The 461,373-nt window shown below is 53.4% G+C and carries 420 protein-coding genes, 4 tRNA genes, 3 rRNA genes, 1 other RNA gene and 2 pseudogenes (2 of these 430 only partly in view); 286 read left to right on the forward strand and 144 right to left on the reverse strand.

What is annotated here, in order from left to right:
• The 14 genes from CMUST_RS03245 to CMUST_RS03310 form a co-directional block, all read left to right on the forward strand.
• Positions 1-1,358, forward strand: the 3' portion of a protein-coding gene (locus CMUST_RS03245) for an NAD(P)H-quinone dehydrogenase (RefSeq protein ID WP_047261313.1). The gene continues 70 nt to the left of window position 1, outside the view; 1,358 of the gene's 1,428 nt are visible here — the last part of the coding sequence; its start codon lies beyond the left edge, outside the window; its stop codon occupies positions 1,356-1,358.
• A gap of 6 nt (positions 1,359-1,364) precedes the next feature.
• Positions 1,365-2,252: a YbjN domain-containing protein gene (locus tag CMUST_RS03250; protein ID WP_047261314.1), complete on the forward strand. Its 888-nt coding sequence runs from the start codon at positions 1,365-1,367 to the stop codon at positions 2,250-2,252.
• A gap of 10 nt (positions 2,253-2,262) precedes the next feature.
• Positions 2,263-2,565, forward strand: a complete 303-nt coding sequence (locus CMUST_RS03255) for a hypothetical protein (protein ID WP_201779215.1) — start codon at positions 2,263-2,265, stop codon at positions 2,563-2,565.
• Positions 2,566-3,312: 747 nt separating this feature from the next.
• Positions 3,313-3,759: a YbjN domain-containing protein gene (locus CMUST_RS03260; RefSeq protein WP_047261316.1), complete on the forward strand. Its 447-nt coding sequence runs from the start codon at positions 3,313-3,315 to the stop codon at positions 3,757-3,759.
• A 3-nt stretch (positions 3,760-3,762) separates the two neighbouring features.
• Positions 3,763-4,221 (forward strand): hypothetical protein, encoded by a 459-nt coding sequence (locus CMUST_RS03265; protein WP_047261317.1) that lies wholly within the window; start codon positions 3,763-3,765, stop codon positions 4,219-4,221.
• Positions 4,222-4,317: 96 nt separating this feature from the next.
• Complete coding sequence (locus tag CMUST_RS03270) at positions 4,318-5,580, forward strand: YbjN domain-containing protein (protein WP_047261318.1); 1,263 nt, start codon at positions 4,318-4,320, stop codon at positions 5,578-5,580.
• Between the two features lie 142 nt (positions 5,581-5,722).
• Positions 5,723-6,163 (forward strand): type III secretion system chaperone family protein, encoded by a 441-nt coding sequence (locus CMUST_RS03275; RefSeq protein ID WP_047261319.1) that lies wholly within the window; start codon positions 5,723-5,725, stop codon positions 6,161-6,163.
• A gap of 2 nt (positions 6,164-6,165) precedes the next feature.
• A complete protein-coding gene (locus CMUST_RS03280; RefSeq protein ID WP_047261320.1) occupies positions 6,166-6,609 on the forward strand; it encodes a type III secretion system chaperone family protein in 444 nt (147 codons plus the stop codon).
• Between the two features lie 201 nt (positions 6,610-6,810).
• Complete coding sequence (locus CMUST_RS03285) at positions 6,811-7,251, forward strand: type III secretion system chaperone family protein (RefSeq protein ID WP_047261321.1); 441 nt, start codon at positions 6,811-6,813, stop codon at positions 7,249-7,251.
• Positions 7,252-7,254: 3 nt separating this feature from the next.
• The gene (locus tag CMUST_RS03290) at positions 7,255-7,710 is read left to right on the forward strand and encodes a YbjN domain-containing protein (protein ID WP_047261322.1); all 456 of its coding nucleotides are present in this window, start codon (positions 7,255-7,257) and stop codon (positions 7,708-7,710) included.
• 57 nt (positions 7,711-7,767) lie between these two features.
• On the forward strand, positions 7,768-10,275 hold the full coding sequence (locus CMUST_RS03295; RefSeq protein ID WP_047261323.1) for a hypothetical protein: 2,508 nt from the start codon (positions 7,768-7,770) through the stop codon (positions 10,273-10,275).
• 57 nt (positions 10,276-10,332) lie between these two features.
• The gene (locus CMUST_RS03300) at positions 10,333-12,174 is read left to right on the forward strand and encodes an HSP90 family protein (RefSeq protein ID WP_047261324.1); all 1,842 of its coding nucleotides are present in this window, start codon (positions 10,333-10,335) and stop codon (positions 12,172-12,174) included.
• A gap of 11 nt (positions 12,175-12,185) precedes the next feature.
• Positions 12,186-13,331, forward strand: a complete 1,146-nt coding sequence (locus CMUST_RS03305; protein WP_047261325.1) for a hypothetical protein — start codon at positions 12,186-12,188, stop codon at positions 13,329-13,331.
• Between the two features lie 167 nt (positions 13,332-13,498).
• Positions 13,499-16,900, forward strand: a complete 3,402-nt coding sequence (locus CMUST_RS03310; RefSeq protein ID WP_047261326.1) for a pyruvate carboxylase — start codon at positions 13,499-13,501, stop codon at positions 16,898-16,900.
• Between the two features lie 661 nt (positions 16,901-17,561).
• On the opposite strand, the gene CMUST_RS03315 is transcribed toward CMUST_RS03310, so the two are convergent.
• The 4 genes from CMUST_RS03315 to CMUST_RS03330 form a co-directional block, all read right to left on the reverse strand.
• Positions 17,562-17,987, reverse strand: coding sequence for a hypothetical protein (locus CMUST_RS03315; protein ID WP_047261327.1), 426 nt, complete (start codon positions 17,985-17,987; stop codon positions 17,562-17,564).
• A 248-nt stretch (positions 17,988-18,235) separates the two neighbouring features.
• Positions 18,236-18,871 carry a TetR/AcrR family transcriptional regulator gene (locus tag CMUST_RS03320; RefSeq protein ID WP_158408192.1) on the reverse strand — a complete coding sequence of 212 codons (636 nt, stop codon included), beginning with the start codon at positions 18,869-18,871 and terminating at the stop codon, positions 18,236-18,238.
• Between the two features lie 5 nt (positions 18,872-18,876).
• On the reverse strand, positions 18,877-20,628 hold the full coding sequence (locus CMUST_RS03325) for an ABC transporter ATP-binding protein (RefSeq protein ID WP_047261329.1): 1,752 nt from the start codon (positions 20,626-20,628) through the stop codon (positions 18,877-18,879).
• Positions 20,629-20,633: 5 nt separating this feature from the next.
• Positions 20,634-22,472: an ABC transporter ATP-binding protein gene (locus tag CMUST_RS03330; protein ID WP_052844506.1), complete on the reverse strand. Its 1,839-nt coding sequence runs from the start codon at positions 22,470-22,472 to the stop codon at positions 20,634-20,636.
• A gap of 679 nt (positions 22,473-23,151) precedes the next feature.
• On the opposite strand from CMUST_RS03330, the gene CMUST_RS03335 reads away from it, so the two are divergent.
• The 7 genes from CMUST_RS03335 to CMUST_RS15765 all read left to right on the forward strand — a co-directional run bounded on the left by CMUST_RS03335 (position 23,152) and on the right by CMUST_RS15765 (position 30,001).
• Complete coding sequence (locus CMUST_RS03335) at positions 23,152-24,201, forward strand: SPFH domain-containing protein (protein WP_047261330.1); 1,050 nt, start codon at positions 23,152-23,154, stop codon at positions 24,199-24,201.
• Between the two features lie 3 nt (positions 24,202-24,204).
• A complete protein-coding gene (locus tag CMUST_RS03340; protein WP_047261331.1) occupies positions 24,205-24,396 on the forward strand; it encodes a hypothetical protein in 192 nt (63 codons plus the stop codon).
• Positions 24,397-24,429: 33 nt separating this feature from the next.
• The gene (locus tag CMUST_RS03345) at positions 24,430-25,470 is read left to right on the forward strand and encodes a hypothetical protein (RefSeq protein WP_047261332.1); all 1,041 of its coding nucleotides are present in this window, start codon (positions 24,430-24,432) and stop codon (positions 25,468-25,470) included.
• A 70-nt stretch (positions 25,471-25,540) separates the two neighbouring features.
• Positions 25,541-26,083: a hypothetical protein gene (locus CMUST_RS03350; RefSeq protein ID WP_047261333.1), complete on the forward strand. Its 543-nt coding sequence runs from the start codon at positions 25,541-25,543 to the stop codon at positions 26,081-26,083.
• A 31-nt stretch (positions 26,084-26,114) separates the two neighbouring features.
• Positions 26,115-27,317: a DUF6620 family protein gene (locus tag CMUST_RS03355; protein WP_047261334.1), complete on the forward strand. Its 1,203-nt coding sequence runs from the start codon at positions 26,115-26,117 to the stop codon at positions 27,315-27,317.
• A gap of 141 nt (positions 27,318-27,458) precedes the next feature.
• Positions 27,459-28,331, forward strand: coding sequence for a hypothetical protein (locus CMUST_RS03360; RefSeq protein WP_047261335.1), 873 nt, complete (start codon positions 27,459-27,461; stop codon positions 28,329-28,331).
• Between the two features lie 152 nt (positions 28,332-28,483).
• A complete protein-coding gene (locus CMUST_RS15765) occupies positions 28,484-30,001 on the forward strand; it encodes a hypothetical protein (protein ID WP_052844507.1) in 1,518 nt (505 codons plus the stop codon).
• Between the two features lie 8 nt (positions 30,002-30,009).
• On the opposite strand, the gene CMUST_RS15770 is transcribed toward CMUST_RS15765, so the two are convergent.
• Complete coding sequence (locus CMUST_RS15770; protein WP_052844508.1) at positions 30,010-30,678, reverse strand: hypothetical protein; 669 nt, start codon at positions 30,676-30,678, stop codon at positions 30,010-30,012.
• A gap of 436 nt (positions 30,679-31,114) precedes the next feature.
• On the opposite strand from CMUST_RS15770, the gene CMUST_RS15775 reads away from it, so the two are divergent.
• Entirely contained in the window at positions 31,115-32,935 is a 1,821-nt protein-coding gene (locus CMUST_RS15775; protein ID WP_052844509.1) for a hypothetical protein, read from the forward strand.
• A gap of 66 nt (positions 32,936-33,001) precedes the next feature.
• Here CMUST_RS15775 and CMUST_RS03380 read toward each other — a convergent pair whose 3' ends face one another.
• The 9 genes from CMUST_RS03380 to CMUST_RS03420 form a co-directional block, all read right to left on the reverse strand.
• On the reverse strand, positions 33,002-33,352 hold the full coding sequence (locus tag CMUST_RS03380; protein ID WP_047261336.1) for a hypothetical protein: 351 nt from the start codon (positions 33,350-33,352) through the stop codon (positions 33,002-33,004).
• A gap of 71 nt (positions 33,353-33,423) precedes the next feature.
• A complete protein-coding gene (locus CMUST_RS03385; protein WP_047261337.1) occupies positions 33,424-33,699 on the reverse strand; it encodes a winged helix-turn-helix domain-containing protein in 276 nt (91 codons plus the stop codon).
• 1 nt (position 33,700) lies between these two features.
• Complete coding sequence (gene feoB, locus CMUST_RS03390; protein ID WP_047261338.1) at positions 33,701-35,662, reverse strand: ferrous iron transport protein B; 1,962 nt, start codon at positions 35,660-35,662, stop codon at positions 33,701-33,703.
• 77 nt (positions 35,663-35,739) lie between these two features.
• A complete protein-coding gene (locus tag CMUST_RS03395) occupies positions 35,740-36,021 on the reverse strand; it encodes a FeoA family protein (protein WP_047261339.1) in 282 nt (93 codons plus the stop codon).
• 245 nt (positions 36,022-36,266) lie between these two features.
• Positions 36,267-37,829, reverse strand: a complete 1,563-nt coding sequence (locus tag CMUST_RS03400; RefSeq protein WP_047261340.1) for a polyamine aminopropyltransferase — start codon at positions 37,827-37,829, stop codon at positions 36,267-36,269.
• On the reverse strand, positions 37,817-38,317 hold the full coding sequence (locus tag CMUST_RS03405) for a DUF350 domain-containing protein (protein ID WP_236690144.1): 501 nt from the start codon (positions 38,315-38,317) through the stop codon (positions 37,817-37,819). The genes CMUST_RS03400 and CMUST_RS03405 overlap by 13 nt, the downstream gene beginning before the upstream one ends.
• Before the next feature lie 54 nt (positions 38,318-38,371).
• Positions 38,372-38,806, reverse strand: a complete 435-nt coding sequence (locus tag CMUST_RS15780) for a DUF4247 domain-containing protein (protein WP_052844510.1) — start codon at positions 38,804-38,806, stop codon at positions 38,372-38,374.
• Between the two features lie 34 nt (positions 38,807-38,840).
• On the reverse strand, positions 38,841-39,452 hold the full coding sequence (locus tag CMUST_RS03415; RefSeq protein WP_047261341.1) for a DUF2617 family protein: 612 nt from the start codon (positions 39,450-39,452) through the stop codon (positions 38,841-38,843).
• Positions 39,452-40,114, reverse strand: coding sequence for a DUF4178 domain-containing protein (locus tag CMUST_RS03420; protein WP_236690145.1), 663 nt, complete (start codon positions 40,112-40,114; stop codon positions 39,452-39,454). Before CMUST_RS03420 ends, CMUST_RS03415 begins: the two co-directional genes overlap by 1 nt.
• 785 nt (positions 40,115-40,899) lie before the next feature.
• Here CMUST_RS03420 and CMUST_RS03425 point away from each other — a divergent pair.
• Entirely contained in the window at positions 40,900-41,397 is a 498-nt protein-coding gene (locus tag CMUST_RS03425) for a CdiA C-terminal domain-containing protein (protein ID WP_144414116.1), read from the forward strand.
• Positions 41,387-41,722, forward strand: coding sequence for a hypothetical protein (locus tag CMUST_RS03430; RefSeq protein WP_047261343.1), 336 nt, complete (start codon positions 41,387-41,389; stop codon positions 41,720-41,722). The genes CMUST_RS03425 and CMUST_RS03430 overlap by 11 nt, the downstream gene beginning before the upstream one ends.
• Before the next feature lie 173 nt (positions 41,723-41,895).
• On the opposite strand, the gene CMUST_RS03435 is transcribed toward CMUST_RS03430, so the two are convergent.
• The 3 genes from CMUST_RS03435 to CMUST_RS03450 form a co-directional block, all read right to left on the reverse strand.
• Complete coding sequence (locus CMUST_RS03435; RefSeq protein WP_047261344.1) at positions 41,896-43,677, reverse strand: acetyl-CoA carboxylase biotin carboxylase subunit; 1,782 nt, start codon at positions 43,675-43,677, stop codon at positions 41,896-41,898.
• A gap of 210 nt (positions 43,678-43,887) precedes the next feature.
• Positions 43,888-44,838: a sulfurtransferase gene (locus CMUST_RS03440; protein ID WP_047261345.1), complete on the reverse strand. Its 951-nt coding sequence runs from the start codon at positions 44,836-44,838 to the stop codon at positions 43,888-43,890.
• Positions 44,839-45,693: 855 nt separating this feature from the next.
• Positions 45,694-46,230, reverse strand: coding sequence for a PadR family transcriptional regulator (locus CMUST_RS03450; RefSeq protein ID WP_047261347.1), 537 nt, complete (start codon positions 46,228-46,230; stop codon positions 45,694-45,696).
• 198 nt (positions 46,231-46,428) lie between these two features.
• Here CMUST_RS03450 and CMUST_RS03455 point away from each other — a divergent pair, with 198 nt between their 5' ends.
• The 4 genes from CMUST_RS03455 (at position 46,429) to CMUST_RS03470 (ending at position 52,369) form a co-directional block, all read left to right on the forward strand.
• Positions 46,429-47,394, forward strand: coding sequence for an ABC transporter ATP-binding protein (locus tag CMUST_RS03455; RefSeq protein ID WP_047261348.1), 966 nt, complete (start codon positions 46,429-46,431; stop codon positions 47,392-47,394).
• Positions 47,384-48,115, forward strand: coding sequence for an ABC transporter permease (locus tag CMUST_RS03460; RefSeq protein WP_047261349.1), 732 nt, complete (start codon positions 47,384-47,386; stop codon positions 48,113-48,115). Before CMUST_RS03455 ends, CMUST_RS03460 begins: the two co-directional genes overlap by 11 nt.
• A 394-nt stretch (positions 48,116-48,509) precedes the next feature.
• Positions 48,510-49,568 (forward strand): Cj0069 family protein, encoded by a 1,059-nt coding sequence (locus tag CMUST_RS03465; protein ID WP_047261350.1) that lies wholly within the window; start codon positions 48,510-48,512, stop codon positions 49,566-49,568.
• A gap of 422 nt (positions 49,569-49,990) precedes the next feature.
• On the forward strand, positions 49,991-52,369 hold the full coding sequence (locus CMUST_RS03470; protein WP_083987403.1) for an acyltransferase family protein: 2,379 nt from the start codon (positions 49,991-49,993) through the stop codon (positions 52,367-52,369).
• On the opposite strand, the gene CMUST_RS03475 is transcribed toward CMUST_RS03470, so the two are convergent.
• Genes CMUST_RS03475 through CMUST_RS03490 form a run of 4 tightly spaced genes read right to left on the reverse strand, consistent with a single transcriptional unit; the run spans position 52,366 to position 55,403 of the window.
• The gene (locus CMUST_RS03475) at positions 52,366-53,298 is read right to left on the reverse strand and encodes a pirin family protein (protein WP_052844512.1); all 933 of its coding nucleotides are present in this window, start codon (positions 53,296-53,298) and stop codon (positions 52,366-52,368) included. The two genes, CMUST_RS03470 and CMUST_RS03475, sit on opposite strands and share 4 nt — an antisense overlap.
• Positions 53,298-53,708 (reverse strand): DUF3151 domain-containing protein, encoded by a 411-nt coding sequence (locus CMUST_RS03480; RefSeq protein ID WP_047261352.1) that lies wholly within the window; start codon positions 53,706-53,708, stop codon positions 53,298-53,300. The genes CMUST_RS03475 and CMUST_RS03480 overlap by 1 nt, the downstream gene beginning before the upstream one ends.
• Positions 53,709-53,763: 55 nt before the next feature.
• Positions 53,764-54,378, reverse strand: coding sequence for a Maf family protein (locus CMUST_RS03485; protein WP_047263333.1), 615 nt, complete (start codon positions 54,376-54,378; stop codon positions 53,764-53,766).
• A gap of 41 nt (positions 54,379-54,419) precedes the next feature.
• Complete coding sequence (locus tag CMUST_RS03490) at positions 54,420-55,403, reverse strand: polysaccharide deacetylase family protein (RefSeq protein WP_052844513.1); 984 nt, start codon at positions 55,401-55,403, stop codon at positions 54,420-54,422.
• Between the two features lie 325 nt (positions 55,404-55,728).
• On the opposite strand from CMUST_RS03490, the gene CMUST_RS03495 reads away from it, so the two are divergent.
• On the forward strand, positions 55,729-57,156 hold the full coding sequence (locus CMUST_RS03495) for a purine-cytosine permease family protein (RefSeq protein ID WP_047261353.1): 1,428 nt from the start codon (positions 55,729-55,731) through the stop codon (positions 57,154-57,156).
• A gap of 30 nt (positions 57,157-57,186) precedes the next feature.
• On the opposite strand, the gene CMUST_RS03500 is transcribed toward CMUST_RS03495, so the two are convergent.
• The 8 genes from CMUST_RS03500 to CMUST_RS03535 form a co-directional block, all read right to left on the reverse strand.
• Complete coding sequence (locus CMUST_RS03500; RefSeq protein ID WP_047261354.1) at positions 57,187-58,095, reverse strand: ribokinase; 909 nt, start codon at positions 58,093-58,095, stop codon at positions 57,187-57,189.
• Positions 58,096-58,315: 220 nt separating this feature from the next.
• On the reverse strand, positions 58,316-59,260 hold the full coding sequence (locus tag CMUST_RS03505) for a D-ribose ABC transporter substrate-binding protein (protein WP_047261355.1): 945 nt from the start codon (positions 59,258-59,260) through the stop codon (positions 58,316-58,318).
• A 216-nt stretch (positions 59,261-59,476) separates the two neighbouring features.
• Complete coding sequence (locus CMUST_RS03510; RefSeq protein ID WP_144414258.1) at positions 59,477-60,391, reverse strand: ABC transporter permease; 915 nt, start codon at positions 60,389-60,391, stop codon at positions 59,477-59,479.
• A gap of 62 nt (positions 60,392-60,453) precedes the next feature.
• The gene (locus CMUST_RS03515; RefSeq protein ID WP_083987404.1) at positions 60,454-62,085 is read right to left on the reverse strand and encodes a sugar ABC transporter ATP-binding protein; all 1,632 of its coding nucleotides are present in this window, start codon (positions 62,083-62,085) and stop codon (positions 60,454-60,456) included.
• 5 nt (positions 62,086-62,090) lie between these two features.
• Positions 62,091-63,164 (reverse strand): LacI family DNA-binding transcriptional regulator, encoded by a 1,074-nt coding sequence (locus CMUST_RS03520; RefSeq protein ID WP_047261357.1) that lies wholly within the window; start codon positions 63,162-63,164, stop codon positions 62,091-62,093.
• A gap of 753 nt (positions 63,165-63,917) precedes the next feature.
• Positions 63,918-64,178, reverse strand: a complete 261-nt coding sequence (locus CMUST_RS03525; protein ID WP_047261358.1) for an acyl-CoA carboxylase subunit epsilon — start codon at positions 64,176-64,178, stop codon at positions 63,918-63,920.
• 94 nt (positions 64,179-64,272) lie between these two features.
• Positions 64,273-65,904 carry an acyl-CoA carboxylase subunit beta gene (locus tag CMUST_RS03530; RefSeq protein ID WP_047261359.1) on the reverse strand — a complete coding sequence of 544 codons (1,632 nt, stop codon included), beginning with the start codon at positions 65,902-65,904 and terminating at the stop codon, positions 64,273-64,275.
• 565 nt (positions 65,905-66,469) lie between these two features.
• Positions 66,470-68,110: an acyl-CoA carboxylase subunit beta gene (locus CMUST_RS03535; protein ID WP_047261360.1), complete on the reverse strand. Its 1,641-nt coding sequence runs from the start codon at positions 68,108-68,110 to the stop codon at positions 66,470-66,472.
• A gap of 338 nt (positions 68,111-68,448) precedes the next feature.
• On the opposite strand from CMUST_RS03535, the gene CMUST_RS03540 reads away from it, so the two are divergent.
• The 5 genes from CMUST_RS03540 (at position 68,449) to CMUST_RS03560 (ending at position 72,353) form a co-directional block, all read left to right on the forward strand.
• On the forward strand, positions 68,449-69,255 hold the full coding sequence (locus CMUST_RS03540) for a biotin--[acetyl-CoA-carboxylase] ligase (RefSeq protein ID WP_047261361.1): 807 nt from the start codon (positions 68,449-68,451) through the stop codon (positions 69,253-69,255).
• Positions 69,256-69,346: 91 nt separating this feature from the next.
• On the forward strand, positions 69,347-69,955 hold the full coding sequence (locus tag CMUST_RS03545; RefSeq protein ID WP_201779217.1) for a YdbT family protein: 609 nt from the start codon (positions 69,347-69,349) through the stop codon (positions 69,953-69,955).
• Positions 69,956-70,075: 120 nt separating this feature from the next.
• Entirely contained in the window at positions 70,076-71,326 is a 1,251-nt protein-coding gene (locus tag CMUST_RS03550) for a 5-(carboxyamino)imidazole ribonucleotide synthase (RefSeq protein ID WP_047263337.1), read from the forward strand.
• 38 nt (positions 71,327-71,364) lie between these two features.
• Complete coding sequence (purE, locus tag CMUST_RS03555) at positions 71,365-71,865, forward strand: 5-(carboxyamino)imidazole ribonucleotide mutase (protein ID WP_144414117.1); 501 nt, start codon at positions 71,365-71,367, stop codon at positions 71,863-71,865.
• A 14-nt stretch (positions 71,866-71,879) separates the two neighbouring features.
• Positions 71,880-72,353 (forward strand): YdcF family protein, encoded by a 474-nt coding sequence (locus CMUST_RS03560; RefSeq protein ID WP_047261362.1) that lies wholly within the window; start codon positions 71,880-71,882, stop codon positions 72,351-72,353.
• Positions 72,354-72,393: 40 nt separating this feature from the next.
• Here the strand turns inward: CMUST_RS03560 and hypD are convergent, their stop codons facing one another.
• Together hypD and CMUST_RS03570 are read right to left on the reverse strand one after the other, a co-directional pair.
• Positions 72,394-73,536, reverse strand: a complete 1,143-nt coding sequence (gene hypD / locus CMUST_RS03565) for a hydrogenase formation protein HypD (RefSeq protein WP_047261363.1) — start codon at positions 73,534-73,536, stop codon at positions 72,394-72,396.
• A 174-nt stretch (positions 73,537-73,710) separates the two neighbouring features.
• Positions 73,711-73,977: a HypC/HybG/HupF family hydrogenase formation chaperone gene (locus CMUST_RS03570; RefSeq protein ID WP_047261364.1), complete on the reverse strand. Its 267-nt coding sequence runs from the start codon at positions 73,975-73,977 to the stop codon at positions 73,711-73,713.
• 468 nt (positions 73,978-74,445) lie between these two features.
• Between CMUST_RS03570 and CMUST_RS03580 the strand changes: the two genes are divergently transcribed.
• From CMUST_RS03580 to hypE, 3 genes are all read left to right on the forward strand, one after another.
• On the forward strand, positions 74,446-74,802 hold the full coding sequence (locus tag CMUST_RS03580; RefSeq protein ID WP_047261366.1) for a hypothetical protein: 357 nt from the start codon (positions 74,446-74,448) through the stop codon (positions 74,800-74,802).
• A 517-nt stretch (positions 74,803-75,319) separates the two neighbouring features.
• Positions 75,320-75,655 carry a hypothetical protein gene (locus CMUST_RS03585; protein WP_047261367.1) on the forward strand — a complete coding sequence of 112 codons (336 nt, stop codon included), beginning with the start codon at positions 75,320-75,322 and terminating at the stop codon, positions 75,653-75,655.
• Positions 75,656-75,964: 309 nt separating this feature from the next.
• Positions 75,965-77,059, forward strand: a complete 1,095-nt coding sequence (gene hypE / locus CMUST_RS03590; RefSeq protein ID WP_047261368.1) for a hydrogenase expression/formation protein HypE — start codon at positions 75,965-75,967, stop codon at positions 77,057-77,059.
• Here hypE and CMUST_RS03595 read toward each other — a convergent pair.
• On the reverse strand, positions 77,056-79,437 hold the full coding sequence (locus tag CMUST_RS03595; RefSeq protein ID WP_047261369.1) for a carbamoyltransferase HypF: 2,382 nt from the start codon (positions 79,435-79,437) through the stop codon (positions 77,056-77,058). The two genes, hypE and CMUST_RS03595, sit on opposite strands and share 4 nt — an antisense overlap.
• A gap of 159 nt (positions 79,438-79,596) precedes the next feature.
• Here CMUST_RS03595 and CMUST_RS03600 point away from each other — a divergent pair, with 159 nt between their 5' ends.
• From CMUST_RS03600 to CMUST_RS03625, 6 genes are all read left to right on the forward strand, one after another.
• Entirely contained in the window at positions 79,597-79,950 is a 354-nt protein-coding gene (locus CMUST_RS03600; RefSeq protein ID WP_047261370.1) for a hydrogenase maturation nickel metallochaperone HypA, read from the forward strand.
• Positions 79,951-80,068: 118 nt separating this feature from the next.
• Positions 80,069-80,917, forward strand: a complete 849-nt coding sequence (gene hypB / locus CMUST_RS03605; protein WP_047261371.1) for a hydrogenase nickel incorporation protein HypB — start codon at positions 80,069-80,071, stop codon at positions 80,915-80,917.
• Positions 80,918-81,314: 397 nt separating this feature from the next.
• A complete protein-coding gene (locus tag CMUST_RS03610; protein ID WP_047261372.1) occupies positions 81,315-82,511 on the forward strand; it encodes a hydrogenase small subunit in 1,197 nt (398 codons plus the stop codon).
• A gap of 6 nt (positions 82,512-82,517) precedes the next feature.
• A complete protein-coding gene (locus CMUST_RS03615) occupies positions 82,518-84,263 on the forward strand; it encodes a nickel-dependent hydrogenase large subunit (protein WP_047261373.1) in 1,746 nt (581 codons plus the stop codon).
• Complete coding sequence (gene cybH / locus CMUST_RS03620) at positions 84,260-85,471, forward strand: Ni/Fe-hydrogenase, b-type cytochrome subunit (RefSeq protein ID WP_052844514.1); 1,212 nt, start codon at positions 84,260-84,262, stop codon at positions 85,469-85,471. The genes CMUST_RS03615 and cybH overlap by 4 nt, the downstream gene beginning before the upstream one ends.
• Positions 85,472-85,999 (forward strand): hydrogenase maturation protease, encoded by a 528-nt coding sequence (locus tag CMUST_RS03625; protein ID WP_047261374.1) that lies wholly within the window; start codon positions 85,472-85,474, stop codon positions 85,997-85,999.
• Here the strand turns inward: CMUST_RS03625 and CMUST_RS03630 are convergent.
• The gene (locus tag CMUST_RS03630; RefSeq protein ID WP_047261375.1) at positions 85,996-86,373 is read right to left on the reverse strand and encodes a hydrogenase maturation nickel metallochaperone HypA/HybF; all 378 of its coding nucleotides are present in this window, start codon (positions 86,371-86,373) and stop codon (positions 85,996-85,998) included. The two genes, CMUST_RS03625 and CMUST_RS03630, sit on opposite strands and share 4 nt — an antisense overlap.
• A gap of 60 nt (positions 86,374-86,433) precedes the next feature.
• On the opposite strand from CMUST_RS03630, the gene CMUST_RS03635 reads away from it, so the two are divergent.
• A complete protein-coding gene (locus tag CMUST_RS03635) occupies positions 86,434-87,603 on the forward strand; it encodes a nickel-dependent hydrogenase large subunit (RefSeq protein ID WP_052844515.1) in 1,170 nt (389 codons plus the stop codon).
• Positions 87,594-87,839, forward strand: coding sequence for a HypC/HybG/HupF family hydrogenase formation chaperone (locus CMUST_RS03640; RefSeq protein WP_047261377.1), 246 nt, complete (start codon positions 87,594-87,596; stop codon positions 87,837-87,839). Before CMUST_RS03635 ends, CMUST_RS03640 begins: the two co-directional genes overlap by 10 nt.
• A gap of 20 nt (positions 87,840-87,859) precedes the next feature.
• Here CMUST_RS03640 and CMUST_RS03645 read toward each other — a convergent pair whose 3' ends face one another.
• Together CMUST_RS03645 and CMUST_RS03650 are read right to left on the reverse strand one after the other, a co-directional pair.
• Positions 87,860-88,084: a hypothetical protein gene (locus tag CMUST_RS03645; protein ID WP_047261378.1), complete on the reverse strand. Its 225-nt coding sequence runs from the start codon at positions 88,082-88,084 to the stop codon at positions 87,860-87,862.
• The gene (locus CMUST_RS03650) at positions 88,071-88,433 is read right to left on the reverse strand and encodes a hypothetical protein (protein ID WP_047261379.1); all 363 of its coding nucleotides are present in this window, start codon (positions 88,431-88,433) and stop codon (positions 88,071-88,073) included. The genes CMUST_RS03645 and CMUST_RS03650 overlap by 14 nt, the downstream gene beginning before the upstream one ends.
• A gap of 119 nt (positions 88,434-88,552) precedes the next feature.
• On the opposite strand from CMUST_RS03650, the gene CMUST_RS03655 reads away from it, so the two are divergent.
• The gene (locus CMUST_RS03655) at positions 88,553-89,146 is read left to right on the forward strand and encodes a hypothetical protein (protein WP_047261380.1); all 594 of its coding nucleotides are present in this window, start codon (positions 88,553-88,555) and stop codon (positions 89,144-89,146) included.
• Between the two features lie 13 nt (positions 89,147-89,159).
• Here the strand turns inward: CMUST_RS03655 and CMUST_RS16690 are convergent.
• From CMUST_RS16690 to CMUST_RS17275, 4 genes and pseudogenes are all read right to left on the reverse strand, one after another.
• Positions 89,160-89,252 (reverse strand) — tRNA-OTHER (locus CMUST_RS16690).
• Between the two features lie 50 nt (positions 89,253-89,302).
• Positions 89,303-91,129 carry a hypothetical protein gene (locus tag CMUST_RS03660; RefSeq protein ID WP_047261381.1) on the reverse strand — a complete coding sequence of 609 codons (1,827 nt, stop codon included), beginning with the start codon at positions 91,127-91,129 and terminating at the stop codon, positions 89,303-89,305.
• A gap of 56 nt (positions 91,130-91,185) precedes the next feature.
• Positions 91,186-91,488 (reverse strand): hypothetical protein, encoded by a 303-nt coding sequence (locus tag CMUST_RS17270; protein ID WP_236690147.1) that lies wholly within the window; start codon positions 91,486-91,488, stop codon positions 91,186-91,188.
• A 3-nt stretch (positions 91,489-91,491) separates the two neighbouring features.
• Positions 91,492-91,842: pseudogene (locus CMUST_RS17275) on the reverse strand (pentapeptide repeat-containing protein); the annotation flags it as partial.
• 626 nt (positions 91,843-92,468) lie between these two features.
• Between CMUST_RS17275 and CMUST_RS03670 the strand changes: the two are divergent.
• Positions 92,469-94,412, forward strand: coding sequence for a hypothetical protein (locus tag CMUST_RS03670; protein WP_236690148.1), 1,944 nt, complete (start codon positions 92,469-92,471; stop codon positions 94,410-94,412).
• 130 nt (positions 94,413-94,542) lie between these two features.
• Here the strand turns inward: CMUST_RS03670 and CMUST_RS03675 are convergent, their stop codons facing one another.
• The 5 genes from CMUST_RS03675 to CMUST_RS03695 form a co-directional block, all read right to left on the reverse strand.
• The gene (locus CMUST_RS03675; protein WP_047261384.1) at positions 94,543-95,367 is read right to left on the reverse strand and encodes a carbohydrate ABC transporter permease; all 825 of its coding nucleotides are present in this window, start codon (positions 95,365-95,367) and stop codon (positions 94,543-94,545) included.
• Positions 95,360-96,415 carry a carbohydrate ABC transporter permease gene (locus CMUST_RS03680; RefSeq protein WP_047263340.1) on the reverse strand — a complete coding sequence of 352 codons (1,056 nt, stop codon included), beginning with the start codon at positions 96,413-96,415 and terminating at the stop codon, positions 95,360-95,362. The genes CMUST_RS03675 and CMUST_RS03680 overlap by 8 nt, the downstream gene beginning before the upstream one ends.
• A 112-nt stretch (positions 96,416-96,527) precedes the next feature.
• On the reverse strand, positions 96,528-97,811 hold the full coding sequence (locus CMUST_RS03685) for an ABC transporter substrate-binding protein (RefSeq protein WP_047261385.1): 1,284 nt from the start codon (positions 97,809-97,811) through the stop codon (positions 96,528-96,530).
• A gap of 94 nt (positions 97,812-97,905) precedes the next feature.
• Positions 97,906-98,919: an ABC transporter ATP-binding protein gene (locus tag CMUST_RS03690; RefSeq protein WP_047261386.1), complete on the reverse strand. Its 1,014-nt coding sequence runs from the start codon at positions 98,917-98,919 to the stop codon at positions 97,906-97,908.
• 149 nt (positions 98,920-99,068) lie between these two features.
• On the reverse strand, positions 99,069-100,655 hold the full coding sequence (locus CMUST_RS03695; RefSeq protein WP_047261387.1) for an LCP family protein: 1,587 nt from the start codon (positions 100,653-100,655) through the stop codon (positions 99,069-99,071).
• A gap of 145 nt (positions 100,656-100,800) precedes the next feature.
• On the opposite strand from CMUST_RS03695, the gene CMUST_RS03700 reads away from it, so the two are divergent.
• The 3 genes from CMUST_RS03700 to CMUST_RS03710 all read left to right on the forward strand — a co-directional run bounded on the left by CMUST_RS03700 (position 100,801) and on the right by CMUST_RS03710 (position 103,634).
• Positions 100,801-101,697, forward strand: a complete 897-nt coding sequence (locus CMUST_RS03700) for a glycosyltransferase family 2 protein (protein ID WP_236690149.1) — start codon at positions 100,801-100,803, stop codon at positions 101,695-101,697.
• Between the two features lie 85 nt (positions 101,698-101,782).
• The gene (manB, locus tag CMUST_RS03705) at positions 101,783-102,856 is read left to right on the forward strand and encodes a mannose-1-phosphate guanylyltransferase (protein ID WP_047263341.1); all 1,074 of its coding nucleotides are present in this window, start codon (positions 101,783-101,785) and stop codon (positions 102,854-102,856) included.
• A 478-nt stretch (positions 102,857-103,334) separates the two neighbouring features.
• A complete protein-coding gene (locus CMUST_RS03710) occupies positions 103,335-103,634 on the forward strand; it encodes a WhiB family transcriptional regulator (RefSeq protein WP_047261389.1) in 300 nt (99 codons plus the stop codon).
• A gap of 201 nt (positions 103,635-103,835) precedes the next feature.
• Here the strand turns inward: CMUST_RS03710 and CMUST_RS03715 are convergent, their stop codons facing one another.
• Positions 103,836-104,303: a metallopeptidase family protein gene (locus CMUST_RS03715; RefSeq protein WP_047263342.1), complete on the reverse strand. Its 468-nt coding sequence runs from the start codon at positions 104,301-104,303 to the stop codon at positions 103,836-103,838.
• A 200-nt stretch (positions 104,304-104,503) separates the two neighbouring features.
• Here CMUST_RS03715 and CMUST_RS03720 point away from each other — a divergent pair, with 200 nt between their 5' ends.
• Positions 104,504-104,878 carry a DUF3499 domain-containing protein gene (locus CMUST_RS03720; RefSeq protein ID WP_047263343.1) on the forward strand — a complete coding sequence of 125 codons (375 nt, stop codon included), beginning with the start codon at positions 104,504-104,506 and terminating at the stop codon, positions 104,876-104,878.
• Between the two features lie 346 nt (positions 104,879-105,224).
• On the opposite strand, the gene CMUST_RS03725 is transcribed toward CMUST_RS03720, so the two are convergent.
• On the reverse strand, positions 105,225-105,563 hold the full coding sequence (locus CMUST_RS03725) for an immunity protein Imm33 domain-containing protein (protein WP_201779218.1): 339 nt from the start codon (positions 105,561-105,563) through the stop codon (positions 105,225-105,227).
• Positions 105,564-105,998: 435 nt separating this feature from the next.
• On the opposite strand from CMUST_RS03725, the gene CMUST_RS03730 reads away from it, so the two are divergent.
• The 3 genes from CMUST_RS03730 (at position 105,999) to manA (ending at position 109,753) form a co-directional block, all read left to right on the forward strand.
• Positions 105,999-107,381 carry a phosphomannomutase/phosphoglucomutase gene (locus tag CMUST_RS03730; protein ID WP_047261390.1) on the forward strand — a complete coding sequence of 461 codons (1,383 nt, stop codon included), beginning with the start codon at positions 105,999-106,001 and terminating at the stop codon, positions 107,379-107,381.
• A gap of 121 nt (positions 107,382-107,502) precedes the next feature.
• Entirely contained in the window at positions 107,503-108,519 is a 1,017-nt protein-coding gene (locus CMUST_RS03735; RefSeq protein ID WP_047261391.1) for a MurR/RpiR family transcriptional regulator, read from the forward strand.
• A 40-nt stretch (positions 108,520-108,559) separates the two neighbouring features.
• Positions 108,560-109,753, forward strand: a complete 1,194-nt coding sequence (gene manA, locus CMUST_RS03740) for a mannose-6-phosphate isomerase, class I (protein ID WP_047261392.1) — start codon at positions 108,560-108,562, stop codon at positions 109,751-109,753.
• Here manA and CMUST_RS15785 read toward each other — a convergent pair whose 3' ends face one another.
• The gene (locus CMUST_RS15785) at positions 109,754-110,452 is read right to left on the reverse strand and encodes a hypothetical protein (RefSeq protein ID WP_052844516.1); all 699 of its coding nucleotides are present in this window, start codon (positions 110,450-110,452) and stop codon (positions 109,754-109,756) included.
• A 512-nt stretch (positions 110,453-110,964) separates the two neighbouring features.
• On the opposite strand from CMUST_RS15785, the gene CMUST_RS03750 reads away from it, so the two are divergent.
• The 9 genes from CMUST_RS03750 to secA all read left to right on the forward strand — a co-directional run bounded on the left by CMUST_RS03750 (position 110,965) and on the right by secA (position 122,288).
• The gene (locus tag CMUST_RS03750) at positions 110,965-111,327 is read left to right on the forward strand and encodes a DUF4259 domain-containing protein (protein ID WP_047261393.1); all 363 of its coding nucleotides are present in this window, start codon (positions 110,965-110,967) and stop codon (positions 111,325-111,327) included.
• A gap of 228 nt (positions 111,328-111,555) precedes the next feature.
• Positions 111,556-113,031: an adenosylhomocysteinase gene (gene ahcY, locus CMUST_RS03755; protein ID WP_047263346.1), complete on the forward strand. Its 1,476-nt coding sequence runs from the start codon at positions 111,556-111,558 to the stop codon at positions 113,029-113,031.
• A gap of 34 nt (positions 113,032-113,065) precedes the next feature.
• Positions 113,066-113,680: a dTMP kinase gene (locus tag CMUST_RS03760; RefSeq protein ID WP_047261394.1), complete on the forward strand. Its 615-nt coding sequence runs from the start codon at positions 113,066-113,068 to the stop codon at positions 113,678-113,680.
• Between the two features lie 234 nt (positions 113,681-113,914).
• Positions 113,915-114,589: an MtrAB system response regulator MtrA gene (gene mtrA / locus CMUST_RS03765; RefSeq protein ID WP_047261395.1), complete on the forward strand. Its 675-nt coding sequence runs from the start codon at positions 113,915-113,917 to the stop codon at positions 114,587-114,589.
• Positions 114,590-114,606: 17 nt separating this feature from the next.
• Positions 114,607-116,235, forward strand: a complete 1,629-nt coding sequence (mtrB, locus tag CMUST_RS03770; RefSeq protein WP_407922001.1) for an MtrAB system histidine kinase MtrB — start codon at positions 114,607-114,609, stop codon at positions 116,233-116,235.
• 23 nt (positions 116,236-116,258) lie between these two features.
• Entirely contained in the window at positions 116,259-117,974 is a 1,716-nt protein-coding gene (gene lpqB, locus CMUST_RS03775; RefSeq protein ID WP_236690150.1) for an MtrAB system accessory lipoprotein LpqB, read from the forward strand.
• Between the two features lie 27 nt (positions 117,975-118,001).
• Positions 118,002-118,685, forward strand: coding sequence for a ComF family protein (locus CMUST_RS03780; protein ID WP_236690151.1), 684 nt, complete (start codon positions 118,002-118,004; stop codon positions 118,683-118,685).
• 138 nt (positions 118,686-118,823) lie between these two features.
• Positions 118,824-119,480: a ribosome hibernation-promoting factor, HPF/YfiA family gene (gene hpf / locus CMUST_RS03785; protein ID WP_047261397.1), complete on the forward strand. Its 657-nt coding sequence runs from the start codon at positions 118,824-118,826 to the stop codon at positions 119,478-119,480.
• Positions 119,481-119,711: 231 nt separating this feature from the next.
• Positions 119,712-122,288 (forward strand): preprotein translocase subunit SecA, encoded by a 2,577-nt coding sequence (gene secA / locus CMUST_RS03790; RefSeq protein WP_047261398.1) that lies wholly within the window; start codon positions 119,712-119,714, stop codon positions 122,286-122,288.
• Positions 122,289-122,305: 17 nt separating this feature from the next.
• Here the strand turns inward: secA and CMUST_RS03795 are convergent, their stop codons facing one another.
• Positions 122,306-122,734: a hypothetical protein gene (locus CMUST_RS03795; RefSeq protein WP_047261399.1), complete on the reverse strand. Its 429-nt coding sequence runs from the start codon at positions 122,732-122,734 to the stop codon at positions 122,306-122,308.
• A gap of 183 nt (positions 122,735-122,917) precedes the next feature.
• Between CMUST_RS03795 and CMUST_RS03800 the strand changes: the two genes are divergently transcribed.
• From CMUST_RS03800 to CMUST_RS03820, 6 genes and pseudogenes are all read left to right on the forward strand, one after another.
• The gene (locus CMUST_RS03800; RefSeq protein ID WP_047261400.1) at positions 122,918-123,328 is read left to right on the forward strand and encodes an HAD-IA family hydrolase; all 411 of its coding nucleotides are present in this window, start codon (positions 122,918-122,920) and stop codon (positions 123,326-123,328) included.
• Entirely contained in the window at positions 123,328-123,834 is a 507-nt protein-coding gene (locus CMUST_RS03805; RefSeq protein ID WP_047261401.1) for a DUF6912 family protein, read from the forward strand. The genes CMUST_RS03800 and CMUST_RS03805 overlap by 1 nt, the downstream gene beginning before the upstream one ends.
• A 323-nt stretch (positions 123,835-124,157) precedes the next feature.
• Positions 124,158-124,604, forward strand: coding sequence for a hypothetical protein (locus tag CMUST_RS03810; RefSeq protein ID WP_144414119.1), 447 nt, complete (start codon positions 124,158-124,160; stop codon positions 124,602-124,604).
• 129 nt (positions 124,605-124,733) lie between these two features.
• Positions 124,734-124,813, forward strand: a pseudogene (locus CMUST_RS17280) (DUF6912 family protein); the annotation flags it as partial.
• A gap of 149 nt (positions 124,814-124,962) precedes the next feature.
• On the forward strand, positions 124,963-126,027 hold the full coding sequence (locus CMUST_RS03815; RefSeq protein WP_047261403.1) for a ferredoxin reductase: 1,065 nt from the start codon (positions 124,963-124,965) through the stop codon (positions 126,025-126,027).
• 167 nt (positions 126,028-126,194) lie between these two features.
• A complete protein-coding gene (locus CMUST_RS03820) occupies positions 126,195-127,481 on the forward strand; it encodes a fatty acid desaturase family protein (RefSeq protein ID WP_047261404.1) in 1,287 nt (428 codons plus the stop codon).
• A gap of 197 nt (positions 127,482-127,678) precedes the next feature.
• Here the strand turns inward: CMUST_RS03820 and CMUST_RS03825 are convergent, their stop codons facing one another.
• Both CMUST_RS03825 and CMUST_RS03830 read right to left on the reverse strand, forming a co-directional pair.
• The gene (locus tag CMUST_RS03825; RefSeq protein WP_047261405.1) at positions 127,679-130,999 is read right to left on the reverse strand and encodes a hypothetical protein; all 3,321 of its coding nucleotides are present in this window, start codon (positions 130,997-130,999) and stop codon (positions 127,679-127,681) included.
• Positions 130,989-134,315 (reverse strand): DUF7824 domain-containing protein, encoded by a 3,327-nt coding sequence (locus CMUST_RS03830; protein ID WP_047261406.1) that lies wholly within the window; start codon positions 134,313-134,315, stop codon positions 130,989-130,991. The genes CMUST_RS03825 and CMUST_RS03830 overlap by 11 nt, the downstream gene beginning before the upstream one ends.
• Before the next feature lie 262 nt (positions 134,316-134,577).
• On the opposite strand from CMUST_RS03830, the gene CMUST_RS03835 reads away from it, so the two are divergent.
• A complete protein-coding gene (locus tag CMUST_RS03835) occupies positions 134,578-135,489 on the forward strand; it encodes an aminoglycoside phosphotransferase family protein (RefSeq protein WP_047261407.1) in 912 nt (303 codons plus the stop codon).
• Between the two features lie 398 nt (positions 135,490-135,887).
• Here the strand turns inward: CMUST_RS03835 and rsgA are convergent, their stop codons facing one another.
• Positions 135,888-136,907 (reverse strand): ribosome small subunit-dependent GTPase A, encoded by a 1,020-nt coding sequence (gene rsgA / locus CMUST_RS03840; protein WP_047261408.1) that lies wholly within the window; start codon positions 136,905-136,907, stop codon positions 135,888-135,890.
• A complete protein-coding gene (gene aroA / locus CMUST_RS03845; protein ID WP_047263349.1) occupies positions 136,908-138,248 on the reverse strand; it encodes a 3-phosphoshikimate 1-carboxyvinyltransferase in 1,341 nt (446 codons plus the stop codon).
• A gap of 19 nt (positions 138,249-138,267) precedes the next feature.
• On the opposite strand from aroA, the gene CMUST_RS03850 reads away from it, so the two are divergent.
• Positions 138,268-138,942 carry an SOS response-associated peptidase gene (locus CMUST_RS03850; protein ID WP_047261409.1) on the forward strand — a complete coding sequence of 225 codons (675 nt, stop codon included), beginning with the start codon at positions 138,268-138,270 and terminating at the stop codon, positions 138,940-138,942.
• Between the two features lie 52 nt (positions 138,943-138,994).
• Complete coding sequence (locus tag CMUST_RS15790) at positions 138,995-139,750, forward strand: DUF4253 domain-containing protein (protein ID WP_052844517.1); 756 nt, start codon at positions 138,995-138,997, stop codon at positions 139,748-139,750.
• Here the strand turns inward: CMUST_RS15790 and CMUST_RS03860 are convergent, their stop codons facing one another.
• Positions 139,751-140,257 carry an aminoacyl-tRNA deacylase gene (locus CMUST_RS03860; protein ID WP_047261410.1) on the reverse strand — a complete coding sequence of 169 codons (507 nt, stop codon included), beginning with the start codon at positions 140,255-140,257 and terminating at the stop codon, positions 139,751-139,753.
• A gap of 102 nt (positions 140,258-140,359) precedes the next feature.
• On the opposite strand from CMUST_RS03860, the gene CMUST_RS03865 reads away from it, so the two are divergent.
• Genes CMUST_RS03865 through CMUST_RS03875 form a run of 3 tightly spaced genes read left to right on the forward strand, consistent with a single transcriptional unit; the run spans position 140,360 to position 142,640 of the window.
• Positions 140,360-140,959, forward strand: coding sequence for a sigma-70 family RNA polymerase sigma factor (locus CMUST_RS03865; protein ID WP_047261411.1), 600 nt, complete (start codon positions 140,360-140,362; stop codon positions 140,957-140,959).
• Complete coding sequence (gene rsrA / locus CMUST_RS03870; RefSeq protein ID WP_052844518.1) at positions 140,952-141,239, forward strand: mycothiol system anti-sigma-R factor; 288 nt, start codon at positions 140,952-140,954, stop codon at positions 141,237-141,239. The genes CMUST_RS03865 and rsrA overlap by 8 nt, the downstream gene beginning before the upstream one ends.
• A 24-nt stretch (positions 141,240-141,263) precedes the next feature.
• The gene (locus CMUST_RS03875) at positions 141,264-142,640 is read left to right on the forward strand and encodes a DUF4185 domain-containing protein (RefSeq protein ID WP_083987406.1); all 1,377 of its coding nucleotides are present in this window, start codon (positions 141,264-141,266) and stop codon (positions 142,638-142,640) included.
• Positions 142,641-142,738: 98 nt separating this feature from the next.
• Here the strand turns inward: CMUST_RS03875 and CMUST_RS03880 are convergent, their stop codons facing one another.
• Positions 142,739-143,371: an LppP/LprE family lipoprotein gene (locus CMUST_RS03880; RefSeq protein WP_047261412.1), complete on the reverse strand. Its 633-nt coding sequence runs from the start codon at positions 143,369-143,371 to the stop codon at positions 142,739-142,741.
• Positions 143,372-143,378: 7 nt separating this feature from the next.
• On the opposite strand from CMUST_RS03880, the gene CMUST_RS16770 reads away from it, so the two are divergent.
• The gene (locus CMUST_RS16770) at positions 143,379-143,546 is read left to right on the forward strand and encodes a hypothetical protein (protein WP_158408194.1); all 168 of its coding nucleotides are present in this window, start codon (positions 143,379-143,381) and stop codon (positions 143,544-143,546) included.
• Positions 143,547-143,596: 50 nt separating this feature from the next.
• On the opposite strand, the gene CMUST_RS17175 is transcribed toward CMUST_RS16770, so the two are convergent.
• Both CMUST_RS17175 and CMUST_RS03885 read right to left on the reverse strand, forming a co-directional pair.
• Positions 143,597-143,671: a 50S ribosomal protein bL37 gene (locus tag CMUST_RS17175; RefSeq protein ID WP_370443781.1), complete on the reverse strand. Its 75-nt coding sequence runs from the start codon at positions 143,669-143,671 to the stop codon at positions 143,597-143,599.
• A 127-nt stretch (positions 143,672-143,798) separates the two neighbouring features.
• Positions 143,799-144,059: a WhiB family transcriptional regulator gene (locus CMUST_RS03885; protein WP_047261413.1), complete on the reverse strand. Its 261-nt coding sequence runs from the start codon at positions 144,057-144,059 to the stop codon at positions 143,799-143,801.
• A 799-nt stretch (positions 144,060-144,858) separates the two neighbouring features.
• Here CMUST_RS03885 and CMUST_RS03890 point away from each other — a divergent pair.
• Positions 144,859-145,281, forward strand: coding sequence for a hypothetical protein (locus tag CMUST_RS03890; protein ID WP_047261414.1), 423 nt, complete (start codon positions 144,859-144,861; stop codon positions 145,279-145,281).
• On the opposite strand, the gene CMUST_RS03895 is transcribed toward CMUST_RS03890, so the two are convergent.
• Both CMUST_RS03895 and CMUST_RS03900 read right to left on the reverse strand, forming a co-directional pair.
• Positions 145,282-146,574: an Rv3212 family protein gene (locus tag CMUST_RS03895; protein WP_047261415.1), complete on the reverse strand. Its 1,293-nt coding sequence runs from the start codon at positions 146,572-146,574 to the stop codon at positions 145,282-145,284.
• Between the two features lie 6 nt (positions 146,575-146,580).
• Positions 146,581-147,957: a DEAD/DEAH box helicase gene (locus tag CMUST_RS03900; protein WP_047261416.1), complete on the reverse strand. Its 1,377-nt coding sequence runs from the start codon at positions 147,955-147,957 to the stop codon at positions 146,581-146,583.
• Between the two features lie 327 nt (positions 147,958-148,284).
• On the opposite strand from CMUST_RS03900, the gene CMUST_RS03905 reads away from it, so the two are divergent.
• The 8 genes from CMUST_RS03905 (at position 148,285) to CMUST_RS03940 (ending at position 161,449) form a co-directional block, all read left to right on the forward strand.
• Complete coding sequence (locus CMUST_RS03905; RefSeq protein WP_047261417.1) at positions 148,285-148,512, forward strand: DUF3107 domain-containing protein; 228 nt, start codon at positions 148,285-148,287, stop codon at positions 148,510-148,512.
• A gap of 229 nt (positions 148,513-148,741) precedes the next feature.
• A complete protein-coding gene (locus tag CMUST_RS03910) occupies positions 148,742-149,596 on the forward strand; it encodes a DUF3152 domain-containing protein (RefSeq protein ID WP_047263353.1) in 855 nt (284 codons plus the stop codon).
• A gap of 96 nt (positions 149,597-149,692) precedes the next feature.
• Entirely contained in the window at positions 149,693-150,589 is an 897-nt protein-coding gene (locus CMUST_RS03915; RefSeq protein ID WP_083987407.1) for a TIGR02569 family protein, read from the forward strand.
• Positions 150,590-150,709: 120 nt separating this feature from the next.
• The gene (locus tag CMUST_RS16775) at positions 150,710-154,057 is read left to right on the forward strand and encodes an ATP-dependent DNA helicase (protein ID WP_158408195.1); all 3,348 of its coding nucleotides are present in this window, start codon (positions 150,710-150,712) and stop codon (positions 154,055-154,057) included.
• A gap of 143 nt (positions 154,058-154,200) precedes the next feature.
• A complete protein-coding gene (locus CMUST_RS03925) occupies positions 154,201-157,479 on the forward strand; it encodes an ATP-dependent helicase (protein WP_047263356.1) in 3,279 nt (1,092 codons plus the stop codon).
• Positions 157,480-157,578: 99 nt separating this feature from the next.
• Positions 157,579-158,655 carry a potassium channel family protein gene (locus tag CMUST_RS03930; protein WP_047261418.1) on the forward strand — a complete coding sequence of 359 codons (1,077 nt, stop codon included), beginning with the start codon at positions 157,579-157,581 and terminating at the stop codon, positions 158,653-158,655.
• Entirely contained in the window at positions 158,652-159,395 is a 744-nt protein-coding gene (locus tag CMUST_RS03935; RefSeq protein WP_083987408.1) for an NAD(+) diphosphatase, read from the forward strand. The genes CMUST_RS03930 and CMUST_RS03935 overlap by 4 nt, the downstream gene beginning before the upstream one ends.
• On the forward strand, positions 159,392-161,449 hold the full coding sequence (locus CMUST_RS03940; protein WP_047261419.1) for an ATP-dependent DNA helicase UvrD2: 2,058 nt from the start codon (positions 159,392-159,394) through the stop codon (positions 161,447-161,449). The genes CMUST_RS03935 and CMUST_RS03940 overlap by 4 nt, the downstream gene beginning before the upstream one ends.
• An 83-nt stretch (positions 161,450-161,532) precedes the next feature.
• Here the strand turns inward: CMUST_RS03940 and CMUST_RS03945 are convergent, their stop codons facing one another.
• Positions 161,533-162,417 carry a hypothetical protein gene (locus tag CMUST_RS03945; protein ID WP_236690153.1) on the reverse strand — a complete coding sequence of 295 codons (885 nt, stop codon included), beginning with the start codon at positions 162,415-162,417 and terminating at the stop codon, positions 161,533-161,535.
• An 85-nt stretch (positions 162,418-162,502) separates the two neighbouring features.
• On the opposite strand from CMUST_RS03945, the gene CMUST_RS03950 reads away from it, so the two are divergent.
• Positions 162,503-163,027, forward strand: coding sequence for a M48 family metallopeptidase (locus CMUST_RS03950; RefSeq protein WP_047261420.1), 525 nt, complete (start codon positions 162,503-162,505; stop codon positions 163,025-163,027).
• 28 nt (positions 163,028-163,055) lie between these two features.
• On the opposite strand, the gene CMUST_RS03955 is transcribed toward CMUST_RS03950, so the two are convergent.
• On the reverse strand, positions 163,056-164,480 hold the full coding sequence (locus CMUST_RS03955; protein ID WP_047261421.1) for a zinc-dependent metalloprotease: 1,425 nt from the start codon (positions 164,478-164,480) through the stop codon (positions 163,056-163,058).
• Between the two features lie 789 nt (positions 164,481-165,269).
• On the opposite strand from CMUST_RS03955, the gene CMUST_RS03965 reads away from it, so the two are divergent.
• Positions 165,270-166,322, forward strand: coding sequence for a YlbL family protein (locus CMUST_RS03965; protein ID WP_047261423.1), 1,053 nt, complete (start codon positions 165,270-165,272; stop codon positions 166,320-166,322).
• On the opposite strand, the gene CMUST_RS03970 is transcribed toward CMUST_RS03965, so the two are convergent.
• Together CMUST_RS03970 and CMUST_RS03975 are read right to left on the reverse strand one after the other, a co-directional pair.
• The gene (locus CMUST_RS03970) at positions 166,319-166,996 is read right to left on the reverse strand and encodes a hypothetical protein (protein WP_047261424.1); all 678 of its coding nucleotides are present in this window, start codon (positions 166,994-166,996) and stop codon (positions 166,319-166,321) included. The genes CMUST_RS03965 and CMUST_RS03970 overlap by 4 nt on opposite strands.
• Positions 166,997-167,062: 66 nt before the next feature.
• Positions 167,063-167,584: a PPA1309 family protein gene (locus CMUST_RS03975; protein WP_047261425.1), complete on the reverse strand. Its 522-nt coding sequence runs from the start codon at positions 167,582-167,584 to the stop codon at positions 167,063-167,065.
• A 76-nt stretch (positions 167,585-167,660) separates the two neighbouring features.
• On the opposite strand from CMUST_RS03975, the gene CMUST_RS03980 reads away from it, so the two are divergent.
• Both CMUST_RS03980 and CMUST_RS03985 read left to right on the forward strand, forming a co-directional pair.
• Positions 167,661-170,624, forward strand: coding sequence for a UPF0182 family protein (locus CMUST_RS03980; RefSeq protein WP_144414120.1), 2,964 nt, complete (start codon positions 167,661-167,663; stop codon positions 170,622-170,624).
• 131 nt (positions 170,625-170,755) lie between these two features.
• Positions 170,756-170,829, forward strand: a tRNA-Met gene (locus tag CMUST_RS03985).
• A 542-nt stretch (positions 170,830-171,371) separates the two neighbouring features.
• On the opposite strand, the gene erm is transcribed toward CMUST_RS03985, so the two are convergent.
• From erm to CMUST_RS04005, 3 genes are all read right to left on the reverse strand, one after another.
• A complete protein-coding gene (gene erm, locus CMUST_RS03995) occupies positions 171,372-172,229 on the reverse strand; it encodes a 23S ribosomal RNA methyltransferase Erm (protein ID WP_047261427.1) in 858 nt (285 codons plus the stop codon).
• Positions 172,230-172,753: 524 nt separating this feature from the next.
• The gene (locus CMUST_RS04000) at positions 172,754-174,238 is read right to left on the reverse strand and encodes a M81 family metallopeptidase (RefSeq protein WP_047261428.1); all 1,485 of its coding nucleotides are present in this window, start codon (positions 174,236-174,238) and stop codon (positions 172,754-172,756) included.
• Positions 174,235-175,404 carry an ROK family protein gene (locus CMUST_RS04005; RefSeq protein ID WP_047261429.1) on the reverse strand — a complete coding sequence of 390 codons (1,170 nt, stop codon included), beginning with the start codon at positions 175,402-175,404 and terminating at the stop codon, positions 174,235-174,237. Before CMUST_RS04005 ends, CMUST_RS04000 begins: the two co-directional genes overlap by 4 nt.
• 232 nt (positions 175,405-175,636) lie before the next feature.
• Here CMUST_RS04005 and CMUST_RS04010 point away from each other — a divergent pair, with 232 nt between their 5' ends.
• The 14 genes from CMUST_RS04010 to rbsK all read left to right on the forward strand — a co-directional run bounded on the left by CMUST_RS04010 (position 175,637) and on the right by rbsK (position 192,450).
• Positions 175,637-177,430, forward strand: a complete 1,794-nt coding sequence (locus CMUST_RS04010; RefSeq protein ID WP_047261430.1) for a peptide ABC transporter substrate-binding protein — start codon at positions 175,637-175,639, stop codon at positions 177,428-177,430.
• An 85-nt stretch (positions 177,431-177,515) separates the two neighbouring features.
• Entirely contained in the window at positions 177,516-178,472 is a 957-nt protein-coding gene (locus CMUST_RS04015) for an ABC transporter permease (protein ID WP_047261431.1), read from the forward strand.
• On the forward strand, positions 178,472-179,446 hold the full coding sequence (locus CMUST_RS04020; protein ID WP_083987409.1) for an ABC transporter permease: 975 nt from the start codon (positions 178,472-178,474) through the stop codon (positions 179,444-179,446). Before CMUST_RS04015 ends, CMUST_RS04020 begins: the two co-directional genes overlap by 1 nt.
• A 146-nt stretch (positions 179,447-179,592) precedes the next feature.
• Positions 179,593-181,731, forward strand: coding sequence for an ABC transporter ATP-binding protein (locus tag CMUST_RS04025; protein ID WP_201779220.1), 2,139 nt, complete (start codon positions 179,593-179,595; stop codon positions 181,729-181,731).
• A complete protein-coding gene (locus CMUST_RS04030) occupies positions 181,724-183,046 on the forward strand; it encodes an alpha-L-fucosidase (protein WP_052844520.1) in 1,323 nt (440 codons plus the stop codon). Before CMUST_RS04025 ends, CMUST_RS04030 begins: the two co-directional genes overlap by 8 nt.
• A complete protein-coding gene (locus CMUST_RS04035; protein ID WP_047261432.1) occupies positions 183,043-183,765 on the forward strand; it encodes a copper homeostasis protein CutC in 723 nt (240 codons plus the stop codon). Before CMUST_RS04030 ends, CMUST_RS04035 begins: the two co-directional genes overlap by 4 nt.
• Positions 183,762-184,652: an ROK family protein gene (locus CMUST_RS04040; RefSeq protein ID WP_047261433.1), complete on the forward strand. Its 891-nt coding sequence runs from the start codon at positions 183,762-183,764 to the stop codon at positions 184,650-184,652. Before CMUST_RS04035 ends, CMUST_RS04040 begins: the two co-directional genes overlap by 4 nt.
• An 878-nt stretch (positions 184,653-185,530) precedes the next feature.
• Positions 185,531-186,478 carry a hypothetical protein gene (locus CMUST_RS04045; RefSeq protein WP_047261434.1) on the forward strand — a complete coding sequence of 316 codons (948 nt, stop codon included), beginning with the start codon at positions 185,531-185,533 and terminating at the stop codon, positions 186,476-186,478.
• A gap of 43 nt (positions 186,479-186,521) precedes the next feature.
• Positions 186,522-187,367, forward strand: a complete 846-nt coding sequence (locus tag CMUST_RS04050; RefSeq protein WP_047261435.1) for a DUF4261 domain-containing protein — start codon at positions 186,522-186,524, stop codon at positions 187,365-187,367.
• A gap of 124 nt (positions 187,368-187,491) precedes the next feature.
• Positions 187,492-188,454, forward strand: a complete 963-nt coding sequence (locus CMUST_RS04055) for a sugar-binding transcriptional regulator (RefSeq protein WP_047261436.1) — start codon at positions 187,492-187,494, stop codon at positions 188,452-188,454.
• Between the two features lie 83 nt (positions 188,455-188,537).
• Positions 188,538-189,188, forward strand: coding sequence for a deoxyribose-phosphate aldolase (deoC, locus tag CMUST_RS04060; protein ID WP_047261437.1), 651 nt, complete (start codon positions 188,538-188,540; stop codon positions 189,186-189,188).
• A gap of 1 nt (position 189,189) precedes the next feature.
• Positions 189,190-190,551 carry an L-fucose:H+ symporter permease gene (gene fucP / locus CMUST_RS04065; RefSeq protein ID WP_047261438.1) on the forward strand — a complete coding sequence of 454 codons (1,362 nt, stop codon included), beginning with the start codon at positions 189,190-189,192 and terminating at the stop codon, positions 190,549-190,551.
• Positions 190,544-191,542, forward strand: a complete 999-nt coding sequence (locus CMUST_RS04070; protein WP_047261439.1) for an aldose 1-epimerase family protein — start codon at positions 190,544-190,546, stop codon at positions 191,540-191,542. Before fucP ends, CMUST_RS04070 begins: the two co-directional genes overlap by 8 nt.
• Before the next feature lie 5 nt (positions 191,543-191,547).
• Positions 191,548-192,450, forward strand: coding sequence for a ribokinase (gene rbsK / locus CMUST_RS04075; protein WP_047261440.1), 903 nt, complete (start codon positions 191,548-191,550; stop codon positions 192,448-192,450).
• Positions 192,451-192,548: 98 nt separating this feature from the next.
• On the opposite strand, the gene CMUST_RS04080 is transcribed toward rbsK, so the two are convergent.
• Entirely contained in the window at positions 192,549-192,953 is a 405-nt protein-coding gene (locus tag CMUST_RS04080) for a hypothetical protein (protein ID WP_047261441.1), read from the reverse strand.
• A 160-nt stretch (positions 192,954-193,113) separates the two neighbouring features.
• Here CMUST_RS04080 and CMUST_RS04085 point away from each other — a divergent pair, with 160 nt between their 5' ends.
• The gene (locus CMUST_RS04085) at positions 193,114-193,782 is read left to right on the forward strand and encodes a DMP19 family protein (RefSeq protein WP_047261442.1); all 669 of its coding nucleotides are present in this window, start codon (positions 193,114-193,116) and stop codon (positions 193,780-193,782) included.
• A gap of 9 nt (positions 193,783-193,791) precedes the next feature.
• The gene (locus tag CMUST_RS04090; RefSeq protein ID WP_047261443.1) at positions 193,792-194,313 is read left to right on the forward strand and encodes a DUF4240 domain-containing protein; all 522 of its coding nucleotides are present in this window, start codon (positions 193,792-193,794) and stop codon (positions 194,311-194,313) included.
• A 99-nt stretch (positions 194,314-194,412) separates the two neighbouring features.
• Here CMUST_RS04090 and CMUST_RS04095 read toward each other — a convergent pair whose 3' ends face one another.
• Positions 194,413-195,288, reverse strand: a complete 876-nt coding sequence (locus CMUST_RS04095; RefSeq protein WP_236690154.1) for a hypothetical protein — start codon at positions 195,286-195,288, stop codon at positions 194,413-194,415.
• 279 nt (positions 195,289-195,567) lie between these two features.
• Entirely contained in the window at positions 195,568-196,143 is a 576-nt protein-coding gene (locus CMUST_RS04100) for a DM13 domain-containing protein (RefSeq protein ID WP_047261445.1), read from the reverse strand.
• Positions 196,144-196,547: 404 nt separating this feature from the next.
• Here CMUST_RS04100 and CMUST_RS04105 point away from each other — a divergent pair, with 404 nt between their 5' ends.
• The 7 genes from CMUST_RS04105 to CMUST_RS04135 all read left to right on the forward strand — a co-directional run bounded on the left by CMUST_RS04105 (position 196,548) and on the right by CMUST_RS04135 (position 203,004).
• Complete coding sequence (locus CMUST_RS04105; protein ID WP_047261446.1) at positions 196,548-198,029, forward strand: methylmalonyl-CoA carboxytransferase subunit 5S; 1,482 nt, start codon at positions 196,548-196,550, stop codon at positions 198,027-198,029.
• Between the two features lie 9 nt (positions 198,030-198,038).
• Entirely contained in the window at positions 198,039-199,595 is a 1,557-nt protein-coding gene (locus CMUST_RS04110; protein ID WP_047261447.1) for an acyl-CoA carboxylase subunit beta, read from the forward strand.
• 18 nt (positions 199,596-199,613) lie between these two features.
• Positions 199,614-199,874, forward strand: coding sequence for a hypothetical protein (locus CMUST_RS04115; RefSeq protein ID WP_047261448.1), 261 nt, complete (start codon positions 199,614-199,616; stop codon positions 199,872-199,874).
• A 15-nt stretch (positions 199,875-199,889) separates the two neighbouring features.
• Positions 199,890-200,252 carry a biotin/lipoyl-containing protein gene (locus tag CMUST_RS04120; protein WP_047261449.1) on the forward strand — a complete coding sequence of 121 codons (363 nt, stop codon included), beginning with the start codon at positions 199,890-199,892 and terminating at the stop codon, positions 200,250-200,252.
• Between the two features lie 104 nt (positions 200,253-200,356).
• Entirely contained in the window at positions 200,357-201,439 is a 1,083-nt protein-coding gene (locus tag CMUST_RS04125) for a S1 family peptidase (protein ID WP_047261450.1), read from the forward strand.
• Positions 201,440-201,485: 46 nt separating this feature from the next.
• Entirely contained in the window at positions 201,486-202,307 is an 822-nt protein-coding gene (locus CMUST_RS04130) for a hypothetical protein (protein WP_047261451.1), read from the forward strand.
• A gap of 70 nt (positions 202,308-202,377) precedes the next feature.
• Positions 202,378-203,004 carry a hypothetical protein gene (locus CMUST_RS04135; RefSeq protein ID WP_047261452.1) on the forward strand — a complete coding sequence of 209 codons (627 nt, stop codon included), beginning with the start codon at positions 202,378-202,380 and terminating at the stop codon, positions 203,002-203,004.
• 127 nt (positions 203,005-203,131) lie between these two features.
• On the opposite strand, the gene hisN is transcribed toward CMUST_RS04135, so the two are convergent.
• Positions 203,132-203,938, reverse strand: coding sequence for a histidinol-phosphatase (gene hisN / locus CMUST_RS04140; RefSeq protein WP_047261453.1), 807 nt, complete (start codon positions 203,936-203,938; stop codon positions 203,132-203,134).
• Positions 203,938-204,768, reverse strand: a complete 831-nt coding sequence (locus CMUST_RS04145; protein ID WP_236690155.1) for an inositol monophosphatase family protein — start codon at positions 204,766-204,768, stop codon at positions 203,938-203,940. Before CMUST_RS04145 ends, hisN begins: the two co-directional genes overlap by 1 nt.
• Before the next feature lie 62 nt (positions 204,769-204,830).
• On the opposite strand from CMUST_RS04145, the gene prfB reads away from it, so the two are divergent.
• Genes prfB through smpB form a run of 5 tightly spaced genes read left to right on the forward strand, consistent with a single transcriptional unit; the run spans position 204,831 to position 208,670 of the window.
• A complete protein-coding gene (gene prfB, locus CMUST_RS04150) occupies positions 204,831-205,934 on the forward strand; it encodes a peptide chain release factor 2 (RefSeq protein ID WP_047261455.1) in 1,104 nt (367 codons plus the stop codon).
• 38 nt (positions 205,935-205,972) lie between these two features.
• Positions 205,973-206,662 carry a cell division ATP-binding protein FtsE gene (ftsE, locus tag CMUST_RS04155; protein ID WP_047261456.1) on the forward strand — a complete coding sequence of 230 codons (690 nt, stop codon included), beginning with the start codon at positions 205,973-205,975 and terminating at the stop codon, positions 206,660-206,662.
• 22 nt (positions 206,663-206,684) lie between these two features.
• Positions 206,685-207,587 carry a permease-like cell division protein FtsX gene (ftsX, locus tag CMUST_RS04160; RefSeq protein WP_047261457.1) on the forward strand — a complete coding sequence of 301 codons (903 nt, stop codon included), beginning with the start codon at positions 206,685-206,687 and terminating at the stop codon, positions 207,585-207,587.
• Positions 207,569-208,168 (forward strand): hypothetical protein, encoded by a 600-nt coding sequence (locus tag CMUST_RS04165; RefSeq protein WP_047261458.1) that lies wholly within the window; start codon positions 207,569-207,571, stop codon positions 208,166-208,168. Before ftsX ends, CMUST_RS04165 begins: the two co-directional genes overlap by 19 nt.
• Positions 208,169-208,181: 13 nt before the next feature.
• Entirely contained in the window at positions 208,182-208,670 is a 489-nt protein-coding gene (gene smpB, locus CMUST_RS04170; RefSeq protein ID WP_047261459.1) for an SsrA-binding protein SmpB, read from the forward strand.
• Here the strand turns inward: smpB and CMUST_RS04175 are convergent.
• Positions 208,660-209,493 carry an alpha/beta fold hydrolase gene (locus CMUST_RS04175; protein ID WP_047261460.1) on the reverse strand — a complete coding sequence of 278 codons (834 nt, stop codon included), beginning with the start codon at positions 209,491-209,493 and terminating at the stop codon, positions 208,660-208,662. The two genes, smpB and CMUST_RS04175, sit on opposite strands and share 11 nt — an antisense overlap.
• A gap of 86 nt (positions 209,494-209,579) precedes the next feature.
• Between CMUST_RS04175 and ssrA the strand changes: the two genes are divergently transcribed.
• Positions 209,580-209,972: a transfer-messenger RNA gene (gene ssrA, locus CMUST_RS16280) on the forward strand.
• A 143-nt stretch (positions 209,973-210,115) separates the two neighbouring features.
• On the forward strand, positions 210,116-211,354 hold the full coding sequence (locus CMUST_RS04180; RefSeq protein WP_144414121.1) for a tyrosine-type recombinase/integrase: 1,239 nt from the start codon (positions 210,116-210,118) through the stop codon (positions 211,352-211,354).
• A 288-nt stretch (positions 211,355-211,642) separates the two neighbouring features.
• Here the strand turns inward: CMUST_RS04180 and CMUST_RS04190 are convergent, their stop codons facing one another.
• Together CMUST_RS04190 and CMUST_RS15795 are read right to left on the reverse strand one after the other, a co-directional pair.
• Entirely contained in the window at positions 211,643-212,068 is a 426-nt protein-coding gene (locus CMUST_RS04190; RefSeq protein WP_047261462.1) for an ImmA/IrrE family metallo-endopeptidase, read from the reverse strand.
• Positions 212,046-212,528, reverse strand: a complete 483-nt coding sequence (locus tag CMUST_RS15795) for a hypothetical protein (protein WP_052844521.1) — start codon at positions 212,526-212,528, stop codon at positions 212,046-212,048. The genes CMUST_RS04190 and CMUST_RS15795 overlap by 23 nt, the downstream gene beginning before the upstream one ends.
• Before the next feature lie 199 nt (positions 212,529-212,727).
• Between CMUST_RS15795 and CMUST_RS04200 the strand changes: the two genes are divergently transcribed.
• The 12 genes from CMUST_RS04200 to CMUST_RS16515 all read left to right on the forward strand — a co-directional run bounded on the left by CMUST_RS04200 (position 212,728) and on the right by CMUST_RS16515 (position 220,180).
• The gene (locus CMUST_RS04200; protein WP_047261463.1) at positions 212,728-212,973 is read left to right on the forward strand and encodes a hypothetical protein; all 246 of its coding nucleotides are present in this window, start codon (positions 212,728-212,730) and stop codon (positions 212,971-212,973) included.
• A gap of 52 nt (positions 212,974-213,025) precedes the next feature.
• On the forward strand, positions 213,026-213,208 hold the full coding sequence (locus tag CMUST_RS04205) for a helix-turn-helix domain-containing protein (RefSeq protein WP_047261464.1): 183 nt from the start codon (positions 213,026-213,028) through the stop codon (positions 213,206-213,208).
• 13 nt (positions 213,209-213,221) lie between these two features.
• Positions 213,222-213,446, forward strand: coding sequence for a hypothetical protein (locus CMUST_RS04210; protein ID WP_047261465.1), 225 nt, complete (start codon positions 213,222-213,224; stop codon positions 213,444-213,446).
• Between the two features lie 572 nt (positions 213,447-214,018).
• Positions 214,019-214,510 (forward strand): hypothetical protein, encoded by a 492-nt coding sequence (locus CMUST_RS04215; RefSeq protein ID WP_047261466.1) that lies wholly within the window; start codon positions 214,019-214,021, stop codon positions 214,508-214,510.
• 53 nt (positions 214,511-214,563) lie between these two features.
• Positions 214,564-214,890, forward strand: coding sequence for a hypothetical protein (locus CMUST_RS04220; protein ID WP_047261467.1), 327 nt, complete (start codon positions 214,564-214,566; stop codon positions 214,888-214,890).
• Positions 214,887-215,174, forward strand: a complete 288-nt coding sequence (locus tag CMUST_RS04225) for a hypothetical protein (RefSeq protein WP_047261468.1) — start codon at positions 214,887-214,889, stop codon at positions 215,172-215,174. The genes CMUST_RS04220 and CMUST_RS04225 overlap by 4 nt, the downstream gene beginning before the upstream one ends.
• 20 nt (positions 215,175-215,194) lie before the next feature.
• Positions 215,195-215,575, forward strand: coding sequence for a hypothetical protein (locus CMUST_RS04230; RefSeq protein WP_047261469.1), 381 nt, complete (start codon positions 215,195-215,197; stop codon positions 215,573-215,575).
• 2 nt (positions 215,576-215,577) lie between these two features.
• Positions 215,578-216,069, forward strand: a complete 492-nt coding sequence (locus CMUST_RS04235) for a hypothetical protein (RefSeq protein ID WP_047261470.1) — start codon at positions 215,578-215,580, stop codon at positions 216,067-216,069.
• Positions 216,066-217,226, forward strand: coding sequence for a DUF2800 domain-containing protein (locus CMUST_RS04240; protein ID WP_047261471.1), 1,161 nt, complete (start codon positions 216,066-216,068; stop codon positions 217,224-217,226). The genes CMUST_RS04235 and CMUST_RS04240 overlap by 4 nt, the downstream gene beginning before the upstream one ends.
• 12 nt (positions 217,227-217,238) lie before the next feature.
• Positions 217,239-217,832 carry a DUF2815 family protein gene (locus CMUST_RS04245; protein ID WP_047261472.1) on the forward strand — a complete coding sequence of 198 codons (594 nt, stop codon included), beginning with the start codon at positions 217,239-217,241 and terminating at the stop codon, positions 217,830-217,832.
• Positions 217,833-217,914: 82 nt separating this feature from the next.
• On the forward strand, positions 217,915-219,912 hold the full coding sequence (locus CMUST_RS04250; protein WP_047261473.1) for a DNA polymerase: 1,998 nt from the start codon (positions 217,915-217,917) through the stop codon (positions 219,910-219,912).
• Positions 219,913-219,946: 34 nt separating this feature from the next.
• Positions 219,947-220,180, forward strand: a complete 234-nt coding sequence (locus CMUST_RS16515) for a hypothetical protein (RefSeq protein WP_144414122.1) — start codon at positions 219,947-219,949, stop codon at positions 220,178-220,180.
• On the opposite strand, the gene CMUST_RS17180 is transcribed toward CMUST_RS16515, so the two are convergent.
• A complete protein-coding gene (locus tag CMUST_RS17180; RefSeq protein WP_083987410.1) occupies positions 220,110-220,772 on the reverse strand; it encodes a DUF4145 domain-containing protein in 663 nt (220 codons plus the stop codon). The two genes, CMUST_RS16515 and CMUST_RS17180, sit on opposite strands and share 71 nt — an antisense overlap.
• A gap of 247 nt (positions 220,773-221,019) precedes the next feature.
• Here CMUST_RS17180 and CMUST_RS04265 point away from each other — a divergent pair, with 247 nt between their 5' ends.
• The 41 genes from CMUST_RS04265 (at position 221,020) to CMUST_RS04470 (ending at position 256,661) form a co-directional block, all read left to right on the forward strand.
• On the forward strand, positions 221,020-221,487 hold the full coding sequence (locus CMUST_RS04265; protein ID WP_047261476.1) for a hypothetical protein: 468 nt from the start codon (positions 221,020-221,022) through the stop codon (positions 221,485-221,487).
• Complete coding sequence (locus tag CMUST_RS04270) at positions 221,450-221,746, forward strand: hypothetical protein (protein ID WP_047261477.1); 297 nt, start codon at positions 221,450-221,452, stop codon at positions 221,744-221,746. The genes CMUST_RS04265 and CMUST_RS04270 overlap by 38 nt, the downstream gene beginning before the upstream one ends.
• Entirely contained in the window at positions 221,743-221,931 is a 189-nt protein-coding gene (locus tag CMUST_RS04275) for a hypothetical protein (RefSeq protein WP_047261478.1), read from the forward strand. Before CMUST_RS04270 ends, CMUST_RS04275 begins: the two co-directional genes overlap by 4 nt.
• A 12-nt stretch (positions 221,932-221,943) precedes the next feature.
• Positions 221,944-222,186 carry a hypothetical protein gene (locus CMUST_RS04280; RefSeq protein WP_047261479.1) on the forward strand — a complete coding sequence of 81 codons (243 nt, stop codon included), beginning with the start codon at positions 221,944-221,946 and terminating at the stop codon, positions 222,184-222,186.
• Between the two features lie 99 nt (positions 222,187-222,285).
• Complete coding sequence (locus CMUST_RS04285) at positions 222,286-224,718, forward strand: virulence-associated E family protein (protein WP_201779221.1); 2,433 nt, start codon at positions 222,286-222,288, stop codon at positions 224,716-224,718.
• 245 nt (positions 224,719-224,963) lie between these two features.
• Positions 224,964-225,275 carry a VRR-NUC domain-containing protein gene (locus CMUST_RS16285; RefSeq protein WP_047261480.1) on the forward strand — a complete coding sequence of 104 codons (312 nt, stop codon included), beginning with the start codon at positions 224,964-224,966 and terminating at the stop codon, positions 225,273-225,275.
• Positions 225,226-226,581 (forward strand): DEAD/DEAH box helicase, encoded by a 1,356-nt coding sequence (locus tag CMUST_RS04295; protein WP_047261481.1) that lies wholly within the window; start codon positions 225,226-225,228, stop codon positions 226,579-226,581. The genes CMUST_RS16285 and CMUST_RS04295 overlap by 50 nt, the downstream gene beginning before the upstream one ends.
• The gene (locus tag CMUST_RS04300; RefSeq protein WP_047261482.1) at positions 226,578-226,853 is read left to right on the forward strand and encodes a thioredoxin domain-containing protein; all 276 of its coding nucleotides are present in this window, start codon (positions 226,578-226,580) and stop codon (positions 226,851-226,853) included. Before CMUST_RS04295 ends, CMUST_RS04300 begins: the two co-directional genes overlap by 4 nt.
• A complete protein-coding gene (locus tag CMUST_RS04305; protein WP_047261483.1) occupies positions 226,850-227,458 on the forward strand; it encodes a hypothetical protein in 609 nt (202 codons plus the stop codon). Before CMUST_RS04300 ends, CMUST_RS04305 begins: the two co-directional genes overlap by 4 nt.
• 109 nt (positions 227,459-227,567) lie before the next feature.
• Positions 227,568-227,855: an HNH endonuclease gene (locus CMUST_RS17185; RefSeq protein WP_047261484.1), complete on the forward strand. Its 288-nt coding sequence runs from the start codon at positions 227,568-227,570 to the stop codon at positions 227,853-227,855.
• Positions 227,856-228,172: 317 nt separating this feature from the next.
• Positions 228,173-228,703 (forward strand): bifunctional DNA primase/polymerase, encoded by a 531-nt coding sequence (locus tag CMUST_RS17150; protein ID WP_047261485.1) that lies wholly within the window; start codon positions 228,173-228,175, stop codon positions 228,701-228,703.
• Between the two features lie 15 nt (positions 228,704-228,718).
• On the forward strand, positions 228,719-229,150 hold the full coding sequence (locus CMUST_RS16520) for a phage terminase small subunit (RefSeq protein ID WP_144414123.1): 432 nt from the start codon (positions 228,719-228,721) through the stop codon (positions 229,148-229,150).
• A 4-nt stretch (positions 229,151-229,154) separates the two neighbouring features.
• Entirely contained in the window at positions 229,155-230,948 is a 1,794-nt protein-coding gene (locus CMUST_RS04325; protein WP_236690218.1) for a terminase, read from the forward strand.
• Positions 230,945-232,414, forward strand: coding sequence for a phage portal protein (locus CMUST_RS04330; RefSeq protein ID WP_047261487.1), 1,470 nt, complete (start codon positions 230,945-230,947; stop codon positions 232,412-232,414). Before CMUST_RS04325 ends, CMUST_RS04330 begins: the two co-directional genes overlap by 4 nt.
• Positions 232,415-232,438: 24 nt before the next feature.
• The gene (locus tag CMUST_RS15810; RefSeq protein ID WP_052844522.1) at positions 232,439-233,770 is read left to right on the forward strand and encodes a VG15 protein; all 1,332 of its coding nucleotides are present in this window, start codon (positions 232,439-232,441) and stop codon (positions 233,768-233,770) included.
• On the forward strand, positions 233,767-234,123 hold the full coding sequence (locus tag CMUST_RS04340) for a hypothetical protein (RefSeq protein ID WP_144414124.1): 357 nt from the start codon (positions 233,767-233,769) through the stop codon (positions 234,121-234,123). The genes CMUST_RS15810 and CMUST_RS04340 overlap by 4 nt, the downstream gene beginning before the upstream one ends.
• Positions 234,124-234,258: 135 nt before the next feature.
• The gene (locus tag CMUST_RS15815; protein ID WP_052844523.1) at positions 234,259-234,810 is read left to right on the forward strand and encodes a hypothetical protein; all 552 of its coding nucleotides are present in this window, start codon (positions 234,259-234,261) and stop codon (positions 234,808-234,810) included.
• A 53-nt stretch (positions 234,811-234,863) separates the two neighbouring features.
• On the forward strand, positions 234,864-235,247 hold the full coding sequence (locus CMUST_RS04350) for a hypothetical protein (RefSeq protein ID WP_047261489.1): 384 nt from the start codon (positions 234,864-234,866) through the stop codon (positions 235,245-235,247).
• Positions 235,247-236,287, forward strand: a complete 1,041-nt coding sequence (locus CMUST_RS04355) for a major capsid protein (protein WP_047261490.1) — start codon at positions 235,247-235,249, stop codon at positions 236,285-236,287. Before CMUST_RS04350 ends, CMUST_RS04355 begins: the two co-directional genes overlap by 1 nt.
• 14 nt (positions 236,288-236,301) lie before the next feature.
• Entirely contained in the window at positions 236,302-236,589 is a 288-nt protein-coding gene (locus CMUST_RS04360; RefSeq protein ID WP_047261491.1) for a hypothetical protein, read from the forward strand.
• The gene (locus tag CMUST_RS04365) at positions 236,573-236,947 is read left to right on the forward strand and encodes a hypothetical protein (RefSeq protein WP_047263768.1); all 375 of its coding nucleotides are present in this window, start codon (positions 236,573-236,575) and stop codon (positions 236,945-236,947) included. The genes CMUST_RS04360 and CMUST_RS04365 overlap by 17 nt, the downstream gene beginning before the upstream one ends.
• Before the next feature lie 17 nt (positions 236,948-236,964).
• The gene (locus CMUST_RS04370; protein WP_236690156.1) at positions 236,965-237,309 is read left to right on the forward strand and encodes a hypothetical protein; all 345 of its coding nucleotides are present in this window, start codon (positions 236,965-236,967) and stop codon (positions 237,307-237,309) included.
• A complete protein-coding gene (locus tag CMUST_RS04375) occupies positions 237,306-237,509 on the forward strand; it encodes a hypothetical protein (RefSeq protein ID WP_047261492.1) in 204 nt (67 codons plus the stop codon). The genes CMUST_RS04370 and CMUST_RS04375 overlap by 4 nt, the downstream gene beginning before the upstream one ends.
• Positions 237,484-237,717: a hypothetical protein gene (locus CMUST_RS04380; RefSeq protein WP_047261493.1), complete on the forward strand. Its 234-nt coding sequence runs from the start codon at positions 237,484-237,486 to the stop codon at positions 237,715-237,717. The genes CMUST_RS04375 and CMUST_RS04380 overlap by 26 nt, the downstream gene beginning before the upstream one ends.
• Entirely contained in the window at positions 237,714-238,061 is a 348-nt protein-coding gene (locus CMUST_RS04385; RefSeq protein WP_047261494.1) for a hypothetical protein, read from the forward strand. The genes CMUST_RS04380 and CMUST_RS04385 overlap by 4 nt, the downstream gene beginning before the upstream one ends.
• 29 nt (positions 238,062-238,090) lie before the next feature.
• On the forward strand, positions 238,091-238,684 hold the full coding sequence (locus CMUST_RS04390; RefSeq protein ID WP_047261495.1) for a hypothetical protein: 594 nt from the start codon (positions 238,091-238,093) through the stop codon (positions 238,682-238,684).
• A gap of 85 nt (positions 238,685-238,769) precedes the next feature.
• Entirely contained in the window at positions 238,770-239,096 is a 327-nt protein-coding gene (locus tag CMUST_RS04395) for a hypothetical protein (protein WP_047261496.1), read from the forward strand.
• 38 nt (positions 239,097-239,134) lie between these two features.
• Positions 239,135-239,485 (forward strand): hypothetical protein, encoded by a 351-nt coding sequence (locus CMUST_RS04400; protein WP_047261497.1) that lies wholly within the window; start codon positions 239,135-239,137, stop codon positions 239,483-239,485.
• 22 nt (positions 239,486-239,507) lie between these two features.
• The gene (locus CMUST_RS16940; protein WP_052844524.1) at positions 239,508-245,330 is read left to right on the forward strand and encodes a tape measure protein; all 5,823 of its coding nucleotides are present in this window, start codon (positions 239,508-239,510) and stop codon (positions 245,328-245,330) included.
• 1 nt (position 245,331) lies between these two features.
• Positions 245,332-246,105: a hypothetical protein gene (locus tag CMUST_RS04410; protein WP_047261498.1), complete on the forward strand. Its 774-nt coding sequence runs from the start codon at positions 245,332-245,334 to the stop codon at positions 246,103-246,105.
• Positions 246,096-246,989 carry a hypothetical protein gene (locus CMUST_RS04415; RefSeq protein ID WP_052844525.1) on the forward strand — a complete coding sequence of 298 codons (894 nt, stop codon included), beginning with the start codon at positions 246,096-246,098 and terminating at the stop codon, positions 246,987-246,989. Before CMUST_RS04410 ends, CMUST_RS04415 begins: the two co-directional genes overlap by 10 nt.
• A complete protein-coding gene (locus CMUST_RS15825; protein WP_052844526.1) occupies positions 246,986-248,056 on the forward strand; it encodes a hypothetical protein in 1,071 nt (356 codons plus the stop codon). Before CMUST_RS04415 ends, CMUST_RS15825 begins: the two co-directional genes overlap by 4 nt.
• Positions 248,057-248,067: 11 nt before the next feature.
• Complete coding sequence (locus CMUST_RS15830; protein WP_052844527.1) at positions 248,068-249,306, forward strand: hypothetical protein; 1,239 nt, start codon at positions 248,068-248,070, stop codon at positions 249,304-249,306.
• A 16-nt stretch (positions 249,307-249,322) separates the two neighbouring features.
• Positions 249,323-249,733, forward strand: coding sequence for a hypothetical protein (locus tag CMUST_RS04430; RefSeq protein WP_047261499.1), 411 nt, complete (start codon positions 249,323-249,325; stop codon positions 249,731-249,733).
• A 77-nt stretch (positions 249,734-249,810) separates the two neighbouring features.
• Positions 249,811-251,307, forward strand: a complete 1,497-nt coding sequence (locus tag CMUST_RS15835) for a glycoside hydrolase domain-containing protein (protein WP_052844528.1) — start codon at positions 249,811-249,813, stop codon at positions 251,305-251,307.
• Between the two features lie 2 nt (positions 251,308-251,309).
• A complete protein-coding gene (locus CMUST_RS15840) occupies positions 251,310-251,798 on the forward strand; it encodes a hypothetical protein (protein ID WP_052844529.1) in 489 nt (162 codons plus the stop codon).
• 17 nt (positions 251,799-251,815) lie between these two features.
• Complete coding sequence (locus CMUST_RS15845) at positions 251,816-252,259, forward strand: hypothetical protein (RefSeq protein ID WP_052844530.1); 444 nt, start codon at positions 251,816-251,818, stop codon at positions 252,257-252,259.
• Positions 252,252-252,605: a hypothetical protein gene (locus CMUST_RS04455; protein ID WP_047261500.1), complete on the forward strand. Its 354-nt coding sequence runs from the start codon at positions 252,252-252,254 to the stop codon at positions 252,603-252,605. The genes CMUST_RS15845 and CMUST_RS04455 overlap by 8 nt, the downstream gene beginning before the upstream one ends.
• 375 nt (positions 252,606-252,980) lie before the next feature.
• Complete coding sequence (locus CMUST_RS04460; RefSeq protein WP_047261501.1) at positions 252,981-253,424, forward strand: GNAT family N-acetyltransferase; 444 nt, start codon at positions 252,981-252,983, stop codon at positions 253,422-253,424.
• A 220-nt stretch (positions 253,425-253,644) separates the two neighbouring features.
• A complete protein-coding gene (locus CMUST_RS04465; protein WP_158408196.1) occupies positions 253,645-254,673 on the forward strand; it encodes a serine hydrolase domain-containing protein in 1,029 nt (342 codons plus the stop codon).
• Between the two features lie 1,040 nt (positions 254,674-255,713).
• Entirely contained in the window at positions 255,714-256,661 is a 948-nt protein-coding gene (locus CMUST_RS04470; RefSeq protein ID WP_047261503.1) for a CAP domain-containing protein, read from the forward strand.
• A 222-nt stretch (positions 256,662-256,883) separates the two neighbouring features.
• Here the strand turns inward: CMUST_RS04470 and CMUST_RS04475 are convergent, their stop codons facing one another.
• Entirely contained in the window at positions 256,884-257,453 is a 570-nt protein-coding gene (locus CMUST_RS04475; protein ID WP_047261504.1) for a hypothetical protein, read from the reverse strand.
• A gap of 271 nt (positions 257,454-257,724) precedes the next feature.
• Between CMUST_RS04475 and CMUST_RS04480 the strand changes: the two genes are divergently transcribed.
• Positions 257,725-258,165: an Lrp/AsnC family transcriptional regulator gene (locus CMUST_RS04480; protein ID WP_047263379.1), complete on the forward strand. Its 441-nt coding sequence runs from the start codon at positions 257,725-257,727 to the stop codon at positions 258,163-258,165.
• Here the strand turns inward: CMUST_RS04480 and CMUST_RS04485 are convergent.
• From CMUST_RS04485 to CMUST_RS04495, 3 genes are read right to left on the reverse strand one after another with little or no spacing between them, the layout of a single operon-like run.
• Positions 258,162-259,121, reverse strand: coding sequence for an ABC transporter ATP-binding protein (locus CMUST_RS04485; protein WP_201779224.1), 960 nt, complete (start codon positions 259,119-259,121; stop codon positions 258,162-258,164). The two genes, CMUST_RS04480 and CMUST_RS04485, sit on opposite strands and share 4 nt — an antisense overlap.
• Positions 259,122-259,125: 4 nt before the next feature.
• Positions 259,126-260,634, reverse strand: coding sequence for an ABC transporter permease (locus tag CMUST_RS04490; protein WP_047261505.1), 1,509 nt, complete (start codon positions 260,632-260,634; stop codon positions 259,126-259,128).
• A 3-nt stretch (positions 260,635-260,637) separates the two neighbouring features.
• Complete coding sequence (locus tag CMUST_RS04495; protein ID WP_047263381.1) at positions 260,638-261,723, reverse strand: iron ABC transporter substrate-binding protein; 1,086 nt, start codon at positions 261,721-261,723, stop codon at positions 260,638-260,640.
• 739 nt (positions 261,724-262,462) lie between these two features.
• Here CMUST_RS04495 and CMUST_RS04500 point away from each other — a divergent pair.
• From CMUST_RS04500 to CMUST_RS04520, 4 genes are all read left to right on the forward strand, one after another.
• A 16S ribosomal RNA gene (locus CMUST_RS04500) occupies positions 262,463-263,992 on the forward strand.
• 398 nt (positions 263,993-264,390) lie between these two features.
• A 23S ribosomal RNA gene (locus CMUST_RS04510) occupies positions 264,391-267,504 on the forward strand.
• Between the two features lie 101 nt (positions 267,505-267,605).
• A 5S ribosomal RNA gene (gene rrf / locus CMUST_RS04515) occupies positions 267,606-267,722 on the forward strand.
• The 16S, 23S and 5S rRNA genes sit together here, the layout of an rRNA operon.
• 327 nt (positions 267,723-268,049) lie before the next feature.
• Positions 268,050-268,352: a hypothetical protein gene (locus CMUST_RS04520; RefSeq protein WP_236690157.1), complete on the forward strand. Its 303-nt coding sequence runs from the start codon at positions 268,050-268,052 to the stop codon at positions 268,350-268,352.
• Positions 268,353-268,445: 93 nt separating this feature from the next.
• Here CMUST_RS04520 and CMUST_RS04525 read toward each other — a convergent pair whose 3' ends face one another.
• The 3 genes from CMUST_RS04525 to CMUST_RS04535 are packed head-to-tail and all read right to left on the reverse strand — an operon-like array spanning position 268,446 to position 273,012.
• Positions 268,446-269,084: a DUF3239 domain-containing protein gene (locus CMUST_RS04525; RefSeq protein WP_047261508.1), complete on the reverse strand. Its 639-nt coding sequence runs from the start codon at positions 269,082-269,084 to the stop codon at positions 268,446-268,448.
• Positions 269,081-270,736: a DNA repair helicase XPB gene (locus tag CMUST_RS04530; RefSeq protein WP_236690158.1), complete on the reverse strand. Its 1,656-nt coding sequence runs from the start codon at positions 270,734-270,736 to the stop codon at positions 269,081-269,083. Before CMUST_RS04530 ends, CMUST_RS04525 begins: the two co-directional genes overlap by 4 nt.
• 32 nt (positions 270,737-270,768) lie before the next feature.
• On the reverse strand, positions 270,769-273,012 hold the full coding sequence (locus CMUST_RS04535; RefSeq protein WP_047261510.1) for a helicase-associated domain-containing protein: 2,244 nt from the start codon (positions 273,010-273,012) through the stop codon (positions 270,769-270,771).
• A gap of 65 nt (positions 273,013-273,077) precedes the next feature.
• On the opposite strand from CMUST_RS04535, the gene CMUST_RS16880 reads away from it, so the two are divergent.
• Together CMUST_RS16880 and CMUST_RS04545 are read left to right on the forward strand one after the other, a co-directional pair.
• Positions 273,078-273,266, forward strand: a complete 189-nt coding sequence (locus tag CMUST_RS16880; RefSeq protein WP_047261511.1) for a hypothetical protein — start codon at positions 273,078-273,080, stop codon at positions 273,264-273,266.
• A gap of 96 nt (positions 273,267-273,362) precedes the next feature.
• Positions 273,363-273,854: a hypothetical protein gene (locus CMUST_RS04545; protein WP_047261512.1), complete on the forward strand. Its 492-nt coding sequence runs from the start codon at positions 273,363-273,365 to the stop codon at positions 273,852-273,854.
• A gap of 124 nt (positions 273,855-273,978) precedes the next feature.
• Here CMUST_RS04545 and CMUST_RS04550 read toward each other — a convergent pair whose 3' ends face one another.
• The 3 genes from CMUST_RS04550 to CMUST_RS04560 all read right to left on the reverse strand — a co-directional run bounded on the left by CMUST_RS04550 (position 273,979) and on the right by CMUST_RS04560 (position 276,996).
• Positions 273,979-275,598, reverse strand: coding sequence for a solute symporter family protein (locus CMUST_RS04550; protein ID WP_047261513.1), 1,620 nt, complete (start codon positions 275,596-275,598; stop codon positions 273,979-273,981).
• Positions 275,599-275,613: 15 nt separating this feature from the next.
• Entirely contained in the window at positions 275,614-275,961 is a 348-nt protein-coding gene (locus tag CMUST_RS04555) for a DUF485 domain-containing protein (RefSeq protein WP_047261514.1), read from the reverse strand.
• 414 nt (positions 275,962-276,375) lie between these two features.
• Entirely contained in the window at positions 276,376-276,996 is a 621-nt protein-coding gene (locus CMUST_RS04560; protein ID WP_047261515.1) for a resuscitation-promoting factor Rpf1 domain-containing protein, read from the reverse strand.
• A 693-nt stretch (positions 276,997-277,689) separates the two neighbouring features.
• Between CMUST_RS04560 and CMUST_RS04565 the strand changes: the two genes are divergently transcribed.
• Positions 277,690-278,076: a cold-shock protein gene (locus CMUST_RS04565; RefSeq protein WP_047261516.1), complete on the forward strand. Its 387-nt coding sequence runs from the start codon at positions 277,690-277,692 to the stop codon at positions 278,074-278,076.
• Between the two features lie 60 nt (positions 278,077-278,136).
• On the opposite strand, the gene CMUST_RS04570 is transcribed toward CMUST_RS04565, so the two are convergent.
• Together CMUST_RS04570 and CMUST_RS04575 are read right to left on the reverse strand one after the other, a co-directional pair.
• Entirely contained in the window at positions 278,137-278,682 is a 546-nt protein-coding gene (locus tag CMUST_RS04570; RefSeq protein ID WP_047261517.1) for a DUF2771 domain-containing protein, read from the reverse strand.
• Between the two features lie 11 nt (positions 278,683-278,693).
• Positions 278,694-279,539, reverse strand: coding sequence for a glutaminyl-peptide cyclotransferase (locus CMUST_RS04575; protein WP_047263382.1), 846 nt, complete (start codon positions 279,537-279,539; stop codon positions 278,694-278,696).
• Between the two features lie 37 nt (positions 279,540-279,576).
• Between CMUST_RS04575 and CMUST_RS04580 the strand changes: the two genes are divergently transcribed.
• The 3 genes from CMUST_RS04580 (at position 279,577) to CMUST_RS04590 (ending at position 283,326) form a co-directional block, all read left to right on the forward strand.
• The gene (locus tag CMUST_RS04580) at positions 279,577-280,386 is read left to right on the forward strand and encodes a DUF3027 domain-containing protein (protein ID WP_047261518.1); all 810 of its coding nucleotides are present in this window, start codon (positions 279,577-279,579) and stop codon (positions 280,384-280,386) included.
• Between the two features lie 171 nt (positions 280,387-280,557).
• Positions 280,558-282,024: an NCS2 family permease gene (locus CMUST_RS04585; protein ID WP_047261519.1), complete on the forward strand. Its 1,467-nt coding sequence runs from the start codon at positions 280,558-280,560 to the stop codon at positions 282,022-282,024.
• Between the two features lie 441 nt (positions 282,025-282,465).
• Positions 282,466-283,326 (forward strand): TrmH family RNA methyltransferase, encoded by an 861-nt coding sequence (locus CMUST_RS04590; protein ID WP_047261520.1) that lies wholly within the window; start codon positions 282,466-282,468, stop codon positions 283,324-283,326.
• Between the two features lie 9 nt (positions 283,327-283,335).
• On the opposite strand, the gene CMUST_RS04595 is transcribed toward CMUST_RS04590, so the two are convergent.
• The 3 genes from CMUST_RS04595 to serC form a co-directional block, all read right to left on the reverse strand.
• Entirely contained in the window at positions 283,336-284,247 is a 912-nt protein-coding gene (locus CMUST_RS04595) for a DUF6928 family protein (protein ID WP_047261521.1), read from the reverse strand.
• A gap of 32 nt (positions 284,248-284,279) precedes the next feature.
• Complete coding sequence (gene sepH, locus CMUST_RS04600; protein ID WP_047261522.1) at positions 284,280-285,290, reverse strand: septation protein SepH; 1,011 nt, start codon at positions 285,288-285,290, stop codon at positions 284,280-284,282.
• Between the two features lie 134 nt (positions 285,291-285,424).
• Positions 285,425-286,558 carry a phosphoserine transaminase gene (serC, locus tag CMUST_RS04605; RefSeq protein WP_047261523.1) on the reverse strand — a complete coding sequence of 378 codons (1,134 nt, stop codon included), beginning with the start codon at positions 286,556-286,558 and terminating at the stop codon, positions 285,425-285,427.
• 743 nt (positions 286,559-287,301) lie between these two features.
• Here serC and CMUST_RS04610 point away from each other — a divergent pair.
• Complete coding sequence (locus CMUST_RS04610) at positions 287,302-288,594, forward strand: citrate synthase (protein WP_083987415.1); 1,293 nt, start codon at positions 287,302-287,304, stop codon at positions 288,592-288,594.
• 173 nt (positions 288,595-288,767) lie between these two features.
• Positions 288,768-289,127, forward strand: coding sequence for an FKBP-type peptidyl-prolyl cis-trans isomerase FkpA (gene fkpA, locus CMUST_RS04615; protein ID WP_047261524.1), 360 nt, complete (start codon positions 288,768-288,770; stop codon positions 289,125-289,127).
• A 69-nt stretch (positions 289,128-289,196) separates the two neighbouring features.
• Here the strand turns inward: fkpA and CMUST_RS04620 are convergent, their stop codons facing one another.
• Positions 289,197-290,708 (reverse strand): carboxyl transferase domain-containing protein, encoded by a 1,512-nt coding sequence (locus tag CMUST_RS04620; RefSeq protein WP_047261525.1) that lies wholly within the window; start codon positions 290,706-290,708, stop codon positions 289,197-289,199.
• A 103-nt stretch (positions 290,709-290,811) separates the two neighbouring features.
• Here CMUST_RS04620 and CMUST_RS04625 point away from each other — a divergent pair, with 103 nt between their 5' ends.
• The 5 genes from CMUST_RS04625 to CMUST_RS04645 all read left to right on the forward strand — a co-directional run bounded on the left by CMUST_RS04625 (position 290,812) and on the right by CMUST_RS04645 (position 296,000).
• Positions 290,812-291,675 carry an aldo/keto reductase gene (locus tag CMUST_RS04625; protein ID WP_047261526.1) on the forward strand — a complete coding sequence of 288 codons (864 nt, stop codon included), beginning with the start codon at positions 290,812-290,814 and terminating at the stop codon, positions 291,673-291,675.
• A gap of 141 nt (positions 291,676-291,816) precedes the next feature.
• Positions 291,817-292,626 (forward strand): enoyl-CoA hydratase, encoded by an 810-nt coding sequence (locus CMUST_RS04630; RefSeq protein WP_047261527.1) that lies wholly within the window; start codon positions 291,817-291,819, stop codon positions 292,624-292,626.
• A 379-nt stretch (positions 292,627-293,005) separates the two neighbouring features.
• The gene (locus tag CMUST_RS04635; RefSeq protein ID WP_047261528.1) at positions 293,006-293,344 is read left to right on the forward strand and encodes a DUF485 domain-containing protein; all 339 of its coding nucleotides are present in this window, start codon (positions 293,006-293,008) and stop codon (positions 293,342-293,344) included.
• An 11-nt stretch (positions 293,345-293,355) separates the two neighbouring features.
• Positions 293,356-295,002 carry a solute symporter family protein gene (locus CMUST_RS04640; RefSeq protein ID WP_047261529.1) on the forward strand — a complete coding sequence of 549 codons (1,647 nt, stop codon included), beginning with the start codon at positions 293,356-293,358 and terminating at the stop codon, positions 295,000-295,002.
• A gap of 167 nt (positions 295,003-295,169) precedes the next feature.
• Entirely contained in the window at positions 295,170-296,000 is an 831-nt protein-coding gene (locus CMUST_RS04645) for a hypothetical protein (protein ID WP_052844533.1), read from the forward strand.
• A 4-nt stretch (positions 296,001-296,004) separates the two neighbouring features.
• Here the strand turns inward: CMUST_RS04645 and CMUST_RS04650 are convergent, their stop codons facing one another.
• The 4 genes from CMUST_RS04650 to CMUST_RS04665 form a co-directional block, all read right to left on the reverse strand.
• Entirely contained in the window at positions 296,005-296,949 is a 945-nt protein-coding gene (locus tag CMUST_RS04650; protein WP_047261530.1) for a DUF1906 domain-containing protein, read from the reverse strand.
• A 185-nt stretch (positions 296,950-297,134) separates the two neighbouring features.
• The gene (locus tag CMUST_RS04655) at positions 297,135-298,418 is read right to left on the reverse strand and encodes a cation:proton antiporter (protein ID WP_083987693.1); all 1,284 of its coding nucleotides are present in this window, start codon (positions 298,416-298,418) and stop codon (positions 297,135-297,137) included.
• A gap of 80 nt (positions 298,419-298,498) precedes the next feature.
• Positions 298,499-298,972, reverse strand: coding sequence for a hypothetical protein (locus CMUST_RS15850; protein WP_052844534.1), 474 nt, complete (start codon positions 298,970-298,972; stop codon positions 298,499-298,501).
• 1,211 nt (positions 298,973-300,183) lie between these two features.
• Positions 300,184-300,256: transfer RNA gene (locus CMUST_RS04665), tRNA-Arg, on the reverse strand.
• A gap of 67 nt (positions 300,257-300,323) precedes the next feature.
• Between CMUST_RS04665 and CMUST_RS04670 the strand changes: the two genes are divergently transcribed.
• The 4 genes from CMUST_RS04670 to cobF all read left to right on the forward strand — a co-directional run bounded on the left by CMUST_RS04670 (position 300,324) and on the right by cobF (position 302,512).
• The gene (locus CMUST_RS04670; RefSeq protein WP_047261531.1) at positions 300,324-300,920 is read left to right on the forward strand and encodes a DUF4291 domain-containing protein; all 597 of its coding nucleotides are present in this window, start codon (positions 300,324-300,326) and stop codon (positions 300,918-300,920) included.
• A gap of 138 nt (positions 300,921-301,058) precedes the next feature.
• Positions 301,059-301,250, forward strand: a complete 192-nt coding sequence (locus CMUST_RS04675; protein ID WP_047263387.1) for a hypothetical protein — start codon at positions 301,059-301,061, stop codon at positions 301,248-301,250.
• A 165-nt stretch (positions 301,251-301,415) separates the two neighbouring features.
• On the forward strand, positions 301,416-301,691 hold the full coding sequence (locus tag CMUST_RS04680; protein WP_047261532.1) for a hypothetical protein: 276 nt from the start codon (positions 301,416-301,418) through the stop codon (positions 301,689-301,691).
• Positions 301,692-301,768: 77 nt separating this feature from the next.
• Positions 301,769-302,512 (forward strand): precorrin-6A synthase (deacetylating), encoded by a 744-nt coding sequence (gene cobF / locus CMUST_RS04685; RefSeq protein ID WP_047261533.1) that lies wholly within the window; start codon positions 301,769-301,771, stop codon positions 302,510-302,512.
• Here the strand turns inward: cobF and CMUST_RS16295 are convergent.
• On the reverse strand, positions 302,479-302,745 hold the full coding sequence (locus CMUST_RS16295) for a mycoredoxin (RefSeq protein ID WP_083987416.1): 267 nt from the start codon (positions 302,743-302,745) through the stop codon (positions 302,479-302,481). The genes cobF and CMUST_RS16295 overlap by 34 nt on opposite strands.
• 431 nt (positions 302,746-303,176) lie before the next feature.
• On the opposite strand from CMUST_RS16295, the gene CMUST_RS04690 reads away from it, so the two are divergent.
• From CMUST_RS04690 to CMUST_RS04705, 4 genes are all read left to right on the forward strand, one after another.
• Complete coding sequence (locus tag CMUST_RS04690) at positions 303,177-305,090, forward strand: beta-glucoside-specific PTS transporter subunit IIABC (protein ID WP_047261534.1); 1,914 nt, start codon at positions 303,177-303,179, stop codon at positions 305,088-305,090.
• A 15-nt stretch (positions 305,091-305,105) separates the two neighbouring features.
• Entirely contained in the window at positions 305,106-306,548 is a 1,443-nt protein-coding gene (locus CMUST_RS04695) for a 6-phospho-beta-glucosidase (RefSeq protein WP_047261535.1), read from the forward strand.
• 20 nt (positions 306,549-306,568) lie between these two features.
• On the forward strand, positions 306,569-307,399 hold the full coding sequence (locus CMUST_RS04700) for a PRD domain-containing protein (protein ID WP_047261536.1): 831 nt from the start codon (positions 306,569-306,571) through the stop codon (positions 307,397-307,399).
• 108 nt (positions 307,400-307,507) lie between these two features.
• Positions 307,508-308,428, forward strand: coding sequence for a Dyp-type peroxidase (locus CMUST_RS04705; protein WP_047261537.1), 921 nt, complete (start codon positions 307,508-307,510; stop codon positions 308,426-308,428).
• A 35-nt stretch (positions 308,429-308,463) separates the two neighbouring features.
• Here the strand turns inward: CMUST_RS04705 and CMUST_RS04710 are convergent, their stop codons facing one another.
• The 3 genes from CMUST_RS04710 to CMUST_RS04720 form a co-directional block, all read right to left on the reverse strand.
• Positions 308,464-308,937: a dihydrofolate reductase gene (locus tag CMUST_RS04710; protein ID WP_047261538.1), complete on the reverse strand. Its 474-nt coding sequence runs from the start codon at positions 308,935-308,937 to the stop codon at positions 308,464-308,466.
• A 7-nt stretch (positions 308,938-308,944) separates the two neighbouring features.
• Positions 308,945-309,751: a thymidylate synthase gene (locus CMUST_RS04715; RefSeq protein WP_047261539.1), complete on the reverse strand. Its 807-nt coding sequence runs from the start codon at positions 309,749-309,751 to the stop codon at positions 308,945-308,947.
• A 109-nt stretch (positions 309,752-309,860) separates the two neighbouring features.
• Positions 309,861-310,619, reverse strand: coding sequence for a 3'(2'),5'-bisphosphate nucleotidase CysQ (locus tag CMUST_RS04720; RefSeq protein ID WP_047261540.1), 759 nt, complete (start codon positions 310,617-310,619; stop codon positions 309,861-309,863).
• 35 nt (positions 310,620-310,654) lie between these two features.
• On the opposite strand from CMUST_RS04720, the gene CMUST_RS04725 reads away from it, so the two are divergent.
• From CMUST_RS04725 to CMUST_RS04740, 4 genes are all read left to right on the forward strand, one after another.
• Positions 310,655-315,526, forward strand: coding sequence for an Lhr family helicase (locus tag CMUST_RS04725; RefSeq protein WP_047261541.1), 4,872 nt, complete (start codon positions 310,655-310,657; stop codon positions 315,524-315,526).
• Positions 315,527-315,651: 125 nt separating this feature from the next.
• Positions 315,652-316,065, forward strand: a complete 414-nt coding sequence (locus CMUST_RS04730) for a YccF domain-containing protein (protein WP_047261542.1) — start codon at positions 315,652-315,654, stop codon at positions 316,063-316,065.
• Between the two features lie 21 nt (positions 316,066-316,086).
• Positions 316,087-316,911 (forward strand): Fpg/Nei family DNA glycosylase, encoded by an 825-nt coding sequence (locus tag CMUST_RS04735; protein WP_047261543.1) that lies wholly within the window; start codon positions 316,087-316,089, stop codon positions 316,909-316,911.
• Between the two features lie 13 nt (positions 316,912-316,924).
• The gene (locus CMUST_RS04740; protein WP_047261544.1) at positions 316,925-317,872 is read left to right on the forward strand and encodes an alpha/beta hydrolase; all 948 of its coding nucleotides are present in this window, start codon (positions 316,925-316,927) and stop codon (positions 317,870-317,872) included.
• Positions 317,873-317,935: 63 nt separating this feature from the next.
• Here CMUST_RS04740 and pgi read toward each other — a convergent pair whose 3' ends face one another.
• Both pgi and CMUST_RS04750 read right to left on the reverse strand, forming a co-directional pair.
• Positions 317,936-319,576 (reverse strand): glucose-6-phosphate isomerase, encoded by a 1,641-nt coding sequence (gene pgi / locus CMUST_RS04745; RefSeq protein WP_047261545.1) that lies wholly within the window; start codon positions 319,574-319,576, stop codon positions 317,936-317,938.
• Between the two features lie 189 nt (positions 319,577-319,765).
• Positions 319,766-320,083 (reverse strand): chorismate mutase, encoded by a 318-nt coding sequence (locus CMUST_RS04750; RefSeq protein ID WP_047261546.1) that lies wholly within the window; start codon positions 320,081-320,083, stop codon positions 319,766-319,768.
• A gap of 148 nt (positions 320,084-320,231) precedes the next feature.
• Here CMUST_RS04750 and pcrA point away from each other — a divergent pair, with 148 nt between their 5' ends.
• Positions 320,232-322,919 (forward strand): DNA helicase PcrA, encoded by a 2,688-nt coding sequence (pcrA, locus tag CMUST_RS04755; RefSeq protein WP_083987417.1) that lies wholly within the window; start codon positions 320,232-320,234, stop codon positions 322,917-322,919.
• A gap of 73 nt (positions 322,920-322,992) precedes the next feature.
• On the opposite strand, the gene CMUST_RS04760 is transcribed toward pcrA, so the two are convergent.
• The 4 genes from CMUST_RS04760 to CMUST_RS04775 all read right to left on the reverse strand — a co-directional run bounded on the left by CMUST_RS04760 (position 322,993) and on the right by CMUST_RS04775 (position 328,126).
• Positions 322,993-325,896 (reverse strand): FtsX-like permease family protein, encoded by a 2,904-nt coding sequence (locus CMUST_RS04760; RefSeq protein ID WP_047261547.1) that lies wholly within the window; start codon positions 325,894-325,896, stop codon positions 322,993-322,995.
• Entirely contained in the window at positions 325,893-326,585 is a 693-nt protein-coding gene (locus CMUST_RS04765) for an ABC transporter ATP-binding protein (protein ID WP_047261548.1), read from the reverse strand. The genes CMUST_RS04760 and CMUST_RS04765 overlap by 4 nt, the downstream gene beginning before the upstream one ends.
• Complete coding sequence (locus CMUST_RS04770; RefSeq protein WP_047261549.1) at positions 326,582-327,142, reverse strand: PadR family transcriptional regulator; 561 nt, start codon at positions 327,140-327,142, stop codon at positions 326,582-326,584. The genes CMUST_RS04765 and CMUST_RS04770 overlap by 4 nt, the downstream gene beginning before the upstream one ends.
• 270 nt (positions 327,143-327,412) lie before the next feature.
• The gene (locus CMUST_RS04775; protein WP_047261550.1) at positions 327,413-328,126 is read right to left on the reverse strand and encodes a M23 family metallopeptidase; all 714 of its coding nucleotides are present in this window, start codon (positions 328,124-328,126) and stop codon (positions 327,413-327,415) included.
• A gap of 318 nt (positions 328,127-328,444) precedes the next feature.
• On the opposite strand from CMUST_RS04775, the gene CMUST_RS15855 reads away from it, so the two are divergent.
• The 7 genes from CMUST_RS15855 to CMUST_RS04810 all read left to right on the forward strand — a co-directional run bounded on the left by CMUST_RS15855 (position 328,445) and on the right by CMUST_RS04810 (position 338,023).
• Positions 328,445-330,124 (forward strand): cell division protein PerM, encoded by a 1,680-nt coding sequence (locus CMUST_RS15855; RefSeq protein ID WP_144414125.1) that lies wholly within the window; start codon positions 328,445-328,447, stop codon positions 330,122-330,124.
• A gap of 11 nt (positions 330,125-330,135) precedes the next feature.
• A complete protein-coding gene (purN, locus tag CMUST_RS04785; protein ID WP_047261552.1) occupies positions 330,136-330,768 on the forward strand; it encodes a phosphoribosylglycinamide formyltransferase in 633 nt (210 codons plus the stop codon).
• Positions 330,765-332,333, forward strand: a complete 1,569-nt coding sequence (purH, locus tag CMUST_RS04790; protein WP_047261553.1) for a bifunctional phosphoribosylaminoimidazolecarboxamide formyltransferase/IMP cyclohydrolase — start codon at positions 330,765-330,767, stop codon at positions 332,331-332,333. Before purN ends, purH begins: the two co-directional genes overlap by 4 nt.
• A 579-nt stretch (positions 332,334-332,912) precedes the next feature.
• A complete protein-coding gene (locus CMUST_RS04795) occupies positions 332,913-335,225 on the forward strand; it encodes a sialidase family protein (RefSeq protein WP_052844536.1) in 2,313 nt (770 codons plus the stop codon).
• 106 nt (positions 335,226-335,331) lie between these two features.
• Entirely contained in the window at positions 335,332-336,816 is a 1,485-nt protein-coding gene (locus tag CMUST_RS04800; protein ID WP_047261554.1) for an MFS transporter, read from the forward strand.
• Between the two features lie 96 nt (positions 336,817-336,912).
• Entirely contained in the window at positions 336,913-337,185 is a 273-nt protein-coding gene (locus CMUST_RS04805) for a hypothetical protein (protein ID WP_144414126.1), read from the forward strand.
• A 46-nt stretch (positions 337,186-337,231) separates the two neighbouring features.
• The gene (locus CMUST_RS04810; protein ID WP_052844537.1) at positions 337,232-338,023 is read left to right on the forward strand and encodes a fumarylacetoacetate hydrolase family protein; all 792 of its coding nucleotides are present in this window, start codon (positions 337,232-337,234) and stop codon (positions 338,021-338,023) included.
• A gap of 139 nt (positions 338,024-338,162) precedes the next feature.
• Here the strand turns inward: CMUST_RS04810 and CMUST_RS04815 are convergent, their stop codons facing one another.
• Genes CMUST_RS04815 through CMUST_RS04825 form a run of 3 tightly spaced genes read right to left on the reverse strand, consistent with a single transcriptional unit; the run spans position 338,163 to position 340,071 of the window.
• The gene (locus CMUST_RS04815; RefSeq protein ID WP_047261556.1) at positions 338,163-338,909 is read right to left on the reverse strand and encodes an ABC transporter permease; all 747 of its coding nucleotides are present in this window, start codon (positions 338,907-338,909) and stop codon (positions 338,163-338,165) included.
• Between the two features lie 2 nt (positions 338,910-338,911).
• Positions 338,912-339,835, reverse strand: coding sequence for an ABC transporter ATP-binding protein (locus CMUST_RS04820; RefSeq protein ID WP_047261557.1), 924 nt, complete (start codon positions 339,833-339,835; stop codon positions 338,912-338,914).
• 14 nt (positions 339,836-339,849) lie between these two features.
• Entirely contained in the window at positions 339,850-340,071 is a 222-nt protein-coding gene (locus CMUST_RS04825) for an AbrB/MazE/SpoVT family DNA-binding domain-containing protein (RefSeq protein ID WP_047261558.1), read from the reverse strand.
• A gap of 158 nt (positions 340,072-340,229) precedes the next feature.
• Here CMUST_RS04825 and CMUST_RS04830 point away from each other — a divergent pair, with 158 nt between their 5' ends.
• Together CMUST_RS04830 and CMUST_RS04835 are read left to right on the forward strand one after the other, a co-directional pair.
• Entirely contained in the window at positions 340,230-340,934 is a 705-nt protein-coding gene (locus CMUST_RS04830; RefSeq protein ID WP_047261559.1) for a hypothetical protein, read from the forward strand.
• A 20-nt stretch (positions 340,935-340,954) separates the two neighbouring features.
• Positions 340,955-341,776, forward strand: a complete 822-nt coding sequence (locus tag CMUST_RS04835) for an HpcH/HpaI aldolase/citrate lyase family protein (protein ID WP_047261560.1) — start codon at positions 340,955-340,957, stop codon at positions 341,774-341,776.
• A 177-nt stretch (positions 341,777-341,953) separates the two neighbouring features.
• Here the strand turns inward: CMUST_RS04835 and rpsR are convergent, their stop codons facing one another.
• From rpsR to rpmB, 4 genes are read right to left on the reverse strand one after another with little or no spacing between them, the layout of a single operon-like run.
• Entirely contained in the window at positions 341,954-342,202 is a 249-nt protein-coding gene (gene rpsR / locus CMUST_RS04840; RefSeq protein ID WP_047261561.1) for a 30S ribosomal protein S18, read from the reverse strand.
• Positions 342,203-342,218: 16 nt separating this feature from the next.
• Positions 342,219-342,524: a 30S ribosomal protein S14 gene (gene rpsN / locus CMUST_RS04845; protein WP_047261562.1), complete on the reverse strand. Its 306-nt coding sequence runs from the start codon at positions 342,522-342,524 to the stop codon at positions 342,219-342,221.
• A gap of 3 nt (positions 342,525-342,527) precedes the next feature.
• Positions 342,528-342,692: a 50S ribosomal protein L33 gene (gene rpmG / locus CMUST_RS04850; RefSeq protein ID WP_006063179.1), complete on the reverse strand. Its 165-nt coding sequence runs from the start codon at positions 342,690-342,692 to the stop codon at positions 342,528-342,530.
• Between the two features lie 2 nt (positions 342,693-342,694).
• Positions 342,695-342,931: a 50S ribosomal protein L28 gene (gene rpmB, locus CMUST_RS04855; protein WP_047261563.1), complete on the reverse strand. Its 237-nt coding sequence runs from the start codon at positions 342,929-342,931 to the stop codon at positions 342,695-342,697.
• A 337-nt stretch (positions 342,932-343,268) separates the two neighbouring features.
• Between rpmB and CMUST_RS04860 the strand changes: the two genes are divergently transcribed.
• The 7 genes from CMUST_RS04860 (at position 343,269) to CMUST_RS04890 (ending at position 348,515) form a co-directional block, all read left to right on the forward strand.
• Positions 343,269-343,535: a type B 50S ribosomal protein L31 gene (locus CMUST_RS04860; RefSeq protein ID WP_047261564.1), complete on the forward strand. Its 267-nt coding sequence runs from the start codon at positions 343,269-343,271 to the stop codon at positions 343,533-343,535.
• Positions 343,536-343,557: 22 nt separating this feature from the next.
• The gene (rpmF, locus tag CMUST_RS04865; RefSeq protein ID WP_047261565.1) at positions 343,558-343,731 is read left to right on the forward strand and encodes a 50S ribosomal protein L32; all 174 of its coding nucleotides are present in this window, start codon (positions 343,558-343,560) and stop codon (positions 343,729-343,731) included.
• 256 nt (positions 343,732-343,987) lie between these two features.
• Positions 343,988-344,680 carry a response regulator transcription factor gene (locus tag CMUST_RS04870; protein ID WP_047261566.1) on the forward strand — a complete coding sequence of 231 codons (693 nt, stop codon included), beginning with the start codon at positions 343,988-343,990 and terminating at the stop codon, positions 344,678-344,680.
• Between the two features lie 2 nt (positions 344,681-344,682).
• Entirely contained in the window at positions 344,683-346,224 is a 1,542-nt protein-coding gene (locus tag CMUST_RS04875) for a sensor histidine kinase (RefSeq protein ID WP_407922002.1), read from the forward strand.
• A 132-nt stretch (positions 346,225-346,356) separates the two neighbouring features.
• Entirely contained in the window at positions 346,357-347,637 is a 1,281-nt protein-coding gene (locus tag CMUST_RS04880; RefSeq protein ID WP_083987418.1) for a S1C family serine protease, read from the forward strand.
• A 44-nt stretch (positions 347,638-347,681) separates the two neighbouring features.
• Positions 347,682-348,296, forward strand: a complete 615-nt coding sequence (locus CMUST_RS04885; RefSeq protein WP_047261568.1) for a MogA/MoaB family molybdenum cofactor biosynthesis protein — start codon at positions 347,682-347,684, stop codon at positions 348,294-348,296.
• A 3-nt stretch (positions 348,297-348,299) separates the two neighbouring features.
• Complete coding sequence (locus tag CMUST_RS04890) at positions 348,300-348,515, forward strand: hypothetical protein (protein WP_047261569.1); 216 nt, start codon at positions 348,300-348,302, stop codon at positions 348,513-348,515.
• A gap of 44 nt (positions 348,516-348,559) precedes the next feature.
• On the opposite strand, the gene mscL is transcribed toward CMUST_RS04890, so the two are convergent.
• The 3 genes from mscL to CMUST_RS04905 all read right to left on the reverse strand — a co-directional run bounded on the left by mscL (position 348,560) and on the right by CMUST_RS04905 (position 350,307).
• Positions 348,560-348,967: a large conductance mechanosensitive channel protein MscL gene (mscL, locus tag CMUST_RS04895; protein WP_047261570.1), complete on the reverse strand. Its 408-nt coding sequence runs from the start codon at positions 348,965-348,967 to the stop codon at positions 348,560-348,562.
• An 83-nt stretch (positions 348,968-349,050) separates the two neighbouring features.
• Positions 349,051-349,704, reverse strand: coding sequence for an SAF domain-containing protein (locus CMUST_RS04900; RefSeq protein ID WP_047261571.1), 654 nt, complete (start codon positions 349,702-349,704; stop codon positions 349,051-349,053).
• A gap of 12 nt (positions 349,705-349,716) precedes the next feature.
• Positions 349,717-350,307 (reverse strand): 5-formyltetrahydrofolate cyclo-ligase, encoded by a 591-nt coding sequence (locus CMUST_RS04905; protein WP_052844538.1) that lies wholly within the window; start codon positions 350,305-350,307, stop codon positions 349,717-349,719.
• Between the two features lie 129 nt (positions 350,308-350,436).
• Here CMUST_RS04905 and CMUST_RS04910 point away from each other — a divergent pair, with 129 nt between their 5' ends.
• The 6 genes from CMUST_RS04910 (at position 350,437) to CMUST_RS04935 (ending at position 355,415) form a co-directional block, all read left to right on the forward strand.
• Positions 350,437-351,360, forward strand: a complete 924-nt coding sequence (locus tag CMUST_RS04910; RefSeq protein ID WP_047261572.1) for a UTP--glucose-1-phosphate uridylyltransferase — start codon at positions 350,437-350,439, stop codon at positions 351,358-351,360.
• Positions 351,361-351,440: 80 nt separating this feature from the next.
• Positions 351,441-352,703, forward strand: coding sequence for a molybdotransferase-like divisome protein Glp (glp, locus tag CMUST_RS04915; protein WP_047261573.1), 1,263 nt, complete (start codon positions 351,441-351,443; stop codon positions 352,701-352,703).
• 7 nt (positions 352,704-352,710) lie between these two features.
• A complete protein-coding gene (locus CMUST_RS04920; RefSeq protein WP_047261574.1) occupies positions 352,711-353,349 on the forward strand; it encodes a GNAT family N-acetyltransferase in 639 nt (212 codons plus the stop codon).
• A gap of 66 nt (positions 353,350-353,415) precedes the next feature.
• Positions 353,416-354,345: a divisome protein SepX/GlpR gene (sepX, locus tag CMUST_RS04925; RefSeq protein WP_047261575.1), complete on the forward strand. Its 930-nt coding sequence runs from the start codon at positions 353,416-353,418 to the stop codon at positions 354,343-354,345.
• Positions 354,346-354,349: 4 nt separating this feature from the next.
• On the forward strand, positions 354,350-354,766 hold the full coding sequence (locus tag CMUST_RS04930; RefSeq protein ID WP_047261576.1) for a DoxX family protein: 417 nt from the start codon (positions 354,350-354,352) through the stop codon (positions 354,764-354,766).
• The gene (locus CMUST_RS04935) at positions 354,753-355,415 is read left to right on the forward strand and encodes a zf-HC2 domain-containing protein (protein WP_047261577.1); all 663 of its coding nucleotides are present in this window, start codon (positions 354,753-354,755) and stop codon (positions 355,413-355,415) included. Before CMUST_RS04930 ends, CMUST_RS04935 begins: the two co-directional genes overlap by 14 nt.
• A gap of 47 nt (positions 355,416-355,462) precedes the next feature.
• On the opposite strand, the gene CMUST_RS04940 is transcribed toward CMUST_RS04935, so the two are convergent.
• Positions 355,463-356,653: an HNH endonuclease gene (locus CMUST_RS04940; protein WP_047261578.1), complete on the reverse strand. Its 1,191-nt coding sequence runs from the start codon at positions 356,651-356,653 to the stop codon at positions 355,463-355,465.
• Between the two features lie 146 nt (positions 356,654-356,799).
• Positions 356,800-358,368, reverse strand: coding sequence for a dolichyl-phosphate-mannose--protein mannosyltransferase (locus CMUST_RS04945; protein WP_047261579.1), 1,569 nt, complete (start codon positions 358,366-358,368; stop codon positions 356,800-356,802).
• 220 nt (positions 358,369-358,588) lie between these two features.
• On the opposite strand from CMUST_RS04945, the gene CMUST_RS04950 reads away from it, so the two are divergent.
• The 25 genes from CMUST_RS04950 to ppk2 all read left to right on the forward strand — a co-directional run bounded on the left by CMUST_RS04950 (position 358,589) and on the right by ppk2 (position 388,004).
• Positions 358,589-360,349 (forward strand): BCCT family transporter, encoded by a 1,761-nt coding sequence (locus CMUST_RS04950; RefSeq protein WP_047261580.1) that lies wholly within the window; start codon positions 358,589-358,591, stop codon positions 360,347-360,349.
• A 32-nt stretch (positions 360,350-360,381) separates the two neighbouring features.
• Positions 360,382-361,227, forward strand: a complete 846-nt coding sequence (rsmI, locus tag CMUST_RS04955; protein WP_047261581.1) for a 16S rRNA (cytidine(1402)-2'-O)-methyltransferase — start codon at positions 360,382-360,384, stop codon at positions 361,225-361,227.
• A gap of 14 nt (positions 361,228-361,241) precedes the next feature.
• The gene (metG, locus tag CMUST_RS04960) at positions 361,242-363,074 is read left to right on the forward strand and encodes a methionine--tRNA ligase (RefSeq protein WP_047261582.1); all 1,833 of its coding nucleotides are present in this window, start codon (positions 361,242-361,244) and stop codon (positions 363,072-363,074) included.
• Position 363,075: 1 nt separating this feature from the next.
• A complete protein-coding gene (locus CMUST_RS04965) occupies positions 363,076-363,918 on the forward strand; it encodes a TatD family hydrolase (protein ID WP_047261583.1) in 843 nt (280 codons plus the stop codon).
• Between the two features lie 164 nt (positions 363,919-364,082).
• Positions 364,083-365,231 carry a resuscitation-promoting factor gene (locus tag CMUST_RS04970; RefSeq protein WP_047261584.1) on the forward strand — a complete coding sequence of 383 codons (1,149 nt, stop codon included), beginning with the start codon at positions 364,083-364,085 and terminating at the stop codon, positions 365,229-365,231.
• A 293-nt stretch (positions 365,232-365,524) separates the two neighbouring features.
• On the forward strand, positions 365,525-366,130 hold the full coding sequence (locus tag CMUST_RS04975) for a CAP domain-containing protein (protein ID WP_144414128.1): 606 nt from the start codon (positions 365,525-365,527) through the stop codon (positions 366,128-366,130).
• A gap of 318 nt (positions 366,131-366,448) precedes the next feature.
• Positions 366,449-368,068: an ABC transporter substrate-binding protein gene (locus CMUST_RS04980; protein WP_047261586.1), complete on the forward strand. Its 1,620-nt coding sequence runs from the start codon at positions 366,449-366,451 to the stop codon at positions 368,066-368,068.
• Between the two features lie 175 nt (positions 368,069-368,243).
• A complete protein-coding gene (locus CMUST_RS04985) occupies positions 368,244-369,209 on the forward strand; it encodes an ABC transporter permease (RefSeq protein WP_047261587.1) in 966 nt (321 codons plus the stop codon).
• Positions 369,210-369,211: 2 nt separating this feature from the next.
• Positions 369,212-371,236: a dipeptide/oligopeptide/nickel ABC transporter permease/ATP-binding protein gene (locus CMUST_RS04990; protein WP_201779237.1), complete on the forward strand. Its 2,025-nt coding sequence runs from the start codon at positions 369,212-369,214 to the stop codon at positions 371,234-371,236.
• A 19-nt stretch (positions 371,237-371,255) separates the two neighbouring features.
• Complete coding sequence (locus CMUST_RS04995) at positions 371,256-372,089, forward strand: ABC transporter ATP-binding protein (protein WP_047261589.1); 834 nt, start codon at positions 371,256-371,258, stop codon at positions 372,087-372,089.
• A 40-nt stretch (positions 372,090-372,129) separates the two neighbouring features.
• The gene (locus CMUST_RS05000) at positions 372,130-373,050 is read left to right on the forward strand and encodes a dihydrodipicolinate synthase family protein (protein ID WP_047261590.1); all 921 of its coding nucleotides are present in this window, start codon (positions 372,130-372,132) and stop codon (positions 373,048-373,050) included.
• A gap of 19 nt (positions 373,051-373,069) precedes the next feature.
• Complete coding sequence (locus tag CMUST_RS05005) at positions 373,070-373,753, forward strand: N-acetylmannosamine-6-phosphate 2-epimerase (RefSeq protein ID WP_047261591.1); 684 nt, start codon at positions 373,070-373,072, stop codon at positions 373,751-373,753.
• A gap of 53 nt (positions 373,754-373,806) precedes the next feature.
• Positions 373,807-374,505 carry a FadR/GntR family transcriptional regulator gene (locus CMUST_RS05010; protein ID WP_047261592.1) on the forward strand — a complete coding sequence of 233 codons (699 nt, stop codon included), beginning with the start codon at positions 373,807-373,809 and terminating at the stop codon, positions 374,503-374,505.
• Between the two features lie 19 nt (positions 374,506-374,524).
• Positions 374,525-375,415, forward strand: a complete 891-nt coding sequence (locus tag CMUST_RS05015) for an ROK family protein (RefSeq protein ID WP_047261593.1) — start codon at positions 374,525-374,527, stop codon at positions 375,413-375,415.
• On the forward strand, positions 375,412-376,563 hold the full coding sequence (locus CMUST_RS05020) for an N-acetylglucosamine-6-phosphate deacetylase (RefSeq protein ID WP_083987420.1): 1,152 nt from the start codon (positions 375,412-375,414) through the stop codon (positions 376,561-376,563). The genes CMUST_RS05015 and CMUST_RS05020 overlap by 4 nt, the downstream gene beginning before the upstream one ends.
• Positions 376,564-376,572: 9 nt before the next feature.
• Entirely contained in the window at positions 376,573-377,352 is a 780-nt protein-coding gene (nagB, locus tag CMUST_RS05025; RefSeq protein WP_047261594.1) for a glucosamine-6-phosphate deaminase, read from the forward strand.
• Between the two features lie 213 nt (positions 377,353-377,565).
• Entirely contained in the window at positions 377,566-378,417 is an 852-nt protein-coding gene (gene rsmA / locus CMUST_RS05030) for a 16S rRNA (adenine(1518)-N(6)/adenine(1519)-N(6))-dimethyltransferase RsmA (protein ID WP_047261595.1), read from the forward strand.
• Positions 378,418-378,422: 5 nt separating this feature from the next.
• Positions 378,423-379,328 (forward strand): 4-(cytidine 5'-diphospho)-2-C-methyl-D-erythritol kinase, encoded by a 906-nt coding sequence (locus CMUST_RS05035; protein WP_047261596.1) that lies wholly within the window; start codon positions 378,423-378,425, stop codon positions 379,326-379,328.
• A gap of 663 nt (positions 379,329-379,991) precedes the next feature.
• On the forward strand, positions 379,992-381,992 hold the full coding sequence (locus CMUST_RS05040; protein ID WP_047261597.1) for a hypothetical protein: 2,001 nt from the start codon (positions 379,992-379,994) through the stop codon (positions 381,990-381,992).
• The gene (locus tag CMUST_RS05045; RefSeq protein WP_047261598.1) at positions 381,989-382,630 is read left to right on the forward strand and encodes an ABC transporter ATP-binding protein; all 642 of its coding nucleotides are present in this window, start codon (positions 381,989-381,991) and stop codon (positions 382,628-382,630) included. The genes CMUST_RS05040 and CMUST_RS05045 overlap by 4 nt, the downstream gene beginning before the upstream one ends.
• 497 nt (positions 382,631-383,127) lie before the next feature.
• Complete coding sequence (locus CMUST_RS05050) at positions 383,128-384,909, forward strand: ABC-F family ATP-binding cassette domain-containing protein (protein ID WP_047261599.1); 1,782 nt, start codon at positions 383,128-383,130, stop codon at positions 384,907-384,909.
• Positions 384,910-384,930: 21 nt separating this feature from the next.
• Complete coding sequence (locus CMUST_RS05055) at positions 384,931-385,266, forward strand: putative quinol monooxygenase (protein ID WP_047261600.1); 336 nt, start codon at positions 384,931-384,933, stop codon at positions 385,264-385,266.
• A 193-nt stretch (positions 385,267-385,459) separates the two neighbouring features.
• Positions 385,460-385,966, forward strand: coding sequence for an RNA polymerase sigma factor (locus CMUST_RS05060; RefSeq protein WP_236690161.1), 507 nt, complete (start codon positions 385,460-385,462; stop codon positions 385,964-385,966).
• Complete coding sequence (locus CMUST_RS05065; RefSeq protein WP_047261602.1) at positions 385,959-387,092, forward strand: hypothetical protein; 1,134 nt, start codon at positions 385,959-385,961, stop codon at positions 387,090-387,092. The genes CMUST_RS05060 and CMUST_RS05065 overlap by 8 nt, the downstream gene beginning before the upstream one ends.
• 45 nt (positions 387,093-387,137) lie before the next feature.
• On the forward strand, positions 387,138-388,004 hold the full coding sequence (ppk2, locus tag CMUST_RS05070) for a polyphosphate kinase 2 (RefSeq protein ID WP_047261603.1): 867 nt from the start codon (positions 387,138-387,140) through the stop codon (positions 388,002-388,004).
• A gap of 48 nt (positions 388,005-388,052) precedes the next feature.
• Here the strand turns inward: ppk2 and CMUST_RS05075 are convergent, their stop codons facing one another.
• Positions 388,053-388,853 carry a Cof-type HAD-IIB family hydrolase gene (locus CMUST_RS05075; protein ID WP_047261604.1) on the reverse strand — a complete coding sequence of 267 codons (801 nt, stop codon included), beginning with the start codon at positions 388,851-388,853 and terminating at the stop codon, positions 388,053-388,055.
• Positions 388,854-388,963: 110 nt separating this feature from the next.
• Here CMUST_RS05075 and CMUST_RS05080 point away from each other — a divergent pair, with 110 nt between their 5' ends.
• Positions 388,964-390,013, forward strand: a complete 1,050-nt coding sequence (locus tag CMUST_RS05080; protein ID WP_047261605.1) for a 3-hydroxyisobutyryl-CoA hydrolase — start codon at positions 388,964-388,966, stop codon at positions 390,011-390,013.
• On the opposite strand, the gene CMUST_RS05085 is transcribed toward CMUST_RS05080, so the two are convergent.
• The 5 genes from CMUST_RS05085 to CMUST_RS05105 form a co-directional block, all read right to left on the reverse strand.
• Positions 390,002-391,033 (reverse strand): DUF6882 domain-containing protein, encoded by a 1,032-nt coding sequence (locus CMUST_RS05085; RefSeq protein ID WP_236690162.1) that lies wholly within the window; start codon positions 391,031-391,033, stop codon positions 390,002-390,004. The two genes, CMUST_RS05080 and CMUST_RS05085, sit on opposite strands and share 12 nt — an antisense overlap.
• Positions 391,034-391,095: 62 nt before the next feature.
• Complete coding sequence (locus CMUST_RS05090; RefSeq protein WP_047261607.1) at positions 391,096-391,677, reverse strand: TetR/AcrR family transcriptional regulator; 582 nt, start codon at positions 391,675-391,677, stop codon at positions 391,096-391,098.
• A 195-nt stretch (positions 391,678-391,872) separates the two neighbouring features.
• On the reverse strand, positions 391,873-392,508 hold the full coding sequence (locus tag CMUST_RS05095; RefSeq protein WP_047261608.1) for a hypothetical protein: 636 nt from the start codon (positions 392,506-392,508) through the stop codon (positions 391,873-391,875).
• Between the two features lie 19 nt (positions 392,509-392,527).
• A complete protein-coding gene (locus CMUST_RS05100) occupies positions 392,528-393,193 on the reverse strand; it encodes an SMI1/KNR4 family protein (RefSeq protein WP_047261609.1) in 666 nt (221 codons plus the stop codon).
• A 105-nt stretch (positions 393,194-393,298) separates the two neighbouring features.
• A complete protein-coding gene (locus CMUST_RS05105) occupies positions 393,299-394,729 on the reverse strand; it encodes a glyceraldehyde-3-phosphate dehydrogenase (protein WP_047263394.1) in 1,431 nt (476 codons plus the stop codon).
• A 471-nt stretch (positions 394,730-395,200) separates the two neighbouring features.
• On the opposite strand from CMUST_RS05105, the gene CMUST_RS05110 reads away from it, so the two are divergent.
• From CMUST_RS05110 to CMUST_RS05135, 6 genes are all read left to right on the forward strand, one after another.
• On the forward strand, positions 395,201-395,854 hold the full coding sequence (locus CMUST_RS05110; protein ID WP_047261610.1) for a GAP family protein: 654 nt from the start codon (positions 395,201-395,203) through the stop codon (positions 395,852-395,854).
• A gap of 98 nt (positions 395,855-395,952) precedes the next feature.
• Positions 395,953-397,128: an acetyl-CoA C-acyltransferase gene (locus tag CMUST_RS05115; RefSeq protein WP_047261611.1), complete on the forward strand. Its 1,176-nt coding sequence runs from the start codon at positions 395,953-395,955 to the stop codon at positions 397,126-397,128.
• 117 nt (positions 397,129-397,245) lie between these two features.
• Positions 397,246-398,751 (forward strand): CoA-acylating methylmalonate-semialdehyde dehydrogenase, encoded by a 1,506-nt coding sequence (locus CMUST_RS05120; protein ID WP_047261612.1) that lies wholly within the window; start codon positions 397,246-397,248, stop codon positions 398,749-398,751.
• Complete coding sequence (locus CMUST_RS05125) at positions 398,748-399,791, forward strand: enoyl-CoA hydratase/isomerase family protein (protein WP_047261613.1); 1,044 nt, start codon at positions 398,748-398,750, stop codon at positions 399,789-399,791. Before CMUST_RS05120 ends, CMUST_RS05125 begins: the two co-directional genes overlap by 4 nt.
• Positions 399,792-399,832: 41 nt before the next feature.
• Positions 399,833-400,729 carry a 3-hydroxyisobutyrate dehydrogenase gene (gene mmsB / locus CMUST_RS05130; protein WP_047261614.1) on the forward strand — a complete coding sequence of 299 codons (897 nt, stop codon included), beginning with the start codon at positions 399,833-399,835 and terminating at the stop codon, positions 400,727-400,729.
• 19 nt (positions 400,730-400,748) lie between these two features.
• Positions 400,749-401,525: an enoyl-CoA hydratase gene (locus CMUST_RS05135; RefSeq protein WP_047261615.1), complete on the forward strand. Its 777-nt coding sequence runs from the start codon at positions 400,749-400,751 to the stop codon at positions 401,523-401,525.
• Positions 401,526-401,626: 101 nt separating this feature from the next.
• Here CMUST_RS05135 and CMUST_RS05140 read toward each other — a convergent pair whose 3' ends face one another.
• The 4 genes from CMUST_RS05140 to CMUST_RS05155 all read right to left on the reverse strand — a co-directional run bounded on the left by CMUST_RS05140 (position 401,627) and on the right by CMUST_RS05155 (position 406,136).
• On the reverse strand, positions 401,627-402,877 hold the full coding sequence (locus CMUST_RS05140) for an MFS transporter (protein ID WP_047261616.1): 1,251 nt from the start codon (positions 402,875-402,877) through the stop codon (positions 401,627-401,629).
• Position 402,878: 1 nt separating this feature from the next.
• Positions 402,879-403,388 carry a MarR family winged helix-turn-helix transcriptional regulator gene (locus CMUST_RS05145; protein WP_047261617.1) on the reverse strand — a complete coding sequence of 170 codons (510 nt, stop codon included), beginning with the start codon at positions 403,386-403,388 and terminating at the stop codon, positions 402,879-402,881.
• Positions 403,389-403,549: 161 nt separating this feature from the next.
• Positions 403,550-405,292 carry an AMP-binding protein gene (locus CMUST_RS05150; protein WP_047261618.1) on the reverse strand — a complete coding sequence of 581 codons (1,743 nt, stop codon included), beginning with the start codon at positions 405,290-405,292 and terminating at the stop codon, positions 403,550-403,552.
• 235 nt (positions 405,293-405,527) lie between these two features.
• On the reverse strand, positions 405,528-406,136 hold the full coding sequence (locus tag CMUST_RS05155) for a TetR/AcrR family transcriptional regulator (protein ID WP_047261619.1): 609 nt from the start codon (positions 406,134-406,136) through the stop codon (positions 405,528-405,530).
• 254 nt (positions 406,137-406,390) lie between these two features.
• Between CMUST_RS05155 and CMUST_RS05160 the strand changes: the two genes are divergently transcribed.
• Positions 406,391-407,599 carry an acyl-CoA dehydrogenase family protein gene (locus tag CMUST_RS05160; RefSeq protein ID WP_047261620.1) on the forward strand — a complete coding sequence of 403 codons (1,209 nt, stop codon included), beginning with the start codon at positions 406,391-406,393 and terminating at the stop codon, positions 407,597-407,599.
• Between the two features lie 19 nt (positions 407,600-407,618).
• Positions 407,619-408,395, forward strand: a complete 777-nt coding sequence (locus CMUST_RS05165) for an SDR family NAD(P)-dependent oxidoreductase (protein WP_047261621.1) — start codon at positions 407,619-407,621, stop codon at positions 408,393-408,395.
• A 50-nt stretch (positions 408,396-408,445) separates the two neighbouring features.
• Here CMUST_RS05165 and CMUST_RS05170 read toward each other — a convergent pair whose 3' ends face one another.
• The 3 genes from CMUST_RS05170 to CMUST_RS05180 all read right to left on the reverse strand — a co-directional run bounded on the left by CMUST_RS05170 (position 408,446) and on the right by CMUST_RS05180 (position 412,710).
• Positions 408,446-408,673 (reverse strand): hypothetical protein, encoded by a 228-nt coding sequence (locus CMUST_RS05170; protein WP_047261622.1) that lies wholly within the window; start codon positions 408,671-408,673, stop codon positions 408,446-408,448.
• Between the two features lie 106 nt (positions 408,674-408,779).
• Positions 408,780-409,943, reverse strand: a complete 1,164-nt coding sequence (locus tag CMUST_RS05175; RefSeq protein ID WP_047263395.1) for an acetoin utilization protein AcuC — start codon at positions 409,941-409,943, stop codon at positions 408,780-408,782.
• A gap of 124 nt (positions 409,944-410,067) precedes the next feature.
• A complete protein-coding gene (locus CMUST_RS05180; RefSeq protein ID WP_047261623.1) occupies positions 410,068-412,710 on the reverse strand; it encodes a GNAT family N-acetyltransferase in 2,643 nt (880 codons plus the stop codon).
• A 242-nt stretch (positions 412,711-412,952) separates the two neighbouring features.
• Between CMUST_RS05180 and CMUST_RS05185 the strand changes: the two genes are divergently transcribed.
• Together CMUST_RS05185 and CMUST_RS05190 are read left to right on the forward strand one after the other, a co-directional pair.
• Positions 412,953-413,480, forward strand: a complete 528-nt coding sequence (locus tag CMUST_RS05185; protein ID WP_236690163.1) for a hypothetical protein — start codon at positions 412,953-412,955, stop codon at positions 413,478-413,480.
• Positions 413,481-413,792: 312 nt separating this feature from the next.
• On the forward strand, positions 413,793-414,716 hold the full coding sequence (locus tag CMUST_RS05190; RefSeq protein WP_047261624.1) for a choice-of-anchor M domain-containing protein: 924 nt from the start codon (positions 413,793-413,795) through the stop codon (positions 414,714-414,716).
• Between the two features lie 126 nt (positions 414,717-414,842).
• On the opposite strand, the gene CMUST_RS05195 is transcribed toward CMUST_RS05190, so the two are convergent.
• A complete protein-coding gene (locus CMUST_RS05195) occupies positions 414,843-416,474 on the reverse strand; it encodes a peptide chain release factor 3 (protein ID WP_047261625.1) in 1,632 nt (543 codons plus the stop codon).
• Between the two features lie 191 nt (positions 416,475-416,665).
• Positions 416,666-417,514, reverse strand: coding sequence for an SDR family NAD(P)-dependent oxidoreductase (locus CMUST_RS05200; protein WP_047261626.1), 849 nt, complete (start codon positions 417,512-417,514; stop codon positions 416,666-416,668).
• 355 nt (positions 417,515-417,869) lie between these two features.
• Here CMUST_RS05200 and CMUST_RS05205 point away from each other — a divergent pair, with 355 nt between their 5' ends.
• The 8 genes from CMUST_RS05205 (at position 417,870) to CMUST_RS05240 (ending at position 428,946) form a co-directional block, all read left to right on the forward strand.
• Positions 417,870-420,182: a choice-of-anchor M domain-containing protein gene (locus tag CMUST_RS05205; protein ID WP_158408197.1), complete on the forward strand. Its 2,313-nt coding sequence runs from the start codon at positions 417,870-417,872 to the stop codon at positions 420,180-420,182.
• Between the two features lie 60 nt (positions 420,183-420,242).
• Positions 420,243-421,028: a choice-of-anchor M domain-containing protein gene (locus tag CMUST_RS05210; RefSeq protein WP_052844540.1), complete on the forward strand. Its 786-nt coding sequence runs from the start codon at positions 420,243-420,245 to the stop codon at positions 421,026-421,028.
• A gap of 83 nt (positions 421,029-421,111) precedes the next feature.
• Positions 421,112-422,941 (forward strand): TIGR03773 family transporter-associated surface protein, encoded by a 1,830-nt coding sequence (locus CMUST_RS05215; RefSeq protein WP_047261628.1) that lies wholly within the window; start codon positions 421,112-421,114, stop codon positions 422,939-422,941.
• The gene (locus CMUST_RS05220) at positions 422,938-424,557 is read left to right on the forward strand and encodes an anchored repeat ABC transporter, substrate-binding protein (protein WP_052844541.1); all 1,620 of its coding nucleotides are present in this window, start codon (positions 422,938-422,940) and stop codon (positions 424,555-424,557) included. Before CMUST_RS05215 ends, CMUST_RS05220 begins: the two co-directional genes overlap by 4 nt.
• 92 nt (positions 424,558-424,649) lie before the next feature.
• Positions 424,650-425,594: a choice-of-anchor M domain-containing protein gene (locus CMUST_RS05225; RefSeq protein WP_236690164.1), complete on the forward strand. Its 945-nt coding sequence runs from the start codon at positions 424,650-424,652 to the stop codon at positions 425,592-425,594.
• Positions 425,591-426,391 (forward strand): anchored repeat-type ABC transporter ATP-binding subunit, encoded by an 801-nt coding sequence (locus tag CMUST_RS05230; protein ID WP_236690165.1) that lies wholly within the window; start codon positions 425,591-425,593, stop codon positions 426,389-426,391. Before CMUST_RS05225 ends, CMUST_RS05230 begins: the two co-directional genes overlap by 4 nt.
• Positions 426,384-427,277, forward strand: a complete 894-nt coding sequence (locus CMUST_RS05235) for an anchored repeat-type ABC transporter permease subunit (RefSeq protein ID WP_047261630.1) — start codon at positions 426,384-426,386, stop codon at positions 427,275-427,277. Before CMUST_RS05230 ends, CMUST_RS05235 begins: the two co-directional genes overlap by 8 nt.
• Positions 427,261-428,946 (forward strand): choice-of-anchor M domain-containing protein, encoded by a 1,686-nt coding sequence (locus CMUST_RS05240; protein ID WP_047261631.1) that lies wholly within the window; start codon positions 427,261-427,263, stop codon positions 428,944-428,946. Before CMUST_RS05235 ends, CMUST_RS05240 begins: the two co-directional genes overlap by 17 nt.
• Before the next feature lie 57 nt (positions 428,947-429,003).
• Here the strand turns inward: CMUST_RS05240 and pth (CMUST_RS05245) are convergent, their stop codons facing one another.
• On the reverse strand, positions 429,004-429,636 hold the full coding sequence (gene pth, locus CMUST_RS05245; RefSeq protein ID WP_047261632.1) for an aminoacyl-tRNA hydrolase: 633 nt from the start codon (positions 429,634-429,636) through the stop codon (positions 429,004-429,006).
• A gap of 116 nt (positions 429,637-429,752) precedes the next feature.
• Between pth (CMUST_RS05245) and CMUST_RS05250 the strand changes: the two genes are divergently transcribed.
• Both CMUST_RS05250 and CMUST_RS05255 read left to right on the forward strand, forming a co-directional pair.
• Positions 429,753-430,817: a nitronate monooxygenase gene (locus CMUST_RS05250; protein WP_047261633.1), complete on the forward strand. Its 1,065-nt coding sequence runs from the start codon at positions 429,753-429,755 to the stop codon at positions 430,815-430,817.
• A gap of 66 nt (positions 430,818-430,883) precedes the next feature.
• Complete coding sequence (locus CMUST_RS05255) at positions 430,884-431,225, forward strand: hypothetical protein (protein WP_047261634.1); 342 nt, start codon at positions 430,884-430,886, stop codon at positions 431,223-431,225.
• Here CMUST_RS05255 and pth (CMUST_RS05260) read toward each other — a convergent pair.
• The 9 genes from pth (CMUST_RS05260) to glmU form a co-directional block, all read right to left on the reverse strand.
• Positions 431,206-431,799, reverse strand: a complete 594-nt coding sequence (gene pth, locus CMUST_RS05260; protein WP_047261635.1) for an aminoacyl-tRNA hydrolase — start codon at positions 431,797-431,799, stop codon at positions 431,206-431,208. The genes CMUST_RS05255 and pth (CMUST_RS05260) overlap by 20 nt on opposite strands.
• Before the next feature lie 71 nt (positions 431,800-431,870).
• Positions 431,871-432,500, reverse strand: coding sequence for a 50S ribosomal protein L25/general stress protein Ctc (locus CMUST_RS05265; RefSeq protein ID WP_047261636.1), 630 nt, complete (start codon positions 432,498-432,500; stop codon positions 431,871-431,873).
• A 236-nt stretch (positions 432,501-432,736) separates the two neighbouring features.
• Positions 432,737-434,359: a solute symporter family protein gene (locus CMUST_RS05270; RefSeq protein ID WP_407922003.1), complete on the reverse strand. Its 1,623-nt coding sequence runs from the start codon at positions 434,357-434,359 to the stop codon at positions 432,737-432,739.
• A gap of 38 nt (positions 434,360-434,397) precedes the next feature.
• Positions 434,398-434,781 carry a DUF485 domain-containing protein gene (locus tag CMUST_RS05275; RefSeq protein WP_047261638.1) on the reverse strand — a complete coding sequence of 128 codons (384 nt, stop codon included), beginning with the start codon at positions 434,779-434,781 and terminating at the stop codon, positions 434,398-434,400.
• A 466-nt stretch (positions 434,782-435,247) separates the two neighbouring features.
• Complete coding sequence (locus CMUST_RS05280; RefSeq protein WP_047261639.1) at positions 435,248-435,910, reverse strand: DNA alkylation repair protein; 663 nt, start codon at positions 435,908-435,910, stop codon at positions 435,248-435,250.
• Positions 435,911-435,946: 36 nt separating this feature from the next.
• Entirely contained in the window at positions 435,947-436,387 is a 441-nt protein-coding gene (locus CMUST_RS15860) for a hypothetical protein (RefSeq protein ID WP_052844542.1), read from the reverse strand.
• Positions 436,388-436,397: 10 nt separating this feature from the next.
• A complete protein-coding gene (locus tag CMUST_RS15865; RefSeq protein ID WP_052844543.1) occupies positions 436,398-436,862 on the reverse strand; it encodes a hypothetical protein in 465 nt (154 codons plus the stop codon).
• 337 nt (positions 436,863-437,199) lie between these two features.
• On the reverse strand, positions 437,200-438,180 hold the full coding sequence (locus CMUST_RS05295; protein WP_047261640.1) for a ribose-phosphate diphosphokinase: 981 nt from the start codon (positions 438,178-438,180) through the stop codon (positions 437,200-437,202).
• Positions 438,181-438,355: 175 nt separating this feature from the next.
• Positions 438,356-439,801, reverse strand: a complete 1,446-nt coding sequence (gene glmU / locus CMUST_RS05300) for a bifunctional UDP-N-acetylglucosamine diphosphorylase/glucosamine-1-phosphate N-acetyltransferase GlmU (RefSeq protein WP_047261641.1) — start codon at positions 439,799-439,801, stop codon at positions 438,356-438,358.
• Between the two features lie 268 nt (positions 439,802-440,069).
• Between glmU and CMUST_RS05305 the strand changes: the two genes are divergently transcribed.
• The 3 genes from CMUST_RS05305 to mfd all read left to right on the forward strand — a co-directional run bounded on the left by CMUST_RS05305 (position 440,070) and on the right by mfd (position 446,515).
• Positions 440,070-441,683: a multicopper oxidase domain-containing protein gene (locus CMUST_RS05305; protein ID WP_047261642.1), complete on the forward strand. Its 1,614-nt coding sequence runs from the start codon at positions 440,070-440,072 to the stop codon at positions 441,681-441,683.
• Positions 441,684-442,080: 397 nt separating this feature from the next.
• Positions 442,081-442,764: a TetR/AcrR family transcriptional regulator gene (locus CMUST_RS05315; protein WP_047261643.1), complete on the forward strand. Its 684-nt coding sequence runs from the start codon at positions 442,081-442,083 to the stop codon at positions 442,762-442,764.
• A gap of 112 nt (positions 442,765-442,876) precedes the next feature.
• On the forward strand, positions 442,877-446,515 hold the full coding sequence (gene mfd / locus CMUST_RS05320; protein ID WP_047263402.1) for a transcription-repair coupling factor: 3,639 nt from the start codon (positions 442,877-442,879) through the stop codon (positions 446,513-446,515).
• 145 nt (positions 446,516-446,660) lie between these two features.
• Here the strand turns inward: mfd and CMUST_RS05325 are convergent, their stop codons facing one another.
• Together CMUST_RS05325 and CMUST_RS05330 are read right to left on the reverse strand one after the other, a co-directional pair.
• Positions 446,661-448,064, reverse strand: a complete 1,404-nt coding sequence (locus CMUST_RS05325) for an EndoS/ChiA family endoglycosidase (protein ID WP_052844544.1) — start codon at positions 448,062-448,064, stop codon at positions 446,661-446,663.
• A gap of 140 nt (positions 448,065-448,204) precedes the next feature.
• Positions 448,205-449,701, reverse strand: coding sequence for an amino acid permease (locus CMUST_RS05330; RefSeq protein ID WP_269082586.1), 1,497 nt, complete (start codon positions 449,699-449,701; stop codon positions 448,205-448,207).
• Between the two features lie 180 nt (positions 449,702-449,881).
• On the opposite strand from CMUST_RS05330, the gene CMUST_RS05335 reads away from it, so the two are divergent.
• The 12 genes from CMUST_RS05335 (at position 449,882) to CMUST_RS05390 (ending at position 460,847) form a co-directional block, all read left to right on the forward strand.
• Positions 449,882-450,592, forward strand: coding sequence for a MazG nucleotide pyrophosphohydrolase domain-containing protein (locus CMUST_RS05335; RefSeq protein ID WP_047261645.1), 711 nt, complete (start codon positions 449,882-449,884; stop codon positions 450,590-450,592).
• A 235-nt stretch (positions 450,593-450,827) separates the two neighbouring features.
• Positions 450,828-451,616, forward strand: coding sequence for a lytic transglycosylase domain-containing protein (locus CMUST_RS05340; RefSeq protein WP_047261646.1), 789 nt, complete (start codon positions 450,828-450,830; stop codon positions 451,614-451,616).
• Positions 451,617-451,956: 340 nt separating this feature from the next.
• Positions 451,957-453,234 carry a phosphopyruvate hydratase gene (gene eno, locus CMUST_RS05345; RefSeq protein WP_047261647.1) on the forward strand — a complete coding sequence of 426 codons (1,278 nt, stop codon included), beginning with the start codon at positions 451,957-451,959 and terminating at the stop codon, positions 453,232-453,234.
• 113 nt (positions 453,235-453,347) lie between these two features.
• Positions 453,348-453,956: a septum formation initiator family protein gene (locus CMUST_RS05350; RefSeq protein WP_083987422.1), complete on the forward strand. Its 609-nt coding sequence runs from the start codon at positions 453,348-453,350 to the stop codon at positions 453,954-453,956.
• A 74-nt stretch (positions 453,957-454,030) separates the two neighbouring features.
• Positions 454,031-454,603, forward strand: coding sequence for a DUF501 domain-containing protein (locus CMUST_RS05355; RefSeq protein ID WP_047261648.1), 573 nt, complete (start codon positions 454,031-454,033; stop codon positions 454,601-454,603).
• Positions 454,604-455,605 carry a Ppx/GppA phosphatase family protein gene (locus CMUST_RS05360; protein ID WP_047261649.1) on the forward strand — a complete coding sequence of 334 codons (1,002 nt, stop codon included), beginning with the start codon at positions 454,604-454,606 and terminating at the stop codon, positions 455,603-455,605.
• A 65-nt stretch (positions 455,606-455,670) separates the two neighbouring features.
• Positions 455,671-455,747 (forward strand) — tRNA-Leu (locus CMUST_RS05365).
• A gap of 272 nt (positions 455,748-456,019) precedes the next feature.
• Positions 456,020-457,153, forward strand: a complete 1,134-nt coding sequence (locus tag CMUST_RS05370) for a hypothetical protein (protein ID WP_144414129.1) — start codon at positions 456,020-456,022, stop codon at positions 457,151-457,153.
• A gap of 17 nt (positions 457,154-457,170) precedes the next feature.
• Positions 457,171-458,124, forward strand: coding sequence for a CbrC family protein (locus tag CMUST_RS15870; protein WP_052844545.1), 954 nt, complete (start codon positions 457,171-457,173; stop codon positions 458,122-458,124).
• Between the two features lie 263 nt (positions 458,125-458,387).
• The gene (locus CMUST_RS05380) at positions 458,388-458,597 is read left to right on the forward strand and encodes a hypothetical protein (protein WP_047261651.1); all 210 of its coding nucleotides are present in this window, start codon (positions 458,388-458,390) and stop codon (positions 458,595-458,597) included.
• A gap of 253 nt (positions 458,598-458,850) precedes the next feature.
• Entirely contained in the window at positions 458,851-459,879 is a 1,029-nt protein-coding gene (locus CMUST_RS05385; RefSeq protein WP_047261652.1) for a helix-turn-helix domain-containing protein, read from the forward strand.
• A gap of 155 nt (positions 459,880-460,034) precedes the next feature.
• Positions 460,035-460,847: a Bax inhibitor-1/YccA family protein gene (locus CMUST_RS05390; protein WP_047261653.1), complete on the forward strand. Its 813-nt coding sequence runs from the start codon at positions 460,035-460,037 to the stop codon at positions 460,845-460,847.
• 119 nt (positions 460,848-460,966) lie between these two features.
• On the opposite strand, the gene CMUST_RS05395 is transcribed toward CMUST_RS05390, so the two are convergent.
• A protein-coding gene (locus CMUST_RS05395) for a hypothetical protein (RefSeq protein WP_144414130.1) crosses the window boundary here: on the reverse strand, positions 460,967-461,373 show its 3' portion. The gene runs 118 nt beyond the window's last position; the window shows 407 of its 525 coding nt (coding positions 119-525); the start codon falls outside the window, past its right edge — the gene reads right to left on this strand; it ends in the stop codon at positions 460,967-460,969.

The following is a 461,373-nucleotide window of genomic DNA, read 5'->3' on the forward strand; positions in this document are numbered from 1 at the left end:
CATTGGCGGGGGCAAAATACGGTGCTGAGATCACGATCGTGGAAGATTTAGGTCTGGGTGGTTCGGCCGTCATCCACGACTGTGTGCCATCCAAGTCGTTCATCGCGGGCGCCAACATCAAGACTGACCTGCGGCGTGCCGATGACATGGGTCTTAACAAAGGGATCGGTGAGGCACATTTGCTTATCGACGCCCTCAATGCGCGTGTGCAACAACTTGCGGGGGAACAATCAGCGGATATTCGCCGGAGCGTGGAGCGCGCCGGGGTACGTGTCATTAATGGGCGTGGCGTATTTGATGACTACAACACCAAGCAAACGTTGCACTACATCAAGGTGGAAGGCGCCGATGGCGTAACGGAAACCATTGAATGTGACTTGGTGCTGGTTGCCACCGGTGCTACGCCACGGATTCTGCCGGATGCCCAGCCGGACGGGGAACGGATTTTAACCTGGCAGCAGATTTACAATTTGACTTCGCTTCCAGAGCACTTGATTGTTGTCGGTTCCGGTGTCACTGGTGCAGAGTTTGTTTCAGCATTTGCTGAGCTGGGCGTGAAAGTGACGATGGTTGCCTCCCGCGATCGGATTTTGCCACATGACGATGCTGACGCTGCTGATGTGTTGGAGACCGTTTTGGCGCAGCGGGGTGTGTCACTGGAGAAACACGCTAGGGTCGATTCAGTTACCCGCACTGACGACGGTGGCGTGTGCGTGCGTACTTCTGATGGTCGCGAGATTTTTGGTTCCCATGCGTTGATGACGGTTGGTTCCATTCCAAATACGAAGAACTTAGGATTGGAGCACATCGGGATTGATACCACCGACTCTGGCCATATCAAGGTGGACCGGGTGTCGCGCACAAATGTTTCCGGCGTGTACGCCGCTGGTGACTGTACCGATTTGTTCCCCTTGGCGTCGGTCGCCGCGATGCAGGGGCGTATTGCCATGTACCATGCCTTGGGTGAAGGCGTTTCACCGTTGCGGTTAAAAACGGTGGCGACAGCGGTATTTACCCGACCAGAAATTGCTGCGGTGGGCGTTACCCAGAGCGAGATTGAGTCAGGTGCGGTGGTTGCCCGTTCAGTGATGCTTCCGTTGGAGACGAATCCACGGGCGAAAATGCGATCGTTGCGGCACGGTTTTGTCAAGCTGTTTTGCCGCAAGAATTCCGGCATAATCATCGGCGGTGTCGTTGTGGCACCAACCGCGTCGGAGCTGATTCTGCCGATCTCGGTGGCTGTGACCAATAACTTGACGGTGAAGCAATTGGCGGAGACGTTCTCGGTGTATCCGTCCCTGTCGGGTTCGATCACTGAGGCTGCCCGGCAGTTGGTTGAGCACGACGACTTGGGTTAAGCCGTTATGACTTCTGTGGTTACTTCTGCACGTATTGTGGCTGCCCTTGATCGTTGTGGCGTGACAACCGGCACCGTGGTTGACGGTGGGGTTCAACTGATGGTTCCCAATGGTCAGATTACATTCCAATTGGCTACGAATGCGGCCATGATTCGGATGTTTGCCCAGTGGCGGGGTGAGGCCGTCACCCCTGATACCCAGCAGAGACTGTGCGCTGCAATCATGGATCTCAATGCGGATCGGTACATGCCGAAACTTATTTGGCAGACTTCGGCGGCGGGCGCGATTCGGGTATCTGCTGAGCAACGGATGCTCACCGGTCAGGGGCTAAGCGACGACCAATTGGCGCGCTTTATTGATTTGACCATTCGCACTACATTGGAGGCATTCGCCGATATTGAACAGGTGGTGCCTGAGACGGTGACGTGGCCGGTTGGTACCCCATTGATGCTAACCGACTGGTCGCCTAACGTTGCCGTCCCTGCGTCTTTAGCTCAGGTCGAGTCGGTTTTTGCTGCCCAAGGCTGGGCCTACCAATTGCTTGATGGCGTTATGATGACCTCAAGCGAAGGATTCTGCGTGGATATCGATTTCCCATCCCAACTGTACTTAGGGGTGCGGGTATCTCACCCGCAGGCTCCACTTGCGCCTTCGCAGTTGGCTGCGGTGCAAAAGTGGGCTAATGACCGCAATGTTGCTGGTACATTGGGGATTTGCACGGTGAACCCTAACGACGACGGAACGTTATACGTGGCGAGTGACTACGTGTTTATCGCCGATACCGGGGCAACCAATGAGCAATTGGCGGAGTGGATTCTGGCAGCGATTTCGGTGCAAACCGGTAATTTGGTCGACTTCAGTCGCACGTTCCATATCCTGCCACCGGTGCAATAGTTTAAAAACCGTGAACGATTCTTCGCCTAAGGAACTAAAACTCATGGCGGATTATGGCTGCTTTCCGCTGTGGAGTTGGGACTATCCGGAATTTAATGTCGATCCGGCCAGCTTGCCGCTAAGCGCCACCCTGATAGCTGACTTATATCAGTGGCAAGACCGCTACGATGCGATACTCAACTGGGATGACCCGGCTTCCTCGGGTTTCCCGACCCCGGAAGCTGAGACAGCCTTTCGCACTAACGGTGCACGGTTGGCGCGCCGATTACAAACCGAATTGGGCCCAGGTTTTCAGGTGCGGTTTCAACCGTGAGGCGAAGCCAGTGCGCTTTTAACACCGATAAGTCCACGTATTCATTAACGTCGCATCATGCGGGCTGTTATGGGGTGAGACGCCACAAAACCTGCAGGTAGGCATGGTTAGGGACGCGGTCGCCCGCAGGCAACTCGACCTTTACACGCTTCGGTGCATGGATTCGGAGCCTCAGGGACGGAAAGGTCGAGTCGGGGTTGGGACACCGAACTGGCCACGCCGGAGATTAGTACTTGGGGCGAAGAATCGCAGCTTAGCCCACGGCGGATGCCAAGTGATGACGCCCTAAGAACCTGCCTTTGAAATGGGGAGCTGGCGCGATCACCCGTAGGCAACTCGACCTTTACAGGGTTCGGTGTATGGATTCGTAGCCTTAGGGACGGAAAGGTCGAGTCGGGGTTGGGATACCGAACCAAAAGCTGGTGTGCACCTTATTGGCCAGGAGATTGTGAGCTACATGAGTAAAGGCTTTTACCGATTGCGCGAAGTAATAATCGATACTTTTTAATTGCATTCCTGGGAAAAGAGACGCGCCCGGCACTTTGAATTCGACGCCTGGTTGGAGAGCTAGCTAAGGCAAACCATCGAAACCAACCGGAGGGTACCGGAAAGAAAGAACTACATTTGGCTCGTGTTTGAGTCGCTTAGGAAGTTGGTTAAACGTTTCTAAAACCAGCCCATTCGGCGTGATGCTTTGCTTACACTGGGCGGGATTATCGTACAGCCAAAGCAACGGAAACGAGTCCCATGAGCCTTCCTCCCGTTACTAATGATCGGATTGAAATGGCACTGGATTCGATGGGTTTACATTATGAACGCCAATCGGAAACGGTTACCCAGTTCTCTTTCGACAATGCCACCATCGTGTGTGCCACCTACCCGGAGAACGCCTTGCTGCATTTCTTTGGCATGTGGCATGCCGTCATCGGCGACGATGTATTGCCTGACGTGACTGAATTTGTTGCTAGTTTGAATTGGAACCACTTTGTGCCAAAACACGGGGTGGCTATTTCTGATGATCACCGAGCCACCGTCACCGCAGATTATTATGTGTTCACCAACACCGGACTCAGCGATGACCAACTGGGGATGGTGGTGGAGTCGTCGATACGCAATATCATGCTCAGCTTCAAAGATTGTGAGGACCGTTTCCCGCAATTGGTGCACTGGACATTGGTAGAAGAGGGAGCCTAACTCATGTCATGGACGCACAACGTTGCGGAATCTGATCCCACCCCAGTGACACTGTCGCGGGTTGAGGCGATTTTTCGCAAGAATAACGTGGAATGCGAAGTCGATGAGGGCGGCTTGTCCACCTGGATCCAAGGGTATTTTTCGTTTTTCCAGCTTTTAGGCGAAAAGAACCTTGTGTTTAGCGTGCGGCGGGAGAATTCGGAACTGGATATTTCCAAGCTCCCCATTGTTAAAGAATGGGCTAATATTCGAAATTCACGTGGCACGGTTGGTACCTGCGCCTACGAGGTTGCGGACGGTACGATTCGGTTTACTGTCGCCCACGCCATCCCAGTTATTTTTGGTGCCACTGATCAACAATTAGAAGAGTGGATTCTTACTGGTACCGCACTGCTCGTGGAGCATTTAGAAACACTTAATGAAATGCTGGGGTTGGCTGAAGCGGGTTGGATACGGCCGTAACATTAAAAAACTTTTATTGAAGTTTGTTGCGCCACCCAATGAATGAAGTTTCGATAAACTTGGCACGGTTATTCTCAATTGAAGTAAAGGAGTTTCATGGTTACTTCCACTGTGACCCAAGAGCGCATTGAAGCCACACTTGGGAAAATGGGGATAACCAGCAACACCCCTAGCGATAGCATCGTGCAGATTGACACGGAACACGCTACGATTCTGTGTCAATTACTGCCCCGCGCCCAACTGCTGCGAGTCCTTGGCATCTGGCGCCCTGACGTTTCCGCTGATTATCATGCAGCGGTGCGCGAGAAGGTTCAACATTTGAATAACGAGAAACTGGTGCCCAAGCACAGTGTCGTGGACAATGATACTGACAGCCTGAGCGTGGTTGCGGAATACGCTATGCCGATCGGGGAGGGGCTTGACGACGCCCAACTGGGGCTCGTGCTTGAGGTGGCGCTGCATAACATGCGGCAATCATTTGACGTATTCGACGCCGACTTCCCCGAGTTAGTCACTTGGAAAGAATCAGAAGAGGAACCAAAGACCCCGACTGATGGCGAAAGCGACAACGACACAACGCCCCCGGTAGTTGTCGTGCAAATCTCCAATCAAGCGGTGGCGTCACCCCACCTGGTTTTGCAGGAAATCTCACAGGAAACCACCCTCACCCCAGAAGAAGCGCCGCAGCCAGCTGAGGACAAAGCGGCACAACCTGACACGGATGAACCGGCACAACCGACCGGGGGTGAAGAACCAGCACAGCTTGCTGAGGAACAAGCATCGGATTCAGCCCTGTCACCTGCCGCCACGGAATCCGAGCCGGTTGCGAACGCAACAGAACTAGAAGACGAAACATTAGCGGCAGAAGACGCGCAAAGCCCAGAGGAAACGCCGGAGCAACACTTGGGTCAACCTGCGGTGACAATGGCGCGGGTGGTGGATTATTTCGTCAATCACGGCTACCAATACGAAATCATCGACAATGCGCTCTTTACTGGTTTCAATGGATTTCTCGTTCGCGCGCATGTTGCGGACAAGCAGATGCTGCGGGTCAACGCCGCCCATCCGTCTGCCGCCATCGCGGAGGGGTCGATCCCGGCTCTTGCTGATTGGGCAAATACTCGCAACCAAGGTGGTTCCATTGGCAGCTGTACCTTCGTGATGGAAGAAACCGGTGACATTCATGTTGCAAGCGATCATGCTTTCGCTATCAAATACGGCGCCTCTGACGAACAATTGGCCTCCTGGTTAGACGCGGGGATTGATGCCCAGTTAGCGCATTTGGAAGATTTGGTAGCTAGTTTCGATATTCCTCGTTTTTACGAAGAAACACCACAACAACGCCATGAGCATAACTAGCGCATCTACCGATGTGCTGGTTTATGCCAGCTCGCATAACGTATCCGCACGACTCCGATTGAGTACCAAGATTTGCGGCCACAGGTCTGTGTCGGGGTGCTTCGCTATTCTATGAGCGCACATTAAAATCCAAGGAGGATATATGAGTTTAGCTGCGGTAACGATTCCGCGTATCGAGGAAACGTTGGATTCGATGGGGATTGGGCACCAGACAGACGACGATGAAATCGTCATAGGGTTTGATAACGCATTAGTTTTTATCTTTTTGTTTTCTGACATCAATCTGATGGAGATATCCGCGATGTGGGGTTCAAAAGTTCTTAAAGAAAACCATGAGTTGGCGGCTCATCTTTGCGTGAGATTAAATGAGCAATTGTATCTTCCTAAAATGTGTTACCTCGTTGATGCAGATGACAACATGACGATCGTCGCCAAGCATGCTATGCCGATCGGGTCGGGGATGACCGATAAACAATTAGAGGACTGTATACGAGCGACCTTTGCGCACGAATTCACTGCCATAGAAAAGTTTGAGGAGACATTCCCGCACGTGGCGGCCGGGAATCACGGGAGTGGGGCATAATCGTGGCATGGTTTAAAAAAGCGGATTGGCCGCAGCCAGTAACCATTGATCGGGTAGAGCAGGTCTTTAAACACAACAACCTTAGCTACACGCGACGTGAGGATGGCATCACGGCCATGATCGACGGGTTTTTCCTTTGGGTCACGATCCCTGACGGAAAAGCACTGGATTTCGGGTTCCGATTCTTTGAGGTTCCGCTAACTGAGGAAGCATTGCCGAAAGCCCAACGCTGGGCCAAGGAGCGAAATCTCGACGGAACAATCGGAACGTTTGGCGTCGGCGTTCATGACGACGGCGAGGTTTACGTTTCTTCCCAGCATGCGTTCCTTGTCACACAAGGTGCAACAGATGAGCAATTGGCGGAGTTCTTTCAGGTGGGAATCCAAGCCCAGCTGGATAACTTGGAAGATTTCGTCGAAGAATTTGGCATTGAACGCCAGCAGTAGCGCGGAAAATAACGGACACTCTGGGCGGCTGAGGCTTGGGAATCGTCGACACGCTAGGCAGGGTTTGTGCTGCTTGGTTGGGTCAGCGATGAGGCTGGTTTTCCGGTTCAGTCACAATGGCGTAACAAGATTTTCAACTTGAATTGTCTGACGTCTAGTTTCGCTATTCTTTGTTCAGTTGCATAAAAATGAGGAGGATATATGAGTCTACCTGCGGTAACAATCCCGCGAATCGAGGAAATGTTGACCTCGATGGAACTTAAATATGTGACGGAAAACGGCGCGATTAAAGTAGCCTTCGATAACTGCTTGGTGTCTATCTTTCTTTATTCCGAGCCGGATCTGATGGAAATAAGCACGATGTGGCGGGCGGAGATCTCAAAAGAACACCATGAGGCGGTGGCTCGGTTATGTGCCGAGATAAATGCAGAGATGTTTTTCCCAAAAATGGGCTATCACGTTGACGATGAAGACGACATGACGGTTATTGCCGAACACGCCACACCTATTGCAGCGGGGTTAACGAACGAACAATTACATGAGTGCCTTGGCGCTACCTTTTCGCAGTCGTTAATGGCGTTAAGTAAGTTTGAGGAAGCATTCCCGCATTTGGTTACGTGGGAAGAAGAGGGTGAGGAATAAACAATGGCGTGGTTTACAAATACGGATGAGCCGCAGCCGGTAACCCTAGCGCGGATAGAGAAAGTTTTTAAGGATAACGACTTTAGCTATGACAATCGCGGGGATCATCTTGCGACCGGTGTGAATGGTTTCTTTCTGCGGGTAGAAATCATCAACGACGCGTTGCTGTATTTCGGTTTCCGGTTCTTCAACGTGCCGTTGCCGAAGGAGAAATTGCCGGATACCGAAAGCTGGGTGCAAAACAGAAATCTCTATGGCACGATTGGCACCTGTGGTGTTGGTATTGACGATGACGGCGATGTGTACGTCGATTCCGACCACGTTTTCTTCATCGCAAAAGGTGCGACAGACGAGCAGCTGTCGTTATATTGCCAGACGGGGATTGAAGCCCAATTGGAGCACCTGGAAGACTTCGTTGAGAAATTCGAAATTGAGCGCCCGCTGCCCGAGGAAGAGTAACAACCACTAAGGGAACCGCCGCAGTGGAGACGTCGAAAAGCTAGAAGGAATAAGGCAATGATGGAGCAAGAGACCTTAAGCGATCTGATGGAAAAAGCAGATGCAATGCCGTGGGGTAAAGCGTGCTCAGCGGCGTGGGGGGAAGCCGCCAAACGCGCGGGCGAGGAGGGCGACGAATACCTTGAAGCGATTTGCTATCTGTCGCTGGTTAGCGCCTTTGCTATGGGTGGTGAGAGCACCCGCATTGTCGCACCGTTTTTATGGCTGGATAAATTCCGTAAGCGGCGCCCCGATCTTTTCGACGACGACATGCAGTCCGCATTCGGATGGCAATACAAATACCTGGTAGGAGTGTTGCGCGATCTGCCTACCATCAGTGCTGATCAGCTGCTTGGCACCCTTGATGAGATGGAAGCCTTCTACCGACAACGCGGCGATAACCTTAAGGCGTACTACCTCAGGCGCTATTTTGCGCACTCCGCGTTAGGGCAAGCCGAAAAAGCGCAGCACTATAGTCAGCTGTGGGAGACGGCGTGGGCCGACGATAGCCACACCGAGTTCAACGACTGCACCGGCTGCGACCCGATGTATTTGGTGGAAATGTATCTTGGGCGCGGGGACATCGATGCGGCTATTAAGGCGGGGGAGCGAGGGCTTTCTGATCCGGAGAATTTCTGCGATTCGCAACCTGAGAGCCTGTATGCCACCATGCTAGAACCATGGCTACGGGCTGGATATGACGATAAAGCATGGCCAGCCTTCGTCAAAGCCATGCAGAAGCACTCCCGACGCAGCGCCTATATTGATCATTTCCCGAATCACTTCCAATACCTGGGGTTATCGGCGATGGCGGGGCGGCCACAGCGGTGGCAACGCGGGATGGAACTATTCACCCGGTTTTTACCCTGGTGGCAAGAAACCGAAACGCCACGCATCCTGTTAAGCGTTGCCGCCGCAGCTGCGTTTTTCTTCCGGGCGTACCCTAACCAAGACGAGACCATACCCGTTACCCTGCCTGGCGACGGCTTAGGGTGGACCACAGCTCCAGTCATCGAAAACCCAACAGTAGCCCAAGTACATCAGTGGTGTACCGACCTGGCTTTGGAGCTGGCGGTCCAATACGATAACCGCCCGGGTTTGGAAACCCCCTATATGGTGGAGAAAGTACGTCGGGATATTTTTGACGTCCAGCCAGTGCCGGAGCTTGCGCCGGAGGGCGATATCCCAGATGTTTCCGGGCAATTCGCCCCCGCACAGATCGACTACGGTTTGGTTAACCAAGGCCGCAGTGTCGCTGACAGTGATCTAGCTATTATCGACACGAACGGTAGCTGGCGCAGCTATGACGCTGCGCAGCTTGCCGCTGCAGCGCAGGAATTAGATTCCAGAATCCCCAGCATTTACACGCTCCGAACTGGAGGATGGCTACTTTCACAGCGGTTATCCGCAGGGGTTGAGCGTGAACCTGCCAGAGAGATGCTTGCTGGTGCGTTGGCGGAATTCGACGCGGGCAATATGCGCGAAGCCGCGCAGCTTGCGGATACCGCTATTCACACTGAGTCCGAAGAACCAATCGGGGTGCGACTCCAGGGGCTTTATATTTTGGCGCGGGCAGCGCAGGCGGCCGGTTACCCAGACGAAGCCAAAGCTCCCGCCCGGCACTGCCTAAACTTGGCTGCCGCTTGCGGTTTACTCAATGTACGGTTGCAGGCCGCAGAGATTCTCGTGGAGGTATTATCCTCGCAACGGGAATTTTCCGAAGCTGCTGAGGTCGCAGATATTGCCATCGCGGCCGCCACCAATGCTGACAACCATGTCGCCTCCGATGTTGAGCTCTCCTTGCGGCGTGGTTTGATCAGCGCCTTGGACGCACTAGACATGGATGCTGCAGCAGCGGAACACGCCCTAACCTTGGCGTCGCTTAGCAGTAAGCCGAAAGAGAAAATCGAGGCCATTGAATCCGCCATTCGCGGACTCAATGCTGAAGGCAACTACGATCGGGGCGCCCAATTGGCCGACTGGATTGTCGACATTGCGGCTGCCGGGTTAGATGAAGCTCAAGAAGCCGGTGACCAGGAAGCGGTAACAATGGCCGCCACCGAATACGTGGAGCGGTTAAGCAACGCAGCGTGGGTGCGGGTGAGCCGCCCTGGCTATGTTTCGGACGCGGTGTATGAACAGGCGGAACGACTATTTGAAACCGCATTTGAAGCAAAAAAGAACTATCACTTAACTAACGCAGCGCACCCAATGGCGGTGGATGCGAAGTATTGCCACGAACGGGCCCAAGCGGCTAGTGAATGTGATCGACATGGGGAAGCCCAAAAATGGTTTGAGCAGTCCCGTGATCTATTTATCGAAGCCGGAGATGATTTATCAGCCGCATATTGCACCATCGATTTAGCAACAATGTTGGTGCAGATCGGTAGGATCGCGCACGCCCGCGAACTGGCAATTCCAGCCTGGGAACAGATTCAATCCACTAAAAACCAGTTTTCGATGCGGTACCGACATGCACGAATGCTGATGGAATTTTTAAACACGGAAGAAACCGACGATAATTAGCGCATTACCACTCATTGTCGATAGTGGTTATAAACCTTTTAAGGAAGAGATTCTCAAGTGTCTGAGTTTATTACTGACCCCCACACCCCCAATCCATCCGGCAGCAATGGTGGATCATTCCACGTTGATTTGGGTGGAATTGTGGAGTTGCTCAGTAAGAACCTCTACACCAGCTCCAACGTGTATGTGCGGGAGTTGCTGCAAAACGGTGTCGATGCGATTACTGCTCGGCGCGGTATTGACCCAGAATTCGACAATTATGACCGCCCCAAGATCCGGTTCATCGTGGAACCCCGCGTACTACGAGTGATCGATAACGGTATTGGGCTTAACTATGAACAAGCTCAGCAATTACTATCGACGATCGGCGGATCATCTAAACGAGATGAATTTGGGTTGGGGCGAAGTGACTTTCTCGGCCAATTTGGCATCGGCTTATTATCGTGTTTTTTAGTGTCCAATGACATTGTCGTCTACTCAGCTAGTGCCGCCGCACCAGCCATTAAATGGCATGGAAAATCTCAAGGTACGTGGACAGTAACAGAACACGAACCCCCTATGCTGTTGCACGGCTGCGGCACGCTGGTGGAATTACAAGCGATTCCTGGCGAACCGGACTTTGACATGTTTAGCTTGTCGCAAACCATAGAACACTATGCGGCATTTTTGCCGGTAGAAATAACTATTGAACGCGCGGTTAATGGCGTGTGCTCTGGTGAAGCTGTAACTTTGGGTGGGCAGAAGCCAGTGTGGGAAGCCCCCATTACAGCACAAGCAGCGTGGTGTCGAGAAAACTTTGGATTTGAACCATTGGCAGCTATTCCGCTGGATGTTGCTATAGCGGGGCTCAACGGGGTTGCCTTTGTCATGTCGGAAGGAACGCATCCGGGGCGAACCGCAAAACACCAGCTGTATCTACGTCGAATGTTATTAAGCAAGAAAAACACCGACATCGTTCCGGAATGGGCGTATTTTGTGCGGATCGTAGCGGATGCGGAATTCCTGCGCCCCACTGCCTCCCGCGATGCACTGGTGGAGGATTCGCTTTTCGACGAGACCAAAGAAGCCATCGGACACCAAATCCGGGTTTGGATCAATAGCCTAAACGAACAGGATTTTTTGCGGTTTTTGAGCCTGCACATGGCCGGGCTGAAAGCCCTTGCCGTTTCGGACAGTGAAACTCGCGAATTGGTGACCAAGTGGGTGCCATTCGAAACCAGCACGGGACGAAAGACACTTGATGAATTGTTGAAATCTGGCGGAATTCGTTACTACCGCACTGACCAGAAATACCAATCTGTATTGCCGATTGCGCGGGCAAATGAACTGACGGTTTTAAATGCTGGCTATGCTTATGACCAAGAAATCCTTGATCAACTGCGGTTGGACTACCCAGATCAGGTTATCGTCGAAGCCAGCTTGCATGATGTTATTGGGGTCATGGGGGTATTAGGCCCAGACCAAGAAGCTGGATTTCTACCGTTGATGCGTATCGCCCAAGAGGCATTGGATGGCCAAGATGTGTCGGTTATTGTGCGGGATTTTCAGCCTAGTACCGTGCCAGTGTTGTTCTTAGCGGCGGAAGAAGCCGACTACGGTTCCATAGAGAAAGCTGCGCGGGAAGCTGAAGGCGAAAGTTCGCTAGCGGGTTTGCTCGATAGCATGGACTCCATCATGCCAATGCATGTGGTGGACAATACCGCCCAGGTTATTTTTAATGTTCAGTCCCCATTGATCCATCAGTTACTTGCGGCTGTGGGTATGGGCAATGATGTGTTAACCCAGGCTATCCGGGGGCTTTACGTTCAATCGTTATTAGCGGGACGCCACAATATGAATATCCAAGCACGAACGTGGGCTTCAGAAATGTATTCCACCTTGATTAGCAAACTTCTGTAAGTAGGTAAGTCATGGTGGAACATTCAGATACTGAGTTAGAACAACTCATGGAAACCGCGTGGGCGACACAAGACCCGGTTGAACGAGCGGTGGCATGGGAACATGCTTGCCTGCGTGCGCGAACTGAATCCAACAACGATGACCTCGCCGTATGCCTGTCAGAACTGGTGGAATTGTACCTTGCAGAGCGTCACACGCAGGCCGCTATCGTATGTTTCGACGAATTGGTGGAGCTTTATCTCAACCAGGATTTGGAACAACGGGTGTACTTCGCCCGAGTGATTTGCCGGAATTTCAAACACATCATTCACGGCCAATTAGATAACCCTGATGTCTCCGTGGCGAAATTGCATATTTTGCTGGAACGTTATCGCCACATACTAGAGCGTAGCTCAAACACGCTGTCGGATTATTATCTTCGTACGTATTACGTGCGGCACTGCATTGGTGATTATGACGGTGCATTGATGGCATTTGAACAGTGGCGATCCAGTCGGCCAGATGAACACTTTGGGGAATGTCTATGTTCCGTGCCTGCAATCGAAGCAGAGATACTTAATCAATTAGGTGGGGCTGAAACCGCTCGTGAAGTCGGGGAAGCTGCCTTGCAGGAAAACACCGGGCGCTGCGGAGAGCATCGACAAGACTTAGAGATGACACTGATACCAGCATGGCTTAGGTCGGGGCAATCAGATAAAATCCGGCGTGCTCGGCGGATTCATCGCAAAGTACTACGCCGTACCCTCACAACTGGTGCTACCCCGCGTCGATTTGTGCAACACTTTGAGTATTACGCGTTGCTTATCGACGCCGGTATGTCCCCGAAACCTCGGTGCGGATTATGGTTGTTGCCGACCATGCTAGAAGAGCTTTCTGCTAATGCTTCCCAGTATGATCTCATGTTGGGTCTGGCGGCTGCGGCTGGTTATCTTCATCGAGTTCCGCAGCAGGATCGGAGAATAAAGCTCTCCCTTTCCGCCAATGCGCTACCACGAATTTTCACGCCAGCTCTCATTCATCCCACTGTCGCCGAAGCGGCGAAATGGTGCGCCTGCAACGCATTAAATATTGCTAAACAATACGATCATAGGCCTGGTTTGGTTCGACCCCACACGGTGGCTGATCTAAAGGATCGGATTTTCCCTCGCCCGATATAGCTAGCGATAATTGCAAAAAAGTGAATCAAATTAGCGGAAAACACATGATTTTTGCGTGGTTTTCTGATGGCGAACTCATGGGGTATTAACATAAAGTTACATACCAAATAAGTGACTGGTGTCACTGTTTGCTGTACTGGCCCCCGTATTAGGAAGAACATCCGTTTATGTCGAAAACCTCACAGCTTCCAACCTTCAATAAGGTTCTTGTCGCTAACCGCGGCGAAATCGCAGTGCGAGCCTTCCGCGCCGCATACGAAATTGGAGCTAAAACGGTCGCGGTGTACCCCACCGAAGACCGGAATTCATTGCACCGATCCATCGCCAATGAATCTTGCAGAATCGGTACAGAAGGCTCACCAGTAAAAGCCTATCTTGATATCGACGAAATCTTAGCCGCAGCCGAAAAAACCGGTGCCGATGCGGTTTATCCCGGATATGGCTTCCTCTCCGAGAATGCGCAACTCGCCCGCGAATGCGCAGAAAACGGAATTGTGTTCATCGGCCCCACACCAGAAGTACTGGAACTGACAGGAGACAAAGCTGCGGCGGTGGCGGCTGCGCGGCGCGCCGGATTGCCTACCCTTGATGAATCCGAGGCCAGCGATGATATTGAGATTCTCCTCGCCCAGGCGGAAGGCCAAACTTTCCCGCTATTTGTAAAAGCGGTGGCTGGTGGCGGCGGCCGTGGTATGCGGTTTATCCCTAGCATTGAGGAGTTGCCTCAGTTGGCTGCGGAAGCCTCCCGGGAAGCACTCAGCGCATTCGGCGATGCCCGAGTCTACCTAGAGCGTGCGGTGATTAATCCGCAGCACATTGAGGTACAGATCTTAGGCGACCACACCGGTGACGTTATTCACTTGTATGAGCGTGACTGTTCGGTACAGCGGCGGCACCAAAAGGTGGTGGAAATCGCCCCAGCTCAACACATTGACGCGGATCTTAGGGAACGCATCTGCGCCGATGCAGTGAATTTCTGCAAAGAAATCGGCTACACCGGCGCCGGCACCGTGGAATTCTTGGTTGATGAGGCCGGAAACCATGTCTTTATCGAGATGAACCCCCGCATTCAGGTTGAACACACGGTTACCGAAGAAGTAACCGGGGTGGACTTGGTTAAGGCACAAATGCGAATCGCTGCTGGTGCTACCTTGCAGGAACTGGGGCTGAGCCAAGAAAATATCCACACCGAAGGCGCAGCCCTGCAATGCCGCATCACTACTGAGGATCCGGCCAATGGCTTCCGGCCGGATACCGGTTTTATCACCGCTTACCGCAGCCCCGGTGGCGCGGGGGTTCGTTTGGATGGCGCCGCCCAGCTGGGTGGCGAAATCACCGCTCACTTCGACTCCATGTTGGTGAAACTAACCTGCCGTGGTGCGGATTTCGCCGGTGCCGTTGCCCGTGCTCAGCGCGCACTCGCGGAATTCACCATTTCTGGTGTCGCTACCAATGTTGGCTTCCTGCGGGCATTGTTGCGCGAACCGGACTTCCTGGATACCCGCATCGCCACTTCGTTCATCAGCGATCATCCGTGGCTACTATCTGCCCCACCTGCCGATGACGAACCGGGGCGGATCTTGGACTATCTCGCCGATGTTACTGTCAACCGGCCACATGGATTGCCACCTGCGGTAGGCGCCGCCGTCGAAAAGCTACCGCCGCTTGGTACGCTGCGACGCGGATCGCGGGATCTGCTACGCGACCTTGGACCTAAGAAATTTGCCGAACATTTAAAGAACCAACGCGCGTTGGCCATCACCGACACCACGTTCCGGGACGCCCACCAGTCGCTTTTGGCAACCCGGGTGCGTTCTGCAGCCCTAGTCGATGCCGCTCGCCACGTAGCCCACCTGACCCCGGAGCTGCTGTCGGTTGAAGCGTGGGGTGGCGCGACCTACGACGTTGCCATGCGCTTTTTGCACGAGGATCCGTGGGAACGGCTGGATAATTTACGCCAGGCAATGCCGAATATCAATATCCAAATGCTGTTACGGGGTAGAAATACCGTTGGCTATACGCCATATCCTGACACCGTGTGTCGAGCATTTGTCGACGAAGCGGCCCGCACCGGCATTGATATTTTCCGAATTTTCGACGCGCTTAACGACGTCTCCCAGATGCGGCCTGCTATCGAAGCGGTGCTAGAAACCAATACTGCGGTGGCTGAAGTGGCGATGGCGTATTCCGGCAACCTGGTTGACCCAGGTGAAAAGCTCTATACCCTCGACTACTACCTGAAACTAGCCGAGGAGATCGTCAACTCAGGGGCGCACATCCTCGCCATTAAAGACATGGCTGGACTCATGCGCCCAGCTGCCGCAACAAAATTGATTACCGCGTTACGCAAGGAATTCGACCTACCGATTCACGTGCACACCCACGACACTGCTGGTGGACAATTAGCCACCTACCTCGCGGCAGCACACGCCGGAGCCGACGCAGTTGACGGGGCTTCAGCACCGCTGTCTGGTACTACCAGTCAACCGTCACTATCCGCCATCGTCGCAGCTTTCGCCAACACCCCGCGTGATACAGGCATTGCACTGTCGGCCGTCACCGACATGGAACCGTACTGGGAAGCTGTGCGCCACATGTACGCCCCATTTGAAACCGGAACCCCAGGGCCAACCGGCCGGGTGTATCGCCACGAAATCCCCGGCGGCCAGTTATCGAACCTGCGAGCTCAGGCCGTGGCGCTTGGGCTTGCCGACCGCTTCGAACTAATCGAGGAATACTACGCCGCCGTCAACGACATGTTGGGTCGCCCCACCAAGGTCACCCCATCCTCCAAAGTTGTTGGCGACCTGGCGCTCTACCTGGTTGGCGCTGGCGTGAAACCGGAAGATTTCGCCGCAGATCCCCAAAAATACGACATTCCGGATTCCGTTATCGCGTTCCTCAATGGCGAACTGGGCACGCCTCCGGGTGGCTGGCCGGAGCCACTGCGGGCCAAGGCATTAGAAGGGCGAAGCATTCAACCTGCGGCCACCGAGGTGCCGGAATCTGAGGCGGAAGCCTTAACATCATCTGATGCGAAGACCCGTCGGGGCGCACTGAATCGGTTGCTGTTTGCTAAGCCAGCGGCTGAATTTGCTGAACACCGACGTCGGTTTGGCGACACCTCGGTTCTCACTGACCGGGAATTCTTCTATGGATTGGTGGAAGGAAAGGAAACCGTCATCGATTTAAGCGATAACACTCATATGCTGGTCCGGCTTGACGCGCTTTCCGAACCAGATGAAAAGGGTATGCGCACCATCGTGTGCAATGTCAACGGTCAGATTCGGCCGATGCGGGTGCGAGACCGGTCCGTGGAATCCATCGTGGCGACGGCGGAGAAAGCCGACCCGAATAATTCCGGTCATGTTGCCGCGCCATTCGCAGGCGTGGTTACCGTTACCGTCGCGGTCGGTGACACCGTGGAAGAAGGCCAAGCAGTTGCTGTTATTGAGGCGATGAAGATGGAAGCAACAATCACGTCTCCGATCGCTGGCACCGTTAGCCGGGTGGTGCTAAGCCAAGCCACCAAGGTCGAAGGCGGTGACCTGCTGCTCGTGGTGGAATAATCACCCTTTAACAAAAACCGGCGCTGGGTTTTACCAACTCCGCGCCGGTTTTTATTGCCCAAGCGCTAGCCCAATCGGTCACCATTGTAGGCAGTATCATGCGTGACGTGTTGACCTAGAGCTTTGGCGATTGTGGGCGGGGCTTTTTCTGCGTGATTTTTCTTGAGCTTAGGTTTCACGGCTGCGCCGCACAGTGACCGTGAACTTGGGTGGCCATGACCCAACTCGACTTATTCGTCTCCAACGCCACGAAATCAAGCATCACACCGCGTAAAGGTCGAGTTGCTTTTGAAAAATCTGCACCAATTACCCGCCTAGCTGTAGGTTTGCGATGCCTGATCCGCTAATTGTCCGCACACACGCTTGGAAGCCACACCGCAATGGGAGCGTGTTCCCAAGACGCGGGTTTGGCGGGCACTTGCTTGTCTTATGCCTTGAGGTAATCGGGTTTTCTTAACCTCAAGCCTCATTCAAGGCGGGGACGATTCGGTGGGCAAACCCCCAACTCGACTTATTCGTCTCCAACGCCACGAAATCAAATACCACACCGCGTAAAGGTCGAGTTGCCCTTGAAAATCTGCGCCCAATGCCCGTCTAGCTGCAGATTTTCCCTGTTCAGTTCCACAACATCCGCAGGAATGTGCCGTTAGTTAGCCCAATTTTATTGTTCGAGTGCCAATAGACGGATGTTCTCTGGCTTGGGGATGGGGATGGCAAATGCGCGTAAATAATTGGCTGCGATAACGTGGTCTTGTGAGATCACTGCGTCGGTGATTGGGTTGATGACGGGGGAGGCAAACAACCACTGCACCTCGCCATCTCGGTCGGCGAAATACACAACACCATCGCTTCCCCACGACCCTTCTCCGCAATAAACAATTCCCTGATAAGACTCTAGTTTTGGTGTCGCCCAGTAATGCCCCACCCGATCCGTGAAGTCCATGGCATCAATGGTTGTGGTTTCCGCCAGGGTTAATTGATTCTGGTGGAAATCATCCGCGAAAACATAGACAGTGCCATCGGCGACATACATTGCGGTTGCGATGGGAAATTTCTCTTCCGCCACCAGCTTGTTCAAAATCGTCACTTCGCTGATCGTAACAGATGGCGCGTGTGGAGAAGCGAGAAACCTGCACCGCCATTATGGGTATAGGCTATGGGTTGTGAAGCTAAAAATAGGGAAGAAATATGGACGACATCTAGCGTCTGTGAATGTATTTATTGCCAAATGGTCGATTTTGCTACCCGCTAGATGTCGTCATGCAAAATTTCTTATATGTTGTGAGGTTGCGGCTTAGGTGATTGTCATTCGGCTGCCACAGGCAATAGCCGCAACTACGATTCCAGTTCGTTGGCAAGTCCGGTGATGATGAACTTCAGCTTCTTATCCAAAAACCCGCGATCGGCCCACCCTTCATCTGGTTTAAATACGGCATCGTCGCTGGTGCGGGCGAAGATTGTATCCAATTCGCGTTGACCAGAATCGTTGACGTTGCGCATAGCGGAAACACCGATGTGGGTAGTAATCACAGTGTCTCCGATGAAATCAATGGCAAAAGCCGCACTCTCCTGGGGCAACCCGGCTGCGGTGAGAAACTCAACGAAACGCTTGAGATGGTCTTCCATATGGATGACGGCGCTGGGGTGTCGCAGAATAGTCAGTGACAAACCGGGATAACGCTCATACACAGACCAACAACGATCTGCCCACAGAAGCAAGGCTTCCTGCCAGGATAAATCAGGATCGAAGGCGGCGGCGATTTCTGCCGCAGCACGACTTAAACACGCGTGAACCAGTTCGTCGCGGCTGTCAAAGATTCGATACACCGCCGATGTTGCCACGGAAAGCTGCCGGGCAACCTGGGCAAGGGTGAAATCCGCGATGCCCACGGCAAATGCTGCATCAACAACATCGGCTTTACTGAACTTCGGTTTAGGGCCAGTTTTGCGACCGCCACGTGCTGCAATCATAACCATTAGGTTAATTGCCAACCTTGCGCTTCGGCACGTTTATCCCAAAAGGCGCGGTAGGTTCCGTTGCGATTAAAGAGCTCATCGTGGGTACCGATGTCCTCCACACTTCCGTCAGCACGCATTGAAATGATGCAATCCGCCTTCCGAATGGTATCGAGTTTATGCGCGATGACCAGAATGGTTGCAGTTTCCCGTAGCTTTTCGACGGCCGCCACAACGTTCGCCTCGTTCTCTGGATCAAGCGCGCTGGTGGCTTCGTCGAAAAGCACAATGGGTGCGTTCTTGAGCAGGGCCCGGGCGATTGCAACCCGTTGGCGTTCCCCGCCGCTTAATGCTTTACCGCCTTCCCCGACACGGGTATTCCAGCCGTGAGGGAGTCGAGCAACGATTTCGGTCACGCCAGCTAGCTGGGCAGCGGCGGTAATCTCTGTATCAGTGGCGTCCGGGCGGCCGATGCGAATGTTTTCGATAAGGGTGTCGTCGAAAAGATAGACATCCTGAAATACCATCGACAATTGATTCATGAGATCTGCGGTCCTAAGCTCACGCACATCCACCCCGCCGACTTTGACTGCGCCGGAATCAACCTCATAAAACCGACTAATCAAGCGCGCTACTGTGGTCTTACCACAGCCGGATGGGCCAACCAGCGCCACCATGCTGCGCGGAGCAACCGTGAAGTTTAAGTTACGGACAACTGGTTTATCGAGGGTGTAACCAAAACTGACGTCGGCAAATTCAATGCTGCCGGGGGAAGTAAACGGCTGTGAATCGTGTGGTTCTGGCAACGGCTGCGCTGTAAGCACTTCATTGATGGACTCCAAATAAGGCCGCCGCGTCTCCAGCCCCACGGACGCTTCAGTAAGAAACATCAGCACTTGGGCATACCGTAGCGCCAAGCCTATATAAGCGATGGCGACAATCGGATCGATAGCGCCCGTTATCGCCAGTTGCGCTGCGACGACAATCAGCGAAATCACCACGATTTGGGACAACGTGCCGCCAACCATATTTGCTGCCAGCTCAAACCACAGCTCCGTTTTCTTGGCCTTGCGCCACTTCGCATTAGCCGCCACAAGCGGCGGGTAGTTGGTGCTTTGACCGCAGGATCGAAGTGCGGCCTGACAATGGGTAAATTCCACAACCCGATTACTAAGTTCAATTTCGGTAGGCTCCGCGATGTGCTTGCCTTTTCGGCTCAACCTCGCAGAAATGGATAGCAAGATTAAATATAACGGAGTAGAAATAGCGAGAATAAGACCAAGCCGGTAATCCCAGATCAAACTCAAGACCAAAATGGTGAAACTGAAGGCAATGCGGCTAATCATGGGCGCGAAAAGATGGGCGATTAGCTCTGCCGCAATCATTAACTCGGCAGATACCATCCTAGACAATTGACCCGCGATTGGGCGTTGGAACCAGCCAAGCGGCAACCGAGCAATCTGATCGCCGATCTTGCGGTGGATATTTTGGATCATGTCCATGCCGGTGGCATAGCCCTGGCGGGTATAGAAATACCCGAAGATACCGGTAAAGATTGCGACTGCAATGCACGAAAGTATCCAGCCTCGGATATCCAAGCCCCAGACTGATTCGCCAGTCGCAAGCGAGGTGATCGCGGGAATTAACAAGAATAATGAAATCGCCTCGGCAATTCCCATCACAATACTCATCCAGATGGCGGTAGTGACCAGTGCCGGGCGAGAAAGCATATTCCGGCACATCGGAAGAAGTGAAAACAAAAGCGGTTTCATAGCGATCAATCCTTTTCCGGTCGGATATTAGGAAGGGAGTTTTGGACAGAGTGAGGTCGAGCGGCCATGAGTTGTTGGTACAAAGGTTGTTCTTTGAGATCTGCGTGGCGACCGCAAGCGATTACTTTGCCAGTATCAAGAATGACAATCTGATCGACTCCAAGAATCGACTCAGGCCGGTGAGCTATGACCAGAACCGTGCGGCCAGTGACTAGCGTTGATAGCGCGGCTTGAATTTCGGCCTCCGATTCGGGATCCGCAAATGCGGTTGCCTCATCCAAAATCAGCACCGGGGCGTCGATAAGCAAGGCACGTGCGATCGCGACTCGTTGCGCTTGCCCACCCGAGAAATTCGTTTCCGCCCCCACAATGGTGTCTAACCCGTTGGGCAGTGCTTTAATCACATCCAGGATATGGGCGGCTCGAGCGGCCTCAATGATCTCTGTATCAGTGGCATTTGGTTTGCCAAGCGCAATATTATCCCGGACAGAGGTGGCAGTAAGTTGTGGGTCTTGTAGGACGAACGCAACCGTTTGGTAGAGCTGCTCCATCGGAAACGTACGAATGTCAACCCCACCCACCGTGATCGTACCGGAATCCGGATCATTGAAACGTGCAAGTAGCATAGCCAATGTTGATTTGCCGGATCCGGACGGCCCTACAAGGGCAGTAACCGAATTCTCGCGTAGCGTCATACTGACACTGTCTGCGGCGCGAGTAAGACCATAGGAGAAACTCACATTGTCAAAGACCACTTCATTACTTATCGGGTGTACCGGCATATCACCATAGGCAAGAGACGGTGTTTGCAGCGCGGCTGTCACCCGTAACGCGGCGGCTCCCGCAATCTGATAGGACCACACCATACCGGCAAGCACCTCTATGGAGGAGGGAACCATTAAACCAATCAACGTAGTGGCAAGTACCTCAATGGGGCTGACCCAGCCGACGGAAACCATCAAGGCGCCGCCACCAATGTTGATGGCTAACAGCACCGGAATGGCGATGGCGGCATTTGCCATGGCAGAACCGCGTAATAAGGGAGTGACCCACTGCCCGTAGAACGTGCGGAAATCATTGGCGGCATCCTGGTAACGCTGGTGGGACTTACCCACTGTGCCAAAAGCCTTGACCACTGAAATCCCGGTAAAAAATTCCACCATTGTGGCGGAAACCCGTGCTAAATGTGCATCCATTTGGGCTGTTTTCTCGCCCATGCCTTGCATCATCCATACATTCGCAGCGCCGTAAAGCGGCAAAGCTGCTACAGTAAGTAAGCCCAGCCGCCAATCGATGGTGAAAGCATAAGCAACCAAAGCGATCGGGGTAACAATCGCCTGAGTGACGTCCACTGGTTGATGGGCGATAAGAGTATGGATTTGGGCGATATCGTCGTGTAATGCTTTGCGTACTTTTCCAGCATTCGTTGTGCTAAACCATCCCAATGGCGCTTGCGCCAGCCGAGAAATAGTCAGTTGTCGAATAATCGCTGAGATCTTAATGTCGGCAAAGTGAGTAACGCCCAATGCCAACCCAACAATGAATAACCTCAGGCAAAAAGCATTGATAAGAAGGAAAATGGCGCGCCACACGGCTGCGGAATCAATAGGGGTGTCCGTGAGGTAGGCGCTGTAGAGAATATCGCCTAGCTGTACCAATGCGACATAGGGTGCGATGGCGAGAATGCCTGCGATCACAGCCAGTACGCGTCCCAGCAATAACCGGCCACGTACTGGCTCTAGAAGCTGGTTGAGTGCCTTTTTCCCGGCAACTCTGGGGTTTTCCTGTGGCGGAGCTTTTTCATTGGTGACGTTGCTGACAAGCACTGAACCGTCGGAAGTCATATTGTCTCCTTGAACGTACACGGGGGCGTTTCCTGCCATCCCGCTAAGCGCTGGCGATCACGGTGCCAACTAAGGCTGTGACTGCGTTTCTTGCTGGGAATCAAAGGATGCGAGAATCCCACTTTTACGTCTTAAATTAGGGTTGCTTAACTTAATTGTGAAACAAGTTTAGTATTAATGTTCAACCCGGGATTAGTCAAGGGGTAGAAAATGGTTGTGCGATAACTGCTGATGGGTAGGCATGACCTAATGGAAACCGGGCGGCTGATATATGTCGCGGCAGCTTCATGTGGTGCGTATCGATCGTGGAAGTAGTTGCCGGGGTAGTGATGGGTTGATGTCCCGCTGATCGATGGGGGCGGTTGCGGGGGTGGGGATGCTGAAAAAATGGTAATAAAAGATTGTGTACTTGGCGTGTCGGTGATTGGTGGTGTGATTGGGCTGCCCAGGCTTAGTGGGTGGTAGGACCCAAAGGTTAACGTTGGATAATATTTATTGCTGGGCGGGAGCAGCGGGCTTTACGCAACGGTTATGCAAGCATTATGCAATTGAAAACTCTTGTCGTTTGTAAGCTTGATTATTTCATGTATCCCATTTCAACGTCTGATGTCTGCCGTGGGTGCTAACGTTTTGCCCAGATAGTAACCGCCGTACATTTCTTCAACATGAAAGGTGACCAGTGGCTCTCCCGTGGATAGACATTATCGAGTGCGTTGACCCAGACCCCCAATTGGTGATGTGGCAATGGCCACCACATCAAGGACAAATTAAAAAAGGCGCGCAAGTCATCGTTCGGGAAAATCAGGCAGCACTGATTCTGTCCCATGGTGTAGCTAGCGAAGTTTATGGCCCAGGTCGGCACACGCTCCCCAGCGAAAACGTTCCGATCTTAGACCAGCTCAAAGGCTGGAAATATGGCTTTGCCTCACCAAACATTTATGACGTGTTCTACATGGTCACGCGTCAGTTTGTTGACCTCAAGTGGGGCACCCCTGCACCCGTGATGATGGCTGATCCAAAGTTTGGTCAGGTACGTGTCCGGGCGTTTGGCTCCTATAACGTTCGAATCAGCGATCCCGCTAAGTTCTTCCGGGAGTACGCTGGTTCTTTCCCTGTGCTAAGCGTGCGCGATATCGAGGTTCAACTACGCGATTACATTGCCGCTAAGTTCGGCGAAATCATGGCTACCTCAGGCATTAGCGTCATGGATTTTGCGGCAAACCTTAGCTCAGTAAACGCCCGGTTACAACCAGTAATCGCACCGTATTTCGAGGATTTGGGTGTTTCAGTAACCCAGTTCACCATCGTCTCGGTTACATTGCCGGACGAAGTTAATGAATACTACGACAAAGTCACCGGTATGAACATGATTGGTGACATGGATCGGTTCCAGCGGTTTAACACCGCACTCGCAACCGCCGATGCCCGCAACACGGTAGGTGCTGGCGCGCAGGAAGGTATCGCCATGGGGCTTTTAGTGGGGGAAATGAATACCCAAGCGGCCCAGGCACAAGCCCAAGCGCAATCACAATTGGCTCAGCTACAAGCCCAACAAGCTATGCAGGCTATGCAACAGCAGCCACCAGCTCAGCAACCACCGGCAGCCGCGCCTGCTGCGGCTACCGACCCGATGGAAAAACTCGCCAAACTCAAGAAGATGTTTGAAGCGGATCTTATTACCGAACAAGAATATGCCGCCAAGCGAGCTGCCATCTTAGAGGAGTTGTAACAAGTGGCAAGTTCATTTGCGGAACGATTGCGTAAGAAATCGCAGGAATCGAAGAAAACGTCAGTCGAGTTTGAAAAGGATACTGCCGGTGCAAAAGCGCGAATCTGCCCAGGATGTGGCGCAGGGCGCGCGCTGGATCACGGTGTCAAAGAATGCCGCTACTGTGGGTATGTATTCATTACAGCTGACATCTAATCCGCGACGGCTTTCATTATTCAAGGAGCTTTCATGACCAGTGAACTACAAGAGATTCTCGCTCTGCGTGATCGTCTTGATGTGTTCTTGCCCAAGCTGAAGCAACGCTGCCAGGAATTCGGAGAGGATTCCAAAAAAGAAGCAGCAGAGATGCGGGCCGATCAAACCGATGAGGGCAAACAGTCTTTCGGGGTATTTACAGCCGCCGTGATCCGGCAGATCATGGCCGTGGGCACCAAAGCGGAGCGTACTTTTGCTCAGCACTTCGAAAAATTTGAGGACAGCGACAATGACGCGGTCTTTGCCGAATACAAACGAAGTTCGGATCGCGTAGATACGTTTTTAGAGTGGTTGGAAATCTACACGGACCACCTCTTTGATGATGGCTACGGTGAGGATTCTGAGCGCTTGTACCAGCAAGCACTACAGGACTACGAACAGTTGAAAAACAGCTTCACCTGTTCCCAATGCGGCGCGCCGGTTCCCGTGGACAAGATGTACTACACCTCGCAGTACCTCACCTGTTTGGGATGCGAAACTCAGACAACATTTACGCCAACAGAAGCAATGCAAATGTTGCCGCGGTTGGCTGAGGACTTGGCGGATTCCCGCACCAAGCACCTGGAAAAAGAACTTGACGATCTAGCGCTCAAACACAACCTGTATCACGGGGAAATGCTGGTTCGCCATGTCAATTATCTGCTGGCTCAATACCGCGTGATGCATGAAATCTTGCCAGAATACGCTGAACAAAAGCGCCATCAGTTCATTACCAGTGCGGTGGTGGAAGCGACACAAAAGGCTCACACGGATCTCGAACCAGCGGGAACGTTGATCCCAGATGTTAGCTACGTCAATGTGATCGGCGGTTTCGGTGATGGTCTTATCCTGTTGCGTCAGGATAACGACACTTTGATTGCCGCTTTGCTGGAAGACATTGTGCGTGCATTGGCTCGCCCCGGTGACGGTTTGGCTGAGGCAGTGCTGGCGAATACCTACAACAATGAGGTGTGGGAACAGTACGCCGCCATTGCTCAGCAAAGTCCGCAGAGTGAAAAACACAACCCGCTTTAAAACCGCAGGTGCTCGTAGCTGTTTCGAGAGCACCCTGCACAGTATTTAACTTAAACATTAAGGATTTTCCATGCTCGAAAAACTTCTTTCCCTACTCGGAATCAATAAAACCCCAACGGTCAACCAGAACTCTACCCCTGAGGAAATTGAGAAAGTATTCCAACAGCGCAGTGCGCATCGGGTGGAGGAACTCAACGAAGCTTTGGCCGATGAGGATACCCCAGTAGGGCACATTGCCAGCCTCATTCTAAATATCGAAATGATCCGCTACCGGGTCCTGCATGAGGCAAATCCGCAGGAAACCGAGGCGCGGCGTAACGAGCTCGCTAAAGAAATCGTTCAGAAAATACGCAAGGCGCCTCGCACCACGTTGGAACCAGCTGGTACCTATGAACCAGATGTAACGTATGTCAACATCATGGGTAACATGGGTGACGGTTTAATCATTTTGAAGAAAGAGCGCGACAAGGTGATGGTTCCGCTTTTAGAAGAGCTGGTCCGCGAATTTGGGCGTTCAGGGGATGGTTTGGCTGCAGCTATTCTTAACGGTACCTACGATGAGGATTTGTGGGAAGAATACGCCGATAAGGCACAGGACAGCCCTGATTTCTAAAACCTTATCGTTATAGAAAAGGCATTACAGAATGTTTGACAAACTTCTTGGCATGTTCGGAAAGAAGCCAAGCGACGCAACCGCTATGGTGCAAAACGTTGCGGCCAAGGCTGGCATTAGCAACTATTCCGAGGAAGAAATTGACCGAATCGTCGCACAGCGATGCGAGGAGCGGGCCCAAGAGTTGCAAGAAATGATCGATAGTGGCGAGGGTTTCCATGTGGGGCACCTGGCGATTGCGGTGGTTAACCTTGAGATGAAGAAACTGCGGCACACGTTTGAGCTATCGCCGGAGTTGGCTTCAGCGCGGTTTAGCCAGATTGTTCAGGATGCGGTGGCAAAGTACCGCAAGGCCCCGCACACGGTGTTGGAGCCTGCTGGTACTCATATGGCCGACGTGACATACGTCAATATCATGGGAAGTTTCGGTGATGGTCTGATCCAATTGCGACGTGAGGGACCGAAAATTATTGCCGATGCATTAACGGAAATCGTGCGTCAGGTTGGTCGGCCAAACGATCCGTTGGCTGCGGCGATTATCGACGGAACTTACAATGACGCGTTGTGGGAAAAGCATGCTGAGATCGCCCAACGGCAGCCGGAGGACGAGTCGGCAGGTTTTGATGAGGACATGGTTTTTACAGGTCAGGAAGAAGAATTCCAGGCCTATACCCAAATGTTCGCCAGCGTTGACACCTCCGCGCCGGAATTGCAGCCGATCGCGGGTATTACGCTGCACGACTATGTTGCGGCTTCTGCTCTCATGCACGGTGGCACCTCAGCTAACACCATCGCGGAACGCTTAGGTGTAGAACGGCCCCAGTGGGATGAAGCGGCTGCTGGCTGGTTGCAGCGCATCACCGATTACCCCATGTCAGTGGGCATGCAGTACACCACGTTGATGCACGAACCGCACCCGGTTCTATCCGGTGATGGCGCAGGCGGCACTATGTCTGGTTCGAATGCAGAGAAGCTTAATTCCGATCGGGATTTCTTCTGCGAGGTATATGCCGCGATGCTGGCAGTGGGTGAATTCGGCGAGGATGCGGATGGTTACGTTCAAGAGCACTACGGTGTCACCATGGCGGAGGCTAGTGCTGCTGGCACGCGCTGGATGTCTGATCCGCGCCACATGACGCAGGTTATGTCGATTGTGCAGCGCCGTCAGGAAGAAATCACGGAGAATCTGCGCAAGGAATTCGGTGGCGGCATCGCCGACGACATTGAGTTTTAAAAAATCGCAGACAAGTGTCACAAGATAAGGAGAATTCCGCACAGGGGTTCTCCTTTTGCTTGTCGACGCCCCAGCGTCGCGCGTAACAGATCGTGGTAGCGGGCTGGGCCAAGTGGCGTCGACAAGCACGAAAGGTGTTGGATGGGAATCGAACAATACTGTCTAGCCTTGGTTGACGCGGTGCACCGCCCAAGTCGGGTAGACGACATCTTGGCTGGTGGAGGCGCAAACCAGGTCACGGTTAGTGCCACCGATCCGGCCAGCTTCGACGTCCTGGTGGAGGCTACCCAGCTCAGTGAGAACCAACAATGGGCCGAACTCTGCAGTTTTGCCGAAAAGTTCTTAGCCGCCGCACCACAGATGACCGAGCTTACTTCGCTGAAACTGTTGTACGCCCGCGCACTCGTACATATCGGGCGAAGCGAGGAGGCCGGATTACAAGCTGCGGCTGCGGCGGTAAGCAGTAGTGCCGACGATACTGTCTTTGCGGCGTTGGCTTTTGCCCAGGAATGCTTCCAGCATTACGACGATGATGCTGCTTTCGGCTGCGCCCGGTACTACGCCGACCGCGCGGTGGTGCGGCTGCATCAAGCCCCGTCGGACCCAGCGGCGTTGGAGTTTATGGCTACCGGGTTGCGGAATCTAGCTTATGCACTCCAGGAATGCGCCGAGTACCGGATGCATCCTGGGGACGTGCCAGCGATCCTGACACTCTGGGAATGGATTTTATGGGTTGACCTGCGCCGCCTTGAGTTTTCTGGCGATCGGTTTCCCGATATGGTCACCGACTGCGTTGCAACCCAAGCCTATTGCATGAGTTGTCTTTTGCAGTATCAGTTGGCGGCTAACTTATATGTCACGGCGGCGGAATTACACATCGAATTCGGTGATATTCCAGGAGCGATTTCCGTTTACTCCCAGTACATCGAAGCTATGGGGGAATGGCCAAAGCGCTACGATCGCAGCAGTCAGTACGAAGAGATATGTGCGAAACTGCGGGAAGACCTGTGGTAACTGGTCAATAATGCATTAACGTAGCTGGTCGTGGTCAACAACACTCCAGGCCCGTTCCGGCATGGCGTATTTATGCGATACCGCCAATGGTAAAAAGCTCAGAGGCTAGACTTGAGATAACGTCGAACAGCCACCTAAAAGGAGTGGATCACATGTCGCGCATTCGGTTTGAATTGACCGAGGAAACAATCACCAACAATTTTGGCGAAACGCTCTATCGGATACGCGCGACCGAGGACATACCGGCGCGGTTTGTTTCTGCGGGTGACCTGGGCGGCTGGGTCAGCAGCACCCACACCGAGTCCGGGAAGCCGCGCATCGGCAAAAACGCTTGGGTGGAAGGTGGTGCTGAGGTTTTCGGTCAGGCGCGGGTGACCGGGCATGCCCGGGTTAGTGACCGTGCCCAGATCTATGGCACTGCTAGGGTCAAAGGCCGCGCCCGGGTACAAGACGATGCCCAGGTCAAAGATTCTGCCACGGTGAAGGGCAGCTGCCTGATACAAGGTCAAGCGCGGATCGGCGACAACGCCACTGTTAAAGGCTCGGCCCAGGTACTCGGCGTGGTTGAAGGTAACGCTAAGGTGAGCGGTCGGGCAGTTATTTCGTCTGGCACTATCAATGGACATGCGGTCGTTGCTGATGCCGCGACTGTCAGTCGTTCCTATGTCACTGGCTCCGCAGAGGTTTCGGGAAACGCAGTGGTAGGCGCCGACAGTTTGATTTCCGAGGACGCGGTTATTACTGGTCAGGCTAAGATCCGCTTTTCGACGGTCAGCGGTGCCGCCCACATCACCGCACCGGTACCCAGCCACGCGACGGTGACCGGAAACGCCGAGATCACCAGATCATGGCATTGTTTTAGCTTCGGTCCGATTGGGCACACCGATAACCTCGCCACGGTATACCGCTGCGTCGGTGATGAGATCGCGGTTGAATGTGATACTGAGGTTACCGAGGAGTACCAGCCGGTTATTGATGTTGCCACCGAGCAGATTCGTCGACAAGCAGAACCGGTGGCAGACCTATGCTTTGAATTGACGGAGGAAACCAAAGAACTTGCTGATGGCACTACCGTATTCCGGATTCGGGCAACCAAAGATCAGGAAGAGCTAGGAGTTACGGTCGGCGACCTCGGCGGGTGGGTCAGTTCGCTCTTTACCGATAACGGTCAGCCGCGATTGGACAACGCCTGGGTGGCCGATGAAGCGGTCCTGCGCGATAATGCCTTACTGGCCGATCAGGCAATCGTGGAACACTACGCGGTGGTCAAAGACAATGCCCAGGTGACGGGTGCCAGTGTGATTAGTGGACGGGTCACGCTGGCAGGGGAGACGACGGTTGCCGCAATCTGCCATATCGGCGGTGACGGTGAACTGCGCGGTCAATCCTGCGTGCATCCGGTGGTACATGTCAATATTTCGGGCACTATCTCCGACGCAGATTTTTATGATTCCAGCGACTTCGTCTCTTTTGGCCCGCTTGACGACGGCCGTCTGATAACGGTGGCGAAGCTGCGCGATCGCGGTTCACTAATCACCGTGACCGAAGTGGAAACCGGAAAACACCACAGCATGACCGGTGCGAAGTTTTTAAAGAGCATTGAGCCAGATGTCGGCGATCTTCGGGCAGAGATTACTCGCATCCTCCGCGAGTGGGAATTGGCTCGGTGATAACCGCGCTAATCGCCCAGTTCCGGTGTGGTTACGTTGAAAAGCAGGGTGGAGTCCAGCAGCTCTTTAAGCTCCTGCTCTGAATATGCTTCGACTGGGCACGCGTAGTTGACTGTTACTGCACTCGGCGGATCGTTGCGGGTAAACGCCCGTACCCATGCCGTGGAGTGATAGTTGCGATGATCGACTCCGACGTAATCAATGTCCACTCGTAGCATTTCGATGGGTTGCGATCCTGGGCCGCTGACTTCACTGGATTTGTGGAATGTCCCCTCGGCACTGGTCATTTGTTGTTGGAAGCCAGCTATCCGGTTTTCCGCCATGTATCCCGTTTCGATGTGGTCTGGTGCTGGCATCCCGGCCGTGAGGTCAAAGGTGCTTTGGATAGTGGAATACTGGCAACCACGGGAATTTTCGATAAGGTTTACGCCTTCTTGGTCGAATATTTGGAGACGCCAACCAGCAACATTGGTTGGGAATCCCCAATGGGGCGTATTCCACAAGGGGGCATTATCTGGGGTGGAGGTGGGAATCGGGGGCACTGGACTACTTACTTCGGCGCTTCTGGTTGGGGTTGTACGCGCAATCATGCGTGCAGGCGGCAACGGTAGAATGCATGCAGTGAGGCTCACTGCGCTGATGAAGAGGCAAAAGGCTGCTTTAACGTGCGGTTTCATACCACTCCTACTTCCCGGTTTTGTGGCGTCATCAAAACCTGCACGTACCGATGCGAAAAGTTTTCACCACATCGAAGATCGTCGTTTTGGGTTACTACTGATCGTAATGTAGAAGAGGGGCTAAAATCCTGGTTTTCTACTTACTCCTCTGATCATTTTCATGCACTGTGCATGTGCTGTTGGTGGCGAAGCAGCGGCAGATTTTTGAGAGTGGAACTGTGGGTAAGCGGCATACTGTGGATGTGGGTTCTCGGCGGCAATCTAATCGTGGATATGGTGCTGGATGCCGTGCAACTTGTCTCTATATCGCTTACAGTTATTTTGAAATTGTTGGCTGTCAGAGCTGGGCAAAAACGCTTTAGCTTTTCGACGCATGGTGCGGCCAGGGCTGTGATTATTATTGATGCGACGCACCGAGCGATAAGTGGGGCAAAGTATGACAACATTGCGGTTCGAGCTCACCGAAGAAACGACCACGAATAGTTTTGGGGTGACCCTGTATCGGATACGGGCTACCACCGATATCCCGGAGCAATCAGTTTCCGCAGGCGATCTCGGTGGCTGGGTGAGTTCACCCCATACCACTAACGGTATGCCGCGAATCGCCGACGACGCGTGGGTGGCAGATGAGGCCGAGGTATTCGGCGAGGCGCAGGTGGCTGGTACCGCCACGGTAAGCGGTCGCGCCCGGGTGTATGGGCATGCGCACGTGGCGGGGAAAGCTTCGGTGGAAAATGATGCCCAGGTATTTGGCAATGCCCGAGTATTAGGCGCCGCCTTGGTATGCGGGAACGCGCAGGTAAGCGGCGACGCTACGGTTGGTGGGAATGCGATTCTCGTTGGCACGGCCAACGTAACCGACGCTGCAGTTGTCACGGCGGGACACTTATCCGGAGTGGTCGCAGGATCCACCACGATCGATGGGCCGCCCGGATCCGGCCTTGATTCAGATCTTCTGGTGACGTTGTGTGATGATCGGTCCGTGCTAACAACGCCCATCGCCTATGAGCTGGCACGAATGCTTATGGCATCTTATCAAGCGCAGCCGGAATACATTACGGCAGGCGATTCTGGTATCTCAACGTTTGCCTATCTCGACGTTATGTCAGGGTTTATAGCGGCGTATGACTATTCCCGACTGCGGAAATACGTTGAGTTTATGGCGCGGTTATACGAAAAAGCAGGTGCGCTTGATAACGCTTTCGACCTGTATTGGAACGAGGCGGATGTCTACTTCGAACTGGGGTTTGCTGCCTGCGAGGTTGGTGATGCCGGCGGTATTCAACTGGTGGAAAACCGAGTGCCGGAGCTTTTAGCCGAATGCGACAGACTGGCGCAGCTTATCGACGCACATAAGGAGGCTAATGCCACCGAATCGGCCGAAACCTGTCAATCAGAGGTGGAACGGCTGCGCGGCGTGTATGCCAATGTGCAGGCTGAAGTGGGGAAATCTACGTGGTTTAGCGGGGTGATAACCGAAAAATCCCGGCCGAAAAACTATCACCTAATAGACGGACTGCGCCCAGCGGATACGTGTGCGAATCCTGAGTTTTTAGCCGCCGATGGTGAAGCGGTTACAGTTTTCACGCTGGCAGAATACGTGCTAAACCAACAGCCTAACGGCACATTACTGGCACAATGGCACAGCGATAAAGGGGATTTCATCTACGCATTATGCGCTTTACAGCCTCACGAAGATTCCGAAGGTGACGTGATCGGCAGCGTAGTGGATCCGGCGTCCTACATTCAGTTGTGTGAGAAATTAGAAGTGGCGTTAACGACGATGAAACCAGCGCGCCCGGAACTGTGTGAGCTGGCAATAACGTTGCTGCAGGCACACCGTGCGCTAATCGCGGGCGACTACTCGGAGGCAATATCGCGTGCCGAGTGGGCACAACGCCAGGCTGACCGCCTGAGCCTATGGAATATCCGGGGCCTTGGCACCAGGTATCTCGCCTATGGGCTGAACAAACACGGCGCACAGCGCGAAGCGGTACAGTGCCTTGTTACCGTGTTGGCGGCAACCAGAGGCAGCTGTCAGATAGACGCCATGCGGCAGCAACTCACCTCGCTTTTAGCAAATGAGCCTGATAGCTGCGCAGGGATCATGGACGCCGTTACCACTGGTAACAATAGCGATATGGTGGCGCGAATGTGTGCGATCGCCTGTAACCTGCGGCGTTCTGCGCCGCCAGAAATCCGGGAAGAACTTCACAGCAGGTGGCTTGCCGCAACCGCAGGGCACGGTGACCCTTAAGCTTCCAAACGGGACACCTCCACGCGATGCGACCAACAGGTCAACAAGCCACCCGATGGAGGCTTGTTACAGCGCCACAGCCACCCAGCGTTCGATAACCTCGCGCCCAGCATGGGCCGCGTCGGCAACTGACTTCGGCGGCAGAACCGGGTCGTTGGGCAGGATACGCGCCGGGTCGCCGATAGGGGTGGTGGTGATGGTCTTCGTATCGTGGTTGTAGTGGCCTAATGCCACCATGTCGACGTTGGTTTGTTCACAAATCGCCCAGCAGTAATCGCTTGCCGACGCCCGCATCGTGGCAATAAAATCCTCTGGGTCATCGACGATTGCGGCTAGCGCGGGACGGTCGTCGATCCGGTCGTCGTCGTGCAGCGGGCGCAGATAAAACCGACCGCCGTTTAATTCCATAACATCCATGCACTCAGCATAGAATGCGAACTTAAACGGCGTTTAATTTTGTCGGTTTTCAGTTCTGGCACCGCTAACCCTTAGCCAGTCGCATCGGTGGCGCGTCGAAAAGTAGGCGTTGCCACCAACGTCAACGTGGTAAGCCCTTGGCCGCACTGCCCAGAGGTGGTTTTACACCCCATGGAACAATTCTGGCAGGCCAACATATCATTGCTGTTTACAATCCACCCCATTCGCGTCAGGTGCTCCAAGGCGGCGGCAACCGTTGACAGTGACAACCCGGTTTCGGTGACTATCCTCGGGGCGGTGGTCGCCCCGTTTCTAATCGCTGCGGCTACTGCTGATAATGGGCGCATGCTAGAACCACAACTTCAAAACGTTGAATACTGCAACCGCCAACACCCACGCTGTTGCCAACTGTAGGCCGACACCAATCAGCGTCCACTTCAGGCCAATCTCACGCCGTTGAGCGGCAAGCGTAGCTACACACGGAGTGTATGCAAGCAGGAAAACCATAAACGCCCACACCGCTGCCAACGGATGCCCACCCGAAGTCGTGTTGAAATCTTCCCGCACCGCCTGTGCCAATTGGGAACGCCCCTGTTCCTCCGGCTCCGCATCGCTGGGGTCTTCTAAGTTATAGGTCTGCGCCCAGGTCGCAATAACCGCCTCTTTAGCTACAAAACCCGTAACCAAAGTGCCGGTAATCGACCATGAACCAAACCCGGCTGGGGCGAAAATGGGGGCAACAGCACCAGACATGACACCGTAAGCGCTTTCCTGCGGCGGGAGATTCTCGTCTGCGAAACCATACTGGCTGCTCGTTGGGGTCGATTGCAGCAAGAACACCACGGCAACCGTGATGACGATAATGCCACCGGCGGTTTGAAGGAAACCTTTAAGCCGAATCCACATCACCGAAAACGCCAACCGTGCGCCGGGAAGCTGGTACACCGGGAGATCGATCACCAGTGGGTCGGTTCCCATTCGGCGCCATAGCGTATGCTTCATCGCGAAACCGACCAAAACAACTAGGCCGATGGAAATCAAATACATGACAAACACAACGGTGCCAGCGTTATTGGGGAAAAATGTTGCGGCCAGCATGACGTAGACAGTCAACCGGGCCGAACACGAGGTAAACGGAATCAGCAAGGCGGTAAGCAACCGTTGACGTGGCTGGCCCAGGACGCGAGTCGCCGAGATTGCCGGAACGTTGCAACCGAAACCAACAATCAGTGGGATAAACGCTTTGCCCGGAAGCCCAATGGCTTTCATTACCCGGTCAGTGACCACCGCTGCACGGGCCATATATCCAGAATCCTCCAGCACTGCTAGACACAAGAACATTAACGCCATGAGTGGTGCGAATGTGAGCACCATGCCGACGCCGCCGATGAGGCCGTCGACAAGCAAGCCGGAAAATAGTGGGTGGTTAAGACCTAGTGTCTCCAATCCGCCGCGAACGAAATCACTGATGGGGCCAGTGAACAGTCCATCCAAAAAATCTTGGAACGGCGCGGCCACTGTGGTGGTGATTTGGAAAACCAACCACATGGTCGCCAAGAACATCACTGGGCCAAAAAACGGGTGCAGCGCCACCCGGTCGATCTTCTCCGACCAAGACGTCGACATAGTGGCTTTCGTGGTAAGCGCTGCCGCAGTGGCTGATTCAATCCACGCGAATCGATCATCGGCCAGGGCAAACTCGTCATCGGTTGTAACTGCTTGTCGACGCACCGCCTTCGGTCGCTGTAATTCTTCGGCGACAACAGCAGCGACGCTATGCACATTGGAGCGGTGGCGTGGATCGACCTCTACCACTGGTGCTCGCAGCGCTTTCGATAAAGCTGCGACATCAATATTGTCGCCGTTGGTACTGGCGATATCGGATTTGGTCAAAACGATAACCAGCCGATTTTCAAGTTCGGCCAGCTGGGAAACCATATACAAGCTGCGGGATAGACTCGACGAATCAACCGCCACCATGACAAGATCCGGGCGTTCGTCCACTGCGCAGTCGATAACGAGTTGTTTCGTCAGTTCCTCATCGGGACTCATCGGGTCCAATGAGTAGGCACCAGGAAAATCGATAACGTCGTAGACCGCATCCGGGGTTTTCCATGCGCCGCGACTGACTTCGACGGTGGTGCCCGGCCAGTTTCCCATTCGGGCTTTAGCGCCGGTCAAACTGTTGAATAAGGTGGATTTTCCGGCATTGGGCGCCCCGACGAGTGCGATAATGGGGGCGCCTTCCGGAGCCACTGCCTGCCCATGGGACTCGCAGTGGCATGTTGTTGGGGTTTTTGAAGTAGCCATGAGAATTACCAAACGTAGGTGAAATAGTGACGATAGCCGTGTCGCAGTTAATGACATTGAAAATCATTGCGCACAAGTTATTGTGTGGTGGTTACATGCACACTTTTTGCCGTAAGTCCATCCACTGCATAACGAGTGCCGCCAACCTTCAAAACGCGGCCACCATTAGCCGTTTTTTGGGTTACCAATACAACGATTCCCGGGCGTAATCCCAGCTCAGCCAGGCGTCTGCGCATGGGTTCAGTAATCATTGGGCCCATGAAATCACTAATTACGCACTGGTTGCCAATAGGAACGGCCGACAATGCAAAATGCTCAGGGGCAGTAGTAGTGGTTGTAATTTTCGGTAGTGTCGCCATGAGATGCAACCTCCTCGGTGGAGCGCACATAACCGTCGGCTAAATAATTAGTAAGGCCTGCTCCACAATAGTGAATTGGTTAGTCTAGCTTTAGTAATTATCAGTCGGGCTAAGCACATAACACAAGGGTAATGTGTTGCCTAACCTTAGATAGGGGTGGCGAAAGCGTGAAGTGACAAGGGGTTTTATATCCATATGTGGGAAATGCCACACGGCATAGATGAATCCTGGAACAACCAACTCACTTATTCGCCGGCCTGCCGGTACCCACGCCTGCGGTCTGCAACTATATATTGGTGATCTAACGTATTCGGCTCAATCCTACGAGGCAGATTATCAGCGCCGAAAACCCCGGCGGCAGCCAGAACCTCTTTGTTGAGAAACCTGGGTGGAGGTGAGATGGACTCAGGCATTGTCAGTGTGGCGTTTCGTGGTGCGCACTGATTAAACCCCCAATCCCCGAATGTGGGAACGTGCACATGGTAGGGCAAAACCACTGGGCAACCAGCAGCATAAAGGGTGGAATACACCCTGGAAAAGACATCAGGTGTGGTAAAAGCACTACCCGATTGCACGGTCATTTTGCCGCCGTCCCGTAACCGTGCCCGCAGCATGGAATAGAACTCTTCCGTGTACAACCGGCCAATGATTTCATTATCTGGATCAGGAAGGTCGACGATGATGGCATCGTAACGCTCATTATTTCCTGAATCACGAACCCAGGAAAATGCATCCTCAATCAGCACAGTAACTCGAGGATCAGTCAACGCACCGCCGTTATCTTCACGCAGCACAGTATTGGCGGCGGTAACCATATCAGAATCCAACTCCACCTGAGTGATAGCTTTAACCTGCGGAAACTTCAACAATTCCCGGGCAACCAAACCATCGCCGCCACCAACCACCAACACCTGGGACGTATCCGCAGCAATCACCGGATACGTTAATGCTTCCGTATAGCGGTACTCATCCCGGGTTGAATACTGCAGACCACCATTGAGATATAACCTACGATCCTTACCCAATTCCGTGACAACAATTTCTTGGTAAGCACTCTGATGGAAATACACAATCGGAAATTGGTACAACCGCTGGCGGGCGGTGGTGACCAAGCCACCGCTAAAAACGAAAACGCCCAACAACATCGCCAGCACCGTCGTGAGCCCGACCGTCACCGAGAAAAACTGGTGGCGGGGTAGATCACGGCGCAACACAATCACCGCGATGACCATCGCCGCACCGATATTCAACAATCCCGCAGCAAGGGTGCCGCGCACCAACCCCAAACCCGGAAGCAGAATAAACGGCCAAGCCAACCCACCTAACAACGCGCCCAGGTAATCCGCCGCGTTTAAGGTAGCAAGAACCGAGCCGGACGTGGCGGCGTCGACAAGCTTGCCGCGCTGAAACAACGTCATCAGAAGCGGCAATTCAGCCCCCACCAACATCCCAATAACCAATGTTGCTACGCCCAACACCGCAACGGAACCACCAATGGAAGCAAAAACCCAATACAACAGCAACGCGCTTAACCCACCAACCAGACCGAGGAGTGTTTCCACTAGCAAAAACGAAATTTCTGGACGGTTAAGCAGAGGTTTTGCCGCCAAGGCACCCAACCCCAACGCGGCGACGAAGCCGGAAACAATAAGAGACGTCTCCACAATCGACCCACCCGCAAGCACCGCAGACAACGAGATTAGTGCCAATTCGTACACCAAACCCGAAGCAGCGCAAATCGCGACGGAGAGCAACAAGAGGAAACGACGCGCTGGAGACATAGCTGGCTGCATAACTAGAGCAGACATGCCGCGTTAATAGCACCGACCATGATAAGGAAAACACCACCGACCAAGGCGCTGGGGCGTAATTTTGTATCTTCGAAAATATCGCGCAGTCGATTCGGGGTGAACAACTCCAACAAAACCAAAAACACTGTTTGCAGCAACAACCCCACCAGCGAATACACAAGCGTAAATAGCAAGCCAGGGCCGATCTCATCCGGCGACAATGCAATCGCAGTAGCAATCACTATCCCCAACGCAATGGCCTGACTGGCGGCGAGAACACATGCATTGGGCAAATTATCAATGAAAATCTGCTTCCGAAAGTGCCCGGGGGTTAACCAATCTTGGACTTTGAAACCAAGAATAAAGATTGCTAAAGCTAGCGCGAAATAGGCGATTGTAGAGGTCACCCCTGACGGAAAACTGGCCGCAGGCACATCGATGGCTAAAACATAGGTCGAGGCAGGGTCTAATGTCGGCGTTGCTGCGAAAGTACTTACTGTAATCACGGTCACTCCTTGGTTACATGTGCTTAGGATAATGCGGTTGAAAGGCTAATTGAGCTACTTCACGCCACCACCCGAACCGGAAGAACCACCACTGGAGGAACGCGGCGATGACGGGCCAAAACCCGGACCCAAGTACACGAAATGCCCACTACGCAGCCGGGAATGATCTTCAATGCTGGCCTTAGCCGTACCATCAGTATTGTCTTTGACACTGACTAGGTACTTCTTAAAACGAAAATAATAAGTTCCGGTTCCACTGTCATGGGTTGATTCTTCAACCTGCCCAGTACGGTGAAAATCGAACCAAAAGTCAGCAGCACGTTTAGAGCAGTTATACACCTCAGCAGGCCCCTCCTGCCCCTGCTTGGTACAGTGCTTCTCGATATACCACACAGGCCCCTCAGCCTCCGCCTTTGCGCCATACACGCCGAAAGCAATCCCGATGATAATCAGCAAAACCCCTACGGCAATCCAATGTTTATAGGTCATTGTGATCCCTCTATAGAATTCCTAACTAGAGCCGTTACGAAGCCCCGTCTAATACCTGGGATGGTGGTACCCACATCGATTCAGTTTGCACTATTGTCCTTTCTTGCGGATACAGATGAAAAGTAAGCCACAACCACCTATCGTCTTGCCAGCGGCCATGTAACGCGGTGATGTGAAACTCACCCTCACCCGGAAACCGGCCTACCAGCCAATCCGGGCTGAAACCCGCAACGACTTTCTCAGCTGTGCTGTCAAAACTTTTGTTCGTGAAACGCTCAGTGGACATGGAAAACCGGTAATCACCGGCAGGAAAGGTTCTATGGAACTTAAGGTTTCCGTCCTCAATCTCTAAGACAACCTGCGGGGAAGAACACCACGAAACCTTCACCGCAGCCGGATTCGATGGACAGGCCGCCAAGCACGACACCTCCTCCCGAAAAACCGGGACATCGTACATGGGTAAGGAAACATCAACCATATGCGAGGCGCCAATAATGCCCATGCTTAACGACGAATCACCCGTAGCCACCGTACGCCGAGCCAGCAACGGCCGACTCGGGCCATTAAGTAGCACACCCAAAGCGTGCGCGGAAACATCAGCGGGCGGGATCATGAGATCCCGAATGAAAGAACCAGACACAGTCACTATGAACTCCCTGTTTCCGGCGGTGCTGGGTAAATGACCACCTCGCCCGGCTGGATTATCTCCCCGAGCGACACCTCCCACGGGGCATCAGGGCCAAATTGTTCCAAGGTCAATAACCGTCCGTTCGGCCCAGCGTAATCAACATAAGTCATTTCACCGCTAGCGGGTAATCCAGTAGTGCCAATGCTGGTAAAAGATGCAGGACCGCGTTCCGTCTCCCGAAACTCCATCCCCATATACGTAATTGTGCCCATAGGCCTAAGCTGCGCCGAACGCTCGGTATGCCACAGAACCAAATTCAACTGCCCCTCATCGACCTCGACCTCAAACCAACCAGGTTTACCACCGCCATCGATAAGATGCTCATGCCACACATAGGGCCCCTGCTTACAGGTAAGAGTGCCCCGGACGACGTAGTCAACACCGCCACGACTAATGATGGCACCCGGAGCAAGCGACTCTGGACTAAACGGGCCAGCGTTAGCCACAAACGCCAACGGGTCGGAATACTTCTTCTTGTCTTTTTTCTTTCTGTGCCCCCACGACACCGCCGCAATATAAATAATGAAAACGCCAATCATAATCAAATAAAAGGCTATCTCGTCCATGGCGCTAAACCCTTCCGGAACTACAAGATCGCGAGAAAAACCAAACGGTGGCATGGTCAAAAGTATATCCAACAGAGGTTTCACTCAAGGTGGTATTGGGGTGGGGATGAACTTTGATACCTAATTTCTAAGTACCTCGAAACTCCTGGGTTATCTGTTTGTTTGGTGAACAAGAAGAATGTGAGGGATGGGCTGCTAGCGTCCGGGATTCCTGGGGGAAGGGTAGCTTGCGTAGGCTAACTATCGATCAGCTTAGGTTATTTTGTTTCGCATATTTGTTTGAATATTGTTGTGGCTAACTTTCAGGGGGGTGGATGTTGTGTTGTTGGTTCTTTTTGGGTATTGATGCTGATTCTATCCTTTTGCTAAAGCACTTTATCTAATAGTTGATTCATCTACTAGTGATTCCCGATTTCCTTTGCGAAAGGTGGATTTCTGATGCTGTGTGAATTGGCAACCTGTATCGATATGGCCGTTAAATCGGACGATTCCCGGAATAAAACAAATGTTCTGTTCTTGGCGGCTGGTGTCAGGGCGTTGGTTAGTATCAAAGGGACTTCACCAATTTCAGCGGAAGCGTTACGCAAAAGAGCGGGAAACATGAATTAACATGAAACAACCCAAACATCTAAAGTGCTTCATGTTTCCCATATCTGGCGTGCAATTGCCATTGTCAGAATCTGCGGCTTAACTCGTTGAAAACTTTGTGAAGTGCGGCGTGAGGCGTGATTGGTCCGTAGAGAACGCCGGTTTGCTATTGATGCCTGGGATTTGACCCTTTCATTTATGGCTGAAAACAGCTAAGACCAAGCGGTGGAAGAGGATGTGAGAAACCTGCGATGAATCTATCACCTACTATGGATGGGGCGATGGGCAATGGGCATGATTGCATACCGCGAGAGGTTTTCACTCATTTTGATTTTGGTGACGACGATGGTTGGAAAGCGTATCTGTCAGTAGAACCTGGTAGACACCAAAAAGGTTTACATGAGTGGGCTACGTTTATCCGACTGGCACAAAATGGGCATACCATTGTTGTCCGCTCCGAAAGAGAAACACCAGGGGTCAAAAATCCGGATTTGCTATTTAATGGGGAGGTGGCTGAAGCTAAAACTCCGAGAGGCGATGGGGTGGACACTATCGCACGGAATGTAAGGGCAGCATCGAAACAGGCGCAAACAATCATTATTGATCTTTTACAGTCAGAACGTGACCCCGCTCAAGCGTGGCAAGAAATACAAACTGCTGCCGCCAGGTATGGAGCTAATGGTAGAATTCGCAGGTATCTGTTACTGCTAAAAGATCGTACGGAAAGGTGGGGTTACGTTGAGTGTTGACAAATTCGTTGAAACGGATGCAGGAATTTCTGAAGTAGCGGATGTCTTGCGGGCGCAATCCTTCACAGAAGATTCGGTTTTCCAAGTATCTGATACAAGAATGTCCTTGTACACAAGAAACGGCGACCTGATTCAGCTTTTTTACGATCTGAAACTGCATGAAGACGCATATGAGACATTCATAGTCATACCTGATAACGATAGGTTGCAGTACAAGATCTTTGAAGCATTAAAGGTGTTGCCGTATAAGGTTACGTTATGCGGTGAGAATGACGACGACGTTGTGTATATTCCAGATAACGTCCGGCCAGCGAAGGCTGCCTAGCTTGTAATCATTCGGTTGTGGAGCGTGAGCTTGTTCACTGCGTCCAAGTGTCGGTAGTGGCTGGTTAGGAAACCGTCGAAAAGTAATCTGCTCCCACGCCGGTGATGGAAAAACGTGTGCCCTGCGCCTCAAACGAGGGCAAGGCACACGCTATAACGAGTGAGTAGTGACTGTTACTTCAGTTCCATCATGACGGAGCCTTTGGTCACGCCTTCACCAGCGGCAACGGCCAGTCCGGTAACAACGCCAGCCTTGTGGGCCTTGACTGGGTTTTCCATCTTCATGGCCTCAAGGACAACCACGACTTCGCCTTCGGCTACTTCCTGGCCTTCCTCAACGTTGACCTTGATAACGGTGCCCTGCATTGGTGCGGCTACAGCGTCACCGGAGACGCCAGCCTTGGCACCGCCAGAGCGGCGCTTCTTGGCCTTCTTCTTTGCGCCACCGGCACCGCCACCACCTAGGGCGAGGTCGCCAGGAAGCGCGATTTCGACGCGACGGCCGTCGATTTCGACAACAACCTTTTGGTTCGGGGTTGATTCTTCGGCTTCCTCGGCGTCGGCAGGGTCGACGTATGGTGGGATTGGGTTATCCCATTCTTCCTCAATCCACTTGGTGTACACATCGAAACCGTTTTCGTCGCCGACGAAGGCTGGGTTTTCCACGATGTGGCGGTGGAATGGAATGGCGGTTGGCATACCCTCAACGATGTACTCGGCCAGGGCGCGGCGGGAGCGCTGGAGGGCTTCTTCGCGGGTTTCACCGAAAACGATTAGCTTGGCCAGCATGGAGTCGAATTGGCCACCGATAACGGAGCCTTCAACGATGCCGGAGTCCATGCGGACACCTGGGCCAGCAGGCTCAACGTACTTGGTGATGGTGCCTGGTGCTGGCATGAAGTTGGAGCCAGCATCTTCGCCGTTGATACGGAATTCGAATGCGTGACCGCGAGGGGTTGGATCCTCCTTGATGTGGAGTTCCTTGCCCTCGGCGATGCGGAATTGCTCACGAACTAGGTCGAGTCCGGTGGTTGCTTCGGTGACTGGGTGTTCCACCTGAAGGCGGGTGTTGACCTCAAGGAAGGAGATCAGGCCGTCGGAGCCGACCAGGTATTCTACGGTACCTGCGCCGTAGTATCCGGCTTCTTTACAGATGCGCTTTGCGGATTCGTGCAGGGAGGTGCGCTGTTCATCGGTCAGGTATGGGGCAGGAGCTTCCTCGACAAGCTTCTGGAAGCGGCGCTGCAGGGAGCAGTCGCGGGTACCGGCAACGATAACGTTGCCGTGCATATCGGCCAGAACCTGGCATTCGACGTGGCGGGCTTTATCCAAGTAGCGTTCCACGAAGCATTCACCGCGACCGAAGGCTGCGACTGCCTCGCGGGTAGCGGATTCGTAGAGCTCCTCGACTTCGTCCATGGAGTAGGCGACTTTCATGCCGCGACCACCACCACCAAACGCAGCTTTGATGGCGATAGGCAGGCCGTATTCCTCGGCGAAAGCTACTACCTCAGCGGCATCTTTCACTGGTTCTTTGGTGCCGGGGGCCATTGGAGCGTCGGCACGCAGTGCGATGTGGCGAGCAGTAACTTTGTCACCCAAGTCGCGGATGGATTGCGGGGATGGGCCGATCCAGATGAGGCCTGCGTTGATTACGGCCTCGGCGAAGTCGCCGTTTTCGGAAAGGAAGCCATAGCCTGGGTGGATGGCGTCGGCGCCAGACTTCTTTGCAGCGTCGAGGATCTTGTCAAAGACCAGGTAGGACTCTGCGGAGTTCTGGCCGCCGAGGGCAAAAGCCTCGTCTGCCATGCTAACGAATGGGGCGTCCGCGTCTGGTTCTGCGTATACAGCAACGCTGGCAATGCCTGCGTCACGGGCGGCGCGAATAACACGGATAGCGATCTCGCCACGGTTTGCGACGAGAACCTTTGTGATCTTCCTGGATTCCACAGTCACGTGAAGCTCTCCTGGTTCGTTGATGTGATCATTTGGAGTTTTAGTTGTCAGCTGTCGCTTCGGTTTTTCACCACGGTTTCGGCCGTACCGGTTTGTGGTGATATGTGATTGTGGGATTGGAACACCCCATACAAAAATGTGAAGCGCTTGGCGTTAAACATTCTTACACATTTACGCCCGGCATAAAGCAAAAACTGCGAACTAAAAAATTTACCGATGCGTGGTGCTGTTCCATTCCAGTGACATTTCAAGGTTGTCAGGTTCCTCACCTTTCCGTATCGGCATGCGTACCATGTTTCCCCATTCTGCCCATGATCCATCGTAATTGCGAACTTTTTCACAGCCTAGCAGGTATTTTAGGACGAACCAGCTGTGTGCGGCCCGGTGTCCTTGATAACAATAAACGATTGTTTCGTCTGCATTGATAGCCGGTTCAAAAGCTGTCTCTAGCTCGGCTCGTGAGCGGAAACGGGCATTAGGGTAGACGGCGTTTTCCCACTCAACGTTCACTGCCCGGGGTATATGTCCTTGCCGCAATACCCCCGTATTGGGGGTATTGTCCGGGGGTGTGCCCATATATTCTTCAGAACTGCGAACGTCCAAGATTGTTGCGTCGGTGATGTGCCTGGCTTCTGGGTTGTATTCGCCAGCCGGTGGTTCGCCGATGATGTCGGAAACGAAGGCGCGGATTTCGTCGTCTCGTCGGTCGACGACCGGATAATTGGTGGCGGGGTAGTCGGGGACAACGTAGTTGGTGTCCCGTTCCTCCGCGATCCAGGCATCTCGTCCGCCGTTAAGTAGGCGGACGTCTTTGTGTCCAAAAAGCTCAAATACCCACAGGGCAAAAGCTGCCCAGGTATTGGATTTATCGCCGTAGATCACAACAGTGTCGTCGCGTGCGATGCCTTTTTCGTTCATGAGCTCGGCGAATCGTTCTGGGCTTAAAAAGTCGCGCGAGAGCGGATCGTTAAGGTCGCGGCGCCAGTCAATGCGTACCGCCCCGGGAATGTGCCCGATGTCGTATTGGCGGGGGTCTTCGTCAGATTCGACGACGCGGAGCCCCGGGGTGCCGAGTCGGGCGGAAAGCCAAGAGGCTGAGACTAGCCGTTCCGGGTGGGCGTATTCGGCGAAGTGTGGGTCTGGATCAAACGGCGCAGGCATAGCGAAGATGGTGCCTTTCTGTCAGTTGCATTGAGTGAAAAATGGGATTTCTTTTCAAGGGTAGTCCGTTTTGGGCTTTAAACGCGGGCAACCGATGTGAAAATTTGCGTGCGTTGCATTCGTAGAGGGGCGGCGTGGGACATTGGTGCCGTCGGCGATGGGTAAAAGCCGCGAAAAGGGGGACGTGTTGTGTGGTGGCGCTGAAGGTTGTATCTCGGTTGGTTTTTGCATCCGTGACCAAGGGGTTGCTGCTTTGTGCATGGTGGGCACTGGCTGATGGAACAACCGCTGGTGTGGGCCACGGCTAGCGGGAGTGCGTCAATAAAGTTTGGTTGATTGACAATAGCGACCACGGTTTCGTGGTGTTCTGGTTCCTGGCGTTCGGGCTGAGGTCGAAGCTGATACTTTGGTGTGATGTCACCGTAATTTCTTTAATTTTGGTGGATATTTTTGCAGTTCTCAGGTCTGAAGCTATGTATTCGTGTGACTTGCACTCATTGCAAAGTATCTTTGCTTGGATGATGCCGCTGTGCCGCTATCAGCTGTTGGAGTATGTCCCGTTTTTTGGAGGCAAAGTTATCAGTGAGCGGAGCGTAGAAGGTGGATGGGTTATGTCAGTTTTAGTGACGAATCTAAATAACGGGGATACTTACAAGGTAGCTGGCGTGCATCGCTAGTTTAGGTTCCTGGCTGTGTGCTATGCAGGGGGTCTCTGAGATTCGCCTTTTCGACGTTGGGTCTTTCTTCTGCGGGGACTAGGCGCGGAACTGGTCGCCCGGATGGGGCAGTGGCCTTGGGGTGGGCGGCAGTTCTCACGCCGACTTTCAAAGCTGATTGGCTAGCTTCTGTTTGCTCTCAGTTCTCCAACGATTTATTTGCCAGGTTTGTGAACCAGTCGTAAGTGTGCTGCATTGCAGACAGGCCGTAATCAAGGGTCGCTTTTTGGTAGGCGGCTACGTCGCGTAGATCGTTGGGGACATTGCTTAGTGCCTTGGAGACCTCTCGCTCCACCATGGCCAGGCGCTCGAGATCTGCGAGTGCGCGTTCCTGCATACGGATAAGGATGTCGCGGCGGTCCTCGGCTTCAACGAAACCAAGGAAGTACAACCGAGCGAGCGCGGCGGAATCAAAGTCGCCCTCAATCTCCCCTCTCATCCACTCGCCGAAGCGTTGCCGTCCAATGTTTGTGATGGCGTATTCCTTGCGTCCACGTGCCCCCGGTTCCTGTTTGGAGACTCGGATCGCGCCGTCTGACAGCAGGTTATTTAAAGATCGCTTGATGCTGCCCGCACTGGATCCATAGAAGAGGGATACGCCAGATTCGAAGGCTTTGGTCAGGTCATAGAGGCTCATTCGGGCGATATGTAGGAGGCCAAGGATTACGTAGCTCACACCCGCATGCTACTTTATTTGACCGCTGTTAACATAAGATATATAACTAATAGAGATATATCGCAAAGAGATATTGACTGGGTGTTGGACATGTCTCCTTGGAGGTGCAGGGGAGGATGGCCGAATCGTGTGATCTAGTCAATTTGCTAACTGAGGAGAATTGCACATGTTGACATGCCTATTGAAGGAGGTAGGGGAATGTCTTTGATTGAGATCGAACATGTCTCGAAGACGTTCAAGGGTCGTTCGGGCGACATCGTGGCAAATGACGATGTCAGTTTGCGTATCGATGAGGGCAAGGTCTTTGGGATTTTTGGGCACAACGGCGCAGGTAAAACCACGATCGTGAACCAGTTGCTTGGTTTAATCCAGCCCGATTCCGGCTCGATCGTTGTTTCGGGGGAGGATATTGTCCGCGACCGCCGGAGGGGAAGGTATCTGTGCTCAATCCAGCCACAAGGCTCGGTCCCCTTGGGGGAGCTGACCCCGCGAGCGGTAACACGTATCATGGCGAAGCTTCGTGGGGCTTCTAATGCGGAGGTTGTCCGCAAGACTAACGAGCTCTTTGAGCGTTTAGACATCGCCGCCTGGGCTGATCAGCCAGGCAATAAACTCTCGGGTGGTATCCTGCGTCTTACTGGGTTCTGTATGGCGGCCATTTGTCCTGGGCGGGTGGTAGTGCTTGACGAGCCCACTAATGATGTCGACCCTGTGCGGCGCCGTCTGCTGTGGAGTGCAATCCGGGATCTTACCCGTGACGGCACGTCCGTGCTGTTGGTGACTCACTCCATTAGTGAGGCTGAAGGAGCCGTTGACGAAATGGCAATCCTGGACAAAGGGCGCGTCCTTGTCCAGGGCAACGCAGCGAAGATTAAAGCCAAGACGGTCGGTGACCGAATGAAACTAGAGGCGGTCACCACAGCATCACGTCCCACGTTCAGGGCGCCAGATTGGGTTGATCATGTGGAGGTTGTGGAGGGGCATCTGACGTTGTCCTTCTCTTCAAACCGTGCTGTGGAAGCGCTCGGATGGGCGTCGGAACTCCAAAAGGTAAACGTCTTGGACGGCTACTCACTACGCCAAATGTCGCTGGAGGATGTGTATATCCAACTAGTTGGCGAAAAGAAAACTTGCTCAGAGGAGGTGGTCCGTCATGCGGGCTGAGGGGCAACTAAAGCACGTGCTTGCATTACAGATACGCAAGCAAGGGAGTTACTTGGTGGTATTCACTGCCATCATGATCATTATTGCACTCGGTGTGGTCGTCGGGTTCTCGTTCCTGTTATCCTCTCCGGGAGGTGACGAACTGCTGTACTTGGCCACAGGGGCTCCTACAATAGTCCTGATCATGACTGCCTTGGTTACCGTGCCTATGCAGAATGCGGGAGCCCGTTTGGCAGGCTATATCGACTTCATCAAGTCACTGCCTGTCAGCCGCAAGCAGTTCCTCTTCGCCGATGTTTTGATCTGGGCCGCGATAACGGTGCCTGCCATTGTGATCTCCGTGATGGTGGCGCACTTCGTGTTCAAGCCAGGATTCTCAGTGTCGTGGACCATCGTCCCGGTTTATCTGCTTGTGGTGGCGTCATGCTTCGGGATCGGCTATGGCTATTCATTTGTCATGCCAGCGGAGCCTGCGATGGCGTTGTCTCAGGTTATCGCCTTTACGGCGCTGATGTTTTCGCCAATTAACTTCCCCCTCGAGCGTCTGCCTGAGTGGCTCCAGGTGGTCCATTTGGTGTTGCCGCTACACCATATGGCCGAGGTTATGCGGGCTTCTTTGGCTAATGCGACGTTCTCGGCGCATTGGGGCAGCTACGTCATCCTTGGCGTCTGGGCAGTTCTGGGATTTGTGGGTGCCGCCCGCGTGTTGGAGCGGGCTTGAGGTCCCTTAAGGGGGTCTTAGGTTTCGCTGTGCCGTGCATCTTCTTAAGAATGTGCGGCATCACTGCCTCTTGGGTCGATGATGGTTGATCTTTTAACATGAAGCGGTGGTGTGTGGCATTGATTACCTTTTAGTGTTGAAGCGAGCGGCACCACGTTTTGTTGACTAAAATATTTTGGGTGTGCTTGGTTATGTAGCACTTCGGCCTGATCGTCATCGTCGCTGCTAAACGGGTTTTGGCGGTGCTTTTCGACGACACCTGGTGACGGTTGGTCACCAACGTGGAAGCGATATTGAGGGTTGGGTTTTATCTACCAGGCAGGCATTTCCATCATCCATAGTTCGTGCTCGTACCAACCTAATGAGCATTTGATTCCCGTGAAAGGGCACCACCGTGCATAAGAGCATTGTTGTATTTGAGGTCGAAGGCGGCTCCGATAAATTCATCGATGGGCACCGCAAAGACACCATGCCGATTGTCAATGCCATCAAAGAAGCAGGCTGGCATGCAGAGGTGGTGTACTACCGTCCTGAGTGGACAGAAACCCTATTTGAATACGTATCCAAGAATTTCGACGCTTATATTTCGCGTGTTAATCCTGGCAATATTCCGGGTGGAGAAAAGGGTTACTTTGACTTGCTGACCAAACTTAGTGACGCAGGCCTGGTTGGTATGTCCACCCCGGCGGAAATGATGGCTTATGGTGCCAAGGACGCCCTGGTCAAGCTTAATGACACCGACCTGGTGCCAGCCGACACCGCCGCATACTATGACGTCGAGACTTTCCACAACACCTTCCCAACTTCCATTTCCTACGGTGAGCGTGTATTGAAGCAAAACCGTGGCTCCACCGGTGAGGGGATCTGGCGTGTGCAGTTGGAAGACAAGGAATTGGCAACGTCAGTTACTCCAGGTACCGCTCTTCCGTTGGATACCAAGCTGCGCTGTACCGAAGCGGTGGACAACCACACGGAAATCCGCGAATTGGGTGAGTTCATGGACTTCTGCGACCAGTACATCATTGGCGATAACGGCATGCTGGTTGACATGCGTTTTATGCCTCGCATCGTTGAGGGAGAGATCCGTATTCTTCTGGTTGGCCCGCATCCGGTATTTGTGGTGCATAAGAAGCCTGCCGAAGGTGGCGACAACTTCTCGGCAACCCTGTTCTCCGGTGCGAAGTACACGTATGACAAGCCGGAGGCATGGCAGGAATTGGTAGATATGTTTGCCGAGGCTCGCCCGGTCATTGCCGAGAAGCTTGGTGGCGACAACATTCCATTGATTTGGACCGCTGACTTCATGCTCGCTGATGCTGAAGACGGTTCTGACACCTACGTGCTCGGTGAGATCAACTGCTCCTGTGTTGGCTTCACCTCCGAGTTGGATATGGGTATTCAGGAATTGGTGGCTAAGGAAGCCATCGGCCGTGTGGAGGCAAAACACGCTTAAACTGTAACCACTAAACACATCCTGATCACGGTTGGTTTTGCCCAGAGTTATGCGGTGGAGCCAACCGTGATTTATATTTTTTATAGCCACAACATGTGCGGTAGTTGTACATTTTTCCGAAGCAGTTGCTGTTTTATGCAGGCGCTACTTTCTGGAAGGTTTGAGGTTCAAAAGCAAGCTCACTGTTATTCATGTTGTGGCGCTCTTGCTGTTAGCACACACTAGAAGCTGAGCTACCTGTGATGGCAAAATTCTTAGCACAACCCCAGGTGTGAGGTGCTGGGGTAGCTATTTGAGCAGAGGAAACCCCCGGCCTATTGTTGGAGAGTCGGTTTGAAGTTGTTGCTCATACTCTTTGAACCGTCGAGTGTTGTGGTGCCAAGATGGCTAGCACGATTGGTTTCCAGTGACTGGGGAGATTGATGGATCAGCTTAACGCAAGTAAATATCGCTATGACCTTGATGGTTTGCGCGGTCTTGCTATTGCTTTTGTCGTAATCTTCCACGTTTTCGTCGGCAAAGTCTCCGGCGGTGTTGATGTTTTTCTCTTGCTTTCGGGGTATTTCTTTCTTGGTGCTCAGTTGCGTTATGCCACCCGCCCTGGCGCTAGTCTTAATCCCTGGTGGCCGATATGGCGCACGATTCGCCGTTTGGTTCCGTCGTTGGCGTTAGTGTTAGGCACGACGGCACTTGCGGTAGCTTTTTTGACTCCGGAGTTACGGAATTTGGATCTGGCGCGTCAGCTGGAAGCGTCGATTGGCTATTACCAGAACTGGGAGTTGGCCACTCAGGGTGCGGAATATGGAGCGGCGAGTACGACGGTCAGTCCGCTGCAACATTTATGGTCGATGGCGGTGCAAGGCCAGTTTTATGTTGGTGCGATTATTTTTGCAACGCTCATCGCGGTTGCAGCGAGGTTTCGCTTTGCCAAGGACAAACCAGTAAGTGCTGCCCGACTATCCGCGCCAGTTCTTGCTTTAATCACGGTTGTGTCGTTCTGTTATGCGACATACTTGCACGGTGAAAACCAGGCGCTGAATTACTATTCGACGTTTAGCCGGTTGTGGGAGATGACCTTGGGGTCGCTGCTGGCGCTTTTTGCTACTCGGGTGCAATTGAATATCACATTGCGGCGTGTATTCGCAGTTATTGGCGTGGCCATGGTGTTAACTACCGGCGTGCTTTTCGACGGCGCGATGTTGTTCCCTGGTCCGGCTGCGTTGTATCCCCTCGGTGGTGCGGCCTTGGTTGTTCTTGGAGGTGGGGCTGGTTCTGGTTGGTTAGCCAGCCGGTTTATGCGGTGGTTGGGTCAGATTGCCTACCCGCTGTATCTGTGGCACTGGCCGCTTCTGATCATATCCACGGTATACCTGAACATGCCATCTCCTAGCGTGTGGTTGGGCATCGGGGTTATTGGTGTTTCGTTGGTGTTGGCGGATCTCACCCATCGGTTTATTGAGGAGCCGTTAAAGCAACATGGCAAACGCCCAGTTGCAGGTGACGCACGAGTTCGTCGGACGCTATCGGACTTACGTGCGACATGGCCAGCGCGTTTGCGTGTGGCGGGTGGTCTGGTCGCCTTGGCGCTGGTGGTGTCGTTGGTGTATGTGCCACAGCTATGGCGGCAACAAGTAGCAGCCCTGTCTAACGCCCGATTGGATCCCGTATTGTATCCCGGAGCGGCGGCATTGGGGGTGAGCCGGATTCCATCGGTTGAACCGATGCCTGATCCGTATCTATTGGCAGACTCCGTTTCTCCAGCATGGCAGGACGGATGTATGTCGTTTTTGCACGATGATCCCGAAGAATCAGTTATTGATAGGCAACCGGGTAAGTGCATCTACGGAGATCGTGATGCAGCTAAATTGGTTTACGTTATCGGCGGCTCGCACGCAGAGCAGTGGATGGCTGCGCTGGATTTTTTGGGGAAGGAACATGGGTTCCGGGTGGTGCCTATCGTGCGTCAGGCGTGTCCGGCGTATGTGGAGGAGCGGGACAATAACTTCAGTGCAGATTGTTCGGCTTTTAACAAGAAATTGTTGGCTCGGATAAAACTGGATAAGCCGGATGTAGTGATTAGCAATTCCACCCGACCGTTGCTGGAAAAAGCACGGTTCGTTGATGAAGCACCGATCTCGTATCGTACTTTGTGGGATTTCTTGCAGCGCGAGGGGATTTCGTTTGTCGGTCTACGGGATAACCCTTGGTTTCTGAACCCTGATGGAACCGGCCAGATGGTGTCGCAGTGTTACGCGCAATACCAGGACAGTAAAAGGTGCGGGCGTAAGCGAGAAGAAGTATATGCCGCAGTGGATCCAGCGGCACAATATCTTAATGCCCCTAACCAGGTTGCGGTTGACACTGCGGATTGGTTTTGCCCAGCAGGCTATTGCCCACCGGTGATAGGAAATATTTACGTTTATCGGGACGGAAATCACATATCTGATGATTACGTTTTGAGCCTGGCGCCTCTTTTATGGGAGCAAATCAAAGATGTGGTTCTTTCTGCTCCAGTGCGTGAGGCTGAGCGGCCGATATCGGCGCGGGTAAACGGTTATCGCGAGTCTTCGAATCCCCGTATGCCCGTAGCGTCGCAAGGAGTTGCGGATACCGCACCACGATCTAGCTTAGTTTCAGAAGAACCAAGTGCGGTGTCCTCAACGTCCGTTCCAGCAGAGAGCGAACAAGACTATCCTCGAACGCTCTATAACGATAACTATGGGGTAGTGCCGGAAAACGAATATCAGGTTTTCAACTCGATTGAAGAATTCTCGGAGTTTAACCGTTCACGTCTGCGTTAAGCGTCAACGGGTGGATTCTTTCGAGGTTTTAACCGAGAAGTGGGTGGTAACGGAGCTGGGATGAACTCAGTGGTTCCACCGTAGCCAGTTACTGTGCCGTAACGTGCGTGCCGACGGCTCGGGTCTTCCCAATCGGCACGCATCTGAAGAACCTCGTCGTGATCTCGACCAATAAAATTCCACAACATGACTATTTCTTCGCCAAGTGGAAGCCCTCCCAGTAGAAGCAGGTGGGCTGGTCCTGAATCTGCGGAGATGTGCATGGTTCGAGAACCTTGAGGCTCGGATTCTGCATCGCAGTACCACAGGTCGCCGTCGTTCATACGGTCAGTATTGACTGTGAATGATGAGTCATTGGCTAGAACCGCATACTCACAGTCATTACGCAGTGGAATGGTCACCGAGCCGCCAGCTGGGATACTGATTTCGGCACCAATAGCGTCAAGCGGTGCCACAACATTGGCAGGGGTGCAGCCCTCAATGTGACCCATGAACACTTTGATGGTGGCATCCCCGATTTTTTCTGTTGGCGGGTGGTAGCGCTGCAATCGCGGTTGCGGATTCACAATATCGCGTTCAGATAAGGGGTGAACCATCCATAGTTGAGCACCATGCAGGTTTCCAGGTTGGGATTCCTCGGTATGTGAAATTCCGTTACCTGCGGTCATCATGACTAACTGACCTGGTTCGATAAGTTCATGGAAACCAGCGGAATCATTGTGGCAAATTGAACCTTCAAACAGCCAGCTAACGGTGGATAAACCGCAATGTGGGTGCGGCGCCACATCCATGGCCTTTGTCGTAGGGCCATAGTGATCAATAAAAACCCACGGGCCAACCGTCGTACGGTTTCGGTGTGGAAGTGTGCGCCGTACATTAAGAGCTCTTAAGCCGCCAAGGGGTACTTCACGGGGAGTCAGAATGGGCATTATCCTAATAACCTTTCTACGCAGCTTGGGTCGGCGTCGATAAGCATCGTTCGGCACCGCTCGTATTCTTGGGTGTCATTGATTAGGGCACTTAATTTGGCAAGAATTGCGATTGAACGCAAGACGCCTTGGTTAGGTACATGATCGAAAGGAACCGGGCCGTGTCCCTTCCAGCCATTGGCGCGCAATCGGTCCAAACTACGGTGGTAACCGGTGCGTGCGAACGCGTATGCAACAACAGCCGCAGGGTCAGTGCTATCAGTAGCATCATCTAACTGTGCGAATGCCTGCTCAGCTAGTGTTGCCCAGCCAAGCGGTGATGCGGGATTAGATAGCACACTTTCTTCTGTAACTGGTTGGATTAGTTCATCCGGTGGTAGCAATATCGGTGGCGGGGCGAGAAAATTCATCTAGGTGGTCCTTTTCGGTACTCGACGCTTTTGTGTATATATCAACAAAACCATTCTAGTTCTTATTCCACAGTTTGTGTAGCTGATAGCCGAAATGGTACATGCCTCGTCGGATTACCGGTAACGACAAACCGATTACGGATGACGGATCACCTTCAATGCGGTCAATGAACCACCCGCCAATTGCTTCTAAGGTAAAGGCTCCTGCGCAGGGGAGGGGTTCTCCGGTTGCGGCATATGCCCTGATGTCTGCATCTGTTGGGTCGGCGAAATATATTTTTGTGGCAGATGCCTCGCGGTATTCCCCTTGTGGGGTCAGCAGACAGTGCCCCGTTATTAGGATTGCTTCTTTGCCACGTTGCTGCTGCCACCGGCGAATGGCTTCTGCTTCGGTTAGTGGCTTGCCTTGAAGTTTATTATCGAAAAGCAGCATGGAATCTGCCCCGATGACAATATCATCGGGATAATCCACAGCTATGTGTTGTGCTTTAGCGGCGGCGAGCGTGAGCACTATGTGTTCTGGGATTGCGTTTGTGGCCTCAGCCATTATCGCAGATTCGTCAACATCGGCGGGGGCTACTATCGGTTGAACCCCAGCGGATTGGAGGATGGACAATCTAGAAGGGGAAGCTGAGGCCAAAACGACTCGAGGGCTTTGAGAGGTAGGTATCACACTGAGTAAGTGTAACCCTATGCTTTAGCGGCCTCGTGTTATCGGTTCAGGCGCTCATTCGGTGTCGATGGCCGCGGAACTTGATCTATGAACATTTTTGCAATGTCAGTACGACGCATAAACACAACGTCATCGCGACTTTGGGCGTATCGAATGAATTCGGTCAGCGCAGAAATCCGTGCTGGATGGCCGGTGATACGTGGATGAATCCCGATACTAAGCATTCGCCCGCAATCATCACCGTCATCAAGCAACTGGTCCAATGCCCGTTGTGCATAATCCACAAAATCTGATGGGGAACCAAAACCGGTGCCCATGATATAGCGGCAGTCGTTGGTGACCAGTGAATAAGGCACTACTAGGTGTGATTTGTCGCCAATAAAGGTCCAATATGGAAGATCGTCGCCATAGTAGTCGGAGTCGAATAAGAAGCGACCATCTTCAACGAGTAGCTCCCTGGTATTGGTGCTCATTTCGCGGCAATACCAGCCTTCTGGAACCCGGCCAAGGGTGCGTTGGAATGAATCCATTGCGAGATTAATCAGCTCTTTTTCTTCCTCGCGGGAATAGTTGTAGTGATCGATCCATCGATACCCATGTCCGACAATGTCGTCACCGCGCTCATTCATTTTGCGTGCAACCTCGGGATTACGCTCCAGTGCAACTGCGGCACCAAACACTGTCACGGGTACCTCTAGTCGGTCAAATGTGCGAAACATGCGCCAGATTCCCGCGCGGGAACCGTACTCATACATTGATTCCTTGGCCAGATCACGTTGGCCTTCAACGTCGAAGGGCAATTCATACATGCCGTCATTCATGCCGTCGCCCATGGCGAAAGTAAGCTCGGAGCCTTCTTCATAATTGATCACGATGTTAACCGCAACTTTGGCACCGTTTTCCCATCGAATAACGGGTGGGTTTGGGCCGTATCCGACTATCTCCCGGTTTGGTCCAGGGACGCCAGGAATGTCGTCGTTGCGAAACCAATGGTTTTTGGGAACCTGGATGTGGTCAGCCATTTTCAACCTCTCCTTTTCTGTCGAAATAATGCGGAAAATGACGTTTTAAAACCCTATTTTCAATATCAAATATGCTGAACTAAATATAATAAATATGAGAATGTAACTAGTTCTTACTTGCCATATTAATATGCTTTCAGTAATTTAAATTAAGTTGTAAAACTATTAATTTTGACTACCTAATTAGTGTAAGCTTAGCAGTGATAAAACAAATTAGCAATAGAAAAACGCTGATTAACTGGCCACATAATCAACACACTAACGCTACTTTTTCGCCACAAACTTAATTAGCTTCAATGCATGTATTCGATTGAAAGGAGTGACAATGAGCAATCTGACCAAATCCCAAACCCCTGTGCATGATGACCCTGGCCAGCATGAGGAGTATATGCTCGAACCGGTTCCGTGGCATGCGCGCCGTAGCTGGTGGGCTATGTTCGTAATCTGGGTTGGGTTTGGGTATGTTCCCACCGGGCTGATCGTCGGTGGTCAGCTCGCGGGGCAGGGCGGCACCCCTGGTATGACCTTTGGTGATGCCCTGTTTTCCATTGCGGTCGGGGAGGGGCTGCTGTTGGTTTTGACGTTTCTGCTGGGCATCGCAGCTATGCGCACTGGTTTGAATCTATCGCTTATTTCGCGCATTTCTTATGGAAAGAAGGGCATGATTGTGCCCATGTTGATCATGGCGATGTTGACCTTGGGCTGGTTTGCCTCCATCGTCGGTATGGTGGGCGCAATTTTTGATGTGGCAGTAGGCGATCTGACCGGAATTATCGTGATTAACGGCTTGACCTTGGAGTATGTCCTGCTGTGCCTGTTCTGGGGTGCAGTTTTCACATGGTCGGCATGGAAAGGCATTAAAGCCATTGAGAAAATCAGCGGTTGGGCGGCGCCTTTCGTGCTAGTAGTTGCCATCGGGGCGGCAGCCTTGATGATTAGTGAATTTGGCGGTTTCGGCAACGTCATCAGCGAGGCGAATACCCGTGATGGAATGAGCTACGGTACCGGTATCACGATTATGTTGGGTGCCTGGATCGCGGGCGTAATTATGGGTGTTGATATTTTCCGTTACGCCAAAACCAAAAATCACGTATTCATCGGGGCAGCGGCATGTTTTATTCTCACCAATCCGCTGCTGAACATTGTCGGCTATATAGGTTCGATCTCAACAGGTGATTCCAACTTCATCACATGGATGACTACCAAAGGGGCACTGCTTACTGCCCTTGGTGTTATCTTGTGGGTGCTATCGTTATGGACAACAAACATGTCTGAGCTGTATTGCAATGCTCTCTATGTGGGGCCAGCGGCTGAAAGTGCAGGTAAACGGATTCCGCGTGGTCGGATAGTCATTGTGGTAGGGGCCATTGGCACCATCCTGGGTTCGCTGGGGTTTTACTCCTATTTCTTCGCTGATTTTATTACCGTCTTGGGCGCAGCCTTTGTGCCGTTAGCCGGGCCGATTCTGGCGGACTACTTCATCATTCGTCCAGATGAATACGCAACCGCAAACCCCAATGACATGCCACCGGTGCGGTGGCCTGCCATAATCTCTTTCCTGGTGGGGGCTGCCTTTGGGGTTACCACACAGTACTGGGTTGAGCTTCCATTCGATTTCCCTGCCGGATTTGGCGCACTAATTCTTACCTTCGTGTTGCACATAGTCCTGTCTAAGGCAATGGCACACCGTGCTGAGCAGCGCCAAGTAGTAAGCGAGGGGTTCGTATCACCAGCACGCGAACGAATCTCATAGCGCTAATTTATCCAACAAAAATGGATGTAATCAGGAAGGTAAGGTATCAGTTGCCAGGGGATAGGAATCCTGCGCTCCCCAACCCTGCACGGCGAAGGCACCCACTCGAACCGCGAACGTGGCGGCGTCGATAAGCGAGGCCCCGGAATCTAACTGCGCAACCAACGCCCCAGCAAATGCATCGCCAGCACCAGTGGTATCTACTGCGGATACTGGTGGTGCTGGGATCGTGCGGGATTCGGTTTCAGTCACGACGATACAGCCAGCTGCCCCAAGCGTCATAACCACTGAGCGGAAACCTGCATTGATCAAATCGTGCGCTAGCTGTGCTGGTTCGGCGGTATCGTCGCAGTTAGTTGAATCTGGGTGTAATTGCTGTAACACCAATTGGGCCTCGTGCTCGTTGACTATCAACGGGTCAGCCTGCCGTAGCACCGCAGAATCCACTGGCACAACAGGGGCTAAGTTGACAACCACGCGACCAGACGCGGCAGCCACCGCAGCGGCGAAACCATCGGCTGGGATTTCTCCCTGTAGAAGCACTATCGACGCGGCCGCGATCGCCTCGTCATGGCGAGAAACATAATCAGCTGTCACATGGGAATTTGCTCCCGGAATCACAATAATGCAGTTCTCGCCGTCATCGGACACGGTAATCACCGCGAGTCCAGTTGTGCCATCTAATTCAGCTACCCGGCTAAGATCCACGCCAGATTCTTTAAGGCGGCGTAACGCTGGTTCCGCGTAAGCATCGTCACCGACCGCACCAATGAAAGTAACCTCCGCTCCGAGAAGCTGCGCTGCCACTGCTTGGTTGGCTCCTTTTCCACCCGGACTGATTCCGCCACCACTGCCGAGAAGCGTTTCACCTGGATTTGGGTGACGCTCCACCCGAACCCCCAAATCTGCATTGATTGAACCAACGACGACGATACCCATGTGCACCACTCCTATTAATTTCGTTTTACTGCAACGCTGCCGATCAAGCGCGTTGACACATCTTTTTTCAATTGCACGGCCGATTAAACAAACGAAGCCTCCCGCACGGGGAGGCTTCAAGGCGTAAACCGGCAATCGCACTGCCCACAGCGTTAACTATATTCAATAGCCCTTAATATGGCAGGCTCTAATCAACGCAGCTTAGCGATGGGGACTGCGGTTATTGGAATTCCACCAGGTTTTCCTTCGTCACCGTGATAACTTCCACCGGAACTTCCTTGGTGGCGCTTTCACCCTTCAGCAGCTTCGCTGCCTCTTCGACTGCACGGCTACCAAGTTTCTCTGGTTGCTGAGCGATGGTAGCCAACATGCGCCCATCCGCGATTGCGGCTAGGCCGTCTTTCGTCCCATCAAAACCAACGACCAGAACATCCTTGCCAGCCCGATCCCCCAGCGCTTCAACGGCGCCTAAGGCCATTTCATCGTTTTCTGCGAAAATTGCCTTCACATTTGGGTGCGCCTGCAATAGGTTGGTGGCTACGTCTAACCCCTTGGTTCGGTCGAAGTTAGCGGTCTGCTTCGCTGCAATCTTCACATTCGGGAATTCTTGCAGTCCAGTTTCAAAGCCGTTTCCTCGATCTCGGGAAGCAGAGGAACCTGCGATGCCTTGAAGAATGAGGATTTCGCCCTCACCGCCAATGGCCTCTGCGAGCACTTTAGCTGCCTGGGAACCGCCAGCAATGTTATCGGAAGCAATATAGGATGCAATCTCGCCGCCGTTGGCAGAGCGATCCACCGCCACTACGGGAATATTGGCGGCGTTGAGTGATTCTACAGCGGGGACGATGGCATCAGAGTCGGTAGGATTGACAATGACTACGCCGGAACCTGTGGTGGTGGCGTTGCTGAGTTGGTTGACCTGCGTGGTCGAATCATCTGAGGCGTCTTGAATGTTGAGAGTTACGCCTAATTCTTCGGCTTTTTCTTCAGCACCTGCTCGAAGTTGCACGAAGAATGGATTGGTTTGGGTAGATAGCGCAAATGTAATGGATTTACCATCAGAGCTAGCAGTAGTTCCAGAATCACGGTTGCAGGCGGTTAAACCCACGACCAGGCTCAGTGAAGCTACTACCGCGATGCTTTTGCGTACTGTGGTGCGAAACATCGTAATTGTCCTTTCGTGTGCGGGTAGTGTTGGACGACTGTGGTTGGTTGACCCCCGAATTCTTTAACCCGTTGAGGTTTCAGCTTGCGAGAATCACCGTGATCGAATGCGACGATATGAAGTTTTTCAAACAAAAATCGTGATACCCAGCTGGTTTGTAAAAACGCCAGGCGGCATAACGTGCTTTCACAAGGTGCTGCTCACTCGATTTTTAAGTTAGATAGCCGTCTTATTTCGGATGACGTCGAATCCAACCGCCACTGCGATAACAAGACCGATGACAATCTGCTGCCAAAATGACGAGACGTTCAAAATATTCAAGCCATTGCGAATCACAGCTAAAAGGATCGCACCTACAAAAGTGCCAGAGGCTTTGCCGGTGCCGCCTGCAAGTGAGGCACCACCAATAACAACGGCGGCGATGGCATCAAGCTCATAGCCCAGTGCCGTTTGCGGTTGCGCCGATGACAGTCGGGCAGTGATAACCAAACCCGCCAGAGCTGCGAAAAGCCCCGACAGGGAATACACGATCACCAAGATACGCTGCACCGGGATACCAGATAGCCGTGCAGCCTCCACATTACCGCCTATCGCATACATGGATCGTCCGATCACCGTGCGAGAAAGAATAAACCAGCAGCACAGGCCAGCCAGCGCCATCATTACGATCGGCATGGGCAAGTGAAAATAACTTTTCCCCAATACGTTGACAGCCGGGGCGGATGGAATCGGTGCTCCTTGCGAAATAACCAAAGTCGCACCGCGGGCGATAGACATCATAGCCAGCGTAGCGATAAACGCAGGCAGGCGACCGTAAGCGATTGCAATGCCACAAATTGCGCCAGAGAGTAATCCGAAAAGCAGGCCGATAACGAGGGTGAGCGGGCCCGGTAATCCTACTTCAGAGAAGAAATATGCCGAGGACATCCCGCCGAAGGCTGCAACCGACCCCACCGACAAATCGATGCCAGCGGCTACGATAACGAAGGTCATCCCGAAAGCCAAAATGGCGACGGTTGCAGCCTGAATGCCAACATTGATGAGGTTACCAACGGTAAGAAAGTGCGGCGTTGCGATAAATAGGGCGACGCATAAAATTATCAGCCCAACCAACGCGCCGTTGTTCAGCATCCAATGCAGCACTGGGTGCGGCTTCGCGCTTTTCGACGCTGGGACTGTGGTAGTCGGGGAGGTCATCGGTTCTCCTTCGGGGAGTGGTTTGATACATCGTTCGGTGCTGCTGCGTTTGTAGGTTTGAGTGCGTCTTCGACGTTCGATACCGCGAGCTGCATGATGTCATCTTGGGCGGAACCTGCGGGTAATTCGCCTGCAATCCGGCCGCCAGACATAACAAGAATCCGATCGGACATGCCAATGATTTCCGGCAATTCCGAAGACACCATCACAACCGCATGGCCTGCGGCGGTGATTTCATTGATGATGGAATAGATTTCAACCTTGGCACCAACATCGACGCCCCGGGTGGGTTCGTCGAGAAGCAAGACCTTGGAACCAGCCAGTACCCACCGGCCAAACACCGCTTTCTGCTGGTTACCACCAGAAAGATCTCGGATAGGTTGGTCAATAGAGGCCATCCGAATGCGAAGCTTATCTGCCACTTGTTTGGCGCGTTTGCGCTGCCCACCGCGATCTACCAGGCCAAACTTACTAGTTGATTGCATTGTTGCCAAGCCAAGGTTCTCACCGACGGTGGCCGAGAGCACCAGCCCCTGTGACTTTCGGCTTTCCGGCACATGGCCTATGCCATGGCGAATCGCCGCCGTAATATCACGCGGTTTTAATTGCTCGCCTGCTACCCGAACGGTGCCCGAATCAATTGGGTCCACTCCAGCTATGGCCCGAATCACCTCGGTGCGGCCAGCTCCGACCAAACCGGCTATTCCGACAACCTCACCAGCATGAACCTTAAAGGAAACGTCCTCGAATTTTCCGTGACTACTAAGCCCAGATACTTCCAACAACGGTGGCCCCGGTGGCTGAGGCTGTCGGGGATATTGGTTATCGATGGAACGCCCGACCATTAACCGCACCAATTCGGGTTCCGGGGTAGTAGCGGGAACCTCTGCGATGAATTCACCGTCGCGCAATACCGACACAGAATCGGCGATTGCGGCAATTTCATCCAGATGGTGAGAAATGAACACCATGGCCACACCGGCCTTTTTCAAATCAGTAACGACCGAGAATAACTGCTCAATCTCGTGATCCGTCAAGGCCGCTGTAGGTTCATCCAAAATAAGGATGCGGGCGTTCATCGATAGAGCTTTGGCGATCTCAACCATCTGTTGCCGTGCGATTCCCAGCGACCCGATGGTGTCATCCAATTCGACGTCGACACCTATGAGGTCCAAAGCCGCCTGTGCACTGGCCCGCATTTTCTTGTAGTCAACCAAGCCGAAGCGGCTCGGTACTCGCCCTAACATAACGTTTTCAGCCACTGTCATGGTGGGCACGAGGTTGAGTTCCTGGTGAATAGTGGCGATCCCCAGTTTTTCTGCTGCCTTGGCGTTAGGCAGTGGTGTTATTTTTCCGTCGACAAGGATGTCACCAGAATCGGGTTTGTACACCCCCGACATCATCTTGATCAACGTAGACTTACCAGCACCATTTTCGCCCAGCAATGCCAGAACACGACCGGGGCGAACATGGACGGTGACATTGTCGATAACTCGCACCGGACCGAAAGATTTCGACGCATTGCGCAGCGTCAATATCGGCTCGCTTGGGCCATCTGGCAGCGAATGTGTCGATGGCGGTTGCGGAGAATTATTCACTGGCCCGCTTGGCGGTAATGCAGCAGACATGGTGGTTAACCTTTGGACTTCTTTGTAGTAGTAGTCGTCTCGCCTGCGGCTGCAGCTTTAAAAGTGCTGGAGGCGCGTCGTTTAAAGGTGGTTGGGATGACCATGCTATCGGGGGCATCGCCGGACATGATGTAGGTGTAGAGCATGTCGAAGGAATGCCGTCCCATAGTTTCAACATCCTGGTCAATCACGCTTAGCGGAGGATTCTGAAGCAAGAATACATCTGTATCATCAAACCCGATCAGCGCAACATGCTCACCTATGCGTAGATTTTTCTCGTGCAAGGCTTGCAGCGCGCCTATGGTCATCATTGAGTCGCCCGCGAGAATGCAGTTTACGCCAGATTCTAATAGCTCCAGTGTTCCGGTGTAGCCAGCCTCTTGCTGGTATCCGCCGTAGAAGACGGTAGGGGTTGGCATTGCTAGGTCGCTGGCAGCTGCCATGACATGGGCCAGCCGTTGTTGGCCTGTTGAGGTGTCCTGCGGGCCAGCCAAATATCCCAGCCGCGCCTCTGGCAGATTTTTGATTTCGGACAATGCCTCATGGATTCCCGGCCAACTATCTGATGTTACCGATGGAATTTTCGGTTGTGGTAACGAACGGTCCGCAGCAACCATGGGAATGCCGGTTTCGATCAGGTCGGCGATCTTTTTGGTTGATTGGAAGTGTGGTACCACGATGATGCCGTCGACGCGTTGCCGACCAAGCATTTCTAGTGCGGCGTTGAGTCGATCGGGGTCTTCTTCGGAATGCGCCAGCAAGATCGAATAATCTTTACTCAATGCCTCTGCCTGGATCGCAGCTGCTAACGCTGAGAAATACGGGTTTTGAATGTCGGGGACGATGACACCGATGATATTGGTGCGGGCGTTACGTAACGCTCGCGCTTGCGCGTTCGGCCGATACTTGAGTTCGCGCGCCGCCTTTTCAACGATCTCCCGGGTGCTTTCCGGAATGACTGGATTGCGTGCCAATGCACGTGAAACCGTGCTTACGGACAGCCCAGTCGCCGCCGCAATATCTTTAAGTGTGGTGCTTTGACTTCGGCGCCCATTACTGGGGTTGGCTTTCTCCGCCATGATAATCAGCTTCCTTCACTGTTAATCCCATTGTATGCAAAATTTGTGCAAACGATTGCGCATACCACTAATTTCAACCTACCTATGAAAAAAGCCAATAACAATCAATTTATGCCAAAAAGTGAAACTGAAAGCGCTGAAAGTGACAAAAACTAGCCGTTTCCTGCCCGTTTTCCAAGATTAAAATACATTCATCTGCGGGATACGGGGGTGTATTGGGGTACTGAATAATTAATAATAGCTAACTAATGGCATGGGAATATAGCGGACAAAATTACTGATTCTTAATAAAAACCGCACGCGGATCTCACATTTACAACCATGTCGATTAATCGCGCGCGATGATATTTCGGTCTGCTTAGTAGCTAATTTGGCGTTGAGATCAAGTGGCAAGTAACTGCGATAAGAACTTCGTTGGATTGGTGGGTCCTGGACTCTATTTCCTGAGAAGTTTCACCACGCCTAACGAGCCGACACAGGGGCATTTGGGCGGAACTCGACTTTTAGTCGTTAAGGCTAGTGGTTAAAGCCGCCGTGGTGGAAAATAAGTCGAGTTGCGGATTTCTCCTCGGGCTGCCGATGCAATAGAAACGGAATGATTCAATCTCGGAGCTGGTACTGGGATAGCGGAAATCGATTCCGATAGCCGCTGGCGTCGAATGTTACGTGTGCTTACGTGAAGGTGAAAAGCAAAAACCGGGGTTCGCGCACCACTGATTGTACGGCAGAACCCCGGTTGGAGGAATGTAGCGGTTAGTAGAAACTTACATTCTGGAAAGCAGTTGGGTTATAGGTGGTTGGTCGCTGTAGGCGTTCTTCCACGCTGCCCCACATATTGCGTTCACGGTCTGGCTGTGCAGCGCCAGCGGCATTGCTTGCCATCGTGGCAAACAGGGCAGTCAAAGTAGCCACCTGTACATCGTCTGGGTTTCCCTTAACAATGGTCAGGAACGGCTTTTTTACCTCAGGTGTGGTTTCGACGCCTTCGGTCGATGCCTCGGTGTTGTCAGACATTGCTGGTTACCTACGTTTCTTTTTAAAGGAAAGCAATCGGGCAATTAATGCAGGCGGGGACGGCAACACCATCCCCGCTTTATGCTTCGCACGATTACAGCGGAATGTTACCGTGCTTCTTGGCAGGTACGTTGACGACCTTGCGGTCCAGCAGACGCAGGCCTTCAATGATCTGGCCTCGGGTCTCAGATGGAGGGATAACCGCATCTACGTAACCACGCTCAGCGGCCATGTAAGGGTTAACGAGAGTGGTTTCATATTCCTTCTCGTATTCCTTAGCAACCACGGCTACGTCTTTGCCTTCTGCGGCAGCCGCCTTGAGTTCCTTGCGGTAGATGAATCCCACCGCACCTGCGGCACCCATGACAGCAATCTGGGCGGTTGGCCATGCGAAGACTAGGTCGGCCCCCATATCCTTGGAACCCATCACGCAGTAAGCGCCACCGTAGGACTTGCGGGTGATAACCGTGATCTTGCCGACGGTTGCCTCAGAGTAGGCGTACAGCAGTTTCGCGCCGCGACGGATGATGCCGTTGTATTCCTCGTTGGTGCCAGGCAGGAAGCCGGGGACATCGACGAATTCAATGATTGGCACATTGAAAGCGTCGCAGGTACGGATGAAACGGGCAGCCTTTTCAGATGCACGGATATCCAAGCAGCCAGCGAATTCAGTAGGTTGGTTTGCGACGATGCCGACCGAGCGGCCTTCAACTCGGCCGAAACCGATGATGATATTGCCCGCGTAACCTTCCTGGATTTCAAAGAAGTCGCCATCGTCAACCACGCGTGTAATGACATCCTTCATGTCGTAAGGCTGGTTCGGCGAATCGGGGATCAAGGTATCGAGTTCCAAATCCGATTCGTTGATGTTCTCCTGGATGGAGCCAATCATGATGTCAGCTTCTTCGCGAGGCGCTTCAGCACGGTTATTGGAAGGCAGGAATCCTACCAAATCGCGAACCCAGTCAAGGGCATCAGCATCATCGGATGCAGTGTAATGCGAGGTGCCGGAGGTTGTCATATGGGTGTGGGCACCACCGAGTTCTTCTTGGGTGACTTCCTCACCAGTTACTGTCTTGATGACGTCCGGGCCGGTGATGAACATCTTGGAGGTCTTGTCCACCATGATGATGAAGTCGGTCAGCGCTGGGGAATAGACGTGACCACCAGCACAGGCTCCCATGATGAGAGAAATCTGCGGAATAACACCCGAGGCGAGGGTGTTGCGGTAGAAGATCTTGGCGTAAAGGCCCAGGGAGACAACACCTTCCTGAATACGCGCACCAGCGCCCTCGTTAATGCCAATCAAAGGTACGCCAGTCTTGATCGCAAGATCCATAATTTTGACGATCTTCTCACCATAAACCTCACCAAGCGCACCACCGAAAACAGCGCCGTCTTGGGAGAAAACGCACACCTTACGACCATCGATCGTGCCGTAACCAGTTACCACACCGTCAGTGACCGGACGCTTAGCATCCAAGCCGAAATTCTTGGAGCGGTGGCGCGCCAGAGCGTCGACCTCGACGAAAGAACCATCGTCGAGGAGATACTCGATGCGCTCACGGGCGGTTTTCTTACCAGCATCGTGGATTCGCTCCACCGAAGCCTGTCCCATTGGCGCTTGGGTTTCGGCAATACGCGCCCGAAGATCGGCGAGTTTGCCTGCGGTTGTGGTCAAATCTGGTGCTTGGGCACCTGCATCAGTGATCGTTGCGGCAGTCATAACTTCACAGTTTAGGGGGTAGTTGAAAATTTTGTGAAGTGTTTGTTATTTTCTTTATTTCTCGGGAAAAATTACCGGGTTGTGGGGGTAACGCAATTTTCGCTTTTCCCAGGTTTTGCCTAATTTGGGGGAGAGGTTACGGGGGTATTAACCCAGAAGGCTCAGTCTGGGAATAACAGGGGTGGTGGGTAGAAAGTGAAATTGCAACAGTGTTGATTCACCCCCTAATAGGTATCGACGATGGGCAGCGCGAACGAGATAGCGAAGGATCGATCCTTGGCCTGGTTACGGATAATGGGCGATTCTAAGCGATGGACACGCTAAGTAGTGTCGAAAAACCGCATGCAATTCTACCGGTTTTCAAGCTGGTCGCTACGACTTGAGATAATCCATGAAGGCAACTAAAACAGGGTCGTAGCGGGGGATTGGCCGCTACGACCCTGAATGTAACCGTCTATAACGCTGATGTGGCTTCCCTGATCATGAAACAACATGACAGCGCTAGGGTTATGGGGTTGTAATTTCTCGGGAAGCTGTTTCGAGAAATTACAAGTATGTGGAAGCTTTACAATGGGATATTGCCGTGCTTTCGGGCAGGCCGAGTCACGTGCTTTTTCCCTAAAAGACGAAGATTACGTGCGATCTGGCCCCTTGTCTCTGAGGGCAGAATGACGGCATCAATAAGCCCGCGTTCAGCCGCTAGGTATGGGTTAAGCATGTGATCTTCGTATTCCCGCTCAAAGGATTTTTGCAGCTCCATGAGTTCGGATTCACCCAATCCCTTGTTCTTGGCTGCTGCGAGTTCTTTACGATGCAAGAATCCGACAGCACCGGCAGCGCCCATGACTGCGATCTGGGCGGTTGGCCACGCGAGATTAAGATCGGCGCCTAAACCCTTGGAACCCATGACGCAGTACGCACCACCGTAGGCTTTGCGCATGGTGACGGTGATTTTCGGAACAGTCGCTTCACCGTAGGCATACAGTAATTTTGCGCCGCGTCGAAGGATGCCGTCATGTTCTTGGCCTGCGCCGGGCAGGAAGCCTGGGACGTCGACGAGCATGACGATTGGGATATTGAAAGCATCGCATGTGCGGATAAACCGCGCTGCCTTCTCGGAGGCGTCAATGTCGAGGCAGCCTGCTAGGCAGGTAGGTTGGTTTGCGACGAAGCCGACCGATTGTCCCTCAACCCGGCCGAATGCGATGACAACATTAGCGGCACGTTCTGCCTGGATTTCGAGGAAATCGCCGTCGTCGGTGATGGATTCGATAACGTCTCGGACATCGTACGGAACCGTGGGGGAATCGGGAATGATCGAATCGAGCTTCAGGTCATCCGGATTCATGTTTTCTTCTAAAGAACCCTCTTCGACTTCATAGTGGGTACGTGGGGCGGACTCTCGGTTATTGGATGGAAGATAGCTAACAAGATCGGCAACAAAATCAAGGGCGTCTTCATCGCTTGCTGCGGTGTAGTGGGAATTGCCAGCTAGATCCATGTGTACGCTCGCGCCGCCGAGTTCTTCCTGGGTTATTTCCTCAGAAGTCACGGTCTTGATTACATCCGGGCCGGTGACAAACATCTTGGAGGTTTGGTCTACCATAACCACGAAGTCGGTTAGTGCTGGTGAATACGCATTTCCGCCAGCGCAAGAGCCCATGATTACTGAGATCTGCGGAACGACACCAGAGGCGTTGATATTGTGATAGAACGTTTGGGCAATCAGGTCGAGGGATACTGCACCGTCTTGGATACGTGCGCCGGCACCTTCGTAGAGCCCGATCAGTGGGCGGCCGGTGGTAACTGCTAGTTCCATCAATTTGCACATTTTCTCGCCGTATACTTCGCCCAATGCGCCGCCGAAAACGGTGCCATCCTGGGAGAAAATACAGACTTCTCGTCCGTCAATGGTGCCCCAGCCGGTAACAACGCCGTCGGTGGCGGGGCGCTTGGAGCGCATGCCGAAGTCGTGGGTACGGTGGCGAGCTAATTGGTCGATTTCTACGAAAGAATGTGGGTCTAACAAGTAATCGAGTCGATCACGTGCGGTAAGGCGACCATTGGCGCGGACTTTTTCTTGAGCGACAGTTCCTACAGGGGAAGCGGCATCAATACGGCGTGCTTTGAGATCAGCGATTTTACCTGCGGTGGTGCTGACATCGGGGAGGGAAGCAACATCAATCAAAGGTGAGGAAATAGTCATGTTTTGAGATGATAGATGAAAATTCCGAAAAGTTTCCAGAGAAAAACGAAAAATGTGAGGAATTATTCATGTTTGCATGTAGCGGCTGATAAAAACCCACTGCTTGGCTATGGTTTTGTTGTAAAAAGTAATTTATTTCACATTTTTGTTGGGCGGCGTTTCGTGGTGCCGGGTTGGTTCTTTCACATCAACACTGATACGCATCCACTCAGACCATGTGAGTCCTAGAGCCCTCAAATCTTTCACCACTATCCGAGGCCAGTAGCGGCACTAAACACTACAAAACCGCGAACTGGCAGACGTCGCAAAGCGACAAACGGACAAGTAGCATTACCTGCATGACCGACGCACGACAGCCCCTGAATATTTCGTATCTGCGCCAACAGCTTATCGACGCCGGGCCATACGCCCGCATTGAGCACAGCCTGGAAACCGGATCAACTAATACGGATCTTGTAGCAGCGGCACACGCGGGTGCCGCTGAATGGACCGCTTTTCTCACCGAACACCAAACTGCCGGTCGGGGCCGCATGGGGCGCAGCTACACCGCGCCACCTGGTTCACAACTGCCGCTTTCAGTACTCATTCGCCCACCGTATGAATCCATAACTCGGTTGGGCACCATGCCGCTGGCGACCGGACTCGCGCTTGTCGACGCCATAGGGTCGGAAACCGGCGTGCGCTTGAAATGGCCTAATGACCTGGTTATCGATGGGCGAAAGCTCTGTGGCATTCTCGCCGAAGCGGTTTCCCTTTCTGAAGAACCCGCAGTGGTCATCGGGCTGGGTCTTAACACCTCACTCCGCACCAATGAGTTACCAGTACCCCATGCCACATCACTGGAATTGGAAAACATCCCATACGAGCGAAACGAACTGGCGGTGCGGATATTAGTAGCATTGCATCGCCGATTGAAACAATGGCAGGACAATGCGCCAGCCCTTATGTCCGATTACCGAAAGGTCAGCGCAACTATTGGGCAGGAAGTGCGCGTCATTCTTCCGGGTGATGTAGAGCTACTTGGCACCGCTACCGGGGTCGGCGACGACGGATTGCTGGAAGTCCGCGACGCTAAAGACAACCACCATCGGCTCGCGGTGGGTGATGTCATTCACCTGCGGCTGCAAGACACTGGAACTTCCTAGATGGACATCGGCTAATTGGCCGAGGCTTAGTCTGCTGGGTCATAGCTGCCAGCTAGTGGCGAATATCGGTGATCCGCTAGGCTTAGGCACTATGTCAGATAACCCCTTTGACAATCAACGCGACACGGAAAAGGTGCTGGTGGACGTCACTAGTCCATTCAGTGCGCTTACCCACCCGGTTTTGGAATTAATCGTCATCACGGGTGTGTTATGGATGATTATCGGCTACATAGACGCCCCGGGATCAGTTTGGGCGGACAATCTCATGCTCCGCAACGGCCTCGTTGTTGTGTGGGCACTTTTGGCGCTATGGCGTTTTGTGCTGCCAGTTATGCGGCTGCGCAGCCGCCGACTAGTCGTGACCAATCAACGGGTTACCATCCGGATCGCTGGACTAGGCCGCAGCGTGCACACGTTCCCAATGCACGTGGTGCGCGATGTGGCACGCAAGCGTTCCACCATTTATCTCGCAATTAGTGGCAATGACCGGCCCGTGGTCATCACGGATGTGCCGCACGCAAAACGTGTGTTATTAGAAATACAAAAAGCCATCGCCGAGCAAGCACACCGGCGGGCACAGGGACTGCCGGTGGTTAATCCTGGTCAAGGGAAATTCGGTGGATATGTGCAGCCAACCACCACATTGCGCCATCACGATCAATTTGGCACGCCAGGCGATGGTGGTGGTTATTTCCGCTAAATCCGGCATGGTTTTGTATCCATCCCGCTGCTGCTTAGAGTGGTACAGGTGACGTTAACTCCACCTCCTTGCAACAAATCGCCGGATGATCAAACCCTCACCGAGGCGATGCCAGCCGAAATGCAGCCCAGTAACCCCCAGCCTTTGGCGGCGAAGCATCCTGCGCATGCACCTGGGATGCCTGTTGTCTGCGTGATCGGTGACGGCCAGTTGGCGCGGATGATGCACACCGAAGCGATTGAACTTGGGCTTTCGCTGCGGGTATTGGCAGGAGCAACCGACTCCGCCGCCGCCCAAGTTGCCGCCGATGTTGTGGTGGGGGATTACACGAGCTTTGCCGACCTTAACCGCGCTGCAGCCGGTGCCGCTGTAGTGACTTTCGACCACGAACATGTCCCTACCGATCACCTCCACACGTTGTGTGAATCTGGGGTAAACGTACAACCAGGACCTACCGCGTTGGTTCATGCACAAGACAAGCTGGTGATGCGTCAAAAACTTTCGGATATTGGGGCGCCAGTACCTCAGTTTGCCGCCATCAACACTGTTGACGATGCGGAGAATTTTTGGGATCGCGTTAAAGGCCAAGTGTGCCTGAAAGCACGTCGGGGCGGTTACGACGGCAAGGGGGTGTGGTTTCCACAGTCTAAAGCCGAGCTTATCGACCTGTGCACCACGCTTTTCGACGCAGGTACGCCGCTGATGGCCGAACAGAAAGTCGCATTACGGCGCGAACTTTCCGCCATGGTGGCCCGGCGTCCATCTGGTGAGATTCAACCGTGGCCGGTTGTGGAATCGGTGCAAACCAACGGGGTGTGCACGTTAGCCATCGCACCCGCTCCTGGATTAGATGCGAAGACGCAATCAGAAATCCAAAAACTAGCGGCGCTCGTAGCCACGGAATTACAGGTCACTGGTGCGCTAGCGGTTGAACTATTTGAAACTTCCGACGAGTTGGGGCGCAACCGTATCCTTGTCAATGAACTTGCAATGCGCCCCCACAACACCGGACACTGGACCCAAGACGGTTGTGTTACCAGCCAATTTGAACAGCATTTGCGCGCAGTAATGGATTGGCCGCTTGGATCAGTCGCAGAAACCGCACCGGTGACCGTCATGGCGAATACCCTCGGTGCGGATATTGATCCGGCGATGCCCATGCCGGAAAGAATGCACCAAGTGTGGCAAAAACTGCCGCACGCAAAAATACACCTCTACGGCAAGCCGCACCGGCCCGGCAGGAAACTTGGTCACGTCAATGTTTCTGGCACCGATTGGGATAAAACTCGGGAGGAAGCAGAGGCAGCAGCGCATTTCATCGTGCACGCCACCTGGCCAGACGGATACACTGATGAAAACATCGGTGGTTAACCCACACCATATCTTCAAAAGAAAACAGGAGAAACACAGTGAGCGCACTTGTCGGCCTAATTATGGGATCCGATTCTGACTGGCCAACCGTTAAACCTGCGGCAGAAATTCTTGCCGAATTTGGGATACCGTTTGAGGTTGGGGTCGTTTCTGCACACCGCACCCCGGAGAAAATGCTGGCATACGCTAAATCTGCTCATACTAGAGGTCTGAAATGCATCATTGCCTGCGCCGGTGGGGCTGCGCATCTTCCCGGTATGGTGGCTAGCGCTACGCCATTGCCTGTGATTGGAGTACCCCGGGCATTGGATACCTTAGATGGCATGGATTCTTTGCTGTCAATCGTGCAAATGCCAGCTGGAGTACCAGTCGCGACGGTATCTATTGGTGGCGCAAAAAATGCTGGGCTTTTAGCGGCGCGTATCTTGAGTGCGGGTGACCCGGAATTGGTGACCAAAATGGCAGATTATCAAGAGAACATGCGTATGGAAGTTGAAGCCAAAGACGACAACCTGCGCAAAAAACTCTTAGGCGAATAAGCTCCCATCCTGCCATGACAATCGTGGTCTTAGGGTGCGAGGTGTACAATCGGCGCCCCGGAAAGATACTCACCAGCAGACTGGAAACCGCCCTGGCGCTGGCAAACGAGTGCGACGATCTCATCATTGTCTCTGGAAAAGGGGAATCGGTGCCAATGTATCGCTGGCTGGTGGATCGTGGCATCGAACCGCTGCGCATTTGGTGCGAGGACCACGCCACCAGCACCAATGAAAATCTGGAGAACTCCTATGCGGAATTGCTCAAGGCGCCGTTTCCTCCCGACCTGCCGATGAAGGTCGTGACCAGTGATTTTCATAAATTCCGCACCCAGGTGTGGGCGTGGCACTTAGGAATCCCAATCACCGTCACCACCGCACTGACCCCAGCGCCGTTTCGGCAGCGAGCGTTTGTTAGGGAGCTTTCCGCCCTGCCACATTCCATGCTTCGTGTGGCCTGGCGTAAACTGTGGCGCTGGTTATCCACCTAAGGCGGCCAGTTGGACGGTCATAAACTGTCCGCTTTCGTTTCTAACCGACGATTTCGACGGTGAGTTCCCGGTCGATGCGGCCGAAATTATAGTAGGCGGCGCAGGCACCCTCGGGGGAGACCATGCAGGTGCCGATTGGGGTATCGGGCGTGCACGCGGTGCCAAAGACCTTGCATTGCCACGGTTTGATGCGTCCGGTAAGGACCGAGCCGCATTCGCAGGCCTTAGGGTCTTCGACGTGTTTTCCGGGCAGGCTGAAAATCCGTTCCGCATCGAAATCGGCGTACTCCTCCGATAACGCCATGCCGGAATTCGGTAACCAGCCCAGCCCACGCCATTCGAAAGAGTCGCGGATCGTGAACACCTCCGTCAACAGCGCTTGGGCTTGCGGATTGCCCGTCTTGCGCACCACCCGGGCGTACTGGTTAAACACCTGGGCTTTTCCGGCAGCAATCGCGCCGGAGGTGAATTGCTCAAGCAGTACCGCTACACCCTGGAGGATATCGAGCGGTTCGAAGCCGCATACCGCAACCGGCAAGTTGTGTTCGTCGGCCAGGAAGTCAAAGGCGGTGGTTCCCACAACGGTGGCGACGTGACCGGGGCCGATGAATCCGTCGACAAGTGTGTGTCCGTTATCGGCGATGGCGCGCAACGGTGGCTCGATGGTGACATGGTTGGAAAAGACTGAGAAATTACGAATGCCGCGCTCTTTAGCTGCCTTGACCGTCACCGCAGTTGATGGGGTGGTGGTTTCAAAGCCCACCGCGAAGAAAATGACGTGCTTATCTGGGTTATCGGTGGCGATTTTTAAACAATCCAACGGCGAATAAACAAAGCGCACGTCACAGCCTTGGGCCCGCGCCTGTAACAACGAACCGGAGGTGCCCGGCACCCGCATCATGTCGCCGAAGGTCGTGAGGATTACATCGGGTTGGTGCGCTAACCACAACGCATCGTCGACTCGCCCCATGGGAATAACACACACCGGGCAGCCGGGGCCGTGCACCAGGTCGATGGAGTCGGGCAGGAGGTTTTCCAATCCATAACGATAGATGGTGTGGGTATGCCCACCACAGATTTCCATCAACCGTAACGGGGTATCCAAAAGCTCCGCCTGGGCGGCAATCCGCTCAATAAGGGTGCGGGCGGCGGCAGGGTCGCGGAATTCATCAACGTATTTCATGGTGAGCCTCGGTGAAATTAAAAGTAAAGGTAAAGATAAAGGTGTGAGAAAAGCATCATGGGGGCCGTAGCCATAAGGGTCGGCAACGGGAAGCTGGGCTGGTGCTATAAAACCTTACGGTCGTAAAAGTGAGAAGGTTTTACAGCTGTTAACTGTGGGGAAGTTTTACGGGTGTCAAATATCCGAGGATTTGAAGGATTCCACTTCGTCCTCAAAAGTGCTGCCGCCTAGCTGCCGGATTTGTTGCAGCGTTGTTTCTGCTTCGGCTTCGTCGATCTTGCTGAGCGCGAATCCGACATGAACTAGCACCCATTCTCCTTCGATCAGGCCGTCGGCCATGAGAAGATCGGTGGAAATTGTGCGGGTCACTCCGTCAATGCTGACCGTGGCTCGGGTGGGATCGATAATCTCCACCACTTGGGCTGGTACACCAAGGCACATTCATCTGCTCCTTAGATAGCGATATGGATCGAAGTCGGCGGCACCTGTGGTGGCTGCGTGCTTCTACGGGCTGGTGGTCTAAAGCACGCAGTATCTTAAAAAAACCACGGGTTGTCGTTTCTTTACATTCTAGGCCGCCTGGAAATTATGCCCGTGTTTTTGGCTGTTCAGGGGCGAATCTGGCACCACAATCAAGAAAGATGAATAGGATTCACTTTTAAGTGACAAATTCAACAAAAGTTTTTCCTTGAGACAGGTGAACGTGGAAAATGTGCGATGAACAGCATAAATATTTCAAATGCTTCACGGATACCGCGGTGAAATTGGTGGTGGCACGCCACGGTAAGCACTGTAACCAGTGACGCGAGCGCGCATATTGGGTACGTTCGGGGGCGAAACCTTCGGTCATCTGCTGCGGGTTTCGTAATGCTTCACTTACACTATCGTTCCAACCATAAAGGAGCCGACATGAGGAAACTCCGCATTCCAGTACTTGCGCTGGCAACGTCCGTGGCTTTATCTGGTATCTCCGTCGCCCATGCGAATGCACAATTGCCCCCAGCGCCACCTGCCCCCGCTGTGGAATTCACCGTGCCTGCCCCAGAGGCAGGGGTTCCGGAAGTTAACCCCACTGCTGGAACTGGTTCCGCCATCATGGATCTTTCTTCAGAGATTTACAAACGACTTCCGGGAAACAAAAACTTGCCTCCAGAGGCGCAAGCTGCTGACACGCTATTATTTGCTACTTCCAATGGGGTAGTCGGCTTGGCGGCGCTGGTTCTTGCCGGGTTGGTCTTTTTGGTCAAGTCGCTTTTGAAGCTATGAGTTTATGACCGCAGCCGATGATGTCCACCACATGGGTTAAGGCGCAAGACTCCATGTTTTTGTTTTTGGAATGCGGAGTTTAGAGTTAACGCCGACAGCACCTGGGTGGGCTTCAAGCTCTTAAGGGGTGGGGATGTAATGCGCGCTATGTTAAAAACCACAAAGTGTTGCTTTTGCTAATGTTCTAGGCTGTGCAGCGGTGACAATTGTGTATTTGTGCTTTGGGGGTGGGGAACACGGGATCTTTAACATCAATAAGATCTGTTTTTAAGTGACAAATTTAACAAAAGATTTTTCTTAAAACTCATTTGCGTCGAAAATGTGCAATGGCCAGCATCAACGCCACTAAATGCTCACGAGCGTCGCAACTAAACTAGTGGTGAAATGGCATGGTTTTTAAAAAGATCGGTGGCCTATCGGTGTATTTCGGTTATTTTGGGGGCGAAACCTTCGGTCACCTGCTGCGGGTTTCGTAATGCTTCACTTACACTATCGTTCCAACCATAAAGGAGCCGACATGAGGAAACTCCGCATTCCAGTACTTGCGCTGGCAACGTCCGTGGCTTTATCCGGTATCTCCGTCGCCCATGCGAATGCACAATTGCCCCCAGCGCCACCTGCCACCGCTGTAGAGTTCGCCGTACCTGCCCCAGTGGCTGGTGAGCCACAAATTAACCAAACCGGTTCGATTTTAGACTTGTCAACGGAAATCTACTATATGCTTCCGGGTGATCCTCAGACGAAGAATGGTGCAAATGCGTTGTTCTTTTCGTTCTCAAATGGGGTAGTCGGCTTGGCTGCGCTGGTTCTTGCCGGGCTGGTCTTTTTACTCAAGCCGCTTTTTAACCGCTAAAACAACAGCAACGGCCGCCAATAATGAAAGTTCACATATCCGGCTACAACTGTTGACTAGATGAGCAGCAGACTTTTAAGTTCTGTTGTTCAACCCATTCTTACTGGGAGAGCTCGATGTTTACGCACGGGTTCTCCCAGATGTCGTTTAGCATCAATTGTTTCCTTGCTAAGATTTCCTGGAAGTTAACGCAATATGTCACAACTGGGATCAAAGCTATGAAACCTGCGTCGAAAGCCCCACGTAACGGGAGCTGGTGGTTTCAAAGATCCCGTTTGTTATAAGTCACGACAAGGACGGTAACCAACCGTGGACCCGAAGAACCGCCTCAATGCCAACGAATCTAACGTCAACGACACGATTTCCCAGGTTCGGCGGCGACCCGGCCGGTTGAAGGATACCCACATCACCTTGTCGCATGGGGCGGGCGGCAAAGCCAGTGCAGCACTGGTGGAACACGTATTTTTCGACGAATACGGCAACTATATTTTGCAGCAATCGGGGGACTCGGCGGTGGTTCCAGTGGATATGGCAGGTGGTATGCTGGCGTTTTCCACAGACTCCTATGTGGTCAATCCCATTGAATTTCCGGGCGGATCGATCGGCGAATTAGCCGTCAATGGCACAGTTAACGATCTGGCGGTCGCCGGTGCCGTGCCGCATTCCATATCGGCGGCTTTCATTCTGGAAGAGGGGTTGGAGATCGAAACGCTGCGTCGGATCGTTGCGGACATGCGGCGCGCGGCCGATGCCGCGGGCGTGCGCATAGTTGCTGGCGATACAAAGGTGGTGCCGCACGGGGCGGGGGATAAGGTCTATGTAACAACGGCCGGGGTGGGCGTGATACCCGAGGGCAGAACCGTTGGTCCGAGCCAGGTGCAGACAGGCGATGCGATTATCGTGTCCGGTCCGATCGCGGACCACGGCATGAGCGTGATGCTAGCGCGCGGCGATCTGGCGATCGAAGCCCCCATCGAATCCGACACCCGCGAGGTAGCGTCGCTGGTAGCGGCGTTATTCGCCGCCGTTCCTGGTACCCGATGGTTGCGGGATGCGACCCGGGGTGGGGTGGCGACGGTTGCCAATGAGCTGGCGGAAAGCACCGGTTTTGGGGTGGTTCTGGAAGACGAAAAGATTCCAGTTCGGCCGATGACCCGCGCCGCCTGCGACATGTTGGGAATCGATCCGTTATATGTTGCCAACGAAGGAACCTTCATCGCGGTTGTGCCCCGCGAATCCGCCGAAGCTGCCTGCGCCGCCCTCAAGCAGGCAGGTGCCCCAGACGCCCAGGTCATCGGTCGGATAGTGCAAGAACCGGCGCGGGCGGTTGTCTTGGTTACTGGCTTTGGTGGTACCCGCATGGTGGATAAACTCGTCGGCGACCCACTACCGCGAATCTGCTAAGAGAAATGTAACCGCCCATAAACCGCCTGCCCAAGGCTAATCCCGCCATCGGTTGGCGGTACGACCTGGTGGGTTAGCAGTTCGTAGCCTTCCGCCGCGCACAGCTGGCTCACATCCGCCACAAGCAGCCGGTTTAGCGCACAACCGCCGGTAACCCCGATAGTGGTCGTCCCCGCAGCATGAGCGGCGGCACACAACTCAGCGGCAATGAGCGCTGCAACATTTCGGTGAAATTCCCGAGCCCGGATAGTTCGCGGTGTATCCGCTTTGAGCAGCTTTTCGACGACCCCAGCCAGGCTAGTAGCAGGTATGAAATCCGCAGGCAACCGCACGTCACGGGCACATTGCTCCACTAGCATGGCGGCTTGGGCTTCGTATGTTACGTGGTGTGCTAAATCCAATAGACTCGCGGCGGCGTCGAAAAGCCGCCCTAAGCTAGAGGTTTCAACCACCCCCACCCCGGAATCTAATTGGGACGCAACCAGCCGACTATGGGCCTTCGGAACGCTTGCAGGCGGCTGAAAATCAATGCCCAGCCGGTGACATAACCCGGCCGCCTGCCGCCACGGGTGCAACACAGCCACATCACCGCCGACGAGCGGAAACGTCGGCAGATGCCACAACCGCCGCATGGAAGCGTCTGCGGAAATCTTCACAATCTCCCCGCCCCAAATCGTGCCATCAGTGCCAAAACCGGTACCGTCAAGGGCGGCAATCACCCCCACCACACCCGAACCACCAGGGGAAAACCGGTGGTGTTCGGCCAAAAGCGACACCGCATGCGCATGATGATGCTGCATCAACATCAACGGAATGTCGTATTTTTCGCAATAACGTTGCGCCCAATTAGTAGTGGCGTAATCCGGATGGAGATCACATACCACCACATCGGGAACCGTATCCTGAAACGATAACTGCTGTACAACAGCCCGTTCAAAGGACTGCTGCGCCGCATACGAACCCATGTCACCAATATGGGTTGAGATATGCGCAAACCCACCATGAGCCAAACAAAATGTATTCTTTAACTCCCCACCAACTGCAAGAACCGTCGGATTCTTAGCCGTTTCCACCACATCCACCGGCACCGGCGCCAAGCCTCGCCCCCGGCGCGCCACGGTGGTTGACACCACCACTGAGTCCTCCACCGGCACGTGAATCTCCCGGTCGTGGCAAAGCAGGCCGTCGACGATTCCGGTTTCTAGTAACTGGCGGTGTGCCAGATCATTGGTGAAGATCATGGGTTCACCTGAGATATTTGCGCTGGTGGCGATCATTGGTCGATCAACTAACAGCAGGTGCAGCGGTGAATATGGCAACATGATGCCGATTTCGGTTAATCCTGGTGCAATCTGTGGGTTATTTGTGAGGAAATCCTCTTGGGCCGCAGCTACAACCACCGGTCGCGCCGGGGAGGTGAGGATTTCTTCCTCGGCGCAAGTCAGTCGTGCGATGCGGTGTGCGGTTTCTAGGTTTGGGACCATCACGGCGAAAGGTTTGTCTGGGCGGTGTTTGCGGGCGCGCAATGCGGTTACCGCTTCGTGGTGGGTGGCGTCGCACATGATATGGAAGCCGCCGATGCCACGTACTGCGAGTATTTGACCGGCGCTGATCAGCTGTTGGGCTTGGGCGATGGTTGTATCGGTTGCCGCGCGCGGTGTGGCAGTGTGGGCGCTTGCCCACGCTTTGTTAGCTATTGGGTCAAAAGGTACGAAACTATCGGCAACCGGTTGGAAGGCTACAGGGTTAAGTGTGGAACCACTGGTGGTAGGTTCGCCGAGTGTAAGCCATAGTGTTGGCCCGCATTGGGGGCAGGAGATGGGTTGGGCGTGGTAGCGCCGGTCGTGGGGGTCGGTGTATTCCTTCGTACATTCAGTACATAGTGGGAAGTTTTTGAGGGTGGTGCGGGGCCGGTCGTAGGGCAGAGCTTCGATGATAGAAAGTCGTGGGCCGCAATTGGTGCAGCTGGTAAATGGGTAGCGGTAGCGGCGGTTATCTGGGTCGGCCATGTCGGCGATGCAGTCAGCACAGATGGTTACATCGGGTGGGATGAGGGTTTTGGGTTGGCTTGTTACTGTGGCGGGGTTTTGGGTGGGGAGGGATTCAACGATGCGGAACCTGGTGTCGGCTTTCCTGGTGGGGATCTCGGTGATTGTGTGGCTGGTTAACTGGGCAAGCGGTGGCAGCGATTGCAGCAAGGTGTCGTGGAATTGGTTGAGGATGTCGGCGTTTCCTTGAATTTCGATGAACACTTCTGTGGCAGTGTTGCCACAGAATCCGGTCACTGCGAACCGGTTGGCGAGGGTAGCGATAACCGGCCGCATTCCCACGCCCTGGACGATTCCGCGCAGGGTAATGAGATACCTGGTGTCCGTCATGGTTATTAATGCTAATCGGCTTGGAGTACAAGAAGGTGCGCACCTGCTGTTAAAGCTGTGTCGTGTGGGCTTTGCTTGTCGACGCAGGCGCAGGTCGCGGCGCAATCTGGGTGTGGCTTAGGTGCATGGTGGCTGTGAAAAAGTGTTAGTGTCAGATTCGTGCATGAAATTGCGTTATCGACGTATATCGCCGATATTGTTTCTCGGGCCGCAGGTGGTCGCAGCGTCGAGATTATCCGTCTTGAAATCGGGGCGTTACGCCAGGTGGTTCCCAGTTCATTGGAATACGCGTGGGGATTTGTCACCCGTGATACTGCGCTTGCTCAATCTCGGTTGGAAATTACGTGGATTGATGCGGTGGTCGAATGCGGAGATGGGCACACCACGGTGTTAGATGCGGCGGAGTATTTGTCAATGAGTTGTCCCATGTGCGGTCGACCAGTGACGGTGGTTACGGGAAATGAATGTCGGGTGCGCGATATTGAGGTTTGTGGTGAATATGCACCTGGGTAGGTAAGCGGTTAACCGCACAACGGGTCGAAGCGCGCCACAGCGCAGCCTGGGGGCGTCGAAAAGCTCTATGAACAGCACAGTTGTAAAAGTAACGAACAGAAACGGAGTGTGACCAGCCATGGGACGGTTCCACCGGCATGATGGAACAGAACACCATCACGATCATCATCACGACGATGGGCATCATAACGATCACCGCCACTCGCATTCCCACCACGATCACTCGCATTCGCACGAACACGTGGTGCGATCCGGGGATTTGGCCCCGGCGGACGTCGGTGATCATTCGGGTTATGCCACAGGCCGGGAACGCATCATGGTGTTGGAGGATATTTTCGCCGAGAATGATAACCGCGCGGCGGCGAACCGGGCGGCATTTGATGCTCATGAAGTGGTTGCCATTAACGTCATGAGTTCTCCGGGTGCGGGTAAGACCACATTGTTGGAAAAGACTTTGGCGCATTTTGCCGATACTTACCGATTAGGAGTCATTGAGGGCGACATTGAGACGGCGTTTGACGCTGAACGGCTTCGGGATTTAGGCGCCCAAGTGTCATTGCTTAATACTGGCCAAGGCTTTGGTGGCGAATGCCATTTGGATGCCCCCATGGTGTCGGCGGCGCTGCAACAATTGGAATTGGCGGATGTTGATGCGGTATTTATCGAAAACGTTGGTAACTTGGTGTGCCCAGCAGAATTTGATGTGGGGGCGCATCATAAGATCATGGTTGCTTCGGTGACGGAGGGGGAGGACAAACCGCTGAAATACCCGGTGATGTTTAGGTCTGTCTCAGTCGTAGTGATCAATAAGGTCGATTTACTGCCGTACCTAGATTTCGACATGGATGCGTTTCGGGCCAATATCGCCCAGGTGAATCCAGAGGCGCTGGTGGTGTTGGTATCAACCAAGACCGGTGATGGCTTGGCAGACTGGTACGAGTGGGTTGCCGGAGTGATTGGTGCCTAGGTAGTTAAAAAATCACCCCCGAAATGGTCGGGTAGCAGAATGTTCACTGTGGTTTTTCGCCGAGAATTTGGTGGAAGATACCGGTGTTGGCTCCTCCTAGTTTTTGCTTGTCGACGCGGCAGGTCCGCACGGTCACGATGCTGTTTTAGTGCTGGTTACTGTGGGTTTTGCCTGCTGCGTGCGTTGTGCTTTCGTTGAATGGATTTCTTCGGCGTCAGCACGGTTTTAGCGGAGATATACAAAAGACGGAATAAAGCGAATGTCCGCAGTGGATTGATACTGTAATAAACAACGAAAGCGTCAGGTGACACCGGATTTAATCGCGTTGGGAAGTGACGTCTTTACTAAGTCGCCACAATGTCCGGGTACCTGCATTGTCAACGGTTAAGGACACAGTATGCATCTGCTCGATACGTGGCAAGGCGGCACTCTTGCGGAAAACCTAGAGCGTAAAGGCGTGAAACGACGCGACTTTATGAAGATGTGTGCGGGGTTGGCGGCGGTTTTTGCCACGGGGGTTCCGTTGGCTGACAAAGCCTCCGCGGAAGAAGCCGAGAAAATTGCACATGCGTTGGGGAATGTGACGAAACCAAATGTTGCCTGGTTGCAATTGCAAGAGTGCACGGGCTGCATGGAATCGGTATTGCGTTCCGGATCTTCAACCATCGAAGATCTTGTATTGAACCAATTGTCGGTTAATTACAATGAGCTAGTTATGGCTGCGTCTGGGGAGGCGGCTGAACATGCGCTCCATGAGCTAAACCAACAACCGCACATTTTGGTGGTTAATGGTTCAGTATCATTGGCTGAAAACGGCGTGTACTGCATGATCGGTGGGAAGACCTCGGAACAGGTGCTGCGAGAAGCCGCCGAAAACGCCACCGTCATTCTCGCGGTCGGTGCGTGTGCGGTATACGGTTCAGTCCAGGCGGCCCGTCCTAACCCCACTCAGGCAGTGGGGGTGGAAGACATCATCAAAGACAAACCCATCATCAATGTCTCCGGCTGCCCACCCATCGGTGAAGTCATTACCGCCACTATCACCTATCTGCTCACCCACGGTAGGGCACCAAAAGTCGATGCCGAGGGGCGGCCGCTGTTCGCCTACGACCAGCGGATCCATGATTCTTGCCCGAGGCGGGCACATTATGATGCGGGTCAGTTTGTTCGGACTTTCGATGACGAAGCTGCCCGCAACGGCTGGTGCCTCTATGAAGTCGGCTGCAAAGGGCCTTCGACGTTTAGCCCGTGCCCGATCATTCAATGGAATCTTAAATCGGGTTGGCCAATCGGGGCAGGCCATCCGTGTATTGGATGCACGGAGAAGCACTTCTTTGACAGGTTCACTCCGTTTTATGACACACTGCCCGATTTCACGGGATTTGGAATCGAATCCTCCGTGGAAACGGTCGGATGGGGACTGGTTGGGGCAGCCGCAGCAGGTGCCGTCATTCATGGGGGTGTCACCATGGTTAAAGAGGTGGCGATTAAGCGATCCACCGGCGAAATCGAACCTTTGGCAGCGTTTGGTGATAGCCCCCAACAATCGGAAACCACCACATCAACCCCGAATCCTGGCGAAGGTGAGGTTTAACACGTCATGGCAGTTGAACGAATAGTTGTAGATCCACTCACCCGCATTGAGGGCCACCTTCGAGTGGAACTGGAAGTTGATGACGGCACCATCACAAATGCATGGAGCGAAACCACACAATTTCGTGGGATAGAAACCATCTGTGAAGGCCGGGATCCGCGTGATGTGTGGGCGTTCGTGGGGCGGATCTGCGGTGTATGTACCGGTACTCATTCGTTGGCATCGGTTGCTGCTGTCGAAGATGCCATCGGCTGCGACATTCCGAAACAAGCACAGCTTATTCGGGATCTGGTCCTTGGCAGCCAGGAAATTCACGACCATGTGGTGCATTTCTACCATTTGCATGCGTTGGACTGGGTGAACGTGGTGTCAGCGGCTCAGGCGGATCCGCTAAAAACCGCCGAATTTGCTCGCAGTATCGGATCGACGTGGAAGGGTAACACCCCGGAACAATTCGCCAAAGTAAAAGAAACCATCACCGGGGTTTTGGAATCGGGACAGCTTAGTATCTTCACCGGCGGGTATTGGGAACACGAGGATTATCGACTGCCGCCGGAGGCGAACCTCATGGCCGTGTCACATTATCTCGATGCCCTGCAATTCCAGCGGTCGATCATCCGCATTAACACTGTTTTCGGCGGTAAGAATCCGCACCCGAATTTCCTGGTTGGCGGCATGGCGTGTTCGATCGACCCGGATAAGTCGGAGACGGTCAACCAGGTTCACATGGATCAGATCAAAGGCTGGATTCAAGAGATCGAAGACTTCGTCTACGGGTGCTATCTGCCAGACGCCATGGCGATCATGAAGGTGTACTCGGACTATTTCGACATTGGAAAATCCGCTGACACGTTTCTCGCGGTTGGAATGGCCGGGGCCACGATTGTGTCCAATAAAATGCAGCGATCCCTTTCCTACGCGCACCCAGAGATCAAACCGGGGGTCATCCTGGACGGGGATTACACCACCGTGCATCCCCTAGATCCCAAGAAAATCGAAGAATACATTTCTTCCGCCTGGTACGAGTATTCCGTGGGCAAAGACAAAGGGCTGACCCCCGATGTGGGTGAAACCACCCCGGCCTACACTGGACCAAAGCCTCCTTATACCTGGTTGGGTGACGCGGAGGAATATTCGTGGTCCAAAAGCCCCCGCTATGACGGTCGCCCCACCCAGGTCGGGCCAGTAGCCAGGGTACTTTTGGCCTATATCCAAAACGAACCGGCTACCAAACGCATCGTCGACGACGCCATGAAGGAGCTGGGGATCACGGTGGATAAATTCAATTCCACCGGCGGTCGCACCCTAGCCCGCGCGGTGGAGGCGGTGAGCACTGCAGAAAACCTTAGTCAGGTCCTACTGCCGGAATTCATCAATGGGCTTAAAGCAGGCGATTTTGATGTGTTCAATGCTCGCACCTGGGAACCTAGCAGCTGGCCTAAAGAAACCTCTGGCTTTGCCATGATGGAAGTAGCCCGGGGCATGTTGTCGCATTACATCACCATCAAGGATGGCCGCACCGAACGGTACCAAGCCGTCGTTCCCACCACCTGGCTCGCAGGAGGCCGCGACCCGAAGGGCCAGTTGGGCCCCTATGAATCCGCACTCGCCAACGGTACGCATCCGCTGGTTGATGCCGCACAACCCTTGGAGGTACTGCGCACTATCCACTCCTTTGATCCGTGTATGTCCTGCGCGGTCCATCTGCTCGACCCGTCGGGTGCGGAACTAATGCAGGTGATGACGCAATGACATCCACCCAGCCTGCCTCAGCACAGCAACCATTCAGTCAGGTCGACCACACTCGCATGAAAACTGTGCTGAATGTCGCTGCCAGTATCCCCGTCGCAGATGTGGGAAGCGAGACGCTGATTAGATTAGCGGGCGTTTCCCCAGCCGGTTCGAACGATCCGGTCGACCACGCGTTATACCGCGCCATTGGGGAAGTGCCAGCGGCTGAGTCGTTCGATTATGCCACTGAGCACCGGCGGTTTTCCATCGCACATGTAAAGGGGGTGGAATTTGGTGGCGGCGTCCATGATCTGGCTGTCATGCGAGGTGACATTGGCAGCGTGTTAGAAGCCTCGGATGCCGACCCCGGCGTGAAATCCTTGGCATTGCGCAACGCAAATGTGATGCGCAAACTCGGGCGACGCAGCCTCGGGGTTGCCATCGCCCCCTTGGTTGGGGACACGGCAGGGGAGTTTAAGTTCCAGGGATTGGTGGCGTTATCGGTTGGCGGCCAGAAACGCATTCGGTCACACACGCGGGGCGGATACACCCGAATACAGATGTGGCCTAGGGCGCTTCGTATTCAACATTGGCTGAATATGCTGCTTATTATCGCCTTGTCGGTGACCGGCTACTACATCATGAATCCATTCTTCGGCGCCAAGCTATCCCAGGATACTGGCTACCTCATGGGGATAATCCGCTACATTCATTTTGTCTCTGGCTTCGCCTGGATTGCAGTTGCCGCGTGGCGGCTCAGTCTCACGGTTTTCGCTACCCAAAAACACATGCGGTGGCGGAGTCTGTGGCCGATTTATGGCAAAGATGACGTGAAGAAAATGTGGGCGACCATGCAATACTACTTGTTCTTAAAAGAAGAAGGCCCCCACTATGTCGGCCACAACGTGTTGCAGCAATTAACCTATTCGACCATCTACGCACTATGCACCATCCAAATTCTGTCTGGATTGGCGCTGTATGGGCTATACGACCAATACAACCTGGTGTGGCAGTTCTTTAGCTTCCCGATTCACATTATCGGAATACCGATGGTTCGTCTGATCCACACCGTGATCATGTTCCTGCTGTTCGCCTTCGTGATTTTGCACGTCTACCTAGTATTTAGGGCTGATTCCATCGAAAACCACGGCGGGGTATCCGCCATGATCAACGGCGGCGTGTGGCTGCCTGCTGGCTCCAAACCAGTCGACGCCCCGGAGATTGAGTAGATGCTACGCATAACTGTCTTAGGGATCGGCAACCCCATCATGGCGGATGATGGGATCGGTTTGGAATTACTGGGTATTCTGAAAGCAACCGGCCCCGCCGAAGGCAAATACGATCAGGTGGAATTGCTCTATGTTGACGGCGGCACCTCCGGAATGGAAGTCCTACCCGACGTGGAGGATGCCGATTGGCTCATCGTGCTTGACGCCCTGGCTGGACCCGGCGCGCCGGGGACGATCCACACCCTGATTGGCGATCAGATTCCTCGACTCCTGCAATCGAAATTAAGTCCGCATCAGGTTGGCCTGTTGGATTTACTGTCTGTGGCCCGGCTCGGCAGGAATGAACCAACCCGGGTCGCTGTGGTCGGCATCGTGGCCGAAACGGTTACCCTTAACGTCGGACTGAGTGCAACAGCGGAATCCGCGCTGACCTCAGCTGCCGAAACAGCCCGTGACCTGGTGCAGGAGTGGCTGGACGAGGCTACCACCAGCCCAGCTTCGGCTCATGACAGTACGAAAGCGGGCTAATGATCGGGTGCCTTAGAATCCGAACAATCAGAATCGGCGTGCACATCCACCCATTCCAGTCGAAATTCGGTGCCGCTGCGCAGATCGGCGGTGGGAGTGGCGCATACTGGGCACACAAGCGCGAAGAACTCATCTATCTCGTGGCAGGTGGCGCACTGCGGGCAATACACCGTGGCAGGAAGAAATGTGATAACCAATTCAGCATGCATACATTGCGGGAAACTAGCTTGTGCGATGGGCCAGGCGGCCTGCACCGCCTCGACTATCACCCCGCTGCGGGCACCGATCGTAAGCCCAATCGCCGTGATCTCTCGGCCATGAGCGTTAGAAACCGCAGTTTCGATCACACTGGTTAGCAGAGAAAGTTCATGCACAATGATTAAGAATAACCGACCGCACGGATCTTGCGGCGAAGTTGCGCATACGGGGTGAACATGAAAATTAGCATTTCTGAGTTAGTCGATCCACACGCCGCCCGGGTGGTGGTACGACGTGACCATTCCGGAACAGTCACAAGCGCAAAATTTGATATCCGGGGAGTCCCCCGGGTCGATCAGATGCTGCTTGGTAGACCAGTTGCGCAAGTACCAGCACTGATCACCCGGTTATGCGGATTATGCCCGGTTACGCACCATCTTGCAGGTATCGCCGCGCTAGATAGCCTCTATGGCTACCGCATTTCCGACACCGCGAAGGCAATACGAGCACTGTTACATCACGGCTCGGTTGTAAGCGTGATGGGGCCAAAACTGCTGCATCACGAAGCAAACCCCACCCTGGCACGGCGGGTTCATCGCTTAGGAAAAACCACCTGTGCCGCGGCTGGGATGACCGGGCATTTCCCTGATGTGGCGGTACCTGGCGGGGTAGCGGTGACGGTGCGCTTGGAGGACGTCGAAAAGCTACACCAAGAAGCACTAACCTGCCGTGCCGAAGTACTTAATCTTGATGCGGGGCAGGCGCCACAGTTTGAGTTTCCCGGCTACAACCTTTCGCTTGTCGACGCCACCGGGCGGTGGGACCCACTCGGGGACACCGTACAATTAACGTATGCCGCTGACACTGACCAACCCAGCATCACATTTCCGGTGGCCGAGATCGTAGACCGCATCAGAGAAACCGAGCCGGGTTCAATCACTCCCAATCCGCAGGTGCGCATCGGCGAAACATGGCAGCCGTACCGGGTAGGGCCAGCCGCACGACACCTGGCACTCACCCCCGTGCAGGCGCAGCTTAAAAGCATTACCGAATCAATAACCGAGATTATCAAGCTGTGCGAGTCGGAGTCGCTGACCGCCGAGGAAGAACAACCAACACCAACCACCACAACCGTAACCGGCACCGGAATCGGCGCGATTGACGGTCCGCGTGGCTTGCTCATCCACCGATACACCGCACGCGACGGCAACCTGACCGAATGCCAAATACTAAGCCCCACTGCCCAAAATGAACCATGGTTGGCGCATACGCTGCGCTATGTGATCTCCCACGGCCAGGTCGAATTAGTAGAAGACGCAATCCGGGCAGCCGACCCCTGTCTACCATGTACCACAGCCCCGCGCGGACTCATGAACGTTGAGATAATAGAGGAACCATGTGCCTAGGAATACCCGCAAAAGTAATCCGAATCGACGACACCTCACAGCCCATGCCCATGGGGGAGATTGATGTGGTAGGCGAGCGCCGCCCCTGCTGCTTCGCCTACCTACCGGAAGCCCAACCAGGCGACTTTGTGCTCATCCAGAACAGTTTCGCCATGACGCTTATCGACGCCACCGCCGCCGCCGAAGCCCTTGCAGCGATACACCAATGCCAACCTGACAGCTTCGACAATCGCTAACCAACCACACGTACCACGTCCTACCGGCGCGACCTAAGCCACCGCCACACACTAACCGCCGCAACCACCAACACCACGGCACCAAGCGGAACCCACAGGCTTGGGGTGGGACGAGCCAAATTTACAATCGACAACACCACACTGAGCGCCGCCAGCACCACTAAAACCGGAAATGCGCGCCGTAGAATCCTCTCCGGCTGAGGTTGCGCCGTGGTGGCATCGGGCTTGATTTTATCGTTTTCCATTAGTGCCACTCCGAAACGTGCGGCTAGTGCGCCATAACACCACAACAAGCCCCCAACAGGCGAACAGCAAAACAATATGCAGCAGAATCGGTTGCGTTGAAACAAGCCGATAGCCAGTTTCAATGCCCAACATCACCCCTAAAAAACCGAATAATCCCGCCACGGTTTCATAGATGAGTTGATGTCGAGTCGCGGGTTGGCGTGTGGGTTTAGCGCGCGCCGGGATAGCCGTTTCGGTGGCATCTTTCGCGACAAAGACCGGATGGGAAATAGCGGGAATCCCGCTATTGTTACCTTCCTCACTAAAATTGGGTTCGGTGCAGTTCATGGCGGGATCAGTCTGGGACATAGGGACGATTATAGAGAGCGATTATGCGGCAGGGCGCATGGGTTTCGGTAGGGTCGCTAAAAGTATCCAACGATGTGTGACCCGAAACCTGGCTATGGCAGCCACATTAAGGAGGCAGCATGTTTCATTTTTCCCGCCCCCGCCTGCTCGTGATGGCCACAGCGCTAGTTATCGCAGCCCCCGTAATCGCAGCGTGCACAGACGGTGGAAGTGACAACGTGGCAGCTAACACCACACCGAATATCGCGACCGCAACCCCACCGCAGCAACGCGATATCGGAAAAAACACCCCCGGCGAGAACATCGGAAACCAAACAGACCTAGTAGTTGTAGCCTTGGCAGAATTTGCCGCCGATGAGGCCGCGACCGGCATCGTCACCAGTGCGGATCAGGTTGACGGCGACATGGTGGAAATCACCGTCTATGAGGGCACTGAGAAAGCCGAATACGATGCTGCGCCGAATGGGGAAATTACTGAACGTGGCCGCGAAGGTAAAACCGACACCGACGATGAAGTCGTTGCCGCCCGTGCCGCAACGGTATCTGCGATGGATGCGTTGAGTCAGGCAGTTGCCCAAGAACCAAATCTCAGCGTTGATAGCATTTCGCTTGTCGACGACCCCGAGGTCGACCTGCATTGGACAGTGGAGTTTACCGACCCGACAGGTGGGGCCGGAACCACCGTGGATATCCCAGCACTCGATCCCCGTTAATAACAAAAAAAGGGGAAGAGGCCTGGATTCGAACCAGGAACGAGTCGGATACTATGTGCCAACCGCTCTGCCGGGCCACGTACGTGGCTCATTGAGCTACCTCTTCCAAGAAGGAAGAATAACACATGCTAAGGCGTGTCGATCACAGATTTGGTTTTAAGATTTTCCGGCGAACCAGCCTGCTTTACGCATCCAATGCGCCGCCACCGGATCGCTGACCATAATCCCGTGCACCAAATCGTAGGTCGGGCGGGTTACAGCCAATTCGGATTGGCGATACGGCAAGGTCCACCCTGTGGCATCCGGATCAATACCTACCTCAGCACAGGCGGTTCGCACATCCGTAGCGGTGCATTCCTTGGTACCCACGACTACCTCCCACGGCAGTGGCAGCCGCTGAAAAACCTGCACATCGTGGTGCGGTTCATGCTCACCCACATGGTGGTGCCAGGCGGCGACGTCGCCGGCAATCAAAGAGGGTACTTTGCCAAAGCAGAACCCAGTCAGTACGTCGTCCCAATGCGCACCGACCATCACATTCAACCAACCGGTGCGCATCTGGTCCCAGGCGCGGGCGGCGGCGTTCCAGCGGGAGGAATTATCGCCTTTCCGCATAACCATTGTGCTGGTGCGCCAGCGGGGATTCCACAGCGTTTTCAGCTGGATCGCTAACCACTCCAACTGGGCGAAATAGGTGGTGGCAAGCCGCAGTTTGGCGGCGTCGTCAAGCAATGCAACGATCACAGGCGGGCAATAGATAGATGCAATGACCGGCAACTGAACATTCGGATCGGCCAACGCACGATCCAGCAGCAGCTGCGCGATGTGATCCATCGGGCGAACCTGCGACCCCACAGTAAATAACGTCCGCAGCTTCAATCGTGCGGTGTAGTAGGCGACAAACTGCGCGGTGGCCGGGGATTTCTTGAAATCCTCCCGATCGATCAAAAACGCAAGCCGCGTCTTTCCCAAGTGGATAGCGCGTGCGTAATCCGCCGCAGCCGCAGCCGTTAACGCGCGTTTATGCAGGTGAAGTAGCGCGCGAACCGTTTTGCGATACCTCCGCACTGATATACCGGGGAAGCGGTGAGCTAATTGTTCCCGGTTAAGCCGTTGCCGGAAATCCGCGTGGCCGCCGTTGCGGTGACCAGATCGTGCTTTTCCACGCCGGGTGGTTACCGCCACCGATGGAAACCCAAGTGCCTCAAGGCAGTCCTCTACCCAGTCGACGATCTTATGGTGTGAGCCTGCATCCACCGGTGGGGTCGGCAAACCGGGAAACTCGCGGGTAAATTCTTCGGTTCGTTCAACCAGACCGGTTACATCCGGTGCTGTGACGAATGTCGTCGGCATCAGTGAGTGCGGCTTCGCGATTAAATCGTAGGCACCCAGTCGGAAATCCGCCGGGAGAGACGGGTCAAGTTTCACGATCGTGGCGAGGACTTCTTCCGGGGTAGCCCGCTTGGTCAGGCCGTCGAAAAGCAAGTCCAACAACGCATCGGCGGTTTCCGCGCTTGGCGTTTCACCCAGCTGGCCGAAGACTTCGATCACCTTGAAATCCACCCGGATAATCACCGATGAATCCCTGATAATGCGGGGATAACACATTCCCCTAAACACCGGTTTCTGCCAAGTTTCCTGCACCCACTCCTTCCACTCAGCCGGGTCTTTCGGCCCGTCAGTGTCTGTAAGGTCGGCGGCCGTGATCGCGCCGAAACTACTCGCTGAAACACCAACCACTTCCACCGCACAGACCGGGGTGCCTGCGGAATCACGGAGCACAAAAACCTTCTGCAGCTGGAAATAAGGGTCCGCACCCACAAAATCCGACAGCGGGTACTGCTTCGACTTCGGGAAAAACAGCGTGCTAATCGTGCCGGTCTTAATGCCGTCTACCCGCAGGTTGTGACACTGGGCATTGTCTGGACCTTTCGCCTGCACGCGGCCATCATTGTTTTCTTCCAGGAGAAACCGAAACACCATGATGGTTATGGTAACAACACCTTGACCATGGCGGTGGCGAAAGTTGAATCTAGGGGTTAGTCCTCTTTCCCGGGGGTGCCAATGCCGGTCCTGCCGCGTCTAAAGCGGGAGGAGTATCTTTTGGTGAGTAGCTCTTCAAAAGTATGGCCGCGTGGTGGTACAGAGCGTGAGAGGTCGCAGCCTTCGAAGATTACGTATTCACCGAAGTGGGCTTTTGAGAAATCGATGCTGTGAAATAAGTCGTCAAATTGTTTTTTGCTGATGTCGTCGTAGAAATTGTTGTAAAAAACAATCTCCGCGAGATGCCCAATTATCGTGCAATTTTCGAAATAGCTAGCGCGGGTTTCCAGCCCTTTCATTCTGCACTTATCAAAGGTGCAATTATAGAATTCGGGCTCGTAAAAACTTGCTCGCTGGAAATTGCAACCGTTAAACACACAATCCCGAAAAATCCCGGTATGGGCACCTATGGTGACCCCGCGTAAGTCCACTTTGTCAAAGACACAATCGTAAAAATCGCAGGAATAAAGCCTGGCGTCATCCAAATTACACTTTCGAAAAATGCAATTCTTAAACGTCACATTACTAAAGATCGGGTGGTTGAAATCCGTGCCGGTGAAATCTACGTCTTCATAAACGCGGTTTCCAATTCGGGTTTTTACCCTCCAGGTCTCGGTATAGGTTTTCTTTTTCATAAGTAGCTGTGGGTTCATTCCGCCTGACTAGCACAGCGGTTTGCGGTTCTAATGGGGATGTTTAGCAATGAAATGGGTTTATGGGGAAATTTCAGTGATTTTGTCGTACTAATTTGGTGAGTTTTCTTTCCTCGTGACCTTGAATCTTGGTGCGGACACGATGCTAGACGAACGCTCATAATATCAAAAATGACCTTCAAAAAGGGGTGAAAGTACCAAAAGTAGCCAGTCTTCAACAGAATCTACTTTGTTATCAGATTTGTTGCCTTGCCTACAGTGAATTTCACTCACGCGAATTCATAGAAACCTTGGAAGCTGGCGAGATCAACGATCCAAGCTCGGCATGATGGTTATCGTAACAGGGCGGGGGTAATGGTAATGGGTTGATACTGAAATTTTTCAAGATATTTTTGGATCAATCTATGCTGAGACCAGCTAATTCGCTATTTAGAATTGATGCTGCTACCAAACTTTTTGGGGAGAGTGGAAGCGAAAATGGTTGACATTTTGTAAATAACCGGTAGGTTTAAAACCAGATTAGAGACATGATCGCCCTCACATTAGAGTTTGTGGCATGTTGCTTTGAGTAGCCTCTCTGGATTTTTGAGGGGCTACTCTTTGTTTTTACTTTGGAGAATGGTGAATTGCATTCGGATATTCTTGATAGGGCATTGTTTTTCATCAATTGCTTGAAAAAGACTTCAGATCGTTTTTCGTATTTTGAAACTTCTGCCCAACATATTTTGACGCCTCCAGAAGCAATTACCGAAGCCATTGAAGCCCTTAATGCCACTAATGATGATCCTGGACATGCATGGCAGGCAGTGAAATATGCCCTTGATCGGGTTGAGTTTGCTGTAAAACGATCGATCCTTGACAGATTTCTGAGTAGACAGGAATCATATAAAGCTTTCCGCCGGGAAAATAAGCAATTCCAGCAGCAACTTCAAGATGAAGGCGTTTGGAAGAAAAAGAAGAAACTAGTTGTTGAAAATGTCAATCGATTCCTTGACCTTCTTCACAATTTGGAAGATCAAGTGAAGCTTTCCTATGAAGATGAATTATTTGCCCAAGTTTTAACGACAGTTCAAAATGATGGCAATCCTACGACTGCCAGGCAAAAACTGATGAAACAAGCTCCAGAAGTTGCTGCGTATTTTTACCACCAAGGTCGAGATGTTGCATTCTTTGCTGATTCTCTGAAGGGTAATTTATCTCACGATAAACTCTCTGACACCACGAACGTTATTGAAATGATGAAAGGCGCGCTCTCCCAACCTGACAGTGATTTTTGGGTCGCGACTGTGATTACGGGATCGGTTAAAGCATCAATTGATCATTCTGGAGCGGAAGTAGTACTTTTTCCAAAACCTGACGGATGGCCAAATCAAAAAGGAAGCAAGTTTAAAAAATCTAAAAACTATCCTGATTCCGACTTGATTCGCTTTTGCTTTGAACATTGGGGAATCGACCACTTAACAAGTAGCACAGATCATAAGGTGTCTTGCCAAATTGTCATGTGGCCAGTAAAAGCAAAAGATCCTCGACAGGCTCAGCAACTTGCGCTTGATCTGGCTGAAGCGGCAATGGATCGGATAAATGCGGAACATCGAACCGGTGTTTTTGGTGTAAAACGAAAAGTTTTAGTGTGGGAAAAGGGTAAAAATGGAACTACACACTTATCGGATGACTTTGTGGAACCCATTGTCAACACTAGGTTAATGGTAAGTCATTCCGAGCCACATGTTAGTCGTTCTCTCCGATTTGCCTCTAAAGCATCTGCTGAAAGAGCCGGAGCGCTTTCAGTATTTTTTGGTTGGATGGCGTTAGAGTATTTAGGTAGGGGAAACAACAGTGATTCAACCCAGAATTTCGTCGCTAAGTCGGTGCCAAAAATCGTGGGTTTAGCCGCAATTCAACACTTGGCTATTGAAGTTTCTTTTACTCTATTACGGGGTTGTGATAAGAGCATTCTTCCAAAGGAACTCCGAGATACTCTCACCATTAGAAATGCGACGAATGGGCAGGATAAGGGTAAGAGTAATGGTGGAAGTTCTTCAGATAATAAAGTTGAGTTACATAATCTTGTACTACTGTTAATGGCTAAAAATCCTGAGACTAGTTCTTCTGCTGATTGGGAAAAATTAGCTGAAAAACTAAGGATAAGCACTGAAGGTGCAAAACTAGTAAAACAACAATTTGAAGACGAAATATCGAAGCTAGATGAGCTTGGTAAGACGCGTATTCGTTACATTCGAAGTCTCTACCAAAATCCGGATAAAATGGCTCAGTATTTGGAAAAGGTAAAAGATAGTGCTGACATTGTTTTACAAAGAATGCGGTTTGTAAGAAATCAAACTGCCCATTCTGATATTCCAGAGAGTCAGCGTTTCAGAGTTCTTTCGGAAGCGGCGGTGGCGATTCTTGATACTTGTTATCAAGCGCTAAATGGCTCTAAAATTAGCCCGGCCGAAGTGATTCGATTCCTAGCTGAAAGATACGACAGTGTTATTAAAGAGTTAAAAGAAAACGACTTGAAAAGGATCTTGACCCCTCACAGGATTTTTTGGTTGGAATCATCCGACTAATTTTCAAAGCTCCCCGATTGTTTACAATCGAGGAGCTTTAATAGACTCTCACTAGATGGTACACAGGTGGCCCCGAAAATAACCTCAGCGGAGCTGGGGAATCGAATTCTTGGGATCGCTGCTTAGCCAGCTAGGCCTTCACGCCACCGGCGGTGAGGCCGGAGACGATGCGGCGCTGGAATGCGAGGACCATGATAATCAGCGGGATGGTGACAAGCGCGCCCGCTGCCATGACGGAAGCATAGGGGTATTCGAAGTGGCTGTCGCCGGAGAAGCGGGCAATCGCGACCGTGACTGGCTCCGTGGCGTTGGTGGACAGCTGATTAGCCAGCATAAATTCGTTCCAGGTGGCGATGAAGCACAAAATCGCGGTGGTAAAAAGCGCCGGCGCGGCAAGTGGCAGCAAGACGGTGCGAAACGCCTGACCGCGGCTTGCCCCGTCCACCCGGGCGGCTTCTTCCAGCTCCCAGGGTAGCTGCCGGAAAAACGACGTGAGCGTGTAAATCGTCAACGGCAAGGCAAAGGAAATATTGGGGATAATCAGAGCCCGGTACTGGCCGATCCAGCCGAGGTCGCCAAATAATTGGAACAGCGGAGTGACCAAGGCGATGCCGGGGAACATGCTGGCCCCCAGGACGATTCCGGTGACGATGCCCTTGCCCCGGAAATCCACCCGAGCCAAGGCGTAGGCGGTGAACACCCCAACGGTGACGGCGATGAGGGTGGTTAAAAACCCGATCAGTAGTGAGTTGCCGATGGCGTTGAGGAAGTCGTTTCCTTTGTTCGTTGCCAGCGCGTCCTTGAAGTTTTGCAAGGTGACATGGGTCGGCCACGGGGTGGTGTCAAAGGTGTGGCGTTTATCGCGCAGCGCCGTGACCACCATCCAATAAAACGGCGCCAACCCCCAGATCAGGATAAGGATGACCCCGATGTAGTTGCTGATTGTTTTACGCATGGGGTTCTCCGATCGTGACGAGTGGCTGGATGGTGGCGGGTTGCTTTTCGACGCGTAACGGGTGGTCAGCTGCCTGCTGCTGGGCTTCTTCCCGGCGTTGAATCTTCTTTAGCTCGCGTTTCTCGGCGTTGCCAGATACGTCCGCGCCGAGGAAGCGGATCATGATGAAAGCCACAAAGAAGATCAGCAGGAAGATCATGGTGGATAACGCCGAGGCGGAATTGAAATTGTTTTGCCGAACGTCAGCGACCACCAATTGCGACACCGTGGCGGTGGGGGAGTTAGCCGAGGAGGAAATCAAAATTACTGGCAGGTCGTACATGCGCAGCGCGTCTAGGGTGCGGAATAAGATTGCCACCATTAACGCCGGTTTGACCAGCGGCAACGTGATAAGCCAGAACTGTTTCCAGGTGGATGCGCCGTCGACCTTGGCGGCCTCATAGACATCCTTCGGGATCATTTGCAGCCCAGCTAAGATCAACAGCGCCATGAATGGGGTGGTTTTCCAAACATCGGCGATGATGACGGCAAACCGGGCGGCCCACGGATCGGTGGTCCAGGAAATGGGGGTTCCGAGCAGGGAATTAATAATGCCGCGATCAGCAAAAATGAATTGCCAGAGTTTTGCGGTCACGGCGGTGGGGATTGCCCACGGGATAAGCACGGCGGCACGCAGGAAGGCACGGCCCCTAAATTCCCGGTGCATGACTAAAGCCATGAGCATTCCCAGGACAATTTCCAGACTGACCGTCACCACGGTGAAAAAGAGCGTATTGCCCACGGCGGGCCAAAAGTCGGTGGATAAAACCCCCGGTGGGCAGGCGCCGATTTCGCCGGATGGGGTCATGCAGCGTTGGGTGAGCCAATAAACGTAGTGGTCGAATCCGGCGAAACCGCCTTGGACGAAAACCCCGGTTTCGGGATCAAGGTGCTTATCGGATTGGAAGGAGAGGTAGATGGCGCGGATAATCGGATAACCGATCACGACCGCCAAAACAACCAGCGACGGGACAATAAGGTATATGGCGGCTCGTGAGTTTTTGACCACGGTTTCCTCACCTTTCGTTAGATGCAAAACACCCAAAACCACTACCCGAAAAAGGGGCAAATGGTTTTGAGTGTCAGCTTAGCAGTACTACTGGAGTAGATTTGCCGAGTTTCTATTTAGCGGCCTCAATAGCTGCCTTCATGTCAGCGGTGGCATCATCCACGCTCTTGTCAGCGGTCAGCGCAGCGTAGGAGTTATCCTGAACTGCCTTGGAAATAGCTGGGTAGAACGGGGAAGCTGGCCGTGGAACTGCGTTTTCCAGCGAGGTCTTCAGTGCTGGGAAGAACGGGTACTTCTCAATCAACGCCTCATCGTCATAGATGGAAGCAAGTACTGGTGGGAAGGAATTCTCCGCGAAGTACATCTGGTTTTCTTCCGAGATGACGAACTCGATGAAGTCGCGGGCAGTGGCCTTGTGCTTGGAGTTGACATTAATGCCATTGTTGAATCCGCCCAGGGTGGATACACCAACACCATCTTTGCCGACCAATGGCTGAACCTCGAACTTGTCAGCTACCTTGGATTCCTCGCCCTTGGCCAGGTCATACATGTACGGCCAGTTGATCGCGTAGGAGGTTTCACCACCGGTGAATGCCAGGTGGGTCTCTTGTTCGGTTGCCGAGGTCGAAGCCTTGGAAATCACGCCATCTTTGTAGGCGTCGACCAAGGTTTGCAAACCTTCCTTGGCTTCTGGGGAATCCACGACGGGTGCCCCGGACTCATCTAGGACGTGACCGCCCCAGCCTTCAACGAAGCCGAGGGTGTTTACGGTAAGACCTTCGTATTGCTTCAATTGCAAAGTTAAGCAATCAACGTTTGCTTCCTTCGCCTTTTCGCAGGAATTCTTCAAATCCTCAAAAGTCGTCGGCGCATCGGGCTGGATTTCGGTATTGCGGAAGAGCAATTGGCCGTTGGTGTTCTGTGGCAATGCATAGAGTTTGCCGTTATATGTACCGGAAGCCACGGTTGGCTGTAGTAGCTTGCTGGTGTCCACCGCCATGTCGCCTTCCAGTGGTTCTAACCACTGATTTGCGGCGAATTCTGCGGTCCACACAACATCGAGTGCCATAACATCTACGTCGTCGTTGCCTGCCTGCAAGGTTTGTACCAGGGAATCGCGTTGATCGTCGGATTCGCCAGCTAGTTCCTTGAAGGTGACTTTTTCGTCTGGGTGGGTTTCATTCCATTTATCAATCACATGAATGAGTTTTTCGGAATCCACTTTGCCCATAGCGTAGGTGATGGGGCCGCGGCCTTCTTCTGAAGATGCAGAACCGGTGGAACCTGCGGAATCGGTACCGGAGGTTGAGGAACCAGTGTCGCTACAACCGGTGAGGATCAGTGCGCTGGCAAACCCCAGAGCGGCAATAGACTTACGAGTCAATCGAAGTGCCATAAAGGTACAACCTTTCTAAAAAATAGTTGCTTACCCTCAAAATGTAGTAGTGAAATGTCTGTTTTGGGGCGAATTAAGCAAAAATTGTGGGGTTTTATTGCCGAATCCCAGTATCGGCATTGAAGTGGTGGGCGGATTGTGGATTAAAACTCAACATGATTTCTTGGTTAGGATCGAAGCGTTGATTGCCACGTAATTTAGCCACCAAGGTGGTGCCATCACCAGTGGCGGCGTACACATAACTTTCCGCACCCAGCTCCTCAACTATGGCGACTCGGGCAGCAATGGCCGCCCACCCCGGTTGGGGGTGATTGACCACGAGCATGTGTTCGGGGCGAACACCGATCGTGGTGAGCGTGCCGTTGACGGTAGCGGGGAACAAATTCATAGCTGGCGAACCGATAAACCCAGCAACAAACGCGTTCGCTGGTGCGTCGTAAAGCTCCCGCGGGCTGGCTACCTGCTGCAATACCCCATCCTTAAGTACCGCCACCCGGTCGCCCATAGTCATCGCCTCAACCTGGTCGTGGGTGACATACACCGTGGTCACCCCCAGGCGACGTTGCAGCGCGGCAAGCTCCGTACGGGTCTGTACTCGAAGCTTCGCATCAAGATTCGACAGCGGTTCGTCCATCAAAAACACCTGTGGGTTACGCACGATCGCCCGCCCCATGGCGACGCGCTGGCGTTGACCACCGGAAAGATCCTTCGGCTTGCGCTCTAAAAGTTCCGAAAGCCCAAGAATCTCAGCCGCTTCTTCTACCTTGGCATCTATCTCCGATTTAGGTAATTTAGCTAGCTTTAACGGGTAACCAATGTTTTTTCGCACGGTCATATGCGGGTAAAGCGCGTACGTCTGGAACACCATCGCGATATCACGTTGTGCGGGTTCCAAACCGGTGACATCGCGGTCGCCAATCAGGATTTGTCCCTCCGTTACCGGCTCAAGCCCGGCCAATGCCCTAAGCGAGGTGGATTTTCCGCAGCCAGAGGGACCCACCAAGACCAAAAACTCACCGTCGGCGATTTCCAAATTAAGCTTTTCGACGCTTGGTCGGGCTGCGCCGGGGTAGGTGATGGTGACATTAGCGAAAGTAACCTGTGCCATGGCTACCAACCTAACAGCAGAAGGCAGAAATAGTGGAAGTTTTGCTTTTTCTAGTTCTGCCGGAAGAAGCCCTCGTATCCTGAATCCGCCCAGGCGGTCTATATGAGCACCTGGTTAGATGGTTTCAACGATGTAGAGAACAACTAGCACTAATTCACGCAGCGTGGACCGGTACCACCTGCATCAATGACAGGTGACAGATTTTCCTCTTCCAGCTTGGAGCCCGCCTGACCAACGGTCTTACTTGCCGCCGAAGATTGCGAGGTGGAGCTGGCGGCAGAGGTTGGAGTTCCGGTAGGGCCGTTGTAGTCTGCGGCGGTGACTACGGCGATGGTAGTTGCATCAAGGGAAGCACTTGCTGCTATGGGCAAACCACCGAGTTTTTGTGCGATGGCTAAGGCATCGGGATTGGTGGTGTCAGCAGCAAGAACCTGGGATTGGAAGTAGAGGCCTTCCTGGGCATTGGTGGTATCCGCGATCCGGTATCCCGCTTCCGATAGGAAACCACCAACACTAGCGGCCAAACCGGAGGTAGTAGAAGCGTTAAGTACTAAAACCTCAACATTGGGGTTAACTGTTGGGCTCGTTGGGCTGGTCGGATCGGGTGCCAGGCTCGGCGGAGCCGGTGCAGGCGCGGTGCCTAGAAGTTCATTGAAATAGTCGTGTACTTCATCGACGTCGACGGTAACCACAGATTCACCGTAGTCGCCGACACCGTCGATGGAGGTCACCGGAATGGTATTGAACTTCACGTTTCCACCAGCGAGGTTCTGCAGCTGAATGGCGAAATTCATCACGTCCCAATCCTTGTCAATGGTGACTGACCGGGTAACGGCATCGCCAAGACTAGCTAGTTTTCCTGGAGAGGCCAGTGTGCCGGAGGAAAGAACCTTGGATACTAGTGAGGCCATGAACGCCTGCTGGCGAACAATTCGGTCAAGGTCGCCCCGGGGTAGGCCATGCCGTTGCCGTACGAAAGCTAAACCCTGAGCGCCGTTAAGCGTTTGCACACCAGATTTGAAGTCCGCGCCGGAATATTCGTCGAATACATCGTCGTTAAGGCATACCTCCACGCCACCAACGGCATCGGTGAGTAGCACGAAGCCGAGCAGACCAACCTCGGCATAATGGTCAACGGTAATTCCGGTGAGATCACTGACTGCCTGGATAAGGCCCTGGCGTCCGGCGTCTTTCGACTTTTCCTCTAATTCGCGTTCATCAACGTTTCCAGTTTCAAATAATCGTTCTTTTTCGAAGGCTTTGTGATGGGAATAAACGCCATTGATTTTTAGATTCCCGATTGCGTCATCGTGGACGTAAGTATCCCGTGGAATGGAAATCGCGGTGGCTGATGAGCCGTCATTAGGAATACGAATCACCATGATGGTGTCAGTATTATCAGCTTCTTCATCACCGGCGTGTAAAAGGTCGATTTCCTCTTGCGTAAGGGGGTTACCCTGAGCATCGGTTCGAGAATCGGAACCAACCAGAAGAATGTCGGTGGCCCCGTCGGCAGCTTCTTTCAGCCCCTGGTCACCACCTAATTCCAAGGTGCCGGAGGATACGTTAGTGTCGATTCGGCCAACGGTCCAATAACCTACGCCGGAAACCACCAGCACCAGGGCAGACAAAAATGACACCAGCGCTTTGACCGCAGCTGGACCCTGCTGATGGGTGTCGGGGCCGAGCTGCGGTCGCGCCTGAATGTCGCGCGTGTGGCGCTGATGTTCACTCATTGGCTACCGGATTCTCCTTTTCGCCTAAGAATAACCGAAGTGTGTTTAAGAATATCTTGTTCTTCGACAGGAAACACGTTGGTGGGAAGGTGTTAAAGAGACTTATAGCGCCTGACACAGTAAACTCGACGAGGTGAATAACGAGGTGAATACGCTAAAAAAGCCCATTGCTGTGATTACCGTGACCTACTCGCCGGGTGATTATCTCCGCAGCTTCTTAGATTCTGTGTCTCATGCCACAGTTTTGCCGACGCAGGTTTTTTTAGCTGATAACGGTTCGACTGATGGGGTTCCTGAGAAAGCGGCAATGGAATACGACAATGTTGAGTTCTTAGCAACCGGCGGCAATGTTGGTTACGGAACGGCCATTAATATCGCAGCACGTAGGATAGCGTCGCTTATCGACGCGGGCGAGATTGATCCTAACTACTTCGTGATTTCTAATCCAGATGTTGTATTTGACCCAGGCAGTATTGATGAAATGCTGGCGTGCGCGACGCGTTGGGCTGATCGCAATGTTGCAGATGTTGGTCCGTATATCAGGCAATCCGACGGCTCAGCCTATCCCTCAGCACGAGCTATCCCAACGCTAAGGAACGGGATTGGGCATGCGCTGTTTTCGGGAATATGGCCGTCGAATCCATGGTCCCGCTCCTACCGAGATAATGCTGTGATGGATGTTGAACGCACTGCAGGTTGGTTGTCTGGCTCCTGCCTTTTGGTCAAATGGGATGCTTTTAATGCCATCGGCGGTTTTGACGAGCGCTATTTCATGTATATGGAGGATGTTGATCTTGGCGACCGATTTGGGCGAGCAGGCTTTTGCAATGTGTTTTGCCCAACTGCCCAGATCACTCACGCGGTGGGGCATTCTGCGGGTAAACATCCTGAGAAGATGCTGCCTGCTCATCATGAGTCGGCGTACCGGTTCCAGGCGGATCGTCATCCGTATTTTTGGCAAGTGCCGATTCGGGTAGCGCTAAAAGTGGGGCTTAAATTGCGTGCGGCTATCGTAGTTGCGCTGGCTAAGATGAAAAAATGATTGAGAGACAGCCTATGCAGCTGTAATCGTTAAAACAAAAACTATCGATACACAAGCCAAGGAAAGACGAGTGAATACCCAGCACATGACATCTAACACTGATGCGGTTATTTTGGTCGGCGGTAAGGGAACCAGATTGCGTCCGCTGACGGTTTCGACGCCCAAGCCGATGCTGCCCACCGCTGGTGTGCCATTCTTAAGTCACTTATTGGCGCGAATTAAAGCTGCCGGGATCACTCATGTGGTTTTGGGGACGTCATTTCATGCTGAGGTCTTTGAAGAATACTTCGGAAACGGTGAAGATTTAGGACTTGAAATCGAGTACGTCGTTGAGGAGGTTGCTCTTGGTACAGGTGGTGGTATCCGAAATGTCTATGACAAACTCCGTGGCGACACCGTCATGGTTTTCAACGGTGATGTCCTCGGCGGGACGGATCTTAAAGGCATTCTCGCCGCCCACCAGGAAAAAGACGCGGATGTGACACTGCACTTGGTGCGTGTGCCCGATCCCCGTGCCTTTGGTTGTGTACCAACAGATGAGTCAGGGCGGGTGCAGGCGTTCTTGGAAAAGACCGAAGACCCACCGACGGACCAAATCAATGCAGGTTGCTATGTTTTTCGTCGGGAATTAATAGCGGAGATACCCGCTGGCCGGGTGGTGTCAGTAGAGCGGGAAACTTTTCCGAAGTTATTGGAAGACGGACGCGCAGTCTACGGCTATGTTGATAATTCTTACTGGCGAGATATGGGCACTCCGGCGGATTTCGTCCGTGGTAGCTCTGATTTGGTGCGTGGTATTGCTCCTTCGCCATTACTGGTGGGGCGAACCGGTGAATCGTTGGTTCATGATTCGGCAATGGTTAAGGATGGCACGCTGCTATTGGGTGGTACGGTGATCGGTCGCGGCACGGAAGTTGGTCCAGGCTGTCGGTTGGATGATGTGGTGGTATTCGATGGGGTGACCATTGAACCGGGTGCAGTAATTGAGGACTCAATCATTGCACATGGTGCTCGCATCGGCGCGAATGCCCGAATTCGGGGGTGCGTTATTGGGGAGGGGGCGCATATTGGTGCCCGATGCGAATTGCGTGACGGTGCTCGGGTGTGGCCAGGAGTTGAGATTCCAGATAACGGAATTCGCTTTAGCTCGGATGCTTGAGTATCTTAAATAAATCAAAATATCCGCTTGTCAGCACATATGCAGCAAGCGGATTTTTAAGTTTTTTACAGGCTTTTGCGCTTGTTGCGCACGATTTTGACCATAACACTTCCATATTGTTACCCTTGCGTTATTTTTTGGGGGTATACACAACATATAGTACCCCCGCCAAGTACCCCGCTGAGTGACGCAATGTGAATGGAGTGACTGGTGTGATTAACCAACTGCGGAAATGAATTTTGCCCGGAAAAATCATTGCGTTTAGCTTGACGACATATTGTGTTTACGTGTTGAATCGCAGGTGTGTAATTCGCAGAGTGATTCCCGCATCTCCCCTGTGGGGTTTAGCGGTACCGCATCATATAGATGTAAATATCGCTATTGTCGCTAGGTGAGTACTTAAGTAAGTAAGTAAGTGCCTTGAACTTTTAACCTTGTAAGTGATAGGCAGAAGTAGCAACGAGGAGAGGAGTGTGGCGTGGATAACATGGCAAGTAACGCCGCGCCTCGCACTCGGTCAGCGCTTGCAATGACCCTTGATGACCTGTTTGGTGCAGTGGAGCAGGAGTGGCAAGAGCAAGCGTTATGTGCGCAGACCGACCCGGAAGCGTTCTTCCCCGAAAAGGGCGGTTCCACCCGTGAAGCTAAGCGTATCTGTCAGGCATGTTCCGTTAGGGATGAGTGCCTGGAATACGCGCTAGAACATGACGAGCGCTTCGGTATCTGGGGCGGCTTGTCAGAGCGTGAACGGCGCCGTTTGAAACGGGATATTGTGTAATTCGACTATTGAGCTTGTAGCGCATCCATATGGGTGTGTAAGCGATGGTGGAAAGTCACATGGCTAATTCCAGTGTGTTGTCAGTCCTTCTGACATCGACTGGAATTTTTTCTTTCCTATCTAAAGCATCGTTAGTTAAAACTAATGTGTTACACGAAAAATAAAAATTTTTGAAAATTTGTTTAGCAGTTGCAGAAAAACTTACAACGGCCGAAAATTCGGGTCAATATCTTCAGGTGCTACATTCAGGTAGTGTGCAACAAGTTGCGCCAAAACCATCGCTAGTAGCTCTTGGCGTTCAGCGGAATCCCGGCAACGTTGTTCAATAGGCATCCGGAACAACACAATGCGGGCGCGGGTGGGGCGGCCATGTGAATCAATTCCTGCTTGTATGACTCGGCCTAGTGGAACTGGACCATCGGCCACGATTTCTTCCGGGAATGAATCAACATCTGCATTTAGGCGCATCCGGGGAATGGTGTCCACCGCAATATCGAGTTGACTTAAGTTATCCGCGAATCGGTGTTGGATGGGGGCATAGGCTTCTAATACTGCGGCATCAAAGATCTGGGTGCGGTTGCGAAAACGGGGAACCTCAAAGGGAAGGATTGGTCCGCGTAATCCCCGTCCGTGTCGATCGCGTGGGCGTCGGTTTCGTCCACCGCTCATGCGATTCCGACCGGCCCCGTTACCTGGGGCTATATGGCTCACCTTGCCGCTTGGATCAGCAGAATTGTGGCCTAAGGGGGAGGAATCGTTTTCGCGCATACTTGATAGCCTAAACTCTTGGTCCCAGACAGGGGGAACGTGGCGCGCCGAAGATGCCCTAGGTATCGAAAAACCTCATGATTGTGTCTAAACTTTGTTGCGTGAATCAGTTCCGTCGTTGTTCTCGTCCCGGTTGCGGCCAACCCGCCGTTGCGACGCTTACATATGCGTATGCACATTCCACCGCATTCATTGGGCCGCTGGTAAGCAACGACGATCCGCATAGTTGGGACCTGTGCGAACGGCACGCTTCTAAGATTACGCCGCCATTGGGGTGGGAATTATTGCGGGTAACTGAGGTTGAAGATGACGAAGATCTCACGGCCTTAGCCGAGGCGGTGCGAGAAGCTGGACAGACTACTTCGGGGCTCATGGAATCGGAAGAACATGTGCCCAATCACCCGGTACGTAGGCCACCGCACAAGATAACTCGCCGGGCGCACTTGTCCGTCGTGCCCGACAACGATGATCAATAGAAAGCCCGACAACAAAGTGTTTCACACCACATCGTAGCGTGTAGTGACAAAACAACAGCATACTTTTAGCTTGTACGGTTCTAGTGCTGCATTTTCCGAGGGTTTCGTGGGAATTTGATATAACACCTAGCAGCTCGGTTACTATTTGCAGTGAGCCTTACGGATATAACGGGTTATTTTCACTTTGGGGAGATTGAGTCCCGAAAGGGGCAAGTGACTTATAATTTCGAGACCCTTGTGGGATATAGAGAGGAAACACGCGGCTGATTCGCCTGCGGAGATGCGGTGTCTTGTGGGGCACGCCATCCACCTGTCCGGTTATGCGTACCGCATCAAAAAGGTTCTGCTAGTCTTTCAATTCATCCTCGTGGTAGATGTCTTCGTAGCCGTTATCATCAATGATGAATCTGTAGCCGTAGTCGAGACCAAGGTAGGGCAAGGCTTGCGGCAGCTTCTCAGCGAGGTGTTCGATGCATACTACATCATAAAAATCGGCGTCACCAGGATTCTCGCCGCAGTGGATGTACCAGGTGATTTCGTTCGGGTTGGTGGTTTTGGGAATAAGCCGTGCCCCATAGGTCGGAATTTTCCCGAGTGAAGACAGGGCGAGCGCAATACGGCTACCAGGGGCTGGAAACCTATTGACACAACCGACGGAATCGCAGATTTCTTTGGGGGTTTTCATGCGTTCGACTTTAACAGCCCGTGGTAGGTGCTGCTGATGTTTTCCAGCTACCTATAGCCGATGCCGAATCTTAGTGTGGTACAAACGGGAATACGGGGCGCAGGCACTGTTTTTCTTCATCTTCTTCAGGGGATAGTAAGTGTTTTTGTGGAACACCTTTTACGAAAGCCGTAGAACACGTCTCTCAACCTATTACCATAAAACTCGTTTTGCGCAGTTTCGGGTCGGAATTTTGCTGAAGTTTTCTGTGGGTGTTTGATGTAGTAGCTGGGGAAAGGTCGCTGCTTAGTGCTGGGCTGTGGATAGTACGACTGAAAGAATTTGGTGGGAAGATAATGCATCTTTAACCACTGTGGGTGCGGGGATTGCCGGGTGAACCGGGTAAAATCATTCCAGTTGTGGTTTATCAACTCTTTGGATACTTGTTAGGAAAACATGCGCACCCGTGAATCTGTCACTGAAATCATTAAAGCCTACGATGTTCGGGGCATAGTGGGGGAACAAATAACTGCCGACTTCATTCATGATGTCGGAGCAGCCTTCGGTAATCTTATGCGGGCAGAAGGGCAGACTGCGGTTGCGATCGGGCATGACATGCGCCCCAGCTCACCGGAATTGGCGCAAGCGTTCGCTGATGGGGTGCGTGCCCAAGGCTTAGATGTGGTCATGCTGGGTTTGACCAGCACGGATCAGCTGTATTTTGTTTCCGGGGTTCGGGATATTCCTGGTGCAATGTTCACTGCTTCGCATAATCCTGCGGAATATAACGGCATTAAAATGTGCCGATCGGGGGCACGCCCAGTGGGGCAAGAAACTGGGCTAGCTGCCATCATCGATATGCTTATCGCGGGTGTTCCGCTTTTCGACGGTAAGCCAGGTGGTCAAACCACCGAGGATTCCTTGGCAGCGTACGGCGAATTCTTGCGATCCTTGGTTCCGCTTTCGAGCATCCGGCCGTTGAAAGTCGCAGTTGATGCTGCAAACGGCATGGCGGGTCATACCGTTCCCGAAGTTTTCCGTGGATTGCCGTTAGAGATCATCCCGTTGTATTTCGAATTGGATGGCACGTTCCCGAATCATGAGGCTAACCCACTTGATCCTAAGAACTTAGTCGATCTTCAAAAATTCACAGTGGAGGTTGGGGCGGATATCGGATTGGCCTTTGACGGCGATGCTGATAGGTGTTTCGTGGTGGACGAAACTGGAAGTCCGGTGAGCCCGTCGGCGATTTGTGGGATCATTGCACAGCGCTATTTGGCGCAGCAGCCAGGCGCAACCATTATCCATAACTTGATCACATCGAAGGCGGTTCCCGAAATCATTCGTGAAACTGGTGGTCAGGCAGTTCGTACCCGCGTGGGGCACTCGTTTATCAAAGCTAAGATGGCCGAACACAACGCGTTGTTCGGTGGCGAGCATTCCGCGCATTATTATTTCCAAGATTTCTTCAACGCTGACTCTGGAATTCTTGCGGCAATGCATGTGCTTGCGGCATTGGGGCAAAGCGATCAGCCGTTAAGCGAATTGATGCATACATACGATCGGTATCATGCATCAGGTGAGGTGAATTTCCGGTTGGATTCGGCTGAGCAGCAAGCACAGCGCACCGCAGCTGTCCTAGAAGCGTTCGCCGAGCGCACGGAAAGCGTCGACAAGCTCGACGGAGTAACCGTGGATGTGAAGGATTCGCCCGCCTGGTTTAACCTGCGTGCCTCCAACACAGAGCCCTTGCTGCGGTTGAATGTGGAAGCGGACACTCCCGAAGCCGTAGCTGCACTGGTTGCGGAAATCAGCGCCATCATTGTGCCGCACTCGTAGCGGAATTCGGTGTAGCCTGTGATGTATTATCGCAGCTAATTGCCTAGATTAGGTGGGTCGCTAACCCCGGTTTTCCCAGGGGTGCGCGGTCATGTCGTGGTGATGCGTAGGATAGCAAGGTATGAATGGATATGACCCTCTTGCGGTCGCGTTTTACGATATCGCCCATGAAGGGGCACAGATCCGGGCGATCGCGGGCGCAATCGAATCCTCTATCGATCCCGTTCCCGATGCGTTTGGGGTGATTCGGCCGGGCCTAGCTAGTTTGGCCGGAGTACGAGCGCGCAGCATCGTGCTACTGTGTGCCGATGATCTCAGTGCTAAATGCGCTCAGCTGGCAGTGGCCATGGCTCAGCCGTTGGCAGTTCCTTTGGTCGTTACCGACAGCCTGCCGGGCTATATTGGTGCGCTAGATGTGCTGATTGTTCTGAGTGAAAAAGGCGAAGATCAAGCCATCGCGCGGGCAATGTCGCATGCGGTGACTCGGGGTGTGCCAACCGTGCTAGTGGCTCCAGGGGAGAGCCCATTAGCCACAAATGCACCTAACCGGGCCATCATTATTCCGCATTTACCTAATAGTGTAGGGCCAAGCCCGATGCGGGGATTGTGCTCGATACTTGCTGTTTTAGAACTAGCAGACCTTGATGTGTTATTGGTGGTGCAAAAACTTCATGATTGGGCGGCAGGGGTTGATGAAGAATTAGAAAGCTGTTCTCCGGAACGCGATCACATGGTAAACCCGGCTCGGCAACTAGCTCAGTTAAACGGCACCCTTGTTCACAGTGCACTTCACCCGGTTGGCCGAGGTGTAGCGGATCTAGCCGCGACGTTGTGGGCTATGAACGGTCGGGGTGGATCAGTATTGTCTATGCCGGAGCTCATGTATGCACAACGTAATTTTCCGCAGGCACAACCCGATATTTTCTACGATCCGTTACTCGATCCGAGCCCCGGCCTGCTACCGTTGAAGGCCGTTGTGTGGTGCGCGCCGGATAACCAGCCGCCTGGGCCGCCGGGTTCATTTTCGGTGACGATCTCGTCGCCGCTTGCGCCTAGCAGCGTGTTACGACTGGTAACACGTGCATTCGCCGCCACCGCATTTTTTAGTTTCGACAGCACCGATTCCGCAGATTACTAGCCGGAGCGGACTGGAAAAGTAGAAAGACTGACGTTTTTTCATGTTGCTTCTTCGTCCACGCACGCAAACCTATCCGTGGGGTTCTAAAGATCTCATTGCCAGGTTGCGCGGGCACACATCCGCATCTCATCCTGAGGCGGAGTTATGGTATGGCGCTCACCCTGGCGGTTCGGCCACTGTTGATAACCGGACGCTTACAGCAGTTATCTCTGCGGATCCCGAGTACCACCTTGGTACTTCCGTACGCGAGAAATATGGGGACCGGTTACCGTTTTTACTCAAGATTCTTGCCGCTGCCGAGCCGTTATCGCTTCAAGCACACCCATCGTTTGCCCAAGCTAAAGAGGGGTTTGCCAGGGAAAATGATGCGGGTATTGATATTCGGGCGCCGCATCGAAACTATAAAGATGATAATCACAAGCCGGAACTTATTGTTGCGCTCACAAAGTTTCACGCTATGGCCGGTTTCCGACCGCTTTCGCGAACTCGTGAGCTATTCGACGCGTTAAAGTGCCCCACCTTAGATCGGTGGGTGGGGATCGCCGAGGGGGAAGGCAGCGAAGGCGATCACCTTCGGGCGCTTTTTACCACCTGGATTTCAATCCCGGCAACTGTGCGTAAAGAGCTAATCGACGACATAGTTGATGCCGCACGCACAGTGGTTGCTGCGGGCAGTGAGGAATCTGATGGAACCGAACCGTGGATTATCGAAACGCTCAGCAACATCATTGAACTTGATTCGCGCTATCCTGGCGATGTCGGAGTGCTCGGCGCGTTACTACTGAATTATGTCGTGATTGAGCCTGGTGAAGCCGTGTTTTTACACGCTGGCAATTTGCATGCATATTGTAAAGGGCTAGGGGTGGAGATCATGGCTAATTCCGACAACGTGCTGCGTGGCGGATTGACATCTAAGCATGTAGATGTCCCGGAGCTTGTACGGGTATTGGATTTCCGGGCAGTTACTGATCCACGAATTGAAAGCGAAGGCGGATGGTTTCGCACTCCAGCCGAAGAATTTGCCCTCGCCAAAGTGGAGGTTGATGGCACCACTGAGGTGATTTGTCGGGGGCCGCGCATTGCGTTGTGCACTGCCGGAGAGATCTCGGTGGCGGTGGGGGAGTCCGAAGTACAATTAAACCCCACCCAAGCTGTGTGGATTGCTGCTGGTGAAAGCGAACAAATAACAGTCTCTGGGCGGGGTCAAGTGTTTATCGCGACCGTGAATAACTAGTTACCGCAAGTCGGTTGGCTCGGCATTTGTCGACGGGGCCGATTCCGGTGACATTTCCCTGCCCCCAGATGGCGAAGCCGCATCGGTGTTGCTTGTCGATTCCGTGCTGCTTGTACCTGGAGTCGATGTCGGCGGAACCGGTTCGTTAGGCACAGTATTCGGCGGAACTGGCACCTGTGGGACTGGTGGAACCGTCGTGGTGGTTGGTGACGGTGTTCCTGTTGGTACAGGAGGTTCAGTTCGGTCCGTCGTGGTAGTTGTAGGTTGGTTGTCACGACCACCTGGACTACCTGGTCGTGGATTTTCACGATTGTTCTGTGGTGAACGTGCAACTGATTCGGTTTCAATTGCAACTGGAGGGACAAACGTGTTTACCGTGGTGGTGAGAGAAGGCTGCGAAATACGCTCCGGGGCGATATACGCTCGAGGCGGCAAAAGAGGATCGTTGACAACATCCTCACTCAGATTGGGTGTGGCAACCGGTGTAGGATTCTGTGTTTTTTTACCCGGAGCGGTGGATGTGGCCAGTTTTTCAGATTCCCCTGCAACCAACGACGGAGCGACACCTGCCTCATTTGCTGTGGTAGATGACCTAGTTGCGATACTACTTTGCCATACCACAAGCCCAACAAGTGCCGCGATTGCGAATCCGGTAGACACGATCGCAAAGAATCGGCGGGTGGTGGACCCACTATTCATAAGCGCCTCTGCTTCCTTCAAGTCGCTGTCTTGCTAGTGCGAAGTGATCTTTTCGTAAACTTTGTTAATTCTGTTAAAGCTGTCACTGTCTGTGGCAGCAGTTGGAGAATGAAACCTGTGCGAAATTTGTAAAGAAAGTGCAAAATTTCATTTTCCAATGATCGACCTTAACACAAACGTTATAGAACGGGGGGAAGAAGATTGGCTGCTTTGATAAAAATTAGCTAAGAAAATCTTCCCTGTGAGGTCGGTCTATATTGTTTATAGGGCTGGTCAGGCGCGGCGTTACGGTTGTATAAAGGGCTATAGAGAGATTTGTGCAACATAAACGCAACGGCTAATACGCAAACGCGTATCAAAGGAGTGGAGGTATGGCTGCAAGTTGTATGTAACATGAGTTTTACCAACGTCGAGAAGCTCGATGAAATAACGAAAAACACAAACCATTTCCGCAGCAATGCATGTAGTTGCACATGCAAAAACCAGCGGATTAACTGAAAGCGGTGACCATCATGGCTGCCTGGGACATTGAAGTCTTTAGCAGAGAAACAAATGTAGATTTTTTGGACGACCTAGCCAACCTTGATTCAGAAGATATTATTGAGGCGGTAGAGGACGCCTGTCAGCTTGTGGTTAATGGCAACCCAACTGCGGATGAAATCGACAATGGGCAATGTGCGGCAACAATTGCTGCCATTTGGGCGGGGGCACCTTTTTCTGCCAGTGAAACTGCCGATGAATACCCGTATATTCGCGAATTGGTGGGCAGCACTTCCGAAGAATTGGCGGAAAATGCCCTGGTTGTGTTGCAAGCGGTAAGTGAAACAGAAGATGAAGACATCGATGTAGAAGCCTTTATCGAAGCGGTCAGCTAATACGCATAATCACTGGAGATGACACCGGTGCGTAATGGGTAGACCCTATTGGTTAGCAATAGATTATTGGCATCGCCACGGTCGGTTTTGCCCGAAAGCTGGTGTATGTCATAGCGCGGTAGCGTGCACGCGTTAGATGGTGCCGACTATAGTGATTCAGCGAAGCAAAATTGTAGCAGTCGCTACTATCCGCAGCTAGAAACCATGAGAAAGTCGAGCCGACGCACCATGAGCACTCCCACCGCTGAATCCAAACTTCGCGATCACTCCAGTAACGACTACAAAGTCGCTGATCTCTCCCTTGCCGAGGCTGGTCGCCACCAAATCCGGCTGGCGGAATATGAAATGCCAGGACTCATGGCATTGCGCGAGGAATATGCCAATGAGCAACCGCTCAAAGGGGCTCGTATCGCAGGATCGATTCACATGACTGTTCAAACAGCAGTGTTGATCGAAACCTTAGTTTCGCTCGGAGCTGAGGTGAGGTGGGCTTCCTGCAATATTTTTTCGACCCAAGATGAGGCGGCGGCTGCCGTCGTCGTTGGTCCCGCTGGGACTCCAGAAAACCCACAAGGCGTACCAGTTTTTGCGTGGAAGGGCGAAACGCTTGACGAATACTGGTGGTGCATCAACCAGATCTTTAGTTGGGGTGACGGCATTTTGCCGAATATGATCCTCGACGACGGTGGCGACGCAACCATGGCGGTGATTCGAGGCAAGCAGTGGGAAGAAGCAGGGTTGGTTCCACCGACCGAAGCAAGAGACTCGGACGAATTTATCGCATTTAAAGACACGCTGCGCGATGTTTTAGCAACCGAAGGGCCGAAGTGGGCAGCTATCGCCGAATCAGTCAAGGGGGTCACCGAGGAAACCACCACCGGTGTGCATCGTTTGTACCACTTCGCGGAAGAGGGGGTACTACCGTTCCCGGCCATGAACGTCAACGATGCGGTGACAAAGTCAAAGTTCGATAATAAATACGGCACCCGCCACTCGCTTATCGACGGCATCAACCGCGCGACCGACATGTTAATGGGCGGAAAAAATGTACTCATCTGTGGTTACGGTGATGTTGGTAAGGGCTGCGCGGAGGCAATGTCTGGTCAAGGTGCTCGGGTGAAGGTGACAGAGGCAGACCCGATTAACGCTTTACAGGCATTGATGGATGGCTTTCCCGTTGTTCGGGTCGAGGATGCAATCAGCGACGCGGACATCGTCATCACGGCCACGGGAAATATGGGAATCATCACCTTTGATCACATGCTGGAAATGAAAGATCACGCGGTTTTGGGGAATATCGGCCATTTCGATAATGAGATTGATATGGCATCGCTACTACACCGGGACGATATCTCGCGAGTGACTATTAAGCCACAAGTAGACGAATTCCACTTGCCTAACGGTCGAGCGATCATTGTCTTGTCGGAAGGGCGGTTGCTTAACCTAGGCAATGCCACTGGACACCCAAGTTTCGTCATGTCGACATCGTTTGCGGATCAGACCATTGCGCAGATCGAACTGTTCCGCAACACAGGTCAGTACCAGAATGAGGTTTACCGGTTGCCAAAAATTCTGGATGAAAAAGTCGCACGTATCCATGTGGAAGCACTAGGTGGAGCGATTACCGAATTGACCAAAGAGCAAGCTGAGTACATCGGGGTGGATGTCGCAGGACCGTATAAACCAGAACACTACCGTTACTAGTTCGTTCATAATTCATTCAGTAGGTGGCTTAGACGTGATTATCGCCATTGAAGGAATCGACGGTGCTGGAAAAAACACATTGGTTTCAGCACTCGTCGAAAAGCTCGATGCAACCGTGATCGGTTTTCCTCGGTACGCGGATTCCATTCACGCCCAGTTAGCGCAACGCGCGTTATACGGGCAGATGGGTGACTTGACCGATTCCGCATATGCCATGGCGACACTTTTTGCCTTGGATCGTTATGAGGCGCTGCCGCAACTACGTAGCTTTGTCCACAAACCATCGGTATTGTTGCTGGACAGATATGTCGCATCTAATGCTGCATATTCCGCCGCGCGCACCCAGGACGCCGCGATGGTGGATTGGGTGGCTGACTTAGAATTTCGCCAACTGGGGTTACCCGTACCGGACTTACAAGTTTTGCTTAATACGCCGCCGGAGTTAGCCGCGCAGCGGGCAACTATGCGCGAGCAGCAGGATGAAAACCGGGTTCGGGATCGTTATGAATCCGATTCTAGGTTGCAGGAACGAACCGCAGCGATGTACCAATCCCTTGCAGAAACCAACTGGTTTTCGCCATGGGTGATCGCACATCCGGAGTTAAGCGTCGCCGAAATTTCAGAGCGTATTGTTTCGGCAGTTCTATAACCTTGGCAATAACCTAAGGTCGGTGGTGCCTGGGGCTCTCCGTTGTGCTAATACACTTGTTCATATATAAACTCCATAGATAATGAAATAAGTGCATAATTAATCACGTGGCTTGGTTGAACACTTTTTAGTTGCGGTACAACACTTAATGTTTGTGCAAGGTGTAAGTGTTCGGTCAGGACACAGGTTAACTGCTTTTAATCACCAGTCTCGTCTTATCCGGTGGAAGGAACCATGCCTCAAAAGATTCTCGTTGTTGATGATGATCCGGCAATCTCCGAGATGCTCACGTTGGTCCTGAGCACCGAAGGTTTTGACTACGTTGTAGTAAACGATGGTGGCCAGGCAGTCGGGGTTTTCCAACGTGAAAACCCTGATCTAGTGCTGCTTGACCTCATGTTGCCGGGAATGAACGGTATCGATATTTGCCGTGCTATACGGCAGGAATCCACGGTCCCGATTGTTATGTTGACGGCAAAAACTGACACTGTCGACGTTGTGTTGGGGCTGGAATCCGGCGCCGACGATTACATCTCCAAGCCGTTCAAACCTAAAGAACTAGTTGCTCGAGTCCGCGCCCGGCTGCGTCGTACTGAAACCACTGCCACCGGCAGCATAGAGGTTGGCGATTTGCTTATCGACGTTCCCGGCCACTCGGTTACCCGGGGTAATGAAGAGATCTCACTTACCCCATTGGAATTCGATTTGCTGCATGAACTTGCCAGCAAGCCGGGCCAGGTTTTCAGCCGTGAAGAGCTGCTTCAGCGGGTATGGGGCTACCGCAATGCCTCAGATACCCGATTGGTCAACGTGCACGTGCAGCGTCTGCGGGCCAAGATTGAGAAAGACCCGGAAAACCCACAGATCGTGCTCACCGTTCGGGGAGTGGGCTATAAGACAGGGGAGTAATTACTATTTTTACTTCTCTGACTGAGCCACTGGTCAAACTACGATCCCGGTTTATTGCCCGCTGGCGTAGGTCCTTGCAATACCAAGTTATTGGTTCTATTTTTGCTGCCTGTGCCGTGGTGATGATTATTTTGTCCTACGTTCTGGTGTCGTTGGTGACGCAGCGGCTTATCGACGCCAAACTTGACATTGCCAACGCCGAGATTGATCGTGCTCGCGTGGCGGTGGAACAGCAGATTGAGGCTACCGCTACATCTTCCAGTGTGCAGGTGCGGTTGAACTCCGCCCGCACTGCACTCACTGCCAGGTCGAATAACGCCGCCGATGTTCAGGCAGCTTATGAACCGGTTTTAGTGGTGGAGACCCCAGATAGTTCCGTGATTGTTGCGCCGGAAAACTATCGCATTCCGGATCGATTGCGCAGTTTCGTTAGTCAAGGGCAGATTTCCTATCAGTTCGCCACTATCGATCGGATTGATGGCAGCAGTTATAAGGCCATGATTATCGGTTCCCCAACCCAAACCGATATTCCTAATCTTCAGGTTTACCTGGTTCTTTCGATGGAAAACGAACAAGCCACGCTGTCGATGTTGCGAGGTGTTTTCTCCGCCGCGGCCATCGCCTTAGTGGTCATGTTGGTGGCTATCACCTGGTTGCTCATCCAGCAGGTGATTACCCCGGTACGCTCTGCAAGCCGCATCGCGGAGCGATTCGCCTCAGGGCATCTGCGCGAACGCATGGGGGTGGATGGCGAACATGAGATGGCCCGACTTGCCATGAGCTTTAATTCCATGGCTGAGTCGCTGTCCAAGCAAATCAATCAATTGCAGGAATATGGCAATCTACAGCGCCAATTCACCTCTGATGTTTCCCACGAGTTGCGTACCCCTTTGACAACGGTGCGTATGGCGGCTGACTTAATCAATGACCAATCTGATGAACTTAATCCTGCGCTGCAACGTGCTAGTGAGTTGATGGTTCGGGAATTAGATCAGTTTGAAAGTCTTCTTAATGACCTGCTGGAAATTTCCCGGCACGATGCAGGCGTTGCCGACTTGGCGGAATCTACCCTAGACATTCGCTCGTGTGTTGATTCGGCGTGGGACCAAACCTCCCATTTGGCAGATGAATTGGGTGTGACCGTCACTTTCGACATGCCTGAACAACCGGTTACCATTACCGGTGACCCACGTCGAATCGAGAGAATACTGCGTAACCTATTGGCCAATGCCATCGACCATTCGGAAGGAAAACCAGTGGACGTGAAGGTTGGCGAAAACGACGATGCCGTCTCGGTAGCGGTTATTGATCACGGTGTTGGGTTAAAACCCGGCCAGGAAGATTTGGTCTTCAATAGGTTCTGGCGGGCTGATCCCTCCCGCGTGCGGCATTCTGGTGGAACTGGATTAGGCTTGGCGATCTCCCACGAAGATGCTCAACTACATGGCGGCACCCTCGCTGCGGCGGGCAAACCCGGATTGGGGTCATGCTTTAGGCTAACTCTGCCCCGGATACCTGGTAAGCGTTACGACGAAGACCCATTGCCGCTATCCGACGACCCCCAACCTGATATCAGCGAACAACCGACTGAAGAGCTACCATTAGTGGTGTTACGCGGCGTGGAGCTTGCCAAGGAGGACGGCTAGTGAACTCGCAGATAATGTCGAAAATGAAACGAACGCTCACTGGGGTAGCGCTGATCGCGTCGATAAGCGTGGTGTCAGCCTGCGCATCTTTGCCTAGCTCATCTGAACCGCAAGCGCTGCGTAGCCTCGAAGCTGCTAGCCCCACCACCGACTTAGGTCCGATACCAGGACGCGAGCCGGATCTGTTGCTGCGGGATTTCTACGCAGTTAGTGCGAGTCCTACTCAGCAGTATCAGCAGGCGCGTAGTTTTTTAAGTGAAAACATCAAACAGGAATGGTCGCCAGGGCCGGAAATCGTCGTTTTAGATCGCATCGACATGAGCTCTAACCCGAGCACCGATGTCAATTCTGTCTCCTACACCGTAACCGGCACGGTGGTAGGCACCATCGCAGAGGGGGGTGCTTACAATCCGAGCAACGATGAATACCGAGCCACCGTTACGTTAAACAAAGCTGATGGTGAGTGGCGGGTATCGGATCTGCCCAATCAAGTGGTGGTCGAACGTACTGAATTGCGAAACCGCTACACCCCAAAAAATCTGTATTTTTTCGATCCGGGTGGCACCGCGTTGGTTTCCGATAGGCGGTGGATTTATTCCGGTAACAAATCGCACGATACCGCCCTGATTTCGCTCCTGTTAGCTGGGCCATCCACGGTGTTGCGGCCTGGGGTGTTGAGCGAATTTCCCGAAACGATGGCTTTCACTGGGGTGGAAGATGGGGTGTACAAATTCACTGGTGGCTCCACCATGGACGAAACTCAACGGCGTCGGTTAGCGGCACAACTCGTGTGGACCCTGGCGTTAGCGGATATTTCGGGTCCGTACCAGTTTGAAATGGACGACGAGCCGTTGATAGGTGAAACTGGGAACACCCAGCTGACAGTGGAAGACTTCCCCGAATTTAATCCACAAGCGCCTGGCGCGTCTTCAGGCACATTGTATGCATTAACATCTGGCAAAGTATCCCGGTTTAGCGGGGGGAATGCAAAACAGCTTTCTGGATTCCTCGGTTCCGCAGGCAATATCGAGTCGATGGATATATCCGCCACCCTGGATGTTGCAGCCGCTGTCGTTGCGTCAGGGGAACGAGATAATAAACGCTCGCAATTTCACATCGGGCCCATAGAAGGGCAGATGCCCAAACTGCTAGAAGCAACTACGATGTCTAAACCCACCTTTGAGGGGAATAGCCAGGTGGTATGGACCGTAGTTGACGGCACCACGGTGTTACGGATAGCACGCAGTGCTTCGACTGGTGAGATCGCTCAAACGGAAGTGGACACCACCGAACTAGGCGAGCAACACGGCGATATTTCCGTACTCCGACTGTCAGCCACAGGGGTGCGGGCGGCTTTCATTATTGATGGCCGGGTCTATACCGCTACCGTCACCCGCCCCACCGCAGGCGAACGAAAACTGACGAATGTTCGAGAATTGGTGCCCGTAGTCGGTGATTCCGCAATCACACTGGAATGGGCACTGGATGATTCGCTACTGGTAGGCACAGCGAGCGCGGATACTCCTGTGTGGCGGGCTGACGTTGACGGTTCTTCAGCAATTGCGTTGTCCTCTGGCAACATCGTCGCCCCGGTTGTATCTGTGGCTGCAAACGGTTCGACAATTTTTATCACTGACGCACGTGCGGCCCTGCAATTGGGTACTGCTGGTTCCACTGACTATTGGCGCGAGGTTCCGGGCTTAGAAGGTTCCCGCAGCGTCACTATCGTCCCACGCTAGAGGATAGGTGAACGGAAAAGAGGTGCGATGTCGGTGTTTGGAGATCGCAATGACCGCAACCTCAGACACCATATCGCCGCAGCCATGGAACTGTTATTGCCGCGCAGCTGCGTTGGTTGTGGGGCTGCCTACACCCCAGAGTGTGGTGTGTTATGCCGTAACTGCCAACAGCAGTGGCGCGCGGTTCCGCAACGAATTTCGACTCGGGTTGATCCATTGGTGCCGCTATGGTCCTTGGGGGTGTTAGGTGGAGTGCGACGCCAGACCATCATAAACCTCAAAGAACATCACCGTAGGGACGTGATACCAGCTATTGGTGCGGTGGTAGCCGCAGCGGTAGCCTATCTGCAAGCGCGAGGAGATATAGACCCAGAAATCGTCCTAGTTCCAGCCCCAACGAAACCCTCAGCGGCCCGTAACCGAGGTGGTGATGTGGTTGCAGCAGTTTGCCAAGCAAGTGGCATTCCAGTAACAGAAATCGTTCATACGGCAGAATCCGCGCGAGAATCGGTGGGACTCAGCGCCATTGAACGAAAACACAACCTATCGGGGGCGGTTCGGGTGGATATGAAAGCTGTGAAAAACCTAACTGGTCATGTCCTGCTTATCGACGATGTTGCGACGACGGGGGCGACTATTTCCGCAACAGTTATGGCGTTGACCTGCGCCGGAATCAAAGTTCGGGGGGCGTTAACATGGGCCCATGCCTGAGAGGGTGAATGGAAGCATGGCGCAAATGTTATGACCAGCGTATGCTTGGGAGTGGAAGTTGAACCCGCCACTGAAGGTGGGGTGAGTAATCCCACTCACATTCCTACCTAGGCGGCCGACACAGGAAGGCACGTGATTATGACCACGCCTGCTGGTAACGAGTCCCTGAGCCCAGACGTCAAGGTGACTATCACCGGACGTAACGTTGAGGTTCCGGAGCACTTTTCGGATCGGGTACACAATAAATTAGCCAAGATTGCACGGCTTGACCCGACTCTCACCTTCTTCCACGTAGAGCTACAACACGAACGGAATCCACGGCGCGCAGATGAAAGCGACCGGATTCAGATCACCGCAACTGGCAAGGGTCATATCGCCCGAGCTGAAGCGAAGGAAGATTCTTTCTACGCGGCACTAGAAACCGCGCTTTCTCGGATGGAACGGTCGTTACGCAAGGTTAAGGCGCGTAGGTCCATTTCCCTTTCCGGCCACCGCACCCCCATGAGCACCGGCGAAGCAACCGCTGGTTTGGTGATGGAAGCTGAAGAGGTTCGCGCTGAAGGTAGGTACGATCACGATCCATATGCGGACCAAGTGGAAGACGTTCTGCCAGGCCAGATTGTTCGTACCAAGGAACATCCAGCTAACCCGATGAGTGTCGATGACGCATTGTCGGAAATGGAATTGGTTGGACACGACTTCTACCTCTTTATTAATGAAGAAAATGGTCAGCCTTCCGTGGTGTACCGGCGCCATGCCTTTGATTATGGTTTGATCTCCCTGGTCACCGAATAATATCAACGATGCGTCAGTGGCTAGAAGCCTAAAATTGGGTTCTTATCGTTAGCTTCTAACCAGCTGGCGCATCGACAACAGAATATGTGCTGAATCCAAGCTGAGTAGAAACCACATAATCAGCTTGGGTTCTTTCTTTTGTGCTTCTTAAGCGTACAATGAAAAAGTTATTGTTAACTGCTAGAAAATCGAAGCAAAAAAGACGCTCTAAGACCAAGTAAAGGATTACTCGTGTTTGGACTTTCCAAGATGCTCCGAATCGGTGAAGGTCGCAAGGTTAAGCGACTGCAAAAGATTGCGGAAGACGTGCTTGCCCTCGAGCCAGAATATGCAGATCTGACTGATGCGGAACTCAAGGCGAAGACAGCTGAGTTTAAAGAGCGAATCGCTGCTGGCGAAACCATTGATGACCTTCTGCTGGAAGCATTCGCCGTGGCGCGCGAAGCATCCTGGCGGGTGCTCGGCCAGAAACATTATCTTGTGCAGGTCATGGGTGGTGCCGCCCTCCATTTCGGCGGTGTTGCGGAAATGCGCACCGGTGAAGGCAAAACCCTAACATGTGTGTTGCCTGCCTACTTGAATGCCTTGGAAGGAAAAGGCGTCCATGTGGTTACGGTTAACGATTACCTTGCTAAGCGCGATGCGGAATGGATGGGGCGTGTCCACCGCTTTCTTGGCCTTGAGGTCGGGGTCATTCTTGCAAACATGAACCCAGACGAGCGTCGAAAAGCATATAACGCCGACATCACCTACGGCACCAATAACGAATTGGGTTTCGATTTCTTGCGTGACAACATGGCACATTCCCTTACGGATCTTGTGCAACGCGGACACCACTACGCTATCGTCGACGAGGTTGACTCCATCCTTATCGACGAAGCGCGTACCCCACTTATTATCTCCGGTCCGGCTGATGGCCCATCTCACCTCTATTCCATCTTTGCCACCCTTGCGCCGAAAATGCGCGAAGGCATCCACTACGAAGTGGACCATCGCAAACGCACCATCGGTGTAAAAGAAGAAGGTGTGGCGTTTGTGGAGGATCAAATCGGTATCGATAACCTCTATGCCCCGGAAAATTCCCAACTGGTCAGCTACCTTAACAACGCTATTAAAGCTAAAGAGCTGTTTACCCGCGACAAAGACTATATTGTCCGGGCAGGCGAAGTCATGATCGTTGATGATTTCACCGGCCGCGTCCTCGAAGGCCGCCGATACAACGAAGGCATGCACCAGGCTATCGAAGCGAAAGAAGGGGTGGAAATCAAGAGCGAAAACCAAACCTTGGCCACCATCACCCTGCAGAACTACTTCCGGTTATACGACAAGCTAGCGGGAATGACCGGTACCGCTGAAACGGAAGCTGCTGAGCTGTACCAAATTTACAAGCTTGACGTGGTACCTATCCCAACCAACCGCACCCCACAGCGCGAAGACCTCACCGATTTGGTTTATAAAACCCAAGAAGCCAAATTTGCGGCAGTCGTCGACGACATCGCTGATCGGGTAGCCAAAGGGCAACCAGTCCTCGTAGGTACTACCTCTGTGGAACGCTCAGAATACTTATCCAAGCTTCTGCAACGCAAGGGTATTAAACACAACGTTCTCAACGCGAAGTACCACGCGCAGGAAGCCCAGATCATCGCAAAGGCGGGCCTGCCTTCCGCAGTTACTGTGGCCACGAACATGGCAGGCCGTGGTACCGATATCGTGCTCGGCGGTAATCCCGATATCATCGCCGATATAGTGCTGCGTGATCGTGGACTCGACCCGGTCGAAACCCCAGAAGAATACGAAGCCGCCTGGGATCACGAGTTGGCTAAGCAAAAGGCCAAATCGGAAGAACTAGCGGAACGAGTACGCGACGCAGGCGGGCTGTACGTCCTTGGTACCGAACGCCATGAATCCCGGCGTATCGATAACCAGCTACGGGGTCGTTCCGGCCGTCAGGGCGACCCAGGCACCACCCGGTTCTACCTTTCCATGCGCGATGATTTGATGGTTCGGTTCATGGGCGCAACCCTAGAACACATCATGAACCGGCTCAATGTTCCAGATGACGTTCCTATCGAAGCAAAGATGGTGGACAACTCCATCAAGGGCGCTCAGACCCAGGTGGAAAACCAAAACTTCGAAATGCGTAAAAACGTTCTCAAATACGACGAAGTCATGAACGAACAGCGCAAGGTCATTTACCGGGAACGCCGCGAGATTCTGGAATCCGCCGACATTGCCGACAATATCCAATCGATGATCGACGAAACCATTTCTGCCTACGTGGACGGCGCTACCGCCAACGGTTACGTGGAGGACTGGGACCTTGAAGGCTTGTGGAACGCACTAGAATCCCTCTATGGCCCATCCTTCCAGGTGGAGGAACTCATTGAAGGCACCGACTACGGTGCCGCCGGAGAACTTTCCGCCGATCAATTGCGTGAGGCTATCCTCGCCGACGCACACTCGCAGTACGAAGAGCTGGAAGAAGCCATCACCATGATCGGTGGTGAAGCACAAATGCGCAACCTAGAGCGGCAAGTTATCTTGCCGGTCATCGACCAGAAATGGCGGCTGCACCTATACGAAATGGACTATCTCAAAGAGGGTATCGGGCTGCGCGCCATGGCACAGCGCGATCCCCTGGTGGAATACCAAAAAGAAGGCGGCGACATGTTCAACGCCATGAAGGACGCCATCAAGGAAGAGACTATCCGTCAGCTGTTCATGTTACGCAAGCAATTCCAAGCCCAGGCCGAAGCAATGGCAGCTCAACGTCTCGCGGAAGAAAACGGCGGGACAGTAGAAGCCTAGACGACGTCAAAGGTGTCCTAGATTATCCGCAGACTTAACATACGAAATGTAGTGTCTGCGGATTTTCGCAATTTCACCATATAAGCGCAATTCTTTTCGCCAACGGTTACGCAGCCAAAAACGTCGAACATGGAATACGGTTCCGACTCGACGTTTGGTTGTGGGTGGAAGTGAAATGAATTAATGCATAGGTCCTTCCCTCGCATACCTTCGCCTTGCCGCAAGCGGGCAGCGATATGGCGGCGAACCTGTTCGCTGTACAACGTTGGTCGCAACACACTTGGTGGGCGTAGACCAAAAGCACACGAAAGGGCAACTGTGATTAATGCACTTGAGGCGTGCCGAATATCGAAAGGAACCAGCTCTGGTTCCGCGATTTTAAGAATTGATTTAGGTGCAGGTGAAAAAGCTTTTAGGGTTGACAACCCCGGAATCGGTTCGTACATGATGTCCTTCGAAAGGTCGAAAGGCGTCCATGTGTGGCAGATGAAATGGAAGAGCTTAATTCTTCCACCCCCGAATGTGAGGGTGCTGTACAGGCTAAAACTGTGCAACAATGAATATCAGTAACTAGGTATTTTTATAAATTGTAAGCCAAAAACTATTGATATGTGAGGAGATTTGAAGCGGTGCGGGGTTTGATTGTTGATTACGTCGGTGTTCTTGACGGAACCGATGAAGATCAGCGACGGTGGCGCAACGTGTTTGCGGCCGCTCGGGCAAACGGGATCGCGACAGCAGTATTGTCGAACGATCCAGGCGGCCCAGAAGCTGATCCTATTCGGGTATTAGCCACCCAAGGGATAGTTGATGCTGTGGTTCTCTCTGGTGAAGTAGGCGCAGAGAAACCGGAGACCGCTGCGTTTCAGGCGGCTGCGGATGCAATTGGGCTACCGATGAATGATTGTGTGATGGTGGATGATTCCATCGTGAACGTTCGGGGCGCAGTAGAGTCAGGTTTGGTTGGCGTGTACTACCAGCAATTCGATCGGGCCATCGTGGAAATTACCGGACTATTTGGCATCAAGGGCGATTTCTAGTGCGGGTCTATATTCCAGCAACATTCGGAATGCTGAAAGAACTCAGCGAAACCGGTGCGGTAACGGCCCGCTCCGGTTGGGGATTTGCACTTACCCCAGCTTTGCGGGAATTCTTCATTGAGGGCGACGATGAAGACCTCTCGGAGATTGCTTTCGACGACGCCTCCCGAGCCTCACTACGGCTTCTAGCTATCGGCGATGAAACCGCATTTCCGCATCGCCGGGTCGTTATTTCCACAGACGTCGCCGATTCCGCTGTAAGTCTGGAATCAGATATGGGCGAGTCTGTGGTTAAACTCAACCCTGCGGCTATTCAACTGCAAGATGTAGCTGCTATCCATGTTGATGTTGAATCCAGCGAGAATGCCACCGCTGCCGCTATCGAGGCAATTGACTCCGCAGACCTTGGCGATGAAGATGCCGAGCTGAAAGTAGGCGATGCGCTTGATAATTTCCTCGCATGGTATGACCCATCAGAGTTAAACATCTTGGTGGAATTGCTGTAACCATTTCCGTATGACAGACACTATCCCGTGCTCCCGTGGGTCAGGAGCACGGGTTTTGCCTATAAAACTCAGTAGGTTTTACATTTGCTGGACAATGCTTGGCCGAGCTTAAAAGCTCTAGCACAGGGGCGGCAAGCATAAGTCAAGGAACGCATACGATAAGTGTGGCTCTTGCGATAAAGACAGAAGTGCAACTCTCCTGACATTAAACAGCTATGGATTTATCAGGCCTGACTACCGTCTTCTGGAGGCTACGAATCAACAGCTTTTGATCTTCGAGTATGCTTCACTTGTTTTGCTCATGCCCTTGTATTCTTATTTGTGTGAAAAAATGGAGCGATTCAATCCCAGCAGCTGTAACACTAGTCTTAACACTTTTGGTGGGCGCGGTTTCGCTAATACCATATTTTATTTTCCTAGCGATTACCGAGTCTATTTTTCCTGGATCATACTGGTTAATGGATTTTCAGAGTTTCTGGAAAGTGGTTGGAGGGTTAGCATCCACTTGGGTAATTTTCTTAATTCTCGAGGTTGTCGCTGTTACAACTAGCACCGCTTTAGCGACGATGTTTGAGCAACCTTTGAAAGTTTATCGGATGATAAAGGTTGTGGTGGAAATTGGGCTCATCAGTTTAGTTTCTGCGTTCTGGATTTCGCCGTTGTGGGCTGCGATGTTTGCCAGTATTTTGTATGCTGTTTTCACTTCGCTAACCGAACCGTTATTGGATCGTGCATTGAAGAAAAATGGAAAAACGGAACGTGGATTCTAGAGTTGGATTGTATTCTGAGCACAAAATACGAAATCGTTAACGACCTTGACGCTGTGTTTGGTTAACTATGAAGTGACGGTTCATGGTCGGAAAATGCTCTAAAATCCGAGAATATTCAGATCAATTCATCTTAAAGTGGGCGACGCCCTCATAATTTCCTCGCATGGTATGACCCATCAGAGTTAAACATCTTGGTGGAATTGCTGTAACCATTTCCGTATGACAGACGCTATCCCGTGCTCCCGTGGGTCAGGAGCACGGGTTTTTGGTTTTCTTCCTAAAAGTTCTTGCACATCTTGTTACGTAAGCGTAAGCTACGGATCAGTAAGTTTTGGGTTCAAAAATAGCAAGGGCTTCCATGACACATACAACCACTGACCGGCTAGCCGGGCTGCGTGGCCTCCTTAAACGCTTCACAACACCGCTGCTGCCGGACGACTACTCAGTGATGCTTAATCCACTATGGTCGACCCGGGAGTTACGTGGCACGATTAATTCCATACGCCGTGATGGTGAAATACTGCATTTGGAAATAACACCGGGTTGGGGAATGCCAACCATGTTTGAGGCGGGGCAATATATCGGGATCGGAGTAGAGATTAATGGTCGCTATACCTGGCGTAGTTATTCGTTGACGAACACCCCTGGTCAACGCGATGGTCGGCTGTCCATTTCGGTTCGTCCGGTGGAAAAGGGCAAGCTATCAAATCACTTGGCAACCTCCACACCAGCAGGAACCACGGTTCGTCTGGCTGCCCCGGCTGGTGATTTCTATTTGACGAATCCGCTGCCGAAGAAACTGGCATTCATCACGGCGGGCACGGGAATCACCCCGGTTATTTCGATGTTGCGCACGCTGGCGGAACGAAACCAGTTCGCGGAAACTGATGTTCAGTTGATCCACTCGGTGCATTCGGAGGCGGACTCGTTCTTCGTCACGGAATTGCGCGAGCTTGAGCGCCAGCACCCGCAACTAAGCGTGCATATTCAAATCACTGCGGATGGCGGTCGGGTTACGGCGGACAATATTGCGCAGTTCTGTCCAGATATCACCGAACGCACCGTGTATGCGTGCGGGCCGACGCAGATGCTGGACGATTTCCAAGAGTGGGGCAACAACAATGACGTCCCTGTCCGGGTGGAGCGGTTCTCCTTTGAGCGGGATTCCGACGCCCAAGGCGGAACCATTGATTTCGGCAATGGGCGAACCGTTGAGGTTGACGGTGCCACTACTATCCTTGAGGCGGGGGAGAGCATCGGTGTGCAATTGCCTTTCGGTTGCCGAATGGGCATTTGTCACACCTGTACCCGCACTCTAGACAGAGGTAATGCGATCAACCTCGTTACTGGGGAAGAACACGAAGAAGGTGCGCGATTGCGTACTTGTGTATCAGTGGCTTCGGGCGATATTTGCGTGAGCTGAGTTTAAACACCTGCTGATGGTTTTGCTGAGACCACAGCGATAAGCCCCATACGGTGTTGTTAGTGAAGCGCTTGCATAGCAGATGCAATCTGACGAGTAAACAGTTATCCCAGTGATATCTCCTGGAAATAACTGACAGTGATTTTTAAAAGAAAGAGGCTTTTGACATGGCAATTGATAACATTCAGGCGTATTCTCACTTAACGGATCAAGATATTGAAGAAATTGGTGCGCGGTTAGACAAAATTAAAGCAGAGATCACCGATTCTCTCGGCGAAAAAGATGTGGCCTATATTAAAAACCTCATTCGGCTGCAACGATCATTAGAGGTCGCGGGCCGGATTAGCTTGATGTTTTCTTCCAAGCGCAGTTTCTGGTGGGCAGGGGCAAGTTTGCTGAGTCTGTCGAAGATTTTGGAAAACCTTGAGATCGGGCACAACGTTTTGCATGGCCAATGGGATTGGATGAATGATCCGGAAATCCACTCAACTACATGGGAGTGGGATGTCGTGTGTCCATCGTCACAGTGGATGCATTCGCATAATTACATTCACCACACTTATACCAATGTCTTGGGAATGGATAGCGACGTCGGATACGGCGTATTACGTGTTACCCGTGATAAACGGTGGACACCGCTAAATGCGTTCCAGCCCGTCATTAATACTGTTTTGGCTTCGCTATTCCAATGGGCAGTGGGCTACTACGATGTTGAGCTTGGAAAGTTCATGGCAGGGCGAAAATCCTGGGCAGAAACTCAGGAGAAGTTTTGGGAAACTACCCGGAAGGCGGGTCGACAAACCTTACGCGATTATGTGTTATTCCCCATACTGTCGGGCCGGAACTTCAAGTCCACTCTGGCTGCGAATGCGACGGCGAATTTCGTGCGGTCTGTATGGGCGTACGCGGTGATTTTCTGTGGGCATTTCCCAGATGAGGTAGAGACTTTTACTAAAGAACAGTTCAAGAATGAGGATCATAACCAGTGGTATCTGCGGCAGATGCTGGGCAGCGCCAACTTCCACGGCGGTAAAATCCTCACCATTTTGTCGGGTAATTTGAACTACCAGATCGAGCACCACTTATTCCCGGACATGCCGTCGAACCGGCTTGCTGAGGCGGGCGAAAAAGTGCGTGCGTTGTGCGTCGAATACGATCTGCCGTACAACGTTGATTCTTTCCCTGTGCAGCTGTTTAAGGTGCAAAAGACCTTGCTTAAGCTGACACTGCCGAATAAGTACTTGGTTGCCGATCCGGACAATGCGCCGGAGGTGCGCTCTAACCGCGCGTTTACCAAATATCCCAGCGTCGAAATGCAATTGCATAGTGGTGAACACGATGGTATGCGTCGTGGTCTGAAAACTGGGTTGAAGTTGCTCAAAGAGTTGCGGCCAACTGCGATGGATGTGATCATGCATTTTTCTGGCCGCACCCCGAAGCGCCTCGCCCGTTAGGAAACGGCTAGACCTTCCACAAACCCACCTGAGGAATGAATACCCCAGGTGGGTTTTGACCTGAGTTGCACAGTGGTTTGTGGTTTTTGGGTGTGAGTAAACTGTAGTTTTAGGATATTTTCGGTGGTCTTGGATGAGGCGATGGTATGGCACAACCGCCAGCTAGAAGAATGCTTCCCCGCCCTCCTCTTGTTGCGTTATTTTACGCCGAAAACCTCCACCAACTCGCGCGCCTTCGTCACCGCCGCCGTTTTCTTTTTCTGGCCAGCAATAATCTTAAGCGGGTTCCACGAAGTTTCCGGAATGAACCCAGCTTCAGTAGCAGCCTTCAGCACAGCTGAATCCTCGGCGATTGCATCGAGCACCTTACCTAACCACTTTGCCGGCGGGTGTTGCTGCTGACTATCTGTCGCCGCCTTCGCAAGTGATTCCGTTAACAACGGCCACAACACAGGAAGGGTTTCCTTCGCCCGCAGCAGTTTCAATGCCTGAGTGGGAGCCCACAGTTCCTCTTGTAAAAGGGCGTGGATGCTTCGCGCAACCACTTGGGCGCAAAACATGCGGTTAATGAGGAATCTCTCCATGCACCAGAGGGCGTTTTTCGCCCGACTCCCAGAATGCATCATTCCAAAGAGGATGTAGGCGGTGGAGGTAAACATGGGCAATGGGGAGGAGTTGTATCGCCACCGCTGAGCAGGCTGGTGGTCGAGAACCCACGAGTCGCCATCCCACCACATATGGAAGTAGCCTCGGGATTCCTCACCGCGGTAGCACTCCACCCTATAGAAGCCGTGGGATGGGTAGGAGTCGAAGTCCCAGAGATCAGCCTCAAAGCTCAACGAGGGATAGGTGCTGCTGCGCAGGCCAACCGTGACGGCAGAAGGGCCCGAGTGTGCGTGGGTGAGGAAGAACTGGTCGAGAGAGTCGTCAATGAACTCCGGTGCGGAAACCTCCCAGGCGCTCAGATCAACCGTGGGAGACGCTACGGCTTTAGGCTCGGAAGAATCCTCAGAAGTATCCCGGGCAGAATCTCCGGTTGTGGATGGTGGCAGGATTTCCACCGCTACTCGGGCTGCGACGCTCGTCTTGTTGGAGCCTTTCATGGCGGCGAACCTGCGCAAGTTCGAAACATGGGCGGCAGAGGCGGGGGCTGCGCCTTTTTCGATTGCGTGGGTGACACTCGGGGCAAGATCAGCCATCGCTTGGGCCAGTTCCGCAGTCTTCGCTGTTGATTTGGTCGACTGCGCCAACATGGCGTCGAGAAGCGGCCACGCCACCGCAAGCATTCCCATATCGGCAAGGTCTAAGGCAACTGTTGCCATCCCCGCGAAGTTTTTTGTTGCGTCCCAGTACCAGTCAAGGTACTGTGGGTCAGCCACCCCAGGTAGAAGCAGGCCCCGCGCCCACGCATCCGAAATCGCCTGGTAGGCAAGGGTGAGTCCGCCCTTCTTGGTGGGGCGCGCCAAACCAATCAGGTTCATGGCGGTGGCCGGACCCAGCGGTGCGGCACTGCGTGCAACTTGCCGCGCCAGCAATCCTTGGTCAGTGTCTTTGGCCTGGGGTGAGTGCTGAAGTCTTCTCCAAACCGCATCACCCCACCGTGGTGCCGCCGCGGGATTGATGTCGCACCATTTACTTTCCTGGGTGATGTCGTGGGGGAAGCGTACTAGTGATGTTGGTGTTTCCACCTTTTCTGAACTGTAGATTCCAGAGTAACAACCCGACTCAGAATCTTTGACCAGTTGTGGCACACGAAAAGGGTCTGTGAGGTAATCGGCGAGGATTTCCCCCGCGGTGCGTTCCGTTGGCTGGCTGAAAGTATGGATAACGGGGACGGAATAGCCACGTGCCCGCTTCGCCGCCGCGGAAATATCAAGCCCATCGAGGTTGAGGCGGGTCAGCGCTACCATGAGATCAGCGCACAGGATGCTTGCCCCGTGCTGGTTGTAGGCTTCAAGGCGGTGAAGAAGATCCTCGAAATCGATGCTGAGATCCACGTAACTAGGCTCCGACACAATACAGGGGACCTTCCCCATGACCCACTCCAAGTAGTAGTCGCGGCGCCACAACACGTGATGTGGCCGCCCATCAAAAACAAAATTTTCTACATCCGTGCGCATGTTCAACGCGAATAGTTTGTGGTTTCCGATGACTTTTTTCACACGTTTCGCCGCTTCAGGGTCTTCGAACGCAAGGTGGGCATAGGCCACCACACACTGTTCAGACTCGGTGGTCACGAGGTCCATCGGTGCGTCACCAAAGGAGTCTTCTCGAGCGTAATCGCTGTTTGTGAGTGCTTCGATCAACGCATCATAGGTGGGTTCCATCCGCACAAACCGCGGCAGCTCCCACAGCTTCGGCGTTGGATTCCACGGGTACAACTTGCCCTCGTCGCTTGTCGACGCCGCTACATCAACACCCCACTGCGCAACGAGTCCTGCGGCAATGTCCGCAACCTTTTTATCGCTACTTGCGGCAAGCTCCGATACGCGCTGCGCCAGCACTGTGCGTCCATCCGCGGGAATATCAGTGCGTTTCTTAATGACGGTAAGCACATCCCGCTGTCCCTTCAACGTGGTCACATACAACATAGGAAGCGCAGCGGCCCCCAACTCCTCAGCGGGAACACAACCAATCAGGCGAAGCCCCAGTACATCAACGAGCTTCGGATCCGCACCCGCCACAATTCCACCGATGGCCTCACGGTGTGCCACAATGTCGTTGTCCGTGAGATGTAAATCCTCACACAGCATGCTCACCATGCGCAGACGCTGCTTGGGGCGGGTAGCAGCATCTAGACCCCGAATTGCCAAAGCCACCGCTGTGTCGCGGGTGATCAGGTCGCGGGTGGCAGCCTCAACAATGGCGTAGCCGAACGCATTCCACATCTGTGCACCCTCCTGGGTGCACAGATCGAAGTGCTCGGCGAACGTGGGCAGCAGTTCCTTCCACTGCGGAAGCTGATTTTTTGGTGCCCGGATCGTAGCCTCCCGAACACCCATGTTTTTAGCCGCACACAACGCCCAGGCTTCCGCATAGTTAATGTGGGCGGGGATTCCCAGATCCGGGAAATGCTGTGTGACTAGAAAGAAAACGGAGAAAGTGAACTCGTCTTCGGAGTCTGCTTCCATGCCATCAAAGTCACGGTAACGCAACGCCTCACGGATGAACCGTTCGGCATAATCCTTGCCGTTGAGCGCTACAAGCTCCGCGATAAGCCGGTAGTCTGGGCTGTGACCATGACGCCGAAAAAGGGTGATCACACGCTTGGGTGAAACCCCCAACCGCAGTGCGAAAAGCTGCATCATGTAGGGGCTAATACCTCCCAGATCGCCCGCGGGGTTTCCGTCTGGGCCGTAATCGGTGACACTCCATTCACCACTGCTAAGCCCTCGCTTCGCCGCCGCCTGCTGCTTGCTTGAGCCCACGCTCAACGAGGGAGTATCTTTCGGCTGGGCATTCGTCCAACCAAGCTCGTGAAACAGTGCTACTGCCTGGGGAAGTTCCTTATGAGCCATGAGTATTGTCCTTTTCTACGAACTGTTCGCTTAAGGTTTGGGCTTTCTTCACCGCCGCAGTTTTCTTCTTCTGTGCTGCAATAAACGATAAGGGCTTCCACGCTTCGGTGGGAATGTGCCCAGCGGCGGTAGCCGCGCCCAAAATAGCGGAATGGGCAACGCACGTGTCAAGGACTTTGCCCAACCATTGTGGTGCAGTACCACCTGTTTCCAAGGTACGTGCGCCAGCCCCAAGACATTCGGTGAGGACCGGCCACAGATAGTGCAGGTAGATGGGGGTTTTCAGCATGCCAAGAATGTGGATAGGGGTGAATAACTCAACACCAGCGAGTGTGTGCATGGCCTTATTAACAGCGTCGGCGGAAATCATTCCCTTATCAAGGAAAAACTTTAATGCACTCGAACTGGTTTTCTTCGACGTGAGCGCTGCCAACAAAGCAAACACCACGGTGGTGGTCAGCCTATGGGCCTCCTCCGGGAAGCCCGCGGTGGATTTTTCCTGAACCTCCCAGTGATCATTCAGCCACCTCGCGTACACATAGTAGCCGGTGGGGAAACCATCATCCGTGAACAAAGTAAGCTCTTGTAAATCGAGGAAAGCCCCCAGATCAAACGTCTTAACATAGCACGGTGTATGGCTGACCAGCGGGATCGCATCGTGATCGGGAAACTCCACCACAACACGGAAATCATCCACATCGCTGTTTATAAACATCAGGCTGCACTCAGCGTCATCGCGAACAACCTGGGCAGCAGGCTCCAGCCACGCCCCCAAATCAACCTGAGCGAAAACTTCACTGGCTTCTGCACTCACCGCACGTGTCTTAGCCGGCAGCAACCTGACAGCCTGTTTCGCCACCGTTGCAGCTTTCGTCTTCTTTGTCAACGCCGCATAGTGACGCAGACCAGGTACATTCGCAGCCTCCCTTGGGGCAGTACCTACCTCAATCGCATGGGCAACCGACGGAGCAAGATCACACATCGCCTGCACAACCGCCGCAACCCGCGTCGTGGCGAACGAAGCAGAAACCGTGTGCACCAAAATCGCGTCCAACAACGGCCACGCCACCGAAAGCATACCTTGATCAGCCAAATCAAGACATACTTCCGCCAAACGGCCGTAAGCTGAACTCGCCGGATCCCAACACAAGAACGCCGGATCGGCAACCCCCGGGCGCAGAAGCCCCCGTCCCCACGCATCACGGACAGCACCATGCGCAAGCTCCAACCCACCCTTCGTAGTTGGCTGGAGCATCGCAATCAGATTCATGGCCGCACCAGGCCCCAATGGGGCATGACTTCTAGCTGCCTGATGCGCCAAAGCACCCTCAAAACCCGCCGTGGCCGACCTATCAAAACACAAATCGGTCCACACAACATCACCCCACCGCGGGGCAACAGCCGAACTCAAACCCCCATTATTACAGCTCGCCACAAGAAAATCCGGCACATCTGACACACTCGCAGGCGAGAGCATAGGCGCAGGACGATACAAATTCCTCTGCTCCCACTTCCACTGTGTCAACCGCACCTCAAGTGCGGGCTCCTCATAAGGGTCAGCGAGAAAATCCGCCACAATCTCCCCAGCACACCTCGGCGGCGCGGTGTCATCACGCGGCAAAACCGGAACATTCAACGCACGAGCCTCAACCTGGGCGCTTGCAACATCAAGCCCACTGCGATCGAGCCGAGACAAAGCGAGGGTGAGGTCGGCGTCACGAACCTGAGCACCCGCCCGCGCGTAAGCATGAAGGCGGTCGATGAGGTCGTCGAAAAGAATGCTGAAGTCGACGAAGCTGGGTTCGGAGAGAACACACGGCAGCTCGCCCAATGAATGCTGGATCTGAAAATTGCGTACCGACACGGGGTGCTGGGTGGCGAGGAATTCCTTGTTTGCTAGTGGGGTGGGGGAGTCGGGGATGCTCATCCACCACGGAACATCCCGCTTCAGTGACTCTGAGAGCCTTTGTGCCGCCTCAGGGTCGGTGGCAGCAAGCTCGGTGAATGCGAGGAAACACTGTTCAACTTCGATCGCCGTGATCACCGATGTGATGGGGAAATTGTGCAACAGTTCGACGATCGCATCACAGGTAGGGTCGATCCGTTCAAAGCGGGGCAGCTCCCACACATCAGGGGTGGGGTTCCAGGGATAGAACGCAGCATCGCTTATCGTCGCAGCCTCAACACCCAACCCCCATGCTTCAAGCAGCTTACTAGCCAAGACCGCAACCTTCTGATCCGTGCTCAAGGCCAGCTCCTGGATTCGCGGCGTGAGAAGCGCGTGGACAGCTGGGCCAACATCGGTGCGTTTCTTCAACGCCGTGAGCAGATCACGCTGCCCCTTAAGCGTAGTCACATACAACATCGGTAGCGCACAATCCGCCAGCGCCTCCGCTGGGGCCACAGCAAGAACATGCAGGCCGAGGGCTGAAATGAGGCGGGGTTCGGCGGCGGCTAAAACCCCGGAGATTAGCGGAATATTCGCAGCGATTTCCGCATCAGTAACCTTCAGCTCTTTCATCAGCAATTCTGCCATACGAAGCCGCTGACCAGGCCTGACCGCAGCCCCCAAGGCGGAAAACGCGGCCGTGACCACGGCGTCACGCTCAACGAGACCACGGTGATAAGCACAAACGGCGACATGGCCAAGCTGATCCCACAAAGGTAGTCCCTGCTCAAAACAGGCGTGAAGATGCTCACCCACGGTGGGGAGAATATCGTCGAGGGTGGGGGTGAGGTGCGTATCCCCCTCAAGAGCGTGGCTTTCCGGGATCATTGCGTGCGCTGCAAGAAACGACCATGTGAGTAAGTAGTTTTCGTGCCGCGGAATAGCGATGGTGGGATAGTTTTCTGCAACGAGGAAGAAACTGACAACGTTGAATTCATCCGGGTGATCCAACCATGACCCCCGAATATCTATTTCTTTCGCCGCCTCTTCAATGAATTTCAGCTGGTAGTCAAGATCGTAGGTGCGAATGAGCGCCGCTATTTCGCGGTGGTGGCTTCGCCCACCCACATGGTATTTGAAGTTGGTGCCGTAGGTGCGCAGTAAGCTCACGACTCGGCTGGGTGCCACTGTAAGGCGCAGGGCAAAAAGTGTGAGAAGGAAGGGGTTAACATGCCCGATGTGGGTGGTGTCTTCGTAGGGGTAGGTGGAGGATTCGATGATCCAGCGGCCACTACTAAGACCGCGGCGGGCACGCTGCTGCTGATCTTCATCACCCACAGGCAGTGAATCAAGGACATTTGGCTTCGCGTTTTCCCACCCCAACTCGCGGAAAAGCGAAACGGCGAACGCCAAATCTTTATGAGCCATGTTGGTCTACCTCTCATGAAAACCGGGGTGCTTAGTGAGCACTAAAAGAGTATTTCAGATGGGTCTAACATGGGGTGCGAAAAGCGAACATTGTATCTAAAACGATACGAAAACTATGGATTTCCTCAAGGCTAGGCAACGCGTTACTGCGAGGTAAATTATTGCCGTATCTTTTAAGGAAGTCACCCAGAGTCAGTCCCTAATACCACAGTGGTTTGGGAGGATTGTTCTAATGGAATGACAGTTAAAACAGGGGAAGCCCATGATCGAAGATAGCGAAGCTACAGCCGCACTCCACCTATGGAGACTAACAGAAAAGCCACTCCGCGAACACAGTGGTCTGAATAAAGATACATGGAAGGTGGGGGCTGTCCACTGGCTCGCTGCTGAAAACCCTTCGGTTGGTGATTTGTGGCGTGCTGTGGATGAACTTTTACGGCAACCTGAGTTAGCGGGTTTCAAGTTACCTCGCGCGGTGCCCGCAGCGAGTGGCGATTTGTTGCCAAGATTCCGAGGGCGTCTTTGGCGTTTGACTACTTCTGTCGAAGGAAAAGTTCCAGTTGCTTCGAACGCCAACGATTTAGACGTGGTGGCTGCAGGCCTAGCACGACTACATGCAGCGATGGCACCACTGCCACAGAAGTTTGGTGCTTTTGGCGTATCTCCACACATTGTTGTTGAACGTGCACGTGACCTTGTTAGTAATGGTTTATTGCCGTTCACTAAGGAAGAAACAATGGTTATTCTTGCGGGGATTCGCCTGTTTCACGAAGCAGACATCATCGATGACCAGCACCAATTGATCCATGGTGATCCTTCCTACCCAAATCTCCGAATCGGGAGGTCCGGTGAGCTGACTGGCGTTATTGACTGGGAGGGGGTGCGCTGGGATAGTCCGTTGCGTGACCTTGCAGTGCTTGGGCAAACTGTGTTGTACCGGTCTGGGTGGGTTGATTTACGTGGCGGCCTTGAAAGATTACTTGAGAAGTATTCCTGGGCCGGTGGCCGTGAATTTTCGGTGCATCAATTACTTGTGTCTATCTTGAGTATCAAGTTCGGGAGCATTGCACACCACGGCCAGAAGTTACTTGATGGTGGAGGAGACCGAGATTTGGTGCGCTCCCAAGCGGAGAAGATTGCCATAGTGTGTCAGCTCCTTGGCAACGAGCCATGATTCCCCTTAGCTCCCACAGTTCTAGATGGCGGGTGGGATAAACGGAGGTCGATGTGAGAAATGTGGTTAGGATACAAAAGAATCGTGTGATCCGTCTCGTTACAATATGTCGTAATAAAGATGTGCAAGTCAGGGAATAATGCGCCGGAGGTGCGCTCTAACCGTGCGTTTACCAAATATCCCAGCGTCGAAATGCAATTGCATAGTGGTGAACACGATGGTATGCGTCGTGGTCTGAAAACTGGGTTGAAGTTGCTCAAAGAGTTGCGGCCAACTGCGATGGATGTGATCATGCATTTTCTGGCCGTACGCCGAAACGCCTCGCCCGTTAGGAAACGGCCAGACCTTCCACAAACCCACCTGAGGAATGAACACCCCAGGTGGTTTCGTTTTTTCGGCTATTCCCAATCGACGTTGGTGCGAAGCGCGCCAAGAAGCTTGCGCACCGCTTGCACACGGCGCCCGGTGGGGGAGTTGCTAGTAAATTGGTCTAATTCACATTCGGGATCGGCTGGTGGTCCCATGTGGGTGCAGCCGCGCGGGCAATCTTCAATCGCCGCCGCGAGATCCTCGAAAACGCCGACGACAGTGTCTGCGTCGACATGGGCGAGCCCGAAGGAACGGATACCGGGGGTATCGATGATCCAGCCACCCGCATCTAGTGGCAAGGCGACAGCTTGAGTGGAGGTGTGGCGGCCTTTGCCGACGCCGGAGACTTCGCCGGTTTCGCGTTGGGCGTGGGGAACGATCCGGTTGACCAGCGTGGATTTGCCCACACCGGAATGCCCGATCAGCGCTGAAATATGCTTTTCGACGATCTCAAGCACCGGTTCCACCGGGTCGTCAATGCCGCAAATGACCACGGGAACATTCAAAGCTGCGAATTCGGCGGCGAATTCTGTGGGGTCTGCCAGATCTGACTTGGTTAGGCAGATCACCGGTTGCAAATTACCCACAAATGCTGCGACCAGGGCGCGCTCCACAAAGCCAGAGCGTGGTGGTGGATCGGCGACCGCACATACAATGAGTAGATATTGGGCGTTGGCTACAACGATCCGTTCATACGGGTCGGTATCGTCTGCCGTGCGTCGCAGAACGGAGCTGCGTTCTTCAAGTTTGACTATCCGAGCTAGGGTGTCTTTTTTCCCGGAGGTATCGCCGACAATTCCTACCCGGTCGCCGACTTCGACGGGGGTGCGGCCTAGTTCCCGGGCCCGCATGCAGACGATGGGGTTTTCGTCTTCCCGGCCGTCTAATACCACGCCCCACCGGCCCCGGTCTTTGGTTATGACCATGCCAAATTCGGCATTGTCATGTTTGGGTCGGTCTTTGGTTCTAGGCCGTGACCCTTTGCCGGGGCGGATTTTAATATCTGACTCGTCCCATGAGTGTCGAGTGCGATTTGTCCGTCGTGCCACTTAGCTGCGTTCTCCTGCCGGTTGGGTTACTAATGCCGACCACATCTTTTCAAAACCTGGCAGCGTTTTGGCTGTTGTCGAGATGTTTTCCACGTCTATTCCCTGGGTGGCCAGACCGATGATTGCACCTGCTGTTGCCATGCGGTGGTCGGCGTAGCTGTGCCAGGTGCCGCCATGGAGTGTGGCGGGGGTGATGTGGAGGCCGTCGGAAAGCTCAACACAGTTGCCCCCGATGCCGGTGATTTCTGCGCATAGCGCCTTGAGCCGGTCGGTCTCATGTCCTCGAAGATGTGCAATCCCGGTTAGTACCGATTCGGTGGTTGCAAGGGTTGCTAGCGCGGCGACGGTGGGGGTCAATTCTCCAATATCGGACATGTCCATTGTGATACCTTTCAGCGTGCCGGGAGCCGGGCCGGTGACGGAGAGATCATGGCCGTTGCCGATGGCATTAAGCTCCACATGGCAACCCATGCGATCCAAGATGAGCCGGATAACGTCACCTGGTTGGGTGGTGCTGATGGGCCAGTTTTTGATGGTAACGGTGCCGCCTGTGACAGCAGCTGCGGCTAGGAATGGGGTGGCGTTGGATAGGTCGGGTTCTACTCGCCATACTCCACCGCGAATTGGTCCGGGATTAACTGTCCATTGGTTTTCCACGGTTGTATCGACGCTGACTCCGGATTGGCGCAGCATTTCCACTGTCATTTCGATATGCGGGGTGCTAGGTAATTTTCCGCCTTCATGCCGTACCGTGATGCCGGTTGCGTATTTCGGTGCTGCTAATAATAGTCCCGAAACAAATTGGGAAGATTTGGAAGCGTCGATAGTGACGGTGCCACCAGCAACGCTGCCAGCTCCGATCACTTCGAAGGGCAAACTATCACCGTTAATGGTGATTCCTAACTCCCTAAGTCCGGTAATAATGCCGCTCATAGGGCGGTTGCGGGCGTGGGCGTCGCCGTCGAAAAATACGGTGCCATAAGCTAAGGCAGCAATTGGTGGGACGAACCGCATGACGGTACCTGCTAAGCCGCAATCGATGGTGCCGCCGCGCATTGGCTTAGGTTCAACATGAATCGTGGCATTAGCGGCATTTCCATGTTCGACTTCTAATTGCACATCAACGCCGATACTACGTAAGGCACGCGCCATTAACTCGGTATCCCGGGAGCGCAACGCACCGGTGATTGTGGAGGGTGTTTCGGCTATGGCCGCCAAAATTAATGCCCGGTTAGTAATAGATTTCGACCCAGGTACCTGCACTGTTCCATAGACAGGGTGGTCGGCAACGGGGGCACGCCATAGCGTTTTGTTGTGGTTGGGGCGCACAGTTTCGTTCATGTACACCATAATAGGTGTAATGTGTGGTCGTTTTGTACTCTTTGCCAGCGATGATGAGGTCATGACTCTACCGGGTTTCGAGAATATCTATGCCCCGGCAGGGTTGCCGCCAGCCCGCTATAACATCGCGCCTACCCACATAATCCCGATCCTGCGAGCTGGCGATACTCCCACTGAGGGGGTGATTGAACCAGCACGTTGGGGGCTAATTCCGGCGTGGAAGCGTGACGATACCGGGACGACGGCGCTTTTTAACGCCCGCGCGGAAACGGTTCAAACCAAGCCGAGCTTCAAGGACGCATTTATGTTCAACCGGTGTGCGATCCCTATGAGCGGCTATTACGAATGGAAAAACAAGAAGCCGTGGTGGATCACCACCACCGAATTGGTGTGGGTGGCCGGGTTATGGTCGGTGCACCAGGGACGGATCACCGCAACGATGCTCACCACGGCGGCAACCCCACCCTTGTTGGATATTCACCACCGAATGCCGAGGTTCCTTAGGCCGGAGGAATGCCACTCCTGGGTTTTTGGCCCTGCCGATCAGGCTGCGTCGTTTCTTTGCCCAGCGCCCACCGGACTGGTGGAAAAATTCCAGACGGCTCCGGCCAATCCGGCGGTAGGCACAGTGGGCAACGATTACCCGGAACTGCTACTACCACCGGAAGAACCCGAAAACTGGGAATTATTTTAATTTATGCACAAAGCAGGCAATCGTGTCAGACAGATGGGTTAGTGTGTGATGCATGTCGTTTGGAATTACAGATAAGACCTGGCCACTGGATGATGAGGGGTTAACAGATTTCCACCCCGTAACCATCCGGGCCGAAAAACCAGGCACACTTGAACAATTGACCGCAAAAGGGATTAATTTCCGCCCGATCGAAACCGAATCTGGCACCGTGGTGGCAGGACTTATCACCGAAGGTGACATGGAACGGTTATGGGAAGAGCTTGTTCTTTCCTTTAGCGATAATGGCCTGTGGCCAGTCGGTATTGATGCCGACGATATGGATGACATCGTTTCCGGGCAGTATTTCGCATCTCCGGAGGATGTGACCACAGACGCCGCAGATTTCCTCCGCGAGAACAATCCCAGCCTTAGGGAACTTGCCGCACCGCTTTTCGACGGCACGAACCCAAGCATCATCCCCCTGCCTGTGGAGTCTGGTAGCGGAATCCTGGTGGTACCGTGCACCCGCCCAGCTGATGTCCCGGCCGCCCTGGGGTGGCTAGGCCCCTGCAATTACAATTATGATGGCTCCGACATCAGCGCCGTTTTGCGTAGTTGGGAGGAGCGCTTCGGCGCCGTGGTGATGGTCTTAGGTCCTGCGACTTTGACACTGCAGGTTCCCAATACCCCAACGGAGGAAGTGGAACAGGAAAAACTCGCCCAGGAACATTATGCTTTCTGCCCGGACAATATCGACCAAGGTGCAGGCAGTATTGAGGACTATATCCCCGCGATCGACAGTCTCGCCTGGGGATTTTGGTGGGATTAACTACACCAAATCCACAAACGTCGCCGATGTTAGTTCCGCTAAATCGTGAGGGTTAAGGGCAACGTCTATGCCGCGTCGCCCGCCCGATACGCAAACGGTGTTCCACAGCAACGCGGTTTCGTCGATAAGTGTTGGTAGTGGGTTTTTCTGCCCGATCGGTGAAATTCCGCCCGCCACATAACCGGAGGATTTCTCCGCATCGTGGCGCCCAGCCATAACTACTTTCGGCACGTTGAATCCCCGGGCCGCTTTTTTCAGCGACAGCTTCTCCGGCACCGGAATACAACACACCCCCAAGCTCCGTCTCGAGCCGACCCCTGCGGTGAGATCAACCACAAGAGTTTTAAAAACCTGATCTGGTTCAATTCCATGTTGAGCCAATTCGGCCACAGCCGTTGCCCCAAAATCATGCGTGTTGCCGACAAATTCATACAACGCGAATTCGACATTGTGGGTTCCAAGAACTCGCAATGCTGGGGTTGCTGCGGTGGATGTTTTTCGTGCCAAAAGTGATCGCCTGCCCTTGTGAACTGCAAGATTGTGTTAGTTGCTGTTAATGCTAGGTAGAATACCCGAAGGAAATTTTACGGAAGGTGAAATATAGCTGCGATGGCACATAGTACTACTGAGGAAACAAAAAGACGGTTCGAAGCCGAAGCACTACCACTTTTAGATCAACTCTATAGCGGCGCGCTTCGAATGACCCGAAACCCCGCAGACGCGGAAGACCTCGTACAAGAAACCTACGTCAAAGCGTTCCAAGCCTTCGACTCCTTCACCGCTGGAACAAATCTTAAAGCGTGGCTGTTTCGCATCATGACCAACAGCTACATCAATAGTTACCGCAAAAAACAACGGCAACCCATTCAATCCTCAACCGAGGAGATCACCGACTACCAATTGCTTGACTCCACCACACACCAGGCCGTGGGGTTGGAATCTGCCGAAGTTGTCGCGTTGCGTAATATCCCAGATCAAACCATCACGGAAGCCATGAACACCTTGTCAGCGGACTACCGGATGGTTGTTTATTACGCCGATGTTGCAGGGCTGGCCTATAAAGAAATCGCCGAAATCACTGGAACCCCGGTCGGCACCGTGATGAGTCGACTTCACCGGGGAAGAAAACAGCTCCGCAATGCGTTAAAGGATGTAGCGAAAGAACACGGAATAGGTCTGGCACAGAAGGAGACATCAAAAAATGCATGACGGAATAGATATCCAATGGCAAGAAAGCCGCCCAACGATCGGGGAAACCGCTAGTTGCGACGACCTTCACGTCTTCCTCTACGAGCTGGTCGATAAAGAACTTACCGAAGCAGACTGCGCCAAGCTAGAATTACACCTCGCACAATGCCCTGACTGTGCGGAAATGGTTGCCGCCGAAACTGAGCTACGGGACGTGCTCAAAAAGTGCACCACCAGCCCGGCGCCAGCGTCGCTTCGGAGCAAAATTGCCCAAGTTATCGCTGAAACTGAATTTCCTTAACACCACTTCCATCCCGGAGAAACAATGAATAATCAACGGCTTATGGCTTTAGGCCTGGTGACTGCCGCGCTAATAACTGCTACTGCAACCCCGGCCCACGCCCAGTCGTCGTCAAGTTCCTCACTTGACTCCTTATCGTCTTCCAGTTCAAGCGGAAGCTCACTCATAGACTTCTTCAAATCATTAGGAAGTTCCCCAATCACCAATTTCTTCGTCACAATCTCCGAAGGACTCACCACCAAAACCATAGGTGATATCCTCGGCCCTGGTATCTCTGACCATGTGGGATTCATGTCCGGCGACCTTGGCATCATGGTGCCTGTAGGCGAAAACGAAGAATTCGCCATAATCTTTGGTGATTCCTTCCGAGGCGCCCGATTTGGTCAAGGCGACTGGCTCAGCCCAGTAGGGGTAATCGCAGCCTACGACGCAAGCGGCAAAATCACGATCAAACGGCCATTGAATTCAGGTGATCGAGTAGAGCAGCTGCTCGACTACGCCCATAACGAACGAAACTTGACCTTCCTGCCTTCTGATGTCATCAATCTGGACGGAACACTCTACATGCAAGGCATGTGGAACGAAGGAGTCGGCAACGTCCTTTCCACCCAAATCTGGAAATCCACCGATTCTGGCAAAACCTGGCAATCTGTCGCCACCACCGACAAACACCACATGAACGGATTCGGCGACCTCATCACCTGGGAACGTGGAACCGACGGCTACATCTACGTCATGTCCTCCCGCTTCCAGCGCGCCGATTCCGTCTACCTCAGCCGGTTTAGGCCGGAACAGATCGGCGACCGCGACACCTGGGAACACTACATCAACGGAACCTGGAAAGTCCCAACCTCCGCCTCGGAACTCACCCCGATCATTTCCACTAATGTCAAGGCCGGTGAAATGTCCCTGCGGCGCATCGATAATCACTGGGTGCTGGCAATGTTTAACGCCCGAACCGCATCGATTGACGTGCGGATTTCCAAAGACATTGCCACCAATTGGAACGATATCAAACCAGCGCACGTGGTAGTGGCAAGCGCAGCCGGGTGGGCAAGTAGCCAATCGCCAAGCAATTTCACCCAGCTCTACGGCGGCTACATCGCGCCGGGTTCGCGGATTGACAACCTCAATATTGTGGTTTCCCAATGGAACACCATCAATAACAGCCGCTATATGTCGACCCAATTTAATGTGCGTGGCCTGGATACTTTCTTTGGCATTTCTGCTCATAGTGGGGAAGTGGTTCGCCACAAGGATGGCGACGAGTCTGTTCTGGAAGTGGAAACGCAGCCAGTAAGCCCCGAAGTTGCAGAACAACTGACTGAGGAAAAGGCAATGGAGGCAGCTACTGATATCCAAGTCATCCCATTAGATGACAAAGCGCCGGTGAAGCCATAACCGCTCCCATCGGTCACGACGACAGTGACATTGCGGTGCTACGACGTGTCACGTATACGACTGCGGTCAATGCTGCACCCGCTTAAGCCTAAGGGTAATCACGCTTGAATGAACTGGGCGTTAAGCGGGCGTAAGTATATGTCCCATTCGGTTTCTTGAATGAGGTATACACCGCTGCGCTGATACGTGATTGTTTGCGCAGGTTCTTCTGTGGCAAAACCCGTGTAGGTTACCTCGGCCACGTCGCCATCTACGACGACGTCGGCGACGCTTGCTGCCGCCACATAATCGGCCTCGGTGACCAATTGATCGAAGTGGAAAAAGACCACCGTGCTAAACGGCCCGGGCAGCGGCGCGGGTGTCCCATCGGCGTAGCGTTGGGTGCCCTGCAGCACTACCCAGCTGATATTGGCACAGGGGTCGAAGTGATCCGCCTCAAGCGCTACATCAATAACTTGTGGTGCGCCGTTGGAGTCGGTTACCGACAGCGGTGTTCCAGTGAGGTAGGGCCCCAGCGCGGTGTCAATAACGCCAAAGCCGTGCGGGTCGCAGTCGTCCGTCGCCGGTGAAGTTCGCGGCGCTGCGCTAGCTAAGGCGGGTTCCGCCACGCTTGTCGACGCCGCCTGGTCGGCTGCAGGTGGCGTTGTCTGCGGCGTCCCACACCCGCCCAGGACCAAGGCTAAGCTGATAGTTACGTATGATGCGGGGCGGAAGAACGCGCGGATAGCCATATTTTTGATGTCCTTAACAGGTGGTAGTTTGCAACGGGAGAAGACCTTAGGTTTCTTAAACTGTATCCTGCGCCGGGATAATCGGTCGTCGGCGATGCTGTCCTACACCTGTTACCGGGGTACGAGCCACACCATGATCGACGTATCGAGGGCGGAAGAACCTACGCGGATATGAAAAACAGGCACGGAGGGAATCCGTGCCTGCTTGATGCTAACTTCGATAACTTAAGCGTTTGGACGCTTGCCGTGGTTAGCCTTTTTCTTGCGACGATCCTTACGCTTACGACCACGCTGGCTCATGTTGCTCTCCTTTGTAATTTCAGAAAATCTGAAGGGGTTAACAGCAGTCCACTTTACTGCGTGGTGGTAGCTGCATGAAAATCAGTGGATTTTTCATAGCCGTATCAGCTACGGCGGTTATTAAAACTTAGAGGGTGATGCGAGCACGGCCGCGTCCGCGATTCTTACGGCGCTTCAGTGCGCGGCGCTCGTCTTCACTCATGCCACCCCAGACGCCAGCATCTTGGCCGGTTTCCAATGCCCATGCGAGGCACTGGGAGGTGACAGGGCAGCGGTTGCAGACTACCTTTGCGGCAGCAACCTGTGCGAGGGCGGGGCCGGAGTTACCAACAGGGAAGAAAAGTTCAGGGTCCTCATCGCGGCAGACAGCTTGGTGACGCCAATCCATATTTAATCTCCTTTAGTTCGTTGCAAGATGGAATTTTATTCTTAAGTTTTAGGGCTGTTTGCTAAACGGCATAATTCCACGAGAAACCTCGGTTAAATTGGAACTTGAATAACGCTCCGACCAGTAAAGTGGCTGGTGTTACCCATGTTCCTTGGGGTTTGAGGTGGAAGGTTTGTAGGCTGCTGCCTAGCGGGTGGGAGTTTAGCGGGCGTTAATAATGTGTCCGCTTTTTTGATCCTTGAATGATGATGTCACGTCTGACCAATCTTCGCTAGGGTTTAGCCCTAAAATGTGGGGAGCTTCACAATTTTTCCCGAATGTAACTGTGTTTATTGTGGGTATTTTGCGTAGCAAAGCTTGCTGGCAGAAATTATGAAAACGTTTTAACCTGCGCAAATAGAAGTTGGGTTAAAGAACCGCTCGCTGCAATTTCGTCAAATCTACACCCCCATAAAATGGTCTATATTGATGGTCTCTTACTTACTTAGGCTTAGCTTAAAAGACCAGCTAGAATGGAATTTTTCCAAAATGTTATATAAGCGCAAAATATGCTTAAAGCATGCTTAAAATCTTATTTCTAAGCTATTTTAAAGAAAACTGGAGTTTCCTGAAAATGATCGCCCTACCCATTTGGGGTTAATCAATCTATTGGAAAACATGATGATCTCGTGATAGGGCTCATTAATCGGTTCGGATTTTACTTGACCGCCAAATTCATTGGTTAGGGCTGTGGTTGTGGTCAACCGCACAAGCATGTGAAGCCTTGGGGTCACCTAGCAAGCGAGGTAGACTACCAACCGTGTCTACTTCATCACCTCGCCCGCCAGGACCCGTGCTGTGGGCTGCGATCATCGCAGCCATCCAATCGCTCATTGGGTTAGGTTACGCCGCATTACTCATCGTGCGAGAAGCAAGCGGATACACCGACCCCTCAATCGTCTACGAATCAGACAACGCCAATACGGCTGTGGGGTACGGCACCGCGGTGTTTTTCATCATTATCTTCGGCGCAGTGCTCACAGGCGCGATCTTCATGGCACGCGCAAAGAAATGGGGTAGGGGTCCGGTAATAATGCTGGAAATCCTATTGCTGTTGATTTCCTACTACATGTTCAGCGCCGGACAAACCCTCATGGGCTTGGCCACAGCATTATCAGCACTCATTGCGTTAGGTATGCTTTTTAGCCCCCGCGCCGTGCACTGGGCTGCCACCCACTACTAATTAACTTCCGGGGTGCAAAACAGCAACCGTGTCCCCGCGTTTTTCAACGATGTAATGGCCGGTGACCTGAAGCGAAACCGGCCCCTGGTACCCGCCGCGATCAATGGGGATCGTGCGGGTGACAGCGCCATTATCCCAATTGACTGCCGTGAGCCCTTCAGTGGTGGGATACACAACCATGTTGTTCAACGCGATGGGGGTTCCAATGGCGTCCGGGAAAACATGAACCACATCAAGGGTGCTAGGCATAAACAGGTACAGCTTGTCACCATCGAACCACGACATGTGGTGCGGTAAATCGGCGGTCTGCGGGGCAAAGGCTACCTCGTGGGCCGCCTTGGTCGCTTCGTCGACAAGCGGTGCGGCACTCGCCCCCGTTGAGTTTCGCGGATTACCGTCCTTGTCGTAACTAGTAATTGTTGCCGATTCGGACGCGCTCTGCGCAGGCGAATAAACTGCAGCCCCCTGTTGATCAATAGCCACCACCTGATTGCCCTTACCGGTTAACGCCACACTTGCGGTGACCTCTGGGGTACGTGATTCCTTCGGGGTAGCCTTGAGCAACCGCAACCACTCTTGACCTTGGCAGGTTTGGACGACCGCCACATTCTCAGTTCGGGTAAGTGCTGAAGAGATCACGCAATCTTCATGTGGCTGCAATCCCGGCTCTTGTTTAGCCGAGACTTCGCCGTATTCTAAGGTTCGCACTAAATCGCTACGCCATAATTCCATGCGTGATGGTGCTACGATACCGACCCGGTCGTTGGAAGAAACTGGAACCACAGGCGAAGCCGCAAGTGCCGAACGTGTCGCTTTATAGGTACCTGTCGCGCTGTCGATACGGACAACGTCGCCGCATCCAACCCCAGTTTTATAGACCGCAACCACTGAATCCCATGCCTGCTGCAGCGAACACAATTCAACATCCCGGCGATAACTCCACAGGGTGTCGCCAGATTCAGGCTCCAAAGCGTTAATTACCCAATCCGAGCCTTCCTGAACCGCAGAAATGACTAAACCTCCAGTTACGACAGGGCGGAAATTCGACGCATCCTGGGCCGGTGCCTGCCACGCGGTGGAATAGGAGAACCCGAGGAAATTCAAGGCCAATGGTTGCTCGTATGACGGATTAGCCGGAGACAATTGGGAATCATTAATTGGTGCTGTGGCAACAACACCACCGATTGCGGCAGCGGTGACAGCGGAAAGTGCCGCGACCGCCCACCAATCCCGGCGGGATCGACGCAGCACAGGGGTGCGCTTGTGCGTATCAACAGTGGTTTTTTCAGTCACGGATGTCTAACCCCGCCGCCTTGCCGAACGGGACCGATTCCCGCCGCGTTTCGTTTTACTCGACCCGTCGCGACGACCCCGACCACCCGGTGATGTTGCGCGTCGATTACCAGAATCTCTACCAGTGTAAACCCGGCGCGGTGGCCCCACTTCTTCCGTGGCTTCTTCAGGGATATTAAGTGCTGAATAAAGCTCCGGAGAGGTGCTAAACCATTGGGGTGGTTCGGGTATTTCCAACTGCAATTCGTCGTTGATTAGTTGCCACTTATTCAGTTCGTCGTAACCCACCATTGTTATTGCGGTTCCGGAATGCCCGGCGCGGCCGGTGCGACCGATCCGATGCACGTAAGTCATGGGGTCGTCTGGTGTTTGGAAATTGATGACATGTGTTACGTCATCAATGTCAATGCCGCGTGCCGCCACATCCGTTGCTACGAGTATGTCGATTGTGCCGGAGCGGAATGCATCAAGCGCGGCTTCCCGTGCAGCCTGGTTGAGGTCGCCGTGTACGGTTCCGACGGAAAAACCCCGTGCGGCGAGATCTTCTGCCAGTTGTTGGGCGCTGCGTTTGGTGCGGGCGAAGATGATGGTTTTGCCGCGTCCGGGTGCTTGGAGGATCCGGGAGCAGGTGGCGACTTTGTCCATGCGGTGCGATTGGAAGATGATTTGTTCGGTGCTCGCGTGCGTTTGGGCTGCGTCGACGTCTTCGGCACGGATATGCACTGGTTGTTTGAGGAAGGTGCGGGCCAGTGTGAGCACTGGCCCGGGCATGGTGGCGGAGAAGAGCATTGTTTGATGCTCGTGGGTGAGCGCCGATAGTAGTTTCTCGATGTCGGGGAAGAAGCCGAGGTCGAGCATTTCGTCTGCTTCGTCTAGCACGAGGATTGCCACTTTATCCAATTGGAGGATGTCACGGTTATAAAGGTCGAGGAGGCGGCCGGGGGTGCCCACAACAACGTCCACTCCTTTTTTAAGGGTGCGTTGTTGTTCCTCGATTGGGCGGCCGCCATATACGGTGGCGATCCGGACGGGGAGAAAAGCCGCCGCAGCATCAAGGTCAGCCCCAACTTGGACTGCTAATTCTCGGGTTGGGGTGACCACTAAGGCACGTGGAGTTCCATCAAGTTCTTCGATGTCAGCGGAGTCAAAGACCCGGTCGAGAAGAGGTACACCGAAGCCATAGGTCTTTCCCATGCCGGTGCGGGCTTGGCCGATGATGTCCCGGCCGTCGAGGGCGATGGGAAGTGTTTGTTCTTGAATGGCAAAGGTGCGGACGATACCGTGTTGGGCGAGAGCCCGGGCGATTTCGGCCGCTACGCCGAGTTCTAGGAAGGTCGGTGACGCTTCTTGTAACGGGGTTTTGGCTTTGCTTTGAAAAGACACATAGTTGATTTTAACGTGCAGAATGAAAAGTTAAAGATATTTCATGGGCAGGTGCTGGGTTTTGTCGGCCAGGGCATGCCTTAGAAGGATTCAATGGTTTTGACCAGTGGAATATGGATATTGTGATCGATCTGGGGTGGTTAAAAGCAGCGGCTGTGTCGGTATGGGAAACCTTGCTCGCGGGGGCAACCGGGTTATGATGGTGGGAACTTTTAGGGTGCTGCGTTGGCTGGGAATCGCTTGATGTTGCACAATTAAGAGTTGGTTTTATTGTTTTTATTGGCGCGGTGTCGCCCAATTATTAAAAAGAATGGATCGAAAGATTTTATGGACATCAAGATTGGTTTCAGCGATTCGCCACGTGAACTCGTGGTTTCCAGCAACGACGACCGGGACGTAGTTTCCGCCAAGATCGCTGAAGCGCTGCAAGCTGGCACGGGGGTGCTTGAGCTTAACGACGACAAAGGGCGTCGCTACTTGGTGCGTAATAACCACATTGCTTATGTTGAGATCGGTTCCAGCGCGCCGCGCACAGTAGGGTTTGCTGGTGCCTAACCACTCCGACTCCCAAACCGGACACTCTTCCTGGGGGGATGGCTTCCGGGAAGGCCGGTTTGAAGTTCGTGGTGATGCGATCATGGAAGTTTTTGATGAGCCGGATTCGCCACGGCAATCGTATGCTTCACGCGATTTGACGGACACTGACTCTGAACGGGCAACGCATCGGCATGCCGCCCATAGTCATGCTGCTCATTCGTCTTCGGGGGCGAAAATTTCGGTTGCCTTGCGTCGTTTTGTCGACATTTTTGGCTGGCGCGCCTACGCCATTCCACTATTGGCGATTATCACGGTGTGGGTATTGCTGGACGTAATGTTGAGTGGATTTGGTTCAACGGATGAGCCTGTAACTGTGGGAGCACAAACAAGCAGCAACGCCCCGGTTGACCCGCAACGCGGACCGGACCCTGCTAAGACGCCGCCGCCATCGATAGCTGCTACCGAATTGCCCGCAGGTGGGAACTTCACCATGACGGGGCAAGGAGTGTATCGCACGGTGGGTGTGCCTGGTGCACAACGAGGTGAGGGTAAAGAAAAGACGTTCACTTATGTGATTGAGGTTGAAGAGGGGATCGATACCGCAGCTTACGGTGGCGACGATGCCTTTGCGACGATGGTGGATGCAACGCTGACGAATGTTAAGGGTTGGACTCACGATCCGAGGTTCCGCTTTGAGCATATCCAAGAATCCCCCGGGCTAGTGCCGGATCTACGGATTCAACTTACCAGCGTGGAAACCACCCATAGCTTGTGCGGTAATGACATTGAGATGGAGACGTCTTGTTTCTACGCCGATAAGGGGCGAGTGGTTATTAATGAATCCCGGTGGGTGCGTGGTGCCACACCATTTGAAGGTGATTTAGGGGCGTATCGTCAGTACCTGATTAACCACGAAGTGGGGCATGGAATTGGCTATGGACTTCATGAATCCTGTGGCGGACAGGGTGAATTGGCACCGATCATGATGCAGCAGACGCTGAGTGTGAGTAATTCGCAGCTGTATCACATCGACCCTGAAGAAGTATATAAAGATGATGGTTTGGTCTGCGTGACCAATCCATGGCCGTATCCACATGTTTAGAAACGCCTCGGCTTAAGGGGTGGGATAACCCAGGTGATTCACCCCGCAGGTGGGGAGAATCACCCTATGGGGGTAGCTGACCTTTATGCTTGACGTATGGCCGAAAAAACAGACCGCCCGCAGCTGGAAGTTGCTAGTCCGGTGACACCACATGCGACACTTCCTAATCATGTTCGGGATTCCTTTCATGTGTCCCCGCAAGCGCAGCCGCAGCAGTTGGGAGCAGCATGGGATTATGGTTGGCTGTTGGAAACCGTGGTTCTTATCCAAGTGTCTCAACCGGATCGCGCTGCCTGGTCCTCACGCCTGAGGGAAAATCTACAGGTACCGGGGGTGCGTATTGTTCGGCCGGTGCGTTCCACCGATGGTCGTTTTATCAACGCCGGTTGGCGGGCTTCGCATTACGTTGCGGGGAATTTAGCTGCCCGAGTGGATGAGACCGTTGCCGCCGCCCTGCGGTTGGACACCGCGTTGGCCACAGTTCCAATCCCAGACATCTTTAATCAGGGGGTGGATCAACAGGATGTCTTTGCCGTAGCCGACAAGGCGGCCTGGCGTGATGAACACGACATCGTTGTATTGGATTCAGCTATCCCTGCACACGACATGGTCGCCACTATCTTGCCAAAGGTGCGGGATTTGCTGCGCCCGTTCGTCGAAAAGCTAGCGATGCAAGTCACTCATGCGGATATGCTGGCAACCACTATTTATGCTGGCACCCAACCACCCACCGTTACCGATATCGTGGGAGTGGCGCACCCACATGGGTACACAGCGGCCCAAACGATCGTTGATGCGCTCATCATGGGCGCAACCGATGCGAGAGTCATCGATCGGTTCCACCACATACCGGAATTACCGCAGCTTCTACTGAGGGGGTTGCTGTATCGACTCTATGTTCACGCCCTCCATCCGCAAGCCACATCGAACACTGGTACTAACCTGGAGTGGGCTGCGCAAACGATCGTGTCACGAGTCCGTGGCACAATCTAAATCTATGACTCATCCGTCAATCAGAGCAACGCAGTCGACTGCTTTTAACACAAGCGGCTTAGTCTTAGGTGATAAAGTCACACAAACCTCTAAACATTTTCCCACCTGGTAGCTGCAATCATGGATAAAACACAAGCGTATGACCACACCCGTGTTGAGGGCACTGACCTAGAAGAAATCGCCCTGCCCATAGGGGCGGTACGGGTGCAACTGGTTCGGCCAGAAAGTCATAACCCGCAACGTGAGTGGGATAACCCCCTTTTTTCCGAACAACAGGGGGTGTGGCGATTGATCGGAAGCGCTGGTACTGGGGTTAGTTCGTTGCTACTCGATACCATCGCGCACCGAATTGCATCCGGTGAGCGCCCGGAAAATATCCTGGTCATTGCGGCTTCGAAACAAGCTGCCTCACGGCTCAGGCGCGGTATTGTCGCCCGAGTTGCCGGCGATTCGTACCGCTCCGCCAGCACGATGGTGCGCTCAATACACTCGCTGGCCTTTGCACTACTGCGCAGCAGCAAAAAAGAAAACCTTCGGTTGATTACCGGCGCGGAACAAGATGCGGTAATTCGAGAACTACTGGCTGGCCACATTGAAATGCGGATGCCCAGGTGGCCGGAGCAGTGCCGCGAGGCCATCGGCATGGTGGGTTTCGCCCGTGGGTTACGTGACTTCCTCTTACGTGCTGTGGAACGCGGCCTAAGCCCGGAGGACTTGGAAGAATTAGGCCACAGCTACGACCGCCCCATGTGGAGTGCAGCGGGGGAATTTCTTCGAGAATACGAACAAATTATGGCGCTTGGCGGCACGCATTCATTAAGCGCATCCGAGCTGGTCAGCATGGTCTTAGAGACGGAGCTTCCCGACACAAATTTCACCACCATTATTGTCGATGACGCCCAACATTTAGATCCAAAATCCGCTGAGTTGGTGGCCCAATTAATTCAGCGAGCGTCATTCGCGGTCATCGCTGGCGATCCAGAGCAATCCGTTTACCGGTTTAGGGGAGCTAGGCCCACTTTTCTTACCGACTACCCGGTGGATAACGAACTTAAGCTGCACATACCACACCGGATAGTGGCGCAACCTGGGGCTGCCGGAGTGGAATATCGCGAACTCGAATCCGTTGGACAGCAACAGGAAGTAGTCGCTGATATTATCCGACGTGCCCACTTAATAGATGGTGTTGCCTGGAAAGACATCGCAGTAGTTGTCCGATCTGTCGGTATGATCGCCTCGATTCGACGCGGGTTGCTGGCGGCAGGAGTGCCGGTCCATATCGATCCCACCGACATTGTGCTCAGCCAACAACACATCGTCGCGGCATTGCTGCTGGCGGTTCGTGCAGTACGGGAAAAAATCACCCCCAGCGAACTGGAGGAACTCGTGCTAGGCCCAATCGGTGGTGCCGATGCTGTCACGCTGCGTCGGCTATTTCGGGCACTACGCAAAGTGGAATTGCGCTACCACCGTGCAAGCAGCGAAACAGCTGATATGCCGTCTCGCCCCATGATGCGCCGTGCCATCGACATACTTGCGGATATTGTGCTTGATGCGGAACCAGATCCGGATTTCCTAGCTGACGTAACTGCAGAACTTACCCAGCGGGAACTGGATATTCTTTCACGCATCCGCACCGTTTTGGCAGCCGGAAGGCAACCCGGTTCGGTCGAAGAAATACTGTGGAATATCTGGTCCGCCACCAATCTGGATCGACACTTGCTGGCTGTGAGCTTGCGAGGCGGGGCGGCAGGCTCCCAAGCGGATCGCGACTTAGATTCAGTGATGGCGCTTTTCGACGCCGCCGGCGACTGGGTGGAACGACGCCCCACCGCCAGCATCGACTCCTTCATTGCCCATATTCGGGAACAAGAACTACCCACTGGTGTACGCGATCGTCGACTAGCTACACCAGAGGCGGTCAGCATCGTAACCGCGCACGCAACTTCCGGCCAGCAATGGGATACTGTTGTCGTCTGCGGGGTGCAGGAAGGACAATGGCCCTCACTGGGGGAAACTGGTACTTTATTCGGCCAGGAAGAACTCGTCGACCTGATCGATGACGGCATCGAACCTGGAACCCCCATCTCCCGGGCGGCGGAACGGCTTGCCGAGGAACGTCGTCTCTTTCATATGGCAACCAGCCGCGCTACCCGGGCGTTATTTATTACCGCAGTCGATGCGCCAGATGCCGAAGAAGCACTCGAACCCTCCCGGTTTGTGCGCGAATTCGCTGAATACAACGCCGCCGTCGCTGAACACGATAACCACGCGGGGCAAGCTCTAACAGCAGACACCAACGAGACGATTACATCGCAACCAGCCGACGAAACCACGGCAAAAGCCCCGAATCTGGTTGAGGCTACGCGGCCGCACCAAGGAGATCTCTTCGAATTACTCGATGCTGTTGACACTGAAACCACACCAGATGCAGGCAAGGCGGTTGGCTTAGCCGAGCCGGTAGACAGCTACACCACTCGATTGTTGTCGGTACCTGCAATTGTGGCGGAACTACGGCGCGCACTTATCAATCCACAAGTGAACCAACGCGCCAAAGACCAAGCTGCGCGTCAATTGGCACGGCTAGCAGACGCCGGAATCCCCGGCGCTGACCCAACGCAGTGGTGGGGGATCGCAGACAGCAGCGAAACCACAAAGCTAACAGTCAAACGGTTATCGCCGTCGCGCATTGAAGCTGGCTTGGAATGCCCACTGCGGGCAACCTTGCACCAGGTGCTCACCGATGAAGAAACCCCCATAGCGTTGCTTCGGGGTACTTTGCTACACGCATTTGCAGAAGCTATTGCTACCGGTGCCGATGTTGATGCCGCACGGGAAGCTATCATCACCGCGTTCGATTCCATTGTAAAAGCACCACAGTGGCTAAAAGAACACGAAATTCATGTGTGGAAAGATGCCCTCGACAGAACAGCGCTGTGGTTGCAGACCACCCGGGCAGTATTTGAACAGGTAGGGGTGGAGATCGCCGCGAATGTTCAGCTACCAAACGGGGTGCAGCTCGTCGGCCGGATTGACCGGTTGGAGAAAACCGACGATGGTGGTTATCACATTGTCGATTTCAAATCAGGGATCAATCGGCCTACTAAAGACGAAACCCAAAACCACGTTCAGCTCATGGCGTATCAATTAGCGTTGCGGCATGGGCAATTAACCGACACAGACGCTGCCATCGTCTCAGGTTCGGGCATCAAGGTGGACGGGGCGAGCTTGGTCTATCCGGAAAAACCAGGCAAAACTATCGCTACGGTAACCCAGGCGTCGAAAAGCGACGCAGAATTGGCAGAGTTTGCTGCCGCGTTACCGCCGCTTGTCGAGGAACTTTCCGGCCCAGTATTGCGTGCCACCACCAATCGGCACTGCCGAAGCTGCCAATTATCAGTGCTGTGCCCAGCACGTGATACCGGACAGTGGCTGACCCACCCGACAACAGGGACCACCGAAACCTAAAAACAAAACCAAACCGATCAGGCAAAAAACCTGCGAAAACCAGACACCAAAACCAAACACAACCGTGAGGAGCACAATCCATGGCAACAGATACGCCAGCCGGTGCACACAACGCTGCGCAGTCAACCACGCTGTCTGGTGGTATGCCACAGCAAACTGACACGGTTGACCCGATCGCGTTATCGGGGCTGTTAGGGCAGAAATTTCCGCCCACCCCACAGCAAGCTGACGTTATCGAATCCGAATTAGGGCCATTGTTGGTGGTGGCTGGTGCCGGTGCTGGAAAAACCGAAACAATGGCGGCCCGGGTGGTGTGGTTGGTGGCCAATGGTCTTATTGAACCGGAGCGGGTACTAGGCTTGACTTTCACCAGAAAGGCAGCCCAACAGCTGTCAAAACGTATCCGCACTCGGTTGGAACAATTGGCAGGTATCCCGGATATCGGTGTGCTGGACCCCAGCGGAAAATTGGTTCGCAGTTTGACAGCCATTGCACCTACGGTTTCCACCTATGACGCCTTTGCTGGCAAACTCATCGGTGAATTTGGGCTCATGCTGCCAGTAGAACCAAGCTCCAGGGTCATTACTAACTCAGAGCTGTTTAGGATCGCATATTCCATTGTCGAAACCTACGGCGGAGTGTTGACCACCAGCAATAAGCCCGCCACCGTTGTAGAAACCCTACTGGCGCTGGTATCCGAGCTCGATAGCCACATGGTCAGTGCTAAGGATGTGTGGGAAGAAACCACACCGTTTGTGGAGCTTTTCGATACATTACCTAAAGGCCCCAGGCAGCGGGATGCGCTCAACCAAACCATGCAGAAATGGAAGGACACCCAACAAACCAGGTTGGAATATTTACCACTGGCTCAGGCGTTAAAAGACCATTTGTTAGAAAAAAATCTCACCACCTTCGGTGAACAAATGTCGTTGGCCGCCAGGCTTGCCCAAAAAGCCCCCGAAGTGGGGAAAACGCTGCGTAATCGGTTCCAGGTCGTATTGTTAGACGAATATCAGGATACCAGCCATGCGCAGCGGGTGTTGCTTAGCACTTTATTCGCTGGCAGCGCGGTTACAGCAGTGGGGGATCCTATGCAGTCTATTTACGGGTGGCGCGGCGCAACCGCAGCTAACCTGGAACGATTCGTCACTGACTTCGCGGCTGATGGGGCGGTAGCGCCTAAAAAAGAATTAACGATGAGCTTTCGTAACCCACCCCGGGTTTTGGCCTTAGCAAACGCAGTATCAGCCACCGTTTTAGGGCCAGCAACCGACCCACGCCGCCCGGTGCAACCCCTAGAATCATTGCCGGACGTTCCCGCCGGTGATGTAGCTTTAGGGTTTTTTGCTACCGGCGAAGCCGAGCGAGAATTCATTGCGGATCAATTGGCTACCGAATACCACGATACGAGCACTGATGAACCATTCACCGCAGCGGTTTTGGTGCGCAAACGTGCACATATGGCGGCAATGGCCCTGGAACTTCACAAGCGGGGTGTACCAGTAGAAATCGTGGGTTTGGGTGGGTTGCTTGACATACCTGAGGTTGCCGATATGGTTGCCATTGCCACCATGCTTATTCGGCCTACAGATTCCCAGGCGGCGTTACGCATTCTGGCGGGACCGATGGTGGGGCTCGGGGTTGCCGATATTACTGCGTTGGCCAAGCGTGCCGCGAACTTGGCGGGTCGCAGTAAAGCTGAAACGGTTGACACCGAAGTCATTGCCGACCCTATGGAAAAGCTAACTGCGATTATCAATCAAACAGTGCCAGCGGAACCCGAAACCGTCGTGGGCCTAACCGACGCAATCGCGGATTTAGGGGAGCCGGAATCCTACAGCGCAGAAGGCTACCGAAGGCTCATGCGGTTAAGTGGTCAATTACGTGCCCTTAGGCAAACAGTTGCAGCAGGTCAAAGTCTGCCGGATATTTTCGCCGACATTGAACGTGTGATGGGGATACGTACGGAAGTATTAAGCCGCGAAAACCCTCACACCGATGGGGCTGCGGGCACAGTGCACTTGGATAAGCTGCATAGCGAAGTGGCAAGTTTCGCCACCGTGGCGGATGCTACGTTGCAGCAGCTTTTAGATTATTTCACCATTGCTCGCAGCCAAGATAATGGACTTACGCCGGGGGAAGTGGTGGTGCGCAGCGATCGGGTGCAAATTTTAACTGCACACAAAGCAAAGGGGCTGGAGTGGAAAACCGTTTGCGTTTTGCATGCTGATAACCGCACGTATGCAGCTAGGGTGTCCACCTGGCTTACCAATGTTGCTGCTGTGCCCTCCACGCTGCGTGGCGATGTTGCGGAAGACGGTGACCAGGTGGGCTCACCGGTGTTTGATACCGTAAGCCCAGAGAATCGAAGCGAATTTGAAAAAGCAGGCAAAGAGCATATCGATGCTTTTAAACAAGGCGCTGCGGAGGAAAACACCCGGCTGTTTTACGTGGCGATCACCCGCGCTGAACAGCGACTATTTGTTACCGCTTCCCAGCAACTTGACCCCGAAAGCACGACACAATCCGAGCCCTACGAAAACTTCCTTTTGCTCAAAGAACACGCGCCAGATTGCGTGGTGGAATGGTTCGATGGGGAAGCTAACCCCACGCATGACTCCACTAGACCACGTGAGGGATTATTCCCTCGACCTGCGCATGATGTCGCTACCTCCTCAGCTCTCATGGCGGCCGCCGCCCGGGTGCGAAAAGCCCGTGAATCGGAAATTCCGTTCAACGACGATAAAGATATTTTTGCGTTGTGGGAAAAAGACGTTTCAGCGCTTATCGACGAACACGAGCGCATGAAAGCTCGCGTAGTTTCAGTCGAATTGGCGCGGGAATTAACCGCAACCGATGTGGTCGCGTTAAAGCAAAACCCGGAACAATTTGCCAAAAGACAACGTCGTCCAGTGCCGTTTAAGCCGAATCAATACGCTAAACGCGGAACCGAATTTCACATGTGGCTGGAGGAACGCTTCGGTGGCGCGGCGCTGTTAGATCAGTCGGAGTTACCTGGCATGGATGAAGAAATCAGTCCGGTGCAATTGCAGGAACTCAAAGATGCGTTTGTTTCCGGGCAGTTCGCCGATCGGACGCCGATGTTTGTGGAACAACCCTTTGAGGTAGCCATCGATGGAATTGTCATTCGCGGTCGGATGGACGCGATCTTTAAAGACCCAGATGGCTGGCATATTGTGGACTGGAAAACCGGCCGACCGCCAACTAAAGCGGACATGCGGTTTCTTTCGATGCAATTGGCGGTGTACCGGTTAGCCTGGGCGCAGTTGCAGGGGATCGCCCCACAAGATATTCGGGCGTCATTTTATTACGTACGTGATGACGAACTTGTAAGCGCTGCAGGCTTACCTTCTGAAGCTGAGTTAGGAGAGGTGTTTGCCCAAGCGGTAGAAATGGACTAATAGTGGTAACCTTGGGTTTCTTGAGCACCGTGTTGGGATGGATATCAACGTAGGTTATGTTTTGGGCCAAAAATTTTAGTTTTTCAGGAGCGAAGTCAAATGCCGAATAGGTTTGCCGATCGGTTTCGTGCGGAAACGCAAGCGCCGGAAACCCCAGAGCATGCGCTGCTGAATGTTATCAGCATCCCGGCAAAAATGCAGGTCAGTCCGCTTCGGCTGATTGCTAGGCGGTTCGTCATAGCCATTATCCTCATAACCATCGTCGCGGTTGTGGCGTACATAGAAAAAGATGGTTATTCCGAAGATTTAACGTTTATTGATGCGTTGTACTATTCGGCGGTTACGTTGTCCACCACGGGTTACGGTGATATAACCCCGGTTACCCAGTCAGCTCGATTGATTAATATTTTTGTGGTTACGCCGCTGCGTCTTGCGTTCCTGATACTTTTGGTCGGCACCACCTTATCGGTGCTTACCGAGGAATCGAGACGTACCTGGCAGATTCAACGTTGGAGGAAAAAATTGCGCAACCACACCATCGTCATTGGTTACGGCACCAAGGGGCGTTCCGCCGTTTCTGCACTACTGGCAGACGGGACGTCCCCCAAAGACATCGTGGTGATTGATACCGACCAATCGGCGCTGGAATTAGCAGCCAATGCGGGTTTGGTGACGGTTGTTGGTTCCGCCACCCGCTCGGAGGTGTTGCGTCTGGCGGGGGTGGGTAAAGCTAAAGCCATCGTGGTGGCACCGAGTACAGATGATACTGCTGTGTTGGTGACATTGTCGGTGCGAGAATTGGCCCCAAGCGCCTGGATTGTCGCCAGCGTGCGGGAGAGCGAAAACCAGCATCTACTAGAACAATCAGGGGCAGATTCCGTCGTGATTTCTTCGGAAACAGCTGGCCGGATGTTGGGCTTAGCCACCGTCACCCCATCTGTTGTGGAAATGATGGAGGATCTGCTATCGCCAGACGAAGGTTTCTCCGTTGCTGAGCGGCCAGTTGCGGAAGATGAAGTGGGCGCAAACCCGCGTCACCTCGCGGATATTGTCTTGGGAGTGGTGCGTTCCGGCGAGTTATACCGAATCGATTCCTTGGAAGCGGAAACTGTGGAACCCGGTGACCGGTTGTTGTATGTTCGACGGGTCTTTAGCAACGATGTGAAGGACCAGTGAGCGCGCTAGTTTTTGATTCCCACGGCCGCACGCTTGTCGACGTCACCGGGGCGCCGTTGCAGGTCACCGAAATCGCGGGGGTTCCGGCTTTCCCATTAGACACCCCAGATGGGGAACCTCTCGTGGTGCAGCGGGTCGCCAACCTTGACCAATGCGCACCGGAAGGCGTCGACAAGCGAATTTCTCGCACCAATGATTCCCTGGCTATCTATGCCTTGGCGGTTTTACACCACCGGGAATCGTGCCGGTTTGATCCGCTCACCGGCGCGCCGCTGGATTTTTCCGACCATCTTATCGGAACCGTAAACCGAGGAGACAAGCACCTCAAGGCGGTATTTCCCCGGATAGATCCGGCTGTGATCGGCATAATTTCGCTACGTGATTCCGATCGTATCCTGGTGGCGCAAAACGCGGCGCGCCCCGGTTACTATTCACTGATCGCGGGCTATGTAGGGTTGGGGGAGACCTTTGAAGAAACCATGACCCGGGAAGCCTGGGAGGAAACTGGCCGTCGAATTTCAGAAATCCGGTATCTCCGCAGTCAACCCTGGCCGTATTCTGGTTCCATCATGGTGGGGTTTTCCGCCACTACTACTGATGAATTCCCCGTCGGCGAATTAGATGGCGAATTGACGGATATTCGATGGGTATCTAAAACCGACGTGCTTTCTGGTGCCATAGCTCTACCTGGTGCAGGGTCTTTGGCACGATCATTAATTATGGAATGGGTGCATTCGTGATAAACCTAGACGATCTTGATTCCGATCAACGCCAAGCCGCCACCGCGCCACGCGGGCCAGTGGCGATTCTCGCGGGCGCCGGCACCGGTAAAACCCGCACCATCACCTACCGAATCGCGCATCTTATCGACCAAGGTTTCGTCAGCCCCAACCGAGTCATGGCGGTGACCTTCACCAAACGCGCCGCAGGTGAAATGGCACACCGACTGCGCCTGATGGGGATCGGCGGCGTGCAAGCCCGCACGTTTCACGCTGCGGCGATGCGGCAACTGAGCTACTTCTGGCCGCAAGTAGCAGGAAACCTGCGGTGGCGGCTGTTGGATAATAAATTCCCACTAGTGGGGCGAGCCACCCGGGCAGCCGGAGTGGATTCCTCGGTGGAGAATGTCCGAGATATCTTAAGCGAAGTCGAATGGGCGAAATCGCGACTCATAACCCCAGAACAGTACGTGAAAGAAGTGGGCACTCGCCGCACCCCCTGCCCACCAGAAACCATCGCCAAGATTTATAACCGATACGAGGAATCGAAGGTCGCACCTGAGGGAATGCTTCTTGATTTCGATGATCTATTGCTTCATGTGGCTGGCGCCATCGAAAATTCCACCGCAATCGCTGAGGAATTCCGGCAGCAATACCGCACCTTCGTCGTCGACGAATACCAAGATGTTACTCCGCTGCAGCAGCGAGTTCTTGAGGCTTGGTTGGGAGAACGCGACGACGTGACCGTAGTTGGCGATGCCAACCAAACAATCTACTCGTTTACCGGTGCAAGCCCGGACTATCTATTAAATTTCTCGCGGACCTACCCTAATTCCACCGTGGTAAAACTACAACGCGACTACCGTTCCACCCCGGAGATCACCACGCTTGCCAATACGGTCATCAGTAAAGCCGCCGGCCGGGCGGCCGGCACACGGCTGGAATTGGTTGGTATGCGCCCGGCTGGCCCGAATCCACAATTTCACGCGTATGATGACGAACCAGCTGAGGCTCGGGGAGTGGTTGCAGAAATCAAGAAGCTATTAAATAGCGGTGTGCCTGCATCGGAAATAGCGGTCTTATACCGGATAAACGCACAATCCGCTACCTTCGAACAGGCGCTTTCCGAAGCCGGAATCGTCTACCAGGTGCGCGGCGGTGAAGAATTCTTCAAACGCCCAGAAATTCGCCAAGCCATCAGCCAATTGGTTCGGGTAAGTAATCGGGACGATGTGCCAGAAGATGCAATCGGCGCAAAGATACACAACCTAGTTAGAGCCGTGTTGGTGCCCATGGGGCTTAGCGCCGAGGAACCCGCAGGAACCCAAGCCCGCGAACGGTGGCAAAGCCTCAATGCTTTAGTTGAACTTAGCCATGAATTAGGGCAAGCCACCCCCGACCTTGACATTCACGGGTTATTAGCCCAATTGCAGCAACGGGCGGAGGCGAAGCACCCACCCACGATGCAAGGAGTTACCTTAGCATCGCTGCACGCCGCGAAAGGTTTGGAATGGGATGCGGTTTTCCTGGTTGGACTAACCGACGGAACCCTGCCTATCAGTCACGCTGTGAAATCCGGCGACGAAGCAATCGAAGAAGAACGGCGATTGTTCTATGTGGGAGTGACCCGAGCCCGGGAATACCTGTACCACTCATGGGCGGCCGCACGCCAGGAAGGTGGGCGTGCCAGCCGAAAACGCACCAGATTTTTAGATGACATCGTGTATGATTCGGCAAGCAACAACACGCCCACCACCCGAAAGAAACGCGCGACGCGCTGTAAAGTATGCGGCCAGCCGTTGACCGATCCGCAACAAAAAGTCCTCGGTAGGTGCCTCGATTGCCCATCAACCGCCGATGCTCAAGTGTTTGAGACTCTCCGCACCTGGCGGGCAGGGGTTGCTAAAGATAACAATGTTCCCGCATACATCATCTTCACAGACGCCACCTTGATGGCCATAGCTGAAAACCTCCCCACCACCGAAGCAGAACTACTTGCCATCCCCGGTGTCGGTGAGGTTAAACTCGAACGCTATGGTGAAGACCTGCTAGCGACACTTGCCAGGTTTCAGTAACTACTCTGCGCTTGTCGACACACCCACCTGTGAGGTTGGGACACCACAGTTTATGCTCAACCACCAAGCCGTGCCGTTTGTGACTACGCAGCCGACCAGCAGGCAGGGCAAATAGGATGCGAGGCGATTATAAACTCCGATTCGACCTCCTTAAAAGGTGAAACCTCAATAACAGTTCCGGGCTCAAGGTGCTTATTCACAACCCCAGGTGCTGGATAGCGTGGTTGAAGCAGCGCCCCTAACCGGGCGGCCACTGTATATTCAACAACCGGATTTCGTCGGGGATTCAGTGGCATCTGTGTTGTCATTGAACGCCACAGTGGATCTACGCTCGCGCGGTAGAGTTCCGCACACTGTAAACAGGGCCCCACCCCATCAACGCGAACGGGTCCGATAACGCCAGTCGCATCAACCATCGAAACCGGTATCACATCAGGCCACCTGGCCAGTTGTTGTGCTATACGCCGCTTTGATCCCAACTTTCCGGCAGTCACCACCGGAATATCCCACGAAAGTTGTGAGATAAACTTGGAATCAGAATCGCCCTGGCGCGGGCGCCGCACAGTAATGCCCAGCTCAGTTAGAACCTTGCTGACAGTATGCGCCAACGGGGATGTCCCTAACACCGCTAAGGTGATCTGGCGCGCCGGGATGAGAACACCGTGGTTGAGTAGGTCATCTATGAGTTGGTCGGATTGCGGGTAACCCAACCCAGTCATTGCGATTCGTCGGCGTAGTATCGTCAATGAGGTGGGGCGAATGCACGCGCTAAGAATGGGGCTTAACAGCCGGATGATAGGCGCCCGGGCTTGGAAAATTCCGGCAGTGGTGGCGTCAAGCCCGAATTGCAACGCGGTGCTATCCCTGGTGAGGATATGCGCCGCTGGGCTTAACATCACTTCTGTTTGAGTGGCCGCTTGCTCTTCGGCCTGTGAGGTAGTGGTTGTGGTTTCTGTCAGTGGTGGCACACTGGCTAACCGTGCTGTGAGTGAAAAGTGGTTTCTTTCTTCCCCCAACATATATTCATAATGGCACACGCTAAGATGTTTTGTCATGCATTCTGAGGAGTTTTCCCCCAAAGTTGAGGTGATTCGTTCGACGCGGCGTCGTAAATCGATCGCGGCGCGGCTTGTCGACGACCGCATTGAGGTGCGGGTGCCTGCCTTGCTGGACCCAGCTGAGGAGCAGCGGCTTGTTGAGGAAGTAGTGGCGAAACTCAAAGCGAAGAAAACCTCCACCGTGCGCAGCGACGCGGATCTCATGCAGCGAGCCAGGCGGCTAAATGAAGATGTACTCGGTGGTAGAGCTTTGATCGGTTCTATTCGATGGGTGACTAACCAGAATTATCGGTGGGGGTCGTGTTCAGTTCTTAGCGGGGATATTCGGATTTCTCATCGGCTGCAAAATGTGCCTGACTACGTATTGAACGCGGTGATTGTTCATGAGTTAGTTCACACTTTTATCACAGATGGGCATTCGAAAGACTTTTGGTACTTCGCAGACAAAGCCCCCCAAGCGGAGCGGGCCAAAGGATTTTTAGAAGCCTGGCAGTATTGCTACCAGGCTCCTGCCCGTTGACTGGGGGACGGATGTTCGGTAGGAAGGATTAAGAAGCGTCGTTATCTGGTGCTTCATCTGATTCGGATGTGTCCTTTTCTTTTTTGGACGTATCCGTATCGGTGTCAGAAACGGGGTTTTCTTTATGGTCGTGCTCCGGTTGTTGCGCCAGCATTTCTTCCAGCGCGGTGATCTCGGCGATGGGGTCGAAAGTGCTGGTGTCGGAATCGTCAAGCAGTGTGTCGATAAACTCTGCCGAGTTTTCTAAGTGTTCTGCAGACGGAAGGAAATCTGGGTGATCCCACACTTGATCGCGTCGTTTGGTACCAACTGCGACGGTAATGCGTCGCCACAGTTCAGTCGCCTCGTTTACTTTAGGAGCAGCGAATTCAATGCCGACGACGGAGGAGAACGCACGTTCTGCTGACCCGCCGGTGGCTCGACGTCGTCGCCATGCCTCGTTTAATTTTGCGGTCGCTGGTACCCGGTCACCCATTGCCTCGGTGACCACTAGTTCCACCCACCCTTCAATCAAAGCCAGTAGCGTTTCGAGTCGAATGGTGGCACCTTCGTTACGGGACCTAATTGTTGGTTCTAAGTTCATGTCCTGCAATTGCGCCATCGCATCCTGGATGGCGGCAGGATCCTGGGATTCGATATTCAAGCTGCGCATGGCTTCTTCCATGGCAGAGGTGTCGATTTCCAAGCCAGCGGCGTATTCCTCAACTGAAGAAATAAGCCGTTCTGTTAGCCACGGTACGTGACGGAATAGACGCTGACGTGCTGCTTCCCGTGCAGCTAAGTAGACCAAAACATCTTGGTGGGAAACCCCCACCTCTTCTGAGATGCGGGCAACTGCTGCTGGTAATAAAGCCGTGGTGTGGTTAGGGGCTAATTGGATTCCAAAATCGGAGCCGGAAAGTGACTGTACTGCCAAGTCACCAAGGGCGTTTCCTAGTTGCAGGCCGAAGTTCATTGAGGCCATTCGGTCCATCATCCCCAAGATCGGCCCCATCATTTCGCGGGCTTCCTCCGGCATGGAGTCGATTTTTGCTTGGTTCATCTGTTGCGCGACTGGGGTAACCATACGTTTCCAGGTGGGGAGGGTATTGTTAAACCAGTCCTCGGCGTTCCAAGCCGCAACAGTGTTCTCCGAGGCGGGTAAATATGTGGCGTCGTTAAGCCAAAGTTCGACCAGGTGGACAGTATCAGCAACTGCTTTTTCTTCGCTGGCGGTTACGTGCGGTGTTTTTCCTATTTGTTGCCTAGCAATACGTTCGGCTACCGCATAATTGACTGGGCCAGCGCCGTCCGGTGAATTCATGGACGAACCTAAACCAGAAAGCATTTGGCCAAACTCATTTAAAACGTCGCCAATTCCGCCGCTAAAACCACCGAATGGGTTGTTATTGTCGCGGTTATTTTCGTCGTCATCGCGGGGGCCAAATCCGAAAGAAAATCCAAAGCTATTCATGACCTAAACGCTACCTACTTCTACCTAGTTCATGCCATTAGCACGACAACGCTGTTAGCGAACATCGAGAGTTCACCTGGGGGTTTTGTTAGAATCCGGATATGTCACAGGCAGCTGACATCAGATTGTTATCTCGCTGCCAGCGCCCGGTGCGGTGCAGCCTGTCGCGGAAGCCGGAAAACGCACACCATATCAAAAGCAAAACCCGTGACAATGAATTGAAGCTTTCTTGCCAAGGTGTGGGTGGGGGGATGGTATGGGAAGCGAATTCCACTGCTTATAAGGTTGAATCCACACAAACTTGGATTAACTGGGGTTTGTTGGCATTGGTTTATACAAACGGTCACAATCGCCAACTCGACCTTATCTGGTATGTACTCAATGGCAGGAATCCATGCGTCGGCTTCGAATTGGTCGAGCTCACAATCAATAACACGCACCCTGGGCGGGATGTGCGAAACCAGCGCCTCTAGCAAGGCAAGCCCAACTCGACCTATTTACCGTCATTTACGGAAAAACACGGTTCCGCATCCGGAAAAGTCGAGTTGCAGCGAGATGTCCCCCTGTCAGAAACAGGGGCTAGGTCCGAAAGCGGTCAGGTTACTAGGCAGTATGGAATTTTCCGGAGCGAGAATCTCACTTGGGAAGAAGCACACTTGGACAGGTCTTCACCGATCAAAGTTTCCCATCCGGTTCCACGGGACGCGGCGCGCCGGGCCGCGTGGTGGAACGGCGCCCTAATTCGTCGGCTTGAAGTCGTGGTGGGGGCGTGCTGTACGCTAGTTATTCGTGAATCGACGTATCCGAACCTTGGTCTTTGGTGCTGTTCCAGTGCTTGCGCTGTTGGTGGCTGTGAACACGACATCCATTCCGGGCACCAATATTTCCGTAACCGTGCCCTATGCGGCGGAGGGGCAGGGCCCAACGTTTAACACTTTGGGGGACATTGATGGGGTTACGGTGGTGGATATCACAGGTACTGAGGTTGATGAAACCGCAGGTAAGCTAAATATGACCACGGTGTCGGTGCGTACCAATATGACGGTAATGCAGGCAGCGAGTAGATGGTTATTTAGTGGCGATAACCTCATTCCAATCGAGCAGGTTATTCCGCAAGATAAATCAGAAGATGAGGTCAACGAGCTAAATCAGCAAGCATTTTTGGTGTCTGAATCGGCGGCTACCACGGCGGCTTTGCGTTACCTTAATAAGCCACTGGAAGTTGAAGTCGCCGATACGGTGGTTGATTCCCCAGCTCATGATGTGATGGAAGTAGGCGATCGCATCGTCGCTATCGGTGGCACCGATGTGAAAAGCGGGGGACATGCACAGGAATTGGTGCGTAAGAAACGCCCTGGTGAGGTTGTTACGGTCAGTTTTGTCCGTGATGATAAGCGCATGGATGCGGAAGTTATTTTGGCAACCCATCCGAATGACCCGACTATGCCGTTGTTGGGTATTTCTATGGTGACGGTTCCAGCTGAAGATATCACCGTCGAATATAACTTGGACGATATCGGTGGCCCATCGGCAGGTATGATTTTTGCGCTTGCGGTGGTCGATAAATTGTCGCCAGGCAAACTCAACGGTGGGAAATTTGTCGCGGGTACCGGCACGATTGACGATAACGGCGCTGTGGGGCACATTGGCGGAGTAGTGCACAAAGCCAAAGCGGCGGCGGATAGTGGCGCAGAATTATTCCTTGCCCCCAGGTCGAACTGTGGGGAATTGCGCGGAAAGAGTTTCGGCACCATGACCGTGGCTGCGGTGGATACGTTAGAAGAGGCGATTGATCAAATGGATCGCTATGCCAACGGCAAGGACGTGGAAGGCTGCCGCTAGTCTAGGCTAGTTTTTGCGTCGGTTGGTTCGGCTTCCGTGCTGCTTTTCGACGCCGCCTGGTCCGCATTTTCCGCTAGTCCTAGTTCGTGAATGCGTTTGGTGGGGTCGATTTCGTCGGTCGATACCATTTGCTGCATCACCAACCCTTCCTCATTGTCCACGACGGTAATGATTGCCGTGTTGCCTAAGGTGGACCATCCCACAACAAATCGCCCGGTATCTTTGATCACCCGGGAATTACGCAGACCGGTGAGCAATTGAGTGGTGGATGCGGCTTTGGCATCCGAGGCAAAAAATTGGAACTGGCCCACATCCTTACCAGTGCACGCCATGGAATCCTCCACCCCGTTAGGGTCGCAGGTATCAAACTGGGCAAATAGTGTATCGGGTGCTAGCGTGCCAAACTTTTTCTGGGTTTCGGCTACTGCGGAATTAACTGTGGACCGCGAACTGGAACTTGACGGGGTTTCGCTATTGGAGCTCGACGCTTCCGTCGTCGACAAGCTAGTCGACTGGCTCGTCGTGGGTGTCGACGCCGCCGACACAGGTGCAGGCGCCGTCGAACTTACCGGTGGCGAGTCGTTGGAAGAACATGCCGAAAGCACAATGGCTGAAGCTGCCACCAGTGATGCGGCCAATAAGCGCGACGAATCAGCGCGAACCGAAAGTGTCATGTGCCTAAATTCCTTTGTAGTTCTTCCAATTGGTGCTCACCCCAAGTGTATGCAAGGAGGATTATTCTACTCAAAAGTGGCCTTAAGTGCTGCAATAACCCCTGGTGCTATGCCCGCCCCGCCCCGCAACTGAATGTCATCTTCAGCGAACGGGCCTTTCTCGGCCAATTCCTCTTCGGTGGGGCGAAGCTGCAGTAACGTCAATTCGACGTCGCTGCGCAGCACCCCGCTGAAAAGCCTGGCGGCACGTGGAGTTCCGGCGGGGTCAGCGGCATCGCTAAACATAATCTCTTGGGCCAAAATGGCTCCAACTACCTCGTCCGGCCACATTACACGCGAAATGTAGTCGCCGAGCTCATCAGAACCCGGCAGGATCGTATCCGGAAGTTCGTCCTGTACCACCAGCGCAAGCGGGGATTGCTCAATTTCTGCATCGTCGATAACGTCAACGAGCAATCTTGCCGGAACCAACCCAAACAGTGTGGGCGGTGCGTCCCACCCTTCTGCATGGATAAAATCAACAGCCTCGCGCATTGCTTTATTTAATGCTTGGGGCATAGATTCCCGGTCATGGTTTTGGCTCGTCATTGCTCACTGTCCTTCCCAGATATAAGTCGGTAAAGTAGGAGACTACCTGTGATTAGCCCCAACAACGAAAAAGGAGATGGCGTTGGCTACTGGCCTAACTCCACCAACCCCACAAGTTGGTCGACCCCCACGACTGGTGTCGATCATTGTGTTGGTTTTGTTCATTTTAGGCACCATCGTCCCTACACTCATCAGTTTTTATACTGACCTATTGTGGTTCGGCGAAGTGGACTTTAGGGGGGTGTTTAATAAAGTAATCCTGACTCGTGCCGCACTGTTTATCGGCTTCGGTCTGATATCCGCGCTCATTGTGTGGATTGCAGCAACCATCACCTTGCGAGGCAAGCCATCCGATGAATCTCGGATGTTTGAGCTTGATCGGCAGATGTACGAGTACCGCAAACAGCTTGATCGCACCACACGTAAAGCACTGAAGTTCCTGCCGATTGTTGTCGGCGTGGTTGCTGGTTTCTTAGGTCAACGAAGCTGGCGGGTAGTGCAACTATTCTTAAATCGCCAAGACTTTGGGATAACCGACCAGCAGTTTGGTGTAGATTACGGATTTTATGCGTTTACCTTGCCAATGATCCGGTTGGTGGTAGGAACGTTATCAACACTTCTGGTTTTGGCCTTTATTGTCGCCCTGATCGGACACTACCTCCTTGGCAATATTACCGCTGGTAATGCGGCAGCTGGCCAGAAATCCCGCATCGCTCGCTATGCACAAATCCAACTTGCAATAACCGCAGGTATCTGGATGCTGCTGAAAGCGGTGGGGTATTGGTTGGATCGCTATGATCTGCTCTTCAATCGCCATGAGACCTTTGTTGGTGCGTCATATACCGATATCCATGCGGTGCTACCAGCTAAATTGATTCTGCTGTTCATCGCCATTTTGGTGGCAGTGAGTTTCTTCAGTGTTATCTTCCTGAAAGACTTGCGGATTCCTGCGCTGACCACAGTGTTAATGGTATTTTCCTCACTTGTGATCGGAAACGCATGGCCGATCATGATGGAACGATTCTCGGTTCAACCCAACCGTGCGGAGAAAGAAAGCGAATACATCTCCCGCAACATTGAGGCAACCCGATTCGCTTACGGTCTCACCAACGAAAACGTCACCTACCAGGAGAACTGGGGTGCTAAGGGTGCAAGTAAAGACGCGGTAGCCTCCGATGTTGCCACGGTTTCTAACATCCGCTTGCTCGACCCAGAGATTATTTCGCCAACGTTTACCCAGCTGCAGCAGCTGAAAAACTTCTACGGCTTCCCAGCATCATTGGCGATGGATCGCTACGAGATCGACGGTGAATTGCGCGACTTCGTGGTCGCCGCCCGCGAAATCAACCCCAACTCGCTGCGGGAAAACCAGCAAAACTGGATTAACCGCCACACTGTTTATACCCACGGCAATGGGTTCGTGGCAGCCCAAGCTAACCAGGTGGACGAAGTCGCACGTGACGTTGGCTCCGCTCGCGGTGGCTACCCCGTCTTTACGGTTTCTGATTTACAAACCACCGATGAGGACGCAAAGAAACTAGGCATCGTGGTCAAAGAACCTCGTGTGTATTTTGGCCCGCTGATCTCTTCTGCCGAAGACGGTAAAGATTACGCCGTGGTTGGTTCCGATAACGGAAATTCGGTGGAATACGACACCGATTCCTCCACTTACACCTATGCGGGTAAAGGCGGCGTCGACATTGGTAATTTCTTCAACCGTGCTGCATTTGCTGCCCGATACCAAGAGCTCAATCTCATCCTTTCCGAGCGAGTAAACTCCGAATCGAAGATTCTTTTTGAACGTGACCCCCGTACCCGAGTACACAAAGTTGCACCGTGGTTGACCACCGATTCCACCACCTATCCGGCGGTTATCGATGGCCGAATCAAGTGGATCGTCGACGGCTATACCACGCTAGGTAGCCTGCCGTACGCTTCTCGCACCAGCCTGACCGCTGCAACCAACGACACCTCTGGTGATGTTGGCTCTGCCCAGCGGCCACTGGTTACCGACGAAGTCGGCTATATCCGAAATTCGGTAAAGGCAGTGGTTGATGCTTACGACGGTTCCGTGGAGCTCTACCAGTTTGATAAGCAAGACCCGGTGCTGAAGGCATGGATGGGCGTATTCCCTGACACTGTAAAGCCAAAAGAAGAAATCTCCACCGAATTGATGGATCATATCCGCTACCCGCAGGATATGTTCAAGGTGCAGCGCGCGATTTTGGCCCGCTACCATGTTGACGAAGCCCGCGACTTCTTCACCAACGACCGGTTCTGGTCTGTTCCGGACGACCCGTCTGCTGATGAAAGCAACCGGGCTGCTCAACCGCCGTTCTATGTTGTTGCCGCTGATCCGGAAACTGGAAAACCGTCGTTCCAGCTCATTACCCCATTCCGTGGCCTTAACCGCCAGTATTTGGCTGCCCACATGTCGGTGAGCTCCGACCCGGAAACCTACGGCAAGATTACAGTTAGGGTTTTGCCGACCGACACCCTAACCCAGGGTCCGCAACAGGCGCAGGACACTATGATCTCCTCCGACCAAGTTGCCCGTGACCAAACCCTGTGGAAGGCTACAACGGATTTGAAGAACGGCAACCTTCTTACCCTGCCGGTCGGTGGCGGTGAAATTCTCTACGTGGAGCCGATCTACTCCAAACGCAAAGGCCAAGAGTCGGCGTTCCCGAAGCTACTGCGCGTACTGGTCTCCTACAAGGGGCAGGTTGGTTACGCACCCACAGTTTCTGAGGCACTAGCCCAAGTTGGTATCGATCCGCGTGCCGCCCAGGACTTGGCGGAAGCAGAAGGAATTGATACCACCCCGACCGAATCCGATAGTGCGCCAGCTGATGAGGAGAAACCACAAGAGGTTCCGACCCCACCGGCAGCTGCGGCAAATGAAGCCGAAGCGATCAAGGGAATTAACGAAGCCCTGGATAAGCTACGTGATTCCCGCAGCGGCACCCATGAGGAATACGGCAAGGCACTGGATGCGTTAGACAAAGCAGTCGAGGATTACCAAAAGATTGCCAAGTAACTAACGCCCCAGTGAAATCCCCAACATAAAACCCCACGACAACGGGCTTATATGCTGGGGATTTGTGCTTTAACTGTAAGCTGGGTAAAGTTATCACCCGTTGCAAGGAACACATGTTCTTCGCTTCACGGCGCGGGGTGGAGCAGCTCGGTAGCTCGCTGGGCTCATAACCCAGAGGTCGCAGGTTCGAATCCTGTCCCCGCTACTAAACCAGAGACCGTCTCGAAAGAGACGGTCTCTCTTGCTATCTGTGGATACCCGGTAGGTTCCGAGTCATTGCGTTAAGACAGCCTGGTACCACCTGAGCCTTTCAGTGATTGCGGAATGTGCTGGTTTGACGTGTGGCACTTCAGTGCTGAAGTTGTAAGGTGGATTTCGTAAAATCCGCAGGTAGAGATGGCTAATGGTGCGGGTTTGTGGGGATAACTCGACCTTTTCGTGGTTTGGCGGGCGGATTGCAAGGCCTAGGGAGCGAAAAGTCGAGTTAGGGGTGCGGGGCACTAAGCTGGCTGCGCCTGAGATTGGGGTTTGGGGTGGGGGATTGTCGGTTGGTTCGCGGTGTATGGCAGGTGATGATGTTCCCAGGTTTGCCCCTGGGGTGGGCAGCCGGTACAAGATTCTGAGGGCAGCTCGACCTTTTCCTGATTCGGTGGAGGATTTCGTAGCTTTTGTAGATGAAAAGTCGAGTTAGGGGTAAGGCCCCTGCCACAGCTGTTTGTTCCCCAACCCCAAGCAGGTTTAAAAGGATTACTTTTTCCGCCTACGGTTCCTCCGGTTGCCGGATCGACGTTGCCGACTCCCCGTTGTAGGCCCGGATGGATTCCGGGGTGGGGAGCCACCTGTCACTTGGAACAAGTCGATCCAATCGTTAACGTCCACTTTGGGAGGGAAGGTTGTTGCCTTGATTCCGCGAGAACGTAGCCACATGTGTGCCTCTGACTTGGATGTAAAAAGCCCTAACCGTGAGAGAATCTCACCTATTCCGCGTCCTTTCCCGGTGAAGACGGCGTGTACCATCGTCTGAAAGACTTTGCGCTCGGCTATCGGAATTTCGGGGTTTTCTTTCCGATGGATAACAAGGATTCCACCGTCAACATTCGGCTGCGGGCTGAAAGCAGAACGTGGCACACGGGCAACCAACCGGAAGCCAAACCACGGGGCCCATTGGGCAGTCATCAGTGTGTTTCCGCCTATTCCGGCGCGGCGGCGTGCCACCTCCCACTGCATCAGAAGTACAGCATCGCGCCAGTGTGGGGCGTGCAACAGTTTCCGGAGTATGGCGGTGGTGATATGGAAGGGGATGTTCCCCACGATAACGTGGGGAGTAGCCGGTAACCGGAACGTGAGAAAGTCACGATGAACTATCTCAAGGCACCCCGGTATGGATTTTTCCTTGAGGCGGGTGGCTAGTTTTGTGTCTACCTCAATAGCTGTTACGGATCTTCCTAGACGGGTGATCGGAAAAGTAAGGGCACCGCGTCCGGGGCCGATTTCAACGATGGGGCCAGTGGTTTGGGCGACAACATCGACGAAGGTGTTGATGGTTTTGTGGTCGGTGAGGAAATTTTGGCCGTGTTCATGGCGGCCGTGTCCGTATGCAGACATCAGGTGTGCTCCATTGGGTTGATGTGGAGCCGGGCATGACAAAACACCGCCCGGCTATGGTACCGGGACGGTTTTCAACCCATGAGGGGTTGGGAAACCGCCTTAGCGGCTGTTGCGCAACCGCACGAAAGCGGAACCTGTGAATGTCATGGTGAAAACAATACCTCACTGCCACCACATGTAGTGAGCAAGCCCGACGGACACACGTTCTTGTACGCAAGAAAATCTTGTCAACCCAGATTTGCGTTGTTTTCGGTGGTGCGGTGAACATAGCCACACTCGACCTTTCCGCGTCACGTTCACGAAACCAACTGCCACAACACGAATAGGTCGAGTTGCGTGTCAAAAACTGCACCAATTATTCGCCTGCCTGGAAATTTCCGATGATCAACCCCTCAACTTCGTACTAGCAGTTGGCAATAAAATGCGAAACCAAAGTTTGATGGCTTACAGAAGTTAGACAACGAGGATCCATGACTGGGAGACTCGTCGTCTAAGAATGAAAAAATCAATGACTGGGCTGGTTATGCGTCCTTATTGGTCACCACCACCCACTCCGGTTCGTCCATGTCCGGGTCGAAGGGGAACATTGGTCGGGTGATCCGGTGGTGGCCTAAGCGGATGAGGTCTTGGTCAACGCCACCTGGGGTTAGTGCCAGCATCCACCCCTTGGCAATGGCGTGGAGTTCCGGTTCCAAATATCCGATTTTGACGCAGATGATCTCCTTTTCTTCCGGCTCAATCCCCAGGCGACGGTACATGTCCAAGGTCGCATATTGGGTGCGGCGGCTGGTGATAATCACCTGTAGTGTGCCCACATCGATGCGGGCGCATATGCCGCCGGTGGGGTCGTCGGCAAGTGCGCCGACGATACCGGAGACAGTGACGGTGCCAGGTGGGGTGGTGTCGATATGCCCGCCAACTGGGATGCTTATCGACGCCCCCACACCAGCGTTGCTGGCAGCGTGTACGGCGGCGGGATCAACGATGGAAGCGAGAACACTCGGGTGGTTGACTGCTTCGGAATGCATGAGGGCATCAAGAGTAAAAGTGCAGTCATCGGCACCGCCCGCGCCGGGGTTGTCGCCAGAGTCAGAAATGATAAATGGGTGCTGGTCAGGTGAGGCGCTGAGTGCCTTATCGAGGCAGTCGGCAAACTGGGCGGCGGGGGCGACAAATTCAAATTCGTGGCGTACCGACCAGAGTTGTTGAGCTAGTTCAAGGGCGTTTTCCTCCACAAGTGGTGCGTTATCGCCATAGACTACGATTGCTGCGGTGGAACGCGGCTCATCAGCCCAGGCGTAGCCAATCCAAATGGCGGCGTCGGTGATCCCATCCAGAGTTTCGATTTCGGGAATGCTGCCGTAGAGGGATTTGGCGGGTTCAAGGCGCGTGGAGGTCATTTCCCCAGGTAGCAGAATGGGGACATGTACGAGTGCTTTGTGCGGCTTGGCGGCGTCGAAAAGCAATGCGTGGCAGAGATTGCGGGCGCCGCGCTCCCGGGTTTCCCAGGTGTCCTCGTGTGGGGCAAGTCGGAAGCAGGTGAGTTGATCGCAACCGTGGAACAGCGTGGTGGACACGTTGCCGTGCAGATCCATGGTGCAGCCGACGAAGATATCACTGCCGACGGTGTTACGGATGGCGGTGATGAGATCACCTTCGGCGTCGTCTAATCCGATGACATTCATTGCGCCGTGAATATCGAAATAGATGCCATCCAGGGCTTTTGTCGTGTTTGCCTCGGCGAGTTTTTCGCAGATTTCGTCCCGCCAGCTGTAGTAATCTTTGGCTTCGACCGGGCCGCCAGGCACCGCGCGGGCGTGCAAGATGGGAATCCATTCGACTGCTTGTGACCAGTCGCGATCGGTGTGTGTGATCCACGGATAGCGCTGAAGCAATTCCTCGCCGCGCAGAACAGTAAAATCGCTGGCGGTGGCGATATGTGGGGTAAAGGTGCTGCATTCGGTGTGTAATCCACAGATGGCAATTCGGGGTCGGGATGTGGTCATGATGAGGTAGGGGCTCCTTGATTCGTGCGGTTGATGGCAGCGAAGCACAGCTCAGCCATGCCGTACAGTGCAGCGTCAGCCTTGGTGAGTGAAGCTTCAATGGTGAGGTCCTTGGTGGTCATGGGCAAGCAGCGGGCGTAAAGTTCACTGCGTATCGACGCAGTAAAGACGTCGATGCTAGAAAGCGAACCGCCAACGATCACGTCGGTGGGATTTAAGAAAGTAACTAGTGGCGCTAATACCCGGCCTACGCTGGTACCGGCACTGCGTAGCATGGCGGTGACTACCGGATCCCACTGTTCTGCGCGCTCTACCACCTGGGCCACGGTATGAACATCAATGCCTTCTTCGCCAAGGGCACGGATAATGCCTGCGCCGCTGGCGACGGTTTCCATACACCCGGCGCGTCCGCAGCTACAAGGACGATCGCCTGCCTCTGGAACGGAATTATGCGCGATATCACCAGCGAGCCCACCGCCACCAGTATAGATTTCGCCGTTGAGCACGGCAGCGCCACCGATCCCAGTTCCAGCTTTGACATAGATTCCATTCCACGTGCCAGGGGCATCTTCGCGCATGGCGCATTCACCAATGGCACCTGCGCGGGCGTCGTTGTCGATCTCTACGGGGGCTAAGACAAGTTCGTTGAGGATAGGGGCAAGTGGGACGTTATTCCACCCTGGCATTCGGGCGGCACCCACCACCATTTGCAAGCTACGGTCTACCGGTCCGGGTAATGCTATCCCCAATGCGGCTGCGGAAGGTTTTGCTAGTGCTTTCTCGGATAAAACCTTAAGGTGTTCGATAATCCGGGAGAGAACAACCTGGGGGCGGTCGGTCAATGAAACGGGTACCTCTTCGGTGGCAACGAGGTTTCCCGGCCGGTCAGCTATACCGATGCGGGCATGGGCAGAACCAATTTCGGACAGCCATATAGGATCGTGGCGGTGTGTGGGTTTTAGTACCTGTGTGCGTCTGCCACCGGTGCTGGCGGTGGGGGATTCATCCACCTCGCCGGTGTTGATGAGTTCGCGGACGATATTGGACACGGTGGAAGAGGAAAAACCAGTAGCAGTGGCGATTTCAGCACGCGAAATACCCGCGGGGGTGGCGTCGATAAGCTCGCTGATGACTGTCTTCGCGCCAGGGGCTGCCAGATTATCCATGAGATCGATTCTCCTTTCGTGCAGCTTATGGCGTTTTTATCGAGTTTGTCACACTATACCCTAACACCGAAACTGGATAAAGTTACTTTTTCCACTTAAAAATATAAAAAATTTATCCGAAAACCATAAAATAAGTTCTTTCACGTGACTAACATTTCAATCACACGGTCATTTCCCTGCTCAGCTGGAACTGCCTCGTGCCAAAGTTCTCACAGAAAACAGGAGAAGAACAATGCGACGTTTCTCTCGCTCTCGTCGAGTCATTGCTCTGCTCGCCGCAACAGCATTATTCGGTGTCACAGCCTGTGGCGGCAGTGCGGACAACGCCGGAAATAGCGGCTCAGCCAGCGGTGGCGCTGCCAACAATTCCGTATCCATCGCCTTAAAAACCCCAAGCTGGATTCTGCCAATCAGCGCGCCGGGCCACACCCAAGGCGAAAACTCACTGTTCATCAACAACCTGTACTCGCCACTGTTCAACTACGACCTCAGCAGCGACGCGAAGTACAACATCAACGAAAAACGCTCCGTAGCAGAAATTCCAGAAGTAAGTGACGATGGAATGACACTCACCATCACGCTGAAAGACCGCAGCTGGAATGATGGCACCCCGATCACAACCAAAGACATCGAATTTTGGTGGCGGCTGGTCAACGCCAATAAGGAATCGTGGGCCTCGTATAAGAAAGGTCATTTGCCCGATAACGTCACCGAATTCAAAGTAATCGATGACCGCACCTTCAGCCTGACCACCGACAAGGCATATTCGCCAGCATGGTTTATTGGAAACCAACTGGGCAAGATGGTGCCGTTGCCAAAACACGCGTGGGATAATGATGATCCCGAATCAGGCGGCGATAAGGACCTATCCGCTACCGACGAAGGTGCAAAGAAGGTATTTGAACAGCTCACCGCCGCATCGAAGGACACATCTAGCTATGCGACGAGCCCTCTGTGGAAGACCATTTCCGGCCCATTCGCGGTAGACAAATTCGTGTCAAACGGTGAAGTTACCCTCGTTGCTAATAAAGACTACAGTGGCGAGGATAAACCATCCCTTGACTCAATCGTGTACAAACCATTTACCGGTGACGATGCCGAATTCAACGTTCTACGCTCTGGTGGTGTTGACTATGGCTACATCCCAGCAGGTGCGATTAATCAAAAAGACTTCATCGAATCAAAAGGATATACCGTAAGCCCGTGGTACGGCTGGTCTATCACCTACATGCCGTTTAACTTCAATAACCCCACAACTGGGGTGTTGTTCAAGCAAAAGTACCTGCGGCAGGCAATGCAACAACTCATTGACCAACCAACCCTATCCAAGGTGGTTTGGCAAGGAACCGCAGCCCCAACCTGCGGCCCAATCCCACAGAAACCCGGATCTGATGGGTCGATGGAAGGCTGCGCCTATAAGTACGATCCTGAAGCTGCGCGCAAACTCCTAGAAGAACACGGCTGGGACACAAATGCTGGTGTTGCTACCTGTACTGATTCCAGCAAGTGCGGTGAGGGCATTGCTGAAGGCACCAAACTCAGCTTCAAGGTAACCAGCCAGTCTGGATTCTCAGCCACATCGAAGATGTTTGAATCACTCAAGTCTGAATTCGCCAAAGTGGGCATCGAACTCAATATTCAGGAAGTGCCTGATTCAGTATCGGTAACTCAGAAATGTGAGTCCACCGATCCAGGGTGCGACTGGGATCTATCCTTCTTTGGCTCCCAATCATCGTGGTACTTCCCGGTTTATGCCTCCGGTGAGCGGCTCTTTGCTTCCGACGGCGCGGTTAACCTCGGTAGCTACAACGATCCGAAGGCTGATGAATTGATTGAAAAGACGCAGTTTGGTACCGACGACAAGGCTATGGACGAATACAACGCCTATCTCGCCGAGGAACTGCCTGTTCTGTGGATGCCGAACCCGGTTGCACAAACGTCTGCGTACAAGAGCAATATTTCGGGCATTGATCCGCAGGACCCAACCCTTGGAATGTACCCACAAGACTGGAAAATAACCCAGTAACGGTGCACTACCTTATGCGTTAGGCGTCGAAAAGCAAAAATTTCGGCGCCCAACGCCCACCAAAACCAGCCCAAGGAAAACGGAGATGACTCGCTACCTTTTGCAGCGTTTCCTGCAAGCACTTGTCGTGGTGCTGCTAGTCACGCTTATCACCTTCACTATTCTCCACCTCTTGCCCGGTGGGGCGGCGCGCGCAGCGCTGGGAAAGGAAGCAACCCAAGCGCAGATCGACGCCTTCAACGCAGCCAACGGTTTTGACCAACCGTTACCCTTGCAGTACCTAAGCTATCTCGGCCGGTTGTTTACCGGCGATTTAGGATACTCCACCCAAATGAACCAGGAGGTTTCGCAGGCAATCGCTCAGCGGATGCCAAAAACCATGGTGCTATCGCTCATGTCAATCTGCATAGCGGTCACCTTCGCCGTGCCACTTGGTGTTTTCCAAGCCGTCAAACGCAACAAAGCTGCCGACTATATCGGTACCGTTTTCGCCTTGCTTGCGTATTCAACTCCGCTTTTCTTCCTCGGGCTGGTTTTCATCATCATCTTCTCGCAAAAATTAGCTATTTTGCCGCCCGAAGCGCCCCAGGGATACACACTCGGCGAGGTTCTTTCCGACTTCAAAGCTCTCATTTTGCCTGCAGTAACGCTCGCGGTAGTCACCATGGCTGCATATTCGCGCTACGTTCGATCCTCAATGATCGATAACCTCAACGAAAACTACATACGCACTGCACGTGCCAAAGGCTTGAGTGAATCCCGCATCATTTTTGGACACGCGTTACGCAACAGCTTATTTCCCATCATCACCTTACTGGGCATGTATCTTCCCGCGTTATTCAGCGGTGCACTGGTGGTGGAATCACTTTTTAACTATCCCGGCATGGGATTGATGTTCTGGCAGGCAGCTCAACATCGGGACTACCCAGTACTGCTGGCGGTCACGGTCATTGTCTCCTTAGCAACGGTGTTAGGAAACCTGCTAGCTGATATCTGCTATGCCATCGCTGATCCCCGTGTTCGTAGCGGAGGTAAAAACTAATGACAACAACACACGAACCACCGCACAACAACTCACCAGTGCGGGCAGCAGAAGATGCCACAGTAACCGCAGCTACCGATGATAAGGTAAAGCTGCAACAAAACAATCATGATGACTCTGAACCTCTGCGTAGCTCCGTGCGGCAAGGCCTTGAGGTATTCATGCAAAACCGCTTGGCGGTAGCTGGTGCGGCAATCATTCTTTTGCTCACTTTGTTCTGCTTTGTCGGACCGTTTATTCACCAAACCGACCAGGTTCATACCAACCTCGCTGACGCGTATCAGGACCCAGGTGGTCCGCACCCACTCGGTACCGACGGGGTCGGTTATGACACACTCGGTCGGCTAATGGTGGGTGGTCAAACGTCGATCATCATTGGACTATCGGCCGGATTGCTCGCCACATTCATCGGCACCATTTGGGGTGCGACCGCAGGCTTCCTCGGCGGCTGGATTGATGCCGCCATGATGCGCATAGTCGACGCATTGATGGCCATCCCCGCCCTGTTCTTATTCATGCTGATCGCCACCATTGTCACCCCAACAGTTGGGCTTTTGGTTATAATCATCGGGGCATTCGCTTGGCTAAACCCAGCACGTCTTATCCGAGGGGAAGCAATCGCACTCAGATCGCGTGAGTATATCGTTGCCATGCGGGGTATGGGTGGCGGATCGGTACGTGCAGTGCGTAGCCATATTGTGCGCAATGCAATCGGTACGGTCATTGTCAATGCCACCTTCCAGGTCGCCGATGCGGTGTTGTATGTGGCTTACCTGTCATTTTTGGGACTGGGCGTGCCGCCACCTGCAGCTAACTGGGGCGGAATGCTGTCTTCCGGTTTGGCGGAGGCGTATTCCTCACATTGGTGGTTACTCTACCCGCCAGGTGTGTTAATTATTTTGCTGGTGATCGCCTTTAACTTCGTGGGCGATGGTCTCCGAGATGCCTTTGAAGTGCGGTTACGCAGAAGGTAGTTAGAACAGTTGGCTCTGAGATCACAGGCACACTGGATTGGTTTGTATGGCATGTGGTCTTAGGGGAGATGGCTTAAAACTGCTGCGGTGAGTGCTTGCTAAGACTAGTAATCCTGCTTAAACGATGTCGTTCTTAGCCAAAAGTCATGGCAGAAGTTCCAATTTACAGTGAATGGTGGAAGCTAGAAATGAACACTGGTGAATACAGCCCGATCGCTCAGGCGAACTCAGGTGGTGTTGAACCGCTTTTGAGCTTGCGTGACCTGGAGGTCAGTATTGCTGTACGAGGTGGCAGCGTGCGCCCGCTCCAAGGGGTCAATCTCGATATTTATCCTGGGGAAACCGTCGGTATTGTGGGCGAGTCTGGAAGCGGCAAGTCCATGACCGCCTTGGCCCTTATGGGATTATTGCCTCCCGGCGGCATGGTCAGTGGTGGTGAGATGCGGTTTGCCGGTGCCGATTTGCTGGGGCGCAGCGAGACAGAAGTTAAGCGTTCGCGGGGGATGGATATGGGAATGATCTTCCAGGATCCATTGACCTCCCTTAACCCCACATTGACCATCGGCGTGCAACTGATGGAACCGCTGCGGTACCACACCGACTTGGATAAAAAGCAATGCTACGACCGGGCAATTGAGGTTTTGAAAAAGGTTGGTATGCCTCGACCTGAGCGGGTGATGCAAGAGTACCCGCATCAACTGTCGGGCGGTATGCGGCAGCGGGTGATGATCGCTATTGCGTTGATCTGTCAACCGAAGTTGCTGATCGCCGATGAACCAACGACAGCCTTGGATGTGACTACCCAGCGTCAGATTCTTGACCTAATAGATTCACTCAAACAGGAATTTAATACGGCGGTCATGCTTATCACCCATGACATGGGTGTGGTGGCTGGCCGGACTGATCGCATTGCGGTGATGTACGCCGGGCGCATAGTAGAAACAGGTTCCACCCGCGCAATCTTTAGAAAACCGCAACACCAATACACCCGATCGCTGATTGCGGCATTGCCGGAACAAGCACGCAGAACCGGTCAACGTTTGTATACGATCGAAGGCCGACCACCCAGCCTACGAGGAAACATTCTCGGGTGTGCCTTTGCCGCCAGATGCCCACGATCAGAAGCGGTATGTTTTAGCCAACAGCCGCACTTCCGTTCAACGTTAAAAGATCAACCCGGGCATATAGTTGCCTGCCATTTTCCAGCCGGGCCACCACTGATCACCGAGGATGCGACTAGCGTGATGGAACTGAAGGACACCACCGATTCGCGTCCGTTGTTGGAGGTGGAAAATGTGGTCAAGGAATATCCAGCATTTAGTAGTGGGATCTTTCGGCGTCGGATTGGTTCAGTCCATGCGGTAAGTGATGTTTCCATAAGCGTGCGAGAGCATGAGACTCTAGGAATCGTCGGGGAATCGGGTTGTGGTAAATCCACCTTAGGTCGGCTGATCGCGGTTTTAGATGAATTAAGCTCCGGTACAGTTACATTCAATGGTGCTGATATTGCAGGTGTGCGGGGTGGGCGTCGAAAAGCTCTGCACCGCGATGTGCAAATGATGTTCCAGGATTCGGCCGCCGCGATGGACCCACGGATGCGCATTGATTCCATTCTCACGGAACCGTTGTCGATTCAGGGCATAGGAACCAAAGAACAGCGCCTGGAGAAAGCACGCGAGCTGCTGGCTGCTGTTGGCCTGGGAGAAGACGCACTAGCGCGCTATCCGCACGAGTTCTCTGGTGGACAATTGCAACGCATTGGGTTGGCCAGAGCGTTAGCGCTTGATCCGAAGCTAATCGTGTGTGATGAGCCGGTTTCTGCGTTGGACGTGTCGGTGCAAGCGCAGGTGTTGAACCTCATGCGGGATCTTCAACAACGGTTGGGATTGACTTATGTATTTATTTCCCATGACCTGTCAGTTGTGCGTTACGTGTCTGACCGCATTGGGGTGATGTATTTAGGAAAACTTGTGGAGATCGGACCGGCCGATGCGGTTGTCGATCATTCGAGACACCCTTATACCAAGGCGTTGGTGGAGTCGATTCCGGTGGCTGATCCGGATCGGATAAGCGACGACACCATCGTGTTGCAAGGCGAGCCCGCCAGTGCGATCAATCCGCCAGAAGGCTGCCGGTTTAAAACACGCTGCCCATTCGCCACCGCAGAATGCGGGACCGAACCCGAGTTGCGTGACAACGGGGCCGGGCATTTCGTGGCCTGCCACCATCCGCTTGACGTGATGAAACCGACGATCTCGCCAGAGGGAGAAGCTTGCTGTGCTTAATTTCGAATTACGTACCGGCCCGGTTTTCTCCCCAGCACCACGCTATCCCGATGTGACGGTTCCGGACTGGTGGCGGGATATGAAACTGGGGGTGTTTGTGCACTGGGGTATTTACTCCGTGCCCGCCTGGGCTGAAGTAGACGATGGCAACTATATTCCTCCCGAGCACTCCTATGCTCATCATCACTATGCCGAATGGATCGGCAATACCATGCGCATTCCGGGCAGTTTGGCGGCGGAATACGTCGCTGAGAAATACGGGTTTGGCACCAGTTATGAAGATCTGGCCGACCATTTCGATGCTTCGCTTTTCGACGCCACCGCCATCATGCGGACTTTCCGAAGCATTGGCGCGGGCTATGTTATCCCCACAGCGAAACACCACGATGGTTTTTGCCTATGGGACACCAAAACCACCCCGTTTAACACGGTGAATCGCGGCCCCAAACGTGACCTCATTAGCGAGTTTGCTCGCGCGGCACGTGCGGCGGATCTTAGGGTCGGCCTCTATTATTCCGGGGCGTTGGACTGGCATGTGAGCGATTTTCCACCTATCCAAAGCAATCGCGAATTATTTGTCTATCGGCGCAATGATGCGGCGTTTGCGAAATATTGTGCCGAACAAATAGACGAGCTTATTTCCACGTTCCGCCCGGATATTTTCTGGAACGATATCGAATGGCCAGATGCTGGTAAGGGCGTTGACGAATTTGGGCTAGCCGCAGTGCTGCGTGATTACCTCACGCAGGTACCAGCCGGGGTTGTTAATGATCGATTCGGAATTCCGGTCCACGGCCATTTAACCCGGGAGTATTCCGACGTTGAAGAGATTATTGACCACCCATGGGAGGCAACCCGGGGGTTGGGTGCGTCTTTTGGCTATAACCAACAAGAAAGCAACGAACATGTGCTCAGTGCCCCGGAATTGGTGAAGCTTCTCGCGCATACGGTTGCGCGCAATGGGAATTTGCTGCTGAATATCGGATTGGATGCGGCAGGACGAATCCCAGAAATATATATCCCCACACTCAACGGGCTAGCTTGGTGGATGGACGCTCACGGTGATGCGGTCATCGGCACCCGCCCATACCGCGGTCTGGGGGAGCCGAACAATCATTGGGCTGCAGTGACCAAAAACGATGAGGTATTCATCTACCTCATGCAGCCAGAAACGGGCGAAATACCGGGGCTCGACCACGCATTATTCACCCTAGACGGCAGGCCAGTTGCTGAGGTGCTTCCAGACGATCAACGGGGGTTGCCGGTTGCCGTGCTGCGCGCAGCCCACGCCTATAACTCAAGGGGTGCACTATGACCAAGATAGAAATTGCCGTCCAGAACGTAGCAGGTGCCCGCATTGCTTTTAACGCCGGTGCCGACCGAATCGAACTGTGCCAAGCGCTCCACGCAACCGGCGGCCTGACCCCTTCCAATGCGACGATACGCGCCTGCGTCGACGTGGGCATAGGCGTCCACGTATTAATCCGCCCCCGACCCGGTGGGTTTTGCTACACCCACGATGAGGTAGCCCTCATGGCAGAAGAAGCCCGCGACGCCATCTCCTGCGGGGCCGCTGGCATCGTGATAGGGGCGGCGCTACCGGACCGCACCTTGGACACAGTGGCACTAGAAAAACTAGTAACAGCGGCAAATGGTGCATCAGTAACCGTGCACCGGGTTTTCGACACCTTGACGGACCGGGAAGCTGCGTTGAAAACCTGCTCCGAACTCGGCATTACCCGGGTGCTTACCTCCGCTGGCGAGCATAGAGCCGTCGATAAGCCTGAGCTTCTTAAGGAACTCGCGTCGGCATCGTCGGGTGTAGAGATCATGGCTGGTGGTGGGATAACCCCGGCAAATGTCGAACTACTACGTGATACGGGTGTCCATGCCATTCACGCATCTTGTAGTTCTATCGGGCCAGATACCGGCCCAAGCGGCCCTGGAGGCGGAGAACAGCATACCTACATCACCGACCGCGAAACAGTAACGGCACTAGTAAAATCCGTACGAACCTGGAAAACCAGATCATGAGCACTCAGACCATTCTTGGCATTGACATCGGCGGCACCAAAACCGCATATATCCTGGTTGATGAAACTGGTGCGATCATCGCTCGGCATCGTCACGACACAACCGACGCCGCCGCTATGGTAGCGCAGATCGTCGAATACGTGGGGTTTCTTCACCCATACCCAGCCGCCATCGGAATTGGCACCACGGGAATTGTTGACCCAAAGCACGGGAAAATACTCGCAGCATCCGACGCCATTTCCGGTTGGTCCGGGTTCCAACTGCGGACAATATTGGAAGCAAAACTTGGAATCCCAGTAGTCGTTGAAAACGACGTGAACGCCTTTCTCCTCGGCGAATTCAGTCACGGCGGGCATGGCACCAACAATTTGCTCGGCGTCATGTTGGGTACCGGCGTTGGTGGTGCTGTGCTCTATAACGGCACTCTCATTAAAGGCGAATCGGGGGCTGCGGCTGAAATAGGCCACATGCCTGGTTTCGGCGACCTTCCATGCACCTGTGGCGGCTTTGGCCACCTGGAAACCCGGTCAGCAGGTCGTGCGATTGCAAAACGCTACACTGAGCGCACCGGAATCGCAGCCACCACGCAAGATGTGGCACAATCCGCTCGTGCTGGGGATACTGATGCGTGTGAAGTGCTTTATGACGCAGGTTTTCAGCTCGGCAAAGCACTCTGCATGGCGGCCACGCTTTTCGACGTCACCACCGTGGTCATCGGCGGCGGCGTACTGGGCGCATGGGACATCCTCCAACCGGCATGCCATGATGCGCTCGAAACCTACCCGCTGGTGACGGGCAAGAACATAGCCATTCGGCACGCCCAAGTTGGTGATGACGCGGTTGCCTTGGGAGCCATATTCGCAGCGCGCGCAGCGATAACCGGTTAAGGAACAAATGTGGTGGATAGTTCGCTGGTTGGACACACTGTAGACATCAACGAGCATTTCATTTGTGTACCACACTGCAACGCCATCATCTAGTCCGATTGCTGGTGGAAGCAATCCCCGAGTAATCACACCAGCGAATACTTTGGTGTGGTCTTCCACCGTGTCGTAGTGCGGGGCAACACCCTCCCTGCAGGATCTGCAAACCACCCTGCATAGGGAGACAACGTCCCAAAGAAGTCATTCAAACACGCCTTCAACCAGCAGGCTGCACCAGCGCTTATTCCAGTAAGCACAGTTCCATGTTCATGTCACCCGCGCAAGGCGGTATCGGGTCCATGTAGTCGCCATATGGTGAGCAAGTAGCGGTGGGCGAACTCGACTGATTCTGTATGAGGGTGGGGTGTCCGGTGTTCCTGGGGCGGATGGGTCGAGTTGGCGGTTCCTGGGGGGGTGTTCTGAAAACTCACTGACCGGGGGTTTGGGGCTTTGTCTGCTCGTTGGCTCGACTTTTGTGTGTGAAACCGGTGGTGTGGCCTGTCGTGGTGGCGAATGAGTCGAGTTGGTGGTTTCAGCGGGGTGCTGAGGCTCAGCTGGGTTTCTTTTGTGCGGTGTGGTGGGTGAACTCGACTGATTTTGTATGAGGGCGGTGTGTGGGGTGTTCCTGGGACGGATTAGTCGAGTTGGCGGTTTCGAACTTGGGGATTCTGGTGTGGGTTCCGTTCCTGGGGAGGGTTTGTGGGGTTTATCCACAGATACCCCCGGACCCACCCGGGTTTTCTGTGGCGTGTGTCATGTGAAAGTGGGGGTTATCCACAGGTGTGGGATGATGATGCGGTTTCCCGTGACACGGGTAGGTGTGGTGTGTCAGGATCACAGACATGAGCCGTTTCACCGCTAGTACTCCTGCCTGTTATGAGGTTATGCAGGGTTTATGTCTTTTGGGTGCGTTGGTTGGGGAGCTTGTGTATCTCCGGTGTGGTGACCACCGTGTGGCTGGGTGTGTTCGGTTGTGTCCTACCTGGGGGGTTGCGCATGATCGGTATGTTCGGTTGTTTCCGAGTGTGCGTAATATTGTGCGGTGTTATGCCACGATTATCTCGGCGCGTAGTGCGGTGTTGACGGGGACGGCGGCTGCGTGTGTGTTAGGGATCCCGTTTCTGGGTAATACCAGCAACCTGAAAACCATTTATCTAACATTGCCGGGGCGGATGAAACCATCGGCGCGTTATCAGTGGGGTGCTCACGTGACTTATACCGCCCGGGTATTGCCGGAATGCGACATTGTGTATGAACATGGGATCCGTGTCACGAGTATCGCCCGGACGTTTCTCGATCTTGTGGTGCTGGAATCAGAGGAGATGGCGGTGTCGTTTATCGAGGCGGCGTTTTATCTGAAACGGGCATCGAAAACCCAGATCACACGGGAGCTTATGCGCATGCCCGCACTCCACGGTAAGCCTCGTGCGTTACGGTTGGTGGCCGCCACCCGGGAAAACAGCGAAAGCTTATATGAAACCAAAGCCCGGTTGATGGTTGAGTATGCGGATCTTGACTGTGTGGAATCTATCGAGACTCAAGTGCCGGTACGGTGTGGGGGCACGACGTACCGGATTGATATGGTGATCAATAAGTTCTTAGGGGTGGAGATCGATGGTAGGTGTAAAACCAAAGATAATCCGGTTGCGCTGATCAACGAACGGTTTCGGGAGAAACGCATCCAAAATCAGGGGTATATCATCATCCGCTACCACCCCGATGAACTGACCAGTGCTTTCCTCACCGACATCACCAGAATCCTCACCAACCACAAACGTCAAGCCGCTTAAAACAGCTAGATACACCAGCCGGGATTGGATAAAATTCGAGGCTATGTTGACACAAGATTTAGCTGGGGGCCCGGTAGGTGCAGGGGCGTTTACGGTTGATTTTTATTGGGGGGCGCACCCTAAGCGGGGGTTGGATCTTTCACCTGTTGTTAAAGAACTAACCGAAACGTGTGCTATTGGCACAATTAAAGATACTGGTGGGACGCTGCTTTTGGAAGGTTTTGGCGAGAAATACGGAAGTCTCATGCCCCCGATGCTCATGTTTAGCGACATTACAGAAGTTGACGACCCTGACACGATCATCGATTCTTTCGAGCGCACTCAACTATGGCGGCTAGGTGGTCGTGAGGATGAAGCGCTAGCGTTGATGAACTTCACCATGGGAATGACCGAATTGCATATGCCGTATGCATCGGCTGATTTTCCGCCGGTTGCGCGGCTGGAAGTGTATGCGGCGGCGATTCGTGGTGTTATCCGATCCTTGCGCCCTGATGTGGTTCGGATTGTTCATTCCGGGGATGTGTATTTTGGCTCGGAGATGCTTCAGTCGCTAGAGGATGAACAGTTCCAGCCAGCGCAATTGGCAGTCAATATTCGTAGTTTTAATGTTGCTGGAAAAGCCCAAGGCGAGTTTTTAATGGATTCGCTGGGCGCATATCTGTTTGATTTACCGGATGTGCAAGTGCATGCACACACAGTGGATCAGGACGAAGTGGCTGGCTTGGTTTTTGGCATCGTGCATTATGTGTTGGATGAAGGGGATGTCTTTAACGACGGCGATACTGTTGGGGTGGAGGAATACAAGGTGCAACATGAGATGTCGTTGGTTCAGCCGCCGCGAGAAGTCATTGATGTGCATTTCGGAGAATTCGCGGCAGGAAACCGGTGATGTCTGCCTTTTGCCGAATCAGGTGATACATAACTGTACTGCGTATAGATGCGCGCGGTAATTACCTCCATATCTGCGCCTGTGAGTAGCTGATTGGGTACGGTTATGCGCTATTGTCACTTTTATGGACGATCGTGATTGGAAAGCAATTGATGCCGCAAAGTTGTACTACCAATTAGACCTTTCGCAGTCGGAGATCGCTGAAAAGCTCAAAGTTTCACGTCCTACGGTGTCGAAGTTATTAAAGCGTGCGCATGATCGGGGGTTCGTGCGCATAGATATTATTGATCCGCGTGAGGTGGGGTCGGATCGCTCGCGTGAGTTGTGTGCGCGGTTTGGATTGGTTGAGGTTCAAATTGTCACTGGACAACCACGTGACCGCAATGATTTGTTGTTGGGGCTTGGCAGGTTAGGGGCGGAGATGTTGCAAGGTCTGCTGCGCGATGGTGATATTTTGGGTATTAGCTGGGGAAATACCATGTATGCGGTGGCGAAGCAGCTGGAGCGGCAGAATCTTAGGGGGGTTCAAGTTGTTCAGTTAAAGGGCGGGATGTCACATAGTGACAAGGCGACGAATGATTTTGAAACGATGGATTTGTTCTGTCGGGCACTTAATGCCACGGCGAATCTGTTGCCGTTGCCAGCGGTTTTTCGTAATGCTGAGGTAAAACGGTTGGTGGAGCAGGAACCGCATATCCGCGACATTATGAAGGCGGGGCGGGATGCGAACATCGCGTTGTTTACGGTGGGGGCAGCTAACCCTGATTCGATATTGTTCCAGTTAGATTACTTCACAGAACAAGATAAGAAAGTAATAATTGAAAAGTCTATTGGTGACATTTGTTCCCGCTGGGTTGGCCGGGATGGGACTGTGAGTGTGCCGGAGATTGATGAGCGAACCGTGGGTATTTCTTTACCTGAGCTTAAGCGAAAGCATACGCGCATATTAGTAGCAGGGGGATTGGATAAGGCGGAGGCTATCTGGGTGGCGCTGCGTGCGGGCTTTGCGACGCACTTGGTGGTCGATTCTGACACGGCGGCGAAGTTGCTGGAATTAGAGGTGGCTGAGGAATCGTCGAAAAGCTAAAACTATGTAAAAGTCACTATTGACAAAATTTCCTCCTTTGGTAGCGTAAAGGGTGAAGTAATTCATTACCAAGGAGAAATGTGATGCGTAACTCACTTTTGATCGATCACACCTTGCTTGCCGCTACCGCGCACCAACGCGAGGTAGAAACCCTCATCGATGAAGCTAAACAGCACGGCTTTGCTTCCGTATGTGTTAACCCAGTATGGGTGTCTTTTGCTGCCGAGCGCTTAGCCGAATCACCGGTAAAGGTCTGTACTGTCATCGGTTTTCCGTTAGGTGCCAACACGTCAGCGGTTAAAGCCTTCGAAGCGGAGGATGCCATTCAAAACGGCGCCGAAGAACTCGACATGGTTATCAATATCGGTGCAGCACGCGCCGGTGACTGGGACACTGTCGAAGCAGACATCCGCGCCGTTGTCCACGCTGCGGCAGGGCGAGCACTGGTTAAGGTCATCATTGAAACTTGCTACCTTTCGGATTCCGAGATTGTGGAAGCGTGTCGACGAGCACAGGCAGCAGGTGCTGATTTCGTGAAAACATCAACCGGCTTCGGCACGGCGGGAGCTAAGAAAGACCACGTTGCGTTGATGCGCGAAACGGTCGGCGACGCTCTCGGCGTTAAAGCATCCGGCGGAATTAAGACTGCAACTGATTTCGCAGCCATGGTGGCTGCAGGAGCTAATCGAATCGGCACCTCAAATGGTGTCGCGCTACTTGTGGGGGTGAACTAAAATGCCGTTCGGAGTTATTCCTAATCATGCGATCCAAGAACGGGACGGCTATCTCGATCGCACACCGTGGTTTCAATTCATTTTGATCTCGATTTGTTTCCCCATGTGGGGTGCAGCTGCCAGTCTCAATGACATCCTGATTACGCAATTCAAGTCGATTTTTACCCTGTCGGATTTCGCCTCGGCATTCGTCCAATCGGCCTTCTACGGTGGTTATTTCATCATCGCCATCCCGGCGTCGCGAATTATCAAACGATACAGCTATAAACTAAGCATCCTCATTGGGTTGTCACTGTATATCGTCGGATGTACCCTGTTTTTCCCAGCATCCCATATGGCTACCTACAGTGTGTTCCTGGTAGCTCTGTTCGCCATCGCGGTGGGTTTAAGCTTTTTGGAGACTTCCTGCAACACCTATTCAACGATGCTTGGGCCCAAGAAAACTTCCACCCTGCGGCTGAATATCTCCCAGACCTTCTATCCGCTTGGTTCCATCCTGGGTATCCTGCTGGGCAAGTACCTGGTATTCACCGATGGTGATGCGCTGCATCTGCAAATGGAGTCCATGAGCCACGATGAAAAAGCATCCTTTGCCCAGGAAATGCTGCAACGTACCCTCCAGCCCTACCAATTCATCATCATGATCTTAGTGGTTTTGCTGATCATCGTTGCTCTAACCCAGATGCCCACCTGTAAACCGCTAGCTGATGAAAACCATGTGGCTAAAGCCTCGATCGGCGAAACCTTGTCTTACTTGGCATCTAATGCGAAATTCCTGCGTGGTATCGCGGTGCAATTCCTCTACGTTGGTATGCAAACCGCTGTGTGGTCTTTTACCATTCGGCTGGCTTTAAACCTGGATGAATCCTTGAACGAGCGCTCCGCCTCCACTTTCATGATTTGGGCATTCGTAGCATTCTTCTTGGGTAAATTCTCTGCCAATATTCTCATGACCAAGTTGAATGAAAACGTCGTTTTGATTCTGTACTCGGTGCTAGGGTCCTTGGCCTTGGTCTATGTCATGTTGGTTCCTAACCTCACCGCAGTCTATGCCGCAGTGCTGGTCTCTGGGCTTTTTGGCCCATGCTGGGCAACCATCTATTCCCGTTCCCTAGACGCAATTGAGGATAAACGTCACACCGAAACTGGTGGCGCAGTGATCGTCATGTCGATTATCGGTGGTGCGGTTGTGCCTCTTATCCAGGGCTTTGTTTCCGACACAATCGGTTCCTTGCAATTCTCCTTCGTAGTTAACCTCGTGTGCTTCGTGGCGGTATTGCTGTACTTCCTTACGTTGTGGCGGGAAGAAAAGACCAGCGCGCCTATCGTTTCTGACCATAAAGGAGAAACCGCTCATGTTTAAGCTTCCACTCAGTAAGGAATGGTTTACGCTCGAACCCCGCACGCTTGTGACTCATGAGGAATTCATCGTCACTGGCTGGCAGTATCCCAGTGGCGTAGCGGCAGTGAAAATCGAAAATTCCAGGGGCAGTATTGAAATCCTGCCGTTTATGGGGCAAATCATCTGGGACGTGGTGTTTGATGGTGTGTCGCTAACCATGAAAAACATGTTTAACGAGCCGAAACCTGCCGATATTATCGTTGATACCTATGGTTGTTTCGCTTTCCACTCCGGCCTACTCGCCGCAGGTTGCCCCGCACCCGATGACACCCACCCACTTCATGGTGAGTTTCCGTGCGCACCGTTTGAATCCGCGTGGATCGAGCTTGTCGACGACTCCGTCGCCGTTTCCGGCACCTACGAATACGTTCAGGGCTTCGGCCACCACTACGAGGCCACCCCGACCGTACGACTTGGACGTGGCGAAACCGAATTCGATATCGACCTTGAGGTGACAAACCTATCGGAATACCAGCCGATGCCGCTGCAGTATATGTGCCACATGAATTACGCATATGTACCAGGGGCAACCTTCGGCGGCACTCTCCCCGACGACGCATTTAAAATCCGACGTAGCATACCCGCTCACGTACACCCCACTCCACAGTGGCAGGAATTTATCGACGAGCTGGCAACTACCTCGGCCTACACCACGCTGACCGAACCAGAACGCTACGATCCTGAGATCGTATGGTTTGCCGAAGACCTCCCGCAGTACGGTGCCGAAGTTGAAGTCACGATGGATACATTCTTCGCGAGGTTTAACTCTGAAGAATTCCCGGTAGCAACCAGGTGGGTGCTGTATAACCCGGATCAGCAGGTGGCTGCATTCGTTCTGCCAGGTACCTGTCGGCCGGAAGGCTATAATGCCGCCGAAGCTGCCGGAACACTGATTAAGCTTGCGGCTGGCGAAACGAGGAAGTTCCACGTCCGCACCGGAATGAAAGGATAACCACAATGACCATCGCAGTCATTGGCTCCAATATGGTGGATCTGATCACCTACATTGATCGGATGCCAGACCCCGGGGAAACCGTTGAAGCCCCTGATTTCCAATTGGGATGCGGCGGTAAAGGAGCCAACCAAGCAATCGCCGCCGCCCGCAACGGTTCGGAAGTGCTCATGGTAACCCGGGTAGGTAATGACGCTTTTGCTGCCAATACCAAGGCGAATTTCGCCGCAAATGGTATCGACACCACTTATGTTTTAGATACCGACACCACCAGTGGAGTGGCCCCCATCTTCGTGGATAAAAACTCCCAGAACTCGATTCTGATTATCAAAGGCGCCAACGCCAAACTAAGCGCTGCCGATATCGACCGGGCAAAAGCTGATCTGGAGAAGTGTTCGCTTATCATCCTGCAGCTAGAGATTCCGCTGGAAACCGTGTATTACGCCATTGAACTGGGCAATCAACTTGGCATACCCGTCTTGCTTAACCCAGCACCAGCCACACCCGGGCTTGAGCTTGACCGAATTACTGGGTGTGACTACTTCATGCCCAATGAAACGGAGCTGGCCCTGATCACCGGCATGCCGGTCGATACTTTGGAAGAAGTCAAGGAAGCCGCCAAGACATTGGTTAATGCTGGAATTACCAATGTGGTGGTCACCCTTGGTGCCCGAGGCGTGTATTACTTAACCGAGTCCGGTGAAGGGGAAATCCCACCATTTAAAGTTGACGCGGTTGACACCACAGGAGCTGGCGATGCCTTTATCGGCGCGTTTGCTCACGCGGTTGAAACAGGGCTAGATCTTAAGGGTGCGTTGACCAAGGCGGCGTTCTACGCTGCCGATTCCGTGACAAAACGCGGCACCCAGTACTCCTATGCGTATGCGAAAGATCTCGATTTTCCTTAAGTCACCTTCCCGTGTGCCATACGGTAACTGTTAAAAGCCACGACAATCCCTACCTTAGGGCAGCGGGTTGTCGTGGTTTTTGTTTATTCCCTGACGTGCTATGCATTCGTGCGGATTCTGGTGTCTATGACCTGCGGCAATGCAGGTAGCCAGTGTCGATCCGCGCGGGTAACTCGACCTTTTCGTGGTTTGGTGGGTGGTTTCGGGGCAAAGGGGAGGTAAAAGTCGAGTTGGATCAACGGGTACCGGGGTAGCTGTGCCTGAGCATAGGGTTTGGGGAGAGGATTGTTCGGTTGGTTTTCGGGCGTAGGCCAGGTGATGGTGTGCCCAGGCTCGTTCTTGGGGTGGGTTTTGATGGTGCGGATTCTGGTGTCTATGACCTGCGGCAAGACAGGTAGCCAGTACCAGTCCGCGCGGGTAACTAGACCTTTTCGTGGTTTGGTGGGTGGTTTCGGGGCAAAGGGGAGGTAAAAGTCGAGTTGGATCAACGGGTACCGGGCCAACAGCTAATGAGTGGTGGGGTATGTGGAACTTGGTCTAGAGAAAAAGTAGGGCGGGAAATGAACTTCTGTATCATCAAAACCGCGGGCTATTAGCGTATTACCCACAATCGTTGTAAGTCAGATGCGCGCGTATTCTTAGGCGGGACACCAAGGAGGAGACATGCTGGCAGGATATAAAATCGCCGACGTCACGGTGATCGAAGAAGCGATAGAAATCATGTTGGAAAATGGGATGGTGGTGACCGAACCCTTATCCAGGCATGTGACATTAGAGAAAGCAACTAAGGCTCAATTATCCCAGTGGGAAAAGACTCCAGAAGGTTTCGGACTGAACTGGCCGGAAATCAAACCACCAACCCCAAACGGAATCATTGATGTGCTGTATTGTCTGCAAAACTCGCTGTATGATGCGGCAGAAAACCGGTGGGAATCGGTAGGGCGGGATCTCACACAATTAAGCACCGATGACCAACAACTCGTCGCGCTGTATCTGATGGAGCTTGAAATCAACCACGGTGGGTTCCGGGCGTTCTTCGAAAATGGAGGCACCACAATCTATGATCTCGCGCTCGCCGCTTTAACCCGGATGGGGGCGAATGAAACTATCACATTGTTAGAGGCAATGATGGGCATAATCACCCCAGCCATAACGATCGCTCAGTCCGATGATTCCCGCGACGTCATGGAGGTCATTCTCGCAACACTTACGGAACAGGACGACAACGCTTTAGAGGAATTGGAAAAGAGATTCTGGGATTATCCCGAAAACCTCCCCGCGCTGGTGGTGGCGACCTATAGTGATGAGGTTATAAGGAACAACCACACGTAAAGGGAGAAAATGACAGAATCAGAGTTTTGGGACCTCATCGAATCCTTCGACTGGGACGAGCTTGGCGACGATGAAGCGGTGGTGGAACCGGCCGTCGAAAAGCTTGCGGCAGGAACGGTAGACAACATTAATGCTTTTACCGAACACTTGCACCGCTTTTTATACACACTCGACACCCGCGAACACGCCCGCTACGCATACCTAGGCGAAGCCGATCCCGATAACGGCGACGATTATATTTCGGCTGACGACTTCCTCTATACCCGATGCGTCGTAGTGGCAAACGGCCGCGAATACTACGCCGGAGTGTTCAACGACCCGAGCCAGATGCCGCGCGAAATGGAATTCGAACATCTGCTATATGTCGCGCCAGATGCGTATGAGCGCAAGACCGGCGATGACTACGACTATGCCAGTGGCTGGGACTTCGAAAGCTTCAGCAATAAGGAAGGCTGGGCACCGAACGAAAACACCCGTCCGGGGATAATGACCGGGGAAAAGGTCCCACCCGGAAACCGTCGGCCGGTGTAATCCCTGCAATAACCTTCCTGAGGTTTTCAACAACGAAAATCCACACCAAGCACCGCAGCGAGGTTCCGGTCACACTAACCGCGGTGCTTTTCCAAGCCTCTACCTAGTATCCGCTGCGGCCTGCACCCCCTGCGCCGTTAACTCTAGATACCATTTTCCCGGCGTACTGCGATGCGCCACAGTGCTGACTTTAACCAAACCATGTTGTTCCAAATCTCTGGCGCTGGCTAACACATCGTCCAATGACAATTCCGACACATGACTAACACGCTTTGCAAAAACTTGGATTCCGCACACAGCACCCAAAACCAACAACGTTTGTATTAACAGGGGATTATTCCCCCGAGTGACACACTGCCGTGCGTCATTTGACACCGGAGTTACAGCACCATCAAGTGCGCGAAGTGCCCGATTACGCCCTTCTAATGCATAGTCGGTTATTCCTGCTTTTAAAAAAGCAGCAACAAACGTACTAAAAAACGCAGCTGAAAAAAGCGGGATCAACCACGGCGGTGCCTCCGGGAGAAACACAGGCATGCCGAAATAAGCTCCAGCGGTGGCTAACACCGGACCTACATTTGGTAGAAAAGCCGCCGCAAATTTCGTAGAAATGGTGCGATACACCCGCGAACGTGACCGAGAACCGGGCGAAAAATCAAGGGTATTGACATTCATCCCTGCCCCAGGATTATTCGGCACTACAGCACTAAGTAATATCAATGCCACCACAAACGCAACAATCCCCAAAAGCCACTGCCCACTGGGGATTGCGAACATCGCAAGAGCAATAGGAAACGATGGTATTGTCAGCCGGGAACGAGGAACATCCAAACCTGCGCGCCGGATCAACTCGGTCTTTCGTTGGGCTGCTGTAGGCGACGATACGGGGATGACGCGGTCGTTACTACTCAACGACATTGCTTTAATGTCGTTTGGAGTAGCGCTGTTTTTATCTGCCGCTGAAGATGACATCATTTCGTCCATGCTTTGCCTAACCTAGCGATCCTTATGGTGTTTTTCCTGTGGCAGCTATGTTGTTGCACATGCTTAGCAGCTTTTGTATTACGGTAGCGTATGTGGGACGTTAGTCTCAATGGTTGATTTATTTTGTCAAGTTGGATCACCAGACTGCGCGCGTCGATTCAAAAAAGGGAAAGCCGAATTGAGGTTTTACCATAGGTAAAAGGTAAAAAACCATAACACCTGATACAGAATCAGGTGTTATGGTTTGCTAAGTGCGATACGTGTGGTTTCCTATACTTTTTGCAGGGCTGCGGCACCGAAGCTAACGCCGAATTGCTCGCACCACAGATCAACAGTTGGCCAATCGCTCGGGTTGAAATCGGCAGGTAGATCATAAACTTGGTTGCCGACGTTGCCCTTGATTGTGCCTAGCGAAAGGTGCGGGTGGTCTTTTGCGGTGGTCCAACCGGCAACGCCCTCAACGACAGGTCCTTGGGAAAACCACACTTTTACGTCGGGGCCATTGGAGGTTGCGAGGTTTTCCAGGGCTAACTGGTGGTTTCCGTTGGGTAGTTTGAACACCAATGCGCGACCAGTGGTTTCGTGCTCGTGGGAGATGAAGTCCCCTTGGGCGATGAGAACCGGCGTGGTGGGGGTGTCGTTCGACTCGGCTGTGGCATTGTTTGGTGTTTCGTTGGAACCAGGTTCGGACTGCGCGGTCGTTGCCTGGGCAGTCTGGGCTGTGAAATTTGGGATTTCGTCGTTGACCTCCTTGTCCACAAACAACAGCCATGGTTTGAAAACCGCGATTGCAATAGCCAATGCAATCACCGCTAACGGGGCACCAAACTTAACTACCTTTTTCATACTGATTGACCTTTCTTATGTATCCTTCGGATCTGCATAGGTCAACGCGGTGCGTAAATTGTCTATTCCCGTAGTTTTTAAAATTTTTTTACGAAGAGCTATGGTGCAAGCCGTAGATGGGGTCATCGAGCAGGTTCAATGGTGGATAAGAGGGATAAAATGTGCGATTGTTCACTTTTGAACCGTCACGTGATTGCCCGCTCATGTCCGGTTAGGGTGTGACGGGGGTAGGGGAGGTGAAAAATTGTGCAACAATCTGAGGGATTGAGCAGCGCAGATTTTTTGGTCGGGCATAGGCTTTGGGAAAAACATGGGTTGAATGTGTAAAAAACCAAAAGAAACGGGTGCAAAACTGGACAAAACCGAACATGCGGAAAGTGGAAAACTGCAATAGTCTTGGACGTATGAGTCCACGAAAAATTGGAGTGACCGAAGTTGCGCTCCGTGATGCACACCAGAGTCTATTTGCCACCCGTATGGCCTTGGAAGACATGGTGGATGCTTGCGAGGATATTGATAAGGCCGGTTTTTGGTCGGTTGAGTGCTGGGGCGGTGCGACATTCGACGCCTGTATCCGTTTCCTCAACGAAGATCCTTGGAAGCGTCTGCGCACCTTCCGTGAGCTGATGCCTAATTCCCGGTTGCAGATGTTGCTGCGCGGGCAGAATCTCTTGGGCTACCGCCACTACGAAGACATGGTGGTGGATAAGTTTGTGGAAAAGTCCAAAGAAAACGGGATGGATGTGTTCCGGGTGTTCGACGCTTTGAACGATCCACGCAACCTGGAACGCGCCATGAACGCGGTGAAGAATGTTGATGGACATGCCCAAGGCACTATCTGCTACACCGTTTCACCACTACACGATGTCGAAGGTTACGTAAAGCAAGCAGGGCAGCTGCTGGATATGGGTGCAGATTCCATCGCGCTGAAAGACATGGCAGCGTTGCTTAAACCACAACCTGCCTATGACATCATTCGGGGTATTAAAGAAACCTACGGTGAGGATACCCAGATCAACGTTCACTGCCACTCCACAACTGGCGTGACCTTAGTGACCTTGATGAAGGCCATCGAAGCAGGTGCTGACGTGGTAGACACCGCAATTTCTTCCCTGTCGTTGGGCCCTGGTCATAATCCGACCGAGTCGCTGGTGGAAATGCTGGAAGGGACCGATTACACCACCGACCTGGATATGGATCGGCTGATTAATATCCGCGACCACTTTAAGAAAATCCGCCCGAAGTACAAGGAATTTGAGTCCAAGACATTGGTTGACACCAATATCTTCCTCTCCCAGATTCCAGGCGGCATGTTGTCGAATATGGAGTCGCAGTTAAACGCGCAAGGTGCAGGCGATCGCATCGACGAAGTGATGGCGGAAGTGCCGCTTGTGCGCAAAGATGCTGGCTACCCGCCACTAGTTACGCCTTCCTCGCAGATCGTTGGTACTCAGGCGGTATTCAACGTCCTCATGGGGCGCTACAAGGTTATGACGGCTGAGTTTGCCGACTTGATGTTGGGCTATTACGGCGAATGCATCGGCGAACGCGACCCAGAGTTGATCAAGCAAGCCGAAGCTCAAACTAAAAAAGAGGCCATCACGTCTCGGCCAGCGGACTTGCTGGAACCTGAATGGGACACCCTGCGCGACGAAGTCGCGAAACTGGAGGGCTTTGACGGCAGCGATGAGGATGTGTTGACAAATGCATTATTCCCAGGTGTTGCCCCAGGATTCTTCAAGACCCGCCATGAAGGCCCAAAGAATGTGGGTATCGATCCGGCTAAGGTGAAGAAACGGGATAATGAGCCGGTCTTAGAGCCGATCACCTACCAGGTAACCGTGGGTGGCCGCACCCAAACTGTTCGCGTCGAGCCAGCTGAATAAGGAGACATAATGGCTAACGAACCAACAATGGCCCAGCGCCTTGAGCAGCTGGCGGAAGCACGCAAAAAAGTTGAACTTGGCGGCGGTCAGGCAAAGCTGGATAAGCAGCATGAAAAGGGTAAACTCACCGCCCGTGAGCGAATCGCAGCGCTTGTCGACGAAGGTACGTTCCACGAAACCGGCATGTTTGCCACCCACCGCACCACACATTTCGGCATGGATACAGCGGATGCCCCAGCTGACGGTGTGGTGACTGGTTCTGGCGCGGTATTTGGTCGGCCACTACACATCGCCTCCCAAGACTTCACTGTGATGGGTGGTAGTGCTGGGGAAACCCAGTCCAATAAGGTTGCCGCGATGATGGAGGCCTCGGCTACTACTGGCACCCCGTTTGTGTTTATTAATGATTCCGGCGGTGCCCGCGTCCAGGAAGGCATTGATTCCCTGTCTGGTTACGGCAAAGTGTTCTATCGAAACGTCATGCTGTCTGGCTTGGTGCCGCAGATCTCCATCATCGCAGGGCCGTGCGCGGGTGGTGCAGCGTATTCGCCAGCACTGACTGATTTCATCATCCAAACCCGCCAGGCAAACATGTTCATTACTGGCCCGGGCGTTATTAAGTCGGTGACCGGCGAGGATGTGACATCCGAACAGCTCGGTGGCGCAGATGCCCACATGATGAAGGCCGGCAATATTCACTTTGTGGCTGAAGATGATGAGCAGGCAATCCTAATCACCCAGAAGCTTCTTAGCTTCCTGCCGCAAAACAACACCGAGGAACCACCGGTGGTTGACCCAGATCCGATTGTTGAACCTGATCCGTACTTGCGCGATATTGTGCCGGTTGACGGCAAGAAGGGTTACGACATTCGGGAGGTCATCGCCCGGATTGTCGACCGTGGCGATTTCCTGGAGGTTCAGGCCGGTTACGCACAATCGATTGTGGTGGGCTTCGGCCGGGTCGTCGGTCGCACTGTCGGTATCGTCGCCAATCAGCCAAACGTGATGTCGGGTGTGCTTGACATCAATTCCTCCGACAAGGGTTCGCAATTTATTCGCTTCTGCAACGCCTTTAATATCCCGCTTGTAACGCTTGTCGACGTCCCGGGCTTCATGCCTGGCGTGGCTCAAGAGCACGGCGGTATCATCCGCCACGGAGCAAAGATGCTCTACGCATATTCTTCTGCTTCGGTACCAAAGATCACCGTTGAATTGCGTAAGTCGTATGGTGGCGCTCACCTGGCCATGTGCTCTAAGGACCTAGGCGCAGATCGCGTATTTGCCTGGCCGACCGCCGAGATCGCTGTGATGGGCGCTGAGGGTGCCGTTAATGTGGTGTTCCGCAAGGAAATCGAGGAGGCGGAAGACCCAGCCGCTAAGCGGGAAGAATTAATCCAGCTGTATAAGGAAACCTTCTCCACGCCGTTTATGGCTGCTTCTCGTGGTTTGGTCGATGACATCATCGACCCGGCTGAAACGCGCAAGCACATCGCAGATGCTCTGGAAGTTCTCGCCAATAAGCGGGTTACCCGGCCGCACAAGAAGCACGGCCTCATGCCGGTGTAATAAGGACTGAAAGTAACCATGAGTGAATTATCAAACCAAGAGCTTGCCCAGTTGGTGGCTCAGCTTAGCCAACGCCTGGATAAGGCGGAGGCGGAGCTCATTGAGTTGCGTAAGCGATCGGATGCTTCCATTCCCGAAGATGTGGTTGTCGCCATTTCTGCGGCGGTGAGTGCGTTCTTAGGAAACAAAGGCCGTGTCAAAGCTGTGCGCTATTCCCGCCACCGTACGTGGGCTGCGCAGGGTCGTCAGAATGTCCAGCAGCGGATGCTGGGTCTGTAGAACAGGATTTACAATATGAAACTCAACGTAACCGTCAACGGTATTGCGTACTCCGTCGAAGTCGAGGTGGAGGAAGAACAGCGCCAATTAGGTGCCATCGTATTCGGTGGCGGTGCCGCCACGATTCATTCGGAGCCTGCTACCGCCTCCGTGCAAGGTGTGTCCGCCAACGCTGTGGTCGCGCCTTTGGCCGGTTCGGTCTTTAAGATTTTGGTCAATGAAGGTGACGAAATTGAGGCTGGACAGGTGTTGTTGATTTTGGAAGCTATGAAGATGGAAACCGAAATCACTGCCCCTAATTCCGGCGTGGTCAACACCATTCACGTCGCTGTTGGTGACTCTGTCCAGGGCGGACAAGCCCTGGTGGAAATTAACTAACCTAATTCGGGGTAGATGTGGAATTTTTCGGCCGAATTTCGTGGCATGATAACCAAGGTCAAACTTTTTTCATCCACCCTTGATTGGTAAAGGAACCCCAGCACATGCGTAGAAAACGTACTACTCGCAGCCTCGCCCTCTCGGCTTTTATCACAGGATTGGCTTTGAGTACAACACCAAGTGCTGGGGCTTTCACTTTGCCAGCCCCTTCCGCAGCATGGGAACAAGCCGTCAAAGACTTGGAGGCAGCCGGAATCGCCGTCGATCCGAACACCATCGATCCACAGCTTATTGAGGACGCCGATAAGGCTGTCGCCGGGCATAACTACAATATGGAGCGACTCATTGCTGAGTACACCGGTAACGGTGCTAAGTCGCAGCCGGGCGATGAAACTTTGAAGAAAGTCGGCGAGGAATACCGACCGATTTTGGATGGGCCAAACTATCATTGGCGGCACGATGCTTTTTCCAAGGTGATGGCACAGCGCCCGTTTGCTGACCGGGTGCTACACCGGGTTCCTGGTTCGTGGTTCGATGCGCCGGACACCCCACTGGAGTCAGTTTTCGTCGAGCGGGAAGGCAATTCGCTCTATGGGCCTTCCACTCCGGTGTATGTGGATAATAACCAGTTGTGCACCATCGCGGCCACCGGTGTGGATTCTCAAGGCCGTAAGGTGGCGATCACCGCTGGCCACTGCGGTAAGGTAGGTGCCCCGGTGATGTCCGCCGATTCGTGGCGTGTCGGTAAGTCCGGCACGGTTGTAGCCCATGGTAAAGATTTGGATTATTCCGTCATTGAGCTTGGTTCCAACGCCAAGATTTCCCGCAGCTACAACGGGGTGACCGTCAATGCTGTCGGTGGCGGTAAGCCCGGCAAGTGGAAGCGCGTATGTAAGACGGGTGTTGCTACCGGCACCACGTGCGGCATGGTGTGGGACGCGGATGATCGCGCTAGCATCAGCCAGGTCTGCGCCATGCAGGGTGATTCCGGTGCGCCGCTTATGGAAGGCGACCGCTTGGTCGGCATGGTGTCTGGTGGTGTTATCCCTAATTACGCTTTAGCGTGCCGCAACCCATGGCAGGGTGATGCCTTTATGCCTACCGTTTCCACCAATATGGATGCGGTCATCAGTGATATCAACGCCAAGGGTGGGGTAGGCGCCGGCTTCACCTTGCCTACGGAGTAATTCCACTACTACTAAGGAACCTGGGCGAAGTCCCAGGTTTTTTATTGTGAAAGTTATCATGGTTTCGCTTTACGACGCCCACCTGACCGCGTTAGTTAGCGCCTGCGGTGCTGAATCGGTATACAACCAGACAATTATGGTCCCGATCTTCGGCGAATGCTACATTGATGACCTACTTGATCTTCGCGCCTACCAGGCACTCGCTGACGGTCACCGGTGGTTGCGCACCGGTGACCTTAAGAACTTCCGAAAGCTTATTCGCAGCCAGTATTTCGGCGTGCTGCGTGATTGTGCCCGTGCGATTCTTCACAGCAGCAGCCTGCATCTTTCCGCAAGCACGGCTAGTTTATTCACCGCGCTGGCGATCGGGGAGCACGATGACATCGTGTGGAATGCCCGACACATCGTGGCGTGCTGGAATGATGACGCTTCGATGATCGCTGACTATGGTGGTGCGGCCACGTCCACTACCATGCCACTCGCGTTGTCTCTGGCACTGTCCGTGATCGATGACCCGGAGACCCGAAATCGAAGTGTCGAATTGATAGACGCGGTGGAAATCTCCCCGCCGTATCTAGGTGCCATGCGCCGATGGGATGACGAGAATATCGATGACATTGTGGCTGGCATCGTCGATTTCCGCAGCACCCTTACCAACACACCAGGCTTTCATTACGAAGCAATTGACGGCGCGATCTATTGGGAACTAATCGCGATTGCTGCTTTACGAAAACGCGCAGGTTTAGCTCCTATCGCTATGGATGTCCCCAATCTGCGGCATTACCAGTCGGCCCTGGATACTATTGGCTGGCAGTCGGCGATAACCCCAACCCAACGCCAGCTAAGGGATGCGATTTTTGATTCCTAAACCGATCTGTCACATTCCTTTACTGTTATATGATTTTTTCGAATATCACGGTTAGTGAAGGAGCATTGTTGTGGATAGCCAGTTGCTGGAGCGTTTTGTCGGGTGGGTTAGGCTAGGTCAGGATAATCCGCAGGTAAGTCTGGTAGACGGTCGAGAGCTCAGTGGGATGACGCCATTGTTTTCTCAGCTCACTGGGGATATCGCTGAGTTTTACAGCCGAGTTTTGTTTGACAAAAGCCTGTTCTCAAGTACATCCCTGTTTCTTAGCTTTGAACCTTTCGAGTCACTGCGTGAACTTGCAGTTGGTTGGGTGCTTTTTAAAAACCGAGAAACTGGACAGTATGAGCTTGACCCGGCGTGGGACTTCGGGGAGTGTCTCTTTTTTGCTAGGGAAGTTGGAGATGGTGTTGTCTTTGTGCAGTTAGATACGGGGATCGTCTATGGAATGATTCCTGGTGGCTGGGAAAAGGACAAACTTGCCCCGAGTTTTGAGCTGTTCCTCCGGGCTTTTTTGGACATAGCGGATGCAGAAAACGAAGTCCCAGCATATCTGAACGACGACACTATTTACCTAAACCCGGCATTCGTGCAGCGAGCAGAAGAAATCGGAATCCAGATTCTTGGGGAGGAATACTGGCCGGAATTTCGTGAGTTTTTTGGCATCGTGGTCGACAGCGATGACGACGATGACTACTAATTGGGTGCCCGGCGCGGTGGTAAACGTATAAGAAAATATGCATGACGACATGTAGCGGATTCGGCTCTCTATATTCCCATGTGGTCACATTCGCTACTTGCTACATGTCGTCCTCTGTTTGATTGGATCAATCGTGTCTGGTGCCGCTGGAAGAGCGATCTTCACCGAGATAGGCTAATGCGGCTGTATGGAGTAGCCCATTGGTAGCTACGGCGTCGCCGCCGTGCGGGCCATCAATGCCGCTCAGGGAGGTAAACCGGCCGCCTGCTTCTTCCACCAGAATCGCCAGGGGGGCGAGGTCCCAGAGCGAGACCTCCGGTTCGGCGGCGATATCCACTGCGCCTTCGGCTACCAGGCAGTAGGAGAAGAAATCACCGAAGCCTCGTAGTCGCCACGTGACGTCGGAGAGTGCAAAAAACTGGTCGCGTAGGTTGCGGTCGCGCCACCCGTCCAGGGAGGAAAACGATACGGAGGCGTCGCTTAAATCCTTAACCTGGGACACCTTGAGCCTTTTAACGGTGTTATTGAAGCTGCGGTGTGCCCCGAGGTCTTTTGCCGCCCACCAGCGTCGACCCAATGCGGGGGCGGAGATGACGCCGACAACCGGGACGCCGTCGACAAGCAGGGCGATCAGAGTTGCCCACACCGGAACCCCACGCACATAGTTTTTGGTGCCGTCGATAGGGTCGATGATCCATTGGCGGCCGGTGACCGTGGCGTCGCCGCCGAATTCTTCGCCCAGGATGTCGTCGTCGGGACGGTGGGCTTCAATAAGGGCGCGGAGGGTACGTTCGCATTCGATGTCGGCGTCGGAGACCGGAGTCATGTCCGGTTTAGAGTCGATGACCAAATCGCTTGCTTCAAAACGGGAAAGCGTCAGCGCGTCGGCGGCGTCGGCGAGTGTTAACGCGAAATCCAGATCAGCCTGAAACATTAATTTCCTTCCAATAGTGCGGCGACCTCGGCAACGGCCTGGGCGTTGCCAGCGATCGACCATTCTACGCCACCTGCGGTGTGTTTAATGCCGACTCCGCCTGCGCCTTCGATCAAGGCATTGCCTGGAAGCCAATCCCAATCCGCGACGCTGTGCTGCATCCATACCCCGAGGCTGCCGTCGGCGACTGATGCCAGGTCGATGGAACCAGCACCTAACATGCGGATGGTGGCGGCTTCGGCGGCAACGCGAAGCCACACGTCATGAACATCTGGTTGTGTCATGAACGTGGGGTGAATATAGGTGGCCAGGCACAGCTGTGACAGAGGAGTATTGGTAAGTGGTGTTACTGCCTTACCGTCGCGGGTGGTGGGGATATCTGCACCACCGAACCACGTATATCCCATCGCCGGGCGGTGCACCGCGCCGAATGCCACGCCGTCGGGGGAACTAAGCGCAAGAGCGGAGCAGAAATAATCGGAACCGGACGCGAAATTATAAGTGCCGTCGACTGGGTCGATGTGCCAAACGTTTCCGCTTGTCGACGCCTTAGCGGTGCCCTCCTCACCGATGATGCCGTCTTCTGGGCGGAGTGCTTCGAGCGCACTGGCGATGAACTGTTCTGCCGCGTGGTCGGCTTCAGTGACCACGTCGGAGACAGAGGTTTTTTCTTTTGCGCTAATGCCTGCTTCCCGCAGCCGCCAGGCGAGCCGACCTGCGTTATAGACGAGTGCTTGGGCGAGGTGTTCATCGCTGTCGGTTTCGTGGGCAATGACAAAGGTTTTGACTATTGCCGGAATCATGTCTGATAGCTGCTGGGAGTTCTCCATGTTCTTATTGTGCATGCTGTGGCTTAGTCCAACTAAATGGGGGTGGGTTAGACTAGTGTGTTATGCGACCAGAGATTTCCGCTGAACTTACTGCTCTTGATACGACGTTAACCACAATTGAAAAGGTATTAAACCCCGAGGAAATGGAAACCCGGGTGCGGGAGTTGGAGGCCCAGGCTTCCGACCCATCATTGTGGGATGATCCGGATCATGCGCAGCGGGTCACGAGCGAGCTTTCTCAGGTGCAGGGGCAGTTGAAGAAATTGTTGGGGATGCGCAGCCGCTTAGATGACATACCGGTGATGTGTGAATTGGCGGAGGAAGAGGGGGAGGGTGATCAACTCGTCGAGGCCGAGCTTGAGCAATTGCGGGAGGAGATTTCTTCCCTTGAGGTCAAAACCATGCTTTCTGGTGAATATGATGCCCGGGAAGCGGTGGTCAATATTCGTTCCGGTTCCGGCGGTGTGGATGCGGCCGACTGGGCGGAAATGCTGTTTCGTATGTATGTCCGTTGGGCGGAAAAGCGTGGCCATAAGGTAGATATTCACGATGTTTCTTATGCCGAAGAGGCAGGGATTAAATCGGCAACGTTTACCGTCCATGGCGATTATATGTATGGCACGTTGTCGGTGGAGCAGGGGCCGCACCGGTTGGTGCGGATTTCGCCGTTTGATAATCAAGGCCGCAGGCACACGTCCTTTGCCGAGGTTGAGGTGTTGCCGGTAGTGGAGATTACCGACCATATTGATATTCCCGATTCGGAGATTCGGGTGGATGTGTATCGGTCTTCCGGTCCAGGTGGACAGTCGGTGAATACGACCGATTCGGCAGTGCGGTTGACGCATATCCCTACCGGTATTGTGGCTACCTGCCAGAATGAAAAATCCCAGATCCAGAATAAAGCGTCGGCTATGCGGGTGTTGCAAGCGAAGCTATTAGAACGGAAGCGTCAGGAAGAGCAGGCTGAGCTTGATGCGCTTGGTGCTGGTGGGAATGCGTCGTGGGGTAATCAGATGCGGTCCTATGTGTTGCACCCGTATCAGATGGTCAAAGATCACCGGAACCAGTTTGAGACAAATGATCCCACCAAGGTGCTTGACGGGGATTTGGATAAGTTTTTAGAAGCGGGAATCCGGTGGCGCATGACGCAACAACAGTCACAATGATCTACAAATTTCACAATTGTTTCGCTACAGTAGTGTAGGTGATTAGGTTTGAGAATGTCACCAAGCAATACAAAGCATCAACCCGGCCAGCGTTGGATAACATTTCGCTGAGCATAGACAAGGGTGATTTCGTCTTTCTTATCGGCCCCTCCGGGTCCGGAAAGTCCACCTTCTTAGAGTTGATGATCCGCGAAACAAACGTCACCAGCGGTGACATTTATTTGGACGAATTCCACGTCAATAAGCTGCGGGGAAGCCAAATCAATAAACTACGCCAAAAAATCGGCTATGTTTTCCAGGACTTCCGCCTGCTGCAACAAAAAACCGTGTACGACAACGTGGCGTTCGCATTAGAGGTTATCGGCACCAAGAAGGACAAAATCGCCAAAATGGTGCCGGATACTTTGGAGTTGGTCGGTCTTTCTGGCAAAGCCAACCGATTGCCGCAAGAACTCTCCGGCGGTGAACAACAGCGGGTGGCGATCGCCCGGGCGTTTGTGAACCGGCCGCTGGTTTTGCTTGCTGACGAGCCCACCGGCAACCTCGACCCCGACACCTCCGACGGGATCATGGTATTGCTTAATCAAATCAATCGAACTGGAACAACCGTTGTCATGAGTACCCACAACGCCCGCGCCGTCAATGACATGCGCCGCCGGGTTATCGAACTAAACCTGGGCACATTAGTACGTGACGATGCCCACGGCGTTTACGGCGAAGCGCAATAACTAGGGGAGTGAATTAACGGAAATGGGACTTGCATTTGTATTCCGCGAAGCGTTTCGCGGCCTAGCCCGAAATATCACCATGACCATAGCATTGGTCATTACCACCGCGATTTCCCTGGCACTGCTCGCCACCGGGTTCCTCGTGACCAACATGACCGACCGCACCAAGGACATTTACTTAGAGCGGGTTGAGGTGATGGTGCAGTTTGATGAGGAAATCTCGGCAACCGACAAAGACTGCTCCTCCGCAACCTGTAAAGAAGCACGAAGCATCTTGGAAAAATCAGATGGGGTGAAATCAGTTACCTTCCGCTCCAGGGAACAGTCTTACCAGCGGTACGTGGAATTATTCCAAGACTCAGACCCACTACTGGTCGCCGAAACCTCCGAGGATGCACTTCCTGCCGCCCTCCATGTGCGGTTAATTGACCCGCTCGACACCACACCACTGGACCCAGTGCGCACGATTCAGCACGTGGATCAAGTGATCGACCAGGTCGATGATTTGAAAGGCGCTACCGATAATCTCGATGCAATTCGGAATTCCACCTTCCTATTTGCTGGCATTCAAGCCATTGCCGCGATTTTCTTGATCGTCAACATGGTGCAAATCGCGGCTTTTAATCGTCGTCAAGAAACCGAAATCATGCGCATGGTCGGCGCCTCCCGGTGGTACACCCAAGCGCCATTCGTCTTAGAAGCAGTATTCGCAGTGCTTCTAGGTGCGATCCTTTCCGGTCTCGCCCTTTTCGCAGGCAAAGCATGGGTGGTGGATAAAACACTCGCCGGACTCTACGACAGCCAATTAATCGCCCGAATAACCACGGCCGACATTTGGACAGTGATCCCCATCGTCGCCCTGGTCGGCATCATCTTCGCGGCACTAACCGCCCAAGGTACGCTCCGATGGTACGTCCGAAAATAACCTGGACATTGGGACTTTCGGTCATGGCAGATGCAGTAGCCATGGCCGTCTCATTTCAGCCGGGGGCTATGGGATCGGCGCTACAGATCGGTGAATTTCGCAGCATCGAACGTGCCGTCACTGCTTCTGGCACCGTCGGCCCCGGCTATCCACCCACCGCAGTTCGCATCGTCCACTCCGCTGCAACCCCCGCCGACGCGCTTGGCGAACTCTACGCCACCGCAGTTCGTACCGGGCTGAGTGCCGATACCATCACACTCATCTCCGATATTCAGTTATTACACGACATCTATCAAACCCGGATTTTGCTTGTCGACGACGCCACCATCATCCACGGTGCTTACCCGCCCGCGCCGTTAGACCTAGCCACCATTCAGGATTGGTACAGCATCGAACCGTATAACGCAACCATCGTAATACTCTCGGCAACCAACAACCACGACTACCTGGATTCATTGCTGATTGCGCTGAAAGACTACGGACCTGCGATCGTCGATAAGCGAACACTGGCTGCGCTCGCCGCTGACCAAGAGGTAACGTCCGCCCCAACCAGCTGGTATCAACGACTATTTCGCCATTAGAATAAGACGAATTATGGCGAAAAAGAAAAAGAAAAACCCCTCACCAATCATCGCAACCAACCGGAAAGCAAAACACGATTACCACATCCTAGAAACCTACGAATGTGGCGTTGTATTAGTAGGCACCGAAGTCAAATCCCTGCGGGAAGGCAAATGCTCGCTTGTCGACGCCTTCGCCACCATCGACGACGGCGAAGTATGGCTACGCAACCTCCACATTCCCGAATACTCCATGGGACACTGGACCAACCACAGCCCCCGACGAGTACGCAAACTCCTGCTGCATCGACGCGAAATCGACTCACTCATGGGCAAAGTCCGCGACGGCAATAAAACCCTCGTACCACTAAGCCTCTACTTCAAAGACGGACGGCTCAAATGCGAACTGGGGCTGGCCCAAGGTAAACAATCCTACGATAAACGCCAAGACATCAAACGCCGCACCGAAGAACGCGAAATCATCCGCGACCTCGGACGACGCATCAAAGGCATCAACGGTTAATCAAAGCGATAAACTGCCCCAACCCCGGTTGCTCCACCGGAAAATGCCCACACGAATCAAGCAACACCACCGACCTCGGCTTCAACCGCATACTCAGCCACACCGGGGTCCAATGATCATTCGCCGGGTGCGCCAACTCCACGCTGCCCGGATCAAACTTATGCCGGAATTTTAGCAACGACGCCAAAAACCCCAACGGCACGTACACCCCACCACTTTTCGGATCGAAAGCACACAGCCGTTGTAACGCCGGGTCACTACTCATCCGGCTAAACCGCGCCACCCACCTCATCGGAATCCGCAGCCGCGCCACCCGCCCCACCACAAGTGGCGCTAACACCGCTCCCACAACCCCAAATACCCCGAATCTGGTAATAAACAACTGCGAGAGCAGACCGCGCGGTTCCACCAGACAGGTCGTGATCGTGCGCACCACATTCGGGCACCGTGTGGCCACATCGGCCGCCAACACGCCACCAATGCTAAACCCCACCAACACCACATCACGCGGCCAGGCGGCGATAAAGGCAGTCAATGCCGCCACCCAATCCGAATAGCGGATCGCGCCGGGATCAGGGGCAACACTGGCACCGAACAGCGGCAAATCAATAACAACCGCATCAAGCGCGCACAACTGGGCATACGGCCACAACGCCGCCGCATGCGCACCCGCCCCGTGGACAAAAATAACCGTGCGATCAGTTGCCCGCTGCCGATGCAGATAATGCAGCCTGATCCCATGCCAATCAAAGAACGTAGAATCAGAAGCACCCGGCGGGGCAAGCTCAACCGACGACTGAAAGAAATCTTCATACCCGCGCATAGATCGAAAGTATAATTGCGCAAACTGGGGCACCGGGACTAATATGAAAGAACTTGTTGGAAATGCACAAAACCCGCCAACAATACGGGGTCGATTTTGGTTTCGACTGCGTACATTACGCCAGGGGAAGCGTGCCGGTGCAGGCTAGAGACCACCGTAAGCGTCGTAGCACATTGATAAGCGCCGAGAACACTCAGCGCGACTACGCCCTCGCTGCCTAATAAAGAATAGTCAGCGACCTGCGTGTCTGTCAGACCAGGGCCGTCCCTGACCTGGATTCTGGCATCGACTAAGGGACTTTACCGATTCATCGGGTCAACGAGGTGAATTGGGACAGTTTTCGTTGACTGTGGCTCATCATCCGGGAGTGTTCGTCCAAGCCGGAGAGTCAGAGTAAAAGATCCATTGCGCGAACTGCGCACGGAGAAGCCCTGGCAAGATGACGTAGGACCCGGGTTCAATTCCCGGCGGCTCCACTGGTTGTGATTCCCCCGCCCCTTGTGGGTGGGGGTTTTATTGTTTTACCTGGTGTTTTGTTTTTACTATTAACCCGCTTATGTGGTCTGGGGTAGTCTTAGGTTGTCTTATATTTGGCACGTTTTTGGCACGAAAGATCTCCACCATGGCACAATTCGGAAGCATACGTAAACTCCCCTCTGGGCGCTGGCAAGCACGGTACAGCCACCACGGTGGTCAATACAAAGCACCCGGCACCTTCAAAACCCAACGGCTTGCCATAGCCTGGCTAGCGGAGGAAGAAAAACTCATCACATTCGGAGGGTGGACACCGCCCAGCCAACGCGAAGCTCCCACTACTGGGGCCACAGCCGCCCTAACGGTCGGTGAGTGGGTAACAGAGTACAACGAGGGGCTCCGCACCCGAATTAACCCGATTAAACCCTCAACACACGCCAACTACGTAAAGGTCACCGAGAACCGAATCACCCAGCCACAACCACCCGGCGACGCCGATCTCCGCATCACCGGCCTAGCCGCAACACCCCTAGCGGAGCTAACAAAAACCAAGGTGTATGCTTGGTGGTCCGCCATTTGCGAGACATACGACTCCCCGACAGTAAACCAACAGGCGTACAAACGCCTGAAGGCCGCATGCGCGGAGGCGGTCGAGCGCGAAATGATACCCCGCAGCCCCGTCGAAATTAAGGAAGCAGGTAGACGAGTCAAAAGCGACGAGAAGTATTTACCTACTGACGCGGAGCTGCACGCCATTTTGGGGCATATGAACCCGAGATATAAAGCTCTAACCTCGTTGGTTCTTTTCCACGGGCTGCGGTTAGGCGAAGCCCTCGCGCTGGAACAACACCACGTAAGGGTTACTGGGGAGGTGCCTTTTGCGCCTCGTGTGGTGGTGCGCGTGGAGCAGAATGCACAGCGGATCAATAAACGCGGCGAGCGGACGTACATGCTATGGCAGTCGCCTAAAACCACCGCCGGGTACCGCGACGTGCCTATCCTGCGGAGTCATACCCAGATATTTTTAGACCACCTTGCCAACTACGCCCCCACTGAAACGTGCGCCGTGCAGGTGTTTGAGAAAAACCGCGAAGCGCTGCAAGAAAAGCTGCTGCTGACAGTGACGGAGAAAGGTGCTCCGATGATGGATACCAGTTATCGTAGCGTGCTAGGCCGTGCGAAAGAACGCGCTGGGGTGTGCATGGACATAGACCCTCATTGCGGTAGGAACTGGCTGATTACTAGGTTGGCGGAGCAGGGGGCGCACTTGAAAGAGATTGGCCGACTGTTGGGACAAGAGGACATTTCGACGATCCTGGGGGTGTATATGAAGGTGCGTGCGGGGCGGGTGGATACGCTGATGGATCGCGTGGACGACTCGCTGTAGCCGAAAAAATAGGACCCTCTCCAATCGGGGAGGGTCTTTCATTTTATTGGTTTATTTGGTGCGCGGGGTTTGCGGGGTGCACACCTGCGGGCATCTGTGGCCTTTGCATACCCGGCGGGATTCTCGAAGGTTCTGGTAGTCGGTCTGCGATTTCGCACAGAACCCACAGTATCCCTGAGCTCATGAGGCCGGTCACCATGGTGGTGATTATGGATATCCCTTCTTCCGGATAGGCGAAGAAGGTTAGTATGCCGATTACTATTCCTATGGCGCTGAGGCTTCCGAACCCTATGGCGAGGTTTTTAAAGAGTTTAAGCACGCTGGTTTCCTTTCGTATATTCGTCTCCAGATGAGTACCGTTTGGCGGGCTACCCCGAGTTCGTGGGCTATCGCTCCTGGGTGCTCTCCGTATAGTTTCTCAGCTTCTGCATATGCTAGCGGATCTATGAGCAGCTCCGCAGCAAAACGGTCTGCTTGCCATTCCTGCCGGGTGTTAAAGCACCCCTCATGCCCGTGGTAGGCGTGGCCTAGTTCGTGTGCGAGTGTATGTAAATAGTCGCCCCTACCTAGGTCTTTGGCTAAGAGTATGGTACGGGCTTGTGGGAACCAGCCGCCGAGATCTAGGGGGTGCAGCACCCCTTGAGTGTCCGTGAGTACTTGGATTCCTAGGTCTTCGGCTAACTGGAGGAGTTTAGGCTCCTGATCCGTAATCATCGTCTCCTTCTTGTGGTTCTCTCATCCTCCTATCAGCAGCATAGCGGCTACCTCTTACATGAGACAGGTCGTCGATGTGGGTGACGCTCGCCGGGTTGAATTCGACCGGGCCTTCGGCGAGGTCGATCACGTTCGGGTCGGCGTCGTTTGTGAAAAGCAACCGCGCTTCGGGGTCGGAGCGTTTGAGTATTTCGTCAAGTATTTGCTGGTTGGTTGCTTTTCGCAAAGCATACTCAATACCGATGCCGTCAGTTTCGTGCTCATGGATGTAGCCGTTTTCAATCAGCCCAGTTATGGGCGACCGTCCATAGGAGCGGCATAGTGCGATAACCATTTCCGGGGATAGGGAACCTTTTTCCATCTGTCGTTGGATTGTGGTTTGTGCGTACCCGACTTTTGCTGATGCGCTCCGCATGGAGTCGGTGCCTATCAGGTTTTGTAACCATTGTTTAACATCCATGGGCCCCATCGTATAGCGTTTTGTGGTCAACGTAAAGCTGAGGGTAAAGAACCAGTTTAACGGCGTTGTTGGGGGTGACTTGTGGGGGTGTTGTCCATTTCAGGTTTTGCACACTGTGGTCATTCTTGGCAAACTGTGGTCACAGGTTGCAACACGGCAACACGGAAAACAAAACACAAAAACCGAAAGGAGAACCCCCATGCAAAAAGCACCACGCTACCGCTTCCGGCCAGGCGCACTAGACCACATCATGCGATCACGGAACCTCACCACAGACGAACAACTCGCCGCCTGCATCGGAGTAAACCCAGACGACATCACCCAACTACGCGCCGGGGCAGAAGTCACACCCCGAGTAGCCCTCAAAGTCGCCACCATCCAAGGCGACCCAACCTTCATCAGCGGATACTTCGACCTCGTCAACGACCCCCTAGTAGCTGCTTGAGACAAGCGCCCACCACAACCACCATCAATTCCTCATACCAGGGAAATAACCAATGACAACCGAAATGCCCCCATGGCTGACGGTAACCGCAGCCGCTGACTACATGGGCTGCTCCAAAGAAACCGTCCGACGCCTCATCAACGAAAGAAAACTCGTGGCCACCTACTTCACGCCACGCACACTCCGAGTAAGCCGCGAATCCATAGACAATCTCGCCGCAAAAAACACCGCATAGAAAGCAACTGACCATGACCCTCCTACTCACAATCGCACTGCTCCTCATAACAATCTTCCTCGCCGCGTGGGTGGCCGATGCCGACCGCAAAGCAGAACAAGCCCTCGACTACATCAACGAGCTAGAACTCCAACTCATCCGACAAGAAGCCCGAACCCATGGAACCCCTAACCGCCTTCATCGTTCTATGCACCCTAGTCAACGTGTTGTTACTGACCGTCATTATCCGACTGCGTAAACACGCGAAAAAGCATTTAGCGCAATTAATGCCGGAGCGCCAGCGGTAAACCCTGGTGCGGCCTGCCCCGGCCGGGAACACACATGCGTGGGGTTCGACTCCCCACCCAGGCACACAGCCCCCAAGAACCACCCCACAGTAAAACGTCTGGGCGGAACTCGGGTGGGCGCGCTTTTTGAAAACTCGATAGTGAAACGCCCCTCAAAGGAAAAATACTGGCGGGAGAGCGCACCACGTGAGTGCGCCACGACCCCGCAAGCCCACCACCGTACTGGGCAGGAACCCCGCAGTGGCACGCGGGAGGCAAAACAAGGGGGGCAGTACAAATGAAGAACCTTCACGGCCAAGGTACGGAAAACAGATTGGCCGAAAAAGGGCATGTGCATTTTCCAGTTATGCAACCCCCGGGTGCAACCCCTGGGCATGCCACGAGGCCACCCGGGTGTGACGCCCCGCCGGAACAGTCACCAGCGGGGTACAAGCGCCGCCATGAACCCCAGCTCTCGAACAGGGGGAGCGGAACCGCTGCACCCGGGCAGCCCCACCACACACCAAAAAAATAGGGAAACACCATGAACGACTACCTCATTCACCAACTAGTGTGTGACCTGCCCGAATACATTCGGGACGCCGCAAAAAGCAACGGTTACACACTAGCTGAAACCAACTCGCCCCCACGGTGGGACGAGGCACAGCAACAGCAAGACCTACTGATCACCATCGCCAGCCGGAACATCCAGGCACGCGACCAACTCATACGAAACCTAGGGCACGCACTCGACGCCGCGAACCGTGAACGTCTAAACGAACAATCCCGCGCCCAAGGACTCAAGGAAAAGGTCAATAACCAAAAAGACTCGCTTTCAAAGATTATCGAGGAGCGCAAGACGCTCCAGATCGAAATAAAGAATCTAGGGCGGAAGCTCACGGTGTGGCACCAACGCCAAGCCAAAGCACAAAAAGCCCTCTATGAGCTCCGGGGAAAACACCCCGAGGTGGATTACACCGACCTTGCCGATGCGCTTAGTCTCACCCTCGAAGAACAGGGGGAGGTGGGGGAGTGAGTACGAAACCCAACCCCCTCGACCTGCTAGCAAAAGCCAGTAGGTGCATCGCAATGGCTAGAACACTCTCGGGGTTCACCGCGAAAAACCACGAGGAACTCAACCAAGCAGAACGCTCCCTCACCCGGGTTCAGCAACGCATATTAGCTGAGAAACAACCCCCGGCTAAACACCAGCCACACCCCACACAGGTGCAGCTGATGCACACCGAACGCGCCCTTATCCTCCGCGAAAAGCAAATGGAACTGGCCGCAATCGCCGCTAAATGGGTCGCGCCACAGCGAACCATCTCGGCCATGCAGGATGCGATTGATGCACTGACCCTGGAGATCAACCGGATACACCAGCTGCAGAAAATCCCCAGTAGGGAGACAACATGACACCAATCCCGCCCTGCTACGAGGTCGTGAATCTCGACCTACCAACACGGGACGCAGACTTTCATACACGTATCCGCTTCGCGGAAACCGCCAGAGCCCATGAGGCTACCCACCTCCTCACCATCACCGGTGAGGTACGCACCTGGTTGCGCTTCGGCTGCAACCAATCTTTGCCCGTGCGGGAGCCAGGGCAAAAGCACATCGAACTGATCCCCTACACAAACATTTTCGCGCTGCTACGCCGACGTCGGAATAACACCGACACCGGCACGGCCGCAGCCTAACCCCTGAAAGGACAAACCCCATGGATCTAACCACCCGACTGCTGGAGATCGCACAGAACTACCTCACAAATGATCTCGACCCGATGACCATCGCCGAGATGCAGGAATCCGGAACCCTGCCAGACGTCGACCCGGAGGTTATCGAGGAAGCAATCAAACAACTTGACCTCGTGAAACTACACCAATCCACGCTGCTGCCAGAGGGCACGGAAACCCGAGTCGAGCCACTCGCAGACTCCATACGCGCCATTGCCGAGCATTGCTTCAGGAGCGTAGACATCGACAACCCGGTAGAAACCGCAACCCTGAAAATCAACATCCGGCTCGAATTGGAGGACAACGGAGAGTTCATAGAGTGCGATGCCCAAACCGATATCACCAAGTTTTTTAAGGAGGACTAGCCATGACACCCACCACGCAGATACAAGATTTCCTCAACGCCGCCGCCAGGGTCAAAGCTGGGCTCACGGATATGTATATAGCACTAGGCGCTATCGAGACGGTCGCCCTCGACTGGGCGGAAGCGTCCGGAAACCTGGGGGAGTACAACACCCCACCAGCCCCGGAACCTGTGGTGACACAGGCACCTGAACCCACCCAAACAACCGTGCCGGCTCAACCAGACCCGACACCCGAAAACACGCCACAGCCAGCACAAACAACCCTGCCGGCCGACGTGCCGGCCGAAGTCGAAAAACCCACGCCGGAACCCACACCCACAGCACCAGAGCTGACCTTCGAGGACGTAAGAACACGGCTCGTCGACATAGCCAAACAAGGCCACGCCGACGCGGTGAAAAACATGCTCACCAACCTAGGCGTCAGCAAACTATCCGACATCCCACCAGAACGCTACCCCGAAGTCATGGCACTAGCAGACGGGATCATCCAATGACCGAAACACACCACGCAGACCGAGACCACGCCGTACTATCCGCATCCGGATCACACCGCTGGCTCAACTGCACCCCATCGGCAACCATCGAAGCCGAACTACCCGACACCACAACAACCGCCGCAGAGGAAGGAACCGCCGCCCACGAACTAGCCGAACACAAACTAAAAAAGAAACTCAAACTCCTCAAACCCCGCACCCGGAAACCAAAATCCGAATACGACAGTGCGGAAATGGACCAACACACCGACGACTACGTCACCTACGTCCTAGAGGCCTACAAAGAAGCCAAGAAACTCAGCACAGATGCTGAAATAATCTTGGAGCACAAAGTCGACTTCTCCCATCTCGTGCCCGACGGGTTCGGGACCGCCGACTGCATCATCATCGCCGACGGAACCCTCACCCTCATCGACCTGAAATACGGGAAAGGCGTACTCGTCGACGCGTGGGAAAACCCCCAGCTGAAAATATACGCCCTAGGGGCACTCAACGACCTCGGCATGCTCTACGACGTCGAACGCGTCAAAATGGTGATTTTCCAACCGCGCCGGGAAAACATATCGGTTTTCGAGCAAACCGTGGAGCAGCTGAACACCTGGGCGCAGGAAACCCTCGTACCCCAAGCCCAACTAGCCGTAAACGGCGACGGGGAATTCAAAGCAGGCGAGTGGTGCACCTTCTGCAAAATCCGAACCACCTGCCGGGCTAGGGCGGAAAACGCCCTAAAGCTAGCAAAGCTGGAGTTCAAAGACCCTCCGGAGCTCACCGATGAGGAGATAGCCGATGCGCTGAAGATCATCCCTGATCTGAAACGCTACGCCGAAGCGCTTCTCAACTACGCGACGGAAAAGGCCATGCAGGGCCATAACTGGCCGGGCTTCAAAGTGGTCGAGGGTCGAAGCATACGAAAGTACACCGACGAGCAGGCAGTCATCAGCGCCTGCGAAGAGGCTGGGTTCACCGACATTTTCCAAAAGAAGCTTCTCACCATCACGGCGATGCAGAAGAAGCTCGGCAAGAAGCAGTTCGAGGAGCTTCTCGGTGATCTGGTGCATAAACCGGCGGGTAAGCCCGCCCTGGTGGAGGCTAGCGACCCGAGGCCGCCACTTCATATCCCTACAGCTGCGGAAGAATTCGCAGAATTTCTCAACTAGAAAGGTACATTCATGTCTGTCAAACTTGTAACCCCTGATGAGGTTCGTTTCTCCTACGCTAACGTGTGGGAACCCCGTTCGATCAACGGCTCCGAGAAGGAAAAGTATTCCTGCTCGATCCTGATCCCGAAGACGGCTACCCGCACCCTCGCCCTGATCGAGCAGAAGATCAAGGAGGCCCTGGAAGAAGGCAAGGCCAAGTTCAACGGAAAGATCCCACCAATAGGCTCGCTGAAGCTCCCCCTGCGGGACGGTGACCTGGAGCGCGAAGACGAAGTCTACGCCGGGCACTACTTCATCAACGCAAACGCTAATGCGGACTATAAGCCACAGATCCTTGGCCCCGACGGTACCCCCATCATTGACCGCAATGAGTTCTACTCCGGCTGCTACGGTCGCGTAAGCCTGCAGTTCTACACATTCAACGTTAACGGCAACCGGGGTGTGGCCGCAGGTCTGGGGAACATCATGAAAACCCGCGACGGTGAGAACCTCGGCGGCGCGGGTGTGCGCGCTGAGGATGAGTTCGCTGAATACATTCAGGCCGCGCCGAGCGTGGTGGCTACGGATGGGTTCGGTAACTCTCTCGGCGGGATGCTCTCCTAAACCGAGTCCCCGTTAACCGCATCAGCCCCAACAGGCCTATCAACTGTTGGGGCTGATGTGTTCGGAAAAAAGGGAAACCACCATGGAACTAGCTATAGACATTGAAACCTTCAGCGGAACCCCAATCACACACGGCGTGTACAAATACGCCGCCGACCCAGACTTTACCCTACTGCTGTTCGCCTACAGCATCGACAACGGCCCCGTCACCCTCATAGACGTGGCATCAGGTGAGAAAATCCCCCAAGACATCCTCGGGGCGTTAACCTCCCCGATGGTGCACAAGTGGGCATTCAACGCCCAATTCGAACGAGTATGCATATCCCGCCACCTACGAGACCACCACGGCCTGAACTTCGACCTCCCACCAAAAGGCTGGCGCTGCTCCGCCGTATGGTCCAGCGCAATGGGGCTACCAGCCAGCCTCAAAGACGTGGCCAAAGCCCTCGACCTGGACGCCCAAAAACTTGACACGGGTAAAAACCTCATCAAGATGTTCTGCGAACCCACCAACAAAAAACAACCATGGGAACAGCAAACCGAGCTCTTTGCCGTAGAAAGCGCGCAACGGCGCAAGCCCACTAACCACCCGCAAGAGTGGGAAGACTTCAAAAAATACAACATCCAAGACGTCGTCGTGGAAAACCAGCTACGGCAACACCTCACCCATCTAGGCGCCCTGCCCGACTGGGTATGGCACCAATACGAGGTAGACCAGCAGATCAACGACCTTGGTGTACGGATCGACACCACCCTAGCCGAGGCCGCTATCCACATCGACCATGTGCATAAAGAAGAATGCCTAGACGAAGCCCGGGAACTAACCGGCCTGGAGAATCCGAACAGCCCCTTGCAGGCCCTCGCCTGGTTCCGGGACAACGGTATGGCGCTCCCAGACCTGACGAAAAACAGCGTCGAACAGGCTTTACAGTACGCCACCGGCACGGTGAAACGCGTCCTGGAGCTACGGCAAGAGCTGTCCCGGTCGAGTGTGAAAAAGTACCAAGCGATGCTCAACGGCGTGTGCCCCGACGAGCGCGCCCACGGGTTGCTGCAGTTCTACGGTGCGGGGCGGACAGGCCGGTGGGCGGGAAGGCAGATCCAGGTGCAGAACCTGCCGCGTAACTATCTGGAAGACCTCGACGATGCTCGGCAAACCGCCCTCATGGGTGATGCGGATCTTATGGGCATGCTGTATGGGAGCATTCCGGATACGTTGTCTCAGTTGATTAGGACGGCGTTCATACCCGCCGATGGGATGCGCTTCATTGTTGCTGACTATTCCGCCATCGAAGCGCGGGTGTTGGCCTGGCTGGCGGGGGAGGAGCATACTTTACAGGCGTTCCAGGACGGCAAAGACTTGTACTGTGTGACCGCGTCCCGCATGTTCGGTGTGCCCGTGGAGAAACACGGGCCCAACGCCGAACTACGGCAAAAAGGAAAAGTTGCAGTTTTGGCCTGTGGCTACCAGGGTGGTGCTGGGGCGCTCGAAGCAATGGGTGCGCTGCGTATGGGGTTGAAACCAGACGAACTGCAGCCCATCGTGGAAGCTTGGCGGTCTGCTAACCCCAACATTGTGAATCTATGGTACCGGGTGGAGGATGCCGCCAAAGCGGCCATAGCTACCCCCGGGTTTCCTGTTCCCCTGCCCGGGCACGGTCTTACGCTCCAGGTTGTGGAAGACCAGCTGCTCATCACACTGCCTAGTGGTAGGAACCTCGTGTACCCACAGCCCCAGATGGGCACCAACCGGTTCGGTAAACCCTCCATCACGTGTATGGGTTTCGACATCAACCGGCGCTATACCCGCATTGAAACATATGGCGGGAAGCTGGTGGAGAACATCACTCAGGCGGTGGCTAGGGATCTACTGGCGCACGCGCTGACAGTTGTAGCCGAGGCGAATCTTCGGACGGTTATGCATGTGCATGACGAAATTGTTGTGGAGGCCCCCACGAGTATTCGAGTTGAGACCGTGTGCCGGTTGATGACATCCAAACCGGAGTGGATTAGCAAGGTACCAAGAAATCTGCCGTTGGATGCTGATGGTTATGAGTGCGATTACTACAAGAAAGACTAGAAAGACTTGCAGGGTCTAGAAAAGGTAGAAAACCATGAACGAAAACAAGCTGAAATCGTTAACCGAGGCACTCACTGAACTGGCCTCGGCCGAACGCTACGAAGCAGAACTTATCCTGAAAGCAGACCCAGACACGGTCATCGCCCAAACCGTCGCAGCAGTGCGCAGGAGCTTCGCACTAGACATAGAAAAGCTACTCACTGAGATGGGCTTTCTTGACCCGACGACGCCGGAAAAGTGTAGACAATCTGCAGAAGCTGGTACATAAAATCAATAGCTTTCTCGGCCGTATCCTTATCGATCGACGCGAGGTCATGCGTGGCCTTATTTCCCCATACCCTAATGGACTCTACCCACTGATTCCTTTGCCGTGCGGTAATAAACCCCTCATCAACGAGATACTGCAAACACTCATCGAAATTAGGTGAGAATCCGTTTTCCTTCTTTTCCGAAAGGCCCATTTCCACGGCCATGTGGAAAAGAAGTTTCCGGCACATCAACGTGCTACTGGTGTAGGCGGAAGCCGCGAAACAATCTAACGCCTCTTCCCAGGCCAATCTAACCTGCGAGCTTAGATGATCTGGAACGTCCTTAGGTCTTGCTTCTGGGACTTTTATCGACAGCGAGCCCCCGTAAATTATCCCCCATACTCCCTGGCCGCAAGACAAGCACAATAACCACACGGAACTGGAATAAATCTCGGGGTGACGCCAAGCCCCTGGCGGGTAGGTTTCTGCCAGCTTCAGCATCCTTTTGGTCCCACAACTGGGGCAATCAGTGCTGACATAACAGTCGCTGTCAGTCTCCGAAAAATCACCCGCACGGCCCCTGACAGACCACAAAGTATCTAGAAATCCCATGTATCAAATTGTGTCGCACTAGTGCGCACGAAACCAACAAACCACCCCCACACAGAAAGAAGACTCAATTGCGCATCATACGAAAAGCCAAAATTTACCAAGGGCGGAGCACTAGAAGCTGGGTAGTGCGGTTCCTCCAGCACTACCCAGAATTACAACAAACCGAAACGGTGGGGATGCTGCAAATGAAATCCCACTCCGAGGCTATACGCTTCGCACACACCTGGGTAAAAGGCGGTAAACAACCATGAGCAACTACACCCTCACAGACACCGAACTGCTCCGACGCCTCTACGAATACTCGCAAAAAGGGACAAGATACGACCCAGACAACGCTGCAAAAGGACACAGGGTTTACCCCGGGTCGGACGAGAGGGACACGTTCCTACAACTCCTCACCAGCCCCGACTACTTCGCTGAATACCTCCACGGCACACCCAATCGCATCGACTCTTATCTTCCCGAAGACCCGGCTCAGCCGAAGATCAACGCAGACGAGAAAATCGTCATCCTCGGAATCGACGACACCCACAGCGAAATATATAACTGCCAATGGGAAACCGACGAATACCCAGAGCCCATATTCGAAAACCTCACCCCGTCGCAGCTGCTGACAATCGGCATCGCCTGCATCAGCGGCGCGATCATCCAACAACACAACCAAGAAAGCCTCGATAATGCTCAACGCCGACATCATCAAGAAAAAGATAGCTGAGAAACAGCAAGAAATAGCCGACCTTAAAGAACAACTCCGAACCGCCGAAACCCCCGGCTTCCATCTAGGCGCAGGCTACAACGGCCTACAGCTACTCAAAGCCCCCGTAGGGACCATCGTACGCGACAGGCTTGGCACCGAATACATTTGCGCCGGACACCCAGTAGACACCAAGCAGACGTCGTGGGTGCGACTCGGGCGCCAACTATCACACGGCGCGACCTACACCATCATCTACCTACCCAAAGAAAAACCATGACCCACCGCGTCACCTTCAAATGGTGCCGAAACCACAAACTGTGGTGGCTCCAATGGGACGAAGGGGATCACACCCACCTGATAAGCATCGGACCAGACTACCCGATGATCTACGGAGACTACCTACGAGTACTAGAAAAAATACGCACCAATGCCACCGCGTTGTCCAAAAACACAAAACCATAAAGGATCCTAACCATGCCTGAAGCCGCCTTCACCTTCCTAGCCTTCTTCTTCAAACACGCACTAGACATGGGCGAGGACTTCAGCACCGAAGAAAACCGAAAACTCGTCAAAGACGTGACAGAAAACTGTAGCGACGAACTCCAAGCCCTCAGCCGCGCCATCAAACGACTACGAGACCGGGAAGGCATGCCCGAAATCAGCACCGTGCTGAAAGCTACCAACATATCCATGGCACTGCTACTACTCCGAGGATAACCAACAACCCCACCATTCGAAGCGCCCCTAGAGCCAGGTGGCTTGGGGCGCTTAACCATTAACCCCAGCAAAAACCAAGAGCAAAAGGAGAAAACCCCGATGACCACCCCGAGCCGAGAAATCAAACTAGCCACAGCCCCCACTCGGCTCGCACGCCGCTGGGAAAACACCCTCACAACCTGGCCACACCTCAAACAACGACTCCAAACCCCCAGCATCAGCCAAACAACCGTCGAAAAATACCACGCCCTCCCCAAAGCCCAACAAGCAGACCTCAAAGACCACGGAGGATTCGTCGGAGGCCACCTCCAACACGGACGCCGCAAAAAAGACGCAGTACTCTCCCGAAGCATCCTATGCCTCGACATCGACGACCCACCCCAAAACCTCCTCACCACACTACCCGACACCCTCACCTGCGAATGGGTAGCATACTCCACCCACTCCCACACACCCACCAACCCACGCCTACGACTCATCCTCCCACTCACCCGCGACGTCACCGCCGACGAATACGAAGCCATCGGACGCCGCATCGCCCAAGACATCGGAATCGATTTTTTCGACGACACCACCTACCAAGCCCACCGGCTCATGTACTGGCCCTCCAAATGCGTCGACGGCGAATACCTCTACCAAGAAAACCACGGCACCTGGCTAGACCCAGACAAAACCCTCAACCGGTTCGACGACTGGCGGGACGTCACCACCTGGCCCGTATCCAGCCGACAAGCAAACATCATCAAACACACCGCCGACCGGCAAGCCGACCCACTCGAAAAACCCGGCATCGTCGGCGCATTCTGCCGAGCCTTCACCATCCACGAAGCCATCACAGAATTCCTAGAAAACACATACGCCACATCCACCATCCCCGACCGATACACCTACACACCAGGCGAATCCGCCAACGGAGTCATCACCTACGACAACAAATTCGCCTACTCCCACCACGGCACCGACCCCGCAGGCGGCCAACTCTGCAACGCCTTCGACCTCGTCCGAATCCACCTATATGGCGGCGAAGACGACGACACCAACCCAAACACCCCACCAGCAGCCAAACCCTCCTACCAATCCATGGTACGGCTAGCCACAAACCACCCCGTAGTGAAACAAGCACTCGCCACCGAACGCATCCAACAAGCACAACAAGAGTTCGACGGCCTAGACGTAGACACACCCACCGAAGCAGGCGAATGGGAATCACTACTAGAACTCAACAAAAACGGAAAGGTCATCGATGTTTTATCCAACTACGTCACAATCCTCACCCACGAGAAAACCCTCCAAGGCATCGCCCTGAACGAACTCACCGGAGGGGTCGACATCCACCCAGGCAAACCAACCCCCTGGGCACAAACAAAACCAGGCTGGTCAGACACCGACAACGCCCACCTACGCGTACTACTACAAAAACGCTGGGGTTTATATCACGTCGGTAAAACCAAAGACGCCCTCGCGGCCGTATCAGCACAGCGCTCCTTCCACCCCGTCCGCGACTACCTCGACCAGCTACCCGCCTGGGACGGGGTTAAGCGTGTAGACCGCCTGTTCGTCGACTACCTCGGCGCAGACGACACCGAATACGTACGGGCCGTCACCAGAAAAACACTCGTCGCAGCAGTAGCTAGGGTACGCACACCCGGGGTGAAATTCGACCAAGTGCTTATCCTCAACGGCCCCCAAGGTGTGGGTAAGTCTACGATCTTCGCACGGCTAGCAGGACAGTGGTTCTCCGACGCCCTCACACTGCTCGACATGAAAGACAAAACCGGAGCCGAAAAACTCCAAGGCTACTGGATCCTCGAACTCGGCGAACTCGCCGGAATGCGAAAAATGGAAGTCGAAACCGTCAAAGGATTCCTCTCCCGCACCGACGACAAATACCGCGCCGCCTACGGCACCGTCGTAGAATCCCACCCCCGCCAATGCATCATCGTAGGCTCCACCAACGCCGAAAACGGATTCCTCCGCGACAACACCGGAAACCGCCGCTTCTGGCCCGTCACAGTCACAGACCACGCCACCAAAAAAGCATGGTCGATGACCGACGCCGAAGTAGACCAAATCTGGGCAGAAGCCCACCACTACTACCAGCAAGGAGAACCCCTCTACCTCACCGGAACACTCGCACACATAGCCACCCGTCAGCAGGAATCAGCCATCGAAACCGATGACCGCGCGGGACTAGTAGAAGCCTGGCTCGACATACCACTAGCCGACAACTGGGAAAACCTCACCCTGACCCAGCGCCGACAGTGGTTCCAAACTATGGACGACTTCGGACACGTCGACGACTACACCGGGGCACTCGTACGCCGCGAAACCGTCACGAACCCGGAGATATGGGCGGAATGCTGGGGCCAAGACCCATCCAGGCTACGACCAGCCGACTCCTACGCGATAGCGGCCATCATGCAAAAAATGCCCGGATGGGAAAAACAAGGAAGCAAGCGAAAAACCAAATTATACGGGCAGCAGCGAGCGTATAAGCGATGCGATGAACCCGAGGATCAACCACCATTCTGAAACGGGGGACAACCTCCGGGGGACAACCTCAAAAAGCTAAAAGTTGTCCCCCAAAACACAGGGGGACAAGAAAAAGTTGTCCCCCAGGTTGTCCCCCACAAAAACGCGAGGTAAAAACACGAAAAACGTGCGTAGGGGGACAAGTTGACAACTAATTCTAATGAGTAAACAAAAACCTGAACGTATCTGCGCGTATACGCAGAACTCCGCGCACGTATAGAAAAACGAAAGAAGTTGTCCCCCCCATGGACGAAAAACATGTAGAACAAGCACTCACGCGAGCCGTCAAAAACCTCGGCGGCCTATGCCTGAAATTCACAAGCCCCGGCCTCGCCGGAGTGCCAGACCGACTCATACTCCTCCCCGGAGGGTGCATCGCATTCGCCGAACTCAAAGCACCAGGCAAAAAACCCAGACCAATCCAACGGGTACGCAAAAATCAAATAGAAAACCTCGGAGTGCCCGTCCACATCATCGACCACCCCAACCACATCCACGAGGTGCTACATGAAATACAAACCACACAACTACCAACAAGAAGCAACAACCTTCATTGAACAAACCCCAGAAGCAGCAATCCTTTTAGGCATGGGATTAGGCAAAACCATCATCACCCTCACCGCCATCAACAACCTCATCTACGACCACTTCGACACACGAAAAGCCCTCATCATAGCCCCCTTGCGAGTAGCTAGAGACACCTGGCCTGCAGAACTCAAAAAATGGGACCACCTAGGGCACCTCCGCATGAGTAGCATCGTGGGAAGCCCCCAAAAACGACTCGAAGCACTCGCCACCGACGCCGACATCTACGTCATCAACCGAGAAAACATCCCATGGCTAGTAGACCACTACCAGCACGAGTGGCCATTCGACATGGTCATCATCGACGAACTCTCCAGCTTCAAAAACCACCAAGCCAGACGGTCCAAAGCACTCCAAAAAATGCGACCCCACATCAAACGCATCATCGGCCTAACCGGAACACCCAGCCCCAACGGACTCATGGACCTATGGGCCCAATTCCGACTACTCGACGGAGGCAAACGACTCGGCAGATACATCACCCACTACCGCAACCAATACTTCAACCCAGACAAACGCAACGGCATGCAAATCTTCTCCTACACACTAAAACCGGGGGCAGAACAACAAATCTACAACCAAATCGCCGACATCACCCTCAGCATGAAAACCACCGACTACCTCCAACTACCACAATGCACGCACACCAACCACGTAGTACACCTCACGCCAACACAAACCAAAACCTACAACAGGTTTAAACGCGACCTCGTCCTAGAACTAGGCGACGAGACCATCGACGCAGCCAACGCCGCAGCACTCTCCGGAAAACTCCAACAACTCGCATCAGGCGCCATCTACACCAAGGACGGCCACACCGAGATACACGACAAAAAACTCGACGCACTAGAAGACATCATCGAAGCCGCCAACGGCCAAACCGTCCTATGCTCCTACTGGTTCAAACACGAAGCAGAACGCATCCTGAAACGCTTCCCCCAAGCAACACACCTCGACACCGCCGAAGACTTCCACAAATGGAACCGCGGAGAAATACCCCTAGCACTCATACACCCAGCATCAGCAGGACACGGACTGAACCTCCAAACCGGCGGCCACATCATGGTCTGGTTCACAACACCCTGGAGCCTAGAGCTCTACGAACAAGCCAACGCCAGACTATTCCGGCAAGGACAAACCGAGCCCGTCAGCATCATCCACATCCAAGCGAAAGGCACAATCGACGAAGACGTACACAAAGCCCTAAGCCAAAAACACGCAACACAAGACGGACTCATCACCGCCGTCGCCGCGCAACTACGAAAGGAAAACCAATGAGCCCAACCAACCCACTCACCGCAACCATCTACAGCGCACCAGGATGCATGAAATGCCGCTACACCAAACGCGGACTAACCCGCCTCGGATTCACCATCATCGAGGAAAACATCCACGAACACCCCAACAAAATACAACTCATGGCTGACATCAAAGCCGCCGAACTCCCCCTCGTCGAGGCCACCATCCATGGCGAACCCCACACATGGACCGGATACAGCGACACACGCATGAGAAACCTAGCCGACACCATTCAGGAAGCCGACCAGTGAGCAACCTCAATAACAACCTCACAAACCTACTCTGGCTCGTCATCGAACTAGAACACATGCTAACCCTCCCACGGGTACCCGGAGGTGGGCGCAACCCAGGGCCCCCAGGGCCTACCGCACCAGTACCCGCCGCCGACATCGACCTCAGGCTAGAACTCGAAGACGAAATCCGAGACGTCGTCACCCAAATCCACAGCGCGAACGAACAAAGCTACGTCCACCTAGTGGGCAAACCCCTATCAGCCTGGGTCCGTTGGCTAGTCGAGCATCAGCACTGGCTATACGCACACCCTGAGCCGCAAGCAGTGGAGGACACCGTTGCGTACTGGACACATCGACTAGCAAACCGCATCGACCCCCGTGACGAACGCGAGCTAGCTAACCAGCCAGAGCCATGGCTCAACAGCCGAACGATACGCATAAAGCTAGAACGCAAAGGTCACCGCGTCAGCGCCGACCGGCTACGCCAATGGGCGCACAGAGGACACATAGCATCCAAGACAATGCAGATAGGCGGAAGCGAAGAAGTCCGCTACAGGCTAAGCGACGTACTGTCCTACCTGCTTAAACCCGACCGCAGCGCCCCCAAAAGTGCAAAAATTTGACAGCGCTGTCACGCCTGTTGATATAATCGACGCGACGACAACGTATATCTACATAACAAACCCCTAACAACCCTGTTAGGGGTTTTCGGCGTTTCAAGGGGGTCATCATATGTGGGACAGAAACAACCCGCGGTGCAGGACACCGGAATGGAAAGCCTTAAAGAGACAAGCCAAACGACAACTCCAAAATGAGTGCGCCGAATGCGGGCATCGCGAGGGGCTGGAGCTAGATCACATAACCCCGCATTTCGAAGGTGGGGCCGACAGCCTGGAAAACCTCCAATGGCTATGCGGACCGTGCCATAAGCGGAAGACCGACGAGGAGTCGATTCGGGCGAGGGCGAGGAAAGCGGCGACGCTTCGGCGGAGGCCTCGGCTGCCGTTCGGATTGGCCTAGAGGGCGGTATCGAAAATGAAGCCCAATATCGAATGTGAAGCACTTCACATCAGCTACCCCCACCTGGGGGAGTATCCCCCTCCCGAGCCACGGCGCCGCCGGAGGGCATAGGGCCTGACAGTCTGTACGGGTTTGGGCTTTCGATGTTGCGGGCACCCTGCGCGGGGCCCAGCGTCGCGCGAGTCGAACCCAACCGCAACCGGCGAGGTTTTTCGATTTCGGGGAAGCCAAACGCCCTCGCAGCGCCAAGTTGCGCCAAGAAAAATAAAAACCGCTGTTCATGGCTTTATTTCGTAACGTTTGGTAAAATTAAGGGCATGAAAAGGGCGTGTCAGCAGTGCAGGAATGAATTCGAAGCGGAAGGCTCACGGGGACGGACCCCGAAATTCTGCTCATCCGCCTGTAAGCAACGCGCCTACAGACACCGGAAAGCAGCAACTCGACGCTTGCCCGAACTTTTAACCCAGCGCGCATCGTGGGCAAGGGCCAAGGGGAAACGCCCCGTGCAGCCAAACGGTATGCCCGCGTCATCTACTGACGCCTCGACGTGGGCGAATTTTCAGGACGTTACCCGCGGTGAAGGCGATGGGTTCGGAGTAATGCTGGGTGGCGGGTTAGGCTGCCTGGACTTGGACAATTGTTTTCAAGGTTCACGGCTCACACGTTGGGCGCGCAAGGCGATAGAGAAGCTTCCTTTTGAAGTGGTGTTCGCCGAACGGTCCATGAGCGGCCGCGGCCTACATGTTTTTGTTAAAGCGCCGGAAATGCCCGGAAGGAAGCGCGGGGGCGTTGAGTTTTACAGTCGCGCACGGTTTATTCGGGTGACGGGCGACGCGTTTTCGATTTAGCTAGCTAGTGAGGGGGTGGTTTCTTTGCCGGGGCCGCCGCCGAAGAAAAACGCCCGCAGGCGTAACGCACGACCAGACTGGGTGACATTGCCTGCGGAAGGGCGCAAAGGCAAGGCGCCGAAGTGGCCCTTGAAGGGGCGCAGCCCAGCGGGGTGGACGGCGCTATGGAGAAAACCGCAAGCCGTAATGTGGGAGCGCAACGGTGACGATCTTCTAGTGGCTAGGTATTTGCAAATTTCTAACCTGGTGCAAGAAAACCTCAGCAGCGGGAAAGTACCTACCAATGCCTTGGCCGAACAGCGGCAGATTGAGGACCGACTCGGGTTGTCCCCAATGGCAATGAAGCGCTTGCAGTGGGAAATTTCGGAGGACGTTTCGGAGGTGAAAAAACCCTCGGACAGCGGTGTTGTGATTGAGGCGGGTGATCGATTTGCAAACCTCATCTGACTTGATGGTCCCGCGTTCGGAGCTGGAGTTACCTCCGGGGTATCGGAGGGGCTCGCTGGGTGAGTGGGTGACGCTTCCGTGGCCGTCGTCGCCGGAGAAGCGGAAGGCTCTTATGCGGAATTCCCTGGGCCCTGGGTTGATTGATTGGGCGGAGTGGCGCACCGACGAGCCGGGTCTTTTAAATGATGAGGGTCAGCCGTGGCGCTACACCGATGGTCAGGCTAAGTTTTTGATCCTTTGGTATGCGTTTAATCCGGAGACGGGTAGGTTTTTGTACCGCCGTGGGGTGCGCCGTGGGGCGAAGGGCACGGGTAAGGATCCTTTTGCCGCTGCGGTGATGAATAGTGAGTTTCTTGGGCCTTGTGAGTTGTATTTTGATGAGGAGTTGGGCCGTTGGGCGGGGCGGCAACGGTACATGCCGCTAGTTCAGGCGGCGTCGAACTCGGAGACACAGTCTAAAGACCTTTTGCGTGTGGCAAATTCTCAGCTCGGTGCGGAGGCGGTGGCGTATTACCGGCTTGATAAGGGCCAGACGGCGACGATGGTGAAGGATTCGCCCGCCCGTATGGAGGTTTTGACGGCTTCGGAGTCGTCGGCTGAGGGTGATCCAGCCACTTTTGCGGTTTTGAATGAAACTCACCATATGACTGATTCGTCAGGCGGAACTCGTGTGGCAGCTGTGGTTCGCCGGAATGTCGGTAAGTCTAAGCGGTCGGTGCAGGCTCGTGTTTTGGAGCTAACGAATGCGCATATGCAGGGATCGGATTCGGTGGGTGAGCGGACTTTTGAGGCGTGGCAGAAGCAAATGTCAGGCAGGTATAAGGGTCTTGCTCGGGATATTCTTTATGATTCGATTGAGGCCGACCCCCGGTTGGATTTTTATGATGCTCAGAATCGGGATTTGGCGCTTCGTCAGGCGTATTCGGATGCATGGTGGGCTGATATTGATCGCCTTAGTAGTGAAATCGTTGATCCGGAGCTGGCCGCAGCAGATGCGATCAGGTTTTATTTGAACGGTGTCGCGGAAGCTGAGGATGTGTATGTGTCGGCGCAGTCTTTTGCTGCGCTTGCGGATCCGAGCAGGACGCTTCAGCCCGGCGACGACATCGCCATGTTCTTGGATTGCTCAAAGTCGGAGGACGCCACAGGGTTTATGGCGTGTCGCATTCAGGATGGGTTTAACCAAGTCCTTGGTGTGTGGTCTCGGCCTCGTGGTGAGCGGGGTAAGGGTTTTTTGGTCGATCGGAATGCGGTCGATGCGGAGGTTCGTGAGGCGTTTTCGCAGTACCGGGTGTGGTGGTTTGGTGTGGATCCGTCACCGGCTAAGGATGATTCGACGGAGGCTGCGTATTGGGCGGACATGATCAGTACGTGGCATCGGGATTTTGGTCGTAGGCTATGGGTGCCTGCCACGCCTGGGCCGCGGGGTAACGCTGTGCTGTGGGATATGCGGTTGTCTGCCCCGGGTGGCGCGGACCGTAACCGGAGATTCAGTCAGGAGGTGGAGGTTATTCGTGCACTGATTGAGGATGAGGGTTTGAATGGGCCGTTTAGGCATGATGGTGACCCAGCTTTGGTGGCGCATGTGAATAATGCGAAGGCTCGGTGGAATAAGTTCGGGCCTACGGTCGGTAAGAAAACTCGTGATTCTTTACGTTCGGTGGACCTATGCGTGGCGATGATCGCAGCTAATGTTGGGCGCCGCATGGTGTTGGAGTCGGGTAAATACCGGAAAAATGGTAATGGTGGTGGGCGTCCGAGTAGGGCGCGGCGAACAGGGAGGGGGCTAGTGGTATGAGTCGGGTAGAAGACATTGAGAATGGACTTCTTGGCCAGTTGCGGTCGCAGCTGCAGCTGCATAGGCCGAAGAATCAGCGGCAGTGGCGGTTTTACGACGGCAAGGAGGCCGTTAAGAATCTTGGTATTGCTATCCCTCATTCGATGGTTGGTGTCGAGGCGGTTATGGGGTGGCCTGAGATCATCGTTGATGCGCTTTCGGAGCGTATTCAATGGGAGGGCTGGACTACCACTAGTGGGGAATCCGAATTTCTTCGGAGCCTGTGGCTGGGCTCGGATCTTGCTGACCAGTTCAACCGGGTGAAGCTGGACGCGCTTTGCACTGGCGTGGGTTTTATGGCGTTCACGAGTGCGGAGGATGCGGCTGAGGAGGCTGTTACGGGTCCAGTAATTGCTACGGCAGTGTCTTCGCAGGATGCCACGTTTATGTGGGATGGGCGCCGTAATCGGGTGCGGGCTGCGTATTCGGAGCAGACTCTGGAGTCCGGCGCGTTGCTTCGTCGGCTGTATTTGCCTTCGGGTACGTGGTTTGTGGAGGAGCTTAATGGTGCTGAGGAGCGCCGGTGGGTGCCACATGATCATGATCGGTGTAATCTCGTTGCTTTCCCTAACCAGCTTCGGGCTGGTGAGTACTTGGGTCGGTCGGAGATCACGTCTACAATTCGGTATTACACGCAGCATGGTATGCGCACCATTTTGGGTATGGAGTATAACCGGGAGATTTATACCACTCCGCAGAAGTACATGATTAATGTTCTTCTTGACCAGGTGGGCATTGACCCTGAGGCTCCTGCGGATGTGCAGCGCCAGCAGGGTATGCGGGCGGCGATGACGAAGGCGTTGGTTATCGAACCTGTGGATCCTGATGAGTGGGGTCCTGGGGGGCCGCCGAAGCCTGAGGTGGGTCAGTTTACGGCTGCGCCGCCTACGCCGTATATCGAGGAGTTACGTATGGTTGCGCAGCTGGTGTCGGCTCAGTCGGGGGTTCCTGCGACGTATTTGGGTTTCACGCATGATAATCCGCCGTCGGCTGATGCTATTCGGGCGTCTGAGGCGCGGTTGGTGAAGAGAGCTGAGGATAGGCAGAAGGCGTTTGGCCGTGTTTTGCAGCGCGATGTGGCGTATTTGTGCCATGCGATAGGTAAGCGGGCGGTTCCGGAGTCGTCGTTTGTTGCGTCGGTGGTTCCGCTGTGGCGTGATCCTTCTACTCCCACTTTGGCGTCCAGTGTGGATGCGGCTGTGAAGTTGGTTCAGGCGGGTATTGCGCCGCCGGGTTCTGAGGTTGTGTGGGACATGATAGGTCTGTCTACGCAGCAGCGGGAGACGCTGAAGCGTGAGTTTGCGGAGCTGCGGGCGGCGCAGCGGGCATCGTCGTTGTTGGAGGCGGTTCGCGCTACGCAGGTTTCGGAGGACGTGACTAGTCTGGCTCGGGCTAACCGTCCGGTGGGTGAGTCTGGTTTGGGCTGAGGCTAGCCCGGAAGGGGGTTAGTTTTGGCTAGGGATCTGGTTGCGGAGCGGGAGTATCAGCGGTCTTTGGATATGCTTCGGATTCTGGCGCAGCGTGACTTTGTTGCGTGGTGGGAGCAGGCGTATCGTTTGGGTGTTTTGGAGCGGCAGAAGCAGGCTGTGGAGCTGTTGCATGCGGTAGCGTCGCAGTATGGTGAGCAGGCGGCGTATGCTGCGGCGGATTATTTGTTTCGGTCGCGGCAGCTGGATGATGTGCTGGCACGTCTTGATTATCCTGAGGTGGCTGATCCAGCTGGTTTGGAGCAGGCGGAGGCGTCGTTTGGGTGGGCGTTGAACACGTCTCGTAAGGAGGGTGTTCTTGATGTGGAGTTGGCGAAGCGTAAGTTGGCTGGGGTTTTGAATCGTCTGGTTTTGCAGCCCGCTCGTGAGACTGTTGCGGAGGCAACAAGGGTGGCGGGCACCAGGTTTGCTAGGGTGCCTCAGCCTGGGGCGTGTAATTTTTGTTTGATGTTGGCATCTCGCGGTGATGTGTATTCGGAGAAGACTGTTTTGCAGCGGTCCCGTGGCGGGTCTTATCACGATAATTGTTCGTGTTTGGCGATCGAGGTGCAGACTCCGGCGGATTTACCGGTGATTAATCAGCAGTTGGAGGAGTTGTGGGCGGAGTCTACGGCGGGGGTTTCTGGGTCGCAGGCTCAGCGGGATGCTTTCGCGGCGGCGGTGCAGGAACGTCGGTCTAGAGTCGACGTTACACAGCAGCGCGCTAGTATAAATGTTCGGAACCAGGCGCGGTTGGCTAGGAAGGTTGAGAACGAGAGGGGTAATGAGGCTCCGGCCTGGGTACCGTCAGATGCTGTTCTGGTTGAGGCAAAGCCTAAATACGCGACTAGGGTTCCTAGTTCTAGGAAAACCGTGAGTGAGCTCTTGGATTTGGGGCTAGTTGACCACCCAAGTGTTCGGCGAAAGGGTGGGCTTTCTAAAAGTGAACGGGAGGCTGAAGAAAAGGAAGTTTCTGCGGTTAAGGTATTAGAAGGTGCTCTAGGCGGTTCGGATGGCGTTTATCGTGTGGCTCGGGCGCAGGAGATAGGTTTGGAGGGTGTGAAGACCCCGGACTTTGTGGTTTTGGGTGAATCAGTCGATATTAAGACGCTCGATTCTATCGGAGGTATTAAGAACCGGCTCCGTGGGGCGTCCCAGCAGGCTGAGTACGCGGTATTCGATGCGAGGGGTTTGGAAGTGACCGCTGAAAAGATAACGGAAAATTTGATAAAGGCTGTGGATAAGCAAGGCCACGTGGTACGTGGTATTTTAGTTATTAGCAACGTCGGTAACTTTTATTGGAAAGGAGAGAAATGATGTCTGTTGAACCAATCGTTATTGTTCATACTGAAGGCTCAGATTCCTTCTCCCGCCACGTTGTTAAGGAGATCGAGCAGAGAGTTCTTGGTGGTTTCCCAAGCGGCGAGAGGCCAATTCTGCGCTTTACTCCGACACAAGACGATTTTGAGGATTGGATTGGGTATTTCTGCACGCTTAAAGACATTTCACCTGCAAGTATCAAGGCTATTGATCGGGTGTACAGGGAGCTAGAAGCGAATACTGATTGGTCTATTGAGTTGGATTGGGCTGGTCTTGAGTATCCAGAGAATTTTGACGCGGTGGATGATTTTGGTAATCATGTGCGCAATCGGGAGAGATTGCGCACATAAGCGTTGATTTGGTGATTTCGCCGGGTTCGATTCCCGGCAACGCACGAGAACCCCACAACTTTTCGGTTGTGGGGTTTTGTTATGCGCCGAGCCGGAACGGCGGCGTTACCGAAAAGGAAAAATTAGGAGGAAAACATGAAGAAAAACGTCCCCTTTTGGGTTCGGAACATTGAGGGCGTAAACGACGGCTCGGGCTCAGCAACCTCAACCAATGACGAGGCTAAAGAGGGTGCTGGTGAAACATCGGAGTCTGGAAAAGGCTCGGGTGGGGCAACCGACGATGCTGATCACTGGAAGGCTCAGGCCCGTAAGTGGGAGAAGCGGGCTAAGGAGAACCAGTCTGCCGCTGAAAAGCTGAAAGAGCGTGAGGATGCGGAAAAATCCGAATTACAAAAGGCCGAAGAGCGACTAGCGGAAGCGGTAAAGGCCAGGACGGATGTGGAGTCGCGTCTTGCGCGATCCGAGATAGCTCTGGAATTCGGGCTGTCTAAGAGTGATGCTGACATGTTCTTGCATGGCTCTGAGGAGGATATGCGGCAGCAGGCTAAGAAGCTTGCGCAGCTAGGTAAATCCACGGGGTCTAAGGGTTCTGCGGCTTCTGATCCGTATCAGGGTCGGGAATCGGGTTCGTCCAGTAGGAAGGACGCGGAGTCGTGGGCGGAGCGTCTTTTAGGTAGCGCTCATTAGTTTTCCTTCTGTGAAAAGCATTTTTGTGATCATTTTTAAGGAGGTGGCTTACTATGCAGCTAGCTGTGAGTAAGCAGGATTTTGGCGGGGATAACCGGTCGTGGTTAGGTTCCGCGCATGGTGTAGAGGGTGCTCGCACCGTAACGCTCGACGGTACAAAGTTCGCGGCGTTTAAGAAAAACGGGACTATTCCCTCGGGTATTCCGTTGAAGGAGGCGGACGGGAAGTTCGAGCCTGTCACCGATAACGGTGACAAGTTGGCGGGCTTTTTGCTGACCGCCCAGGAGTTCAAGGAAAGCGCGGGTGATGTGGTTGCTCCGATGCTGGAGCGCGGTCGTGTTCGTGTAAGCCGGCTGCCGTCTGGCGCGCATGATGTTACTGCGCTGACGACCCCTAATCCGTTGTTTGTTCTTGTTAAGAAAGGAAGTGGTCGTTGATGCGGCTATGGACTGATCTGGTGTCCCCTTATGAGCTGACTATGGTGGCTCGTAAGACGGTGGAGCAGGATACTAAAAACGTTAAGTCGCTGGCGCGGTTTTTCCCAGCGGAGCTTCATGAGGGCATGAAGTACGATCTGAAAAAGTACCGTACGGGCTCCGGCGGCGCGGCGATGTTCCGTGCGTATGATGCGGAGACATCCATCGGCCGGTCGCAGGGTGGTACGCAGACCACCGTCAAGCTTCCGGCGTTGGGGCGTAAGACGCATGTGTCCGAGTATGACGAGCTGGTCGCTAATGCGTACGGTGGTGATAATTCCCGGTTGAAGGACATCATCGGGCGCGAGGCCATGGCTAATGCGCGAGCAGTTGCTGAGCGCATGGAGCTGGCTCGGGGTGAGCTTTTGGCTACCGGTAAGCTGACCATCGACGAGGATGGCTTTAAGGCCGTTGTTGATTTCGGTCGGGATAGCCGCCTGTCGGTGGAGGCCGGCACGAAGTGGGATTCCACCGACAGCGCTAAAGCGTTTACTGACTTGGAGGCGTTGCGTAACGCTTACGAGGATGTGAACGGTTTCCGATGCGGCACTATGTTGGTGTCCCGTAAGGTGATGGGCCTATTGCAGCGGTCGGATGAGATTCGGAGAATGTTCCCGAATACTCAGGGTTTGGTGAGTCGGGCGGATATTCAGGCGTTGTTTGATTCGCATGATTTGCCGCGTATTGAGGTTTTTGATTCTCGGATCGAGGACGAGAACGGCAACTTTGTTCGCGTTATTGACGAGAAGACGGTGGTTTTCTTGCCAGATGCGGATGAGGGTCGTTTGGGTACTCAGGTGGGTCGTACCGTGTGGGGTCGCACTTTGGAGGCGTCGGACACTCGGTATAAGGTTCTGGGTTCTGAGTTGGCTGCTCCGGGTGTGGTTGCTGGTGCGTATAAGAATGAGGATCCACAGTCTACGTGGGTTCGGTCGGCTGCGATTGGTATGCCGATGTTTGATGACGCGAACTGGGCGGCCACATTGAAGGTTTTGGCCTAGAAGGGGTGGTTGTTGTGGCGCGTATTCGTCATGATTTCGTTGGATCGGTTTTGGTTCACGCTTCTTCGGGTTCTTTGTTTTTGGTTGCTGGTGATGAGTTGCCGGACGGGGTGGCGTGTGATGCGTCGCTTTTGGAGGCGGACTCGGATACTAGTGATGAGGTGACTCCTGAGGCCGAGCCTGAGGCCGAACCTGCAGCGGTTGAGCCTGAAGCCGAGCCTGAGGCCGAAGCCGAAGCCGAAGCCGAAGCGGCTGCACCTAAGGTCACACCGAAACGGACTCGCCGTGCTAGCAAGACTTGATGACGTAAAGGACCGGCTTCCCGAGGACACCGTCATCGACGAGAGGGAAGTCCAAGGGCTGCTCCACGAAGCTACCATCCTCGTAGAGGGGCACCTCGGTAAAACCTTCCGCGAGCCCGAAATACCCGAGGCCGTCCGGGTGGTCGTGTCTCGTATGGTGGCCCGAGTCCTGCAGGCACCGAAACAGTCGCAGTTTCAAGAATCTGTACAAGTGGCTGCGGGGCCTTTTTCTCACTCCGGTAAATTCGCTGGTGGCGGATCCGGCGGCGCGCCCTGGCTGTCCGCGTCGGATAAGCAAGCCCTGGCGGCGTTTCGGAAGCGCCGCAGGGGCGGGGTGTACTCCGTAGACCTGGTGTAGAAAGGGGGTGAGTATCGGTGTCTCTATCCCCATTTGTGCAATACCCAGTACAGCGCATTCGGCGGTTCAAGGACGGCACGGATAGTCTCGGCAACGATAGGTTCACGGAAACCACGGAGACGGTGTATGTCGCCGGCTGGGGTGCTCCGCCGGGTGATGAGCCCAAACTGGCGGGGCATGACCGTCGCACGGTCCGCGTTGAAATGTATGCCCCCGTGGGCTCGTTCCAGCACAAGGACGCGGTGGTGCTGCCTGGCTCGGCTGAACGTTTGGAAGTTTTGGGCGAGCCGGGAAACTACGAGCATAACCCGTTCGGGTGGTCCCCTGGTTTGGCAGTCGTGAATCTAGGAGGTATCGAATGACGGATACGGTGACGCGGCTACTGCGGGTTGAGACCCCAGTCGGGGTGGACACGGTGCCATGCGGCGCGACCGCTTTTGACGGCGGCTCGTTGATTCTCTTTCGGGATGCGGCGCAAACCGATGTTGTGGCCGCGTATTCTCCGATTGGCTGGTGTCACGTGAGGTGGGATGATAATGAAAGCTCGGTACGTACCGAATAGCGAGGGCTTGGAGGAGCTCCTGCGCGGTAGGGTCGCACAGGATTTGGTGAAGCGTCATGCTGACCGGATAGCCTCCGAATGCGGGGACGGTTATGAGGCCTCGTATCAGCAGGGTGCGTCCAGGTATCGCGGCATTGTTTTTCCAGACACGTGGTCCGCGAAGGCTAGGGAGCGTCGAGATAACCGTATGGTGAGGGCTCTCGGGTGAAAGCTAGCCAGGTTGTTGCGGTTGAGGTTTTGTCACGGGGGTTAGGTGGTGTGCGGGTTTCGACTCGTAAGCCTGATCCTGCGCCGAATATGTTTGTGGTGGTGTCCCGTATCGGCGGCGGGGAGGCCACTATAGCCACGAGAGACCCGAGGTTTCTGGTGGAGTGCTTCGCGAGATCTGAGGATGATGCTGAGGATTTGGCGGAGCAGGCACGTGCTGTATGGCGATCGTGCCGGAGTCGGGAAATCCATTGGGCGTATGTGGATAATAACCTCACACGGTTTGATGATCCCGACCCTAAGCTATTCAGATTTCAGTTCACCGCTGGCTTGTCACTGATGTAGCCAGCGGTTTTTGTTTTGGAGGGAAGATAATGGCGGTTAATGTCGCTAACGCCTTTGTTGGCGCGCCACCTATTGATGGTGGCGTGTTTTATTCCGCGCCTTTGGGTACCAAGTTGCCTACCACGGCGCTGGAGAAATTGAATACGGCTTTCGTTGATCACGGTGCGGTGAGTGAGAATGGTTTCTCAGTCAAGCCCACTCGTAACAGCACTACGGAAAAAATGTTCGGTGGCGGTGATTTCATTGCACTCCAAACCGACTACGGTGTAGACATAGAGATCACGTTCATGGAAGACGACAACGATGCGGTCATTAAGACCGCGTTCGGCGATGCGAGCGTCGTCGAGAAGGCCGCAACATCTAACACGGGTAAGCAGCGCACGATTTACTACACCGATGAGCCTCTACCGGTGAAATCGTATGTGTTGAAAGCTATTTCGGGTGCGAAGTCCAAGACCTATGTTGCGGAACGCGCACAGGTTATCTCGGTGGAGAAGACTCCGGATGTGCATAACGCGACCACTAAGACCACGGTGAAGCTGAAGGCGTATAAGTCTACGGCGGCGGAGCTTCGCGGCGCGTATGTGGTTGAGCTTCGCGATGATGGCGTTCACTCCGGCTAGTAGGTAGATTGTTGTCGTCAATGTCCTCGGCAGGGTTTCCTTGCCGGGGTTTATCTATAAAAAGTGTATTTTTAAGGGGTTTATTGTGGCTTTTGTTATTGATACTTTTGATCTTTTGGAATTCGATATTCCCGCGGCGGAGGGTACGGGCAGGGTTCGTATCAAGATCCCACCGGTGGACTGTGTCAGCAAAACTGATCTGGACGCTATCCACTCCGGTATGAGTGACGAAGTGAAATCAGAATTGGGTGTCGAGTACATTCGTGGTTTCTTGCTGCATTTCAATACGGGCGAGGAAGAAACTGCGGCTATCAAGGCGTTGGTTCCCCGCCAGGTACTGCAGATTAATACGATTGTGTCGGAACAGTCTGAGGCTAACCTGGGGGAATCCGAGCCCTCTGCCGATTCATAGAATCAAATCGGATAGAGGATGCGCTGCGTGCGGATCTGATGGAGCGAGGCCTGTCGTTGCGGAATCTCGGCAGGTCTTTCACGTGGGCTGATCTGCGCGCTTTTATCACCCATTTGCCTGAAACTTCACATGTTCGTAGGGCGCTAGATCCGGCTGCCGCTCGGCGGGCGGAGTGGTTACGGCCAGAAGTTCAGATGCTGGGTGTCATCGCGGATTCGTATGAGACATGGCAGCTGTTGCGGCAGGGGGCTCCTGCGGAGTCATTGCCGCAGGTGGGTGTTATTCGGCGGATTTTAGACGCTGACAAGGCCTCGGAAGATGTTCCGCCGGTGTCTCGTCAATTGTCCGCGGCGGAGATCCGTGCGGCGATTTCCGCACGGGATACATAATTTTTAGATGGGGTGAGGGTGTATGGGTGCTGAACTCGGCGTGGGCTATATTTCGATCGTGCCTGAGGTGTCGAAAATCAGCCCGGGCATTGCTAAAGCCTTGGGCGATTCGGCTGCGCAGGCTGATCCGGCTGGCCGTAGCATTGGTGAGAAACTGTCGGGTGGTTTGGTTACCACGCTGAAGGCTGGTGCGCTGGCTGGTGGCGCGGCTGCTGGTGGTGTGCTGGCGACGGCGATCACCAAGGGTTTCGGACGTTTGACCGGTATCGAGAACGCGCAGGCTTCTTTGCGCGGTCTTGGTCATGACGCCCAGTCTGTTCAGACCATCATGGATAACGCCCTCGCCTCGGTTAAGGGCACAGCTTTCGGGTTGCAGGACGCGGCGCAGGTGGCGGCCCAGGTTGTTGCTGCTGGTGTGAAACCAGGCCAGGAGTTGGAGCAGGTTCTGAAAACTGTGGGTGACACGGCACAGATCGCTGGTGCCTCCATGGGTGAAATGGGAACCATCTTCGGATCGGTTGCGGCGCGCGGCAAGCTTCAGGGCGATGACATGCTGCAGCTCATGTCTCGTGGTGTGCCCGTCTTGCAGCTTTTGTCGGCTGAGATGGGTAAAACCTCGGCTGAGATTTCCGACATGGTGTCTGCGGGCAAGGTGGACTTCGCCACCTTTGAGGCAGCTATGCGTAGAGGCATGGGCGGTGCCGCCCTTGAAGCTGGAGAGACGTTCAAGGGCGCTGCGGCGAACGTTGGTGCGGCACTGGGCCGTTTGGGTGCCACGGCGCTGACGCCGTTTTTTGACGCGACCAAGACGGGTATGAATTCTGCCACTGAGGGTATTGATGCACTGAATGCGAAGATCAAGCCTACGGCGGAGCGATTGGCGTCTTTCATCACTGGCACTGTTGTTCCTGGTTTCGAGCAGGGTAAGGCCGCCCTGGAGGGGTTTGCGAAAAGCCCCGAATTCCAAAGTGGTTTAGGCCAGGCGAAGGGGCTTTTGACCGACTTTACTGGGCTGGCCAAGGAGCTGGCACCGACTGTGGTTAACGTGGGCTCGGCATTAGGACAGGCGTCGGCTGCGTTGGGTGTATCCTCGTGGGATATCTTCGTAGCTACGTTGAAGATTGCTGGTTCTGCTTTGCATTCTGTTGCAGGGCCGTTGGAGTCTGTGAGCGGGTTTCTTTCTGACCATCCGGGGCTTGTGGCCGCAGCTATTACCGCTTGGACGGGTTTTAAGACCATCCCTGGAATAGTGGATCGGGTGGCGTCAGTCATCGGGCCACACAAGGAATCCTTGGCTGGTTTGGCTAGCGGGGTTAGTGAGCTTAAGGATTATTACGCTGGCACGGGGCGGCAGATTAGCACGTTTGGTGCCACTATGCAGTATGCGGCGACGTCTTCTAATACGGCGTTGGCGGGCATGGCCACGGCGTATACCAATGCGGCTAATTCGGGTGAGAGCTTTGCTAAGACTACCGGTGTGGTTGCGGCGGGCATGTCCGGCATGCGGTCCGCTGTAGGCGGAGTTCTTAACTTGTTCGGCGGCCCCTGGGGGTTGGCTTTTATCGCAGCCGGCGCTGCGATCACTTCGCTTTCTTTAGCTAATGATCGGGCTACGGAAGCCCAGGAGCTCCTGGCTACGTCCGCATCGCGGGCGGCTTCCGCACAGGTCGAGCTTATGGCCGCAGTCGCAGGTACGACGGGTGCGCTTAATGATCAGGCTACTAAAGCGGCGGAGCAATTCGCGGAGGCGTATACGGCTAAATTCCTCGCCGTGGGTGAAGCCCTAGATGGGTTTATTTCTAAAGACCCGACGAAAACCTTCAGTGAGCGTATGCAGATGACCGGCTACGAGCTGGCGAAGCACGATCAGGAGCTGCAGGCTACCCGTGAGGCGTACGACCAACTCAAGGCGTCTGGTTCTGAGTTTGGTATCAAAATCGGTGACATCGGCAAGGTTGTTGCCGAAGGCGGAGATAACTATAAGGCGCTTATCGCAGATCTGCGTGAATCCGGTGAGGCGGGTGTTCATGCGGCAGACAAGTTAGAGGCCACCCGGGCGGAGTTGGACCGCATAATTGAGGCGGCTCGCAGGGTAGATCCGGCTGCTGCGCAAGCAGCTGCGGGCATTGATGTTTTGGGTGATTCGTCGTCCTCGGCGGAAGATAAGTTGAAAGCTCTGGAATCCGTCTTACAGGCGATGGGCTTGGCACCGAAGGACGCTGAAAAGGCCATGATGGACGCAGCCGCTTCGGTGGACGAGATTGTGGCTAAGGCGGAGGAAGCGTCACGGCCGTTAAACGAGCTGGGTGAAAACCTGGGCGATATTGGTAACGGGAAGCTAGACCCGGCTAATGCGTCTGCGCGTGATTTAGCTGCGGGGTTGAACGAACTGCGGGAGCAGCTGGTGAATGTCGCTGTAAACGGTGGCGACATTCAGGGCGCTTTCGACAATATGCAGCCTGCATTGGACGCGCTTGGGCGGGAATTCGGCTTGACGTCGGAGCAGGTGGCCAAGCTGGCCGAGTCCTACGGGCTGGTGCCCGATGTGATCGAAACGGCGGTTAAGGTCGAAGCAGGCAGTGTTTCGGCGGAGCTTCTGGAGGTGTACGCGGCGCTGCGTCCCCTCGAAGAGGGGGCGACCGTTGAGGTAAGCGCGGTTAGCGATCAAGCCCTTCGGGTTTTGGAAGACCTTGGCATCAAGGTGGAGGAAACTCCGGACGGCAAGAACATTGTTTTGACCGGTACTAATGATGATGCTTTGGCTAAGCTCTTGCAAACGTCGAATGAAATGACGCGCGTTCATGAACAGAAGGTGGAGCCGAAGATCAGCGTAGACAATACTGCGGCGATATCCGGAGTGAATAAAGTCATCGCAGCACTGACCAGCATTCCCGCGACTAAGGTTGTGTCGATCGTCGCTAACCGAATTGGGGACTGGTTTACCGGGTCGAGTTCGTCTCAACCTGGCCGTGCTTTTGGCGGCCGCCTGCCTGAGACGGGGCCTGGTACTGACCGGGTTGATGGGTTCCTCGGCGTAGACCACCGGGGTATGCCGATAGCCCGTGTTGATGCAGGCGAGTGGGTCATCAACCGCCGTTCGTCGGCAAAATATGACCGTGAGCTAGCCGCCATCAACCGAGGCACATTCCCGAAGATCCCCGGCTACGTTAACGGCGGTATCGTTACCGCCAGGGAGATCGACCGATATGCTCACGGTGAAGCGGTTCGGGGCGCTAAAGCCTCACGGTCGCTGGAGGGCTCGCCGTATGTGTTCGGCGGGGTTAACTGGGGCGACTGCTCCAGCACTGCGGGACAGCTAGCTAGCTTTGCTATCGGTAAGCCCACAACTGGGCGTGTTTTTGCGACCGGTACGCAGCGGGCTTGGGCGGATAAGAACGGCTTTATTCGCGGTATCGGTGGTAACGGCACGTTCACCATGGGTTGGCTGAATGGTGGCCGAGGCGGCGGGCACACGTCAGTAACTGTACGAGACCATAGCGGTATCACCAGGTCGTACGAGATGGGCGGAGGTCGTGGGAATGGCCAGATCGGCGGGCGGGCTGCTTCGGCGTCACACCCGCAGTACACCGACCACGCGTACGTCCCCCTTGCGAAAGACGGAGGTGGGGCACCGGGTAAGGGTGCGGGTGCGGGTGATTTCGTTGCCACCAGCGTGGACGGGTTCGTTACAGGCGGTGGCCGGAGTGTGTCGTTCGGTGAGGCCAGCAACCTCTACGAAGACGCGCTGAAACACATTAAACGCGTTGGTGTATTCGACACCGGCGGTATCCTGAATCACCTCGGATTGGCGTTTAATGCGTCTGGACGTCCGGAGCGTATCCTCGACCCGGATATGACTGTGGAGTTTGAAAAAGCCCTGAAGGTCATACCGGAGTCGGCGCGGAGCCTGGATAAAACCGCGAAGGTGTACGAAAAAATCGCCGTATCTGAAGGGCGAACCTTCGGCGGGGAATTCATCAGCAACGCGGGCGTGGTTCGGGACGCGGAACAGGGCCTGCTGGAAACACGCCGGGCTGTGGCTGAAGAGCTGGAGGAAGTGGGCGAGAAGGAGCGGAAGCTCAAAGCAGCCCGCGAGGAGCTCCGGAAAATCGAAGCCGAGGGCAAAGGCGGGCTGACGAAGCAGGACCGGCGGAAAATCGCCGACGCGGAGGAAGCTGTCGCTAAGGCCCGTAAGAGCGGTAAAGCCGACAAAATCGCGGCGGCGGAGAAGCGGCTGGCTCGCGCCCGTGAAGATGTTGGTGACCGGCTGGAGAAATCGTCCGATAAGAACGCCAAGGCGGTTAAGGCGGCGCAGGAGAAGGTCAATAAGGCCACTGATGCGCTGGCGGATGCGCAGGAGAAGGCTGCGGATCAGGCCCACCGGCTGGAAGCGGCGGAACGGGCAGTCACCGCCTCGCGGTTTGTTGCGGTGCAGCAGATCATCGAGAAGGTTTCTGGTGGTATTTCTGCTGGGTTTACTCGGATTTCCGAGTTCCTCGGTGAAATGGCGAAGCTCGCCGAGATCGTGGAGCGCACCCGGCAGGAAGTCTCGAAGCTGCAGATGCAGCAGCAGACGAACGAAGCGGCGCGTATCAAGAGCCTTCAAGATTTACAGCTGAAGGAGATGGACACGCAGCGCACCCGCTATAGGGGTGTGTTGGCGATTCTTAAGGCTGAAGCTGAGGTTGAGAAGGCTCGTGGGCTCGCTGCGAAGCGGGGCTCTACGTCGATTGAGGCGATGTCTGGGGCGATGGACCGGTTCCGTCGTACCGGTGTGTTCTCTGTGGAGACGGTCGCACAGTCGGTGGTGGATAACTCGAAGGAAGTGCGGGCTGCGGAGTGGGCTGTTAAGGTCACCCGTGCGCAGACTGCTCTGGAGTCCTTGGAGGCTGCCCACGGGCAAAGGTTAGCGCAGCTAGCGGTTGCGGAGGCCACCCTGACGCAGGCCTCTGCGGCAAAGCTGTTGCATGCGCACACGGAAGCGCTACAGCAGCAAGCCCAAATGCTGTACGGGTTGTCATCGAATCAGCTGTCAGGTGCGTCTAAAGGCTTTAGTGGCATCGGCCAGGTTGCTGGCGGTGTGGGTACGTTCTTCGCAGGTCTGGCAGCTGCAGCGGCTGGTTTCGCCACGGCTGGGCCGCTGGGGGCAATCCCTGGTGTGCTCATGGCGTTCAAGGGGATCAGCTCCATCGCTAAGGGATCGATCGATATTCACACCAACCGTAAGGAGATCGGCGAGACGTGGGGCAAGCTCGGACATGGTGAGCGCGCCGCAATCGTTTTAGGGTCTCTCGGTGCGGCTGGTGGCGGTATCGCGGGTGCGCTGGCGACGGAGAAGTACGGACCCGAGGCTGCTAAGGCCGGGTCTGAGGTTGGTGCTGCGTTCACGGAGCTGACCCTCGGTTCCCTGGAGCACTCGATTAAATCCCGGATCGAAAAATCGGCACGCGACGCCGAGGACCGTATTAAGAAAATCCAGCTGGAGACCGACCAAAGTTCGCTTAAGTTGGCGTTGGATCAGGCGTCGGAGAAGTTGAAGCATGCGCGTGAGAAGGACCGCCTGGAAGCGGAGCTTGAGTATGCGAAACTTCAAGAGCTTCTGGTGAAGTCGGACTCGGAGCGGGAGAAGGCAGCGTTGCGGGCGGCTGCGGAGATTGAGAAGTCCCGAGCCGCGGCAGCTGCGACGGGTGCGGAGCACACGGAGCAGTTTAGGCGCATGAACACCTTGCTTGAGGAGCTGGTGCGGCTATCGAAAGAACCCCGACAGGCACAGTCCACCCCGGTTAGTGCTGCGTCGTCTCGTATCACGGGGTTGCAGTATGCAACATCGAAGTTAGGAGGTTAGCGTGTCGCGTAGGTGGCGGGTTAAATACATTTCACCTGATGGTACTAAGTGGGATCTAACGTCAGAGAGGTGGGTGGCTGGGCTGAAGGCCGGTGGTATCAAGGGGTTGGTTGGGAGTCTCGATGCGCAGGTTATCACGCCTATCGGCGGTGTGGGTCAGCGCGTGGTTGGCTTCCGTCCGGCCCCTAGGTCTGGGTCTTTGACGGTGCTTCTTCGCCCGTCGGAGCCGTTTTCTTTGCCTGATGTGTGGGTTGATTTCCGGTCGGGTTTCGTCGCGGGCCAGTACGGTTGGCTTGTGGTGAAAACCCCTTCTGGGGATTGGCATTTGCGGGTGCGCCCTGGTGGTGAGTTACCGGAGCCGGAGTATGACGATGCTGACGCTTCGGCTATGACGGTGGATATTCCCCTCATTAGTGATGAGGGGGTGTGGTGGTCGGAGGAAAAGGAGGCGTCGCGGGTGGCTTCGTTGGTAAACCCCGGGGCTGTGCCGATTTATCCGGTTATTACGTGGAGTGGAGCTGGTGGAGAGGTGACTTTGCCGTCCGGTGCGAGGTTTACGCTGCCCCGTACAGGGTCTGCGCGTGGTCTGTTTTTAGACCCTGCGGAGTCTTTGGTGGTTATGGACACACGGCAGGTGGTTGACCACGAGTTGTGGGCGGCGCTACGTAAGACCGCTTTGCCGGAGGGGGTTCCTCCAGGCTCAACGGGTCAGTATGTGCTACCTAATGGTGCTAGTTGTTTGTGGCGTGTGGGGGTGTTAGATCCATGGCGATGACGTTGACCGACTGGTTGAACCATAAGCGGCACAGGGATCAGGTCGCGGAGGATTCGGGGCAATGGATTGGGCTTTTCGATGATAATTGTGAGCCGTTATTTGATTGCCCGGAGCCGATGGAGGCTACCGCCCCGTCTACGAAGAACGCTCCTGCGGATGGGGCTTTTTCGTTCCCTATCCGGTCCCCTCGTGGGGTTGTCCACCCGATTGCTACTGAGTTGCTGTCTGACCGGCTAGGTAGGACGGATGCGCAGGGGCGACTAACGGTTATCCCCGATAGGCCTTTGTTTATTGGGTTTAAGCGACGTGGGTGCCCGTTGGTGTTTTTCGAGGTTACCCATGCGGTCGCTGAGGGAGAGGGCGAGGTTCCCTCTACGCTGCAGGTTAACGTGGTGTCGCTGTTGAATGTGTTTCGACGTATCCCGGCTATGTCGGCTCCTACCTCGTGGACAGGTGTGTGGCATACGTTTGAGCGGGATTGGGTTGGCCCGGCTGACGCTGCAGTGACGTTTAAAAAGCCCCGTGATCTGCAGGATATTAAGCTGGTTACGGTTGCGGACGGGGTGACCATTGAGGGGCCTGCTGATGTGGCTATAACCCGGCTGGTGCAGGAGTCGGTGACGGCGGCGTTTAAAGCTATGGGTGTTGCCGATGATGTTATTCATGTGGTGCCGGTCAACAGCCCAGCTCCCTCGTCTCCGCATGTGTTGATTCGGCCTACGGATCAGTCGCTGTGGGAGACCTGTGGGGCGTTGGCGCAAAGCGCTGGGGTTCTTTTGTCCGCCCATATGACGGTTCCGGGTGAGGATTCACACCCGCTGGACCGGTCGTTTGCTAAACCCACCTTGGTGGTGCGGGCGCAGCAGCTGGAGGTACAAGCGTGATTCGTACGGATGTGGTTTTGTACGCGTCTGGTGGTGAAATGACGGTTGGTCGTCGTGTGGCCACACATGTGTATGGGGCGTTTGAGGTGGTGTTGCCGGAGGGGCAGGAGCAGCACTCTTCGGTGGTTGATCCTCGTATCCAGAATGGGTATATTTGCCGACCGTTTAAACCCGTCGCGCCGGGTCGGTTTAATTTCGGTTTTGTTCGGGCTGATGTGACGCTGAATTTGCAGTCTCAGTCGTCTGATTTGGAGCGTGTGGTTGATGCTGCGCAGGAGCGGGTGTCTGGTGACGTGTTCTTTGAGCGTGATATCGGTGTGGAGGGCCTAGGTCGTTTTGTCCCTACCCGGCATTTTGACGTGGGGGATACGGTGTCGGTTGCGGTGTGGGGTCTGCGGGTTCCTGCGGTGGTTACGGGTATTGATGCGGTGTCGGATGCTGAGTCCGGTTTGTTGGCGTGGAGGGTGCATGTGGGTGGCCAGCTGGTGAGTGATTTGGATGCGGTGTCGGCTAATAATGAGCAGATTCGTAGGCAGATTGCTCAGGAGCGGGCGCAGCGGTTGCGTGAGGCTGGTGCTTTGAGTACCAAGGTTGCGTCTGTGGAGAGTAAGGCCGAGGAGGCCGAGTCTAAGGCTGCGCAGGCGGGTGAGAGTGCGGAGGCTGCAATGCGGCGGGCTATTGCGGCTAATACGGAGGCGTCTGCGGCTAATGCGAGGGCGATTAGGACGAATCAGTTTGTGTTAAGCGGTATGCCCCGGTTGCTGCATATTGACACTAATAAAACGAATGCGTTTACCAGTTCGGCGGGTGAGCTGAACAACGGTGCTGATTTTGGCTATTTGTTGTGGACAGGTGGCCTGTTGTCTCCGCAGGGGGAGGTTACTTTCACTGCGACTGGGGCGTGGACCGGGGCTATTTTGATGCATGCGGTTACGGGGGATGGTTATTCGGATGTGACGACTGCGTTCATTACCGCTGATACCCGCAGCCACGTTTCTATCGCCGGGGCGCTTTTTCAAAATTATAAATCTGCGACGGTGTGGATTTTTCCGAATCCTACGGTTTAGGAGGTGTGTGTGTGAAAAATATTGTTTTTGATGTTCGGGATTTCGGTGGGCAACCGCATGCGGATGATGTGCTGGTGCTGTGGTCACCGGATTTGCGTGGGTCGGTATCGCGTCCCGATGGGGTGGTGGCGCCGTATGTGCGTCGTGTTCCGATTAGTGGCGGTTCGGCGCGTGTTGCGGATGTGGAGCCGGGTAGGTTGTGCGTGCGTTTGGAGCGGTGTCATGCGGGTGCCACGGATATTGTCACTGTGACGGTTCCGTCGGGTAGCGGTGATGTGTCTTTCCGACAACTGTTGGAGGCCTCGGTGCCTTATGAGGAGCCAGTCATCACACGCGTTTCGGAGCTCGCAGCTACCGCGTCAGTCGCAGCAGATAGGGCGCAGCGCGACGCAGAACTTGCGTCGTCGGCACGCGGCGCCGCTGTGGCGACGGCTGCTGCTTCTGCCCGGGATACGGCAAACGCGATCAGGTCCGAGATTAGTGGGCTGTCGGAGCAAGCGCGTCGGGCCTCTGAGTCGGCGGGGACGCATGAAACCCGGGCCCGGGGTCATGCTGACCGGGCAGCGTCGGCTGCGGCTGATGCTGTGGCTCGGGCGGTTAACCAGTTGAAGGGGGCCGCACCTGCCGCGTTTGATACCTTGGCGGAGATCGCGGATCGTATCAAGGCTGGCGGTTCTCTTGAGTCGGAGCTTTTGCGAAAGATTGCGGAGAAGGCGTCGAATGCTGATTTCCAGACGCTGAAAACGCGGGTGGATCGTCTGGGTATTTCCGCTGTTTCGGGTTTGGTTTCTGCGTTGGCAGGTAAGGCTGATGCGTCTCATAGGCATTCGGCCTCCGATCTTACGGAGGCTACCCCTAATGTGATTCATAACTGGTTGGTGAAGCGTGATGCTGCGGGGCGTGCTCAAGTAGCGGCTCCCGCGGGATCAACAGATATCGCTAATAAGGGTTATGTGGATGCTAAACACATGGTCCTAGGGCCCGCCAGCGGAGGTTCAGGTGTTACTGCTAGGAAGACCGGGCGTCTGGTGATGGTGCGAGTTGAGGGTGCTACGGCGGGAAACAAGGGGACTCTTCCGGCCGGTTATAGGCCTATTAGTACTGTTGATTTTTTTCTTACGAACCCTAATAGCCGGTCCTATCCGGGGTGGTGCAACATTCTCACGGATGGGACGGTTTTTGTTAATTTTTCAAATTCGTCGGGCTCTAACAGCGGCTACGGCGTTGTTACTTACATTTCGGATAGTTAGAAAGGGGGCTGTTTTTGTGATTTCGCAAATTAAAAGCCAGATAGAGCGGCTTTCTACGGGCGCTATCGGTGAGCTGGTGGGATGGCTGCTTACGTATCACGAGGATCGGGTTAATCGTGATCGGTTTGCCCCTCAGGCGGAGGCGGAGGCGATCCGGCAGTTACAGGAGGAGGGGAAGTTGGAAATGCCCGATGCTCTGAAAACCCCGCCACGGGATGTGGAGGATGCACCCGAATGGCAAAACCCGGTGCAAGGCGGACGGACTCATCTGCACCAGTGTTACCACTCCGGCGACATTGTGCAGCACGACGGCAGGTTGTGGAAATCCGTGTATCCGCATCTCAACCATGAGACTCCTGGTGAGTCTGAGCTATGGGTGCAGATCGAGCCCGCCGCGGCAGAAGAGCCCTCGGAGCACACCGAGTAAAACAAGCATCAAGAAAGTTTTCAACCCCAGCAATAATGCTGGGGTTTTGTCATTGAAGGGAGAAAAATTTGCCGACAGTGATCGATTACTCTGCCGGGGTGCCGCCCGCTGCGACGGTCGCACACGCGGGCCATATCGGGGCAGTCCGGTATGTATCACCACCTCGCGCGGGGGCTGAATGGATGCGTGGTAAGCCGATTCACCCACCCGAGGCGCATGACTATCATCGCACCGGGTTGAAGTTGGCTTTCGTGTGGCAGTACGGCAAGGAAGCTGATGCGGATGTGTTGCGTGGCTATGAGGGCGGTAAGGCGGATGCGCGTGCCGCGCAGAAGCAGCTAGATGAGCTTGGATACAGTCAGCAACCGGTGTTTTTCGCGGTTGATTTCGACATCACCCTAGCCCAGTGGAATGACGTTGCGGTCCATTATTTCCGGGGTGCTGCTGAGGTGCTGGGAAAAAACCGGGTTGGTATCTATGGACACTCTCGTGTGTGCCATTGGGCGGGCCCTGATGATGGTGTGGTGGCGCAGGTGGCGCCGGGGCGGTGGCTGTGCTGGGTGACGCGTGCGTGGAGCCGTGGAGAGCGTGGTGATGGCTATGCGGTGTTGTATCAGCACACGCTGGATGTGCCGCTTGCTGGTGCTGATCTGCGTATTGATGTTTCCGATGTTTTACACGATGAGTGGGGGTGGCGTCCGCTGCCAGCCCTGCAAGAACAACCGAAGGAGGTTGTCGTGCCTGACCAAGGTTTTGATACGGATCGCCGTGACGTGATCACGTTCGGTCGGCCAACTGCGGGTACTAAGCGCATCATCATTACGCACACGTCGGAGAATAACTTTGGTACTCCGGCGTTGAATGTTCTGAATTATCAGGCGCGTATGCGTAATGGTTCGTATCACCGCATGATTGATGAGGTGAACGGGGTGGCCAATATTTTGCTTGCCAATTCCGATGACTGGCAGGTGTGGGCTACTGGCAATAAGGGTAATGACATTGCGCTGCATGTGTGCGTGATTGGGTGGGCGAAGACTACTCGTGAGGAGTGGCTGGAGCACCCTGCGTTGTTGTATGCGTTGGCGCGTGTGTATGCGTTTTGGTCGCGGAAGTATGACATTCCGTTGCGAAAGCTATCACGGGAGGAACTGGCTCGTGAGGAGCCGGGCGTGGCTGGGCACTTGGAGGCTCAGGTGTGGGGGAATACCGATCACTGGGATCCGGGGTATCACCTGCCGTATGACGTGGTGCTGGAGATGGCACGCAAGATTAACAGCGCTCCTGCTGCTCAACTGGAGCGTGAAGATACATTTATGGAGGCAATTATGAGCAATAAGATTCAATCGCTGATCAACCCGGAGAAGGAGTTCGACGCTCCGTTTTTCTTTGGTCTGCAAGACCGCATGGCGTGGGAGAACCGCAAGCTCTTAGAGGGTTTGTATGGCGTCCTTGGGCTTGATGCGGAAGCGACCATTGCGAACGCGGTTGCTAATGATCTTGCTGGGATCCCATTCGCGGGTGCTGTGCCAGCAGCCAAGAAGGCAGCACCCATTTCTACTCGGAAGGAGAAGTAATTATGGCTAAGCATGTGAAGGTTTTCGACGACGCCTTTAACCAGGCTTTAGGGGACGCGTTTGAAAGTGTACTCGCGGAGCAGCCGTGGGTGATGCGACGGAAGGACTCGTTGACGGCGGCGTTGGGTACGGTGCTGCAGGTGTTGAACCTGCTTGTGATGCTGGCGGGCGAGTGGCCACTGTGGGCACACATAGCGCTCGGGGGTGCTATCGGCATCGTGCAGATCGGTATCCATGCGCTAACCCCAGGCTCTGTCACTCCGAGCCAGCAGGCGCGTATCCGTGAGGCAGCCCCAAGCATTAAGTTGCCGGGGCCTGCTGAACCGCAGGATGCTTTGAATATGCTGGCGGGTATCGTTGAAGCGGTTAATTCTCATCGGCGTCGGGAGTTTGGAACCGAGGGTTTCGGCTCGGATGCGACTCATGCTGAGGCGGGCTCGAGTATTGATAATTTGCGTCGGTCTGGTGCGCAGCCGGTAGGCGACGTGTGAGGCTAAGGAGGCTGCTTATGCCTATTGAGCATTTGCCTCCTCGGTTTAAACCTGCGGCGTATCGACTGCGCGCGGCGTTGATGTCTGATGCTGCGGCGATGTTGATTGCTGGGGTGATGGCGCAGGCTAAGGGGTTTACATATCTTGCTCGGCCTGCGTTTTATCACCCCGCCGAGTCGTGGGTTGAGCTGCATACGTGGGCAATCATCTGGATTATCGTGGGATCAGCGAGCGTGTTCTCGGCGATGATCCCACGCACGTGGTTCGCGTCGCTTGCTTTCGGCGCTATCGTCGGAATGAATGTTTTATGGGGTTTGTCGTATGCCTGGGGGTCGATCATTAGTGATATGAACCTGTGGGCATCGGCGATTAACCATTGGGGCATTTCGACTTTGGTGGTGTGGGCTGTGTGGCGCGGGTCGCGTCAGCATATTCGGTTTGAGGGAGGGGCTAGTGAATGAGTATGTGACTGCGATTCTGACGTCTCCTGCGAATATGGTGATCGCTATTATCACTGCGATATCGGGCTATCTTGCGGTTCGGCAGAAAGCGAAGGCGGATAAGTATATCGCGCGTGGCCCTGATTGGGATGCGTTTGCGGAGCATCAGAAGGGAATGATTGATTCTCTGCGGTTGCAGGTGGAGGATCTGCAGAAGCTTTATCAGGAGCTGAAGGAGGAATTGGCTGCGTGGCAGAAGAAGTATTGGACTGCGATTCGGCATATTCGGACTGTGCATGATAAAAATCCGCAGCTGCGGGACTCTCAACCAATCCCCGAAAACATCGCTGACGATGTTGAGCTTTGACATCGGTAAGCGGTATTAACCCCCTCGGTCGTGTTCTGGATTTCCAGGGCTAGGTCGAGGGGGCTCTTTTTTGTTTTGGCATGATCTTGGCACGTAGCGCTAAACTAACTTACCAAAGCCGCGATTATCTGGGTTTATTTGTTTATTTTGTGGATACCCGGCGGCTCCACAAATTGGAAATCCCTAGTCGGTGGTGGCTAGGGTTTTCCTGTTGCGCATTTTCAATGCGATAAAGGGGGTTGTTGGAAACAACGAAAATACTTGGTGTTCCTTAAGTCGTTTGCGCAGGATGGACTAGCTTGAGGGATTGCCGTGTGTTTTGGGTAAGGGGGAAGCAGAGTCAGAATAATCTAGATAGATCACGGAGAACTTTCGGTGTGGATATTTGAAGTCACAGAGAACAAAAAGCAATATTTGGAACTACTACTTCTCGCCGATGAGCAAGAGAACATGATTGACAAGTATCTTGATCGAGGAAACATGTTTGTCCTTGAAGATGACGGCGTAAAAGCAGAATGTGTTGTTACTGATGAAGGAAACGGAATTATCGAAATAAAGAATCTTGCAACGCTTCCTGAATTTCAAGGAAAAGGATATGGTAGGGCATTAATTGAATTTGTGGCTGTGAAATATAAGGCTGAGTTTTCAGTACTACAGGTTGGAACTGGTGATAGCCCTCTAACACTAGGTTTCTATCAAAAGTGTGGTTTTGCACCATCGCATGTGGTGAAAGACTTTTTTACAGATAATTACGACCATCCGATAGTTGAGGACGGAGTGCGGTTGGTGGACATGATCTACCTGCAAAGACCGCTTTGATATTTTGGCTTGAGGAACTTAGCTCGTGGACAAACAACCGTTTTGTTTCCAAGATCCTAAGTCAGCACTGTGTTGCGTGTGCGTGCTGCCGTCTAGGCATGTGATGGTGTTTGCAGCGAGCAACAGCGAAATGAGTTCTCCACGAAGCTACCTGCTGAATGGCGACTAACCTGGAATGAAAAAGCGGTATTACTAAAATTCAGGAGAGCAAATGGGGCGGATGGGCTTCACTAATGCGTTGACAGTGCACTTGGATAAGCAATCACGGAAGTGGCAGCCGCAGGTTGCAGTTCGTGCGCCCCACCTGGGGATCGATTTTCGTTATGGGCCTGAGGATTTACCGTTCCATTCCGCGAGCGTCGGGAAGCTGATTACTGCTGCGCTAATCATGCAGCTCGTCGAAAAGCGTGAGCTGGCATGTGGCACCCCGGTTGTGGAGCTACTGGGAGAAGAATTGCTCCAAGGTCTTTTCGCTCATGGGCAGCTTGAGAATGCGACCCTTGAACACTTGCTCACCCATACCTCGGGAATCAATGATTACTTCACTGGTCGCAGTAAAGGTCCCTCTGTTTTGAAGAAAGCACTGCGCGATCTTGACCGAAGATGGACACCGCTGGATTTAGTGGCGCATACGCGCAACTATCAAAAACCTGTAGGGGGGCCAGGGCAACGGTTTTTCTATAGTGACACTGGCTTTGTTCTTTTAGGCCTCGTACTTGAATCGGTGTTGGGTGCAGAATACCAAGAGCTTGTGCATGACCGCATCTTTCAACCGTTAGCCATGAACCGCAGCTTCATGCCGCTATTATCGAAACCTGCAAGTGGCACCGACGAAATCGCGCCATTGTATGTTGGGAAGACCAGAGTTGACGGTACAAATGCCTTGAGCATTGATTGGTCTGGAGGCGGCATCGCAGCAACGGTAGAAGATTATCTCACGCTCATTCACGCCTTGCGGTCGGGAAATCTTCTAGGGAAAGAGACCTGGGAGTGGATGGCGAAATCACGTCACAAGTTCCGCAGTGGCATGTACTACGGTGCGGGCACAATGAATGTGAAGTTTTCGGGCTTTGCTCCGTGGCTACGCGGTTGGCCGCGACCAGTGGGGCACCAGGGCATAACGTCTACTCATCTTCTTTATGATCCAGTACACGATGCCGAGATCGTCATCAACTTTGGCTCTAGCAAGGCGATTAGAGCAAGCTTCGCCACCCTGATTGAAATCGTTGGGTTGTTGCGGAAGAGCTGAATTTGGGTGTGAAACGAAAGCCGCAACAAGCCTCCGGGAATCCTCTGGTAAAGCTTGTGCACCCTGGTGATTTCTGAAATGGTCGGTGTGTAGTTTCCGCCGTTTATCTGCGTATATAATCTGGCTTTCGTCTTGGTGGGCAGTGCGGTGCGTGTTTAGCGTGTTTGCCTGGAGTTTTGATGACTCGGAAGTAGCTTTTCTGCACTGTATTTCTCTGATTTAAGGTTCACGGACCCCATTGCAAAACAGCAGCCAGCGCGGTCTCCTTGCCACAACTCGACTTATTCGTCTCCCACGCCACGAAACCCGCCACCCTTTCGCGAAAAGGTCGAGTTGCCCCTCAAGATACTGCACTAGATAGCCCGCCTAAATGCAGGTTTGCGCTGCTTTACCACACAATTTCGGCGCTAACATGTTGTAAATCAGGTTGGCGTACACCACTAAAGTGCGACAACACCTTGGCAGATGAATTGTAAGGGTGGGGTGCTGCCACATTGGATTTAAGGGGTAGGTTGTGGGTCAAGGAGCATTCTCGTATGCAGTAACAAAGCATGCATGCGTAGCCACGTAATCGGTCTATCTGCAGTGATAGGGGGTAGCTGGGGTAGTCAAGCTCAGGAAACTTTCAGTACACTTTTTTGCGATTGGCTAGCTGGGCGGGAAACTAAAATTACCATCGTGTGATTTTGTTTTGTTGTGGGGTGGTGATGGTTGTGTGGGGCGGAGCTTTACGTCGATATAGCAGGTCAATAATTTGCATAGTAGTTGCGGAGATAAGGCGAGGTGTGGGGTCTGACGTGCATTTGCTACTTCTGAAATTGTGCGTATGTTTGCTTCGGTTTTGCGGTGCAGTCAATGCTGGTAATGAAAACCACCGCTAGCGCGTTAACGGTTGATAATAGAAAACTGTGCTTTGCATGGGTGCTATATAAGTGCAGGTCAATACGCTTTACCATTTTGTGATTTTTGGCAAAAATACTGGATGCGCTTTGCTAACCTGCTCATAGCAAATAATCCGTACCCACTTAAAGGGAGTAGTTGTGAAGCTTCGTCGCGCTGTTGCGATTTGTGTTCTTGTCCCAACCCTAGCGTTTGGGCAGACCACTGTTGTTGCCCAACCGGCCGTTGCCCAGGTTCTTAATATCGAAACTGAAGTTAAGGAAGCACTGTCGTCTATGCCGCAGATCGGCGGTTCGCAGTTCCAGCTGCCGGAAGAGCTTGACATGAAGCAGGTTTTTGGCGCTGTGTTTGGCTTGCTGGCATTGATTGGCGGAATTGTTGGTTTGGTGTTTGGCCTTAAGGGCAAGGGATCAAGCGAGAAGCCAGAAGCTGAAATGCCTGCTGAGGAAAAACCAGCAGGTACCGGCGATGTAGCAGGTGACAACGTTCCGGCCCCAGCTGCTCCAGAAACGGGTGACGCTGATGCGGATGCCAACACCGAAACTAAGCCAGCACCACCGGCTGATCCAGCCCCAGAGGTGGAGTCGAACTCACTGCGCGAGACCGTGGACAAGTCCGAAATGGATGCGCCGCTGGCTGAGGCGTATCACAAAAAGTCGGATCGCCCGGCTCGTTGTTCCGCGATTGAGGATCTGCCTGATTATCGCGGCATGAGCGAGAAGCAGCGCATGGAGTGGATGCTGCGTCAGACCAACCGGATTCGTCAGGCACATGGTGCTAATCCGGTGCAGTGGAGTGAAGAGTTGGCTGGTGACTCGATGCGTTGGACCAGGTACCTGATTGATAATCACCCAGGTAAAATTGGGCACCCAAGCACGTTTGGAAAAGATGGCACCGATCTTGATCTCAAGCCAGGTCAGGGTGAAAACGTTGCGTACTACACCAATCCGCTTGAGGTTGTAGAAGGCTGGTGCCGTAGTGATGGACACTTCCAGAACATGATTCGTCCTGAGTTTACGCACTACGGACAGGCGTTGATTAAGGGCACTAACGATTTCTACGTTTCAACCAGCCGGTTCCAGATGTAATTACGTAATCGCAGGTTGCAGCCGGGCGTCGATAAGCTACATGCTTTTTCGACGCCCGGTTGTTGCGTTTTGTGGGATTCCGTGGGAAGTGCAGCAACCTAAGTCGGATATCGGTGTGCTCTATTTACCGAGTTGAGGGTTACAGGATGACGGATGCATCACTGAGGTGTCGTCATCCGCGTGCTTAGCTTTTCGACGCTCCACCGGTGCCGGTGGACACGGTTACTGGTAGCCGAACCGTTCGTAGATTGCTGCGCAGTACTCTTCGTCGGTGATATAGCCGTTCTCACAGCCGTCGAGACCCTGGATTTCCCCGGAACTGGGGTTTGGGTTTCCATTTTCGTCTGTCCCGTAGCCGCACAAATAAGCAGGGCAGGTGCCGCCGTCGGCAATGGGGATTTGGCTGAGATCAAGTTCCTGTTGGCTTAGTTGGGCGCCAGCGTAGACGGCTGCGCATTCGGATGGGTCATTGACAAATGCATCAGTTTGTGGGCATTGGTAGCGGGCAGCTGGTGCAGTGGAAGTGGTGGTGGGGGCCTGCGAGGCTGGATCGATGCGGCATAGCTCGCTGGGGCGCTCGGAACCATCGGACCACAGCGCCATGTCGGCGCTGCCGTCGACGCATTTAACTACCGTCGGTTCAGCAGGCTGTGTCGAACGCGGTGTACTTAGCGCTTTGGTCTGCGTTACGGTAGTGGTCAAGGGCTGTTTGAGTGCAGTGGGTGAGGTTTCGTTCGATCCACAACTGATAAGCAAGAATGCGGTTGCGGCCAGGCCGAGTGCACGTTTCACGGTACTTCCTTGTTATAGGTAGGCAACGGTGATGAAGCTGCGTCAACCACAGCGTTTTTGGTTTTTTCTATCCGATATTAAGTCAAAACTAATTTTTCTTAGCATTTTGCCCCTATTTGGTGGGATGGGGGCGTTTATGGGGCCTATTGGGGGAGAGGTACAGCGCAATAATCGGACAATTGTATAAGTACTACTAAAACTTTGTTACAAAGAGCTAAGAATTTGACCAATTGCGTTGCATAAAGCACGTTGCATGAACAATTATTGGTACATGGACGATATTGATCGCGCGATAGTAGCTGAACTGCAAAAAGATGGCAGATTAAGTAATCAAGATTTAGCCGCACTCGTGGGGCTCACCCCAGCACCCTGTTTACGCCGGGTGCGGAAGTTAGAAGAACTGGGAATTATCAAAGGCTACCGGGCTGTCGTGGATCAAGTGGCACTCGATCGCGGTTTTGAAGTCATAGTTCAGGCGGATGTGGGAAAAAATGACGGACCCACCATTGCGGAGTTTGAACAGCGGGTGGCCGCAATGCCGGAAGTTGTTGAATTGCGGCGCATGTTTTCCCGACCGGATTACTTCATCCGCGTGCGAGTGCGCGACGCTGAGCATTATGAAGAATGGCTGACCAAGGGGCTGCTGGGTAATCCGGGAGTCGCTCGGGTGGATTCCCGCATGACGATGAAAGTCATCAAAGCGCAGGATTAGCCTAACCGGTGGAGACCGGGTGAAAGCCGAACGGTCACAGTCTCACCTGGTTGCCATCGTGGGGCACCTAGGCAACGGGAGCTTAGTCGCACCCCATCGCCGCGTTCGACAACATACATGGTGGAGTGGCCTAAGAACTCGATGCTGCGAATTGTCGCGGTAAAATCACCCGGCTCTGTAGCGGAACGTAAACTGACTTGTTCGGGGCGGACGACTGCGCCGTCGTCAAGCACTGTGCAGGTACCCAAGAAATGCGCGACCCACTCCGAGGCGGGCGCGTTATAAACCTCGCTGGGGGTGCCGCATTGCGCGATGACACCGCCGTTCATGACGGCAACCCGATGTGCCATCGATAGCGCTTCGTCTTGATCGTGGGTAACTAAAATTGCCGACGCATCCGCGGCCGCAAGAATGTCAGCGATATCCGTCCGAAGCCTGGTGCGTAATGCGGCGTCAAGCGCGGCAAATGGTTCGTCAAGAAGTACCAATGCGGGATTCGGCGCAAGCGCGCGAGCGAGTGCCACTCGCTGGGCTTGCCCGCCGGAGAGCTGTGCTGGTTTGCGGTCAGCTAACCCCGCGACATCCACGAGTTCCAACATCTCCGCGACGCGGGCGGCTTTGTTTGGGTGTTTTCCTAACCCAAAGGCGACATTCTGGGCCACCGAAAGGTGCGGAAATAACGCGGCGTCTTGCGGAACCAGGCCGATACGACGCCGCTCCGGCGGAATATTGGTGCTAGCGGAGAAAACCGTGGTTCCACCGAGTTCGATGGTGCCACCAGATGCCGCCATAAGGCCGGAGATCACCCGCAGCAACGTTGTTTTGCCGCAGCCGCTGGGCCCCAAGATTGCAAGTAACTCGCCGGTTTCAAGTTGCAGATTGACGTTATCTACCACCGGACGCGCCGAATTTCGGTAGGCGGCCGATACGTCTTTTAACACAAGAGCAGGGGTCACGATTTTACCTATCTGAATCTGGGGAACCGGCCAACATCAATGCCGGAATGCTCGCGGCGGCGATTAAAGCTAGGGCGTAGGGGGCGGCGGCACCGTAGGCGTTGATGTCGCTGAGCTGCCATAACCGGGTTGCTAGGGTATCTGTCCCAATCGGGCGCATCATGAGGGTGGCGGGAAGTTCCTTCATGACCGTTACCGCAACGATTAACGCCCCGGAAGCGATACCCGGCCACGACAGGCGTGCGGTGACCTCCAGCCATGTTTGGCGTGGATTGCGGCCTAAGCTGCGCGCCGCGTCTTCCAGTGTGGTGGGAACTTGGGCGATAGCGGTGCGGGTGCTTCCCATAGCTTTAGGGACAAACATGATTGCGTATGCAACGACCATGAGCGCCATCGTTTGGTACAAAAACGGCAGGAATTTCAACGCAAGATATACCATTGACAAACCCAGAACTACCCCGGGCAAGCCGTGGCCGATATAGGTTACCGTCTCAATCGCTGCTACCGACTTTGCTTTTCGACGCGCGGCCAACACGCTAATAGGCAACGCCAATGCGGTGGCGAGCGCCGCGCCGATTAACCCAAGCGCAACCGTTGTGCCCAGCGCATATAACAGGCGTGTGCCTTCAAATTCACGTTGCGCCACGCTCAACGACAATCGGTACAGCTGCTCTCCAATGGGAAGTCCTACGCTTAACGCGAAAATTCCCAACAACCAGGCGCAAACGCCCCAAGTGCCCCACCACGGAAGCGGCTTAGGTGGCACATTGCCATGTGCAATGCGTGTCGACGTCACAGGTTGCCGAAGCAGCCGCTCGCAGGCCACCACGATTATCGCCAACACCACTAAAAGCGCAGACAACACGATCGCGAGCGTTCTATTGAAGCTCCCGGAAAACGCGGTCTGCACGGCCGGGGTCAGGGTGGGAAACCGCATGATGGAAACCACCCCGTACTCCGCTAAACAATAAAGCGCCACCAACAATGCCCCCGCCGCTGCGGCTGGCATAACTTGTGGCAACGACATGCGCATAAACGCACGTATTGGGCCTGTTCCAAGGGTGCGGGCGACATCTTCGATGCCCCTGTCGGCTCGTCGAAAAGCGGCGGCAGTGGGGAGAGTAACGTACGGAGTTGTCGCTAGAACCAAAACCAGCCATGAGCCTACAAACCCACGCAAATCCGTGGCAGAAACCCACGATAACCCGGCCACATACGACGGAACTGCAAGTGGCAATGTCGCGGCCACCCACCACAGTCTCGGCAGCGGTAAAGATAACCGCACCAAACAGAAAGCCGTAGAAACACCCAAGACTAACGCGCCCGCAGCGACAGTCACCACTAAATACAAAGTATTGAGCGAATGCGTAATCGTGTTGGGGCGGGTAAACGCACGGATGACCGCCCCAGAAGGAGCGGTCATCAACTCAGCGATCAAAAAGAAAAGCGGGGCAGCCACTAATGCGGCTGCGCCGATCGCTAAACATAGAAGAAGTCGGTATGAAGTAGTCACTACTTATTTAGTGTAGGTCAAGCCAACTTCATCAATCATCGCTGCAGTTTCATCTACCGACGAAAGCTTGGACAAATCGAAATCAGGATTCGAGCTTGGATCCATTGCTGGCACACCTTCCGGCGCGGTCATTCCCTCAACCAGCGGATATTCGAAGGTTTCGGTGGCGAAGTACTTCTGTGCATCCTCCGACAGCAGGAACTTGACGAACTCTAACGCCTGCGGATCCTTCTCTGCCTTCTTGGTGACACCAACGCCGGTTGCATTAACCAGGGAAGCTAAATCGCCCGGCTTGCCGAACTTCAGCTGTGCCGTCATGTTCTCGGCGCCCTTTTCTGCGGCATCCAAGTACCAGTAGTAGTGGTTGATCAGACCAAGCGAAATCTCACCATTATTGACGGCCTCAAGGATGCCGGTGTTCTTCTCGTAGGTCTTCACCTTATTATCGACGAGCTTCTGCAACCACTCGCGAGTGAAATCGTCGCCCTTTTCTACCCGCATCGCGGTAACGAAGGAAAGGAACGAAGCGTTACCAGGGGCAACACCGATCTGTTCCGCCCACTTCGGATCAACCATTGCGTCAATGGTGTCCGGCGCATCTGCTTCTTGAACCTTGTCCTTGTTATACGCAACGACACGTGCACGGCCGGTAACGCCCACCCACTTCTTCTCAGAAGAAGAGAAATTAGCGGGAACGGATTCAAACACCTCGGCAGGAAGCGGTGCCAGTAGATCCGCGTCACCGACCAAGCCGAGAGCACCAGCTTCCTGGGAGAAGAAGACCTCAGCTGGCGACTTCTCGCCCTCGGTTAACAGCAACTGAGCCTGCTCAGCGGTCTTTCCGTATCGAACCTCGGTCTTGATGCCGGATTTCTCCTCGAACATCTTGATTAGTGGAGCCACCAGATCTTCGCTGCGGCCAGAGTAGATCACCAGGGTGTCATCACCGGACTGAGCCTGGGTCGTGTCCGTGCTGGAAGATGCGGAGGAAGATCCAGACGAGCTATCGCTGTTCGAGCATGCAACCAATCCGCCGACCAGGGCGACTGACGCGGTCGATGCTAGAAGAAATCGATAAGGAGAACGCATAAACACCTCAAAAAATAAAGGGAAATTGTAAAACCGCACCTTATTTAGCGCAGTTCTAGCTAACCTAACATAAATTGATTGATGGTGTCTACAACTATTGAATGATGAACGCATTTTCTGCATGCGAATGGTTAAGTGGCGCGCATGTAGATTGTGTTCTTTTGTGGTGTTGTGCTGGGGGTTTGTTGTTTGTTGTGGGGGTGTGTAAGTTATAGCGAGTCGCCGGCGGTGCTGGTGGTGTGGGAATCTTATCTTGTTGGGGTTGACGTTTGTGTTGGTCTTGGGGTAGGGTTTTCGGTTATTGTCTCCATTTTTATTCTGCGCGTTGTTTGTGTGGGGTGGGGTGGTGGTCATGTTGTTTGAGAACTCAATAGTGTGCCAATGTACTTTTGTTTTTTTGGTTGTTTTCTTGTTGTTTTTTGTTGTGGCTTTTGGTTGTGGCTGGCAAGTGTGGCTTGCTTGTTAAATGACTAGCTGTGCAGAAGATGATGGGTTGATGGCTTGTTGTTTTTTGTTGGTTTCTTTGCTTATGTTGTGATTCCCGTCCAACGTGGTGAGGGGACTGTTTTTGATGACTGTGTGTCCTGCTTTGTGTGGGGTGTGTGGTTGTTGTTTTTTTAATGATCAATTTTTTGATGGCGGTTGGTTTTGGCTGATCGTTGTTTTTTGTTGGTTGTTTGTTTTTTGCTGGTTTTGGGCTTTTCGCAGAGCCGTGCAGGAATTGTTTTTGTTCTTGTTTTTTGTGGAGAGTTTGATCCTGGCTCAGGACGAACGCTGGCGGCGTGCTTAACACATGCAAGTCGAACGGAAAGGCCCTGCTTGCGGGGTGCTCGAGTGGCGAACGGGTGAGTAACACGTGGGTGATCTGCCTCGTACTTCGGGATAAGCTTGGGAAACTGGGTCTAATACCGGATAGGACCATCATTTAGTGTTGGTGGTGGAAAGTTTTTTCGGTGCGAGATGAGCCCGCGGCCTATCAGCTTGTTGGTGGGGTAATGGCCTACCAAGGCGTCGACGGGTAGCCGGCCTGAGAGGGTGGACGGCCACATTGGGACTGAGATACGGCCCAGACTCCTACGGGAGGCAGCAGTGGGGAATATTGCACAATGGGCGCAAGCCTGATGCAGCGACGCCGCGTGGGGGATGACGGCCTTCGGGTTGTAAACCTCTTTCGGTAGGGACGAAGCCTTTTTAAGGTGACGGTACCTGTAGAAGAAGCACCGGCTAACTACGTGCCAGCAGCCGCGGTAATACGTAGGGTGCGAGCGTTGTCCGGAATTACTGGGCGTAAAGAGCTCGTAGGTGGTTTGTTGCGTCGTCTGTGAAATACCGGGGCTTAACTTCGGGGTTGCAGGCGATACGGGCATAACTGGAGTGCTGTAGGGGAGACTGGAATTCCTGGTGTAGCGGTGGAATGCGCAGATATCAGGAGGAACACCGATGGCGAAGGCAGGTCTCTGGGCAGTAACTGACGCTGAGGAGCGAAAGCATGGGGAGCGAACAGGATTAGATACCCTGGTAGTCCATGCTGTAAACGGTGGGCGCTAGGTGTAGGGGTCTTCCACGATTTCTGTGCCGTAGCTAACGCATTAAGCGCCCCGCCTGGGGAGTACGGCCGCAAGGCTAAAACTCAAAGGAATTGACGGGGGCCCGCACAAGCGGCGGAGCATGTGGATTAATTCGATGCAACGCGAAGAACCTTACCTGGGCTTGACATACACCAGATCGGCGTAGAGATACGTTTTCCCTTTTGTGGTTGGTGTACAGGTGGTGCATGGTTGTCGTCAGCTCGTGTCGTGAGATGTTGGGTTAAGTCCCGCAACGAGCGCAACCCTTGTCTTATGTTGCCAGCACGTGGTGGTGGGGACTCATGAGAGACTGCCGGGGTTAACTCGGAGGAAGGTGGGGATGACGTCAAATCATCATGCCCCTTACGTCCAGGGCTTCACACATGCTACAATGGTCGGTACAACGCGTTGCGAGCCTGTGAGGGTGAGCGAATCGCTGAAAGTCGGCCTCAGTTCGGATTGGGGTCTGCAACTCGACCCCATGAAGTCGGAGTCGCTAGTAATCGCAGATCAGCAACGCTGCGGTGAATACGTTCCCGGGCCTTGTACACACCGCCCGTCACGTCATGAAAGTTGGTAACACCCGAAGCCCATGGCCTAACCCCTTTTTGGGGAGGGAGTGGTCGAAGGTGGGATTGGCGATTGGGACGAAGTCGTAACAAGGTAGCCGTACCGGAAGGTGCGGCTGGATCACCTCCTTTCTAAGGAGCATGTTTTTTTGGCCACGTGTTGTGGTTGTGGTGCTCGTTTTGTGAGTATTTTTGTTTAATCCAGGTGGAGCATAACCGCCCCTGTTGTGTGGTGCATGCGTTGTGTGTGTGCTGGGTGGGGGTTGTCATGATGAGAAGCAGCGGTATAGAAGATGACTGTGTAGAGAAACTTTTGTGTGTTGGTGTGCTGTTGGGTGTCTGGGATGACGTGTGTTGTTCCGTGTGGTGCCTGTGGTCTGGTGCTGCCTGTGTGGGTGGTGGCAGGTTGCAGGTTGTGTTGTGTGAGAACTGTATAGTGGACGCGAGCATTGTGCCCATGCATGTTTGTGTGTGGGTGTGGTGTGTTTTTTCTTTTTTGTGTTTTAGTGTTTTTTGTTTGGTTCATTTGTGTGTTGTTGTGTAAGGGCGCACGGTGGATGCCTTGGCATGCTAAGCCGATGAAGGACGTGGAAGGCTGCGATATGCCTCGGGGAGTTGCCAATCGAGCGTTGATCCGAGGGTGTCCGAATGGGGAAACCTGGCCATGGTTATGTGTGGTCACCCATCAGTGAATGTATAGCTGGTGTGGGGGTTGACGCGGGGAAGTGAAACATCTCAGTACCCGTAGGAGGAGAAAACAATATGTGATTCTGCTAGTAGTGGCGAGCGAACGTGGAGGAGGCTAAACCGTATGCATGTGATACTTGACAGGGGTTGTGTGTGCGGGGTTGTGGGGCCTGACTTATAAGACGGCTGTTGACGTTTTGCTGTGCGTGTGTGTGTAAGCGGAAGTGGTGTGGAATCGCCTACCGGAGAGGGTGAGAGTCCTGTACGTGAATGCATGTGTGCGTGTGGTTGGTTGGGTGCCCGAGTAGCAGCGGGCTCGTGGAATCTGCTGTGAATCTGCCGGGACCACCCGGTAAGCCTAAATACTTAGTGTGACCGATAGCGGATTAAGTACCGTGAGGGAATGGTGAAAAGTACCCCGGGAGGGGAGTGAAAGAGTACCTGAAACCGTGTGCCTACAATCCGTCAGAGCCCTCTCTTTTTTGTGTGGGGTGATGGCGTGCCTTTTGAAGAATGAGCCTGCGAGTCAACGGCATGTCGCGAGGTTAACCCGTGTGTGGGGTAGTCGTAGCGAAAGCGAATCCTAATGAGGGTGTGTTGAGTGGCATGTCTTGGACCCGAAGCGGGGTGATCTACCCATGGCCAGTGTGAAGCAGCAGTAAGATGCTGTGGAGGCGCGAACCCACTTAGGTTGAAAACTGAGGGGATGAGCTGTGGGTAGGGGTGAAAGGCCAATCAAACTCCGTGATAGCTGGTTCTCCCCGAAATGCATTTAGGTGCAGCGTTGTGTGTTTCTTCCTGGAGGTAGAGCTACTGGTTGGTTGAGCGGGACTACAATCTTAGCAATGTCAGCCAAACTCCGAATGCCGGTGAAGTGTAAGCATGGCAGTGAGACTGCGGGGGATAAGCTCCGTTGGTCGAGAGGGAAACAGCCCAGATCGCCGGTTAAGGCCCCTAAGAGTGTACTAAGTGGGAAAGGATGTGGGATCGCGAAGACAGCCAGGAGGTTGGCTTAGAAGCAGCCATCCTTGAAAGAGTGCGTAATAGCTCACTGGTCGAGTGGTTCTGCGCCGACAATGTAGCGGGGCTCAAGTACACCGCCGAAGCCGCGGCAACCATCATATGTTTTTTGTGTGTGGTGGTTGGGTAGGGGAGCGTCGTGCACAGCTGTGAAGCATCTGGGTGACCGTGGTGTGGAGTGTGTGCGAGTGAGAATGCAGGCATGAGTAACGAATGATATGTGAGAAACATATCCGCCGGATGACTAAGGGTTCCTGGGTCAAGCTAATCTTCCCAGGGTGAGTCGGGACCTAAGGCGAGGCCGACAGGCGTAGTCGATGGATAACCAGTTGATATTCTGGTACCCGTATACATGCGCCCCTAATGAATCCATGGTACTAACCACCCATTTGTGGGATGAGACTGTGTTTTTCATGGTGTTGTTTCATGGTGCGTGGGACCTTCGTGGGTAGTAGTTAAACGATGGGGTGACGCAGGAAGGTAGCCGAGCCACTTATTGGATTGTGGTGTAAGCGTGTGGCCCGTAGGATAGGTAAATCCGTTCTACATGTTGGGTGAGGCGTGATGCGTACCCACGTATGTGTGGGGATGTTGGTGATCCTATGCTGCCGAGAAAAGCCTCTAGTGAGTGTGTATATGGCCCGTACCCATAACCGACACAGGTGGTCAGGTAGAGAATACTAAGGCGTTCGGGTGAACTGTGGTTAAGGAACTCGGCAAAATGCCCCCGTAACTTCGGGAGAAGGGGGACCACTGCTGGTGACAGACTGATGTGAGCTGGTGGTGGTCGCAGAGAAGAGAGGGAAGCGACTGTTTATTAAAAACACAGGTCCGTGCGAAAACGTGGAAGTTGATGTATACGGACTGACGCCTGCCCGGTGCTGGAAGGTTAAGAGGACCTGTTAGTAACACTTTGTGTTGCGAAGCGGAGAATTTAAGCCCCAGTAAACGGCGGTGGTAACTATAACCATCCTAAGGTAGCGAAATTCCTTGTCGGGTAAGTTCCGACCTGCACGAATGGCGTAACGACTTCCCTGCTGTCTCAACCACAGGCCCGGTGAAATTGCACTACGAGTAAAGATGCTCGTTACGCGCGGCAGGACGAAAAGACCCCGGGACCTTCACTATAGCTTGGTATTGGTGTTTGGTTCGGTTTGTGTAGCATAGGTGGGAGACTACGAACCCGGCACGCCAGTGCCGGTGGAGTCATCAAGTGAAATACCACTCTGATCGGATTGAGCACCTTAACCTTGGCCCATGATCTGGGTTGGGGACAGTGCCTGGTGGGTAGTTTAACTGGGGCGGTTGCCTCCTAAAACGTAACGGAGGCGCCCAAAGGTTCCCTCAGCCTGGTTGGCAATCAGGTGTGAGAGTGTAAGTGCACAAGGGAGCTTGACTGTGAGAGTGACAACTCAAGCAGGTACGAAAGTAGGGACTAGTGATCCGGCACCTACATGTGGAAGTGGTGTCGCTCAACGGATAAAAGGTACCCCGGGGATAACAGGCTGATCTTCCCCAAGAGTCCATATCGACGGGATGGTTTGGCACCTCGATGTCGGCTCGTCGCATCCTGGGGCTGGAGTAGGTCCCAAGGGTTGGGCTGTTCGCCCATTAAAGCGGCACGCGAGCTGGGTTTAGAACGTCGTGAGACAGTTCGGTCTCTATCCGCCGCGCGCGTAGAAACTTGAAGAAAGCTGTCCCTAGTACGAGAGGACCGGGACGGACGTACCTCTAGTGTGCCAGTTGTCACGCCAGTGGCACAGCTGGTTAGCTACGTACGGAAAGGATAACCGCTGAAAGCATCTAAGCGGGAAGCCTGTTCTAAGATGAGGTTTCACTAATGAGGTGCCCGGAAGACTACCGGGTCGATAGGCCAGAACTGCACGCATAGTAATATGCTCAGGTGACTGGTACTAATACACCCACAAACACCACCCAAAACAACCCAAACAAAACAAACACAAAAAACCGCGTCCACTACACAGTATCTGACACAACACCACCACAAAACAAAAACAACAATAATAATAATGATCGTGTCGGTGGCAATAGCGTCGGGGACACGCCCGGACCCATCCCGAACCCGGAAGCTAAGCCCGACAGCGCTGATGGTACTGCAAACGGAAGTTTGTGGGAGAGTAAGACACCGCCGACCACAAAAACTCAACAAACAAACCCCCACCCAACACAGGTGGGGGTTAAAACATTTATTACACATCTATTATAGTTTTATAGGGGAAAGTACCTGCGCAGTTGTGTGCCGAACCCGAATTTCCTGTTGCGTGGAGCCCTTGCAAGATTAAAATTTTATACTTATAAAATCATTGAAACTTAAATCAAAACCTAGCAAACTTTATGCAAAAATAATTAAATTGTTGCTTAAATGGTGATCTATTCATCTTTTTCTGAAAAAGGGGGTGCTATCTGGGGTAAATTACATCATTTGTGTTGTAGCTGGTTAGAAGTGCTGTAACGTTCTTGAATGTCGCCACCGCGATTCGTTGGTGGTTTTGTTCTACTCAAGAAAGAGGAATTCGTTATGAAGGTTACTCGTTCTCTCATCGCAGGCAGCGCAGTCATGGCTCTCGCTTTCGCTGCTGCCCCTTACCTCGCCCCTGCCGCTAACGCTCAGTTGGTGACTGGCACCCTCAGCATCATCCTGTCGATTATCGGCTCTGTTCTAAGCCTCGCAATCTTCCTGGGCTTCTGGGGCACCGTTTATAACTTCCTCGTTAACCACGGACACATCCAGGGTCGTGTAATCCCAGGTCTGCCTGTATTCTAAGCAGAGCTCCATTACAGAGGATTTAAAAATTAAAAAAGGCCGGTTTCCATCGTATAGTGCGGGAAACCGGCCTTTTCTTTGTGCCGATATTTGTTACAGCTCTAAGAGGTTGAAACGGGTTGCAAGGACGTCGTTAAGCTTGGCGGCGTTCTTTTCTAGTTTGTGCCACTGGTCATGCGGAATCGCTTTCTGTGCAGCTTTGACAACGACGGGGTCTTTAGTGCCCCAAGCGATCGGCATTGGGGATATCTCGTCCCACTTATCTTGGGTATGGGCGGATCGGCGGCCTGTGACTGCGACTGCGGGTACCCGCTCACCTTTGCGGCGCTCGTGCCCCTCAATCCGGGTGACGGTACGCGTTGCTAACCCCCAGCGGGGTGGCGCAGTCGGGTCGCTATTGATATTAACTAGCGCAAGCAATGTGAGGTCACGACTGTTAACCTGCGCGATGATTGCTGGACATAGTTCGTATTGGCTATATAACTGAGAGGCGTCGCCTACTTGTCGGGGGATGATAAAAACCAGGCCGAAGCTAATCAGAGCCATAACGGCGAAACAGCCGATAATGAGATTGCCCATGGTGCCACCGAAATACAGTCGTAATCCGTAGCCAATTGCTAGGAGAATGAGGGCAAAGATGATTGCCGATATTTGGAGCCGTTTGGTGTCTTTGAGTAGCTCGTTGTGTTTCTTGGCGTAGTCGTTATCGACATCGAAACTAAAAGAATTCATGGTGTGAACTTTCCGCTTTTAAGATCTTCGGAGTCAATGATGCGGTACGCGTACCCTTGTTCCGCGAGAAAACGTTGCCGGTGGGCGGCGTAATCCGCATCGATGGTATCGCGGCTAACAATGGAATAGAAGTACACCTCGGCACCGTCTGATTTCGGTCGCAGTAATCGGCCTAAGCGCTGTGCTTCCTCTTGCCGGGAACCGAAGGTTCCGGACACCTGGATAGCCACGGCGGCTTCTGGTAAGTCGATGGAGAAATTGGCAACTTTGCTTACCACGAGGGTTGTTATTTCGTTGTCGCGGAATTGCTGGAAGAGTTTTTCTCGTTTGCTTGTCGACGTCTTACCGTCGATCACGGGAACATCCAGGTGGGAGCCGATCTCTGCCAATTGCTCGACATAAGCGCCGATAATCAACGTCGGGGCACCGGTATGGTATTTCATGATGCTATCGATGGTAGCGATTTTTGAATCGGCGCAGGCTGCCAACCGGTACCGATCTTTAGAGTCGGCGGTAGCATACAGCATGCGCTCAGTTTCGGTCAGCGTGGTGCGAACCTCGATGCACTCCGCAGTGGCAATGAATCCCTGTTGCTCAAGGTCTTTCCACGGTGCGTCGTAACGTTTGGGGCCGATAAGGGAAAAGACGTCGCCTTCTTGGCCATCTTCTCGAACCAGCGTTGCAGTTAGTCCGAGTCTACGACGGGATTGTAAATCTGAAGTCATTCGAAACACCGGGGCAGGTAGGAGGTGAACTTCGTCGTAAATGATAAGTCCCCAGTCTCGGGAATCGAAAAGTTCCAGTGCCCGGTATTCTCCGTTAGTTTTTCGGGTGACTACTTGGTAGGTTGCGATGGTGATCGGTCGGATTTCCTTTTTCTCACCGGAGTATTCGCCAATCTCTGTTTCAGTAAGGGAGGTACGGCGTAGTAGTTCGTCGCGCCATTGCCGCCCAGCGACGGTATTGGTGACCAGTATGAGGGTGGTCGTTTTGGCCTTGGCCATTGCGGCCGCGCCGACCATTGTTTTTCCAGCCCCGCAGGGAAGCACGACTACCCCGGAGCCACCCTCCCAGAATGATTCCGCTGCTTGTTCCTGGTAGTCGCGTAATTGCCACTGTTCGATCGCGGTGGACAATGAAATTTCGTGCGCCTCGCCGTCGACATAACCAGCCAAATCTTCGGCAGGCCACCCGATTTTCAGTAATTCTTGTTTTAACCGACCGCGTTCGGAAGGATGCACTGCGATGGATTCGGCATCGATTGCGGCACCGAGCATGGGTGCGATTTTCTTGTGTCGGGTAATCTCCGCCAATATAGCAGGCTCAGAGGATTCCAGAACCAGCCCATGGGCGGGGTGCTTGATCAGCCGCACCCGACCGTATCTGGACATGGTTTCTGCGACGTCGATAAGAAGCGATTGCGGAACTGGAAACCGAGAAAATGTCTCTAAGACGTCTACTAGTTGTTCGGCGTCGTGTCCAGCGGCGCGTGCGTTCCATAGTGCAAGTGGTGTGATGCGGTACGTGTGGACGTGTTCTGGCGCTCGTTCTAACTCAGCAAAGGGAGCTAGACGAGCGCGCGCAGCACTAGCATCAGGGTGGTCGATTTCCAGCAGAATAGTTTTGTCTGACTGGACGATGAGAGGACCCACAAACAATTCTCCTCAGGTAGTAGCAGGACGTCTTATTCTACCCCGGACTCAGCTAACCTCACTTCAGTGATCCGATGCAGGCTGAAGTTGTGCAACTGGCCGGTGGTTTCGTCTATAGCTGATACCTGGCCGCCGGTAATAGTAATGGGAGTGACATACAAATGACTAGCCGAGCCGTGCTTATCGACGAATCCAACTGTGACTGGTCGGTTTGCTCGAATGGCAGCCTGCAACACCCCAAGTGCCCCGCTACCTTGGCTTCCGGTTTTCGTGCCTCGCTCGGCGGCTGTGGCTGCTGCATCGCCTCGGCGGATCGTTGATAGTGCATCTGCGATGTGGGTAGAAGAAACCTCATCACGCTGTTCGGGTTTTTGCTCCTGCACCGGGAGTTCAATTGTTGGTGTTCGCATGTCTATGCGCATTCCCGCGGCATCTTCCGCAACGGGATGAAATCCCTCTTCGCGAAGCGCCGCCATTACCTGTGCTAGCGGTGCCTGTGCGACCGCCGCTGTAGGCGCGATCATCTGTAACGCCGCTTCGGTGGCGGCGTTAGTACGACTAATTTCAAGCATCAGTGCTTCATCTGCACATCGCAGATAACATAGAGCCACCCCGCCGCGTAATTGTCCGTGGCGTCGGGCAATGTCGTCGATGAGAAAACCAATGGTTTGGGGCAATTCGCCGATGACGTGATTCCGCAAGAATTCCTTGATGTCGTCTGCGGTTCGCCCAGCATCGAATCCACGTCGAATGCTGTTTTCACTTAATCGGTAGACGCTGGCAAGCCCTGGAGACTCCAGATCAGCCAATAAACTGATTTCCCGGTGGACGTCTGGTTCCAACGGCCCGGGGGCAAGAACGGTCATGTCACCTTGTGGAATCAACGTTGTTACTGGGGCGGGTGTTAGCCGAGTGGTGACAGCTGCCGGATCGCTATCGGTGATGAGAGCACCAAGGACCGAGCTAGGGAAATAACAATCACCATCAAGGACGAGCATGCCCAACCATACCGCCTCCTCCACAATGTTCCGACATAGTGTTTCAGAGATGCGCGCAGCCCGAAGCGGAAAATAGAAACCAGTTCGGGCCCGAATATCGTCGAAAGTCCCAGGTGAAGTGCACTGTCGTAGAAGCAATTGCCGAGTCTTGGGCAACTGCTCAATAAGCGTTTCAGGAGACAAAGCCCGAACCGGTTTGACCACTAGCCAGGTGGCGAAATTCGCATGATCCCACCACGCGCTGGCAAGATATGCCCATTGGGTGGCAAGGTCGGCGGCTAAAAATTCGGACACCTTGGCGGTCGCGGCGAGATGGTCGTCGTCAAGCGATGCAGGAAGACCACGATCGATTAACCCCGCAGCGCCAGCCACCGCGATCAGCCGCAACATTGTGGTTTCGTCGCAGCCGACCTGGTGGGTGAGAGTCTGCAGCGCACGCACCCCAAGTGCTCCATCCTTTAATAGAGGAACGGGGGAGCGCCACAAGTATTCGCACAAACTACGCACTAGGCGCACTATTTCCAGGCCAGTTGCTGCACTTGAATTATCGATCCGTGATGTGGTTTGCTCTTGCTTTTCGACGCCTTCCGGTAGCCTAAGCGGCAGCAGGGGTGGGGTAGTGTCGGTCAGTGCGTACCGAACTTCCTGTGGCAATCGAACTGTACGTGAATCCACCCGGTGTAATAATCCCATTGCGATCATCATCGGGATCGGGCGCGTAGGATCGGCATCTGTAGCAGCATCCTTACTGACCCCAACCCCGCCGGAATCCAATAATGTTTCCAAGATTTTGCGCTGCCCAGAAGTTAACGTGGCGATTGCCGCAACAATGTCGTCGTGCGTCAACTTATTTTCGGGTATCAATCTGAACCCCGCCGGGAGGGCGTTCATTACCTCGGGTGCTATTTGGAATGAATGCTCATTGCCAAAAACCAGGGCGCAAGAAAACAGGTCTGCGATTGCAGCTGTTACGTCGTGTGCAGGAATGTGATTAGCCAGCACAGCCATAACGTCGGGGGCAATCACAGGTTCGATCTCACCCCCGAGCTGGGCAGATGCCTCCAAAACCGCCAGTGCTTGCACATTGCGCTTAACCAGGCACCGCATGATCGAAGGGCGAAGCAATAACCGCGCAGCTAAAGACGGTATTCCAGGTGGTAGTGGGTGGGTTGCATCGGGTCGGTTTTCTAAGACCGTTGCCAGCTTATCGTCGGGTAATGCGCCCAACCAACTGCGAAAGGTATGTAGTGGAGTATCGGCCAGTTGTTGTTTTGTCATGATGGGATTTAATTTTAGCCCCTGTTCAAGTGACTTTAGCCCCAAGGTTTGGAACAATAGGACACATGGCAAACATGGAGAAAAAAGGTTACGTCGATCCGGGCTGGCCAACCGAGGTTCCAGGTGGCGGGCATTATGTTACGGAAATTGTCGCGAAGTTCGTGGGTGCTAATAGCCCATACGGCGATGTCCAATTTCCAGTCCCTGCTGAAGAACTCGGCTATGTTCACCCCTATACCCGCGTGAACAAGTAACTATTTACTAGTTATTTCGTACATGGCCGCCCTAAACTCCGTCATAGGTAGTTTTAGGGCGGCCACGTGTTTGTTCGCCCTGTGAAAGGAAGAAAAATGGGTTTCAGTTTGCGGTTCCAGTCTTTCCGCGAGGACGTGACACCGGATACGCTTCGTCACGTAATAACGACATTTCTAAGCGATCGGGGTCTAGCTATTGATCCAGACAGCGGCGAACTACACCGTGGCGGTACCTCGCTGACCTTTGACGGCGAACCTACTGATCTATACATCACCGGTCTAATTGGGGATGAACCTCCGTCTGGCGGAATCGATCACGCCACGCTAAGCCACAGCGAATGCGACTTCATCTACGACTTATGTGTGGCCGGGCAGTGGGTGATTATTAACCTCCAACAAAACCCGCCCATTATTGTTCCGAATGTAGCCTATGACCGTGCCAAACTTGCTGAGGTCGAGGCGGCCATGGAAGAAGAATCGGTGTTCGTCACCTCGGCCGCCGAATTGCGTTCGACGCTCGCAGCAGGCTTCGCCGAGTTTGTCGATTATGTTCACACGTGTGTGGAAATCCATGGTGACCAAACTTAAACCTTAAAAACTACCACCTAACACACATCAGGTGTTTCCACGACCCCTAGAATCCACCCCGCCTACCCGCATAAAATGGTCCCCCAAAGAATCAGTCTTTGGGGGAACACACGTTACGCGGAGATTAGTGCTCGACAGCCTTCTCCACGCCAACGCCGGTGAGCGACCGAACTTCCATCTCGGCTGCCTTTTCTGGGAAGTTATCAGGCTTACCAATGAAGGTGCCGATGATACCCAGCAAGAAGCCCGCAGGGATAGCGATGATTGATGGATTCGTGAGCGGGAACCATGCGAAGTCGACGTCTGCACCCAACATGGAAGTCTCAGCGCCAGATACGGCAGGTGAGAACGCAATAAGGATGATAGAAGTCAACAACCCGCCGTAGATCGAGAACAGTGCACCGGTGGTGTTGAATTTGCGCCAATACAGTGAGTAGATGATGGTAGGCAGGTTCGCGGCGGCAGCGATACCGAAGGCAAGCGCCACCAAGAATGCGATATTTTGGCCCATCGCACCGATACCCAAGACGATGGCGAGGACGCCGATAACCACAACGGTGATACGAGAAACCCGAACCTGCTCCTCTTCGGTAGCTTGGCCGTTACGCAGGACGGAGTTGTAGATGTCGTGCGCCACCGAGGCAGATGCGGTAATCGCAAGACCGGCCACCACGGCGAGAATCGTCGCAAAGGCGATAGCCGAAATGATAGCCATGAAGACCGTGCCGCCCACCTTGGCAGACAGCAGCAGCACCGCGGAGTTTACGCCACCAGGTGCAGCCTGGATAGTCTCTGGGCCAACCAGTGCGGCTGCGCCGTAACCCATGACGACGGTGAGCAAGAAGAATAATGCGACGATACCGATAGTCCATGTCACCGAACGACGAGCTTCACGAGCGGTAGGAACTGTGTAGAAACGCATCAAAACGTGTGGCAGACCCGAGGTGCCGAACACCAACGCCAAACCTAGGGAAACGAAGTCGAGCTGGGTGAGGAAGGACTTGCCGTACTTCAAGCCAGGGCCGAGCACAGCTTCACCTTGAGGGTGGTTGGCAACAGCAGCCTCCAGTGTGGCGTTGAAACCACCCTTGATATAGAAGAACGTCAAAAGAGCGATAACAAGCGAACCGCCCACCAAGAGCACCGCCTTGATCATCTGGACATAGGTGGTTCCTTTCATTCCGCCTAACAGAACGTAGACGATCATCAAGACGCCAACCACAGCGACTACCGCGGCTTGAGCTGCGCCGCCGGAAATTCCCAGCAGCAGCGCCACCAAACCACCAGCACCAGCCATTTGGGCGATGAGGTAGAACAAGGAGATGCACAATGTTGAGATCGCAGCCGCAGTGCGTACAGGCTTTTGCTGGAGCCGGAACGATAACACGTCGGCCATGGTGAAGCGACCGGTATTTCGAAGCGGCTCGGCAACCAATACCAGTGCGACCAGCAACGCGATGAGGAAGCCGACCGAATAAAGGAAGCCATCGTAGCCGTAGAGTGCGATGGCACCGGTTACACCGAGGAATGCTGCAGCAGACAGGTAGTCACCAGCGATGGCTAAACCGTTTTGCCAACCGGAGAAGGAAGCGCCGCCAGTGTAGAAGTCGGAACCCTTTTGGGAGGTTTTACGAGTTGCACGAATAACGAAGGTTAAGGTTGCAACGATGAAGATGACGAAGATAGCGATATTGAGAATCGGGTTTCCGGTCTCAATCGCCTCTTGGGCGTAAATGTGTGTCATGAGTTGATTCCCTCCCTATTTTCCGGCTGGGGATTCCATGTGCGAACGGATGGCCTCGGTGGCTGGGTCGATCTTATTGTCGGCAAAGCGGACGTAGAGCCACGTGATTAAGCCAGCAGTTGCGAACTGTGCCAAGCCTAAGACCATTCCGATGTTGATTGCTCCGTAGACCGGTGTTTTAACGAAATCAACCGCGAAGGTGGCCGTGACGATATAGAAGATGTACCAAGCCAGGAAAGCTATGGTGACGGGGAAAGCGAAGCTGCGAAACGTTTTACGCAGAGCAGCGAATTCCTGGGATTCGCTCATCGCAATGAACTCGTCAGGCGTTGGAACATGCTTAACGCGATCAGGTGAAGACATTTTAAACGACAGACCTTTCACTTTCTATCTGGAAGATCAATCTAAAACTTCGTAAATATGCAATTCACACCTCTTGAATCCATCGGTAACGATGGGTGGTGGGAGGCACCTCACGAATTTTTAGCGATGTGGCTTATTACACACTAATTTCACGTTCTTGTCTTAGTTATGCTGATAAACGGGGGGAAATTATTCACACATAAAACTTCGCAAAGTTGCGAAGATTGCAAATCTGCTAATTGGTTTTTGTATTCAATATTTATCAAAGTGCCGATAAATCAGGTGGTAGTGCCGATAAATCAGGTGGTAGTGGCGATGCGAACGGGGGTAGGTGGCACAAAAAAGCCGCTTTTCCCTTGTGGGAAAAGCGGCAAAAGCTACGTCAGAGACGGGGGAGAAGACTACCCCCGTTTTTTACTGAGTCTGAAGAGCGGTGTCGATTACTTCACGGTTGGCGGTGTAGAACGCATTGAAGTCATCGCCGTGTGCGGTGTAGAAGGCTTGCACCTCTGCAGGGACTGCTACGCCGTAGGAAGCCAAGCGTGCTTCGAGCAGCTTGTACACGGCATCAGATGCGCGCTGGGAAGCCTCGGACTCGGAGGAAGCTGCAACAGCGTTCTCCACTGCCTGAACAACAGCCTGTGGGGCACCGTTAACAACGTTGCGTGGGGTTGGTGCGGAATTTAGGCCCAGCTTGCGGGAACATGCTGGCCAAGCGCCCCAGCCCTGTCCAGCGAGAACGCGCTCTGCTACAGCGATTTGCTGCTCGCGGGTTGCCTGGTATGCGTATGGAGCGAACTCCTGTCCGCCGTAACCGCGCCAGGTGGAAGGGGAGAACTGGAGGCCGCCGTGGTAGCCATTTCCGGTGTTGATAGCCCAGTTGCCGCCGGATTCGCATTGTGCGAGACGATCCCAGTCGGAGTCTGGGGCTGCGGAAGCGGTTGGGGAGAAAATGGCGGTGGCGGTACCGACTGCAACGGTGGAAGCTGCAAACTTTGCCAATGGCGATACAGTCTTACGTGCGTGTCGTGCCATGTGAATATCCTCTCGTGGGCCGCTAGGGAACATTTGATTCCCTCAAGATCATCATGTGATGTTCTTGCCCTTGCTTTGCTGTGTAGTTTCGGTAGGTGGGCGTCCTTCGTGGTACACCTCGAAATGGTCCAAGTACACAAGTGCACCGTATGCTTCAGTCTTGGTGTCCAAAGCAAGGGGCTGCGGAGACAAACCAAGGGTGCCTGAAGCGGTGCTCGATGAATAACACTAACGCTTTATAACGTTTCTGTCACGTTTTTTAGATATTTGCGGCTAAATTTTAAGGTTTATGGGGTGTTTTTCTGCTGGTAAACCTATACAGATTTGAAAAATGTGATCTGCGCGTCAGTCGTTATACCACTTTGGGTTGGTGTTAGTTGAACCAGGCTTTCGTTTCGCTATAATTGAGTCTCTACTCCGCGATTTTCATAAAACCAGCCGGGGCAGCGCGCAACTGCGCATCAAACTAACACTACATGGTGTTTGTGTTGGTGTGTTTTTTACATTCTCTCGATCCAGCTTTCCCCGGACCCACACAATGTGGGCATCGTCTTAGGTGACGATGCCGGTTTGAATCTGCGGATCGGGGGATAATGAAAGCATATTAAAACACGCAGATTTGTTGGGATGTTGTGGCTTGTAGCTTGTGAGAATCGGGGACCTCGCTAAAAGTGAAAGGAAGGTTGACGGATTATGCCCATCGGCAAAGTGAAGTGGTATGACGCGGAGCGCGGCTTCGGTTTCGTCTCCAATCCGGGTGCTGAGGATTGTTTCGTTGGCAAATCTGTGCTGCCCAAAGGGGTAACGGAATTGCACCGGGGGCAGCGTATTGAATTCGACTTCGCCGCGGGCTCGAAAGGGCCGCAGGCGCTACGGGTTCAGCTTGTCGACGAACCCCGGCCGCGGCGGGCGGAACACAAGTTTTCGCCGGAACAGCTTGGTTCGATGATTGCCGATATGGTCACGATGCTCGAAGCTAAGGTGCAACCAAAGCTTACTGCTGGCCATTACCCGGACCGTAAAGAAGGAAAACAAATAGCCGAAATACTTCGGGTGGTTGCTAAGGAATTGGACTCCTAGTACCCGTAACACAAAACGCCCTTAAAGCTTGCAGAAGACTTTAAGGGCGTTTATTCGTTTTTAGTTTCTAGGCTTTTCAGCGGCGATCGACCAGGTAACCGTGTAAGGGGTTTCGTTGCCTGCCTTATCCGGCCCGATCATGACTGATTTGATCTCGGCGACAATCAGCTTCGGTCGATCTGCGGATTCTTTCGAAACCGGGTCGACGGAAAGCGGCACCGAAGCGGTCTGTTTTTCGTAGGGCCCGTAATAGAATTCGTCGTTTGCGGCCGGATTATCGTAGATGGCCAATAGCGACCAATCGTGGTCGTAGATTTCCTTTGGAACCGAGATTTCTAATTGCTCGGCCGACTCCACAATTGCGGGATCAAGCGTCGTTACGGTTGATTCTTCACACGGCACGCCGGGTTCGCACAAACTATAGGGCTTAAACTCTTGCGTGTGCTCGCCTGCTGTGACTGTGATTGTCACCTCGCGCGGATCGGGTCCGGGGCGGTTATTCCACCAGTTCTGAAACAGCACCGAACACACGATGACGATAACGACGGCGGCTATAAGGGAAACGATCTGAATAGCATTTTTACGACGCCTGGTCTTACGGCTCATAGTTGTTCATCCTAGCGTGTGGGCACGAACTGGACCTCGTACAAATCCGGCCACCGTTTTCCGGTGAGGTACAACCGGTCAGTTCCGGGAATGCTAGCAATGCCATTAAGGACATTATTGCTGTCCGCGGCGGCTCGATTAGGTACCGTCGATGCATCGATGATCCCGGTTACATCGCCAGTATCGAGGCTAATGCGGTAGATGTCGGTGGATAGGAACACATTTGAATAGACGATGCGATTACCAGATTCGTCGGTGGTGCAGTCCAGTTCGTTGAGTGACTGGGCCTTCGAACCACCCACTGTGACCGGAATGCGCGATCGCTCGGCAAAAGTTTCAGGGTCAATCAGCCGCAATTCATCGGTGCCGTCTGACATAACAACGACATCGGGGAAAGAACATAACCCCCAGCCTTCGCCCGGATAGGTTACCTCCGCTTGCTGCTCCAACGTTTCGGCGTCCCGTTTATAGGCCACCCCAGCCTTCCACGTTAATTGCCACACAGTGTCGCCCACTCGGGTGACTCCTTCGCCGAATTGTTCGGCGGGAATTGACTGGGAATGTTGCTGCTCGCCGCTTATCGACGAGTGATAGACCCGGCTTTCCCCATTCCATCCGGTGCTTACCAGTAACCGGTCGCCATCGACTTCCAGTCCTTGCGTAAAAGAAGTGGCGTCAAATGGATGGGTGTCCACGATTTCCACGTTATACCTGGCAACGTCGGCTCCGGCGGCGTCGACAAGCGAGTGCGAAGCAGAAGCCTGCGACGGCGCATTGGTTTCGGTAGGGGCGGCGCAACCAGCAGCAACGGTGAGGAAGCTGGTTGCAACACAAAGGCTAATTTTGCGGCGAATCATGGTATCTATCATGCCCGTTGTGCATTTCAAAACCTAGATGGGAAATAATGGACTGGTGCCACGTAAACGATCGAGAAACCGGAAGAATGCCGGACTGCTCCTAAGTCCGCTGGCTATCAGCATTGCGCGAGAAGCGTTAGAAGAGTTGGGAGAAGGTGACATCGGCGACCACAAGGGGGTAACAAACATCGGCGCCCATGTGGTCACCCACAGGTTTGCGGCGAACGTGCCGGGCTATAACGGCTGGGAATGGAATGTTGTGATCGCCTGTGCAGCAGGGTCACAATGGATTACAGTTTCAGAGATCGCGCTGGTTCCAGGCGGGACGGCACTGAAAGCACCCGATTGGGTTCCCTACCACGAGCGCATACAGCCTGGTGACTTAGGACCTGGCGATTACATGCCTGCCCGGCTAGATGACGAACGTCTCACCGATAATCCCGCAGATTTCGCATTGCCGGAACCTGTAGATACATTATCGGTGGGATCACAAGCACCAGCTGCTGTTGATGATTCAGGGCTTGCGAAAACAAATACCGTGCGGCGGCTATCGACCTTGGGCTTGCAGCAAGCCATCGGTCGATGGCGGGACGGAGAGTTTGGCCCACAGTCGCCGTTTGCTCAGCGCGCGGAATATTCCTGTGCCAGCTGTGCCTTTTATCTTCCCGTAGTTGCGCCAGCGAAGACAGAAGTTGGGGTATGCGCAAACGAGTTTTCTGCGGACGGCTCGGTGGTAGCCTCGGATTACGGTTGCGGTGCGCATTCTTTGACGCCACCGGCAGAGCCGTTAGGTGTGGTGGAGTCGGAGGCATTTGACGACGAAAAGCCAATCGAGGTGGAGTTCTAGCACTATCAGAGCTGAAATGCTCCCCATATTAATGTGAACTACAACACTTTATATGTGGTTGGGTTTGTTGTTGCTGCACCTGGAATGGGATTCTGATTGCGGAATGTTTTCCGCTCATCCGCAGGTGTCCTCACAACCATGGTGAGGACTTCACACTTACTTGGAGAAGAAATGGCAGAATCCACCGTGGGGTCAGATGCGCAACAAAGCGCGCTCGATCGCTTTTTCCGAATTACGGAACGAGGCTCCACTTTAGGCACCGAGATTCGGGCTGGTGTAGTGACCTTTTTTGCGATGGCCTACATCATCATCTTGAATCCACTCATCATTGGCACTGGGGAAGATGTCAATGGCAAAGTATTGGGAATCCCACAGGTTGCGGCGGCAACCGCCTTAGCTGCCGGCGTCATGACCATCGCGTTTGGTCTGATTGCCCGGTACCCATTTGGCATCGCTACCGGTCTGGGCATTAACACTCTAGTCGCAGTGACCATGGTCAGTTCGGAAGGCCTGTCGTGGGAAGAAGCGATGGGGCTTGTGGTCCTAGACGGTTTCATCATCGTCATTCTCGCCGTATCTGGTTTCCGTACCGCCGTGTTTCAAGCCATTCCACCTTCAATTAAAGCGGCAATGGGTGTCGGCATAGGTATGTTCATTGCTCTTATCGGTCTGGTAGACGCAGGTTTCGTTCGTCGAATTCCAGATGCAGCTGGCACTACCGTTCCCGTCACGCTGGGAATGAACGGATCTATCGCATCTTGGCCGACGGTTGTCTTCGTGATTGGTCTGGTCATCTGCGGAGTCCTGGTGGTCCGCAATGTGCGAGGTGGGTTGTTTATAGGAATTGTGGCAACAACCATTATCGCGATGGTTGTTGAAGCGATCACCGGTGCAGGGCCATCGTTCGTAGATGGTGAACCAGTTCCAACCGGGTGGTCACTGGCGGTCCCCGTAATACCGGAGTCGTTTGGTGGGCTTCCAGACCTGTCACTTGTCGGAGACTTCTCACTCATCGGGGCCTTCAGCCGGGTGGGTGTACTTGCAGCTACTATGTTGCTTTTCACGCTGGTGCTGGCCAATTTCTTTGACGCAATGGGCACGATGACTGCGTTGGGTAAACAGGCTGATTTGGTAGATGAGAAGGGGAACCTACCAAATATGAAGGCCGCGTTAGTTGTTGAGGGCGCTGGTGCAATTGTTGGTGGTGGTGCTTCCGCATCTTCTAATACGGTCTATCTCGATTCTGCAGCTGGTATCGCTGATGGTGCCAGGACAGGGTTGGCCAATGTCGTCACGGGTGTACTGTTCCTTCTGGCGATGTTCCTAACCCCACTGTATTCCATCGTCCCTATCGAGGCAGCGGCACCTGTGCTGGTGGTTGTGGGTGCGCTGATGATATCGCAGGTGCGTGATATTGATTTCAGTAAATTCTATATCGCTCTCCCGGCGTTTCTCACGATAGTGGTTATGCCGTTTACCTACTCGATTGTTAACGGCATTGGCGTTGGATTTGTCGCTTATGTTCTCATGGCTACGGCCGCTGGGAAGGCGAAGGAAATTCACTGGATAATGTGGTTGATCTCCGCATTATTCTTGGTATTCTTCGCGGTTGATCCAATCTTGAATGCTATTGGTTAATAGCCAAGCTAAAAGTGCGAATTCAGTACTAGATTCGTGCAGATAAACACATAAACTGGGTATCTGGCTACTGTGGGGGTAAGTAGCCAGGTACCCAGAATTCATTGAAAAACAAAGACTTAGAAATAGGCAGTAGCGAATTACTAATTTTGCGTCATTCTGGGACGATGTAGCGTGCCACACTCCCAACTCGACCTATTTATCTCCTAGACCAGAAAACCTACCGTCACACCAAATAAAGGTCGAGTTGCGCTCTTGGAGGCTGTGCTAATTACTCATCTGGTTGCAGAATCATCAGGGCTAAGCCCCGCGATTTCTGCACCAACGTCACGCACGTTAGGAAACGAAGGCATGTAAAAGCGTTGGTTAATTGTGCGGTGATACCACCTAGCGTGAGATCTAAGGTGCGCTTATCGATGGGCTGTTTTAAGGTAGTAGGCTATGGTCTTTCCGCATATTTCCAGCGCATCCGATTTAAGACTTGCTGATTTTCGCGATCTCAAGCACTCCGATAATCGCCCTGATTTACCTGGCGGTAAGGGGCTCGTGATAGCAGAGGGGCCGCTTGTGGTGGGAAGGCTGCTTGATTCTCGATTCCCAGTACGCTGCATAGTGGGATTCCCACATAAGCTCAATAGCTTTTTAGCAGAACCGGAGATCGCTGCTCTCATTGCAGCAGAGAAAATTCCTGTTTATAGTGTCGACCGACCAGTGCTGGCTGAAGCGGCTGGTTTCGATATGCACCGTGGGTTGTTGGCATCAGCGGATCGGGCTGCGGCCCTTAGCATCGATCAGGCTATCAAAAATGCAACAACGATTGTGGTGTTGGAAGGAGTAGGGGATCACGAAAACATCGGAGCTATGTTTCGTAACGCTGCGGGGATGGGGGTTGATGCGATTTTATTCGGCAACGGTTGCGCCGACCCACTGTACCGTCGGGTTGTTCGGGTGTCGATGGGGCACGTGCTACGCACGCCGTTCGCCCATTTTGATGGAAAATTCACCAATTGGCAGTGGGGGCTACGTGCACTGTCAGATGCTGGATTCCATTTGGTGTCGCTTACCCCCAACGAGAGTGCGGTACCACTAGCTCAGGCGCTTTACGACGATGCTGGCGTTGCGTATCCGAAGATTGCATTGCTGGTGGGGGCGGAGGGGCCGGGACTTACTGAACATGCGATGCGCGCCACTCATGTGCGCGCAAAAATTCCCATGTCTTATGGTACCGATTCGCTTAATGTAGCGACAGCTGCCGCCGTCGCGTTCTATGAGCGGTTACGCGGTTTAGAATCCCCGCAGTAAATTTGGTTACTACCTATCGGTACGTTTTGGTGGCTTAATTTGATCCATGTGTCGTAGTCGGTCGTGTAGTTGTCCCAAGCGTGCGGATACTTTCTTTCCTGCCCTGTGTGCCTTAGCCTTCGCTTGTGAGATGGTTGTGCGTGCCACGCGTTGCAGCTCCTGGCTAAAATCCGTCTCGGCGATGAGCTCGTCGAACTCATGAACTCCTTCGTAATCGTCGTAGTCACGTCGGATCCGTCCCAAACCCAACTGGCCAGAAGCGGTGGCGGAAAGCTGTCCGATGTCGGGTTTTTTGGGCTCTGCGATTTTCGGTTCGGGCCGCCCGTCAATAGCGTAGGCAACTACATTGATGTCCGGCGCGGTGGCGACATCGAATCCTAGCCAGTAGCGTTGGGCTTCTTCAGCCAGAGCAACAGGTTCAAATGGTAGGGCGATACTGCTATGTTTGGTGCTGGTTGTCCCTGCCCAGAATTGGTTTTCAAAGGGCTCTACTAAACCAATATCCTCGTAGACGCGTTGCGGTTCGGCACAGAAAGAGCGTTTCAGTGTGCCGCCGCGCCAATGCGCAAAACCACCGAAGCCGGTATCGGTATTGGTGGCAAAAGCATAAACATCGGATGCTGGGAGCGCGGTGCGAAGCCGAGTATTGAGCGTGGATAGTGCGGTTGTTCCGGTGATGACTGTTTGGATTACCGACAAACCCGCAAAGCCTGCGATGTAGAATTCACCGGGCGATACTTGGGCGGACCGATTTAAGGAGAATTGACCGATCGGGGTCACCGACCACCGAGGGTTGAGTTGGGATAATAACTTCCGGCCGAAGCCGCGGTCGGCGCGTGGGGTCGCGGCAATCACTCGCTGTGGATCGGTGGCGGTGACAAACCACAAGGTAATGACGAGATCTTGTGGCTGTGAATCCACGTATTATCCTCCTGCAATTCGATGAAACGTTTTTATTTACGAGGTCGCTTAGTGCTGGTGCGAACTCCCAAGAGTACGTCCTCCCAATGGGGCGTGACTGCTTTTCGACGCCGTTTCGTTTGCGGCGGTGGGTGTTGCACGAGATCCTCGCCCTTGGCTTCCTGTGCCGGTGGGGTAGTTGGCTGTTCGGAGTCTTCTTGGAAGTTCTCCGGTAGATCTTCGTCCCTCACCACGGGGATCGGTGAAGTCACCGCCGTTAGGCTGCGTACTGGTTGGACGAAATCCGGGTCTATTAAATCGGCTGCCAAGCTATTTCGGGCTACGGCGGTCGCACTGGAAGTCCCATGGCGATGATAGGACCATTCTGCAATGTTTTCGCTGACACCAACTGCCCAGCTTACTGTTACCACCCATTGGCCAGCGCTGTCGCGATAGGTATCCCACTGTGTAGTGGTCAGGTCGAGACCACGTGCGGCGAAAGCGGTAGCGAGGATTTCCCACAAGGTTAATTTTGCGGGACCATCATCACGGACTGGGTGGGCGCGTTTGGCTAGATCCGCAAGGCGTGCGCGTTCCAACAGCACCGGATGCGCATAGCTTTCGATTCGCGACGCGGGGACGTCGTTAAGCTCAGCAATATCGGCAACCGATGCGCCTGCACGAATGCGCTCTTGGATCTCCCGTGGCGTCATCTTCAGTGGTGCCGAAAGTCGCGGATCAACCTCCCGTGCTGCAGCGGAATCGCCTATCTCGGACATGGGGGTTAATGGTTGCAGCGGTGCTATGGAATCAATCGTTGCGTGAGGGGTGCTACCTTCTTCTGGCGAAGTCGATGACTTCCCATGACTGATGGTGGAATCACCCGGTGATTCTGCTTCATCGCTGCGGGCGTGGGCCGGGGAATAAGTGTGTTTTGGTTCCTGTTCAACGAGCGCGGAGCGGAGCTCATCGGTGACGACGAGGAAGAACTGTTGATCGTCCTCGGTGCGAAGCACCAATGATCGCGCAGTCGACTCGGCGGGTACCAAGAAGAGTTCCTGCATTAAGACACCAGCTCCTTAAAATTGGTGTTGCTCATGTGATTTAAGTACCCACCTTAACGCACAAACGCACGCAACTGCGGTAGAAAGTCCGCGTGTGCGTGCGTTTTTCCTGCGAAAACTACTGACGCTTCACATTATTTATTGGCAAAACTGCCTTCAAGAACAAAATCTATAGCCTTAGTTAATGTCTGAATGTCAGCAGTGTCAATGGCTGGGAACATGCCGATACGCAGCTGATTTCGGCCCAGCTTACGATACGGCTCAACATCAAGAATCCCATTGCTGCGCAAAATCTTTGCAACTACCGCAGCGTCAACTGAATCATCAAAATCAATTGTGCCCACAACTAAGGATCGTTTCGCCGGATCGCTGACAAACGGAGTAGTTTCGGCGCGCGACTGCGCCCAAGAATATAACGCAGCCGCGTTTGCGGAGGTGCGTTCAACCATCCCTGCCAGACCACCGTTGTTATTCATCCACTGGACTTGATCTGCCAGCATTAACAAAGTGCCCACAGCAGGTGTGTTATAGGTTTGATTCTTCAAGGAGTTATCAACCGCAGTCTGGAGGTTTAAAAACTCTGGAATGAATCGGTCAGAACCGTTAATCTTAGCGATTCGTTCCAAGGCAGCGGGGCTCATAGCCGCGAACCACAACCCACCATCGGAAGCGAAACACTTCTGAGGGGAGAAGTAATACACATCAGCCTCCGCCATATCCACCGGCAAACCGCCCGCACCGGAGGTGGCATCGATGACCACAAGGGAGCCTTCTGAACCTGCGGGCCGAATAATAGGCACCATAGCGCCGGTCGAGGTTTCATTATGTGCCCAAGCTAAGACATCGCAACCATCCATCGCCGTTGGTACCGGGGCATCGCCTGGTTCGGCAGTGACCACCGAGGGTTCATCGAGCCACGGTGCCTTGGCGGATGCTTTGGCGAATTTTGAGGAAAATTCACCAAAAGAAAGGTGGCCAGACTTCTTTTCGATCAAACCGAACGTGGCGGCATCCCAAAACGCAGTTGCGCCCCCCAAGGAGAGGATGATCTCGTAGCCATCTGGCAGGCTAAACAACTCCGCTAAGCCAGCACGAATGTCACCGACAACGTTTTTTACTGCGGCCTGCCGGTGTGACGTACCGATAATGTCGTGGCCGCCAGCAACGATCGCATCAAGCTGTGACTGTCGAACCTTTGATGGGCCGCAGCCGAAGCGGCCGTCTGATGGAAGGAGATTATCTGGCAGGGTGGGGAACTGATCGCTCATGTTCACGCTTTCTTGTCCGAAAAAAGGGAAAACTACCTAATGTCGCAGACCGACAGCAGTGGTTAAAAAGCTTAGCGGTTTCGTCAAGGACATTTCCATTGCAAACCGGTGCAAAACCACCTAACTACCTCCATCTGTGGGCAGATGAATCGGGGATAGTGGTATCCACAAAAACTAAAGCGTGGTCCCTGTGTTGAACACGTAGGGGATAATTTTGCGAATATGCCCTTAACAATCCGTTAAGGTTAGGGGGTGGTAGGGGGTGATTGCTGCCAGGCTGAACAGGGTAAATATGCAGGGAATTTATTAGCTGTCGCGCGTATCACAGCTTTTGGTACACTGTGCAATGCCCCACGCGCAGCTATAAGTATGTACTGTCATACGAGGAGCAAAGCTGATTGATAATCCCCAAAATACCTTGGTGATTTCATCCACCTAAAACTTATGTTGCGGAAGGTACGTAACCTTTATGGTTTTCGTCAACATTCCTCAACACCACATGGTGGCAGCCGCTGCGAAATATAATTAAATCTCTTTAAAACGTTTTTGTCGTCTAAGCCAATACAACTTAAATCAGGAGTGTGAGTATTCACTCTTGATTGGTGAAGGTGTCAGGCCGTTTTAGCTACCAGCTGCATCTTTATAGGTATGTAGCTGTGGCATTACTATAGTTTCTTCAACTTCGCTGAGGACTGTTACCATTCTCGGCGTTTTGAGTTCTCAATAAAAATGAAAGGGAAGCTGTGGCTACTGAAAACGAAAAGGCTGTACTTCATTACCCTGGTGGCGAGTTCGAAATGGACATCATTAAAGCCACTGAAGGCAATGATGGTGTAGTTCTGGGCAATATGCTGGCACAGACCGGTCTGGTTACCTTCGATCCAGGCTATGTCTCTACTGGCTCCACCGAGTCTAAGATCACCTACATCGACGGCGATGAAGGCATCCTGCGTCACCGTGGCTATGACATTGCAGACCTGGCTGAAAACGCTACCTTCAATGAGGTGTCTTACCTCTTGATCAAGGGTAAGCTTCCAAACCAGGAAGAACTGGAAAAATTCAACGACGAAATCCGCCATCACACCCTACTGGATGAAGACTTCAAGGCTCAGTTCTCCATCTTCCCGCGTAACGCACATCCAATGAGCGTTCTTGCATCCTCCGTCAATATTCTCTCCACCTACTACCAGGACCAGCTTGACCCGCTGGATGAAGAACAACTGGATAAGGCAACGGTGCGCCTGCTTGCTAAGGTTCCAATGTTGGCAGCCTATGCATACCGAGCATCTAAGGGCGCCCCATACATGTATCCGGATAACTCCCTTAATGCACGCGAAAACTTCCTCCGCATGATGTTTGGCTACCCAACCGAGCCTTATGAGGTTGATCCCATTCTGACCAAGGCTTTGGACAAGCTTCTTATTCTCCACGCCGACCACGAGCAGAACTGCTCCACCTCCACCGTGCGTATGATCGGCTCCGCGCAAGCCAATATGTTCGTTGCGGTTGCAGGCGGAATCAACGCACTATCCGGTCCACTACATGGTGGTGCTAACCAGGCTGTGCTGGAAATGCTGGAAGAGATCGACAAGAACGGTGGCGACGCAACCGACTTCATGAATCGCGTGAAGAACAAGGAAAAAGGCGTCCGCCTCATGGGCTTCGGTCACCGTGTGTACAAGAACTACGATCCCCGCGCCGCGATTGTCAAGGACACCGCGCATGAAATCCTTGATCATCTCGGTGGCGACCACCTGCTTGATCTAGCCATGAAGTTGGAAGAAATCGCACTATCCGACGATTACTTCATCCAGCGCAAGCTCTACCCGAACGTGGACTTCTACACTGGATTGATCTACCGCGCGATGGGCTTCCCAACCGACTTCTTTACCGTACTGTTCGCCATCGGTCGGTTGCCAGGCTGGATCGCACAGTACCGCGAGCAGCTGGCAACAACCACCAAGATCAACCGACCTCGGCAGATCTACACCGGTGAAACCCTGCGCAAGGTGACCCCTCGTTCCGAGCGGGCATAATAGGGTCAAAAACCACCCGACTCACGGCAGGCCAATTGTGATCCGGAAGCATAATTGAGCTGCAAAATGGAGCCGGTTACGCAAACACCCACTACAATAGGACGGGAGTTTTCGTAGCCGGCTCTTGTCGGTTGCCTTATTCTTTCTCACAGTCCAAAGGAGATTCATCACCCATGGAGAAGCCAGTTATTGAAAAACCAACCGGCCCAGCCCCAGAGGATCTAGTAATCACTGACCTCATTGAAGGCGATGGCCCGGAGGCAATGCCGAATGGCCTGGTGGAAGTCCACTACGTAGGTGTTGACTTTGAAACCGGCCAAGAGTTCGATTCCTCCTGGGATCGCGGCCAAACAATTGAATTCCCGCTTGCCAACCTTATTGCTGGGTGGCAAGAAGGCATCCCTGGCATGAAAGTGGGTGGGCGTCGTCAGTTAATCATCCCACCAGAGGCAGCCTATGGTCCAGAAGGCGTAAACCATCCGCTCGCTGGGCACACCTTGGTTTTCGTTATCGATTTGATCAGCGTCGGTTAAAGCGCAACACTACCGGTTGGGTACCAAAAATAATTTCGGTACCCAACCGGATTTTTCTTAGCCTAATCCCTAATCGGCTATTAACGCGTCGGCAAGCCGCTCATAATGCCGGAAGCGTTGTTCCCGACCTACCCGCTTGGGATTATTCTCCAATTCCCACAACGCGTGGGTTATGTGTTCGATTACCCGTTGAATGAATTCCATTGGCTCATCTGCAGCATCCGGGGCTTCGGGAATAATGTCGTCAATAATTCCCGATTCCAACAGCGCCTGTGCGGACACTCCTTGGTCCTGCATCATCTGTGGTGCATGGGTGGTGTCGCGGTAAATGATGGCCGAAGCGCCTTCTGGTGGCAGCGGTGAGAGCCAACCATTCGCGGCAGCTAAAACCTTATCGGCAGGCAACATCGCTAACGCCCCACCCCCACAGCCTTGGCCGAGAATAACGGAAACGGTGGGCACATCGACGTCGACAAGCTCGCCGAGGGTGCGGGCAATTGAGCCAGCCATCCCAGCCTCCTCAGCTGCCTGCGATAATTCGGCGCCTGTGGTATCAATGATCGAAATTAGCGGGATTTGAAGCTGATGGGCCAACGCTATCCCGCGCCGGGCAAATCTCAAGGCGGCGGGACCCATTTCCGTTTCCGCCAGTGGTGGCTGATTGTGGCGGTCTTGTCCGATTATGACAACTGGTCTGCCACCAATACGGGTTAAAACCACCTTTATCGTTGGGGAAGTACGCCCATCTCCAGTGCCAGATAACGCGATAACCTGTTCCGCTCCTAATGCGGTAAGAAGTTGCTGCAAGCCAGGGCGATCGTGGCGTCGAGTAGCAGTGATCGCATCCCAAGCGCGTAGCGGCAGCGCAGCGGAAACTGGGACATGAACTGTGGGCTCCGCAATCGCCGGAGGCGATAACAAAACGTTGTTGATTTTTTGCATTGAGCTTCGTAACTGTTGCGGCGATATTACTCCATCAATGACACCCTTGGCGGCCAAATTTTCACCGGTCTGAACGCCATCTGGAATTGGGCGACCAGTTGTTAATTCAACCACGCGGGGACCAAGAAAACCCAACAAAGCATTGGGTTCGGCGAAGGTAAAGTGACCAGCAGAGCCCCACGACGCCATGACTCCGCCAGTGGTGGGGTTACGTAGATACACCAAAAACGGCAAGTGAGCATCTTTATGTCGATATACCGCAGTGGTAATCGACACCATAAGCGCAAACGCCGGTGTACCCTCCTGCATGCGGGTGCCGCCCGAAGACGGTGAGATAAGTAACGGGAGCTTTTCTTCCGTAGCACGGTGTATCGCATCGATAATACGACGCGCGGTTGCTGCTCCAATGGATCCACCCAAGAACGCGAACTCACTGAGAACGAAAGCAACCCGCGTGCCAAAGACGGTTCCTTCACCAGTGACTACTGCTTCGTCAACGCCGGATTTCTCACGTGCCTTTGCCAAGGCTGCCAGGTAATCTTCGGAGATGTTTCCGTAATGAGGCGGTTTATCCCAGGATATAAAAGAATCGGCGTCAAGGATTTCGGAAATAAGTTGTTGGGCGGAAATGCGTGTCATGGGGTACAGATTAACCCTTTGGCACCCCCTATTGTGGAAATATTTGGAAAAGAATTGGCTTGACTGCGCTCCTGCTTACTTAAAAAGGGGTACAAACGTGGGTATGGCAGTTAAAAACATTCCAAGTTTTACGCTTAACGACGGCACCGAGATGCCAGCAATTGGATTCGGCACCTGGAAAATAACCGGGCCGGAGGCGGTGGGCATTGTGCGCAGTGCTATTGAATTGGGTTACCGTCATATCGACACAGCGGCGATTTATGGCAATGAAGTGGAGGTAGGCAAGGCGATCAACGATGCCATTGCTGCAGGTGATGTCACTCGGGACGAATTATTCATCACGTCTAAACTGTGGCACGATCATCATGGTGAGGGGTTGGTACAAACCGCTTTTCAAAAGTCGCTCGCCGATCTTGGGCTCGATTATCTTGATTGCTATATGGTGCATTGGCCATGGCCACAGGGTGGGAAATATGTGGAAAGTTTCGCTGCCATAGCCAAGATTCAGGGATTGGGGCAATTGCAATCTGTGGCGGTGGCGAATTTCAACGCCGAACAATTGTCGGATATTCACCGGGAAACGGGGGTAGTGCCGGTGCTTAATCAAATTGAACTGCACCCAGGTTTTTCCCAAGCACAGATGCGTTCCGCGCATGAAGAGTTGGGAATTATCACCGAAGCGTGGTCGCCACTAGCCCGCGGTGATGTGCTTGAAAATCCGGTGATCGTGGAGATAGCTCACCACCGTGGAAAAACTCCGGGTCAAGTGGTGTTACGGTGGCTGTATCAGTTAGGGGTCTCGACAGTTCCGAAGTCCGCAAACCCTGATCGACAAGCAGAGAACCTGGCACTATTCGATTGGGAATTAGGAGAAGAAGAAATTGCAGCTTTAACGGCGTTGGATGAAAGTGATATCGCAGGTCGTATGTATGCAGATCCCGCTGAATTCCCAGGTGAACTAGGCTAAGGGCGGGTATATAAGCTGGAAATTCCCTGTGACCGTCTACGGCTTTGAGCCCGGATTCCAGGGTTGTAACAGCAGGCGGTTACGAAACGCGGACTGCGGTTAGTGAATGTTCTCCATCAGGGGCGTTAGTTATTAGAAAAAATGGAAGGCAGTGTCATCGTGACGGAACCGGGAAATAACGAAGAATTACTGGTAGAAACAACGGGGAGGGTCCGAGTTATCACTCTTAACCGGCCGGAAAAACGAAATGCGTTAAATGCGGATATTTGTCGCAAAATTGCGGTAGTTGTCCATGAGGCAGCCCACGGATCGTCAGATACCTCCCGCGCTATCTTAATTCGGGGAAACGGTAAAGCCTTTTGCGCGGGTGCTGATCTTGGCCCCACTGATGCACAAGCGGAAGCAACTGGAGGTGTCTATGGTGGCGGTTTCCATGAGGCATTGCATACCATGTTGCGCGCTATTGTGAATTCGCCAATTCCTGTTATCGCTGATATTCAAGGTCCGGCTGTTGGTGCAGGTACGCAATTATCACTGGCCTGCGATCTTCGGGTAGCAGGTGTATCCGCGTGGTTTGGTGTTCCCGCCGCCGCGCTGGGATTCGCGTTAGATTCGTGGACGATTAATCGTGCGAAGGACTTGTTGGGAGGTTCGGTTGCTCGCAATATGCTTATCGCACATCAACGAGTAACCGCCGATCAAGCGGCTGTGGTCGGATTTGTAACGAAGATTGGTGACAGTCAAACTGCGTTGAGTTTTGCTGAGGAGGTGGCATCGTTGGCACCGCTAGCTATGAAGCAATTAAAGGGAGTGCTCAATGAACGCGATGGCAGCTACAACTTAGACGCGCAGCAACAGGAGCTTTACGACGCCTGCTGGGCTAGTGAGGACGCGGCAGAAGCTAAGGTCGCGCGTCGTGAGAAACGGGCACCCATATTTCGTGGTCGATGATGTCGCACATCTAGGTTGCGAATTTGCAAAATTAGCAACCTAGATTGTGAATGGTGCCTTTGCAAAATTAACAAAGGGTTTTGTGGGGAGGGGATGGGGGTGGAGCAGCGGCGATAAAAAGACGAGTACATGGCGATTGTTGGGGGTGAGCTAGTGGTTGTAAATGACCTAAATCACTATTTTAGTTCTCCATTGCAAAGTGAGTTAGGTAACTTTTTCTGTGTGACGCAGCCAACCTAACAGATTTTTCTGTGGGGCGTTTTCACCAATGCCTCAACCAATCGTTGCGCTGAGTTGCCAGTTTCTTCATGTCATTCCTCTTAGCGATGAATGCACACTTCTTTGGGGTTTTCCCCGGTTTTGAGAAAGCGAGTTTTTTATGAGTGCTGCTCAAGCACCGCAGCGGCGTCAGCCCACTGCACAAGAATTTCGCGATATGCAAGCGAGCCCGCAGTTTGTCGAGCTCAAGCGAACATATCGTTCCTTTACCTTCCCAATGTCAGTAGCCTTTTTCGTATGGTATGTGGCTTATGTAATTTCGGCTATCTACTTCCCATCATTCATGGCGCAACCAGTAATCGGTTCGATCAACATGGGGGTTATCGCTGGATTTGCCCAGTTTGCCACCACCTTCCTGATCACCTGGATTTACATCCGCTACGCAAATAAGAACATTGAACCGCAGGCTGCGGCTATTCGTGAGGCAATGGAAGGGTAACGGTAATACTCATGACTGAAACAATTTTCGCTTCCGCTACCACCCAGTCCGGGAACCCGATTCTTAATATCGCGGTATTCCTGGTATTTATCGTTGCCACGATGGCGGTGGTGCTTCGGGCCGGTAAAACTACCAAAGATGCTTCAGACTTTTACACCGGTGGCGCATCATTTTCTGGTAAACAAAATGGTTTAGCTATTGCTGGTGACTACCTCTCCGCTGCGTCCTTCCTTGGTATCGTCGGTGCGATTGCACTGAATGGCTATGATGGATTCCTGTATTCGATCGGCTTTTTCGTTGCATGGCTGGTAGCGCTGTTGTTGGTAGCTGAGCCGCTTCGTAACGTTGGTCGCTTCACCATGGCGGATGTGCTTTCCTTCCGCCTCAAGCAAAAACCAGTGCGCGTGGCCGCCGCTTTTGGCACGCTGTTCGTCTCCTTGTTCTACCTGATCGCTCAGATGGCCGGTGCGGGTTCTCTGGTTTCGGTATTGCTTGATCTTCACGACTCTACTTCCCAATCCATCGTGGTTGCAGTTGTCGGTGTCATCATGATCCTGTATGTGCTTATTGGTGGTATGAAAGGCACCACCTACGTTCAGATGATCAAGGCCGTGCTGCTGGTCGGCGGTGTCGGTATCATGACTATCCTGGTGTTCTTCGCAGCCAAGGGTGGCATGTCAACGCTTATGGATCTGGCGGTAAGTAAGCACGCGGCTTCTGATTACATTGCAGAAAAAGGTTACGAGGCAAGTCAGATCCTGGAGCCAGGCCTTAAGTATGGCAAGAATGAACTGACTAAGTTGGACTTCGTCTCCTTGGGCATTTCGCTGGTACTTGGCACCGCTGGTCTGCCACACGTGTTAATGCGCTTTTACACCGTACCGACCGCTACCGAAGCTCGTCGTTCGGTCACCTGGGCAATTATCCTTATCGGCGCGTTCTACCTGATGACGCTGGTTCTTGGTTACGGTGCTGCCGCGCTAGTTGGCCCAGACGCCATTACCGCCGCACCTGGTGGCGCAAACGCTGCAGCCCCACTATTGGCTCTTGCTCTGGCTGGTCCAATTTTCATGGCTGCGATCTCTGCAGTTGCTTTCGCTACGGTGTTGGCTGTGGTAGCTGGACTCGCGATTACTGCCTCCGCTTCCGTTGCACACGATATCTACAATGCGGTGTTGCGTAATGGTCAGGCAACTGAGGAGGAACAGGTTCGTGTTTCCCGCATCACGGTTATCGTGATCGGTGTCCTTTCGATCATTCTCGGAATCTTGGCCATGGGCCAGAACGTTGCCTTCCTGGTATCGCTGGCGTTCGCTATCGCTGCCTCTGCTAACCTGCCAACCATTTTGCTCTCGCTGTATTGGAAGCGCTTTAACACTACCGGTGCAGTGGCCTCCATGTACGTTGGACTCGGCGCAGCGCTACTGCTGATTATCTTCTCCCCGGCAGTCTCTGGTTCACCAACCTCGATGCTGCCAAACGTAGATTTCGCACTCTTCCCGCTTTCTAGCCCTGGTATCGTTTCCATCCCGCTCGCCTTCATTGCCGGTATCGTTGGTACTTTCATCGGCAAGCCGGACAATTTGGACGATCTACAGGCAGAAATGGAAGTCCGCTCCCTGACCGGTGTCGGTGTTGAGGCGGCCGTGGACCACTAAAAGTTTTCAAGGAATTGGCATCTCGCTTAGCGGGTGTCAATAACTGAAGAAACTGGCGACAATGCCCCTGGTACCCCCCATTGTTTCCGCGAATTCTTGCCAGCGTTGAACAATGTCTACCAGGGGCATTTCCCATTCCCAAAAACGATCAGGCTAGGATAATTCGCATGTCCAATTCGAGGTTAGTCGGTGACGTTCGCCGCCGGTGCACGCCAAACGTCGGTAGCGCTAGGGCTGCTGTCGTGATGATAGCCGCTGTGATGTTAACGTCCTGTAGCGGCGCTGACCCCCTCGTTTCAGCACCACAAGTAATGGCGGCACCCGCAACGGCAGCCCAGAAAATCGACATTTCTGGTTTTAACTACTCGCCGCTATCTAACGCGCACATAGACACGCATGGTTATCAAATCACCTATGTTAATCTCGACACAGGCGCTCACGTAGGTTCGGCAAACGAACGTGATAGTCGGCCAGCGTTAAGCTTGATTAAGTTATATATCGCGCATTATGTCTTTGAGCATGGAACAAAGGCGGAAAAAGAATTAGCACAGGACATGGTGTCAAAATCCGATGATGCTGCGGCTGATGAACTATTTGCGGCGTATCCAGAATCCATTGACTCGGTCGCGAGGGATTTTAATCTCGATTCCACCAAGAGTGATCCGTCATGGGGCTATTCGGTTACCTCTACCTACGATGTTGCATATTTTCTAGCTCAGCTCAAAGCTAATGATCCCAACTCGCAAGTGCTTGCATTCATGCGGGAAGCTAAAACTAAAGCTGCTGATGGCACAGTTCAGGATTTTGGTACAGCAGTTTTACCTGGTGTCCTTGGTTCCAAATGGGCGTGGTCGAATGACAAGGATCTACATTCTTCGGCGAGCTTCGGAAACAATTTCGTGGCAGTGGCAGCCGTCCATGGTGATGCAAAAACCCTCACCACACTGGTGGAATACCAACTGTTGGGTGAGGGTAAGAACGCCGAATTTGGCAGCTAATTACTTAGCTCGATTTCTTAGCAATGTCGAGGGCCATATTGATTTGCTCCGCCGAAGGCACCGGGAATTGCCGTCCGCCTGGGATGTGACTTGACATGCTGTTGAGGGCATTACCAATCTGATTGATGGTGTCAGCATCAAGCGGTACACTGCTGCGTTGATCTGATGGTGCGCTATTGCCGGGTGCTGCTGGGGCAGCCGGGGCGGTTCCCGCCTGGCCTGGGGTCCATTGGCCCCAGTCTTGGGCATAAACATTATTTACGTCCACGGTCACGCCGCCGATTACCTGGGTAAAACCGGCCTTCTGATGGATTGTGGTACGCGGGTGAATACGCCCATTGGAACCCCAATCATGCTGCCAGAAATACGAGCCCAATCCATCCTGAATAGACCAGTCAATGGTGTTGTAATTGCCGTATATACCCATGGAGTATCCTTGGCTACGCAATGCAGTGTTGAATGCTTGAAGGTACGGGCGAATCTGTTGTTCGTATTGCTGACGTGATGGATTGTCGTCGATAGCAACGTAGATCGGGCGGCCTTTTGGTCCACCCGCAGCGACATGTAATGCGATTGCCTGCGGTGCATGGATAGCAGCACCGGCTGCACCTTGCTTCCAGTCTGCGGAGGCATCTTTTCCGAATTGATAGACCGAGGCAGTTTTGAGCCCCTGCTGTGCCTGTGCTTGGGTCTCACCGATGGTGACAGGTTTTCCTACCATCCAGCTTTCAGTTCCCGGTCGGCGTTGGGAAACATAGCGTACCGTTCCGATATGTCCGGCGCTACGAATGGCTGCTGCATTCGGTACACCAGCAGCGTAATCAATGACAGTTCCAAGGACTGGTCCGAGTGCATGGGCGGTGGGGGCGACGGTGGTGGACAGCGTGAGCGCCCCGGCGAGAGCTACAGCGGTTGCTTTAAGGAAACGGCGGCGACTGAAAATACTCATAAATCTCCCAAATAGAACGTCGGAAAGCTAAGGCAACGAATGGGCTCCGCTGAACCTTCAGCAACATTATTAACACTAGTAGACAACAGTAACAGGATCGGGTGTGTAAATAAAGTGCTGTTTTAGCTATGGGGTCGCCGGATGTCTAAAAAATACGAAAGCCACCACCATGCGTAGCATTATTGCTATTTGCTGTGTTGGGGGGATGCTGTTTCCTGGTTGTGTTCCTGTGAAACCGCAGTCTCATCTTCCTTGGGCTTGATCACATGCGCCAGCAGTGGGAACAGCAATACCGTTGCCGAGCCCGCAGCAACCAACAACGACGCATTATCGTCGCTAAGCAAATCGGAGGCGACGGCTACCTCGGTCACCGCAACGATAATCGGCAACGCGGTTGCCGTGTATAAACTCAGCTGAATTTTCTCCCGAACACTACCCAAAGACGAACCAGTATTGCCGAATAATTCCCGAAGCAAAACTGGAAGCCCACGAGTGACGTAAATCAACGGCACCAAAATGACAAGCATCCATGGATTATCAAGCACTGCCTTCGGGTCGATGGACATACCTGAACAAATGAAGAAAACCGGAATCAACAGGGAATATCCGACAATATCAAGACGTTGTTCCATCGCCGTTTGGTACTTCTCTGGCACCATCTGATGTAAGATTACGCCCGCCGCAAATGCGCCCAACACCACATCTAATTCGAATACAGCGGCCACCGCCATCAGGATTCCCAGCATCCACAGTACGAGTCGCATAACGGTTTGATTGGTTGATCCGGCTTCATCCACCATGGCCTTATGCATCCATGGAAGGAAAAACTGCACAGTGCGTGGGATCAACGCAACAACACCGGCAATAATGAAGAACCCAAGCAGAACAACAGCCGTCACCCACGTAGCACGGGCGGATAACAACAATGCCATCGCAAGAATGGGGAGAACTTCGCCAATCGCGCCATGTACGAGCAGCGAGGTACCAACCGGCTTATGCAATGTATCCTGTTGTTTCATGATCGGCATCAACGTACCGACTGCAGTAGAAGTCACGGCAATAGCCAGTACCACAGCGGTTGATGCGTTATCAGGATTCAATAGCAAAAATGCGCCCGCAAAACTCAAAATCATACAGACGATCCAAGTGGATGCTGCGCTCCGCCCTTCTTTGCTGCGCAAGGTCTGCGGATTGATCTCATAGCCAGCTAGCAAAAATAGCATTCCCAAACCCAGCTGCTTTAAAAGCCCAACTCCACCCTCGGTTGAGGCCAACCCCAACCAGTAAGGGCCAATCACAATGCCATAGCCGATGAGCAAAACCACAGCAGGTATTTTCCGGCCAGTAATCCACGACAAAAACGGCGCTAAAACGGCGCCGCTCATAATCCACGCAAATGATACCAATGGGCCAGATTCAACAATGCCCGCCGCAAGGACATGGGTATCAGGAGAAGAGACGGTAATCATAGGGAAGTAGTTTATGGCAGAAACCACAAATCCCACACCTGAAATGGCGGCGAAACGCTTGGTCTCCTAGTCAAAGCACACTAAGGTGTAACCGTTGCGGTTCCAACCACTGCCACATTGGTGGTTGAAACTTTGGGGCTTTGGTCTAGCTGAACCTGAATACTTTGCGACTGCATGCGTGCTCCCAGTGACTTTTGGGATTCGGCGAAGCAATAATCCGTAAATAGCAGCGTTCCGTCGTACATTAAAGATGCACCCGGCGATTGGTCATGTAAACATTCTTCAATCTGCATTCCGCCATACGATGCAACAGATTTCATTAGATACGCAACATTAGGTTCGCCGTAAGAGATCTCGGCAAGGTTGCCGCCAGCCATGGGGGCAATAAACGTCAACGCATCTTTTTCGTTTCCGCGCACGTAGAGTCCTGAATCAATATTTTCTGTGGGGTATGGCTGGAAACTATACAGCTGCCAGGCCGAATATGGGATGAACGTCAAAACCCCAAATGCGCCGAAAAGAGCAAGATTGAAGGTTGAGAAAAACCTCTTCATGAAATGCTCCTTCGGTAGTCTTTTAATTCCATCATGCTCAATGGAATATCTCGCCGGTTATCAATGTTGATTCTGATTACTAAAGTGTAGACCTATTTTGCATAAAAACTGCACAAATTGCGACGGGGGTATTGTTACGGAAAATCCGGTTGTAATGCTCTTTTAAGTGACTCGGCGGCGAATTCTAATGCAGCAGGCCCGCTATGCTGCATCTTTGATGCAAATTCACTGATTGTTGGTGCTCTGGTAGTGCAAATAAGGGGGTAACCATTAATGAAACACTTATATTTTGAGGGTTAGACTAAAGTTTGATTCATGCTTTTGAATCTTTTTAGATCGGACGACTGACTAATTTATGCAAACGATGAGCATGGAAAAAACTCACCCCTGCACAGGGGTGTTGAGGGGATCAAGTGCTATAAATCTACAAATTTCAATGCCGTATGGGGGCAGTGAATTTGATAATCATTCAATGATGGGCATGGTGAGAAGCCGCATTTCCTTTCATGAAACTCGCACATGAAAAGGTAAAACCCTAGTAGGGGCGTAATGCCATGCAAAAACACATCATGGGTAAACCAAAGAAAAGGTTAAAAGCTATCCTGAGATTCTCACATGCCAGGGTTTATACCACCTGATCGGCATCAATCATACGGTTGTCGTTTTTTAGGAACTGCTAGAAAAGAAAGCCCAGTAAAAAACGATTGCATTGTGCTTATTGCTGATCGCGGTGTGCAAAAACTCCGAAGGGTTCCAGGTTAGGGGAATCGCTTCTCTGCGTGTCTACGGCGACCGTATAAGGTCTTAAGAAGATTAAATTGTGGCTATTGTGTGCGGGGCATGACATAGTTGGCAGATCAGTCGCGACATCGTTGACAGTGGAAAAACTGCATCGAAACCACACGGCCGCACGCTAACGGCATTCACTTCAGACACACCGCGAAACTGACCACAAAGCCCAGCAAGGTTCGTTATTTCGGTGCGCAAACCGTGAAGCCAGGGGCACTGTACCTCACACACTAAAATGTCTCCAAACGCCTGGTTGCGAATTGTTAGGACGTGCTAGAAAAACGAATGCGAACCCCTACCCAGCACACGCCCTTAACGCAAAAATAACCGGTGATGCATGTTCCTATTTCAGAACACCAATCACCGGTTATGTCCACCATGTCGCGACTGATATGTCAACTATGTCGCGACTGATGACAAAGTGCCCCAGAGAGGATTCGAACCTCCGACACCGGCTTTAGGAGAGCCGTGCTCTATCCGCTGAGCTACTGGGGCAGTGACCTACCTAGGGTAGCGCACCCAGTAAGTTTGGGACAAAAAGCAGGGTGGTAGTCTTTTTTAAATGAAAAATGAACAAATTCCGTTGCGGCAAATTCGTGCGTATACAACAAATGGAACTATCCGTGTCTATCAGGCGTATTCCCCGGCCATCGCAGTACCTGCGGTGGCGGCGCAGCGATTCGTGCCGCCGTTTAAGCGTGATCGCATGACGTGGATTAAACCGTCGTTTCTGTGGATGATGTATCGCTGCGGGTGGGGTACTAAGCCCGGACAGGAGCATATTTTGGCGATAGATATTGATAAGGCGGGGTTTGAGTGGGCGTTGCGCCATTCGGCTTGGGCGCATTTCGATCCCCATATGCATGACTCTGAAGAAGCGTGGCGGGCGGATATGGTGGCACAACCGGTGCGGGTGCAATGGGATCCGGAGCGGTCGGAAACGTTAGAAAAACTTTCACACCGTAGTATCCAGATTGGGTTGAGCGGTGAGGCCGTCGAAAAGTACGTCGATGAATGGACCGTGACAATTACGGATATTTCTGACACGGTGCGTGCCATTAGGCAAGGCGATCAAGCGACGCTTGGCCAGATCCTTAGCAAGGAACAACCTGTCGCAATGCCTGCGGATATTGTTACCCGGATTGGGGCAACCGGATAGTTAGTTTTGTGTCTCTTGGGTGACTGTGGCGGATGTTTGGTGGGGATTGTTAATCCCACGTGATGCCGCTTGTTACGTGTTCTGCTTATGCTGGTTGCAAGAATGTTTGTTGGGCTTTGCTAAAAGGAGGGTTTGCGTATGCCGGATCGTCACCCAATTTTTCATGATGTGGAGCGCCGAGCGGTTGCGGCGACAATCGTTGAGGAAAATGGCCAACGGTTATTGGTTTTGGATTTATTGCATGAGGATGGTTCTTCGTCACGCATATTGACGCTGAATGATTTTGATGCGCACCAATTGTTGTCAGTATGTCAACAATATGTGGACTAACGCGGTCGTGTTTCGCTAGCTTTTCGACGAATGAGCACCGCGCTTGTCATATCGGAAACGGCCGTTACCCCTAATTTGGGTAAATGGTTTCTGTGACCCACCGAGGTGGGCGGTGAACATTTAAGATTGAAGTTAATTGTCCGCTTGCGAATTTAAGGGGTTCCCATGTCCGAATTGAAGCCAACTTTCACCGATGTGAAATCGCGCAAGATCATCACCCGCCTAATTGAGGAAAATACGTTTGAGTATCTTGTGGTGGAGCAAATCAGCGAGGATGGCACCACTTCTGAGCAGATTTTACAGCTAAACATGTACGACGCGAAGCGCCTTTCGCAAGCATGTGAGTTGTTTATGCAGCGCAGCATCGCCCGGAACTTTGCTGATTTCGCAGGCCACCTCACCCCAACCGACCGGGACGATATTTTCCACGAAGAAGATTAATCCGTTTCGGTTTAGACTTAAACCTGCCTGGCGTACCCACGTTAGGCAGGTTTTTAGTTTCGTCGGGCAAGGTAAATATGCGTGAGATCGTAGTAATTGGTATCGGCGCGGGGAATCCGCAACATATTACGTTGGAAGGGGTTGCCGCTTTAGAACGTGCCGACGTCGTCGTGGCGCTGGATAAGGGGGACGTGAAAGACGACTTAATGGGCGTTAGGCGCGAGATCCTTCGCGCCCATAACCCGGACATTGCGGTGATTGCGGTTGCCGATCCACCACGGGACCGCAGTCCGCGCGACTATGCTGCTGAAGTACACCGGTGGCATGATCAGCGTGCCCAGCTATTGGAAGCCACCATTGTTGAAAATACCGAGCCGGATGGGGTGGCGGCGTTTTTAGTGTGGGGCGACCCGTCGCTATACGACTCGACGTTGCGGATTATTGAACGCTTTACAACACCAGTGACTGTGACAGTGATTCCTGGTATCACGGCAGTGCAAGCGTTGACAGCGGCACACAAGATTCTTCTTAATCGAGTAGGAGAGGAGATTGTGATAACCACCGGTCGAAATGTGGCGGCGGGTGCTAGGCATCGCAATTGTGTGGTGATGCTTGATGGGGGTGCCGCGTGGCTGGAATCAGTAACCCCCCACACATACATATGGTGGGGGGCGTATGTGGGAACACCGAGCGAGGTGTTAATCCACGGTTATGTTTCAGAGATTGGAGCCGAACTGGCGGAGCTAAAGAAGAAGCTGCGTGCCGAGCACGGTTGGATCATGGATATTTATTTATTGCGTGAGCTTGATAGTTCCTCATAGCGTCGGATTACCTGTTTTGCCGGTGGGTTGGTGGCGTGGCTTCCGTCGGAATACAAGACGGTTGGTACCACTCGATTTCCGTTATTTACGGATTTCACCCATTCGCCAGCGTCAGGATTGTCTTCGACGTCGATATTTGTATAGGGGATTCCTGCCGAATCCAGTGCAGCTACTAGCTTCTGGCAGAAAGGGCACCATGTGGTGGTGTGGAGGGTAACTAATTCGTTGCTCATAATTACTCCAACGTATGTGGCGCAGGAATAATTCCCGGTGGTGACAGTAGTCCGACAGTGACGAAGAACTGGTGAAGTAGCTACGTGAGGTTTTTCAAGATCATGGGTTGTGGATGGGCGCGTTCTTGGTGTTTTGAGGGGATGTGCACTGGTGAAAAATAGCGTCTTGCTGGATTTCAAGATGGTTAGCACTGAATTTTAGGTGTAGCGATTTTGATAAGTGTGATTTGAGTTATAATTTCAGTTTTATGTGACGGGTATGGCTTATTATTAAACGTAATCGGCTATAAGGCCTGTTACTCCGGCAGCGAGGCAGAACCTTAAGCGAAACCCCTCAAAGGGTTTGCTTTGGTGCTTTGCGTGCGGAGTTTTTTCTTTTGGGGTTTCGGTTAGGGGTGGTCTCGCATACTTTAAGAAAGGACGGCTTCATAATGAGCGAGAAGGTGCGGGACTACCCCAAACTGGCCCGCGACATAATTGAACTTGTCGGCGGCAGGGACAATGTTCACCAGGTTGCACGGTGTGCGACCAGACTTCGGTTAGAACTCAAAACCACTCCCGAGGGAGCGCGCGAAAAAGTCGGGGAATTACCTGGAGTGATCACCGTGGTGGAAAAAGGTGGCCAGTTTCAGGTGGTGATCGGCAATCACGTCGGCGATGTTTACGATGTGGTTGTTGAAGAACTTGATCTTGATCCGGAAGCGGCGGAGGCCGGAGAAAAACCAACGGTGTTAAACCGGATTATCGCTATGATGTCTGCGGTGTTTGCCCCGTTTATCTACGTGCTGGCGGCGGCTGGTTTGATTCAGGGCTTGCTGATCATTGCAAAAACTATCAACCCCGCGGTGGAGCAAACTGGTGCGTTCGAGATCTTCACATTCATTTCTTGGACACCGTTTACGTTCCTACCTATTTTGATTGCTATCACTGCGGCGCAATTTTTTAAGGTGAACACGTTCATTGCTGTTGCGTGTGCCGCGGCATTGGTGAACCCAGATTTCACGGCGATTGCAGCACGGATCGTGGATGGGGAAGCCGTGAGTTTTTTCGGCATTGCGCTCTCGCCTACCACGTACACGTCTACGGTGCTGCCACCATTGATTTTGGTGTGGGTGCTGTCTTATGTGGAGCGTTGGTGCCGAAGGGTACTGCCAAGTGTCGTGATTCAACTATTTACTCCGTTGATTTGTATTGCCATTATGGTGCCGTTAACAATTCTCGCGATCGGCCCGATTTCTGCCTCTGGCGCAAACTTCGTTGCAGACGGATACAACTGGTTGGTTGATTTATTCCCGCCACTAGCAGCAGCGATTATTGGTGGGTTTTGGCAGGTGCTGGTTATTTTCGGTGTGCACTGGGGCGTGACTCCGATGATCTTGGCGAATTTTGAACAATATGGTTTTGATAGCTTCCAAGTATTTCAAACCGCGGCAGTAATTGGCCAAGTAGGAGCCGCTGTTGGGGTATTCCTCAAATCTCGTAGCAAGGAAATGAAACAAGTAGCAGCTTCTGCCTCGCTAACGGGCGTATTTGGTATCACCGAGCCAGCGATCTATGGTGTCACTCTCCGGCTGAAGAAACCCTTTGTCTGCGGTTGTATAGCCGGCGCGGTTGGTGCCGTGGTCGTGGCGTTGTTTGGATCTAAGCAGTATGTTTACGCTGGTCTTCCAGGGCCATTGACAGTTTTGAACGCTTATAGTCCAGGGACGAATTCGTTGCTGGGGCAAATAATCGGTTGTTGTGTAGCTTTCTTCGGCGCGATCTTACTGGTGCAATTCATCGGGTTTGTCGACCTGGTTGATGAACAACCCAAAGAGATTGATAACGAAGAAGTCGAGTTTTACGCAACTCAATCGGCTAAACCTGATGCCTTGAAAATCGCTAATCCGGTCAGCGGGACAGTGCTTTCGTTGGAGGAAGTGGATGACCCGGTGTTTGCCAGTGGTTCGATGGGGCATGGCTTTGCAATCAGGCCGACCGATAATAAGGTGTATGCGCCATTTTCTGGCGAGGTCGCTACCGTATTCCCATCAGGTCATGCCGTTGGCGTAATTTCTGACGACGGCGTGGAAGTACTCATTCATGTCGGTATCGACACAGTCACTTTAGATGGTGCCCCTTTTGCAATCCGTGTGTCCAAGGGAGAACGAGTAGCGGCCGGCCAGTTGTTGCTGGAATTTGATTCCGATGCAATTGAAAAGGCGGGTTTGAGCACCGTAACACCAGTACTGGTCACTAATAGTAAAGAGTTTAGGGATATTGCCATTCGGCCCACAGCCGTAGCACATCACGGCGAAGAAATACTTGTGCTTTTCCCGGCACCCGATCACGCTCAATCACGATAAGTAAGGAGAAAGACCATGAGCATTTTTCCACCAGATTTTCTTTGGGGCGGGGCAGTTGCTGCCCACCAACTTGAAGGCGGATGGAACGCTGGCGGCAAGGGGCCCAGTGTTGTCGACGTTCTAACAGCAGGTCAACACGGCGTTGCTCGTCGCATCACTGAGAAAATTGAGTCAACGGAGTTTTATCCCAACCATGATGCTATTGACTTCTACCATCGCTTTAGGGAGGACATCGCCCTATTTGCCGAATTGGGATTAAAGTGTTTCCGTACGTCTATTGCATGGAGCCGGATTTTTCCCAACGGAGATGAAGCTGAGCCGAACGAAGACGGGCTGCGCTTCTACGATGAGCTTTTCGACGAGTTACGTGCGCATGGTATCGAGCCAGTGGTTACACTCAGTCATTTTGAACTTCCGTTGCACCTGGCGCGGGAATACGGTGGGTTCCGTAACCGAGAATTGGTTGGCTTCTTTGAGCGGTTTGCAACGGTTTGTTTTACCCGGTTCCGGGATAAAGTGAAGTACTGGATGACTTTCAACGAAATCAACAATCAAATGAATGTTGATAATCCACTATTCCTTTGGACTAATTCCGGGGTAACCATCGCTTCGGGTGAAAACCCATATCAGGTGTTATATCAGACCGCCCACAATGAGCTTCTCGCGAGTGCGCGGGCAGTAGCCGTCGGCAAGCGGATTAACCCGGATTTTCGGATTGGTTGCATGATCGCTATGGTGCCCATGTACCCCTATAGCTGTGACCCGGCAGATATTATGGCTGCTGAGATTGCTAACCGAGATAGATTTTTCTTCGCTGACGTCCATTGCCGGGGCGAATACCCAGGCTATGCGCTCACGTTCTTTGAACGTGAGGGGATTGACATTGGTTTCGAAGATGGAGATGCGGAGATTCTCAAAGCTGGGACAGTGGACTACGTGGGCATCAGTTATTACATGTCTGGAACGGTTAAAGCTGACGCCCATACAGACGCCTCCGAAAACGTTTCGGGCGGAATGAAAAATTCTGTTCCTAATCCGCACCTGAAATCCAGTGATTGGGGGTGGCCGATTGATCCGGTTGGGTTGCGTTATGCTCTAAACCTGCTCTATAACCGCTATACCTTGCCCATCTTCATCGTAGAAAACGGGTTTGGCATGGTCGATGAGGTGCTTCCAGACGGAAGTATCGCCGTGGATCAACCGCGTATTGATTATCTTTCTGCGCATATCGCAGAAGTAGGAAAGGCGATAGCTGAGGATGGCGTCACAGTGTGGGGTTATACCCCATGGGGCATCATTGACCTTGTTAGCTTCACTACTGGTGAAATGAAAAAGCGATATGGCATGATCTATGTGGATCGGGATAATGCTGGTAACGGTACGATGGAACGGAAAAAGAAACCATCTTTTGCCTGGTATCGCAATGTCATAGCTAGCAATGGTGAAAACCTCTCATAACAAGAATTCGTGGAGTATCAATGGAAGTTATCCGCGTTCTCAATAACAATGCTGTTTTATGTACCGACGGTTGCGGACAGACGATACTCCTCGGACGCGGGTTGGGGTTTGGTAAGCGCCTGGGTGATGTGATTGATCCAAGTGAAGCAGAACAAGTTTTTGTTCCTAACGCTGCCCTAAGCATTACTAACCTCACCCAACTTTCTGCGGATATTCCGTTGGAAATGATTCAACTAGCGGCAGAAATTGCCCATTTGGTGGGGCGAAGAGACAGCCAAGCGTTGGTCCTCGCATTAGCCGACCACATAAGCTTTGCGGTCGAACGTGCAACACAAAATATCGCTATGGAATATCCGTTACGCTGGGAAATCTCCCAACTATTCCCCGCAGAATTTGCGCTGGGGCAAAAGGCGTTAAAACTAATTAATGACCGGACTGGTTGCACATTGCCTGGCGACGAGGCGGCTTTGCTTGCGATGCATTTTGTGAATGCTCAATTCAATCGCCTTGGCGTGGCTCACACCCTGCCACATACGCTGACTGATGTCCTTCGTATCGTCGAATCAGGAATCGGTTTTCCGCTTGATCGAGATTCTATAGACGTTGCACGCTTTATCACCCACTTGCGATACCTCTTCGTTCGTCTTGAGCAAGGAAAGCTAGCTGGAGGGCCAATGGCTAGGTTGAGCGCGGTCATAGCACAGGAGGCTCCAGCTTCCTATGCTGTCGCACAGCAAGTGGCTGCCGAGTTGAAGCCACAACATGGTGAGCTTAGTGCAAACGAGATTGGTTATCTTGCGCTGCATATTGAACGGTTAACGCGTGTTACCAACGAAAAAGTGCTAGGTTAACACACGCCCTGCCCCCGATATGTCTGAGGTAAGCAGTGGCTTTTGGGGTATAAAACATGTATAGCCAGCGGTTAAAATGTGGTGCCAGGATGCGGGCATAATAGATCTATGACTCACCAAACTGGAATTACCGCTCTTGGTACCACGGATCACTTGTACCTAGAGCTTGATGTGGCTAGCGGAACCAACCCGAAAGACGCAGTAGGGCAGCTAGCCGCCGCAATCAATCTCCCCACCACTGTCGGCGCAAATGTCGTGGTAGGGGTGCGTCCTGAGCTATGGGCGGATGTTGCTGCTAATGAATTTGTTCCTCATGATGTTCATGGATTCAACGAACCAATCCAAGGGATAGACTCTTATGAAATGCCTGCTACTCAGCATGATGCGTGGATATGGGTGGCCTCGTTTTCCAGATCGCAGTCCTTTGATGTTGCAAAGCACATCATGGCGCAGCTGTCTGGCTGTTTTACCGTAGCCGATGAAACAGTCGGTTGGGCCTATGAAATCAACCGCGATCTCACTGGCTTCGAGGATGGAACCGAAAATCCTGGTGCGCTTGAAGCCCCCGGTATTGTTGGGGTTCCAGCTGGACAGCCAGGTGCGGGATCTTCCGTAGTGCTATTCCAAAAATGGGGACACCGCGTCAAAGAATGGGATGATTTGTCAGTCGATAAGCAGCAGGCGGTTATTGGCCGAACCAAACACGATAGCGTTGAGTTGCCTGAAGAATCCATGCCGGAATCTTCCCACGTATCACGATCAGTTGTGGAAGTAGACGGTGAGGAACAAGACGTGTTCCGTCGAAATACCTCGTATGGTGAGCTGACCAATCACGGCACGACTTTCGTCGGATTCTCTTTTCAACAATGGCGGCTGGAGCAAATGCTACGTCAAATGGCTGGTGCAGATGGCGGCCCTCGCGATGCATTGACATACTTTACCGATGCACTAACTGGGGCGTGGTATGTCTGTCCGTCAGTTGCTGGTTTGCTAGCTGTCGCGCAACCGTTCGTGGAAGAAGAAGACTAATCTGGCCACGATGTCTCAGGCTATGGGTTCGGGGTTTAACCTCGGACCCAGGTTTCAAACCTGTAATACAGCCCGCTGGTCGACAGCAACCACTCACTGCGAGCGCAGCAGGTGAAGTCGGTGGGAATATCTGGGGCGTAAACCGCAGCGCCTGCTAAGTCGGCTGCGGTGAGGGGGGCGTCGATAAGCGTGCGTTCGATGACTGCAACATCGGCAATTGTCGCAGCATACAACTGACCACCACCAATTATCCAACCACTCGTTGGGATTGTATCGGTTACTTCGGCGCCAGCTGACCACTGCCCGGCAGGTCTGCGGGAGATAATGATATTTTTACGTCCAGGCAGGGGAGTCTTAGGAAGCGATTCCCAAGTTTTGCGCCCCATGATGACATCGGAACCAAGGGTTTTTTCTTTGAAATGTTTGAGATCCTCCGGAACATGCCAGGGCATGGCTGTGCCGTCCCCGATGATCCCCGTTTCGTTTTGCGCCCAGATTGCAGATAGCATTATCGAACTAGACCGCCACCTGCGCCCGAATGGTCGGGTGCGGATCGTAGCCAACGAAATTTACGCTATCGAAGGTGTAGGAGAATAGATCCGGTGCTTTTTCCAACTCAAGTTGTGGATAAGGGCGCGGCTGACGGCTTAATTGCAATGCGACCTGGTCACGGTGGTTATCGTAAATATGGCAATCGCCACCGGTCCAAATGAACTCTCCGACTTCCAATCCTGCTTGCTGCGCAAACATATGGGTCAGTAGAGAATACGATGCGATGTTAAACGGCACACCTAAAAACATGTCGGCGCTGCGTTGATACAGTTGGCAGGACAACTTACCGTCTGCAACATATAACTGGAATAACAAGTGACATGGCGGAAGCGCCATGTTGGTCAACTCCGACACATTCCACGCGGAGACGATATTGCGGCGCGAATCTGGGTCAGATTTCAATAAATTCAAAGCAGCAGAGATTTGATCGATGTGGTGGCCATCAGGAGTTGGCCAGCTTCGCCATTGCACGCCGTACACAGGACCCAGCTCGCCAGATTCATCAGCCCACTCATTCCAAATACGGATGCCATTATCCTGCAACCAACCAACATTGGACGACCCCTGTAAGAACCACAACAGCTCGCCCACGACGGAGTGGGTGTGGACTTTTTTCGTGGTTATTAATGGAAAACTTGTTGCCAAATCAAATCGCATCTGTTGAGCAAAAAGACTTGTGGTGCCAGTTCCCGTACGGTCACCCTTGCGGGTGCCTTCCGCTAAGATTTTCCGCAAGAGATCTTCATATGGGGTGGGAATGGCAACAGTCATGGTTCACAAGTGTACTGGTACTTGAAGGAAAAACAACATGACTGTTCTGGCCGGGCACAACAGGGCTTGTTGGAGTGTGAGCGTCTGCTGCAATTAAAGCCAGCAAGGACTAATAGGAGCCGTTTTCTTCCCGGAAAGTCGCTGCCAAATCGAGAATTTCGTCTGCTAATTCTGGCCGACAGATCAGAATATCTGGCAGGTACGTGTCCTTGTTGTTGTAGGTTAATTCGGTGCCATCCAGGCGGGAACAATGCAAGCCCGCAGCCTTACATACCCCGACCGGGGCGGCAGAATCCCATTCGTATTGGCCACCAGCGTGGATATATGCATCGTAATCGCCAAGCAGCACATGCATTGCTTTAGCGCCAGCTGACCCCAGCGGATCAGCGCTGAACCCCAATTTTTCTGCCACATAGTGGGCGACTGCCGGGGCGCGATTATGAGATACCGCAATCCGTTTGGAGAATGGGCCAGTAACTGCACGAGCTTCACCAGAGTGGAAAACTACCCCTAGATCAGGAAGCCCCACAGCGGCATGAGTAGGAACCCCGTTTTCAACCAGCGCAATATGCACAGCCCAATCTTGCCTACCTGTAGCAAATTCCTTGGTTCCATCAAGCGGGTCAATGATCCAGACGCGATCCTTACCAAGGCGTTCGGGGTTATCGGCGGCCTCCTCCGATAAGAAGCCATCATCAGGGCGGTGTTGGTCGAGTACTCGGGCAATCCAGTTTTGGGCGAGATCGTCGCCAGCGTCGCCAAGTGCCCGGTCGCGTAACACACCGACGGTGCGAATCCCCTTGAGGATATCGCCTGTTCCCTTGGCAAGACGGTAGGTCAAAGTGGCATCGGTGAAATGAGCTGTCATAGCTATCAAGCTTAGTTGTTTGATTGAATGAGAACATGTCCGAGTTTGTGCCGCCATCCAACCAAGCCACTGCGTTAGCACGATTCAAGCCTGAGGTGTCGACATGGTTTCAGGATGTTTTCGCCGCCCCAACCAGCGTGCAAACAGCGGCGTGGAATGCGATTTCAGCAGGTGAACACGCACTTGTCGTTGCGCCGACCGGTTCCGGTAAGACACTGGCGGCGTTTTTATGGGCGATAAATAGTTTGGTCACAGGAGACGGTCAAATGGCGCTTCCTGTGTCCAATACCACTGCCAGCGCAGCGAAACGGAAACCTTCAGGGGTTAAGGTTCTCTACATTTCCCCACTTAAAGCGCTTGGGGTGGATGTGGAGAATAATCTGCGCGCCCCGTTAGTTGGGATAAATCACACAGCTGCCCGTTTGGGGGTAGCGCCATCAGAAATAACGGTGGGAGTGCGCAGCGGCGACACGACCTCTGCCCAGCGTGCCGCTCAATTGCGCAACCCGCCGGATATTCTCATCACCACCCCGGAATCGGCCTATTTGATGCTCACGTCCAAAGCAGCCGGGATTTTGACCGATGTTCACACCGTCATTATTGACGAAATCCATGCACTGGCTGGAACTAAGCGTGGGGTTCATCTGGCGTTAAGCCTGGAGCGGCTTGATCTCATCGTCGAAAAGCCGGTGCAACGCATCGGGTTATCGGCGACAGTGCGGCCGTTGGAAGTAGTGGCACAATTTCTTGGTGGTGATCGCCCAGTAGAGATCATCAACCCACCGGCGGAAAAACGCTGGGACTTAGAGGTTAACGTACCGGTTGCCGATATGTCCGACTTACCTGGTCCCGAACTGGGAGCTACCACCAGCGAAGTAATCTTCGACGATTCCCTGGGGCTAGCCACACCGCTGCAAAAAGAAGAACAACCTGAGAAACCTTATGTCCAGTATCAATCAGAAACTGCGGCGATTGCCCACCTACCGAGCCTGGCGACCGATGGCGATACCAGCCGCGGCAGCATTTGGCCATATATTGAGGCCAGCCTGTTCGATGAGATAATGGCACACCGCTCCACTCTCGTATTCGTCAATTCCCGACGCAGCGCCGAGCGGCTAACCGCCCGTTTGAACGAAATTTACACCCTAAGCATCGACCCGGAATCGCTAACCACCCCGCAGCAATTAACCAGCCCCGCCCAAGTTATGGCGCAGGCCGACACCCTAAAAGACCCCAGTCACATCATTGCCCGAGCTCACCATGGTTCAGTAAGCAAAACCGAGAGAGCAAAAACCGAAGCCATGCTCAAAGAAGGCAGCCTCAAAGCCGTGGTAGCCACGTCCTCATTGGAATTAGGCATCGACATGGGGGCCGTCGATCTGGTGGTACAAGTAGAAGCGCCACCGTCGGTAGCTGCCGGGCTACAACGTGTAGGACGCGCTGGACACGATGTGGGCGCCATATCAACCGGAATTTTCTACCCTAAACATCGGGCAGATCTGGTTGACACAGCCGTCGTCGTTCGGCAAATGCGTGCTGGGGCTATCGAGAAGTTGTCCGTTCCCCGTAATGCATTGGACGTATTGCTCCAACAAACAATCGCGGCAGTATCAGTCGCCGATCTTGATGTCGAACACTGGTACGCCACTGTCACCCGCGCCTACCCATACCGCACGCTATCGCGGGAGGTCTTCGATAGCGTCATCGACTTAGCGTCAGGTGTGTATCCCTCCACCGATTTTGCTGATCTCAAACCCCGAATCACTTTCGACCGGCTCACCGGCACCCTATCTGCCCGACCCGGCGCGCAACGTGTGGCGGTAACCTCGGGTGGTACGATTCCGGATCGGGGCTTGTTTGGGGTGTATTTGGTTGGCGGTGAAGCTGGGGCGCGCCGGGTGGGGGAACTGGATGAGGAAATGGTTTATGAATCCCGCGTCGGTGATGTTTTCACCTTGGGTGCTAGTAGTTGGCGGATTGAGGAGATAACTAGAGATCAGGTTTTGGTTAGTCCTGCTCCGGGGCACGCGGGCAGGTTGCCGTTTTGGTCGGGGGATCAGGTCGGACGTCCAGCAGAATTAGGCGAGGCTATCGGGGAGTTTCGACGAGCGGTTGCTCAGAGTCCGGCTGAAGCGGTGGCGATGGTTGATCGGCTCAATGATCATGCTCAGGACAATCTGGTTCGGTTTATTGTTGAGCAACAAGAAGCGACTGGGGTAGTGCCGGATGAAAAAACTTTGGTGTTGGAGCGGTTTAGAGATGAGGTGGGGGACTGGCGAATTGTGTTGCACAGTCCGTTCGGCCGGGGTGTGAATGCTGCGTGGGCGTTGGCGGTGGGTGCAAAGATTTCTGAGGAGACTGGTGTGGACGGGCAACCGGTGTCGGCGGATGATGGCATTGTTTTGCGGCTGCCGGAGTCAGAGCACATACCGGGTGCGGAGTTATTCGATATAGACCCGGCGGAAATTTCAGACATTGTTGCCAGCCAGGTGGGAAATTCTGCTTTGTTTGCCTCCAGATTTCGGGAATGTGCGGCGCGGGCGTTGTTGTTGCCACGGAAGAATCCTGGTAAACGTGCCCCGTTGTGGCAGCAGCGCCAGCGGGCTTCCCAGTTACTTGATGTGGCGAAAAAATACCCTAAGTTTCCTATCATTTTAGAAACAGTGCGGGAGTGTATTCAGGATGTGTATGACGTTCCGGCGTTAACGGCGGTGTTGAAGGGGCTGAGGGCTTCCCGGATTACGATAACGGCGGTTACTACTGATCAACCGTCCCCATTTGCTTCCGCGATAATGTTTAATTACACCGGCGCTTTCATGTATCAGGGTGATAGCCCGTTAGCGGAGAAACGAGCTGCGGCGCTGGCTTTGGATCCGAGTTTATTGGCGCAACTTTTGGGGTCGGAGGGTTTGCGGGATCTGCTTGATCCGGAGATTATCGCGGATGTGGATGCTCAGTTGCGGCGAGTATCTCCGGATCGGCGGGCGCGTGATAACGAGGAGCTTATCGACGTTTTACGAGTGGTGGGCCCGATACGCGTCGATAAGCTAGATGAACATGTGCGTTATGACGTCGATTTGATAAAACTTCTTGCCACTTCCAGGGTGATGCGGGTTCGAATTGCTGGCACGGAGCACATTGCCCAAAGCGTTGACGCGGCGTTACTACGTGACGGCTTGGGGATACCGGTGCCGGCCGGGGTTTTTGCGCAGGTAGAGACTATTTCTGATGCGGTTAGTCAATTGGTGTCTCGGTGGTTGCGCAGCCGTGGGCCGGTTACATTACACGACGTGTGTGCGGCATTTGGGCTGCCAGCCGGGGTGGCGCATAGTACCTTAACTGCGTTATGTTCTGCCGGGGTAGCGCAACAGGGGCAGTATCGACACGGCATCACCGAAACGGAATACGTGGCCACAGACGTTTTGAAACTCATTCGGTCGAAGTCTTTAGCGGCTGCCCGGGCGCAGGCGCAGCCGGTGTCACATGCGACCTATGCCCGGTTTCTTGCCGAGTGGCAGCATGTGGCGCCGGTTGGTCAAACACCTAAGCTTGGTGGCGCTGATGGCGTGTACCAGGTGATTGAACAACTAGCGGGTACAGCGCTGCCTGCGAGTGCCTGGGAGGAAGTCATATTACCTGCTCGGGTGAGAAACTATAATCCGGCGGATTTGGACGAATTGACCCACAACGGTGAGGTCATCATCGTTGGTTGTGGGATAGCTGGTGCGGCTGATCCGTGGGTGAAATTACTGCCTACCGAGTTCGCTGCGGAGCTTGTCGATATTCCGGAACCAAATGATAATGGTCGAGTTTTGTCTGGTATTCAGCAGCAGATCTTATCGCATATCGGGGCAGGGGGAGCGCATCTGTATTCTGCGATCCAGGCTATGGTTGCTGCCGACGGCTACTCGGAGACACAACTTAAAGAAGCAATGTGGGGGCTTTTTGAGACAGGTGCAATTAGTCCAGATAGCTTCGCACCATTACGGGCCAGATTGGCCAGTGGCGCAAATACTGCGCATCGGGCAAAACGTAAACCGAACCGGTCCCGTGGCCGCAGTTTCCGTCGTATGGGGGCCGGATTCAGGCAAGTTCAGGCTGCTGCGGCGCACAGTTGTCCGCCCGATATGGTGGGGCGATGGTCAGCGACAACAAGCGCCGAAACTGATGCGACTAGGCGCTCGCTGGTTCAGGCGGAATGCTGGTTGGAGCGTTACGGCGTGGTGACTCGTGGTGCTGTAACCGCTGAGGAGGTGGCTGGTGGTTTTGCGTTAGCCTATAAGGTTCTGTCTCGCTTTGAAGAAGCAGGCCGGGCAATGCGGGGACATTTTATTGAAGATCTCGGTGCTGCCCAGTTTTCCACCCCTGCAGTGATCGACCGCCTTCGCGCATTAAGCGATAGCCCGGATGTGTCCGGTTGGCCGTCAGGAGCAACCGAGCCAGACAGCTACGTTCTGGCCGCCTGCGACCCAGCCAATCCGTATGGAGCGGCGGTTCCATGGCCGATAACGGGGCCTAACCGTGCCGCCGGTGCGCTGGTGATTCTCACCGACGGTGTGGCCATAGCCCACTTAACGCGTGGCGGAAAAAATCTCACCATATTTCCGCCACCAACCGGAGTCACTGACACAATCCCAGTGATAGTTTCGGCGCTAAAAGCACAGGTGAGTACCAGAGTTACCATTGAGAAAATTAATGGTGAACCGTCTTTGAACGCGGTCTTTGCTGATGCGTTCCGATCCGCTGGTGCCAATATCACGCCTCGTGGCATCACGATTAACCCAGTTGTACGGGGAATAGAAAAAACACGCGGACGCAGTTTATCTGAGGCGCTGGCTGAACTGCCAGAAGAAACCGAATCCAGGTCATCGCACTCCTCGCAGTGGATGAACCCGTACCGGAAGTGATTGACTGCCACAGTGCGAACAAACCGATGCGTGTGGTGGTTACGGTGACGGTGGGTTTTTGCGTGATGATGTGACATTAAAAACCTCACGAACTAAAACCTGCATGATTGGTTACTCTTGTAAACATGAATTTTATTTTGAATGTGATCTGGTTTCTTTTCGCAGGGTTGGCCCTAGCTTTTGGCTATTTTCTCTTTGGGCTCATCGCTTGTGTCTTTATCGTGACCATCCCGTTCGGGGTGGCAAGTTTTCGCATGGCAAGTTATGCACTATGGCCCTTTGGCCGCACAGTGGTGGAGCCAGCCACCGGCGTTAGTGGGGCATCAACCATCGGCAACGTCGTGTGGTTTGTGGTCGCCGGGCTATGGCTGGCATTAGGGCATGTCATAACAGCAGCTGTACAGGCTATCACTATCATCGGCATTCCCCTAGCGATAGCGAATATCAAAATGATCCCAGTAACATGTTTCCCATTTGGGAAGAAGATTGTCCCTTCCGACGCCATTCCGTTCGGCTACCGTCCGATGGTATCGATGTAAAAGGGCGCGGATCGCACTGTCATGCCCGAAGGTGATTCGATATTTCGGTTAGCTCACCGATTGCAATTCATGGTGGGGCGCGAAGTCGTGCGTACTGACATCCGGGTACCTAGATTCGCTACAGCAAATTTCACAGGAACCACCTGCACCCGGGTGTGGGCGTACGGCAAACACCTATTCATGCAGTTTGGCTCAGACGTTTTGCACACCCACCTGAAAATGGAGGGCTCCTGGTCAATCCACCGACTTGGCGCGAAGTGGCGCAAACCCGGCCACACGGCGCGAGTGGTGCTGCATTTAACTGATACGTCGGGGCCGATTGAATTAGTAGGGCACTCCTTGGGTTTCGTCCGGGTATTTCCCGCAACGCAGTACACCAATCACATAGCGCATCTCGGGCCAGATATATTAGACCCACAGTGGGCAGAAGGTGGTTTCGCTGAAGCTTTACGACGCATCAGATCGACACCAAACCGGGCAATCGGTACCGCACTACTGGATCAACGAAACGTAGCCGGAATCGGAAACGAATATCGTGCTGAGATATGTTTCATCGCGGGAATCCACCCCGCCACCCCGGTTGCCAACACCAACACTGCTGAGGTTCTTAGTATCGGGCGAAAGCTCATGTGGGCTAATCGATTGTCACCGCAGCGAGTAACAACTGGAATCCGGCGACCAGGTGAATCTGCCTACGTTTTTGGCCGAAACGGAAAACCATGCCGCCGCTGCGGCACCAGTATCAAAAAGGCCGAACTGGGCGGAGACTTTAATGATCTTGAGCGCATCATTTGGTGGTGCCCTCACTGTCAACCACTTATGCCAGACGATCCGCCTACCTCATAGAGGATGAGAAATCATGTTTCTTCTTGTGCTACGCATCTGCCGCTTTTTTAGCCAACGCCACCGCATGCTTTCGCTCATTCCACCAGAACTCAAGCACACCGCGTGCAAGCACCTGATCCAACCGAATAACCGCTTGTCACTATGGTTTTTCCGTACATTCCGAAACGCTGCCACTGCGCCAGCCCCGCACGTGAGGCTAACCCGTCGCACGGTTAAAAGCTCTGGTGCGGATATCTCCGTTTTCCAGTACACACCGAAATCAACGTCTATGGAGATCCCAGGAACACCGGTTGTGTTATGGATACACGGCGGCGGGTACATCATGGGATCTGCAGCCGTGGACCACGAATATTGCTCGTACCTTGCACAGGATTTACAATGCCAGATCTTCAGCGTTGACTACCGTCTGGCTCCGGAACACCCCTATCCAATTCCGCTTGATGATTGCTACACGGCACTGGAATGGCTTTGCTCTCAAACCCCCAGCAGTATCGTTGTCGTGGGCAGTTCCGCTGGCGGTGGTTTAGCCGCAGCCTTGGTGCAACGGGCGGTAGATAACAAGATCACGATTGCCTTCCACGCTCTGATATACCCAATGCTTGATGATGCAACTGGTCACACCGATACAACAACTACTTTTGCACCGTTATGGTGGCCAAGTGCGAACCGCTACGGGTGGCGCAGCTACCTTGGCGGAAACGGTAAAACCACCAAGCCTGGCTGCTATGCGGTGCCAGCGCGCCGGGATGATCTCAGTGGGACACCGCCAGCGTGGATTGGAGTGGGCACCCTTGATCTGTTCTACGCCGAGAACGTTGCCTATGCGATGCGGCTACCTGAATGCGAACTAGTAACAGTACCGGGTATGTATCACGGTACAGATATTCTGGTCCCCAATGATGAGCGCATGGTCGCGTTTAGGGACTCGCTTCTTACAGCTATCCGAAAGCATCTAGCCTAAAACTGATAAAAACACTGGTAGCTTGCCAGGAAACTAGCAAACTACCAGTGCGAAGTCATGTGTTTAATTACGGTGTGCGCGGAACCACTTGATTAATGCATCAGTGGAGCCATCGCCAGAATTGACTTCCTCGGCACCAGAAACTGCTGGGGCCAAATCATTGGCTTGCTGTTTGCCCAGCTCTACGCCCCACTGGTCGAAAGAATTCACGTCCCAAATAACACCCTGCACAAAGGTGATGTGCTCGTACAATGCGATTAACGCACCAAGTACAGCGGGGGTGAGCTCCTGTGCAAGGATAGTGGTGGTGGGGCGGTTGCCTGGCATAACCTTGTGGTTAACCAACTCTTGTGCCACTCCTTCAGCGGCGATCTCTTCGGCGGTCTTACCGAAGGCCAGCACCTTAGTCTGTGCGAAGAAATTGCTCATCAGTAAATCGTGCATACTGCCAGTTCCATCAGCGGTGGGCAAATCCTGCTTTGGGCGGGCAAAACCAATGAAATCCGCTGGAATGAGTTTCGTACCCTGGTGCATCAATTGGAAGAAAGCATGTTGGCCATTAGTGCCTGGTTCACCCCAATAAATCTCGCCTGTTCCACAGGTCACCGGGCTGCCGTCGTGGCGCACCGATTTGCCGTTGGACTCCATCGTCAATTGCTGCAAATACGCTGGGAATCGCCCCAAATCCTCAGAGTACGGCAAAACTGCGTGGGTTTCGGCACCGAAAAAGTCGTTATATAGCACACCCAACAGACCCATGAGCACAGGAATATTCTGATCAAGGTCAGCGGTACGGAAGTGAACATCCATCGCGTGGAAGCCCTCTAAAAACCGCATGAAATCCATCGGCCCAATAACCGCCATCAAGGATAAACCAATAGCGGAATCCACCGAATAGCGGCCCCCCACCCATTCCCAGAACCCAAACATATTCTTGGTATCAATACCGAATTCAGCGACTTTCTCCGCATTGGTCGACACCGCCACAAAGTGCTTTGCTACGGCATCCTCAGCACCAAGCTTATCCACCAACCAGCGCTTGGCAGCATGAGCATTGGCGAGAGTTTCTTGGGTAGTAAAAGTCTTAGAAGCAACCACAAAAAGCGTCGATTCTGGATCGCATTCATCCAAAACGGATACCATGTCTGCCGGGTCGACATTAGAAACAAATTTGGCAGAAATACCAGCAGTCGCATACGCGCGCAGCGCCTTGACCGCCATTACTGGACCAAGATCAGAACCGCCGATACCGATATTGACCACAGTTTTAATCGTGCGTCCGGTATAGCCCAGCCACGACCCAGACCGCAGAGCAGTTGCGAAATCCCGCATCCGACCGAGCACCTCATGAACATCAGCAGCGATGTCTTGTCCATCCACTACCAGATCGGCGCTTGCTGGCAACCGCAGGGCAGTGTGCAGCACAGCTCGATCTTCAGTGTCATTAATGTGCACACCGGTGAACATATCCTCAATACGTTCAGGCAGCGCAGCCGCATGGGCGAGATCCACCAATGCTGCCCGGGTGGCGTCGTCAAGCAAATTCTTGGAAAGATCAACATGCAACCCTGCCGCATCCAGGCTATATTTCGTTGCGCGCTCAGGATCGGCCGCAAAAAGCTCACGTAACGTGGTCGAGCTTAGCTTTTTCTGCGCTTCAGCAACCGTGTGCCATTGGGGAGTTGAAGTAATGTCGAGGGACATAATGAAAGGTTCTCCATTTCTAAACAAAAGTGTTTGTGGCTGTATAAACTACAAACCTCTTCTAACGGTAGTCAATAACGCTGCCGCTTTCCGGCGTGCACCTTGATCCACGACGGCCAAGACCATATTTTTTTAAGAAAGCCAGCGATACATCTAACACCAGCCGCACCACGAGGAAGCAGGGGAACATTAACCTAGCCGACCGCGCCCCATTCGCAGCAAAATCTGCGCCAAACCAGGGCCTTCGTCGCCTAACTCCTCCCGAAACTGATTGATGATTGCAACCTCACGGGTATGCACCAACCTCGTACCGCCAGAGGACATCCGGGTTTTACCGATCGCTTTGGAAATCTCCGTGCGTCGTTTAACCGCATCTAAAATAACCCGATCCAACCGATTGATTTCTTCCCGGTACTGCTGGATTTCCGCATCTGAAAGCGGATCGTCCGTACCCGATGGCGATCGAATATCAAAGTGTTCCGGCAAAGGCTGCGCGTCAGTGCTCATGGCTGTTATTGTGCCAGAATTCACCTAAGATCAGGAAGTACGTTCAACCAGTAAGGGGGAAGAAGAACCGTGAATTTTAACCCGATACGGGCAAAGCCAAGAAGTGTTGCCAACCCATGTTGGGGCAACGTTGTAAGTTGGAAGAACCATGAGTGAAAATAGCGCCTCCCCATTCCTGCCACGACACAACCACCCCGCTGAACAACCTGACCTATTTTCCACACTAGGAGGGTTCGATGATCGTAGTAATACGCCAAACCCCATCGAATCATCGCCACCAAAGCAACCACAGCTGATAGAAGAACCACCCATACTAAAAGAGCCGCTGCCAGCTGAGCCGCTACCCCCTAAAAAACCGGCCACCGCACCAGCTGCCCGCGCAGCTTCCCCTGCCGACAGCGCAGTAACCACCCCAGATTCGCCGTTTAGAGCCACCTCGGTATCACGCAGTCCGATTGTGGCTACAACCGACCTCATCGCAGGGCTTAACCCCGAGCAACGCGAAGCCGTGGAGCATATCGGTAGCCCCCTTCTCATCATCGCGGGCGCAGGTTCTGGAAAAACCGCCGTCCTCACAAGACGCATCGCCTACCTTATGGGCCAGCGAAACATCAGCCCCGGCCAGATTCTCGCGATTACCTTCACCAATAAAGCCGCCGCTGAAATGCGTGAACGCGTCACCGGGTTGGTCGGGCCAGTTGCAAACCGAATGTGGGTAGCAACATTCCATTCCACCTGTGTACGGCTGCTTCGGGAACAAGCACATCTCGTGTCTGGGCTGAACACCAACTTCACCATTTACGACACCGACGATTCCAAACGCCTATTAGCCATGGTTGCCAAGGATTTGGAACTAGACCCGAAGAAATTTCCACCGCGGCTTCTGGCCACCGGAATTTCGGCGCTGAAAAACGAACTGATCGACCCCGAGACCGCACTTGACGAGGCTGAAACCACCCGCAACCCATACAATAAAGCGATCGCGTTAGCCTATCAGGAATATCAGAAGCGACTCCGGGCTGCCAACTCACTCGACTTTGATGACTTAATCGGGGAGGTAGTGACTATTTTCCGCACCCACCCCGAAGTTACAGCCCACTATCGGCGCAGATTCCGGCACGTTCTCATCGACGAGTACCAAGACACTAACCACGCCCAATACGTACTCATTAACGAGCTTGTCGGTACTGGGGAAGAAGCTGCCGAGCTTTGTGTCGTGGGCGATTCCGACCAGTCAATCTACGCTTTCCGGGGCGCCACGATACGCAATATCGAAGAATTCGAACGCGATTACCCACAAGCCCGCACCATCGTGCTGGAACAAAACTACCGCTCCACCCAAACGATCCTCTCTGCAGCCAACGCCGTTATCGCCCACAACGAGAACCGACGCGAAAAGAAACTCTGGACCGACCAAGGCGCAGGAAATAAAATCATCGGGTACGTTGCTGACAACGAACACGACGAAGCGCGATTTGTGGCACAAGAAATCGACCAGTTGATAGATGAAGGCAAAAACTTCGGTGACATTGCCATCATGTATCGCACCAACAACTCATCTCGTGCGGTGGAAGATGTCTTCATTCGCACCGGAATCCCATACAAGGTGGTTGGTGGCACCCGATTCTACGAGCGCAAGGAAATCCGCGACATCATCGCCTATTTGCGGGTGCTCGATAACCCTGACGACGAAGTCTCAATTCGTCGCATCATCAATACGCCGCGCCGGGGGATCGGGGACAGGGCGTTAGCGTTTATTCAAGTGCATGTGGACAACACCGGTGTTAGTTTCAGCCAGGCGCTTATCGACGCCAGTAACGGTGAGATTTCCATGCTCGGTAGTCGGGCTAAAAACGCGGTCGCGGGTTTTGTCGAATTGATGGCTAACCTGCGCTCCGAATCGAACGAGTTAATAAACGATGTCACCGGACTTCCAGACATTGGTGCAGTAGTATCCCGGATTTTGGATGCAACTGGCTATAAAGCGGAGCTGGAACTAAGCAATGACCCACAGGACGGTGCCCGGTTAGATAACCTCAACGAATTGGTTTCTGTTGCCAGGGAATTCAGTTCCGAGGCGGCGAACCAATTGGCGTTTCAACAGTCAGAATCCGGCGACGACATAGCGCTATCTCGCGACGTTGGTGAGCCGCAACCGGGATCATTGCAAGCATTTCTGGAAAAAGTATCGCTGGTGGCCGATGCCGACCAGATACCGGATAACGACCAGGGTGTTGTCACACTCATGACACTACACACCGCTAAAGGTTTGGAATTTCCAGTGGTCTTCCTACTGGGGTGGGAAGATGGGCAATTCCCGCATCTACGCTCATTGGGTAATCCGCGCGAGTTGGCGGAAGAACGTCGGTTAGCGTATGTAGGAATTACTAGGGCCCGAAAAACCCTCTACATCACCCGTGCTATGTTGCGGTCGTCGTGGGGTAATGCGGTGACCAATCCGGCATCACGATTCCTAGAAGACATCCCAAGCGACTTGATTGATTGGCGTCGAGAAGAACCAACCGCATCCTCTGGGTGGGGAGAGGACTTAAGCTACGGTGGGGTGAGCCAATCGGGTTATTTCTCCGGCGGTTCCGGCTCTCGGTATGGCTCATCGAAGCCAGGACGCTCTCGTCCGGGGATACCGAAGAAACCACTGGACCGAAGCAACCTGGAACTTGTGGCTGGCGACCGAGTCAATCATGCGAAATACGGTTTGGGTACGGTGCTGAGCGTGGATAACGCCGGGTCATATCCCTCCGTTATGATCGATTTCGGTTCCGCAGGCAAGGTGCGGCTGATGCTCATCGGAGGGGTGCAGATAGAGAAACTGTAACCAAAAACCCACAGCTGCCTTCCGGTAGCCGGTTGGGCGCTGTGGGTAGATGGACGGTTGCTTTTCGACGTTTCTAGTCTTGGCGGTAACTGAGATACTTATTGCTTCTGGTTGCACAGTATCCCATTAGTGCCGCGATGAGTGGCACAACCAGGCACAACATCACCACGAGCTGCCATTGGACATGCCAGAATTCCAGGTTACCGATGCTAATGACCTCACCATTTTCGTCATATTCTGTGGGATCAAGCAGCAAGAAAGCAACAATGTGCCCCAGAACGACTGCCGGAACAGTGCCCACTAGTGCCATCATTCCCAGATAGAAGGCACCTACCCGGCGCATGAGCTTCGTCGGTGCCCCAAGCGCGTATAATTGTTCGTTTTGGGCGCGTACCTGAGCTAAGGAAAGCACGATGATGAGCCCAATAATCGCCAGGATTATCGCACTGATAAAAAGCAACGGAATCAGCGGAGACGGCATTGGGTTATTGAGAGCGTGTGCTTCAATGAAATTGTTCTTAGTGGTGATGCGTTCCGAAATTTCCGTCATATCGTCATGTGTGATTGGGCGGTCACCTATGACTGCATGGCCGATATAACTTGCAGATAATCCAAGTTTCTCAGCGGCTTGCGGGCTGATGATCCACCCGCTGAATTCCTCGGGCAATGCGGCGCTAAAAGGCACTGTGGCTTTAGCAGAGACTTTTGGTTTCTTATCTTCTGACAGGAAGGTCTCCACGATGAATGGTTGATCACCGCTAAGCGGAATAGCTGACGAGCCTACTATTCCACCAGCTTCAAGTACTTTGGTTGCCTGCGCTAGTGTCGCCTCGGATATGGTGTTTGGGTTGGTGTTTATCAACTGTAAAAGTTCCACACCGCCGATCAGAACCGAATCGCTACCACCTAACCACGATGGGCTATGAGCTCCACTTAAGCGATGATATCTACATTTACGTGCAGTTTCAGAATCGAGCGTGGCGTTAGGATCCGAGGATTGATAGTACTCATCAAGCTTTTTCACGCAACCGTCATCAAGGCTAAAAGACGAGATGTCGAGATCGTACGACGAAGGTTCGTTTTCCCCCTTAGCATAAAGCGGAATAGTCGGGAGGTTTTCATGTTCCGGTGCAATCACCTTAGAAACGATGTCTAGCGCCTCTTTGATTTGCGGCGACGGTGTCTGACTTTCATCTGAGGAAAGCTTGTCCACTGGCACAGTCTGTGCTGTTTCATGGAACCTAGTGCTAGGGGTGACTACTATGGCCTTTTCATTAAACGAATCTGTTGCGATAGTGTGGTTTTCCAATGCATAGGTCGAATCCATAACAATGAAACTGGTAGTGACGAACACTATGCCGATGATCGCAGCGACGATTGATGACGACTTGAGCGCTTGTCGACGTATCAGCCGTCCGGCCAGTTTTGCTGCTAGCGGTTTACGGACAGCTCCTAAGGCGAAAATCAATGCGGGGACACTTGCGAAAAGGAAGACGACGGTTCCTAAAGTGCCCAAAGATGACGCAATCGAATAAAGCGTATATAACACTTCGTCGGATGTGGACTGAAAATCCCAATCATAAGTAATGGAGTTTTCCACCATCTTAGCGATTGCTAGCACAGCTAACCCGATGGGGCCGATAGCCATCCACTTTCGCCATTTCCGTAACCGGTCTGGTTGGCTTTTCTCCACACCCGACATGATGCTGCCTCGTGCTGCGAGAAACGCTGGTATCGCCGCCGCAATGGTTGAGCCGATGACAGCAAGGACGAAACTTAGAATCAGCCACTTGGCGTTAAACGCTATCGGCCACCCGGCAAATGTGCTCTTCCAGTGGATAAGGGCCGCGAGTATGCCTACCGTAATTCCGATGGTGCCACCGATAAGCCCTGCGATGGTGCCATAAGCCATAACAGCTAGCCGAATGTGCCGCCGGTTCGCGCCTTGGGAACGCATGAGTGCATAGACTGCGGTTTGTCGGGAAGTCGCTATGGCGAATACTGGACTGATCACCGCCAAGATAAGCAGACCACCGACTGCGTAAAAGGAGAGTATGAACAGTAAAAACGGGAGTTCGGAAAAGACGGAATCGTGTGGAATGAAATCGGTTTGGGACGATTCTAAGTCTTCCCGATATTGTTCGTACATGTCAGCCGGGTCGATTCGATCCGGGTGCTGGGATATGTTCTGATCGCGAACGACAATCCCTAACCGGTTGAGGGTCTTTACATCTTGCCAGGTGATCTCCCGTGATCCGGAGATGCTCCATGTCGCCTGGTGTTTGGAAGTGACCTGGGCATCTGATACGAGCGTTGGTGCCAAAACGTAGTTATCCCAGCCGGGGCTTATAGATGACACAGTTAGCGTCTTCGGTGTGCTGGAATTAACAGCGCTGATGACGGTATTGCTGTCACCCCAGGTAAGTGAAGTGATCTGAATCTTGTCGCCGATCTTTGCACCTAGCCGGGAAGCGGTGTCTTCGGTGAGAACTACACCATCTGTAGGGATATCGGGGTTACCAGGTAACAGATGAGTACCGTCTAACTGGGTTACAGATTCCTGAACGGAACGGCCATGGATCTCAAAAATTGCGGTGGCGCTGGCACGCAATTCCGCATGAAAGTCATCGCCTAATGCGGCGGTGATGTCATTTCGGGATATTTTTTGGTTTTCCAGCTTCGAAGCCGAATCTTCTTGCAATGGTGTGGGACGGTAGGTTTCAGGATTAGAAGCGAGACCGTCTTTACAAGTGTAAAGCCACCCGGTGTAGTCCTGTTCGCAGTCAGTTCCAGACTTTATAGCGATCGTTTTAATTGATGTCAGTTGGGAGAACTGCTCGCTTGATGCCCCGATGATGAGCATAAACGATGCCATTGCGACCGGAATAGCGATGAGAATGATTGCGGCCAGACTGCGGAATGGGTGCTTACGTACGTCCCGAATGGTTGGGCGAATTGCGGCGGTAATCGAGCTCATGGTTGGGGTACCTCTCGCGAAGTGATTTTGCCATCACGTACGTGGATGACCCGGTCGGCCCAGCCCGCGAACCGTGGTTCATGGGTAACCAAGATTCCAGCAGCACCTTGATCGATGCGGTCGCGAAGGATACGCAAAACCTCGTCACCGGTGGCGGTATCTAACGCGCCGGTTGGTTCGTCGGCAAGCAATAGTCGACGGGGGCCAATGAGCGCCCGAGCGATGGCTACACGTTGTGCTTGACCGCCAGAAATTTCGTCGGGAAATCGCTCTGCCAGTCCGGCTAGGCCGACCGCAGCTAGCGCTTCTTCCACTTCGGGACGCAGCTTTTCGACGTCTTGTCCGTCGAGTTCAAGCGGAAGAGCGATGTTCTCACCAACGGTGAGCGTCGGAACCAAATTAAAGCGCTGAAACACGACGCCGATATGGGTACGTCTAAGCTGTGCTGTTTTAGCATCGTTCATCGTGGAGGTATCAATACCATCAATGAGGACTCGGCCCGAGGTAGGTGGTTGGAGTAATCCCGCGACATTAAGCAGGGTAGATTTTCCAGAGCCGGATGGGCCCATGACCGCAACTAATTCGCCAGGTTGTACCGCCATGGAAACGTGATCAAGTGCCGTAACTGTGTGCGGTTCGGTGCCGAATACGCAGCAAACGTCTTGTAATTCAACGGGAAAAGCGTTCATTTTTGTTCTCCGTCACGATGAGATTTGGCGGGATTGGCTGTGGCAGCGGCAAGCGACTCAACGCGGTCGAGCCACCGTGCTTCTGCCTCTAGATCAAAGATTCTGCGTTCGATATGTAGTCTTTCGGCGTTGCGGGTCTGCGGAAGCGAGCGGCTATGGGAGTTTAACGTTCGAAGTTGCCCCAATATGGCGGCACGTTGACTATCAAGAATGCCAAGAATATTCGGTTGGTGGCTGCTAGATGCCAGGATAATTTTCGTCACTAACTCGTCGCGGTCGCTTAAGGCTCTGGTTACTGGGGCATTCCACCAGTCTTTAAGCGCCAGTGTCCCAGACTCAGTGAGTGAGTAAGTGTCGGCCTGATGTCCATTAGGGCCGGTGATAGATCCTGCGGTTTGAATTAATAAATCGCGTTCTAAGCGACTTAAGGTTTGCGATACTTGTCCGATGTTGAGTTTCTGAGTGCCTGCAGTGCGCTCTAAAAACTCTTGTTGCAGCCCACTGGCGGTGCGCGGCCTATCGGAAAGTAGTGCTAGTAACGCAAATTTTATTGACATTTCTAGCTCCTAGCTGGGAAGAAACGGGAAAGTTGGGCATTAGTTACCGGGTAACCTACGGTAAAGGTTACCCGGTAACTAATGGAATGTAAATACCCACTAAGGAAATTAAGCTTTTTCTTATTTTGCGGTGGGGTGGGGGTGGGGTGCGGGTGAACTCACGCGGGGGTACTAGCGGTTTTGCAGCAAAAGCCCTGGTGGGTGACCTGCCGTAAAAATAAAAACCTCGACACTCAATAAAGTGCCGAGGTTTCTTGGAAGTTGGGGGCTTTAGGAAATCGTGATTCCGCGTTCAGCGAACCAGGAAACAGGGTCAACTGCCCCGTTGCCGGTTGGGTGGATTTCGAAATGAAGGTGGGAGCCGGTGGAATAGCCACGGTTGCCCATGCCTGCGATGTTTTGTCCTGCCTGGACTCGTTGGCCAACTGCAACAGCAAGCGTCTCCATGTGTCCGTAGACGCTCATAGAGCCATCATCGTGCTTGATGCGTATCCAGTTACCGTATCCGGACGCTGGGCCGGAATCGATGACTGTGCCGTCCATAACGGCGAGGATTGGGGTGCCCACTGCGTTGGCGATGTCAATGCCAGCGTGGAAGCTGCCCCAGCGAGGGCCGAATCCTGAGGTGAATACACCTTCTGCGGGGCGAGCGACGGAAACCTTAGGGGTACGTGCCGCTTCATCTGCCTGGGCAAGTTCTTGAGAGTAGGCGATAGCCTTGTTGAGCTGGTCGTGGAGATTAACCACTGGCTTAAACTCGGCGATGGCTAGGATTTGTGGTGCTGATGAGCCTATCGCTGGGAGATCGTTAGATGCGAGTTGAATGCCTACGGTTTCGGCTTGCGCGGTGTGAGCCAGTGCGGCTCCCGTTGCGCCTGCGGTAGAAACAACACCGGTTGCTGCTGCTACGAAAGCGACCCGGCCCTTAATTGGGGTGGTCTGCTTGCGGTGCTTGCCACCATTGTTTGGTCGCGTCTGCTGCATGGAGCCCTACTTCCCTTACATTTATCAATCTTGGCTACGATCCGGTTGCGTTACGCTCCAGATCAGTTTGTAACCATCTTGTTATCTTCCGAGAGGTAACACTAGCGGGTTACTTCGAGTCAAGCAAGCCGTTTTGGGGACTCTATATGAATCTCCTTAACGTTTCCCTTGGTTAATCCTCAATGAAAATAGGTTACTACATGGCAGTTTGTTGATACGTGAAAATTTTACAAAAAGGTAATTTTTTCTTTAAATTCTTCCTCACTCGCGCCCGCGTCACACCCAATTGAGTGGGGCGCGGTCGCTAGAGTGTAAAGAATGAGTAAAAAGTCGAACCTGAACATTGGAATGAATCGACGACCCCGGCGAGGGCCATCGGGGCAAGCTTCGGGTTCGACATCCCGGCCTGGTGGGGGGTTGCGAAAAACTGGTCGGAAAAACCCGACTGCTAGTGTTGATATTGTTGATCCTACGCTTGGGCGACGGTTACGCCGCTATATGCCAGTTATATTGTTCCCGCTGGGGGTAGTGATTCTTCTAATAATTGCGCTCTCAATCATCGGGTTATTGTTGGCTTCAGCGCCGATGTCCGCGCTACCTGCGACAATCGCGCAATCATGGCTGGCGGTCAATGGTTTGCCTGTTGCTGGTGGGGGTTACGTTGTTTCGGTTATGCCGCTAGTGCCCTGTGCGGTACTAATTGCTGTTTTGTCTCGCCGGGTACACGAAGTGGTGCGGGATCGGGTAAGTATTGCTGACTTGGTTGTCCTTAGTGGATGTGTCGTGGGGATCCCACTGCTTCTCACTTTGACCGCGATTGCGATGCTATACGACGCTTCTTATGTTTTTGATGTTTCAATTCCGCCGCTTGTACCCACTTTGTTAAAGACGATTCTGGTGCACTCCATGGTGATGGTGCTGGGAATGGGGCGCCGGTTGTGGAAAGCTATCGCGCGTCGTCTCGGTGTGCCGCTATGGGTTGTGGATCAAGCGATCTCTGCTGGGTGGATAATCGTTATTGGTCTTGTTCTTGCAGGTGTGGTCTACCTGGTGTCCATTGGCTTCCACCTAGATACTCTGCAACAAATTATGGACAACTACCACGGTTGGGGCTTATTTGGGGCGCTATTGTTGTCTATCTTGTATCTACCAAACGCTGCAATAACAACGTTAGCGGTTACTGCCGGTTCTGAATTTACTATGGGAAACGCTGTAGTGGGGTTGTTTGGCGTGACCTTGGTTCCATTGCCACCACTGCCACTGTTGGCTGGTGTGCCAGCCGCAACACATCCGCTTGGGGCGGCATTATTGGCGTTGCCTGCTGTGGCTGTTGTTATTGCGGTGTTTAAATCGGTACCGCGGTTTATTGAATTGCCAGCATTAATTGCTTTCTCGGCGCTATGGATGCTTTTGCTAACCTTGCTCACTCATGGGGAAGTGGGTATTTACGGTATCACCGGCCCCCGTATTTTCTTGTCGGCGGCGTTGTATGCCGCCTGGGTCGCGATTGTTGGTGTCATCATGGCGATCGTGGGTCACATTATCCAAAAACCGGTATTGGCAGCTGTCGAGGAGGCTGGATCTGAAGAGCTGGCAGTGGTGGAGCTTGAGGAGGATGTAGAACTTAATGATGTGTCTGAGGCTGAAGGGGTAGGTGAAGTTTCGGGGGGAGAAGCTGTATCGGGTGGGGATATCGCTGCTGGCCCTGGATCATATGAGAACGCGTCAGAATTGGCAGATGCTGAATCTTTTGAGCAGTTAAGTCAAGAGGCTGAATATGATGCGATTGCGGTGGATGCCGATGATGAGGTGGCGGACGTGGTGAATCTAGAAACCTTTGAGTCAACTCAGCTGGAAGAAGAAATAGGCACAAAAGAACCTGTGACCCATGTTGATAATGTGACTCATGTTGATGATGTTGCTGAAGATGCAATATATATAAGGAATGAAGTTGAGACGGGGGAACCTGAAGTAGAAGGTTTAGATGATAAGAACTAAAGTATTGTTGCGTGACCCGCACCCATACATCCACTATCCATGATCAACTTTTGCCGATCGTTGTCTTGGTTTCTGGCTCCGGCACGTTGTTGCAGTCAATCATTGATAACCAGGGAACTAATTACACGGTCGTTGGGGTGGTCGCTGATGGGCAGTGTCCCGCGCTTACACGCGCCGAAGCAGCTGGAATCCCCACCGAATGTGTCCCGCTAGCCCCTGGTGCGGATCGGGTGGAGTGGAACCAGCGGTTGGCTGACGCCGTCGAAAAGCGGAAACCGCAATTGGTTGTTTCGGCTGGCTTTATGAAAATCCTGGGGCCGGATTTCCTGGCTGTTTTCTCTGGGCGGATCATTAATACTCATCCAGCGTTGCTTCCATCATTTCCAGGAGCACATGCGGTACGGGATGCATTGGCATATGGCGTCAAAGTCACGGGTTCCACGGTTCATTTTGTTGATGAAGGGGTCGATACTGGACCGATCATTGCCCAAGAACCAGTAATAGTTCTGCCAGGAGAGAGTGAAGCAGATCTGCATGAACGCATCAAGCAGGTTGAGCGCCGTCTCATCGTGACAGTACTCAACTCCGCCACCCTAGGTCATGGCGGCGGAGAACAACAAGGAGAGGTTAACTTCCGCCTATGAGCGATCGCAAGGAAATTAAACGCGCACTTATTAGCGTTTACGACAAAACCGGTTTGGCAGAGCTTGCCCGCACACTCGATGATGCAGGTGTGGAAATCGTTTCGACTGGTTCTACCGCCGCAAAAATTCAAGCGCTAGGAATTAACGTGACCCCGGTGGATAAGCTCACCGGATTCCCGGAATGCCTAGAAGGGCGGGTAAAGACCCTCCACCCGCGAGTACATGCCGGAATCCTTGCCGATACCCGCAAAGACGATCACCTAAACCAACTCGGTGACCTTGGTATCGAACCGTTCCAATTAGTCGTTGTGAATCTCTATCCTTTCTCTGAGACAGTTGCTTCAGGTGCCGACTTCGACGCATGCGTGGAGCAAATCGATATCGGTGGACCTTCTATGGTTCGAGCCGCAGCTAAAAACCACCCGTCGGTTGCAGTGATTGTCGATCCGAAACGCTACAGCGACGTAGCTAAAGCCATCGCCTCCGGTGGTTTTAGCCGCGCGCAGCGCACAGAACTTGCTGTAGACGCATTTCGGCATACCGCAAGCTACGATGTTGCTGTAGCTTCCTGGATGGGGTCACAAATTGCTGATGAGGCTGAAGTTTTCCCAGCATGGATCGGTGAAACTTTGGAACGAAGCAGCGTATTGCGTTATGGTGAGAACCCGCATCAACAGGCTGCTCTTTATTCCAGCGGTGTGGGCTTAGCTGGGGCCACGCAGCTGCATGGGAAAGAAATGAGCTACAACAATTACACGGATTCCGATGCTGCGTGGCGGGCAGCGTGGGATCACGAACGCCCCTGTGTGGCGATCATCAAGCATGCCAACCCGTGTGGCATTGCCGTTTCCGATTTGTCAATCGCCCAGGCTCACCTAAACGCGCATGCGTGTGACCCCGTTTCGGCATTTGGCGGTGTGATCGCAGCCAATCGCGAAGTTACAGCCGAAATGGCACGGCAAGTGACCGATATTTTCACCGAAGTTATCATCGCACCCAGCTATGAAACAGAAGCTGTAGAGATACTCAAGCAGAAGAAAAACATTCGGATTCTTCAAGTGGACGCCCCAACCGGCTCGCAACCGGTGGAACGCCGCGAAATCTCTGGTGGACTGTTAGTGCAACAACGTGACGCCATTGACGCTGATGGAGACAACCCCGCGAATTGGACATTGGTGGCTGGAACCGCGGCCACACCAGAGGTACTAACGGAACTAGAGTTCGCCTGGCGAGCCGTGCGTGCGGTGAAATCCAACGCCATCTTGCTTGCCAAAGATAACGCAACAGTTGGAGTTGGTATGGGTCAGGTAAACCGGGTTGATGCGGCAAAACTTGCTGTTGAACGCGCTAACACCCTGGCAGGTGAAACTCGGCGTGCAGTGGGTGCTGTGGCCGCTTCCGATGCCTTTTTCCCCTTCGCCGATGGCTTCCAGATTCTTGCTGACGCGGGAGTGACGGCAGTTGTCCAGCCTGGTGGCTCCATCCGCGACGCTGAGGTTATTGCCGCCGCCGAAGCTGCTGGTATCACCATGTATCTAACAGGAGCGCGCCACTTCGCTCACTAAGATTTTTCCTACCCTGGTGAGTAGTTGTAGAGAAAAACCTGACTACTTACCAGGGACTTTTTCTTTTCTGCAGTCTGGGTGGAATTTAATATGTGTGGAAGCAGCTGGCATATGTCAGGCGGTGAGACCAGGTGCTCCCTCAACCAGAGTTATATTTCGCATGAGCGCCGGTAATTGAACGGCAAAAGCATAGCGGACTCGTGAATGGCGGTTCGCCGGGTCCACCTTGAAAATGCCTGCTCCGTTTTTAACGCGGAAAAATGCTAAAACTGGAAGATACTTCGGCTAATGAGTTTTCCACCAGGTTTTTATCCGACATGGCTGACGTGATCGTTATTTCGCTCGTCTTTTGATCCCTACCAATCTATGTGGCATAAGCCTCGGCATGGCCAAAAGTAGTCGCAAGTCTCTCTGCTTGTAAGATGTGTCGCACGTCATATTTTTCACACGTCAGACGTCTGATGATCGTGTTAGCCTGTGGGTATCTAAAGGGTATGTGTTTCTCTACCAACACAAAATCTGAATATTCGTCTTCTTCCACACTCTTTGAACACAGTACTAAAGCAGAAAGGCTGGATAATGGCGAAACATTCCAATGATGTCCCCAAAGTCATTCTTGATGTGGATACCTGGGGCGAGCATGAAGTGGATCTAGAGTCCGTTTGTCCTCTGACCAAAGAAGGTACGTTACTTCTCGAATTTTCTACCACGATAGACGGAACTTTGCTGGTGATGGATGGCACCAACGGTCGCATCGAACTACGTATCGAGGGCGGTCGCCTCAATGGAGACTTTGTTTTCGACGGCCAACAACGCTGGCTCGATGCGGAGGACGCCTTGGGGTTTGACGACGGACACAACCATTGCGTTGGTCTGAGCGCCAATGAATCTGGACTTCATATCTTTGTCGACGGGTACGAAGCTTTTTCTGCGACGCTCGCGGCTTGGTTTGACGCCCTTGACGTCACCTCTCTTGTTGTGGATCCAGATCGGATTATGAATCCAATTCGGTTAAGGGTCTGGGATCGTCCGCTTTCGCTTGGGGCAGTTGCGGCGGCTTCTCCTGCGGCTAAGCCATTTTTGCAATTTGCGGCATCGCAGTTGTCTGATCGTGATGCACAACGGTGCGGATCACTAAGGCAAGGTGCATTACGTGCCCGATTCCGCACCCGTGGTGAAGGCCAAGGAGGCGCCATCATCGCAGCTGGCGGTTCGCGTGGACATTTGGAGCTGGGGGTTGAGAACGGCGATCTATACTACCGCTTAATATGTGATGGCGTTGCCGTCGCTGATGTTGTTTCCCCAGGTCATTACGATAACGGTGATTGGCACGATATTATTCTCGTGAGTGGACGCGGTGCCATCGATCTTTATGCTGATGGGACACCCTTAATACACGTTCCTGGTGAGGCATTTTTCGCTGATCTTGGGGATATTAGTCGAGTTACGGTGGGGGCGAACCTTGACGGAATTCGACTTTTTGGTGAAGCTCAAACTGCCTATATTTATGATGCGGTTTTGTCTGATTTCCAGATCAAGCGACTTGTTGGTGCCGAGCCTATTCCAACGCGCGCTTTGTTTGATACAGGTCTAAAAGGTTCCAAAAGCTACCGAATTCCCTCACTCATCACCCTCAAGTCGGGAGTGGTCATTGCAGGGGCGGATCAGCGGGTGTCTATAGCCAATGACAGCCCTAATGACATCAATTTTGTTATCCGACGCAGCCTAGATGGAGGAACCACGTGGGAAGATCCCCAAACTCTCATCGTGTATCCAGGTTCCGGTCGGCTGGGGGCCTCCGTTATCGACTCCGTAGTCGTACAAGATGAAGAATCTGGACGAGTAATCGTTCTTATCGATCACTTCCCAGGTGGTATTGGTCAACCTAACTGTAAGGTGGGCACAGGTTTCGACGAGCAGGGGCACAAGCTGCTATTCGATAAAACCGGTAGGAAGTATTCTTTGGCTGAGTCGGGTGCGGTATTGGATGAAAACGGGGGAACCACAGAATATCGTGTTGAAGACAATGGAGATGTGTTTGTTGGTTCGGAGCAACGAGGAAACATCCACTTAGCTGAAGGTGTTGATCCGAATGAAAGCCTCTTGAGCGCTCGAACCTGTTACTTACAGATGATCTACAGTGATGACGATGGTGAAACGTGGTCGCAACCTATTGACATCACCGCACAGGTGAAGAAGGACTGGAATCGTTTTTTTGGAACTTCGCCAGGAAACGGGATTCAGATTAAGAAAGGACCATATAAAGGGCGCATTTTAATTCCGGTTTATTACAACCATGAGGAAGGCATTACCTTTTCCTGTGCTGTAATTTACACGGATGATGCTGGTCGCACCTGGCATTTGGGTGATTCTCCCAATGACGGTCGGGAATTGTTTGGCAAGACCATCTCTTCACGAGATCTGAATGATGATATTGGCTCGTTGCATGAATCGGCGATCATCGAAGGAAAAAGCGGGAATATCCACGTATACATGCGCAACCAACACCCTAGCGGCCGAGTGGCTCACGCAGTAAGCGAAGACGGTGGGCAAACCTGGGGTGAGGTTGATTATGTTGAGCAACTAACCGAGATTTTCTCGCAACCCAATGCGATAAACTTCACCTTCCGCGATGGTCGAGAAGCCTTCATATTTGCTAATGCGAGTCAGATGCTTCCTTTCAGGGGATGCGGTGTGCTGAGAGTGTCCTTTGATGACGGCCGCACATGGCCGCATAATCGAGTTTTCAATCCTCGACACTACGTATATCAATGTATGGCTCAATTGCCTAACGGGAAACTTGGGTTGCTTTGGGAAAGAGAGTGGCAGGGTCTATTCTTTTCCGAAATTGACGAAGAATGGCTGACAGCCTCCCTAAGCACCATCAGCTAAACACACGCATTGTGGTTCTTATTTATCACGGCTGCCGCCACTCTATAGCGGTAATGCGTTTCCTGAATCCTCATCTAAAAATGCAACTCTGAAAAGGAGTATTGACATGTCTGTTCCGACTGCAAGTTCGGAGCCTGCGACTTATGAAGGTCTGCCTTGGTACAAATGCCTCTCAAAAGAAAAATGGCGGGCATTCTTTGCAGCATGGCTGGGAGTACTGCTGGACGGCTATGATTTTGTGCTCATCTCATTCGCCCTGCCAGCGATTATCGCCGCCTTTGACCTAACCCTTGTTCAAGGAGCTTCCTTAGTATCCGCAGCCTTTGTGTCGCGCTGGCTTGGCGGACTGGTACTTGGAGCGTTTGCGGACAAGGTTGGGCGTAAACCCGCCATGATCGTCTCGATTTTCATGTTTGCGGGGGCTTCCATTGCTATGGCTTTCGCCCCAGCATATTGGGTGATCTTCCTTTGCCGACTACTTATTGGTTTTGCGATGGCAGGCGAGTATTCTTCTTCAGCCACCTATATTATCGAGTCGTGGCCGAAACATATGCGTAACAAGGCCTCGGGTTTTCTACTGTCAGGTTTCGCCTTTGGTGTTATTCTGGCAGCGCAGGTTGATCGTTACCTCGCCGAGTGGGTAGAGTCGTGGCATCCAGGCTGGGGTTGGCGTGCGCTCTTTTTAACCGGAATTGTTCCTATCCTCGTCGCAATCTATATGCGCACTAACTTGCCCGAAGCAGATGATTGGGAAGCACAATCCGGTGAGCAAGAAAAAGAAAACGACATGCTCCATGTGTTGTTCGGTGGATCTCGTAAGATAGTAAATCTTTTGGGAGTCATCGGAGCATCGATAATGTTGCTTCTGATCTTCAGTGAATTAAGCATCCCAGTGTGGGCAATTGCTGCCCTTGCGGTTGCAACTGGAGCTATTTTCATTGCCTTCGTTGTTCAATTTGATACTAAACGTTGGGTGATCGGCATTTCCATCATGATCACGATCTTCGCCTCCTTCATGTATACCTGGCCAATTCAAGGTTTGCTTCCTACATACCTCAAGGGGGTTGGAATGGATCCCGCCACAGTAGCCAGTGTCGTAACCTTTGCAGGTTTGGGAAATGCTGCAGGTTACATCATTGCGGGATTCGCTGGTGATCGCTTTGGCATGCGTCGCTGGTATGTCATCAGTCTGCTTATATCGCAAACCATTGTCTTCCCGCTATTCCTGCAAGATGGAAAATGGGTTGCGCTGGTTGCTGCACTTCTTTTCTTTAACCAAATGTTTGGACAAGGAATTTCTGGACTTCTTCCGAAGTGGGTCTCAAGCTACTTCCCAGTTGAAAAGCGGGCAGCCGGTTTGGGATTTTGCTATAACGTAGGTGCGCTTGGTGGTGCGGTCGGCCCCGTATTAGGCGCTGCTATTGCTGACAAATGGTCCCTGGGTGGCGCGTTGGCAGTGCTTTCTGTTGGTTTCGCTGGCATAGTGATTCTTTCGATTGGTTTCAATATTCCTCGGCGTCTACAGATGCTGGTTGATTCGTCTGCGGTGCGCCCTGAAGACGGCAACGACGAGGCCATAGCCAAGACCTAAATATGAGTATCTAGTTTCAAGGAAAACTAGGCGCGAAATTGGTTGTCGACGGTGCATACCTAGCAGGTTCTGATGCTCTGGTTTCAGGTCTGGGTAATGTTGATCCCGTTGGCTAGGTACAACTGCACCGCGTTGCCGTCAAAAAGCTACCGGGTTTTGGCTCAAAAGACCGCAATGGTCTGTCAGCTCTATTCGAAAATGTTTTTGCGCCAAGGGTCGACGCTGGTACAACTTCAGGTGTTGGTGCTTTGTACAACGCTGGCACGCAGAATTGGTATCAGCACCACCATCGCATGGTTAATCCTTGAAGAAGCAGCAGCCAAAAATCGCGCTACCATCAAAGAATCTGGTCTGCTAGTCGGCTTGTGATAAGTCACTGGTGGGAAGCATCATTAACTAAAAGGAAATTTGTACAGTGAAAATCATTCGTGTGCTTTGTAACGACGGTGAGATTCGTTTCGCATCGTTGGCATCAGATAATGCAGAGATTCTCAAAGCTCGTAGCTGGGAAGAGCTAACGGAAAACAAGGAGTTAACAGGTGAAGTAATTTCTATGGATGACATTCGCCAAGTGTCAGTGGTGAATCCTTCAAAGGTCGTTGCCATGGCCTGCGCGTTCATGCCTAACCCCACTGAAGCTTTTCGTCCGGGAATTGATCGCGACCCGTTTTTCTTCCTGAAGCCACCATCTGCAATCATCGGCAATGGAGAAACAATTGAAGTACCCCCGATGGCAGCGGGTGCCGTTTTTGAATCAGAGCTAGCCGCTGTCATCGGCAAAACGTGCAAGAACGTTAGTGCTGAAACAGCGCTCGATTATGTGGTTGGATACACTATCTGCAACGACATGTCTGCGCCTTCGGTCATGCAAGGTGACGGTCAATGGTCACGTGGCAAGGGTTTTGATACATTTTGTCCGATCGGTCCAGTCGTGTCTACGGATGTTGTGGATCCAGAGGACACACTAATTACAGCAAATCTGAAGCGAGGTGCTGATGTGAAACAACTTGTGCACGAGTCGACCGCTGCACAAATCTGGTCCGTTGCCGAATCGATTGCATATTGCAGCACCCACATGACACTTGAGCCAGGCGATGTAATTTCTTTTGGTTGCCCTCCGGGCCCTATTCCTGTCGAAGATGGCGACGAGGTTGAAGTAACAATCGACGGCATAGGCACTTTGCGCAATCCCGTTAAACAATTGTAGTGCCACAACTGATGATTCTTCGGCCTTGGCTGAATCCAAAAGTATAACCAATAGCTGTTCCACACTCTATAAATTGTGGGACAGCTATTGGTTAAGTTCGCTTGTGTGAGAGGGAGGAGAGGATCGGCAGTTCTCGTCGTTATTTGGTTGATTCCCATTTGAATAACAACGTACCCAAGCCGCCAAAGACGATCATGACACCTATAAGAACCACGACAGACACCCAAGGCCAGGTGGTGCCAGTCCACGAAGCACGAATGATTTCGGCCAGGTGGTAGCCCGGTGAGAACTTCATCACCGTCGACAACCCATCCGGCATTACTTCGGTGGGAACCATGATTCCGGACGTCATGATGAGCGTGATGAGCAATCCATTGCTGATACCGGTTGCTGCGGCCACGCTGGGATAAACCGCTGCCAAGAAGGCGCCAATGGCGAGGAAGGTGATTAAACCGATTACTAGACCGCATAGTACTAAGACGAAGTGCTTGGGCCAGTCAACGCCGAACGCCACAATTCCAAGAAGTAGCGTCACGATCGCACCGATAAGCCCCAGTACGAAATTCACCGTGAGATCCGCCGCCACGTAGGTACGTGCCTTTAGTGGGGTGGCACGCAGCCTAGTGAGAGCGCCAGTGGAACGCAACATCACCTGATTAAGTGGTGCGGAGGAAACGCCCAAAATGAGGATTGACATTATTGTTAGTCCGGGCAACATATTGTCGATGAATCCCCGATTGCCGAAGGCCGGGTTCGGGTCATTGCCAAAAATCAAGCCCAGGATTATTAACAACATGGGGGACAGGATGAGAAGGAAGAAAAAGCCGACCGGTTCGCGAAGCTGAGAGAGCAAAAACGCCCGGGTGAGGTGACTATAGCCGCGCATTGTTACTGCTCCTTCCGTGGGGTTAGAGGACGTCCGGTGAGGCCAAGGAAAACATCTTCCAAGGTGGCCTCGGTAAACGTCATATTTGTTGCTGTGATGTTTTGTTCCGCCAGTGCTGTGATGACTGCTGGCGCAAAGTCCGCAGTGCCGGTTGCGGTGACCACGTTGTCGGTGCACTCAATGCGACGCAGTCCAGGGATTGCGGAGAGTAATTCGATTTGTGGTGGGGCTGAGACTTCCAGCCGTAGTGCGGAGCCGCCAGTGTGGGCCGCTATCAGAGCCTGAGGGGTATCTTCGGCGATGATTTTCCCTGCTTCCATGATTGCCACCCGGTCGCATAGCGCTTCCGCCTCGGCCATGGAGTGGGTGGTGAGCATAATGGTTCGACCCTCAGCCTTGAGGTTGCGCAGGATCTCCCAGATGGTCAGCCGCGACTGTGGGTCCAATGCGGAGGTGAGCTCGTCGAAAAATAGCAATTCGGGGTTGTGGATGAGGGCAAGGGCAATAAAAACCCGTTGCCGTTGGCCGCCGGATAGCTTATCGACGCGTCGGTTTTCAGTCCCCGCCAAGCCCAACGCGGCTAACAATTCCGATGGGTCTGTTGTTGCTTCGCTGTAGAACGAGGCATAGGTGCTTAGAGCTTCACGCACCTTAAGTCGGGGAATGACTGCGGCTTCCTGTAGCTGGGTACCAATCCGCGGCATGAGTTCTTCTCGTTGGTTTCGTGGATCTAAACCCAGTACCGAGACGCTGCCTGCGGTGGGAGTGTCTAACCCTTGAATTTGGTTCAGCAAGGTTGTTTTCCCACAGCCATTGGGGCCGAGTAGCCCGAAAATTTGATGCTTTTCGACGGTTAAGGTGACGTCGTCTACCGCACGTAGTTCCTTGAACTTTCGACTGAGATTTTTACACGATATGGCGGTCATGATTTCTCTCCTTCCTAATGATCGGGAATGGGGACACTGGGCAGGAACGAATCAATGGCGGAGGCGGGCAGGATGACAATGCCGCGTTCTTGATCGGCAAGGAGGAGAACTTTATCGCCAGGTTTATATCCGAAAAGTTCGCGCGCTCCTTGGGGGATGACGATTTGCCCTTTGGTGCCGATGGTGAGTGTGGCTGCGAATTTTCCCGCTGGTGGCTGTTCTTGTGGTGGGATCATCTCTCCGGCCTCCGTATTACTCGTATAACTTGTATAACTAATAATACTTGAACCTCAATAGCTTGTCATTATCATCGGAAGTAATACACACCACAAAAACCGCGATAATACAGGTAAGAGATATATTCCACCGAAGCTACAGAAAGGAGGACATTCCGATGTCACAGCCATATGAGTCCGATTCCAAAAACCGAACCGCCGCACTGATCGCCGCCGTCGTGAGCCTAAGCGCGATCGTGCTTGTCCTAGCGTTTTTGTATGTGTTCAAGGGTGGCGAGGCCGAGAACAACAATGCCGGAAGCAATACGCCACCGTCCGCGAGCGTCATCGCGTCGAAAAGCAATAACGCGCGGAATCCGAACCCGATAGTTCCACCACCAAATCCAGGGCAACCAACAAAACAGCCGCCAGCAGCGAACCCCGGAAATACCGGAAACCAAAATAATAAGCCGCCCGGATCGAATAATCCCGGACAAGGCAATCAGCCCGGCAACGGCTCGAGCCAAGGCAGCCAACCTGGCGGTGGGGGAGATGGAACCTTCGACCCTAATAAACCACCGCCAGCAGTGGTGCCAGATTTTCTGCCCCCAACGGCACGGTTGATTAACGAGAAACCGGTACAGGTCTATCTCGACTCGTGGAAGCATAGCCGATACTATGCTGGAAACGACTCAACAAGCGACGGGTTTGCCGAAAGTGTTTACAACTCGTTCCTAGTGCACTTGGATGAATTCGATGACGGCAGCGTAACTTTCATGGCGCTTTCGCCACTAACAGACCACCGTTACGAAATGACTTGCCTGGATCACGGGCAATTCGTTGCCTGCAACGGCGGGTATAACGCCATGGTCTACATCGTGTAGCCCGGCTACTATAAGAAGCTATGACACTGCATATACCGGGTCCCGCCATCTTATTCGCACCGGCCGGAAGGTCTGAGATCATCCCCAAAGCAGCCGCAGCGGCCGACATGGTGATCCTAGATTTGGAAGACGGGGCGGGCGATGTTGATCGGGACATCGCCTACGCGAACATCCGAAATTCTGGGCTCGATCCTGCTGCAACCATCGTTCGGGTGGTTGGTCCCACTGATCCGCACTTTTTAGCCGACGTCGAATTTGTCGCGAGCACACCGTACACTACGGTTATGGTACCGAAGGTGTACGCTGAAATTCCGCAGTGCTTAGAAAAGTTCGACGTCATTGCCATGATTGAGACCCCGCAAGCGGTGGTTAATATTCAAAAAATTGCAGAACACCCGTCGGTTGTCGGCCTGTTCTGGGGAGCAGAGGATCTCACGATGGGCTTAGGTGGTACCCACTCCCGGTTTGGGCGGGATGAAGCGAATTCCGGGATGTATCGCGAGACGATGCGACTGACCCGATCGCTAATGCATATCCACGCCGCTGCGGCCGGGAAGATCACCATCGACGCGGTGCATTCAGACTTTCGGGATGAAGCTGGGATGTTTGCCGAGGCGGTTGATGCGGCGCGTTCCGGATTTGCGGCGTCGGCTTGCATTCACCCGAGTCAAGTAGCTACTGTGCGTGCTGCCTACCAACCAGAAGATAGTCAGATTGAATGGGCGCAGGCGGTAGTGGCGGAAGCTGCGAACCATCCAGGCGCCTTTAAACTCAGCGGCGAGATGATCGACGCACCGCTCATAGCTCAAGCGCGACGGATTTTAGATCGGGCCGGAAACTAGCGCACGTCGTGCTGTTGGGTTAGTGATATAGATACTAGCCCGACATTCTATTGTCACTGGATTGTTGTGCGGTGTGGAAGGCCCCAAGATACGACAAAACGCTCGACCCGAAGGCCGAGCGTTTTGCGCTGTTATCGCTTCCAGGAAAATCTGGAGCGTTGCGTCCCAGTTTCGGATTTACCGACTGGTGAACGGTAGGAGAGCCATCTCACGAGCGTTCTTCACTGCGGTTGCTACCTGACGCTGCTGCTGCGGGGTCAGGCCGGTTACGCGGCGGGAACGGATCTTGTGGCGATCAGAAATGAACTGACGAAGAGTATTGATGTCTTTGTAGTCCACCTTCTCGATGCCTGCAGCTTTGAGAGGGTTCTTCTTAGGGCGGCGGGATTGTTCCATCCGCACCTTTTTCATGTTAGTGCGTTTCATTAGATACTCCCAAAAATTACCAGCTGGACTTACGGACGCCAGGTAACTCACCACGGTGAGCCATCTCGCGCATACGGACACGGGACACGCCGAACTTGCGGAGGTAGCCGCGTGGACGACCGTCGTGAGCGTCACGGTTACGGACACGGACTGGGGAGGCGTCGCGTGGCTGGCGGTTTAACTCGAACTGCGCATCCAGACGATCCTCATCAGAGGTATTTGGGTTTTTGATGATTGCCTTGAGCTCGTTACGGCGCTCCGCGTAGCGGGCGACGATTTCCTTGCGCTGCTCGTTCTTGGCGATCTTGGACTTCTTAGCCATAGATTATCGCTCCTCGCGGAATTCGACGTGCTTGCGGACTACCGGATCGTACTTCTTTAAGGTAATGCGATCAGGGTTATTACGCTTATTCTTACGGGTGACGTAGGTATAACCGGTGCCAGCCGTAGACTTCAGCTTGATGATTGGACGAATGTCATTACGTGCCATCTTTAGACCTTCTCTCCACGAGCGCGGATCTTTGCTACAACGGCTTCAATGCCGTCGCGGTCGATGACCTTCAGACCCTTGGTGGATACGTTCAAAGTGATGGTACGGCCCTCGGAGGGCAGGTAGAACTTACGACGCTGCACGTTGGGGTTCCAACGGCGAGAAGTGCGTCGGTGCGAGTGCGAGACGGACTTACCGTAACCCGGCTTGCGTCCCGTAACCTGGCAAATAGCCGACATGGACTTAACTTTCTCCTAGCCGCCCACTGTTCAACCTGCAATTATGCGAGCTTGACCGGGGCGTAAAACGAACAATTTCGACAACAGCAAAAAACGATCTTACATAATGTGCGCGCATATGCCTAATTTTTACCTGGCGGCAACGGATATTTGCTTTTCGACGGCCCCACAAGGTCGAAATTTCTGTTTTAGCCGCAAGGGCGCTAAACTCTATCAAGTTGTCTCGACGGCTTAGTTGAGTCATATCCACTGTACGTATAAAACGAAACCCAACTCAGGCACGATCAATATTTATTGAAGCGACCTGAAGTTTCAATCCTGAGGGAATCGGAGAAAAATGAAAAAGGATATCCACCCGGATTACCATCCGGTTGTGTTCCAGGATGCGGGTACTGGTTTCCAGTTCTTAACCCGTTCCACCGCAACCAGCGCCCGTACTATTCAATGGGAAGACGGTAACGAATACCCACTAATCGTGGTAGACGTTACCAGTGAATCACACCCATTCTGGACTGGTGCACAGCGTGTGATGGACACCGCAGGTCGTGTCGAGAAGTTCCAGCGTCGATTTGGTGGCATGGCTCGTCGCCAAAAGAAGTCTTAAGTAATAAGGAGGGAAATAAACAATGGCAGTTCCAAAGCGTCGTATGTCGCGTGCTAACACACGCTCCCGTCGTTCCCAGTGGAAGGCTGACAATGTCGCCCTTCAAGAGGTGACCATCGATGGCCAGGTTGTACGCATTCCGCGTCGACTGGTTAAGGCGGCTCAGCTCGGACTGGTCGAGGTTGAGCAGTTCTAATAAATAATTGCATGCAATGGCAGACATCTAATCTATCAGGTGTCTGCCATTTTGTATTTTTTATATATAAGTGAATAACCGGCGAAAATACAGCAATTTCTTATGGTAAACGCGGTTTATTTTTATTGGTTTTCGGCGAATAACGCCGTTTTTTATATATAATTTGGTTGTTACCTTATCAATTATGTTTGGTTGCTTTGTGTAAACAAACATTCGCTTTCCGCTCAAATAGAGCAGATGGGGCATACTTGGGAAGATGAAAATCGTTGTAGTAGATGATGAGCAGGCCGTACGCGATTCGCTGCGCCGCTCCCTGTCCTTTAATGGCTACGAAATCGTTACCGCCGAGGATGGTGAACAGGCCCTGGAAGTGATCGAGAAGGAACAACCAGATTTGGTTATTCTCGACGTGATGATGCCTAAGATGGATGGCCTTGAGGTTTGCCGCCATTTACGCAGCCACGGCGATGACCGGCCGATTCTGGTTCTAACTGCCCGTGACGGGGTAAGTGACCGGGTGGCTGGTTTAGATGCAGGCGCGGATGACTACCTGCCAAAACCATTCGCCCTAGAAGAGCTTCTCGCCAGGGTTCGTTCGTTGCTGCGTCGAGCAGCTGCCGAGGCGGTAGGGGCTACCAACCAAACCGAAATCACCTTTGAAGATCTCAAGCTCAATCCAGAGACACGCGATGTGGTTCGCGGTAATCGCACCATATCGCTGACCCGCACCGAATTTGCGTTGTTGCAGTTGTTGATGACCAACCCGCGTCGGGTGTTAAGCCGGTCCACTATTTTAGAGGAAGTGTGGGGCTACGACTTCCCGACTTCGGGGAACGCGCTGGAAGTGTATATCGGTTATCTGCGTCGTAAGACGGAGCAAGAGGGTGAGCCTCGTTTGATTCACACGGTTCGCGGTGTAGGTTACGTGCTGCGAGATACTGCTCCGTGATCTTGAGGAAACCGTCCCCCGAGGTTGAGCCAAATGCGCTTGACTGGGGGGCTTTTGCTGGTGACACCTACGACGGGTGGGGGAAACAAGCATCGCTTCGGTGGCGCGTCGCCATGCTCACTGCAAGCATGGTGGCGATTGCCGTTGGCGTCATGACGGTTCTCGCATATTGGTCAGTATCAGTAACCCTGACTAATAGCGTGGATAAGGACCTACAGGCCAAGGCGAACGCGTTGCTTTCCCAGACAGTCGATCCTAGCTTTTTTAATAACGTAAAAAGCGAAGTGGATTATTTCCGGGCATATAACGCCGACACTCGAATCTCCATTCGGCTTCCTGGTTGGAACTTCACCGCTGGTGATGATTTGCCTCTATTGGCCTTGCCCAAGGGGGAGAAGACCGCCGTTGCAACGGTTAACGGGGATCGGGTTTTTCGTGCCACTAACGATGCAGGCGCGACCGTTATCTTGTCGAGGGACATGACCGATACTCAGGATCTGATCATCACGCTTGGGTTGGCGCTATTGACCTTTGGTGGTCTAGGCATTCTACTGTCCATCATGACGGGAATCGTTGTAGCATCCGCAGGTTTGCGACCGTTAGTGCGATTACAGTCTGCCGTGGATCAAGTGACAAAAACCCAGAAGCTCACTCCGATTCCGGTTGTCGGTAACGATGAGTTGGCATTGCTGACAGTGAGTTTTAATCAGATGCTGGCGGCACTCGATCAATCCCGACAACGACAAGCGCAGTTGGTGGCCGATGCTGGTCACGAGTTGAAGACTCCGTTGACATCCATGCGTACCAATATCGAGTTGCTGATGTTGATGCAAAAGCCAGGTGCGCCGCAGATCTCCGATGCGGAAAAGAAAGCATTGGAGCATGACGTCATGGCGCAGATGGAAGAACTGTCGACCCTTATCGGCGATCTGGTTGATCTGGCTCGTGAAGACGCACCGGAACGAGAACTGGAAGAAACAGACCTCGCGGAGGTGGCACAAACCGCTTTGGAGCGGGTGCGTAGGCGTCGGCCAGACGTGGAGTTCCGGTTGAATACCATGCCGTGGTACATGTGGGGCGATAGTCACTCCCTAGGTCGTGCAATTCTAAATCTCATGGATAACGCCGCTAAGTGGTCGCCAGCAGACGGAGTGGTACGCATTGATATGCAGCGCATAAGTGAAGACAAAGTCCAGATTACGGTTTCCGACTCGGGTCCGGGAATTCCAGTGGAAGACCGCGAAAAAGTATTCGAGCGTTTCTATCGAAGCATTCAAGCGCGCAGTATGCCCGGTTCTGGGCTGGGACTTGCAATTGTGCAACAAGTGGTTGAACGCCATGGCGGCACTATTGCAGCCGAGGAATCGGATGATGGTGGAGCAATGTTCCGCTTGATTATGCCGGGCTACGAGCATCCCGAGGATTTGGTTTTAGCTCCCAAGAAACCGAGCAAGGACCAGTTTATCGCTAATGCCCACGAGTCTCGGCCGAAACAAGGACGGGCTACCATGTTCCGTAATGCGCATGACTCTATTGAAAACTAGTGAGTTCCCGCACCTGTACGTACTCCAGGTGCGGGAACATCGTCTTATTCACAGCTTATTTTCAGGCTTTCACACGGTTTCTTCAACCAGGTGCCAGTCTGACTCAATACAACAGGGGGATACTGTCTGACTATGAACACACAACCTCATAATTTTGGACATGATGAAACCCGTGGTTTTCCACAGCAATGGACCCAGTCACAGCCACAACCGCAGCAGCAGACTGCGGGTGGATATCAGCAGTCCTACAATCACATATCCAATCCATATACCACGCAGCAACCTGCTGAGCCGTTACCGAAGCAGGAGGAAGAAAAAAGTACGCAGGAGCGAACAATTGGGCTTGTACCTGCAATCGCGTTGGCGCTGGTGGCAGCGATTGGTTCCGGCGCTATTACAGGGGTGTATGTTTCGAAGCAGTCGTCGGTAGGCAATTCCCGTAGTTCTGTAGTTGAAACTTTAAAACAACCAGTGGGTAATAATGGCAATGCAGAAGACGCCGGAGGGGTACAAGCTGTAGCATCAGCGGTATTGCCTACCGTCGTATCCATCCAAGTACTTACTCGTTCGGAATCCAGTGAAGGTTCTGGCTCTATTATTTCACCTGATGGCTATGTCCTTACCAATAACCATGTGGTGGAATCTGCAGGACAGGAGACTGCAGAGATCACGGTTACCATGAATGACGGCAGTACTCATTCCGCGCGGTTTATCGCTGGCGATGTCAATACCGACGTTGCTGTGATCAAAATTGAGGGGGTTGCAGATCTGCCGACGATTAGTTTAGGAGACAGCGACGGACTGGCTGTTGGCCAGCAGGTAGTTGCGATCGGGTCGCCTTTAGGTCTTTCTTCAACTGTTACGTCTGGTATTGTCTCCGCACTCAATCGGCCGGTGCGTGCAGGGGGCGGCAGTTCCGGTGAGACCTCGCTTATCGACGCAATTCAAACGGATGCAGCGATTAATCCTGGGAACTCTGGCGGCCCGTTGGTTGATATGTCAGGAGCGCTTATCGGCATCAATTCGGTGATTGCCTCAAATTCAGTGACTCCAGATTCTGCTGGTTCGATCGGCTTAGGTTTCGCTATTCCTGCGAATTTTGCTCGCCGGGTTGCCCAGCAATTGATTGAGCGTGGGCAGGCGACCCAACCAATGATTGGTATTCAGCTATCTCAGAACCCTCGAATTCACGGTGCCGAGATTGTAGAGGTGTCTCCGAACGGTCCTGGGGATAAGGCAGGACTGAACAGTGGCGAAATCGTGGTTGGAATGAACGGTCGAATTATCGACAGCGCCGACGCGTTAATCGCCGCAGTTCGTAGTAGTGATTTTGGTGAAAAGATCTCATTGGAAGTTACAGATTCCGAAGGAAATAATTCGAGAATGGTAGAGGTTACGTTAACAACCGAGTAAGTTTCATATTGAAACAAATAGTTGATTCAAGAAAGACGGTACTCATGGATCCACACGACGTGCTTGCAGAAGTTGATGCAGTAGACGCCTCGGAAAAATTGGCGGATATTGGTGAACCCGATGAGGATTTTTTCCGAGCGGAAGAAGCTGCCGACCAAGCTCGCGCTGAGGGAAAGCGGTTGGCGCCCAGGCGGGCCCTGGTAGTTCTCGTGGCAGACCACGCTGTGGGTGCTGGCCCCGATGCAGACCAATTGGTTGCTGAGCTCCTATCTGAGGGCGGGTTCGTCGTTGATGCCGTTGTGCGAGTGCGATCAAAGCGGTCTCAGATTCGTAAAGCAATAGAAATGGGCGTTATCGGCGGGGTCGATTTGGTGCTCACCGTAGGTGGGACTGGGGTAGGGCCACGGGATAAAACACCTGAAGCTACCCGCGATATTCTTGATCAATTAGTGCCAGGTATTACCCAAGCACTGCGTAGCTCGGGTCTGCAATGCGGGGCAGTGGATGCCGCCGTATCACGTGGCCTTTCGGGTGTCTCCGGTTCTACTGTCGTGATTAACTCAGCAGGTTCCCGACAGGCTATTCGCGACGGCATGGCCACCATGACGCCGCTGGTGCATCATTTACTTGACCAATTACGCCGGGTGGAAATGACGTAATCTATGGCGCAGAAGAAAAAACGACGGCGTATAACTAGACTTTCTGACGCTGTTGACTACGACCGCACCGCCGACCGCGATAGCAGGCCATCCCTGATCGATCACGATCGCATGGTCATCTTGGACTCTGAGCTTTTCGACGACGACGTGGACGCCGATGCGACTTCACATTCGCTGGACTACTACAAAGAGCAACAACCACCCCACTACGGAATGTAAAAAACCGGCTTAATAAAGCCGGTTTTTGTTTAAAATCTAACCTCTTACAGGGTCTTTTGCTGCTTGAGGAGATCGCGGATCTCGGTGAGAAGTTCAACCTCGATTGGAGCTGGCTCTTCTTCTTCGGTTTCCACTTGCTTACGAGCTGCCATCATTTCGTTGAGCTTGTTCATTGGCGCAACCAAGATGAAGTACACTACAGCTGCGATAATCAGGAAGTTCAGTGCTGCGGTGATTACCGCACCGAAGTCAACGAAAGTGTTGGGGTTGCTGGCGATGATCTGGAAGCCCAAACCAGAAACATCGGCGCCGCCTACAGCGGCCAACATTGGGTTGATGAGGTTGTCAGTGAACGCGGTGACAATTGCGGTGAATGCAGTACCGATAACGACGGCGACGGCAAGTTCAACAACATTGCCACGGAGGATGAAATCCTTAAATCCCTTAAGCATGATATTTCCAATCAAAAACAAACGGACAGTTAGCAGGATTATAGACTAGTCCAAATAATGTGAGATGGGGAGGGCACCACACCTTATTCATGCGATCGATCGCCTGTAACAACTACTGCTAGTGGTAGCGATAGACTTGCGGCAGCTACGTGTTGGGCTGCGGTTGCGGGCAATGAAACCAAGACAGTGCCAGGGGTCGCTCCGGGTAGTTCGCTGGCTTCCGTTACCGCAAAAACTACCCGGCCACCTGCAGCTATCATCACTGGTTCAGACTTATCGGATTCGGTTGTAAGAATGGAAATCACGTCACCTGGTCGCAGTAAACCCGCCAATGTCGGTTCCGCTAATTTGATCGGAATTATGTTGGAATCCTCATTACCAAAAGCTTCTGTGTCGTTGGTCACTTTCGTGGATATGAGGGTCGTTTCAACGAAATCGTGACGGGTTACAATGGACCCATTCGGGCGTGAAACAACAGTTACATTCCCAATAATTTCTTCCGGATTTGTGACACTGTTCTCAGGGATCATTGAGCGCGGCATTCGGGCAATCCGGACATCGGCTTCCGTTAGTCGCGATCCTGCCGCAACCGTTGTGGAATAAATGACAACTGGTAATTCTTGTTGCGCCAAATGAAGCGTCGAAAAGCACAATGCGGCAATGACCAAAGCTGCAGCCGTAACTCGACGAAGCGCCAACGAACGTCGATAGCCTGGAGTAGTCAAAAAAGTCTTCATACATTATTGGACTCACTCACCGACCCAAATGGTTCCCTCATCTGTGATAATCGCAGAACATTTAATGTCATGTTGCTGGGTCGGTACTTCCCCTACTGGCAATACCTCATGGGCGTACACCACTGCCACAAGTAGCCCTGAGAAATCCGCCATGGCCCGATCGTAGTAGCCAGCGCCCTGACCAAGCCGAAACCCAGCTTCGTCAATTGCTAATGCTGGGACAAAGACCGCATCTAATGCTGATAACGCAGCTGAGTCTGCTGTTGGGGTTATCGGTTCTAAAATTCCAAACTTTCCGGGGCGGAGTGATTCCGGTCCCGTATACTGGCCCCACCGTAATTGACCCTTTGGATAACAGACAGGTAGCCAGAGCTCTTTACAGGCACAAGCGACTGCGGGAAGGAAAAAATCTCCGCCTGGTTCTGATGGCATCGGAACAAACGCTGCAACCCGCGAATGGGGGAGGGCGGAAATAAGTGCTACAGTCCGCTCGGAAAGTTTGCTGTCGCGTCTCCCCTTTAATTCGGGGGTAATTTTCTTCCGGGATTCCCTAATACGGGAGCGTAACGCCGACTTTCGCTCGGGTACATCAGCTAACCTCATTCTTTGAGGAATTTTACTAATAAATCCTTGCGAAAAATCTGGATAAACCATGTTCTAATTTTATAAAAAACGCATTCTTAACTGCCAAGTTGCGGGTATTAGGCACTGGTGCGGCGTAAACTTGTAGCTATGAGTTCTGCCAATACACATATCTCCACAGCAGTGCGTACGGTTATCATTCCTGCTGCTGGTATGGGGACCCGATTTCTCCCAGCCACTAAAACAGTTCCAAAAGAGCTGTTGCCCGTTGTCGATACACCAGGTATCGAATTAATCGCAGAAGAAGCAGCCCAACTGGGAGCTACTCGATTGGCAATCATCACCGCGCCCAACAAACAAGAGGTCTTGGCTCACTTCGAAGATTGTCCGGATTTGGAAAAAACCCTCGCTGAACGCGGGAAAACAACTCAATTGGCCAAAGTGCACCGGGCGGTAGAACTGCCCAAACCTGTCCCTGTGGAACAAGCCAAACCACTCGGGCTCGGCCATGCAGTCAGCCTTGCCGAGGCGGTGCTTGACGACGACGAAGACGTCGTCGCAGTCATGCTACCCGACGACCTGGTTCTGCCAATGGGCGTTGTGAAAAAGATGGCCGAAGTGCGTGCCACACTCGGCGGCTCCGTACTGTGCGCCTTCAACGTGCCTAAAGAAGAAGTGTACAACTACGGTGTGTTCGACATAGAAGATGTGGAAAACTACGACGGTGAGTACGTCGTCAAGCGAGTAAAGGGAATGGTGGAAAAACCCGCCGTCGACGAAGCCCCCTCAACTTTCGTGGCAACGGGCCGCTACCTCCTCGATCGTGCAATCTTCGACGCGCTGCGCCGCATAACCCCCGGAACCGGCGGAGAACTACAGCTTACAGACGCCATTGCATCACTTATCGACGCCGGTCACCCAGTGCATATCCTTGTGCACGAAGGAAAACGCCACGACCTCGGAAACCCCGGAGGATACATCCCAGCAGTAGTCGACTTTGGTCTTGCCGACCCCACCTACGGGCCCACGCTGAAGAAAGTCCTTCGCGAAATTCTCGACGAGCATCAGGCATAATACACTTAACAAAAAGGTGCCCGGCACCCACACCGGGTACCTTTGACACATTAAGCACACACAGCGAGGGAGGCCAACCAGTGCGCTCAGTCGAGGAGCAACTCGCCCTAATAACCCAAGCTGCAGTCACGCCCGAACCCGTGCGTATTGCCATAGCAGAAGCACTCGGAATGATGTGCGCCGAAGAAGTGCAAGCGCAACGCCCACTACCTGGCTTCGACCAAGCTGCAATCGACGGCTACGCTATTAGGGCAGTCGACGTCGGTGGCGAACGCGGCCTCGGCCAAGACCCCACCGAACCACCCCGAGCAACCGAAATCTCCCTCCCCGTCGTAGGCGAAGTCGCCGCCGGCTCCGGTCGGCCCATGCGGCTACAACCCAAACAAGCAGTCCGCGTCCACACCGGCGCACCGCTGCCCGCACTATCAGACGCAGTAATCCCGCTAGCGTGGACAGACCGGGGACGCAAACGCATGACCGCACTCAAACCGGTGCGCAGCGGCGAATTTGTACGCAAACAAGGCGACGACATTCGGCCCGGCGACGTGGCCGTAACCCCCGGAATGATTCTCAGCCCAGCCCACATTGGCCTGCTAGCTGCGGTGGGGAGATCAAAAGTCCTCGTCTACCCACGCCCCCGCATGTCCATCATCTCCATTGGACATGAACTAGTCGACATCGACAGAGAACCCTCATTAGGACAGATACTCGACGTCAACTCGTACGCACTCGCCGCAGCTGGCCGCGCCGCCGGGGCGGACGTGCACCGAGTGGGGATCGCCACCGGCGAACCGCGCAGATTGCGAGAAATTGTTGAAGCGCAGATGCTACGCAGTGAGATCATTGTAATATCCGGTGCCGTTGGCGGAACTGGCTCTGCCCCTATTAGGGAAATCCTCAACGAATTAGGAACCATTGACACCACCCGAGTCGCAATGCATCCCGGTTCGGTCCAGGGCTTCGGCTTATTAGGGGATTCAAAAACTCCGGTATTTTTACTGCCCGCAAACCCAGTTTCTTCGCTTATCATCTTCGAAATGTTCATCCGACCAATGGTGCGACTAAGCCTCGGAAAGCCCAACACCCAACGTCGAACTGTTCGGGCACGGGCCCTTAATCATGTAGGCTCCAAACTCGGCCGCAGAGGGTACGTGCGTGCCCGTCTCATGCGCGATACCCAAACACAGGACTATCTTGTCGAAGGTCTCGGCGGAGCCAATGGTGCCCCCGCACATCTGCTCGCCGGACTTTCCGACGCCAACGCCCTCATACGGATACCCGAAAACGTCACCCAAGTTCGCCCCGGCGACATCGTAGAAGTCATATTCCTCAGCCAAACATAACCGGCACATGCCTATTTTCTTCCCCACACCTAAACCCGCCGTCGGCCCTCGGCATCCGCTGCACCCCGGCTGGCCTGAATATACGGCCACCCGCACCATAGGTAACCACCTAATAAGGCTCCGACCCCTTAATAAAAGCGACGGTGCCGAATGGGCACGGCAACGAATCCACGACCAACACATTCTCCAACCTGTCGAACCCACCATCGCGACAGACTGGCACACCGCACACGACCAACGGCACTGGAATGAATTTTATAAAAACATCCAACAAGCTGCCCGATCCGGGCAGATAGTGCCATTCGTCATCGAAATCGACGGCCATTTTTACGGACAAGTCACCATTGGGGGAATCCAACACGGCACGGCATCCGACTGCTGGATAGGATACTGGCTGCATTCGTCGAAAAGCGGAATCGGCATCGCAACCGCAGCCTGCCACTTAGGAGTTGACCACGCTTTTCGACGCATCGGGGTGCACCGGATAACCGCAACCCACCTACCCACCAACCCCGCGTCCCGCCGTGTATTAGAGAAAATCGGGTTCCGCCAGGAAGGCTACCTGCACCGAAACCTTCATATCGACGGAAAGTGGCGAGACCACTACCTCATGGCCTTAACAGCCGAAGAATACATTAACCCCTAATACACGGCGTGGCAGACAACACCACCCACCCAACGTCGATACCCTTAATTGGATTAGGAGGAAGTCGTGACCGGAACAATAGCAATCGCACTGATCGCAGCAGTATGGATCTTCATGCTCGCACCGTGGATTCTGCGCAGCCACAAACCCATAAGCAAAGCAGGCGAAGCATTCGACGAAACCCGTGTCATCCACGAAGGCGGCACCAGCGCACTGACTGTACGCAAGCGCCCACGCCCCGGTCCGCTCGACGGCAGTACACTTTACGACGCCACCATCGATGAACCTCTCAGTATTGACGAAACAGAGCCAGAAATAGCTGACGTCATCCCTGACATCGAAGATGACGCCTATTTCATCGATGACGACGACATCGACGAAACGGTGCCCTACGACATCGACGATGCCTACATCACCCCAGAAGACCTCCTCTACCCAACGGACGACACCCTCACCCCACTAGAAGAAACTGGAGAATACGAAACATTCAGCCCGGAAACTGACGACGAAGAACTCACCGACGAAGAACTCCAATATGCAGCTGCGCGAAAAGGGCGAGGCGGATACGACCCCGAAGCCGACCGTAGCTACGCCAATGACCGGTACCAACGGCGCCAACGAACCGTCATAACTTTAGGTGTTATTGTCGTCGTGACGACGATCGCTGCCCTCGTATTAGGGAATCTAGTGTGGATTGCCCCAGCGATAGCAGTAGCGATCACAACTTTGTATCTCATTGCTCTACGGTCTCAAGTGAAAGCCGAAGAGCAGCTGCGACACCGACGAATCCAACAGCTACGCCGCTCTCGGCTTGGGGTGCGCAACGCTTCTGATCATGAATTAGGGATTCCGCAACGGCTTCGGCGACCGGGCGCCGTCGTGCTGGAAATTGATGACGAATCGCCAGACTTTGTGCATCTTGACGTCATTGATGCCAAGCACTACCTCACTGACGACGAATATAACAGCGGATACGAAAACCTTCGGGTGAGCTAAATACATGGATAAACCTGTTGTTCGCGATGCCACGTTGCTTATTTTCCGTACAGTATTAGGGGTTGTTTTTGTGGCACATGGCTGCAAAAAATTCATGATCGATGGGATGGTGGAAACCACCGGCCAATTCAGCGCATTGGGGATACCGCAGCCGAAGTTGTCCGCGTACCTTTCTGCCGTTGGGGAAATAGTTGGTGGTGCTTTCATTGTTGTTGGTTTCCTCACGACTTTAGTCGCAGGGGCGCTTGCCCTAATGATGCTGGCTGCGTTGTATTTTGTGCACCTAGATTCCGGGTTTTTCGTCACTTCTGGTGGTTTCGAATATGTGCTGGTTTTAGTAAGCGGGCTATTTATGATCGTTGTCTTTGGTTCAGGTCGAGCCAGCGTCGACGCTATACTGCAACGTAATGATCAATTGTGAACAAATACAAGCTGCTGTTTCGGCTCGTTTAGATGGAGAACACCCGACAATTGATGATGACATCATAGACGCGCACCTACAAGCATGCAGCGACTGTCAAAGTTTTTTAGAGAAAGCAGCTATTTTCAATCGAAGGTTGTCGTTCGATGTTTCTTCTCATGTTCCAGCCCCGGACCTAGCGGAAGAAATCATCGCTGGGGTGGAGCCTACGTGGCGCAGCTCCGCCAGTACTCGGGCTTTAAGCGTTGCGTTGTCGCGGTTAGCAAATGCAATTGTTGGGGTGTTATGGGTGTTGTGGGCTGTCTTTCTATTAGGCGTTTCCGGAGTTTCCGATTCGGATCCTATGTTTGCGGAGCTGGTGGTGGAGACCGCCGCGATGCGTTGTGCGCTGGGTTTTGGACTATTGTTTGCAGCTTGGCAGACCCGTGTTGTTGGTGGGATTTTACCTTTATACGGGGCATTGTGGATGTTTAGTCTCGGTTTCGGGATTCGTGACGTGGTGGTTGGTGCGATCATGAGTGAGTCCCTAATAGGGTTGGGGTTGCTACTTGTTTCTGTAATTTCGCTCTCCTGGTCGTGGATTGCGGTACGCGGTTGGGCTTCCGTGCGTTCTAATGTTTTGCTTTTGAGCGCATCACCCATGCCCTAATAAGCCGGTACCTGGCATGGCATCGGCTTATTAGGGCATGGGGTTAGTTAGGTGCTGCAGTCGCAGATTTCGAATATCTCTTGCGCGTATGTCAGAGCATTACGGTGGTTTGCTGGGTGTCTATTGCGGGCTATGGTGCCATCAGGGTGTCGAAACCATACTGTTCCAGTCTTTGGATCAGTGACTACTCTGCCGTGTTGAATGTGATCAGGGTCGTCATCATTGCGTAGGTTGTGGTAACGGCATAGTGGGCATAGGTTGTCGTTTGTGGTTTCTCCGCCTCGTGAGTACGCGGTGATGTGGTGGATGTTGCAACGGACCGCTGGGATTGTGCAGTGCGGGTTTTGGCAAACGAGGTGGCTGACTACGCTGATAAGGCGGTCGTCGGCGTCGGCGAGGCGTTTGACTTCGAATACTTTTTGAGGCCTGGGATGACCGTTTTTATCCCGGTAGATGGCGACCGCGAAGCCGTATTCGTTGAGGGTTTCTGATACACGTTCGTGGATGTTTACGATGCTTCCATTGCTGTCGGTGATTGTGCCGTCGATGTTTTCTTGGATGCCGAACAGCGGAATGAGGTAACACGGTCGTTGTCTTAGGTCGCGTGGGTTGTCGGGGTTTTCGCCGGGGCCGAGTTCTTCTAGCGTGGTGATGTCGTAGTGTCCGAGGGCGCGTTCGATGAGGGCTTTGGCGTGTCCTTCCGCTTCGTCTACGGCTTGCTTTTCGACGACCAACCGCCGCGCTTGCGGTGTGAGGGATTCTTGAAGTCGAGTGGCGGTCTCGGTTGGTATTTTTGCGATGAGGTATTTCATACCGTCATCATCTGCAATGGAGCTGTACCGCAGCCATGATTTACGTGGTCGGCAGTGTCCGTCGTTAAGCTGTTTTATTTCGGCATTGATTTGCTGTTTGAGCTCGGCGCAGGTTTTCCCACAGGCGTCGTGCATGAGGGTTTCACGGTAGTTTCGAGGATCGACATCCGGATTGGATAGCCGCTTCGTGGTGGAGGAGATCGTGTGGAGTTTGGCGAAACTGAGCTTGAGCTCTTCTGCGAGTCGGAGTTCGTCCTCATCAAAAACTTTCGCGACGGCAATCCTCAGACTGGCCTCAGTGATTGTGATGTCTAATTTTGCGGCTAGTTCGGTTTTATCAAGACCCGCCGATTTGATTTCTCGCAGCATTGCGGCGGCGAGTGGCGCCATGGCTGCGAGCTTATCGAGAATCGGAGTGGTGGTCATAGCTTCAACGCTATGCCCCATGAACTGGTGTTTTCAAGTGTTGCTGGGAAGTTTAATCGGAAATTTTTACAGTTCAAAGACTGTGTTCGATTTTTCCGTTTTTTGGAACCAACCGGGTGTTTCGGTGAGTCCTATATTAGATGGGGTTAGCGCCAACTCGGCAGCCACATAAGAGATTCATAAACGGAATCCGGGACGGGGTAGCCGTAAAGAATCGGGGAGAAATACACAAACATCGCCAAAACGAGACCAAGATAGGTGGTTACAGCCACAGAACCTGTGTGGATTGGGGCGGGCAGGAGTCGAGGGTGAATCAGTCGGCCACGTCCGAGCAAGGTTCCTAGTACGTAGGCGATCATAATGATCGTGAACGGAACCAGCGGGGTAGCGTAGAAGAAATACATTTGACGGTCATACCCGATCAACCACGGAAGAAAACCAGCGGCAAACGCTATTAGGGGAATCGACATCCGAATATTTTTGGTGGCAATGACCTGCCAGGTGGTCCAGACGAGAACCGGAACGGTAAGCCACCAGATTGCTGGGGTACCAAAGAGATAGATCATGCGTCGACAAGTTCCGGCGTAGCATTCGATGTCGGTGGCGGAGAAATAGAGGATAGGGCGGCCTGCTACTAGCCAAGTCCAAGGTTTAGAATCCCACGGGTGAACGTGGCCTGCTGATGTGGTGAGCGAGGCATGGAATTCTAATACGGATTGATGATAGTAAAGCCAGCTTGCCAAAGTGTCGGGCAGCTTGTTTAACCACGAATCAGCAGTGATAGTGCCATCCGTTGCGGCGTGGCGATATACCGCAGTTTCGGAGCTAAACCATGCGCGCCAGCTCCAGGCATACACGGCAATAGGAACTAAAACGATTGATGCGAAAGCTGCGGCCGCATCGCGGACGAGCATTCCCCTAATAGGGCGGTGGATTTTGTATTTGCGGCGCAGGTAGACGTCGAAAAGCACACTCATTACACCAAAGAACGCCATGTAGTAGAGCCCTGACCACTTGACGGATAATGCTAAACCTAGGTTTATCCCGGCGGCGAAGCGCCACCAGCGGAAGCCGAAACGAGGTCCATACGCGCTGGTGCCGAGGCGACCGGCTACCCATGCGGCGTGGAGTCGGTGGTGAAGTTGATTGAAGTCCCTAATAAGGCAGTAGGCCGCAGCAACTATGAAGAATGTTTGGAAAATATCCAGCATTCCGTAGCGAGATGCGATGAGCAGGACGCCGTCGAAAAGCCCTAATAAGCCAGCAAAGGTTGCCACCGTGGTGGAGCCGGTGATTTGCCGGGCCACCCCCATAATGAGCAGGATCGTGGCGGAACCAAAGAGTGCGGCCATGAATCGCCAGCCGAGCGGAGTATATCCGAATACTAGCTCGCCGATTGCTTCTATTTGTTTGGCTAGTGGTGGGTGTACGACGAGGCCGTAGCCGGGGTTGGATTCTATTCCACCTATTAGAGGATTGATCCAGCTTTGTACCATGTCCCAGGCTTGGGGGACGTAATGTTTTTCGTCGAATATGGGGGTGCCTTGGGCGGTTGCGGAGTTGAGCCAGGCGAAGCGGGTAACAAGCGCCCATAAGCCTATGAGGGTGAAGGCGTGTGTATCGTGTTTGGTCCACCTGAGGGTTTTGGGGGTGGTGGGAACCGTAGGTTTGGTGAATGTCCCGGTGTATGTGGTGGAATGTGTCACTTGTGCCATTGTAGGGGGAGTGAGTCGTCTTTGTCGTTTCTCCAGAGTGATTACTCTAATAATTGTTACCTGTTTGTAATTCAGTTTTCTCATTTTCTGTATTTTGCGCCTATGACCTGCCGGTTATGTGTTATGTCGGTCGTGCTATTGGTGTCGATTGTGGCTGACATTAAGGTTTCAATAGGTTTTTCCTGTTGAATTTTGCTGGCTTCTCACGCACGGTGGATTTATGACCGAATCAATAAACTCACCGGATACACCTGTTTCGACTCAGGAGACTGAAGTGACTGCGACTCAGCAATTGGCTGAGATGTTGGAGTCACCGCCAGTCGAGGTTCCAGCGGAACCCGAGATCGTTTTCGAAGGCGAGGATTCTGAGGCGCGGATCGACTTCAAAGTGGTCATTCCGACTTTTGCTATTGTCATTGCCATTGTGGCGTGGGGATTGTTGGCGCCGGGTAGTTTCTCAGATTTTTCGGCAAGCGCATTGAGTTTTGTGATCGGTAATTTCGGTTGGGCGTTTGTTTTCTGTACGACCGTGTTTTTGGTTTTCGCTATCGTCATCGCGCTGAGTAATTTCGGCCAGATCAAGTTGGGGCGAAAAGATGAGGCGCCGGAGTTTTCGACAGTCAGCTGGATTGCGATGATGTTTGCGGCTGGTATGGGTATTGGTTTGATGTTCTATGGGGTCGCAGAGCCTCTTAACCACTATCGTTCCGGTGTGCCTGGGTATGGTTCGCAAGATGTGGGCAAGGCAATGAGTTCAACTTTGCTGCACTGGACGTTGCATCCGTGGGCAATCTATGGAATTTTCGGGCTCGCAATCGCATATTCAACGTTCCGGCTCGGTCGGCGCCAGTTATTAAGCTCGGCGTTTATTCCTCTCATCGGGGAGCGTGGGGCCAAGGGTTGGCCTGGTCGTATTATTGACATTTTGGCGATCATTGCCACCATTTTTGGTACTGCTTGTTCTTTAGGTGTTGGGGCGACGCAAATCAGTGCGGGGCTTCGGGCGGCTGGTATCGTCTCTGATCCTTCCATGGCGACCATTATCACGATCGTGTCGGTGCTCACTTTGTGTTATTTGTTGTCGGCGATGTCCGGTGTGGGTAAGGGCATCCAGTATGTTTCTAATGCCAATATGTTGCTGGCTGCTTTGCTTGCAATTTTCGTGTTTGTTTTGGGTCCAACTGTCACTATTTTGAATTTCATACCAGGGTCTCTTGGCGCGTATCTTTCTAATTTCTTTGAAATGATAGGTCGTACCGCCGAGTCTGCGGACGGTACTGCTGGTGACTGGTTGGGAAGTTGGACGATCTTCTATTGGGCCTGGTGGATTTCGTGGAGTCCGTTTGTTGGTATGTTTTTAGCGCGCATTTCTCGCGGCCGCACTATTAAGGAATTTCTGTTTGGTGTGATGTTGGTGCCATCGGCGGTGAGCGTGGTGTGGTTTGCTATTTTTGGTGGAACTGCGATTCACCTTGATCAGGCAGGTAAATCTATTTGGGGTGACGGGGTGGCTCAGGATCAGCTTTTCGCGCTGTTGCAAAACTTCCCTGGTGGCCAAGTTGTTGGGGTGCTCGCTGTACTTCTGTTGTCGACATTCTTTATCACTTCTGCGGATTCAGCTTCCACGGTGATGGGGTCTATGAGTCAAAGTGGTCAAACTGATGCGAATAAGTTTATTTCTGCAGGTTGGGGCATTATCGTTGCGCTGATCGGTATGACGATGCTTATTAGCGGTGGCGACGATGTCTTAAGTAATTTGCAAAACATCACCATCATTGCGGCTTCGCCGTTCCTTGTTGTTATCTTCGTCCTTATGTTCGCCATCGTTGGTGATTTGCGTAACGATGAAATTTATCTCGATTACCGTGAGCAGCAACGATTTGCGGCGAAATTGGCCCGGGAGCGGCGAATTCATTTGGATCATGAGCGGCGGCGACGGATCGAAGAGCGTCGAAAAGCGAAAAAACGGGTTAAGAACTAAGCTTTTCGACGCCACCGTGCCACACTATAACCATGCATGAATTAGAACCGTTGCCGGTGGGCATCATCATTGTGGCTACTCCGCTTGGCAATATTGCTGATGCTAGCCCCAGACTGGCTCATGCGCTGGCACAGGCAGATTTTATTGCGGCTGAAGATACTCGTCGCACCCGCAATTTGGCGCAGGCGCTAGGGGTTAGTATTCGGGGGCAAGTGCTGAGCAATTTTGATCACAATGAGCACGGCCGGGTAGCACAACTTATAGAACACGCTAGGCATGCCAGTGTTGCGGTTATCACCGATGCTGGCATGCCGGTTGTCTCTGATCCGGGTTTCCCGCTGGTGCAGGCTGCCCACGACGCGGGTATTCCCGTGACGTGTTTTCCTGGACCATCAGCTGTTCCCACCGCGATTGCGCTATCGGGGTTAGCGGTGGGGAAGTTCGCCTTTGATGGTTTTGCGCCGCGTAGGTCCGGGCCGCGACGGGCATGGTTGGAATCATTGAAAACTGAAGAGCGCGCGGTGTGTTTCTTCGAATCGCCACACCGTATCGCAGATACCCTAGCGGAAGCGGCTGACATTTTAGGCGCAGACCGTCAAGCAGCGGTGGCGCGGGAACTAACCAAGAAATTTGAAGAGGTAAAGCGCGGCACATTATCAGAACTTGCTGCGTGGGCGTCGGACGGGCTCAAAGGTGAGATCACCTGTGTAATCGCGGGGGTAGATCGCACCAAGGTGGTTGATGTGTCCGATCTAGTCGACGAGGTTAATGCTCGGGTTGCTCAAGGAGAACGGTTAAAGACCGTGTGCTCGGACGTGGCGCAGATCCATGGGGTGAGTAAGAAAGAACTCTACAACGCTGTTTTAGAGTCACGCTGATAAGGTAGTAAACCATGAATAATGTGCTCGTCTCTGTTGCTTGGCCATACGCTAATGGCCCCCGCCACATAGGACATGTGGCGGGTTTCGGTGTTCCATCGGATGTTTTCGCTCGTTACCAACGAATGTCAGGTGCGAACGTGCTGATGGTTTCCGGTACAGACGAGCACGGCACGCCGCTTTTGGTGCAGGCGGATAAAGAAGGAATTTCTGTCAAAGAACTTGCTGATCGCTACAACCGCCAGATCGTTGAAGATTTGGCAGGGCTTGGCTTGTCCTATGATCTATTCACCCGAACCACCACCCGCAATCACTACGCGGTGGTTCAGGAATTATTTAAGGGCCTGTACGACAACGGCTACATGATTAAGGAAACGACGTTTGGGGCGGTTTCCCCATCAACGGGTCGCACCTTGCCGGATCGCTACATCGAAGGTACCTGTCCGATTTGTGGTGCGGATGGTGCCCGAGGAGATCAGTGCGATAATTGCGGAAACCAGCTAGACCCAGCAGATTTAATTAATCCGGTGTCAAAGATCAACGGGGAAACTCCCGAATTCATCGAAACTGAACATTTCCTACTGGATTTACCAGCGCTTGCGGATGCGCTTGCCCAGTGGCTTCAAGGGCGTAAGGACTGGCGGCCTAATGTGCTGAAGTTCTCACTCAATCTGCTCGAAGATTTGCGGCCGCGCGCGATGTCCCGGGACATCGACTGGGGCATTCCGATCCCAGTGGAAGGATGGGAAGAAAACCCATCGAAGAAGCTGTATGTCTGGTTTGACGCGGTGATTGGATATTTATCCGCCTCGATCGAATGGGCGTTTCGAGTAGGTGAGCCGGATGGATGGAAGAAGTGGTGGACTGACCCTAGTACCCGGTCTTATTATTTCATGGGTAAGGACAACATCACCTTCCATTCGCAGATTTGGCCCGCGGAATTGCTGGGTTACCAGGGGAAAGGGGCTAAAGGTGGTCAGCTGCGTGCGTATGGTGAATTGAATCTGCCGACCGAAGTGGTTTCGTCCGAATTTTTGACCATGTCTGGATCCAAATTCTCCTCATCCAAGGGTGTGGTGATTTATGTCAAGGACTTCTTGGCGGAATTTGGTCCAGATCCGCTGCGGTATTTCATTGCTACGGCAGGCCCGGAAAATAACGACACGGATTTCACATGGGACGAATTTGTGCGTCGAATCAATAATGAACTCGCAAACGGGTGGGGCAACTTGATTAACCGCACGGTGTCCATGGCTTATAAGAATTTTGGTGTGGTTCCTACCCCGGGCGAGCTTGTCGATGCGGATAAGGCGATCCTTACAACTGCTGCCGATGCTTTTGAAACGGTTGGCCAGGCTATAGGCCAATCACGTTTCAAAGAGGGGATCACTAAGGCGATGCATGTGGTCGGGGAGGCCAACGCCTACATAGCGGAGCAAGAACCATGGAAATTGGCTAAGGACGATACCCAACGTGATCGCTTGGCTACGGTTTTGTGGACTGCATTGCAGGTGGTCTCCGATATTAATGTGCTGCTGACTCCGTATCTTCCGCATATTGCCCAGTCGGTGCACGAAACCTTGGGCCGAACCGGGGTGTGGGCCGCCCAACCGGAAATTGTGGAAGTGATTGATGATATGCCGACCGAGCCGGTAGGCGTGGGGCTACCGGAACAGGGGGCGACCTATCCGGTGATTATGGGCGACTACGCTAACCAGCAGGCGGTGTGGCGCCGGATCGAGATGGTACCAGGCGTGGAATTGTCCAAGCCTCAACCGCTGATTGCCAAGTTAGATCCGGAATTGGCCGAGACCGGTCCCACCTGGGCACCCGTCGAAAAGCAGTAACATGGCGAAGAAAAAACCTAGGCCAAAGCCCAGCGCCGCGCAGACGATCCCGCAGCTTATCGACGCCCATACGCACCTCGCCTCGTGTGGTGCAGTATCTGCCGCCGAGGTTGCGGCGATCGTCGATCGTGCGGCGGCAGCTGGAGTGACAAATATTTGTACGGTGGGTGATGGGTTGGCGGAGGCGGAATTGGCGTTAGCCGCAGCTCAGGTAAACCCGGCGGTGGTTGCGGCCTGTGCTATCCACCCGACCCGAGCTGGCGAATTAGATGATGCCGCTCGCAGCCGGTTACGCGAAATGGCAGCTGATCCGAAATGCGTTGCTATTGGTGAAACCGGGCTGGATACCTATTGGATAACTCACGCGCCCGAGACGACGGCACCGCTTGGTGTGCAGGAAGAGGCGCTGCGCTGGCATATCGATCTGGCGGTCGAGGCAGATAAGGCATTGATGATCCATAACCGTGACGCTGATGCTGAGCTTTTTGCTGTGCTTGCCGACGCCCCTACGCCGCGAGATACGATTTTGCACTGTTTTTCCTCGCCGATGCAGTATGCGCGGATGGCGCTGGATAGAGGATATATCTTGAGTTTTGCGGGTAATGTCACTTTCAAACGCAACGCTGAGCTTCGTGAGATCGCAGCTTTGGCTCCGATAGAGCAAATCCTCATCGAAACAGACGCGCCGTATATGACACCGGAGCCATTTCGAGGCAGCCGGAATGAGCCACAGTTTATCGGCTACACCGCGTTGTGTATCGCCAGGGAGCGGAAAATAGCGGTGGCGGAGTTAGCTGCGCAGCTTAATCGTAACTTCAATCGGGTGTATCAACTAGATGAATAACATAAGCGTGCTTTTAAGTTATTTCTTGTGATGTTAATCGCATCGAGCTGCGGAAATGTCTAAAAACATAGCATCTGAGCAGCTCTTATAGTGGACAAGCTTAAAATGTTGCCGTATTGTTATAAAAGTTGAATACTTGTCCGCTAATTTTTGAAAGTGAATAAATGGCCATTCGCCAGAAAACCCGAATCAACGATTTGAACGCTACTCGTTCAGTCCCATTGCGGTTAGCCACCGGCGGAATGTTGGCGACTCTTGTTATTGGCGGCGTCACAGTTGCTGCTTACAAAAAAGATGTTGTTGTTGACCTCAATGGTGAAGAAATAACGCTGTCCACCCTGTCTAGTGACGTTGCAGGAGCGCTCCGCGATGCTGGAATTGAAGTGCAGGATGAAGACATCGTCTCTCCGGCACCAAGCCAAAAACTAGCAGACGCATCGATTATCACGGTTCGGACTTTGAAGCAGGTTGCTGTAGTTATCGACGGCAAAGAGGAAGTGATCCGCACCAATGCTGTTACCGTTGGTGAGCTGGTTGAGCAAATGGATTCCATCCCAGCGGCGCTGAAGGCATTGGGGCTAAGCGCTCCGGTTGATGCAAAACTGCGAGATTCCGGTATGAGCGTGGATGTAGTTACGCCCAAAATCGTATCGATCACCGACGGGACAAAAACCGCACACGTTTCCCTTGCTGCAGCCACCGTCGCCGACGTGCTAAAGGAACGTGGCATCAAACTTGGCGCGCATGACAAAGTTACACCATCGCTGGAATCTCCAGTGGGCAATAATGAGCGCATTTCGGTAGACCGCGTCACCATCGAAGAAATCAGTGGTGTGGAGTCTTATGAAGAACAGCCGCAGTTTGTCGACGACCCCAATGTGCTGCAGGGCATAGAAAAGGTGGTGACGGAGGCGGTTGCCGGGCAGCGAGATGTTACCCGAAAGATCACTAAGACCAATGGAATTGAAACGGGAAATGAAATTGTTGCCGAAGAAATTTTGGTTCCGGCGGTAGCTGCCACCATTTCTCGGGGAACCAAAGTTTCCACCGCGCCTGCCATCCCAGACGGTTCCGTATGGGATACGTTGGCTCAATGCGAATCTACTGGAAATTGGTCTATTAACACTGGTAATGGTTTCCACGGTGGTCTGCAATTCCATCCGCAAACATGGACTGCGTATGGAGGTGGAGAATATGCTCCGTACGCATACATGGCCACCCGGGAAGAGCAGATAGCTGTTGCTAAAAAAGTTCAGGCTGCACAGGGTTGGGGTGCTTGGCCTGCTTGCACCGCGAAAATGGGCTTACGTTAAGTCCTATTAGCCACAGTTGCTACGACTTGTCTTGTAGCGGCTGTGGCTTCTTTGTTATTGGTAAAACTTATTAAAAATTTTTCACTAATTTTCTCACTTTACCGCCCTTGATGAAAGAATTTTAATTTAAATTACCCGGTAAATCCTTGTAGCAATTTTTGTGCAATGGGGTGTTTTCTGCTCTAATAATAATTAGTCAAAACTGTAGCGTCATTGCTAGTTTGGATTAAAAAAAGCCCAGCTTATAGGTTTCACTTTGCAATCGTTACTGTTTTGTGATTATTGTAGCGGCCATGAGTACTTCAAAAAGCGCTAAGGTGCGCACGCTAGTAGCGGCGACCGCACTTGGTCTCATCAGTGTCCTTAATCCGGTTGCCGCAATTGAAGCCCAGGCACAATCATCGTTCGGTGGTTTCACGGGCTCCGACGGTATCTCTGTCAATTCGCTCATGCCGGAGATTTCAATCCCGAATGCTCAGGTCAACTACTCGGTTGGTGCTGACATGTCGGCAAATCCACAAGTTGATCGCGCTTTGGTACGAGATGGCGGCTGGCGAGAAGCTGCCCGCAATCAGATCGCAAATGATGTGATTGCTTACCGAGCCGTCATTGCAAAACCCTCCATTCGCGCAGCGCACTTGGATCGTTCGGCCCAGGACTGGGCAAATCACTTGGCAGCAACGGGTGCATTCCATCACGGCACGCCAGGGGTGTGGAATTCCGAAAATATCGCAGCTGGTGGTGCCCCCAATACCATCGTCAATCGGTGGCATAACTCCCATGGGCACCGGGTAAATCTGCAAAGTGCACACGGTTATGGTGATACGCCGCACTTTGGAGTGGGTGTGGCAGAACATCCGGTGTGGGGTGTTGTGTACGTGCTCCAATTTGCCAACTAGTGCACATTAAAAAGACTGCAAGTCCTAAGAGTTAACCCTTTCCTGTGGGAAAGTTAAGGCCTGGTACCACAAGTGCCAGGCCTTTCGGCGTATATATAAAGGGGTAAAAAAGGGGGTGTGGGCACAGTGATATTGAGATGTGTATTTTATGGTTCTGAACTGCAATAATGGCACTAGTTTGTGAGGTGGCTAACTGATCAGGTTGAATTGTGATTGGTGTCCATTGTTTCACACTGTGTCATTTAGTAAACTCACAGACAAGACATCAGACGTCCGACAACTCAACGCAAAGAGCGTAACTCATTAGGAGGTTGGAACATGACGAATACCGCAGAAGGCATGAATCGCCGTGGTTTTCTCAAGATGGCTGGCGTATTCACCGCAGCCGCAGGAATCGCTGCCACTGTAAGTGCATGTGGCGGCGACAATAAGACCGGCGATGGCAAGGCTGATTCCTCAAAGTCTGCAACTGGCTCCGGCTCTAGCAACGAAATTACTGCTGGCATCTCCTATGAGCTTGGAACCAACGGCTACGACCCAATGACCACCACCTCGGCTTTGACCGTCGCAGCTAACTGGCACACCATGGAAGGTCTCTATGAAATAGCGCCAACGCCAGACCGCACCGTCTACGCTGCGCTTGCTAAGGGTGAACCCACCAAGGTTGATGACACAACCGTCGAAGTGGCACTCCGTGACGGCGCGGTATTCCACAATGGTGAAAAAGTTACCGCAGAAGACGTTGTTTTCTCCTTTGAACGGGTACTCAACCCAGATAACAACTCTCTTTACGCTTCCTTCATTCCATTCATTGACTCGGTAACGAAGAAAGACGACACCACCGTTACCTTCGCATTGAAGTATCCATTCAGCCTGATCAAGGAACGCTTGGCAACTGTCAAGATCGTGCCAAAGGCCGCAGTTGAGGCAGACGCCAAGGCTTTCGACGCCAACCCAGTAGGCACCGGTGCATGGAAGATGGTCGACAACGGTGCAGCATCTTCTACCGTCGTATTTGAAAAGAACGCCGACTACACTGGTCCGAAACCTGCCAAGGCTGACAAGATGTCGTGGCGAATCCTTCCTGATGCTTCTACTCGCACCAACGCAATTGAATCGAAGTCGGTCCATGCGATCGATTCAGTTCCATACCTGTCTATCGACCAGGTGAAGGCAAGCTCCGACGTTGATTCAGTTCAGGGCTTCGGCTTGCTATTCGTCATGTTCAATAATGGCGCAGATTCTGCAATGAAGGAACTGAAGAACCGTCAAGGCATCATGTACTCCTTCGACATGGATAAGGTCATCAAGACCGCGATGCTTGGACAAGCAACCGCAGCATCCTGCTTCGTTCAGGAAAACCATGCTTCCTATAAGAAGGCTTCTACCGTCTATGCCCTTGATATGGCGAAGGCCACTGAGCTCTTTAGTGCTACTGGCCTTAAAGACGTCAAAATGCTGGTAACCAACCACGACTGGGTAAAGCCATGTACCGCTGTGCTGAAGGAATCCATCGAAGCCGCAGGCGTGAAGGTTGATTTCACCGAAATGAAGTCTGCTGATCTGTATAACCAGATCGATGCATCCTCCGACTGGGATATCGTCATCGCTCCTGGTGACCCCTCGGTATTCGGTGCAGACGCCGACCTACTGCTTCGGTGGTGGTATGCGGGCGATACCTGGACGGATTCCCGCATGCATTGGAAGGGATCTGACTCCTACAACAAGGTACAAACCTTGCTTGACGAGGCAGCTCGGTTGGAAGGTGCAGATCAGGAAGCTAAGTGGCACGAGATCTTCGACCTTATCTCCGACGAGGTTCCGCTCTACCCACTGTTCCACCGCAAGAACCCATCCGCGTGGAACTCTGAAGCACTTGACGGCTTTGAGCCTATCTCATTAACCGGCCTGTCCTTCGTTGACGTCGGTCTGAAGTAAGGCGACCGCCGGGCGGCGCTGCATTACCATGAGCGCCGCCCACTCTACTTGCACAGGGGGATTTTCCTAAGACTTCCGGGGGAATATAACTACACAACTTCAGTTCATTAGTGAACCTTTTAAAACCGACTGTACAAACCAAAAGCTTCATTTCTTGCGAAGGGAGCATTTCGCTGTGTCAAATCTCATCCGACTGATCGGAAGAAGACTGGTGGCACTCCCCATCATGGTATTGGGTGTGACTTTCTTAGTGTTCTTCGTCATGTCATTCTCGCCCGCTGACCCGGCTCGGCTGGCCTTAGGTGAATCCGCAACCAAGGAGGCTATTGACCAATACCGGGAAGAACACGGTCTCAACGATCCGCTCTTAGTACGGTACTTCCAATTCTTGCTGGGATTGCTTCGTTTCGATTTAGGGACTTCCAAAGGCAACACTGACGTTACTGAATTGGTTGCGGCGGCGTTTCCTATTACGTTGCAGCTGACGTTTGTTGGTTTGATCATCGCTATGGTGATTTCCTTTACCCTCGGTGTGATCGCTGCGCTGTATCGGGATGGCTGGCCAGACCAGTTGATTCGGGTTCTATCGATTGCATCGTTAGCCACGCCATCGTTCTGGTTGGCTATCTTGCTCATTCAAGCCTTCGGCACGGTTCCATCGGGTACCGGCTGGTTCCCGGCCTTGATTTCAGGTTGGGTGCCGTTTTCTGAAGATCCGGCTACCTATATCAACAACATGTTCTTGCCTTCCTTCGCTTTGGCAGTTCCGGTTGCAGGTTCTCTGACTCGCGTGGTTCGTACCGCAATGGTCGAGGAATTAGATAAGGACTATGTTCGTACGGCAATTGGTGCGGGAATTCCGAAGCCCGTTGTCATTGGGCGCAATGTATTACGTAATGCACTCATCACCCCGATTACCGTATTAGGCCTGCGGGTGGGCTACCTTATGGGTGGCGCGGTGGTCATCGAGATCATCTTTAATATCCAGGCGATGGGTCAGCTGATTCTTGACGGCGTGACTCGTAACGACGTGTTCTTGGTGCAGGGCGTTACGCTGACGGTTTCTATCGCTTTCATTCTTATCAACATCATCGTTGACCTGCTGTATGTATTGGTCAACCCGCGGATTAGGAGCATCTAATGATTCGGCGGAAAATGACAGAAAAGCTTAGCGTGCCGGGGCTTCGATTCAATAAGTCGAAGATGTCCGTCGGATCGCGGATTGCCATTGGCGTGCTGTTTATAGTGGTGCTGCTTGCGATTTTCGCTCCGGTGATTTCCAAGTTTGACCCTCTAGCAACATCTCTTCCGCTTGATCCAGAAATATATCCGGTGCCAGAGGATGGGCTGCTCAACCCTTCGGTGGCTCCTGATTCAACGTTCTGGTTTGGCACAGATGGCACTGGCCGGGATATCTTTTCCCGGGTAGCCTATGGTGCACGGTATTCACTGGCCATTGGTTTACTTTCCACCGCGATGGCATTGGCTATTGCAGCGGTTTTGGGTTCGATCGCGGCAACCGCTGGCAAGGTTGTCTCCGAAGTCCTCATGCGCATCTTGGACATCATCATGTCCTTCCCTGGCATTGCGCTGGTGGCGGTGTTCGTTGCATCGCTGGGTAAGTCGGTTGGCGTGATTGTTTTTGCTATCGGCTTCCTTTATATTCCTCAGCTCTCGCGTATTGTTCGTGCGAATGTTCTGAGCCAATTCGGTGAAGATTACGTCTCAGCTACCAAAGTTATGGGTGCGAGAACCTGGTGGATTTTGTTCAAACATGTGGCTAGAAACTGTATAGCTCCAATCATGGTTTTTGCCACGGTATTGGTTGCTGATGCCATTGTGCTGGAAGCATCCCTGTCGTTTATCCAAGCTGGTGTTCAGCCTCCTAATCCGTCCTGGGGCAATATCTTGGCTGACGGAAAGCAGTTGCTGACCACCGGTCGTTGGTGGCCAACGTTCTTCCCTGGGCTCATGATTTTGATTACCACTTTGTCGTTGAACGTTTTGTCTGAAGGGCTGACCGACGCGCTAGCTGCGCCACGGGCCCGGACGAACATGAATGCTGCGAAGCCGACTGCCGCTGAGATTGAAAAGACAAATGAGAAGATCGTCGCGGAGTATGTCCGTCAGGAAGATTCTTTGGCTGAGCGACTCAATGCCCTACGGGTTTCGGAAATGAACCGAAATGACCGGTTGGTGCTTTCGGAGGAGAATCTAGCTCTGGCTCCGTTATTGGAGGTAAAGAATCTCTCCATTAAATTCCCGGCAGCCCACGGTGATGTCGCCATCGTTGATAACGTGAGTTTCTCGGTACGTCCAGGTGAAACCATGGGCTTGGTGGGTGAATCTGGTTGCGGTAAGTCGATTACCGCGATGACCATCATGGGATTGTTGCCGGACACCGCTGAGATAACGGGCGAGATTAATTTTAATGGCAAGCAATTGGTGGGGATAGACCCCAAGGAGCACAACGAATTGCGTGGTCATGAGATTGCCATGATTTACCAGGATGCGCTCTCCTCACTGAATCCTTCCATGTTGATTTCTGCCCAAATGAAACAGCTGACCAAGCGAGGTGGCACCCGTAGTGCCGAAGAACTCTTGGAACTGGTGGGATTGGATCCGGTTCGCACCCTCAAGTCTTACCCACACGAATTGTCTGGCGGACAGCGACAGCGCGTGTTGATTGCTATGGCGCTTACTCGCGATCCGAAGTTGGTGATCGCAGACGAGCCAACCACGGCGCTGGACGTGACGGTGCAAAAGCAAGTTATCGACTTGCTGCACGAGTTACAACAGAAGCTGGGTTTCGCCATGGTGTTCGTTTCTCACGACTTGGCCCTTGTCGCATCGGTATCACACCGGGTGACGGTCATGTACGCGGGGCAGATCGTGGAGCAGGCTCCTACGGCGGAGTTGATGATGAATCCGACCCACGAATACACCAAGGGTTTGTTGGGCGCGGTGTTGTCCATCGAATCCGGTGCAGGGCATTTGCATCAAGTTCCAGGAACCGTGCCAAGCCCGCGGGAATTTGTCGATGGCGATCGGTTCGCGCCGAGGTCTTCCCACCCAACTGTTGGTTTGCATACTCCAACAGTGATGGTGGAAGTGGGGCCGGAGCATTGGTACGCCGAGCTGCCTGAGTTCGTCGAAAAGCATACGTAAGCGAAAACGAGGTAGAACAATGACTAATGCTAGTACTGCTACGAGCCATGATGTTCCCGTCATTGAACTAAAAAATGTGCACGTTATCCACACGTCACGCACGGGTAAGCTATTCCGCCCGGACAAAGTTCATGCTGTCAATGACGTCAGTATGAAGGTTTTCAAAGGTAAAACCCTGGGCATCGTGGGTGAGTCTGGTTGTGGTAAATCAACCACAGCGCGGGTCATGGTGGGGCTGCAAAAACCCACCAAGGGTGAAGTTCTATTTCGGGGCGAGCAGGCAAAATTTAACGCATCGGGCCGCAAAGAGATTGGACGTGCAGTTTCTGTCGTGTTCCAAGACCCTGCGACTGCACTTAATCCGCGAATGATTGTGCGCGATGCTTTGACAGACCCATTGCGGATTCATGGTATCGGAACGCCGCAATCGCGGGTTGAGCGGGTCAAGGAGTTGCTTGATCTTGTTGGCCTCCCGCAATCTGCTCTGGAAGTGTTACCGCGACAGATCTCCGGCGGTCAGCGCCAGCGTGTCGCTATAGCGCGTGCCTTGGTCTTGGAGCCAGACATCATCATCGCGGATGAACCAACCTCAGCGCTTGATGTTTCGGTTCGTGCCCAGGTGCTTAATCTGCTAACCGATTTGAAAGAAAAACTAGGTCTGGGCCTGGTATTCATCTCACATGACATTAATACGGTTCGGTTTATTTCGGATCGGATCGCGGTGATGAATAAAGGCAAAGTGGTCGAAGAGCAAAGCACACATGATATTTTCACGAATGCTAAGGACGACTACACCCGGATGCTGCTGTCGGCGGTTCCATCTCTAGTACAAGAGCCACACAGCGCATTTTAAGCTTCACACGTTTGTTCACTAACTTATGAAAGGTTCATTCATGTCTACGGATTTCCGTGGGGTCATTCCACCTGTTGTTACTCCATTAACCGAAACAGGGGAGTTTGACCGCGACAGTTACAAGCGGCTGATCGACAAGCTTGTCGACGCCGGGGTGTCCGGGCTCTTTGTTCTTGGCTCCTCCGGCGAGGTGGTTTTCTCCACCGATGCCCGTCGGCGGGAAATCATCGCGGCTGCAGTGGAATTCGCCGCTGGCCGGGTACCGGTCATGGTGGGCTGCATCGACACCGAAACGCTACGGGTGATTGAGCACGCAAAAGTGGCCCAGGAGCTCGGAGCTGATGCGATTGTTGTTACCGCCCCGTTCTATGCGCTTCAGGGATTGGAAGAAATAGAACGACATTTCCGCATGGTTAAGCAAGCAGTGGACCTGCCACTTTTCGCTTACGATATTCCGGTATGCGTACACACGAAGCTTCCAGGCTCGTTGCTGGTGAAACTCGGTACCGAAGGGGTTCTTGCTGGTGTCAAGGACTCTTCCGGTGATGATGTTGCGTTCCGCTTCCTGTGCCAGGACAATGAAAAAGCGGGGCATCCGCTCACCATTCTCACCGGCCATGAGGTTGTGGTCGATGGGGCATATCTTTCAGGTGCGGACGGTTGCGTGCCGGGGTTGGGCAACGTCGATCCGGTTGGCTACGTCAAACAGTGGCAGGCATACCAAGCTGGCGATTGGGAAACAGTGCGCAGTGAGCAAGACCGGTTAGCTGAGCTTATGCGCATCGTGTTCGCTCCAGAAGACATTCAGGGTTTTGGTGCTGGCGTAGGGTCGTTCAAGACCGCATTGATGGTACAGGGGGTTTTTGCTTCCAATACCATGCCTGCCCCGGTTCGCACCTTAGAAGGCGAGACCGTCGACCGCATCGCGGACATTCTGCGCGCGACAGGCGTGCTGGATTAACGGATAGGAAAGTGAAGCAATGAGCACCGATCTTTCGAGTATCATCGCCCAGACCAAAGGGTTGATTGTCAGCTGCCAGGCATATCCCGGCGAACCACTACGCACACCAGAGGTTACCGCCCGGATGTGTCAGGCGGTAGTCGAAGGAGGTGCCGTTGCGGTTCGGGTACAAGGGGTGGTAGACATTGCCGCTGCCCGGCAAGCTGTGGAAACCCCCGTAATCGGCCTCATCAAATATGGGCATGACGGAGTGTACATCACACCGTCGGTGGCGCATGCTCGTGCGTGCGCCATGGCGGGGGCTTCCGTTGTTGCTATCGACGCAACTTCTCGCCCCCGCTTGGGCGGTACTTTTGCTGATGCATGTCGCGCGATTCATGAGGAATTTCCGGGTGTTGCGGTGATGGCGGACTGCGGCAGTCTTGATGATGCCCTGGCCGCTGAGGAAGCGGGCGCCGATTTTATCGGAACCACCTTGGCTGGCTATACCGGGGATCGGCCAAAAACACCGGGACCCGATTTCGAACTTATCGACGCCGTATGCGAGCGAATTTCCGCCCCAATTATTGTGGAAGGACGGATTCACACAGTGGCGGATATCGCTGAAGTTTTCACCCGCCCTATCCACGCTGCCTGTGTCGGAACCGCTATAACCCACCCCACATCTATCACTCGCTGGTTTAACGAGGCCATTTCACGCTAACCTCAAAAGAAGACATCATATCGGTACGGTTCGGTTTTAAGGATGATGAAAAGATGACTAAAGCACTGGCGCAAAGCACCACTCAATCTGCCGTCGAAGGCATCGAAAAATACATCCGAGACCACCGGCTGCAAATCGGCGACGTCTTGCCAAGCGAGACCGTGCTGTGCCAAGAATTGGATTGCTCTAGGTCCTCAGTTCGGGAGGCCATGCGTACTCTTCAATCCCTTGACATCGTAGAAATTCGCCGGGGACAGGGAACTTTCATCTCCAAAATGTCCCTGTCGCCACTGGTACGTGGCATGGTGTTGCGGGTAACGTTAGATACCGCGCATTCGGCGGCACACCTACTTGAAGTAGTAGATACCAGGCAAGCCTTCGAGGTCTCCGTGGCCGAAGAATTGATGCGTGTTCATACCGCCGAAACGATCGGTGAGCTCATGGGGATCGTTGCCAATATGCGTTCGTCTTTTGAGGATCACGGGAATTTCGCCAAGGAAGATCAGCAGTTCCATTCCTTGTTGCTGAAGCCGATCAGCAATGCGTTTATTCGGGAATTATCCGAAGCACTGTGGCTGATTCATTCAGAAGTGGTTCCGATGTTGAATATTTCGGTATCAGCCGACGTGGAACGCACCATTGAAACCCACGGCGACATTGTGCGTGCCTTACATTCGCAAGATGTAGAGGCATTCCGGGCCGCTGTGCACAACCACTACACGCCACTGCGTGAGGCAGTAGCGAAGCTATAACAAGAACTTCAGGTCAAACATGGTCACTATTGCCGTCGACATCGGTGGCACCAAAATTGCCACTGGCATTGTCCAAGACTCACAACCAACAATTGTTCATAATCGACAGGTACGCCCCACCCGAGCCAAGGAAGGCGGGGAAGTGGTGGTGGCCGAAACTATTGCAGCTATTACCGAACAGCAAGAATTTGCCCGCACAAAGGGGTGGGAAGTCCAACGGATCGGAGTTGGCGCCCCGGGGGTTGTCGGTGATGGGGTTATTCTTCACTCTGGTGTCACCATGCCTAACTGGCAGGGCACCGACGTTCAGGATCGGATTCAATCCATTTGTGGCCTGCCCACCGCCGTTAACAATGATGTTCGGGTGATGGGCCTAGGCGAAGCCGTCTACGGTATCGGCGCCGATAAAGAAGTGTTGTTTGTTTCCATCGGCACAGGAATCGGCGGAGCGATCGTTCGTTCTGGTCAACTGATAGATTCGCCGCATTTCAGTCGTGGCGAGATCGCATATTTATTAGGGCCAACGCCAGATGGCGGTTGCGATCGTATTGAAAACGTCGGTTCCGGCCCAGCTATGGCTAAAGCCTACGGGACTGACCGGTTGGAAGACGTCATGGCGGATTACCGGTCCGGTGTCTCAGCTGCTATTTCTACCATCACCGATGCCATGCGGTGTGTTGGTGCGGCGTTAGGTGGTTTCATCACTGCTTACGACGTTGACGCGGTGGTCGTGGGCGGGGGAGTAGGTACCTTGCCGGAAATCCTAGAGCCGTTTGCAGCCGGCATTCATTCCCAACTGCTTAATTCCCATTCATCAGTAACCTGCACGCAAGCAACGCTAGGAACCAACGCTCCCCTGGTAGGGGCAGCGCACTTGGCACGCAACGTGCTGTCGAAAGAACTCTCATGACTACTATCACTGGCAAGATTGTCCGGCGCGGATACCCGGAACCCACGCCAGCAACACTGACTATATCGGGCGGAAAGATTACGGAAATTACTGAATTAGCCGCTGATACAGAGCATGACAACCTGCCGATTATTTTCCCTGGCTTCACCGATATCCATAACCATGGTGGCGCTGGTGAATCATTTCCCAATTCTGATCGTGAAGGATGCCGCCGCGCAGCCCGACATCACCTCGCGTTTGGCACGACTCAATTGCTCGCTTCGCTAGTTTCTGCACCAAGGGAGGTGTTGCTGCGACAAACCGACATTTTGGCAGGTCTTGCCGAGGAAGGCGAAATTGTTGGGGTGCACATGGAAGGCCCGTTTGTTAATCACAGTAGATGTGGGGCTCAGGACCCAGCCGCTATTATCCCAGGCGATCCCGAATTGTTGGAGAAGGTAGCACGAGCTGGCCGGGGGTTTTTGCGGTCGGTCACCTTCGCGCCCGAAACCGACAATGCGTTAGAGCTTATCGACGTCTGCGCCGACTACAACATCATCGCATCGTTGGGACACACTGACGCTAGTGTGGATCTCACCTGGCAGGTGATAGAGCATGCGATTGCAAAAGGCGTGACAGTAACCGCTACCCATTTGTTTAACGCAATGCCACAGATTCATCACCGGCAACCGGGAGCCGCGGCGGCATTACTTGATGCTGCGGCGCGGGGTAAGGCTGTGGTGGAGTTGGTGGCCGATGGGGTGCATTTGCATGATGGGATCGTCGAAATGGTGCGCAACTGCGCCCCGGAAAATTCAATGTTCATTACGGATGCAATGGCAGCCGCGGGAATGACTGACGGTGATTATCAGTTAGGGGCGCTAGCGGTTACCGTGGCTGATGGTGTGGCACGACTGAGCGATGGGGGCGCCATAGCGGGCGGTACCTCCACTATTTATGACCAGCTGCGGCGGCATACCACCAACGGTTGGGCGTTAAGCGACATGGTGGGTCTGGTCAGTTCTACGGCTGCTGACCTATTGGGACTTAATGCTGGTGATATTGCGGTTGGAAAAGACGCCAATGTTGTCGTCATGGAAGAGGATTTAACGCTGCGTGAAGTGTATCGGCGCGGCGAACTTATAGAGGCATTACCTAATGAAAGGTGAGAAAATCACATGGAAATAATCATCGCCCAGGATGGGGCTGCTGTTGCGCAGTTCGCTGCCAATATCTTCGAAAAATACATCCGAGGTGGAAAAACGTTGGGGCTAGCCACCGGATCAACACCGGTTGCCATGTACCAAGAACTCATCCGGCGGCATAACGAAGAGGGCTTGAGTTTTAGCGACTGCACTGCCTTCCTGTTGGATGAATATGTCGGATTGGCTAAAGAACACGAACAAAGCTATTACGCCACCATCCGGAGGGAACTAACCAGTCACGTTGATATTGATGACGCAAAGGTGTTTAGCCCGGACGGCACCAATCCGGATCCGACTGCTATTGCCGCAGCGGGCCAAGCCTACGATGCTGCGATTCGGGATGCTGGGGGTATCGACATCCAATTGCTGGGGATCGGCACCGATGGTCATATCGGTTTCAACGAGCCTGGTTCCTCGCTCAGTTCTCGTACTCGGATGAAAATTCTCCATCCACAAACCATCGCCGATAATTCCCGGTTTTTTGGCTCGGCTGAAGATGTGCCGGTTCGGGTTCTCACCCAGGGCTTGGGCACCATCGGTGAAGCCGGACACCTGCTCTTGCTGGCAACTGGCGAGAATAAGGCCGATGCGATTGCGGCAACAGTTGAAGGTGCGGTATCAGCACACTGCCCAGCCTCAATTTTGCAGCTACATCAGCACGCAACCGTGATTTGTGATGAAGCAGCCGCTGCCAAACTTAAGCACAAGGAGTACTATCGCTTCGCGTTTGAAAACAATCCGGCCTGGCGGTAGTTCGATCCGTCAGTAGCTTTGGTAGGGTGCCCTCTTCCCGTGCTAAGCACTAGGGCACCGACCAATCCCATGGCCCTTTGATACGGGTTTATGATTGATAGATAAAATTCTGATAGGTGCATTTCACCAGCGGATATTCTGAATACAAAGTGTTATCAAGACATGCTGGGGATAATACCCATCGTTCGTGGTTGGCGGGTAAATTAGACTCTCATGGACAATATACAATTATTGGGACCGGCCGACATTCGGGCGTTGGCGGAGACATTAGATGTCACGCCCACCAAAAAGCTCGGCCAAAATTTTCTCCATGATCCCAATACTGTCCGGATGATTATTGCCGCCGCTGAATTAGATGATGAAACCCGTAGCCACATCGTCGAAATTGGTCCTGGACTCGGGTCGCTCACGCTAGGGTTAATAGAAAAATCCCCTAAAGTAACGGCAGTGGAGATCGACCATCGATTAGCTGCACAGTTACCGCAAACCGTCGAAAAGCACGCGCCCGACTACGTCGATCGACTGAGTGTTATCGAACGCAATGCCTTAGACATCACAGCCGAGGACATCGAAAACCCCACTGCGTTGGTAGCTAACCTGCCATATAATGTCTCCGTACCAGTACTTCTGCACTTTTTAGAAACTTTTCCCACCATCGTACGAGTATTGGTGATGGTGCAAGCCGAAGTCGCTGACCGGCTAGCTGCGCAACCAGGAAATAAAATCTATGGCGTCCCCAGCGTCAAAGCGGCCTTCTACGGGGACGTGCGCAAAGCCGGCGCGATTGGCAAGAACGTCTTCTGGCCCGCGCCGAAAATCGATTCCGGACTGGTACGCATCGACTGCGTGCGGCCGTATCCAGCCGAGTTGAAGGCACGCGTGTTTCCGCTTATCGACGCCGCCTTCCTGCAACGACGCAAAACGCTGCGCGCGGCGCTCACCGGTGTGTATGGCTCCGGAGCTGCCGCCGAAGAGGCGCTAATTGCTGCCGGAATTAACCCCACTCTACGAGGCGAAACACTCACCATTGCCGACTACATCCGACTAGCACAAGGGCATCCATAAAAATCATGTACCCCCCAACCACTGTTACCGCCTACGCTCACGGGAAAATCAATCTACACCTTGGCGTCGGATCGTTACGCAGCGACGGTTACCACGACCTGGTGACGATTTTTCAGTCTGTTGATCGACACGACGTAGTCACTTTAGAGGTTATGGACGGCTTGCCAGGTGAAATCCTGGAATTAACCTGCGCCACTCGTGGCGTTCCCACCGATGAAACCAATTTAGCGTGGCGGGCGGTGGCTGCTGTTTTTGCCGCTGCGCCGGATCCGGCGGCGCTGCCTGCAGTATGCATCGACATTACGAAAAAGATTCCTACCGCGGGTGGCATGGCGGGCGGCAGTGCTGACGCGGCTGCCGCGTTGCTTGCGGCAAACCACCTGATCGGCGCCCCGCTGACAAAGGAAGAGCTATTAAAACTTGCTGCTGATTTGGGTAGCGATGTGCCATTTACCCTGCTTGGCGGCACTGCGATCGGTACCGGGCGCGGCGAAAACCTCACCACGGTGTTAAACCGTGCCACCTTGCATTGGGTATTGGCTTTTTCCTCAGCTGGTTTAAGCACCCCCGATGTCTTCCGTACCTTGGATAATCTAGGGCATACCCCGCACCTAGATTCCACCGAATTGCAACAGGCGCTGGCCGCAGGTAACCCAGAAACCATCGCGGGACTACTTCATAACGATTTACAGCCCGCTGCAATCAGTCTGCAACCAGAAATTCGCACGACGCTGCGGCTGGGCGAAGAAGCGGGTGCGTTGGCTGGCATCGTGTCAGGATCGGGTCCTACCTGCGCGTTTTTATGTGCCGATGCGCAATCAGCTCAGGAGGTAGCCGCAGAATTATCGCTGCATAGTGCCGTGGCGGTGACAACCAGCCCGGCTAAGGGTGCTTATTTGGAAGGGCACTAGCAGGTTCAAGGAAAAGAAAACTGCAAGTAATTTTCTATCTTGGTGTTTTATAGTCCTGATTATTTACGTGGGTCCTTTCGCAATTTGTAACTAACCGAAAAGACACAATCGATCGGCACCAGTTTTTATGTCATTCTTCTATTGCGCGAACAACCATTACTCCTGTAACCGATAAATAGCAGAGTCAGTTGTATCTATGGTGAGAAATACCCACTAATAGTTTTGGCACTTATCGAGGTTTTCTCGCTGGGGTGTTTTATTGAATTTTGTGTGGTGGATATTTGTGTCAGCGACGGGTGTTCGTGTAGCGGAAGTAATATTTTCACCGTGATGCCGAGTTTGTTGCCCTGCGAGGGTATTTTTGGCGAGAAAACCTCTTTCAATTTATGGGAAAGGAGCATAGACGACATCTAGCATTTCTGAATATATTTGTTGCAAGTTGGTCAAATTCGCTACGAGCTACATGTCGTCATGCAAAAGTTCTTATATGTCCCCCGCCTAGCAAACGCAACGATACTCGTGCCGTTCCCCAGCGCCACCGTAACCACAGCTAAAAATTCACGCATAGTTCCCCGGCGAGAAAACCCTATTGACCGTGAGGAATGCTTAGGTAAAATTAAAACTGCTACTTTCCTCCGTTTTGGAATGAAATAAGGCGTTTGCATGACTTCGCAACTATACAATCACAAACTGTTTCGGCTCATCTGCATAGCGGCGGTGGTGTGCTTTAGCGTCATTTCTGCTTTTTGGTCGTGTTTATTAGCATTTAGCAATGCCACCCCGCGCACTACTGCGGCGCTACAAATCGCTTCCGTTGATGCGGAAACGTCATCCGCTGAGATTTTTGCGGCTCTTCAACAACTTAGTGATGAGCACGGATACGATATTTCCGTGTTGGCGGCGCAGGATCTTGGTGGTGAATTCGCGCTTTATACTACCAACGGGCAATCCAGCTATGACGGAATCTGGCCTGGCCAAAAGCTGGTTGTTTTACCTTTGGAACAACTCCCAGCGCAAGACCCTAGGGTGACCTATGTTGTGGAAGGCCCATCAGAATTTCACGAGCTAGTGCACAATGAACTTTCGTCCCTAGGTGCCACGGTTAAGTTTATTGACAATCAAGAGTGGAGCTTTTTACTTGGCGGTGACCTGGGCAAGTTTCTAGCACTTGGCGTGGGAACCGTGATTTGTGCTGCCTTCTTCTTGGCGTTTGCGCATGCCAAGGGCAGCGGTATTGCACGGCTGCACGGGCAGGGAATTATCCGAATAGTCTTGAGGATTTTTGCCCCAATTCTGGTAGCGACGGTGCTGGTGCTTGCCGTTTCAACCGGGATTATTGGCATCTGGCGTGGGTTTGACATTGGCTATCAATTCGGACGTTACGTTCTGGTTTTTAGTTGTGTGTTGCTTAGCGCAATAGCGCTCACCCTCGTTCTTAGCATGGGATTGCTCTCCCTAACCCCGATCACGCCGCTGCTCAAAGGGCGGCTCAAGGCCGGTCCCGTTTTGGGGTTTGCCGCAGTTCTTAGAATCCTGATGGTGGGAATTTGCTTGTCGTGGGCTTCGCTTGCGATCGCCTATAACACGGAATACCGGTTGCAGATGGAAGATTTCAAGGCCTGGCAGCAGCACCCTCCAAGCTACAAAACCTATGTGAATGGGGCTCTTGACGCCGACACTGTGCGTGACGCTGTTGCCCCTATTTCCCAGCAGCTTCGTGCGATGTCTGCAGCTGGCGAATTGTACTATCACAATTTTCAGGTGAAACAGGCAAGAGGAGAAAACCAGTTATCTGCAGCGGATCTCAGTGCCGATGACGTATTTGATTCCATCACGTATAACCGCACTACGGCAGTAAAATCGCTTCCGACCGAGATCTTGTCCGCGATAGACACACACCCGGCTGATTCCATCGTCGTCATAGCACCACCGACGCAACCGCAGGCATTGGAAGATGTTCGCGCACATATCCCCTTGTGTGATGAACAACCCTCCGTGTGCGTCATGGAGACTGTTAACCAGGACTATAACGCTTTTAGCTGGCAAGCTGGGGAAGGTGTTTACCAGCCGCGAGCAGTGTTGATTTCACCAGTGGTGATAGTGGTTCCCGATGATCTTCGGGGGATCTCCGATTACAATGTCAGCGCCGGGTTGACCAATAATTCCATTAGCTTTCAATCGCTTGCGCAGCTCAAGCAGTTCACCGCCAGTGACGAACTACTGAAGAATCATTTCTACCAAGCAGTACCATTGGTGCAGAAATGGAAAGAAAACCACGATGATCTGGCAATTTCTCGGTCCATGAGCTTCGTTGGGCTGATCTCAAGCCTGGTATTGATCTGCATTTTCGGCTTCGCCTACGGCGGCCTTTTGGTACTCAGTTACGCCCAACGAGCCCGCAACTATCGTATTTTTGGGCTACCGCCATCTCGTTTCTACCGAAAGGTGGCATGGTGGGATCTGGCAGTGATTATAGGTTCCGCGTTATTGCTGTTGCAGAAAATAATTGCTTATCGACGCTTCGCCGCCACGCCAGCGGGCATCTTTATGCCGGATATTTTAGCTTCCTATGTGTTAAGCCCGTGGGTGGTTGCCGCGATCGGTAGTAGCATTGCCACATCAGCTGCCTTGAGTATCTACACAATTTCTAGGAAACTGTCATGATTACTGCCACTGATCTGAATAAAGCCTTCGACCGCAAAACCCTATGGGAAAACTTGAGTTTCACGGCGCTTAATGGGCAGCTGACGGCACTGACGGGCCCGTCTGGTTGTGGGAAAACCACCTTGCTGAATTGCTTAGGCACGCTCGATAAACCCGACAGCGGTTCAATTTTGGTTGAGGGGCGTGAGGTCACTACCATGAACGCTCGAAAGACCCGTAAGTTTCGAGCTACGCATTTGGGCTATGTCGCCCAAGACTACGCACTTATGGACAATGAAACCGTCGCTGCCAATATTGCAGTTGCTATCCCACTAGATCAATTACATAAAAGGAAACAACTGATCGCGAGTGCACTCAAAAAGGTTGGTTTGGCCGGATATGAGAAGTATCCCGCGCATTCGCTTTCCGGTGGGGAACAACAACGCGTGAGTATCGCTCGGTTGTATGTCCGTAAGCCCTCGCTGATCTTGTGTGATGAGCCCACCGGTTCACTCGATCAAGCAAATGCCGCAATCATCATCAACGCGTTACGGGAGCAAGCCGACGCTGGTGCCACCGTAGTGATTTCTACTCACGACCCGAAAGTGATGGATCTGTGCGATAACCACATCAAACTAGCAAAGAAACACAGGTCTTAATATTCGCATCACGTGGTGGTGGCTACCCCAAGTCCAAGGGGCGTATTTGCCTGACCTCCGCCCTAGCTGGTACTAGGGTGAGCTCCGAGTATGGTGACCTGGTGGTTTTATGGTGTGGACGTAACTTTTCCGTATGAGCTTTTCTTAAGTATTTCACCGGGCAATGGCTGTTAGTCCGGTGGTCACACCGGCACTCGACTTTTTCGTCTTTTAGGCCACGAAGCCGACCATCACGCCACGAATAGGTCGAGCTGTCCCGTTAGGAGTCCGCACCGGTTACCCATCACGTGGCAGTTGTGCGATGCTTGAGTCCCGAATCTATGCACTGACAGCATGGAAGCGGAGGTTGTAGAAATAACGAGAGTGAGTGTGTCACAATAAGACGGCACACCAGAGCTTTGCGGTGGATAAGGAGTGATTATCCACCGCTTACACTGAAATATTCACTGTGCGTTTTTATCTCGCTACACTTACAATTTTTTAATGAGAAAACCTCAATGGCCAATCTGATCAATCTGGAAAACGTCTCTAAATCCTTTGGTTTAAAAACCCTTCTTGATGGGGTAAGCCTTGGTATTCAAACCGGTGATCGAATCGGGGTGGTGGGCATCAACGGTGGTGGGAAGACCACGTTGTTGGAGGTGCTCACGGGGATTGAGCCGCCGGATTCTGGTCGAGTGAGCCATAATAAGCAATTGCGGATGGCGGTGGTGACGCAACGGATCAATCTCTCTGATTCGGATACGGTCGCAGACGTCGTTTTGGCTCCGCTTGGGGTGCCAACCTTCGAGTGGGCAGCGAATGCACGGGTGCGGGAAGTGCTTACTGGGCTTGGAATTATAGATCTGGGGTTGGATACTCAGGTTGGGCAGTTATCGGGTGGTGAACGTCGTCGGGTGAATCTAGCGGCGGCGCTGGTTAAAGAACTGGACTTGGTGGTGCTGGATGAGCCTACCAACCATCTTGACATTGAGGGGGTGCAGTGGCTGGCAGATTACCTGTTGGCTCGTAAGATCGCACTTGTGGTGGTCACACACGATCGGTGGTTTTTGGATACCGTTGCCACTACCACGTGGGAAGTGCATGATGGCCAGGTTGACACCTACGAAGGTGGCTATAACGATTGGATCTTTGCCCGAACCGAACGCGCCCGTCAAGCTGATGCTGCTGAACAGCGGCGTCAGAATCTTGCTCGTAAGGAACTAGCCTGGTTGCGGCGTGGTGCGCCAGCACGTACATCGAAACCACGGTATCGGATTGCGGCTGCTGAGGCGTTGATCGCCGATGTTCCGGAGCCGCGCAATAAGGTTGAGTTGCTGGCGTTTGCGAAACAACGCCAAGGCAAAGTGGTGGTGGAGCTGGAGGATGCCCGCATAGAAACCCCGGATGGGCGGATGCTTGTCGACGATCTGACGTGGCGGTTGGCGCCGGGTGAGCGGATTGGTTTGGTGGGGGTTAATGGTTCCGGGAAGACGACTGTGCTGCGGTGCCTGGCGGGGGAGTACCCGCTTAGTGCCGGGAAGCGGATTGAGGGGCGCACGGTTCGGTTGGGCTGGTTGCGTCAGGAATTAGATGATCTTGATCCGCAGATGACGGTGCTTGCAGCGGTTGAAGATGTAGCGCATTATGTGCAACTGGGCAAGAAAGAACTGTCAGCTTCGCAGCTGGCCGAGCGATTGGGCTTTAGCGCTAAACGGCAGCGCACGCCAGTGGGTGACTTATCTGGTGGCGAGCGGCGCCGGTTGCAACTTACTCGGGTGCTCATGTCCGAGCCTAATCTTTTGCTTCTCGACGAGCCCACCAACGATCTGGATATTGATACGCTGCAAGAATTGGAATCCTTGTTGGATAACTGGGCGGGCACGTTGGTAGTTATCTCCCACGACCGGTATTTGATTGAGCGTATTGCGGATTCCACCTGGGCACTTTTTGGCGACGGGACGCTTAGCAATTTGCCTGGCGGTATTGATGAGTACCTGAAGCGTCGACAAGCATTAGCCAAGGCGGACACACCGAGAAAACAACCGCAACCAGATACCCCGAAAGCGTCCGGACGTGACTTCGCGGCTACCCGTAAGTTGCAGAAGGAACTCAATTCGATCGAGCGTAAATTGGATAATCGGCGGGAACAGGTAGCGGAGTTGGAAACCCAGATGGCTGCGGCAGCCATGGATGTTGCGCTTTTGACCGAGCTCAATGACAAAGTGCAACAGTTGCAAGCAGAAATCTCCGATTTGGAGTTGCGGTGGTTGGAATTGGGGGAGGAACTAGAAAGCTAAGTGCGACTAGAATGAGGACTCATGATTTTAATTAATGTGAAATTCACTGCCCGCCCGGAATATGCAGCGTCATTTCTTGACACTATTCAGTGGTACACGGATGCCACTCGTGCTGAGGAAGGCAACTTATTCTTTGATTGGTACGTTGATCCCGCTGATCCGCAACAATTTATTTTGATCGAAGGCTTTGCCGACGACGGCGCAGAGGCGCATGTGTCCTCTGAACATTTCCGCAGGGCCTGTGAAGAGCTGCCGAAATTACTGGTTGAAACCCCAGAAATCATCAATACCCTCATCCCAGGTAAAACGCATTGGGATCGGATGGCGGAGTTTAAAGTCGAGTCGACGACGAGTTAACAATCTCGTGTAACGGTGCGATTAGTTTCGACACAAATAAAGTGCAATCTTGTAAGAACAACTTTTTAAGGAGAGAGCATGATGTAATGCGTTGAGTCGTCGTTTCTGGCTAGACCACCACTATGCACGATGAGGCTGGTAGCCACCTACATACAAAACGCCGATGATTGATAGTTTTAGCGCAAGGAGAGTTGTGTTCAATCGGACTTCGGATAGTCGAGCACAGTTTGAGGCTACGTACCACGAAGATTATCCCCGGGTGCTTGCTTATCTACGGCGTCGCAGTGATTGTGACCAAGCAACGGAATTAGCTGCTGAGGTTTTCCTTCGTGCGTGGACAAAATGGGATTCTGCTGGCAATCCTCCGTTACCGTGGCTGTATGGGATTGCACGAAATGTACTTTTAGAGTTTTATCGAGGACGAGGTCGCGATCAGGATTTACACCTTAAAGTGGCACAACGTAGGAACTTAGTCGTTGTCGGAATGGATGATGCTGTAGCTGCGAAAATCGATATTCGCGCGGCAATGGCTGGGCTTGCTGAAGCAGACCAAGAAATTCTTAGATTGCATACCTGGGAGGATTTGAATCCCAAAGAAATTGCACAAGTTTTAGACATATCACCCGAGAATGCGCGGGTGCGCCTTCATCGTGCGCGGCACCGCCTTGCAGAAAAAATCAAGGAGCCTGTCGATGGATAGCCAAGACAAAATACTAGAACAATTGCGATCAATCAATCCGGTGCCGTCAATTGAACTCAGCGAAGAGGATATCCGGGTCAAGCAGTCAACGCTCAATCAAATATTAGCAACCGATACAACGCCTTCGCGTAGATTCGCCACCACTAATCAGTGGCTATCAATGGCCGCGGCGGTCGCTGTCTTCGCAGGTGGAGCGGCTTTCGTTCTCAACTTAACTCCGGTTACCCAACAAGGGCGAGAAGACTCGGTCGTGTTTGCTGAACCAGATTCCGCTCATGGTCTACCGGATGCTGTGGATGATTTTAAAGGCGTGCACTACCTCACCAGGGAAGATGCTGATAGCTTAGGGAAAGTAACCACGACAGTCCGAGCAGATGGCAATGGGCAGGTAGTTGTGGACGAGATACAAAGCTCCGGTAGCTTAAAAGGTGCGTTGAAAACATACCATGAGAACCCGGTTCCGAACATGGTGGTGCCGGAAATCACTGAACCTTCCGAACTTGCCGCATTAGCTGCGGAAATTCAGCCGGAATCGCCGACCAAGGGGGCGCTTCATCTGATGTTGACTCCTGGGGTAACCAAACAACAACGACAAGTGCTCTACGAGTTTTTGATTCAACAAGAGGGCAACACTGTTCAGAAACAACCAAAAGATACCGAAACCGGGAAGGTCGTATCAGTTACTCGGGAATCTGAAAAGCTTAGTTTCGACATCTTGGCGGATTCTGGCCAGGTGATCCGGGTGCAAGGTTTGATGGGCGAGGGGATTACCACAACGGTTCTTAAAGCGGGATCATTTGATTGCGTTGCCGTTGACGCAACGAACCCACCAGCCGAAATCGACCTTAGCTGCGGTGACGGCAATTACCGGCTTGATAGCATCCGCTGGGATTCCTGGGGTAAAGAAAACGTCACTGGTTCCGCTATCGCCCATGTCAACGACTGCACGCCCTCATGCGCGGATGGAACTATTCAAGAAACAGATGTATCTATTGCTGCGCGGGAAATCCACAGCTGTGGTTTAAACATGAAGACATATTCCATTTTGGATATTAGCTACCCCAAGCCGTGGCGATATGCACCGCAACATGAAACTTTTTCCGTTGAATGTCTCGAAGAATACTAACTAATATTCTTGTATCGCCTACCATCAAGAACTACATTTAATACCATGGCGAAAGAGAAAAAAGCGAAGAAGAAGCCAGCATCAAAGCATCCAAAACCAGCGAAGTTATCGAAAAAAGCCTATGAAACCGAATTGAAACGGTTGCAGGCAGAGCTGGTTGACATGCAGCAGTGGGTCGTGGAGACTGGCGCTCGACTCGTGATTATCATGGAAGGACGCGACGCCGCTGGCAAGGGGTCAGCCATCAAGCGTATAACCCAGTATTTAAATCCGCGTACTTGTCGCATTGAAGCGTTACCTACACCTAGCTCACGTGAAAAGGGACAATGGTATTTTCAGCGATATATTGAGCGTCTGCCTACCAAAGGTGAGATAGTCATCTTTGACCGTTCATGGTACAACCGCGCTGGTGTCGAACGGGTGATGGGTTTTTGTACTTCCCAGGAATATCGCCGGTTTTTGCACCAAGCCCCGATTTTTGAGCGGCTCCTCGTTGAAGATGGCATTATGTTGCGGAAATACTGGTTCTCAGTATCTGATGATGAACAGATTGCTCGTTTCAAATCTCGTCGCAATGACCCCCTGCGGCGGTGGAAACTGTCACCCATGGATTTGCAGTCCATAACGCGCTGGGAAGATTATTCGCGGGCAAAAGACGAGATGTTTATCCACACCGATATCCCTTCAGCGCCGTGGTATACGGTGGAATCTGAGGATAAGAAACGTTCTAGGATCAACGTCATTTCTCACCTGCTATCGACGATCCCGTATGAGAAAATCGACCGACCGCTTCCAGAGATCCCCAATAGGCCAAGTTCCGAGACTGGCTACGAGCGACCACCGCGTTCAGACTTCCGCTATGTGCCGGATGTTGCTGCGGAGCTGGAGCTGAAGAAAAACCGAGATAAATAGCCAGCGCCGGAAACCGGGCGTTGCTGTTGTGAGTAACGCCCGGATTAACTATGCACCAGCAAGAAGGTTCTGAAGTTCGGTGATCACACCGTTGTCGGTGTTTGCGGGGGCAAGAAAATCTGCCGCCGCGATGATGTCTGGGTGTGCATTCGCCATAGCGTAGGAGCGGCCAGCGGCTTTGATCAGTTCGGTGTCGTTGAGGTAGTCGCCGAACGCTACGGTTTGCGACATCGGAATACCGAGAGCTGCGGCTAGCTTTTCAAATGCGATGCCTTTGTTCGCGGCGGGATTGTACATGTCTATCCAGTGCTTACCTGACACCGCTACCGTTAAATCATGGGCCACGTCACGCATGATGGGGGCTGCAACGTGTTCGGCGTCGTCGAAGATTAACAATGCGATTTTAATAACGTCGTCGGTTACATATTCTCTAAGGTCTGAGACGGCTGACAATCTGGCATAGTAAGGCTCACACTGGTCCAGAAACGGCCGGTCAGTTCTGGTGACAAAGGCGCCATCGGTGCGGCAGAGCACCAGACCCCAGTCACGCGAATTGTCGGAAGACACTGCACTTACTACTGCACCGGCAGATTCCGGATTGATCGTCGTGGTGGAAATAATTTCCCCCTCGTGGTACACGATAGTGCCATTTTCTGCGATGATCGACACTGGGAAACCGGCTGGTGCGAATTGATCGATGAGGGTGTATAGCTGCCTACCAGAAGCCGGTGCGAAATGCACTCCCTCGTTATGCATTTGCTCAAGAACGGGCCAAAAATCTTCAGGTATGCGGCGTTGGCCATCCAGTAGTGTTCCGTCCATGTCGCTGGCCACTAACCGGTAATGCATGTGTTGTTATCCTTTTGAATTGTTTTGATTATTTTTAGGTTTAGGCTCCGGTTCAAGATTACAGGTATAAATTGCTGCACAAGGAATAGTGATATGGAACACTGGTTTGCATGACTGAAAATTACATTCTCAGCCGAGTGGAACGCAGTACCGGAATTTTTGAATTAAACCGGCCTCGGGCCCTTAATTCGCTTAACCCGGAGATGATCGACATCATTGATAACCACTTAAAACAGTGGGCGGCAGATGATACTGTGACTCAGGTTATCGTCTATTCCAATTCGGAAAAAGGTTTTTGTGCTGGGGGCGACGTTCGATTTGCTCGGGAAGTTGTTATTAATGGTACGCCGGAATTGGCCGATAAGTTCTTCGCCATTGAATACAACATGAATGGTGACCTCGCGCATTTTCCCAAACCGTATATTGCCATTATTGATGGGGTGGCTATGGGAGGCGGGCTTGGTATTTCTGCTCATGGCAGCCACCGAGTCATCACCGAAAACGCATTCGCGGCTATGCCGGAAATGGCTATCGGTTACATCCCGGACGTCGGGTTACCATACATGCTGCAACGTATGGTGGGTGAGCGCGGTGTGGCTTCACCCGCGTTGGCTTTATTTTTGGTGCTCACCGGTTGGCGGTTAAGTCCCGCCGACATGATGTGGTCGGGGCTTGCCACTCATTTTGTGCCACACGCACATATAGCGAAATTCCACGAACAGGTCATCACTGATGGTATTGATGCAGCGGTGGAGCGGTTCGCTTCAGAAATCCCGGAGAAGTCGAAACTTGCAGAGCTTTTCGACGACATCGAGGCGACGTTTAACTTTGCTAGCTGGGCAGAAATTGAAGCGGCACTTGCGGAGCACCCCAATCGTGATTTTGTTGCTATTGTGCGTGAGCACATCGAAAATTCCAGCCCATCTGCGATTGTTGCCGCTACCGAACTGATGGCGGCAGCGGCGAAATGCGGCGATATTCGTCAGGAATTGGCCCTGGAAACCGCCCTGGGTGAAGTGATCCGACGGGAACCGGATTTTGCCGAAGGCATCCGGGCGGTTTTGGTGGATAAGTGTCGGAATCCACACTTTAGTCCCGCGACGTTTGCCGAGGTAGACCCTGGCAAATACCGGGCGATACTGAAGCCATTAACCCCGTAATTGCTGGTAGCTGGCAACAGCGCGATCACGGTCGATATGAGGCGGTGCTGGGATAGCTAATACCGCCTCTGTTGCTTCGACAGTTTTCGCCGGCAGCCGTAGGGTAGGGCCATCGGCGAGAACCAGCGCGGTGGTGTCGTCGTCAAGCTGAACGAAAACATGCGTCCAATGTCGCAGAATGCGCTTCGCGGCGCAATCTAACCCCAGCTCGGCTGCATCAGACACAGGGATTTCTGGTCGAAGGAACTCCGATACTCCGTTTTCCACCGCAAATTGGCGAAGCACTGGAACATTGGCCCACCGGAAAACCTTATCGGTGATTGTGCCGACTAAAATACCGTGGGCAGTTACAGAATCGTTGATGATCAATGAGTTAGTTTCCGGCTGAAAAGCGACCAGCGGGGAGGGGTAATTACCGTCAAAGAACAGTTGATGCTCAGCGGAGAAATAGAATGCGTCAGCAACTACATCGGCAAAGGACAGCGGTCCGATAACCCGGCGCGCTGTAAGATCGACGACAGTTCCGTCCTCAAATGTGATTGTGTTTTCATCAACATGGATGCTGAGTTGATTGACTGCGCTAAAAGCTAAAATGGCCCGTTGGATATCCATAGTTTCGGGCATCGTGGCTAAACCCACGCATAATGCGGTGCGTGGATGCAGGGCAGGAAATTCGTTCCGATCAATCAACACCACATCGGTAGCTCCGTCTGCGCGGGGCACTAAAAAGCTTGGGCCGTTGTTATGTAGTGTCCGCGCGGCGGTGATCATGTCATCACTCGGCCAGGTTCCCAGGAAACCAAACTGGGGTTCGGTGATCCACGACCATGTGGTGCGGTCGGCGTCGATGTGTGCGACTATCTGGGCATCAAAAACTTGTGTTTCTTTGCCGTAGTGAAGGACCACCTCGTAGCTATCACCCTGTGGGTTGTATTCTACTTCCGTGATGTTGCCTCGCAGCCGGAACATATCATCAATGCCTGCTTGAGTGATAAAGCCATCGGTAACAACATCACTCAATGACAAAGGCGCACTTAGAAACACCGGAGATCACCATAACCTTTCCCTATTGGGTTTTAAGTTTAGCGCCGCAACTGGGCGAATGCCTCATGGACAAGGGAAATAGCCTTTTGCTTCCCCTCGTCGTGATGGTACGAATAATAGAAATCCAACGCTAACTTGGCGGTGCTGGCCGCTGCAGTTAATTGCACCCGTACCCCCAACGGGCTCAATTCCGGATACAATGCTTGGGTTTTTTCCAAAACCCGCTGTTGTAATTCTCTGACACCATCGAAGCGTCGTTCCTTATTATAAACGTCGAACTGTTCGCGCATGAGTTTCAACGAGAAAAAAGATTCAAGATCTTCATCAGCCACTTCTAAGTGTTTAACCACGGCTTCTTCGACGGCATCAATGAGATTGTCACGTTGCGCTAGGCCAGTGATGGTGTCAATTAGGTTATCGACGCATAAAATCGCAAATTCGATAATGGCGTCGTCTTTGGAGTCGAAATAATTATGGAAAGTGCGTTGGGACACTCCCACTTTCATGGTGATCGCGGCGATGCTCATGGCTTCTACTCCGCGATCCCTAGCAATTTCTGCGGCGGCGCGTGCGAGTGCTTTGCGGGTTGCGGCTTTTTTAGCTTCTCGGATTTCTCCCACGCGCTGGCTCCTTGGTTAATAATGAGAAGTGGTTTTTGGAACTAACGAAAAAAATGGTAATCGAAAGTTGCCTACTTATGGGGTGGTCAAGGCTTAAAAAATCCCACCGTGTCTATTTCAGCACCAAAGTGTAGCTTTTGTGCTTTTGTTATTGGTGTTCGGGGGTGGGGGATGGGGTACAACTAGCACTATTTCTTAAAAGTCGGGACCAAGCGGGAATCCGATGGCGCTCGCCTCTGCTTTAAGCATTGCCCAGTCATCAAAATCCGGCGCCAATTGGGTAACCTGTGCTCGGCTGAGTGGGTGGTGGGCATAAATGCTGGCAATGACATCAAGTGCGCCGGGTTGTTCGAGCCCGGGTTGCTCGTCATAATAATCCACCGCCCAGTCACGATAGGTGGTCGGATCGCCGTCGAAAAAGCCCAACCAGAAATCGCTGATCCCCGCTTCTGCTTCTCGGCCGCGCCACTTTCCGTCGTGTAACGAGTAGAAACAGAACGAACTACCAATAGTGGCGACTGGCTTACCAAAATAGAACTCAGAGAAGCATTCCGGAACATCAACGCCGACTAGGTGGCTGGTGGCTGCGGATGCCTCATTTATGCAAAAGCCATTGATGGCTACTCCTTCCGGCTGGAATGCGATCAGCAGGCTGTCCCCCTGGCCGTCGCGGCCCTCCGCCGATTGCTCGTTATCGGACCAGTCTGGGTTGATGGAAAAATAGCGATCCGACCATTCGGGGCTATTAATAGTTTCTACTATCGATAACGCTTGGGCACGCTTATACAGTTCGGAGGTGGTGAGTTGGGATAATACTGGCGGAATAGGCATTAGGTTTCGCCTCCTGGGGCTAGCTGGGTGGCACTGACAAAAGCTCATGATAATGCCGCACGCAGATATCCAGGAATGCCGTGAATGTCGACGCGTATACGACACCCGCAATGGGGTTGATTATCTGGCCACACACCCCACCTGGGCCGGGGTGAAAATCAATGAACAGTTCCGTGGCGACACCATCGGATCCAAACCACAACCAATCTGAGATCAGAACAGTCGGATCGATGCGCGGATCGAAACGTTCCGGCAGATTGCCGTCGAAAAGCTCCGCAATAGTTCCCGCCGATTTTTCACCCCGGGATTGGGGATGAGAGAAATCGGCGCCGTCGATTACTGCCCAACTGGGAAGTAAATTTGCCGAGTTAGCGGTCGGCCACCGAAAAAGCGGAAGCCCAGGCTCTAAGGTCGATGGTGGCGGCCACGTGCCATCAACGTGGCGGTATATGTCAAGCAGACCTGGTGGTGCGAGCGGGTAGCGGTTTAAAATCACCGCTAGATTTGTCGTGGTGGCCGGTGGTGGTAATTTCATTTCCTCGCCGTTGTGGCACCTGGCGGCGTACGCCAAACCGTAGCGTAGAAGGGGTGGAGTGGGAGAATACATGGTGGGAGAAAGAAAAATGAGCGCTGTTTGTAGCGCCGATAGGTGGTGCTGTTTTCTGGTGGCTTCACTAACCGTCACGACACCTGCCTTTAAAAAAGCACTAAGCCGCCCCGCCAGCGTAACTGCGTCCACAGCTTAAGAGTGGGTGTTTTAGGCGAAGCGGCGTAACGTGAGAGAATCTAGCTAGAGTTCCTTTTGATCAATACGCTTCGGTAAAACGATGGGGCGAGCGCCAGCTACTTCCTCAACGATGCGCACTACCTGGTTGGAATAGCCAAACTCATTGTCGTACCAGACGTAGAGCACCAGGTGATTTCCGTTGGCGATGGTAGCTAAGCCATCAACGATGCCAGCGTGGGTGGTGCCTACGAAGTCGGTGGACACAACCTCCGGGGACTGGATATAGGAAATTTGCTGCCGTAAGTTGGAGAAAAGTGCCACCCGGTCCATTAATGCGTTTACTTCATCGCGAGTGACTTCTTTTTCCAAAGTGAGGTTGAGTACTGCCATGGATACGTCTGGGGTAGGTACCCGAATGGCATTGCCGGTCAGTTTGCCTTCCAGTTCTGGTAGGGCCTTAGCCACTGCCTTTGCTGCACCGGTTTCGGTAAGCACCATATTCAAGCCTGCTGCCCGGCCGCGCCGCTCCCCTTTGTGGAAATTGTCAATCAGGTTTTGGTCATTAGTGAACGAATGTACGGTTTCCACGTGTCCGTATTTCACGCCATAGTGATCGTTGAGTACCTTCAGCACAGGAGTGATGGCGTTGGTGGTGCATGAAGCGGCGGTGATGATCTGATCAGCATCAGTGATGTCATCGTGGTTGATGCCATACACTACGTTTTTCAAATCACCCTTGCCGGGTGCGGTGAGGATCACCCGGGCGACACCTGTGGATTTCAGATGTTGGCTAAGGCCTTCCCGATCACGCCACCGGCCGGTGTTGTCGACAACGATGGCGTCGGAGATTCCGTAGGAGGTGTAATCAACGGTTGCTGGGTCATCGGAATAGATCACCTGAATCTTGGTGCCGTTGGCCCAAATGACATTGTTTTCTTCATCAACGGTAATGGTGCCGTTGAACGCACCATGCACCGAGTCGCGACGCAATAGGGAAGCACGTTTCTGGAGGTCGTTATCGCCGTTTTTCCGCACGACAACAGCGCGTAGCTTAACGGAACCATAGGCAGCTTCCCGGGAAATAAGGATACGTGCCAAAAGCCGACCGATACGGCCAAAACCATAGAGAACAACGTCACGAGACTCTGGCGTGGAATTACCGTCAATAACATCTGCCAATTCGGTGCGGAGGAACTGGGAGATGTCGCCACCGGTTTCAGCGTACTTTACCGCCAGGCTGCCAAGGTCAATGGAGGCGGACCCGAGATTTAGCTCAGATAGTGCTTGCAGAATGGGCAGGGTGTCGCTGGGGGAGAGCTCAGTATCGGTTGCAAGCCGGGAGTAGCGGTGCGCTTTGATGATGTCGATATCGGTGACGTCGATAAGCAGCCGACCAAAGATGGAGGTTACAACGTTATTGGTGCGATGTAGCGTGTGAATCAGCGGTAGCATCTGTTGCGCCGATTCGAGTTTTTCATTCCAGTCCTGAGCCATGGGGGAGTTTTTCCTTGCAGCGTAAAAATGTGGATAGGTGAGAATCAGGTGTGGACTTAAAACAGTGCAAAAGTCCAGTGCAGGTGCGACGGTGTGTGTCACACGTACCCCCAAGATATTAGTGCACTTTAAGGTTTCTATGTTTGAAATGGGGGTATTAGTTTTTCCATTTATTAATGCGATCCATCTTTTTCCAATGCAGACACGGGTAAGGGCAAGCTGTATTGGGACACATGGTGTCACCCCAGTTGCTTTTCGACGACCAACGGTGCGGTGATCTGCGGTGCTGGTCATGAATGCAAGACTATCTTTTGCCGGTTATGTAGTGGCGTGGTACTGGCAGCTACACTATGGGATACGTCAATGATGTTTCACGCTTGATGCAAGAAGTGGCTGAATTGTGGCTGGCGCGATGGTGGTAGGAAAATACGATCGCGAACTGATTAAGAGAAAGTGTAAGGATTAGCTTGTATGTGGCATGCGGTGACCTACGCCCTGTTGGATTCTATTAATGTACTGCTCATCGGGGTCATCGTTGCTATCGGTGTTATGTTGCCATCCTCGGCACGCTATGGCCGAATAGCGTTTCTACTGGTGCTAGGCGATTGGCTGGGGGTTTTTCTGCTGGCCTTGTTCACAATGTTTGTGTTTGACGGTATTGGAGAACCCATCAAACACCTGGTGGAATCATCCGCATTCGGCATCATTTTGATCCTGGTGGGTGTGGCAAGTGCTGTTCTTAGCTGGCGGGGCGGGGATTCCTCGGCACTAATGGCAAAGCTGCTTCCGCCGCTGCAGCGTCCAACGATTAAGACATTCGGTGCGGGTTTGATTCTGGGGCTGGCTCAATCAGCGACGTCTGCGCCCTTTTTCGCGGGTATTGCGGTGCTCAGTGCCGGTGATTTTTCGGTCGCGGTTCGCTATGTGGGGATGATCTTCTATGCCAGTCTGGCATTATCTCTTCCGGCCGCGACCGCGGTGGCCGTTGGAATGGTGCGTAGCGCGCCTGAAAGTGGATTGGGGCGAGTATTTGAACGGGTGCGTAACCACAAGAAACAAGCCAACGCGGTGGCTGGATACCTCGTGGCGGTTGTTCTTATCGTGATGGGTATCCTGCATCTGTAGATTGAAAAACTGTTCTTAAAAAACAGTGGCGCGCGCCACACTACAACTGTACGATAAGGGAAAAATTCGTACAGATTAAAGATTGTGAGGTGGCGCGCATGACGCACCAAGGTTCTGATGTTGTAATCGTAGGGGCGGCACGAACCCCATTTGGGAAGTTGCTGGGTGGACTATCGGATATCCCGGCCACACAGCTCGGCGCTATCGCTATCCGTGGCGCCTTGGAACAGGCGAAGGTGCCAGGGGATAAGGTCGACGCGGTGATCATGGGGCAAGTTCTCCAGGCGGGGGTGGGGCAAAATCCGGCTAAGCAGGCAGCACTTGGCGCGGGAATCCAGGAAGAGGCACACACCTTAACTATTAACAAGGTGTGTCTTTCCGGGCTGACTGCTGTTATCGACGCAGCCCGGCTACTTCGGACCGGCGAAGCTCAGGTAGTAGTTGCAGGTGGAATGGAATCCATGTCGCTTGCCCCGCACTTACTTGTAGGGGCCAGGCGGGGATATAAGTATGGGTCAGCGGCAACCGAAGATCACATGGCCTTCGATGCACTATCGGCCGCTGGTAGTGGCGAGTCCATGGGGGCGCTTACTGAATCCTTTAGTCTGACATATCCCCTGGATCGGCAGGAACAGGATGAATGTGCGGCCCGCTCGCATCAACGCGCACACGCTGCGCATGAAGCGGGGCTATTTGATGCTGAGATCGTTCCGGTACGGACTAAAGCGGGTGAACTGCGTGCCGACGAAGGTGTACGACCCGACTCATCCGTTTTAAGCCTAAGCGGTTTGCGGCCAGCTTTTACTCCAGACGGGACGATCACCGCCGGAAACTCATCTCAGATCACCGACGGTGCCGCAGCGTGTGTGTTAACCACTAGGGGCATGGCCGAAAAAACCGGCTGGCCGATATTGGCGACAGTGCGCGCGCCGGGCCAGATCGCTGGGCCGGATCATTCTTTACAGGCCAAGCCAGCACGTGCCCTTGAAGTGGCCCTGGCGCGGCAGGGGTGGGATATTGCCGACCTGGATGTAGTGGAGATTAATGAGGCCTTTGCTGCGGTGGCGATTTACAGTGCGAAGGAATTGGGAATTGATGTGGAAACTATTAATACGGAGGGGGGAGCGATTGCGTTGGGGCATCCGGTCGGCGCTTCGGGGGCTCGGTTGGTTGTTCATGCAGCTCACATGTTGCATCAAAAGCGCGGCACTAAGGCGGGGTTGGCATTGTGTGGGGGTGGTGGGCAAGGGGAAGCCTTGCTGTTAGAGGCATAAATATATGTTTTTTCGAAAACTCTAGTATTTCAACTTTGAAATAGTTATACTGTGACTCAGGTCGCAAGACATTGTTATCTGAAACACATAATCTGGCTTAAAATTTGGAGGTTTTCCATGACCCGTGAAGTCCACCACTATATCGGCGGTGACACCGTATCCGGCACGTCAAACCGCTTCGGTGATGTCTACAACCCAGCGGAGGGGGCAGTGCAGGCGCGGGTGGCATTGGCTACCCGCGACGAGGTGACCAAGGCGATTGATGTTGCCGCAGCCGCACAGCCAAAGTGGGCAGCAACTAACCCGCAACGCCGGGCACGCATCCTCGGAAAATTTGTCGAACTTATCCGGGAAAACATGGATGAACTGGCAGCTTTACTTTCCTCAGAGCACGGCAAAGTATTGGCCGACGCCAAGGGTGACATCGAACGTGGTTTGGACGTTTTGGAATTCGCGATGGGCGCACCGCATCTGCTCAAGGGTGAATACTCCGATTCGGTGGGCACCGGAATTGACACGTATTCCATGCGCCAGCCGCTTGGCGTTGTAGCTGGCATCACACCGTTCAATTTCCCAGCGATGATTCCATTGTGGAAGCTTGGCCCCGCGATCGCAGCTGGCAACGCGTTTATTCTCAAGCCGTCAGAGCGCTGCCCAAGCGTTCCGTTCCGGTTGGCGGAATTAGCTTCCGAAGCGGGGCTGCCCGATGGCATTTTCAACGTGGTAAATGGCGACCGTACCGCAGTTGATGCGCTGATGGAAGACCCTCGGGTACGCGCCTATGGCTTTGTTGGTTCCACACCAATTGCGCAGTCAATCTTCTCCCGGGCAGCAGAACTTGGCAAGCGGGCGCAATGCTTCGGTGGCGCAAAGAACCACTGCATTATCATGCCAGATGCTGATCTCGACCAGGTCGCTGACGCATTAGTCGGTGCAGCTTACGGTTCTGCTGGCGAGCGATGCATGGCACTATCGGTGGCATTGCCGGTAGGAAAAGAGACCGCAGACGTACTCGTCGAAAAGCTCACAGAGCGCATCGCCAACCTCAAGGTCGGCGCATACGACGACCCGAACGCCGACTACGGCCCGCTGGTTGGCCGCGACGCCCTCGACCGGGTACGTCGCTACATCGGCGAAGGCGTTGACGCCGGCGCTGAACTTGTCGTCGATGGCCGTGACTTGGTAGTACCAGGACATGAGGCGGGCTTCTTCATCGGCCCAAGCCTGTTCGATAACGTAACCGCCGATATGTCCATCTACACCGACGAAATCTTCGGCCCAGTGTTGTGTATCGTCCGCGTATCCGACTACGAAGAAGCCCTCAAGCTGGTCAACGACCACGAGTACGGCAATGGTGTGGCGATCATGACCAATAACGGTGGTGCCGCCCGCGACTTCGCCGCCCGGGTGCAGGTCGGCATGGTGGGTATCAACGTCCCCATCCCGGTGCCGATCGGCTACTACACCTTCGGTGGCTGGAAGGCATCCGGCTTCGGCGACCTCAACCAGCACGGTCCGGACGCGTTCCGCTTTTACACCAAGACCAAAACTGTCACCGAACGATGGCCTTCCGAACCGTCCACCGGCGCGAAGTTCATCATGCCGCTAGGTGACCAATCATGACCGATGCCCCAGAAGTCTTAACCGAAATTCGGGGTAAAGCGGGAATCATCATCCTCAACCGACCCAAGGCCATGAACGCACTCAACCACAACATGGTGGGGCTCATGGCGAAGGCTCTGAAGGATTACGAGGACAACGACGCCGTTGAACTTGTAATCCTTCAGGGGGCGGGGGAGCGAGGACTGTGCGCTGGCGGCGACATCATAGCCTTATATAACGATGCTCGTAATGACGGAGTTGAGGGCGCGAAGTTCTGGTACGACGAATACCACCTCAACCTCGCGATTTCCGAATACCCCAAGCCGTATGTGGCACTCATGGCCGGAATTGTCCTCGGCGGTGGCATTGGGGTCTCAGCTCATGGTTCCCACCGGATCGTTACCGATAACACTCGGGTGGGTATGCCAGAAACCGGCATTGGATTCGTACCCGATGTGGGTGGTTCGTACCTTTTGTCGCATGCCCCGGATAACCTGGGCATCCATTTGGGGCTCACCGGAATTCACGTTGGTGCACCGGAAGCAATCGCAGCAGAAATGGCGGATTACTACGTTCCGCAGGATGATCTCCCGGCGCTCGTCGATAAGCTGTGCGAAACCGGTTCCCCGGATGTTATCGCGGAATTTGCCCGCCCGGCAGGTGAAGCCTTTGACGGCAACCTATCGGAGATCACGGCCGCCTACCAGGCAGATTCCGTGGCCGAAATCCTCGAACATCTAGATGCCACAGATTCCGACTGGGCACGCGATGCCGCAAACCGGATTCGCCGCAACAGCCCAACTGCGGTGAAAGTCACCTTAGAATCCATCCGGCGCGCAGCGACCATGAGTCTTGCCGAAGCCTTGGAAGAAGAATATCGGGTCTCGAACAACATGCACCGGGAACCTGATTTCGTCGAAGGAGTGCGCGCCCAAGTGGTGGATAAAGACCGTAACCCCACATGGAATCCGGCCACACTTGATGACGTCAGCGACGAAAGCGTGGCGGCAATCATAGGTAATCTTCGCGACAACAGAATTCCGCCGCTGAACCTGACCTAGCGATAGGCGAACCAGCAAGCAACTACAGATAAGGAAAAAGTATGGCTAAAAACATAGCTTTCATCGGCCTGGGAAACATGGGTGGCCCAATGGCAGGAAACCTAGTCAAGGCTGGCTATACGGTCTACGGTTTCGACCCCGTCGAAGCTGCCCGCGATGCCGCTGAAGCTGCTGGTGTGATCCCCTGCACCACCGGCGTGGAAGCAGTGGCAGAAGCCGACGTTGTGATAACCATGCTGCCTAACGGCAACATCCTCAAAGCCGCTTACAGTGGTGACGACGGTTTCCTTAAAGCCGCACCTGTCGGGACACTCTTTATAGATTGCTCCACCGTGGATGTTGCCGACGCGAGGGAAGCCTCACAGATGGCTGCGGACGCAGGCCACCGGCCAGGCATCGACGCCCCAGTGTCGGGCGGTATTGTCGGGGCACAGAATGCCACCTTAACCTTCATGGTTGGGGCAAGCGACGAAGGATTTGTCGCTGCGAAACCAGTGTTAGAGGCGATGGGTAAAAACATCATCCATTGCGGTGAATCGGGCGCGGGTCAAGCGGTAAAAATCTGCAATAACATGGTGCTGGCCATTTCCATGATCGGGGTGTCAGAGGCATTTGTCTTGGCAGAATCCCTTGGCGTGGATCCCCAAGTATTCTTCGACGTCGCATCCACCGCAACCGCAAGCTGCTGGGCGCTTAATACAAACTGCCCAGTGCCGGGGCCGGTACCCACCAGCCCCGCGAACCGGGATTTCCAACCTGGTTTTGCCGGTGCATTGATGTCCAAGGATTTGGGATTAGCGGCAAACGCCATTTCGCAAACCGGCACGGATGCAAAGATGGGTAATCTGGCAGTGGAAATATATAAAGCGTTTGCCGACGGTGAGGGTGCCGCTAAAGATTTCTCTGGCATCATCAACACCATTCGGGAAAACTCTTAAAAGATAAGGTAGAAAACCGATGAGCGATTATGAGAATATCCTCGTTGAAACCCGGGGCCGGGTCGGGATTATCACCCTTAACCGGCCGAAAGCCCTCAACGCCCTCAACGACGCCACAATGCACGAGGTAGTTGCCGCCGCCCGCGCATTCGATACCGACATCAACATCGGATGCGTGGTGCTCACCGGCAGTGAAAAAGCCTTCGCCGCCGGTGCTGACATCAAAGAAATGTCGGAAAAAACCGCCACTGAAATGTATATGTCCAACTGGTTTAAAGGCTGGGAAGACCTCACCCGGCTGCGCACCCCGATCATTGCTGCCGTCAGTGGCTATGCGCTCGGCGGTGGTTGCGAACTGGCTATGATGTGCGATTTCATTATCGCCTCAGAAAGCGCAAAATTCGGCCAGCCGGAAATTAACCTGGGCGTCATCCCTGGAATGGGCGGCTCGCAACGGCTCACCCGCGCAATCGGTAAATCCAAAGCCATGGAAATGTGTCTGACTGGGCGAATGATGGGCGCAGATGAAGCTGAACGTTCCGGCCTGGTCGCCCGAGTAGTTCCGAATGAAGAATTGCTTGACGACGCCCTCACCACCGCCGAACTCATTGCATCCAAATCAAAGGTTGCGGCGATCATGGTGAAAGAAGTGGTCAACGCCGCTTTTGAAACTACGTTGGCGCAGGGCATCGATTTTGAACGTCGGGTATTCCACTCCGGATTCTCATCTCATGACCAGAAGGAAGGAATGGCTGCCTTCGTGGACAAACGGGACCCGAATTTCACCCATAGCTAAACCCTAATACATAGGCCACCACAGGTATTCACATGTTTGTGGTGGCTTTTGTATTCTTGGACAACGCCTAGCTGGATTCTGGTGTAAGTGTCGATTAACGGTTACTGATTGCCCTGATGTGTGGTGCCAGATGGGATTTCTCGAAGAACAGGAAGGTAACGAACCGCTGGGGTGGCCAAGAACCCGATGACGGCTATGGTGAAAACGGCTGCGAAACAATAGAAAGAAACCGCGGGTGAATAGATTTCAATGAGGATGCCAGAAATCCACATCCCTAGGGGCATAAAACCCATTGCGGTAACGACCATGATGGCAGTGGCTTTGCCCACATAGTGGTGCGGAACCGCGATGACAAAATATCCACTGAGCACCGCATTAAAACATGGCAATGCTAAGGCAAAACACCCAAATACCCCTGCGGCAGGTAGCCAACCATCAAGCCAGGGGGCAATAAGAAAAACCATGGCAAAAATAACGGCGCAGCAACACAGAATTACACCCCCGCGGACACGAGCGACGATCGCGGTTGCGATAAAAGAACCCAGCAATCCACATAAGCCATAGCTAGATTGAAACCACCCTAGCTGAGTGCTGCCGGTTGGATTGTGGGCGATCATCACATATACAGAATTGAGACTGCCTGACATTGCGAAATTTAAAATGGGTGTAAACCAGACAACCGTGCACAGCAGTGGATTGGATTTAATCCAGGTAATGACAACACGATAGTTACCTGTTGTGTCCAGTTCTAAATCATGAACCTGCGGTACGTGGACATAGGGAATGGAACGAAACATCCATGCAGCGAAAATATAGGTGATTAGGTCGAAACCGAAAGCTGCCGCTTTTTCGCGCGCGTATAACACTGCACCAACCAATGGGCCGCCCACAGTTCCAATGGAATAGCGCGTCTGATTAATAGCCATTGCTGTTCCTAGAAGTTCCGGCGGGATCATTCGTTTTATTACGGCACGTTCCGCAGGGGCGAAAAGCGCAGTGGCACTGCCCAACAGGAATGAAATCGCACATAAAAATCCCGCTGGTATAGTGCCAAGGAAATAATGCAGGCAGACAGCAGCCGTGGTGGTGATAAGCCCACACCAAACGGAGACGAAAATCGCCGATAGTGGATTGATTTTATCGATCCATGCACCAGCCGGAACTGACACCAATAAGGTGGCGATGACGCTAAGACTACTCACGGTTGCTGCAAGCGACGCGGAGCCAGTTGTGTCAAAGGTGTAGATAAAAAGCGCGAACGTAGAAACGCTGGAACCTAAAGTGCTGGCTGTTTGGCCAGCCATAAGGCGTCGATAAGCAGGAAACGCGAAAAGGTGTTTCCTAGACGCCATGTCACTTTTCGATGTTTTCGCCCAGCGCGTCCCGCAATGTGTTGCAGAGGGCGAATAGCTGGTCGCAGTCGTCAGAATCAAGCCCGAAGTCCGTGAAGAACTTGTTTAACTCAGGCGTGGCGGCGTTGACCAGGGTAATACCTTGATCGGTGATCGATACAAGGGTGCCCCGTCCGTCGTTGGGATCAGGGATGCGTTTTACTAAACCTTCCTTTTCCAACCGTCCCACGGTGTGCGTCACTGAGGCGGGCGGCACGTTGAGCCGGGTGCTTGCTTTTGACATGGGCAAAGCACCGGTGCGAGAGAACATTAGTAAGGCTAGCAACTCATAGCGGGAAAAACTGATACCAAACGGCTCAAGGATTTCTTCAGCACGATGCCGCAGCAACTGGGCTACCCGAATGGTGGCAGTGATGGTGGCCATGCCAGAGGCGGCATCCGCCCAGCCGTGGGCCTGCCAATTGCGTTTTGCTTCGGCAATGGAATCTATGGGGGAACGAGGCGTTGGCATTGTAGTCTCCGCTGCTCACTAATGATTGTAAAGTGGTGTAAAAAATTCTAAACCATGAAATTGAATGCACTAAACCGATAACAGTCGGTGATAGTGAAAAATCACCTCTTCTCGCGCCACTAGCGTTATGGTGGAGAAAGAGGTGAGGGGGACTGACTGGCTTAACCCTTCAGCGATGGGAAGTCGGCGTCACAGAATTCCGCGCCGACCTTTGCGGCATCTGGGTCATTAGCGTGGATTTCGATTTCCCGCTTGCGCAGATCAACGCGGCGGATCTTTCCGGACACAGTCTTAGGCAGGTCATGGAACTCCAAACGGCGAATGCGCTTATACGGTGCGAGTGCTTCGCGGCAGTGCTTGAGAATCGACTCAGCGGTTTCAGCAGTCGGTTCAAAACCGGCTGCCAGCACCACATATGCCTTAGGGACGGCGAGACGAATTGGGTCGGGCGACGGCACCACGGCGACCTCGGCCACGGCTTCGTGCTCAATGACTGCGGATTCCAACTCAAAGGGGGACAGTCGGTAATCGGAAGCTTTGAATACATCGTCGCCGCGGCCGATGTACGTGATGTACCCGTCTTCGTCCTGCTCCGCGATATCGCCGGAGTGGTAGAAACCATCCCGGAATGTATCAGCGTTTTTCTCTGGATCACCGAAATAACCGGGAGTGAGACCGACTGGGCGTGGATCAATGCGCATACAGATCTCGCCGTGGTTGGATACTTCACCGGTGACCGGATCAACCAAGACAACATCCATGCCTGGAAGTGGACGGCCCATCGAACCTGGTTTGACGGGCTGGCCTGGAGTGTTGGCAATCTGGACCGAGGATTCAGTTTGGCCGAAACCATCCCTGATGGTGGTTCCCCACGCCTTTTCAACCTGGGCGATCATTTCCGGATTGAGGGGTTCACCAGCCGCCACCAGCTTTGTAGGCGGTTTCTGTAGCCGGGAAAGGTCGGCCTGTGCAAGCATGCGCCACACCGTTGGTGGGGCGCAGAACGAGGTAACGCCTTCAGCATCCATGGTCGCCATCAGCGCAGCGGCGTCGAAACGCGCATAGTTGTAGAGGAACACGGTTGCACCTGCGATCCACGGGGCAAAGAAGTTTGACCATGCATGCTTGGCCCAGCCTGGTGCGGCCACATTCAAATGCACATCGCCTGGAGCCAACCCGATCCAATACATGGTTGTGAGATGACCTACTGGATAGGACGTGTGGGTGTGCTCCACCAGTTTTGCCTTGGACGTAGTGCCGGAGGTGAAATACAGCAACAGGGTTTCGTTAGCATCCGTTTCCTGGGTCGGGATGTAGGTTTCACTCGCGTTGTAGGAATCGGAGTACCGCAAGGTTGGGTGGGCATCTTGGGCATTTGGATCGTCACCGACCTGGATCACAGTAAAATCACCGGTGACGGCCTCGAATTTGGCGGCGTCGTCGCCGTTAGCAATGACCCAAGAAATATCTGCACGTTCGGTACGGTCCTGGAGGTCTGCTTCACCAAGCATGGCGGTGGCTGGGTTGAGGACAAAACCTGCTTTGATGCACGCCAACATGGATTCCCACAGCTCCACTTGGTTATTGAGCATGAGCATTACCCGATCGCCGCGTTCTACGCCTACTTCGGTGAGCCAATTGGCAAGCTGTGACGAGCGGCGTGACAGTTCGGCAAAGGTCCGGCGGGTTTGACTACCGTCGATTTCACAAATGACCAGAGCTTCGCGATCCCGATATGCTTCATCGGTGCCGAGGTAGTCGAACCAATCCAGTGCGAAGTTAAATTTTTCAAATCGGGGCCACTCGAATCCTGCGCGGGCGGCATCGTAATCTTCTCGGTTTTTAACGAGGAAGTCGCGAGCGGCTTTGAATTGTTCGGTGTTGGTTGTGGTTGCGTCAGTCATGTGGACTAAGACCCTCCTTGTGTGGTCAATTATTGGCCCGAGGCTAGAGCTAAAAATTGTGTGTGCTATGTCAGCCATAGCCAATAATGTGGCGTGCGTCTCACTTGACTATAGTTAAACTTCGAAATAAATGGGAGGGTTTTTGTCGGATTTTTTACACTTTTTTCTTAACCGCTGGTGATATGGCGGGCTAAGGGCATGATGTGGCCATATCGTCCGGAGTTTTTAAGGTGTATTAGTTGCCCGTTAGTCCATGAAGTAACAGGGTGCCGAACTGCCGATAAGCCTGGTGGGCGTCGATTAATTCCGAAAATACCCCCTGCTGGATTTGTTCGAGACCGGTGGCAATAAGGGCCGCAATGAAATCGGGATTTTCTGTATTAAAATCCCCGGTGGCGATTCCTTTCTCGATGAGATCGGCAATCTTTCTTGTTGCGGCTTTGGTGTTTGTGTCGTAGATTTCCCTGGCCACCGCCTCTTTAGCTAAATCCCGCATGAAGGCTGCACTCGCTGGTTCCAGCGCATTGCCAATCGCGTGAAAGTAGTTTTCAAGTGCGGATTTGGGTGACTTGTAGTTGCGCAGCGCTAGATCTGTGCGGCGAGTTACTTCCCGGAAGAAGCTAATAAGAATCCGTCGAATCACTTCATCTCGGCTACGTCCCAATGAGTAAATGGTCGATTTGGAGCAGTGAAATTTTTTCGTGGCACCATCAATGGTGAAGGTTTCAAAGCCGTCGGAAAGGAATGATTGAAGAATATCGCTAAATAGTGCCCGTTGTCTGGGGGTGAGGGTGGCGGGTGAATTGTCTGTATTTGAAGTTTCAAGCTGGGTTTTTGCGGTCATTGCTTCATTGTCGCATGGGGTAAATGTGAAAGAAAATTACAAAAAGTAGTGACGTGTACCATAGTTATCGGTACACTTGCACCCATAATCGTACTGCCGATGGGGTTGATTATTTTCTTCAGAGAGCATGGACCTGCGGCCCTCACCGACCGCTATGACACTAGAGCTTTCGGAGAACTCCCCACACGTATGGCGTGATTTCTTTATTTCCATAAACCACCCCATCTACCACAGAGTAAGGATTTTTTAAGCTCATGGCACCGATACTTTCCACCAGTCTTCCCGGCTGCGAGTACCTCGATAGCATTCCGTTCCCCCACGCAGATTTTTTCGGTGTAGCCGACCGGCTTACTCCAGAAGAACAGGAAAAGCTGCAGGAAATCCATACCTTCTTACAAACCGAAATCCGGCCCGTTGCAGGCGAATACTGGGACCGGGAAGAATTTCCGTTCCACCTTTTGGAAAAACTCGCCGACCTTGGTTTAGGGGAATTGGAATTTTCCGGCTATTCCCGCCTTTTCAAAGGCCTCGTTTACGCCGAAGTAACCCGGGCAGATGTGTCGCTTTCGGCGCTGGTGGGAATCCACAATGAACTGGTTCTGGAACTGGTCCACAACCTAGGTTCGGATGAACACCGCGACAGGTGGATTGCGGGTTTAAGAAAGTTCAAGAAGATTGGCTGCTTCGCGCTCACGGAACCAGACCACGGTTCTGATATTGCCGGTGGATTGGCCACCACTGCGACCCGCACAGACGAAGGTTGGGTAATCAACGGTAAGAAACGGTGGATTGGTGGCGGAACTTTCGCTGACTTTGCCATCGTTTTCGCTCGTGACGTTGCCGATGGCGAAGTGAAAGGTTTCATCGTTGAACTGGACCGACCTGGGGTAACCAAAGAGAAAATCGCCCGGAAAATGGGGCTCCGCATTATGCAAAATGCCGACCTTGGGTTCAATGATGTCGTCATTCCGCACGACAATCTGCTGCCTGGAGCGGAGTCTTTCAAAGCAACGAACACTTACCTGAAAAACTCCCGCGCCTGGGTGGGGTGGCAAGGTGCTGGCATTCAATTAGGGATTTTCGATAAAGCCCGCGAGTTCGCCCTAAAACGTGAACAGTTTGGAAAACCAATCGCGAAATTCCAATTGATCCAAGAGGCCCTTTCGAAGATCCTCGGCAACGCCACCGCATCTTTAAGCATGATGGCGCAGCTGGCATGGGTGCAGTCCGAAGGCAGGTTGGAAATGCCCTATGCGGCTTTGGCGAAAGCCACCACGACCAGATTGGCCCGCGAATCAGCCGCAGCGGGTCGTGCTATTGGTGGCGGTGACGGCATTTTAACCCAAAACGATCTGTCCAAAATGCTCAATGACGTGGAGATTCTCTTCACCTACGAAGGCACCTACGAAATTAATTCCCTCATCGTCGGCCGGGCGATCACCGGTCAGTCGGCATTCGTTTAAAAAAGAAAAGGTCTTTGACATGAAAGTTACTGATGGAAATTTCTCCGCAGTGGTCACCGGTGGTGCATCGGGTTTGGGCGCTGCCACTGCTCGTATGCTTGCCGACGCCGGGGTCACCGTTCTAGCCTTCGACTTAGAGTCTAGCATCGCCAAAGCGCGCGAAACCGGCACCGCCAAGGAGTCGATTACCTACCTGCCTATCGACGTCACCGATTTCGAACAGGTCAAGGCGGGTGTGGAACAAGCCGCCGCACTCGCACCACTTCGGGTGGCAGTCAACTGCGCCGGAATCTGCCCATCCATGCGAATCGTCGGCCGCAACGGCTCCCACGATCCGAAATTGTTCGCCACCACTATAAATGTCAACTTGATCGGCACCTTCAACGTGTTAAACGCGGCCGCCGGGGTAATGTCCAGCCAAGAACCTGTCGACGCCGATGGGCAACGCGGCGTGATCATTAATACCGCATCCGTCGCGGCATTTGAGGGGCAGATCGGCCAGGCCGCCTATGCGGCGTCGAAAGGCGGGGTGCATTCCCTCGCCATCTGTGCTGCCCGGGATCTTGCCGGGGTAGGGGTGCGGGTAGTCGCCATCGCGCCGGGCATTGTGGAAACCCCCATGATGGCGTCCATTTCCGACGAATACCGCACCGAACTGGAAAACTTGGTGCAATTCCCGAAGCGCATGGCCAAGCCGGAGGAATACGCGGCTCTGGTTGCCGCCATCGTTGACAACGGCTACCTCAACGGCGAAACCATCCGCATTGATGGCGCGCTGCGCATGCCGCCGAGGTGAAAATACAAAATACCGGCCATCTGTGAAACACGGATGGCCGGTATTTTGTATTAAGGCTTGTCGTCGCGCGACCTGCTGTAGACACCCATGACAAAGAGAATGAGTGTGCCTAACGCAACTAAATTCCCAAACTGTTCCCAATCGAACGTGTCATTGACACCAACCAGTTTCAGGACATACATATAAGCAACCATGCCAATAACCAACGTTGCCCACCGGAATAATAGGCTCTTCCACGAAACATTAATCGTCCACGACGATGAGTGATTCTCAGCCATACTTATGTCTCCTAATTACAGTGGTAACACCCCAGTGCCGCCAGTCTAGCGAAAGTTATACGCCACGCCGCCGCTTCCTGTGGCGTCGATAAGTAAAAACTTTCGGTTAGGTCGCGTGACCCCGGTAGGGCTCCAACCCCCAATACGGGAAAATCGACTTCGACGTGGCTACCATCGGCGCGCAGGCCGTATTCGTCATGATGCGTTCGGGGCGAAAATCCGCCAACCCTGCTTCCGCAGCCACATCACCTAAGGTCATATCGGAAGCGCAGCGGGCACGGTCCTGCCAGTTTGGCGGCAGTTTTGCGTGTAAGTCAAGCTCGGCACCCGCGACAGTAGCCAAGACCTGGGTCCACGCACGCGCCACCGAATCCCGATAGTAACCCCCACCACCAATTGCCACCCACTTGCCGCATGCGAATTTCTCCGCCCACCGGGCAACACTGCGATACGCCAGCGTCATGGCGTTGATGGACAAATCCAGATCAGCAAGTGGGTCGTTAACATGTGGATCAGCCCCATGCTGTGAAATGATGATTTCCGGACGAAACCGCTGCAACAGCGGTGGAATGATCCCATGCACCGCCTGCAGCCACTCAATATCCGTGACATGGCGGGGCAGTGCGATATTAATCGCAGTGCCAGCCGCTTCACTACCACCGATATCGTGGGCAAAACCTGTGTGCGGAAACAGATACAACCCGGACTCATGCACGGAAAACGTCAATACACGTGGATCATTCCAAAACATTTCCTCAACGCCGTCGCCGTGGTGGGCATCCAAATCGATATAAGCTACCCGAGAGGCACCATTATCCAACAACCACTGGATCGCGGCACCCGCATCGTTATACATGCAAAAACCACGCTGGGCATGCGCACTAGCATGGTGTAATCCACCCGAGAGATTCACGGCACGGCTATGGCTTCCCAACCACACCGCCTGGGTGGCGGCAACAGTGGCGCCGACCACCCGAGCCGCCACTTTCGGCAACTCCGGCACCACCGGGTGCTCGTGGTCACCGATACCCGCCTCGGGGTGCGGCTCGCCTGACTGTAGCGCCGCAATGTAGTCGTCAGAATGCACTAACCGGACGTATTCGTCGCAATCACCGGGTGGTTCGACAATATCGAATAGATCTAACACCCCGAAGTGCTCCGAAAGCTCCATGGCAAGCCGCACCCGATCCGGACCCATCGGGTGGTCGTCACCAAAGGAATATTCCAATAACTCAGCGGTATGAACTAAAAGCGGTTTCGGTGACGTCATGGTCATCCTCCTCACACCTTTTGGCAGATTCTGTGGTTTTGGTAGTGTGAACGCCGTCAGGTTTGTGCTTAAAAACCCAGGGCTTAAAAAGTTGGTAGAGATAATTAACCGAAAAACAACCCGGCTACAAGGAACGCGTAAGCGGATCGCGTTCAGCAGCAAGCGGTGCCACCCGAAGCCTGGCACCTACTATCGCAGTATCATCGATACCTGCAATCACTGGATTTAATTCCACCTCCACGATCGAAGCAATATCGTCTTTGAGCTGGGAAACCTTCATAATGACCTGTTCCAAGGTGTCTAATCGGCTTGGTTTCGTCCCTCGATAGCCATGCAACAGTGGTGCAGCAGACAACCCGTCCAGCATGCTACGGGCGTCGATTCGGCGAACTGGCGGCACCCGCCACGACAAGTCCCCCAACAAGTCAGTGGAAATACCGGCGATTCCAGCCGAGATCATTGGGCCCAATACTGGGTCTTCAATTGCAGATATGGTCAGCGATGCGCCTGGTTTCACCGTGGGTTGAACGACCGGCAGCAATGCGGCGGGAGAATCATCCGTGGCATCGGCGACTCCAAGGTTATGCGCCAAGTCTGTAAGCGACGCCCACGCTTGACGCATCATATCCGCATCGGCGATATGGCGAATAACGGCGTTTAATTCCGGCCGCCCCCGAACCACCGGATGCACTGACTTCAACACCACATTCCAGCCATATTCCTCTGCAGCTTTGATTGCAGCATCCACCGAATTCACTGGCTGCCACGGCACGATATTGATTCCATAAGCAGAAAGAATCTGTGATGTCTCTGCATCAGTTGCCCACCGACCATCAGGCGAATCAGCAACAATGCCAGCCACGATCTCTTTCACCTGCGCACTATCACCGGTTCCTAATTCATCATCAGGATGAGGCCGAGCCGCAGCACGCAACCGTTCGTTATCGACAATCGCGGATACAGCTTCTAGCGCATCAGCGTAGGTGGTATACACCGGCAATTGCCCGAAGGTTTCTTCCTCATCAGCCACCGAAGGCGTAAACTCCCGAAAACCGACGAATGTCGCCATCAACGGTGTGCCAGTGCCGGCGGCAGCCAACGTGCTTAGGCCTTGCCAGGCACGTTCTAAAACCGGTTCGTTGATTTCCACAATGCCGGTGAACACCAGATCTGTCCGGGGATCATCAAGAGCCGCCTCGGTTTGGTCGATAATGCCCAACGGGTCACCAGTGACGGTTATCGAGGTGGGGGAGAACCCGAACCGCTCTGCGGACTGTCGCATTTGTTCGCTAAGACCCGCCGAATTAGAAATCAAAGTAATACATCGCCCCTTGGGCACTGGCTGCCTAGCTAAGAACTGGGCGATGTCATACATTCCATCGCGCCGGGTGACAACCATGGCACCAGTTTCTCGGATTACTTTATCCAATGCATCAGGTGAGGCGGTGGTTAATCCTTCTAGCTCGTAATGGCGAGCAGATTTCAACGCCCGCGATGGAATAAACACCACCACGTATTTTTCTAAGGCTAACCGGCGCAATACCCGAAAAAACTTTCGTGGGTTTCCAACAACATCAAGGGAGAGCAAACAAATCTTGGTGCGTTCGTCATCCGCCCAAAACTGGATCACGTCGTTGCCGGTCACATCGGCGAAGGAACCAGCCGAGATAAATGAACTAAGACCGCTGCCGCGACTAAGAGCGTGCGATAGCGTAAGCGTTGCCACCCCAGCGGATTGAGTGAACAATCCAATCGAGCCGCGTTTGGGCATCGGGGCAGGAGAAGCATTAAGTCGCACATTGGGATCAGTATTGATAAGCCCCAAGGCGGCTGGTCCTAAAGCGCGCAGGCCGTAGGATCTGGCCTGCTGGATGAAGTTAACTGTGTCTTCCCGGGAGACTTTGGGGTTGTGTCCTTGGGCTAAGAATACGACACCAACGGCGTTTTTTTCGGCGGCGGCTGCCAAAATGTCGTCGACATGGCTTGCGTCGTGGCTCATAACTACCAAGTCAATGTCGCCGACGATGGTGCGTAGGTGTTCAGCTGCTGTCATCGAATCGTGATCGTGGGTGGCGATGTGGATTTGCCCCGAGAACCTTGCGGAAACGATCTGTGGGACGATGCGCTGAAGATCGTCGACGTCGCCCACAATTGCCACGGATGTGGGGTTTAATAGTCGCCTAATGGAGCTGGCTTCCGCGCGTAGCTCCCGGCGCTCCATTACTTCCTTCGAGGTAGCAGAGGCCTCGATGGGGAAATCGACGACGATAAAGCCGTCTTCCAACTCGGGTTTAACCTCATAGCCAGCTCGGATGAACACTTGAACCATCGAGCGGTTCTCGGTCAGGATCTCCGCAAAGAACCGCTCGATTTCGCATTCCCGGCCAATCTGGGCCAGGTGCTCCAACAGGATATTGCCAGCCCCTCTACCATGATGATCGTCTTGGACTAGAAACGAAACATCTGCCACTCGGGCAGGCAAGAATTGCTCGACGACTTCGTAGCGGGCGGTGGCGACGATTTTTTCGCGTTCTATTAGTACCAAAGTGACTGAGTTGTGAAAATCGATGTCTAGCCATTGCTTAAGATCATCATCAGACAGTGTGGGGTGAGTGGAGAAAAACCGCAGGTATTTTGATTTTGGTGAGACCCGGGCGTAAAACTTGATTATTTCCTCCCGGTCATTAGGGCGGATGGGGCGTAAAGTCGCGATGCCACCGTCATTGAGGATGACGTCGGCTTCCCAGTGCTTGGGGGCGGTGGGCATAGGTAGATCACATCCTACTGCTAGATTTTGTGATCTATACTACATTCTCTAAAAGTATTTCGGTGTTGAAATAACTTAGGAATTTTCTAAATTTATTCAACGGGTGGCAGGTGTATCGACGGGGGTAAAAAACTTGCTGTAAATCTGCGTTTTCCGCTGTTTGGGGGCTATTTTATAACAAAGCGGCATACTTTTGATTTTCAAGTTCCTAGTGCTGTCAGTTTTATGACAAAGTAAGGGGCATGATTCGCCGTTTATTCACCGCAGCCACATTGGCTGTAGCCGTAGCATTTAGTGGCGCTCCACTTGCCGCCGCGCAACCGCTGCCTGGAAGCAGCACTGTTCAGTTTGTACTTCCTAATGATGTTTTGGCTTTCGCGGATCAACATCACATTGTGGTGCCAGAGCAACTTCGCCCTGACGATACTCCAGTGTTAACCTCCGACTTGCGGGCACGATTGAAGTCTGCCACCGAGAAACACCTCACCCAGTCTGGGCATAAACTAGATCTTCATGCGCAGGCGATTGCTCAGGAATGGGCTCAGCAGGCGGTTAGCGGTCAGGTGGTTTTCTACGGAAACGCTGGTGACGGAGTTACTCACCTGGATAAAGGAAGCGGAAACGTTTACAAGATGACCCCAGCTGAGGCAGAAGCTCACATTGCATGGCTCAGCCGAACCCCGAATGATTTGCCAGGCGGTAAGCACTTTGGTGTTGCAACGGCTGCTAAAAGTGGGCATGTTTATTTGGTGGAGTACTTCCTGAACTAAAGACGTCACGACGAAATGGTGGTTCCTTTGTGTAAAAGGAGCCACCATTTTGCTGTTGACCCTATCCGGGTGGGAAAGCTGCACGATTGTGACATAGTTTCCGGCAAATCGCTGTAACTAACCACCATTTATAAAATTGCTTGGTTACACTTTTAGCTTGCACAACCCAAGTTTGATAATCATCTATTCCAATCGGAAAGCGGCCTTGCTGCATGGCTGGCTCGTCGTGACGCAAGCCGGAGCGAACGCTGCGGTCGGTAAACGGGGCCACGACATATGCCGAATGGGACGGGGAGGAAAGGCGCTTAACACATGCGAAAGCCACTGATCGTGCCGGTTGCGGTCATCACAGCAACCGGGATGGCATTCCCACCAGTAAGCCAGGCAGATCCCACTGCCGGGCAACCAGAGAGGGTGTGCGCTAATAAGATGCTTCTGCACGAAGGCACCACTGCGTTGCGAGTGGAGCGTATCGACGATAGCTTTACCCTGAAACTGCAAGACGAAACTTCGCATTACCACCCTGAAACCCAAATGCGGGAAGTAGAAGATGTGGTTATCGGTATTAAAGACAACAGTTACCTTGAGCGCACTGAAATGGAATTAGGTGACTCGAATCTGGATTTTCTGGGACCCGTGGGGGGACGGTTCTACAAAATGAGTGACGGGACGGGTGGTCGGGTTCACGTTGAATTTGATACCACCGCCTTGGATTTTGCCCAGCACAATAACAAGGTCACGACCCATCTTGATCCAGTTTCCATGCCAACCGATACGTCTTTCGGCATCTACTTGTATATCTCGTCTCGGGTGGAGCGGGAAGTACTCGTTGACTCGTTGCGAAGCGACTACAGTTTCGACACGAAAAAGCCAGACCAGAATTCCTTTGCCTGGGGGTTCTCGAAGCCCGGTGTCTATACATTTGACGCGTACTACAGTGCTGGAACCCCGACGGGTGGCAAGATTCAAAGCCCGAAGAAGCGGCTTACGATCGTCGTTGGCGACGAGTACTTTAATAGGTGCAAGCAGGTAGCACTTCCGGAATCGGAGGCTAATAATCCGGTGCCAACGGAGACCACCCAGCCGAATTTCAACACGGACACAATCAATCCCAGCCAACCGGATACGCCGAAGGCGAAGGATAAATCTTCGTCCCAGGCATTGGCCAAAATCTTTGGCGTCCTCGGCGGCGCTTTAACCACGGTGTGGGAGTTTATCCGCAAGGTTTTTGCCTAGTTTCCCGCCTGTTTTCACAGAGTGCGTAACTGCTTAGAATCTGTATAAGTGCAGCCGCTGCCCCAGATACCTCATGAAGCTTGACGGCCAGGCCGCTGGCTGTCAAGCATAACAGCGTCCCGGTGATCAGTCCGCCACCATGGGGAATAGTTCAAATTCAGGGTGTTCTTTCTCAATGAACGCCAATTTCCACTTGTCGCCAAACAGTGCGACCAATTCACCATCGGCGCGGGTGAAGATTTCTACGCCGCGCTGTTTACCCAATTCCGGTGCGGTTGCTGCGGTAGTGCGGCGAGCCACTGAATAGGGGATGGGATCGGCTACAGTTTCGACGTTATATTCGTTTTCCATGCGGGCCATCATGACTTCAAACTGCATGGGACCCACAGCGGCCATGACAGGTGCGGCATCGCCACGTGCATCGTTGCGCAGGATTTGTACCACGCCCTCAGCGGCAAGTTGATCCAAGGCCTTGCGGAATTGCTTGTACTTGCCCAGGCTTTTTGCCCGCAATGTGCGGAAATGTTCCGGAGCGAATTGCGGCATGGGTGGGAACTGAACTTTTCGTCCGGCATAGATGGTGTCGCCTGGTGCGAGTGAACCGGCATTGACCAACCCCACAATATCGCCAGGGAAGGCGGTTTCGACGGTCGACCGGGTGCGGCCGAACACGGTCAGTGCGTATTTCGTGGAGAAACTGCGGCCAGATTGGGCGTGAGTCACCTGCATTCCTCGGTCGAATTCTCCGGATACAATGCGCATAAATGCCAAGGAATCGCGGTGGTTTTTGTCCATGCCTGCTTGAACTTTGAATACCACGCCGGAAAAGTCAGCGTTGATGTCGCGGTGGGAATCGATAGCGCTGGTCGCCTGCGCCACGGCAGTCGGGTCTGAGTCGCGGCCAGCTGGAGCTGGGGCGAGTGCGCACAACGTATCGAGGATTTGGTGGACACCGAAGTTAAGCATCGCGGAGGCGAAAATTAACGGCGATGTGGTGCATTCGAGGAAGAGTTCTTGGTCGTGGAGTGCCCCGTCGGCGGCGAGTAACTCGACTTCTTCCGCGGCAGTGTCCCACACATCTGATTCTTTCGATTGTGCTTCTTCCGGACTGTAGTGTTCCTCTGGTGCGATGGTCGAGCCGCCTGCTGTGCGTAAGAAGTGGATGTATTCTTCCGCTTCGCCGTCGTCATTGATGCGGGCTAATCCCCGGAAGTCGCCAGCTTCGCCAACTGGCCAGAAAAGCGGGGTGGGTTGCAGTCCGATTTCGGTGACAATTTCGTCGACAAGCTCTAGCGGGCTGCGCCCAGGGCGGTCCCACTTGTTAATAACGGTGATGATGGGAAGTCCGCGTGCCTTACATACTCGAAAGAGTTTTAAGGTTTGGGGCTCTAGGCCTTTAGCCGCGTCGATAAGCATAACCGCTGCATCGACGGCGGTAAGTACTCGGTAGGTGTCTTCAGAAAAATCAGCGTGGCCTGGGGTGTCCACAAGGTTGATCATGTAGGGTTCGCCTTGATGCCCATCAGGTGCATATTCGAATTGCAGTGCGGAGGAAGCGATCGAGATTCCCCGGTCTTTTTCCATTTCCATCCAGTCGGAAACGGTGGCTTTTCGTCCAGCTTTACCGTGGACAGCGCCAGCTTCGGAAATGACATGGGCGTGTAATGCGAGCGCTTCGGTCAGAGTGGATTTACCAGCATCAGGGTGGGCGATGACAGCAAAAGTGCGACGACGGGCGGCCTCGGCGGTTGTGGACATGGGTTCCTTTCAAAGATCAGTGCTTTCTACACAATAGTGCATTGCCAGATCATCGGTTATGTCCGTAAAAGAATGCCTAGATGGTGGAAGCACGTGAGCTTTTCGACGCTTAAGGGCGCCGCGGGTTGCAGGGAAAGCGAATAAACCAACGCTGATTGTGTGGATAAGGATAGCTTTAACCAGCCATTGTTTTAAGTTTCGGTGTCGGCTTTCCACTCGATGCCCAACATTTTGGAACATACTTCGAAATGACGTTGCGCCAGACCAGGTTTTTTCGCTGTGAGGCTAACGCGGCCCGGCTTGCGGTTATCGGAATAGTATTCGCCGGATTTCCACATGATTCCGGGTGTGCCGTCAATGAAATACGCGAGGTTCTCGCCGCCTTGTTCAGCCGAGGAGCCAATCGAGGACATGATGGGGGAAGAATAGAATTTTCGGAAGATAGTATGGGACTCAAGAGAAAAATTCGTAGCGACGACCCCAGGATGAAATGCCACGGAATTAAGCCCTAGTGAGTTATAGCGACGGTGTAATTCTTGGGTGAATAATATGTTGGCTAATTTGGCGTTTGCGTAACTAAAACCGCTATTGAAGTTGCGTAGGCCATTGAGGTCGGTCAGATCAAGTTTTGCCATGACGTTGGCTCGTGATGAGGTGGAGACCACCGATGCACCCGATTTAATCAGGGTATCGAGCAGTTGCCAGGTGAGCACCATGGGGGCAAGGTGGTTGACTTGGAATGTCAATTCAAATCCGTCACGGGTGAGTGTCGGCCCGTCGAAAAGCCCACCTGCATTGTTCGCCAACACGTCGATTCTGTCGGTTAGTCCTCGAATGTCGCTGGCAAGAGCTATAACGTCCGCAAGATCAGCGAAATCGGCGGTTAACCCAATCGCTGATAATTCTGCAGCGATCGCTTCGGTCCGCTGTTTATTGCGGCCGACCAGAATGAGCCGGTCTTTGGGGTGGGCGTGAGCTATATGCCGCGCTGCGGCGGCACCAATTCCAGCGGATGCTCCGGTTATGACAATTGTTCGCATGGGTATCAGTGTACGGCCACCACCGGAAAAGATGCAGAGATTTGTACCCATGTCTGCGCTAAAGAACGGCGACACAACTGGCCAATGGAAACCTGAAATCGAGATAGGTGAATATCAAGTAGCGTTTAAGTTAATGAAAGGATTCTGGAATTGTTGTCGGCGGTATGACGCTAGGGTACCCCTTGTTGGGGGAGGGGTTTAAAGTCGAAAGTGCTGGAAATACTGGGGAAATTCGAGTGCGGTTGTGGGCTTAGATGATAATTAATCCGATTCTTTGCAAATGAAAATCAGTAGCTTTAAGGTATTGAGAGTTCTTAATTGGATTGATTTTCAATTGCTTTTGGGAGGCAAAAGAATGTCCCGCTCAATAACAAAAATAATGGCCGCATTAACAGTCAGCGCGGTGATTTTTCCTAGCGCGGCTCACGCGGGCCCGGACGACGGTAAAACCGTGATCACCAGAACCCATGTTGACTCGCCAAAAACGTTTTGGGATCCCGCAACAAAAACCTTTGACCAAAAAACCTCTGCTGGTAACGACGTTCTCCATGAGTTCGATTCCTCGGTGATTTATTTAGGCAAAGGCTGGAGTCGACGAGGTAAAAACCAATACCAATTCACCATTCCCGATGATGGTCACCTCACCGAAGTCGGTGCCCCAGGCGACGTTTTTTATGCAGGACCGAGCAATGTTATTGGGCCTTACCCGCTATGGTGGGGGTTTGGGGCCGGGAGCCTTCCGCTTAACGATTTTCAAAATGACAACGTGGTGCTTGAGCTTGTCGACGTAGACGGCCCTGGTGAAGTTCATTTTTTCACCCACTACGACAATTACCCAGCGGGGTTACGGAAATTCTTAGGGTCGACCGCCCAAAGCACACGCATCTGGCCCTTGACTAGCGGAGATCATACGCATAACACTATTTTATTCACCAAACCTGGTCGGCATATTATCACCTATCGGACGATAGCCAAGCTCAAGGACGGAACCACTGTCGAATCCGGAGAAAAGCGGCAAACCGTCCAAGTAGGAGGTACCGAGCCACGCAAGGAAGCGTCGCAAAGCTTGGAAGAACGCTACGCGGCCGCCCCAGAAGGAAACCTTGCCGAAGCCGGATATGAGCTAAGCATCGCCCCCTATAAACCCGCCCAACCCAAGGAAGGTGACAAAAACCTGGAATTGGTCAAGTTCCAGGCTAAAGACACCAGCGTTAGCGGCACCCTAACACTGCTTAACGACGGCTACCATCTTGCCGACATCGACGTTGTCAACGGATACGCGGAATGGCCAGACCTGTTTGGTGCTAAAACGTCCATGCTGCAGGCGGTATTCATTCCGGCTACTGAATCCGGTGCGCGTTGGATTTCACCTGTGATTTCACGCAGCTTTCTAAGCAGCCACACAGTTTCTTCCGAGCAGAACCCAGGACAGCTTGTTGCACCGACCAAGAACCCGGCAAACGTAAGGTTCTCTTCACCTGCAAGCCTGGAAAAAGACGCGACGGTCTCGGTAGAAATCGACGATGTGCCTGGCTCAAGCGATTTTGCGAAACTAACAGTCACTGTTGATGATCCCAGTTTCACCGGTCTGCTACGAGGCGGCTTTGCTGACAAATACACCGATACAGTGACGACAGATCCCGCGGAGGCACCCATTCTTAACGGACGTGCAGAATTCTTCGTAGAACGCGAGAGCATTGCAGGCCGTTACCCCAAACTTAAGATTATTCCGCACCCCACGCACAACGCTCTCACTGCAACGATTGCACCCGAGCAACAGATTCCGGAAGCAGGAAGTTTAACGCTGCCATCAGGCACGATAACCCGCGCACCTAAATCTGCTGATACGAGCCCAAATGATCCGTCAAACCAATCACACCGATGCGGTGAGCAGTGGCTTCTAGCTTCCGGGCACACCGACCTTGAAGCCCGACGCGACGGCGATGCTTTCACGATGACCTTGTTGGACCAAACCAACACCGAGGGCTTTGAGACATACCGCCGAAAGGTCAGCGATGTAATCAACGTAGTTCGTGATAATGCGCTAAGTAAGCGGGAAAAAGGACTAGCGAAACCTGAGCTTGATTTCCTTGTTCCAGTTGGTGAGAAGTTCTATCATCTGCCACAAAATTCCAAGCAGGATATTTTGTGGCCAGGGTACAACACTGAACGGTTAAATTACGAGGAATTTTCCGGTTCTGTTGATCTACACCTGGAACCAATCACCATGCCTAACGATGCCATATTCGGTGTCTTTAGTGAAAACGGATTGGCAGGGGATATTAAAGTTCTTGCCAATTCGGCAGCAAAGGATCACGTAATCGAAACGGACCTCGCCACACACGCGCATGTCGGTTGGGCGTTTACCAAACCTGGTGTTTATCGGTTCAAAACCTTCTACAAGGCGACCATGAAGGACGGCACCGATGTGTCTTCCGCACCAGAAACCATGACCTTCGTGGTTGGTGCACAGCCTGGTACTGAATGCCAGCAGTTGGATAACTCCCAGACCCCGCCCGCAAATGACGGCTCTGCGAAATTGAAAGGCGGACATATTGCCGCAATTGTGGCGGCGATTATCGGTGTGATTGCCGCAGTCGCTGCCGCGGTTCTCAGTGGTCCAGCACGGAACATGCTGCAATCAGCCTTAGCCCGGCTGCGGTTTTAAACACACAAAAACTTCCAGCGTTCTTGTTGGCCAAACCATTCATTTCCATGAGGAGGAAAAATGAAACTTCGTACTCGACTAACAGCAACAGTTGCCGCTGTTGCGACCGCTGCGGCGCTTAGCACCTCAGGTGTGGCACATGCCCAGGAAACGACACTAAGCAAAGGGCACGTGGATGTTTTTCATGTGTCGGCCACCGATGATGGTGGGCTTAAGCTGAATATGAAAGAAGACATCACCGGGATAGCTGTCGAACGTGATGCAGAATCAGCAGTCCTGGAGGCAAACTCCCGCGCATGGACCGCTGAGACGAAGAACCTTGACTTTGTTGGCAAAGAGGCCGTCTACTTGCCACTATCCCAAGCTGAAAATCCCGAGGTTTTGTTCCCCGGCTGGGACACCACCAAGGTGCGAACCAAGAACTTCAAGGAAATCGATCTGAAGATCAAGGAATTTTCCGGACCGGGCGAGTTGTATCTGTTTAATCGTGATGGCGGTAAAGCCAACCCTGTTGCTGCCGATGGAAACTACAAGATCGCCAGCGGCTCCGTGATTCCGGTTAAATTCCCAACTCACGCGCACGCCGGTTGGGTGTTTACAAAGCCTGGTACCTACACCATGAAGGTTGAAGCGACCGGAAACGGAAAAACCAGCAACACTGCAACCTACACTTTCAAAGTTGCGGAGAAGGAAAAATCTGGAGCTGCCCCGGCTCCTGCTCCGGGTGATACATCGAAGCCTTCCTCCATCAGCACTGGTGGCATCATCGGAATCGTCATCGCTGTACTGGGCGTGCTCGGTGCTGCGATCGCAGCGTTGATGGGTGGGAAACTACCCCGATTCTAATCACCACACTTTTGCTTCGTCGCCGCTTGATAGGCGGTGACGAAAACTCACCCCGTTAGTATTTTGTTGGGAATATTTTTCACATGTTTATAGCGAAAAACCCCACCATAACGGTTAACTCGCAAGGCGCACCTTGTACCGCAGCCAGCCAATACCCGTTGCGGCAAGCGTGTGCCGTTGCGGCCGTTATGGGACTATTTCTGTTATCGCTCTTTGTACCTGCGGTTTCGCAGAATTTACGCTTAAGCGACGGACATGTTGATGCTTTCACCGTGATCGTTGAGGACGGTGATCTGAAATTAGTATTGAAGGAAGACATCACCGGCAGTGGGGTGCATCGTGCCCCGGAATCCGTGGTGCTAGTCGTATCAGATAGCGCATATAGCGATGCCACCTCTGCGGTACCTGCGATCGGTGGCGCAAGTTATTATCTCCCTCAGGCTCAACAATCTGGGCTGCTATGGCCAGGTTGGGACACGTTGGGGGCGCAAGCAATCGCCCAAAACATCGATTTGAATTTTGAATCGGTATCCGGGCCGGGTGAGGTCTTCGTATTTGAAAACAGCGGTGGTGGAGTGCAATCTGTCACCTCAGATGGTTCGTTTAGCTTATCCAGCGGATCGGTGATTAACCAGCCATTTCCAGCGCACCGACATGTTCACTGGGCTTTTACCCAGCCCGGAACGTATACGATGCAGGTATCTGCCGCGAGCGGTTCCCGTACAAGCAATACCGCCACCTACACCTGGGAAGTAGGAAGCGCCACACCTGGTGGAAATCCGGACAATGCATCCACAGGTACTGGTAATGCACCCAATACCGCGCAGCAACCAGCTGCCCCTGGGAACCGACATAATCCAACCCCATCCCAAGGGCAAGCGACCGGCGGTGCAACCGCACAACCTGGGCGAACCGGCGGTACAGCCACAGTCGGTGGCGGTGCTTCGAGTACAGGTGGCGTGGCAACTGGTGGCGCAGTAGCGGGTGCGGCAACTGGTGGCGGTGCTAGCGGGGGCAGTTGCAGCCCAGCTGTAATTCCCATGATGAAGGATGACCGGACTGTCCCAGCGACCTGGCGAAATCTCAGCGAGATTCAATTTGAACTCGGTGGTGCCGCGAAGAAAGATTTACCTGTCGCGATCGGGCCAGTGCCGAAAGGGCCAGTGTGGATGATCGGTTCTACTCAGGAACCAAACGTTCCGTGGGTGGGCGCCAATTCCCAGCACCCCAGCATGTTAGAGCACACTCAGGGGTCCGTGACGTGGGAACTGGTTGGGTTCTCTGGGCCCGGTCCGATGGTTGTCTATAGTCAGGGCGGTTTAGGCCAAGTAGTGGGTCAAGAATGGTTCCGGGGTGCGAATAACCAAGCGCAAGGTAGTTATACCATTGGTGCGAATGCCCATGTTCACCCCAATTGGGTGTTTGGGGCACCAGGCGTCTACCACGTATCCATTCGACAAACCACCACCTTGAAATCTGGCGAGAAAGTCGCTGGAACTGGCACGGTGGTGTTTAAAGTTGGCAGTGGTAGCCAAAGCGGACACTTTGACTTAGGTGCGGCAATCGACCCAGCAGGCGGCAACTGCGATCCAGGCTTAGTCGCCGCACAAGGCATCGCGCCTGCATCCCAAGCTACAGGCGGTGAAGCTGTTACTGATAATTCTCTGAGCGGCGAAGTCGCCGATGCGGCGGGTGGGATTACCGCTGTGGGTAAAAACGCTGCCGCAGCATCAGAAGCCGACGAACCCGCCATAACCTTGGCGGCACAAATCGTCCAGACCTTACCTTATGTGATTTTAGGCTTGGGGCTGTTCGTTCTTGGTGCGGGAACCAGTAACCTCAGTGCGGCGGTACAGCGTCGAAAAGCGGCTAGCACAAGCACGGCGGACGCAACTGCCAAGGATGCGTCATGAATCGGCGAACCCGAGGCAGACGAGTGATCGCCCAGATACATGTCAGCTTCGCACTTGGGCTCGCCGGAATTACCGTGGCCAGTTGCGCAGCAGACGCGGTACCGTCATCGGTTGCTGGTGCCCCTAATAGCAACGACAACGTGATCGACATTGTCGCCACTACGCCGATCATTGCGGATCTTGCCCGAAACGTTGCAGGCGATCGCGCTCGTGTTACCTCAGTGATGCCGCTTGGCTCCGATCCCCACAGCTACGAGCCGGGATTACGTAGCGTTCGCAACATTGCAAACGCGGACATAATTTTCAGCAACGGTCTCCTGCTGGAACAACAATCCCTGCTGCGTACCGCTCAAGAATCCCGGCTTCAAGACGTACCGTTCGTGGAATTAGCTGATGCATCACCTCGCCACGGTGGTGAGTTGATTCCGCTGGTGGAAAACATCGCATTGGATACTGTGTGGTTGGGGATGCGCATTGCAGGCGACGGTGCGCAACTCGGGGCCCAAAAAACCAGCGGAGTGGACATGCACCTGAAAGCCGCGTCCGGCCCCGGCGATGCCGCAGCATATGTCACATCAACGTTCGGTTCCCCGGAGGTACTCTTTAACACAAGAGACGGCATTGACTTAGCCGACAGCACTATCCTGCCTGTCGACGCACACACTCACGTATCCTGGGCGTTTAGCAAACCCGGCGAATACCAGTTGACCTTTGGCGCAACGCTTGACACCCCCACTGGCCCGGTTGCGATCGATGATGCAACGATCACCGTCGCCGTAGGTGTGGACCCCCACGCGATTGCAGCGAAACGCAACGCGCACATCATCGACTCTGGGCACGTGGATGTCACTGCGGACATTACACAGAAACGAATGCTTTTACGCGGCGACGCCCCTACCGGCACCGATACCTCATATAACTATGAACCAGAGGCCACCGTCGTTGTGGTGCCACCTAGCGTTTTACAAACCATTCCCGGTGAACCAGCGTTTAGATTCCTCGGCACCCCTGGATCAGAAGTTTACCTGCTGCCACAGGCAGTATTAGGAAAACACGTCCATGGCGAAGTAGACCCACACCTGTGGCACTCGGTGAAAAATACCATCGCTATGGTGCGGGTCATCCAAGACGAACTTATCGCCATCGACCCCGGTGGTCGCGCCGATTATGTGGCCAACGCCAATGAGTACGTTGAAAAGCTCGACAACCTCGACCGCGATATACGGGCAAAAATTGCGCAGATTCCGCCGCAGCGTCGGCATCTAGTGACAACTCACGACGGCTACGCCTACCTAGGCGAGGATTACGACATTAATATTGCAGGATTTGTTACACCCAACCCAGCCATTGAACCGTCACCGCGCGACGTGATTGCGTTAACCCGGACGCTAGAAAACCTACATGTTCCAGCCGTATTCTTAGAACCGAAACTGGCTGGTCGCGTTGGGGTGCTATCGGAGACAGCGCAGCGGTTGGGGATCGTAATCTGCACGATTCGTGGTGACACCCTTGATGAGCACGTGCCGACGTATGTGAAGCTGATGCGCACCAATGTTGACGAACTTGCCCGGTGTTTGGGGAAACCAGAAAGCCAAAGCATACAATCCGCAGAGTAAACCGAGAAACGCTGAAAACCAGCTGGTGCTTTACGGGCCGACATCCGCTAGCGAACGTTACAACTTAAACCAACAGAACAAGAGGAAATGCAATGATGAGGAAACTCACCCGACGAACCCCGCTCCGATCAGTCGCAGCCGTCGTGCTGGCGGCTGCCTGTCTTGCTACCAGCGCCGTGCCGGTTGCCGCAGGCGATCTCAATCAGGTTGTCAGTGCCGATGAAGCTATCGCCCCGGCCGGTGAGCTTATTGAATTTCGCTCCGGGCATGCCGATATCGGGCCGCTGATGGCGCCGAAGAAGGACGCTTCCGATGCGCCATTTTCCACCTATATTCGGGACGATTCCAGCGCCCCACCTGTGTGGCGCAGCCCAGAAGACGTGCTATTCGTGGTGGGGGACAACGCCAAACAAACCCTGCCAGAATCCGAAGACTTTGCATTCACCGGCGCGGCGCCAGGGGCATCGGTATGGGTTGTTCCGCAGGTGGAACAGGTTGGTGTGCCGTGGGTGGGGTGGAATACCCAATCGCCAGCTTTTGTGGAGGCGATCACCGGCGGGATAACCATGAGCTTTATTGGGCATAGCGGGCCGGGGCAGTTCACGTTATTCCTGCAAAACGGTGGTTTTGAAAAGCCGCAACTGCTGTGGACTTCGGCTGATAAAACCGCCCAAGACATCTATGTCGATGCCAACACACATACCCACGCAAACTGGGTGTTCACGGAGCCGGGAATTCACCAGGTAGCGGTGAAGATAACTGCCGAATTGAAAGACGGTGGTGTGAAGGAGGACACAGAGATTTTAAGTTTCGCTGTGGGGGAAGAAGCGGACCTTCCTGCTGCCCAAGCGGTCACCTGGGATGGGGATTTTTTGGCCAAGGGTGATGAAAGCGGCGTGGCTGCCGTAGGTACCGTCGATCGTGCGGGAGAAAACCAAGCTGTGTTGTGGGCAATCATCGCCATAGTGGCGGTGCTAGTGATCGGCTCCATCATCGTGGTTATCAGGGCACTTGGTCGGCCGCGGGGTGAGAAGTGACGATCGACGTGCAATCACAACCCCAGTCACAACAACAGCCACGAACTGCGCTGTTAACCGCCACCGACGTATCGGTGACACTTTCGGGGCGTCGTATTTTTGACTCCCTTAGCTTTTCCATGTCGGCCGGGGAATTCGTCGGGCTTGTGGGGCCGAATGGTGCCGGAAAAACTACGTTTTTGCGAGCAATCTTAGGTCTAGTTCCAACGTCGTCTGGTGTGGTGGAAGTAGCAGGCAACAAAGGGCGTAAGCTGCGATCGGCGGTGGGTTACGTGCCACAACGGCACGAATTCGCCTGGGATTTTCCGATTTCAATTCGTGAATGTGTCGCAAACGGCCGCACCGGTGTACTCGGATGGGTGCGCCGTCCGGGCCGCAGTGACTACGATGCAGTCGACGAGGCTATTGCCCGGGTGGGGTTGGAATCCCTCGCATATCGCCCTATCGGCCAACTTTCGGGTGGTCAACGGCAACGCGTGCTGGTGGCGCGGGCGCTATCGACCAAACCGCAGGTTTTGCTTTTCGACGAACCCTTCACCGGTTTGGACATGCCGACCGCCGAACAATTAACCCGCCTGTTTTCCGACCTGGCGGATGCTGGCACCGCCATTATCATGTCAACCCATGACATTGGCGAAGCGCTGCATTCCTGCCACCGGCTGGTGCTGTTTAAAAACGGCATTCGTGCCGACGGTTCCCCTTCGGAATTAACGGACAAAACCCTATGGTGTGACACATTTGAGGTCGGCGAAAATTCGCCGCTGATAACCCTGGTGAGGGCACATACCCATGCTTGATATTTCTTTCATCGACTTCATCCACGATTTAACTAACCCTGCCTTGGCCTTCTTACCTAAAGCCTTGCTGATGTCCGTCATGTCGGCGGTGGTCTGTGCCGTGGTGGGAACGTTTGTAGTGTTACGCGGCATGTCGTTTATCGGCGATGCCGTTGCCCATGCGGTTTTCCCGGGGCTGGCTATAGCATTCGCCCTCCAAATTTCGGTGCTGGTTGGTGGGGCGGTGGCCGGTGCGACGGTTGCCCTGCTCATCGCGGTTTTCTCGCAGCGTCGACGCGTGAAGGAAGATGCCGTGATCGGTATTTTCTTCGCCGCGGCGTTCGCACTTGGTTTAGTGGTGATCTCCCGGATCCAGGGTTACACCGCCTCGTTAAATAACTTCCTCTTCGGTTCCATCACAGGTGTATCCACAACCGATTTGATCGTGGCTGGTGGGGTAGGGGTGCTGATTATCGGCGTGATCTTCCTGATCCTGCCGCAATTAACCGCCGTCGCTCTTGATCGGGAGACTGCCTTTGCCATGAACCTACCGGTTTTTATCCTTGATCTCATTATTTACCTTGCGGTAACTGCCGCTGTGGTGATGTCGGTGCGAACTATCGGCAATATTTTGGTTCTGGCGTTGCTTATCACCCCGGCTGCAACCGCCCGCTTGGTCACGGATTCGCTCAAGTCGACGATGATGATCGCCTCCCTAGTGGGGGTGATGGGGGCTATCGTGGGTATTTATTTTGCTTGGGCGATTGACTTGCCAGCCGGTGCTACTATCGTATTAGTTTTGACAATGATTTTCTTTATCGCATGGTTGCTATCTCCCAGACAAGGTTTTTTAGCAACGCGGTTGCATAAACACAAGGTGGTTGACTCACATGACTGCACTGTATAGACCACGCACGGTCATCGCACTCGGGTTTAGCCTCGGGCTCATCTTAAGCCCCACCGCAGCCGTATACGCCACCGATCACCCGGTCGGCGACGGCGAATCAGCCCCAGTAACTAACGAAGCTATCGGTGGAAACACACCAGCACAACCACTCGTATCCGACACGGTTACCGATGCGGAAAACCCAGCACCACAGCCCGAAACGCCAGAAACCAGTCCACAGGCACCTCACACCCATACCCCCAGTGTGCAACTGGCTCCCACCGAAACCCCACTTCCCGATGCGGTTGCGATCCCTAACCCCACAACCGTTAACGAACCAAACCAGATTCTTCCCGTTGCCGTACCAACAGAGGAAGCATCAGACTCGTTCGTTATCAAAGAGTCCCACCAAGACATTCACCTTCAACTCATTAACGGCTATCCGCACATAAAAATGCGTGATGATGGTTCCCAATTATCAGGAAAAAGTGCCTATCGTCCCAGCGGCAGCGCCTACATTTTGGTGGATCACCAGAGTGAAAAAACACTCAAACGGGGTGAATTAGCAGCTGACACAGACCTACCCGACTCCAGCTACGTTATGCCAGAAAACCAGATTGAGGGGGTGCCGTGGGTGGGGTTTAGTACCGTCGGCCTAACCCCTGGTGATGTTGCAGGTCCCGACAACGTGCTTTTAAGTATTGCCAAAGCAGAGACTCCGGACAGTGGTCGGATGCTGTTATGGACTGAAGGCGGATTGAAAGCCGAACCACAGCTGAGACTTGACACCGAAGATCTAACCAAGGAATGGGAATTCGGGCTCAATAGTCACGTGCACACCGGATACGCATTTACCAAGCCGGGCCGCTACGACATCACCTACCAATTCGCCGGTGAATACAACGGTGTGAATTGCCAGAAAACCACGCCAATAACCTACACGGTTACGTTCCTGGTGGGCGAAGAATCCTTCAACCAAGCACCAGCAGATGCCCGTGAGCAAGGAACTCCTGCCGATCACGAAACGGATTTCGGCCACGGTTTTACAAAACCACCGGCAACCAGCAGCTGCGATGGTAAGAGCCAACCGGGGCGGTCCCGGAAAACCGGCGCGGGTGATGGCCTTAGCGCCAAACCGATCGACGATGCACTCAAGAAAGTCGACCAAGAGCTGCAAAAGCTCGGCAAGACACCAGGTGGCGATAGCAAAACCACCACTAATGCTGGCGCCGGCGGGACGAGTACCAAGCCAACTCAGAAGCCATCGCAAGCCACCCCAACCACAACACCGTCTGGTTCCACAGCGACACCGACAACGGCAACCGCAACCACTGGTGGCACCAGTGGAGTGCAATTCACGTCCGCGCCGGGCCGTTCGGTGACGGCAGCTGGCTCGATCCCAAGTGCCGCGCCAGGAGCCGGCGCTAAAACAGCGACCGCCCCAGCACCTACAGCTGGAAAGCTCGCTGACAATGCCCCGGTAGCCTCGAACGCGGAACCGGTGTTGGCTGCAGCCGAACCTAGTACTGCGGTTACTGCATCGGGTGATGAGACTGCGGCGGAAGCTGAAGTGAAAGCGACGGCTAATGTACTGGACAATATGGGAATGTCCCACGGTTTCGCGCTAGGGGTGGGGCTGACAGCCTTAATTGCAGGTTTCTTCAGCCTGCATCTATCCCGTCGGATGTAACCCGGCTAATACTCGCCGTTTCCTGGCTAGCGCAAACTGTGCGTTGGCCGCAGCGCGCTACATGCGGTGAATGGCGTTTTGCGCTTTCGCTAAACCCTCGGTGCAGATCAGCCGCACCGCTTGAGTGGCGGCAGAAATCATCTGCGCAAGCTGCTCGTCGTGCGGGATGGTTGAAAGAACGTAATCGGGAACTGGTTGCCCTTTCGGTGGTCGGCCGATTCCCGTGCGCACCCTGATGTAGTCGCGGCTTGATAGCTCTGCGGTGGTGGATTTCAAACCATTGTGGCCGTTTTCGTTCCCGCCCTGTTTAATCCGCGCTTTTCCGTGCGGCAAATCTAATTCGTCGTGGACAACGATGACTCGTTCCGGTGGAATTCCAAGTGCGGAGCATAACGGCGCGACTGCGGTTCCGGAGACGTTCATAAACGTTGTGGAACGAGCCACCAGAACTGGGCAGCCGTCGATGGATACATTAGCGACGGTTGCCGGGATTCCTTTGACCGGGCGCAGGGATTGGCCTAATGAATCAAGCAACGAATCGATCACCATGTAACCGACATTATGCCTGGTATCGACGTATTTTTCGCCGGGATTGCCAAGTCCGATCACTAGCCACTGGGCAGGTTCGGGCGTAACGTAGCCGGGGGAACGGCGGGTAACCAATGATGTGAGACGCTGCCAAAGATTCATGTTGTTTATGCTCTCATAGTTTCATCCGCGCACCTAGAATTTCTGTATCGAGCACTGTGCACCACCTACACAAGTATCGTCTACCACATTCCAAGCACCTGACCGAAGGGAAGTATATGTCGACGCGAGTGTCTGCCGTACTAGCTGAACTAAAACTGCCGATCATTGTTGCGCCAATGGCGGGTGGGCCGACAACCCCGCAGTTGGTGGCGGCAGCACACGCTGCCGGTGGGTTGGGTTTTTTCGCTGCAGGTTCGGATACACCGGAAAAACTTATGCGTGATGTACGTGCTTTACAACAGCGTCCGCATGTCAGTTTTGGGGTAAATTTGTTTGCCCCGCAGGATCAGATACCTAGCCGGAACGATGTGGAAATCCTGCTACAGGCACTTCGTCCTGTGTATGCCACTACGGATCAATCAGTGCCCGATGCAGAACAAGTTATGTCTACTACGGATTTCACTAATGGCTGGGATGCGAAACTGGAGTTTCTTCTCAACGTGGGCGGCAAAGATTCTGGGTTGAAAGCCGTATCGGTGTCGTTTGGTTGCTTCAGTGACGAAGAGATAGCCGCTATCCACAACGCAGGTTTGGAGGCGTGGGTGAGCGTGACAACTGCGCACGAGGCGGGGATTGCCGCCGAGCGGGGTGCTGATGCCCTTATCGTTCAGGGGTACCACGCGGGCGGGCATCGACTGTGCTGGGACGCAACCGTCACACCGAAAGAGCAGTGTACCTATCAACTGATCGCTGATATTCTTCCAGTAGTGCCAAACATGCCGCTGGTGGCGGCCGGTGGGGTGCGTACCCCACAGCAGACAACCGAACTATTAACACAGCCACAGGTGGCTGCGGTTCAGTGCGGCTCAGCGTTTTTGCTGTGCGATGAGGCTGGTACCAGCGATATTAACCGGGAAATGCTTACTCAGTGCGTCGAGGAGAATACCGGTGAGTCGGTGACCACCCGCGCATTTTCGGGCCGATTTGCCCGGGGACTAGCAACCGCATTTACGAAGTCCCACCCGGAACTGCCGCCAACATACCCGCTGGTGGCTAAGCTTCTTGCCGGTTTCCGAAACGATCCGCAGACCGCTTATTGCCTGGTGGGGAGCAATCCTGAGCTGCTACGCAGCGGTACTGCGGCGGAGATAATCGCCTTTCTTATGCGTGATTTCTTATAGATAGCGGAAGTCTGGTTGCGAGAAAATATACGACTAAAACTTCGTATTTTTAGCTAAGGCTGTGCTATGTTGTTGGCTATGGGTGCGAAGACGAAGCGAAGCAAGCTGAAAGTCATTGACAGCTTTTTCGTCGATTCGTACCGAACATCTACTAAGCAACAAGCCGCTGAATTAGTGGGGGCGGCGTTTTCACAAGCGATGGGGCAGCTTGACTCCCAGCACTGTGATACAGAAATGCGTAAGCTGCGGGCTCAAATCGAGCGGGGCAGTGCTAAGAACAAGTGTTGCCGCTCGAAACCGCGGTGTAAAAAATGCCCAACAGTAATGCACCGGTTGCGCAAACAAGGGGCGCTCCAACTTGATGATACCGCATTGCGGGCAGCATTAGCTAAAGCGCGGAAGTGGTAAGGAAACGTTCGACTTCGTCTGCGATATCGGCGCACATGATCGGAATGTCCGCTTGTTCTTGCTTGGAAAACGGCTTGAGCACAAAGCTGGACACATCCATTCGCCCCGGTGGTCGTCCGATTCCTATTCCGGCCCGAATGTAGTTTTTGCCCAAAACTTTCGTGATAGACCGTAGCCCATTGTGGCCGTGGTTGCCGGTTGCTTGCTTGTCGACGCCCGGCGCCCGCAGTTTCACCACGCCGAAGTCGAGCTCAAGGTCGTCGAAAAGCACAATGATATTGTCAGTCGGAATCTTGAAGAAATCCGCTACCGCTTTGACCGGCCCGCCCGAGAGATTCATAAAACTACGCGGCGTGGCAAGAACAACCTTCCTGCCCGCAAGCGTGGTTTCAGCGATCATCGCATTGGACTTTTTATGCACACTAAATGTGGCGGGCATACCACTCGCGCGGCTTGCGAGCTCCTCTAGGGCCCGCGCACCGATATTGTGCCGGGTGTTGGTGTATTTTTCGCCGGGGTTGCCAAGGCCTACGATTAAGACGGGGGATTGTGGGTTCATATTCACTGGAGACATAATAGCGCGATCCGCCCCCATACCGATAGACAACCGGCATGGAGGCGGACAAGCGTTTTAGTTAAGCGAAATTACTCAGCAGCTGGTGCTTCTTCTTCACCTTCAGCAGCTTCTTCGCCCTCAGCAGCGTCGTCTTCTGGGACGTCTGCAACTTCTTCATGGCTGACGGTTGCCAGGACGGTTTCTGGATCAGCAACCAGGGTGGTCTTTTCTGGCAGAGCAAGATCGGAAGCGTGGATCTTGGAATCTGCCTCAAGGCCCTCGATGGAGTGGGTGATCTCTTCTGGGATGGACAGTACGTCTGCTTCAACCAGGACGGTGTCGAGATCCTGTACCAACATGGTGCCTGGTGCTGGCTCTCCTTCGAATACCACGGGAACTTCAACCTCAACCTTTTCGCCACGCTTGATGGCGAGCAGGTCGATGTGGTCAGCGTTGAGGGTGATCACGTTCTGATCCACGTGCTTAACCATCACGAGGTGCTTGTCACCTTCGATGTCGAGCTCGAACACGGCGTTACCACCGTGGTGGCGCAGCAATGCGTGAACATCGAGACGGGAGGTAGCGAAGTGGATTGGGGTTTCCAGATCGGCGGAGTAGATCACACCTGGGATTTTGCCTTCGCGGCGCAGGCGGCGGGCAGCACCCTTACCGAATTCGTTGCGTGGTTCGGCGGCAATGATAATAGCTTCGTTGGACATTGCAATCTCCTTACTTTTTAAACTTCAGTGCGGAGTGCGGTCCCAAAAACGGCAAAAGCCTTGCGAACCGCGACTCTACGGTGGACATGTCATCGGAGAGTCTTCGCAAGGCTACAAGTAGTTAGCTTTGGTGAAACACTATCGCGTCGATAACGGCTGTGCAGTTGATGCATTGGCCCTCGCCGAGACGTGAAAAACCATACCACATGGGTATGGTTTGACCAAGTCAAGCGATATTAGTGTGAAATAGCTTTTGCCATTCCCACACCGGTAAGTGAGCGCACTTCCATCTCAGCAGCCAGCTTATCCAGATCGTCCGGTTTGCCCAGTTTGGAACCAATGATGCCTAACAGGAAACCAGCCGGAACCGAAATGATAGCCGGATTGGTCAACGGGAACCAGGCGAAGTTCACACCTGCGCCCAGCATGGAAGTTTCTGCGCCAGAAACCGCAGGGGAAAAGATAATGAGAGTCACTGCGGTAATCAGGCCACCATACATGGAGAATAATGCACCGGTGGTGTTAAAGCCGCGCCAGTACAGGGAATACAAGATGGTGGGCAGGTTAGCAGAGGCCGCAATAGCCAGTGCCAAGGTGACCAAGAATGCGATGTTCTGGCCCATCGCGCCGATCCCTAAGATGATGGAGAGGATTCCGATGACCACCACAGTGATGCGAGAGACGCGGACTTGTTCTTCTTCGGTGGCTTCACCATTGCGTAGCACTGAGTTATAGAGGTCGTGTGCCACGGAAGCCGATGCGGAGATTGTAAGGCCAGCTACCACGGCGAGGATCGTCGCAAAGCCAATGGCCGAAACGACTGCCATGAAGAAGGAGCCGCCGACCCGAGCCGCCAGCAGTAGCACTGCGGAATTGCCGCCGCCGGGGGCGTTTTGGATGGTTTCGGTGCCGACTAGGGCCGCCGCGCCGAATCCCATGACTACGGTGAGTAAGAAGAACAATGCCACTATTGCAATGGTCCAGGTCATTGAACGGCGTGCTACCCGGGCGGAGGGCACAGTGTAGAACCGCATGAGCACGTGCGGTAGTCCGGCGGTGCCCATGACGCAGGCAATGGCGAGGGAAATAAAGTCAATCTTTGTCAGGGTTGATTTGCCATAGCGTAGGCCGGGGCCGAGCACGTCGGTTCCCTGCGGGTGGGTGGTTGCGGCGGATTCCAACACCGCGTTGAAACCACCTTTAATGGCAACGAAGGTAAGTATTGAGATGATGACTGAACCGCCAACCAGAAGAACAGCCTTAATCATTTGGACGTAGGTGGTGCCTTTCATGCCGCCGACCAGGACGTAGATGATCATCAAAACACCCACCACGGCCACTACTGCCGCCTGTGCTGCTTTGCCAGAGACTCCGAGCAGTAGCGCGACCAAGCCGCCTGCGCCTGCCATTTGGGCGATGAGGTAGAACAGGGAAACGCTTAGCGTGGTCACAGCTGCGGCGGTGCGGACTGGACGCTGTTGTAACCTAAAAGACAATACGTCGGCCATGGTGAAGCGGCCAGTATTGCGCAGCGGTTCGGCCACTAGTACGAGCGCTACCAGTAAAGCGATGAGGAAGCCGATGGAGTAGACGAAGCCGTCGTAACCGTAGAGTGCGATGGCACCAGTTACACCCAGGAATGCTGCGGCAGAGAGGTAGTCGCCGGAAATAGCGAGACCGTTTTGCCAGCCTGAGAACGCGCCGCCGCCGGTGTAAAAGTCGGAGCCTTTTTGCGAGGTTGTCTTCGATGTGCGGATGACGATGGTGAGGGTGACCGCGATGAAGATCGCGAAAATGGAGATGTTGAGGATCGGATTGCCGGTATCTACCGTGTCTTGGGCAAGAATAACGTGATTTATCATGATGGTGTTTTATGTTTCCTTACACACTCGTGGGATTAGCCGCTAGCTGGGGATTCGGGGTTTGTTGGGTAGTTGCCCTGCGAAATGGCGGGTTGTTCCATTCGGTGGCGGATTTGCTCGGTGGCTGGGTCGATTTTGTTATCGGCGAAGCGGACATAAGCCCACGTGACCAGGCCTGCGGTTGCAAATTGCGCGAGCCCTAGAACCATTCCGATATTGATCGCGCCAAACACGGGGGTTTTGACGAAGTCGGTGGCAAAGGTTGCTGTGACTATGTAGAAGACGTACCAGGCAAGAAAAGCTACGGTGACAGGGAAAGCAAAACCACGGAAAGTTTTGCGTAGGGAGGAAAATTCGGGGCTTTGGGAAACCGCAACGAATTCCTCCGGGGTGGGAACATGTTTGGTTGGTTGGGTCATTGGGACGGGAAACTTCCTTGTGTGGGGCAAGAAATCCGAACCGATTGCGATGTGACCTAGGATTCCCTGCCGGAATAAATGTGTCTTGGGTCACCATCTAGGGTGATATGTTTATTAGACATGAAAAAGGTGGCCAGGGCACGCAAATTGTGGGAATTGTGGATTTTCTAAGGCTTTGCGACGGATTATGTGTGGTTAGTGACGGTGGATATGGTTATGTGGCTAGCGTATAAATCTGTACGATTTTGATTGAAAACGTACTGCTCAAAATGTGTTATGTGACACATTATTGGATGGGGTGGATTATGATGATTTTGCAAATTGATAGGTTTAATCCAAATAATTCGACTTGATCGTACTACCCACATTCAGGGGTGCTAAGTGGTAAACGGCAGAAGTGAAAATAATGGATGGTGCGTAGGGGGTGTCGGCTAACCGAAAGGCGACAGGGTTGCGTTGAAAAGCGTTAAAGGTGTTTGAGTGCCTCCCGGCGCGATAACGGCGAAAGCTCGTGTTCGGCGACAAATGCTCGCACCCATTCCGGGTCGGTTTTCGCGTAATCCCGCAGCGCCCATCCGATAGCCTTATTGATGAAAAACTCCGTGCTGCCTAGATTTGCGCAGATCACATCGGTGAGCAGCTGCGTATCGGTGGCATCCTTGCGTAGTAATTGATGGTTGATGGCGATTCGGCGCAGCCACATGTTGTTGTGGCGTGCCCAGGCGCGCATGTGGGCTGGGGTGCAGATCGCACCCACGCTTAGATCGAGTGAATCGACGGTGTCCCACCAGGACTTGGTCATGGCGAGGGTCCCTAGCCACTCCACATCGGCGCTGGTTAGGGTATTCGTCGGTGCTGATATGTGGGCGCGGATGCTATCGGCGGCCACGTATTGAAATTCCCGCTCCGGCTGCGCCCACAGCAGCTCGACGACCGCGATGAGCTCGGCTCTGCTGGCGGTTATCAGGTATTTTATGATGCTTTTCGACGCCCGCCTGCGGGCTGGGGTTTTAACCCCTAGGTATTCAAATTGCTCCCGCATGTATTTCTTTTGCCCTGCCGCAACTTCCGTGTCGCTTACTGCGACAAGCGCGGCCCTTAAATCGTCGACCAGGTGCTGGGGATCCATGTGAGTTATCTGCTTTCGTGCGGGAATTTTTGGGCATTATTGGACGCTAAACGCTCTGAGCTGGTTTGTCTTGGCGTCGAAGGTTAATGTCACTGCGTTGTCTAATGTTACCCGGCGGCAGTCGGCGATAGTTTCCTCGCGAAAATGCATGGCTCGCTTTGCTAGCTGGTTAGATACGTTGTCCCACCCTAGGTCGGACGGGGTGGAGAATATCCACGGGTTGATTTCTATGCCCCATCCGGCCAGGGCGGGCGGGAAGTGGTCGGAGAAGATTTGATAGACCACATGATTTTCGATGTGCAGTTCGATGGATCCGCATTTCCAGATGTTAAAACCGGGCTTTTCATAAAGCTTGGTTGCAACCTCCGGAAACAGCTGCTTGATGGACGCCGTGGTCTGTCCGATGAAAAACGGCCCGCAGTCCCCGGAACAGACCAGTGCTTCTAAGTCAATGAAGTGTCGTTGGTCGTCGGTCATAACGGTGATTTTAGGGGCGGTAGTCTTTGCTGAAAGCACTGCAGGTGTGCAGACTATCGGGGAGGTTGGGGATATCATCTGGATTTTCAAAGATGAGGGACACCCCGCTTTCAAGGGTCATGGTGATATTGAGGCTTGTGTGTTGTATCTCGTATTCGATGGTGGCGCGGTCAAGGTGCTCGGAAACCTCGGCGAGGCTAAGCGCGGTGATGTCGGTGAAAAACCACGGATCAAGGGAAATGTGGTCGCCTGCCGATAATGGGGTGAAGGCGAAGTGATCGGTGAACACACAGGTTACTGTGTCATCGAAGAAGTGCAGCTCGATGTTTCCATATGTCCAAATGGACCCGCCGTAGTCGTTATCCCATTCCTCGTCCGGATTGTTAAGGAGCTTGGTCACCTCAGTCTTATTAAGCGGGGCATTAATTGGTCCGAATTGTCCGGTTCGGAAGAATTCTTTGATGTCGATATGCATGGGTTGGGTTTCTATTGTTGGTGCGGAGCCTGGTTTCGTCGAAAAGTGAAAACCGATGATGAATAGCTGTCCACGTGATAGGAGAGAAGCATGGACGCCATCTAGCGATTGTGAATGAACATATAACCAACTAGTCGGATCTGCTATCCGCTACACGTCGTCATGCAAAATTTCTTATATGTCTTGTCTGTGCGGAAACCGGATGGGCGAAATGCGCGAACACGAACAACTTAAGCAGGCGAAGCCAAGCGGGTTGCCTGGTGATAAACGCAAAACCGGAAGCATAAGGAAAACCTCATGCTTCCGGACATGGTGTCAACACTAAAACCGTGCGTGCTTAGGCTTGGCCCTCAAACAGGTCAGTAACCGAGCCGTTTTCAAAAATCTCATGGATGGTCTTGGCCAGCAGCGGCGCGATAGACAGCACGGTGAGATTCTCCCAACCTTCAGTGGATTGCGGCAAGGTGTCCGTGGTGATGACTTCCTTGGCACCACACTGGGACAACCGCTCCCGCGCGGGATCGGAGAACACTCCGTGGGTGCAGGCAATAATGACATCTTCGGCACCTGCGTCGCGCAGAACACCGACCGCACCAGCAATGGTGCCACCCGTGTCGATCATGTCGTCCAGCAATACAGCAGTCTTGCCTTTAACGTCACCAACCACGCGGTTAGCAACAACTTGGTTCGCAACCTCAGTCGAGCGGGTTTTATGGACGAAAGCCAGCGGGGCATCACCAAGGGTGTTGGCCCATTTTTCAGCGACCTTAACCCGGCCTGCGTCGGGGGAGACTACAACAATATTGTCCAATGTGTAGTTCTTTTTGATGTAGTCGGTCAGGATCGGCATGGCGTGCATGTGATCGACCGGACCGTCAAAGAAGCCCTGGATCTGGTCGGTGTGCAGGTCCACAGACACGATGCGATCTGCGCCTGCTGCTTTCAGCAGGTCGGCAACTAGCCGAGCAGAGATTGGTTCCCGGCCCCGGTGCTTTTTATCCTGTCGGGCGTACGGGTAGAACGGCAGGATGGCGGTGATGCGCTTGGCCGATCCGCGTTTGAGCGCGTCGATCATGATGAGCTGTTCCATGATCCACTTGTTCAGCGGCTGGGTGTGGGATTGGATGACAAACGCATCTGAACCACGCACGGATTCTTCGAAGCGGACGAAGATTTCGCCGTTGGCAAAGTCGCGGGCGGTCATGGGGGTAAGTTCAATGCCGAGCTCTTTGGCGACGGCTTCTCCGAGCTCAGTGTGCGCGCGACCGGAAAACAGCATCAGGTTTTTCTTCGGTTCGCTCCACTTGGTTGCGGTCATTGTGAGGGTTAACCTTCCTTAGGAAAAGTTGGGCCGGTTGGCGCGGTGGGGCAGGTTAAAAACCGCGCCCAAAGTTAAAGTGTAGTGGGTTAAGACCCACAATTGTTAGTGCAACTGCACCCACCTATGTGGTGCCAGCTGGTTGGTGCTGTCCGCACTTGCCCCAACATAGGTATCAATCTTGTTCCAAGGCCTTGGTTGCGGCTTCGGCAGCAGGCGTACCGGGGCGTTTTTTTACTACCCAGCCTTCGATGTTGCGTTGCTTACCAGCCGATATCGCAAGTGCTCCAGGTGGCACATCCTCCCGGATGACGGTGCCTGCGCCGGAGTACGCGCCGTCGCCGACGGTTACCGGGGCGATAAACATGGTGTCCGAGCCGGTGCGCACGTGGGAACCGATGGTGGTGCGGTGCTTATTCACACCGTCGTAATTGACAAAAACGCTGGAAGCACCGATATTCGACTGCTCACCCACGGTAGCATCGCCGATATAGGTCAGGTGCGGCACTTTAGACCCGGCACCGATCTGGGCGTTTTTAGCCTCCACAAATCCGCCGAGTTTGCCCTTTGCCCCCAACACGGTGCCCGGGCGGATGAAGGTAAACGGACCCACTGTCGCGGCGGGGCCGATCTCGGAATCGGAGCCGTGGGTGCGGATCACGGAAGCGCCGTCGCCAACGACCATATTGCTTAGGGTGGTATCCGGGCCGATGATGGCGTCGTTGCCGATAGTGGTGGTGCCCAGCAATTGGGTTCCTGGATAAATGGTGACATCGGTTCCGATGGTGACCTCAACGTCGATCCAGGTGGTATCTGGATCAATGATGGTGGCACCGCCGCGCATGGCTTCTTCTACTTTTCGACGATTAAGCTCCCGGCCTGCCTCAGCTAATTGCACTCGGTCGTTCACTCCCGCCAATTCACGATGGTCGGCTGCGGTGAAGGCACGAACCAGGTGGCCGTCGTGGCGTGCAATCGACAGTACGTCAGTCAGATATAACTCGCCCTGTGCGTTATCGGCTGTCAACCTTCCTAGTGCTGAGCGCAGCACTTCGGTATCAAAGGCAAATACCCCGGAATTGACCTCCGTGATTTTGAGGGTTTTTTCATCGGCGTCTTTTTGCTCGACGATCTCGGTGACTTCACCAGCGTCGTTACGCACGATTCGGCCGTAGCCGGTGGGATCGTCAAGGTTCATAGTCAATACTGTGACAGCCGTGGGGGTGGCGGTGTGCGACTTAATCAGACCCAAGATAGTCTCGCCGGTTAAAAGCGGCACATCGCCATTGGTGACAACCACAGTGCCGTTGAAATCCGAAAGCTTATCCAACGCGCTCTTCATGGCATCGCCAGTGCCATTTTGTTCCTCTTGGATAGCGACATAAACAGGACTTGATAGTGTTTCCGCTATCTGTTCCACCGCAGGACCTACCTGGTCGCGTTGGTGACCGATGACAGTGACAATCCGCTCCGGGGCCACGGTGGCTGCAGCGTGGAGTGCGTGTGAGAGCAAACTGCGGCCGCCGATTGTGTGGAGGGTTTTTTGCAGATGTGATTTCATGCGGGTGCCCGCCCCGGCGGCGAGAACAACAACGGCAGTGGGGGAGGTGGAAGTTGTCACAGTGTGAGTGCTCCTTGTAGTGGGAGTAGCGGGAAAGTGTGCCCGGTTACATGTACGTCATCAAGTGTACGACGCTGAAGAAAAATTGGTGGGAAATGTGCCGGGAGTTTTCGCAGCCTTAGAACACCAAGTTTTTAGCGAATCTGCTGGTGGCTGGGCTGGGGTGTGGTTGTGGTGGCAACCGGGTTCAACGCGCTAGTGTTGTCCTAAAACCCGGTTAGTCACATCGAAAGTGATCGTGATTCCGGGATGACGAGTGGGAGAAAAAATGTCCAAGGCCGATGGCCAGTTGCAGTCCAATACGCGGTTTAACCGACGCCAATTTTTAGCAGCCGGGTTAGTAACAACCGCTTCCGCTGGTCTAGCTTTAAGCGGTTGCGCGATTGGGAAAAACAATGCCGGGTCTGCGACAACGGCGGAATCTTTCGCCCCCACCTCTGCCCGAGTGCCGCGCGGCTGGGACGGAAAACCGCGACCGCTACCAATCCCACCGTTAGCGGAATTTTCTATGGTGGAGGGGCGGAAGGTATTTTCGCTTACCGCTAAACAAGGACAATCCGAGATCCTGCCTGGTGTCAGCACCACCACCTGGGGCTTTAATGGATCCATGCTTGGGCCGACCATCCGGATGTCCCGGGGCGATAATGTTGACTTGCGGTTTGAAAACACTCTGCCCGATGTCACCGCAGTGCATTGTCATGGGATGTTGCTCCCAGCGGAGATGGATGGTGGGCCGCATTCGGCTATTCCATCAGGGAAGGTGTGGACTAGCTCGTTTACGGTGGAGCAACCTGCTGCCACCTTGTGGTACCACCCGCATCCGCATGGTGAAACTGGGGTGCAAGCTTACCGCGGGCTAGCGGGGATGATTGTGCTTGACGACGATATTTCCTCAAGCCTTGATCTACCCAATGATTATGGTGTGGACGACATTCCAGTCGTCATCATGGACGCCAATTTCACCGATACTGGGCAATTGGATGAAACTTTCGACAATGATCTGGGGTTGCAGGGCGATGTGCCGCATATAAACGGGATCACTAACCCAGTGTTTCAGGCCACAACTCGAAGGCTTAGGCTGCGGCTTCTTAACGGCTCTAACATGAGGTTTTATAATATTTCCACCTCGGATTCCCGGCAGTTTTACGTTATAGCCTCCGATTCTGGGTTATTGGAAGCGCCGCAACCTGCTTCTGCCGTCACTCTAGGGCCAGGTGAGCGCACCGAGATTGTGATCGATGTGGATCCAGGTGAGGAGTTTTCCCTCATGAGTATTGGTTTTGCTGATAACTTAGGGGTGCCAGAGGACGAATACTCCTTGGATTTCAAACTCAAAGATGTTCTTAACCTCCTGTTAATTAAGGGGCCGAAAGAGGGGGCGGCGAAGAAAGTGCCGGAACTTCCGAAAGTCTTAGACCCCAGCGCAGCCGCCCCAGTTGCCGTCGCTGATGCTATTGAACGCAACTTCGAGCTCAATACCTTTGAAATCAACGGCCAGTCCATGGACATGAACCGGGTTGACGTAGTTATCGACCATTCCGAGCCAGAGGTGTGGGTGGTTACCAATGGCAATTCCGATTGGATTCATAATTTCCATATCCATAACTGTGCGTTTAAGGTGCTGGAAGCGTCGGAAACGACCGTCAATTTCGACACCTACGGTTGGAAAGACACCGTTACCATTCCTCCTGGAGTGACCTTAAAACTTGGGGTGATCTTCGGCCAATACCGCGATAACCATTACCCGTACATGTATCACTGCCACATGCTTTTCCATGAAGATCAAGGAATGATGGGGCAATTCATGTTGGTCAATAAAGGCCAACTGCCCGAACTCGATACCGACTTCACCCGAGGGATTAGTGGTATTCATAATCACTAGTGTCTTTTTCCGCCTTAGCCCCACACACCTAAGGTAGGGGATAGGTTCCACCTACCCACCGTGTGGGTAGGTCTGCAAAAAAACAAAATAAAAATCCGCACATTATGTGCGGATTTAAGTGCTTCCCTGCAAGGACTCGAACCTTGAATGACGGTACCAAAAACCGTAGTGTTGCCAATTACACCACAGGGAAAGGTGTTGAAGTGAGAGAAGAATTTCAATCACTTTGACCTAAGAGATCATACATGAAACCAGGGGATAAAGGCCAAACTTGCACGTCGTCACACTAAACGAGCCCCCACAACCGACACTAGCTGGTGTGATGCTGTGCGGGGAATGGGGATCGCCCTTGTGTTGAAACTTTAGGCTCCAAGCACAACCAGATAGGCTGTAACACATGGTTCGGCAGCGCATGACAGGAAAACAACGCCGCGAGCAATTAATCGCCATCGGCAGGAGTATTTTCGCCGAACGCGGCTATGAAGGCACCAGTGTGGAAGAAATCGCCATGCGGGCAGGAGTATCCAAACCAGTAGTCTACGAACACTTCGGCGGCAAAGAAGGCCTCTATGCTGTGGTGATTGACCGTGAAATGACGAAATTGGAATCCACGATTACCCAGTCGTTGCTCACCGGGCGTTCCCGGGCGCGGATTGAACAGGCAGTTATCGCACTGCTTACTTATGTGGAAGAAGACACTGACGGCTTCCAAATCCTTGTCCGTGATACCCAACCTGGAATAGGTCGCAGTTATTCCACCCTACTGAACGACATTGTCGCCCAGGTGTCCCACATTCTTGGAAACGCGTTTACCCGAAGCGGACTCAACCCCGACACCGCAATTCTGTATGGGCAAGCACTGGTAGGGATGGTTTCCATGACTGCCCAATGGTGGTTGGATCAACGCGAAACCGAAGACAGCTTGCCCAAAGAAGTTGTCGCGGCCCATATCGTTAACCTCTGCTGGAACGGGCTCGGCGGAATGGAAGCGGAACCACAGCTATCGAACGTTGATGCGCCACCCGCTCAGCTTGGAACCCGACCGCCACAAGCAGACAGCAGCCAAGCTGATACACAGTGACACCCTCATAACCGCACACCAGTCATCGGCACTACCATACTTTCAAACACCCAGCAGACTAAGGAAAACGCGCACTACCGTGAGCACCACAACCGCCAGCAACCAACCAGCTATGCTCGCCGGATTGCTGAAAACAGCAGCTAAAGACCCCAAGCTTAGCGGCCTTTTCACCCATCTAGGCGACCAACAGCTTCGCATCACCGCCATCGACCAAGCACGCCCTTGGACGATTGGTGCTTTAGCAAACCATGCACCAGTGTTGGTGGTAACCGCCACCGGGCGGGAAGCCGAAGATTTAACCGCCGAACTCAAAGCTATGTGGGGTAATAAGGTCGCTTGGTTTCCTGCTTGGGAGACCCTGCCACATGAACGCCTGTCGCCTGCAGCCGACATCGCTGGTCAGCGTGCGAAAATCATCGAGTCGCTACCTCAGTTAAAAATCGTGGTCACCGCAGCCAGGGGAGTATGCCAACCGATTCTCACACACGTTATTGGCCGGAAACCACTTATGCTTTCGGTCGGAACCGATTACGACATGGCGTCGATAAGCAATGAACTCGTCTTTCGTGCCTACAAGCACGTCGACCTCGTTGCCCGACGCGGTGAATTCGCCATTCGTGGCGGTATCCTCGATATTTTCCCCACCACCAGCGACACCCCGATACGGCTGGAATTTTGGGGCGACGAACTCACCGAAATCCGCGCTTTCAGCGTAGCCGACCAGCGTGCCCTTCCTGATTCTGAACTTCAAACTGCCGAATTATATACCGCCCGCGAACTACCCATCACCGACGAGATCGCACAAACCGCTCAGACTCTTGCCGCCCAACACGACGGCAATCCCACGCTCCAGGAACTTTTGAGCAAAATCGGCGATAAAATCCCCACCGACGGCATGGAAGCACTCATTCCGGTGTTGGTGGATACCCCGCTGGTCACCCTGCCGGAACTCATGCCACCTGGTACACACGTTGTGGCGCTGCACCCAGAAAAAATCCGCACCCGGATCACCGATCTTCAGGCAACCGACGCGGAATTTTTGGCAGCAGGTTGGGAAGCCGCCGCCCTTGGTGCCGAAGGGCCAGTAGATTCGGCTCAGCTGGATCTCACTGCCTCCTCCTATCGGTCATACGAGTCGCTGATAAAAAGCGCCGACAACGCCGGGAACCCGTGGTGGACTATCACCCCGCCCGGTATGTCCGGTGACTTTGACGCTGATATTTTGCCGCTCGAATTTAACACCCCACCCACCCCTCGCGGCGACCAGTCGGAGATCGCCGCCATGATGACCATGCTGCGCGCCCATGTCGCCGCAGGTGGAAAAGCCGCCTACATTGCCCCCGCCCACGGCGCAATAAAGCGCATGGTTGAGCGATTCACCGAAAACGGAATCCCCACCAAGGTAGCAACACCGGGCTTAGAACCCAATGCCGGGGAAATTACCCTCTACCAGGCGCTTAGCCACGCCGGGCTGGTATTTAACCCCAGTGGCAGTAACCAAGCAAAAACCACCAGCGCACCTTTGGTCGTCATCACCGAAACCGATCTCACCGGCAACCGGGTCGGGGATATCGCCGGTGCGAAACGTCGACAAGCAAAACGCCGCCACCGGGTGGACCCGCTAGCGCTGAAAACCGGCGACTTCGTGGTGCACGAAACCCACGGAATCGGACGGTTCCTCAAAATGACCGAACGCACCATCACCACCGGTGACGAAACTTCACGCCGCGAATACATCGTCTTGGAATACGCCCCAAGCAAACGCGGCCAACCCGCCGACCAACTCTATGTCCCCATGGACAGCCTCGACCTGTTATCGCGCTACGTTGGCGGCGAAAAACCCACCCTGTCCAAGATGGGCGGCTCTGATTGGAAAAACACCAAAAAGAAAGCCCGCGCCGCAGTCCGCGAAATCGCGAGCGAACTGGTCGAACTCTACGCCAAACGCGCCGCCGCGCCGGGGCACGCCTTCGCACCGGACTCACCGTGGCAGCGGGAGATGGAAGACAACTTCCCTTATGTGGAAACCGAGGACCAACTGTTAGCCATTGAGGCGGTCAAAGCCGACATGGAGAAACCGACCCCCATGGACCGCGTGGTGGTGGGTGATGTTGGCTACGGCAAAACCGAAGTCGCCGTGCGCGCCGCCTTTAAAGCCGTCCAGGACGGCAAACAAGTGGCTGTTTTAGTACCCACCACCTTGCTAGCACAGCAACACCTCGCCACCTTTATCGACCGGATGGCTGGATTTCCGGTAACGATAAAAGGACTGTCCCGCTTCACCAGCACCGCGGAAGCTAAAGAAATCATTGCCGGGCTTGCCGACGGCAGCGTCGACGTGGTCATCGGCACCCACCGATTGCTGCAAACTGGAGTGCAGTGGAAAAACCTCGGCTTGGTCATCGTCGACGAGGAACAACGCTTCGGCGTGGAACATAAAGAACACATCAAAGCGATGCGCACCCACGTCGATGTGCTTACCATGTCGGCGACCCCCATTCCGCGCACCTTGGAAATGTCCATGGCGGGCATCCGGGAAATGTCGACCATCCTCACCCCACCGGAAGACCGCCACCCGATCCTCACCTTCGTTGGCGCGCAGGAAGATAAACAAATTGCAGCCGCTATTCGACGTGAGTTACTGCGTGACGGCCAAGTGTTTTTCGTACACAATAAAGTCGCCGACATAGAAAAGAAAGCCCGCCACCTTCGGGAATTGGTGCCCGAAGCGCGGATTGTTGTGGCCCACGGCCAAATGAGCGAAGAACTACTCGAACGTACCGTTCAAGGATTCTGGGACCGGGAATACGACGTATTGGTGTGCACCACAATCGTCGAAACCGGGCTCGACATCGCCAACGCCAACACACTTATTGTGGAAAACGCCCACCACATGGGACTTTCCCAGCTGCACCAATTACGCGGCCGGGTGGGCCGGTCACGGGAACGCGGCTACGCCTACTTCCTGTACCCCAAAGACACCACGCTGACCGAAACCTCCTACGACCGGCTTGCTACCATCGCACAAAACAACGACCTCGGCGCGGGCATGGCGGTGGCCATGAAAGACCTCGAAATGCGTGGTGCTGGCAACGTCCTTGGCGCTGAGCAATCCGGGCATATTGCAGGTGTTGGCTTCGACCTGTATATCCGACTCGTCGGGGAAGCCGTGGAAGCATTCCGGGCGTTAGCAACCGGCCAACCTATCGACGGCACCGACAAAGGCCCCAAAGAAATCCGCATCGATTTGCCTGTCGACGCCCACATTCCTGATACCTACATCAACGCCGAACGGCTCCGACTTGAGGTCTACCGCAAACTCGCGGCCAGCACCTCTGAAACCGATCTGCGGCTAGCCGTTGAAGAGATGGAAGACCGCTACGGGCCACTACCGGACGAAGTGCGGCGCCTGCTGTCTGTTGCGCGTCTGCGCCACCTGGCTCGCCAAGCTGGAATAAGCGACATTGGTGTGCAAGGAACCCGGATCAAGATACACCCAGTGGAATTAGCAGACTCCAAACAAGTCCGACTCAAGCGGCTCTATCCTGGGGCGACCTACCGGGCTGCCGCCAAAGCAATCCAAGTCTCTATTCCGCGATCCGGGCGTAATGTCACCGACCCAAAACTCCGCGACGTTGCACTGGTGCAGTGGGTTGCTGATTTCCTTAGCGCCATGTTCGATGTGCCAAAAATCGATGTGCATGACGGGACACATTCAGCCGAGTCCACCGTCATCAGCGTTAGTGAATAATGTCGGCAGGCTTACTGTTACTGATGGTCGTACTCGGGAGTTGGTGGATTCACCTGAATCAGCAACCGCGTTGATCCAAACGGCTGATTGGGCAGATGTGGTGAAGAGCCTTCTTGTAACGGTGAAATTTTCTTGAACCCACCGGTCACAAACGCCCAAAAAACTGAAACACGAGTGCGGCTATACCACCAAGTACCGCGGCGACGATAGCGGCGATGGCTGCATAGAGCCCGGTGAGAGACGAGCTGGGACGATCACGTGGTTCCGGTTGAGGTGGGGTAGGGGCCGAGGTGGTTTCGTTAGTGGAGCTACTGATAGTCGGGGTGGTGCTGGTTGTTGAAGTAGCCGTTGGTGTGGTTGTAGCTGTGGGCGCGGCGGGGTGTTCGCGTGCAGCTTTGACCAGTGCTTCGACGTCCTCAAATGTTAAGGCGGCATTGATGTTTTGAATGTAGGTTTGTCGTTGAGTCTCTGTGAGATTGGTCAGGTTAGTGACGGTCTGAGCGGCGGTTTCTTTCGCTGCTGCGAATTTCTTCGCTTTTAACACAGCGGTTACCCGTTTGATTACGGGGAATGTGGTCACCCGTAGGGTGGAAATATCAGGTTGGTCATAAGTCATTCCATCCCGGTCAATAGCGTAGGTCATAATTCCGCCTTTGACACCCCCTTGGAATGGCTGCCAGCCAGCGATTTTTACGGCCGCTGTTTCTTCCACCGGCCCGATTGCGCCTAAGAATCGGTTTCGATCAAATTCTTCCGGGTTTGCGTAGCTGGGGAGAAATTGGCAGCTAGAAAGATAGAAACGGTAGGTGTTCCAATAAGAATATTGGATTTCGTTTGGGTCTGTCACGCTATATGTCTGCACAAAGACATAGTTGACATACTGGGCGACTTCGTCGATGTATGCTTTCTGCGCGTTTCTATTGGTGTTGTATGTAAGTAGTGTGTTGGTGTTGGAAAACGGTCCAACCAGTTGGGTTAGGGCACGCATTGTGTTTCGAAGCACAATGCGCTGGTCGAAACTAAGGTCGCGTTCCATGTCAATATCCAACCCATCAAGCTTGTGGGGGCGCACATACTTGTCGACGAGACGTTGTGCATGGGCAGCATATTCTTCCGGGCTACTGGTGGGTTTAAGGGACGGGTCGAGGACAGCGGAGATGTCCAATGTGTAAAGAACTTTTGTTCCCCGCCGGTGGAGTTCTGGCAGATAGGTGGAAGCAAACGTTGCCCAAAATTGTTGGTCGCTTTGTTGATGATCCGGAACATGGATGAGGGATAACACGTCAATATTGTGGGGAATATCGGTCATGGCTATCACGTTAGGGCCGACCCGGTCGTCGGGAAGCTGTTGAATTTCTTTGTCTCGCCAGGTTCGATAGTATGCCGTGACTATAGGTTCACAATCTGATCGCTCCCCGGCATCCGGGTGGAATCCCTTGTGTTCAGGCAACGGAAGTGAAGTTGGGGATGCATCAGCAGGAGCGGCTACGGCACTAAGGGCGAGGCCAGTTGCTGTGATGAGGGAACCGAGTGCGTGATGCAACCGCATGACAAGACTTCCTTACCTGAGTTTTACGTTATGTTCAGGTAGTAATGTAAATGCGATTGCACGTGTTTTCAACCTGCCGCACGCAATTTAATTGCTACAGTGCGTGGCACATGGGGCGTCGAAAAGCAACAAACAAAAGGTTAGAGAGTAACACTGCCGTTTTGGAGCCCGAGTACCGCGTAGCCTGCGGCAAGGACGATGATAACCACCACGCACCATTCAAACGTATTGAATATTTTTTCCTTTCGGCTTAGTCGGGTCCACACATATGGCACCAGACCTGGTACTACCGCCAGTGCCCCCAAAAGCACATATTTGGGGTCAGCTGCGTAAATCAGCCACAGCGAGTAGACAAAGGCGATCAACCCCACCGCCAAGTGGCGGCGATTATCAGGTGCGGAAATCTCAGGGCCAGAATCATTGAACGCTTTTCCAGCGTGTGGGTGGGTAATTCCACGACCACGGGTGGCTAACAGAATCAGATAGAACGCTGAGAAAATATACGGCAATAGGTATAAAACCGTTGCCAACTGCACCATAGACACATAGGTAGTTTCGTTAATGTAGAAAATCACCACGCAGATTTGGATCACAATGGTAGAAATCAATTGCGCCAACCACGGAGCACCAGCAGAACTTATCGCACCGATTTTCCTGGGCAGTAACCCATCAAATGCCATCATTGCGATCGGTTCGGCACAAAGCATCTGCCAGGATACATAAGCGCCCAGGACTGATAAACATAACCCGATGGAAATCAATGCGCCACCCCACGGTCCGACAACCGCTTCTAAGACACCCGCCATTGAATTATCCGGTAGTGCCGCGAGTTCTTCTTGGCTTAACACGCCGAAGGACAAGGTAGCGACGGTGACTAAAAGTACAAGCACGGTGGCGAAACCTACAACAGTGGCACGGCCGACATCGGAACGGGTTTCGGCCTGCTTGGAATACACCGACGCACCTTCCACGCCAATGAATACCCACACTGTGAAAAGCATGATGCCTTGTACTTGCTCCATCACGCTAAGACCAGAACCTTCACCCCAAAAATCAAAAGTAAAGGTATTCCAACTGAAACCTAAAAACAGTACCAGGACAATAAACGCCATGATTGGCACTAATTTCGCGATCGTGGTCACCGCATTCATCACCTTGGCTTGCTTAATTCCTTTAGCCAAAACCGCGAAAATCACCCAGGTAAGCACAGAAACTGCGGCGGCCTGCTGCCACCGGTGTTCGGAATTGAAAATGGGCAAGTAGAAACCCAGCGTTGAGAAAAATAGGGTCGCGTAGCCGACTTGAGCGATAACAGAACCTAACCAATACCCCCAACCTGCGGTGAATCCAATGTAATCACCCAAGCCAGCCCGAACATAGGAATAAACGCCAGAATCTAAAAACGGCTTGCGATGCGCCAGAATCTGGAACACGAAAGCAACTGATAACATGCCAACACCGGCGATTATCCAGCCGATAAGCATGGCACCAGGGCCAGCCACCGATGCGATGTTTTGTGGCAGGGCGAAGATTCCCGACCCAATGGTTGAGCCGATAATGATACCTACCAGTGTCCACATCCGAACGGTGTGGCTTTTTGCCGGTGTTACTGCTATTTCAGGTGATGGTGCGTTCACCGAACTAAGACTAGTACATATTTCATTTTCTACCCAATATTATGCGGGATTATGGTGTGGTTTTACTGGGACCTATTGCGCATAATTCGACGGGGATTAGTGGTTATGTGTATCAGTAATCGCAAAAACTGCGTGGAGTGGTGTAGCCGACGCAAACCATAGCTTTTTAGAATAAGAACAATGACTGCGACCAATACTGACACAATCACCCAGATACTCGTAATAGATTCCCGGTGGCCAGGCTGGCTGGCACCGCACGAAATGACGATGGTAGTCCACGCACACCGCGCCGAGGTTTTGTATTTCGCCGCAGCGGTATCCGCCGATGTTCAAGGGGATTTACTTGCGGCAGTTACAAAAGCTGCCGATTCAGGACTGCTGCCAGGGCACACCGAACCGGCAGCACCGGGCGGCTTGCTCGTCGCCACCACTATCTCTGATCCGGAGGTGCATGCAGCCTTGTCGCTTAATATTCCTATGGCGATCGTCCCCAGTGTGTGTGATGCGACTGCCCAAGCGGTCGCCACAATGCAGCGGGCGTTGGACATTGGGGAATGGGAACGAAAACAAACCCATGAAAGTCTCATTCCACACCTTATAGAGGAAACTGCGGAATTAGTCGACGCTATCAACACGTTTAGCCAGACGGAAGGTGCAGATCGCCAACAAGCAGCCGAAGAGCTTCGGGCGGAACTCGGCGACGTGTTACTCCAAGTGCTTTTTCACGCTGAAATTGCCTCCCGACGCGGCGACTTCGATTTTTCTGATGTTGCCGGAAGTTTCGTCGAAAAGCTGCGTGCAAGGTCGCCCTACCTTTTCGACGGCACCGCGTCGATTGTGCCGGCAAAAGAACAAGAACGACTCTGGTACTTAGGCAAGGCCAAGAAGTAACCTAGCTTGTTGGTGGGTGCAGGAGTTATGGTAAAAAACACAATCACGTGAGAACGTGCTTAAGGGATGGATTGGCCACACGCCACAATCTGCACGTCGGCTGAGAATTTTTTATATAAGAAGCCATCAGGTTTCTACCAGTGAACTGCAATTACTTTGATGGCCGTAAATATGAATCCCAAACTGCCGGTTCGTGACAGTCAATTCACAGAAAAGTTGGGTAGTATGACTCGGCATGAGTTCAGGCGGAGTACGGCGAGTGGCCGGATGTGGCGCGGGGATAGTCCTGTCCCTCATTTTGGTGGTGTCCTTTGTGGGCTGGAGCCTGTCATTTTTAGAAACTAAGGCCCCTTTCCGACAGCTGCAGCCGGTATCAAGCGATGTGCCGCCAGCTCCGGCGGCTGAGGTGCCGCTTATCGACGTTCACGCGCCGGGACGGACCTCTGATAAATTAACGTTCTGGTCGGATCCGATAGCACCCGAGGTGGGGGTCAGTTCCGCAGCACTACGTGCGTATGCCAACGCTGAATTGATTGCAGCTGAGGCGTGGCCAAATTGTCATCTTTCCTGGGGCACGTTGGCGGGAATTGGATATGTTGAGACCCGGCACGGAACTTATTCCAACTCGTTATTTGGTTCCCGAACTATTGACGATAATGGCTACGTTCTTCCGGCGATTGTCGGAATTCCGTTGGATGGTTCGCCCGGTTTTGCTGAGATTAGAGATACCGATGGTGGGAAATACGATGGTGATACTGAATTTGATCGCGCGGTCGGCCCTATGCAGTTTATTCCTACGTCGTGGCAGCGGTTTGGGTTAGATGCCAATGGGGATGGGGAAGCGGACCCAAATCAGATAGACGATGCCGCATTGTCGGCGGCAAACCTCTTGTGTTCCAGTGGTGATCTCAGCACTGCTGAGGGGTGGACAGCGGCTATCCGAAGCTATAACAATTCTGAAAAATATTTGGCGGATGTTCGTAATGCGGCAGCGTCCTACGCTTTGCAGCAACCTGCTTTCTAGTCAGCAGAACACTCAAGGACCAATCATTCGACGGCACGGTCGGGTGATTGGTTTTTCTTCTGTGGTGGCGTAGGGAGGGTGTGATCATGTGTTGTAGGTCATAGGTGGGTGTGGAAATGTTCACGTGATCTGGAAGGCAAAACGTCTAGATTGTTGGCATAATTGTATGTAGTTGTGAGTTTTGGCCGAAAGCAAAAAACTTCAAAAAGTTACAGAAAGAAACAGACAGTTTCAAACAGGTTCGAAACTTGCCACACCAAATAAATAGGCACAATCCAACACCTATGGCTGGATTGTGTCGAAGAATACAGCACCCTTCACACTAAGTAGGAGATTAATAGTGGCTGACATCATGTACGTTTCCGCCCGCGAGATCATGGACTCCCGCGGTAATCCAACCGTCGAGGCTGAGGTCTTGTTGGACGACATGTCCGCAGGCATCGCAGGTGTTCCTTCCGGTGCATCCACCGGTGTTCACGAGGCGCACGAATTGCGTGATGGCGGCGATCGCTACCTCGGCAAGGGTGTCCTTAACGCAGTGGACAACGTTATCAATAAGATTGGTGACGAAATCGCAGGTCTTGAGGCAGACGACCAGCGCCTGATCGACATGACCATGATCAAGCTGGACGGCACCGCCAATAAGTCCAACCTCGGCGCAAACGCGATTCTTGGTGTATCCATGGCTGTTGCACACGCTGCCGCACAGTCTGCAGGTTTGCCGTTGTACCGGTATGTTGGTGGCCCAAACGCCCATATTCTTCCGGTTCCAATGATGAATATCATTAACGGTGGCGCTCATGCCGATTCCGGCGTTGACGTGCAGGAATTCATGATCGCTCCGATTGGCGCTGAGTCCTTCTCCGAGGCGCTGCGCATGGGTGCCGAGGTCTACCACGCTCTCAAGTCCGTTATTAAGTCCAAGGGTCTGTCCACCGGCCTGGGCGACGAGGGTGGCTTTGCTCCTTCTGTTGATTCCACCAAGGCAGCACTTGACCTCATTGTTGAAGCCATCGAAAAGGCTGGCCTCAAGCCGGGCACCGACATTGCATTGGCACTGGATGTAGCTTCTTCGGAATTCTTCAAGGATGGCAAGTACCACTTCGAAGGCGGCGAATACACCGCTGAGGAAATGACGGAAGTCTACGAAGGTTTGGTTTCTGAATACCCAATCGTTTCCATTGAGGACCCACTTCAGGAAGACGACTGGGAAGGCTACACCGCCCTGACCGCAAAGATCGGCGACAAGGTTCAGATCGTCGGCGACGACTTCTTCGTCACCAACCCAGCTCGGCTTGCTGAGGGCATTGAAAAGAAGGCTGCTAATGCTCTTCTGGTGAAGGTCAACCAGATTGGTACCCTCACCGAAACCTTCGATGCCGTCGATATGGCACACCGCGCTGGCTACCGCACCATGATGTCCCACCGTTCTGGTGAAACCGAAGACACCACCATCGCTGATTTGGCAGTGGCTCTTGGTTGCGGCCAGATCAAGACTGGTGCCCCAGCTCGTTCTGAGCGCGTGGCAAAGTACAACCGCTTGCTACGCATCGAGTTAGAACTCGGTGATGCTGCTGTTTACGCTGGTCGCTCCGCTTTCCCTCGGTTCAAGGGATAATCTGGCGTAACTAAAATATTCGCTGGGTGGTAGTGCAACTTATGGCATTACCACCCAGCGTTTTTGTGTTGCGGTGTAAGCGCATCGTTAATTGGGGTTAAGATTGAAAGCCTATGGCACAGAAATTCTTGCGAAACGTTCCCATCGAAAGTAGGGAGAATCGGGCAGAGGGCACCGAACGTTCTATTCGGCTGCCGCGTATCCGATTAGGTTATGGCCCGCTCGCGATCGTCATCTTCGTCATAATCATCGTCTTGGTGATGATAACTGTGCCGTTGCGTAACTATATGGAACAACGTGCGGAAATTGCTCGCCTTAATGCGTCGATAAGCCATTTGACGGAGCAGAAACAAACCATTGAGGCTGAGATTGATAAATTCCAATCTAAAGAATACGTCCGGGAGCAAGCGCGCATGAGATTGGGCGTGATCGAACCTGGCGAGATCGCTTTCCGTATCATTGATCCAGCGCTTGAGAACAATCGGCAAACCGGTGAATCGCTGCATGCCAATGATGGTTCCGGTGACGCATGGTTCAATATCTTGTGGGACTCCATCACCACGCCAGAAGCACTGGAAACTGAAGAAACCCAAGCGGAGCCAGCCGGAAACTTACCGCTGGCGCCAGACCCTAACGCGCCGGTGGAACCGGAAACGCCACGTGAAGCCTCTGGCTCAGAAGTTCCAGCTGTAGAACCACCTGTCGGGGCACCTGCGCAATAACTGTCGGCCTGCGCTTGCGGCGTCGACAAGCGCCCAATCTGCTAAACATCTACGTTTATGCGACAATACTTCGCATGGATGTAACGCAAGCAGATTTAGAAGCCGTCGCACGCCAGCTCGGCCGCAGCCCTCGCGGTGTGCTGGAAATTTCTTACCGCTGCCCGGACGGCGAACCTGGGGTAGTGATGACCGCCCCGAAGCTTGACGACGGCACCCCGTTTCCCACTCTCTACTACTTGACTGACCCTAGACTCACGGCCGAAGCATCCCGGTTAGAGGTAGCTCACGTGATGAAGTGGATGACCAATCGGTTAGAAACCGATGAAGAACTGCGGGAGGACTACCGTAAGGCACATCAACACTTCCTGGATAAACGAAACGCCATTGAAGATCTTGGTACTGATTTCTCCGGTGGCGGTATGCCTGATCGGGTGAAATGCCTGCATGTCCTCATCGCCTACGCGTTGGCCGAAGGGCCAGGCCATTTCCGGCTAGGCACCGAAGCGGTGGCGATGGCCGCAGATCATGCTGGGTTGCGTGGCACCGCAATAGATGCGGATTGGCCCAGCTGCGAAGAACTCGGAATTAACTTGAGCGATTTCGATTTCAGTAACGCTGAAGCGCCCGGAAACCAAGGAGGAAACTAAATGGCCCGGTTTGCTGCCATCGACTGCGGCACCAACTCCCTTCGGTTGCTCATCTGTGAATACAAGAATGGCGTGACCAAGGAAATTCTTAGGCTTATGGAAATCGTTCGACTTGGCCAAGGGGTTGATGCCACCGGTGAACTGGATCCCGCGGCAATCGAGCGCACCCGCGAGGTGTTAAAGAAATATGTCGAACTTATGCGGCAGGAACGCGTCACCGATGTGCGCATGGTGGCTACCTCCGCGACCCGGGATGCGTCTAACAAAGATGAATTCTTTCGTATGACCGCTCAACTACTCGGAACTATTCGGCCTGGTGCGGTGGCAGAAGTCATCACGGGTGAAGAAGAAGCCACATTGTCTTTTATCGGTGCGGTTGCGGATCTGGCGGACGAACCTGGCCCTTACTGCGTGATCGACTTAGGCGGCGGCTCCACCGAATTTGTGGTGGGAAATGCCGACGGCGAAATCCTTGGGTCGCATTCCGCACAAATGGGCTGCGTTCGGATGACTGAACGGATCATGCGCTCTGACCCACCAACCGACATTGAGCTAGAGATCGCCCGCGATCACGTCGCCGAACGCATTGAGCAGACCCAGTTGATTGTGCCTATCGCGCAGGCTAAGACGTTTGTCGGCTGCGCTGGCACCTTCACTACGATTGCTGCACTAGCGTTGGGATTGGAAGAATATGATCCGAAAGCCATCCACGATTCCCAGTTGCGGTTTGATGCCCTACGAGTTTTAACCAATCAACTCATCGGTATCACTTCCGCCGAGCGGCGGATGAATCCGGTGGTACATCCGGGGCGTGCCGACGTGATTGCTGGTGGGGCAGTGGTGGTGCAGGGGATTCTCGACATGATTGAGAACCAAACCGGAATAACGAGCATGGTTATATCCGAAAAAGACATTCTGGATGGCATTATCGCTGACCTTGTTGCCGATTCGGAAGCCGCTGCGGCAATTCGGGCGGCGGCGATCACCGGTGAAGTTATGTGAAAATAGCCACTTGACGGGCAACATTTCACCTTTTGCGCCGAAGTGGTTTAAACTTGGTACTCGTTGCCCCCATAGCCCAATCGGCAGAGGCAGTTGACTTAAAATCAATCCAGTGTGAGTTCGAGTCTCACTGGGGGCACCACCAACGTAACCAACAACTTCATAGCATCCAGCAGGACATACCGCAAAATTATCCCACAACCACGGTGTGCCTGCTGTTTTTTCATTTCTAACATTTATATTGTGGGATCCTGGCATCGAGAAAACCTCAGATGGTTGTTACTTCTGTGCTCAACTAGTACTTCATGTTCTTAAAACTTGCAGTGAAACGTTGCACAATTTTCTCACCCAAACAACTCATAATGCGTGGTTACAGCCCCTAAAATTACTCAGTGGTGCATCAATGGTTTTTAATTGGAGGTGGTCACGCTGGGGATTTTCTCACGGATTTTTGCCAAACCGCGCCAGCTAGATCCGCACGATTGCAGTGACCGGGTGCGGGCTGGTGCTATCAGCAACGCTGAGGTCGCGGCCCGGTGGGCGGAATTGGAGCGGCGGTTTTTAAGCGGTCAACTATTGGCGGGCAACCGGGAAGAGATTGAAACGATAGCCGCTATTTTTGACGTATCAACCCACATGTTTGCTAAGGCGGTGGTCGAGGATTCGTGGCCGGAGTTCTTTTTAAAAGATGTACCTGAAACGGTGCAAGAAAAGTGGATTGCTGGGCTTTCTAAGCCGCTCACCGAAGCCGATGCATCCACGCTGGAATACTTGGGGTGGTGCGGTAATGATAAAGCGCGGCGGGTGGTGAGCTCCTATGCAGGTGAAATGCTGCCGCCGGATTTTCACCCCGATTATATTCAGCTCTGTGCCCATGCGGCAGGTTGGCAGCCGCACAGCGATGGTTCGGTTACTACCTTGGTGTATCCACGATTGGTTCCGTTTCGTCGGTTAGCTGCAACCGATACTGTCTCGGCGGATACAGTGGTTATCGGTGGGTTACTGGCAGATCACTGTCCTCGGTGTGGCGGGGTGTTGCTCAACGGCCTTTCAATTCCGGCAGGGGAGCCGCATCACGATTTTTTGGCGCTAGACCATGACATCTGTATTCCTATCTGCCTGAATTGTCATTTCTATGATTTGGATGAGGGCGCAGAACACCGCGCATGGATTCGGTTGGCACCAGACGGTATGTGGCAGATTGATGATGTAAAAGAACCACGCGATGTTCTGGTGGGCGACGAAGAATCTGAAAAAGACGATGCGGTGTCATGGATTGCTATCTCAGATTCGACAGGTGGTGGTGTGGAAACAACCTCCGTGTGGCGAAATTACGCGACCGGTTGGGATGAACCGAGCATTGGCGGACATCCGAAATGGCTTCAGGAAGCGCAATATCTGACCTGCCCCGATTGCGAAAAAACAATGAAACACTTGGCGCAGATTCCCGTCGACGCGCTTTTTGCGTCTGGCGGCTATGAACCGGTATTTTATGTCCAATTGTGTCGTGACTGCATGATCGCTGGGGTGGTACCCCAGACAACATAGAAGGATAAAGAAAAATAATGATGAATAATGCGGCACCAGCTGCTACAGAATCAGATATTCGCGCGTGCGAAGCGGCCATAGGAGCGGTTTTCCCTGATTGGCTGCGGTCGCGGCTTGCGCAGGAAAATGGTTGGCTTTTCGACGACACTCGGGGGCCAACTGGTAAAACGTGGAGGTTCCTTCCTGTCGTGGACCGCGCGGACAGGAAGCGTCGAAAAGCAACGGCGGAAGATATCGCATACCACACGCGGAAATTAAAAGAAACGACAACGGCACCAGAGGTCTGCGCCGTGGTAGCCATCTGCGGGACGCATCGACTTGTCTTGCTTGGCGACGCCGCCACCGGCACCTTCGACCCTACGTTATGGCGGCAATCCGGCCATGGCGGCATCGAGGAGGATGCGCCGATCGATTCGGAAATTTGGTTGGTGGGTCCGCACAAACCCGATGGTCTGCGACCGAAATCTGAACTGCCGCACTTTAACTACCACCCAGATCCGGTGGCGACCGGCTCCATTCAAGAAAACTACGAGTCGGTGTGCCCCTGCTGTAACAAACGAACCGGGTGGCGCTACTGTACCAGGCCGTATTCCCGCCACGATGGGCTTGATGATATCTGCCCGTGGTGCATCGCCGACGGCAGCGCCGCCGAAAAATTCGCTGCTTCCTTCAGCGATTATGACGATCCCGACGTCCCGGTGGATGTCGTTGCCGAAGTAGCTTTGCGGACACCCGGTTTTATATCGTGGCAGCAGGAGATATGGCTGAGCCATTGCTCAGATGCGGCGATGTATCTAGGCACACCAACATGGGAGGAGCTAAAAGATAAACCGAGCGCATGTGACGCGATAGTTGAAAACGGCTTTGACCGGGATTATCTAGAGTACATCGACCCTGACGGCGCACTCGTCGCATACCTGTTTCAATGCCGCCACTGTGGCGAGTATGTAGCCTACGTCGATTACACCTAAAAATGGTGCCAGAGAGCTGGCGCTGGGGATGCTGGTGGCGGCAGTGGCCGGAATTTTTCTGTGACGGAAAAGCTGCTGTGACCTGGCAAATATCGATGTACATGAAAAATACTGACAATTCACAGCGACTTGCCAGCGCGAGGGGATGTCGTATCCAGAATGGATCTTTAGATTATGTAACTAGTTCCGGTTGATACAGATTCCAACCGAAACTGATGAGTAAAACAGATAAAACTAATTTGATCCAGAAAAAGGAGCGCACTATGCACGCAGTGACCGCGACCGCAATTTTTAACGAACGAGACCTTTCCGCAGCCGATGTCTACTACATTTCGGATATGAATCCTTATGACAATCGTTCTTCGTACTACGTGAAAGAGCGGAAAGGCACCGAGATTGGGGCGGGGGTGAGGACGCTACGAAGCCTTACGCGAACAACGCCGCGACATATTACGCGGGTGCGGCACCGCTAAGAACCATTCGTTTCACCCAACCACCACTACGTATAAGGAGATCGATATAAGGACTCACGTGAACTAGCTAAGCGAAAACTTCATGATTTTCCAGATGCCGACCAAACCCCCTAACCTGCAGACACAGAGTAGAACAAATAAGGTTAGGGGGTTTGCTCATGGATAAATTTGTATCATTACTATTCCCAAAACTATTAGGTTAGGGTATGCTAAACGCGATCTGAATTGAGTCGGCGTCGTGGAAGGTTAAACAATGGAAACTGCCCCCTCAATGTCACCAGTGTTGCTGTGGTGCCACAGCGGTACCGCGACTATTAACGCGCCAGATAAAGTCATGTCGGTGTTGGCGGGCGACCTAATAGTTGCTCCGCATGGTGCGTTCGTTACTCCCACTACAGGGGTTGCGGGGCTGTCCCAAGCCACCGGGATTGTCATTCCCATCAGGTTTCCACAGCTTTCGCTTGAAGGTGCCACTCGGCGTATTCACTTGGGCTCAGATTGGTCCGCCCGCATGATCGCGGAATATTCACGCAGTCTCCTGGGAGAGTCGGTGCTTAGCGATGATATTGAAAAGCTCTTCAATATCCACCGCCTGCAATCACCGAAGTTGCCGATTGCTACGCAAGCGCGGGCGGTGGCCAAGCAACTGCACGCCAACCCCGCCGATCAACGATCACTCCAAGACTTTGCCCAGCAACAGCATGTCAGCACTCGTACCCTGCAGCGGCAATTCCAGGCAAGCACAGATTACAGCTTCAGCGAATGGCGTGCCGCGCACCGGGTGGCGGTGGCTGCCGAATTGCTCAGCCATAATTTCACCATAACCAACGTGGCTTCCATGGTCGGTTTTGATGCAACGAGTAGTCTTACCCGCGCATTCAAGCGTCACACCGGCGCTACGCCTGCCGCTTTTACCGCCGGAACAATTGGAATGGGGGCAGCTGGTGATGCGCCAGAACCGCCAGCGCTTACCACTTTCGCCCGCGCCGAAGACGACTTGGTGCTGTGGATTTATCAGGGTGCGGCTACGGTAACCACGCCCGGTTATTGTCGCTTTTTAGCGGGTGGTGAAACCGTTACGATCCCGGCGGGAACCAATACCCGGCTTGATATAGCTGCGGGGGCAATAGCACTACCCGTTCCAGTTGATTTCAATGACTCCAATGCCACTATTGACCGGGTGTTGATGGCCGGAATGTGTGCAGTTCCAGAAGCTGCATTCATGCCGTTGAGCCAGCAGGCACGGCGCGCGGCGGAAGACGTATTAATCCCAACTGTATAAGCATTTGGTTACAAAATCGTATCAACCTGCAATTGTTCAATATTAATCGGGGAACTAAAGTAAATTCGTCAACGTTATTTAATATGTACAATAAAGTGCTCGTGAATTGCACGAGCACCATTAATCTTTACGTGAAAGGACAGTGACCTGAAACCATGCGTAGCAGCAATCCGGTTTTGAATTCACTCTCTGGGGCAAAAGCAGCCGCAAACTACTATGGCGGCTACAACAACGCCCAGGACCCATACGGCGCTTACACCGCGCCGGTTCAGTCCGAGCGCCCAATGACCGTGGATGATGTGGTCACCAGTACCGGAATCACACTCGGTGTCATCATCGTCGGCGCGCTCGTTAACTTCGGCATCGCCGCTTTCGTGAGTGCACCACTGGCAATGATCCTCACCGCTGTGGGCGCCATCGGTGGTCTCATCATGGTGCTGGTCTCCACCTTCGGCAAGAAATACGGCTCCAAGGTAGTTACCCTGGCGTATGCCGCTTTTGAGGGTCTATTCGTGGGCGGTATCTCCCTTATCCTCTCCGGTTTCCTGGTGGGCAACCAGAATGCTGGTAGCTTGATCGGCCAGGCGATCTTAGGCACCATTGGTGTGTTCGTCGGCATGTTGTTCGTGTACAAGTCGGGCGCAATCCGGGTGACCCCACGCTTTACTCGTATCCTGACCGGTGCCATTATTGGTGTGCTGGTTCTGGCACTGGGCAATATGTTGCTGTACTTCCTCGGCTTCGGCGCGCCACTGCGTGACGGCGGCCCAATCGCAATCATCTTCTCCCTTGTTTGCATCGTCTTGGCTGCATTGAGCTTCCTGCAGGACTTTGACATTGCAGACCGTCTCATCCGCGAGGGTGCTCCTGCGAAGTACTCCTGGGGTGTTGCTCTTGGTTTGGCTGTCACCCTCGTGTGGCTCTACACCGAGATTCTCCGCCTGCTCAGCTACTTCCAGCAGCGCTAAGGCATAACATTTTTGCGGTGATTATCGATTATCGCCGCATTTTTAAACTGGCCCGCCACCGTTGTGTATTTACACAGGTGGCGGGCCAGTTTTGTTATCAAAAAACGTGTTCGATCGGACTATGACTTTGGTGCGGCCAGATCCGGTACGCCAGTTATAGGTTCGTCATCGACTTCTATCGTGGTGAAGACAACGCCGCTTGGGGTTTCTGTAGGATCCGCAAGGGTAATCTTCACAGCACTGTATGTCGTGACTTTCTTTTTCTTTTTCGTCGTCTGGCTAACCCGAAGGCCGGAGGCCGCTGCTTCTTTTTTATCCCACTTCTCCCAGACCAAATGGGTAACAAAGTCGGCGTCGTCAAGGCATGTGATATGCAATGCTGTTGGTTTGACCTGCGCAGGTCCTATGCAGTCGATCACCCCTGGTTCGTTTTTCATCGGTGGGGTGGTGGCTATCGCGGCCTTAGCCAAATTCTTAAGGTAGGAATCGGGCTTCATGGGTGATTCGGTAGCGGTATCCACCTTCT

The sequence above is a fragment of the Corynebacterium mustelae genome (assembly GCF_001020985.1).
Lineage (GTDB): Bacteria > Actinomycetota > Actinomycetes > Mycobacteriales > Mycobacteriaceae > Corynebacterium > Corynebacterium mustelae.

What these genes read in the sequence shown, in the direction of transcription:
- CMUST_RS03250 (WP_047261314.1), top strand. Translation starts at nt 1,365, where the DNA reads ATGACTTCTGTGGTTACTTCTGCACGTATTGTGGCTGCCCTTGATCGT.
- CMUST_RS03260 (WP_047261316.1), top strand. Translation starts at nt 3,313, where the DNA reads ATGAGCCTTCCTCCCGTTACTAATGATCGGATTGAAATGGCACTGGAT.
- CMUST_RS03265 (WP_047261317.1), top strand. Translation starts at nt 3,763, where the DNA reads ATGTCATGGACGCACAACGTTGCGGAATCTGATCCCACCCCAGTGACA.
- CMUST_RS03270 (WP_047261318.1), top strand. Translation starts at nt 4,318, where the DNA reads ATGGTTACTTCCACTGTGACCCAAGAGCGCATTGAAGCCACACTTGGG.
- CMUST_RS03275 (WP_047261319.1), top strand. Translation starts at nt 5,723, where the DNA reads ATGAGTTTAGCTGCGGTAACGATTCCGCGTATCGAGGAAACGTTGGAT.
- CMUST_RS03285 (WP_047261321.1), top strand. Translation starts at nt 6,811, where the DNA reads ATGAGTCTACCTGCGGTAACAATCCCGCGAATCGAGGAAATGTTGACC.
- CMUST_RS03290 (WP_047261322.1), top strand. Translation starts at nt 7,255, where the DNA reads ATGGCGTGGTTTACAAATACGGATGAGCCGCAGCCGGTAACCCTAGCG.
- CMUST_RS03295 (WP_047261323.1), top strand. Translation starts at nt 7,768, where the DNA reads ATGATGGAGCAAGAGACCTTAAGCGATCTGATGGAAAAAGCAGATGCA.
- CMUST_RS03305 (WP_047261325.1), top strand. Translation starts at nt 12,186, where the DNA reads ATGGTGGAACATTCAGATACTGAGTTAGAACAACTCATGGAAACCGCG.
- CMUST_RS03310 (WP_047261326.1), top strand. Translation starts at nt 13,499, where the DNA reads ATGTCGAAAACCTCACAGCTTCCAACCTTCAATAAGGTTCTTGTCGCT.
- CMUST_RS03320 (WP_158408192.1), bottom strand. Translation starts at nt 18,871, where the DNA reads ATGATTGCAGCACGTGGCGGTCGCAAAACTGGCCCTAAACCGAAGTTC.
- CMUST_RS03325 (WP_047261329.1), bottom strand. Translation starts at nt 20,628, where the DNA reads ATGAAACCGCTTTTGTTTTCACTTCTTCCGATGTGCCGGAATATGCTT.
- CMUST_RS03330 (WP_052844506.1), bottom strand. Translation starts at nt 22,472, where the DNA reads ATGACTTCCGACGGTTCAGTGCTTGTCAGCAACGTCACCAATGAAAAA.
- CMUST_RS03345 (WP_047261332.1), top strand. Translation starts at nt 24,430, where the DNA reads ATGACCAGTGAACTACAAGAGATTCTCGCTCTGCGTGATCGTCTTGAT.
- CMUST_RS03350 (WP_047261333.1), top strand. Translation starts at nt 25,541, where the DNA reads ATGCTCGAAAAACTTCTTTCCCTACTCGGAATCAATAAAACCCCAACG.
- CMUST_RS03355 (WP_047261334.1), top strand. Translation starts at nt 26,115, where the DNA reads ATGTTTGACAAACTTCTTGGCATGTTCGGAAAGAAGCCAAGCGACGCA.
- CMUST_RS03360 (WP_047261335.1), top strand. Translation starts at nt 27,459, where the DNA reads ATGGGAATCGAACAATACTGTCTAGCCTTGGTTGACGCGGTGCACCGC.
- CMUST_RS15765 (WP_052844507.1), top strand. Translation starts at nt 28,484, where the DNA reads ATGTCGCGCATTCGGTTTGAATTGACCGAGGAAACAATCACCAACAAT.
- CMUST_RS15770 (WP_052844508.1), bottom strand. Translation starts at nt 30,678, where the DNA reads ATGAAACCGCACGTTAAAGCAGCCTTTTGCCTCTTCATCAGCGCAGTG.
- CMUST_RS15775 (WP_052844509.1), top strand. Translation starts at nt 31,115, where the DNA reads ATGACAACATTGCGGTTCGAGCTCACCGAAGAAACGACCACGAATAGT.
- CMUST_RS03380 (WP_047261336.1), bottom strand. Translation starts at nt 33,352, where the DNA reads ATGGATGTTATGGAATTAAACGGCGGTCGGTTTTATCTGCGCCCGCTG.
- CMUST_RS03385 (WP_047261337.1), bottom strand. Translation starts at nt 33,699, where the DNA reads ATGCGCCCATTATCAGCAGTAGCCGCAGCGATTAGAAACGGGGCGACC.
- feoB (WP_047261338.1), bottom strand. Translation starts at nt 35,662, where the DNA reads ATGGCTACTTCAAAAACCCCAACAACATGCCACTGCGAGTCCCATGGG.
- CMUST_RS03395 (WP_047261339.1), bottom strand. Translation starts at nt 36,021, where the DNA reads ATGGCGACACTACCGAAAATTACAACCACTACTACTGCCCCTGAGCAT.
- CMUST_RS03400 (WP_047261340.1), bottom strand. Translation starts at nt 37,829, where the DNA reads ATGTCTGCTCTAGTTATGCAGCCAGCTATGTCTCCAGCGCGTCGTTTC.
- CMUST_RS15780 (WP_052844510.1), bottom strand. Translation starts at nt 38,806, where the DNA reads ATGACCTATAAACATTGGATTGCCGTAGGGGTTTTGCTGATTATCATC.
- CMUST_RS03420 (WP_236690145.1), bottom strand. Translation starts at nt 40,114, where the DNA reads ATGCCACCGTTTGGTTTTTCTCGCGATCTTGTAGTTCCGGAAGGGTTT.
- CMUST_RS03425 (WP_144414116.1), top strand. Translation starts at nt 40,900, where the DNA reads ATGAATCTATCACCTACTATGGATGGGGCGATGGGCAATGGGCATGAT.
- CMUST_RS03440 (WP_047261345.1), bottom strand. Translation starts at nt 44,838, where the DNA reads ATGCCTGCGCCGTTTGATCCAGACCCACACTTCGCCGAATACGCCCAC.
- CMUST_RS03455 (WP_047261348.1), top strand. Translation starts at nt 46,429, where the DNA reads ATGTCTTTGATTGAGATCGAACATGTCTCGAAGACGTTCAAGGGTCGT.
- CMUST_RS03460 (WP_047261349.1), top strand. Translation starts at nt 47,384, where the DNA reads ATGCGGGCTGAGGGGCAACTAAAGCACGTGCTTGCATTACAGATACGC.
- CMUST_RS03470 (WP_083987403.1), top strand. Translation starts at nt 49,991, where the DNA reads ATGGATCAGCTTAACGCAAGTAAATATCGCTATGACCTTGATGGTTTG.
- CMUST_RS03475 (WP_052844512.1), bottom strand. Translation starts at nt 53,298, where the DNA reads ATGCCCATTCTGACTCCCCGTGAAGTACCCCTTGGCGGCTTAAGAGCT.
- CMUST_RS03480 (WP_047261352.1), bottom strand. Translation starts at nt 53,708, where the DNA reads ATGAATTTTCTCGCCCCGCCACCGATATTGCTACCACCGGATGAACTA.
- CMUST_RS03490 (WP_052844513.1), bottom strand. Translation starts at nt 55,403, where the DNA reads ATGGCTGACCACATCCAGGTTCCCAAAAACCATTGGTTTCGCAACGAC.
- CMUST_RS03495 (WP_047261353.1), top strand. Translation starts at nt 55,729, where the DNA reads ATGAGCAATCTGACCAAATCCCAAACCCCTGTGCATGATGACCCTGGC.
- CMUST_RS03500 (WP_047261354.1), bottom strand. Translation starts at nt 58,095, where the DNA reads ATGGGTATCGTCGTCGTTGGTTCAATCAATGCAGATTTGGGGGTTCGG.
- CMUST_RS03505 (WP_047261355.1), bottom strand. Translation starts at nt 59,260, where the DNA reads ATGTTTCGCACCACAGTACGCAAAAGCATCGCGGTAGTAGCTTCACTG.
- CMUST_RS03510 (WP_144414258.1), bottom strand. Translation starts at nt 60,391, where the DNA reads ATGCTGAACAACGGCGCGTTGGTTGGGCTGATAATTTTATGCGTCGCC.
- CMUST_RS03515 (WP_083987404.1), bottom strand. Translation starts at nt 62,085, where the DNA reads ATGTCTGCTGCATTACCGCCAAGCGGGCCAGTGAATAATTCTCCGCAA.
- CMUST_RS03520 (WP_047261357.1), bottom strand. Translation starts at nt 63,164, where the DNA reads ATGGCGGAGAAAGCCAACCCCAGTAATGGGCGCCGAAGTCAAAGCACC.
- CMUST_RS03525 (WP_047261358.1), bottom strand. Translation starts at nt 64,178, where the DNA reads ATGTCTGACAACACCGAGGCATCGACCGAAGGCGTCGAAACCACACCT.
- CMUST_RS03530 (WP_047261359.1), bottom strand. Translation starts at nt 65,904, where the DNA reads ATGACTGCCGCAACGATCACTGATGCAGGTGCCCAAGCACCAGATTTG.
- CMUST_RS03535 (WP_047261360.1), bottom strand. Translation starts at nt 68,110, where the DNA reads ATGACTATTTCCTCACCTTTGATTGATGTTGCTTCCCTCCCCGATGTC.
- CMUST_RS03540 (WP_047261361.1), top strand. Translation starts at nt 68,449, where the DNA reads ATGACCGACGCACGACAGCCCCTGAATATTTCGTATCTGCGCCAACAG.
- CMUST_RS03545 (WP_201779217.1), top strand. Translation starts at nt 69,347, where the DNA reads ATGTCAGATAACCCCTTTGACAATCAACGCGACACGGAAAAGGTGCTG.
- CMUST_RS03550 (WP_047263337.1), top strand. Translation starts at nt 70,076, where the DNA reads ATGCAGCCCAGTAACCCCCAGCCTTTGGCGGCGAAGCATCCTGCGCAT.
- CMUST_RS03560 (WP_047261362.1), top strand. Translation starts at nt 71,880, where the DNA reads ATGACAATCGTGGTCTTAGGGTGCGAGGTGTACAATCGGCGCCCCGGA.
- hypD (WP_047261363.1), bottom strand. Translation starts at nt 73,536, where the DNA reads ATGAAATACGTTGATGAATTCCGCGACCCTGCCGCCGCCCGCACCCTT.
- CMUST_RS03570 (WP_047261364.1), bottom strand. Translation starts at nt 73,977, where the DNA reads ATGTGCCTTGGTGTACCAGCCCAAGTGGTGGAGATTATCGATCCCACC.
- CMUST_RS03580 (WP_047261366.1), top strand. Translation starts at nt 74,446, where the DNA reads ATGAGGAAACTCCGCATTCCAGTACTTGCGCTGGCAACGTCCGTGGCT.
- CMUST_RS03585 (WP_047261367.1), top strand. Translation starts at nt 75,320, where the DNA reads ATGAGGAAACTCCGCATTCCAGTACTTGCGCTGGCAACGTCCGTGGCT.
- CMUST_RS03595 (WP_047261369.1), bottom strand. Translation starts at nt 79,437, where the DNA reads ATGACGGACACCAGGTATCTCATTACCCTGCGCGGAATCGTCCAGGGC.
- hypB (WP_047261371.1), top strand. Translation starts at nt 80,069, where the DNA reads ATGGGACGGTTCCACCGGCATGATGGAACAGAACACCATCACGATCAT.
- CMUST_RS03610 (WP_047261372.1), top strand. Translation starts at nt 81,315, where the DNA reads ATGCATCTGCTCGATACGTGGCAAGGCGGCACTCTTGCGGAAAACCTA.
- CMUST_RS03615 (WP_047261373.1), top strand. Translation starts at nt 82,518, where the DNA reads ATGGCAGTTGAACGAATAGTTGTAGATCCACTCACCCGCATTGAGGGC.
- cybH (WP_052844514.1), top strand. Translation starts at nt 84,260, where the DNA reads ATGACATCCACCCAGCCTGCCTCAGCACAGCAACCATTCAGTCAGGTC.
- CMUST_RS03625 (WP_047261374.1), top strand. Translation starts at nt 85,472, where the DNA reads ATGCTACGCATAACTGTCTTAGGGATCGGCAACCCCATCATGGCGGAT.
- CMUST_RS03635 (WP_052844515.1), top strand. Translation starts at nt 86,434, where the DNA reads ATGAAAATTAGCATTTCTGAGTTAGTCGATCCACACGCCGCCCGGGTG.
- CMUST_RS03640 (WP_047261377.1), top strand. Translation starts at nt 87,594, where the DNA reads ATGTGCCTAGGAATACCCGCAAAAGTAATCCGAATCGACGACACCTCA.
- CMUST_RS03645 (WP_047261378.1), bottom strand. Translation starts at nt 88,084, where the DNA reads ATGGAAAACGATAAAATCAAGCCCGATGCCACCACGGCGCAACCTCAG.
- CMUST_RS03650 (WP_047261379.1), bottom strand. Translation starts at nt 88,433, where the DNA reads ATGTCCCAGACTGATCCCGCCATGAACTGCACCGAACCCAATTTTAGT.
- CMUST_RS03655 (WP_047261380.1), top strand. Translation starts at nt 88,553, where the DNA reads ATGTTTCATTTTTCCCGCCCCCGCCTGCTCGTGATGGCCACAGCGCTA.
- CMUST_RS03660 (WP_047261381.1), bottom strand. Translation starts at nt 91,129, where the DNA reads ATGGTGTTTCGGTTTCTCCTGGAAGAAAACAATGATGGCCGCGTGCAG.
- CMUST_RS17270 (WP_236690147.1), bottom strand. Translation starts at nt 91,488, where the DNA reads ATGAAAGGGCTGGAAACCCGCGCTAGCTATTTCGAAAATTGCACGATA.
- CMUST_RS03675 (WP_047261384.1), bottom strand. Translation starts at nt 95,367, where the DNA reads ATGCGTAAAACAATCAGCAACTACATCGGGGTCATCCTTATCCTGATC.
- CMUST_RS03685 (WP_047261385.1), bottom strand. Translation starts at nt 97,811, where the DNA reads ATGGCACTTCGATTGACTCGTAAGTCTATTGCCGCTCTGGGGTTTGCC.
- CMUST_RS03690 (WP_047261386.1), bottom strand. Translation starts at nt 98,919, where the DNA reads ATGGCACAGGTTACTTTCGCTAATGTCACCATCACCTACCCCGGCGCA.
- CMUST_RS03695 (WP_047261387.1), bottom strand. Translation starts at nt 100,655, where the DNA reads ATGAGTGAACATCAGCGCCACACGCGCGACATTCAGGCGCGACCGCAG.
- manB (WP_047263341.1), top strand. Translation starts at nt 101,783, where the DNA reads ATGACATCTAACACTGATGCGGTTATTTTGGTCGGCGGTAAGGGAACC.
- CMUST_RS03715 (WP_047263342.1), bottom strand. Translation starts at nt 104,303, where the DNA reads ATGAGCGGTGGACGAAACCGACGCCCACGCGATCGACACGGACGGGGA.
- CMUST_RS03725 (WP_201779218.1), bottom strand. Translation starts at nt 105,563, where the DNA reads ATGAAAACCCCCAAAGAAATCTGCGATTCCGTCGGTTGTGTCAATAGG.
- CMUST_RS03730 (WP_047261390.1), top strand. Translation starts at nt 105,999, where the DNA reads ATGCGCACCCGTGAATCTGTCACTGAAATCATTAAAGCCTACGATGTT.
- CMUST_RS03735 (WP_047261391.1), top strand. Translation starts at nt 107,503, where the DNA reads ATGAATGGATATGACCCTCTTGCGGTCGCGTTTTACGATATCGCCCAT.
- manA (WP_047261392.1), top strand. Translation starts at nt 108,560, where the DNA reads ATGTTGCTTCTTCGTCCACGCACGCAAACCTATCCGTGGGGTTCTAAA.
- CMUST_RS15785 (WP_052844516.1), bottom strand. Translation starts at nt 110,452, where the DNA reads ATGAATAGTGGGTCCACCACCCGCCGATTCTTTGCGATCGTGTCTACC.
- CMUST_RS03750 (WP_047261393.1), top strand. Translation starts at nt 110,965, where the DNA reads ATGGCTGCCTGGGACATTGAAGTCTTTAGCAGAGAAACAAATGTAGAT.
- ahcY (WP_047263346.1), top strand. Translation starts at nt 111,556, where the DNA reads ATGAGCACTCCCACCGCTGAATCCAAACTTCGCGATCACTCCAGTAAC.
- mtrA (WP_047261395.1), top strand. Translation starts at nt 113,915, where the DNA reads ATGCCTCAAAAGATTCTCGTTGTTGATGATGATCCGGCAATCTCCGAG.
- lpqB (WP_236690150.1), top strand. Translation starts at nt 116,259, where the DNA reads ATGAAACGAACGCTCACTGGGGTAGCGCTGATCGCGTCGATAAGCGTG.
- CMUST_RS03780 (WP_236690151.1), top strand. Translation starts at nt 118,002, where the DNA reads ATGTCGGTGTTTGGAGATCGCAATGACCGCAACCTCAGACACCATATC.
- hpf (WP_047261397.1), top strand. Translation starts at nt 118,824, where the DNA reads ATGACCACGCCTGCTGGTAACGAGTCCCTGAGCCCAGACGTCAAGGTG.
- CMUST_RS03795 (WP_047261399.1), bottom strand. Translation starts at nt 122,734, where the DNA reads ATGTACGAACCGATTCCGGGGTTGTCAACCCTAAAAGCTTTTTCACCT.
- CMUST_RS03815 (WP_047261403.1), top strand. Translation starts at nt 124,963, where the DNA reads ATGACACATACAACCACTGACCGGCTAGCCGGGCTGCGTGGCCTCCTT.
- CMUST_RS03820 (WP_047261404.1), top strand. Translation starts at nt 126,195, where the DNA reads ATGGCAATTGATAACATTCAGGCGTATTCTCACTTAACGGATCAAGAT.
- CMUST_RS03825 (WP_047261405.1), bottom strand. Translation starts at nt 130,999, where the DNA reads ATGGCTCATAAGGAACTTCCCCAGGCAGTAGCACTGTTTCACGAGCTT.
- CMUST_RS03830 (WP_047261406.1), bottom strand. Translation starts at nt 134,315, where the DNA reads ATGGCTCATAAAGATTTGGCGTTCGCCGTTTCGCTTTTCCGCGAGTTG.
- CMUST_RS03835 (WP_047261407.1), top strand. Translation starts at nt 134,578, where the DNA reads ATGATCGAAGATAGCGAAGCTACAGCCGCACTCCACCTATGGAGACTA.
- aroA (WP_047263349.1), bottom strand. Translation starts at nt 138,248, where the DNA reads ATGAACGAAACTGTGCGCCCCAACCACAACAAAACGCTATGGCGTGCC.
- CMUST_RS03850 (WP_047261409.1), top strand. Translation starts at nt 138,268, where the DNA reads ATGTGTGGTCGTTTTGTACTCTTTGCCAGCGATGATGAGGTCATGACT.
- CMUST_RS15790 (WP_052844517.1), top strand. Translation starts at nt 138,995, where the DNA reads ATGTCGTTTGGAATTACAGATAAGACCTGGCCACTGGATGATGAGGGG.
- CMUST_RS03865 (WP_047261411.1), top strand. Translation starts at nt 140,360, where the DNA reads ATGGCACATAGTACTACTGAGGAAACAAAAAGACGGTTCGAAGCCGAA.
- rsrA (WP_052844518.1), top strand. Translation starts at nt 140,952, where the DNA reads ATGCATGACGGAATAGATATCCAATGGCAAGAAAGCCGCCCAACGATC.
- CMUST_RS03875 (WP_083987406.1), top strand. Translation starts at nt 141,264, where the DNA reads ATGAATAATCAACGGCTTATGGCTTTAGGCCTGGTGACTGCCGCGCTA.
- CMUST_RS03880 (WP_047261412.1), bottom strand. Translation starts at nt 143,371, where the DNA reads ATGGCTATCCGCGCGTTCTTCCGCCCCGCATCATACGTAACTATCAGC.
- CMUST_RS16770 (WP_158408194.1), top strand. Translation starts at nt 143,379, where the DNA reads ATGTCCTTAACAGGTGGTAGTTTGCAACGGGAGAAGACCTTAGGTTTC.
- CMUST_RS03885 (WP_047261413.1), bottom strand. Translation starts at nt 144,059, where the DNA reads ATGGATTGGCGTCACCAAGCTGTCTGCCGCGATGAGGACCCTGAACTT.
- CMUST_RS03905 (WP_047261417.1), top strand. Translation starts at nt 148,285, where the DNA reads ATGGACATCAAGATTGGTTTCAGCGATTCGCCACGTGAACTCGTGGTT.
- CMUST_RS03915 (WP_083987407.1), top strand. Translation starts at nt 149,693, where the DNA reads ATGGCCGAAAAAACAGACCGCCCGCAGCTGGAAGTTGCTAGTCCGGTG.
- CMUST_RS16775 (WP_158408195.1), top strand. Translation starts at nt 150,710, where the DNA reads ATGGATAAAACACAAGCGTATGACCACACCCGTGTTGAGGGCACTGAC.
- CMUST_RS03925 (WP_047263356.1), top strand. Translation starts at nt 154,201, where the DNA reads ATGCCACAGCAAACTGACACGGTTGACCCGATCGCGTTATCGGGGCTG.
- CMUST_RS03930 (WP_047261418.1), top strand. Translation starts at nt 157,579, where the DNA reads ATGCCGAATAGGTTTGCCGATCGGTTTCGTGCGGAAACGCAAGCGCCG.
- CMUST_RS03950 (WP_047261420.1), top strand. Translation starts at nt 162,503, where the DNA reads ATGCATTCTGAGGAGTTTTCCCCCAAAGTTGAGGTGATTCGTTCGACG.
- CMUST_RS03955 (WP_047261421.1), bottom strand. Translation starts at nt 164,480, where the DNA reads ATGAATAGCTTTGGATTTTCTTTCGGATTTGGCCCCCGCGATGACGAC.
- CMUST_RS03970 (WP_047261424.1), bottom strand. Translation starts at nt 166,996, where the DNA reads ATGACACTTTCGGTTCGCGCTGATTCGTCGCGCTTATTGGCCGCATCA.
- CMUST_RS03975 (WP_047261425.1), bottom strand. Translation starts at nt 167,584, where the DNA reads ATGACGAGCCAAAACCATGACCGGGAATCTATGCCCCAAGCATTAAAT.
- CMUST_RS03980 (WP_144414120.1), top strand. Translation starts at nt 167,661, where the DNA reads ATGGCGTTGGCTACTGGCCTAACTCCACCAACCCCACAAGTTGGTCGA.
- erm (WP_047261427.1), bottom strand. Translation starts at nt 172,229, where the DNA reads ATGTCTGCATACGGACACGGCCGCCATGAACACGGCCAAAATTTCCTC.
- CMUST_RS04000 (WP_047261428.1), bottom strand. Translation starts at nt 174,238, where the DNA reads ATGACCACATCCCGACCCCGAATTGCCATCTGTGGATTACACACCGAA.
- CMUST_RS04005 (WP_047261429.1), bottom strand. Translation starts at nt 175,404, where the DNA reads ATGGATAATCTGGCAGCCCCTGGCGCGAAGACAGTCATCAGCGAGCTT.
- CMUST_RS04010 (WP_047261430.1), top strand. Translation starts at nt 175,637, where the DNA reads ATGCGACGTTTCTCTCGCTCTCGTCGAGTCATTGCTCTGCTCGCCGCA.
- CMUST_RS04015 (WP_047261431.1), top strand. Translation starts at nt 177,516, where the DNA reads ATGACTCGCTACCTTTTGCAGCGTTTCCTGCAAGCACTTGTCGTGGTG.
- CMUST_RS04020 (WP_083987409.1), top strand. Translation starts at nt 178,472, where the DNA reads ATGACAACAACACACGAACCACCGCACAACAACTCACCAGTGCGGGCA.
- CMUST_RS04025 (WP_201779220.1), top strand. Translation starts at nt 179,593, where the DNA reads ATGGCAGAAGTTCCAATTTACAGTGAATGGTGGAAGCTAGAAATGAAC.
- CMUST_RS04035 (WP_047261432.1), top strand. Translation starts at nt 183,043, where the DNA reads ATGACCAAGATAGAAATTGCCGTCCAGAACGTAGCAGGTGCCCGCATT.
- CMUST_RS04040 (WP_047261433.1), top strand. Translation starts at nt 183,762, where the DNA reads ATGAGCACTCAGACCATTCTTGGCATTGACATCGGCGGCACCAAAACC.
- CMUST_RS04045 (WP_047261434.1), top strand. Translation starts at nt 185,531, where the DNA reads ATGAGCCGTTTCACCGCTAGTACTCCTGCCTGTTATGAGGTTATGCAG.
- CMUST_RS04050 (WP_047261435.1), top strand. Translation starts at nt 186,522, where the DNA reads ATGTTGACACAAGATTTAGCTGGGGGCCCGGTAGGTGCAGGGGCGTTT.
- CMUST_RS04055 (WP_047261436.1), top strand. Translation starts at nt 187,492, where the DNA reads ATGGACGATCGTGATTGGAAAGCAATTGATGCCGCAAAGTTGTACTAC.
- deoC (WP_047261437.1), top strand. Translation starts at nt 188,538, where the DNA reads ATGCGTAACTCACTTTTGATCGATCACACCTTGCTTGCCGCTACCGCG.
- fucP (WP_047261438.1), top strand. Translation starts at nt 189,190, where the DNA reads ATGCCGTTCGGAGTTATTCCTAATCATGCGATCCAAGAACGGGACGGC.
- CMUST_RS04070 (WP_047261439.1), top strand. Translation starts at nt 190,544, where the DNA reads ATGTTTAAGCTTCCACTCAGTAAGGAATGGTTTACGCTCGAACCCCGC.
- rbsK (WP_047261440.1), top strand. Translation starts at nt 191,548, where the DNA reads ATGACCATCGCAGTCATTGGCTCCAATATGGTGGATCTGATCACCTAC.
- CMUST_RS04085 (WP_047261442.1), top strand. Translation starts at nt 193,114, where the DNA reads ATGCTGGCAGGATATAAAATCGCCGACGTCACGGTGATCGAAGAAGCG.
- CMUST_RS04090 (WP_047261443.1), top strand. Translation starts at nt 193,792, where the DNA reads ATGACAGAATCAGAGTTTTGGGACCTCATCGAATCCTTCGACTGGGAC.
- CMUST_RS04095 (WP_236690154.1), bottom strand. Translation starts at nt 195,288, where the DNA reads ATGATGTCATCTTCAGCGGCAGATAAAAACAGCGCTACTCCAAACGAC.
- CMUST_RS04100 (WP_047261445.1), bottom strand. Translation starts at nt 196,143, where the DNA reads ATGAAAAAGGTAGTTAAGTTTGGTGCCCCGTTAGCGGTGATTGCATTG.
- CMUST_RS04105 (WP_047261446.1), top strand. Translation starts at nt 196,548, where the DNA reads ATGAGTCCACGAAAAATTGGAGTGACCGAAGTTGCGCTCCGTGATGCA.
- CMUST_RS04110 (WP_047261447.1), top strand. Translation starts at nt 198,039, where the DNA reads ATGGCTAACGAACCAACAATGGCCCAGCGCCTTGAGCAGCTGGCGGAA.
- CMUST_RS04115 (WP_047261448.1), top strand. Translation starts at nt 199,614, where the DNA reads ATGAGTGAATTATCAAACCAAGAGCTTGCCCAGTTGGTGGCTCAGCTT.
- CMUST_RS04120 (WP_047261449.1), top strand. Translation starts at nt 199,890, where the DNA reads ATGAAACTCAACGTAACCGTCAACGGTATTGCGTACTCCGTCGAAGTC.
- CMUST_RS04125 (WP_047261450.1), top strand. Translation starts at nt 200,357, where the DNA reads ATGCGTAGAAAACGTACTACTCGCAGCCTCGCCCTCTCGGCTTTTATC.
- hisN (WP_047261453.1), bottom strand. Translation starts at nt 203,938, where the DNA reads ATGTTTCAGGCTGATCTGGATTTCGCGTTAACACTCGCCGACGCCGCC.
- CMUST_RS04145 (WP_236690155.1), bottom strand. Translation starts at nt 204,768, where the DNA reads ATGGAGAACTCCCAGCAGCTATCAGACATGATTCCGGCAATAGTCAAA.
- prfB (WP_047261455.1), top strand. Translation starts at nt 204,831, where the DNA reads ATGCGACCAGAGATTTCCGCTGAACTTACTGCTCTTGATACGACGTTA.
- ftsX (WP_047261457.1), top strand. Translation starts at nt 206,685, where the DNA reads ATGGGACTTGCATTTGTATTCCGCGAAGCGTTTCGCGGCCTAGCCCGA.
- CMUST_RS04165 (WP_047261458.1), top strand. Translation starts at nt 207,569, where the DNA reads ATGGTACGTCCGAAAATAACCTGGACATTGGGACTTTCGGTCATGGCA.
- smpB (WP_047261459.1), top strand. Translation starts at nt 208,182, where the DNA reads ATGGCGAAAAAGAAAAAGAAAAACCCCTCACCAATCATCGCAACCAAC.
- CMUST_RS04175 (WP_047261460.1), bottom strand. Translation starts at nt 209,493, where the DNA reads ATGCGCGGGTATGAAGATTTCTTTCAGTCGTCGGTTGAGCTTGCCCCG.
- CMUST_RS04180 (WP_144414121.1), top strand. Translation starts at nt 210,116, where the DNA reads ATGGCACAATTCGGAAGCATACGTAAACTCCCCTCTGGGCGCTGGCAA.
- CMUST_RS04190 (WP_047261462.1), bottom strand. Translation starts at nt 212,068, where the DNA reads ATGATTACGGATCAGGAGCCTAAACTCCTCCAGTTAGCCGAAGACCTA.
- CMUST_RS15795 (WP_052844521.1), bottom strand. Translation starts at nt 212,528, where the DNA reads ATGGATGTTAAACAATGGTTACAAAACCTGATAGGCACCGACTCCATG.
- CMUST_RS04200 (WP_047261463.1), top strand. Translation starts at nt 212,728, where the DNA reads ATGCAAAAAGCACCACGCTACCGCTTCCGGCCAGGCGCACTAGACCAC.
- CMUST_RS04205 (WP_047261464.1), top strand. Translation starts at nt 213,026, where the DNA reads ATGACAACCGAAATGCCCCCATGGCTGACGGTAACCGCAGCCGCTGAC.
- CMUST_RS04210 (WP_047261465.1), top strand. Translation starts at nt 213,222, where the DNA reads ATGACCCTCCTACTCACAATCGCACTGCTCCTCATAACAATCTTCCTC.
- CMUST_RS04215 (WP_047261466.1), top strand. Translation starts at nt 214,019, where the DNA reads ATGAACGACTACCTCATTCACCAACTAGTGTGTGACCTGCCCGAATAC.
- CMUST_RS04220 (WP_047261467.1), top strand. Translation starts at nt 214,564, where the DNA reads ATGGCTAGAACACTCTCGGGGTTCACCGCGAAAAACCACGAGGAACTC.
- CMUST_RS04225 (WP_047261468.1), top strand. Translation starts at nt 214,887, where the DNA reads ATGACACCAATCCCGCCCTGCTACGAGGTCGTGAATCTCGACCTACCA.
- CMUST_RS04230 (WP_047261469.1), top strand. Translation starts at nt 215,195, where the DNA reads ATGGATCTAACCACCCGACTGCTGGAGATCGCACAGAACTACCTCACA.
- CMUST_RS04235 (WP_047261470.1), top strand. Translation starts at nt 215,578, where the DNA reads ATGACACCCACCACGCAGATACAAGATTTCCTCAACGCCGCCGCCAGG.
- CMUST_RS04240 (WP_047261471.1), top strand. Translation starts at nt 216,066, where the DNA reads ATGACCGAAACACACCACGCAGACCGAGACCACGCCGTACTATCCGCA.
- CMUST_RS04245 (WP_047261472.1), top strand. Translation starts at nt 217,239, where the DNA reads ATGTCTGTCAAACTTGTAACCCCTGATGAGGTTCGTTTCTCCTACGCT.
- CMUST_RS04250 (WP_047261473.1), top strand. Translation starts at nt 217,915, where the DNA reads ATGGAACTAGCTATAGACATTGAAACCTTCAGCGGAACCCCAATCACA.
- CMUST_RS16515 (WP_144414122.1), top strand. Translation starts at nt 219,947, where the DNA reads ATGAACGAAAACAAGCTGAAATCGTTAACCGAGGCACTCACTGAACTG.
- CMUST_RS17180 (WP_083987410.1), bottom strand. Translation starts at nt 220,772, where the DNA reads ATGGGATTTCTAGATACTTTGTGGTCTGTCAGGGGCCGTGCGGGTGAT.
- CMUST_RS04265 (WP_047261476.1), top strand. Translation starts at nt 221,020, where the DNA reads ATGAGCAACTACACCCTCACAGACACCGAACTGCTCCGACGCCTCTAC.
- CMUST_RS04270 (WP_047261477.1), top strand. Translation starts at nt 221,450, where the DNA reads ATGCTCAACGCCGACATCATCAAGAAAAAGATAGCTGAGAAACAGCAA.
- CMUST_RS04275 (WP_047261478.1), top strand. Translation starts at nt 221,743, where the DNA reads ATGACCCACCGCGTCACCTTCAAATGGTGCCGAAACCACAAACTGTGG.
- CMUST_RS04280 (WP_047261479.1), top strand. Translation starts at nt 221,944, where the DNA reads ATGCCTGAAGCCGCCTTCACCTTCCTAGCCTTCTTCTTCAAACACGCA.
- CMUST_RS04285 (WP_201779221.1), top strand. Translation starts at nt 222,286, where the DNA reads ATGACCACCCCGAGCCGAGAAATCAAACTAGCCACAGCCCCCACTCGG.
- CMUST_RS16285 (WP_047261480.1), top strand. Translation starts at nt 224,964, where the DNA reads ATGGACGAAAAACATGTAGAACAAGCACTCACGCGAGCCGTCAAAAAC.
- CMUST_RS04295 (WP_047261481.1), top strand. Translation starts at nt 225,226, where the DNA reads ATGAAATACAAACCACACAACTACCAACAAGAAGCAACAACCTTCATT.
- CMUST_RS04300 (WP_047261482.1), top strand. Translation starts at nt 226,578, where the DNA reads ATGAGCCCAACCAACCCACTCACCGCAACCATCTACAGCGCACCAGGA.
- CMUST_RS17185 (WP_047261484.1), top strand. Translation starts at nt 227,568, where the DNA reads ATGTGGGACAGAAACAACCCGCGGTGCAGGACACCGGAATGGAAAGCC.
- CMUST_RS17150 (WP_047261485.1), top strand. Translation starts at nt 228,173, where the DNA reads ATGAAAAGGGCGTGTCAGCAGTGCAGGAATGAATTCGAAGCGGAAGGC.
- CMUST_RS04325 (WP_236690218.1), top strand. Translation starts at nt 229,155, where the DNA reads ATGGTCCCGCGTTCGGAGCTGGAGTTACCTCCGGGGTATCGGAGGGGC.
- CMUST_RS04330 (WP_047261487.1), top strand. Translation starts at nt 230,945, where the DNA reads ATGAGTCGGGTAGAAGACATTGAGAATGGACTTCTTGGCCAGTTGCGG.
- CMUST_RS04340 (WP_144414124.1), top strand. Translation starts at nt 233,767, where the DNA reads ATGATGTCTGTTGAACCAATCGTTATTGTTCATACTGAAGGCTCAGAT.
- CMUST_RS15815 (WP_052844523.1), top strand. Translation starts at nt 234,259, where the DNA reads ATGAAGAAAAACGTCCCCTTTTGGGTTCGGAACATTGAGGGCGTAAAC.
- CMUST_RS04350 (WP_047261489.1), top strand. Translation starts at nt 234,864, where the DNA reads ATGCAGCTAGCTGTGAGTAAGCAGGATTTTGGCGGGGATAACCGGTCG.
- CMUST_RS04355 (WP_047261490.1), top strand. Translation starts at nt 235,247, where the DNA reads ATGCGGCTATGGACTGATCTGGTGTCCCCTTATGAGCTGACTATGGTG.
- CMUST_RS04375 (WP_047261492.1), top strand. Translation starts at nt 237,306, where the DNA reads ATGACGGATACGGTGACGCGGCTACTGCGGGTTGAGACCCCAGTCGGG.
- CMUST_RS04380 (WP_047261493.1), top strand. Translation starts at nt 237,484, where the DNA reads ATGAAAGCTCGGTACGTACCGAATAGCGAGGGCTTGGAGGAGCTCCTG.
- CMUST_RS04390 (WP_047261495.1), top strand. Translation starts at nt 238,091, where the DNA reads ATGGCGGTTAATGTCGCTAACGCCTTTGTTGGCGCGCCACCTATTGAT.
- CMUST_RS04400 (WP_047261497.1), top strand. Translation starts at nt 239,135, where the DNA reads ATGGAGCGAGGCCTGTCGTTGCGGAATCTCGGCAGGTCTTTCACGTGG.
- CMUST_RS16940 (WP_052844524.1), top strand. Translation starts at nt 239,508, where the DNA reads ATGGGTGCTGAACTCGGCGTGGGCTATATTTCGATCGTGCCTGAGGTG.
- CMUST_RS04415 (WP_052844525.1), top strand. Translation starts at nt 246,096, where the DNA reads ATGGCGATGACGTTGACCGACTGGTTGAACCATAAGCGGCACAGGGAT.
- CMUST_RS15840 (WP_052844529.1), top strand. Translation starts at nt 251,310, where the DNA reads ATGGCTAAGCATGTGAAGGTTTTCGACGACGCCTTTAACCAGGCTTTA.
- CMUST_RS15845 (WP_052844530.1), top strand. Translation starts at nt 251,816, where the DNA reads ATGCCTATTGAGCATTTGCCTCCTCGGTTTAAACCTGCGGCGTATCGA.
- CMUST_RS04465 (WP_158408196.1), top strand. Translation starts at nt 253,645, where the DNA reads ATGGGCTTCACTAATGCGTTGACAGTGCACTTGGATAAGCAATCACGG.
- CMUST_RS04480 (WP_047263379.1), top strand. Translation starts at nt 257,725, where the DNA reads ATGGACGATATTGATCGCGCGATAGTAGCTGAACTGCAAAAAGATGGC.
- CMUST_RS04495 (WP_047263381.1), bottom strand. Translation starts at nt 261,723, where the DNA reads ATGCGTTCTCCTTATCGATTTCTTCTAGCATCGACCGCGTCAGTCGCC.
- CMUST_RS04520 (WP_236690157.1), top strand. Translation starts at nt 268,050, where the DNA reads ATGTCGCCACCGCGATTCGTTGGTGGTTTTGTTCTACTCAAGAAAGAG.
- CMUST_RS04525 (WP_047261508.1), bottom strand. Translation starts at nt 269,084, where the DNA reads ATGAATTCTTTTAGTTTCGATGTCGATAACGACTACGCCAAGAAACAC.
- CMUST_RS04535 (WP_047261510.1), bottom strand. Translation starts at nt 273,012, where the DNA reads ATGACAAAACAACAACTGGCCGATACTCCACTACATACCTTTCGCAGT.
- CMUST_RS16880 (WP_047261511.1), top strand. Translation starts at nt 273,078, where the DNA reads ATGGCAAACATGGAGAAAAAAGGTTACGTCGATCCGGGCTGGCCAACC.
- CMUST_RS04545 (WP_047261512.1), top strand. Translation starts at nt 273,363, where the DNA reads ATGGGTTTCAGTTTGCGGTTCCAGTCTTTCCGCGAGGACGTGACACCG.
- CMUST_RS04550 (WP_047261513.1), bottom strand. Translation starts at nt 275,598, where the DNA reads ATGACACACATTTACGCCCAAGAGGCGATTGAGACCGGAAACCCGATT.
- CMUST_RS04555 (WP_047261514.1), bottom strand. Translation starts at nt 275,961, where the DNA reads ATGTCTTCACCTGATCGCGTTAAGCATGTTCCAACGCCTGACGAGTTC.
- CMUST_RS04560 (WP_047261515.1), bottom strand. Translation starts at nt 276,996, where the DNA reads ATGGCACGACACGCACGTAAGACTGTATCGCCATTGGCAAAGTTTGCA.
- CMUST_RS04565 (WP_047261516.1), top strand. Translation starts at nt 277,690, where the DNA reads ATGCCCATCGGCAAAGTGAAGTGGTATGACGCGGAGCGCGGCTTCGGT.
- CMUST_RS04570 (WP_047261517.1), bottom strand. Translation starts at nt 278,682, where the DNA reads ATGAGCCGTAAGACCAGGCGTCGTAAAAATGCTATTCAGATCGTTTCC.
- CMUST_RS04575 (WP_047263382.1), bottom strand. Translation starts at nt 279,539, where the DNA reads ATGATTCGCCGCAAAATTAGCCTTTGTGTTGCAACCAGCTTCCTCACC.
- CMUST_RS04580 (WP_047261518.1), top strand. Translation starts at nt 279,577, where the DNA reads ATGGGAAATAATGGACTGGTGCCACGTAAACGATCGAGAAACCGGAAG.
- CMUST_RS04585 (WP_047261519.1), top strand. Translation starts at nt 280,558, where the DNA reads ATGGCAGAATCCACCGTGGGGTCAGATGCGCAACAAAGCGCGCTCGAT.
- CMUST_RS04590 (WP_047261520.1), top strand. Translation starts at nt 282,466, where the DNA reads ATGGTCTTTCCGCATATTTCCAGCGCATCCGATTTAAGACTTGCTGAT.
- sepH (WP_047261522.1), bottom strand. Translation starts at nt 285,290, where the DNA reads ATGCAGGAACTCTTCTTGGTACCCGCCGAGTCGACTGCGCGATCATTG.
- serC (WP_047261523.1), bottom strand. Translation starts at nt 286,558, where the DNA reads ATGAGCGATCAGTTCCCCACCCTGCCAGATAATCTCCTTCCATCAGAC.
- fkpA (WP_047261524.1), top strand. Translation starts at nt 288,768, where the DNA reads ATGGAGAAGCCAGTTATTGAAAAACCAACCGGCCCAGCCCCAGAGGAT.
- CMUST_RS04620 (WP_047261525.1), bottom strand. Translation starts at nt 290,708, where the DNA reads ATGACACGCATTTCCGCCCAACAACTTATTTCCGAAATCCTTGACGCC.
- CMUST_RS04625 (WP_047261526.1), top strand. Translation starts at nt 290,812, where the DNA reads ATGGCAGTTAAAAACATTCCAAGTTTTACGCTTAACGACGGCACCGAG.
- CMUST_RS04630 (WP_047261527.1), top strand. Translation starts at nt 291,817, where the DNA reads ATGGAAGGCAGTGTCATCGTGACGGAACCGGGAAATAACGAAGAATTA.
- CMUST_RS04635 (WP_047261528.1), top strand. Translation starts at nt 293,006, where the DNA reads ATGAGTGCTGCTCAAGCACCGCAGCGGCGTCAGCCCACTGCACAAGAA.
- CMUST_RS04640 (WP_047261529.1), top strand. Translation starts at nt 293,356, where the DNA reads ATGACTGAAACAATTTTCGCTTCCGCTACCACCCAGTCCGGGAACCCG.
- CMUST_RS04645 (WP_052844533.1), top strand. Translation starts at nt 295,170, where the DNA reads ATGTCCAATTCGAGGTTAGTCGGTGACGTTCGCCGCCGGTGCACGCCA.
- CMUST_RS04650 (WP_047261530.1), bottom strand. Translation starts at nt 296,949, where the DNA reads ATGAGTATTTTCAGTCGCCGCCGTTTCCTTAAAGCAACCGCTGTAGCT.
- CMUST_RS04655 (WP_083987693.1), bottom strand. Translation starts at nt 298,418, where the DNA reads ATGATTACCGTCTCTTCTCCTGATACCCATGTCCTTGCGGCGGGCATT.
- CMUST_RS15850 (WP_052844534.1), bottom strand. Translation starts at nt 298,972, where the DNA reads ATGAAGAGGTTTTTCTCAACCTTCAATCTTGCTCTTTTCGGCGCATTT.
- CMUST_RS04670 (WP_047261531.1), top strand. Translation starts at nt 300,324, where the DNA reads ATGAAAAATGAACAAATTCCGTTGCGGCAAATTCGTGCGTATACAACA.
- CMUST_RS04675 (WP_047263387.1), top strand. Translation starts at nt 301,059, where the DNA reads ATGCCGGATCGTCACCCAATTTTTCATGATGTGGAGCGCCGAGCGGTT.
- CMUST_RS04680 (WP_047261532.1), top strand. Translation starts at nt 301,416, where the DNA reads ATGTCCGAATTGAAGCCAACTTTCACCGATGTGAAATCGCGCAAGATC.
- cobF (WP_047261533.1), top strand. Translation starts at nt 301,769, where the DNA reads ATGCGTGAGATCGTAGTAATTGGTATCGGCGCGGGGAATCCGCAACAT.
- CMUST_RS16295 (WP_083987416.1), bottom strand. Translation starts at nt 302,745, where the DNA reads ATGAGCAACGAATTAGTTACCCTCCACACCACCACATGGTGCCCTTTC.
- CMUST_RS04690 (WP_047261534.1), top strand. Translation starts at nt 303,177, where the DNA reads ATGAGCGAGAAGGTGCGGGACTACCCCAAACTGGCCCGCGACATAATT.
- CMUST_RS04695 (WP_047261535.1), top strand. Translation starts at nt 305,106, where the DNA reads ATGAGCATTTTTCCACCAGATTTTCTTTGGGGCGGGGCAGTTGCTGCC.
- CMUST_RS04700 (WP_047261536.1), top strand. Translation starts at nt 306,569, where the DNA reads ATGGAAGTTATCCGCGTTCTCAATAACAATGCTGTTTTATGTACCGAC.
- CMUST_RS04705 (WP_047261537.1), top strand. Translation starts at nt 307,508, where the DNA reads ATGACTCACCAAACTGGAATTACCGCTCTTGGTACCACGGATCACTTG.
- CMUST_RS04710 (WP_047261538.1), bottom strand. Translation starts at nt 308,937, where the DNA reads ATGCTATCTGCAATCTGGGCGCAAAACGAAACGGGGATCATCGGGGAC.
- CMUST_RS04715 (WP_047261539.1), bottom strand. Translation starts at nt 309,751, where the DNA reads ATGACTGTTGCCATTCCCACCCCATATGAAGATCTCTTGCGGAAAATC.
- CMUST_RS04720 (WP_047261540.1), bottom strand. Translation starts at nt 310,619, where the DNA reads ATGACAGCTCATTTCACCGATGCCACTTTGACCTACCGTCTTGCCAAG.
- CMUST_RS04725 (WP_047261541.1), top strand. Translation starts at nt 310,655, where the DNA reads ATGTCCGAGTTTGTGCCGCCATCCAACCAAGCCACTGCGTTAGCACGA.
- CMUST_RS04730 (WP_047261542.1), top strand. Translation starts at nt 315,652, where the DNA reads ATGAATTTTATTTTGAATGTGATCTGGTTTCTTTTCGCAGGGTTGGCC.
- CMUST_RS04735 (WP_047261543.1), top strand. Translation starts at nt 316,087, where the DNA reads ATGCCCGAAGGTGATTCGATATTTCGGTTAGCTCACCGATTGCAATTC.
- CMUST_RS04740 (WP_047261544.1), top strand. Translation starts at nt 316,925, where the DNA reads ATGTTTCTTCTTGTGCTACGCATCTGCCGCTTTTTTAGCCAACGCCAC.
- pgi (WP_047261545.1), bottom strand. Translation starts at nt 319,576, where the DNA reads ATGTCCCTCGACATTACTTCAACTCCCCAATGGCACACGGTTGCTGAA.
- CMUST_RS04750 (WP_047261546.1), bottom strand. Translation starts at nt 320,083, where the DNA reads ATGAGCACTGACGCGCAGCCTTTGCCGGAACACTTTGATATTCGATCG.
- pcrA (WP_083987417.1), top strand. Translation starts at nt 320,232, where the DNA reads ATGAGTGAAAATAGCGCCTCCCCATTCCTGCCACGACACAACCACCCC.
- CMUST_RS04760 (WP_047261547.1), bottom strand. Translation starts at nt 325,896, where the DNA reads ATGAGCTCGATTACCGCCGCAATTCGCCCAACCATTCGGGACGTACGT.
- CMUST_RS04765 (WP_047261548.1), bottom strand. Translation starts at nt 326,585, where the DNA reads ATGAACGCTTTTCCCGTTGAATTACAAGACGTTTGCTGCGTATTCGGC.
- CMUST_RS04770 (WP_047261549.1), bottom strand. Translation starts at nt 327,142, where the DNA reads ATGTCAATAAAATTTGCGTTACTAGCACTACTTTCCGATAGGCCGCGC.
- CMUST_RS04775 (WP_047261550.1), bottom strand. Translation starts at nt 328,126, where the DNA reads ATGCAGCAGACGCGACCAAACAATGGTGGCAAGCACCGCAAGCAGACC.
- CMUST_RS15855 (WP_144414125.1), top strand. Translation starts at nt 328,445, where the DNA reads ATGAGTAAAAAGTCGAACCTGAACATTGGAATGAATCGACGACCCCGG.
- purH (WP_047261553.1), top strand. Translation starts at nt 330,765, where the DNA reads ATGAGCGATCGCAAGGAAATTAAACGCGCACTTATTAGCGTTTACGAC.
- CMUST_RS04795 (WP_052844536.1), top strand. Translation starts at nt 332,913, where the DNA reads ATGGCGAAACATTCCAATGATGTCCCCAAAGTCATTCTTGATGTGGAT.
- CMUST_RS04800 (WP_047261554.1), top strand. Translation starts at nt 335,332, where the DNA reads ATGTCTGTTCCGACTGCAAGTTCGGAGCCTGCGACTTATGAAGGTCTG.
- CMUST_RS04805 (WP_144414126.1), top strand. Translation starts at nt 336,913, where the DNA reads ATGTTGATCCCGTTGGCTAGGTACAACTGCACCGCGTTGCCGTCAAAA.
- CMUST_RS04815 (WP_047261556.1), bottom strand. Translation starts at nt 338,909, where the DNA reads ATGCGCGGCTATAGTCACCTCACCCGGGCGTTTTTGCTCTCTCAGCTT.
- CMUST_RS04820 (WP_047261557.1), bottom strand. Translation starts at nt 339,835, where the DNA reads ATGACCGCCATATCGTGTAAAAATCTCAGTCGAAAGTTCAAGGAACTA.
- CMUST_RS04825 (WP_047261558.1), bottom strand. Translation starts at nt 340,071, where the DNA reads ATGATCCCACCACAAGAACAGCCACCAGCGGGAAAATTCGCAGCCACA.
- CMUST_RS04830 (WP_047261559.1), top strand. Translation starts at nt 340,230, where the DNA reads ATGTCACAGCCATATGAGTCCGATTCCAAAAACCGAACCGCCGCACTG.
- CMUST_RS04835 (WP_047261560.1), top strand. Translation starts at nt 340,955, where the DNA reads ATGACACTGCATATACCGGGTCCCGCCATCTTATTCGCACCGGCCGGA.
- rpsR (WP_047261561.1), bottom strand. Translation starts at nt 342,202, where the DNA reads ATGAAACGCACTAACATGAAAAAGGTGCGGATGGAACAATCCCGCCGC.
- rpsN (WP_047261562.1), bottom strand. Translation starts at nt 342,524, where the DNA reads ATGGCTAAGAAGTCCAAGATCGCCAAGAACGAGCAGCGCAAGGAAATC.
- rpmG (WP_006063179.1), bottom strand. Translation starts at nt 342,692, where the DNA reads ATGGCACGTAATGACATTCGTCCAATCATCAAGCTGAAGTCTACGGCT.
- rpmB (WP_047261563.1), bottom strand. Translation starts at nt 342,931, where the DNA reads ATGTCGGCTATTTGCCAGGTTACGGGACGCAAGCCGGGTTACGGTAAG.
- CMUST_RS04860 (WP_047261564.1), top strand. Translation starts at nt 343,269, where the DNA reads ATGAAAAAGGATATCCACCCGGATTACCATCCGGTTGTGTTCCAGGAT.
- rpmF (WP_047261565.1), top strand. Translation starts at nt 343,558, where the DNA reads ATGGCAGTTCCAAAGCGTCGTATGTCGCGTGCTAACACACGCTCCCGT.
- CMUST_RS04870 (WP_047261566.1), top strand. Translation starts at nt 343,988, where the DNA reads ATGAAAATCGTTGTAGTAGATGATGAGCAGGCCGTACGCGATTCGCTG.
- CMUST_RS04880 (WP_083987418.1), top strand. Translation starts at nt 346,357, where the DNA reads ATGAACACACAACCTCATAATTTTGGACATGATGAAACCCGTGGTTTT.
- CMUST_RS04885 (WP_047261568.1), top strand. Translation starts at nt 347,682, where the DNA reads ATGGATCCACACGACGTGCTTGCAGAAGTTGATGCAGTAGACGCCTCG.
- CMUST_RS04890 (WP_047261569.1), top strand. Translation starts at nt 348,300, where the DNA reads ATGGCGCAGAAGAAAAAACGACGGCGTATAACTAGACTTTCTGACGCT.
- mscL (WP_047261570.1), bottom strand. Translation starts at nt 348,967, where the DNA reads ATGCTTAAGGGATTTAAGGATTTCATCCTCCGTGGCAATGTTGTTGAA.
- CMUST_RS04900 (WP_047261571.1), bottom strand. Translation starts at nt 349,704, where the DNA reads ATGAAGACTTTTTTGACTACTCCAGGCTATCGACGTTCGTTGGCGCTT.
- CMUST_RS04905 (WP_052844538.1), bottom strand. Translation starts at nt 350,307, where the DNA reads ATGAGGTTAGCTGATGTACCCGAGCGAAAGTCGGCGTTACGCTCCCGT.
- CMUST_RS04910 (WP_047261572.1), top strand. Translation starts at nt 350,437, where the DNA reads ATGAGTTCTGCCAATACACATATCTCCACAGCAGTGCGTACGGTTATC.
- CMUST_RS04920 (WP_047261574.1), top strand. Translation starts at nt 352,711, where the DNA reads ATGCCTATTTTCTTCCCCACACCTAAACCCGCCGTCGGCCCTCGGCAT.
- CMUST_RS04930 (WP_047261576.1), top strand. Translation starts at nt 354,350, where the DNA reads ATGGATAAACCTGTTGTTCGCGATGCCACGTTGCTTATTTTCCGTACA.
- CMUST_RS04935 (WP_047261577.1), top strand. Translation starts at nt 354,753, where the DNA reads ATGATCAATTGTGAACAAATACAAGCTGCTGTTTCGGCTCGTTTAGAT.
- CMUST_RS04940 (WP_047261578.1), bottom strand. Translation starts at nt 356,653, where the DNA reads ATGACCACCACTCCGATTCTCGATAAGCTCGCAGCCATGGCGCCACTC.
- CMUST_RS04945 (WP_047261579.1), bottom strand. Translation starts at nt 358,368, where the DNA reads ATGGCACAAGTGACACATTCCACCACATACACCGGGACATTCACCAAA.
- CMUST_RS04950 (WP_047261580.1), top strand. Translation starts at nt 358,589, where the DNA reads ATGACCGAATCAATAAACTCACCGGATACACCTGTTTCGACTCAGGAG.
- rsmI (WP_047261581.1), top strand. Translation starts at nt 360,382, where the DNA reads ATGCATGAATTAGAACCGTTGCCGGTGGGCATCATCATTGTGGCTACT.
- metG (WP_047261582.1), top strand. Translation starts at nt 361,242, where the DNA reads ATGAATAATGTGCTCGTCTCTGTTGCTTGGCCATACGCTAATGGCCCC.
- CMUST_RS04965 (WP_047261583.1), top strand. Translation starts at nt 363,076, where the DNA reads ATGGCGAAGAAAAAACCTAGGCCAAAGCCCAGCGCCGCGCAGACGATC.
- CMUST_RS04970 (WP_047261584.1), top strand. Translation starts at nt 364,083, where the DNA reads ATGGCCATTCGCCAGAAAACCCGAATCAACGATTTGAACGCTACTCGT.
- CMUST_RS04975 (WP_144414128.1), top strand. Translation starts at nt 365,525, where the DNA reads ATGAGTACTTCAAAAAGCGCTAAGGTGCGCACGCTAGTAGCGGCGACC.
- CMUST_RS04980 (WP_047261586.1), top strand. Translation starts at nt 366,449, where the DNA reads ATGACGAATACCGCAGAAGGCATGAATCGCCGTGGTTTTCTCAAGATG.
- CMUST_RS04995 (WP_047261589.1), top strand. Translation starts at nt 371,256, where the DNA reads ATGACTAATGCTAGTACTGCTACGAGCCATGATGTTCCCGTCATTGAA.
- CMUST_RS05000 (WP_047261590.1), top strand. Translation starts at nt 372,130, where the DNA reads ATGTCTACGGATTTCCGTGGGGTCATTCCACCTGTTGTTACTCCATTA.
- CMUST_RS05005 (WP_047261591.1), top strand. Translation starts at nt 373,070, where the DNA reads ATGAGCACCGATCTTTCGAGTATCATCGCCCAGACCAAAGGGTTGATT.
- CMUST_RS05010 (WP_047261592.1), top strand. Translation starts at nt 373,807, where the DNA reads ATGACTAAAGCACTGGCGCAAAGCACCACTCAATCTGCCGTCGAAGGC.
- CMUST_RS05015 (WP_047261593.1), top strand. Translation starts at nt 374,525, where the DNA reads ATGGTCACTATTGCCGTCGACATCGGTGGCACCAAAATTGCCACTGGC.
- CMUST_RS05020 (WP_083987420.1), top strand. Translation starts at nt 375,412, where the DNA reads ATGACTACTATCACTGGCAAGATTGTCCGGCGCGGATACCCGGAACCC.
- nagB (WP_047261594.1), top strand. Translation starts at nt 376,573, where the DNA reads ATGGAAATAATCATCGCCCAGGATGGGGCTGCTGTTGCGCAGTTCGCT.
- rsmA (WP_047261595.1), top strand. Translation starts at nt 377,566, where the DNA reads ATGGACAATATACAATTATTGGGACCGGCCGACATTCGGGCGTTGGCG.
- CMUST_RS05035 (WP_047261596.1), top strand. Translation starts at nt 378,423, where the DNA reads ATGTACCCCCCAACCACTGTTACCGCCTACGCTCACGGGAAAATCAAT.
- CMUST_RS05040 (WP_047261597.1), top strand. Translation starts at nt 379,992, where the DNA reads ATGACTTCGCAACTATACAATCACAAACTGTTTCGGCTCATCTGCATA.
- CMUST_RS05045 (WP_047261598.1), top strand. Translation starts at nt 381,989, where the DNA reads ATGATTACTGCCACTGATCTGAATAAAGCCTTCGACCGCAAAACCCTA.
- CMUST_RS05050 (WP_047261599.1), top strand. Translation starts at nt 383,128, where the DNA reads ATGGCCAATCTGATCAATCTGGAAAACGTCTCTAAATCCTTTGGTTTA.
- CMUST_RS05055 (WP_047261600.1), top strand. Translation starts at nt 384,931, where the DNA reads ATGATTTTAATTAATGTGAAATTCACTGCCCGCCCGGAATATGCAGCG.
- CMUST_RS05065 (WP_047261602.1), top strand. Translation starts at nt 385,959, where the DNA reads ATGGATAGCCAAGACAAAATACTAGAACAATTGCGATCAATCAATCCG.
- ppk2 (WP_047261603.1), top strand. Translation starts at nt 387,138, where the DNA reads ATGGCGAAAGAGAAAAAAGCGAAGAAGAAGCCAGCATCAAAGCATCCA.
- CMUST_RS05075 (WP_047261604.1), bottom strand. Translation starts at nt 388,853, where the DNA reads ATGCATTACCGGTTAGTGGCCAGCGACATGGACGGAACACTACTGGAT.
- CMUST_RS05080 (WP_047261605.1), top strand. Translation starts at nt 388,964, where the DNA reads ATGACTGAAAATTACATTCTCAGCCGAGTGGAACGCAGTACCGGAATT.
- CMUST_RS05095 (WP_047261608.1), bottom strand. Translation starts at nt 392,508, where the DNA reads ATGCCTATTCCGCCAGTATTATCCCAACTCACCACCTCCGAACTGTAT.
- CMUST_RS05105 (WP_047263394.1), bottom strand. Translation starts at nt 394,729, where the DNA reads ATGGCTCAGGACTGGAATGAAAAACTCGAATCGGCGCAACAGATGCTA.
- CMUST_RS05110 (WP_047261610.1), top strand. Translation starts at nt 395,201, where the DNA reads ATGTGGCATGCGGTGACCTACGCCCTGTTGGATTCTATTAATGTACTG.
- CMUST_RS05115 (WP_047261611.1), top strand. Translation starts at nt 395,953, where the DNA reads ATGACGCACCAAGGTTCTGATGTTGTAATCGTAGGGGCGGCACGAACC.
- CMUST_RS05120 (WP_047261612.1), top strand. Translation starts at nt 397,246, where the DNA reads ATGACCCGTGAAGTCCACCACTATATCGGCGGTGACACCGTATCCGGC.
- CMUST_RS05125 (WP_047261613.1), top strand. Translation starts at nt 398,748, where the DNA reads ATGACCGATGCCCCAGAAGTCTTAACCGAAATTCGGGGTAAAGCGGGA.
- mmsB (WP_047261614.1), top strand. Translation starts at nt 399,833, where the DNA reads ATGGCTAAAAACATAGCTTTCATCGGCCTGGGAAACATGGGTGGCCCA.
- CMUST_RS05135 (WP_047261615.1), top strand. Translation starts at nt 400,749, where the DNA reads ATGAGCGATTATGAGAATATCCTCGTTGAAACCCGGGGCCGGGTCGGG.
- CMUST_RS05140 (WP_047261616.1), bottom strand. Translation starts at nt 402,877, where the DNA reads ATGGCGTCTAGGAAACACCTTTTCGCGTTTCCTGCTTATCGACGCCTT.
- CMUST_RS05145 (WP_047261617.1), bottom strand. Translation starts at nt 403,388, where the DNA reads ATGCCAACGCCTCGTTCCCCCATAGATTCCATTGCCGAAGCAAAACGC.
- CMUST_RS05150 (WP_047261618.1), bottom strand. Translation starts at nt 405,292, where the DNA reads ATGACTGACGCAACCACAACCAACACCGAACAATTCAAAGCCGCTCGC.
- CMUST_RS05155 (WP_047261619.1), bottom strand. Translation starts at nt 406,136, where the DNA reads ATGACCGCAAAAACCCAGCTTGAAACTTCAAATACAGACAATTCACCC.
- CMUST_RS05160 (WP_047261620.1), top strand. Translation starts at nt 406,391, where the DNA reads ATGGCACCGATACTTTCCACCAGTCTTCCCGGCTGCGAGTACCTCGAT.
- CMUST_RS05165 (WP_047261621.1), top strand. Translation starts at nt 407,619, where the DNA reads ATGAAAGTTACTGATGGAAATTTCTCCGCAGTGGTCACCGGTGGTGCA.
- CMUST_RS05170 (WP_047261622.1), bottom strand. Translation starts at nt 408,673, where the DNA reads ATGGCTGAGAATCACTCATCGTCGTGGACGATTAATGTTTCGTGGAAG.
- CMUST_RS05175 (WP_047263395.1), bottom strand. Translation starts at nt 409,943, where the DNA reads ATGACGTCACCGAAACCGCTTTTAGTTCATACCGCTGAGTTATTGGAA.
- CMUST_RS05180 (WP_047261623.1), bottom strand. Translation starts at nt 412,710, where the DNA reads ATGCCCACCGCCCCCAAGCACTGGGAAGCCGACGTCATCCTCAATGAC.
- CMUST_RS05185 (WP_236690163.1), top strand. Translation starts at nt 412,953, where the DNA reads ATGATTCGCCGTTTATTCACCGCAGCCACATTGGCTGTAGCCGTAGCA.
- CMUST_RS05190 (WP_047261624.1), top strand. Translation starts at nt 413,793, where the DNA reads ATGCGAAAGCCACTGATCGTGCCGGTTGCGGTCATCACAGCAACCGGG.
- CMUST_RS05195 (WP_047261625.1), bottom strand. Translation starts at nt 416,474, where the DNA reads ATGTCCACAACCGCCGAGGCCGCCCGTCGTCGCACTTTTGCTGTCATC.
- CMUST_RS05200 (WP_047261626.1), bottom strand. Translation starts at nt 417,514, where the DNA reads ATGCGAACAATTGTCATAACCGGAGCATCCGCTGGAATTGGTGCCGCC.
- CMUST_RS05205 (WP_158408197.1), top strand. Translation starts at nt 417,870, where the DNA reads ATGTCCCGCTCAATAACAAAAATAATGGCCGCATTAACAGTCAGCGCG.
- CMUST_RS05210 (WP_052844540.1), top strand. Translation starts at nt 420,243, where the DNA reads ATGAAACTTCGTACTCGACTAACAGCAACAGTTGCCGCTGTTGCGACC.
- CMUST_RS05215 (WP_047261628.1), top strand. Translation starts at nt 421,112, where the DNA reads ATGTTTATAGCGAAAAACCCCACCATAACGGTTAACTCGCAAGGCGCA.
- CMUST_RS05220 (WP_052844541.1), top strand. Translation starts at nt 422,938, where the DNA reads ATGAATCGGCGAACCCGAGGCAGACGAGTGATCGCCCAGATACATGTC.
- CMUST_RS05225 (WP_236690164.1), top strand. Translation starts at nt 424,650, where the DNA reads ATGATGAGGAAACTCACCCGACGAACCCCGCTCCGATCAGTCGCAGCC.
- CMUST_RS05235 (WP_047261630.1), top strand. Translation starts at nt 426,384, where the DNA reads ATGCTTGATATTTCTTTCATCGACTTCATCCACGATTTAACTAACCCT.
- CMUST_RS05240 (WP_047261631.1), top strand. Translation starts at nt 427,261, where the DNA reads ATGACTGCACTGTATAGACCACGCACGGTCATCGCACTCGGGTTTAGC.
- pth (WP_047261632.1), bottom strand. Translation starts at nt 429,636, where the DNA reads ATGAATCTTTGGCAGCGTCTCACATCATTGGTTACCCGCCGTTCCCCC.
- CMUST_RS05250 (WP_047261633.1), top strand. Translation starts at nt 429,753, where the DNA reads ATGTCGACGCGAGTGTCTGCCGTACTAGCTGAACTAAAACTGCCGATC.
- CMUST_RS05255 (WP_047261634.1), top strand. Translation starts at nt 430,884, where the DNA reads ATGTTGTTGGCTATGGGTGCGAAGACGAAGCGAAGCAAGCTGAAAGTC.
- pth (WP_047261635.1), bottom strand. Translation starts at nt 431,799, where the DNA reads ATGTCTCCAGTGAATATGAACCCACAATCCCCCGTCTTAATCGTAGGC.
- CMUST_RS05265 (WP_047261636.1), bottom strand. Translation starts at nt 432,500, where the DNA reads ATGTCCAACGAAGCTATTATCATTGCCGCCGAACCACGCAACGAATTC.
- CMUST_RS05275 (WP_047261638.1), bottom strand. Translation starts at nt 434,781, where the DNA reads ATGACCCAACCAACCAAACATGTTCCCACCCCGGAGGAATTCGTTGCG.
- CMUST_RS05280 (WP_047261639.1), bottom strand. Translation starts at nt 435,910, where the DNA reads ATGGATCCCCAGCACCTGGTCGACGATTTAAGGGCCGCGCTTGTCGCA.
- CMUST_RS15860 (WP_052844542.1), bottom strand. Translation starts at nt 436,387, where the DNA reads ATGACCGACGACCAACGACACTTCATTGACTTAGAAGCACTGGTCTGT.
- CMUST_RS15865 (WP_052844543.1), bottom strand. Translation starts at nt 436,862, where the DNA reads ATGCATATCGACATCAAAGAATTCTTCCGAACCGGACAATTCGGACCA.
- CMUST_RS05295 (WP_047261640.1), bottom strand. Translation starts at nt 438,180, where the DNA reads ATGACCGCAACCAAGTGGAGCGAACCGAAGAAAAACCTGATGCTGTTT.
- CMUST_RS05305 (WP_047261642.1), top strand. Translation starts at nt 440,070, where the DNA reads ATGTCCAAGGCCGATGGCCAGTTGCAGTCCAATACGCGGTTTAACCGA.
- CMUST_RS05315 (WP_047261643.1), top strand. Translation starts at nt 442,081, where the DNA reads ATGGTTCGGCAGCGCATGACAGGAAAACAACGCCGCGAGCAATTAATC.
- mfd (WP_047263402.1), top strand. Translation starts at nt 442,877, where the DNA reads ATGCTCGCCGGATTGCTGAAAACAGCAGCTAAAGACCCCAAGCTTAGC.
- CMUST_RS05325 (WP_052844544.1), bottom strand. Translation starts at nt 448,064, where the DNA reads ATGCGGTTGCATCACGCACTCGGTTCCCTCATCACAGCAACTGGCCTC.
- CMUST_RS05335 (WP_047261645.1), top strand. Translation starts at nt 449,882, where the DNA reads ATGACTGCGACCAATACTGACACAATCACCCAGATACTCGTAATAGAT.
- CMUST_RS05340 (WP_047261646.1), top strand. Translation starts at nt 450,828, where the DNA reads ATGAGTTCAGGCGGAGTACGGCGAGTGGCCGGATGTGGCGCGGGGATA.
- CMUST_RS05350 (WP_083987422.1), top strand. Translation starts at nt 453,348, where the DNA reads ATGGCACAGAAATTCTTGCGAAACGTTCCCATCGAAAGTAGGGAGAAT.
- CMUST_RS05355 (WP_047261648.1), top strand. Translation starts at nt 454,031, where the DNA reads ATGGATGTAACGCAAGCAGATTTAGAAGCCGTCGCACGCCAGCTCGGC.
- CMUST_RS05360 (WP_047261649.1), top strand. Translation starts at nt 454,604, where the DNA reads ATGGCCCGGTTTGCTGCCATCGACTGCGGCACCAACTCCCTTCGGTTG.
- CMUST_RS15870 (WP_052844545.1), top strand. Translation starts at nt 457,171, where the DNA reads ATGATGAATAATGCGGCACCAGCTGCTACAGAATCAGATATTCGCGCG.
- CMUST_RS05380 (WP_047261651.1), top strand. Translation starts at nt 458,388, where the DNA reads ATGCACGCAGTGACCGCGACCGCAATTTTTAACGAACGAGACCTTTCC.
- CMUST_RS05385 (WP_047261652.1), top strand. Translation starts at nt 458,851, where the DNA reads ATGGAAACTGCCCCCTCAATGTCACCAGTGTTGCTGTGGTGCCACAGC.
- CMUST_RS05390 (WP_047261653.1), top strand. Translation starts at nt 460,035, where the DNA reads ATGCGTAGCAGCAATCCGGTTTTGAATTCACTCTCTGGGGCAAAAGCA.